Genomic DNA, 457742 nt, shown 5'->3' on the forward strand with positions numbered 1-457742 from the left:
CAACCCCCCCCCCCCAAACACCCCCCCCCCACCCCCCCCCCCCCCCCGGGCGGCGCCCCTCACCCCCGGGCCCCCCGCCACACTTCGTCCCAACCACGTGGAGCACCATGAACTCCGGCAACACCAACTCGCTGCAGCAGGGGCATCGTCGCACTGGCATCACGCTGGGGCTGCGGCAGAACCTGGCGCAGTTCATGCTCCTCGTCGCCGTCAACGCGCTCGTCGGCGGCACCCTGGGCCAGGAACGCACGGTCCTCCCGCTGCTCGCCGGTCAGGTCTTCCACCTCGACCTCTACACGTCCGCGCTGACCTACATCCTCGCCTTCGGCCTCGCCAAGGCCGCCACCAACTACTTCGCCGGCACCCTCTCAGACCGCTACGGCCGCAAACCGGTCCTGATCGTCGGCTGGGTCATCGCCCTGCCTGTCCCGCTGATGCTGATCTTCGGACCGAGCTGGGGCTGGATCGTAGCGGCCAACGTCATCCTGGGCATCAGCCAGGGCCTCACATGGTCCACCACCGTCATCATGAAAATGGACCTCGTCGGCCCGTCCAAACGGGGCCTCGCCATGGGCCTGAACGAAGCGGCCGGGTACCTCGGGGTCGCCGGCACCGCCCTGGCCACCGGCTACATCGCCGCCACCTACGGTCTGCGGCCCGGACCGTTCCTGCTGGGCGCCGCCTACATCGCACTCGGTCTCGGCCTCTCGGTCTTCGCCGTGAAGGAAACCCGGGGCCACGCGAAGCTTGAAGCAGCCAACCATACGTCGGCCCACGGCGCGGCCCACGGCGAACTGAGCAACCGGGAAATTTTTACCCTCACCAGCTTCCGGGACAAGTCACTGTCCTCGGTCAGCCAGGCCGGCATGGTCAACAACCTCAACGACGGCCTTGCCTGGGGACTCTTCCCCGTCCTGTTCGCTGCGGCCGGACTGACCATCGAAAAGATCGGCATCCTGGCCGCCGTCTATCCCGCCGTCTGGGGTGCCGCCCAACTCGTCACCGGCGCACTGTCGGACAAATACGGCCGGAAGTGGCTGATCGTGGGCGGTATGCTGCTCCAGGCCGCCGCCCTGGCAATGGTCGCCGTCGGCCAGGACTTCGGGATCTGGCTGGCCGCCGCCGTCCTCCTTGGTCTCGGCACGGCGATGGTCTACCCGACCCTGCTCGCCGCCATCGGCGACGTCGCGCACCCGGAGTGGCGGGCGCGCTCCGTCGGCATCTACCGGCTCTGGCGCGACGGCGGATTCGCTGTCGGCGCCCTGCTCTCCGGCCTCATCGCCGACGCGTACGGCATTCCGGCCGCCGTCGGCGTCGTAGCAGGACTCACGGCCCTGTCAGGTCTCCTGGTGGCCGTCCGCATGCGCGGCACCGACCACCACCCGGCCGCCGCCTGAGCTGGCGCGGCCCCCGGCGGTCCCGCGCCCAGCCATTGCAATCTGCGGCTGCAAGGTCCAATATCGAGTTCAGCCCTGCACCGTCCCGCTGAGGCAGGAGGTCATCGTGGCGGATTTTGCCAGGCAGCCCATACATGCTCACCCGGATGGGCGCCGCCGGCCTGAGTTGCCGATGCCGCCGCTGCGGCTGGACCCGGTTTTCGGCTGACGGCAGGCGTGGGGCGCTATGAGCGACATCAAGGACTCGGCCGGACTCGTTCCCGGCGTCGTTAACCTCGACGGTCTGACGGAGATCCGTGTGCACGGCGTGGGCGGCACACCGCCGGAGGATCTTCTGGGCGATCTGCGGCCGACGAGGGTCGCGGGGGATCGGATCGCCGGGTTCTACCGGACAAGCGATGCCCGCGGCCGTCACCGTGAGGCTTACTCGTGGGGTGGCCTGACCTCGCACTCGCCGCTGCGGGTGCTGTGGACACCGTTGCTGCCGTCGATGCTTGCCAACATGGCCGGGTGGATGGTCCGGCGCCGGGTGATGTCCGCCGATGAGGAGGCAACCGCAGAGCCGACGACGAAGACGTTCCGGTGGTTTGCGCGCCTCGCCGCCCTCGCGCTGACCCTGAGCACCGCGATTATGGTCACCATGCCGAGCCTCGATACCTTCGCCTACCAATGCCTGGGCCAGCAGCAGTGCCGCTCCCGGCTGTGGGGTGCCCTGTTCCTGGACTTCGTGGCGCCGTACGACCGCCCCGGCTTCCGGCTGGCGGCGGGCAACATCGCGCCGGTAACCGTCGCGGTGCTCTTCTACGCACTGGCTTCCCGTTCGCGCACCAGCTACGAAGGCGTTGAACCGCCCGCGCCGGGAACGGCCAGGCCGGTACCCTACGGCCGCTGTTCCGCGGCGCAGTCGGGCGGGTTGCGCAGCGCTGACTTCTGGTCGGGGCGCCGGTGGCACCAGCACCTCTCCGAACTGCACCTGGCGGCCGGCCTGGCGGTGGCGGCGGGGACGCTGGGCTGGTGTGTGTCAGAACTTGGCGGACGTGCGGACCTCACGGACACGGGCGCCTTCGTGGCTGCCCGGGCAGCCAGCGTGGCCTCCGCCGTCGTGATCGCTGCTGTCATGGTGATGCTCGTATCGGACGAGGCGCACGAGCAGCTCGCCCGGGGAACGCTCTATGCCGCAATCGGCGCCCTGCTGGCCTCGGTCGCCGGTGCCCTGACGCTGCCTCTGGAACTCAACGCGGCCGGCGGTGGGCCGGAGACCGTCACCCAACCGGCCGGCGTCCTGCCGGGCATCGGTTCGTCTGTCGCTGCTGGCTGGACGCTCACGCTCGTGCTGCTGGTCCCCTTGATGATTCAGCTGGTGGTGGCGTGGATCATCCGGTGGCGGAACGCCCTGACGGTCGAGGAGCGCGGGCCCGGGCGGATGGAGCGTTTGACGGCCATGGCGCGCGGCTCCGTCAGTGTGTTCCCGTGGGCGGCGCCCCTGGTCCTGAATGTCGTGGCACTCATAGTGGCCAACGCGGTCCTGTTGTCGTTGATGATGCTTATCGCCGCCGGGCTCGGGACGGTCGAATACGGGCTCGGGCCCAGCGGCGCGGGACCCGCTGCGGGCAATTACGCGGGCCCGGTGCTGTGGGTGCCGAAGGCGGTGGCGTCGATTGCTTCCCTTCTGGCCCTGGGCCTTATCGGCGTGCTGGCACTTTTCGCGGCGGCCGCCGGCGTGTGGCTGTCCGTCACATCACGGCAGCGGGCGGTGCGTCTCGTGGTCGAACTCCAGCGCGACTACGACGCAGCGGAGGCAGTGCAGGCCGGTCCGCCCCTGGAAGCTTCCGCACCGGCCGGCAGGACGTCCCGGAAACGCGGGGACGCCTGGACGGTGTCGGCCTTTGATCCGGCGCCGTTCAGCCGGGGCCGGTCCTCAACCCTACGGGCAGGTGACGGAACGAGCCCCAGCCCCTGGGTCCGCAAGGTGGCGAGGATGCGCCTGCTCGGCGAGTACGCCCCCACCCTGGCGGCATACCTGATGATTGCGGTCGCCGGCGCGGCTCTGTTGGGTGCGGCGCTCTTTGCCACCCAGGTTTTTGTACTTGATCAGGATCCACCCTTCCTGAACATCGGAGTGGCCACGTGGATCAGCGCCTCGCTGCCCATTGTGTACGGTGTGGTCCTCCGGCTCGCGTTCCGGCAGGAGAAATGGCGCAAGATCCTGCTGTCGCCGTTCGACGTCGGGACGTTTTTTCCGCGGTCCTTCCACCCGTTCGCCCCGCCTTCGTACACCGAGCGGGCGGTGCCCGAGCTGACACGCCGGATCTGGCGGTTGCATGACAACCAGGGACGGGTGGTGCTCACCGCGCATTCGCAGGGCAGCATGGTGGCTGCCGCCGCGCTGGCCCGCCAGTCCGCCCGCCACGAGGAGAGGACCGTCGGCCTGGTGACCCTCGGTTCCCCGCTGGCGAAGCTGTATCGCTGGGCGTTTCCCGCCCTGGTCAGCGACGGACTCCTGCAGAATTTCGCCCGGGGCCACGGCGGCATTGGTGCGGTCCGTTGGCGCAACGTCTACTACGAGACCGATTACATCGGCGGACCGGTCGCCACGGATGACTGGCCCGCGTCCAGCGCGACGGACGTCCGCCTGGTCGACCCGCCGACGGACAAATTCGTGTTCGCCCAGCCGCTGCCTCGGATCCTTAGCCATACTGGCTACTGGGTTGACGCCAGATTCTGGCAGGAGGTCGACAGCGTCTGCGACGCAATCGCAGCGGACACCGCGGCTTTCCCCGCACCGGGCAGCCCTGGCCCTGGCGGCACCGAACCGCCCCGCGAGCTTCCCCTGGAAAAGCCGGCGACCGAAGGGCCGGCACCCGACAGGGCCGCAGATGACGGCCGCACGGGTTTGGCGGACACCATCGCTCCCGACCCCGCGGCGCCGCTCCAGTACCGGTAGCTGTGCATTTGTCCGTGACGCCCGCGGCGGATCTGTCGATGCCACCCCGTGCCGTCAGGCCAGGGTGGACGCCCGGACCACCAGTTCGGGGGGGAAAGACGACCTGGCGTGGCACAAACCCGGACTCCGGGTTGGCCTCCCGGAGCAACAACTCCAGGGCGGTTGAACCTATCAGGGAGCTGGGCTGCCGGATGGACGACAGGGGGACCACGGCGGCCGCGGCGAACTCGATATCGGCAACACCTCCGCCAAGGGCACCGGAAAGGACCCTGTCACCGGCGAAGACGTGCAGCTCCTGTGGGTCAAGGGCTCCGGCGGTGACCTGGGTACGCTGGCCGAATCCGGGCTCGCGGTCCTGCGCCTGGACCGGCTGCAGGCCCTGAAAGACGTCTACCCCGGCGTCGAACGCGAAGACGAAATGGTGGCCGCGTTCGATTACTGCCTGCATGGCAAGGGCGGCGCTGCCCCCTCGATTGACACCGCCATGCACGGCCTGGTGGACGCAGCCCACGTGGACCACCTCCACCCGGACGCTGGAATCGCGATCGCCACGGCTGCCGACGGCGAGGCGCTGACCGCCCGGATCTTCGGCGACAAGATGGCCTGGGTGCCGTGGCGCCGTCCCGGTTTCCAACTCGGCCTGGACATCGCCGCGATCAAGGACGCCAACCCGCAGGCCGTCGGCACCATCCTGGGCGGACACGGCACCACCGCGTGGGGCGCCACCAGTGAGGAAGCCGAAACGAACTCACTGTGGATCATTGAACAGGCCGAGAAATACATCGCGGAACACAGCCGGCCCGAGCCCTTCGGACCGAAACTGCCGGGCTACGGCGCCCTGCCGGAGGCTGGGCGGCGTGCAAAGGCTGCAGCCCTGGCCCCGGTGATCCGCGGGCTGGCCTCCAGTGACAAGCCTGTGATCGGACACTACAGCGATGATGCCGCCGTCCTGGACTTCCTGGAAGGGACCGAACATCCGCGCCTCGGTGCGCTGGGCACCTCGTGTCCGGACCATTTCCTGCGCACCAAGGTCAAGCCGCTGGGAGGGTGAACACCGCCGGCGAGCTGGTCGCGCAGCCCTTCAGCTACCGGGATGGCCGGAGCCGCGGTGCCGTGGCGTCCGTCCATCAGAAACTGGACCCGGTGCGGCTCTACGCCACCACCGGCTTGCAGTTCCTGGAATTCAACACGCTCTACCGGCTCGCCAGCGAAGCTGACCTGGCCGGACTCCAGGCCCTGCTCATTCCGGACCTGATCGCGTTCCTCCTCACCGGCCAGCGCCGCACCGAGGCCACCAATGCCTCCACCACGGGACTTTTCGATGCCGTGGCGGGGGAGTGGGCCACGGAGTTCCTGACCGCACTGGAGCTGCCCCAGGACCTGTTCCCTCCGCTGGTCCAGCCCGGCGAAACAGTCGGCACCCTGTTGCCCGGCATCGCCGCCCGGACCGGACTGGACCCGGCCACGAAGGTAGTCGCCGTCGGCTCGCACGACACCGCCTCCGCCGTCGCCGCCGTCCCGGCCCGGGCCGGGAACTTCGCCTATATCTCCTCCGGGACCTGGTCACTGGTAGGGGTCGAGCTGAAGCGCCCCGTGCTCACCGAGGCCAGCCGGCAGGCGAACTTCACCAACGAACGCGGCGTGGACGGCACCATCAGGTACCTCCGCAACGTCGGCGGACTCTGGCTTCTCAGCGAATGCCAGCGCAGCTGGGCCGGCGGGGGCTACGCGCCGGAGTTGAGCCAGCTGCTGGCTGCCGCCGCCGCCCTGCCGCCAGGCGGGCCCCAAATCAACGCCAACGATCCGTGCTTCATCGCCCCGGACAATATGCCCGAAAGGATCCGGACCGCTTCACGCATCACCGGAGCCGTCCTCACCGACAACCCCGCTGCGATCACCCGTTGCATCCTGGACAGCCTCGCTGCAGGCTACGCCCGGACAGTCGCCAACGCCGAACGCCTCGCGGACGTGGCCGTGGAGGTGGTGCACATCGTGGGCGGTGGCTCGCAAAACAGGCTCCTGTGCCAGCTCACGGCCGATGCCACCGGCCGTCCCGTCATCGCGGGCCCGGTTGAAGCGACCGCCCTTGGCAATGTGCTGGTCCAGGCCCGTGCCGCGGGCGATCTCTCAGGAGGCCTCGCGGAACTGAGGAAGATTGTCGCCGGCGGCACTGCCCTGGAACGGTACGAACCGTCCGCACTCAGACACGGGCCGCTGCCGTCACCAAACCAGATCCGGCAGGGCTAATCCTCCAGGCGCACCGTGATGTCCAGGTGAATGCCGTTGGTGGCCAGGCGGTCCGCCAGGAATGTGGCGAGGCTCGCCTCGGTGGCGGTGTGTTCGTCTTTCGCGATGGCGCCCCGCAGGCACGCCATCGTCGACGTGGCCTTGACGGTGGACAGTGGTGCGTGGTGGTCGGATACCAGCCGCTCGATATCCGTTGGGAAGGCACGCTGGTGGCCTTCCCTGGCGGTGGCGAGCAGGGTGAAGGGCACAAAAGCAGTTGGCACGAAGAATCCTTTTCTGGCGGCGGCCCCATGGCCGTCCAATGGGAACAAGTCTTCGAAGGCTCCTGCTATTCCGCGGACGGGCGTAATGAGGCCGGGCTCACCCGGCGGGCCCTCCTGCCCGCCGGGGTGCCAGCGTGACGGAGGAGACGAGTTTCAGCCGGGGATGCAGCTGGTCACCGCCATCCACGACGCCGGTCTGCCACCATAGCTTCAGCCCCTCCGGTGCTGCTTCCAGGCAGGCCAGGTTGTTGTCGAACCAGGGGCCCTTGGTACCAGACCAGTGAAAGGGCGGGTCAGGGACCTTTGCCGAGCGCGCTACCAGGGCGCCTACCGGGGTGGCCAGACCGTAGGACATGACGGCCGCGAAGGACCTCATCAGCCGGGGCAGCGGGTTGCGGATGGGGGAGCAGACGGCCTGCACGATCCGGCTGCCGGAGGAGCGCTCCACCTCCGAAACGTAGGAGTAGTGGACGTCTCCGGAGAGGAACGCGATGGTTTCCGGTGCCGGGCCGCGTTTGCCGTCGGCGACCTCGGTCACCATGGCCGCCACTTCCCGGAAACTGTTCTGGAAAGCGCCCCAGTGTTCAAGGTCCACCGCCTGGCGCAGCTTTTCACCCACCCGGGCGGCAGGTTTCCCCCACGCACCTTGGGAAATTGCCTCATTCCAGGACTCGACGTAATGCAGCCCCATCGGCAGCAGGAAAGGCAGCGACGTCGCTACCAGCAGGTGGCGGAAACCGCCGCGCATCCGTCCGTCGAGCCAGGCCATTTCCGCCTTGTCCACCAGTGCGCGGTCATCCGGCGTCAGGTCCCGGGCCGCCCGGGAATCCACCACAATCAGCCGCGTGTCCCCGAAATCGCGGCAGTAGCTCCACCGGTAGGACCCCGGGTCCTTATCTGCCCGGTCCGCGAAACTGTCCAGCTCGGCGCTCACGTCGATCTCATCCTCGCCCGCGTGCCCGGCGATCAGCTGCCAAACGGCGTCCCCGGCCCGCTCCTGCGGCGACAGGTTCCCCAGATGCTGGTACACCCAGTAGGAGGCCAGCCCCGCGACGATCCGCCCATGCCACCATGACGTTGCCTCCATCTCCTTTTTCCAGCTCAGGGAGGTGTTCCAGTCGTCGCGGATGTCATGGTCGTCGAAAATCATGGCGCTGGGGAGGGTGGACAGCAGCCACCTGTTCGCGGGGTCAGACCAGGCCAGATTGTAGAGGTGGGCGTATTCCTCATAGTCCTTGAGCTCCTCGCCGGGCGGTTCATCGATGTCCCGGCGGGCGCGGATGAACTCCTGCATCTGATCGCTGGTCAGGTCGGCATAGACCTGGTCGCCGAGGAAAGCCACCAGATCCGGCCACGGCAGGTCACCGCCGGCGGCCATCGTCACTGCGTAGGCCCGCAGTGAGTCGACGCCGTGGGTCCGGTTGCCGGTCTTATCGTGCGGCACACTGGTCCGGCAGGAGCCGAAGGCCATCCGCAGCGGCTTGCCGGTCTGCAGCGTCGCAATCATGGACGGCGGGAACTCCGATGAGGGATCGGGCCAGACCTGGCTTCCGTTGATGTCGAGGGCATACGGTGTGACCGTTCCGGGCTCCAGCCCGTCCAGTTCAACCAGCGCGTAGTGGTGGCCATGAACCGCGAAGGTTCGGGCTGCCCACTCCCGTCCGCCCGCGCGGAGGGAGACCCGGGCAGCTGACCGGGTCTCCACCCAGACGCTCGCCGAGGTCTCATTCACGTACCGCATCATCGGGCCGAGCACCAGGGGTGAGGTAGTCATGACTCAGTTCTACCTGCTCGGCCCGGGGTGCGACCATGCTTTGGCGGCAAATGATCCAGCGGAGCGGCTGCTTTTCGTAATGTGCAGGGCTGGCCGCCCACCGTTATCCAGGGACCCGGAGGTCAACCCCGCGGGGCCATGGCGTAGGTGGCGGTGGCATAGGCCAGGGCCGCGGACATTTCCTTCAGCAAGTCCGCGTTGGTGTTGCTGATGGTGTCGCAGGCCTTGTGATAGCAGGAATCGAGGTTCTTGCCGGCCACACCGCCGTAGGCCTGCATCTGGGCTTTGGTCTTGGATTCCACGTCGCCGGTGAACAGCCCGCCGCCGGGAATACCTGCCCGCAGGAACGGTTCGTAATCGGACCCGCCGTCAAAGGGCGTGGTTTCCGCCGGCAGCGAATTGCCTTCGAAGAACCGGAACAAGACGTCCTCGATCTCCTGGGAGCCCTTCGGCCCGGCCTCCTCAAAATCCGACCCGTCACCGTCGTGAATGGACCTCACGCCGTTGGGTGAGGCTGCCATGTCCACATTCAGGTAGACCGCCGTCCGGCGGACCTCGGCCGCGCTCAGCTCGTCAACGTAATGCCGCGAACCATCGAGATCATCCTCTTCGGCGCCCCAGAACGCGAACCTGACCCGGTTCGCGGGCGAGATCCCGGTCTCCTTCATCCACCGGGCTGTTTCCAGCACTGCAGCGACGCCGCTGGCGTTGTCGTTGATACCCGGACCATTCTCCACGGAGTCCAAATGGGCGCCCACCACAATGATGTTCTCGGCACTTCCCTCCGTATCGGCGAGAATGTTGAAGGTCTTCACCCGCTCGCCATCGGGCCGGTGGGTAAACTCCTGCCGAACCGGGGTGTACCCGGCCGCGCGCAACTGCTCCTCCACGTACCGCGCCGAGTCCTCATATCCCGAGGTCCCCGAGGCGCGGTTGCCGTCATTCTCATCAGCGACACGCTGCAGCGCCTCCATGTGCTCCACCATGCCCCGGCCCTTGAAGGCCTCCAGCACCGTTCGTGCGTCGACCGCACTCGCGGGCCCCAACCGTGGAGCAGCAATGCCGGGGTCGGTGGATGTCGCGCCGCGGCCGGGGCTGCTGGTCACTTCTTCGGGCAGGAAGTTTGGCCGGGAGCCGGCCGCGGACTCGGAAGTACAGGCGGTCGCGGACAGGACCAACACGGCCAGGACTGAAGGAAGTACGTGCTTTCGCAGAGTCAACATGCTCGGAAACCCATCAGTAGTCGGTTTCAGCTCGGACAGCCAAGACGCCCGCCACTGACGTACGGCAAGCCGCGGCCACCATTGAATCCGCGAATACCGCTATCAGTTTCGACCATTCTTGTGGATCCGGCTGTATCTTCAATAGCGCGTGCCTGTGAAAATGCTGTGCGAATTGCGTGAAGGCGTTGCCCGTCAGGATGGCCGGAGGATGGTTCGCCTGCAGCTTATTGCTCCGCGGCGTCACGGCCAGGGCGGATAGACTGGTTCGCACTATGGATGACCCTCCCTCACATATGCCCTCGCCCCTCAACCTTCTGACCGGTATTCCGGCCACCGCGGGAGAGGGGCGCCCGAATGTATGAATGGATCATGATTGGCGTTGGACTCGTCCTGACGGTCGGCACGGGAATGTTCGTTGCCTCCGAATTCGCCCTCGTCAACCTGGACCGCAACGACCTTGAAGCCCGTCAGGCGCGCGGCGAGAAGCGGCTGACGCCCACTATCAAGGCCCTCAAGATCACGTCGACGCACCTCTCCGGAGCGCAACTGGGCATCACCTTGACGACACTGCTCACCGGGTACACCTTTGAGCCGGCCATCAGCAAACTGCTCAGCGGACCGTTGACCAGCGCCGGTCTCCCCGAAGCGGTTGTCCCCGGGGTGGGGGCCGTCGTGGGCATCTTCCTGGCCACGATTTTCTCCATGGTGATTGGCGAACTGGTGCCCAAGAACTTCGCCCTGGCGCTTCCGTTGGCCACGGCCAAAGTGGTGGTTCCCTTCCAGACGCTGTTCACCACGGTCTTCAAGCCCGTGATTCTCCTGTTCAACAACACGGCCAATTCGATCATCAGGTCATTCGGCATTGAACCCAAGGAAGAGCTGTCAGGCGCGCGCAGTGCCGAGGAATTGAGTTCCCTGGTCCGCCGCTCCGCGCTGGAAGGCGTCCTTGACCTGGACCACGCGGCCCTGTTGCACCGGACCCTGCGGTTCTCCGACCACAGTGCCGCCGACGTGATGACCCCGCGCGTGCGGATGGCGACGATCGGCGCCGGTGACACAGCCGAGCAGATCGTCAGCCTGGCAACAGCCACCGGATATTCGCGCTTCCCGGTGATCGGCCGGGACCGGGACGAGGTCCTCGGTGTGCTGCACGTCAAACAGGCCTTCGCGGTGGCCCTCGACAATCGATCGGGAGTGTCCGCGTCCGACCTTATGATCGAGCCGCTGCGGGTGCCTGAGTCGATGGGGGTCGACACCCTCCTGGCACTCCTGCGCCGGCAGGGCCTGCAGGTGGCGATCGTCTCGGACGAGCATGGCGGCACGGCCGGCATCGTCACCCTCGAGGACCTGGTGGAGGAGATTGTCGGGGAGCTGGAAGACGAACACGATCGTGCACGCACCGGCGTCGTGCGGACGGGCCGTTCGCTGACTTTCGATGCGTCCCTCCGGCCCGACGAACTCCTGGACCGGACCGGCATCACCGTCCCGGACGGCGAGGAGTACGACACGATGGCCGGCTTCGTCACGGACCGGCTGGACCGGATCCCTGAACTCGGCGACCAGGTGGCCATCGACGGCGGGACGCTCCGGGTGGAACGTGTGGTGGGTACCCACGTCGAGCGGCTCCGGTATACCCCGGATGAATCCGCGGAACCCCCGCAGAGCGCCCATGACCGGATCATCGACAATCTGACGCAGGAGCTGACCCATGAGTGAATATCTGCCAGGCATCATCTGGCTCGTCGTCCTGCTGGTCGTCAATGCCTTCTTCGTCGGCGCTGAATTCGCCGTTATTTCCGCCCGGCGTTCGCAGATCGAGCCGAAGGCCGAAGCCGGAAGCAAGGCCGCCAAGACCACCCTTTGGGCGATGGAGCATGCCACGCTGATGCTGGCGACCAGCCAGCTTGGCATCACGGTGTGTTCCCTGGTCATCCTGAACGTCTCGGAACCGGCGATCCACCACCTGCTGGAAATCCCGCTGGGCCTGACTTCCCTGTCGGCTGAGACCATCGGCATCGTCGCCTTCGTCGTCGCCCTGCTGCTGGTGACGTTCCTGCACGTGGTGTTTGGCGAAATGGTGCCGAAGAACATCTCCTTCTCCGTTCCGACCCGGGCTGCGTTGCTTCTGGCCCCGCCGCTGGTGCTGGTGGCCCGTGTCTTCAAGCCGGTCATCTGGACCTTGAACGGCATCGCCAATTCAATTCTGCGGCTCTTCAAAGTTGAACCCAAGGATGAAGCCACCAGCGCCTATACGCTGGACGAGGTGGCGAACATCGTGGAGCAGTCCACCCGGGACGGGATGCTGACGGACACCAGCGGGACCCTGACCGCGGCCTTCGAGTTCACGGCCAAGACCGTCGCCGACGTGGAAGTGCCGATCGAGTCGATGGTGCTGCTGCCGTCGTCCGCCACCCCGGCTGACATTCAGCGGGCCGTCGCGGCGCACGGCTACTCCCGCTACATCCTCACGGACGACGACGGCGCCCCCACCGGCTACCTGCACCTCAAGGACGTTATGGACCTCACGACGCCGGCCGCGTTCAGCGAAGCGGTCCCCGCCAAACGGATCCGGAAGCTGGCGTCGGCGTTCAGTGGCAGCGAACTCGAAGACGCCCTGGCCGTGATGCGCCGCACGGGAGCCCACGTTGCCCGGGTATTCGACGCCCACGGCACCACAACAGGCGTGCTGTTCCTCGAGGACATCATTGAGGAACTCGTCGGCGAGGTGCAGGATGCCACCAGCGCATAAATTCCTCAGACCATGTGATTTACCGTACCGAACCGGCCGCCGGGGCCGGATCCCTCACGGAAGTTGAGCGACATGACCGTTTCTCCCCTTATCTGGGCAATCACCATTGCCGTCATTCTGGCCTTGCTGGCTTTCGACTACTTCTTCCACATCCGCAAGGCCCATGTGCCCACGCTCAAGGAGGCGGCCGCGTGGTCGGCCCTCTATGTGGGACTGGCGGTCCTCTTTGGTGTCCTCGTGTGGATTTTCGGCGGCACCGACATGGGGTCGGAATACTTCGCCGGCTACATCACCGAGAAGGCCCTCTCCGTCGACAACCTGTTTGTCTTCCTGATCATCATCGCGAGTTTCCGGGTGCCCCGCGAAGACCAGCAGAAGGTGCTGCTTTTCGGCATCGTCTTCTCGCTGATCGCCCGCACCGGGTTCATCTTCCTCGGGGCCGCGCTGATCAATTCCTTCGCGTGGGTGTTCTACATCTTTGGCCTGATTTTGCTGATCACCGCGGGCAACCTGCTCCGGCCGGACGCCCACGGCGACGACCAGGCCGATAATTTCCTGATCCGTATTGCCAGGAAGCTGTTCCACACCACGGAGCACTACGACGGAGACAAGCTCTTTACCATTCACGATGGCAAGAGGGCGCTGACACCGATGCTGCTGGTGATGGTGGCAATCGGGGGAACCGACATTCTCTTTGCCCTGGACTCGATCCCGGCGATCTTCGGGCTGACCCAGAACGTGTTCATCGTCTTCACCGCCACCGCGTTTTCCCTGATGGGCCTGCGCCAGCTGTACTTCCTGATCGACGGCCTCCTGGACCGCCTCATCTACCTCGCCTACGGCCTGGCGGTGATTCTTGCCTTTATCGGCGTCAAACTGGTGCTCCACGCCCTGCATGAGAACAACCTGCCGTTCATCAACGACGGCCAGCCGGTGCCCGTGATCGAGATCAGCACTGGCCTGTCCCTGAGTGTCATCGTTGGGGTGCTCGTCCTGACCGTCGTCGCGTCGCTGCTGAGCAAGGCCGGCAAAGCCCAGACGTCCATCAACAACGCGCGCCGGCACGCCGTCAACTACCTTGACCTGGAATACACCGCTGACGCCTCCGAACGCGAGCGGATTTATCGGATGCTGACCGAGGAAGAGTCCCAGATTCTGGCCATGGATTTGAAGTACCGCAACAAGGCCAAGGACATCGACAAGATTCGGGCGCTGGTGGCGGAAGCGCACCGGCAGCACGAGGAATACCTCGCGCGGTAGGTGCCGGTCCGGCGGTCCCCAGCCCGTGCGAAGTCAGGCGGGGGCGGGGCAGGCGGGGAAGTGCTCCCCGGCCTGCCCTCCGCAGGCGTTGGTGATGGCGGCTTGCAGCCGGGCGAGCACTTCGGCCGGCTGTCCGTCGGCAGCGATGCTGGTAAACCCTGGGAATTCCGGGAGTGAGTGGTAGGCCTTGCGCAAGGACTCGAGGTCTTCGAGCCGCTCGGAGTCGGTGCCTCGCGCGAGGACCCGTGCGTGCGCCTCGCGGGGGTCAACGTCGAGGTAGATCAGGAGGTCGGGCTGGGGGAGCGCACGGATGAGGTAAGGAAGCACGTGACCCCGGGGAAGTCCGTGCATTTGGCGCAGCGCAAGCTGGCAATGCAGGTCCCGATCCATGACCACCAGGCCGGGAAATCGTTTGGCGCGGCGGTGTGAATTCAGGACATTGAAGGTCCGGACGGCCGTTTCCAGGAAGTCCGCCAGCCGCGACGGCAGGTGAACGCCGAGTCTGGCACTGAGGAGGGACATCTGCCGGCGGCCCGCATAATTTCCGAGAAACAGGGCGCCTTTCCCCGCGTTGCGGGCGGCACCAACAAGGGCGCGTGCCGCCGTCGTTTTTCCTGAACCGTCAATTCCGGTGAGCACGATCAACAAGCAGTCTCCTAGTGTGGGCGAGGGTGTTGGGCCGCTACCCACCCCAACGAATGGAAGCGCGGCTTGATCCCCAGGCTGCGGCGGCCCGCGGTGCCCCTGTCAGAGGTTGTGTGCCAGCAGTTCGAGGCCGATGACCACAAGGCTCAACACTACTTCGGCGAACACAATCACTACTTTGTGGCGGATCGGCAGCTCCAGTCGCCGGATCGCGAGGTAACCGACGATGAGGAGCGTTACCACCAGAACGATGACTGCCCATTGCAGCGCCACTGCGGTCGACCAGAGGCCGAGGCCGGCCGCCGTGAGGAGCAGGAGTGGAGTCACCAGGACGCTGAGCGCCTCGGTGCTGACGGCGATCGTATGGTGCAGTTCCTGACCGCTGGGGAGCCGGGCATGGACCGTCAGGTGGCTCAGCAGATCGGCGACGAAGATCCCGAGCAGGGAACCGACGACCACGATGCTGAGGGTGGCCGCCGCGGCAGCTGGCGTCGTCTCGTCTGCGTGGCTCCGAAGGGCCAGCACCACAGCCAGGCTGGTGAAGCTGATGTAGACGCGTTCTTTGAGGCTCGCCGCGCGATGGAGGGCAGACAGTTCACGCTGCCCGGCCGGTTCGATTGCATTCACCGAGGGAGTCCTCTCTGTGCGTGGGACGGGATCGTCAGGTGCCGGGAGCCCGGTACCCGACCTCCGCGGCCATCCGCAGGGCGTCCAGCGTTTCGTCGACGGTCAGCAGCACCGTCGTTTCCAGCGAACTCAGCGCACCGCCGCCGGTAATTGCCAGCGCCACCGCGGCCATGGACACGTTGTCGGGAGCCTCCCAGAGGTTGTAGCCGTCGTGGCTGCCGAATGCGTACCAGAAGCCGTGGAGCTTACCCCCGACCGATTCGATATAGGCCTGGGCTGCCTTACCGCGGTCTTCCGGGTTGCTGATCATCCTGGCCCAGGTCTCTGGGGTGTAGCTGAACTTCGACAGATAGAGCGGCATCGTCTTTGCCTTTCGCTTGCTTTCGGGAGTGCGGATTACCCAAGGATGGCAGTCCGCTGCCGGGCCAGCAATGGCAGGTGACAGTCCAAGGAGGTGCCGTGCGCCGCGCCCGTCAGGCGCCGCGGCCCTCCACCTGCTGGATCAGCGCCTCGAGGATCGGCAGTTGGCCGCTGACCAGCTTGGTGCGGGCTTCATGCAGTCCGGTCCACCGGGCGTCGTCGATCTCGGGGTAGCTGCGGACCGTGCCGGATCCCTTCGGCCATTCCAGGTCGAAGGTGTTGCTCACAATTTGTTCCGGAGCGAAGTCGGACTCGGCGGCGAAGACCGTGATGACCTTCCCCGAGGGTTGCCGGAAGTCACCGAGCGGGCAGTAGTCGGCGACTGGTGCAGGAGTTCCCATTTCCTCGGCGAACTCGCGCTGCGCCGCGGCGAGCGGGTCCTCGTCCGGAAGGTATTCACCCTTGGGAATCGACCAGGCGCGGGCATCCTTTCGCGCCCAGAACGGTCCGCCCATGTGGGCGATCCACACGTCCACTCCCGCTCCACCACCAAGGCGGTACAGCAGGATGCCTGCGCTCCGAACCGTCATTGTCCATCTCCTGTCCGGGGTGGCCCGGGGTCCTGGTCCCGTGGTCCTGCTCCGGCGTCGATGGCCGGGAGGAACTGTCGGTTCCTGATCCGTGATGCGCCGAATTCGATGGCCACCGGGGCAATGTCCCACGGCCCGCGGTCCCTTGACTTGGGGCGGCCGACGGCGACGTGCGGTGTCCAGCGGGGGTACCTGAAACCGAGGGCGCGGGAGCCGAGGATAAAGTCATCGACATTGTCCACCAGCAACTCGTCCAACAGTTCATGCAGCGCCTTCACGAGGGAGATCTGATAGTCCCGCACGTGCTGGGGCACCTCCACTTCCAGCCCGCTCACGCGCCCGCCGCCCAGCAGGACCAGCCGCTCGGACCTCGCGGAGAAGCCGCCGAGCACGGGCAGCCCCTCCAGCCACGAGACCGCCGTGCCGGCGGCTTCCTCGGCAGTCGTGATGCCCCTGGTCCAGTCCGCGATGTCCCGGGCGAAGTCCGCGAGGACGCCGATGTGCAGCAGGGTCAGGTGCAGCCCCCGTTGCCTGCGCAGCGCATCGACTTGGCTGCCCAGTACCTCATAGTCAGCGGGCCCGGAGCCAATGGTGAGTACCGGCACCTCAACCGTGATGCGTGGCGGGGTTTGCATTCGGATCCCCTCCCGTCCGCTCTGGCTGCTGGCTCTCGGTGCCATTATCCTCCCGGGCGGCGAGCGGGCAATGAGGGCAGCCGGGACCGTGGTGCACGTCCGGCAGGTCAAACCCGGCAGGCGACATGACACAATAGCCCCGTGAGCAGCCCGATCCAGCACCAGAGCGGACCCGATGGAGATGTTCCGGCGAAGATGGTTGCCTCCCCGGCGTATCCACAGTTGCGGCTCAATATCGATGCGCTCGAAAACAACATCCGGGTGATGGCCTCCTGGTGCGGGCAACGCGGCGTGGATCTGGCCCCCCATGTCAAGACAACGATGTCCGCACCGGTCATCGCCCGTCAGGTGGCAGCCGGGGCCGTCGGTGTCACGGTCGCCACCGTGGACCAGGTCGCATCGGCGCTGGGCTGGGGACACCGGCACGTGCTCCTGGCCAACGAGGTCGTTGATCAATACGGCCTGATGCGCCTCCGCTCCTGGCTGGAGGAAGATTCCGCGCGGGAAATCCGCTGCTTCGTGGATTCTGCTGCCGGTGTCGAGGCGGCGGCCCGGGTTTTCGCCGGGGCGGCCGTCAGCCTGGAGGTGCTGATCGACGTCGGGACAGCGGCCGGGCGCACGGGAACCCGGAGCCTCCACGATGCTCTTCACCTTGCCGAGCTGGTCCACGGTACGTCCGGCCTCCGGCTTGTCGGTGTTGCCGGCTACGAAGGCGTCGTGCCCAACAGCCGGGCGGAGTCCACGGTTGAAGCCGTCAACCGGCACTGCAAAATGGTGCGGGACGTGTATCTGGAGGCCGCACAGTACTTTGAGACCGCCGCGCCCATCTACTCCATGGGCGGGTCCGCGTTTCCGGACCGCGTCGTGGAGTATCTCCCGGACGTCGACCTGGTGCCCGGTACCAGAAGGATCCTCCGGTCCGGCTGCTACGTCACCCATGATCACGGCACCTACGCCGGCGTCAGTCCGGTACCGGGCCTCATCCCCGCGGTTTCGGTCCGGGCCGTCGTCGTGTCGACCCCGGAAACGGGAATCGCCGTCGTCGGTGCCGGCAAACGGGACCTTCCCTACGACGCCGGGCTGCCGGTCTTCCTCTCAGCGCAAACAGCGCACGGCGCCCCCAGGGACGGGGCAACCGCCGCAGTGCGGAATTTGTTCGACCACCACGCAGTCCTCACCGGGGTGAGCGGACTGGACGTTACCGATGTGGTCGACTTCGGAATATCCCACCCCTGCTCGGCCTTCGACCGCTGGCCCGAATTCGTTGTTACCGACGGCAACGGACAAGGGACCGGGGTGTGGCGCACGGACTTCCACCGGTCCTCGCTGGCAACAGCCGGGCTATCGTGAACTGCTGCCGGCAGGGCCCATTCCAGACAGCGATACCTGGAAGGCCGGAAAATCCTGCACATAGCGCCGGCCTGGATAAACCGTGTCTCCGGTGAGCAGGATGCCCGTGGCCTCGTCGTAGATGGCGACGGCGGACGGATGGTGCCCTGGCGTCGGGACCGCCTCAAGCACGCGTCCGCCGAGATCCACGCGGGCCCTGCCCTGGGGCCAGTTGGCGATCCCGAAGAACGAGGCAATTTCTTCGGCGGAATATCCCACGACCCGGGTACGGGGCCGGTCTCTGAATTGACCGTCCCCGGCGACGTGGTCGCCATGGGCGTGCGAGTGGGCCACAACGAGTTCGTAACCGTCCTTGGGATGCCCGCGCAGCCAGCCTTCAATGAGCGTGTAACGCATTCTGATCCAGGCCGACCGCCCGGTCCTCGCCGTCAAGGCCGACGGCGCAGGACGCCCCTTGTCCGTTTCGCAAATCCAAGGGGGCCGACGACGGCTGGGGGCGAGAACCCCGGTCTCAGAGGGCTCTCAAGCGCCGCCGGCCCCGTCCCACACCGGACCCCACGGTTCCGGCAAGCAACACGAGCCGCCAGTCGAGCACCCTGCAACGTTCGGCAGAGGTGCGGACCTACTCCTATTCAACACCTTGTATGCAGGAACGGGGAAAGATTTCTGAGGACCAATCAGAGGGTTGGGCCGGAGGGTTCCATCCTTTATTGCTGCCTCGGGACCGCGGTCCTCGGTGCCGCGGCAGTAGTGGTCGGTTCCCTGCAACAACGGGGGACGGAATGCTGTTGACCGTGGGACTGGTGGTGCTGATTCCGATTGTGCCACGCGCGGACTCCGGCTGGTGGCTTCTGTGGCCACTGATCATCGCGGGATGTGGTCTGGGCGGAGCCTGCAGCTACTGGCCAGCCTCGCCGGGGTGTTCACGTCCTTGCGCATGGTGGGACTTCCAGATCCCAAGCCCTCCGGTGCCGGGGAAAGCGCGATCCTGGGTTGAGTGCTGCAAAGCGGCTGTCCCCAGCAGGGAATTCACCCCCAGCGGATGAGGAATTTACCGGGGCTCCGGGCGGAAAATGTCTGTACCTGCCCGGGTTCCGACTGCCAGGCGATGGCCTAGACGGGCAGTTTGTTCCATTCCCACCCAAGGCTGCGTAAACGTGCAATGCCACATCAACTGAGAGTAGGGAAGCCAAATGAGTTTCTGGGAGAACTTTTGGGATATTTTCTGGTGGTTCATTTATGTGTACGCATTCTTTGCATTCCTGTTCGCGTTATTCGTGATCATTGGTGACGTATTTCGCGACCAAGAGCTGACTGGCTGGTGGAAAGCCGTTTGGATCGTTTTCCTGGCCTTTCTGCCCATTTTGAGCGTGCTGGTCTACCTGATTGCCCGCGGTAAGGGCATGGCCGAAAGGACCATGGAACGGTCCCGCCGGAATCAGGAGGAAGCCGATGCGTACATCCGTCAGGTGGCGGCAGCGAGCCCAACCGAGGAGCTATCCAAAGCCAAGGCTCTTCTGGACGCCGGAACCATCAGCCCTGACGAGTTCGAGAAAATCAAGAGCAGCATCCTGGTCTGACGGCAGGTGGTCAGGCGTCACAGCTCTGAACGGTACCTAAAAGTCCGTTCAGAGCTGGACGACGGAGTAGCCGACAATGAACACACCGATCGTCAGTGTTGCGATCGCCGCAATTTTCTGGCCGTTGAGCTGCATCCACGTGTAGATGGCGGTCAGCGGCACTTCGGCCCGCTGCGGGGAGTGCAACCACACGGAGATCGGCACGACGACTGCTGACTGGGTGACGGCGGCGTACGCGAAGACGAGCAGGGTCCCCTGAAGCAACGGCGGTTCCCGGACGCTGATGAGCGCCCCGGCAGTGACGGCGAGCAGGATTGCCTTGGGCCGCAAATTCAGGCCCAGGCCCAGGACCACGAATTCCCACGGGCGTGCGGATTGGAACCTCGCCTTCATTTTGCCCAGTACAGCGCTGTCACTCTGGCTTCTGTGCCCGAAAAGGTAAAGGGCGTAGGCAATCAGGAAGAAGCCGATCAACAGACCGAGCCATGCCAGGATCTCGTCCTGGTTCAGTGCCGGCCGGCCCGGCAGCAAATGCAACCCGACAGCCGAGAAGCCGACAACCACGATTGATCCGGCAACGCTGCCAATGAGGAAGGGCAGTGCGCGGCGGCGTGGCTCGGGGGCGAGCAGGATCATGATGGTGATGCTTACGGGCACGGTGCTGATCGCCCCTGCCAGGCCGAACAGCACCAGGCTGGGGATGACACTCAGCACCTAGTCACCCGGCCTGGGGAATTGACCGACGGCATCTCATGCCTTCGGTTTGCTGCCGGGGCCCGGGGTACCGGATCCCCGCCGTGCCCTGCGGGCGCGAATCGCATCGTCTTCTTGCTTGAGGATAACCTCAAGGTCCTTTTTGTCTCCCGTCAAGGGCCGCCACCACGCGATGGTCGGGTCGGAGTCGAGGAGGATGGTGCGGGCAAGGAGTGTCAGGGGCACTGCGAGGATGGCGCCGACAGGTCCCAGGATAACGGCCCAGAACAGCACGGACACGAACGTTATCGTCTCACTGAGGGCCACCGCGTTGCCCACGTACTTGGGCTGGATGATGGACTGGATGATGCTATTGATCCCGCCGTAGATAACGATGACAGCGAGGACAGTCGGCCATCCGCCGGTGAGGAATCCGAAGAACAACGGCGGAACGATCGCGATGAAGTAGCCGATGTTCGGAATAAAGCTGCAAATGAAGGAGAGCAACCCCCACAGCAGCGCACCCGGGACCTGCAGAATGACCAGGACGAGCCAGTTGAAGAGGCCTTGGGCTACGCCCAGGACGGTGGTGGCGATCATGTAGCGGCGGACGCCGCCGCCAAAGCCGTTGAAAGCGTCGACCAGGGCCGGCCGGTGGTAATTCAGATGGGTCAGCAAAGCCGGCACGCGCGAGCCATCCACGGCCATCAGGATCAACATCGTCAGAATGATCACGAGGCTGGCCACGATACTGGTGATGTTGCCCAGGACTCCGCCGAGGAATCCGATGATGCGCCCGGGAGTAAACCCCTGCAGGACTGCCTGCGTTTGCTCGGGGCCGAAGCCCACTGATTCCAGCAGCTGGGTGATGGAGGCGCCCAGCTGGGCAAGCTGGGGACCGTATTGCGGCAGCAGTGCGGAGAATTGGGCCAGCGAGGCAACCAGCACCGCAGCGAACCCGGCCAGCAGGGCGAAGACGGCCGCGATGGTAGAGCCCGTGGCGAGTCCCCGGGGCACTCCGTGCCCTTGCATCCAGCGCCGCAGGGGATGAACGCAGAGCGTCAGCACGAAGGCAAAGAACACGGGCGTGAAAATCCCTCGCAACGCGGCCAGGCCGAAAGCTACAACGGTCGCGCAGGCCAGGGCGAGCAGGATGATGGTGGATCGGGGGAGGACAGGGCGTGGATTTGGTTCCGCTGGTTCCGGCCCCATGGAGCCCTCCTTCGTTCGCCTCGGCAATAGTCTAAAGTCGCGGCGGCCTTTCGAGTAGGGACCGCGTGGCAACCCCAGAAATTTCGCAGGCTTCAACGTCGACTGGATGAGTCAGGTTGTGACCCTGGTCTTGATCCGTTCGAACTCGTCCGCGCTGATGGTTCCAGTGTCCAGCAGGGTCTTGGCTTTGGAGATTTCGTCGTTCGGACTAACTGTGGCGGCCCTGCGGATATATGAATCCGCGGCGTCCTGGTCCCGTCGGGCCCCTTCCACGGACCGCTCGGCCATGCCCTTTCCGCGGGCAACCATGTACACCAGCAGCGTCAAGAAGGGCAGGAACGCCAGGAAGACGATCCAGACGGCCTTCCACCAGCCGCTCAGCTGTTGGTCGCGGAAAAGGTCGGCAATAACCATGAACAATGCATACAGGAAGGCGAAGAACGCATAAATGAAGAAAAACCACCAAAAAATGTCCCAAAAGTTTTCCCAGAAACTCATTTTGAATTCCCCGCTTCCATTTGATGCGGCATCGTCCTTGAACGCAGCCTTGAACGGTAGGCAGTTGAATGGAGGGCCCGCTGGGTAGTCCGGGTCCTAGCACTTAACCTCAGCCGCCAGGTCGCTCAGTGCGGCCTGGACGTTCGCTGCTGCGTCTCGCAGGGAGTCGGCCGTCTCGGAAAGGGTGGCGTCGTCGGGAACGTCAGTGACGGCGGCGACGAGCTTCGCCTCCGCCGCGATCACTGCGTCCACGCGTTCTTTAGCCTCGCTCCCTGTCGCGTCGACCAGGTCGTCATAGGTCTTCGCAACCTGGTCCCGTGCCGCACGGACCTGCTCCAGGGTTGCCCCCGGGGTGAGGGTGTCCTTAAAAGCCGTCAGGGAGTCGGCATAGGCGTCGGCGGCAGCGCAAACCGGCGAAACGGTCGGCTGCGCGCTGGAGGAGCTCGCCTGCGGGGTGGCGGTGCTCGCCGGTGGACTGGCGGTGCTGCACCCGGCCAGAAGCGCGACCGCGGCACCAAATGCCAGCAATCGTGCGGGAACTGCTCGAGGTCTCGACATTGGACGCCCCTCTCGGGTGGGCATTCGGCTGGCAGCCCTATCACTGGCAGGTAGAACCATCGTTAGCCCCGAGCCCGGCGCATGGATCACCCGCCGGGGGTGATATCGGGGGCGCTGCAGCCACGTATCCGACCCGCGACGGGTGCCATCTGATCCGCACTGCCCGGTACACACTAAGGGGGGCAGGACCGAGGCCGGAGGACTGTTCCGGCAGGGGAAGGATTGTGGGATGATGCGGTCATGTGCGCCAAAGAACCGATGAAATCGCCGGCATTTTGGGAGCTTCGCTGGTATTTGCGTCCGCTCGCCAATGGCACGGGTCGGCCGTGAAAAGCGCACCGGGACCGGCGCACAAGGATTCAATCGCCCGTGCCCAGGCAGCCGGGCGGGAGGCGAGGGGTCCGCTACCCCGCCGCGATTTCGCAGCGCTTACGTTGCCTGAGCGGGACCCCGTCGGAATCCTGGAAGGCCAGCATGCCACCCGGCTGGCGGACCTCATCCCCGTGCGCGTGGGGCGGATGCTGGAAAGTCCGTTTTCCTTCTACCGCGGGGCCGCAGCCGTCATGGCGCATGATTTGGCCGATTCCCCGTTCACCGGGCACACCCTGATCGCGAGCGGCGACGCGCACCTTGCCAATTTCGGGCTCTTCGCAAGCCCAGAACGACGGCTGATCTTCGACCTCAACGACTTCGATGAAGCCTTCCCGGCACCGTGGGAGTGGGACATCAAACGCCTCGCCGCGAGCATCTGGTTGAACGGGCGCAACACTTCCCACACGGAGGAACAATGCAGGACGGCAGTGCGTGCGTGCATACGTAACTACCGGCAGTCACTCAAGGCTCTCTACAGCCATACGGCGACTGAACGCTACTACTTTCAAGTGGATGCGGAATTTCTCGCAGCCAGGCAGTCGGCCGCGCACAAACGCATCAAGACCGAAGAGAAAAAGGCCCGCCAGCGAACGTCTGAACAGGTACTCACCAAGCTGACGTCGACCACGGAGTCCGGTGAGCCCAGAATTGTCGACCAGCCGCCGCTGGTTCGTCACCCGGAGGTCCAGGATTCCGGGGCGATGGGAAACCTTATTGAGAAGTAACGGAGTACCCTGCGGCCGGATACCTCGCTGTTGCTAAGCCAGTACCGACTGGTGGACTTCGCGCGGCGGATCGTAGGGGTCGGCAGCGTGGGGACGCGCAGCTGGGTGCTTCTGTTTGAAGGTCCCGCCGGCGAGCCGCTGTTTCTGCAGGCCAAGGAGGCCGGAAAGTCGGTGCTCGAGACTCACGGAGGCGTGCTCAACGCACCGGAGCCGGTCGAGAAAGCCCTGATTACGCGGGGACAGGGGTACAGGGTGGTGGGCGCGCAGCGCATCCTGCAGGCGCAGTCCGATCCGTTCCTGGGCTGGATCAAGGACGTGACGGGGGACGATGGGCGGCACCGGGATTTCTATATTCGCCAGTTCCGCGACATGAAGGGTTCTTTTACCTTGGCGGAAATGAACGCCCAGGAGACCGCGGACTACGGCAGCCTGTGCGGAGGGCTGCTCGCGCGGGCCCATTCGCAAAGCACTGGCAGCGCCTTCATCCTCGGGTATTTGGGCGGAAGCGAGGTTTTTGACGATGCGCTGGCGGACTGGGCCAGGAGCTATGCCGACCAAACCGAAGCCGATCACGCGGCGCTGGAGCAAGCCGTCCAATCCGGGCGTCTGCCCGCTGAACGCGGCGTGTAATACCTGAAGGGAGTGGCAATGACTTTCTGGGACTACTTTTGGCTCATGATTTCGTTTGTTCTCTACGTTTCTTACCTGGTGGTTCTATTTCTGATTGTCAAGGACATTTTCGCTGATTCGACGCGCACCGGATGGAGCAAGGCTGTCTGGGTGCTTGTCCTGATTTTCCTGCCGGTCTTCGGCGGCCTGGCGTACCTGATTGCCTTCGGGCAGTCCATGTCCCTGCGGCAGGCGGCCCGGAATGATGTGGCCAGGGATGATTTCGACGATTATGTCCGCCGAACGGCGGGAACCAACCCCGCGGAACAAATTGCCCAGGCGAAGACCCTGATGGATGACGGCGCACTGACGGCCGACGAATTCGCCGCGCTCAAGCAGCGCGTGCTTCGCCTCTAGTCAGTCGCCAGAAGCCGGTATGCGGAGCAGGCCGGATTGGCGCGGTTGATTCACCCCCGGCAGATGATGCGCGGGCACCTTGCCGGTGCTGGAATCGTGAGGGAATTCCGGCCTGAGTAGAAGGAGAGTGACATGTGCCGCTGGCTTGCGTATTCCGGTTCGCCCGTTCGACTGGATGATCTACTTTACAAACCCGCCAACTCGCTCGTAATGCAGAGCAAACACGCACGCATGGGAGTGGAAACCACCAACGGGGACGGCTTCGGCGTCGGCTGGTACGGGACGGCGCCCTTGCCCGGCGTCTTCCACAGCACGGAGCCGGCCTGGCATGACCGCAACCTGCGCGAGCTCGCAGGCCAGGCCTCGGCCGGACGCGTCTTCGCGCACATCCGTGCCACCACCGGCACGGCGGTCCAACAGACGAATTGCCACCCGTTCCGCCACGGCCGGTGGTTGTGGATGCACAACGGCGTCCTCACCGATTTTCCAAAGGTGAAGCGTGACCTGGCCATGGCCGTCGATCCCGGCCTCTATCCCGAGATCGAGGGATCGACGGACTCGGAAATATTCTTCTTCCTCGCGCTCACTTTCGGCCTGGAACGGGACCCCCGCGCGGCCGTCGCTGCGGCGGTTGGATTCATCGAAGACGTCGGACGACGCCATGGCATCGAACACGCGATCCAGATGACGGTAGCAACTACCGACGGCGACACCACCTGGGCGTTCCGCTACTCCAGCGAGGGCAAGTCCCGGTCACTCTTTCACAGTACCGACATCGCAACCCTTCGCGCCCAGTACCCGGACAACCCCCTCCTCCACGGACTCTCTGACGACACCCGGTTGGTCGTATCCGAACCGCTGGGGGACCTTCGCGGAGCCTGGCAGGAAGTCCCCGAGTCCACATGCGTTGTCGTGCACGAGGCTGGGCAGGACTTGTTCGCGTTTTCGCCGTCAGTCTCCTAGGGCTGCGGCCCCGTCACCGCCCGGGCACGTGGGATTCACGGTAAACCCGAGCGCTTGCCGGTGCATCAGGGGAGGGGAGAAGTTGGATTCGAAACCTCCGGCGGCCCGCCCGTCACGGGTTCGCCGGCCTGCACTGCGCCACTTGCATGGCCGGCAACCACGGCTGGGCGGCACACGAGTTCGATCAGGAGGATCGCCAGCCCGGCCAGGACTGCCGTCCAGATGGCGACGGCCGCCGTCGGGTACTGCCAGAGGATGAGCACCAGCACGGCGACGCCGAGAATGACGGCTTCCAGGATTCGCCGGTAGCGGGCCACCCAGTGTTGCCAAGGTTTGGCCTGTCCGGCGCCGAGCTTCCCGGTCAGGTAGTCTCCGGCCCGTGCAACGCCTTGTCGGACAAACTCGGCCTGGCGCGAATGACCGCTCAGGAAAGCGGCCACAGCAATCAGCAAACCCACGACAAAGACAAACCGCACGCCGGTCCGGAGCGGCGTCAGGAGGGTATCCACGAGGCTTTGAGCCGCTGCGGGGGAGACCGTGGCCGAGGGGATCGTGCTGAGGAAGATGTCCAGCCCGATGATAAGTGCCAAGGCCAGCACTGCCATGGCCACTGCCAGCGCCAACCCGACGCGGCTCGTCGTACGCCGTCGCCAGCCGCGCGGCGACACCGCAATGGCCCCCATGGCACTCAGCACCGTCAGCCAGGCCAGTATCGGGGCTGTCCGGTCCAGCGTTCTGATGGCATCTGAGGCCCTGACCAGTTCCGGCGACTGCAGCAGGGCAATTTGCGCGTCAACTTCCGGAATTCGGGTGGCTATGTCCACCCCTTGCTCGACAAGAAGAGTCTTGACCCGGGCAATAATCTCTTTGGTGGAGATCGCTACGGTGCCGCTCCGGTCGATATCGACGGTGCCGCCGGTGTTTCCGGTCGCAAGGTTGACGAGTCCCTGGTGGGCGACCCGGTTGACCTGAATCCATAGATCCTGGAACTGCGGGCCGGCAACGAATCTGGCGACGGCGGAATGTATGAGGGTCTTGGTCTGCTCGGCAATTGCGGGCGCCAGCCCCGTGATCACTGCGGCGGCCCGGGGTGCGACGTTGCCGAGTTCCGTCATGGCCTCCCGGGTGATGCCTTCGACGTCCACTGCTTCAGTGATCTGGGTGGTCACCTTGTTGGAGATCTCCGCCTGGATGGCAGGGTCCGAGGCCAACGGTGCGACAGTGGCCACGTAGCGATCAGTATCGAGTACTTCACTGCGCAGATAAAGGGCTGGCACAGTGGCAATTGCCAACACCGCGGTCAGAACCACGAGGACGATGGCAACAATCCGTCGAGCCAAACCCGCTCCCGGTCCGGGACGTCCCGGACTTGTCGTCCTGGCATCGTCCCGTTCGAGCCGTAGCCGGGCAACTTCGGCGCGCAGGCGGAGTATTTCTTCCTGTTCCGGGCTGCCGGGGACCTTCGCATCATCATGGAGTGACATGCGCGCGCACCGCCTGGATAGCGTCGTCTCGTCTCACGGGCTCGACTTCCGAGCCCATGGAGACCGGACGGTTCGGCACCGCCTTGAGTGCAGTGACAAAGGCAGGACTACTGGATCGCGCCACGGGAACCACCTCCAACGTCTGGTGTTCGGTTAGGAATGCCCGGCTTCCCAGGCTGATTTCACATAAGGATTCGGGCCTTCGCTGCAGCGAATTCGTCATCAGGGAGGAGGCCCGAGCTGTGCAGATCGGCGAGTCGAGAGAGCTGGTTCGCGAGTTCTCCTCCGCCTGGCGGCCGGGGAGATGCTGGTGGCGTCGAAAGGGGCGGGGTACGCGCGGCCGGGACCGCGTCCGCGGCCGCTGCATCCTGGAGCGCGCTTTCCTGTTCCCGCCGCGTGGCGCGGCGGTTGGCTGCATTGGCTGACGCCTGTGGAGTACCCGGGATAGCTCTCGTTCGAGCAACCGTTCCGAGCAGCCCGGGGCGGCCGCTTCTGTCACATGGCATGCGAGCTTCCCTTTTGTCGGTATATCCCGTTCAGCTTGTGGTGACGCCATCGGCCGCCAGTTCCAGGTCAGCGTCGTTGAGAAGAGTCAGCGGTCGGGAATCACGGATCATGCCGGACCATGCCGCGGGCAGATCATCCTGCAAGTCACGGACGTGCACAACGCCCTGCACATCCCTGCTCACCAGGGCCAAATCCACCAGCGCCACCGCACCGGATTTGACCGTCTCGCTGAGTGCTCTGATGACGGTGGCGTCGACGGCCGGTTTCGGAAATGCACAGATAATTACTTCCAATGGACCGATCTTCATGTGAAGCTCCTGTTCCCTGGCGGGCAGCCGTGACAATTTTCATTGTCCACGTGGCGTGCTGGCCCGACCCCACCCACGCAGGGTGATCTGCCGTTTTCGCCGCCAGAACTCCGCTTGCGGCGGGAGTGGCCGCCGAGAACAGCCGGGGCAGCTGCCTCAACGCTACGGGACTGGGCTCATCCGTTCGGGGTGAGCACTGGCATTACCCGCGCAGACGCCGGCCCGCCGCAAAAAAGGCGACCTTTGCCACCAAGACAAGGGCGCCCAGGCCGGCGACCATCTGAACCGTCACAACAGCCCGCGCGAGTTGACTGACCGGAGTAATGTCGCCGAACCCCACCGTGGCGAACGTGACCGTGGTGAAGTAGAGGCCATCCACCCTGCTCAGCGGTTCGGTAAATGCCGAAGGGTCCGTGGCCGATAGAGATATGTACAGCAAAGCGAAGAGACACAGGAACATCAGGACGGTCTCAACGACTGCTTCGGCCGCGCGGATCTGGGGTACTTCGGCCGCGATGATCATTCGCAATTGCAGGCCCAAGGCGCTCAGAAAGATGAACAAGACACCCCCAAGCCGGATCCATGCCGCAGCCGGGTTGTCCTCATTGAAACCGCCGATGGGAATAGCGAAGTAAAAAATGAGGACTACCGCCAGGAAAGCCGCCATCCGCAGGAACGCGACGACAAGAACATGGCGTCTGGCGGCCTTATCGAGCTCACGGACAAAGACGGGAGCTTTCCGGCTCCCCTGCTTAGCGGCCATGACTGATGGTACTCCCGGGCAGGGAAACAGTTTCCGGGCTCCGCGGCGCTGCTGGCATACCCGGACATTTTGGCTCAGGACGCCCGGGCACAAGGACCTTATGCCCCTGTTGGACCCTCTTGCGCGCTTCTACGATGAAAGACGTGGGAGAGACGCGAGTGCCTGCAGCTGTGCCGGGTCCGCAGTCCAAGACCCGCCCACCACTGCGCGGTCTGGGAGCGTTGGAGCGCCCGCGGCTGGACAGCGCTTTGACCGCCGCCGCTGATGCCCATCGACTGACCGTGGTCGCGGCCCCGGCCGGCTACGGGAAGACCACTGTGTTGGGCGACTGGGCCCGCCACTGCGATCTGACCTGCGCCTGGTTCTCGCTCGACCGGTTCGATGCTCAACCAGCGCGGCTTTTCCAGGGGGTAGTGGCGGCTATCCAGGCCGCCGCCAGCCAGAGCCCTTTGCCCGGCAACAACGCGCTGCTGGCCCTGAATCAGAGCCTTGCCGACGACCGTGCTGCGTCCTATGACCTCCTGCTCGGCGCCCTTGAACAACTCACGGAGCCGATGGCGCTGATCATCGACGATATTCACCTGGCCGGGCCGGAACTATCCGGCGGGATAGTCGGGGTCCTCGCCGCCTCAGCCCCGCCAACCCTGCGGCTGGTCCTTTCCGGGCGGGGTCATCCTTCCATCCAGTTGGAACGGCACAGGTTTGGGGAAGGCCTCGGGCAGCTCGGCGCTGCTGAGCTCGCCTTAACGCAGGGTGAAGTCGCCCAGGTTGCCTCTTCGCTGGGACAGGACGAACCCTTTGATGCCGAACCCCTCTGGAGGTTGACTGCCGGATGGCCGGTCGCCGTCCACGCCAGCCTCACCGCACTGGCGCAGGGCCGTCACGTGCCGGGCCGGACCACCAACACTCCGCCCGAGAACCTGCCGCTTTCCGATTACATCGCTGAGGAAGTGCTGGACCAGCTGGACCGGCCACTGGCGGACTTTGTCCTGCGCGCCACAACATGCGAATGGCTGGGCCGCAGGCTCGCCGTCGAACTTCATGGCCAGCCCGACGGCGGCCTGCTACTTGAGTCCTGTCTCCGCAACGGCCTGTTCATCGAGGAGTACGAATACCGCGACGGTGAATCCATGTACCGGTGGCACTCGCTTTTCGCTGCACAATGCCGCCGAATACTGGAACGGAGGGACCCGCTTCTTGCCGAACGGCTTCACCGCATCGCGGCGCGGTACTACCAGGACACGGACGTTTCCGAGTGCGTGAACCAAGCACTGCAGGGGCAGGCGCCCCGCCAGGCTGTCATGTCAATCGGAGGGCATTGGCTGGAGTTCCTGCTGCGGAACGGCGCACCCGCCCTTGAGCAATTGTGTCTCAACCTCCCGGCGCCGTGGAACGCAGACGCCGAGATGCTGATGATCCGGTCCCTCTGCCGGGAGCTTGATGGCGACAGGGGCGGGGCCTCGGAACTCAGTCAGCGTGCTATGGCGCGTACCGCTGAACTGGATGCTGCCCGGCGGGGCACGCTCGACAGTTGCCGTGGCCTCTTCGAGCCGGTGCCGGCCCACGGCCTGCTGGACTTGCGCCTGCCGGCCGGCGACGGACGGGCGCTTCCCGAGTTCCAGGCCGAACGTCGGCTCGCGAGCTCTTCGACAGGCATGTTCCTGCTTGCCCAGGCCGAGTTCAGGCTGCACCGCGGCGGACATCAGGCAACCGTATTGCTCGAATCGGTCGTGGCCGACCGCCGCGACCAGCAACCGGAGCGGGCGGAAATATTCGCCGATGCGGAAAGGGCTTTGGCACACGCCGTCGCCGGCGATCTTGCGACGGCTGACGAACTAGCGACCCAAACGTTGGAGAGGGCGGATGCCCGGGGCTGGAGTTCGCAGGACCGGATGGCCGCCGCCTGGCTGGCACGCGGCATTGCGTACTACTGGAGGGACGAGCTGAAGGGGGCCCGGGCCCATCTCGTCAAGGCCCTGCGCCTCGGGAACAAGTTCTCCGCGCTCGGCGCGCTCGGCGTCGTCTACCAGGTTCTGGTTGACTGTGCCTCCGGCGACGAATCCCATCTTGCCGACTCCCGCGCTGCGCTGGAGTCCCTCCACGCCCGGGGGCTGTACGGAGTGTCGTGGAACGACTTTCACACCATTGCCTGGGCGAAGCTTGCTGAGGCCAGGGGTGACCTGGACAGCGCGTTGGCTGTCGTCGAGCCGATGGGTGCCGGCGGGCACGCGCCCCTGGTGGACACGCTGCTCGCAGAACTCCTGCGTCGCGGCGGCGAGATCAGCGCCGCCCAGCGCTGTGCCAGGGAACTGACGAGTGAGCACCGGAACGGCTACCTCGACACCAGCATGAGCCTGACCGAGGCGCTCCTGGCCCACGGAAACCGGGATGAAGCCAGGACTCACGAGCGGATAGAAAATGCGGTCCATCGCGCCGAACCCCAGTCCGTTCTGCGCCCATTCACCGAGCGGCGGGACGATATCGCAGAGCTGCTGATCCGGCACGCCGTATGGGGCACCACCCATGAGCCGTTCATCGCGGCCCGGATGGCACGCCACACGCAAGGTCACCCACCCCTCCGGACACGGTCGTACTGGACCCTCACGGACCGCGAACGCGAGGTCCTGGCCTATATGCGCTCAGTCATGACGGCGGCCGAGATTGCAGAGGCCCTTTTCATTTCCGTGAACACTGTCAAGACTCACGAACGGTCCATCTACCGCAAACTCGGTGCAACGGGGCGGCGCGATGCCCTGAAGACTGCAGCCGAACGCGGGATCGTCTAAGCCGTCAGGTCCGCGTGGCCGGTACGGAACGTCACCCGTCAGGGATGATGGCCCCTGCCGGCAAGGGGCCAACAATTGTTAAACCGGCCATTGGTCGGGCTGACCGGGGACAGCCCATCCGGGAAAGGAGCCTCCAATGTCACGACCCCGCCCGATCCTCGGAGGACTGATCGCACTCGGGGCAGCCACTGGACTGATGACCGGGTGCAGCACGGCTTCGAGTCCGCAGGAGAACGAGTCGAAAGTGTGCGCCGCGACCACGGCATATGCTTCGGCGCTGACGAGGGTCCTGGCCTGACGTTGTCTGCGATCCTCCCTATCCGACGGACAGTCGTCATTTCCCCGGCAGAAGGGCCGTAAGTCCCAGTGCGCGAATTTCTGAGGGACCCCGAAACCATCGCTTTGCTCGCCCTGGCGGCCCATATTTTCCTGGTGGCCGTGGCGGCAGTCCTTGTGACAATGAACCGTCCCCCATCATCGGCGATTGCCTGGGTTCTCGCCATTATTTTCATCCCGCTCCTCGGAGCAGTCGTTTTTCTCCTCGTTGGATACGCGAAACTGCCCAAGCCCCGCCGCGACAAACAACGGGAGGTAAATGATCTGGTCCTGGCCCGGACGGAGGGGAGTCCGCTGATCAGCAGTGGCGTTGACTGGCCCGAGTGGCTGCATTCGCTGGTGGCGTTGAACAGCAACCTGGGGGCGCTTCCTATGGTCAACGGCAACAGTGCCGAGCTCCTCCCTGACTACAACGGCACTTTCGATGCCATGATCGCGGAGATCGAGTCGGCGGCCAGCTACGTGCACGTGGAGTTTTACATCCTTGTCCTCGACTCGACCACGGAACCGTTCTTCCAGGCGCTGGCCCGGGCACGGGAGCGGGGCGTAGCGGTGAGAGTGCTCTCTGATGACCTGGCAGGCCTCATGTTCCCGGGCCGCAAGGAAACCATAAAGTACCTGCGGGACGCCGGGGCGGAATATCACCCCATGTTGCCGTTGCGGCCGTTCCATGGCCAGTGGCAGCGGCCGGACCTGCGCAATCACCGGAAGATCCTCGTCGTCGATGGTCGCGTCGGATTCACCGGATCGCAAAACGTCATTGACGCCAGTTACAACAAGAAAAGCAACCTCAAGCGCGGGCTTCGGTGGCACGAGCTGATGGTGCGGCTCGAAGGGCCCGTCGTCCGCGAGCTGGACGCGGTCTTCGCGACAGACTGGTACAGCGAAACGGATGTGCTGCTGCCGTTGGATTCGCGGACGCGAGTCCTCGACCCCGGGACCGCACTCATCGACGCACAAGTGTTGCCCAGCGGCCCCAGCTTCGACAATGACAACAATCTGAAGCTCTATGCCGCGCTCATCCATAAAGCGGAGCGCCGTGTCAGCATCACCAGTCCGTACTTTGTGCCGGATGAATCCATCCTGATGGCCATCGTCACGGCCGCCGCCCGGGGACTTGGTGTCGAGCTTTTCGCTTCCGAGGTCGGCGACCAGAGCATGGTCTACCACGCGCAGCGTTCGTACTACGAGGCGCTGCTCCGCGCCGGCGTCAGGATTTACCTCTACCGGGCACCCCAGGTGTTGCATTCGAAGCACTTCACCATCGACGAGGAGGTTGCGGTGATCGGGTCCAGCAACATGGATGTCCGCTCGTTCAGCCTCAACATGGAGGTGTCGGTGCTTGTCCATGGCCGCGGGATTGTGGACGCTATCCGCAGGATTGAGGACGGGTACCGGGAGAACAGCCTTGAACTCCAGCTCGAGGACTGGATCCGGCGGCCCGTCGCCCAGAGGGCGTTCGATAACCTGGCGCGCCTGACCGCATCCCTCCAATAACACCGTAGCGGGTCCTGCGGGGGCGTCCTGGCATGGCGCTTACTGGGCTGCGTCGGTGAGTAACTGCCGGAATTCCGCTTCCGTGTCCAGCACCAGTTTCTTGCCATTGAGGAAGAAGGTCGGTGTGCCGGTGACCCCCAGGGCCGTACCGTCCGCAGCATCCTTCCGGATCCGTTCCTTGGTACTCTCGTCCGCCACTGCGGCGTCGTACCTGGCCAGGTCGAGTCCGAGCTCCTGCGCATAGCCGCGGAACACGGTGGCCTGGGATTCCTGCTTTCCGCCCCACTCGGCCTGGGTTGCGAAAAGCTTCGCCGCCATCTGCTCGTATTTGCCTTGCTGTGCGGAGGCCTCGACCGCCAAGGCGGCCGTCCCGGAGTTGCGGTGTCCGGGTAGAGGGAAGTGGCGGTTCACAAACGTGATCCGGTCACCGTACTCCTTTTTGAGGTCCTCGACGAGCGGATGGGCGGCCCGGCAGGACTCGCATTCGAAATCCAGGAACTCGACCAATTGGGCCTTTTCGACAGCTGGGGAGCTGAGCCGGTGGCTGTCCTCGCGGACCAGTTGGGCCCTGGCCGCCGGCTGCTGGGATTCGGGTGCTGGCCTGTTCGTCGTCAGGACCGCGTACCAGACGAGGCCAGCTGCGACGACAGCACCGAGCAGAGTCCAGAGGACCAGGCGGATTGTCTTCGCGGGGTCACGCCGGGCCGTTGTTGGTTTGGTCGTCGCCGGTGTCATCACTATGGATAGCTTTCATTATCGCGCCGGGCGGCGGGTTGGATTGGACGGGCGGTGCGCAACGGGGTCCGCGCCTCCGGTCTAGCCGGCGCTTCGTGGCGCGAACATGATCACGGCCACGCCGAGCAGGCAGAGCACGGAGCCGATGATGTCCCATCGGTCGGGCCGGAACCCGTCAAACATCATTCCCCATGCGAGCGAGCCGGCGACAAAGACGCCTCCATAGGCTGCGAGGATGCGTCCGAAGTGCGCGTCGGGCTGGAGGGTCGCAACGAAGCCGTACGCGCCCAGTGCGAGGACGCCCAGCCCGGCCCACCACCAGTCCTTGCCCTCGCGGACCGACTGCCAGACCAGCCACGCGCCGCCGATTTCAGCCGCAGCAGCGAGCACGAACAGCACAACCGATTTAGCGATAGTCACTGATCCATCATTGCAGGGCGCTTGTGGGCCGGAAGCGCGTCACGGTTCCCGCCAGTTCCGGGTGTCGTTGAAGATGCAGCCCAGGCGGCTGCACTGCCGGGCACTCACCCGCCAGTCAGGCTGGCTGGAAGCCGCAGACCGCTCGTCTTTCCAGATCGGGATGACCCGCGAGCCACACTCCCGACAAGGAGTCTCCACGTGGGCGCGCCTTTGCGCTTTGTTCATCATTTCCCCCCAAAGAAACTCACCAGAATATAGCCGTAAATCGAACGAATGTACAAACTATGGACTGCTATGGGCTGCTGGGGGTTGCGGGAAAGCCGCTACCGGCGGGCCCGTATCCGGGTCATGGACCAAGGAACTTCTGGTGAGGGGGAATACTGGAGCAGGTCCATCTGTTGAACAGCTATCCGACCCGCAATCCGAAGAAGAGAGAATCACGTCAGTGGCAACCGATTACGATGAAGTACGTTCCGACGTCAAGGAATCGCAGGACAGGTCCCTGGAGGCGCTGCAGTCTGCGAATGCTCCGGACGCCCGAAGCGTGGTGCGCGAGCTGGATGAGGCGGATTCGCTGGACGACTCGATCGTCCCCGGCGGAGAATTCGTCGCCGAGGAACTCATCGTCCAGGTCATCCCCCAGGCGGAGGATGAATTCACCTGTTATTCCTGTTTCCTGGTCCGGCACCGGTCCCAGATCGCGCGTGAGAAGAACGGCCACGCATACTGCGTTGACTGCGAGGGTTAGGAGCGGGCCGGACTGACAAAACGTCGGCAGTGGCGATGGCACGGAAGGACTCGGACCACTACAATCGGCGCATGACCATTCTGGACTGGCTGCTGGATAGTGATCCATCCATCCGATGGCAGGCGCTGCGGGATCTTGCCGGCGCACCTTCCGACGTCTTGGCTGCCGAGCGCGCACGGGTGGCGACCGAGGGGTGGGGCGCCCGGTTGCTGGCTCTGCGCGGCGACGATGGCCAATGGGCCGGGGGAGCGTACTTCCCCGGGCAAGGCGGCGATTCCTGCGTCGGGCCTCCTGATGGAGCTGACACCCCAGAGAGCCAGGGTGACTCCACCGGGCATGAAGGGGCCGACGACGGGACCCAGCCCTGGACCGCCACCACCTACAGCCTCCTGCAGCTGCGAGACTTCGGCGTCGAGCCGGGCAGCGAGCAGATGCGCCGGACCGTGGCGCTGGTGCGGGACAACTGCCGCTGGGAGGAGGGCGGACAGCCCTATTTCACCGGCGAGGTCGAGCCGTGCATTAACGGCATGGCGGTTGGGCTCGGCGCCTACTTCGGGCAGGACGTCCACGGCGTGGTCGCCCGGCTGGTCAGTGAACAGCTCGACGACGGCGGGTGGAACTGCTGGGCAGAGTACGGCGCAGTCGTTTCCTCGGCCGCGACGACGATCAACGTCCTCGAGGGCCTCCTGGCGCATGAGCAGTCAACAGGCGGCTCCGCGGAATCCATCGAGGCGCGTCGCCGTGCCGAGGAGTACCTCCTTGAACGACGGCTGTTCCGCCGCAAAAGCACGGGCGAGGTCATCGACCCGGCCTGGCTGGAGTTCTCATTCCCGACCCGCTGGCACTACGACGTGCTCCGTGCCCTGGAGTATTTCCGCTCCGCCGGTGGTCCGCCCGACCCGCGCATGGCCGAGGCAGTCGAACTGCTCCGATCCAAACGGCAGCCCGACGGCACCTGGCTGCTCGAAAACACGCACCCCGGACAGGTCCACTTTGAGCTCGAGGGCGGAGACGGGCGGCCCAGCCGGTGGAACACCCTGCGCGCGCTGCGGGTCCTGCGCTGGTACGGGGACGGAGCGCACCCGTAGCCCCCACAGCGGGTTCGTAGCGCCCGTCATCCCGGATCTGCCTACGCTGCGCCGGTCCACCGGGGCACGGATGACGCCCGCCGGATGGTCTTGGCGCGGCTGTGGAAGCCGTCGGCCCTCCTGTGCCAGCCATGGCGGGCCAGCGGGGCGTCGCCGGAAGGCGCTGATTCCTGAACCCGGCCGGGCCCGCTGGCCCCGGAACACAGATCCGTGATCAGCCCCATCCCGGCGCACTCCCGCACGGCGGCGATGCCGGCGACGGCAGCGGACTTGTCCCGGAACGCAGCCGACACCGCCATCACGGTGCCGTCCGGTGCCCTGAGCCGGAATCGAAACCTCGACTCCGCGTCAACAAACAGTTCAAATTTGCCGGCCATTGCCATCCTCCCGGTCTGGGGAGCCCGTCCCTCGGCGTCACTACCGCGGATCAGGCCGGAACGCATCACTGCGTCCGTGTCCCGGTGCCCTCGTCGACCGATCACGAAAGATCAGTTCATCTCGTGATATCCAGTCTGTTGCAGGCCCCCCGGGACCCACAAGGAACGGCAGGTAAATCCTAAGTAAAAGCCGTGCAACAACGGGCTCACACGTACTTGGTGAACCAGGCCAGCGTGTCGTTCCAGGCGGCGGTGGCCTGCGCCTCAACATAACGCGGCCCGGTGTCATTGTGGAAAGCGTGGTCGACGCCGGGATAGACGGTGAGCTGGTGGCGGACGTCCGTGGCAGCGAGGGCATCCCGCAGCGCCGGCAGTGCGCCCGTGATCCGCTGATCCAGTTCAGCGTAGACGCCGAACACAGCCGGCTGAATCGTCGGGACTTTGTCCAATTCGGGGGAGGGCCCGTAAAAGGCTGCAGTCGCCTTCAGTCCGGGCAGTTCCGTCGCCGCCTGCCACGTGATGCCCCCGCCGAAGCAGTATCCGGTCATGGCGATGCGCCCCTCGTCGACGAAGTCCTTTGTCTGCAGGTAATCAAAAGCCGCCGCGAAATCGGAAACATGGCGCTGGACGCCGGCCGCCGTCAATGCGCCCGGGACGGCGTCGCGGTCCATGCCCGCGGTGCCACCTTCCCTGCTGAGCAGGTCCAGCGCCAGGGCAGCGTAGCCGGCCTTGGCGAAACGGCGAGCCACGTCCTCAATGTGCGCAGTCAGCCCGCGGTTCTCATGGCAGATCAATACGGCAGGTCCGGATGTACCCGCCTCCGGCCGGGCAAGGTAGGCGCTGATGTCTGTTCCCTCGGCAGGGAATCGCACCGTCTCTGTCAGCAGACCGGGCGCTCCCTCAGGAACGGAGAGCGGGCTCTTGGCTCCCGGCACCGGGCCAAGGGAGGCGGTGCCGGTTCCCGTGCCCGACGGGGAGGGGCTGGGGGTGGGGGTCGGCATGGGGTCGGTGCTGCGCGGTACTTCCTCCGGAGTGCAGCCCACCAGCAGCATCGCCGCCGAGGCCGCGGCCATGCTGCCCGTAATGAAAGCCACCCGGCGCGTGAACGTCCGCTGGCTCATGGCGCCGGCGCGGTAATCGTCGAAGAATTCCTCGATCAGGTACTTCTCAAACTTGCCAAGTTTGGTCATGACAGGCCTCCTGGAGTGTCCGCACATCCTCCTCCGAAGTCCCTAATGAGGCAAGGGCACGCCTTGTTGGTTCCCGGCCCGGGGACGGTTCAGCTTCGCCTGCCGCGATGACCAGCCCTGCTCGTGCAGCCGCTCAAAGCCGTCGAGGAGCAGGTCGAGGGCAAACTCGAATTCGAACTGGTCGTCACAGCCGTGCCCCACGACCGACCCTTCCTCGTGCGTCGCCGCGGTGGCGATCGCTACGATGTTCGGATACCGGGCCGCCATCTGCTCGACCATGGCGGCCTGGGCTTCCGGTGAAATCCCGGCAGGGGACTCCGCCGTCGGGACCGCCGGATCGTCGAACAGCTCCTGGGTGAACCCCCACATGCGGCCCCCGAGGGCATGCATCACGTGGTGCGTGAGGTCGGCAGAGAAGCCGCCGGCCAGGAACATTCCCGCGAACGAGTCCATGTAGTCAAGAACCGCGGGGGTCTTGTTGGTCCGCGATTCAATGGCCCGGCGTGCCCACGGGTGCCGCTGCAACGCCTGCCTCGCCGAAAGCACCCGCAAGCGGACGGCGCCTTTCCAGCCCAGCTCCGTCCCCGGGGGATCGATCTCGCCGATCAGGCTCGCGACCATCCCGTCGAGCAGCTCGTCCTTGTTGGAGACATGTTTGTAGATCGCCATTGGCACCACGCCGAGGTCTTCAGCGAGCCTGCGCATGCTGAGCGACTCCAGGCCGACGTCATCAGCGAGTGCGACGGCGCCCTGCAGCACCCGCTCCCGGTTCAAGGGCGTGCGGCGTGCGGCCTCCAGCTGCTGAGTCATCCGACAACCTTTCCCTAGCGGCATCCTCTTGACAAGTGTACTGCGTACACCTACGGTTGGGCCCTATTAGGTGTACGCCGTACACCACCTGCATTGAGGACCAGGCCATGACAACATCACCCAGCAGCGCCCTCCGGCCCGGCCGGCGCACGGCGCCCCAATGGCTCGTACCCGCCGGGCTGATCCTCCTGAGCCTCATCCCGGTGATCGCCGGGGCGTCGAGGATGACGGAACTGGCCGGCGGCGCCGCCATCACGCCCCAGAATGCGAGGTTCTTTGCCTCCCCGGTCCCCGTCGTGGTCCACATCGTCAGCGTCACGGTCTACAGCCTGCTTGGGGCATTCCAGTTCGTTCCCGCGCTGCGGGGCAGACGAGGCTGGCACCGCGTCGCCGGAGGCATCCTCATCCCGGCTGGCCTGCTCGCTGCCCTCTCCGGGCTGTGGATGTCGGCCTTCTACCCCCTCCCGGACGGCGACACGGACGTCCCGGTCCGGCTGCTCTTCGGCTCGGCCATGCTGGTCAGCATCATTCGTGGAGTGATAGCGATCAAGCGCCGGGATTTCGTTCGGCACGGTGCATGGATGACGCGCGGCTATTCGATCGGCGTCGCGGCGGGAACCCAGGCCGTGGTGATTCTGCCCTGGATGCTGCTCGTGGGAACCCCCGACGAACTGACCCGCGCACTGCTGATGACGGCGGCCTGGGTGATCAATCTGGCTGTGGCCGAGTATGTGATCCATCGTCGTGCCCGGCAGTCCGCCCTGCATGTTCCCCGTCCGGCCGTCCGGTCTCGCCCGACCACTGCGGGGGTGCCGTGATGAGGGTGGACAGCCGGCGCAGCTTCTCGAATGTCTCAATTCGACATGCTAATGTCCCAGTCCGCCCTTCAGTCCGTAACATTGAAGAAAGTACAGTCCCCAGCTTGCCAAGTTCATCGAAAAGGACTAACAAGGTGCCCCTCGAATCATTGCCCGTCCTGGACCTATCCCGATTGAGCGCGGGCCCGGAGGAGGCCTCGCGGTTTCGTGATGACCTGCGCAACGCCATGCATGAGGTCGGCTTCCTCTACCTGGCCGGACACGGGATCCCGCAGCAGCTGACGGATTCCATGCTCGACGTCTCCCGGCGCTTCTTCGAGCTGCCCGAGGAGCAGAAGCTCGCTGTCGAGAACGTCAATAGCCCGCAATTCCGTGGATACACCAGAGTCGGCGGCGAACTCACCGACGGTGCCGTCGACTGGCGCGAGCAGATTGATATCGGCGTTGAGCGTGCTGTGGTGGAGCCGGGGCCGGGCGTCGCCGACTACTGGCGTCTTGAGGGCCCCAACTTGTGGCCGGAGGCCCTCCCCGAAATGCGGGGCATTGTCCTGGAGTGGACCGAGCGGCTGAGTACCATCTCGCTGACCCTCCTGCGTGCCCTGGCGGTCTCCCTCGGTGCGCCCGAAGACACTTTCGACGAGGCTTTCGCCGCACGGGCATTTCCCCTGCTGAAAATTGTGCGGTACCCGGGAGAGTCCAACCCGGAGCCCAAGCAGGGCGTGGGCTCCCACCGCGACGGCGGCGTCCTGACGCTGCTGCTCGTGGAGCCAGGAAAGGGTGGGCTGCAGGTCGAGTACCAGGGGCAGTGGATCGACGCCCCCCAGGTGCCGGGAACGTTCGTCGTTAATATCGGCGAGATGCTCGAACTGGCTACCAACGGTTACCTCAAGGCGACCCTGCACCGGGTGATCTCGCCCCTGCGCGGCACTGACCGTATTTCGCTTCCGTTCTTCTTCAACCCGGCGCTGGACGCGACCATGCCGCAGCTCGCGGTGAGCCCGGAGTTCCAGGCCAGGGCCCGCGGCCTGTCCGTTGATCCAACGGACAGCCCCATTCTTGAAACCTACGGAGACAACGCACTCCGCTACCGGCTGCGGGCCCACCCGAACGTCGTCGCCGAGCACCACTTGGACCTGCAGAGCAGCTGAGCCGCACGGCCCGTTCCGCGGCGGAGTCCTGAGCGGCGCCGGCTACGCCGTCGTTCTCCACCTCAAACAGGGGCCGCTTCTGCCGACGCGGCCTGGTTCAGTCGTTGATTGCCTCGATGCCAAGCCTTTTGAGTTCTTCAAGGTGGTTCCGCATGTTCTGAAGGACCCCGGGGGAGTGCGGTTCCCAATCCACGATCTCGTCAACTACCCGCAGTGGCGCCCGGGTTCGGTAGGACCTCGTCGGGTTGCCCGGGAACTTTTTATCGGTCAGGTTGGGATCATCCGCAAAGGGGCCAGTGGGTTCCACACGGTAAATTCTGCCCGGCCCCTCGCCCACCCCGAGTTCGGCTCCCCAAGTTGCCGCATCAAGAGTTGCGGTCAAGTAGATGTAGTTGGCCTTCTTTCGCTCGCCGAAATTCGAGCTATAGCCGGGTTCCAGCACGTCCCCCGGCTTCAGGTCAGCCTTTGTGCCGTGGTAGAAAGGCCCGGGATCTCTGGCCTCGGACGGCCTCGGTAGATTCTCCATACGCACCCCATCGACGTTGGGCTCCCACTCTAGCTCGCCACTCCCAACCAACAGACGGCCCAAACACGGCTTGTTCCGGCTCCGTCGGGGGACGTCTGGATTCCGTGGGCAATGGAAGGGCAACGAGTCATTGGGGGACCCGTGTTGAGCCGCAGCCACATTACGTTCTTGCTGGGAATGGTGCTGGTGGACGGCGGGACGGACGGACGCCCACGCACAACGCCCGGCCGGGAAATCCCAGCCGAGCGTCGTGCGTGTCTTCTGCTGACCACTGAGCCAGCAGGTGAACTTAGCCCATGATGAGGTTCAGGATGAACAGCAGCGGGATAGATCCAGCCCAGACAGCGGTGGTGATGCCCGACCAGCCGCGAAGGGCTGCGGTGCCTTCAAGCCCGGCGAACCGGGTGACCACCCAGAAGTAGGAGTCATTGAAGTAGCTCAGGATCATGGATCCGGCGGTGCAGGCCATTGCGGCCACCAGCGGATCGATACCGAGTGTTCCCACCAGTGGGGCCGTGACGGAGGCCGCCGTGATCATCGCCACCGTACCTGAACCCTGGGCCAGCCGGACGAGGGTGGCTACCAGGAAGGGCACAAGGAAGGCCGGCAGTGCGGTGGCGGCAATGGCCTCCGCCAACGCGTCGCCCACACCGGAGCTGCGGAGCACCTGTCCCAGCGCGCCGCCGGCACCGGTGATCAGCAGGATGAGGCCAGCAGAGGCAGCTGCGTCAGCAAACCAGCCCTGGACCTTGGTGCGCGGAGTCCAGCGCGGCAGGAGCACGTAGACGGCCAGCAGTACGCCAATGATCAGTGCGATCACCGGGTTGCCGATGAAGGCGAACGGAACAACCCAATCGGACGGTTCGTATTTGGCGCCGACAACGCCCTGTGCGTTCTGGTCGATAGCACCCGTGACCGTGTTCAGGACGATCAGCAGCAGCGGGACCAGCAGAGGCAGGGAGGCGAGAAACGCGCCGACGCGGTGCGGTTTGGCGCCTGCGGGCGGAGTGCCGAGTTCCAGCTCAGGATCGTCCGGGAGCTCTGCCTGCGCAGGAGCGTCGGCATAATTTTCGGTGATCGTTCCCGTGGTGCCGTGATGCGATCCTTCGGTGGCGCCCACCAGCGCAGCCCGTCCGTAAACTGCCTCGCGGACCTCCTCGGTGACGGAACTTTCGAGCTTGGGTCCCATCCACTTCGCATACGCCACCACAACCGGCAGCAGGAGGACGGTGAAGGCCAGGCCCGTGATGATGATGGCACCCAGGTCCGCGCCCAGCAGGCCACTCACGGCCAGCGGGCCGGGCGTCGGCGGCACGAGGTGATGCGTCAGGGTCATGCCTGCGCCCAGCGCCAGGGCCAGCGTCACATAGCCGGCGCGCTTGACCCGTGCGATGGAGCGGGCCAGCGGGTTCATGATCACATAACCGGAATCGCAGAATACCGGGATGGACACCAGGGCGCCGACGGTGCCCAGCGCCCAGGGTTCCCGGCCCTTGCCGAAGAGCCGCAGGAAGGCCAGGGCAAGCGCGTTGGCAGCTCCCGAGACCTCCAGGATCTTGCCGATGGCCACACCCAGACCGATCACGATGCCAATCGAGGCGAGGGTGTTGCCGAAGCCGGTGGTGATTGCTTTGACGATGTCGAGGGGGGACTGACCGGCCACCAGGCCGGTCACGAGGGCGGCTATAAGCAACGCTACGAATGCGTCCAGCCGGGTGCGAAGCACGAGCACGACGATAGTCGCGATGCCCAGAACCAGCGCAAGTAGTAGTTGTAGATCCACGTTGATGTACTCCTTGGGGGACAAGAGCTCGGGCGCTGTGCCCGGCCACTCCTCGAAGGCGCCAGGTGCCGTGCGGAATTGACTCCATCGAGTGACGGGTGCCACACTATCCGGACGTAAGACATCTGACAAGCCGCAGGAAGGGAAGCCCGATGAGCCGCCGAACGCTCGCTGACTCAGTGTTTGCGGACATCCTGGAACGCATCCTCTCCGGGGACATCAAGCCGCACACGTCACTGCCGGCGGAGACGGAGATAGCCAAGGCCGCGGATGTCAGTCGACTGACCGTACGCGAGGCTCTGAAGACGCTTCAGGCCCAAAATATCGTGACAGTGCGGCGAGGTCTGGGTACTTTCGTGAATCCGGTGGACGAATGGACGGGGCTCGAGGCCATCCTCCGCGCCGCGGCGCGTGGTACCGGCATTGGAGAAGTGTCACTGAAGCTTCTCGAAGTACGGCGCATGGTGGAAACCGGGGCCGCCGAGCTGGCCGCCCGGCACGCCACGCCCGAGCATCTGGCTGCCATGGGAGCGTCGATCTCGGAACTGGAGAAGGCCCATGACGCCCTGGACCTGGATGCCGTGACCCTCGCAGACCTCGCCTTCCACAACACAGTTTTCCGGGCTTCAGCCAACCCGTTCCTCCCGGCGCTGCTTGGCCAGCTCGGCCAGCTGCTCTACACCACGCGCCGGGAAACCTCAGCGTTCCCCGAAGTCCAGCGCCATGCCCTCGAGCACCACCGGCTGGTCCTGGCGGCGATTGCCACGGGGGACCCGGAAAAGGCCCGCAAGGCCATGGAGGCGCACATCAACCAGACCTACGACGATTATGAACGCTTCATCAGCAACCAGGAATCCAACACAGGAGTTGAAACAGCATGACCGAAACCGCAATTTTCCCGGCCGAGCGCACCGCGGTCCTCACCGGGGCCGCCTCCGAGCGCGGGATTGGGCGCGCCACGGCCGACCGGTTGGCCCGTGACGGGTGGAACATTGCCATCCTGGACATCGACGGCGAAGCAGCCGCGCTGGCGGCCAAGGAGATTGAGGCGAAGCACGGGGTAAAGGCGCTGGGCCTGCAGACGGACGTTTCGGACGAGGCCTCCATTGATGCCGCCATCAGCCGCGTGGAGGCGGAGCTGCCTCCCGTTGTGGGCCTGGCGAACATTGCCGGCATCAGCTCGCCGCGCACCTTCATGGAAGAAACGAAGGAAGGGTGGGAACGCGTCTTCGCGATCAACATGACCGGGACCTTCCTGGTCACCCAGCGCGTCCTCGGTGGCATGATTGACCGGAAGATCGGCCGGGTGGTCAGCATTTCGTCCATTTCCGCCCAGCGCGGCGGTGGCACCTACTCCAAGGTCGCGTACAGCGCGGCCAAGGCCGGCATTATTGGCTTCACCCGCGCCCTGGCACGCGAGATGGGTGAGCATGGGATCACCATCAACTGCATCGCACCGGGGCCTGTGGACACGGACATCATGGGCGGCACCCTGACTGAGGAACGGAAGCGGGAAATGTCCAAGGACATCCTGGTGGGCCGCGTGGGCACAGTAAACGAGATGGCAGCTTTGATGACCTTTCTCATGGGGGAGGAGGCCGGCTTCATCACAGCGGCCACTTACGACATCAACGGCGGACTGCAGGTTTCCTAGGCAGGTTCCGCCCTCACCGTTCCTTCCGGCGGCTATCCTGACAGTTATGGATGTGCGGGAAGCACCCGGCGCTGGCCCCCTCTGATGGATTCCCCAAAGGATGTCCGGCCGCCTCCGGTGGTCACGGAACGGCCGTCCGGCCCGGTGGTGCTCGGGGTGGGTTGGGAACCTTCTGAATCCCTGATCCGGTCCGGCGCCAGCCTGGCTGCACAGCTGGACGCACACTTGATTTGCGCCTATGTGGATCCGGCCAGTTACCTCACGGAGTGGGAACCCGCAGCCTCACGGACAAGCGCATCGTTGGATCCGGCCGTCAACAGTGAGACGGACTTCCCCTCCAGCCACGTCCGGGGCGTCCTCCAAGACGTACTGGGCCCGCCGGGGGAGGAATGGTCATTCCGGGTGCTGAACGGCGCCGTTGCCCAGGCTCTTGGCCGGCTGGCGGCGAGCACGGACGCCTCGCTGCTGATCGTCGGGGGACAACGCCCCGGCGGGCTGGCAGCCGTTGAGCGGATGCTGGAGGGATCGGTTGGAGTGAACTTGGCCGGGCTGCAACGTAGACCCGTGCTGGTTATTCCCCCGCCGGGTCGCTGACGCCGGGAGACCAGAACCCCCTATTTCCAGCGGAGTGGCTCGGGCGGAGCCGACTTCCAGGTGCGGAAGAAGCGCTCGCGGGATTTTTCACCGGCCACTTGCTCCAGAGCATGCAGCCGCCCGTAGGTGAACGCACTTTTCCCGCGGTGGTTGGCGGCCAACTCGCGCAACAGCTCCCGGGTGACGACACTGTCATGGTGATCGCCCAGGCTCTCCTGAATCTCTTCGGCGGCCCGCGCAACGGTGGTGGCCCGTTTCCCGAGAATCGGGGCGGCCGCTTCTGCCGCATAGCGCAGTCGCTTGGCACTCTTCCGGACCTCATGGAGCGCGGCTTCCGTCGCGGGGCTGTCGGAATCGACGTCGAGGGCCAGGACCTTTTTTTTCAAGCGTTTGCGCTGCTTCGAGACGAGGCGGCCAACCGTCTGCATGGCTTCCTTCCCGGCCGTCTCAGTGAGCGGCGGTTCCGCCAGGAACGCATCCAGCGCATCGAGCAGGCGGAAGTAGCGGGCACTCTTCAACGCAGCCAGCCCCTTCGCGCGGGCGTCGTGGGCCACAGCGTCGAAATGCCCTTCGATCTGCCGCGCAACAGGAGCCAGCAGGAGGTCCGGCGGCTCGGTGCCGATCAAGTCCAGCAGCCGGGCCCGCATCACTTCGTTGTCCCGGGCCTCGCCCACGCAGCCGGCAAGCCACTGAAGCTCCGAGCGCAGCGCGCCGGTGACGCCGGGGTCGGCAAGTTTCCGGAAGGTTGCCAGCACGGACCGGATCCTGCGTGCGGCCACCCGGAGCTGATGCACGGAGTCCGGCGTGTTTTCCCGGACTCCGGGGTCATGTTTCTTGAGTGCCTCGACCTGCTGGCTCAGGTAGGACAGGAGGACTGCCGAAGCTGGTCCCTCAGGCTCCGCGGGTACAGGTTTGGCGGCCGCGGGATACTGTTCGCCCAATCCCCGGGCGAGTTTGGATGGCAGTGCCGACGGGCGGCGGCCGGTCTCAGCGAGCAGCGCGTCGGCGCCCTTGAGCAGCCTCTTGGGGCCGTCAATGAGTTCGAGTTCCCATTCCCGCCACACGGAGTGTGCCTGCGGCTCCAACAGGGTGTGGGAATCCACCCGGTCATCGCTGAAGTCGGCCAGAGCGGTTCCATCGGACGAAAAGAGGCGCTGCGTGGTGCGCCGGGTGGTCAGCCTTGCTATCGGAATCACGTCCTGGTCCCTCGTATGGACCTGGACGAGTCGTCGCAGCCGCCGCGGCACCGACTCGGGCTTCTTGCCGAACTGCGCCGTGAATTCCTGACGTTCCCCTACCGCCACGGGAAGTTTCAAGTGCCACCCGGCGTCATGTCCACCCGTCCGCCGGCGCAGGGTGATCCCGCGGGACGCCAGTACCAGGCCTGCGGTATCGAAGTAGACGGCGTCGAGGGACCCGTCCTCGGGCGGCCCCACCCGGTCCACCCCCGGCAACGACTCCAGGACCGGCAGTTCATCATCCTCGCCGACGTCGTATTTTCGCTCCACCTCGAGCATCTCGGAGTCGGTCATGTCCCAGCCTAGGCGCGCCGGAGATCGAACCGCATGAGTCGAAAGTCCCGCCGTCGACGCGACGCGGCGTTCTTCGCCGGAATGACCGGGCGCGCCGCACCGGATCCGGGCGGATCGAGGTGACCCGGCTTTGTAGGCACAATGGAGGTGTGACTACTCCGGCTGTTCCGCTGCCCCTTGCTCCCGCGCCGTTCAAGCTGGAGGTCATCGGATGCGGCCTGGCCTTCGGGCACTCGCTCGGCGATCTGGCCGACGCCTTGCGGGCCGGAAGCCCGGGCGCAACCGCCGTGGTGCAGGCGCCGCCGGGCACGGGCAAGACCACGCTGGTCCCGCCGCTGCTGGCCAACCTCGTCCTAAATGCCGCACGGCAGCAGGGACCCGGCTCCCACGCACGCATCATCGTGACCCAGCCGCGCCGGGTCGCCGCGCGCTCAGCGGCGCGGCGCCTCGCTGCGCTGGACGGCAGCCGGCTGGGGGACCGCATCGGGTACACGGTCCGCGGCGAACGCCAGACCGGCCCGGGCACCCTGATCGAATTTGTCACCCCGGGGATCCTGCTGAACCGCCTGCTCGCGGATCCGGGACTGGAAACCGCCGGTGCCGTCATCCTCGACGAAGTGCACGAACGCGGCCTCGAAACCGACCTGCTGCTGGGCATGCTCGCCGAGGTCCGCCAGCTGCGGGGCGACCTCGCACTCGTCGCCATGTCCGCCACCCTGGACGCGCCGCGGTACGCTGCACTCATCGGAGCCGGAGGCGACGCGGCGGATCACGACGGCGGCCGCCCGGCGCCCGTCGTCGACTGTCCGTCTGCGCTGTATCCGTTGGAGGTGGACTGGGTGCCGGCCGGGGTGCCCAGGCTCGATGAGCGCGGAGTGACCCGGGCCTTCCTGGACCATGTGGCAGACACAGCCGCCTCCTCGCATGCCGAAGCCCTCGCAGCCGGCCTGGACATTGATGCCCTGGTGTTCGTCCCGGGAGCGTGGGAGGTGTCCTACATCGCGGGACGGCTGCGCGGCCGCTCGCGCGCGGAGGTCCTGGAACTGCACGGGCAGATCGGCCCGGCAGAGCAGGACCGCGCCGTATCCGGACGGCTGCCCGGCGGCGGCCCGCGGATCATTGTCTCCACCTCTCTCGCCGAATCCTCCCTCACGGTCCCGGGAGTCCGGCTGGTCATCGACTCCGGACTGTCCCGGGAGCCGCGGCGGGACGCGGGCCGCGGCATGTCCGGGCTCGTGAACGTGTCCTGCTCCCGCGCCTCCGCCGAGCAGCGCGCCGGACGGGCAGCCCGCCAGGGACCGGGACGGGTGGTCCGCTGCTACGACCAAAAGACCTATGGCGCCGCGCCGGCCCACCCGACGCCGGAGATCGCCGTCGCTGACCTCACCGGGGCCGCCCTGGTTCTGGCGTGCTGGGGATCGCCCGGGGGCCGCGGGCTGTCACTGCCGGACGCCCCGCCGCAGTCCGCGATGGACGATGCCGTGGAGGTGCTGAGGGAACTCGGCGCGGTGGCACCGGACGGCCTGGCCACGGATCTCGGCAAGGCGCTGGCCAGGATTCCCGCAGATCCCCGGCTGGCCCGGGCCCTGCTGGACGGGTCGGGCGCCGTAGGGAACCGCGCCGCCGCGGAAGCCGTCGCGCTGGTCGCCGGGGACCAGCGCGCCCCCGGCGCCGATCTCCCGAGCCTCCTGGCCGGCCTGCGCTCAGGCAAGGATCCGGCGTCCCGGCTCTGGGCGGACGACGTCCGGCGGATGGAAACCATCGCACGGCTGGAGCGGTCCGGCGTCGCATCCCCGCCCCTGACGGCGGCGATCACCCCCCGGGAAGCCGTCGGGGTCGTTGTCGCCCTCGCTTTCCCGGACCGGGTGGCGCGCAGGGTCCCCGGAGCAGGACCGGAGCGCTACCTGCTCAGCTCCGGGACGCGGGCCGGACTTCCGGCCGGAAGCTCCCTGTCCGGGCACGAATGGCTCGCTGTCGCCGAGGTCTCCCGGGCCCAGGGCCGCGACGCGGCCGGCACCGGCGCCGTCATCCGTTCGGCCGCACCGCTGACGGCGGACACCGCCGAGGCTGCCGCCCGGCACCTGCTGAGCGAGACCGTGGTGGCCATGTTCAGCCAGGGCCGGGTCACGGCCCGGAAGGAGCGCCGGCTGGGCGCGATCGTCCTCTCCTCCACGCCGGTCCGCCCGTCCGCCGCTGCCGGCCGGGCGGCAGTAGCGCGGGCGCTGGAGAAAGAGGGTCTGGGAACGATTGGATGGTCGACGGCGGCGGACGCCCTGCGCCGCCGCCTTGCCCTGCTGCACCGGGAACTCGGGGACCCGTGGCCGGACGTGTCCGATCCGGCATTGCTCTCCCGCCTCGAAGAGTGGCTCGCACCGGAACTCGAGGCGCTGGCCGGCGGCGCTGCCACGAGCGGGATCGACCTGGCGGAGGCGCTGCGTCGACTGCTGCCCTGGCCCGAGGCCGCCCGGCTCGGGGAGCTGGTCCCGGAACGGCTGGAGGTGCCCAGCGGTTCCTGGGTCAAAATCGACTATCCCGCCGTCGGCGACGACGGCGCGCGACCGGTGGTCGCGGTCAAGCTCCAGGAGTGCTTCGGCTGGGACCAGACGCCGCGCCTCGTGGGCGGCGGGGTGCCGGTGCTGTTCCATCTGCTGTCGCCGGCCCGGCGGCCGCTGGCCGTGACGGACGACCTCGCCTCCTTCTGGTCCGGGCCCTACGCGCAGGTCCGTGCCGAGATGCGGGGCCGGTACCCCCGGCATCCCTGGCCGGAGGATCCGTGGACGGCGCCGGCGACCTCCCGAACCAAGAAACGGAGCTGAAGACCAGGCGGCTGTGACGTCATTGTGACGCGGCTCACGGCGGTCCGGGTATCCTAGACGTGGTCATGCAGTCGGCCTTACATGCTTCACAGGGGATCTTTTACTATGACCAGCAAACTCGACATCACCGTCGCTGTCGACCTCAGTTCGGAATCCGCACTCCTATCACCGGTGGGCCAACTCACCGTTCGAAACGTCTCAGGTCTTATCGCAGTTGCCCGCCGGGCAGGTTCATTTGGGTACGGCCTCGACACGGTCGTGGACCTGCGCAAGCTGACCGGCGCAGACCCTGAAGCCGTGGAGATGATCCGCGACTCGGGATGGCAGGGGCGCCGCCTACTCGGAGCAGGCCCCGCCGACCGGGGGCGCGCAGCATGAGGCCGGAACTGGCCGGCGGCTACGGTTCGCTCACCCACACCCACGGTGCGGAACTGATGTTCGATTCCTTCCGCCGCTGGCCCCTGGTGCCCTCCCGGCAGTTGGTGCGTCTCCGCTCGGCGCTGCTGCAATGCGTCGAGTTGGCCTCACCGGAGACCGGCAGGGACCTCTCGGAGTCCGCCGGAAAGCTGCTGCGGCTCGTCACCGATGAACTGGACCGCCGCAACGATCCCTCGGCCGGTCCCGTGGACCTGCCGGAAGGATTCCGGCGCGCACGGCGCCGCCCTCACGAATAGATGGTCGGAATGGCGGGTCCGCCACGCTGAAGCCGGTTCACGACGGCGGGAAGTTCGGCCATGGTCTCCGTGTGCCGGCGCCGGGCCCGCGCCACGGCCTCCGGCCCGGTCCAGCCCGGCAGGAGCTCTCCATCCCGCACGAACTGCTGCAGCAGTGGCCTGCCATGCGGTTCCTCCGCCGGAGGGCGGCCAACCCCGAGGACTTCGTGGGTGGCCGTGCCCGAGCCGTCGAGCCGGCGCACCGCGTGCTTCCGACCGCCGACGTTGATCTTGTTCTTCGAGCTCTTGGCCACCGCGATGAATTCCCCGGTGTCGTTGGTGCGGCTGACCAGCTTGTAGACCATGCCGGCGGTGGGGGCGCCGGAACCCGTGACCAGCGCCGTCCCGATGCCGTACGAGTCAGCGGGTGCGGCCTGGAGCGCCGCAACGGAATATTCGTCGAGATCGGACGTGACGACGATCTTCGTGTGCACGTTGCCCAGCCGGTCCAGCAGCTCACGGACCCACCGCGCCTGCGCCAGCAGGTCACCGGAATCAAGCCGCACCGCCCCCAGCTTGTCGCCGGCGAGTTCGACGGCGGTCCGGACCGCCGCCTCGACGTCGTAGGTGTCCACCAGCAGTGTGGTCCCGGGTCCGAGCGAGTCCAACTGCGCCCGGAACGCATCGCGTTCGGTGTCGTGCAGGAGGGTGAAGGAATGCGCCGCTGTGCCGACCGTCCGGAGGCCAAAGCGCCGGCCGGCTTCCAGGTTCGACGTGGCGGCGAAGCCCGCGATGACGGCGGCCCGGGCAGCCGCGGCGGCGGCTTCCTCCTGGGCCCGGCGCGAACCCATCTCGATGCAGGGCCGTCCGCCCGCAGCACTGACCATCCGGGAGGCCGCCGAGGCGATGGCACTGTCGTGGTTGAGCACAGAGAGCACGAACGTCTCCAGGATGCAGGCTTCGGCGAAAGTGGATTCCACGATCAGGACAGGGGAGTAGGGGAAGTAGGCCTCCCCCTCGGGGTAGCCCCAGATATCTCCGGAGAAGCGGAAGTCCGCGAGCCGGTCCAGGGTGCCGGTGTTGACGACGCCGGTCCGGTCCAGGAAGTCCAGCTCGGACGGGCCGAAGCGGAAGCCGGCAAGGCCCTCAAGCAGCCGCCCGGTTCCGGCCACGATCCCGTACCGGCGCCCCTCCGGCAGTCCGCGGGCGAACGCCTCGAACACGGTCTTTCGCTCCGCAGCGCCGGAATGGAGGGCCGCCTGCAGCATGGTCAGTTCGTAGTGGTCGGTATAGAGGGACGAAATGGGGCGGTCCCACGCCGGGGAGGTATCCATGATTCACCCTAGTCCTCCCCGGACGGAGGGTCAGGCTGGAGCGTCTGCCGACGGAACGCCGTGCCCCGGACCGAGTGCCGCATACAGCGCCTCGACCCGGCCGCGGATGTCGTCCCGGACCAGCCGCATCCGTTCCATGCCCTGGATGCCCCGCTGGGAGGGCTCATCGGTTTCCCACACCTCGAAGTGCTTTCCCGCCCGGGATTCGAGTTTCGCTTCGGTCCCGAGGATGACCACGACGTCGACGGCGTCGATCGCCGCATCAGTGACCGGTTTCGGGTGTTCGTGGCGGATGTCGATTCCGAGCTCGGCGAGGGATTCCACCGACTCGGCGTTCAGAGAGGTGCCCGGTGTGGTGCCGGCCGACAGCACGGTCACGGTATCGCCGGCGAGCTGTTTGAGGAGCGCGGCGGCGAGCTGGGACTTCCCGCCGTTCTTGCTGCAGACGAACAGGACGGCGTGCTTCTGACCGCTCTCAGGCATGGGTGGGTTCCTCGACGAGGGCGGTGGCGATGCTGTCGGCGTCGTCCAGTGCGGCGAGGTACCGTTCGGCGTCCAGGGCGGCGGCGCAGCCGGTGCCGGCGGCGGTGATGGCCTGCCGGTAGCGGTGGTCCACGGCGTCCCCGCACGCGAAGACACCGGAGAGGTTGGTGACGGTGGTGGGGGAGTCGACCTTGATGTAGCCCTCGGCGTCGAGCTCCACCTGGCCGGTGAGCAGCTCGGTGCGCGGGACATGCCCGATCGCGACGAAGATGCCGGTGGCGGCCTGTTCCCGGGTTTCGCCGGTGCGGGTGTCCGTCAGGGTGACACCGGTAACCTTGGCGTCGCCGTGGATGGCGGTGACGGCGGAGTTCCACGCGAAGCTGATCTTGGGGTTGTCCTTGGCGCGCTGCGCCATGATCCGGGAGGCGCGGAGCTCGCCTTTGCGGACCACGACCGTGACGGACTTCCCGAAGCGGGTCAGGAACGTGGCTTCCTCCATGGCCGAGTCTCCGCCGCCGACCACGATGATGTCCTGGTCGCGGAAGAAGAACCCGTCGCAGGTGGCGCACCAGGAGAGCCCGTGCCCGCTGAACTTCTTCTCCTCCGGCAGGCCGAGTTCCTTGTAGGCGGAGCCGGTGGCGAGGATGACGGCGGGCGCCTCGTGGGTCTCACCGGCTCCGGTGACCACACGCTTGAGGTGGCCGGTGAGCTGGACTTCGGTGACGTCGTCGAACACCACCTGCGCGCCGAATTTCTCGGCCTGCTGCTGGAGCCCGTCCATAAGCTCGGGGCCCTGGACGCCGCCGGGGAAGCCGGGGAAGTTTTCCACCTCGGTGGTGTTCATCAGGGCGCCTCCCGCGGTGACGGCCCCGGCGATGACGAGGGGCGACAGGCCTGCCCGGGCGGCGTAGATCGCCGCGGTGTAGCCGGCGGGGCCGGATCCGATGATGATCAGCTGTTCAGTGTTTCCGGTCTCAGTGTTTCCGGTGTCAGCGCTCACGGTCGTGCTCCTTGGTCTTGGTGCCGGTTACTTGGCGGCGGGGATGAGGGATGCGATGAGGTTCTTGATGCGGGCCTTGATGTCGTCGCGGATCGGGCGGACGGACTCGACGCCCTGGCCGGCCGGGTCCTCGAGTTCCCAGTCCTCGTAGCGCTTGCCGGGGAAGATCGGGCAGGTGTCGCCGCAGCCCATGGTGATGACGACGTCGGATTCCTTGACGGCCTCGGTGGTGAGGACCTTGGGGATCTCGGCCGACATGTCGATGCCGAGTTCGGCCATGGCCTCGACGGCGGCCGGGTTGACCTTGTCGGCGGGCTGGGAGCCGGCGGAGCGGACCTCGATGGCGCCCTTGGACAGGGTGGTGAGGAAGGCTGCGGCCATCTGGGAGCGGCCCGCATTGTGGACGCAGACGAACAGGACGGACGGCTTCTTGGCGGTTTCGGCGGTCATTCGGGTCTCCTGGGGTTTGACGGGGTGAAAATTCAGCGCACGACGGCGGCGGGTGTGAAGTAGCGTTTGCGGGCCCACAGGGCCACATAGACCAGTCCAACAAGAACCGGGACTTCGATCAAGGGGCCAACGACGCCGGCCAGCGCCTGGCCGGAGGTGACGCCGAAAGTTCCGATCGCCACGGCGATGGCGAGTTCAAAGTTGTTGCCCGCGGCGGTGAACGCCAGGGTGGTGGTCTTGGCGTAGCCGAGGTCCAGCCACTTTCCGATCACCATGCCGGCGCCGAAGACGACGAGGAAGTACACCAGCAGCGGCAGCGCGATCCGGACGACGTCGAGCGGACGGGAGGTGATGGTGCCGCCCTGCAGTGCGAAGAGCAGGGTGATCGTGAAAAGCAGGCCGTACAGCGCCCACGGGCCGAGCTTGGGCAGGAACGTTCCTTCGTACCAGTCGCGGCCCTTTGCCTTTTCGCCGATGGTGCGTGTGAGGAAGCCGGCCAGCAGCGGAATCCCCAGGAACACGAGCACCGAAGCGGTGATGGCCCAGAAGGAGAAGTCCGCGCTGGTGGTGGGCAGGCCCAGCCATTCCGGCAGCAGCTGCAGGTAGAACCAGCCGAGCGCGCCGAACGCGATGACCTGGAAGACGGAATTGATGGCCACGAGGACGGCGGCGGCTTCGCGGTCACCGCACGCGAGGTCATTCCAGATCATCACCATGGCAATGCAGCGGGCCAGCCCCACGATGATCAGGCCGGTCCGGTACTCGGGCAGGTCCGGGATGAAGATCCAGGCCAGGGCAAACATGAACGCCGGCGCCAGCACCCAGTTCAGCACCAGTGATGTGACCATCAGCTTGCGGTCGCCGATCACGCGGTGGGCCTGGTCGTAGCGGACCTTCGCGAGAACGGGATACATCATCACCAGCAGGCCGACCGCGATCGGCAGCGAAACCTGGCCGATCTTGACGGTCTCCAACGCGGTATTGAGCCCCGGGATGAAGCTGCCCAGGAGCAGGCCCAGCACCATGGCGGCAACGATCCACACCGGCAGGAAGCGGTCGAGCGTGGAGAGCTTGCCGACGACGGCAGCCTCGCCATCAAGGGTGGGCGACGGGTCGGTCTGGATGCTCACGGGGCTCCTGTGCTGCTCAACGGTACGCTAAATTGATGAATGTCGATATGAACTCTTCCAAATCACATCGATGAATGTCAATCTGTGCGCCGCCGGGGAAGATGAACGCTGGGGAAACACCTCCGGGACCTCAGACCGGCTGCGGTATGGCCGTCAGGGCCGTGAGCTTCTCTTCGCCGATCGGTTCCGTGGCCAGCAGGGGCACAAGGGCGATCCGGTCGGCCAGGGCGCGGACCCTGGTGATTTCCGGGATCTCGGCGGCGGCCCGGGCCTGCAGGAACGGGGTCTGTGGGCGGGCGGCGGCAATGGAGTTGTTGACCACCCAGGCCCACGGGTGGATACCTGCCCGTTCCAGGTCCTCCTGCAGCCCCTGGGCCTCCAGGACCGGAGTGGTTTCGGCGAGGGTGATGAGCAGGACCTTGGTCTGGGCCGGATCCTGAAGCCGCATCAGCGGGGTCACGAACCCCATGGTGCTGCCGACCTGCCGTGCGATCTCGCGGTGGTACGACCCGGTGGCGTCCAGAAGCAGGAGCGTGTGTCCGGTCGGCGCGGTGTCCATCACCACGAAATTGCGGCGGGATTCCTGGACCACCCGGGAAAATTGCCGGAAGACAGCCACCTCGTCGGTGCACGGGGACAGCAGGTCCTCGGCGAGGGCGGCACGCCCGTCGGCGTCGAGGCTGTGGCCCTTGGTGGTCATCACGTGGTCCCGGTACTCCTGGATCGCGGCGACCGGATCGATGCGTGAAACCTTCAGGCCCGGCACGGCACCATGCAGCGTTTCGGTGAGATGCGCCGCGGGATCGGTGGTGGTGAGGTGCACGGCGTGGCCACGGTTGGCCAGGGCAACCGCGAGCGCCGCAGCGACGGTGGTCTTGCCGACACCGCCCTTGCCCATGCACATCACGAGTCCGTGGCCATCGCGTTCCATTTCGGCGACAAGATCCGACAGGGCGGCGTCTTCAAGTTCCGCCGCGGGCGGCGCGGCCATGGGCGCAAAACTGCCCGGCACGAACAGGGTTTCCAGCGCCGGAATGCCGACCATGTTGCCGGCTTTCAGCTCCAGGACGTCGCGGGGGAGCGCGGCAATACTGCCTGACATCGCGGCGATGGCCGCGGTTTCGCGGCCCCGCACGGCCTGTGCCAGCGGTTCGTCCCCGACGCTGTGCGGCAGGACGCCGTTGATGACGACGAACCCGCCGGCGATACCGATCTGGTTGAGTTCCTGGAAGGTCCGCTCGATCTCCGTCAGCGAGGAGGTCTGCGCCCGTGCGACCAGCACGAGGCGCGTTCGGGCGGGGTCGGTGAGGGTCTGGACGGCTTTGGCGTAAACCTGCTTGTGTTTCTCCAGCCCGGACAGCGGGCCAAGGCAGGACGGATCGCCCCTGCCCGCGTCGAGGAAGTCAGTCCACGACCCGGGCAGCTGCAGCAGCCGGATGGTGTGGCCGGTGGGTGCGGTGTCAAAAACAATGTGGTCGTACGCCCCATAGGCCGCGTCGTCGGCGAGCAGGTTGGTGAACTCGTCGAACGAGGCAACTTCCGTCGTGCAGGAGCCTGAAAGCCCCTCGGCGATGCTCGCCAGTTCGCTCTCCGGCAGGAGTCCCCGGACGGGGGCGATGATCCGCTCCCGGTACGCGGCGGCGGCCTGTTCCGGATCAATCTCCAGCGCGGCCAGGCCGGGCGCCGCCGGAAGGGGCGTGATGGTGTTCCCGATGGTGACGCCGAAAACCTGCCCCACGTTGGACGCGGGGTCGGTGCTGACCAGGAGGACCTGCTTGCCGGCCCCGGCCAGGCTCAGGGCGGTGGCGCAGGCCACGGAGGTCTTGCCCACGCCGCCCTTGCCGGTGAAGAACAGGAAGCGGGGCGTGTTCTCGAGGAACTTCATGCCGGTCTAGCAGCAGCTCGTTGAGCCGCCGCAGCAGCCGCCGGATTTCTCGCTGAGGCCAAGCTCCGGGCGGGTTCGGTCCTCTGCCGGGGCCTCGTCGGCGAGGCCGGCGAAGCTGAGCAGCTGCTCGCGGTTCGGGTAGCTGCCGATCGTCACCGTGACGCCGTCGACCATGGTCAGGGGAAGCCCTTTGGAACCGACGGTGTGCAGGAAGCCGCGGACGGACTCGTCAGCGGCGAAGGCGGTGGGATCGCTCGCAAGGTTGTGGCGCGCGATGTCAGCCCCGAGGCTCTGGAGGTGCCGCACGTCGGCGGTGACCTTAAGGAGTGACTGGTCGACGTCGGGGCCACAGACGCCGGTGTCGCAGCACAGGGCGGATTCGTAGATGTGGATAGCAGGCATGTGGTTCTCCTTGGCCTAGGTGCAAGTGAATGCGTGACCAGTATATCGAACTTTGTCGATAGATTCGTTTCTGCGGCGGCCGGGCTATTCAGTTGTCCCTGGTCGGGGAGTACCTTGTCCCCATGGCCAAGGAAGAAGTGACCATCACGGTCGACAGCCCCACCGGAAAGCGGGACCTGCGGATTTCCAGCCCCAGCAGGGTCCTGTGGCCGCAGCTCGGGCTCACGAAGCTGGACCTCGCCCGGTACGTTGTCGACGTCGCGGACGCGTTTCTGGCGGCGAATGGCAGCCGTCCCGTAACGCTCCAGCGGTTCGGCGGCAACATCGACGGGGAACAGTTCTTCTCGAAGAATCCGCCGCGGGGCGCCCCTGACTTTGTGCGTTCAGTGACGGTGGTCTATCCCAGCGGACGCTCGCATCCGCAGCTCGTAATCGACGAGATTGCGGCCGCGGTCTGGGCCGTGCAGATGAACACGGTGGTGTTCCACCCCTGGGCCTCACGGGCCGGCAACCCGGACAACCCGGACCAGCTCCGGATCGACCTCGACCCGCAGCCGGGCACCGGATTCGAGGAGGCCGTGCCCGCCGCCCTGGAACTGCGCTCCGTCCTGTCCGAGGCCGGGCTGGAGTCCTTCATCAAGACCTCCGGCAGCCGGGGGCTGCATGTGTTCTCCCCGATCGAACCCAGCCGTGAGTTCCTTGAGGTCCGGCATGCCGTGATCGCCGCCGCCCGTGAACTTGAGCGGCGGATGCCGGACAAGGTCACTACTGCCTGGTGGAAAGAAGAACGCGGCGCGAGGATCTTCGTCGACTTCAACCAGGCGAACCGCGACCGCACGATGGCCGGGGCCTACAGTCCACGGGCCCTGCCCGGTGCCACGGTTTCCTGCCCGATCGGCTGGGAGGAGCTGGAGCACGTCACCACGAAGGACTTCACCATCATCACGGTGCCGCAGCGGCTCAAGGCCACCGGAGACCCGTGGGCGGAGATGCAGGCGAAGCCGGGCACCATCGACGTGCTGCTGCAGTGGTGGGAACGTGACCTCGAGGCCGGGCTCGGTGAGCTGCCGTTCCCGCCGGACTTCCCGAAAATGCCGGGGGAGCCGATGCGGGTGCAGCCCAGCCGGGCCAGGACCAAGGAGTAGGGCGGGGTCAGACGCCCAGCAGGCGCTGGCCGTTGTGCCAGCAGACCGCACGCAACCAGCCGTCGTCGAGCCGGGGTTCCTTGTCGCGGAGGCGTTCGAGGGCTTCCAGCTGATGGGCGTAGGCATACGGGATGTTCGGGAAGTCGCTGCCGAGCACAATCCGCTCCGGCATCGCGGCCAGCCGCGGCAGGAGCTCGTGCGGGAAGGGTGCGGCGGCCTCGAAAAAGTCCGTGAAAACCATGGTGGTGTCCAGGTGGACGCGGGGGTACCTCTCGGCCAGGTCCAGGAACTCGCCATACTCGGGGGCCCCCAGGTGGGCGACGACGGCGGTCAGCTGGGGATGGCGGCGCATAACGCCCTCAAGCTTGTCCGGGCCGGTGAATCCGGGCCGCGGAACCGGTCCACTGCCCACATGCACAACGACCGGAACGCCGGTCTCGGCGAGCAGGCCCCAGACCGGGTCGAGGACAGGCTCGCGCAGATCGAATCCGCCCACCTGCGCGTGGATCTTGAAGACCCTGGCGCCTCGTTTCAAGGCCGACCGCACCTGATCCAGGACACCGTCCTCGGGGAAGAACGTGGCGCTCGGGACACAGTCGGGCTCTGCTGCGGCCAACTCAAGGGCAAAGTCGGTGAGGTCCGCCGCCATGCCCGGGCGGTGCGCGTAGGTCAGCGCGGTGAAATGGCGCAGGCCCAGCTGGCGCAGCCGGGCCAGCCTGCTCGCCTCGTCCGTGCGGTAAGTGATGGGCCAGGGGCGGCCGATGAGGGGGCCGGCTTCATCGAAGTGTGCCCACACCCGACGCAGCATCCGTTGCGGAAGGAAATGCGTATGGATATCAATCAGGCCCGGGAGCCCGAGCCGCCTCCACCACTCCGGTACATCGGCATCCCGCAGCGTCTCCGCGGGCTCTTCCATTGCGTTGTTCACGCCCACAGTTTGTCACGCCGTGCCGTCCACCGTGCAGGCGCGCCCAAGGATAGGTGCCGTCCCGACTCCGCTCAGTTCAGGGCCGGATACGTCGCCAGGATGTAGTCGGTGGCCGCCGGTCCGGCCATGCGGAGCCGGCTGCGGCCGGGGTTGATGCGGTGCGCCTTCAAGGCGGCCCAAAAGCCGGACACCGGGTGCGGTGCGGTGTCGTGCAGCAGGCACCAGCTGATGTAAAGACCGTAGAGCTGGTCTTTCCTCAGCGAGTTGCCGTCGTCGGTTCCTTCGGTGGTTGCCTCGGCGAGGAAGCGGTCGATGTGGACAGGGGCAGTCAGTGAAGCGGCCATGGTCGGCTCTCTCCCGTACTGTGCAGTGAATGCTGCCGTGTGGCTACAGCAGCGTGTTCCTCGGCGCCGCGCACGAGGGCGCCGAAGCGGTTGGCCCGAAAGCCGAGCCGAGGGTGGCCCGCAGTGCCCGGGGGCAGTCAGCGGGCGATCCCGAAAGGCCGGGGACGGGCCGGTGGAACTCAATCCCGGAATATGCCATCCGGGAACGTCTACATTGTAGATATTAGGCGTAGACTACGGGTTAGGCAAGTGGTGCCGCGGTCGCGGCGCCTGGCCCACAGCTTGAGGAAGTGGCACCCACTATGACAACCCCGCAGCAACCAGCAGGCGATGACGCCGGCAGTGGCGCCCGGAAGAACCGGCTCAGCCGTGAGGTCGTTCTGGCCGCGGCCCTGAAGCTTGTGGACGACGAGGGGCTGGAGGCGTTGACCATGCGCCGGCTGGGGCAGGCCCTGCACCGCGATCCGATGGGGCTGTACCGTTACGCAGCCAACCGGGCGGCGCTCCTGGACGGCGTCACCGAGCTCGTGCTGGACGAGCTGGCCATTTTCGGGGACGACCCGGACTGGCAGGGACAGTTGCGGCGCATTGCCCACGACCTCCGGCTGCTCGCACTCCGCCATCCCAATGTGGTTCCGCTGCTGGTGACCCGTCCGCTCTCGACCCCGCTGGGTCTCCGTCCGCTGGGCACCCTCCGGCCGCTGGAGCAAATTCTGGGTCTGTTGATCGACGCCGGCTTCGCGGCTTCCGATGCCCTGCACGTCTACCGGGCCTACTACGGATTTCTCTACGGGCACATCCTCAACGAACTCCAGGAGTTCATCGTGGACCCCGACGAGAATGAGGCCTTGCTGCGGCTTGGCCTGCACCGCCTTCCGTCGAAGGAGTTCCCGCGGCTTCGTGCCCTGGCCCACCAGCTGGCCGATTATGACGGCGCCACGGAGCTGGATGAGGGCATAACCATCCTGCTGTCCGGGCTCTCCGCCCACCTTGCCGCGCCGCTGATCAAGTCAGGCTGAGGATACGACTCAATGGCACGGCAGCGTCACCGCGTCCCGGCGCCGCGGCGGCGACAGCGGTGGAGTCAGCGGCGGCGGAGGGTGCGGAGCACTCCGCGGACCGCGAATCCGACGGCACACACGAGGGGAACCAGCCCGGCAAGGACGGCAAGGCTGTTGGGCCGGAACGCCACCTGCCCGTCACTTCCCCGGCAGTACACGCCCAGCGGGAGCACAAAGCCGCCTCCGCCGCCTCCGGCGGCCGCGCCGTCGGCGTCCCCGCCGGCAGCTTCGCCGCCGGGAAGCGGGCCGGAGGTCCCACCGCCGCCGAAGCCGAAGGAGACCAGGGCCACCGGGATCAGTTCTTCGCCGTCCACTGTCACCGCCGGGCCATAGGCCCTGGACACACCGACGTTTTTGAAAGTCTCTGCGAGGGACGATAGAGCTTCAGTCATGCCTCGACCGTAGGCGCCCCGCGCGGGGGAGCGCCAGGGGCGTTGGCCCCTGAACCGCCACGCGGCAGGGCCATCCGGCCCCTGTTCGGCTGCGGACCGCCGAAATAGATTGGAAGCGGACCAACGCACCGGCAGAAAGGCCATGATCGTGACGAAAAAGACTGGGGTGGCACCACGGCTGGCGGAAGTGCTCTCCGTCGTCCTGGGCACGGCGGAAATCCCGCTGCGGCTGAAGGCCTGGGACGGTTCGGAGGCCGGCCCAGCCGGCGCGCCGGTCATCGAGTTCCGCTCCCGGCGGGCCCTGCGCCGGATGCTGTGGTCGCCCGGGCAGCTCGGCCTCAGCCGCGCCTACGTTGCCGGGGACATCGACGCCCCGGGGGACGTTTTTGCGAGCTTCGCGGCGCTGGGCTCCGCCGGCAAGTTCGCTGAGCCCGGGCCGTTCCGGTCTCCTACTGTCCGCGAACTGGCGACCATCCTCAAGAACGCCGCCCTGCTCGGCGCCCTGGGCGCCAACCCGGCGCCACCGCCGGAGGAAGCCAGGATCGTCCGAGCCGGCCGGCGGCACACACGGACGCGTGACGCAGCGGCCATCTCCCACCACTACGACGTCGGCAACGACTTTTACGCCCTTGTCCTCGGCCCGTCGATGGTCTATTCCTGCGCGGTCTGGCAGGACGAAGGCACCGGGCTGGAAGCCGCGCAGGACGCCAAACTCGACCTGGTCTGCCGGAAGCTGGGACTGCAACCCGGCATGAGGGTGCTGGATGTCGGCTGCGGCTGGGGGAGCTTCGCCCTGCACGCGGCGCAGAACTACGGAGTCGACGTCGTGGGCGTGACGCTGTCGGGTGAACAGGCGGCCAGGGCGGGCAAACGGGTGGCGGAGGCCGGCCTGACCGACCGGGTAGCCATCCGCGTCCAGGACTACCGCGATGTCGTCGACGGGCCGTTTGACGCGATCAGCTCCATCGGTATGTCCGAGCATGTGGGCCGCGAGCAGATGCCCGAGTACGTCGCCAGGCTGCACGGGCTGCTCCGGCCTGGCGGCCGGCTGCTCAACCACGCCATTTCCTGGAACGCGGGGCCCAGCGCCCCGGATCCGAACTCCTTCATCCCGCGCTACGTGTTCCCGGACGGCGAGATGCTGGCCCTGGCGGAGATGGTGGGCGCGCTGGAGGCCGGCGGACTGGAAATCCTCGACGTCGAGGCCCTGCGCCGGCACTACGCGCTGACGCTGCGGGCCTGGGTGCGGAACCTCGAGGAGCACTGGAGCGAGGCGGTGCAGCTCGGCGGGGAAGGGCGTGCCCGGGTGTGGCGGCTCTACATGGCTGCCAGTGCCCTGGGCTTCGAGTCCGGAATGACCGGCGTCAACCAGATTCTGGTGCAGCGCCCCGGCGGCGCCGAACCGTTGCTGCCCAGGACCGCCTGGATCTGACGTAAGCGGATGCGTCAGCCGGGGCTGTGCACGGCGATGAAGGCCGCAGCGGATCCCGCCAGTGAGGCCCCGACCTCCTCGGTGCTGCGCTTGGTCCCTTTGACATCGAAGGTGTGGTTGCCGCCGTCGCGCCACTCAAGGGCTGCTGACGGGCCGATCCGGGCCGCCACGGCCTCCAGCAGTTCAGGCGTGGCAAACGGGTCGCGCGTGCCCTGCAGGAAGAGGATCGGCACTGTCAGCCCGTAGAGGTGGTCGTCACGAAGCTTCTCCGGCCTGCCCGGGGGGTGGAGCGGGTAGCCAAGGAAGACGAGTCCGGCCGAGGGCATCCCCTCGGCCACCGCCATTGAGGCCATCCGCCCGCCGAAGGACTTGCCCCCGGCCCAGAGCGGCTCGCCTGCCGACCGGGCGGCGGCGTCAGCCATGGCCGCGCGCCAGGCCGCAATCGCTGCCGGCGGCCTGTCGGGGAACTTGCGTCCGGCCTCCCGGTAGGGGAAGTTGAAGCGGAGCGTGGCGATCCCCAGTTCGTTCAGGGCGCGGGTGAACCCGGCCAGGAACGGGTGCTCCATGCCGGCCCCCGCCCCGTGGGCGACGACCAGGGTGGCGGCTGGCGCCCGGGGGCGGGCGTAGACGCCTGAAACGGCGGATTCGCCCACGGTGATCGTGACGGGCAGCTCGGGGATGGTCATAACTCCATCATGAGGCCTTTGCAGGCTGCGGATACCGCCCTGCGATGGCTAGGCTGTTGCCATGAGCAACACCGAGGTGGCACCCCAGGAGATCCTCTGCGAAACGGACGACAGCTGCGTGGGGGTGGAAATTCTTGTGCCCCGGCAGGTCCCGCTGGGCGGGCCGCGGGCCATGGATGTCAGACGCACGCTGCCGCAGCGCCAGCGGAGCCTCATCGGCGCCTGGTGTTTCCTGGACCACTACGGCCCGGACAGGGTCGGGGAGTCCGGGGGCATGCACGTGCCGCGCCACCCGCACACGGGTCTGCAGACGGTCAGTTGGCTGTTTACCGGTGAGATTGAGCACCGCGACTCGGCCGGTTTCCACGCCGCGGTGCGGCCCGGCGAGGTCAACCTGATGACTGCCGGACGAGGCATCAGCCACTCGGAATTTTCCACCCCCGCTACCGACGTGCTGCACGGTGCGCAGCTGTGGGTGGCACTGCCGGACGGTGCCCGGCAGATGGAGCCCACCTTTGAGCACTACCGCCCGGATCCGCTCTCCGGGCCCGGCTGGATCATGCGGGTCTTCCTGGGATCCCTCGCCGGTGCCACCTCACCGGTCACCACCCACACACCGCTGCTCGGGGCTGAGATCCTGCTGGAGGCCGGTGCCACCCTGAGCCTGGACACCGACCCGGCCTTTGAATATGGCCTGCTGGTTGACACAGGGTCCCTCCTGGTCGATGGCCACCCGGTCGCCAAGGACCACCTCGCCTACCTGCCGGCGGGGCACCCCGCCCTGACCCTGGCGGCCGGCGCCGAACCGTTGCGCGTGCTGCTGATCGGAGGCGAACCCCTGGGCGAGAAGATCGTGATGTGGTGGAACTTCGTGGGACGCAGCCACGAAGAAATCGTCGCGTACCGGGAACAGTGGCAGGCGGAAATCGGCGCCGAGGACGCACCCGCTGCCGCCGGGACGGACACCGCGGCCCCGCGGTTCGGCACTTTTCCCGCGGGTGAACCCGCGCCGCTGCCGGCCCCTGCACTCCCGAACGCCCGGCTCCGCCCGCGTGACTGAGACTGTCCACTGGCCAGCCGGCTCAACCCGACCGCCAACCCCACTGTGAAACGAGACAGATGCTGACCGCTATCACCATCCGCAACAATCCGGACCGGCCGCGCTTCGAGGTGCTCGACGGCGACACGGTCATCGGCCAGGCGGCTTACGTCGACGACGGCGACGCCCGCCGGATTTTTTACCACACCGTCATCGACGAGGAGTACGGCGGTCAGGGGCTCGCCGGCCGGCTCGCGGCACAGGCACTGGACGAGACAGTCGCCGCCGGATTGAAGATTGTCCCGGTGTGCCCGTTCATCAAGAAGTACCTCGGAAAAAACACCCGGTACGCGGCGAGTGTTCAGCGTCCTACACCGGCGCTGCTCGCGGTTCTCGACGCCGCATTGGCGCAGCGCGCCCGGCGCTGAGTGGTGCCGGTCGTGGAACACCTGTGGGCTGCTCCTGCTCCAAGCCGGACGCCGGGCTGGCCTCAGGAGTCTGAAGCCGGCTCTCCGGACAACGGCTGGAGCCGGGCACCGGAGGCGAGAAGGGCCTCGATCGCCTGCGGGGGTCCGGGGCGGGACAGAAAATATCCCTGCCCCAGGCGGCAGCCCAGGCGACGGAGCAGGGCCAGTTGCCCGGCGTCCTGGATGCCTTCGGCGATAGCCTCCAAGTCGAGCTTGTGCGCCAGCCCCAGGATGCCTTCAAGCAGCGCGGCGGACGGCGCGTCGTCGTCATCCCCGGTGAGGAAGGAGCGGTCGATCTTGAGGACGTCCGCGGGCAGCTCGGCCAGCGTGCTCAGCGACGAGTAGCCGGTCCCGAAGTCGTCGATGGCAATGCGGACCCCGAGGCTCTTCAACCGGTTGAGCGCGGTGATGCCACCGTCCATGCTGCTTGCCAACGCCGTTTCGGTGACCTCCAGGACGACCTTGTCCGCCTGCGAGGCGGGATCCCGCAGGATGCCCTCGATCGCGGCCAGGTTCCGTGAGCTGGGCAACTGGAGCGTGGAGAGGTTGACGGAGACCCAAAGGTTTTCGCAGTGCGTCATCGCAGCCCGCCAGCTGGCGGCCTGCAGGCTCGCGGTGCCCAACACCCAGCGGCCGATCGCTTCGATGTCTCCGGTCTCCTCGGCCAGGGAGATGAACTCCGCGGGCTGCAGCAGCCCGAGCGTGGGATGGTCCCAGCGCACCAGCGCCTCCACGCCCAGGATTTCCCCGGTGCGCAGGTCGGCCACCGGCTGGTATTCGAGTCGAAGCTGCCGCCCGGTGACTGCGGTGGCGAGATCGGCGCGGAGGGCTGCCCGCTGCGTCATCCTGTCGTAGCCCTCGGCGTCGAAGCGTTGGTAGCGTCCCTTGCCGCCCTGCTTGGCCATGTACATGGCGAAGTCTGCCTGCCGCGAGAGCTCGGCAGGCTCTCCGGTCAGGGGCCCGCGAACGGCGGCGCCCATACTCACTGAAACCTTCAACCGGACTTCGCCGATGGAAAACGGTGGCCGCAGTACGTCATGAATCCGTTCCGCGATCGCGGCTGTGACGGATCCGTCGGCGTCGTCACCGACCACGATCGCAAACTCATCACCGCCGAGGCGGGCGGCCAGGTCGTGTGCCCGCACGCAACCCTGCAGTCGGCCGGCGAGCTGGATCAGCAGCGCATCACCGCCTTCATGGCCGAGTGAGTCGTTGACTTCCTTGAAGTCGTCGACGTCGATGATCAGCAGAGCCTCGTGCCGGGCCCTGCGTTCTGCGCCGGGCTTGAAGGAGGCCGCGAGACGCTCCGCCAACACCGCACGGTTGGCCAGCCCGGTCAGCGGATCATGAGTGGCGCGGTGGGTCAGCGCCTGGTGGCTGTCGTGGACCGCGGCGGCCATGGAATTGAACGCCTCGGCCAGTTCGCCGAGTTCGTCTCGCCGGACGACGTCGATGCGGTGGTTGTAGTCGCCGGTCTGCAGTTTGACAACGCCGCCGTGCAGGCCCTCAATGGGCCGGATCAGGAACCTGACCATTCTGCTGCGGAAGTAGACGACGCCGGCCGCCGCCAGCCCGAACAAGGCGCTGCGGGCTGCGATCACCATCTGCTGTAGTTCGGCACTGTAGGCCAGGCCGGAGTCCATCGCCTCCAGGGCTGACTGCTGGATCCCATCCAGCAGGGAACGGACGCCGGCGCCCGACGCCGCGAGAGCCGGGGACTCGGACACACGGTTTCCCGTGAGGGCCTGCACTTGGCTGTCCCACAGGCCGTGTTCCGCGAGGCCGTGCTGCCACTCCGCGCCGGCTTTGCTCGCGGCGGCGCTCATGTCCCTCTCGACGGGCAGGAACCGGATGGCGTCCTCGAAGCGGCGGGCAAGGTCCTGCTGCTGTTGGAGGAACGCCTGTCGGTCGACCGGGGCGCCGGACAGTAGCTGATGACCGATGAGTTCATGGGCATCGAGGGCGGAGCGCAACTCCGCGACGGTATCCGACTCGCCCTGGAGCCGGGCGGCCGTTACCTGGATCTGGTCCCCGACGCCCCTGACGCCGACGATCGTTGCCAGGGCGCCCACGAGCAGAGCCACCAGCATCAGGGCGAAGGCCCTGGACCATTCGGCCTTGAGACTCCAGCTGTGCGCGGGTCGGGGAGTTCCGGTGCCAACGGCAACAGCTCCGGAACCGGACGTGCCGGTGCCGAAGCTGTTGATAGTAATGTGCCCATCCGCAGCGGCGTCAGCCACGGTCGGTGGAGGGGCCTCCGGCCTCGTGGTCCAGTTCCGCATGTTTCCGCCTCCGGCTACGTGCCGGCACACGCCGCATCGTCAATGAGGAGCGTAGCGGAACGTGCCGTCCGGGGCGTGCCCGGCGGCGTTGTGGCGGAAATATGAAGCGGGCGCCGGTTAGCTCATGCAGTCAGCGCAGTACGCATGCCCTGCCTTCTCGCGGGCGAGTTGCGAGCGGTGCCGGACCAGGAAGCATGAGTAGCAGGTGAACTCGTCTTCCTTCTGCGGAATGACGGTGACCGTCAGTTCCTCGCCGGACAAGTCGGCGCCCGGCAATTCCACGCCTTCGGAGGTGTCAGCCTCGTCGAGTTCGCGGGTTACGCTGCGTGCGTCCGGAGCGTTCGCGGAGCGAAGGGCCTCCAGCGAGGCATTGCGTGATTCCGCAACGTCGGATCGGACTTCGTCATAGTCGGTTGCCACCTGGTTAATTCTCGATTCCGTTGTTCTGGGTTTCCCGGGATTGAACGGTACAGCATCCAGCCGTTAATTTGCTGGGTGTAGAGGGCCGGCGTGCAGTGACACTCGCAACACCGACGCGCACAATACGCACACCCACACAACGCCAACTAGCGGATTCCGCCCGGGCTTTGCAGGTGTTCGATGATCGTCGCCCGGATTTCACGTGGCGTTCATGCGGCGGTCCTAGGCTGATTCTTCAAGCACCGTCCGCCAGAAGGGATTCGTGATGGCCGATATCGCCGCAGTACTCGGAAGGCTCTCGCCCGAGGAATTTGACGGCCTCCGGGCCCTCGGACCGGCAGGTCACCTGCCCCGGCACCTCACCGATGCCCTTGACCGTGCGGCGGGCGGTCCGGGTGCGGGCCGGGGTTACTACGTTCCCACCGGCAGTGTCAGTGCCACGGGTGGACCGCATTTTGTGCTGCGCAGCGACGTCTCCGGCTGGCTTTTCGGTTCCGCTGCCCAGGTGCCCCAAGTTTAGGAGTCCGGCGGCCGCCACCGGGTCCGATGTCGGGCTTCAGCTCCCCTAGGTGCTTGTTCCGTGCGGGCTGCCGCGTTAAGTTGGCGCGGACGTCACGAACCTCAAGCCCGGCGACCGCGTCGTCATTCCGTTTAACATCTCCTGCGGGCACTGCTGGATGTGCAAGCGGGGGCTGCAGTCCCAGTGCGAGACCACGCAGGTACATTCCCACAACAGCGGCGCTAGCCTTTTCGGGTTCTCCGAACTCTACGGCTCGGTGCCCGGTGGCCAGGCTGAATTTCTGCGGGTTCCGCACGCCGACTACGGCCCGATCAAGGTGGGCCACGAACTGCCGGACGAGCGCTATCTCTATCTCTCGGACATCCTCCCCACCGCCTGGCAGGGCGTAAAGTACGCGGACGTCCCCACCGGGGGAACCCTGGCCGTCTTCGGTCTTGGCCCCGTGGGCCAGTTTGCGAGCCGGATCGGACGCCATCTGGGGCACCGGGTCATCGCCGTCGAACCGGTGCCCGAACGCCGCCAGATGGCCCAGCGCCACGGCATCGAGACCATTGACTTCACCAAGGACGTCGGGAACGAGCTCCGGGAGCTGACCGACGGCCGGGGTCCCGACGCCGTCGTCGACGCCGTGGGGATGGACGCGCACGGCTCCCCGGTGGGCGCATTCGCCCAGAACGCGGTCGGCCTGCTGCCGGACGTGCTGGCCAAAAAGGTGAGGGAGACGGCCGGTGTGGACCGCATGTCGGTCCTGTACGCGTCCATCGATGCGGTCCGCCGCGGTGGCACCGTATCGCTCAGCGGCGTCTACGGGGGCACAGCCAGCCCGATGCCGCTGCTCACCATGTTCGACAAGCAGCTGCAGTTCCGGATGGGCCAGTGCAACGTCCGCCGCTGGACGGACGAGTTGCTCCCGATCGTGGAAGACCCAAGCGACCCGCTCGGCGTCATGGACCTGAAGACGCACGAGGTCTCCCTCAACGGCGCTGCTGCCGCCTACGAAATGTTCCAGAAAAAGGAGGACGGCTGCATCAAGGTTGGTCTGAAGCCCTAGGATGCCGTCGTTGCCCTGAGCCGGACCTGCTGGCGGGGCAGGGGCGCAATCGCCGCGGTTTTCCTAGCTGGTAACCCGGATGACCAGCGGATCCATCGGCTGCCCGGCGGCGTACTGGCCGTCGAAGAGTTCGGACCCTTCCGGGGAAATGACGACGTCGACGTGTTCCCAGACAAGGAGACCGTCGGCGTCCCGGGGCTTCGACGGGCTGAGGAACCCGACGACGGTGCGGTCCTGGCCGCCGCCGTCGCCGGTGCTGATGGAGAGCACGCCGCTGCCGCTCGTGAAGCTAATCCACGGGTCCAGCAGCCGGACCAGCAGCATGCCGTGGTGGCCGCCGAGCCGGACGTCACCCCGGAAGCGCAGCACGCCGGTGCCGCGCGCGACGTCGTAGTCGGACGATTCGGGGCTGAAGCAGAACATGAACGATTCGGCCACGGTCGCCCCGGCGGTCGCCGAAACGGACCCGTCCGGCAGGCTGGTGATGTAGTCGATGAAGCTGCGCTTGATGCCCCAGCTCAGGCCCAGCGCAGGCAGAAGATCGGGTGAAGCGGACGCTGGGTTCACGTAGGTTCTCCTGTGGCTGAAAGGCTGATCTCTTCTGAGCCTAGCGGCGGATTGCCCGTCGGATGAACTGCCGCCCGGGTGGCAGTTCATCCGGCGCCATTCTCTGCGGGGCCGGGAGCGCCGGGCTCAGACGGCGAGGCCGGTGGTGACCGGGGCAGGAAGCAGTTCGGGGAACTGCCTCGCATTGGCCGAAAAATCAGTCTTCCATGCCACCGGCAGCAAATCCGCTGATTTCCTAGACAATTGGTGTGCCCCCGGCGCTGTTGGGTTAAGTGTCCCCTCGGAAGTAGCCGTTTTTACTGTTGGGCGGGCCGCGGGTGTTGGCATCGCGGGACCCCGGGGAATGCGGATGAGCGCGGAAATTTACATTCCAGCGTTAGGGCGGGAATGATGCGGCATTTCAGCTCTGCCGACAATCACCGGTACAAAAGGTAATCCGGGAATTTTCATTCACATCCTGTGAGGTGCGCCAGGGTGCCGATCCCGTTCCGTTCAACCCTCGAGGCCCCCCGGGAGGGTGCGGGCGACCCGGGGACGGGTGCATCTGAACTGCCGCACGCTGATCCTGGAGGGGCCCTCTGGCCTGCGACGACTCGACGTAACGGGGGGTTTCCCGTCCCGGCCAAGCCCACTGGGGCGCCTACTCGACGCCGTGCCGATGCCCGGGAGTGCGAATACCTGCCCCATGCACTAAGTACTCGCATTGTGTTCGTTGGATACTCGGTGGCGTTCTGCGGTGTACCCGACTTTCCGGGCGGCAAAGGATCGGGTAGCTACATTCCTTGTTGCGCCCCCTTTTGCGTGTCACGGTTTTCGTAGAAAGTCGAAGGAAGTGAGTCTCAGCACGTCGTTCCAATAATTCCTTCTGGCTCTCCGTAATACGAATATATGATGCCTGGGGAAAACGGAGATCATGGTGGACAAGTTGAGCGGCTCCTCGCCGGCAATTTCGGTTCGACTATTCGGAACATTCGAGGTCCGGCGAGATGGCGCGGTACTCAGAGCTGCGGACATGGGAGGCTGCAAGCCGCGACACATTCTGGAGATTCTTTTGCTGAATCTGGGGACACCGGTCTCCAAGGCGCGCCTCGTGGAGCTACTGTGGGGACCCCAGGCCAGCGACGGCGCGGTCGCCACCCTGGAGAGCTACGTCAGTGGCATTCGCCGGGCGATCCAGCCAGGCAACACCAAATCGGGTCCGCTTCGCACCGCGAACGGCGGCTACGTGCTTGACCCACAGCTGGTGGAACTCGACCTGTCTGCGTTTCACGAGCTTGTCCGCGCGGCCCGGCAGTCCCCGCCGGCTGAGGCGCATGTGCTCTCGATGCAGGCCCTGGAGTTGGCGGCAGAGCCGCTGCTGGGCTTTGAACTCGTGGCCGACTGGGCAGAGGAGGCGCGGACCCGCCACGCTGCCGAGAAAGTCGCCGCCCAGATTCTCGCGGCAGAGACCGCAGCGTTCCTCGACAAACCCGAGCTCGCCGTCTCGCTGGCACAGACTGCCATCCGGTGTGAGCCGCTTAATGAACGGGCCTGGACCATCCTTGTCGCGGGATACGAGCAGGCGGGACTGCCTGTGGAGGGGCTGAACGCCTATGAACGCTGCCGCCGGCTGTTCGACCGCGACCTGGGCTGCACGCCGGGACCGGCGCTGCGGGCTGCCCACCTGAGATTGTTGCGGCAGCGCGCCGAGGGAAACACCGAGCTCTCGGAAGTCCTGGCGGCCCTGCTCTATTTGGGTGAACGGCTTCACGGCCCTAAATGCACGCAGCCTGCCGCAGAGGAATCCCGGCGCATGCAGGAGAATGCCGGCCGGGTGCTCGACTCCTTCCTGCAACAGGCGCTGGCCGCCGCCGTCTGACGACACCCGGTGCCCTGCTGCACGCGGCCAACCCGGGCAGTCACCCCGCTTTGACGACCGGGAGTTCGGCCCAGTGGGTCGTGTACCGCGGGGACAACATGTCGCGTTTCATGCTCCAGTCCGGCCCGCCCCGGATTCCGGCTCGGCCCAGCCCGATGGAGCCGCGTCCGTACCGCCGGCTGACCTCCTCCAGCAGCGAGCCGATGCCGCGTTCCTCGTGCGGGTTCTCGAAGATCTCCAGCGGTGCCTGGTTGCCGGTGGGGCGCAGATCGGTGACCATGATCCCGGCGCGGACGTACCTGATGCCGTTCTCGATCCGGGGAAGCAGGGCATACGCCGCCCTCGCCAGGAGGACCGGGTCAGCGGTGGGCATGGGCAGAGAGACGCACACCGAGGGATGCGAACTGGGCTGCAGGCTGTAATAGGACGTGGCGGCGAAGGCCGTCAGCACCTTTGCCTGCAGCCCGTGCCTCGCCAGCCGGGCACTGGCCTGCTGGGCATACACGCCGAGGACCTGGCGAAGACCGGCGCTGGTGGTGATCGGGGTTGAGAAGGAACGGCTGAAGATCAGCTGGTCGCGGCCGATCCGCTCTTGCTCGAGGGGGATGCACGGAGTTCCCTGGAGTTCCAGCACGGTCCGCATCAGCACTACGGAGAAGCGGTCCCTGATCCTGACCGGGTCCGCCCGCGCGAGGTCCAGGATCGAATGGATGCCCAGGGCATTGAGCCGTTTGGTCAGCCGCGTCGCGACTCCCCAGAGTTCGACCACGGACAGGCCCGCCATGAGCTTCTCCCGATGGCCAGCGGGCACGGCATCCCAGTGGCAGACGCCGTCGAATGCCGGGTTGTGTTTGGCCCACTTGTTGGCCAGCTTCGCCAGCGTCTTGGTGCCGGCGATGCCCACGCAGACGGGAACACCGACGTTCCGGCGCACCGCCGTCTTCATGGTGTGCCCCAGCCGCTGAAGCTCCTCCGGGGTGCCGCTGACGCCCAGAAATGCCTCGTCGATGCTGTAGACCTCCAGCCAGGCCGAGTAGCGGCCGAGGAGTTCCATCACCCTGGCGCTGATGTCCCCGTAGAGCTCGTAGTTGCTGGATCGTGCCACGAGCCCCCATTCCTTGGCCCGCGGTGCGAGCTTGAACCAGGGCTCGCCCAGGGGGATCCCGAGTGCCTTGGCCTCGGGGGAGCGGGTGACGGCGCAGCCGTCGTTGTTGGAGAGGACCACCAGCGGACGGCCCTCCAGGGAGGGGTCGAAGGCGCGTTCGGCGCTGGCATAGAAGCTGTTCACGTCAACCAGGGCGATGCTGCCACGCCCGGGTACGGCCCTAGACATGGTGCAGGCAGCGGGTCGCGACACCCCAAATAACCAAGTCCGACAGGCCCGGGACTCTGATGTCCGGGTAGCGGGGGTTGTCTGCCTGAAGCACCACGCCCGAAGCCGTCAGGCGCAGCCGCTTGACCGTGAGTTCCCCATCGAGGACTGCGATGACGACGCAGCCGTCGCGCGGCTCGAGTGCCCGGTTGACGATCAGTTCGTCGCCGTCGCTGATCCCCGCGCCCTCCATGGAGTCGCCGGACACCCGGACGACGTACGTGCTGGTGATGTCTTTGATGAGATGTTCGTTGAGGTCGATGCGGCCGTCAAAGTAGTCCTGGGCCGGAGAGGGGTAGCCGGCGGCGACCTGCACCGGCGAGATCAGGACCGACAAAAGAGAAGTGCCCGCGTCTATCACGCGGGGCCCGATGATTACGCCCACAACACACCCTTATTCGAATATATGTTCGATCTATCCAGTGTAGCCCCGGGTGCTGACATTGAGCAGACTTCGCCCACTTGTATGTCATCGGTGCCTCCGGGGTCGCTCCATTTAGCCAGGCGCCTAGAGCACAGCGCCGTTTCCGTGGCGAAAGCCGACGCACCTCGGACGCGTCTTCAGGTCATGCCGAACGCACCCTCATATCCTCGACCGGCATGCGTCGTACTTCCTGGACCCCGGCCGCTGCTCGTGGGCGGCACGGGTGAAATACCTTGTACGGAAAACGACCGCCTACGAGAACCAACACTGCTGCAAGCCAGCAGGTAGTCACCGCTCGGGGCCGTCCTGGTGGGCCCCAGTCAAGTTCACACAACCATAGGGGTCACCTGCATCAGGTTTCATCCACGCCTGGCTAAAACTTAGGAGTCGGTGAGTCCGTCATATGTGGACCAAAAGTCGGCCATGGAGCGGGGCTGACCCAGGAGCAGCGCTTCAAGGTAAAGAAGGTGTGTGTGCCAACCAGGCAGGTAGTCGACAGCCTCGATTCCGAGCCCGTCGTGCTGCAACGCCAAGTGTGTCGACGCGCCGGCTGGAGTGAGCACAATCTTCACATGCGAGGGTGGTTCGTCTGGGAACGACCATGTCATGCTAAGAATCCGTTCCGGTTCACATTCCTGAATACGGCTGGTGCAGAAATAGCCCTCGGCATGTTGAATGGTTACGGAATTGCCGACAACGAATTTCCCAGAAGTCAGTTTCCCAAGCCAGCGCGGCAACGCCTCAGGGTCGGTGAGACCCCACCAGATCTGGTCCGCAGGCACGGCCATAGACCAGCTGTGAGACACCTGTCCGTTCGCAGTATGAAGCCAGCGATTTATGAGAGGCATAACCGGAGCCTAGTGCAGCGTTGCAGGAATTGGCTCCGCAGGGGTGACAGGACGCCGACGGCCTCCGCGCGATAATACGGAGTTGCCGCGTTGCCAGGCAGAGGGGGCGCACACGTGCCGCGCCCTGTCACGATTTGGGGCAGGAAGCGACGGATCACAACCACCCCTGGCGAAGGTATCAACGACAGTAAGGGCTGTTCCGTAAAGGGAAGGGACAGTCGACGAATCTCGCTTGCTAAGGTCAACCCTATTGTCCCGCCCGTGAGAATTCGCCTGAAGGGAAGAGCAGTGAAGGCCAACCACTACGACGATTTCGCCGAGAATTACTCGGCTGAGAACGAGTCCAGCCTCCTCAACGCCTACTACGAACGGCCGGCGATGATTGAACTTGCCGGCGACGTGACCGGTCACCGTGTCCTCGACGCTGGGTGCGGCTCCGGGCCGTTGTCCGCGGCACTGAGCGCGAAAGGCGCGATCATGACCGGCCTCGATTCCAGTCCTGCGATGCTCGAACTGGCAAGACAGCGATTGGGCGCTACCGCGGACCTGTACGTGGCCGACCTCAGCAAACCGCTCCCTTTCGCCGATGACTCTTTCGACGACGTTGTCTCGTCCTTGGTCCTGCACTATCTGGAGGACTGGTCAGCACCACTTGCCGAACTGCGGCGCGTGCTGACGCCGGGCGGTCGCCTGATCCTGTCGGTCAACCACCCCACGGTCAGCGTGATCAACCATCCAACCGAGGACTACTTCGCCATCCGGCAGTATTCGGAGGATTACGAGTTCGATGGGGAGCCTGCGGTCCTGACCTTCTGGCACCGACCACTTCACGCGATGATCAACGCCTTCACGTCGGCCGGATACCGCGTAGCCACCGTGAGTGAACCGGGGCCAGCTCCAGAGACACCGCACGAACTCCTTCCGCCGCGCATCCTCAACGGCGAAAGAACAGCGTTCCTGTCCTTCATCTTCTTCGTCCTCGAAGCCGGCTGAGGGTAGAGGGGCTACTCCGCGAGTTACCGATATTCTTTGGTCAATTGCGACTATCCCAAGCCGCGGGACCGGTACCTTCAGTACGTGGTCAGGCTGACGAAGTACTCCTGCTGGACCGGCCGCCGGCGCAGCTTCAGAGCCGTGCGCAACGAGGGCAGGTTTCCTGCGTGGATCTGGCCCCAGACTGTATCCGCCCCCGAGCGTTGACCGGCCAGGAACGAGGACTCTACCGCCGGAGCCAAGCCTTTGCCACGCCAACGTTCCGTTAGGAACATTTCCAGCATGCAGACCCCACGTCTGCCGAAGAGTGGCGAGATTGTGGCAGCCGCCAGTCCGGCAAAGCCGTGATCGTCCCGCAGGGCCATCAACAGGCCCTGGTCTGCGGCTTCCTGGAGCCCTTCCTGGTCGGACTCTGAAACAAAGGAGGCAAGCTCTGGGGCAACCGCACGCCACGCCTGATGTTCGGACTGGTAATCGGCCAACACGTCAGTTGCCGCTTCAGGCCAGGAGATCGTCAGAGCCCCGGTCAGGTCCCGCTCGTCAGCTCTGGCTGCCAGGCGAACTGACCCGGCCATGACTGTTGCCCAGTTTTCCGTAGAGGATTGATGGAGGCCTGGTTGCTCCCAGAACGTGAAGCCACGCACTCCAACGTCGCGGTAGGCGCCGGCTACCCGGGCGGCCAGTGAATCGACAGCCTCGGCGTCGTTCACCCGGGCAGTAGTTTTGACTGCCACGAAGGGGAAGGCCGGATCGAGGTTGAGGTATCTGAGGCCCGAAATGACGGTGCGCTCGGCGCTGGCTTCAAGCAGCCGCTCGGCCATGTCCCCGGCGCTGATGACGGGACCCAGCCGGGCGATTCTGGCCGCCACGACGTCCGGTGACGCAAGAGCGGCGAGGGACCCGACGTCGTCGATCTCGGCCTGCGCTGCGCTTTCGGCGTCGTACTCGGCAGGAAGATATTCCAGTACCGGGCCGGCGAAGGCTGCGAGCTGATGGTCCGACAGTCCAAAAGGGTTCATTGGTCCCTAGGCTACCGAGCGGGTCATTGGAGCTATTTGTTCAAAAGCTACTCCGCAAGTTACCGATAGACTTTGCCCCATTGCCTAGGATGCAGGACGCACCGCCTGAACGTTGTGCGGCCCTGCATTTCCAGGGGCTCGCGTTGATGATGGGTGAGAACGAACACGGGTGCGCGATAGGGCGGTTCCTCACGCCACCAACCCCCGTCATTGCGCACGGAATTTCCCACGGCAACCGCTGGTGCCGTTCCGTGCCGAGCCTCATTCCTGATGTTCGACGTCCTGGACGGATCGGGACAACAGACAGAACTCGTTGCCCTCGGGATCAGCCAGTACCACCCAACTGGCGTCCGGGCCCTGGCCCACGTCTTTGCGCTGCGCGCCGAGCGCGAGCAGGCGCTCGAGCTCCTCGGCAGTGGATACGCCGTCAGCCCGGAGGTCGAAATGCAGCCGGTTCTTGACGGCCTTGCCCTCGGGCACCGCGACCACGTCAATGGAAGGGCGGGCCTTATCCTGCGGCGCGATGCTGATGATGTCGCTATCCTCTTCGACAACATGCCGGCCGAGGACGGCGCACCAGAAGTCGGCCACCACCTGTGGCCGGATCGCGTCGATGGCAATTACAGCTAATTGGCTGGGCATGGCACCACGATAGCCCGCCGGTCCGAAGTACATCACCTACCGTTCCAGTGCCTCGACCGCCGTGCGACAGTTCGCGGGGTCCCTTCCCGGACGGACGCTTCCCGACGTCGCCAGGGCCTTCGTCCCCGATCCTGATAAGCAGCGCGATTTCGTACCCGGACGCGCCGCTAAGTTAGCTTCGTCACGTGCCGGGTTTTCGACGAAAATCCGGGCGCGGCGGGCCCCATACTTGGAATGACCCCGGCGGACTTTCCCCCACCGCCCGGTATGAGGAGGGTCCATGAAAACCTTGACAATTTTGCAGAGCACTGTGAAAAGCGCCGCCACGAACGAGTACTTTCCCTCGGCGGCGGTGCTGGCCGGAGTGGTCCTGTTTTGGGCCATAGGGCTCTTCGGCGGGCTGTCGCTGCTGAGCAACCACCAGACGCTGCTGACCACGCTCAGCTGGCTGCTGTTTGTCTACGCCGCAGCTGTGCTCACGCCGCTCGCGGGACTCATCGCGGTGGTGGACCTGTCGCGGCGCTGGCTGCGGAACCGGGCGTCCGGCGTCGCAACGTCAGCCGAGACCGCGTAGGGCCGGCAGGGCGCCTACTCGAAGCGGGACGGGTCGCCCATGCCGCGCCGGACGATTTCGGCCACGCCGCTGGAGTAGTCGATCACCGTCGTCGGCTCCGCGCCGCAGTCGCCGGAATCAATCACGGCGTCCACGACGTGTTCCAGCCGTTCCTTGATCTCCCAGCCCTGGGTCAGCGGCTCTTCCTCGTCCGGGAGCAACAGCGTGCTGGAGAGCAGCGGTTCGCCCAGTTCCGCCAGCAACGCCTGGACCACCGGGTTGTCCGGGATACGCACGCCGACCGTCTTCTTCTTCGGGTGCAGCAGCCGCTTGGGAACCTCTTTCGTGGCAGGCAGGATGAAGGTGTAGCTCCCGGGAGTGACGGCCTTGATGCTGCGGAACACATCGTTGTCGATCTGCACGAACTGGCCCAGCTGGGCAAAGTCCTTGCAGACCAGGGTGAAGTGGTGCTTGGCATCGAGGTGGCGGATGGTCCTGATCCGGTCCAGCGCCTCCTTGTTCCCCAGCTGCGCGCCGAGCGCGTAGCAGGAGTCGGTGGGATAGGCGATGAGCCCGCCCGAACGGACGATTTCCACGGCCTGGCTGATGGAGCGGGCCTGGGGGTTTTCGGGGTGAACATCGAAGTATCTCGCCATGGGATGAGCTTACGCCCGACGGCGGCCAGGTCGCCTCACGCCCGACACGTCCCGGAGCGTCACGTTCCGCGGTTTAAGTCCTCATCCGTCAGACCGCGAGCGCCGCGAACATGACGGCCATCGACGCCGCGCCCACGAGTTCCAGAAACGCGTCGCCGCTGCGGGGACGGCCGGGCCCGCGGAGCCGCCGGAACAGGAGCAGCCCCCACACGGCTGCGGCGAGCCCGAAGGCACGCGCCAGAACGAGGGCGGGCCGGCTGAGAGCAGCGCGCCGCGGCCGTGCCCCGGCCCGGCGGCGGGAACCTGCAGCCCGGCGACCTGCACCGGCCGGCGGGCGACGGCGCGGAGGATGAACCACCATGCGGCGAAGCCGAAGAACACGATCTGGGGGAGTGCGGGCCACCGGAGCCCGGGCACGAGCATCGGCATCATGGCGATCATCATCGCGGCATGGAGTCCATAGCCGGCCCGGGTGGCCGGCGGGGACTGCCGTCCTGCTCTGAACGCTGCGTACAGGGACGCTGCCAGCAGCAGTGCCATCAGCCCCCAGCGCAGGACATCGTTTTCGATCACGGTGACCGGTCAATGCGGGTCGTCGTGGTGGATCCGCTCGTCGAGTTGCCGGAGTGGCTCCCCGCTGCCGCTCCACTGCTTGGCAATGAACTCCGCGGCGATGGACACCGCGGTCTCCTCCGGGGTCCGGGCACCCAGGTCAAGGCCCACCGGGCTGTGCAGCCGCGCCAGCTCGTCCTCGCCCAGGCCCGCCTCCCGCAGCCTGGCGATCCGGTCCGCGTGGGTCCGGCGCGAACCCATGGCACCGATGAAGGCGATCGGCGGGCCGCGCAGGGCAACGTCCAGCAGCGGGATATCGAACTTGGGATCGTGCGTGAGGACGCAGAGTACGGTGCGTTCATCCACCAGGCCCTTTTCCAGCTGCTCGGCGAAGTAGCGGTGCGGCCAGGCGTTGACGACCTCCGCCGCGTCCGGGAAGCGCGCCGGGGTGGCGAAAACAGCCCGGGCATCACACACCGTGACGCGGTAGCCCAGGAAGGTGCCCAGCCGGGCCAGCGCCGAGGCGAAGTCGATGGCGCCGAAGACCAGCATCCGTGGCGGCGGGGCGTAGCTCGCGAAGAAGATCCGCATGCCGCTGTCCAGCCGCTCCCCGTCGGGGCCGTAGCTCAGGATGCCGGACCGGCCGGCGGCGAGTAAGCCCTGCGTGTCGTCGCCCACGGCATGGTTGGCGCGCACGGAACCGAGGTCACCGTCGAAGCCGTCCGGCCGCACAACCAGGTGCCGGCCCAGCCAGCCGCTGTCCGGGTGCTCGATCACCGTGGCGACCCCTACGCGCCGCTGCCCGGCGATGTCCTGCCGGACGGCGTCGAGTTCCGGGAAGCTGTGCCGGGATACCGGCTCGACGAAGATGTCGATGATTCCGCCGCAGGTCAGGCCGACGGCGAACGCGTCGTCGTCGCTGATCCCGTAGCGCACCAGTACGGGGGCGCCATCGTCCTTGACCTGCGTGGCCAGCTCGTACACGGCGCCCTCGACGCAGCCGCCGGATACCGAGCCGACCGCTTCGCCGCCGGCGGTGACGAGCATGGACGCGCCAGGGAGCCGCGGGGCTGATTTGAAGGTGCTGACCACGGTGGCCAGGCCGGCGGTGTCACCCTTCTGCCAGCCCGGCATCATGGCTGCCAGGACATCACGCACGATCGGTCTTCAGCCTTCCGATCGCCCGGATCAGCCGGAAGGCGGATCGCCGGCCCGCCCAGTAGGAGACGCACGCCACCACCACCACGAGTGCCAGGACCTTGCCGGGGTTGGACAGCTGCTCCGCCGCGATTCCCTTCGCGAGGCTGAGGGCGTCCAGGCTCCCGGCCGGGGCGGACACCGCGGCGGGGGCGGAAACCTTCGGGGCGGCCGCGGGAACAGCGCTCGCCGGGACGCCGGGGAGTTCCGGCGCCGGTGCCGGGGCGGTCGTTGCGGCGACCTTCGCTGCGGCAGCCTCCGTCGCTGGGACGGGGCCGGGAACTTCTTCCGCCGGCGCGGTTCCGGGCGCGCCGGGGGCGGTGATCATGGCCTGCAGGTTGCTGGCGAACAGGGCCATCATCTGTTCGGTGACACTGCCGATCACGCCCTTGCCCATCGCAGCGGCCTTGCCGGAAAGGGAGAGATCGGCGTTGACGGTGCCCCGCGTGGTGCCGCCGGCCTCCTCGGTCAAAAGCAGGGTCACGGTGGCCTCCGCGGTGCCCTGGCCGCGGGTTTCCTGGGCTTTGCCGCCGAGCACGGCGCGGTGTTCGTCGGTGTTGCGCTCGATGACGATGAGCAGACCTTTGTACTGCATGTTCACCGGGCCCAGCTTCACGGTCATGCCCACCTGGTAGGCATCGTCCGAAAGCTTGTTCAGGATCTTGGCGCCGGGAACGCAGCCGGCCACCCGTTCGAAGTCCATGATGGTGTCCCAGACGGTGTCGATCGGTGCGACGACCGAGAAAGTGCTGTTGATCTGCATTAGTTCCCTCTTCCCTTGAGTGATGACTGGCCGTCGCCGCGGATTGCGGCCGCCACCTCTGCCAACGCCGTGTAGCTGTGTCCGCTGACGAAGGCGTCGCAGTACGGCAGGGCCGCTGCCATGCCGCCCACCAGCGGCTGGTAGTGCGGGGCGGCCTTGCGCGGATTGACCCAGATGATCCGGTGCGCCAGGCGCCGCAGGCGCGCCATCTGGGCTGCCACCTGTGCGGGGTCCTCCTGCGCCCAGCCGTCTGAGAAGATCACCACCACCGCGCCACGGGCCAGGCCCCGGCGGCCGTGTTCGTCGACGAAGTGCCGGATGCTGTCGGCGATCCGGGTGCCGCCGGCCCAGTCCGGGGCGGCCTCGGCGGCACGGGCCAGGGCCGTGTCCGGATCGCGCAGCCCCAGTTGCCGGGTCAGGCGCGTCAGCCGGGTGGAAAACACGAAGGCCTCGGCGCCGGCCGTTGCCACGGCGCCCTGCAGGAGCGAGACGAAGATCCGCGCATAGGGTTCCATGGAGCCGGAGACGTCGCACAGCATCACCAGCTTGCGGCGCTGCTCCCGGCGCCGGGCATACAACAGCCGCGTGGTGCCGGTGCCCGAGCGACGGGCCGCGCGGACCGTCGCGCGGACGTCCAGCCGGGCGCTGCTGTGGCTGGACTTGCGGGTGCGCCGGCTCAGGCGCGTGGGGGTGGCGAGCAGCAGCCGGGACGCCAGCCGCCTAATTTCCAGGACTTCCGCCTCGGTGAGCTGCGCGAAGGACATCCCGTGCAGTCGTTCCTCGGTGGAGGCCATGGCCAGCACGGCTTCCCGTTCCGGGGCGTTCGGGTCACCGTTGGCGTCCGGACCCGCGCAGGCAACCGCCGGCGCCGTCTGCTGTGAAGCCGGCGCCTGTCCGGGGGTGCGGTCCCCGGCCGGGGAGGGCCGGGCGTGTGCCTGCTCGGGGCTGCCCGGCGGTGACGGGCGCGCGGCGCTGGTGCGGTGTGCGGACGGTACGAAGCCGCCGCGGAAGACCGCGGAGAAAACGGCGTCGAACACCGGCAGCTGTCCGTGGGCGGACACCAGCACCACCCTGGACGCCCAGTAGAGCCGCTCGACGTCGGTGGGCGGGATCAGGCGGAGCGCCTCGGCCAGCCGGACGGCCCGGTCGGGTGAGCATGAGAGCCCGGCCCGGCGCAGGGCGGTAACGAACGCTGCGGACAGGGTGGCGGCCTCCACCGTGGGGGGTGCGGCGGCCGTGTCCTGCCTGGTCCGGGCCATCACCGGGCTCACCCGCCCGTGCCGGCGACGAGCCAGTCGGCCCCGCGGGCTCCGACCAGCTCCAGGTCATCGCGGTTCTTGACGATCGCGCCGAGAGTCCGGTCCGCCGTCGTGGCGTCGATGTGCTCGATGCCCAGCACGGCCAGGGCGGACACCCAGTCGATGGCCTCGGAGATCCCCGGCGGTTTGGCGAGGTCCAGGGTGCGCAGCTTGGTGATCACCGCAGCCGCCTGAAGTGCCAGCGGGCCGCTGCTGGCGGGCACACGGCGGCGCACGATTTCCGCGATCCGCTCCGGCCCGGGGTAGTCGATCCAGTGGTAGAGGCAGCGCCGGGTCAGGGCGTCGTGCAGGTCCCGCGTCCGGTTGGACGTCAGGATCACGATCGGGGGGTGGGTGGCCCGGATGGTGCCAAGCTCCGGGATGGTGACCGCGGCTTCGGCGAGGAGTTCGAAGGTGAACGCCTCGAACTCGGCGTCGGCCCGGTCGATCTCATCCAGCAGGAGGACCGCGGGGCGCGGGCCGGGGTGTTCGATCGCCTGCAGCAGCGGCCGGCGCAGCAGGTACTCCGGGCCGAAGAGGTCCGTTTCGGTAACGGAGGCGTCCCGGACTTCCGCGAGCCGGATTCCGAGCAGCTGACGCTGGTGGTTCCACTCGTAGAGGGCCTCGCCGGCGTCGATTCCCTCGTAGCACTGCAGCCGGTACAGCGGTGTGTCCAGCAGTTCGGCCAGGGCCTTCGCCGCCTCGGTCTTGCCGACGCCCGCCTCGCCCTCCAGCAGGATGGGCTGCGGCAGCCGCACGGCCAGGAACAGCGCCGTGGCCAGCCCGACGTCGGCCAGGTAGTCGTTGCTGTCCAGCGCCGACATCAGGGATGCGACGTCGGGAACCCTGCGCTGGACATCCTCCTCCGCGCCGGTGCGCGCCGCGGTGTTCATAGTGCGCCTTCCAGACCGGCCAGGACCCGCCGGTAGTCCTCTTCCGTGTCAACGTCCAGCGGGATGGGTCCCGGAACGGGGAGTTCGACGACGTCGCCTGCCCGCTGCTCCAGCAGCTTCCAGACGGCCTTGTCGCCGTGCAGGGAGCCCAGTTCCGGGAGCATCCGCCGGGTGAACGCCAAGGGGTGGCCGACGCCGTCGTCGTAACGGCAGACGGCGATGCCGGGAGCGCCCCGGCCGGTGCGTTCCCCGCCGCTGAACAGGCGTTCCAGCAGTGCCCGTACGGTGACGGCCCGCACGCCCGGCTGGTCCCCGAGCAGGAGAACCGCGGCGACCGTGTCCGGGTGGAGCGCGGTAATGCCGGCGGCGATCGAGGAGGAACAGCCCTCGCCGAAGTCCGGGTTGAGAACGATCTCGCAGCCGGTGGTGTCCACCGCGCGCTGCACCTCCCCGGCTGCGCCGCCCAGGGCCAGCACGGTCTGGTCGAAGCCGCAGTCCCGGGCGGTGGCCAGCACGGCGTCGAGGAGGACGCCGTGGCCGTAGGGGAGCAGCTGCTTGGGCCGGCCAAGACGCCGCGACGCCCCGGCCGCCAGGATCACCCCCGCCGTCCGGTGCATGGTGGCTGGGCGTTCAGAGGGTGAGGGCATAGCGCTCCGGATCTTTGCGGAAGGCCGCACGGCAGCCGGGCGAGCAGAAGTACACGGTGACTCCGTTGTGCTCGAATTGCAGGGAGGAGTCCGCGGCGGCGACGGTCATGCCGCACACGGGGTCGATTGCCGTCGCCGGGGCATCCGCCGCCGCCTCCGCGGCCGTCACCGGGGTGGCGTGCCGGGATTTGGCCCGCTCCTGGATGAGCTGCGCCAGGATCGAGAGCGCGATCTCGCCGGGGGTGCGGGCGCCGAGCTGCAGCCCGGCGGGGGTAAAGACGCGTGTGCGCTGCGCCTGGTCGACGTCGAGGGATTCCAGTACCGCGGCGCCCCGCGTCCCGCTGGCCACGAGCGCAACATAGGGCACCCCGGCGCGCAGGGCGGCCTCGAGCGCGACTTCCTCCGCTTTGCCGTGCGAGGCCACAATCAGCGCCGCGTCGTCGGCCCGCGGAGCCGCGGATTCCCCGTCGGTGAGTTCCACGGCCAGTCCCACGCCGGCGCCGAGGGTCGCCAGGGCCTGGGCCACGGGCGTCGTGCCGATCACAACGACCCGGGGTGCGGGGATGCGCGGCTGGAGGAAGATCTCGATCGCCCCGCCGCTCAGGCACGGGTTGGAGACCTCAACCGCGCCCTCCCCGGCAGTGCGGGACGGTTCGCCGGGGACCACACGCAGCAGGAGGGGTTCCTGCGATGCCAGGACCTGCAGGCTGTACTCCCGCACCGAGGACTCGACGCAGTTTCCGCCAACGAAACCCTGGATCTCGCCGCTGGGCAGCACCAGCGCGGTGTCGCCGGCGTGGGCGCTGGTGGGATGCTGGGCGCGGACCACAGTGGCGTGCACGAACGGCTCACGGCGGGAGGCAAGGTCGTTCGCCCGGGCCGGGAGGGAATCTGCAGTCGGGCTCATCTTAGATCGGCGGCCTTGCCCGGCCCTGCATGGCGGCCCAGACCCGGGCCGGGGTGCACGGCATGTCCATGTGAACCACCCCGTAGGGCGCCAGCGCGTCAACGACGGCGTTTACGACCGCCGGGGGTGACCCGACCGTGGCGGACTCGCCGATGCCTTTCGCGCCGATGGGGTGGTGCGGGGATGGGGTGACGGTGAAGCCGGTCTCCCAGTCCGGCACTTCCATCGCGGTGGGGATCAGGTAGTCCATAAAGGACCCGCCCAGGCAGTTGCCGTCGGCGTCGAACTCGATGATCTCCATCAGGGCCATGCCGACGCCGTCGGTCAGTCCGCCGTGCACCTGGCCTTCAATGATCATCGGGTTGATCCGGGTGCCGCAGTCGTCCACCGCGATGAAGCGGCGCACCTTGACGTGCCCGGTGCCCGGATCGATGTCGACCACGCAGATGTAGGCACCGAAGGGGAAGGTCAGGTTCGGCGGATCATAGGTGACCTCGGCGTCGAGGTTGCCGTCGATCCCCTCGGGAAGGGTCATGGTGCCGTGGGCAGCCATGGCGATCTCGGAGATGGTCTTCCCGGCACCGGGGTCGCCCTTGACGAACCAGCGGCCCTTCTCCCACTCGAGGTCTTCCGGCCGGGTTTCCAGCATGGCCGCGGCGATCAGCTTCGCCTTCTCCCGCACCTTCCGGGCGACGAGTGCGACGGCGCCGCCGCTCACCGGCGTCGACCGGCTCCCGTAGGTGCCGAGGCCGAACGGTGTCTGGTCGGTGTCGCCATGGACGACGTCGATGTCCTCCGGCGGGATGCCGAGTTCCTCGGCGACGATCTGCGCGAAAGTGGTCTCGTGGCCCTGGCCCTGGCTTTGCACCGAGAGCCGGACGACGGCCTTGCCGGTGGGATGGACCCGCAGCTCCGCGCCGTCGGCCATGCCGAGGCCCACAATGTCGAAGTGTTTGCGCGGTCCGGCGCCCACCGTTTCGGTAAAAAAGGAGACGCCGATCCCCATCAATTCGCCGCGTTCCCGCTTCTCCCGCTGCTCGCGGCGGAGTTCGTCGTAGCCGGCCAGCTGCATGGACAGCCGCATGGCAGGTTCGTAGTTGCCGGAGTCGTAGACCCAGCCGGTTTTGTTCGTGTAGGGGAACTGTTCGGGTTTGATGAAGTTCTTCAGCCGCAGTTCCGCCGGGTCCATCTCCAGCTTGCGGGCCAGGATGTCCACCATCCGCTCGACGAGGTACACGGCCTCGGTGACCCGGAAGGAGCAGGCATAGGCGACGCCGCCCGGTGCCTTGTTCGTGTAGACGCCCGTGACACTGCAGTAGGCGGCCTTCAGGTCATAGCTGCCGGTGAAGATGGAGAAGAAGCCGGCGGGGAATTTGGTCGGCTGGGCGGTGGCGTTGAACGCGCCGTGGTCGGCCAGGACATTGGTGCGCAGCCCGAGGATCTTGCCGTCCTTGGTGGCCGCGATCTCGCCCTGCATGATGTAGTCGCGGGCGAAGGAGGTGGACATCAGGTTCTCCGAGCGGTCCTCCACCCACTTCACCGGCCGGCCGGTGACGATCGAGCCGACCACGGCGAGGATGTAGCCGGGGTAGATGCCGACCTTGTTGCCGAAGCCGCCGCCGATGTCCGGGGACACTACGCGGATCTTGTGCTCGGGGATCCCGGCGACGATCGCGAACAGGGTGCGGTGCGCGTGCGGCGCCTGGGTCGTTTCGTAGAGGGTCAGTTTGCCGTCGACGGCGTCGAAGTCGGCGATCGCGCCGCACGTCTCCATCGGGGCCGGGTGCACACGCGGGTAGACCATCTCCTGGGAGACGACGACGTCGGCGCTCGCGAAGACAGCCTCGGTTTCGGCCTTGTCACCCATCTCCCAGTCGAAGATGTGGTTGTCCGTCTTGCCCTCGATCTCGTCGCGGATTACAGGGGCATCGGCGTCGAGGGCCTTCCGGGCGTCGATGACCGGGGGCAGGACGTCGTATTCGACGTCGATCAGTTCCAGTGCGTCGCGGGCGGCGTAGCGGTCCTCGGCCACCACGAACGCGACCTCCTGGCCCTGGAAGCGGACCTTGTCCGTCACGAGGACCGCCTGGACATCCGCGGAGAGGGTGGGGGCCCAGGCGAGCTTGAGGCCGAGCAGGTCCTTTCCGGTGATGACGGCGAGGACCTTGGGGTGGGCGAGGGCGTTGGTGGTGTCGATGGAGACCAGCCGGGCGTGTGCCACCGGGGAGCGCAGGATGGCTCCGTGCAGCATGCCGGGCAGGACAATGTCGTCCAGGTAGTTGCCTTTGCCGCGGACAAAGCGCGGATCCTCCTTCCGCTGGATCCGGCCGTAGCCGATCGGGCGGTCCTCGTCGCCGGCCGCCGGGTTGGACGGCCGGTCATGGATGACGGTCATGCCTTCACCTCTGCCTCTTGTGTTTCCGCTGTTTCCGCCGGGATGTCCTCGATGACGGTGTCCGTGCCGTCGATGACCTCGTCCACGGTGGCGTCGGTGTCGCCGCCCGCCGGGTGGGCGGCGGCCCACTGCACGGACCGGACGATCGTGGCGTAGCCGGTGCACCGGCAGATCTGTCCGGAAATGGCCTGACGGATCTCGGTGGTGTCCGGGTGCGGGTTCTTGTCCAGCAGGGCACGGGCGGTCAGCATCATGCCCGGGGTGCAGAAGCCGCACTGCAGCCCGTGTTCCTCCATAAAGCCCTGCTGGACCGGGTCAAGGGTAGCCCCGGTGGCGAGGCCCTCGACCGTGCGGATGTCGTGTCCGGCGGCCATCGCCGCAAGGACGGTGCACGACTTCACCGGCTGGCCGTCCATCAGGACAACGCAGGTCCCGCAGTTGCTCGTGTCGCATCCCCAGTGGGTCCCGGTCAGGCCCAGGACTTCGCGGATGTAGTGGACCAGGAGCACGCGGGGCTCAATGTCGGACGTGACTTCGTTGCCGTTGACGGTCATGCTGATCTGCATCCGATTCAGCCTTCCTGTGTCTGGGCGGCGCGGGCACAGGCCTGCCGCAGTACCCGCCGGGTGAGTTCGTCGGCGAGATGCCGTTTGTAGTCAATCGGGCCGCGCTGGTCGGCCACGGGGTCGGAGGCCGCGGCGGCGAGCCGTCCGGCCTCCACGAACAGTTCTTCCCGGGGCTGCTGGCCGCGGAGCAGTTCGCCGATGCCGGCGACGGTGTGGTCGAGTCCGAGGGCTGTGAGTCCGACGGCGGCGTCGGCGATGGTGCCGTCGGCCGCAAGTGTGACGGACGCGCCGGCGGCGCCGACTGCCCAGTCGCCCACGCGGCGTTCAACCTTTTCGTAGGCGCTGCCCGAACGGGGCCGGATGGGGATGCGGACCTCGCACAGCAGCTCGTCCTGGCTGACCGCCGTCTCATAGGGTCCGCGGTGGAAGTCGGTCATGGCCAGGATGCGCTCGCCGGCCGGTCCCCGGATCACGGCTTCGGCACCCAGCACATCGCAGACCGTGGACAGGTCCTCGGCCGGGTCGGCCTGGCAGAGTGAGCCGCCGATGGTGCCCCGGTTCCGCACGATGGGATCGGCGATCACGGCTTCGGCGTCGCGGACGATGGGGAAGAGCGCCGCGATTTCGTCCGACTCCAGGAGCGTCGTGTGGCGCGTCAGGGCGCCGATGCGGAGTTTGCCGCCGTCGCGCAGGATGAAGTCGAGCTCGTAGAGGTCGTTGATGTCGATCAGCCACTCGGGCCGGGAGAGCCGGAGCTTCATCATCGGCAGGAGGCTGTGGCCCCCGGCGACGACCCGTGATTCCGCGCCGTGGCGGGCGAGGAGTTCCAGGGCGTTGGCCACGGAGGTGGCCCGCACGTAGTCGAAAGGAGCCGGAATCTGCATAGTCCCTACCTCACTCCAGGGCGCTGGCAACGTCGCGCAGCACCGGTTTGAGGCAAGTCTTGCCCCGCCTGATACGGAGTGTCAATATCGTCTTAAGCGAAAGGTTATGACGCCGTGGCCATGACACTAAGCCAGCTCCGCACGTTCGCCCTGGTTGCCCGTCTGGGATCGCTGCACGCTGCAGCGGAGAGCCTCGGCGTCAGCGAACCGGCGGTTTCCGCTGCCCTGGCGGCGCTCCGTCTGGACCTCGGCGACCCGCTCTTTGTCCGCGCCGGGGGCGGCATCGCGTTGACTCCGGGCGGCCGTGCGCTGGCCGATTATGCCCAGGACATCGTCGGGCTGGCGGACCAGGCCCGCTGGCAGGTCGCCAATGCCAAGAACGACGCCGGGCGGCTGAAGATCGCCTCGACCGCGCCTTTCGCCGAACACGCCGCCGGCCGGCTGCTGGACGTCTTCACCAAGCGTGTCCCGGGCGCTGCGGTGGACGTGGTCGTGGAGTCCGCTGCCGACCTCGCCTCGCTCCTGCAGGAACGCGCGTATGACATCGCCCTGGGTGCCCGGCCGACGGCTCCGGCGGGTAGCGCCGTCACCGAACTGGGATTGGAGTGCGTTCCGTTCCTGCGCTACCAGCGTGCCCTGGTTGCAGGGGCGGGGCATCCGCTGGCCCGGCTGCACGGGCCGATGGCCGTGGCCACGCTGCTGGACCGGCCGTGGTTTGCCGGACCGGTGGGGATCCAGACCGGTTCGGAAGAGGGCCGGTGGCTGGCGTCGATGGGGGTGGCGCCGGAGGTCATCCGGCTCAGCAGCGAGACGGAGGCCCTGGCGGCGGTCAGGGCGGGGGAGGGCATCATGCTGGCGCTCGGCCACATTGTCCGCACCGAGCTCCACAGCGGGGCACTCGTCCGCTTGCCCGTCGTCGGGACACCGGTCACCGGATTGTGGTGGGCGAGCACCCTGGACCACCGCCGGACCACGACCATGGCGCAGGCGCTGCAGCATTTCGCCGGCACCGCCGATGCGACCGCCGCCATGGTTGCCCCGGGCGGCTCGCGGGGACTCGAACGCCGGGGGTCGAAGTTCCACGTCGCCCTGTGGAGCTAAGGCGGCTCCGGATTCCCCGGCCGGGATTGCCTGTGTCGCGTTGCGAAACCCGGGTGTCGGTGCTACCCCTTGTGGGGGAAGACGAACGACAGATGCACCGCTACGAAGAGGAGAAACAATGACTTTGACCCGGGACGAAGACAGCTCGCTGCGGCACTGGAGCGCCCGCCTGATCCAGGCACTGCAGATCCTTGACCTGGAGGTGGACCACGAAAAGATCGTCCAGGTCGCGGACGAGTCGCTGAAAGCTGTCGGGCCGCATGCGGATGCCATTAGCGCGTTCATCGTGGGGTATGCCGCGGGAACCGCTTCCACGGACGGCCGGAAGAGCACGCACGAAGCCGTGGTAACCGCGTCCAACAAGGTACTCGAATTGTGCGAGCACGGCGAGTCCGGTGGCCCCGACGAAAAGGGCTGGGCCAAGCGCGCCCAGTAGCGGGCACCCCCGGGGGACATGCCCTCCCTTGGGACCCGCGGATGGACATGTTGGCATGATGTCCAGTGGCCGCGGCCGGGGTGGGGCATGTCCGTGGAGGGTTTGGCTGCCCCGGGGGACATGCCCTCCCTTGGGACCCGCGGATGGACATGGTGGCATGATGTCCAGTGGCCGCGGCCAGGGTGGGGCATGTCCCGCGGAGGTGTCCCGTGGAGTGCGCCCGCGGGGCGGGGCGCCCTACCGCGGCTGGGCCGCCGCGCCGGAAGCCACGGTGGTCGAGCCGTCCGGGGTCTGGTCCTCGCTGGGTTCGAGCCTGACGATCACGGCTTTGGATACCGGGGTGTTGCTGCCTTCGGCCGTGTGGTTCAGCGGCACCAGTACGTTGGCTTCCGGATAGTAGGCCGCCGCGCAGCCGCGGGCGGTCGGGTAGGAGACCACCCGGAACTTGCGGACCATGCGCTCCACGCCGTCCTGGTACTCGCCGCGGATATCCACGAACATGCCGTCTGCCAGGCCCAGTTCTTCGATGTCCTCCGGGTTCACGAACACCACATGGCGGCCCTTCTTGATGCCCCGGTAGCGGTCGTTGTGGCCGTAAATGGTGGTGTTGAACTGGTCGTGGGAGCGCATGCTCTGCAGGATCAGCGTGCCTTCCGGCTTCTCTACGTGCTCCAAGTCATTGACTGTCAGCACCGCCTTGCCGGTCGGGGTGGGGAAGGTGCGGGAATCCCGTGGCCCGTTCGCCAGGATGAAGCCGCCTTCCTGCCGGATCCGCTCGTTGTAGTTCTCACAGCCGCCGACCACCCGCGAGATGTGGTCCCGGATCAGGTCGTAGTTTGTCTCGAAACCGTCCCAGTCGGCTTTGACCCTGTCCCCGACCAGAGCTTTGCCGAGCCTGCTGACGATCGCCGGCTCGGAGAGCAGATGGTGCGAGACGGGTTCAACCTTGCCCCAGGAGGGGTGCACGGCGCAGACCGTGTCCTCTACCGAGACGAACTGCGGGCCGGACTCCTGGATATCGATCTCGCTCCGGCCCATCGTGGGCAGGATCAGGGCTTCCGCGCCGGTCACGGTGTGGGACCGGTTGAGTTTCGTGGAAATCTGGACGGAGAGTTCGGTGTTCTGCATGGCCGCTTCGGTGGCGTTGGTGTCCGAAATGGCGCCGACGAAGTTGCCGCCGAGCGCGATGAAGGCCTTGATGCCGCCGTCGCGCATCTTGTTGATGGTTTCCACGGCGTCCACGCCGTGTTCGCGGGGCGGCTCGAAGCCGAACTCGTCGCCGAGGGAGTCCATGAAGGACTGCGGCATCTGCTCCCAGATGCCCATGGTGCGGTCGCCCTGGACGTTGCTGTGGCCCCGGATAGGGGAGGCGCCGGCGCCGGGTTTGCCAATGTTGCCACGCAGCAGGAGCAGGTTGATGATCTCCTTGATCGTGGCCACGCCTTTCTTCTGCTGCGTGATGCCCATGGCCCAGGTGATGATGACTTTCTCGGCCTTCAGATAGCGGGCCGCGAGTTCATCGATTTCCTCGGTGCGCAGGCCTGTCGCGGTCAGGACCGCCTCTTCGTCCAGCAGGCTGAGGTGTTCCTTGAGTTCGTCCAGCCCCTCGCAGTGTTCGGCGAGGAACGCGTGGTCCAGGACGGTGCCCGGGTTGAGGGCCTCCGCGTCGAGGACACGTTTGGAGATGGCCTGCAGCAGCGCCATGTCGCCGCCGATGCGGATATGCAGGAACTGGTCCGCGATTTCCGTTCCGCGGCCGATGATGCCCTTGACCTTCTGGGGGTTCTTGTACCGGCGCAGGCCGGCCTCCGGCAGGGGATTGACGGCGACGATATGGCCGCCGTTTTCCTTGCACGCTTCCAGCTCGGTCAGCATGCGCGGGTGGTTGGTGCCAGGGTTCTGACCCATGACGATGATCAGGTCCGCCTTGGCAAAATCATCAAAGCTGACGGTGGCTTTGCCGATGCCGATGGTCTGGCCCATGGCCCAGCCCGAGGATTCGTGGCACATGTTGGAGCAGTCGGGCAGGTTGTTGGTGCCGTAGCCGCGGACCATCAGCTGGTAGAGGAAGGCGGCCTCGTTGGACGTGCGTCCGCTGGTGTAGAAGGCGGCTTCGTCCGGTGAGTCCAGGCCCTTGAGCTTGTCCGCGATGATTCGGATGGCCTCCGGCCAGCTCACCGGCTTGTAATGGTCCTCTCCGGCCGGCTTGTGGACCGGCTCGGTGAGCCGGCCCTGCATCCCCAGCCAGTACTCGGAATGCGTCCGCAGTTCACTGACGGAATGTTCCGCCCAGAACTCCCGGCCGATGACCACCGGCGTCGCCTCCCAGGTGACAGCCTTCGCGCCGTTCTCACAAAACTCAAAGGCCTTGCGGTGGTTCGGGTCCGGCCACGCGCAGCTGGGGCAGTCAAAACCGTCCTTCTGGTTCATCGCCAGCACAGTCTTGCGGGTGCGGTTCAGGCCCATGTGTTCGATCGCGGGCTTCATGGAGTGCAGCACCCCCGGGATGCCGGCGGCCCAGTCCTTTGGACCGTCGCCGACCACGAGGTCCTTTTCGTCGTTTTCCTCGACCTGGGGATTCTTGCGGGTCACGTGAACTTCCCTTCTGCAACCACAACCTGTTCAGGCCGTGGGTCTCTACTACCAAGCACCCTACCTTTTGGCCTGTTATAGGCCTATCAGCTGGTTCGGAGCGCCGCAAGGGATCTGCCGTCGACGTCGGCGCCGCAGTTCCGTAGCATATGCGGTACGCGGGGTGGATGTAGTGCTTCCAGCAGTGCCCGCCCGGAACCGAGGGGACCGTCCATGCCGAAGCAACGGGAAACGCCGGAGCATCGGGAAATGCTGGAGGGCTTCACCGAATCGGGCTTCAGCCACGGCGGTATCCACCATCAGGTCTTTCGGGCCGGCACGGGCCCGGCCGTGGTCCTGGTCCACGAGGTTCCCGGAATCCACCCGGGGGTGCTGGAGCTCGCGCGCCGCCTGATCGACCGGGGCTATACCGTCTACCTGCCGTCCATGTTCGGCCGGCCCGGCGGGAAAGCGGGCGAGGGAATCGTGAAGTCCATCGCGAAGGTGTGCATTTCCCGCGAATTCGCCGTCCTGGCGAACCGGAGCAGCCCGGCGGCGGGGTGGCTGCGCGCCCTCGCCGCCAAGGCCCACCGGGAGTGCGGCGGTCCCGGCGTCGGGGCGATCGGCATGTGCATGACGGGGAGCTTCGCCCTTGCGATGGCGCTGGAACCCGCAGTCCTGGCGCCGGTAATGAGCCAGCCCGCGCTGCCGGCGGGCCTGACCGCGCGGAGGCGTGCCGCCGTCGGGCTGGACGACGGCGACCTGGCGCAGGTGAGGGCCCGGACCAGCCAGGGCCTTCGGCTGCTTGGTTTGCGGTTCAGCAACGACCGGGCGTGTCCGGCGGAACGTTTCGCCACCCTGAGGCGGGAATTCGGTGAGGGCTTCGAAGGCATTGAGGTCGACTCGTCGCCGGGAAATCCGTTCGGCATCGCCCCGTCCGCGCATTGCGTCCTGACCGTCGACCTGGTGGACACCCCGGGGCACCCGACGAAGGCGGCACTGGAACGGACCATCGAGTTTATCGGCGAGCGCCTGCGACCGGACACAGCGGCGACGAAGGGACCAAAGGAGCAGTAATGAAACTGATGACAGTGGTGTGGACGGCGGCGGCGACCGCCGCAACGGCAGCGGCCGGTGGACTAGCAACGGATCCGGAGAGCCGCTGGTACCGGCGGCTGCGCAAACCGGACTGGCAGCCGCCCGCCATCGCCTTTCCGGTGGTGTGGACGGCGCTGTACGCGGACCTCGCCGTGAGTTCTGCCGTTGCTTTGGACAACGAGGCTGCCGGGGAAACCCCAGGCCGTAAGACCCGGGGGCAGGAGCTGGCCGCCTACCGGGGAGCCCTGGCCGTCAACCTTGTTCTCAACGCGACATGGAGTTGGCTTTTCTGGCGTGCCCGCCGGCCGTGGCTGGCCGCGGCGGAGTGCGCCGTGCTGACGGCGAGCAGCGTCGACCTGGTGCGGCGGACACACCGCTTGAACCGCAGCGCCGGTGTGTCCCTCGCCCCCTACGCCCTGTGGTGCGGTTTCGCCACCGTCTTGTCGACGGCAATCGCGCGGCTCAATCCCGGACCGGCAGGCAGGCACTAGCGCGGTCCCTCGGTTCAGTGCCCTGACACGAGGGTGTCGCGGATTTCACGGCGGAGGACCTTGCCGATGAGCGAGCGGGGCAGGGAATCGAGCACCACCACCCGGCGCGGCACCTTGTAGGCGGTCAGGTGCTCCCGGGCAAACGCCAGGAGCGCGTCAGGATCGATGGTGGTTCCGGGGACCGGCACCACGGTGGCGACCACGTCCTCGCCACCTCCGGGGCGTGGCAACCCGACCACGGAGACTTCGGAAACGCCGGGGAACGTGGCAATGACGTCCTCCACTTCACTGGGCGAGACGTTGAAGCCCCCCGTGATGATCAGCTCCTTGATCCGGTCCCGGATCGTCACGAAGTAGTCGTTGTCCACGGAGACGATGTCGCCGGTGCGGAACCAGCCGCCGTCGAGCAGTGCTTCCTCGGTCTCTTCCGGGCGGTTCCAGTAGCCGGAGAACACCTGGGGGCCGCGGATCAGGAGCTCCCCTTCCTCGCCCGGCGCGCGGTCCAGCGCGACGTTGCGGGGATCCACCACCCGGATGTCTGTCAGCGGAAACGGTACCCCGACGGTGCCCGGCTTGCGGCTGGGGCCGAAGGGGTTGCCGATCGCGATCGGGGACGTCTCGGTCAGTCCGTAGCCCTCGATCAGGTAGCCGCCGGTCGCTTTTTCCCAGGTCTCCACCGTCGCCGTCGGCAGGTTCATGGCCCCGGAGATGGAGAAGCGGATGCTTTCCAGCCCGATGCCGCGTTCCGCTGCTGCTGCGGCGATCCGGTCGTAGATCGGCGGCACGGCCGGCAGGAAGGTCGCCGGGGACTTCTTGAGCGCCTTCAGCACCAGGTCGACGTCGAACTTCGGGAACAGGACCAGCTTCGCGCCGATGCTCAGGGCGAAAGTCATGCAAAGCGTCAGTCCGTAGGCGTGGAACATCGGCAGCACCGCGTACACGGTCTCCCGGCCGTCTTTGAGGCCCGGCACCCAGGCCCGGCCCTGCGCGGCGTTGGCCTGCAGATTGGCATGGCTGAGCATGGCGGCTTTGGGCAGTCCCGTGGTGCCGGAGGTGTACTGGAGGACGGCGAGGTCCTGGGCCGCGGGGCGCGGATGTTTCCTTGTCAGTTCTCCTGCGTCGAGGAGCTTCCGCCACGGCAGCACGGGCCGCGGGGCGGGAGTCGTCCGGCTCCTCGGCTGGTCGGAGCCGGCGGAGAGCGCAGCGCGGGCCTTGCGGGCCGCGGGAACCGGCAGCCGCAGCGCCAGCCGCTGCAGCAGCGGCATCGCGGGGATCAGTTCCACCGAAACGATGTTGCGGAGACCGACGTCGGCCGGCAGCTGGCGGACCCGCTCCACCGCCTTATCCCAGACGATCGCGACGGTGGCCCCGTGGTCCTCGAACTGGTGGCGCAGTTCCCGGTCCGTGTAAAGGGGGTTGTGCTCGACGACGACGGCGCCGAGGCGCAGCACGGCATGGAAGGCAACGATGTGCTGGGGGCAGTTCGGCAGCACCAGGGCAACCCGGTCGCCGGCCTTGACACCGAGTTTCGCCAGCCCGGCGGCGGTCCGGCTGATCAGCGTGCCGAGCTCGCGGTAGCTGGTGCGGGCGCCGAAGAATTCCAGGGCGGTCTTCGACCCGTAGCGACGCACGGAAGCGTCCACGAGGTCAACGAGCGACCCCTCGGGGAGCACCAGGTCCGCCGGAACACCTGGCCCATAGGAACTGGTCCACGGACGGTCACTCCAGGGCTGCCCGGCAGTGCCGTGCGGAGCCTTGCCGTGGGCTGCCGTCCGCGTGGATTTTTTCTTCATCATCAGTCCTTGCCGCTGGAATCCGCCGGGTGTCCGCGAGCCAAAGGGCCCGCTGGAAAAGCCTACCGGTGCCCGGCCCGGTGCCGGTGCCGGGGCCGGGCGGGTGCAGCGCCTGGTGACTTTTGGCCCTAGGGTGGGGCCGTGCGCGGGCGGAAGCTGGGTACATCGCCTGCGCGGATCACCGTGCCGATTCGTGTCGAGCAGGTCAGTCCAGGCAGGACATGCGGGATCGGGAGCACCATGAAGCACCAGCAGCCCACCCTCCGTTTCCTCGGAGCCACCGACACTGTCACCGGGTCCCGGTACCTGCTCGAGGCCGGCGGGAAACGCGTGCTGGTGGACTGCGGGCTCTTTCAGGGCTACAAACGCAGCCGCGAACGGAACCGTATGCCGTTCCCGGTCCGGCCGGCCTCAATCGACGCCGTAGTCCTGACCCATGCGCATCTGGACCACACCGGCTACGTACCCGCGCTGGTGCGGGACGGGTTCACCGGGCCGGTCATCGCCACCGACGGCACAACGGACTTGTGCAAGCTGCTCCTCCCGGACAGCGGCTACCTGCAGGAGGAGGAAGCCCGGTACGCCACCCACCGCGGATCGTCCCGGCACAGTCCGGCCCTGCCGCTGTACACCGCTGCCGACGCGGTGAAGTCCCTCAACAGCTTCAAGATCCAGGATTTCGACGATCCGCTGGACCTTGGCGGGGGGATGGAACTGACGTTCCTGCCTGCCGGCCACATCCTTGGCGCGGCCCAGGTGCATGTCCGGATCGGCTCACGTTCGGTGCACTTCACCGGGGACCTGGGCCGGGCGGATGATCCGCTGATGTACCCGCCCCGGCCGCTCGTTGCGAGTGATGTGCTGGTCACGGAGTCCACCTACGGGAACCGGAAACACTCCACCGTGGATCCTGAAAAGCAACTCGGGGACATCATCAGCCGCGTCGCGAAGCGCGGCGGTGTCGTGCTGTTCGCCGCGTTCGCCGTCGGCCGGGCGGAAACCCTGATGCTGTACCTGTCCCGCCTCCGCAGCAAGCACCTGATCCCGGACATCCCGGTGTACCTCAACAGCCCGATGGCCATTGATGCGTCCGGGATGTACCAGCGGCACCCCGAGGAGCACCGGCTGAAGGAACAGGAATACCTGAACATGTACAAAGTCGCCAAGCTCACCCGCTCGGTCGACGAATCCAAGCTGCTGAATCTCCGCGGCGGCCCGATGATCATCATCTCCGCCAGTGGAATGCTCACCGGCGGAAGAATCCTGCACCATCTCTCCGCCTACGGGCCCGATCCGAAGAACGCGGTGATCCTCAGCGGCTACCAGGCCGGCGGCACGCGTGGCGCCGGCCTGGCAGCCGGCGAGCGCGAGCTTAGGATTTACGGTGAGGACGTCAAGGTCCGGGCTGAAGTGATCCAGATGGAGAGCTTGTCCGCGCATGCTGATGCGGACGGCGTCATTGCGTGGATGAAAGCCGCGGCACGGGAGCCCCGGATGACGTACATCACCCACGGTGAACCGGAGGCCTCGGATGCCCTGCGCATCAGGATCAAGCGTGAGCTCGGCTGGCGCGCGCGGGTCCCTGAACACCTTGAACAGATTTCTATCGAGGAGCCCCGATGACTTCCGGCGTCGCTAAATCTTCGGTTCTGGCCGAAATCCACTCCCTGGCCCGGCCGCTGAAGACCGACCGGGACCTCAACGGGCTGGTCCGTCGGGCGGCGGACTGCCGGTTCGTCGCGATCGGGGAAGCCACCCACGGCACCCACGAGTTCTACACCTGGCGTGACACCCTCAGTAGACGCCTCATTGAAGAAGAGGGCTACAACTGGATCGGGGTCGAGGGGGACTGGCCCGACTGCTGGCGGATCAACCGCTGGGTGCGGGGCGAGGCCGGACAGGCGCAGGGCGTTCATGCCCTGCTGGCCGGCTTTGAACGCTGGCCCACGTGGATGTGGGCCAACGAGGAAGTTGCCGCGTTCCTGGACTGGCTGCGCACGTGGAACCTCGGCCGTCCGATGAGCCGGCGCGTCGGCTTCTACGGACTCGATGTCTACTCGCTCTGGGATTCGCTCCGCGAGATCATCGGCTGGCTGGAGGACAACGTTCCCGACGCCGTCCCCGCCGCCATGCGCGCCTGGCAGTGTTTCCTGCCGCACCGCGAGGACCCGCACAAGTACGCGTGGAGCACGCGGCTGGTGCCAGAGTCCTGTGAGGCTGACGTCATCGCCCTGCTCACCGAGGTCAGGAGCCGGGTGGCCACCCCGGGCGGGCACGACGAGGACGCCTTCGGCGCGGTGCAGAATGCCGAAGTGGCAGCGAACGCCGAGCACTACTACCGGATCATGGTCCGGGGCGACCGCCAGTCCTGGAACGTCCGGGACCACCATATGGCCGACACCATCGACCGGCTCAGCAGGCACCTTGGCCCGGACTCGAAGGGCCTCATCTGGGAGCACAACACCCACGTGGGGGACGCCCGGGCCACCGACATGGCCCAGGACGGACTCGTGAACGTCGGTCAGCTGCTGCGGGAGCGGCACGCCGCGGAAGGCGTCATGCTGGTGGGCCTCGCCTCCCACCGCGGTGAGGTCATCGCCGCGGACGCCTGGGGCAGCCCGGAACGGATCCTGCCGGTTCCGCCGGCACGCCGGGGCAGCCACGAAGACTTCCTGCACGAGGCCCTCGGGGTGCCGTCGGTGCTGGAGTTCGGGGAGGACAGGTCCGGCCCGTGGCTCTCCACCTGGCTCGGCCACCGGGCCATCGGTGTGGTCTACCATCCCGAGCGGGAGCTCGGGAACTACGTTCCGACCCGGATCGGCGAGCGCTACGACGCGCTGATCTGGTTCGAGCACACCCACGCGCTGCGACCGGTGCACCATGAAGGACCGCCGCGGGAACCGGAGTTCGAGACGGAACCGACCGGCTTCTAACCCGCTGCCTGTCGTGCCATCACGAGGACGGGCACCAGGGCCGCGGCGGCGGCCATCAGGATCCAGGCGCCGATGCGAGAATCCGCATGGCACTGAGTGTCACGAATTCGTTGAGCCCCGTTCGGGTATCATCAGGCCCCCTCGACCGGCCACCGTCCGTCCGGGAGTCTCTTGCTCCGCAGCAAGTCGAGGGCCTCCAGAGCCCGGGGGTCTCCGGACCGTCCCAGCCGGCTGCAGACGTCCCTTCCTGCGATGCGCCGCGCGGCGGACGGCAGGTTCCTCGGAGGCCGCCAACCACTCAATGGCGGCCGGCAACGCGTCCTGCTGCATGGCTCGACGCTACGCAGCGGGGCAATGGCCAGTGAGGGGCTTAAGGCCCTAACCGGGGGTCAGGGCCCGGCGCACACTGAAGTGTCGGCGGACTCCTGGGCTGCCGCCCGGATCATGCCATGCAGAACAGGCCGCGCCACGGAAAAGAGCAGGATTCAGAATGAATAAACCAATCGTCGTCGGTTTCAACGGATCAGCCGGAAGCGAGGCAGCGTTGACGTGGGCCCTTCAACGGGCGGGCACCCACAAGCTTCCGGTCATCATCATTCACGCCGTGGATGACCGCTGGATGTCTCCGGATTTCCAGTACCACGAGCTCATCAGGCAATCGGGCATGGAAATGCTACAGAAGGCGCAAGCCAACGCAGCGGAGCAGGCGCCCGACGTGAAGGTGGACATCCAGCTGCGTCATGGCAGCGGCGGCTCGGTTCTGCGCGAGGTGTCGAAGGAAGCATCGATCGTGGTCGTCGGCGAGCACGACAGGCATTGGATGGACGGCGGTCCGCTGACTGACCGTGCCCTGCAGATCGTCTCCGCGTCGGAAATCCCGGCGGCTGTGATCCCGCTGAAGCGCGGCTCCGGTGACCGCGGCGTTGTGGTTGGTGTCGACGGTTCCGAAGAATCCCTGCAGGCAGTGGCCTTCGCCGCGGCGGAGGCTGACCGGGGCGGGGACGACTTAACCGTGCTCCTGGCCTTCCGCCGGCCGGCCCGGTGGATTGAATCCCAGTTGCCGAAAAGCGGGCTTGCCGAGACCATCCTCGAGGAGGACCGGATAGTCCTGGCCGAATCTGTGGCCGGGCTGGGCGATAAATATCCGGACCTCGTGGTCCACCAGAAGCTTGAGTCCGACACCGACCCCGCCAAGGCCCTGGTCGAAGCGGCCAAGGATGCCCGGCTCCTCGTGATCGGCAGCCGCGGCCGTGGTGGTTTCTCCCGGATGGTCCTCGGGTCCACGGCACACGCCGTCCTGCTCAATCTGCCGTGCCCGACCATCGTCACCCGGGTGCACAAGGTCAAGCACGAGGACTGAGCGGCAGAGCAGCCACTCCTCCGCAGGACAGCCCCCATGAGCAAGGAGGCTGTCCTGCGGCGCGGCCCTTGAGCCTGCCCGGGACGGGTGGGAGGATGATGCGGTGGAGCCAATCCTGGATTTTGTCGGCCACTTCTGGTGGCTGGTCTTCCCCTTGAGCGGACTGTTCGGCGGCTGGGCGCGCTCCTGGTCCAAAGCCAGCGAACGCCGGCACCGGCGCCGGGTGGAGCTCTATAAGCTCCGCAACCACGCCGTGGAGCTGGAGCAGGCCAGCCGGTCCCAGGTCCGGCAGCTCATGGACAGCCACGACGCCGTCAACCGGCGGTGGCTCGATTACGAGCTTGACGTGGGTAAACTCATCGACTTCCCGGTCATGACCGATGTGCGCGAACCGCTGACCGTGGCATTCCTGCGCGCCAAGCGGACGGCCGACAGCCTGCGGCCGGGAACCCCGGAGGACATCACAACGGGGGCGCAGTTGGGGGAGTACCGCGAGGCCGTGCACGGTTTCGAACTCGCCTTCGACGTCGCCGAGCGGGAAGCCCGGCGGATCAAGGACAGCAACTTCACCGGACCGGAGCGGGATCGCCTCGCAACTGCCCGGAAACTCCTGCGGATCGCATCGGATGCTGCCGCAACCCCGGCTGAGCGGCAAACCGCGTACAAGCGTGCGCGGCGCGAACTGGACGGACTCATTGTGCTCCCGGACGCGACGCTTGCCGCGCTTGAGGAGAAGATCGCCGGGATGATCGCCGCCGGCAGAAAACCCGACGTCCGCCAGGGCTGAGGAAACGACGCGGGAGCCCACACCTGCCGGGGCAGCGCGGATACCGGCGCTTGTTTTGCCCTGTTGCCTTTCCCCCGTACGATTTAAGCCGTCAAGCTACTTTGCTGAACGCCGCACTCCCTCCAGGTAAATCCCGGGTGAACACTGCGGCAACGGGGAATGAAACCGCTGACCGTCGACTCTGCAGATTGGGCAATAGGTGGAAATCACCATCATGGTGGCGCTGGTAATAACTCTGGCGCTTTTTTTTGACTTCACCAACGGATTTCATGACACGGCCAATGCGATGGCTACGCCCATCGCGACCGGTGCCATCAAACCCAAAACGGCAGTCGCCCTTGCGGCGGTGCTGAACCTGGTGGGGGCATTTCTGTCCACGGAAGTGGCGAAGACCGTTTCCGGAGGCATCATCAAGGAGGGCTCTGACGGGATCCAGATCACGCCGGAGATCATCTTTGCCGGCCTGATGGGCGCCATCCTGTGGAACATGATCACCTGGCTTAAAGGCCTCCCCTCAAGTTCCTCGCACGCGCTCTTCGGCGGCCTCATCGGTGCGGCCATCGCGGGCATCGGCATCCATTCGATCAACTTCGAGAGCCTCATGCAGAAGGTGATCCTCCCCGCGATCTTCGCGCCGATCATCGCCGGTGCAGTGGCCTACCTCTGCACCAAGCTGGCCTACGCGCTGACCTCCCGCCATGACCCGGAGACCGGCAGCAAGCTCACGCAGAAGCGCGGCGGCTTCCGCAACGGCCAGATCTTCACGTCCAGCCTCGTTGCCCTGGCGCACGGCACCAATGACGCGCAGAAGACCATGGGCATCATCACCCTGGTCCTGATCGCCGCCGGTACCCAGCAGCCGGGTTCCGGACCGCAGTTCTGGGTCATCGCCTCCTGCGCCTTCGCCATCGCGATCGGCACCTACTCCGGAGGCTGGCGGATCATCCGCACCATGGGTTCCGGACTCACCGACGTCAAGCCTGCCCAGGGCTTCGCCGCCGAAAGCAGCACGGCGTCCGCCATCCTGGCGTCCTCACACCTGGGGTTCGCGCTGTCCACCACCCAGGTGGCCTCGGGCTCCGTGATCGGTTCGGGCATGGGCCGCCGCGGCACCAGCGTCCGCTGGGGAACCGCCGGAAGGATTGCCCTCGGCTGGCTCTTCACCCTCCCGGCCGCCGGGATCGTCGGCGCCCTCACCGCCATGCTGGTGCAGACCGGCGTCCTCGGTGTTGTCATCGCTGCAACAGCCGGCACCGGTGCAGTGCTCTACATGTTCCTCCACTCCAAGAAGTCGCACGTCGGACACCACAACGCCGTCGAGGTCGAGGAAGCCGGCACGGCCGTTCGCTTCCGCAAGAAGAAGGCGCTTGCCGTCAGCCGCGCCAACAATAAGCCAAAGGACGAACTGTAATGAAGTGGCTGGAACTGGTTCAAGTGGCCGGCGCGACGCTCGTCTCCGCAGTCACCGTTGTGGTCCTGTACTCCCTGGGCGTCCGTCTCACGGCCATCGCCGGTGACGTCAGTGAAAGAAAACCGGCCTGGCTGCGGCCGCTCGCCTATGTATGTTTCGCCCTGTGCGGCCTCGCCGTGCTGTTCGGGCTCTACCTGATCATTCCCTACTTCAGCAAGTAGCCTCCGGCCTCCCGACTCCCGGGCTCCGCATTGCCCCGGCGCGGCGCCGGCCACCCCGCACCCCACGGAGGTTGGGCACTCCGGCCGGGAATGGCTAGGCTGGGGCCATGTCTGGATTCCAGTATTTTGTCGCGTCCTCGCTGGACGGATTTATCGCCACCGCCGATGACGAACTGGACTGGCTCCTCCAGTTCGACGGGTTCGCCGGCGGCAAGGAAAGCTACGACTCCTTCATGGCCGACGTCGGCTGCATCGTCATGGGCGGGGACACCTTCGCCTGGCTGAGGAAACACGAACCTGGCAACTGGCCGTATCCCGCCACTCCGTGCTGGGTGTTCACGCACCACGAGCTCTCCGCTCCCAAGGGCGCGGACGTGACCTTCGTCCGTGGCCCCGTGGCCGAATTCGTTGAGGACCTCAGGGCCGCCGCCGGAGGCCGGAACGTCTGGATCGTCGGGGGAGGGGTCCTCGCGGCCCAGTTCGCGGACGCCGGTGCGCTCGACGAGATCATCATCTCGATCATTCCCGTGGTTCTTGGCAGCGGCAAAGCTGTCCTTCCCCTGTCAGGCCCGACGGCGCCGCTGGAGTTGCTGTCCTCACACACCATGGGGCGGGGCATCGTGGAACTGCGGTACCGGTTCGGACGCGCCGCGGCGTAGCCTTTGCGCGGCGCCGGGAACGTCCGGTGCAGCTAAGCGGCGCAAGCCTATTCGGCGATGTCGCGGATCAGGTTGGTGATCCGCGCCGTGGACAGCCGCCGGCCCTGCTCGTCGGTCATGACGATCTCGTGCGTGGTGAGGGTGCGGCCAAGGTGGATTGCCGTGCACGTGCCGGTCACAGTGCCCGCGGTGATGGCCCGGTGATGCGTCGCGCTGACGTCTATGCCCAGTGCCTGCCGCTTCGGCCCGGCGTGCATTCCGGCGGCGAACGACCCCAGTGTCTCGGCCAGGACCACGTGGGCGCCGCCGTGCAGAATCCCGGCCACCTGGGTGTTGCCTTCCACCGGCATGGTGCCGACCGTGCGCTCCGGGCCCATCTCCAGGAAATGGATCCCCATCTTCACGACCAGGGCCCCCACGCCGTATTGTCCAAGCCAGTCGTGCAGTTCCTCGGGAATCCCGGCAGCCGCCAGTTCGGCCGCGTAGGGGACCGGCGTGAAATTGTCCTTCATGGGAACTAGGCTGGCACCTGTGAGCGAAACTACCAAACCGGCCCCTTCCCCCCTTTCAGCAGACACCGCAACGGGCACGGCCCCCGCCGCCGGCGCCGCGTCCGTACTCGTTGCTGAGCCTGCCAAGAAGACCCGCCGCACCGCCGCGGAGGTCTCCGCCACCGAGGCGCCGGTGGTGCCCATCACCGACCAGCCCCGCCTGCTGGTCCTTGACGGCCACTCCATGGCGTTCCGGGCGTTCTTCGCCCTGCCTGCAGACAAGTTCTCCACCGCCACGGGGCAGCACACCAATGCCATCCACGGGTTCACGTCCATGCTCATTAACTTGATCAAGGAGCAGAAGCCGACCCACGTCGCCGTAGCCTTTGACGTCTCGGACGACACCACCCACCGCAAGGCCGAGTACAGCGACTACAAGGGCGGCCGCAACGAGACCCCCCGGGAGATGAACGGCCAGATTGACCTCATCGACAAAGTCATGGGCGCGTGGGGCATCAAAACCATCAAGATGCCCGGCTACGAAGCTGATGACATCTTGGCCACCCTTGCCGCAATGGGTGAAAAGGCAGGCTTCGAGGTGCTGCTCGTATCGGGCGACCGGGACGCCTTCCAGCTGATTACGGACAACGTTTTTGTGCTGTACCCCAGAAAGGGCGTCAGCGACATTCCCAGGATGGATGCAACGGCCATCCAGGAAAAGTACTTTGTCAGCCCCGCCCAGTATTCGGACCTCGCCGCCCTGGTGGGGGAGTCCGCAGACAACCTCCCGGGCGTTCCCGGCGTCGGCCCCAAGACGGCGGCCAAATGGATCAACCAGTACGGCGGGCTGGAGGGGGTCCTGGGGAACCTCGACGCGATCGGCGGAAAGGTGGGGGACTCCCTCCGCGAAAACGTGGAGGAGGTCAAGCGCAACCGGCGGCTGAACAGGCTCCACACGGACCTTGACCTCCCGGTAACGCTGGACGAGCTCGCGGAACCGCGGCCGGACCAGGCCGCCCTCGAGGAGTTGTTCGACGCTCTCGAATTCAAGACCATCCGGACCAGGCTCTTTGCCCTCTATGGCAGTGAGGTTTCTGAAGCGGAGCGGGAAAGCCTCGAAACGCCGGACTACGTGATCCCCTCGGGCGCGGCCGAGCTGACCGCTTTCCTCGAGTCCGGGACAGGCAAGCGTTCAGCCGTCGCCGTCGACCTCGTGCCCGGCCGGATCGGTGAGGATGCCGCCGCTCTGGCCATCGTCCATGACAACGGGGCCGCCTACATCGACCTCACCAGCCAGGACGCCGCTGCGGAGAACGTCCTGGCCGCCTGGCTCCGGGACGCCAGCGCGGCCAAGGTCATGCATGGCTACAAGGCGGCCCTCAAAGCCCTTTCCAGTCGGGGCCTCGGCCTGGAAGGCGTGGTGGACGACACCTCAATATCCGGGTACCTCATCCAGCCGGACCGCCGCAGCTATGAACTTGCCGAACTGGCCCAGCACCACCTCAACATCAGTGTCTCGACCGAGGTGGCCAAAGCCGGCCAGCTGGAGCTGGCCTTCGACGGCGATGACGCCGCCGCTGCGGGCGAGCTGGTCCACGTGGCCGCCGTCGCCCAGGCGCTGAGCCGGTACTTCGAGACGGAACTGGCCGACCGGAAAGCCCAGGACCTGCTGACCACCCTTGAGCTGCCTGTCAGCCGCGTTCTCGCCGACATGGAGCTCGCGGGAATCGCCATTGATATGCCGCGCATGGACGAGCAACTGGCGGACCTCGCCAAGGTGATCAACCAGGCTCAGGAGCTCGCCTTCGCAACGATTGGCCACGAGGTGAACCTCGGGTCCCCCAAGCAGCTGCAGACCGTGCTGTTCGAGGAGCTGGGGCTGCCGAAGACCAAGAAGATCAAGTCCGGCTACACCACCGACGCCGCGTCCCTGAAAAACCTGCTGGAAAAGACCGGGCACGAATTCCTGGTCCAGCTGATGGCGCACCGCGAGTCCTCGAAGTTGCGCCAGATGCTCGAGTCCCTCAAGAAATCCGTCACCGACGACGGCCGGATCCACACCACATACGCGCAGAACGTCGCAGCCACGGGCCGAATCTCCTCCAATAACCCGAACCTGCAGAACATCCCCATCCGCAGCGAGGAAGGCCGGCGCGTCCGCGGCATCTTCGTGGTTAGCGAAGGCTATGAGTGCCTGCTGTCCGCGGACTACTCGCAGATCGAGATGCGCATCATGGCCCACCTCTCGGGGGACGCCGGCCTGATCCAGGCCTACAAGGACGGCGAGGACCTGCACCGGTTCGTGGGCTCCAACATCTTCCATGTGCCCACCGACCAGGTGACCAGTGCGATGCGTTCGAAAGTCAAGGCCATGTCCTATGGCCTTGCCTACGGTCTGACCTCGTTCGGCCTCTCCAAGCAGCTCGAAATTTCCGTCGACGAGGCGCGGACCCTGATGAAGGAGTACTTCGACCGTTTCGGCGCCGTCCGCGACTACCTCCGCGGCGTGGTGGACCAGGCCAGGATCGACGGTTACACCGCCACCATCGAGGGGCGCCGCCGCTACCTCCCGGACCTCACGAGCACTGACCGCCAGCTGCGCGAGAACGCGGAGCGCATTGCGCTGAACTCACCCATCCAGGGCTCAGCCGCGGACATTATCAAGCGGGCCATGCTCGGCGTCTCGGGCGCCCTGGCAGAACAGGGCCTGAAATCCCGGATGCTGCTGCAGGTCCACGATGAACTGGTCCTCGAAGTGGCCCACGGCGAGCGGGAAACCGTGGAGAAGCTCGTGACCGAGCAGATGGGCTCGGCCGCCAGGCTGACCGTTCCGCTCGACGTCCAGATCGGCGTCGGCTCCAGCTGGTACGAGGCCGGGCACTAGCGCGGACAATGGCCAGCTGTTCCTGTTCTTTGGGGAACGGCCCTGCATATGCGGGACCGCAGGTGCGATGGCGCGGGAGGTGGGACGGGAAACCGCCCCACCTCACGATTGTCCTGGCGTCCGGTGCTCGCTTTCAGGCGAACTTTAGGTCAGCCGTTTCTGGTTGCGCCGTGCCGCCGCTGCTTGAGGCGTTCGAGCAGATGGTGCTCAGCGTCTTCGCCAGGAGCAATTCCGGCCGGAATGCGGAAATAGAAGACCATCCCGAGCACCCACCAAAGCCCAAAGAGAATCCACGGCGGTGGGGTGAGGGCTGCCGGCATGCCGGGGAGGTAGAGGCTGAGCAGTCCCAGGCAAAGGACCACGGCGGCGACGCCAATAGCGATGCCGCCGTTGCCGTCGCCGCCGACGCGGAGCGGGCGGTCCATCTGGGGTTCGCGGCGACGCAGGATCACGAACACCACGGCAACAAGGATGTATGCGATGACGATGCTCGGTGCGCCGGAATCTACCAGCCAGCCAAGCATCGATACGCCGAAGAACGGTGCAACAAACGACAGCATACCGATGAACAGCAGCGCGTTGACGGGAGTGCGGTACTTCGGATGCAGCTTGGCGAACCATGCCGGCAACATTCCGGAGCGGGCCATGGAGTACATCAGTCGTGAAGCGCCCAGAAGCAGTGAGTTCCACGAGGTCAGGATCCCGGCGATCCCGCCGGCAATCAGGATCTTGGCCATGATGTCGTTACCGAACAGCGCACCCATGGCGTCGGCCGTGGCGATGTCCGCCTGGGCGATTTCTCCGGCAGGCATTGCGGAGGACGTGGTCAGTACGGTCATGACGTACCAAACCGTGGCGAGCATGACGGCAACGACGACGAGCTTACCCAGCTGCCGTGCCGGGATATTCACTTCTTCCGCAGACTGGGGAATGACGTCAAAGCCAACGAACAGAAACGGGACCACCACGAGGACCGCGAAGTAGCCATTGATGCCGCCCGCGAAGAAAGGCTCCATATTCGTAGCCGAGCCACCGACAAAGGAACCGAAGACAAGCATCAGGCCGATGACCAGAAGGAAAACCACCACAAAAGTCTGAGCGACTCCGGCCAGCTTGACTCCAAGGATGTTTATTCCCGTGATCACAACCGCGGCAACAGCCCCCACCAGCGCCCAGGTCAGGTGCACCTGGTATCCGGCGACTTCCCAGAGCGGGACCTGGCTGAGGTCGGGAAAGAGGTATTGCGCCGTTCGGGGCAGCGCCACAGCCTCGAAGGCAACGATCGTGATGTATCCGCCAGTGATGGCCCAGGACCCAATAAAAGACCACCGGGGACCCATGCCGCGGAGCAGGAAGTTGTGCTCGCCGCCCGCCTTGGGCATGGCCGCAGTCAATTCGGCGTAGGTCAACCCCACCACCATCATGATGGCGCCGCCGGTCAGCATGGCCAGGACCGCCCCCATGGTGCCGGCTGAAGCTATCCAGCCTCCGGTGAGGACCACCCAGCCGAAGCCGATCATTGCCCCGAATCCGAGTGCCAGGGCATCCCAGTTGCCCAGGACTTTGAGAAGGGAAGTGTCGGGCGTTTGTTCAGCCTGAGAAACGTTCATTTGTCCTCGCTAAGTTTGTCGGCTGTGGGCAGAAACGCAGATTTAGCGTCAATCGCCGGCCCCCACCTGTGACGTGCGCCGCGTCCGGCTCCAACCTGGAGCTATGTAGCTATTGGCACATTGTGCATCAGCCCGGAACGCGCTGGCTAGGTTTGAGCAGCACTATGTGTGGAGTTTTTGTGAGCGTGGGAGTCGGCCCCGCGGGCGGGGGACTGGTGGAGGCGGCAGACCTTGGCTAGGCTCGACAGCGTGGCTGATCTGAGTGGGAACTACGAGATACGGCGTTTCGCCGCGGTGTCCAAGGGCAATGACGGTTTCGCGGAAGCGGAATCCTGGGTCAAGGCGGTGGCCTTCGGTTTCCACGAGTCCACCAGGACGCCGGAACACGTGGCAACATCGCTGGCCACGTACGAGGCTGACCGGCGTGTCCTGACCGGCGCCTACCAGACCGGTGAGGTTGCCCCCGGGTCGCTCCCTGCGGATGTGCCGGTGGCCACCTTTGGAACGTTGCGGAAATCCCTCAACATCGGCTTCGGCCGCATGCTGGACACCCAGATGGTGACTGCCGTGACGGTCCGGACCTCCCACCGGCGCCGCGGCCTGCTTCGGCGCATGATGTCCGAGGACCTGCGGCTTGCCCGTGAGGACGGCCTGGCCGTTGCCGCGCTGACGGCTTCCGAGGGCACAATCTACGGTCGGTTCGGCTACGGCGTGGCCAGCTTTGAGCGGACTGTGCAAGTGGATACGACGACGCGGTTCAGCCTGGACCATCAGCCCGTCGGACGCGTGGAAATCGCCGATCCCAAGGTACTGCTGGAGGTGGCACCGACTGTCTTCGAACGGGTTCACCGCCTTACACCAGGGTCCCTTGGCCGTCAGGAGTGGTACCGGCAGATGGCCTCCGGTTCGCTCGGGCGGGACGGTAAGGAAGACCCGGCGGTTAAAGTGGCGCTGCACTATTCGCCGGACGGAGACGTGGATGGCTATGTCTCGTACAAATTCCTCGGCTGGGACACTAAGCCTTACACAGTCGAGGTGGTGGACTTCGTAGCGGCCGGGAACGCCGCCTACCTGGAGCTTTGGCAGTTCCTCGGCGCCATGGACCTGGTGGAACGTGTCACTTGGGAGGAAGCACCGGTGGATGACCCCCTCACCTGGGCTTTGGCCGACCCCCGCTGCATTGACTCCTCGGACGTCCGGGACATGCTGTGGCTCCGCATCCTGGACGTCCGCAAGGCCCTGGAAGCCCGGCACTATCAGGTGGACGGGAGACTCGTGCTCGAGGTGCTCGATCCGCTGGGCCTGACGGCTGGAACGTTCACCCTCGATGCGTCAGGCGGCGAGGGCGCCGTCGTCCCTTCCGCGGGAGCAGAACCGGCGGACCTCACCTTGGACGTGTCCGCCCTTTCTTCGATCTTCCTCGGTGCCGTCTCCCCGGTGACCCTCGTGGCGGCAGGCCGGATCCGGGAGAACCGTGCCGGCGCCGCCCTGACGGCGCGGCAATTGTTCGCCGTGGAGCGTGCCACCCACTGCCTGACGCACTTCTAGGGAAGCATTCCCGGGGACCAGCCGGCCTGTCACCGTCACTGCCGGCACGGGGGCCGGGGTGGGTGCCGCCCGCTTTGACCGGCGTTGGCTGCGCCGACTAGACTAAACGGGCGTGTACTACGTGCGCGCATCTACAATCCACAAATCAGGATGACCCGGTGATATGCCGTGTTCTGTGCCCGTGTCGCCGACGCGGTTGCAGCGGTTTGCCTGACCGACTAACTATCCACAACGGAGCCCCTACTACATGACCATCACCTCCACCGAGAAGCCCGGTACCCCCGTAGTCGCGATTAACGACATCGGTACCGCTGAGGACTTCCTCGCAGCAGTCGACGCCACCATCAAGTACTTCAACGACGGAGACCTTGTTGAAGGTACCGTCGTCAAGGTCGACCGCGACGAAGTTCTGCTCGACATCGGTTACAAGACCGAAGGTGTCATTCCCTCCCGCGAGCTGTCCATCAAGCACGATGTTGATCCCGGGGACGTTGTCTCCGTTGGCGATCTCGTCGAAGCCCTGGTGCTCACCAAGGAAGACAAAGAAGGCCGCCTGATCCTCTCCAAGAAGCGCGCTCAGTACGAGCGTGCCTGGGGCGACATCGAGAAGGTCAAGGAAGAAGACGGTGTCGTCACCGGTACCGTCATCGAGGTTGTCAAGGGTGGTCTTATCCTCGACATCGGTCTGCGCGGCTTCCTGCCCGCATCCCTCGTCGAGATGCGCCGTGTGCGCGACCTTGCTCCGTACATCGGTCAGAAGATCGAAGCCAAAATCATCGAGCTGGACAAGAACCGCAACAACGTTGTGCTGTCCCGCCGTGCCTGGCTCGAGCAGACCCAGTCCGAGGTTCGCTCCACGTTCCTCAACAAGCTGGAAAAGGGCCAGGTTCGTCCCGGCGTCGTTTCCTCCATCGTCAACTTCGGTGCCTTCGTGGACCTGGGCGGCGTAGACGGCCTGGTTCACGTTTCCGAGCTGTCCTGGAAGCACATCGACCACCCGTCCGAGGTTGTCGAAGTTGGCCAGGAAGTCACCGTCGAGGTTCTCGAGGTCGACCTGGACCGCGAGCGTGTTTCCCTGTCGCTCAAGGCTACGCAGGAAGATCCGTGGCAGACCTTCGCCCGCACCCACGCCCTCGGGCAGGTTGTTCCGGGTAAGGTCACCAAGCTGGTTCCGTTCGGCGCGTTCGTTCGCGTGGAAGACGGCATCGAAGGCCTGGTCCACATCTCCGAGCTCGCCGTGCGCCACGTTGAGCTGGCCGAGCAGGTTGTCTCCGTTGGTGACGAGCTGTTCGTCAAGGTCATCGACATCGACCTCGAACGCCGCCGCATCTCGCTGTCCCTCAAGCAGGCCAACGAGGGCGTCGACGCCGAGTCCACCGAATTCGATCCGGCTCTCTACGGCATGGCCGCTGAGTACGACGAAGAGGGCAACTACAAGTACCCGGAGGGCTTCGATCCGGAGTCCAACGAGTGGCTTGAAGGCTACGAGACGCAGCGCGCCGCCTGGGAGCAGCAGTACGCTGACGCCCAGACCCGCTGGGAAGCCCACAAGAAGCAGGTTGCCCAGCACGCTGCCGACGACGCTGCAGCTGCAACGTCCGGTGAGAGCGACTCCGGCACCACCAGCTACTCCTCCGAGCCGGCTGCAGCCGAGTCCAACACCGGTGGCGGCACGCTCGCTTCCGACGAGGCTCTTGCAGCACTGCGCGAGAAGCTGACCGGCAACTAATTGCCTCTGGCCCTCGGGGAGTCCGCTCCCGGAGGCTTGGCAGCTAGTAGCTTGAAGTAGTACTGAGAAGGTGGCCGTCCCTGCGGGGGCGGCCACCTTTTTCGTGTGGGACACGCCCCGCGCATGCTCTTCCCGGGGGACATGCCCAGTGATGCTCGATTCGCCGCGGGGATCTGCCCCGTGATGCTCGATTCGCCGCGGGGACATGCCCAGTCCTGGCCGCCGCCACTGGACATATGGGCACTATGTCCGGTCGTGGGCCCGTGCGCAGGGCATGCTCGGCGTCCGAGTCCGGGCCTCTAAGGAACATGCTCACTCTTCCCGCCGCAGCGTGGACAAAGTGCCAGTATGCCCAGCCCCTGGTCCGAAGGCGGGGCATGCCCCATGCTCCGGGAACTGGGTGGGACGGGCGTGTGATTGCAGGCTGCGTCGGGCAGGCTCCGGCAAGATGGCCTGATGGATCCAGTCAGTTCAGCCCGTGCCTATGTTTTGGAAAGACATCCGGATGCCGATGCGGCGATCCTCGGCGGCAGTGCGGCCCAGGCCCGCAGCACTCCCACCTCCGACCTGGACATCGTGGTCCTGTATCCGGAGGGCGCTGCGAACTATGCCGCAACCACGCGCCATGACGGATGGATTGTTGAAGAATTTATCCACACCCGGTCAAGCCTGGCGAGCTGGTACGCGCGCGAGCGTGCCGCCCGCTGCGCCGTCCTCGGGGATCGCTCGGGGAGTCCTCCTTTACGACCGCGGGCCGGGGGAAGCATGGCAACGGGAGGCGCAGTTCTACATGGAGCGCGGGCCCGAGCCGCTGACTGACCAGGACCGCGGCCTGCGCCGTTACGAGCTGAGCAGCTCCCTCGACGATCTGCGGGGATCGACAGTTGTGGCTGAATCCTACGCCATCGCCGCTGAGGTCTTTGGACAGTCGGTGGAGCTTCTGCTCCTGCAACAGGGAAAATGGTTGGGCAAAGGCAAATGGGCGATCCGCCGGCTGGACCAGCTCCCGGATGATGAGTGTGCAGTCGCGCTACGGGACTGGGCTGCTTCCCCGGAGCGCAGCCCGGAGCGGCTCATCCTGGTCGCGGCCAAGGTGCTTGAGGGGAGCGGCGGATACCTCATGGAAGGGTTCCTTCGCGGCTCCCGTCAGGGCCCCGGCACGCCATTGCCCGGCTCGACGCCTGACTGACAACGCCGCCGGCCGCGACTCCGGCGAGTGGGCACCGGAATTCTTGACGCCGCCGCGGCTTCGCGTTCGGACTGGGCGGGTTAAGTGCAGAAACTCAACTCGCGCGCCGCGGCGTCGAGCTCCTCAGCGGGCCGGTGCACCGGCCGTGGGGGATCCGAACGGCCAGTTTCCGCGACCCAGGCGGACCCATCCGGGAAATTGCAGCCTCGCCCGCGTTGCCACCGGGGGGACCTGTCCAGTCGGGTGCCGCGCGGATGGGCACAATGGGCATATGTCCAGGTAGTGACCGCGGCGGGGCATGCCCAGTGGGGGCTGCGTGGCCAGCGTGGGGCATGTCCCCTCGGGGGCTGGGCGGATGGGCACAATGGGATTATGTCCAGCGGATGCGGCCAGCGTGGGGCATGTCCAGTGGGGGCTGCGTGGCCAGCGTGGGGCATGTCCCCTCGGGGGCTGGGCGGATGGGCACAATGGGATTATGTCCAGCGGATGCGGCCAGCGTGGGGCATGTCCAGTGGGGGCTGCGTGGCCAGCGGTGGGGCATGTCCAGTGGGAGGGCAGCCGCGGGCCCGGGTAGCCCCTAGCGCAGTGGAATCCTGGCCTTGACCGGAACCGTGGCGTCAACGGAGGCTTCGCCCTGCTCGAACTCCGCCCCCGCTGAGCGCAGGAGGACCAAGGCAGCGGCATTCCCCGCTGTCGTGTCGGCCTCGAGCACTGCAGCGCCGGACGCGGCGGCCCGTTCAACTACGAGCCGAAGGGCCTCCCGCGCGATGCCGTGGCCGCGGAAGCTGCGGCCCAGCCAGATTCCCGTTTCCAGCGAGTCCGCTCCGGTCCGCTTGAGCCGGATGGATCCCGCCAGCTCCCCGTCGGAGCTGATCGCCCAGCTCTTCTGCTGCGCGGGCCCGTCGAGGCCTGCGGCAGCGTGGTGGTATTCGCGGAACCAGCTGATCCGCTCCGAGTTCCAGCCGGAGGCGCTGCCCAGGGGAGGGGTCACCTCGTTGGCGTCGGCGTCCTGGATCGCCACGGTCAGGAGCTGCTCCAGGACCGGCTCGGAGACGTCGACGAGCCGGACAGCGGCAGGGGACGGCTCAGCCGAGGGGGACATCGATCCACTCCGTTTCTCCAGGCAGCAATTTGGCGGTTCCAGCGGACAGGGCCGCGACACGTTCCCCCGCCCGCGCGAGGCCCGCCGGATCATCCGGCAGGGCAATCCTCAGGACAGTAGTCTGCGCGTCATAACTGGTTTCGGCCATCACATAGCCCGCGGCGCGCAGCTCATTCTCCAGCCGGCCGGCCGCCGTGTGCGGGACCGTCACCGCGCAGATCCGCAGCCGGCGGCGCCGGGCCAGCGGCGCCCGGTCCAGGGCAGCGGACACGGATTCGGAGTAGGCCCGGACCAGTCCGCCGGCGCCCAGCAGGATCCCGCCGAAATAGCGGACCACGACGGCGCTCACATCGCTGAGGTCCGTCACGCCCGGCGCAGTCTCGCGTTTCAGCAGCGCATCGAGCATCGGGATGCCCGCGGTGCCGGACGGTTCGCCGTCGTCGTTGGAGCGCTGCACAGCCCGGTCGGGACCGAGCACGAAAGCGGAGCAGTGGTGCCGTGCATCATGGAATTCCTTGCGCAGCCCGGCGACGACAGCGCGGGCGCCCTCCTCATCCCCGGTGCGGTGCAGCACGGTGATAAATCGGGAGCGTTTCACTTCGATCTCGTGGCGGAACTCCGGGCCGGCGGCCAGCGTGGTGTAGACGGTGGCCCTGCTCTCCGGGAAATCCGCATCTTCAGCCACCGGATCAGTTTAGTCTGGTGGGGTGTTGAAAATCGGGTTGACGGGCGGCATCGCCTCAGGGAAGTCAGTGGCCGCCTCACGCCTGCGCGAACTCGGGGCCGTGGTGATCGACGCCGATGCCCTGGCCCGGGAGGTCGTGGAACCCGGGACGCCGGGACTCGCCCGGGTCGTGGCGGCCTTCAGCAAGTCCATCCTGGCACCCGACGGCGGCCTGGACCGGCCCAAACTCGGCGCCCTCGTCTTCGGCAACCCGGAACGCCTCGCCGTGCTCAACGGCATCATCCATCCCCTCGTCCGGGAGCGCGCCGCCGCGCTGGCCGCCGCCGCTCCGAAGGGCGCCGTCGTGGTCCAGGACATACCGCTCCTCGTCGAGACAGGGCAGGGCGCCAACTTCCACCTGGTGGTGGTGGTGGACGCCCCGGACGACGTCCGGGTGCAGCGCATGGTCCAGCACCGGCACATGACCGCCGCGGACGCCCGGGCCCGGATGGCCGCCCAGGCTGCCAGGGCGGACCGGCTGGCGGCGGCCGACGCCGTCCTGGACAACTCCGGCGCCAAGGAGGAACTGCGGGACGCGGTGGACCGGCTCTGGAAGTTCCGGCTGGCACCGTTCGCGTTGAACCTGAGCAGGCACCGCCTCGCACCGCGGACCGGCGGACCCGTCCTGACACCTGCCGATCCGGAATGGCCCGCACAGGCAGCACGGCTCATCGCGCGCCTGCAGCTGGCCGCCGCCGGCGACGTCCTGACCCTGGACCACGTCGGATCCACGGCCGTCCCCGGCCTCCCCGCGAAGGACATCCTGGACCTGCAGCTCGGCGTCGAGGACATGGCCGCCGCGGAGCGGATCGCGCCGCTGCTCGCCGACGCCGGCTTCCCCGCCTGGCCCGGCATCGTCTCCGACAACCCCAAGCCCTCCCACCCGGACCCGTCGGACTGGCCCAAACGGCTGCACGGCAACGCGGACCCCGGCCGAGCGGTGAACCTGCACGTCCGCGCCGTGGGGTCCCCGGGCTGGCGGTTTGCGCTCTGCTTCCGCGACTGGCTGCGCGACGACGCGTCCGCCCGGGCCGACTACCTCGCCGAGAAGCGCAGGGTCGCCAAGCTGCATGGCGTGGACAAATCCACCGCGCGTTACGCGGCCGACAAGGAAGGCTGGTTCACCGGACACGCGGCCCCCCGGATGGAGGCGTGGGTGCAGCGCACCGGCTGGCAGCCGCCGTCGTCCCCGGCCCCCGAACCGGTGACCGGTCCGGAGCCGGACCGTACCGCCCAAAGCTGAATCAAAACATCCTGTCGGGGCCCGGCGGTAGATTAGATACATGAGTCTTGCCCAGCAGATCAACCGTGTCGTGGCGCCCTTTGAGGTCATCAGCGAATTCCAGCCGGCCGGTGACCAGCCGGCCGCGATCGCGGAACTGACCGAGCGCATCAAGAACGGCGAGAAGGACGTGGTGCTGCTCGGTGCCACCGGTACCGGTAAGAGCGCGACGACGGCGTGGCTGATCGAGCAGGTCCAGCGCCCCACGCTTGTGATGGTGCAGAACAAGACCCTCGCCGCGCAGCTCGTCAACGAATTCCGCGAACTGCTTCCCAATAACGCCGTCGAGTACTTCGTCTCCTACTACGACTACTACCAGCCCGAGGCGTACGTGGCGCAGACGGACACCTTCATCGAGAAGGACTCCTCGGTCAATGAGGAAGTCGAACGGCTCCGGCACTCCGCCACCAACGCGCTGCTGACCCGCCGCGATGTCATTGTGGTGGCCACGGTGTCCTGCATCTACGGCCTGGGCACGCCGGAGGAATACATCGCCGGCATGGTGACGCTCCGCAAGGGTGCGGAAATGAACCGGGACGACCTGCTCCGCAAGTTCGTCTCCATGCAATACGCCCGCAACGACATGGACTTCCACCGCGGCACCTTCCGGGTCCGCGGCGACACCGTGGAAATCATTCCGATGTACGAGGAGCTGGCGATCCGGGTCGAGTTCTTCGGCGACGAGATCGAGAACATCTACACGCTGCACCCGCTCACCGGGGAAATCATCCGGGATGAGACCGAGATGTACGTTTTCCCGGCCTCGCACTACGTGGCCGGTCCGGAACGCATGGGCCGCGCCATCAAGCGGATCGAAGACGAACTGGCCGAGCGGCTCCAGGTCCTGGAGGGTCAGAACAAACTCGTGGAAGCCCAGCGGCTCCGGATGCGCACCACCTATGACCTCGAAATGATGCAGCAAATGGGCTTCTGCAACGGCATCGAGAATTACTCCTCGCACATCGACGGCCGGGCCCGCGGGACCGCCCCGCACTGCCTCATCGACTACTTCCCGGACGACTTCCTGCTGGTGATCGACGAGTCCCATGTGACTGTTCCGCAGATCGGCGCCATGTACGAGGGCGACATGTCCCGCAAGCGGAACCTCGTGGACCATGGATTCCGGCTGCCCTCCGCGATGGACAACCGGCCGCTGAAGTGGGACGAGTTCCAGGACCGGGTGGGCCAGACGGTGTACCTGTCCGCGACGCCCGGCAAGTACGAGCTCGGCAAGGCTGACGGCTACGTGCAGCAGATCATCCGGCCCACCGGCCTGATTGATCCGGAGGTGATCGTGAAGCCCACGAAGGGCCAGATCGATGACCTGCTCGGTGAAATCAAGACCCGTACGGCGAAGAACGAGCGCGTCCTGGTCACCACCCTGACGAAGCGGATGGCCGAGGACCTCACCGACTACCTGCTGGGCCACGGCGTGAAGGTCGAATACCTGCACTCCGACGTGGACACGCTCCGCCGGGTGGAGCTGCTCCGGGAGCTCCGGATGGGCGTCTTCGATGTGCTGGTCGGCATCAACCTGCTCCGGGAGGGCCTGGACCTGCCCGAGGTATCGCTGGTCAGCATCCTCGATGCGGACAAGGAAGGCTTCCTGCGCTCGTCCACCTCGCTGATCCAGACCATTGGCCGTGCCGCCCGCAACGTCTCCGGCCAGGTGCACATGTACGCGGACCGGATCACCGATTCCATGGCCCACGCCATCGACGAGACGAACCGCCGCCGCGCGATCCAGGTCGCGTACAACACAGAAAAGGGCATCGACCCGCAGCCGCTGCGGAAGAAGATCGCCGACATCACGGACCAGATCGCCAAGGAGGACGCCGACACCCGCGAGCTCCTCGCCAACGCGGGCAAGGCCCGCGGCAAGGGCAAGGGCGCCTCGAAGATCCGCGCGGACGGCCTCGCGGCCGCACCGGCCGAGGACCTGGTGGGATTGATCGAGCAGCTCACCGAACAGATGCACTCCGCCGCCGGGGAACTCCAGTTCGAACTCGCCGCACGGCTCCGCGACGAGGTGGGGGAGCTGAAGAAGGAACTGCGCCAGATGCAGTCCGCGGGGCACGCCTAGGGTAACGTAGGGCGGACGTAGGGGAGTATCCCAAGCGCTACGATCGTCAACACGCACGGCACAGATGCCCTGCCGGGCGTAGCGGGCAGCCAAGCAGGACCGGATTCGTAGTTCCGGACACTCAGGCCAGTCGGAGAGACTTACACCGCACCGTCACACCCTGCGAAAGGTATCTTCGTGCCCGAACTTCCCGTCTGGTTTGAGATCGGCTCCTTTGTCGTTCTCGGCATCATCCTGGCCATCGACCTGCTGCTGGTCCTGAAACGTCCGCACGAGCCCTCCATGAAGGAAGCCGGCCTGTGGGTGTCCTTCTACATTGCCCTCGCCCTGCTCTTCGCCGGTGCCATGTTCGCCTTCACCGGCCCGGAATACGGCGGGCAGTTCCTCGCCGGCTGGGTGACGGAATACAGCCTCAGCATCGACAACCTCTTTGTCTTCATCATCATCATGGCGCGCTTCTCGGTACCCCGTAAGTACCAGCAGGAAGTCCTTATGGTCGGCATCATCATCGCGCTGATCCTCCGTGGCATCTTCATTCTGCTCGGCGCGATTGTGATCGAGCAGTTCAGCTGGGTCTTCTACATCTTCGGCGTCTTCCTGCTGTGGACCGCGTGGAAGCAGGCCCAGGACGACGGTGAGGACGAGGAGGACAAGGAAAACCCGTTCATCGCCCGGATCCGGAAGTTCCTGCCGATGTCGGAGAAGTTCGACGGCGGCAAGCTCCGCACGGTGGTGGACGGCAAGAAGGTCTTCACCCCCATGCTGATCGTCTTCGTCACCATCGGCCTGACCGACCTGCTCTTCGCGGTGGACTCCATCCCGGCCATCTTCGGCCTGACCCAGAGCGCGTTCATCGTCTTCACCGCCAACATCTTCGCCCTGATGGGCCTGCGGCAGCTGTACTTCCTGCTCGGCGGCCTGATGACCCGCCTGATCTACCTCAAGCACGCACTCTCAGTGATCCTCGCTTTCATCGGCGTGAAGCTGATCCTGCATGCCATGCACGTCAACGAACTGCCCTTCATCAACGGCGGCCAGCACATCGAATGGGCCCCCGAGATCCCGACCTTCGTCTCGCTCGGTGTGATCATCGGCACCATCATCGTCGCCGTGATCGCCAGCCTGATCAGCTCCAAGGCCACGCAGTCCAAGATCGACGCCCGGCTCGAAGAGGACTCCCGCAAGAGCCTGACCGACGCCGAGTAACCCTCACGGTTCGGCTAAGCTCGGACCGTGAAAATCTTCGACACTGCAGCAGCCAACGGTACGGCGCTGGACCCGCAACGGGTCCAGCGCCGTACTGTTTGGGTGCTGAGCACCGCGCAGCTCCTCAGCGGCGTGGGCAGCGGCGCCAGCCTGTCCGTCGGGTCCCTGCTGGCTGTCCAGCTCTCCGGCTCGAACGCCTGGGCCGGCTCGGTCACCACCACCATGACCCTCGGAGCCGCGGCGGCCGCCCTGCCTCTCGCCGGACTGGCCGGACGACGCGGCCGGCGGGCCTCCCTCGTCACAGGTCTGCTCGCCGCCATGGCCGGCGCCCTGCTGGTGATCGTGTCCACGGTGACCGGCAGCTTCCCGGTGCTGCTGCTGGCCGCGGCCCTGCTGGGGCTTGGAACGGCCGCCAACCTGCAGGCCCGCTTCGCCGCCGTCGACCTCGCCGCACCGGAACACCGCGGCCGCTCCCTGGCGATCGTGGTGTGGGCCGTGACCATCGGCGCCGTCGCCGGGCCCAACCTGATCCGTCCCGGCGCACTGGTGGGGGAGGCCCTCGGGCTGCCGGCGCTGGCCGGACCCTTTGTGTTCTCGACGGCGGGGCTGGCGCTGGCCGCGCTGTTGCTGGTCGCCGGCCTTCGGCCGGACCCGCTTCTGCTGGCGGCCCGGCTCCGTGCCGGCGGACAGCCGGCCGCCGCCAGCGGCACCGCGGGCACGGCCGGTACCGCCAGCAGCTCCGCGAGTGCCTCCAGCGGCACGGCCGGAGGCGCCGCCGATGCCCGGCGGCGGCACGGCCTCCGGCACGGCATGCGCGCCATCCGGGCCTCGCCGCGGGCCGGCCTGGCCCTCCTCGCGGTCATCGCTGCGCACGGCTGCATGGCTGCAGTGATGTCGATGACGCCCCTGCACCTGCAACTGCTGACCGAGGGCCCCCTCGCGGGCGTCCCGGCCGGCCACGCCCACGCCGCCAGCACCGACGTGCTGGTCCTGATCGGGTTCACCATCTCGCTGCACATTGCCGGAATGTACGCACTCTCGCCGGTGATGGGCTGGCTGACTGACAAGGCCGGCCGGCTTCCCGTCATTCTGCTGGGCCACGGCCTCATCCTGCTCTCCGTCCTCGTGGCAGGCTTCGGTCAGGCCGCCCCGGTCCTGGTGACGGTTGGCCTGGTGCTGCTCGGGCTGGGCTGGTCCGCGGCCACGATCGCCGGTTCCACCCTGCTCGCCGAGAGCGTCGGCGCCGACGACCGTGTCCTCGTCCAGGGCGTCTCGGACACCATGATGGGGGTTGCCGGCGCCGTCGGTGCAGGCTTCTCCGGGCTGGTGATGAGCGGCGTCGGCTACCAGGGCCTCAATATGGCGGCAGCCGCCGTCGCCGCGGTGGTGTTCGCCGTCGCCCTCCGCGCTGCCGGCCAGGACCGCAGCGTGCAATCGGCGGCGTAGGCACCGGAGGGACCGCCGGTTCAGTCCCGGGGTGAGTCCCGGACGGACCGGGTCAGGCCAAGGAGCCGGGCGAAGATGCCCTCGCCGTCGTCCGCGATGCCGTCATGGTGGAAGTCCGCCGATTCCCAGACCTGCAGGCCCCGGACGGCAGCGGCCGTCTCGAGCGACAGGCCGCGGTCGACGTAGATGTCCTCGGTGTAGACGGCGGCGGCCACCGGCACGGCGTTGAGCGCGAGCCGCTCCGGATCGTAGAGCGGCGGCCAGTCGTCCTTTTCGGCGAGGCGGCCGGCGACATACCGCAGCGGCCGGAGGGCGGGATCCTGCTCGAAGTACCAGGGGTAGACCATTTCCCCGGTGAGCAGCGGCTCAGGGGCTTCCGGGGAGAACTCCGGGAAATCCTGCAGCACCCGCCAGGCGGCCCAGTCCGTGGACTCGCCCTGGCCGTAGATGGATTCGTGCATCAGCGCATACAACGGGTTGGCGGAACGGGACACGATCCCGCGGACCTGGTCGAGGAACGCATCCGAGAGGCGCTCCCCGCCGGGTGTGCCGACGAAGGCGTCCTCCAGCAGGTGGTGCAGGGCATCCACCCGGGTGTTGCCGCCCAGGAAGGAACCCACCATCTGGAACCGTTCCACGGTGAGCCGTTCGCCGTCGGGCAGGAATTCCTCCGTCTCCCGAAGGTGCCCGGCTATCCGGGTGACCGCTGCGCGGTCCCCGGGGTACCGTGCGAAGTACTCGGCGTTGCGGGCCGCCACCCGCTGGAAGGTGGCCCGGTAGACCCGGTCCGCGGGCCCCGAGAGGGGTGCGAGCCCGCCGGTGATGAGGGCTTCCCGCAGGCCCTCCGGGGCGAAGGAGAGATAGCTGAGGGCACAGAAGCCGCCGTAGCTCTGCCCGTAGATCGTCCACGGCCCGGAGCCCAGCGCCAGCCGGATGGCCTCGGCGTCGGCGACGATCGAGTCCGCCCGGAAGTGCGCGAGGTAGTCCGCCTGGTCGGCGTCGTTCCCGCGCAGCGGCAGTGTGTTGCGGTCGACCGCGGAGGACAGGCCGGTGCCGCGCTGGTCCAGCATCAGGATCCGGAAGTCCTTGGCGGCGGCCTTGCTCCAGCCGCCGAGCGCCGGAAGACGGTTGCCGCGTCCGCCCGGGCCGCCCTGCAGGTACAGCAGCCACGGGAGCTGCGCGGCCTCGTCCTCGCTGTAGTCCGCGGAGACGTACTCGCGGGCAAAGACGGTGATGGTCTCACCGGCCGGTGCGCCACCGCTGAAGTGGTCCAGGGGTACTTCGAAGTAGTGCTCCGCCGTGCGCATCCCACGGTATTCGTACCGCGCCTTGATGGTGTGCGGGACGGTCTGCGGCGCAGCCTCCAGCAGCTCGGCGGCCCCCGTCCCGGTCAGGGGCAGGTCAGCCACGGGCCCGGGCTTCGCGCGAGGTGCCAAAGCCTTCCAGCGCCTCGCCGGTCAGCCGGAACGTGGACCATTCCTCCATCGGGTTGGCCCCAAGCCTTTTGTAGAAATTGATGGAGGGCTCGTTCCAGTCCAGGACACTCCACTCGACGCGGGCGTAGCCGCGGTCGACGGCGGTCGCGGCTAGATGCTGGAGGAGCGCCTTGCCATGGCCTTCACCGCGGGCCTCGGGGCGCACGTACAGGTCCTCGAGGTAAATGCCGTGGACGCCTTCCCACGTGGAGTAGTTCAGGAACCAGAGGGCGAAGCCCCGGATCTCGCCGGCCTCGTTCTCCGCCATGGCGGCGAACACCCGCGGGTGCTCGCCAAACAGGACGTCGGTCAGCATCTCCGGGGTGTTCCGGACGGCGTCCGGCTCCTTCTCGTAGATGGCGAGGTCGTGGATCATCTGCAGGATTTCGGGGACATCGTTCGCCGTCGCGGGCCGGATTACACTCATCACTCGAGTTTACTAGGGCCTGCCCGGCGTTGGATCCGGTTCGCGGACCGCTACAGCCGGTTCACGTCCGTTACACGCACGACGGCGGTTCCGGTTTCGTCCGATGCCGCGAGGTCCACCTCCGCGGAGATGCCCCAGTCGTGGTTGCCGGCCGGGTCCTCGAAGATCTGCCGGACCTTCCATTGGCCCGGCTCCTCCGTGATGATCAGCAGGCCCGGGCCGCGGGCGTCCGGGCCGGTGCCGATGTCGTCGTGTTCGTCGAAGTAGTCATCCAGCATGTCCTCCCACCGTTCGGCGTCCCAGCCGGAACCGGCATCGAGTTCGCCGAGGGCAGTGGCGTCCTCGTCCGCGAAGAGCTCCACCCGGCGGAACATCTCGTTGCGGACCATCACGCGGAAGGCGCGGACGTTGGAGGTCAGCGACGGCGGCGGGGGCGGGGGAGCGTCGTGTGGCGTCGGCGCCTTGCCGGAGGTCAGCTCCTCCCACTCGTCGAGCAGGCTGGAGTCGACCTGGCGGACCAGTTCGCCGAGCCACGCGATGAGGTCCTCAAGGTCTTCGCGGAGGGCGTCCTGCGGGACGGTCTGACGCAGCGCCTTGAACCCGTCGGCCAGGTAGCGCAGCACGATGCCCTCGGAGCGGGCCAGTCCGTAGAACTGGACGAACTCGCCGAAGTTCATCGCCCGTTCGTACATGTCCCGGACGATGGACTTGGGGGCCAGTTCGAAGTCACCGATCCACGGCGCGGCACGGCGGTAGACGTCGAACGCCTCGCCGAGGAGCTCCGCGAGCGGCTGCGGGTAGTTGACCTCGTCCAGCATGGCCATGCGCTGGTCGTAGTCGATGCCGTCGGCCTTCATTGCGGCGACCGCCTCCCCGCGCGCTTTCTTCAGCTGCGCGGACAGGATCTGCCGGGGCTTCTCGAGCGTGGACTCGATCACGGACACAACGTCGAGGGCGTACGACGGCGACTCCGGATCCAGCAGTTCCAGTGCCGCGAGGGCGAAGGGGGACAGCGGCTGGTTCAGGGCGAAGTTGGCCTGCAGATGGACCGTCAGGCGGACAGTGCGCCCGTCCGCGCCCTGCTCCTGAAGCGGGATCCGCTCCACCACACCGGCGGCAAGGAGCTCCCGGTAGATGCCCAGGGCCTTCTTCATGAGCTGCAGCTGCGAAGAACGCGGCTCATGGTTTTCGGTCAGCAGGCGGCGGGCCGCCTTGAACGGATCGCCCGGCCGTTCCATCAGGTTCATCAGCATCGCGTGGGTCACGCTGAAGCTGGATGTCAGCGGATCCGGGGCCGACTCGACGAGGCGCTTGTAAGTCGGTTCGCCCCAGGACACAAAGCCCTCCGGCGGCTTTTTCTTGACCACCTGGCGGAGCTTCTTCTGGTCGTCGCCGAACTTCGCCGTGGCCTTGGCCATCGCTTTGACGTTCTCCGTGACATGTTCCGGGGCCTGCACGACGACGGTACCGGCGGTGTCGTAGCCGGCGCGGCCGGCGCGGCCGGCGATCTGGTGGAACTCGCGGGAGTTCAGCAGCCGGGTGCGGACGCCGTCGTACTTGCTCAGCGCTGTGAGCAGCACGGTGCGGATGGGGACGTTGATGCCCACCCCGAGGGTGTCGGTGCCGCAGATGACTTTGAGCAGCCCGGCCTGGGCGAGCTGCTCCACGAGCCGGCGGTACTTGGGCAGCATGCCGGCGTGGTGGACGCCGATGCCGTGCCGGACCAGCCGGTTGAGTGTCTTGCCGAAACCGGCGGCGAAGCGGAAGCCGGCGATCAGCTCGGCGATTTTGTCCTTCTCCTCGCGGGTGCAGACGTTGATGCTCATCAGGTTCTGGGCGCGGTCGATCGCCTCCACCTGGCTGAAGTGCACCACGTACACGGGGACCTGCTTCGTGGCGAGGAGTTCCTCGAGCGTCTCGTGCACGGGCGTCTGCTCGTAGTAGTAGTGCAGCGGGATGGGCCGCTCCACGGAACTGACAGTCGTCGTCGGGCGGCCGGTCAGCTCGGTGATGCCGGCTTCGAAGCGGCTCACGTCGCCGAGGGTGGCGGACATCAGCAGGAACTGCGCCTGGGGGAGTTCCAGCAGCGGGACCTGCCAGGCCCAGCCGCGCTGCGGGTCGGAGTAGAAGTGGAATTCGTCCATGATGACGGCGCCGAGCTCGGCGGCGGCGCCCTCACGGAGGGCGATATTGGCCAGGATTTCCGCCGTGCAGCAAATGATCGGGGCGTCCTGGTTGACGCCGGAATCGCCCGTGATCATGCCCACGTTCTCGGCGCCGAAGATCTCGCACAGGGCGAAGAACTTCTCCGAGACGAGGGCCTTGATCGGTGCGGTATAGTAGCTGCGCTGCCCGCGGGCCATGGCCTGGAAGTGGACCGCGATCGCGACAAGGGACTTCCCGGATCCGGTGGGGGTTGCCAGGATGACATTGGCGCCGGCGGCAAGCTCCATGACGGCCTCGTCCTGGGCGGTGTACAGGGCCAGCCCGCGGGTTTCCGTCCACTCGACGAAGCGGGTGTAGAGCTCGTCCGGGTCCAGGCCGGCCCGGTCTGGGACTCGGGCGGCCGGGGCGGGGAGCTGATCAACAAGTTTCATTGCTCACCAGCTTAGTGGCCGGTGCGATAGGGTCGCGCGCCTCCTAGGCTGCCGTTCCGGCCGGGGTTAGGCTTCGGACGTTGCATTGTTCGCCGGTGACCGGAGGAAAGCAGTGAAATGGGATCCCGCCAAGTACGTGCAGTTCGTGGACTACCGGGACAGGCCGTACTTTGACCTGACGGCCCGGGTCCATGCTGACGCTCCCCGTCACGTCGTCGACCTCGGCTGCGGTCCCGGGAACCTGACGGCCACCCTCGCCGAGCGCTGGCCCCGGGCCAGGGTCACCGGCCTCGACTCCTCAGCGGAAATGCTGGCCCAGTCTGCCGGCTATGCGGAGCAGCTGCCCAACCTCTCCTTCGCCGAAGCGGATATCGCCGGCTGGATGCCCTCCGGTGACACCGACGTCGTCGTCACCAACGCAGCCCTGCAGTGGGTTCCGGGGCACCGGGACATGCTGGCGCGCTGGCTTGCAGCGCTCCGGCCCGGAGCCTGGTTCGCGCTGCAGGTCCCCGGTAACTTCGATTCGCCCTCCCACACGCTGATGCGGGGGCTGGCGGAGTCCGCGGCGTGGGCGGGACGGCTCGCCGGGGTACTCCGCCACGACGACGTGGTGGGCGGGCCGGACGACTACCTGGCCATCATGCTCGACGCCGGCTGCGATGCGGATGCGTGGGAGACCACGTACTTCCAGCTCCTCCCCGGTGCGAACCCCGTCCTGGAGTGGGTCCGCGGCACCGGCCTCCGGCCCGTGCTCGCGGCCCTGTCCGCCGCGGACGCCCGGGACTTCGAAACCGAATACTCGGCGTTGCTGGCAGGGGCCTACCCGGCCGGTCCGCACGGCACCGTGTTCCCGTTCCGTCGGATCTTCGCCGTGGCCCGCAAGCGGGACTGATCCGCAGCCGGGGATACCGGACCGGCGGACGGGCCGGACAGCGTATGACAACGGAGCACCGTGTGAGAGAGCTTACAATGTCGAGGCAGCGTGGGGGCGGCTGCCTTGGTCGATCCCTATCCGTGCCCTGGGCGATGGAGGTTCGGTGCTTATTGGTCTGATGGGCCGGCTTTTGGCCGCCCACAAAGGGACCGTGCTGGCCATCGTGGCCTTGCAGCTCGTGCAGACGACCGCGAACCTCCTCCTCCCCACCTTGAACGCGGCCATCATTGACGACGGAATCGTCGGCGGCAACGTCCCGGAGATCCTGAGCCTGGGTTCCTGGATGGCCGCGATCGCCGGCGTGCAGGTGGCGGCGGCCATCGCCGCCGGGTATCTGGGTGCCGTCGTGGCGATGGAGCTCGGCCGTAAACTGCGCGAAGAGCTGTTTGCCACGGTGCAGTCGATGTCCTCCCAGGAAGTAGGCGCGTTCGGCGCCGCCAGCCTGGTCACCAGGGCCACCAACGACGTCGCGCAGATCCAGAACCTTCTGGTCCTCGTGTTCACGATGTTGGTCGCAGCACCCGCTATCTTCATCGGCGGCATTGTGCTGGCCGTGCACCAGGACATCGCCTTGTCCGGCATCGTCGTCGCGGTCATTCCGGTGCTCGCGGTCATCATGGTCCTGATCGTGCGCCGCCTGGTCCCGCTCTACCGGCAGGGCCAGGAACTCATCGACCGGATCAGTCGGGTGCTGCGTGAGCAGATCATCGGCGCCAATGTCATCCGGGGCTTTGTCCGCCAGGGGCACGAGATGAGGCGCTTTGACGGGGCAAACAAAGACCTGACCCGGAACAACCTGCGGTCCGCGCTGCTGGTCGCGGGAATGATGCCGCTGATCATGTTCGTCGTCAATCTGTCCTCCGTCGGTGTGGTCTGGTTCGGCGGGCAAAGGATCCAGTCCGGCGACATGCGGCTGGGCGCGCTGACTGCGTTCATCGCCTACATCCTGCAGATCCTGATCGCGATCATGATGGCGATGTATGTCTTTATGACGGCACCCCGCGCGGCTGCGTGCGCGGAACGAATCCAGGCGGTCCTGGACACGGCGCCGGCGATTACGGACGGCCAGGGCGGACCGGCACCCAAGGGCAATGCCGTGGAGTTCCGCAACGTGTCCTTCGCCTACCCGGGCGCCGAGGCCCCGGTCCTCGACGGCGTCAGCTTCACGGCTGCTCCCGGCGCTGTCACAGCGGTCATCGGCGCCACCGGCACCGGAAAATCCACCCTGCTGAACCTGCTGCCCAGGTTCCTGGAGGCGACCGGGGGGGAGATCAGCATCGGCGGATGCGACGTGCGCAGGCTGCCCCTGGCGGCGCTGCGGAGCCTGATCGGCGTTGTGCCCCAGCATTCCTATCTGTTCTCCGGAACACTCGCCGGGAACCTGAGGATGGCGTCGCCGGCGGCGACGGATGCGGAGCTCTGGCAGGTCCTGGACGCCGCGCAGGCCGAGGATTTTGTCCGGAAGCTGCCGCAGGGCCTGGAATCGCCGGTGAGCCAGGGCGGCACGAATTTTTCCGGCGGTCAGCGGCAGCGCCTCTGCATCGCGCGCGCCTTGCTGCGCCGGGCTCCCGTGTACCTGTTCGACGACAGCTTCTCGGCGCTGGATTACGGAACCGACTACCGGCTCCGCGAGGCGATGGCCCCGCTGCTGCTCACGGCCACCGTCCTGATGGTCGCTGAACGGGTCGCCACGATCGTGGACGCCGGGCTGATCCTGGTCCTCGAGGACGGCCGGGTCGTGGCGCAGGGAACACATCACGAGCTGATGGAGTCCTCGCCGAGCTACCAGGAAATCGCGGCTTCCCAGCTGGTCCTGGAGGAAACCCTGTGATCCGCGAACCGGCGCTCGACGCCGGGACCGACGCCGGGACCACCCGTGACGCCCGGGACCAGTCTTTGGTGGACCTGCCCTCCGGTGGCCGCAACGAATCCCTCCCGGTGGTGTCGCCCGGGGACCCCGGGAAAGGCGGCCGGTTCCGCTGGCGCACGGCCGGACGGCTGATCGGGCTGCTCCGGCCGTCGAAGTGGCGGATGGTCGGCGTCATCGCCGCCACCTGCGCCTTTGTGGTGCTGAACGTGGCCGCGCCGAAAATCCTGGGGGACGCCACCGACGTCGTTGTTGCGGGCGTGGTCGGCGGATCCTTCGAGCAGGAAAAGCTGGGTGCCCTGCTGGCGGCGGTGTCCGTCATGTACCTGGGGGCATCCGTCTTCAGCTGGATCCAGGGTGCCCTGACGGCCGTGGCGGTGCAGCGCCTGGGCTACGGGCTGCGGGCCTCGGTGGAGGAAAAACTGCACGTCCTGCCGTCCAGCCATTTTGACGAGCAACACCGCGGGGACGTGCTGAGCCGAGCCACGAACGACGTCGACAACATCGCCCAGGCCCTCAACCAGCTGCTCAACCAGCTGATCCTGTCGCTGCTGATGCTCTCCGGGGCCCTGGCCATGATGCTGTGGCTCTCCCCGGTTCTGGCCGTGATCGCGCTGGTCTCCGTCCCGGTGTCCACCCTCATCACCGTCCTCGTGGCCCGGAAATCCCAGGCCCATTTCACCGAGCAGTGGGGGAGCACGGGCGAACTGCACGCGCAGCTCGAGGAGTTCTTCACCGGCCACGAGGTCATCAAGGCCTTCGGGCGGCAGGACGCGGCCGCGGCCCGTTTCAAGGACGGCAACGACAAGCTGTGCCGGGCCAGTGCCCGCGCCCAGTACATGTCCGGCGTTGTGCAGCCCCTCATGGTCCTGGTGTCGAATCTCAACTACATCGCGGTCGCCGTCGTCGGCGCGCTCCAGGTCCTGTCCGGCGCCCTGACCATCGGCGGCCTTCAGGCCTTCTTCCAGTTCAGCAGGCTCTTCAGCCAGCCGATGGGGCAGATCGGCGGCATGCTGACGCTCATGCAGTCCTGCCTCGTGTCGGCCGGGAGGGTCTTCGAGCTCCTCGACGCGCCGGAGATCCCGGCGGAAACAGTCCCGGCCCGGGCGGCGGGCACGGCGGCGGGTTCAGCGGCGGCCCCCACGGTGACATCCGCGGCCGGGCATGCCGGGACCGGAGTTCCAGCGTCCGACGCCGCCGGCCGGGTCACGTTTGAGCGGGTCACCTTCGGCTACCGCCCCGGATCGCCCGTGGTCCAGGACCTGTCCTTTGCCGTGGAGCCGGGGCAGACGGTGGCGATCGTGGGGCACACCGGCGCCGGCAAGACCACCGTCGTGAACCTCCTGATGCGCTTCTACGAGCTGGATTCCGGCCGGATCACGGTCGACGGTGCAGACATCGCAGCACTCTCGCGGGATGAGCTCCGGGCCAATTTCGGCACGGTGCTGCAGGATGCCTGGCTGTTCACCGGCAGCATCCGGGACAACATCGAGTACGGCCGCCCCGGCGCGGACGACGCCGCGATCGTGGCCGCTGCGCAGGCCAGCCACGTGGACCAGTTCGTCCGGGCACTGCCCTGCGGGTACGCGACGATGCTCGGCAACGACGGCGACTCGCTGAGCCGCGGGCAGCGCCAGCTCGTCTCGATCGCCCGGGCGCAACTGGCCGGGCGCAGCATCCTAGTCCTCGACGAGGCCACCAGCTCGGTGGACAGCCGCACCGAAGCGCAAATCCGGCAGGCCATGCGGCGGCTCCGGCAGGGACGCACCAGCTTCGTGATTGCCCACCGCTTGTCCACGGTGCGGGACGCTGATCTAATTCTGCTCATGGACCAAGGACGGATCGTTGAACAGGGCACCCACCGCCAACTCATGGCCAGGGGCGGGCTGTACCTGACCCTGTACGAGGCGCAGTTCGCCCGCCGCGAACATCGCAAGCCTGCCCAGGAGCCCGGACAGTGACCCCCACCGAAACATCAATCACGCCGTTCCCCGGGCCCTGGCGGCCCAACCCGGGCAGCTCCGTCCCGCTGTTCGAACAGCTCCGGCTCAACATTATTGAGCGGGCCGACAACGGCACCCTGGCGCCCGGGACCAGGCTTCCTGCCGTCCGGAACCTCGCCGGCGAACTGGGCGTCGCGCCGCACACCGTGGCCCGCGCCTACAAGGAACTGGAGGCTGCCGGCGTCGTGGTGACCCGGGGCCGGAACGGGACCGTGGTCTGCGCCCGGGACGAGGCCTGGAGCTCCCTCTCCGCTGCCGCCGCCGAGTTCGCCACCGCCGCAAAGGCCCAGGGCGCCAGCTTCGCCGAGGCCGTCCAGCTGCTCGCCGCCGCGTACGACCGCGAGTAGCCCACCATTAACACATCGGGCGGCGTTTCCCGGCTGGCGGCACGGCCCTGAATAGAAATTCGAAGAAGTTTTCGATTAGCATTGGTAGCGTGCCTAAAGCCGTAGCTGAAGATCCAGCCGTTGATTCCCCACCCTCCGCAGTTCAGGAGAACCCAGTTCCGATGGGCTCCGTTCCGATGAGTCCGGTGAAGCCGGGCCGCGCGGAGGAATCCCGCCCCCCGGTGAAACGCCCGGACATGTCCCGGCTCATCGTCAAGGGGGCGCGCGAACACAACCTGCGCAACGTGGACCTGGACCTGCCCCGCGACTCCATGATCGTCTTCACCGGGCTCTCCGGCTCGGGCAAGTCGTCCCTGGCCTTCGACACGATCTTCGCCGAGGGCCAGCGCCGGTACGTCGAGTCGCTCTCCGCCTACGCCCGGCAGTTCCTGGGCCAGGTGGACAAGCCCGACGTCGACTTCATCGAGGGCCTCTCGCCCGCGGTGTCCATCGACCAGAAGTCCACCAGCAAGAACCCCCGCTCCACCGTCGGCACCATCACCGAGATCTACGACTACATGCGTCTGCTGTGGGCCCGTGTCGGCCGTCCGCACTGCCCCGTCTGCGGGGAGCCTGTCGCGAAGCAGACCCCGCAGCAGATCGTCGACCAGCTGCTGGAACTGCCGGAGGGCACCCGCTTCCAGGTCCTGGCCCCGGTGGTCCGCGGGCGCAAGGGCGAATTCGTCGAACTGTTCAAGGAACTCACCGCCAAGGGCTACTCGCGGGCGCGGGTCGACGACAAGCTGATCCAGCTGAGCGATCCCCCCAAGCTGGGCAAGCAGTTCAAGCACACCATCGAAGTGGTCGTGGACCGCCTTGTGGTCAAGGAAGGCATCAGCCAGCGCCTCACCGACTCGGTGGAAACCTCCCTCGGCCTGGCCGAGGGGAGGATCCTCGCCGAATTCGTCGACCTCGAGGCTGAGGACCCGGACCGGATCAGGGCGTTCTCCGAGCACCTCGCCTGCCCCAACGAACACCCCCTCGCGATTGACGAGATCGAACCCCGTTCCTTCTCCTTCAACAACCCGTTCGGCGCGTGCTCGGCCTGCAGCGGCATCGGCACGAAGCTGGAAGTCGATGAGGAACTCATCATTCCGAACGGGGAGCTGTCCCTCTCCGAGGGGGCCATCGCGCCGTGGTCCCTGGGCACCGCAACGACCGAGTACTGGAACCGCCTGCTCGGCGGACTCGCCAAGGAACTCGGCTTCTCGATGACCACCCCGTGGGACAAGCTCTCCAAGGACAGCCGCCAGACCGTGTTGCACGGCAAGGACCACAAGGTCGTGGTGCAGTACCGCAACCGCTTCGGCCGGGAACGCAAATACAGCACCGGCTTCGAGGGCGTCATCCAGTACGTGCACCGCAAACACCTTGAAACGGACTCGGACTCGGCCCGGGACCGCTACGAGGAGTACATGCGGCAGATCCCGTGCCCGGCCTGCAACGGCGCACGCCTGAACCCGGCGTCGCTCTCGGTGCTGATCAACGGCAAGTCCATTGCCGAGGTCGCCGCCCTGCCGATGCGCGATTGCGCCGACTTCCTGGACAACCTCGTCCTCACCGGCCGCGAGGCCCAGATCGCCCACCAGGTCCTGAAGGAGATCCAGGCCCGCCTGACCTTCCTGCTCGACGTCGGCCTGGAGTACCTGAACCTGGAACGCCCCTCCGGCACACTGTCCGGCGGCGAGGCCCAGCGCATCCGGCTGGCCACCCAGATCGGCTCCGGCCTCGTGGGTGTGCTCTACGTCCTGGACGAGCCGTCCATCGGCCTGCACCAGCGGGACAACCGCCGCCTGATCGAGACCCTCACCCGGCTGCGGGACCTCGGAAACACGCTGATCGTGGTGGAGCACGACGAGGACACCATCCAGGAAGCCGACTGGGTGGTGGACATCGGACCGGGCGCCGGCGAGCACGGCGGCATGGTGGTGCACTCCGGTTCCTACAAGGAACTGCTCGAGAACACCGAATCGCTCACCGGCGACTACCTCTCCGGCCGGAAACAGATTGAGATCCCCAAGAAGCGCCGCAAGTACGACAAGAAGCGCGAACTCAAGGTCGTCGGCGCCAAGGAGAACAACCTCCTGAACGTCGATGCCACGTTCCCGCTGGGCCTGTTCACGGCGGTGACCGGCGTCAGCGGCTCCGGCAAGTCCACCCTGGTCAACGAGATCCTCTACAAGGTCCTGGCCAACAAGCTCAACGGCGCCAAGCAGGTGGCGGGGCGGCACAAGTCCATCCAGGGCCTCGAGCACCTCGACAAGGTGGTCCACGTCGACCAGAGCCCGATCGGCCGCACCCCGCGGTCCAACCCGGCGACCTACACGGGCGTCTTTGACAACATCCGCAAGCTTTTTGCTGACACCACGGAGGCCAAGGTCCGCGGCTACCTGCCGGGCCGGTTCTCCTTCAACGTCAAGGGCGGCCGCTGCGAGGCCTGCTCCGGCGACGGCACACTGAAGATCGAAATGAACTTCCTGCCGGACGTCTACGTGCCCTGCGAGGTGTGCCACGGCGCCCGGTACAACCGCGAAACCCTGGAGGTCCATTACAAGGGCAAAACGATCGCCGATGTGCTGAACATGCCGATCGAGGAAGGCGCCGAGTTCTTCGCTGCCTTCTCGCCGATCGCCCGGCACCTCAGGACGCTCGTTGACGTCGGACTCGGCTACGTCCGGCTGGGACAGCCCGCCACCACGCTCTCCGGCGGCGAGGCTCAGCGCGTCAAGCTCGCCGCGGAGCTGCAGAAGCGCTCCAACGGGCGCAGCATCTACGTACTTGACGAGCCCACCACGGGCCTGCACTTCGAGGACATCCGGAAGCTCCTCCTGGTCCTCCAGGGCCTCGTGGAAAAGGGCAACACGGTCATCACGATCGAGCACAATCTTAATGTCATCAAGAGCGCGGACTGGATCGTGGACCTGGGCCCGGACGGCGGCTCCGGCGGCGGCCGCATTGTCGCCTCCGGTACCCCGGAACAGGTGGCCAAGTCCACGGAAAGCCACACGGCGGCGTTCCTCGCCGACATCCTGGCCTGAGGCACGACGCCGGTACCTACGCGGGAGTTACCGCGGAGGTGCCGGCGCCGTCGGCACAGATACATTCCCGTCGGGGCATGCGAGTTTCGGGCATCCGTGCCTCTCGTGAGAAACTAGGCCGGTGACGCAAACAACAGTGCCCGTGATCTTCGACCTGGACGGCACTCTTGTCGATCCGGCCGGTGGGATATCGGACGGAATCGCAGCGGCCCTCACTCAGCTTGGGCTTGGCGTTCCCGACAAAGCCGTGCTGGATGCCATGATCGGCCCAAAGCTCAGCCATTCCCTCACGGACATTGCCGGTGTCCCCGCCGAACGGCTCGACGACGCCATCCGCATCTACCGCGCGCACTACCTCGCCACCGGCATCGGCCAAAGCGTGCTCTACCCGGGAATCCGGGCACTGCTGGAATCCTTCGCCGAGGCCGGCCGGCCCATCGCCGTCGCCACCCAGAAACCCGAAGGCATCGCCCGGATAGTCCTGGAGCACCACGGCATCGCCGCGCTGTTCCACACCATCCGCGGCTCGGCCGCCGACGAAGGGGCTGCCGCCGGTGTGCCGTCCGGGAAAGCCGCGATCGTGGCCGCGGCGCTGGCGGACCTCTCCGGACACTACGGCCTGGACACCCCGGACGCTGTGATGGTGGGGGACCGTGCGCAGGACGTCGCCGGTGCGGCTGCCAACGGAATCGACTGCATCGGCGTAGGCTGGGGCTTCGCTCCGGACGGTGAACTGGACGCGGCCGGCGCGGTGGAGATTGTGCACAGCAGCGCCGCCCTTCACGAGACCATTGCCCGGCGGGATCCGGGAGGGGCCAACGCCGAACACCCGAACCCAGCGACCCCTTTCCTGTTGACCGAAGCCGTAAACGAGGTGCCCACCGATGGCAATGTTTGATGCAATCCGCTGGACCACGCGGGGTCTGGTGACCTCGACGTGCCGGCCCACGGTCATCGGACTGGAAAACGTGCCCAAGGAGGGCCCGTTCATCGTGGCTCCCAACCACCTGTCCTTCCTGGACAGTGTGATCGTCCAGGCGCTGATGCCCCGCCCCGTGGCCTTTTTCGCCAAAGCGGAATATTTCACCACCGGCGGGGTCAAGGGCAAGGTGATGAAGTCCTTCTTCGAGGCTGTCGGGTCCATCCCGGTGGAACGCGGCGAACAGGCCGCCAGCGTCCAGGCGCTGAAAACCCTGCTGGAGATCCTTGACTCCGGCAAGGGCGTCGGCATCTACCCGGAGGGGACCCGCTCCCGGGACGGCATCCTCTACCGCGGCCGTACCGGCGTCGGCTGGCTTGCCCTGACGACGGGCGCCCCGGTGATCCCGGTCGGGCTGATCGGCACCGAGCACCTCCAGCCGGCGGACAGCAAATCGGTCAAGCCACAGCACTTCACCATGAAAGTCGGCCAACCGCTGTACTTCGACAAGACCGGGCCGGACCACTCCCTGCCCGCCCGCCGCCAGGCCACCGACCGTATTATGGACGCGATCGCGGAACTCAGCGGCCAGGAACGTTCCACGAGCTACAACCAGAGCAAATCCGTTGACTAGTGGTGATTAGTCCGGTCTGACCAGCGCGGCCTGAGGATAGGGACTGCTGCCGGGGCCAGACCGTCAAGGACACGGCCGCAGGCTCAGTAGACTTGGACTGTGGCAGATCCAGCGAGTTACCGACCCCAGACGGGTGAGATTCCGACCAATCCGGGCGTGTACCGCTTCCGCGACCCGCACGGCCGGGTCATCTATGTCGGCAAGGCCAAGAACCTCCGTTCGCGGCTGAACTCCTACTTCGCCAACCCGGCCGGGCTGCTCCCCAAAACTTATGCGATGGTCCATGCGGCCAGCAGCGTCGAATGGACCGTCGTCGGCAGCGAGCTCGAATCGCTGCAGCTCGAGTACACCTGGATCAAGGAGTTCAAACCCCGGTTCAACGTGATGTTCCGGGACGACAAAAGCTACCCGTACCTGGCCGTCTCGATGGGGGAGAAGTACCCCCGGGTCCAGGTCCTGCGCGGCGAACGGCGAAAGGGCACCCGTTACTTCGGCCCCTACACCGCCGGTGCCATCCGCGACACCATGGACACCCTGCTGCGCGTTTTCCCGGTCCGCAGCTGCAGCTCGGGAGTCCTGAAACGCGCCGAGGCCAGCGGCAGGCCCTGCCTGCTCGGCTACATCGACAAGTGCGCGGCACCCTGCGTCGGCCGTGTCTCCGCCGAGGAGCACCGCGCCCTGGCCGAGGACTTCTGCACCTTTATGGGCGGCGAGGCCAAGCCGTTCGTCACGCGGCTGGAAAAGGACATGGCCGCCGCCGTGGCGGAACTTGACTACGAGCGGGCGGCGCGGATCCGTGACGACATCGTCGCGCTCAAGAAGGTTTTCGAACGCAACGCCGTCGTCCTCGCCGAGGGCACGGACGCCGACGTCTTCGCCCTGCACGAGGACGAACTCGAAGCCGCCGTGCAGGTCTTCCATGTCCGCGGCGGCCGGATCCGCGGCCAGCGCGGCTGGGTCGTCGAAAAGGTCGAGGACTCCACCACCCCGGACCTCGTCGAGCATCTGCTCCAGCAGGTCTATGGCGAGGAAGCAGGCCTCCAGGGCAGGCTGCCCCGCGAGGTGCTCGTCCCGGCAGAGCCCAGCAACGCCGCGGAGCTGGCGCAGTGGCTCAGCGGGCTGCGCGGGGCGAGGGTCGATGTCCGCGTGCCGCAGCGCGGCGACAAGGCCGCCCTGCTGTCCACCGTCCGGGAAAACGCCGAGCACGCCCTGAAGCTCCACAAATCACGGCGCGCCGGGGACCTGACCCTGCGGTCCCAGGCGCTGCAGGAACTGCAGGAGGCCCTCGAGCTGCCGGCCGCGCTGATGCGGATCGAATGCTTCGATATCTCGCACGTCCAGGGCACCAACGTGGTCGGTTCCATGGTGGTGGTCGAGGACGGGCTGCCCAAGAAGTCCGAGTACCGGAAGTTCTCCGTCGCCGGCGCCGCCGCAGCGGACGACACCGCGGCCATGCATGACGTGCTGACCCGCCGGTTCCGGAACTATCTGCAGGAGAAGACGGCCCAGGCCGATGCCGCCCGGCAGCCGGGCCATCAGGCCATGCTCAACGCCGCGGCCGACGCCGCCGTCGCGGGGTCTTCCGCGGTCGCCGTAGCCGTCGCCGACACCACGACCCCCGCGCCGCGGACCAGGTTCGCCTACCCGCCCAACCTCGTGGTGGTCGATGGCGGCAAGCCGCAGGTCAACGCCGCCGCCCGCGCCCTGGCCGAACTGGGCATCGACGACGTCTACGTCGTCGGGCTCGCCAAACGGCTCGAGGAAGTCTGGCTGCCGGACAGCGACTTCCCGGTGATCCTGCCGCGGGCCTCGGCCGGGCTGTACCTGCTGCAACGCGTCCGCGACGAGGCCCACCGCTTCGCGATCTCCTTCCACCGGCAGAAGCGCGGCAAGGCGATGACCGTCTCCGCGCTCGACGGCGTGCCCGGCCTCGGCGAATCCAAACGCAAGGCCCTGCTCGCCCAGTTCGGCTCGGTCAAGAGCATCAGGACGGCCAGCGTCGAGGAACTGACCGGCGCCAAGGGGATCGGCCCGTCCCTGGCTGCGGCGATCGTCAGGCACTTCACCGACGACGACGGCGACTCCGCGACGGTCCCCGCCATCAACATGACCACCGGCGAAATCCTGGAGACTTAGCTAGCCCCGGCAAACTTAGCTAGGGTAAGGACGTGGGAACGGCGCGCGGCAATTCCAGCACATCATTGCACCGCGGGCCACACCCGTCACAGATCGAGAACAACAGCACAGCAGAACGGGGCTTCACTGATGGCAGAGTCGACGGCAGGACCCGGGACGGAGCCGGACGGCATGACGCCGGTCAAACCCGTCGAGGCCGAACTGCTCGTTGTGACGGGCATGTCGGGAGCCGGCCGGAGCACTGCATCGGACGCGCTGGAGGACCACGGCTGGTACGTCGTGGAAAACCTTCCCCCGCAGATGCTCGGCACCCTCGCGGAAATCGTGTCCCACGCGCCGGGTTCCATATCCAAGCTCGCGGTCGTGATGGACGTCCGCAGCAAGGAACTGTTCGCGGACATCCGGACCGCCCTGCGCAATCTGGAAGCCAGCGGCGTCGGCTTCCGGGTGCTGTTCCTCGACGCGAACGACGACGTCCTCGTCCGCCGCTTCGAGCAGGGCCGGCGCCCCCACCCGCTGCAGGGCGGCGGCAGAATCCTGGACGGCATCGCCGCCGAACGCGAACTGCTGCACGAACTGCGCACCTCCGCCGACATCGTGCTGGACACCTCCACCCTGAACGTCCACGGCCTCGCCACCGCGATCACCGAGCTGTTCAGCGAAACCGGTCCCGTCGCACTCCGGCTCAACGTGATGAGCTTCGGCTTCAAATACGGACTCCCGGTCGACGCCAACTTTGTCGCCGACGCCCGCTTCATCCCCAACCCGCACTGGGTGCCGGCGCTCCGCCCGCACACCGGGCTGGACCAGGACGTCAGCGACTACGTGCTCGCGGCGCAGGGCGTCAGCAACTTCGTGGAACGCTATGTGCTGGCCCTCGAACCGGTCCTCGACGGCTACCGTCGGGAGAACAAGCACTATGCCACCATCGCCGTCGGCTGCACCGGCGGCAAACACCGCTCCGTGGCCGTCGCCGTCGAACTGTCCCGCCGGCTCGCGCAGTACCCGCGCGTCACCGTGACCACCACCCACCGGGACCTGGGCCGCGAGTAATGGCGCTGCTCACCGGGCCTCTGCCGCTCGTCCCGCCGGCCAGCGCCGCCTTCGCCAGCCAGCAGGACAAAGGCCCTTCCGTGGTGGCGCTCGGCGGCGGCCACGGCCTCGCCGCCTCACTGTCCGCGCTGCGGCTGCTCACGTCCGAGCTGACCGCCGTCGTCACCGTCGCTGACGACGGCGGATCCTCGGGGCGGCTGCGCGAAGAATACGGCGTCCTGCCGCCGGGAGACCTCCGGATGGCGCTGTCCGCGCTCTGTGACGACACCGACTGGGGCCGCACCTGGCGGGATGTCATGCAGCACCGCTTCGCGCCCGGCAAGGGCCGCGGCGGTTCCCTCGACGAACACGCCATGGGCAACCTGCTGATCGTGACCCTCTGGGAGCTCCTGGGCGACACCGTGGCGGGCCTCAAATGGGCCGGTGCGCTGCTGGGCGCCCGCGGGGAGGTCCTGCCGATGTCCAGCGTCCCGCTCACCATCGAGGGCCAGGTCCGGGTCACCGCCCCGGACGGCAGCCAAGCGGTGCAGACCCTGACCGGACAGGCGAAGTGCGCCGTCGCGGGCTCGCTGGAACGCGTCCGGCTGCTGCCCGAGAATGCCCCCGCCTGCATCGAGGCGCTCACCGCGATCGAACTGGCCGACTGGGTCATCCTCGGCCCCGGTTCCTGGTACACCTCCGTGCTGCCGCACCTGCTGCTGCCGGAAATGCGCGAGGCGCTCTGCAATACGGCCGCCCGCCGCTGCCTCACCATGAATCTCGCCACGGACACCAGGGAAACCCTTGGCATGTCCGCGGCCGACCATTTGCGGGTGCTCCGGGAGTATGCCCCTGACTTCACGATCGACGTTGTCCTGGCCGATCCGGCCTCCGTGACGGACCGCGCCGACTTCGAACAGGCGGCCGGGATGCTCGGCGCCGAGGTGGTGTTGGGTAAAGTGGGTGCGTCGAGCCGCCGGCCGATCCACGACCCGCTGCGTCTGGCAACGGCGTACCACGACATTTTCGGGAACAGGTAGGAAAGGTGCCATGGCACTGACAGCATCAGTCAAGGAAGAACTTTCCCGGCTGGACATCAAGAAGTCCTCGGTCCGCAAGGCTGAAGTGTCCGCCATGCTTCGCTTCGCCGGCGGGCTCCACATCATCTCCGGCCGGATCGTGATCGAGGCCGAAGTCGACCTCGCCTCGACCGCGCGGCGGCTGCGCGCCGCCATCGCCGAGGTTTACGGGCACCAGAGCGAAATCATCGTCGTGTCCGGCGGCGGACTGCGCCGCGGCAGCCGCTATGTCGTCCGGGTGGTGCGCGACGGCGAGGCCCTCGCCCGCCAGACCGGTCTGCTGGACGCCCGCGGCCGCCCGGTCCGCGGCCTGCCCTCGGTGGTGGTGAACGGCTCCGCCGCCGACGCCGAGGCTGTCTGGCGCGGCGCGTTCCTGGCCCACGGTTCCCTCACCGAACCCGGCCGGTCTTCCGCCATGGAGGTCACCTGCCCCGGCCCCGAGTCGGCCCTGGCCCTCGTCGGCGCGGCGCGCCGGCTCGGCATCCAGGCCAAGGCCCGCGAGGTCAGGGGAGTGGACCGCGTGGTGATCCGCGACGGCGACACGATCGCCGCGTTGCTGACCCGGATGGGCGCCCACGATGCGCTGATGGTGTGGGAGGAACGGCGGATGCGCAAAGAGGTCCGGGCCACCGCCAACCGGCTCGCCAACTTCGACGACGCCAACCTGCGGCGTTCGGCGCAGGCCGCCGTCGCTGCCGGCGCCCGCGTGGACCGTGCCCTGGAGATCCTCGGCGACGACGTCCCGGACCACCTGAAGTACGCCGGTGAACTCCGTGTGGCCCACAAACAAGCGAGTCTTGACGAACTCGGCCGCCTCGCGGACCCTGTCATGACGAAGGACGCCATCGCCGGGCGGATCCGCCGGCTGCTGGCCATGGCGGACAAACGCGCCCAGGACCTCGGCATCCCCGGCACGGAAGCCAATGTGACACCGGAAATGCTGGACGAGTAGCCTCCTCGAAGAAACAACTGCAGAATCGGATCGGGCCGGCGGGAATACCTCAGGGGGACCGGAGGCTATGCCCACTGGATTCCGATCCAGAGACTTCCGGGTGCCACACCACCCGGATGCACAATCCGAGAGTTACCCAACGGACAACCAGTCCACGACATTGGAGGATTTTGTGACCGAGTACGTACTGCCCGAACTCAGCTACGATTACGCAGCGCTGGAGCCCCACATTTCCGCGCGGATCATGGAGCTGCACCACAGCAAGCACCACGCCGCGTACGTGGCCGGCGCCAACAACGCCCTCGCCCAGCTGGCCGAGGCACGCGACAAGGGCGACTTCGCCAACATCAACCGCCTCTCCAAGGACCTCGCGTTCCACACCGGCGGGCACATCAACCACTCGGTGTTCTGGAACAACCTCTCCCCGGACGGCGGCGACAAGCCCGAAGGTGAGCTGGCAGCGGCCATCGACGACGCGTTCGGCTCCTTCGACGCGTTCCGCGCCCAGTTCAGCGCTGCGGCGCTGGGACTGCAGGGATCCGGCTGGGGCTTCCTGGCCTACGAGCCCATCGGCGGCAACCTCGTCATCGAGCAGCTTTACGATCAGCAGGGCAACGTCGCGCTCGGCACCACCCCGCTGCTGATGCTGGACATGTGGGAGCACGCCTTCTACCTGGACTACGTCAACGTCAAGGCCGATTACGTCAAGGCGTTCTGGAACATCGTGAACTGGGCCGACGTCGCCAAGCGCTTCGACGCCGCCCGCAAGAACGCCACCGGCCTCATCACGCTCTAACACGGCCGTGGCCGTCGTTGCGTGATGTAAGTTCACGCGCCTGTAACAAAGTTCACAATTCGTGCCGTCCGGCTCAAATCGTGGACGGTCTGCCCCCGCACTTGCGGGGGCAGGCCAAGTTAAACGTAAGATAGGTCACGGAAGGCGGTTAGCCTTCAGCAATGTGGCTGGTCGCCCTCCGATCTGTTAATCATCTCTGCCCAATGGCGTGCGGGATCTGTTAGTTGGCTTGAGCGCCTTCTCAACTAGTCGTGCTCGCAGGAGCACCAAGGAGACTGAAAACGTGACCACCCGTATTGGTATTAACGGCTTCGGCCGTATTGGCCGCAACTACTTCCGCGCCGCACTTGCCCAGGGGGCAGACCTCGAGATCGTGGCAGTGAACGACCTCACCAGCCCGGAAGCACTGGCCCACCTCTTCAAGTACGACTCCGTGGGCGGGCGCCTGCAGGAGACGATCGAGGTCAAGGACGGCAACATCGTCGTCGACGGCAAGACCGTCAAGGTTCTCGCGGAACGCGATCCGGCCAAGCTGCCCTGGGGCGAGCTCGGCGTGGACATCGTGATCGAATCCACCGGTTTCTTCACCAAGGCCGCCGACGCGCAGAAGCACATCGATGCCGGCGCCAAGAAGGTGCTGATCTCCGCCCCCGCATCGGACGAGGACATCACGATCGTGATGGGCGTCAACGACGGGCTCTACGACCCCGCCGCGCACCACATCATCTCCAACGCCTCCTGCACCACCAACTGCCTCGGCCCGCTGGCCAAGGTCGTCAACGACGCCTTCGGCATCGAGCGCGGCCTGATGACCACCATCCATGCCTACACCGCCGACCAGAACCTGCAGGACGGCCCGCACAAGGACCTCCGCCGCGCCCGCGCCGCCGCCATCAACATGGTCCCCACCTCCACGGGTGCGGCCAAGGCAATCGGCCTGGTCCTGCCGGAACTCAAGGGCAAGCTTGACGGCTACGCCATCCGCGTTCCGGTTCCCACCGGCTCCGCCACAGACCTGACCGTCGTCGTCTCGCGCGAAACCACCGTCGAGGAAGTCAACGCGGCCCTGAAGGCCGCCTCCGAGACGCCCGAGCTCAAGGGCCTGCTGACCTACACCGACGAACCGATCGTCTCCTCGGACATCGTCGGCGACCCGGCGTCCTCCATCTTCGACTCCGGCCTCACCAAGGTGATCGGCAACCAGGTCAAGGTTGTTTCCTGGTATGACAACGAATGGGGCTACTCCAACCGCCTCGTGGACCTCACGGAGCTCGTCGCAGCCAAGCTGGGCTAGGGTAAGACTCATGACATTCCACACCCTCAACGAACTGATCGCTGATGGTGTCCGCGGGCGGTACGTTCTGGTCAGAAGTGACCTGAACGTGCCGCTCGACGGCTCTACAGTGACTGACGACGGCCGCATCAAGGCCTCCCTGCCAGTGCTGGCGAAGCTCACGGACGCCGGTGCCCGCGTGCTGGTCACAGCACACCTTGGCCGCCCCAAGGGCGCGCCCGAGGACAAGTACTCGCTCAAGCCCGCCGCGGCGCGGCTCGCCGAGCTTGCCACCTTCACCGTCTCCCTGGCGGACGACACCGTCGGGGACTCCGCCAAGGCGGCCGCCGCGGCGCTGCAGGACGGTGAAGCCCTCATCCTCGAGAATGTGCGCTTCGACGCCCGCGAGACGTCGAAGGACGACGCCGAGCGCGGCGCCTTCGCGGACGAGCTGGTGTCCCTCACCGGTTCCAACGGCGCGTTCGTGGACGATGCCTTTGGTGCCGTGCACCGCAAGCATGCCAGCGTGTACGACGTCGCCACCCGCCTGCCGTCCTACCAGGGCGACCTGGTCCGCACCGAGGTCGAGGTGCTGCGCAAGCTCACCACCGACACGCAGCGCCCCTACGTCGTTGTGCTGGGCGGTTCCAAGGTCTCGGACAAGCTCGCCGTGATCGAGAACCTCATCGGCAAGGCTGACACCATCATGGTCGGCGGCGGCATGCTGTTCACCTTCCTCGCGGCCGCGGGCCACAAGGTGGCCGGCAGCCTGCTGGAAGAGGACCAGATCCCCGTCGTTCAGGAATACCTCAAGCGCGCCGCGGACGCCGGCACCGAGTTCGTGGTTCCCACCGACGTCGTGGTGGCCAGCAAGTTCGCCGCCGACGCCGAGCACGAGACGGTGCGGGCCGAGGCGATTGAAGGCAGCAGCTTCGGCGCCCAGGGCATCGGCCTGGACATCGGACCGGAATCAGCGGCGGCCTTCGCCGAACGGATCAAGGGCGCCAGGACGGTGTTCTGGAACGGCCCCATGGGCGTGTTCGAGTTCGCGGCCTTCGCCGCGGGAACCCGGGCCATCGCCCAGGCGCTGACCGAGACCGAGGCATTCACCGTGGTCGGAGGCGGCGATTCCGCCGCCGCGGTCCGGACCCTCGGATTCGCGGATGACCAGTTCGGGCACATCTCCACCGGCGGCGGCGCCAGCCTCGAGTACCTTGAAGGCAAGGAACTCCCCGGCCTGAGCGTCCTGGACCGCTAGACCCTCCAGCCGGCAGGGCGCCCATCCCACGACGGGCGCCCTGCCGGCTGTTCCACTGCTACGAACTTTTGGGAGACCACGTGACTACTTCAACCAACGGCACCTTCGACCGCACACCCTTCATCGCGGGCAACTGGAAGATGAACATGGACCACGTCCAGGGCATCACCCTCCTGCAGAAGCTGGCGTGGACCCTGTCCGACGCCAAGCACGACTACAGCCGGGTGGAGGTCTCCGTCTTCCCGCCGTTCACCGATCTCCGCGGCGTCCAGACCCTGGTCCAGGGCGACGAGCTCAAGATCGTCTACGGCGGCCAGGATCTCTCCCCGTTCGACTCCGGCGCCTACACCGGCGACATCTCGGGGCAGTTCCTCGCCAAGCTCGGCTGCGGCTACGTCCTCGTCGGCCACAGCGAACGCCGGACCATCCACCACGAGTCCGACGAGGTGCTGAACGCCAAAACCAAGGCAGCCTTCCGGCACGGCATCACCCCGGTGCTCTGCGTCGGTGAAGGCCTGGAAATCCGGCAGGCGGGAACACACGTCGACCATACGCTCGCGCAGCTCCGCACCGGCGTCGAGGGCCTCACCCCCGAGCAGGCTGCCGAACTCGTCGTCGCCTACGAGCCGGTCTGGGCCATCGGCACCGGTGAAGTTGCCGGGCCGGAGGACGCACAGGAAATGTGCGCCGCCCTCCGCGCCGAGCTCGCCACCCTCTTCGGTGCAGACGTCGCCGCCAAGACCAGGCTCCTCTACGGCGGCTCGGTCAAGGCCAACAACGCCGCCTCGATCCTGAAGGAACGCGACGTGGACGGATTGCTGGTTGGTGGTGCCAGCCTGGACGCCGCCGAGTTTGCTAATATTGTCAGGTTCGAGAGTCACCTGCTGACGGATTAGTCCGGACACAGTCGTGGCCCCCGCAATCCAAATCTTCTGAAAGGCCGTCGTGGACGTTCTTCATGTCATTCTGCAGGTCCTCCTGGGTATCACCAGCCTCCTGCTGACCTTGCTCATCCTGCTCCACAAGGGTCGTGGTGGCGGTCTGTCCGACATGTTCGGCGGCGGCATGAGCTCCGGCCTCAGCTCCTCCGGAGTGGCAGAGCGGAACCTGAACCGCTTCACGGTCATCCTCGGAGTCACGTGGGGCCTCGTGATCATCGGCCTCGGCCTGATCATGCGGTTCAGCGGCGGCGACTCCTAAGTACTTTCCTAAAAACTTCATAAGGGGTCCTTGTGGCCCTCCCGGCATCGGGAACTCCGAACTACACTTTGGCTGACTGCACGCGCTTTCCGTCCCCAAGTAGCCAGGAGTTCCCGATGCTGCATTCCGCCTCCGGATTCCGGGGTATCCGCGTAGGAGCCACCGAAGGGGCCTCGCCCCGCCACGAACCGCTCGACGGCGCCGCCGCCCGGACACCCCGCATCCGCGTCACCTACCGGTGCGCCAAAGGGCACGAGAGTCCGCTGGTTTTCGCCCAGCTGCCCGAGGAGCAGATCCCCGGCGTCTGGGACTGCCGCCGCTGCGGCGGAACAGCCACCCGGGATGAGGCGCAGTTTGCGCTCGAGGAAGTTCCGGTGGAAGGCTTCAAGAGCCACCTGGAATACGTTAAAGAGCGGCGCTCCAGCCAGGACGCCGAGGACGTGCTGGCCGGAGCGCTTGAGAGACTGCGCGCCAGCCGGGCCCTCCCGGAGGGGTAGCGCAGCGGGATAGCGCCCCGGAGCAGCCCTGCCGGTCTAGCCCTTACGGACCAGTTGTTGCGGAACCCGGGCAGCCGCGTTTTCGTCGATGAGCCAGAGGGTCTCGCTCCGGCCGCGCGGGCCGGCCGCCGGCACCTGAACAGGGTTAGCGCCAGCCAGGGCCAGCCCCACGGCCCCGGCCTTGTCCTCGCCAGCGACGACCATCCAGATTTCCGATGCCGTGTTAACGGCGGGCAGCGTTAGGGAAACCCGCAGCGGCGGCGGCTTGGGGGAGTTGCGGACCCCCACTACGGTAAGTTCCTTCTCCCGGATGCCCGCCTGCTCCGGGAACAGCGACGCGACGTGCGCGTCCGGCCCCACCCCGAGGAGGACGATGTCGAACCGGGGGAGCGCTGACGGGTGCTCGGGCCGGTCATCGGACATGTCCGCGGCGTGTTCGGCCGCTGCCGCCTCGCTGAGCCGGCGGGCGTAGTCCGCGGCCGCCTCCTCGGGTGTGTCGAAGTCGCCGGTGGAGGCGGGCACGTGGATCCGCGCCGGATCCGCATCGATGCGTGAGAGCAGCGCTTCGTGGGCCTGCACGGCGTTCCGTTCGGGATCGTCGGCTGCTACGAAGCGCTCATCGCCCCACCAGAAATTGACCTTGGACCAGTCGACGGCGGGAGACGCCGGCGACTCGGCTACGGCCTTGAGCGAACCGATGCCCATCGACCCGCCGGTAAGTACCACCGTCGCCTCGCCGTGTTTGTCCTGGATGTCCACCAGCTTGGTGATCAGGCGGGCCGCGATGGCTGCCATCAGGACGGACGAGTCGGGATGGATGCTTACTCTGGGGTCAGCGCTCACTGGGACGGACACTCCTTAGATTGGTACGTGGCAGTCCAATAGTAATCACTTCGCCGAACACTTCGTCCGGATCGAGGCGGCGCAGTTCCTCGGCCAGGCAGTCCTTGAGGCTGCGGCGCGGCAGCGAGATGCGCTGCACCGGCTGCCCGGGCTGGCTCAGTTCCGCTACGGTGAGGCCCGGCCGGAACAGCTGCACGTCGCCTGCGGTACGGGTGAGCCGCACACGCCGGATCCCCGTCCCGGCGGGGTCCGCGACGATCGTGACCGGCGCGTCCAGGGCCAGCGTGAGCCAGGCAGCCAGCAGGATCGTGCTGGGGGAGTCGGAAGCGCCTTCGACGGCGACCGCCGTCACCGGGGAGCCGTCCACCTGGTCCAGGACCGCGGCGAGCTGGATCCGCCAGTTGGTCAGTCGCGTCCAGGCCAAATCCGTGTCGCCGGCCTTGTAGGTGCGGCGGATGTTCTCCAGGGCGCGCTGCGGATCGTTCTCGTTGGCCGAGTCCGTGATCCGGCGGTGCGCGATCCGGCCGATGGAAGTCTCGCAGGCGTTCTTCGGCGCGCCGTGCGGCCACCAGGCCACGATCGGCGCATCGGGCAGCAGCAGGGCCGCGACGAGGGATTCGCTTTCCTCCGCGAGCTCGCCGTAGCCGCGGAGCAGGATGACCTCGGAGGCTCCGGCGTCGCCGCCCACCCGGATCTGCGCATCAAGCCTGGTCGGGGCCTTGGCGCCGGCGTCGGCGAGGACGATGATCCGGCAGGGGTGTTCCCGGCTGGCGTCGTTGGCGGCCTCGATGGCCTCCTCTTCCAGCCCGGACTTGGTGACGATCACGAGGGTCAGCACCCGGCCCAGGGCGATCACGCCGCCCTGCTCGCGCAGCGCCATGATCTTCTTGGAAATCTTGGAGGTGGTGGTGTCGGGAAGATCTACGATCATGGCCTTCTCCAGGTTCGTCCGTCACGGGCAAGGAGCTCGTCGGCGGAGGGAGGTCCCCAGCTTCCGGGGGCGTAGGGCTCGGGCTGCTCGTCCAGGGACGCCCAGTAGTCCTCGAACGGGTCGAGGATCTTCCAGGACAGTTCGACTTCCGCGTGGCGCGGGAACAGCGGCGGCTCGCCGAGCAGCACATCGAGGATAAGACGTTCGTAGGCCTCCGGGCTGGACTCCGTGAAGGAGTGGCCGTAGCCGAAGTCCATGGTGACGTCACGGACTTCCATCTGCGTGCCCGGGACCTTGGACCCGAAGCGGATGGTGGCACCCTCGTCGGGCTGGACCCGGATCACCACGGCGTTCTGGCCGAAGTCATCCTCGCCGTGGTCGGTGAAGAGCAGGTTCGGGGCGCGCTTGAGCACCACGGCGATCTCGGTCACCCGGCGGCCCAGCCGCTTGCCGGCGCGCAGGTAGAACGGCACTCCGGACCAGCGGCGGGTGTTGATGTCGACCCGGATCGCGGCGAACGTCTCCGTAGTGGAGTCGGCGGGGATGCCGTCCTCCTCGAGGTAACCGACCACCTTTTCCCCGCCCTGCCAGCCGCCGGTGAACTGCCCGCGTGCCGAGTGGGTGGAGAGGTCCTCGGGGAGCCGCACGGCGGCGAGGACCTTTTCCTTCTCGGCGCGAAGGTCGTCGGCGTTGAAGGAAATCGGTTCTTCCATCGCGGTCAGCGCCAGAAGCTGGAGCAGGTGGTTCTGGATGACGTCGCGGGCCGCGCCGACGCCGTCGTAGTAGCCCGCCCGGCCACCGGTGCCGATGTCCTCGGCCATGGTGATCTGGACGTGGTCCACATAGTTCGCGTTCCACAGCGGCTCGAAAAGCTGGTTGGCGAAGCGCAGCGCCAGGATGTTCTGCACCGTCTCCTTGCCCAGGTAGTGGTCGATCCGGAAGACCGCATCCTGCGGGAACACGGACTCGACAATGTCGTTGAGCTGCCGGGCCGACTCCAGGTCGTGGCCGAACGGCTTCTCGATCACGACGCGCCGCCACTTGTCACCCTCAGCCTGGGCCAGGCCGTGCTTGGACAGCTGCCGGCAGACCAGCTCGAAGGCGTTCGGCGGGATGGAGAGGTAGAACGCGTGGTTGCCCCGCGTTCCCCGCTGCTCATCGAGTTCATCAATGGTTTCGCTGAGCCGCTTGAAGGCATCGTCGTCGTCGAACTCGCCCTGCACGAAGCGGATGCCCTCGGAGAGCTGCGTCCACACCGTTTCATCGAACGGGGTGCGGGCGTAGGCCTTTACGGCTTCCTTCACCTCGGCGGCGAAGTCCTCGTTTTCCCAGTTCCGCCGCGCGAAGCCCACCAGGGCGAAGCTCGGCGGAAGCAGTCCGCGGTTGGCCAGGTCGTAGACGGCCGGCATGAGTTTCTTGCGTGCGAGGTCCCCCGTGACCCCGAACAGGACCAGCGACGACGGTCCGGCAATACGGTTCAGGCGGCGGTCCCGCGGGTCCCGGAGCGGGTTGCGGACGGACCGCCCCGAACGCGTCGCGGAACTACGGCCGCCATTGTGTTTGTCTGGCATGGTTGCGTGGGTGCCTTAGCTTTCGGTGGAGGGGACTGCCCGGCCGGCCAGCGTGGAGACAATCTCCTGCAGCTGGCGGACGCCGGCGGCGCGGTCCGTGAGGTGCAGTCGGAGGACCGGGCGGCCGTGTTCGGACAGTACCTGCGCGTCGCCGGCGGCCTGCGCGGAGATCAGCTCGCCGAAGGTGAAGGGACGGTCCGGGATGGCCAGGTCGGTGGCGGAGGCGGCCGTCACCTGCAGGAAGACGCCGATCGCGGGTCCGCCCTTGTGGAACTGCCCGGTGGAGTGCAGGAACCGCGGACCCCAGCCGAAGGTTACGGGGCGGCCGCTGACGGATGCCAGCTGGTCCCGGACCCCCTCGAGGGGGGCGTAGGCGAGCCGGTCGAAGTAGGCCTGGACGCTCAGGTAGCTGTCCGGGCCGAGCTCGCCGAGCAGGGCACTGACGGCCTCTGCGGCCGTGCTTGCGGCGCCGAGCCAGTCCCCGCCGCGGACCTCGATGGCGCCGTCGGTGAAGGCAGCCGGCGCCGGTTCCGGCTGTGCGTCCAGCAGCCCGCGGGCAGCGACCTTGGCGGCCTCCACGTCCGGCTGGTCATAGGGGTTGATGCCGAGCAGCCGCCCGGCGACCGCGGTAGCGAACTCCCACGTCATCATCTGGGTGGGCAGGCCGCCGGCGATCGCGACCTCATTCCCGCCGAGTTCGACGTCGGCGTCCGCCGCGACGAGGCGGACCACCAGGACATCGGGGGCCCCGAGGGTGGCCTCCGGGGAGGACGGCCCGGCGACGACCGGCAGCACGCCGGTGCCGAGCTTGCCGGTGGATTCGGCGATGAGCTGTTCGGCCCAGTCCGCGAAGCCCTTGATCCCGGAGCCGTCCTCGGCGATGACGATTTTGTCGCGCAGCGGGTTGGTGCCGCCCAGCGCCGCACCGAGGGCGAGCCCGATGTTCTCCTCGCCGTCCTCGTTGAGGACCTCGGCGGCTTCCTCCGCCTCGTCCAGGAAGGCCTGGATGTCCACGCCCGCCAGCCCGCACGGCACCATCCCGAACGCGGTGAGCGCCGAGAAGCGGCCGCCGACGGTGGGGTCCGCGTTGAAGACGGCGCGGTAGCCGGCCTCGCGGGAAGCCTTGTCCAGCGGCGAGCCCGGATCGGTGACGATGATGATCCGGCTCTTCGCGTCGAGTCCGGCCTCGGTGAAGGCGTGCTCGAAGATCCGGCGCTGGGAATCCGTCTCCAGGGTGGAGCCGGACTTGGAGGACACCACAATCGCGGTTTCGGCCAGCCGGTCCGCAAGTGCGGCGGCGACCTGTTCCGGATCGGTGCTGTCCAGCACGGTCAGCTCGACGCCGGCGGTTCCGGCGATGACCTCGGGGGCCAGCGAGGAGCCGCCCATGCCGCAGAGGACAATCCGGCTGACACCCTCGGCACGCAGGGCGTCACGGAGGGCCAGGATGTCCGCCACCAGCGCCTGGGAGACGGTGGCCGCCTCCACCCAGCCGAGCCGGACGGACGCTTCGGCCTCGGCGTCGGGACCCCACAGGGTGGGGTCCTTGGCGAAGATCCGGGTGGCGACTTTGTCTTCCAGCAGGGCGGGCAGGTGCTGTTCGTGGGCCAGGCGGGCGGCGCCCGTGGCGTCGTAGCTGAGAGTGGTCATGGGACTACGCGTCCTTCCGTGCAGCGGCGAGGGCGCCCTCGACGTCGGCCAGCAGTTCCTTCCAGCTGGCCACGAACTTGTCGAGGCCTTCGGACTCGAGCACGGCGACGACCTCGTTGTAGGAGATCCCGAGGGCGTCGAGGGCGTTCAGGGTGGCGTTGGCGTCGTCGTAGCCGCGGCTGATCGTGTTGCCCGTGACCGTGCCGTGGTCGAATGTGGCGTCGAGGGTCTTTTCCGGCATGGTGTTCACGACGCCGGGTGCGACGAGTTCGGTGACGTAGAGGGTGTCCGGGTAGGCCGGGTCCTTGACGCCGGTGGAGGCCCACAGCGGGCGCTGCGGGCGGGCTCCGGCGTCGGCCAGGACGGCCCAGCGTTCGGTGGAGAAGAGCTCCTCATGGACCTGGTAGGCGAGGCGGGCGTTCGCCAGGCCGGCCTTGCCCTTGAGGGCGCGGGCCTCGTCGGTGCCGATCGCGTCGAGGCGCTTGTCGATTTCGGAGTCGACGCGGGAGACGAAGAAGGACGCCACGGAGTGGATCCTGGCGAGGTCGTGGCCGTTGTCCTTGGCCTGCTCCAGGCCGGACTGGAAGGCGTTGATGACGGCGCGGTAGCGTTCCAGCGAGAAGATCAGCGTGACGTTGACGCTGATGCCGGCGGCCAGGGTGGCGGTGATGGCTTCGAGGCCTTCGAGGGTCGCGGGGATCTTGATCAGGACGTTGTCCTTGTTGACCTGGGCTTGGAGTTCCTTGGCCTCGGTGATCGTGCCGGCGGTGTCCCAGGCCAGACGCGGGTCAACCTCGATCGAGACGCGGCCGTCGACGCCCTTGGTGGCCGCGGCCACCGGGGCGAAGAGGTCGCAGGCGTCGGCGACGTCGGACGTGGTGATCGCGAAGACGGTCTCCTCGACGCTGGCGCCGGAGGCGGCCTTGGCGGCGATGATGTCGTCGTAATCGTGGCCGGTGGTGATGGCCGCGTGGAAGATCGACGGGTTCGTGGTGACACCGACGACGTTCTTCTCTTCGATGAGCTTGCGCAGCGTGCCGGTGGCGAGGCGGCCGCGGGAGAGGTCATCGAGCCAGATGGAGACGCCGGCGTCGGAGAGCTGCTGGGTGGGGGTGGTGTTCATGTGTAACTCCTGAAGTCTGGGGCCGCCGCCGTCAGTGGGCGGCGGCCCGGAAAGCGTGAAGTTGTGGATCAGGCCGGAAGGCCCGCGAGGGATTCCTTGGCTGCGGCGGCAACGGCCTCCGCGGTGATGCCGAATTCCTGGAACAGGCGCTTGTAGTCCGCCGAGGCACCAAAGTGCTCGAGGCTGATGGAACGGCCGGCGTCGCCGACGAATTCCTTCCAGCCCAGGGCGAGCCCGGCTTCGACGGAGACCCGTGCCTTGACTGCAGCCGGGAGCACCGCTTCGCGGTAGGCGGCGTCCTGCTTGTTGAACCACTCCACGCACGGCATCGACACCACGCGGGTGGGGATGCCTTCGGCCTGGAGCGCTGCACGGGCGTCCACGGCCAGCTGGACCTCCGAGCCGGTGCCGATCAGGATGACCTGCGCCTCGGCGGTCCGGCCGTCGGCGGATGCTTCCGCGAGGACGTAGCCGCCCTTGGCGACGCCGGCGGTGGAACCGAAGGTGTCACCGTCGGCGTCGGACGTTCCGCGGGCGTAGGTGGGAATGTTCTGGCGGGTCAGCACGATGCCGGCCGGGTTCTCGTGGTTCTCGAGCATCACCTTCCAGGCGGCCGCGACCTCGTTCGCGTCGCCCGGGCGGACGACGTCCAGGCCCGGGATCGCCCGGAGCGAGGCGAGCTGCTCCACCGGCTGGTGAGTGGGGCCGTCCTCGCCCAGGCCGATCGAGTCGTGCGTCCAGACGTACAGCGACGGGACGCCCATGAGGGCACCGAGCCGGATCGCCGGGCGCTGGTAGTCGCTGAAGATCAGGAACGTGCCGGAGAACGCGCGGGTGCGGCCGTGCAGGGCGATGCCGTTCACGATCGACGCGGCGGCGTGCTCGCGGATGCCGAAGTGCAGCACCCGGCCGTACGGGTTGCCCTTCCAGGCCTCTGTGGAGCGTGAGACCGGGATGAACGACGGCGAACCCTCGATCGTGGTGTTGTTCGACTCGGCAAGGTCGGCGGAACCGCCCCACAGCTCCGGCATGACCGGGCCGACCGCGTTCAGGACCTTGCCGGACGCGGCGCGGGTCGAGACGTCCTTGCCGGCTTCGAAGACCGGGAGCGCGGAGTCGATCCCGGCCGGGAGCTTCCGGGCTTCGATACGTTCGAGCAGGGCCGCGCCCTCGGGGTTGGCGGACTGCCAGGCCTCGAAGGTGTCCTGCCATGCGCTGCGGGCCGCGGCGCCGCGGTCGACGACGGCGCGGGCGTGGGCCAGGACGTCGTCGTCGACCTGGAAGGTGCGCTCCGGGTCGAAGCCGAGGACGTTCTTCAGGGCGGCGACCTCCTCGGCGCCGAGGGCGGAGCCGTGGATCTTGCCGGTGTTCTGCTTCTTCGGGGCCGGGTAGCCGATGATGGTGCGCAGCGAGATGATGGACGGCTTGTCCGTCTCGGCCTTCGCGGCGAGGAGGGCGGCGTACAGTTCCTGCACGTCCTCCTTGTAGTCACCGGTCCGGGTCCAGTCCACGCGCTGGGTGTGCCAGCCGTAGGCTTCGTAGCGCTTCAGGACGTCCTCGGTGAACGCAACGTCGGTGTCGTCCTCGATCGAGATGTGGTTCTCGTCGTAGACCACCACGAGGTTGCCGAGCTCCTGGTGGCCGGCGAGCGAGGACGCCTCGGAGGTGACGCCTTCCTGCAGGTCGCCGTCGGAGGCGATGACCCAGATGGTGTGGTCGAACGGGCTGGTGCCCGGCGCGGCGTCGGCGTCGAACAGTCCGCGCATCCGGCGCTGGGAGTAAGCGAAGCCGACGGCGGAGGCGAGGCCCTGGCCCAGCGGGCCGGTGGTGATCTCCACGCCGGCGGTGTGCTTGTATTCCGGGTGTCCGGGGGTCAGCGAACCCCAGGTGCGCAGCGACTCAAGATCCTTCCGTTCCAGGCCGTAGCCGGAGAGGAACAGCTGGATGTACAGCGTCAGGGAGGTGTGGCCGGGGGAGAGGACAAAACGGTCGCGTCCCAGCCAGTCCGGGTTCTTCGGGTCGTGCCGCATCAGCTTCTGGAAGAGAAGATACGCGGCCGGAGCCAGGCTCATCGCGGTGCCCGGGTGGCCATTGCCGACCTTCTCCACCGCGTCGGCGGCGAGGACACGGATGGTGTCCACGGCGCGCTGGTCCAAGTCGGTCCATGACAGTTCTTGCTCTTCCAAATGTGGCACGAAAACCGGGCCCCTCTCTGTGCTGATGGCGGGTGGTATGGTCAGTCCCGTCCGGGGCACAGCTCGGTGCCCGCTGCGGTACGTACCAGCCGTTCACCATCGAAACGTTGATCTATCATTCAGCCGCAGAAGCCGGCAGCTGCCTGCAGAAACTGCAGGCAGACGCTTCCGGCAAGAGGACAGGCCTATTTGCCGTTCCTGTGCGCGCTGATCTGCAGACAGCTTAGCCCTAATCGACTTGGCGGGTGCGGTATATCTCACCAAATGGACCGGATTTGTCGCTTATATGAATCACCGGGGTCCGCGGCGGCTGTGAGCCCGCGTTAATCTGTTCGAAGCACGGAGTCTCCGCGGCAGCTTTCCGAAGGACCCGCCGCGCTGTGCCTGCACGGTATGATGGTTCGTGGCTACCAACGGGGGCGAGGACACGCCTGTGCGCTGCGCGTGGACCCCTTCGATATGCAACCCGCGTTGCGGAACCAGCCGGACTGAACAGCCAGACAGAACAGAGTGACTGCCACCGTGAGCACAACAGATACGCCACTGAACGCCTCTCCCATCCGTGGAAGAATCGGCTTCGCCCGCAAGGCCAAGGCCTACCTGGCGCTCACGAAACCCCGCGTCATCGAGCTCCTGCTGGTCAGCACCCTGCCCACCATGATCTATGCCGAGCGCGGCTTCCCGTCGATCGGCCTGATCGTGGCAACCCTGGTGGGCGGGGCCTTTGCCGCCGGCAGCGCCGGCGCCTTCAACTGCTACCTCGACCGCGACATCGACAAGCTGATGCACCGCACCGAGAACCGCCCGCTCGTCACGGGCGAGGTGACCCCGCGCGAGGCACTGGTCTTCTCCTGGCTCCTCGGCGCGGCCGCGATGGCGATCCTCTGGTTCGGCGCCAACCCGCTCGCCGCCTGGCTCGGACTGGGAGCAATCGTCTTCTACGTGGTCATCTACACGATGATCCTCAAGCGCCGCACGGCCCAGAACATCGTCTGGGGCGGGGCGGCCGGCTGCTTCCCGGTGCTCATTGCCTGGGCCGCCGTGACCAACACCGTCGAGTGGCCCGCCGTTGTGCTCTTTATGGTCATCTTCCTGTGGACCCCGCCGCACTACTGGCCGCTGTCCATGCGCTACGGCGAGGACTACCGCAATGCCAACGTGCCGATGCTCGGTGCGATCGCCGGGGCCAAGGTGGTCTCGGTCCAGGTGGTCCTGTACGCGTGGGCCATGGTGGCCTGCTCGCTGCTGCTGGTCCCGGTCGGCAACGCCGGCTGGGTCTACACCGTCACCGCGGTACTCGCCGGTGCCTGGTTCCTCTACGAATCGCACGCCTTGTACAACCGGGCGCAGGCCGGCGACGTCTCCAACAAGGGCGCCATGAAGGTCTTCCACGGCTCGATCAGCTACCTGACCCTGCTTTTCATCGCCCTCGCCGTGGACCCGTTCGTCGGCTCCCCGATTATGGGCGGCTAGCCGCTAACCCCCTGCGCAACAACAACGCGGGGTCACTTTCCGCCCACTCCGGGCGTCCGGATGGGCGGAAAGTGACCCCGCGTTGTTTTGTGTGTGCGGCTTACTTGACCGGGCTGCTGCCGGCCAGGTCGGCGGCGTTGGTGGCCGCGCTCATCAGCAGGGCGGCCCCGAGCATGTGCGCCGCGACCAGGAGCGCCGGGATGCCGTTGTAGTACTGCGTGAAGCCGATGACGGCCTGCAGCACGGTGACGCCCAGGAGCATCACGACGGCGGTGCGGAACGGGCCGGGGATCCGGTCCCGGATGACCAGGTAAAGCGCGACCAGCGCCCCGGCGGTCACCAGGTACGCGGGCACGGCGTGGATGTGCGAGAACAGGTCCCAGTCCAGGTTGTTGCGCGGCGCATCGGCATCGCCCGCGTGCGGGCCTGCGCCCGTGACCACAACGCCCAGGCAGACGGCAAGGGCGGAGAACAGCGCGACGGCGCCCATCAGCGGGCGCGCGACGCCCGGCAGGGCCGCCAGTTCAGCCACCCGGAAGCGCCCCGTCCGCCCGTAGGCACGGTTGACCAGCAGGGTGGCCACCACCACAAGCGCCATTGAGACCAGGAAGTGCAGGCCGACCACCCAGGGGTTCAGCTGGGTCAGCACGGTGATGCCGCCGATGACGGCCTGCGCCGGGATGCTGGCGAGCAGGCCGAGGGCCAGCCGGAACAGGTCGCGGCGTTCCTTGCGGAGATTCCACAGGTACACCAGCATGGCGACGGCGACGGCGGCCAGCGCGAACGTCAGGAGGCGGTTGCCGAACTCAATGATGCCGTGGATCCCCATTTCCGGGGTGTTCACGAGCGAGGAGTCCGTGCAGCGCGGCCAGGTAGGGCAGCCCAGGCCGGACGAGGTGAGGCGGACCGCGCCGCCGGTCACGATCAGGATTGTCTGGCCGATCAGGGAGAGCACCGCCAGCCGCTTCACCGTCTTGTTGACGGTGACGGGCAGCCAGGCGATGTTCCGGGAAACGGTCCGGGGAGGGCGGGAGGCCGTGCTCACAGTTTTCTCAATTCCATTTGAACCAACGGGTAGCTGCGCCGCCGGCGATTGCCGTCCAGAGCAGCAGGACAAGTACCGGGACAGGGCTGACATTGCCGGAGAGGAAAGCTTCCCGCATTCCCTGTCCCAGGGCACCGGACGGGAGGAACTGCACGATTGACTGCAGCAGGGCGGGCAGCCGTTCGGCCGGGATCACGATCCCGCCGAGGGCACCCAGCAGGATCCAGAGCAGGTTGGTGATCGCGAGCGTCGCCTCCGGCCGGACAGTCCCCGCGACCAGCAGGCCCAGCGCGGTAAAAGCCGCCGCGCCGAGCACCAGCAGGACCAGACCCGGGGCCCAGCCCAGCGGATCCGGCTGCCAGCCCAGCAATAGGGCTGCGGCCGTGACCACCAGCACCTGCAGTGCGAGGACCGCGAGGACCGCGAGGACCTTACCGGCGATCAGCCCGGTACGCCCCAGGGGAGTGGTGGACAGGAAACGCAGGACCCCATAGCGGCGGTCGAAACCGGTGGAGATGCCCTGGCCGGTGAATGCGGTGGACATGGCACACAGCGCCAGGATCCCGGGCACGGCAACGTTGATCCGGCTCGCACCGAACCCGTCCAGCAGGGGCGTGACGGTCAGGCCCACCATGGCCAGCAGCGGCAGTACGACCGCCAGGATCAGCTGCTCGCCGTTCCGGAGCATGGTGACCGTTTCGTACTTGCCCTGCAGCACGATCCGGCGCAGCAGCGGGGCCGGTGCGCTCCCGAGCGGGCGGGCCCGCGCGGCGCTGCCCGGCGGCGCGCTGCCCAGGGCGGCACTGTCGCGGATCATCGGATCTCCCTTCCGGAGATGTCAAGGAAGACGTCCTCAAGGCTGCGGGCTTCAAGGCTCAGCGAGCGGGGCATGATGCCCCGCGCGGCCCACCACGCGGTGATCGCGGCGAGGTCCGCAGCGGTCAGTGCGCCGGTGGCAGCGTAGCTGCCGGCCCGCGCTTCGGTGACGTTGACGCCGTCGGGCAGCACCCCGGTGAAATCCAGACCCGGGTCGGTCTCGAACAGCAGGGTGCGGATGTGCTGCTCCCCGGCCTCGGGCGGCAGGGGGTGCTGCAGGAGTTGCGCGACCGTCCCCTCGGCGACGTTGCGGCCGGCGTCAATGATGTAGACGTAATCGGCGAGCCGCTGGGCGTCGTCCATGAGGTGGGTGGTCAGGACGATTCCCATCCCGCGGTTCCGCAGTTCGGAGATGAGCTCGAAGACAAGCTGGCGCGACTGCGGGTCCAGGCCGGCGCTCGGCTCGTCCAGGAAAAGCACCTCGGGGTTGCCCACGAGCGCTGCCGCCAGCGCGAGCCGCTGCTTCTGCCCGCCGGACAGCCGCCGCACGGAGGTCCGGCTGAAGGAGTCGATGCCCAGGCGCTCGATGAGCTCCCCGACCGGCCACGGGTCCTGGTACATCCCGGCGATATGCCTGAGCAGGGGAACGGGGCGGGCCGACGGCGGCAGCCCGCCGTCCTGCAACATCACGCCGACGCGGGCACGCAGTCCAGCCCCGGCGGTGTCCGGATCCTCGCCCAGGAGGCTGATGCTGCCGTGGGTGCGTTTCTGCAGTCCCTGGGCGCATTCGATGGTGGTGGTTTTGCCCGCGCCGTTGGCTCCCAGCAGGGCCGTGACCTGTCCGCGTTCGGCGATGAGGGAAAGGCCGCTGACCACCCGCAGCATTTTGCCGTCGAGGGTGGGCAGTGGACCAACATCCTTGACTAGCCCGCTGATGGACAGGACGGGGGATTCGGGAGATCGCACCACAGCATTCTACGGGATGTAGTACGTCCGGTTCAGGCCGGCTGCCGGCCCCGGCCGGGGGACAGTGCGCGGCGGCCGCTCCCGCCGGTACCCGAGGGAAGCCATGCCTTACTGGCCGGGAGGAGTAAATTACGACATGATTGTGTTGTGTATTCCATGAGGTCCTCTACGTCTGTCGCGTCCGCCGGCCATACCCGCCCGCGTGCGGTGCCAGCCGCCGCGTCCGTGGCGGCGGGATCTGAGGCCGCGGGATCCCTGGCGGCCCAGCCTGCGGCCGCCTTCCCGGCTGCCGATGCCGAAGAACGCACCCGGGACCGCGTGCTGAACGCAGTGCTGGAACACGGTCCCATCAGCGCCGCTGAACTCGGCGAGCTGCTCGGCTTCACGCCTGCGGCTGTCCGGCGGCATCTGGACCACCTTTCACGCCACGGCGTGATTGAGGTCAAGCGGGCAACCCGCGCCGGCGCCGGGGCAGGACGCCCCGCCCGTCGTTATGTCCTCAGTTCCCAGGGCCAGTCCACGCTCGGCAACGACTACCTGGACATCGCCACCCTGGCCCTGCAGCGCCTCGGCGAGATGGCCGGACCCGACGCCGTGCGGCAGTTCGCCGTCGAACGCTTCGGCGAGATGGAACGCCGCTACGCGCCGGAAGTCGACGCCGCCGGCCCGGACATCACTGCCCGGGCCCAGGCACTGTCCGAGGCGCTGAGCCGCGACGGGTTCGTGGCCTCCACCACGTCGATCGAGGCCAAGGCACCCCTGCCGGCGGCGCTCTCCAGCGTCCAGCTCTGCCAGGGACACTGCCCGATCCAGCAGCTGGCCGCGCAGTTCCCGGTGTTCTGCGACGTGGAGACCGACGTGTTCTCCCGGCTGGTCGGCGTCGACGTCCGCCGGCTCTCCACGCTGGCGCGCGGCGGGCACGTCTGCACCACCCACATACCTACAGGCCGTCCGGCGGCCAGGGGGCTTCGCAGCCCCGCAACCACCCCGGGCAGCCTGGACGAAGTATCCAACCATCTGCAAGAAAGGCCGTGATGACGGACCAACTATCAGAGAAGAAGGTTGCTGAATCCACTGTGATTTCGGAGATTCTGGAAAAGAATCCCGAGCTCCACGGAATCGGAACCTATGAGTACGGCTGGTCCGACAAGAATGACGTCGGAGCCAACGCCCGCCGCGGCATCAACGAGGACGTCGTCCGCGACATTTCGGCCAAGAAGAGTGAGCCGAAGTGGATGCTGGACCTGCGCCTCAAGGGTCTGAAGTACTTCGACCGCAAGCCGATGCCGACCTGGGGCGCAGACCTCTCCGGCATCGACTTCGACAACATCAAGTACTTCGTGCGGTCCACGGAGAAGCAGGCCAACACCTGGGAAGACCTCCCCGAGGACATCCGGAACACCTACGAGAAGCTGGGCATCCCGGAAGCCGAGCGCAGCCGCCTCGTCTCCGGTGTCGCCGCCCAGTACGAGTCCGAGGTCGTCTACCACCAGATCCGCGAGGACCTGGAACAGCAGGGCGTCATCTTCCTGGACACGGACACCGCGCTGCGCGAGCACCCGGAAATCTTCCAGGAGTACTTCGGCACCATCATCCCGGTGGGCGACAACAAGTTCGCTTCGCTGAACACGGCTGTCTGGTCCGGCGGTTCCTTCGTGTACGTCCCCAAGGGCGTCCACGTGGACATCCCCCTGCAGGCCTACTTCCGCATCAACACGGAAAACATGGGCCAGTTCGAACGCACGCTGATCATCGCGGACGAGGACTCCTACGTCCACTACATCGAAGGCTGCACCGCACCGATCTACACTTCGGATTCGCTGCACTCCGCCGTGGTGGAAATCATCGTGAAGAAGGGCGCCCGCGTCCGTTACACGACCATCCAGAACTGGTCCACCAACGTGTACAACCTGGTCACCAAGCGCGCCATCTGCGAAGAGGGCGCCACGATGGAGTGGATCGATGGCAACATCGGCTCCAAGGTCACCATGAAGTACCCGGCCGTCTACCTCGTCGGCGAGGGCGCGAAGGGCGAGACCCTGTCCATCGCGTTCGCGGGCGAAGGCCAGCACCAGGACACCGGCTCCAAGATGGTGCACATCGCGCCGAACACCAAGAGCTCGATCGTCTCCAAGTCCGTGGCCCGCGGCGGCGGCCGCGCCGCCTACCGCGGCCTGGTCCAGGTCCGCGAAGGTGCCAAGCACTCGGCCAACACGGTCCGCTGCGATGCCCTCCTGGTGGATACCATCAGCCGTTCGGACACGTACCCGTACATCGACATCCGTGAGGATGACGTCACGATGGGGCACGAGGCCACGGTCTCGCGGGTCAGCGAGGAGCAGCTGTTCTACCTGATGTCCCGTGGCATGCGCGAGGACGAGGCCATGGCGATGATCGTCCGTGGCTTCATCGAGCCGATTGCCCGTGAGCTGCCGATGGAATACGCCCTCGAGCTGAACCGCCTGATTGAACTGCAGATGGAAGGATCGGTCGGTTAATGACTGACATCACTACTGAAAAGGCCCGCATCGGCGCGCCCTCAGCCCAGCCGTTCATCAACGGCTTCACCGAGGAAGGCGAAAGCCTTTCACCGGTGAACGCCGCGGAGTCCAAGTCCCCGCTCGCCGGCGAAGCCGTCAAGCGCCACTCGCACGGCGGCGGCGCCGGTGTTCCGGACAGCTCACGCGCCGGACGCCTGACCTCCTACAAGCTGGCGGACTTCAAACCGCTGACCGGCATGGAGGAGGACTGGCGCTTCACCCCGCTCAAGCGCCTCCGCGGACTGCACACCGAGGTCCTCAACGGGACCGCGCCGTCCGTGAGCGTCACCGCCCCGGACAGCGTCACTGTGGAGACTGTCGGCCGGAACGACCGCCGGATCGGCTCCGCAGCGATTCCCGAGGACCGCGTCTCCGCGAACGCCTGGGAGAACTTCACCGAAGCCACCGTCATCACGGTTCCGGCCGAGGTCCAGGTCGACGGCGAGGTCAGCGTCCTGCTGACCGGCCAGGGCACCGAGGCCTCCGCCCAGCACGTGGTGATCGTCGCGGAGAAGTTCTCCAAGTCGGTTGTGGTCCTGGACCACCAGGGCACCGCCGTCGTGGCGGAGAACGTCGAAATCCTCGTGGAGGACGGCGCGCAGCTCACCGTCATCTCGCTCCAGGAATGGAACGACGACGCCGTGCACGCCTCCTCCCAGCAGGTCAAGCTTGGCCGCGACGCCAAGTTCAAACACATCGTCGTCAGCCTCGGCGGCGACCTCGTGCGCGTCACCCCGTCGGCGCGCTTCACCGCCCCGGGCGCCGAGGTGGAACTGTTCGGCCTCTACTTCGCCGACGCCGGCCAGCACCTGGAGCAGCGCCTCTTCGTGGACCACGCCGTCGCGAACTGCAAGTCCAACGTCCTGTACAAGGGCGCCCTGCAGGGACGCAACGCGCACACCGTCTGGGTGGGTGACGTCCTGATCCGCAAGGAGGCAGAAGGCACCGACACCTACGAGGCCAACCGCAACCTGGTCCTCACCGACGGCGCCCGCGCCGACTCCGTGCCGAACCTGGAAATCGAGACCGGCCTGATCGCCGGCGCCGGCCACGCCAGCGCCACCGGACGGTTCGACGACCAGCACCTGTTCTACCTGATGGCCCGCGGCATTCCGGAAGAGGTGGCCCGCCGTCTGGTGGTCCGCGGCTTCCTGAACGAGATCATCCAGCAGATCAGAGTGCCCGCCATCGAGGAGCGCCTCACGGACGCCGTCGAGCGCGAACTCGCGGCAACGGACAACTAGTGCGCAGCACTAGGGAACACGGAAACCATCAATGACTGAACAGCCAAGAGGCGAGCTCGTCTGCAACGCCAGTGAGATCCAACTCAAGCAGGCGCTGCGGATCCTGGTCGACGACTACCCTGTCGCGATCGTGAAGGACTCGATGGGCGAGATCCACGCCATCGGTGACACCTGCTCGCACGCGGACATCTCCCTCTCCGAAGGTGAGGTGGAAGGCTGCAAGATCGAGTGCTGGGGCCACGGCTCCCAGTTCGATCTGCGCAGCGGCGAGCCGCTCCAGCTGCCGGCCTATGATCCCGTGCCTGTCTTTGCCGTGACCGTCCTGGATGACGAGGTCTATGTGGACTTCACCAATGTCCTGAACGGCGCCGAGGCCCCGAACTTCAGCTAGCTGCCCGCAGCCGGCAACCCGCATAACAGAACTTATCGACAAGAAACCGCACAGTGCCGGAGGGCACGGTGCAGAGGAGAACAAGACACATGTCTACTCTTGAGATCAAGGACCTGCACGTCAGCATTGACACCGAGCAGGGCACGAAGGAAATCCTGAAGGGCGTCAGCCTGACCATCCGGACCGGCGAAACCCACGCCATCATGGGCCCGAACGGTTCCGGCAAGTCCACGCTGGCGTCCACGATCGCCGGGCACCCGCGCTACAACGTCACCTCCGGCACCATCACGCTGGATGGCGAGGACGTCCTGGCGATGAGCGTGGACGAGCGCGCCCGCGCCGGCCTGTTCCTGGCCATGCAGTACCCCGTCGAGGTTCCCGGCGTCAGCATGACGAACTTCCTGCGGACCGCCAAGACGGCCATTGACGGCGAGGCGCCCAAGCTGCGGACCTGGACCAAGGACGTCAAGGCCGCCATGGCGCAGCTGCGCATCGACGCCGACTTCACCCAGCGCAACGTCAACGAGGGCTTCTCCGGCGGCGAGAAGAAGCGCGTCGAGATCCTGCAGCTGGAGCTGTTCAAGCCGAAGTTCGCCATCCTGGACGAGACCGACTCGGGCTTGGACGTCGATGCACTCAAGGTTGTCTCTGAGGGCGTCAACCGCGCCCACTCCGAGGGCAACATGGGCACCCTGCTCATCACGCACTACACCCGGATCCTGCGCTACATCAAGCCCGAGTTCGTTCACGTGTTCGTTGATGGCCAGGTTGTGGAAGAGGGCGGCCCGGAGCTGGCCGACCGCCTGGAAGAAGAAGGCTACGACCGCTACGCCACCGGCGCCGGGGCAGCCACCATTGCTGCCGCGTCCGCTGCAGCACAGGCCTAGTTAGGACTTGGCAATGACCGAACTCAATGTGGCCCGCACGGGCCTCGAGGATGTCGAAGAAGCACTCAAGGATGTGATCGACCCTGAACTGGGCGTAAACATCGTTGACCTGGGCCTGCTGTATGGCCTGAAGTACTCGGACGACGACGGCGCCCTGCTGATCGACATGACGCTCACCACGGCCGCCTGCCCGCTCACCGACGTGATCGAAGAGCAGGTCGGCAAGGCCCTGGACGGGGTCGTCGACGAATGGCGCCTCAACTGGGTATGGATGCCGCCGTGGGGTCCGGAACGGATCACCGAGGACGGCCGCGACCAGATGCGCGCCCTGGGCTTCAACATCTAGATCCCCACCGCCTCCCTGACGCAAAAACGACGGCGGGCCCACCTCTGGGAGGTGGGCCCGCCGTCGTCGTGCATCGAGTGCTCCGCAACCGCCCTAGAGGGACCTCATAGCGGCAGGTGCGGAGCAGCGGATGGGGTTACGGGGTGGCGACGCCGAAGGTGTCGCACTGGTTGATGTCGCCGGTCTTGTACCCCTGGTAGAACCATTTCTGGCGCTGCGCGCTGGAGCCGTGGGTCCAGGCCTCCGGTGACACCCGGCCGGTCGCGGCCTGCTGGATCCGGTCGTCGCCGACAGCCGAGGCGGCGGAGAGGGCATCCTGCAGGTCCCGTTCCGTCAGTGGTTCCAGGAACGGGACCCCGGTCTGGGGGTCCTCCTGGGTCGTGGCGTAGCGGACCCACAGGCCTGCGTAGCAGTCAGCCTGCAGCTCCACGCGGACGGCACCGGACTCCGGTCCCTGCGGGTCCTGCTGGGCCCGGTCCAGGTTCCCCAGCACGTTCTGGATGTGGTGGCCGAATTCGTGGGCCACCACATACTCCTGCGCCAGCGGCCCGCCGGATGAGCCGAAGCGGTCCACCAGGTCCTGGAAGAAGCCCGGGTCGAAGTACGCGGTCGAGTCGGCCGGGCAGTAGAACGGCCCCACCTCTGAGGTCGCCGCGCCGCAGCCGGTGTTGGTGGCCCCGTCGAAAATCACCGTGCCCGGCTGCGGGTACTGCCGGTCATACTGGGCCAGGTAGGCGGGCCAGAAAGCGTTCAGGCTGTTCACCGTGCCGGTGATGCGGCAGTCGAGCCGGGCGTCGGCGTCGGCGCCGGTTTCGCAAGCCGGGGCGGTGCTCTGGCTCTGCGATCCGGAATCCTGGGTGCTGCCGCCCAGGCCTTCCAGCAGGCTCGGATTGATGCCTAGCAGGGAGGCGATCAGCAGGATGATGCCGCCGCCGAGACCGATCCCGACTTTTCCGCCGCGGCCCATGCCGCGCCGGTCCTGGACCTGCGAGGGGTCCAGTTGGACGTTGTCATTGAAACTCATGCTGTCACAATATCGCGTACCTGCTTCCGGACGGCTCCCGGCCGGTAAAGTTGATCTGATGCCTTTCCTCGACAGACTCCAGCGCTGGGCCGGTGACCGCCCCGACGGGACCGCCGTCGTCGTCGCCGGCCAGCGCCTGAGCTGGGAAGAGCTGCGGGACACGGCCGCCGCCCTGGTGCCGGACACGCCGGCCGTGACGGTGCTGTCCGAAGAGAATTCGCTGCACTTCGCCGCAGCGTTTGCGGCCGCCGTCGCGGGGGAGCGGCAATGTGCCGTGCTGGACCCGACGTGGCCGCAGCAGCTGCAGGACAGTATCAGGGAGCGGATCCGCAAGACCGTCGTGACCGCGCCGGTTGCCGCGCCGGTGGCGGACCGCGCTGACGGGCCGGAACTCGTCGACGGGCGCCCGGACGCACCGTTCCTGATCGGCCTGACCTCCGGTACCACGTCTGTCCCCAAGGCCTTCAGCCGCTCGCGCCGGTCCTGGCAGCTGTCCTTCGACGCCTCGGTTGAATTCTTTGGCCTGCACGCGGACGACAAAACCCTGGCGCCCGGGCCCCTCGCGGCCAGCCTGAACCTCTATGCCCTGGCCGAATGCCTGTACGCCGGCTCGGAGTTCCACACCCTGGCCCGGTTCGATGTCGGCGACGTCCACGCCGCCGTCAGCCATGACGGAATCACCCGGCTGGTCCTCGTCCCCACAATGCTCCGGATCCTCAGCGAACGGGGACTGAGCGGCGGTGTTGACGCCTCAGGCATCCGAAGCATCATCTGCGCGGGCTCAAAACTGGACGCCCGGACCCTGGAAGCAGCCCGCCGCTGGGCACCCAACGCGACCATCTTCGAGTACTACGGCGCCTCTGAGCTCAGCTTCGTCTCCGGCGCAGGGCTCCCGCCCGGGCAGCAGCCCGACCAGCGCGGCACCGGGATCGGCACGCCGTTTCCCGGCGTCGAGATCCGCATCCTCGACGCCGGCGGAGTCCAGCTGCCGGACGGCACTGACGGCAACATCTGCGTGCGCAGCGGTATGGTCAGCGACGGCTACCTCTGGGGCGACGACGGCCAGGCCCTGCAGAGCTTCGACGGCTGGCACACGGTGGGGGACCAGGGCTACCTCGAGGGCGGGACCCTGCACATGCTGGGCCGCCGATCCGACATGATCATCACCGCCGGCACGAACGTCTACCCGCACGAGGTGGAGCTGGCGTTGGCCTCGGTTCCCGGGGTGGCCGCCGCCGTGGCCGCGGGCCTCGCGGACGAGCTCCGCGGGCAGAAAGTCGTCGCCGGCATTGTCCCCTCGCACGGCGGGGTGACCGCCACGCAGCTCAAGGCGGGAGTCGATGACGTGCTGTCCCGCAACAAGCGGCCGCTGGAATACTTCGCTCTGGCCGAACTTCCCCTGACGGACCGCGGGAAGCTCAGCCGGGAGCTGCTGCTCGACTGGATTGCCCGCAACGACCCCCGGATCCGGCGCCTTGGCTGAGCAACTTTCGCGGACTCTTCCCGACGACCGGCAGCCGGTCATCATCGCTGCCCGGCGCACCCCGATCTGCCGCGCCAACGGCGCCCTGAAGACCCTGCAGGCCCATGAACTGCTGGCCCCCGTCCTCCGCCGCCTGCTCACCGACACCGGCGTGGTCCCGGCGTCGGTGGCGGATGTGGTGATCGGCAACGCCGTGGGCGGCGGCGGTAACGTGGCCCGGCTCGCGGCCCTCGAGTCCGGCCTGCCAGTCAGCGTCCCCGGCCTCACGGTGGACCGGCAGTGCGGGTCAGGGCTCGACGCGGTTGCCCTGGCCTCCCGCCTCGTGGCCGCCGGCGGTGGCGGCGTGTACCTGGCCGGCGGGGTGGAGAGCATCAGCACGGCACCGCTCCGGGCCCGCCGCGACGCCGGCGGTGCCCCGGTGTTCTTCCCGCGGGCGCAGTTCGCGCCCCTGGGCCTTGGTGATCCGGACATGGGGGTGGCCGCCGAGAATGTGGCCGCCCGCTTCGGGGTCAGCCGGGAACGGCAGGACGCGGTGGCGCTGCGCAGCCACCAGCGCGCCCTGGCGTCCGCCGCGGCAGGATTCTTCGACGCTGAGATCGTCCCGCTGCCCGGTGTTTCCGGGCCGGACGGCGTGCACACGGTCCGTGCAGACGACGGGCCACGCCGCGGGCTGACCGCAGCCGTGCTGGCCCGGTTCCCGCCGGTGTTCGCCGCCGGCGGCACCGTCACCGCGGGGAATTCCTGCTTCGACGCGGACGGCGCCGCCGCCGTCGTTATCACCTCGGTGGAACGAGCCCGCGAGTTGGGAGCCAGGGACGGGCTCCTCGTGCGTGGAACGGACACGGCAGGTGTGGACCCGCAGCTGCTGGGCATCGGGGCGGCCCGGGCGGCCGGACGCCTGCTGGAACGCAGCGGCGTTACGGCCGCGGAGCTGGGGCTGGTGGAATTCAACGAGGCCTTCGCCTCCCAGACGATCGCGTGCCTGGACCAGCTCGGCTTCCCCCCGGAGCGCGCCAACGCCGACGGCGGTGCCCTGGCCCTGGGGCACGCCTACGGGGCGTCCGGCGCCGTGCTGGTCACACGGCTGCTGGCCCAGGCACGGCGCAGCCCGGCAGAGGGGCAACTGGCGCTGGCACTGATCAGCATCGCCGGAGGAATGGGCACCGCCGCGCTGCTGGAGTACCGCAGCTTCTCCTAGCGCGGCCTCCCTCGTGGCTCCGGGGGACATGCCCATTTTTCGGCCCGGTCAGTGGACATAGTGGGTTTATGTCCAGTGTCTGCGGTCAGGGGAGGGCATGTCCCGTGATCCCGCGGTTTCGGCTGGCAGATCCGCACCACGCCACCTAGGGGACATGCCCAGTCCTGGGTCCGGCCAGTGGACATAGTGGGTTTATGTCCAGTGTCCGCGGTCAGGGGAGGGCATGTCCCGTGATTCCCGGGTGTCAGGGGAGGGCATGTCCAGCGGCGGGGGTGGCAGGCGGGGCATGCTCCCCGGTCTCGGCCTCACCCAGGCCGCGGGCCGCGAGGGCGTCGCCGGTCTGCCGGGCGAACGCCACGGTGGTAATGAAGACCGGGAGGATCAGGGCCCGGGGGTTGCGCTCCAGCCCGCGCGCCCGGGCGGAATCACGGACGTCACTGTAGGCGCCCGCGATGAACGGGATGCTGCGCAGCATGATGGCGATGGTCAGCGCGAAACGCTCCGGATCCGCCCCAAAGCGCTGGAACGGCTGCGCCAGGGAGGCCACGCCATCCAGCAGCCGCTGCACCGGGGTGGTGGCCGTGAGGACGGACGCCGCCACAATACAGACCAGCACATTGAGCACAATCCGCGCCGCGGTCGGGCCACCGAGTTGCCACCACTGAAACAGCCCAATCGCCGCCAGAACGGGCAGCACGGGCCGGACCGCGCGGAACAGCCTTGACACACCCGCCCCGCTGAGCAGGAACAGGGTGCACATCACGGCCAGGGCGGCCGCCGCCACGGCCCAGTCGACAATCAGGAAGGACGCCATGCCGCAGCCGACGACCAGCAGGAACTTCAGCCACAGCGGCGCGCGGTGCAGCAGGGAATCGCCCGGCACATAGTTGGCCAGCAGGAACCCGTGGCCGCTCACAGCTGCCCCGGATGCCGCTGCGCCACGGACGGATCCCCACGGTGAAGACTCTCATGGTGCGGCTGCCCCAACAGTGCCGCATCCGCCGCACCGGAATCAGGGAGACCCGCCGCGCACAGCGCACGGTAATGTGCGACGGCGGCGGACGGCCCGCCGTCGAACACCACCGCGCCGGCGTCGACCACGAGGACCCGGTCGAGGTCCAGCGCGAGCTCAAGGTCGTGGGTGGAAAGGATGACCTGCTGGCTGAGTCCGGCCAGGGTCCGGCGCAGCAGTTCCCGGTTGCGCAGGTCCAGCAGGGTGGAAGGCTCGTCCAGGACCAGCACCTCCGGGTCCACGGCGAGGACCGCGGCGAGGGCCAGGAGCTGGCGCTCCCCGCCGGAGAGTTCATAGATGCTCTGGTCGGCCAGCGGCAGCAACCCGAAGCGGTCCAGTGTCGCCTCGGCCTGGCGGCTGCGTTCGCGGGAGTTCCGGACCGAGCGGCGGAGGGACAGTTCCACGTCCTCCCGCCCGGTGGGCATGACCAGCTGGGACAGCGGGTCGGTGAAGACAAAGCCGACGCGCCGTCGTACCTCCCGTACCGAGCGGACCGTGTCCCACTTGTCCACCGTGACGCTCCCGCTGCTCGGCACCACGAGCCCGTTGAGGAGCCGCAGCAGCGTGGACTTGCCGGAACCGTTGGCGCCGATGATGCCGATCCGCTGCTCGGTGAGCCGCAGGGTCAGCTCGGCCAGCAAGGTTTTCGGTGCGGGGCGGCCGTCAACCGCCACCCGCACCGCAACCCGGTCCAGCACAAAGGTGCTCACCTCCGTTGACCCACGGTGGTGTGGGAAGCGGGCGCGCCGCCCGGGGCAACGGTCCCGCTGCTCCGGATCCGGCGGATCAGCAGATCCGGAAACGCCTTGTGCAGCGCCAGGGCAATGGTCACGGCCAGGATGTTCTTGATCACATCTCCCGGATAGAAGACCAGGTCCGCGAGGAACGCCTTCGAGAAGTCCAGCTTCGCGTTGACCACCATACCGAGGATGCCGAGGCCGTGGACGAAGATGATGCTGCTCACCATCGCGGCAGCGAAAAGCAGGACCGCACGCAGCCTGCCGGGACGGCCCGCGGTGCGGCGCAGCACGACGACGGTCAGCCAGCCCACCGCCGTCGCGGCGAAGACAAAGCCGATGATGTAGCCCGCCGAGGGGCCGGCCAGGACCCCGAGACCGCTGCGTCCGCCGCTGAAGATCGGCAACCCGGCGAGACCGAGGAGGACGTAGAGCCCGACGGCGGCGAACGCCCTGCCGGGGCCCAGGGCCAGCCCGGTGAGCATCACGGCGAGCGTCTGCACCGTGATGGGGACACCCATCCCTGCCACCGGAATGGCGGCAATGAGGGCGGAGCCGGCCACGAGCGCGGCGAAAACCGCGATCAATCCCAGGTCGGTGGCGTTCCAGCGGTGCCGTTGCCGGGCGGGGGTGGCGGCTGCGCTGCCGTGGGTCTGCGTCATGGGGAGTTCCTATCGCGAGTGAATCGGTCCTGTTTCTGATTTTGACTTTACGAGCATGCCGGGCCGGGTTTTTTGTAGGTGCTCCACTAACCGGGGGCCCGGCAGCTGGAGGGCCGCACCAATGGCCCCCGGTGGTGCCCGGCAGCACACGGCAGGCACCGCCGTGGTCTTGGTTTCCGGCAGCCCGCGGGTCTCTTGTCAAGAGGCGCAGGCTGGGCCGGTAGACTGGGAGAGGCCGTTCTCTCGGCCACACTGCCCCGGCCCCCTCCAGATTCCACCGTTGTGCCGCGGCGTTCCCTGTTGTGAAAGGCCTTAGCTGCATTGATTACCGTCCAGGATCTCGAACTGCGCGCCGGCGCCCGCCTCCTTATGGACCAGGTGAGCTTCCGGATCGACAAGGGAGACAAGATCGGCCTTGTGGGCCGTAACGGTGCAGGCAAGACCACGCTGACCCGGGTGCTCGCCGGCGAAGGCCTGCCCGCCGGCGGCAAGGTCACCCGCAGCGGGGAGATCGGCTACCTGCCGCAGGATCCCCGGACCCCGGACATGGAGCAGTTGGCCCGCGACCGGATCCTGTCCGCCCGGGGCCTGGACATCGCGGTCGGCAAACTTCGCCAGACGCATGAGGACATGGCCAGCGACGACGCCGAGGTCCAGCGCAAGGCGATGAACCGTTACGACCGGCTCGAATCCGAATTCCTGGCTGCCGGCGGCTACGCTGCCGAGGCCGAGGCCGCAGCGATCTGCTCCAACCTGGCCCTGCCGGACCGTCTGCTGAACCAGCCGCTCAAGACACTCTCCGGCGGCCAGCGCCGCCGTGTGGAGCTAGCCCGCATCCTGTATTCGGACGCCGAAACGATGCTCCTGGATGAGCCCACAAACCACCTCGACGCCGACTCGATCACCTGGCTGCGCGAGTTCCTGAAGAACCACCAGGGCGGCCTGATCGTGATCAGCCACGACACGGAACTGCTCGAGGCCACCGTCAACAAGGTGTTCCTGCTGGATCCCAACCGTGCGCAGATCGATTTCTACAACATGGACTGGAAGCGCTATCTCCAGCAGCGCGAAACGGACGAACGTGCCCGCAAGCGGGAGCGCGCCAACGCCGAGAAGAAGGCCCAGGTCCTCTTCGACCAGGCCAACAAGATGCGCGCCAAGGCCACCAAGGCCGTCGCCGCGCAGAACATGGCCAAGCGCGCGGAGCGTCTGCTGGGCGGCCTTGAGGCCGTGCGCGCGACTGACCGTGTGGCAGCCCTGCGCTTCCCGGATCCCTCGCCCTGCGGCAAGACCCCGCTCACCGCGGACGGCCTCAGCAAGTCCTTTGGTTCGCTGGAGATCTTCACCGACGTGGACCTCGCCATTGACCGCGGCTCCAAGGTGGTCATCCTGGGCCTCAACGGCGCCGGCAAGACCACCCTCCTGCGTATGCTCGCCGGCGTCGACAAGCCGGACACCGGCGAAGTCGTTGCGGGCCACGGCCTGAAGGTGGGCTACTACGCCCAGGAACACGAGACACTCGACGTGGACCGCACCGTCCTGCAGAACATGCGCTCCTCAGCCCCGGACATGAACGACGCGGAAGTGCGCAACATCCTGGGCTCGTTCCTGTTCTCCGGCGACGACGTCGACAAGCCGGCCGGCGTGCTGTCCGGCGGCGAGAAGACCCGCCTGGCCCTGGCCACCATCGTTGCCTCCAGTGCGAACGTACTGCTCCTCGATGAGCCCACCAACAACCTCGACCCCGCCAGCCGCGCCGAAATCCTTGGCGCCCTGAGCAACTACACCGGCGCCGTCGTCCTGGTGAGCCACGATGAAGGTGCCGTTGAGGCGCTGAATCCCGAGCGCGTTGTGCTGCTGCCCGACGGCATCGAGGACCACTGGAACGAAGACTACCTGGACCTGATTACGCTCGCGTAGGCGGCTCCGGACTGGCTTGATCAGGGCGGCAAGCTTCGCGCCCCGCGCGCGCAATGTGCCGCGTGCCCGCCCGTACCTCGCTTAAACGCACGCTGCGCAAACCGCCCGCGTTTCGGCGCTGGAGCCAAGGTCATGCCAGCTAGCGGACCGGCATTTCCTCGGCACCGGTGATTCTGCGTAGCTCGTCGTAGCTGATCGAGAACATGGAGTGGTGGTCTCCTGCTCCGGCCCAGAGGACCTCGTGGATGCTCAGGGACTCGTCCAGCAGCGTCTTGATTTTCTCCGGATGCCCGACCGGGGCGACGCCGCCCACTTCCTGGCCGGTGTGTTCAAGGACGTACCCCGGGGAAGCGCGTCGGATTCTTCCGGTGCCCAGTTGCTCAGCGACTTTCCGGACATCGACCCTGGCGGCGCCGCTGGCAAGGATCAGCAGCGGGGTGCCCTCGATGTCGAACACGAGGCTGTTGGTGATGGCCGCGACGTCGCAGCCCAGCGCGGCGGCCGCGGCGGCCGCCGTCGGGACTGTGGAATCGAGCACCATGACGGTGTCCTTGGCGCCGAGCGCGTTCAGCGCGTGCTTGACCCGGTCCACGGGCTCCGGGAACAGGACAGCCACTGCTCAGAACCCCTGGGCATCCAGGATCGCGTCTTCCTCTTCCTCCGCGGTCGCGTTCTTCCGCTTGCGGGGGACGGGACGCCGGCGGGCAACCGGGCCGCTGGAGTGCATCAGGACGCCGTCCGTGTCCGCGGACTCGGCTTCGGCGTCCTCCGCATCGATGGCGGCGTTTCGAGCCTGCTGACGGGCCGCGTACCCGAAGCCGATGAACATCAGCACGCCGAACGCGAACCACTGCAGTGAGTAGGACAGGTGCGTGCCCTCTTCGGTGGACGGCTTGGGGAACGGGAAGGGCATGTCCGCCGCCGCCGGGCTCTCCGAGGCCAGCTGGCCGTAGGCGCCCGTCAGCAGGGGATAACCCAGTTCCGCGGAGTAGGCGGAGAGATCGATCGAGGCCAGCTGCCCGTCCGGGGCGCCGCGCTGGAGCTCGGGCTCGGCGGGTTTGAGCCGGGCGACGACGGTTACGGTGCCCTGCGGGGGTGCCGGAACCGCGTCGGGGCTGCCTGGGTTTTTGTTGCCGATCGGCAGCCAGCCGCGGTCAATCACGACGGTCTCGCCGGTTTCCACCTTGAAGGGGACAACGACTTCATAGCCGGGCTGGCCGTTGAGCGGGCGGTTGCGGACAATCCGCTGGCCGGCGACGTCGTAGCTGCCCTTCAGTTCCACCTGCGTCCACTCGCGGTCCGCGGCCAGCGAGCGGAACTGGTCCTTGATGTCAGCGAAGGGGACGGGCGCGGCGGAATAATTCGAGGTGACCCGGTTGATCTCGGCGAGTGTTTCGGCGCGGCGGTCCATCTGCCAGCGGCCCAGTCCAACGCACGCTGCGGCAAAAATCGCGGCCAGCAACAAATACCCCAGCCACTTGCTGGAGAAGAGAAAACGGTACATTCAGCTTGCCCTGCCTGCCGGGTTCAGTGCCACGGTTTCCTTCCAGAGCCCGCGGGTCTGCAGATAGTCCTCGAGCCAGGCCCGGTGTTCTCCGCAGGCCAGCCAGATCTTGCGCCGTTCGGGGGTATGGATCTTCGGGTTGTTCCAGAGCAGCTGCCATTCGGCGCCGCTCCTGCATGCTTTACGGGAGCAGACAGCTTCGGCTGGCCCGGCTGCTCCGCCGCCGGCGATGTCAAATAGGCTCATGACGCGGCCCGCCCGCGACCGCCGTCGTCGTCGCCGGGGATTCCGGGATCATTCTTGGGGGAGTCCTCATCATCGACGAGTTCGCCCTGCAGCAGCGTCATCGACGGGTCTTCCGGCGCAGCGTCAACCGGGGCGGTGGCAGGCCCATCGAGCTGGGCCAGCGGCGCGTAGTCCAGCAGCGAGTCGGAGTGCACTTCCGCCTGGTCGCTGCCGTTCGCGATGATGACGGCAAACCAGGGCAGGAACACGGCTCCGATGATCGGGAGGATCTTCAGCCAGCCGTCCACCACAAAGATCAGGATCAGGCACACCATGCGGATGCCCATCGCCACGGCGTACTTGATCATCCGCTGGCGCATCTCTTCCGAGTGCGCGGCGGCGGCGTCGGTGATGCTGTGGACCTCGGAATCACCGGACGGTACTTCCGGGTCCCCGGGCACAGGGACACCGGATCGGTTTTTGAGTGTCAAGGCTGTCAGATCACGCTCCCAAGGCTTACTACAATTCTCTCACCAACGGGGGAGCCGCCCAAACGCGGGCGATCCCGGGCGCTAAGATCGGAGGCAGGAAAATCCCGCCCCCAGCGCGGCACCGTCCCGCCGCAGAATTCCGGAGCCCCACCATGTCTGAAACAGCAACCACCGGCCGAAGTGTCCTGATCACCGGCGGAAACCGCGGAATCGGCCTCGCCATCGCCGAAGCCTTCCTCGCCAACGGGGACAAGGTGGCCGTCACGTACCGCAGCGAATCGGCGCTCCCCGCGGGCATCCTCGGCGTGAAGGCCGACGTCACGGACGAGTCCTCCGTGGACGCCGCGTTCACCGAAGTGGAAGCCGCCCACGGCCCCGTCGAGGTGCTGGTGGCCAACGCCGGCATCACCAAGGACACCCTCCTGATGCGCATGAGCGAGGACGACTTCACCTCGGTCATCGACACCAACCTCACCGGCGCCTTCCGCGTGATCAAGCGCGCCTCCAAGGGCATGATCCGGGCCCGCAGGGGCCGCGTGGTCCTCATCTCCTCCGTCTCGGGCCTTTACGGCGCGCCCGGCCAGATCAACTACTCGGCCTCCAAGGCCGGCCTCGTGGGTATCGCCCGCTCGCTGACCCGCGAGTTGGGTGCCCGCGGCATCACCGCGAACGTTGTGGCACCAGGCTTCATCAACACGGACATGACCGCGGAACTGGCCGAGGCGACCCAGAAGGACTACCTCTCCAAGGTTCCCGCCGGCCGCTTCGCCGAGGCCTCCGAGGTCGCCAACGTGGTCCGCTGGATCGCCAGCGACGAGGCTGCCTACATCTCCGGTGCCGTCATCCCGGTCGACGGCGGCCTCGGTATGGGCCACTAGGAGAGATTCCCCAAGCCCACGACGACGGCGGGAGCCCCCGGTACCGTCCACCCACCCGGCGGGGCGCGCCGGGACAGCCACGATAGGACTTTCAGCCCGTAGCGCCGGGCGCTGCCGGGGTGTGTAATGGGGCTACAGCCCCTGACCACACCACGGCAGGGGCATGGAATCAGGAGGACAATCGTGGCTGAACTGAACAAGTGGGTCCCGTCGGACGTGCTGGAGCCGATCAAACGTTTCCTCGACGGCGACATGACCATGACGCCGTCCATCAAGGTCGAACAGTTCGTGGACGGCACCACCCTGGTGGTGCGCGCCGAGGTTCCGGGAATCGATCCCGACAGGGACGTGGACGTCTCCGTGAGCGAAGGCATGCTGCACATCAGGGCGGAACGTGAGGAGAAAAGCGAGCACAAGAGCAAGGACGGCTACCGCTCCGAGTTCCGCTATGGCTCTTTCTCGCGCAGTGTTGCGCTGCCGCCGGGTGCCAGGGAAGAGGACATCACTGCCACCTACAAGGACGGCGTCCTTGAGGTGCGGGCTCCTGCCCCCGTGGCCACACGGGACGCCACGGCCAAGAAGATCAGGATCGACCACACATAGCAGGCGGCCCGGCCGGGCGGGTGGACAAGAATGTAGGTCCGCCCGTCCCGGCACAGGCTGTCCGGCGCCGGCCTCAGCCCGCTGCCGCCCGCGCCTCAAGCAGCCAGCCGGCTACCTCGGCGTCGAGCTCCTCCTCGTCGTGCAGCTCCAGGTGATGCATCCACACCCCGGGAGACGGGTTGACGATCTCCTTGAACCGGGCCGAACTGATCCGGCGCGGGAGCGCGATCGACAGCACGGCGGGCACCTCGGAAGCAACGTACCGCCCCGGCCACCAGAGGTACGCGAAACCCCGCTTCTCCCGGAAGGCCACCTGGCTTGTCGTGGCGCGGATCGCCGGCGGGGCGGGCGCGGCCAGCAGCTTCTCCACGGCGTGGAACAGGTCCAGGCCCCGGGGGGATCCGCTGAAGACCTGCTCCGGTGTGGAGTCCTCGCTCACGCCCCGCGGCACCAGATCCTCTGATCCCCAGCCGTGTGGCCAGCTGCGTGGCAGCCACCGCGCGGACGTTCCATGCCCGCGATCGTACGCCCGCGGGCATGGCCGGAACTAGCCTGCCACAGCTTCTTTGTGGAACCCGGACAACGGAAAACCCCTGCGCCGCTGGCATGATGGACTGCAGACCCACCGTTTTTGGACGTTTGGAACAAAGGAGCTCGTATGGGACTGCTGGACAACAAGACCGCAATCGTGACCGGTTCGTCGCGGGGCATCGGCGCTGAAGTCGCCAAGATCCTCGCCGCCGAGGGCGCCGCCGTCGTCGTGAACTACCGCCAAAAGGCGCCCCGGGCCAACAAGGTTGTGACCGGAATCGAGGCGGACGGCGGCCGCGCCGCTGCCGTCGGCGCCGACCTCACCACCCAGGAAGGCGTCCAGGCCCTCGCCAGCGCCGCGATGGAGAACTTCGGCTCGCTTGACGTCCTGGTCCTCAACGCTTCCGGCGGGATGGAATCCGGCATGGAGGAGGGCTACGCGCTCAAGCTCAACCGCGACGCGCAGGTGAACATGCTCAACGCTGCCGTGCCGCTGATGCCCGCGGGTTCCCGGGTGGTGTTCGTGACAAGCCACCAGGCCCACTTCATCAACACCGTGCCCACCATGCCGGACTACGAGCCCGTGGCACGCAGCAAGCGCGCCGGCGAGGACGCCCTCCGCGAACTCGTTCCGAACCTGGCCGAGAAGGGCATCTCCCTCGTCGTCGTCTCCGGCGACATGATCGAGGGCACCGTCACGGCCACCCTGCTGGACCGCTCCAACCCGGGCGCCATCGAGGCCCGCCGCGCCGAGGCCGGGAAGCTGTACTCGGTCACGGAGTTCGCCGCGGAGGTCGCCAAGATGGTCACCGCCGACGTCGAATCCGGCCACACCGAGTACGTCGGCGGATCCGACTACTTCGACAAGAGCAACAACTAAGGACCCCCGCCACCCGCGGAGCGCGGTCGCAGCGCAGTAAACAGTAGTAGCGCAGTAAACAGTAGTAGCGCAGTAAACACAGTGAAGGCCGGGGCAACCGCCCCGGCCTTCACTGCTGTTCCCGGTTCCCGGTCCGGCCTCAGACGCCGGCGATGTGCCGCACGGCGTCGAGATAGGGCATGTTCACGGCGGCATCCGCGACCGCACGGACGGCCGGTTTGGCGTTGAACGCGACGCCGATCCCCGCCGCGCCGAGCATGTCCAGGTCGTTGGCGCCGTCGCCCACAGCAATCGTGTGCTCCATCGGGATGCCTTCCCGCCCGGCCCATTCACGCAAATACTTTTCCTTCGCCGCCCGGTCAATCACCTCACCGATGACTTTCCCGGTCAGCGCGCCGTCGACGATTTCAAGTTCGTTGGCCACCCAGTAGTCCAGTCCAAGGCCCTCCGCGATCGGCTGCAGAATCTGGTTGAAGCCGCCGGACACCACCGCCACCACGTGGCCGGCGGCGTGGAAGGCGGCCACGAGCTCCGCCGCACCAAGGCTCAGTTTCACTTCGGCGCGGACGGCATCGACGACGTCGGCCCGCAGGCCGGCGAGCACCGCCACCCTCGCATGCAGGCTCTGCGCGAAGTCGAGTTCGCCGCGCATGGCGGCCTCGGTGACCGCCGTGACTTCCTCGCGTTTCCCCGCGTAGGCGGCGAGGAGTTCAATCACTTCCTGCTGGATCAGGGTGGAATCCACGTCCATGATGAGGAACTTCCGCTGCGCACCCCGGAGGGCGGCGGGGACGATCGCCGTGTCCACTCCGGCGGGGCCGTTATCTGCCGCTGCCCGGCGCAGTTCCGCCAAGGCGGTCACCCCGTGGTCCGGGCCGGAGGCAAGCTCAACGCTCCCGTCCGCGGCATAGACCTCAAAGCGGTCGTCTCCGGTCCGGGTTTCGGCGTCCAGCGTCACTCCGTTCGCTGCGAGCAGCGAGCGGAGCCGCTGCACCTCGGGAAGGGTCAGTTTCGGGGCATAGCTCACGGCGGTCACGAACAGGTTCATGCCTGCAATCCTAGCGATCGGGCAGATGCGGGCCCGAATTCGTTGCGCCCCGGTGACGCCGCGGCAGCCGGGCAGCAGGCCCCCGGCACGGGCCCGGCGCCGTCCCGGGGCACCGGTTATCAGTCGTCCGTTGTTTTGTCCTAGTGTCTACTCCTATGAGTGATGTTCTTGAAATGGCCGCCGTCAGCGTTGTACGTGGGGCAAAGACCCTGCTGGACAAGGTCGACTGGCAGGTCAAGGAAGGCGAGCGTTGGGTGATCCTGGGCCCCAACGGCGCCGGCAAAACCACTCTGCTGCAGCTCGCGGCCGCGCGGATCCACCCCACCAGCGGCATGGCCGGCATCCTGGAGGAGATCCTTGGCGCCGTCGACGTCTTCGAACTCCGCCCCCGGATCGGTCTGTCCTCGGCCGCGCTGGCCAACCAGATCCCGGAGCATGAGAAGGTCCTCAACGTCGTCGTGACGGCCGCCTACGGTGTCACCGGCCGGTGGCGCGAGGGATATGAGAAGGACGATGAACGCCGCGCCTTTGCCCTGCTCAACGAGTGGGGCATGGGACCACTGCTCAACCGGCCGTTCGCTTCGCTGTCCGAGGGGGAGCGCAAGCGCGTCCAGATCGCCCGGGCCCTGATGACGGATCCCGAGCTCCTGCTCCTTGACGAACCCGCTGCCGGACTCGACCTGGCCGGCCGCGAGGACCTCGTGTACCGGCTCAGCGAACTCGCCCGCGATGACGCCGCCCCGGCCATCGTCCTGGTCACGCACCACCTCGAAGAGGTCCCGCCGGGCTTCACCCACGCCATGCTGTTGCGCGACGGCGGTGTGGTGGCCCAGGGCCCGATCGAAGGAGTCCTCACGGCCGAGAACCTGAGCCGGACCTTCGGGTTGCCGCTGGACGTCAGCGTCACAGCCGGCCGGTACACGGCCACCGCGCACCGCTGAACAGGCCGCTGACCGCGCGTGGAGCTCCTCAATAGTGCCTTAATATTCTTCGCCGGGCTCTGGGCCGGCACCATCAACAGTGTGGTCGGTTCCGGTACCCTGGTGACCTTCCCGGTGCTGATCGCCCTCGGCTACGCGCCGGTCACGGCGTCCATCAGCAACGCGATGGGCCTCGTGGCCGGGAGCGCCGCCGGCGCCTGGGGCTACCGCAAGGAACTGACGGGACGCGGCAAGCAACTGCTCAAGCTGCTGCCTGCCTCAGTGCTGGGCGGCATCACCGGCGCCTACCTGCTGCTGCACCTGCCCGAGAAGGTCTTCCATTACGCAGCCCCCGCCCTGATTGTGCTCGCGCTGCTGATGGTGGCCTTCCAGCCCCGGCTGCAGCAGTGGGTCCGGAACCGCGAACAGAACCCCGAACACGCCATCCGGGACCGCCGCCACGGCGTCATCCTCGTGGTCCTCGTGTACCTTGCCGGGGTGTACGGCGGCTACTTCGTCGCGGCGCAGGGCATCCTGCTCGTCGGGATCCTCGGCATCTTCATGACCGGGACCATCCAGAACGCCAACGCCATGAAGAACTTCCTGGTCCTTGCCGTCAACCTCGTGGCGGCGGTCTCCTACCTGCTCTTCGCCTTCGGCCGGATCGACTGGGCCGTCGTCGGGTTGATTGCCGTGAGTTCGCTGATCGGCGGCGTAATCGGTTCCAAGGTCGGCCGCCGGCTGTCCCCGGTGGTGCTGCGCGGGGTCATCTTCGTCCTGGGCCTCGTCGCGCTGGGGTTCATGATCGCCAACCTGTTCAAGTGACCCGATCCGTGACCGCGCTATCGCCCGCTGAAATGACCCGCCAGTGACCTTCCACCGCCTTGAATCCGCCGATGACCCCCGGGTCTCCGACTACACGCAGCTGACCGATGTGCACCTGCGCAAGCTCCGGGAACCCGCCGAGGGCATGTACATCGCCGAGTCCTCCCGGGTGCTCCGGCGGGCCCTCGCGGCGGGGCACAGGCCACGTTCCTTCTTCCTCGCCGAAAAATGGCTCGAGGACCTCTCGGACATCTTCGCGCAGTACCCGGACGTCCCCGTATACATCGGTTCCGCCGCGCTCCTCGAGGAGATCACCGGCTTCCACCTGCACCGCGGCGCGATGGCGGCCATGCAGCGCCCGGAACCTGTGCCGCTGCCCGAGCTTCTCGCCGGGGCGCGGCGGGTCGCCGTGCTGGAGGATATCGTGGACCACACCAATGTCGGGGCGATTTTCCGCTCCGCCGCGGCCCTGGGCATTGACGCCGTCCTCGTCTCACCGCGCTGCGGGGACCCGTTGTATCGCCGCAGCGTCCGGGTCAGCATGGGGACTGTATTCCAGGTGCCCTGGGCCCGGCTGGAAGACTGGCCGGGGGACCTGCAGGTGCTCCGCGGCCAGGGTTTCACCGTGGCCGCCATGGAGCTTACGGACGACGCCGTGGACCTCGACGATCTGGCCGCCCGCCGTCCGGAGAAACTCGCCCTGGTGCTGGGCACCGAGGGTGCCGGGATGAGCCCGGAGACCCTCGCCGCCGTCGACCTCGCCGTCAAGATCCCCATGCGCGCGGGCGTCGACTCGCTCAATGTCGCGGCGGCGTCCGCCGTCGCCTTCTGGGAGCTCCGGCCCCGCGAGTGAACCGCACCGCCGGGCAGGCAGCAAGGGCGCTGACTTTCCGCTATAATTGACAGCTGGCCCTCCGGTGCATTCCGCTGGCCATCCCATTCATACCTGGCAGCTGGCAAAATCCAGTTGTGCGAACAAAGGTCCAATTATGAAGTCCAATACCCACCCGAAGTACGAAGCTGTTGTTTTCAACGACCTGGCTTCCGGCGTCAAGTTCCTGACCAAGTCCACCGTGTCTTCCAAGAAGACCATCGAGTGGGAAGACGGAAACACCTACCCGGTTATTGACGTCGAAATCTCCTCCGAGTCCCACCCGTTCTACACGGGCAAGCAGCGCATCATGGACTCTGCAGGCCGCGTCGAGCGCTTCAACGCTCGCTTCAAGGGCTTCGGCGGCAAGAAGTAACTTCTTCTCCCCAAGGTCTTTTGGAAAAGCCCGCACCGGTGACGGTGCGGGCTTTTTGCGTCCGTCACCGGTGCGCGTGGCAGGATTAACGCCATGACAACCCGACACCTGGTTCCCGGTTCCGCCAGCGCCGACGACGGCGGAGCCTGCCGCCACGGGGAATACAAGGTTCCCGGCGGCAAACTCGTGGTGGCCGATTTCGACGTCGTCGACGGTGTCCTCGCCAACGTCTCGCTCAGCGGGGACTTCTTCCTGGAGCCGGACGAGGCACTGCTGGAGATCAACCGGGCACTCACCGGCCTCCCGACGGATGCCGCTGCGGCGGACATCTCCGCGGCAGTGGCGGCGGCCCTGCCGGCGGACGCCGTGCTGTTCGGCTTTTCCGCCGACGCCGTGGCCGTCACCGTCCGCCGTGCCCTCGCGAAGGCCACCGGCTGGGCGGACCACTACTGGAACATCATCGCGCCGTCCGTGCTGCCCACCCACATCAACGTCGCGCTGGACGAGGTCCTGACCGAAGAGGTCGGCGCGGGGCGGCGCAACCCGACCCTGCGTTTCTGGGACTGGGAGGAACCGTCCGTGGTGATCGGCAGCTTCCAGTCCGTCCGCAACGAACTGGACCCCGCCGGCGTCGAACGCCACGGCATCAGCGTGGTCCGCCGGATCAGCGGCGGGGGAGCGATGTTCATGGAGGCCGGCAACTGCATCACCTACTCGCTTTACCTCCCGCAGACCCTGGTGGACGGTATCAGCTTCGCCGACTCCTACGGCTTCCTGGACGCCTGGGTGATGGCAGCGCTCGAGAAGATGGGGATCAGCGCCTTCTATGTGCCGCTCAATGACATCGCCACCGAGCACGGCAAAATTGGCGGCGCCGCGCAGAAGCGGCTCGCGAACGGCGGCATGCTGCACCACGTGACCATGAGCTACGACATCGACGCGGACAAAATGGTTGAGGTCCTGCGGATCGGCAAGGAAAAGCTCTCGGACAAGGGCACCCGAAGCGCCAGGAAGCGGGTGGACCCGCTCCGGCGCCAGACCGGCCTGGCCCGCGCCGAGATCGTCGCGGCCATGATGGAAGTCTTCGCCGAACGGTACGCCGCGACCCCGTCGGAGCTCACCGAGGCCGAGCTCGCCGCCGCGCACCACCGGGTCGATGCCAAGTTCGGCACTCCGGAGTGGCTGCACCGCGTGCCCTGAGGGACCCCACAATCCCGTCGAGTGCTCCGTAACTGCCGTTGAGAGCCGCTAAAAGGGCCGTTACGGAGCACTCTAAAAGGGGTTCGCGGGAAGGGTCTGTGCCGTGAGGGAACGGTGCAGGTGGCTGCGCTGTTCGATGATGATGCGGCGGAGCGCCCGCGGGGCGTCCGGGTGCCCGGCCAGCCAGTGGTCCGTCCGGACGATGACGGGGTGCGTGTCCGGAGCACCGCCGTCCAGGTCCTGCCCTGCCGGGTAGAGTCCGCGGACAATGCGGCTGGCGATTTCGATGCTGCGCCCCGCCCACACGTCTTCCAGGCACTCGAAATACCGGTCAATGAAGCCGCGCAGCAGCGGGGCCGGGCCGGTGTTGAAACCGGCGATGGTCGCGCTCAGCAGCTGGTTGGAGAGGGCGGTGCCGTGCACCGCCTCGGACCAGGCCGCCTCCTTGACAGCCGCCTCGGGGCGGGCCGCGAGGGCGGTGGCGTGTCCGGATTTACCGGCGGCGGTGTTGTCCCGGGCGAGCTCCCCGTCGAGCTGCGCAACTGTGGCCTCCCCGTGGGCGGCCAGGGCATGCCAGAGGTTCCAGCGGAGCTCCGCGTCCACGGCAAGGCCTTCAATGACCGTGCTGCCGGACAGGATGCCGCGGATCAGGTCCAGACGGCTGCCGTCGTAGCGGCTGGCCGCGGCGACCGTGCGCGCCCAGGCCAGCTGCTGGTCGGAGCCGGGCGCTGCCCGCTGGAACTCGTCCGCCGCGAGGGACAGGAAGCCGTAACGGACGGCGGCCCGCTCGGCCTGCGGGACGTAGCGTTCGATTGCCGTGGCCGCATTGCCCAGGACGTTGAGCAGCACGCCGATGCCGGTTTCCGCGGGCCCGAAGTGCTTGACGGCGTCCACGTAAAGGGCCGACGGCGTGACCGCGTCACGGGCCGAGTCCCAGAGCGCGGTCCAGCACAGGGCCCGGGCCATCGGATCACTGAGCGCGCTCAGGGAGGCCCGCGCGGTGGCTTCGGAGCGCGGGTCCAGCCGGACCTTGGCGTAAGTGAGGTCCTCGTCGTTGACCAGCAGCAGGGCCGGCCGCACCTTCCCGGAGAGGGCCGTCACCACGGTCCGGGCCCCGCCGACGTCGGTCTCGACGCTGTCGGTGCGGACCAGGGCGCCGGCGTCGTCCATCCCGTACAGGCCGATCCGCAGCCGGTGCGGCCGCGGCTCCTGCCGGCCCGTCGTCGGGTCCTCGGCGTCCTGGACGATGGTGACCGTGCCGAGGACGCCGTTGTGCTCCTCGATCTCGCTGGTGAGGGTGGAGATGCCGGAGGTCTGCAGCCACTGGCGGGCCCAGTCCGCGAGGTCCCGCCCGGAAGCGGCGCTGAGCGCCGCCAGCAGGTCCGCCAGGGTGGTGTTGCCGTAGGCGTGGTCCTTGAAGTACTGGCGCGAGCCGGCCACAAAGGCCTCGAAACCCACGTAGGCGACCAGTTGCTTGAGCACCGAGGCGCCCTTGGCGTAGGTGATGCCGTCGAAGTTCTGCTTGGCTGCCTCGAGGTCGGGGATGTCAGCGACGATCGGGTGTGTGGTTGGAAGCTGGTCCTGCACGTAAGCCCAGGCCTTGCGGTTGTTGGCGAAGTTCACCCAGGCCGTGGCCCAGTCCGTGGTGCGGTCCACGCCGAGGGTTCCCATGTAGTCCGCGAAGGATTCCTTGAGCCACAGATCGTCCCACCACTGCATCGTGACGAGGTCGCCAAACCACATGTGCGCCATCTCGTGCAGCAGCGTATTGGCGCGCGCCTGGTACTGCGAATCGGCGGCCCTTGAGGTGAAGACGTAGCTTTCCGTGAAGGTCACCAAGCCGGGGTTCTCCATCGCGCCGAGGTTGTATTCGGGCACGAAGGCCTGCTCGTACTTGCCCCACGGGTAAGGGAAGTCGAAGAGCCCGTTGAAGAAGTCCAGGCCGTTCCGGGTGAGGGAGAAGAGGGCTTCAGGGTCGAACGACGGCGCCATCGAGGCCCGGCAGTAGAGGGCGAGCGGCACCTCGAGGCGGGTGCCGTCCTCAAGCATTCCGCTCCAGGAGTCCTCGGCCTTGAAATACGGGCCTGCCAGCACCGTCGTGATGTACGTGGACATCGCCTTCGTGGGGGCGAAGTCCCAGCGGCTCGTGTCCGGGTCGCTGGTGAGGAGCGTCCGCTGGGCTTCGATGCCGTTCGAGGACACCTGCCAGGCCGAGGGCGCACTAACGTGGAAGGTGAATTCCGCCTTGAGGTCGGGCTGTTCGAAGTTGGCGAAGACCCTGCGGGCGTCGGCGGGCTCGTACTGCGTATAGAGGTAGCACTGGCCGTCGGCCGGGTCAAAGAAGCGGTGCATGCCTTCCCCGGACGTGCTGTAGAGCGCGGTGCCCGTCACGGTGACCTGGTTTTCCGCCTGGAGGTTGCCGAGCCGGATCCGTGCACCGTCCACGACGTCGGCGACGGCGAGCTCCTTGCCGTTGAGGAGGACACTGTGCACCTCGCTGCTGATGAAGTCCAGGAACGTCGAGGCCCCGGGTTCGCTCGCGGAGAACGTGATCACGCTGCGGCTCGTGTAGCCGGCGACGTCCGGATCCGCAGCCTGCCGGACGTCCAGGGAGACGTCGTAGCTGTGGGTGGTGATCAGGGCTGAGCGGGTTGCGGCTTCATCGCGGCGCAGGTTCTGGTTCGACACCCCGCTATCTAATCATGAGGAACGCGGCGCCCAGCCCCAGCCCGGCGATCAGGAGCCAGGACGCCAGCGCGGCCAACAGGGCCCGCGCCCCGGTGTGCAGCAGCTCGCCCACCCGCACCGCCGAGCCGAGGCCGAAGAGCGCCATCCCGAGCAGCACGTCCTGGAGCACCGCGGCGGCGTCGAGGATGCCGGGGGAGAGCCAGCCCGTGGTGCGCAGGGCGGCCAGGGCGACGAAGCCTAGCACGAACAGCGGGACGATGGGCGGCCGTTTCAGTCCGGCGCCGGCGTCGGCACTGCTGCGGTGATGCAGTCCGGCGGCGGCGACCATGGGCGCCAGCAGGATCACCCGGGTGAGTTTGACGACGACGGCGACGGCCAGCGCCGACGCCCCGGCGGTCTGTGCGGTGGCCACCACCTGGCCCACGTCGTGCACCGAGGCCCCCGCCCAGGCCCCGAAGACTTCCGGGCTGAGGCCCAGCGGCTGAGTGAGCAGCGGCAGGACACCGATGGCCAGGGTGCCGCACAGGGTCACGAGGGCCACCGGGAGCACGGTGTCCTGCTGCCGGATCCGGCGCACCGCGGCCATCGCCCCGATCGCGGAGGCCCCGCAGATGGAGAAGCCGGTGGCAATCAGCAGCGACACCGGCGGCGGCAGCCGGAAGAGCCGGCTGATGCCGTAGGTTCCGGCGAAGGCGGCCAGGACCACGCCCGTGATCAACAGCAGCGCGGCCCAGCCGAGGCCAAGCACATCGACGAGACTGACCTTCAGGCCCAGGACGACGATCCCCGCGCGCATCAGGTGCCTGCCGGCAAAATCCAGGCCCGGCCGGCCTGGGCCCGCGGTCCAGCCGGCCAGCCCCGGGACATTCGCGGCCAGGAGCCCGAACGCCACGGCCAGCGTCATGGCCGGGAGCGCCGGAACCAGGCTGTGGACGGCAAGGGCAAGCACGACGGCGGTTGCGGCGGACAGCAGGCCCGGCAGCAGGCCCGGCAACGGATCAGTCCTGAGCAGCGGTTTGAGAGTAAGCGGTGGCACGTGTCTACCTTGACGCAACCGCCGGGAAAAGCCGTTACCGCCACGGCGGCCGCCGCGTGGTGCTCACTGGATGCCGTGCCCCGGCGCCAGCTCCAGCGGGCGCCGAAATGATTTCGCAACAAAAAGGTGATTGTCTAGTGGCATGTCTGACCTATTCCAGGATTACTCAGTGGCCGCCGAACGTTCCGGCGCCTACGACGAGATGTTTACGCCCGGGCAAGAGCCCCGGAAGTCCTACGGGCAGGTTGCCGATGCCCTGCGTGAGCTCTCGCTGGCTGATGTCACCGCGCGCGCCGATTCCATGGCCCGGACCTTCCTGGACCGCGGTGTCACGTTCGACTTCGCGGGGGAGGAGCGGCCCTTCCCGCTCGACATCGTGCCCCGGGTCATCCCGGCCGACGAGTGGACCGTGCTGGAGAAGGGCGTGGCGCAGCGCGTGCGGGCCCTCGAGGCGTTCCTCAACGACGTCTACGACAAGATGACCGTGGTGGCCGACGGCGTCATCCCGCGCCAGCTCGTCACGACGAGCGCCCACTTCCACCGCCAGGTGCACGGCTTCGAGCCGGCCGGAGGCGTCCGCGTCCATATCTCCGGCATCGACGTCGTCCGCGACGCCGCCGGGACTTTCCGTGTCCTCGAGGACAACGTCCGCGTCCCCTCCGGTGTCAGCTACGTCCTCGAGAACCGCCGCGCGATGGCCAAGGGCCTGCCCGAGGCCTTCGGCCAGCAGCTCATCCGGCCGGTCGAAGAGTATCCCCGCCGGCTGCTGTCCGCCCTGCGCAAGACGGCACCGTCCGGCGTCGACGATCCCACCGTGGTGGTCCTGACCCCCGGCGTTTTCAACAGCGCCTACTTCGAGCACACCCTGCTCGCCGGCCTGATGGGCGTGGAACTCGTCGAAGGGCGCGACCTCATCTGCCGCGGCAACCGCGTCTACATGCGCACCACCGCCGGGGAACAGCGCGTGGACGTGATTTACAAGCGCATCGACGACGAGTTCCTGGATCCGTTGCAGTTCCGCGCCGACTCCATGCTCGGCTGCCCGGGCCTGGTCAACGCGGCCCGCGCCGGCGGCGTCACCATCGCGAACGCTGTGGGCAACGGCGTCGCCGACGACAAGCTGGTCTACAGCTACGTCCCGGACCTGATCCGCTACTACCTCAACGAAGAACCCGTGATCGCCAACGTCGACACCTTCCGGCTGGAGGAAAAAGAGGCCCGGGAAGAGGTCCTGGACCGCCTCGACGAACTGGTGGTCAAACCAGTGGATGGTTCCGGCGGCAAGGGCCTGGTGATCGGCCCGGATGCTTCCAGGGACGAGCTCGAGGCGCTGCGCAAGCGCGTCATCGCGGACCCCCGCGGCTGGATCGCGCAGCCGGTCCTGCAGCTGTCCACGGTGCCCACGCTCAGCGGCGACAAGTTCGGCCCGCGGCACGTGGACCTGCGCCCCTTCGCAGTCAACGACGGCGATGACGTCTGGGTCCTGCCCGGCGGCCTGACCCGGGTGGCGCTCAAGGAAGGCTCCCTGATCGTCAACTCCAGCCAGGGCGGCGGCTCGAAGGACACCTGGGTGCTCGCCGACTCCCCGGAGGTGCCGGTGGAGACCCTGCCGCGGGCGGCCATCACTGTCCGCGAACGGGTCTCGGTCTGGCCCGTCGAAAGCAACTGGCGCGACAGCCAGAAGGAGCAGCAGCAATGACCCGCGGCCCCGTGTCGATCATTCCGCCGACCTACTCTTTTCAGATTTCCGTTGCGCTGGAGGTAACCGCGAATGCTTAGCCGTATCGCCGAATCACTGTTTTGGATCGGCCGCTATGTGGAACGGGCTGACGGCACTGCCCGGATCCTCGACGTCCACCTTGAGCGGCTCAACCACCTGCCGATGGAGGAACAGCGCAGGGTGGCGCAGGAGCTCCACGCCGTCATGGGCGCGCGGGCGCAGAGCGAGGATTTCGGTCTTCCCGAGCTGCTGAATGCGCTGGCTTACGACAAGCAGAGTGCCACGTCCATCGCGGGTTCCCTTGGCGCGGCGCGGGAGAACGCCCGGCGCGCCCGGGAAACCGTGTCGTCCGGGCTCTGGGAGAGCCTGAACACCACGTACTACGGTCTCAACCAGCACCGCAAGGACGTCGTGGGCACCTACCGCTTCTGCAACTGGGTGCTGGAACGCACGGCCATGGTCAGCGGCCTCGCGGACACCACGGTGAGCCACGACGAGAGCTGGCAGTTCCTGGTCCTGGGCCGCTCGCTGGAACGCGCCGACATGACAGCCCGGATGCTCTCCACCCGGGACGTCCTCTCCGCGGGGATGTCGTGGGTTAACATGCTCCGCTGCGCCGGCGCCTACGAATCCTTCCTGCGGACCCGCCGCGCGGCCTTCGGCGACCAGCACGCCGCCGAGTTCCTGCTGCTTGACCGGCTGTTCCCGCGGTCCATCGTGTATGCGCTGCGCGACGCCGACGAGTGCCTCGCCATGCTGGACCCCTCGGCCCAGCGCGTTGGCTTCATCAACGACGCCCGCCGGATCGTGGGCCAGGCCCGCACCTTCCTCGAGTTCCACCGCACCGATGACCTCATGTCTGAACTGCCGGAGCATATGGAGCGCGTGCAGAAGGCCGTCTCGCAGGCCTCGGACGCCATTTCCCGTAAGTACTTCAATCAGGCAGACGAACTGGCCTGGGTGGGAGAAGTTTCATGACCCGGCTGAGCATCATCCACAAGACGGCGTACAAGTACAACAAGCGCGTCACGCTCTCCTACAACGAGGCCCGCATGACCCCGCTGACGGATCCCCAGCAGGTGGTGCTGGAGTCCTCCCTGAAGGTTTCGCCGTCACAGGCCGCCCTGAGCAGCTACCGCGACTACTGGGGCACACGCGTCACGGGCTTTGACATGCAGATGCCGCACGAGTACCTCGAGGTCCTGTCCACCACCACCGTCGAGGTGCACCGGTCGGAAAGGATCCCGGCGGAGGCGGACATCGTGGGCTGGGGCGACCTCGAGTTCCCGGAGACCCTGAACAAGTTCAGCGACTGGATTCCGCAGTCGCAGCTCACCGGTCCGGGCGCCGAAGTGCTCGGGATCATTCCCGGCGTCGTCGAAGGCCGCAATCCGCACGAGGCCGCCATGGCGGTCTTTGAATGGATGCGCGGGGAAATGACCTACATGAAGGGCTCCACCGGCGTCACCACGAGCGCCGAGGAGGCCTGGAACCAGCGCCAGGGCGTCTGCCAGGACCTGGCGCACCTGGCCATCGGCGCGCTGCGCAGCCGGGGCATCCCTGCCCGGTACGTGTCCGGCTACCTGCACCCGCGGTCGACGGCGGAACTCGGCGAGACGGTCGCCGGGCAGTCGCACGCCTGGCTGGAATGGTGGGACGGGCAATGGCGCAGCTGGGACCCCACCAACCACAAACCGGCCGGCGACTTCCACGTGACCGTGGCGAGGGGCCGCGACTACCGCGACGTGCCCCCGCTCAAAGGAATCCTGTCCGGCGGCGGCGGCTCCGCGCTCAGCGTGAGCGTGGAGATCACCCGCCTGGCCTGACCCCCCGATGCGCTATCACTTGCAGCGGTTCTGAGGCTTCAGAACAGCATTGTCCGACAGCGCATTGGGGTGCCGCCAGGCGTTATTCGAGTCCGGAACGGGTGGCGTCGTCCAGCGGCGTCCACCAGGTCAGCGGCGGGACCACCTTGAAGCGTCGGCCTGTCACGGTGTCCGGAGTGATCCTGACGAAGTGTTCCTTCTTGCCGGCCTGCCAGGGGAACAGCAACAGCCCCACGGTGTCCAGGACCTCCTGCTGGTTCTGCACCGGTGCGGCCTGTCCCTTGATCACCACACTCCAGGCGATGCCGCTGTCGGCGTCCACGCCGTCGGCCTCCACCGCCACCGGGGTGTCGGACGTAGCGGCCTGGAGCTTGGTGCCGTCCGCCGTGCGGAACACCAGGGTGCCGTGGTCCACCTTGTAATTGATCGGGAATATGTCGGGATGGTCGTCCACCCAGACCGCGAGCCTGCCCACGGTGACACCGCGTAACAGACGCCAACATTCGTGGTGGTCAAGGTTCTCAACTTCGTGTGCCTGCTGGTTTTTTCCCGGCTTCGGATCAGTACTCATGGCGGCGAGCCTACGCCAGGCAAGTGGCAAGGGGGTAGGGGAAAAGGTCACAATCCGAAGCAACATCGTCTTCCGTCTGGGGTCTTTGCGCACGCTTCGGGGTATTCTGGCTTCACTATCGTCAGCGCGGACGATTGTTGCGTTCGTTGTATCGAATTGGGGCCATGAGCATGCATTCAATGGGGGAACGACCGGATCAGACCGCCGCTGAGCCACAGCCCATGATCGACGGCGTCCTCAGGGGCTTCGTTTCCAGGGCCGAGGAATTGCTCCAATCCCAGGAACGGATGGCCGGGCTGCTGGAGGCCGTCGTCGCCGTTGCCGAGGACCTCAGCCTCGATGCCGTTCTGGAACGCGTGGTGCAGTCCGCCTGCCGCTTGCTTCATGCCCGCTATGGCGCCCTGGGCGTCATCGGCGACGACCGCGCGCTCAGTCACTTCATTACGGTCGGCATCGACCAGGAAATCGCCCACCGGATCGGGCCGCTGCCCACCGGCCACGGGGTCCTGGGCCTCCTGATTTCCGACCCCCGCCCGCTTCGGCTTCATGACCTGCATACACATCCGGAATCGTACGGCTTCCCGTCGGACCATCCCCCCATGAAGTCCTTCCTCGGTGTTCCGGTGCGGGTCCGGGACGTGGTGTTCGGGAATCTCTATCTGACGGAAAAGGAAGACGGCAGCGAATTCACGGCCGAGGACGAGGGCCTGGCCGTGGCCCTTGCGGCCGCTGCGGGTGTCGCCATTGAAAATGCGCGGCTCTACGACGACGCCCGGCGCCGGGCCCGCTGGCTGGAAGCCTGCATGGACGTTTCAGGGCTTATGCTCAGCAATGACCGAGACTACACCGCCGGCGGACTGGATCCCATCGCAAGCCGGGCTCTCCAGGAGTCGGGGTCGCAGTTGGCCCTGCTGGTGGCGCCCGCCACTGACGGCCGCGGCCATATCGTCGCCGGGGTCGCCGGAAAGCGCAGTCCACAGTTCTCCGGCCGTTCGCTCAAGCTCGATTCACCGCTGCTGGAAAGTGTCCTCGACGGCGGCGAACCCGTTGTGCTTGACAACGCCTCCGCCCTCTTCGGGGAGATCGACGGCGGGATCACCGGCCCGTTGCTGGCGGTGGCGCTGAGCACCCAGGGGGCGCACCACGGCCTCCTGCTGCTGATCCGGGACCCCGACGAATTACGCTACGCCCGCACGGACATCGAGATGGGTGCCGTCTTCGGCTCCCATGTCGCCCTCGCCCTCGAACTCGCCCGCGTTCACCGGCTGCGCGAGGAGCTGCTGGTCTTCACCGACCGGGACCGGATCGCCCGCGACCTGCACGACCTCGTGATCCAGCGGCTGTTCGCAGCCGGCCTCAGTGTCCAGAGCCTGGCCCGTTATACCAAGGATGAGCTCGCCACCGAACGGATCCGCAATATCACCGGCGAACTTGACGAGGCGATCAGGAGCCTGCGGGACACGATCTACTCGCTCAAGAGCAGCAGCGGCGAAACGGAACTGCTGAGCGGACGGATCCGGCGGGTGACCCGCAGCTCGGCGAAGTCCATGCCCTTCACACCCCGCCTGATTATCACGGGCCCGGTGGACGCCGTCACGCCGGACAAGGCGGACAATGTCGTGGCCGTAGTCTCGGAGGGGCTCAGCAACGCCATCAGGCATTCCGGCGCGGACACCATCTCCGTTTCGGTCGGTGTGGTCAAGGGCCGGGTGACGGTGGTCATCACGGACAATGGAGCCGGCTTCGCTGAACCCGGAAAACGCCGGGGACTCGCCAACCTGGAGGACCGTGCCCGGATGCTGGACGGCGAATGCACCATTACCAGCGCGCCGGACGCCGGCACGAGCCTTGAGTGGTCAGTGCCGCTCTAAGAGCAGACCGTGCCGTTCAGCAGACCGTGCCGATGGCGTGGCCGTGACGGACGTCAGCTAGCGGACACCGTGCGGGCGGCTGAGTTCTGCATGGCTTCCGGGCGGTACGGGTGAGGAGGGCCCGGCAATGAACACAGCGGCCTGGGTCCGGCGTTCGAAGCCCAGCTTGGCCAGCAGCGACGACACGTAGTTCTTGACAGTCTTCTCCGCCAGGAACATTTCCGCAGCAATCTGGCGGTTCGTGAGCCCGCCACCCACCAGCTCCAGCACCCGGCGCTCCTGCGGTGTGAGCGAGGACGTCCTGGGATCCACCTCTTCGGCCTCGACAAGGCTGTCAACGATGCCGGCGGCGACGCCCTCCGCGAAGAGCGACTCGCCGGTGGCTGCCCGGCGCAGTGCCCCGATCAGGTCGGTGCCCCCGATTTCCTTGAGCACATAGCCGCTCGCACCCGCCAGTACGGCGCCGCGCAGGGCCTGCTCGTCATCGAAACTGGTCAGGATGATGCAGTTCAGCGACGGGTCAACCGAGCGCACGTCGCGGCAGACCTCAATCCCGGTTCCGTCCGGAAGCCGGGCATCGAGGACACTGACGTCCGGATGGAGGGCTGGTATACGGCGGGTCGCCTCGACGGCGGAACCCGAACTCCCCACCACCTGGAAGCCCTCACCCTCGAGGAGCTCCTGAAGTCCGCGCCTGACGAGTTCGTGGTCATCCAGGATGAAAACCCGAATGACGGCCGGCGCCACGTCGGGTGCAGTGAGACCTGAGTCTGCCCAGGCAATCATGATTCTCCTGTCCGGCGGCTTGCGCTGCCATGAATGGTGCGGTGCTCCCCAGCCTGATTTTCGCAGATCACGCCTGCGGGTAGTGCCTTGTGATGCATTGTTGCGAACCAGGTGCCGTCGTCGCCGGCGCCGCCTGGTCCCCGTTGTTACATTGTCCACTCCGGGAGCCGTTTCCCGTCCCCGGCAACAGCAATTCTTCTCCGTGGTCCGTGCCCGGGCAAGGGTCCTTGGTCCCGCCGTGAGCGGGCCGGCGTGCCGTCCCCGATGACTTTCGGCCCTAGCTGCCGCCCCGCCCGGCCTGCACTATAGGCTGGACGCGACAACCGTATGACGAAGGGATCTGCCATGACCGAAGCCAGGGACATCCGGACCATTGTGGTGGGGGTTGATGGTTCCGACGCGTCGGTGGAGGCGCTGCTCCAGGCCCAGAGCCTTGCCGTGCCGCTCTCGGCGCGGCTGGTGGCGCTGGCCAGTTGGGATGTCCCTCCGGTGTACGACGGTTACGTCGCGATGGGAATCGACGACTTCGACGTCCGGGCCGGGGAAATCCTGCGGGAGACGGTGGAGAAGGCCTTCGGGGCCGACACCCCGGCCAACGTCGAGCCACGCCTCGTGCAGGGGCACCCCCGGCACACCCTGATTGAGGCCAGCCGGGACGCCGACCTGGTGGTGGTGGGGCGCCGCGGACACGGCGGCTTCGGCGGAATGCTGATCGGGTCCGTGAGCTCCGCCCTGGTGGCCCATGCCCACTGCCCCGTCCTCGTCGTCCATGCCCCGGACGTCAAGGCAGCCAAGTAGGCGTACCCGCTCCGGGCGATCCGCGCAGGGCGGGCCGGGGCTGACCGGGTCCTTCTGGTCGGGACCTGATCGGCCGGTGCCCTATTCGAAGGAGCTCCGGCGGGGGTCGGCGAGCCGCGTGCTCCACAGATCCGGCCTGTTGACCTTGAACCGGCGCCCGGTCAGGGCCTTCGGGGAGAGCCGCACGTAGTAGTCCTTATCTCCTGGCTGCCACGGCTCAAGCAACCGGGCGTCGACGGATTCCTTCTCCTGTTGGCTCTCAATCAGTTCAGCCTCACCGCGGGCAACCACGCTCCAGGCCTGCTGTTCATGGGAGTCGTAGCCATCGATTTCGAAGGCGATGGGCTTGGCCGTCATCGCTGCCCACAGTTTGGTGCCCCCGGCGGTGCGGAACACGATCGAGCGGCGCTCGAGCGCGAAGTTCACCGGAAAGATCTCCGGATGCCCGTCCACAATCAGGGCGATCCGTCCCACGACTTCGGTGTCCAACAGCACCCAGCACTGGTCCATGGACAATCCGAAATCGGGCGCAGGCGTCGTCTCTGTATTCATGTGGACCCACGTTACGTACTGTGCCGGGCCCCCATTAGGGCCATAAGGCCCGTAGCCCCCACGGTCCGGCCCTGATATTGACCGGGTGGTTACCAGGGGCTCGGCTTGTAGTCCTTCAGGAAGACGCCGAACTGGTCCTCGCCCGACTCGCCCATGACGATCGGGTCGTACACCCGGGCGGCTCCGTCGACGAGGTCCAGGGGAGCGTGGAAGCCCTCCTCCATCAGACGCACCTTGGTGTAGTGCGGGCGCTCATCGGTGATCCAGCCGGTGTCCACGGCGGTCATCAGAATGCCGTCCGCGTCCAGCATCTCCTGGGCGCTGGTGCGGGTCATCATGTTCAGCGCCGCTTTGGCCATATTGGTGTGCGGGTGGCCGGGGCCCTTGTAGGCGCGGGAGAACTGGCCTTCCATGGCACTGACGTTCACGACGTACTTACGCCGCGCAGTGGAACGCTTCATCGCCCCCCGGAGCCGGCTGACCAGCAGGAACGGCGCGGTGACGTTGCACAGCTGGACCTCGAGCATTTCCAGGGGATCCACCTCGTCCACCACCTGGGTCCAGCTGTTGATGCTGGCCAGGTCGGGAACCAGGCCGCCGGCGTCGATGGCGGTGCCGGAGGCGATGCGTTCCAGCGAGGCGGAACCGGTGGACAGGGCCAGCGAGGTGATCGCGTCCCCGGCCAGCACCGGGTGCTCCAGAACGGTGCTCGCCAGGGCCAGCGGGTGCTTGTCGTGGGCGTGGCCGAAGGTCACGAGTTCCGGGCCGCCGTTGGCCGCCTGGAGGGCCGCGGGGAGCGGTTCGTCCTCGGCGTCGACCAGCGGCTTGTAGGCGTTGCCGGTGCGGCGCACGGTCTGGGCCGCGTTGTTGATGATGATGTCGAGCGGTCCCGCGGCGTCCAGGGAGTCGGTCAGTGCCATCACCTGCGAGGGGTCGCGCAGGTCGATGCCAACGATCCGCAGCCGGTGCAGCCACTCGCCGCTGTCTTCCATGGCGGCGAAGCGCCGTGCGGCGTCCTTGGGGAAGCGGGTCGTGATGGTGGTGTGGGCGCCGTCGCGCAGCAGCCGCAGCGCGATGTACATGCCGATCTTGGCCCGGCCGCCGGTCAGGAGGGCGCGGCGGCCGCTCAGGTCCGTCCGGGCGTCGCGCTTGCTGTGGCTGAACGCGGCGCATTCCGGGCACAGCTGGTGGTAAAAGGCATCCACCTGAGTGAAGTGCTGCTTGCAGATGTAGCAGGGCCTGGACTTGATCAGGTGCCCGGCGATACTCCCCGTCGTGGAGGGGGCAAGTTTGTTGCCGCGGGTTTCGTCGTCGATCCGGTCCGGGGCCGCCGTCGCCGTCTGGGCGATCACGGCACGGTCTGCTTCGGCGATCAGATCCCGCTTGCTGACCCGGCGGTGGCGCTTGACGGCCTTGAACATCTTGCCGGTGGCACGGCGTACCGAGACGTAGTCCGGGTGCTCCTCGTCGTAGATGTGGATGCTGTTCAGGACCTTCAGGCAGGCCTGGATTTCCTCGGGGGTCAGGTCGGACGGCAGATCGGGAGAGCTCATTGCCCCAATTTTACAGCCTGCGGGAAGCCCGGCCCGACGCCGGGGCCGGACTCCCGCTGCTGATCAGCCTCAGGGGGCGTTGCCGGACCGCGGAGCAGAGACGCCGACGGCGGCCGCCTGGACTTCAGCGACCTTGTCCACGGATTCCCGCAGCGCGGGCCAGTTCTCCGTAGCGGCCTTGACCGCATCCGGCACCAGGATCAGGTTGGCGGCCGACAATGCGCGCTCCTGCTCGCCGGGCTCCGGGACGAGCTGACCCTTGGACAGGACAGTGATGCCGGAGTCGGTGACCTTGAAGCCGCGTGCCCGGTCCAGTTCGTGGTCGAGGCCGATCGCGGCGCCCGCCGGGACCTTGACGTTCTTATCGATGATGGCCCGCTTGACGACGGCGCCTTCACCGATGTTGACCTTGTCCATCAGGACGGAGTCGAGCACCCGGCTGGACGTGCCGACGTAGACATCGTTGGACAGCACGGAGCCTTCCACAATGCCGCCGGAGATCACGGTGCCGCTGGCAACGATCGAATCCAGGGCGGTGCCGACCGTGTTTTTCTGGCCGCGGACGAACTTGGCCGGCGGGGAGATGCTCTGCCGCGTGTAGATGGGCCATTCCGAGTTGTAGAGGTTGAACACCGGCACCGGGGAGATGAGGTCCATGTGCGCGTCGTAGAACGAGTCGATGGTGCCGACGTCGCGCCAGTAGGTGCGGTCGCGTTCGGTGGAGCCGGGGATCTCGTTGAGGGTGAAGTCGTAGACACCGGCTTCGCCCTTGTCGACGAAGTACGGAATGATATCCCCGCCCATGTCGTGCTTGGTGTCCAGGCGTTCGGCATCGACATGCAGGGCGTCGACGAGCGCGTCGGCGTCGAAGACGTAGTTGCCCATGGAGGCGAGGAACTGGGTGGGGTCGGCGGCCAGCCCCGGGGTGGAGGAGGGCTTCTCGACAAAGGCCGCGATCTTCTCCGGGTTGTTATGGTCCACTTCGATCACACCGAACTGGTCGGCCATGTGCAGCGGCTGGCGGACGGCCGCGACGGTGGCCTTGGCGCCGCTGGCGACGTGCTGGTCCACCATCTGGGCGAAATCCATCCGGTAGACGTGGTCCGCGCCCACGACGACGACGATGTCCGGGCTGGCGTCGTGGATGAGGTTCAGGGACTGGTAGATGGCGTTGGCGCTGCCGAGGAACCAGCTCTTGCCCACGCGCTGCTGCGCGGGGACCGAGGCGATGTAGTTGCCCAGTTGTGTGGACATCCGCCAGGTTTCGGAAATATGGCGGTCCAGGCTGTGCGATTTGTACTGCGTCAGGACGACGATCTGCAGATAGCGGGAATTGACCAGGTTCGATAATGCAAAGTCAATAAGCCGGTAACTTCCAGCGAACGGGACGCCGGGTTTAGCCCGGTCCGCCGTCAATGGCATGAGCCGGTTTCCCTCGCCACCTGCGAGGACAATGGCCAAAACTTTCTTATTCGGCATGGTGATCGCTCCTGAACGCCTTTGTACTTCCCCAAACAGTCCGGCACGCCCGAACGTCTTCACACTAGATCAGTTCCACCGTAACGACTACCTTGGGGTTTGTGCGTATAGACATTGTGACCAAAGAATTCCCGCCCGAAATTTATGGCGGCGCCGGGGTCCACGTGGCCGAACTCAGCAGGGTGCTTGCCCAGCACGTGGATCTGCAGGTGCGCGCCTTCGGCGCGCCCCGTGAACCCGGGTATCACGGCGCGACGGTCACGTCCTACGCCGTGCCCGAGGATCTCGGGGGGGCGAACGCCGCTCTGCAGACCCTGGGGGTGGACCTGCGGATCGTCCCGGACATCGCCGGCGCGGATGTGGTGCATTCGCACACCTGGTACGCCAACATGGCCGGGCACATCGCGTCGCTGCTGCACGGCATTCCGCATGTGCTCAGCGCCCACAGCCTGGAGCCGCTGCGCCCGTGGAAGGCCGAGCAGCTCGGCGGCGGCTACGCCCTGTCCTCCTGGGTGGAAAAAACCGCCTATGAGGCCGCGGCCGCCATCATCGCCGTGTCCGAGGGCATGCGCCAGGACATTCTCCGCAGCTACCCCGAGGTGGACCCGGCCAAGGTCAAGGTGGTGCACAACGGGATTGACGTGAGCCTCTGGAACCGGGACGAGGGCGAGGACGTCGTCCGGGCCCTCGGCATTGACCCGGCCCGGCCGAGCGTCGTCTTCGTGGGCCGCAACACGCGCCAGAAGGGGGTGCCGTACCTGCTGCGCGCCGCCGCGAAGCTGCCCGCCGACGTCCAGCTGGTGCTGTGCCTCGGCGCCGCCGACACCCCCGAACTGGCGGCCGAAACCGCCCGCCTGATCGAGCAGCTGCAGACCCAGCGCAGCGGCGTGATCCTGGTGGAGCGGATGCTGCCGCGCAACGAACTCATCCAGGTCCTCAGCCACGCCACGGCGTTCGCCTGCCCCTCGATCTACGAGCCGCTCGGCATCGTGAACCTTGAGGCCATGGCCTGCGGCGCTGCGGTCGTGGCCAGCGCAACCGGCGGGATCCCGGAAGTTGTCCAGCATGGCGAGACCGGACTGCTGGTGGACATCGAGCAGGTCACGGACGGGACCGGCACTCCGCTGGACCCGGAAAAGTTCGTCACCGAATTCGCCGCCGCCCTGACCGAGGTCGTGTCCGATCCCGCCCGGGCCCGGGCCATGGGCCAGGCCGGCCGGCGCCGGGCTGAGGAGCACTTCTCGTGGGAATCCATCACGGAAACCACGCTCGAGGTCTACCGCTCAGTGCTCCCCAAGGGTTCCTGACCCGGCACTCCTTAACAGACGACGACGGCGCCGCCCCGGTGAAGGGCGGCGCCGTCGTCGTCTGTTCCGTCGTCGAATGACAGCCGGGTCAGGCGCCGGAGGCCTTCCCGTGGCTCTTGCGGGCCAGCAGGATTTTCTCGTCCACCGGGGCGTCGCCGCTGGCGCGCTGCGTGCGGAAGTACTCGCGGGCCTCGTCCTGGCGGAGCTGCTCGGCGCCCGTGGCGATCTCGGCGCGGAGGTGTTCGGGCCCGAATCCGAAGGCGTCGACCAGGTCCAGGGCGTGCGGGCGGATCTTCACGAGCAGGCGGTTAATGTAGTCGCCCACGGTCCGGGCGCGCTGCATGGAGAGCCGGCCGTTCATCAGGTACCAGGACAGGTTTTCCTCGATCAGGGACAGCCCGAAGAGGTCGCGAAGCCAGGTCAGCACCTTCCTGGTGCCCGGGTCGGTGACCTTGCCCAGCGCTTCGGTGAAGGCTTCCCACTGCAGCAGCTCGGCGTGCGCCTGGGCAGCTTCGATGAGTTCGTTCTGGTGGCTGTTGAACAGTGCCGCCCCCTGCTGCTGCGGCAGCTTGTTGGCGCCCTTCAGCGCCGAGCCGACGTCGGCGACCATGGTCTGCACCCGGTCGGTCAGCAGCGCGCGCTGGCTGGCCTCGTCCTTGATCGCGATGGCGGCCTTCTGCACCGACCCGGTATCCGCCATGAACTGCGCGACGCCGCGCAGGCCGGTCCGGTGGATGGCGGCGCCGGTGGCCTGGCCGACCACGTAGCGGGCCAGCACGCCGAAGTTCACGGTGCGGAATTCCTTGGCGTAGTCGGCCAGCAGCCGCTTGGCGACCAGCTGCAGCAGGACCGTGTTGTCCCCTTCGAAGGTGGCGTACACATCAAGGTCGGCGCGCAGCGAGGCGAAGCGGTTCTCAATCAGGAAGCCGGCGCCGCCGCAGGCTTCGCGGCATTCCTGCAGGGTGTCGAGCGCGTGCCAGGTGCTGAGCGGCTTGAGCGCGGCCGCGAGGGTTTCCAGGTCCTGGCGGTCCTCGTCGGTGTCAGTCCGGCCGGAGAAAACGTCGTCGAACTTCTGCAGCAGCTGTTCGCTGGCGAAACCCGCGGCGTACGTTGTGGCCAGGCGGGTGAACAGCCGGCGCTGGTGCCGCTGGTAGTCCAGCAGCACTTCCTCGTCGGTCTGCGAGGACGCGTTGAACTGGCGGCGTTCCGTGGCGTACTGGATCGCCGTCTTCAGGGCGAGCTTCGACGCGGTGACGGCGGCGCCGTCGAGCGAGACGCGGCCCTGGACCAGGGTGCCGAGCATGGTGAAGAAGCGGCGGCCCGGGCTGGCGATGGGGGAGCTGTAGCTGCCGTCGGCGTCAACGTTGCCGTAGCGGTTCAGCAGGTTGGTGCGCGGGATCCGGACGTGCGTGAAGTGCAGCCGGCCGTTGTCGATGCCGTTCAGTCCGCCCTTGACGCCGTCGTCCTCGCCGCCGATGCCCGGCAGGAATTCCTTTGTCCCGGGGTCGCGGAGGTCCATATAGAAAGCGTGGACGCCGTGGTTCACGCCCTGCGTCACCAGCTGGGCGAAGACGACGGCGGCGAGGCCGTCCATGGCGGCGTTGCCGATGTAGTCTTTCCACGCGGCCCGGAACGGGGTGTGCACCACGAATTCCTCGGTGGCCGGGTCGTAGGTGGCGGTGGTGGCGATGCTGGCGACGTCCGAGCCGTGCCCGGTCTCCGTCATGGCAAAACAACCGGGAATGTCCAGGCTCATGATGCCGGGCAGCCACTGCTGGTGGTGCTGCTCGGTGCCGAGGTGGCTCACGGCGGAGCCGAACAGTCCCCACTGCACACCGGCCTTGATCTGCAGCGAGGGGTCGGCGATGACAAGCTCCTGGAATCCGGCCACGTTGCCGCCGTGTTCGTCGGCGCCGCCGACGGACGCGGGGAAGGCGCGGTGCACTGCGCCGTTGTCCACCAGGATCTTGAGCTGGCCGAAAGTCCGACGACGGTGCTCGGTATGGGTCAGCCCTTCCGTCTTGTGCAGTTCCGGCTGGCCTGCGAGTGCCCGTGAGGCGCGGCGGGTGTCGGCCCACTTTCCCAGGAGCAGCTCGCCCAGTGCGGCGACGTCGACAGTGGGAGCCACCGCTGCCGGCGCGCCGGGCGTGGCCGCCGGGCGTGTGGAGGCCGGCTTCGCGGCAGGGACGTTCGTCGGGGGGCCCGCGGGGCGGTCGGCTAGTTCGGTCATGTCGATTCCTTCGTTGGTTCTGACAAGGTCGGTGCTGAAGTTGGAAGTGAAGTCGGTGCTGAAGTGCGCAGTTCGGGGGCGATGCCGAGGCACAGCCAGTCGGTGATCTGGCGTGCCATGGCCGCCTGGTCTGGTTTGGTGGGGGACGCCGGACTGGCCAGCCATTGTTCGCCGGCGTTCCGGACGAGGCCGATCGCCGCGTTCGGCCAGTATCCGATCACGGCCTCGCGCCCGGCCGGGTCGCTGAGGTGGTTGCGCATGGGCCGGGCAATCATGTCGCTGATCGCCGCGAAAAAGTGACCCAGGGCTCCGGCGGTGGCGAGGGTGCCGCTCGTGGCATCCCCGGGGGTGTAGCGCGTGACGAAGGTGTAGACATTAGGGCTTGTTTCCGCCATCTGCAGGTACGCGGACACCATTGCCAGCAGCCCCTCGCGCGGTGTTTGGGCGCTCTGGGCCGCTTCCTGGATGCGGCGCTGCATCTGGCTCAGCACGACTTCGCCCACGGCCTGCTGGAGCCCGGCCTTATCACCGAAGTACCGGTAGAACACGGACTTGGAGGTACCCGCCGCGGCGGCGATGTCTTCCATGGACGCATCACTGCCCAGGCTGTGGACGGCCTTACGGGCTGACTTGATCAGCTCCCGGCGGCGCTCTTCACGGTGCGACTGCCAGCGCGAGGCGCGGCCGTCCACACCGCTGGCACCGGCAGTGGCGGAGCCTGGCGCGCTGCCGCCGGGAAGGTCGGTCTGGGGGATGTTCACGATACTCAGCGTATCAGGTACGCTGGGTATCGGTAACCGCTTTGATCAAAGGAGACAGCCCATGTCCGTCCACGGACAGTCCGCACCCGGACCAAAGGAATCAAACGCCCCGGCGACGTCCGAGGCCGTCGCGGCAGCAGCCTCCCCTTCCGCGGCAAGCGCCACAGCATCGACAGTGCCGCGGCTCCGCAAGGCGGTCATCGTTGGTGGCAACCGCATTCCCTTCGCCCGCACCGGGGGCGCCTACACCAAGTCCTCCAACCAGGACATGCTGACCGCCGCCCTGGACGGGCTCATCGCGCGGTTCGGCCTGCAGGACGAACGCATCGGTGAGGTTGCCGCCGGGGCGGTGCTCAAACACTCCCGCGACTTCAACCTGACGCGGGAAGCCGTGTTGGGCTCCGCACTGTCCGCAGAGACCCCTGCCTACGACCTGCAGCAGGCGTGTGCCACCGGGCTGGAAACGGTGCTCGGCCTCGCCAACAAAATCAAGCTCGGCCAGATCGATTCGGCGATCGCCGGCGGAGTCGACTCCGCCTCGGACGCACCCATCGCCGTGAGTGAGGGCCTGCGCGAGGTGCTCCTGGACCTGAACCGGGCCAAGACGCTGCCGCAGCGGCTGCAGGTCCTCGGCCGCCTCCGCCCCAAGGACCTCGCCCCGGACGCTCCCAACACGGGCGAACCGCGCACCGGCCTGTCCATGGGGGAACACCAGGCGCTCACCACAGCGCAGTGGAAGATCACCCGGGAGGCCCAGGATGAACTGGCCTTCAACAGCCACCGCAACCTCGCCGCGGCCTACGACGCCGGGTTCTTCGATGACCTGCTCACCCCGTACCGCGGCCTCACCCGGGACTCCAACCTGCGGGCCGACACCAGCCTCGAGAAACTGGCCACCCTCAAGCCCGTTTTCGGCAAGAACCTGGGCGCCGCGGCCACCATGACGGCGGGCAACTCGACCCCGCTCACCGATGGTGCCTCCACGGTGCTGCTCGCGGCCGAGGACTGGGCGGATGCCCATGATCTGCCCAAGCTGGCCACCGTTGTCGACGGCGAGGCGGCCGCGGTCGACTTCGTTCACGGCAAGGACGGTCTGCTGATGGCTCCGGCCTTCGCTGTGCCGAGGCTGCTGGCCCGCAACGGGCTCAGCCTCGACGACATCGACTTCTTCGAGATCCATGAGGCCTTCGCCGGTACAGTGCTGAGCACCCTGGCCGCGTGGGAGGACGAGGAATTCGGCCGCACGCGGCTGGGGCTGGACGGAGCCTTCGGCAGCATCGACCGGTCCAAGCTCAACATCAACGGGTCCTCCCTCGCGGCGGGCCACCCCTTCGCGGCCACCGGCGGAAGGATCGTCGCCTCGCTCGCGAAAATGCTCCACGCCAAGGGCCACGTTGACGGCCGCCCGGCCCGCGGGCTCATCTCCATCTGCGCCGCCGGCGGCCAGGGTGTCGTCGCTATTCTTGAAGCACACTAGGGGGATCCGATGACCGACAAATACACCCAATTCGTGAGCCAGGGCCCGGGCAGGGACATCGCCAGGAAACTCGGGCTGCCCCAGCCGGTAGTGCTGCGCCGCCACCAGCCGGGACAGCCGCTCGTCAGCGGCCCCGTCCTGGTCCAGGGTGGCGGCAGCGGCGCCGATGCGCTGGCCTCGACGCTCCTGTCCTGGAATCTCGATGTGCGCCGCCACGCGGTGCCAAAGGAGAAGCTCGGCGCCATCATCCTCGTCCTGGATGAACTGGGCCGTCCGGAGGACCTGGAAAAGCCGGTGCTCACCGCCGCCACGTCCCTCCGGGACCTGGCAGCCAACGCCCGCGTCATCACCATCTCCCGCGCGGCGGCGGACGCTGCAAATCCGGACAGTACGGACCCGGCCGCCGCGGCGGCCCGCCAGGGAGTGGACGGGCTCCTCCGCTCGCTGGCCAAGGAGCTCCGTGCCGGCGCCACCGCCAACGGCATCCTGCTCTCCGACGGCACCGGCACCACCAGCCCCAGCACCCTCGGAGCGCTCCGGTTCTTCCTCTCCGGCCGGTCCGCGTTCGTCGACGGGCAGTTCCTCACCGTCAGCTCCGCCGAAGGGCAGCTGCCGGCCGACGCCGACAAGCCGCTCGCGGGGAAAGTCGCCGTCGTGACCGGAGCCGCGCGGGGAATCGGCGCCGCGATTGCACGCACCCTCTACCGCGACGGCGCCACGCTCGTCGTCGTCGACATCCCGGCGGCCGGTGACCACCTCGCGGCCGTGGCCAACGAGGTGCACGGCACGGCTTTGCAGCTGGACATCTGCCGCGAGGACGCCGGGCAGCGGATCATCGACCACGCCGTGGAACGTCACGGGCGTCTGGACATCGTGATCCACAACGCCGGCATCACCCGGGACAAGCTGCTCGCCAACATGGACCAGGGCCGCTGGAACTCGGTGATCGCGGTCAACATCGCCGCGCAGCTGCGGATCAACGAGGCCCTGCTGGCCTCTGAGCATTTCCGGAGCTCCCCGCGGATCGTCTCCGTCGCCTCGACCAGCGGCATCGCCGGCAACCGCGGCCAGACCAACTATGCCGCCTCCAAGGGCGGCGTGATGGGCATGGTCCGGGCCACGGCTCCGCTGATCGCCGCGCACGGCGGCTCCATCAACGCCGTCGCCCCGGGCTTCATCGAGACCGAGATGACCGCGAAGATCCCCTTCGCCACCCGCGAGATCGCCCGGAGGCTGAACTCCCTGCAGCAGGGCGGCCGGCCGGGCGACGTCGCCGAGGCCATCGCGTTCCTGGCCAGCGACGCCGCCGGGGGCATCTCCGGTGAGGTACTGCGCGTCTGCGGGCAGAACCTGGTGGGAGCATGAGCCTATCGCAGCCGGTCATCCTGGGGGAGATGCCGTCGCTGTCCAAGCTTTACGTCAACGCGGCAGCCACCGCGGCCCGACGCCGGGTTCTCGGCACCCATGCGGGCGCCGGGCTCCCGGAGGCACGGCACGAGGTCCGCGGCGTCAAGGCGTCGGTGGAAAACCTCACGGCGTACCAGCATCTGATCGGCGAGACCGCGAGCGATGTCCTGCCGGCCGGTTTCATCCATGCGCTGGCGTTCCCGCTGGCGATGAGCGTGATGAACCGGGATGATTTCCCCCTGCCGCTGCTCGGCATGATCCATCTGGAAAACCATATCGTGCAGTCCTCTCCGCTCCGGTTCACCGAGGCCCTGGATATCCAGGCGTGGGCGGCGAACCTGCGCGGGCACCGGTCCGGCACCCAGCTGGACCTCGTCGCGGAGGTGCGCCGCACGGGGGAAGACGCCGTGAGCTGGCGGGGTGTCTCGAGTTACCTCGCGAAGGGCGTGTTCCTGCCCGGAATCGACAAGCCCACGGCCGCTGCGGCCGCGGCGGATTTCTCGGCGCCGGATCCGACCGCGCTGTGGCAGCTGGGCGTCGACACGGGGCGCGCCTACGCCGCCGTGTCCGGCGACTTCAACCCGATCCACCTGAGCGTCCTCTCGGCCAAGGCCCTGGGCCTGCGACGGTCGATTGCGCATGGCATGTATCTGGCGTCACGGGCCCTGGCGGATGTGGGTGCCGCCAGGGGCGATGCCTTCAGCTGGGATGTGGCCTTCGAGGCGCCGGTCTTCCTGCCGGCCAGCGTGGCGCTGGGCATCAGCACCAGCCAGGACGCTGACGGGGCGTGGCGACGCTCGGACTATGTCGCCTGGAATGCGCGGTCCGGACGCAAGCACTTCAGCGGATCGGTTGCCGCGCTTTAGTTCCACCCGGCCGAACCAGTCGACGGCGGTGTCCGCCCCGGAAAGGGGAGGGCACCGCCGTCGTTATCTGCGCTGTTGCCTGCCTGGTAGCTGCCGGGTACCCTTTGGCGAGCTACGTCCTGTCCGCGGCAGACTTCGCCACGCGCAGCACCCGGTGCAGGCTCAACAGGATCGATTCGACGGCGCTGGGAGCGTCGGTCGCCGCTTCCTCGGCGCCGACCCTTGCCGTCAGGGCCTTGACGCCGGCGTCGGCCGCTTCAATCTGCTCCGACTGCTGTTCCGGGCCCTCCTCCTCGACCGAGCGCAGGACGTCTCCCACGGCGGACATGGCGTCGGCAAGCGGAGCCGCGTATTCATCCGGCACCACAAAGGGAGTGTCCTTGGCCCAGATGACATCCGAGAGCACCTGCGTCACGTCCTGGACATGGAAGGTCACCCGTTCCAGGTCGCGTAAATTGCGGTAGTCCAGGTCGATGTCCCGAGGGTGGAGCCGGCGCCGTGGATTCGCCCGCCGGCTGGCGTCCGCCTTCTCCACGGCGAGGCGGACGGAGCGCGCAGACGCATCGAGCGCGCCGGACCGCTTCGACCAGTCTTCGTGTTCCGGCGGCCAGCTTTCCTTCAGCGCCTTGGCCATGTCCCAGAGCTGCTGGGCGAGCGCGAGGCGCAGTTCGGCGATGCTGAGCTCGGCGGCGCGGAAGTGCAGCGGCGGGAAGACCAGCAGGTTCACGAGGATGCCCACCGTGACCCCCACGCCCATCTGGAGGAGGTAGCCGAAGGAGAACTGGTCCGGATCGTGGCCGCCGACCAGCAGTACCAGGAGTGCCGCCGTCGGGATCCAGTCCCGGCCCGCGCCGATCTTCGGGAGTCCGGCCAGGATAACGCCGAAGGCCATCACCACGCCGACTGTCAGCGGCGACGGACTGCCGAGAATAAACAGTACAAAGGCCAGCCCCACGCCGATGGCGAGGCCAAAAAGCGTCTGCACACCCTGCTTCATGGAACCGGCGACGTTCTCGTACATGGCCACCAGGGCGCCCAGCGGAGCGTAGTAGGGGTAGTCGGCCGCGGAGCCGGGCATAAACGGGGCGATCGCGAAGGCAATACCCGCAGCCAGCCCAGCCTTCATGGCCAGCTGCAGCCGGGGCCACAGCAGCGCTGAGCGGACGTTGCCGGTCACGATCCGCCAGAGTCGCAGGGGCAGTGAGGGGCCACCGGTGTGCGTGGCCTCGTCTGTAGTAGTCACCCGGCTCACCCTAGGGTGGGGACGTTGCTGCGACAACTGGACAAACCCCCGGGCCCTGCGCCGTTCGGCTCAGCCGGCGCCGTGCCCCGGAGCGACTTCCTCCCCGGTCCGGACCGGTCCCGGCGGCGTTCCCTCGCCGAAGGGACGGCCGCCGAGGGCGTCGCGGCCGTGGGCGGTCAGCCAGTTGCCACGCTCCGGCCCCGCCGGAACGATCCCGGTGGGGTTAATGTCCTCGTGGACGATGTAATAGTGCTGCTTGATCTCCACGAAGTCGATGGTGTCGCCGAACCCGGGGGTTTGGAACAGGTCGCGGGAGTAGGCCCACAGTGCGGGCATCTCGCTGAGTTTCTGCCGGTTGCATTTGAAATGCCCGTGGTACACGGCGTCGAAGCGTGCCAGCGTGGTGAAGAGCCGGACGTCGGCCTCCGTGATCGTATCTCCGACAAGGTACCGCTGTCCGGTGAGGCGCTCCTCCAACCAGTCCAAGGCGGTCCAGAGCCGGTCGTAAGCGGCGTCATAGGCCTCCTGGGAGCCGGCGAAGCCGCAGCGGTACACGCCGTTGTTGACTTCGGTGAAGACCCTCCCGTTGACGGCGTCGATCTCCTCGCGCAGTGCCTCCGGGTAGAGGTCCGGGGCACCGGGGCGGTGGTACCCGGTCCACTCGGTCGCGAAGTCGAGGGTAATCTGCGGGAAGTTGTTGGTCACCACCTGTCCACTGGCGACGTCGACAATGGCGGGCACGGTGATGCCGCGGGGATAGTCCGGGAACCGGCGGAAGTAGGACTCCTGGATCCGTTCCACGCCGAGCACCGGATCCTTGCCGCCGGGGTCCAGGTCGAAGGTCCAGGAGCGTGCGTCATGGGTGGGGCCGGGCTGGCCGAGGGAAATGGCGTCCTCGAGGCCCAGCAGCCGCCGCACGATCACGGTCCGGTTGGCCCACGGGCAGGCGCGGGCCGCGATCAGCCGGTAGCGTCCCGGCTCCACCGGCCAGCCGGGCTCACCATTCCGGCCGGGTCCGCCGTCGCGGGTGATGCGGTCCTCGATGTAGTTGGTGTCCCGGGTGAACTCCGCGCCGCCGGTGACGTATGCGCCCTTGGTGCTGAATCCCGGGTCGTCCGCGTGTGTTGTGCTCATGGTCCCAGCCTATGCCTGGTGCCCGCCTTGTCCGGGCACTGCAGGCCATGGCAGTGTTGCGAACACCTGCGACATCGGCTGCCAGGCTACCCACCAGGCGGCACCGACGACGGCGGCGAACAGGACGATCCAGACGGCTGCGGGGACCCGGGTTGCGCGGGAGAGCAGGTACGCGTCCGACGTCGTGAGCCGGTCCCGCCGCTTCAGGTGGACGTTGGCCAGCTTGCCGAGGTCCCGGACGGCGGCGACGAGGAGCGCCAGGCCAAGGACGATCATCACATGGCCGTTGAATTCGGGCGGGACGAACAGTACGAGCAGGGCGGCGGCCAGCACCGCGGCGGCGGTGATCAGCAGCCCGATGCCGTTGCGGATGAACAGGAACGAGGCCAGCAGGATGAGGGTCCCGAGTGACATCGCCGCCGGACCCCAGCCGTTGAAGCCGCTCCAGACCATCGCGGCGCCGACGACGGCCGGCACCGGGTATCCCCAGAACGTGGACCAGACCGCGGCCAGGGGTTTCCGGCTGTAGGTGGTGGTGGTGCCCGAGTGGTCCAGGCTCAGGTGGATGCCGCCGAGGCGTTGCCCGGTCATCAGCGCGGCGAAGGCGTGGCCGAGTTCGTGCGTCACAGTGGCCAGCAGCCCGAAGTACCGCCAGGTCACACGCGGCAGGGAAAGGGCAACGGCCAGGAGGACGACCAGGGCCAGTTCAGTGCCGGTGACGTGCGGGACGGGGGACTGGGTGAATCCGGCGACAATCCGGTTCCACCAGGTTTCGGCAGCGTTGTTCATGATGAGGTCCGGTCCGTTGTTCCTGCGGCGCCCGCCGGGCCGGCGCTGTGCCGGATGCAGTACGGGGTCCAGGGCCGGGCCTCCAGCCGTCCCTCCGCGATGTGTTCCCCGCACACGGCACAGATACCGTAAGTGCCGGCGTCGATCCGTGCCAGGGCCGCCTCGATCTGCGCGAGGCCCCGACGGCTCTGTTCCAGCAGGGCGGAGGCCTGGGAGAGCTCAAAAGCGATCGTCGATCCCTCGGGATCGTGTTCGTCGTCGACATTTGAATCCTGCCGGGCGGCGTTCACCGAGGAGATGTCCCGGCGAAGCGCGGGGAGGAGTGCAAGTTTCCGGCTGCGCTCCTCCTGGAGGAGGATCCGGAACCGTTCAACGTCGACCATAACCTGCAAGGCTAGCGCGGAGGTTGCGGCCGCGTCTAAAGCCGGCGCCGGAATCCGCGGCGGGCCCGGCTTCATTCGGCTGGGCCGAAAGGCCCGGTGCGCGGGTGGGTCTCCGCCGTAGAGTGGGAAGAGAGCGCGCATGCCCCTATCCAGCAGCCCGGGAGACGTCATGGATCAGCCAGCGGCCAGCACCGTCAACAAGAACGCCGATGAGGACGCTGAGGCCCTGTCGGCGGTGGAGCAGCACCACGCGGGCATGCTCAAGCGCCTCAATGCCCTGACAGCGACACTGGTCCGCGCCGTCCGGGAGGGGGACACGGTGGCGGAGCACGACGCCCATGAGGTGCTGGTGGAGTGGTGCGGGACCGATCTCGTCCCGCATGCGCTCGCTGAGGAGGGTCCGCTGTACAGCGCGCCCCGGAACCTGCCGCAGGGAAGGCTGCTCGTGGAGGGGATGCTGGCCGAGCATCAGGTGATCGTCGGACTCGTCGAGGAACTGCGGGGATCCACCGGGGTGGACGCCGCCGTGGCCGCCGGTTCCATCCGGAACATCTTCGCCCTGCACCTGGAGAAGGAGAACCGGCTCCTGATGCCGTTCATCGTTGCCTCCCCGGAGCTGTCCCTGGCGCGCGCCGTCGAGGGCCTGCACGAACTGGTCGGCGAAACCCACGTCCATCGACACGGCACCGGGCACGGGGGCAGCGTCTAGAGTTGCCCCATGGCTGATGGCATGCACCACCACAACGGGTCCAGCGCACCCATACTGCTGCGGGAACTCGCCGCCGCCCACGGCGTGGGGACCTCCTACTGGGGCTGGGACGGCGTCGAGCGCTCCGTCGCGGACAGCACCCTGCGCAGCGTCCTGGCCGCGCTGGGCGTCCCGGCCGGGGCACCGGAGGAGATGGAACGGTCCCTGGCTGAGGCCCGCCGGGCACCGTGGCGGCGCCTGCTGCCACCGGTCGCCGTCGCCCGTGAAGGGCAGGAGTTCCACGTCAACGTCCACGTACCGCACGGAAGCGCCGTCAACGTCTGGATCATCGCAGAAGACGGCCGGCGGTATGAGGCGACGCAGCGCGAGAACTGGGACGCGCCGGTCGACGTCGACGGCGTCCGCACCGGCCGGGCCGTGTTCGCGGTCCCGGACCTAGTGCCCCTCGGCTGGCACACCCTGTGGGCGGACAACGAGGGCACAGTAGCCCAATGCCCGCTCATCGTCACACCGCGGAGGCTCCGCACGACCGAGGCGCTCGCCGGCCGGCGGAACTGGGGCCTGACCGCGCAACTCTATTCTGTGCGTTCCTCCCGCTCCTGGGGTATCGGCGATTTCTCCGACCTCGCCGATCTCGCCGCCATGACCGGGGAGGAGGGCGCCGGCTTCCTGCTGGTCAACCCGATGCACGCCGCCGAGCCCCGGCCCCCGGTCGAGGACTCGCCCTACCTGCCCACGACCCGGCGGTACGTCAACCCGCTCTACCTCCGGATAGAAGAGATCCCGGAATACGGCTACCTCGACCCGGCCGGCCGGGCCGAGGTGGAGCGGCTGGCCACTGCGCAGCACGCCGCGAACCATTCCACCGGGCTGCTGGACCGCAACGCCAGCTACGGGGCCAAACTGGCTGCCCTTGAGCTGCTGTTCGGCGTCCCGCGCGACCCCGCCCGTACCCTCGCGTTCGCTGACTTCTGCGACGGGGAGGGGAAAGGGCTTGACGACTTCGCCCTGTGGTGCGCACTGGCCGAGAAGCTGGCCCCCGGCGCCCCCCAGTGGGCGGCGGAAGCCTCCTCGCCCGGCACCGCCTACTGCAAGGAGCAGCGGGCCCTCCTGGCGGGCCGGATTGAATTCCACCGCTGGCTGCAGTGGCTCTGCGACCAGCAGCTCGAGGCCGCCCAGCGCTCGGCCCGGCTGTCGGGCATGGAAATCGGCGTCATCCACGATCTGGCGGTCGGAGTGAAACCCGGCGGGGCGGACGACTGGTCGCTTGCCGGGGTGCTGGCCCGGGACGTCACGGTCGGCGCCCCACCTGACATGTTCAACCAGCAGGGGCAAAACTGGACCCAGCCGCCCTGGCACCCCGGCCGGCTCGCCGAATCAGGCTACGCCGCCTACCGGGACATGCTCCGGACCGTGCTGCGCCATGCCGGCGGAATCCGGGTGGACCACATCCTGGGCCTGTTCCGGCTGTGGTGGATCCCGGCAGGGGCCGGGCCGGAGCAAGGCACTTACGTCTACTACGACCACGAGGCACTGATCGGCATCCTTGCCCTCGAGGCGCAGCGGGCCGGCGCGATCGTGATCGGCGAGGACCTGGGGGTGTTTGAGCCGTGGGTCCGGGACTATCTGGCCGAACGCGGGATCTTCGGCACGTCGATCCTCTGGTTCGAGCACGACGCCGACGGACCCATCCCGCCGGAACGGTACCGGCAGCAGTGCCTGACCAGCGTCAACACCCACGACCTTCCCCCGACCGCCGGCTACCTGGCCGGCGATCACGTCACCCTCCGCGAATCACTGGGCCTGCTGCAGCGTCCGGTGGACGAGGAACGCGCCGAGGCCGCCGCTGAGCAGCAGGCCGTACTCGGGCTCCTGCGGGAACGCGGTCTCCTGCCGGCGCCGGGGCACCAGGACGTGCAGGCCACCGTCGAGGCGCTCTACGCTTTCACCACCCTCACGCCCTCGTCCCTGCTGGGCGTCGCCCTTGTGGACGCGGTGGGGGAGACCCGGACGCAGAACCAGCCCGGGACCAGCACGCAGTACCCCAACTGGCGCATACCACTGGCCGGTCCGCGCGGACCCGTCCTGCTCGATGCGCTGCAGGCCGATCCCGGGTTCCGTTCGCTCGTCGGAACCATCCGGTCCGCGTTGCCTCCAGACGCCTAGCGGCGGGGGATCCAGTGAGGCGCGTTGGCAGTCCCTCCCTGGCCATTGTCCTTGCACTGGGCCTGCTTCTGGCCGGGTGCACTTTGTCGCCGCCCGGCCCCGCCCGAGCCGGGACGATCGATCATGTCGTCATCATCGTGATGGAGAACAAGTCCGCCAGCCGGATTCTGGGAGCCGATGATGCCCCGTACCTCAACTCTCTGGCAAAGGACCACGCCCTGGCAGCCAACTATCATGCGATAACCCGGCCCAGCCTGCCGAACTACATTGCCCTGACCAGCGGCTCCACCGCCGGCATCACCAGCAACTGCGACCCCAAGGCACTCAGCTGCCGGGCAGATGTACGCACCATTGCCGATGAAATCACCACGTCGGGGCGGAAATGGCGGATGTATGCCGAAGGAATGCCCGGGCCGTGCCAGGCCGGGGACTCCGGACGATACTCGGTGAAACACAACCCGTTTATGTACTACCCGTCCGTGACGGATGACAGGGCGTTGTGCGCCGAGCACGTGGTGCCCTTGAGCTGGCTGGACGAGGACCTGAAATCTGCCCGGAGCCTGCCGGACTTCGTCTTCATCACTCCTGACATGTGCAGCGGCACCCACGACTGCCCGGTCCGGACCGGCGACGACTGGCTGTCCCGGCAGATTCCCAAAATCCTCGCCTCACCGGCGTTCACCACAAAGAACTCCCTGCTGGCGGTCACGTTCGACGAGGGCAGCCGTGGCAGCAACCGGGTCGCCACGGTCTTCGCCGGACCGGCCGCGCGGAAAGGCTACATCTCGGACACCCGCTACACCCACTATTCCCTGCTCCGCACGATCGAAGACGCCTGGGGCCTGGACCCGCTGACGGACAACGACCGGAATGCCGCCAGCATGGCCGAACTGCTCAAATGAGGCACTGCTCCAGCTAGCGAACGCCGTGTTGCTTTCCGTCGGCCAGTTCCCTGACCCACTCCGGGGTGGACCGGCCGAGGCGCCGGTCGGTGACAAGGCGGAGCCTGGCCGCCGCGCTCTGCACGCCGGGGTCGCGGGAGGAGGCGCGGTGTCCGGAGACGGCAGCTTCCGACGGCGGGAGGGCGGTCGGCCGGGCCGGGGCGCTGTCCAGCGGGTCTTCCCAGGCCACCGTGATGATCTTGAGTTCCTCAGGGCTGGCCAGTCCGCTGTCGGCCAGGACCGCCAGGACACCCAGGCCCAGTTCGGTCCGGCGCGGGTCAGCGGCGAGGGAGCTGTCCAAGGCCCACTGGGCGCGGTTCCACCATTCGCTCCGGTTGTCCGCCTCCCGTTGCTGGGCCAGCGCGGCCGTGTCAGCGGCGGCGCGCTGCTGCAGGGTGCGCAGGCTGATAGCGGCACCGATGGCCGCCGCGAGCAGCACGGCCAGCGGACCCAGGGCGGCGAGGACCTGCCACCACTCGGCGGGGCCGGTCTGGACGAAGACGTCGACGGGAGCTGGGGAGGGTGTCACGGCACCAGCTTAGGCCCCGTGCTTCCCAACGATCACGAACCTGTCGTCCGGGCCCAGAACGCCCCGGAGCTACTTCCGGGAGAGGGCCGAACCTGAGATCATTCAAGCAGGGGAGGGACTGAAACAACCGGGCCGGCGGCGTGCCGTCCCACACCGAGTTATCCCGTGGAGGACTCACATGCATCCTCTGATCCTGATATGTATCGTCCTCACTGCGGCGGTTCTCTGGATGGCTTTTACCTGGGGCATGCTCGCCCATCTCGCTCGCTCTGAACGCCGGGCCGGGCTGAGAGCTCCACGCAAGAGTGCTGATGCTGTCGGGCGGAGGCATGGGGCCGGAACCCCGAGCAGACTCAAGGTGCGGCGCCGGGGGACGTCGCGGCGGGTCGCCATACACCGCCCCATTAGGTAGCCTCTCCGCGTGAACCGGACCCCGGCGTCCGCCCCAGTCGAGGTGTTCCTGTTCTTACTGGACCCTGCACAACCGACATTCCTGGCTGTCACCGGCGTGGAGATGAGCGTCCGCGGGTGGAACCGGAGCTCGCGTGGGCGAAGACAGAAAAAAACCCCCAGAATCCAAGGATTCTGGGGGTTTTCCCGTTGTGCGCGGAGGGGGACTTGAACCCCCACCCCCTTTCGAGGACTAGCACCTCAAGCTAGCGCGTCTGCCATTCCGCCACCCGCGCAGGTGGTATTCGGTGTACCTTTTCGCCTTTCAGCGTTTCGGTTTTCTCCGAAGCAGCGAGAAAGACTCTAGCATGAACTTTCCCGAAACAAATAATCGGGGCCTGAACGGGCATGTGGGTAGGCTGAAGCCAGCAAGAGAGCCGACGCCACGAGGAGTGAAACATGACTGATATCAGGCCCGAGGACGAAGTCGTCAGAATCTGCCAGGAACTGATCCGGATCGACACGTCCAACTACGGCGACGGGTCCGGCCCGGGGGAGCGGGCGGCCGCCGAATACACCGCGGGGCTGATGACCGAAGTGGGGCTGGACGCCGAAATCTTCGAGGCCGCCCCGGGCCGCGCCAGCGTGGTGACCAGGCTCGCCGGGGAGGACCCCTCCGCCAGCGCCCTCGTGGTCCACGGGCACCTGGACGTTGTCCCCGCACTCCGCGAGCAGTGGTCGGTGGATCCCTTCGGAGCGGAGCTCAAGGACGGCATGATCTGGGGCCGCGGCGCCGTGGACATGAAGGACATGGACGCCATGATCCTCTCCGTCCTGCGGAATTTCGCCCGCACCGGCCGCAAACCCAAGCGGGACCTGATCTTCGCGTTCTTCGCCGACGAGGAGGCCGGCGGCACCTACGGGGCCCGCTACGCGATCGAGAAACGGCCCGAACTCTTCGACGGCGCCACCGAGGCCATCTCCGAGGTGGGCGGCTTTTCCGCCACCATCGGCGGGCAGCGCACCTACCTGCTCCAGACCGCCGAAAAGGGCCTGTCCTGGCTGCGCCTCGTCGCGCACGGGCGCGCCGGCCACGGCTCCCAGATCAACACGGACAACGCCGTGACTCGGCTGGCCAGTGCGGTGTCCCGGATCGGTGAATACCGCTGGCCGGTGGAGCTGACGCCCACCACACGGCAGTTCCTTGACGGCGTGACGGAACTCACGGGCGTGGAGTTCGACCCCGACGACCCGGACAAGATCCTCAAGGAGCTCGGCACCGTGGCCCGCTTTGTCGGCGCCACCCTGCAGAACACCACCAATCCGACCCTGCTCAAGGGCGGCTACAAGCACAATGTGATCCCTGAGTCGGCGGAGGCCCTCATCGATTGCCGCACCCTGCCCGGCCAGGAGGAGCACGTCCTCGAGATCGTCCGCGAACTCGCCGGCAAGGGCGTGGATGTGAGTTACGTCCACAACGACGTCTCCCTTGAGGTTCCGTTCGCCGGTAACCTCGTGGACGCCATGATCGACGCGCTGCACGCCGAGGACCCGGGAGCCAAAGTCCTGCCCTACACACTCTCCGGAGGCACGGACAACAAGTCCCTGAGCCGCCTGGGCATCACCGGGTATGGCTTCGCCCCACTCCAGCTCCCCGACGAACTGGACTTCACCGGGATGTTCCACGGCGTGGATGAACGCGTCCCCACCGACTCCCTGAAGTTCGGCGCCCGGGTACTGGACACCCTGCTCACCCATTACTGAGGACTGAAGGACACCGCCCATGAGCCCTGAAGCTGCCCTGTCCGATGGCTTGCCCGATGCCCTGCTGGAACGGATCCGCGGCCGCGCAGCCGGCTACGACCTGGACAACGCCTTTTTCCACGAGGACCTCGCGGAGCTGGCGGAGGCCGGCTACCTGAAGATCTTCGTTCCGGCGTCCGACGGCGGCCTTGGACTCGGGCTCCAGGCGGCGGCGCAGCTGCAGCGGCGGCTGGCGACGGCGGCGCCGGCCACCGCGCTGGCGGTGAACATGCATCTTGTCTGGACCGGCGTCGCGCACGTCCTTGCCGCCCGGGGCGACGCGTCACTCGACTTTGTCCTCCGGGAGGCCGCGCAAGGTGAGATCTTCGCGTTCGGGAACTCGGAGGCAGGCAACGACTCGGTGCTCTTCGACTCCCGCACCACGGCTGTCCCGCAGGCCGGCGGCGGGTATGCCTTCACCGGCCGCAAGATCTTCACGAGCCTCTCGCCGGCGTGGACCCGGCTGGGGATCTTCGGGAAGGACGCCTCGGCCGCGGACGGCGCAGGGCAACTTGTCCACGGATTCCTCAGCAGGGACACGACCGGGTACGAGATCCTGGCCGACTGGGACACCCTGGGCATGCGGGCCAGCCAGTCGAACACGACCGTCCTGGACGGCGCGGTGGTGCCGGCGGAGCGGATCTTCCGGAAGCTGCCGGTCGGCCCGAACGCGGACCCGCTGATCTTCGCCATCTTCGCCTGCTTCGAGACGCTGCTGGCGGCGGTCTACACGGGCATTGGGGAACGGGCCCTCACCGTGGGTGTTGAGGCCGTGAAGGGGCGGACGTCCTTCAAGAACGGCGGGCGCAGTTATGCCCAGGATCCCGACATCCGCTGGAAAGTGGCAGACGCTGCGATGGCGATGGATGCGCTGTACCCCCAGCTCTCCAGCGTCGCCGCGGACGTCGACGCGCTGGCCGACCATGGCAGCCAGTGGTTCCCGAAGCTGGTCGGGCTCAAGGTCAGTGCGACGGAGACGGCCCGCACGGTCGTGGACCTGGCCATCAGGGTGTCCGGGGGATCGAGCTACTTCCGCGGTTCCGAACTGGAACGGCTGTACCGTGACGTGCTGGCGGGGATGTTCCAACCCTCGGACGACGAATCGGCGCACAACACGGTGGCCAACGCGTGGCTGGGACCGCTCGAGAAGCCCTAAACGGTCCGCTGGACTCCAGGGCCCTAAACGGTCCGCTGGACCTGGGTGACCCGGCGGCGGAGCCAGAACCTGCGGCCGCCGCCGAGATACAGCACGCTGCGCTCCAGTTCCCACTTGCCGTACTCGGAGTGTTCCACCAGTCGGCGGCGCGCTTCCGGCAGGGAATCTTCAGGACTTACCGTCAGTACGAGGTACTCGTACTGCCTCACATAGTCCCGTTCCCGCCGGACTGAACTGCTGAGAAAATGTTCCTTCATTGCTCTCCATTTTCTTCCTTTTCCGGCTAACGTGAAGTCATGAGCATCGATCCGCGTGTCGCGCTTGAAGCCTTCACGGCTGCCCTGGAAGAACACCTCGCCGCTGCGTCAGCACGCCGGGGGCCCGGGGACCCCGCGGTCGAGGCAGCGTTTTTTTCTGTTGCTGATGCCTTTGAAGTCTACGACGACTCTCTCTATGAAGCGTACGGCGAAGTGACCGGACTTGGGGTCCTTGATGAGGACAGCGATGACGACGAGGATGAAGACGTCGACGACGAGGAAGACCTCGAAATTCTCCAGTGACTGAGTCGGTCCGGGGACGCCGCTCAGGCGGGGCTGGACACATCCTCAAGGGCCTGGGCGATCTGCGGCGGAAGCGGTGCCAGCGTTGAATCCAGGATCTCCTTGAGCTGAACCGGGGTGCGGGGGCCGACGATCGCCGTCGCCACGCCGTGCTGGGACAGCAGCCAGCTCAGCGAAACGTCGAGGGCTGTCCGGCCCAACCCCTTCGCCGCCATCGCGACGGCCTCCACCACGCTGGACGAGGCCCCCTCCAGGTACGGCTCCACATAGCCGGCCAGCCGCGCATGGGCTGCCCGTGAGTCCGCTGGAATGTGCCCGCGGTACTTGCCGCTCAACACCCCGCGCCCCACCGGCCCCCACGCCATCAGACCCAGGCCGGCGTCCTCGATGGCAGGGATGAGTTCAGCTTCGGGGGAGCGGTGCAGCAGGGAGTATTCCGACTGGTTCGCGACCAGCGGGAAGCCCGCGACCGCTGCGGCTTTGGCGGTTTGCCAGCCGTTGAAGTTGGACACTCCCGCGTAGCGGGCCCGGCCCGATCGGACGGCGAATTCGAGCGCGGACAGGGTCTCCTCCAGCGGGACGTTGGGATCCCAGGCATGGGCGAACCAGAGGTCCACGTAGTCGGTTCCCAGCCGGGCGAGGCTCGCATCCAGGCCGGAGAGCATCCCGTTCCGGGAAGTGTCGACGCTGCGGCGGCCTTCCGACGTCGACAGCCCGGCTTTTGTGGAGATGACCACTTCGGAGCGGGCCACGACGTCGCCCAGCATTCCGCCCAGCATCGCCTCAGCCTGGCCCTCGCCGTAGGAGGCGGCCGTGTCGATCAGGGTTCCGCCGCCGTCCACGAAAGTCCGCAGAAGAGCCGAGGCATCCTGCTCATCGGTTTCCCGGGCCCAGGACATGGTGCCGAGGGAAAGGGAGGAGACGCGCAACCCACTGTTGCCGACATAACGCTGCTGCATGTCAGCAAGCTTACGGGGGTCCGGACACCTTCATGACGTAGGGTCTATCTACGTGAACTGGTTTGAAGCGGCCTTTTTGGGCCTTGTGCAGGGACTGACAGAATTCCTCCCGATTTCCTCAAGCGCCCATCTGCGGATCGTTGGCTCCTTCCTCCCCAACGCGGCCGATCCAGGTGCCGCCTTTACGGCAATCACCCAGCTGGGCACGGAAACCGCGGTTATCGTCTACTTCTGGCGCGACATTGTGCGGATCATCACGGCGTGGGCCGGCTCCCTGACCGGCAAAGTTTCGCGGCAGAACCCCGACGCCAGGATGGGCTGGCTGGTGATCCTGGGCAGCCTGCCGATCATCGTCCTCGGACTGCTGTTCCAGGACCAGATCGAGTCCGTGCTCCGCAGCCTCTGGGTGGTGGCCACGATGCTGATTGTCTTCGGCATGATCCTCGCCGTCGCCGACGCGATCGGACGCCAGGAACGCGAACTCACCCAGTTGACGTATAAACACGGCATCCTCTACGGCCTGGCCCAGGCCATGGCACTGATCCCCGGGGTCTCCCGCTCCGGCGGCACGATCACCGCCGGCCTGCTGATGGGCTACACCCGCGAAGCGGCGGCCCGCTATTCCTTCCTGCTGGCGATCCCGGCGGTGTTCGGCAGCGGTTTGTACCAGCTCTACAAAGTGGCTTCCAAAGACGGCATCACCGGCCCCTACAGCCTGCCGGAAACGGCGCTGGCCACGGCCGTCGCGTTTGTGGTGGGCTACATCATCATCGGCTGGTTCCTGAAGTACGTCTCGACCCACGGCTACCGGCTCTTCGTCTGGTACCGGATTCTGCTGGGCCTGGCCCTCTACCTGCTGCTCGGTTTCAACGTCATCAGCGCCTAGCACTAGGCTTGGGCTGTGAAGTCTTGGATCTCCCGCCCCGTTCCCCAGCTCCCGGGCAGCATGCCTGCCCTCCGCCTCTTCGACACCGCAAAGGGCAGCGTCGTCACCCTCGGGGCGGCAGGCGAACAGTCAATGTATGTCTGCGGAATCACGCCGTATGACGCCACGCACATGGGCCACGCCGCCAGCTACGTCGCGTTTGACCTGCTCAACCGCGCCTGGCGGGACGGCCGCCAGCAGGTGTCCTACGTCCAGAACGTCACCGACGTCGACGACCCCCTGCTGGAGCGCGCGGCGGCCACCGGAGTGGACTGGCGCGATCTCGCCGCCGGCCAGATCAAGCTCTTTCAAACAGACATGGAAGCCCTCAACGTGCTGGCCCCGGACCACTATGTGGGTGCGGTTGAAGCCATTCCCCTGATCGTGCCCGCCATTGAGCAGCTGGTCCAGCGGGGTTTGGCCTACCGTGTCGCCGGCAGCGCGGGCGAGCCCGACGGGGACGTCTACTACGACGTCGAAGCGGCCGGCAAGCACTCCGCCGAGGCCACGGACGCCTGGACCCTCGGCGCCGTCTCCGGACTGTCCGACGCCGAGATGCTCGGGCTTTTTGCCGAACGCGGCGGCGACCCCGGCCGGGCCGGGAAACGCCAGGCGCTGGACCCGCTGCTCTGGCGGGTTGCCCGCGAGGGCGAACCGAGCTGGCCCGGAGACGGTCTGGGGGAGGGCCGGCCGGGCTGGCACATCGAGTGCACCGTTATCGCCCAGAAGTACCTGCCCGCCCCGTTCACGGTGCAGGGCGGCGGCTCGGACCTGATCTTCCCGCACCACGAAATGGGTGCCGGGCACGCCTATTCCCTGTCCGGGGTGCCGCTGGCACAACACTTCGCACACGCCGGCATGGTGGGCCTCGACGGAGAAAAGATGAGCAAGTCCAAGGGAAACCTGGTCCTGGTCTCCAAACTCCGCGCCGCAGGCGAGGAGCCGGCCGCGATCCGGCTGGCCATTCTGGCCCACCACTACCGCAGCGACTGGTCCTGGACCGAGGCCGGGTTCGCCCAGGCCAAGGAACGGCTCCGCACCTGGCGGGCTGCCCTGGACGTCGCGCCCGAAGGCTCTGCTGACGGGCTGGTGTCCCGCCTGCGGGCCGAACTCTCGAACGATCTGAACGCCCCCGGGGCTGTCGCCGCCATGGATGACTGGGCCGCGGCCGCCCTTGGGGCCGCTCAGGCCGGATCCGCGTCCGACGCCGCGCTGGCGAGCGACGCCATTAACGCCCTGCTGGGCGTCGAACTCTAAGGCTTGTCCTTGCCGCGGCGCTTGAGGTAGCGCTCGAATTCACGGGCGATCGACTCGCCGCTGGCCTCCGGGAGGTCTGCGGTGTCTTTCGCTTCCTCCAGTTGGCGCACATACGCCGCGATCTCGGGGTCCTCGGTGGCCAGTTCGTCCACACCGCGTTCCCACGCGTCGGACTCCTCGACGAGCTCCTGGGTGTCGAGCGGAACCTGCAGGAGCTCCTCGATGCGGTGCAGCAGCGCCAGCTGTGCCTTGGGGGAAGGTGCCTGCGCCACATAATGCGGCACGGCGGCCCAGAGTGAAACCGTGGGCAGCCCGGCGAGCAGCGCAACTTCGGCGAGGACCCCCACGATCCCTACGGGCCCCTCGTACTGCGAGGCTTCGAGGTCCATCCGCTCACGCAGCGCAGGGTCATCCGTCGATGTGCTCACCGGGATCGGCCGGCTGTGCGGCACGTCGGCGAGGAGGGCGCCGACCAGGATGACGTAGTCCACGTGGAGTGCCTCGGCGTGGACCAGCAGTTCGGCGGTGTAGGCCCGCCACTTGTACGACGGCTCAGTGCCCTGGACGAAAATGACGTCCACCTTGGAGTCGGGAACGCTGGCTTTGAAAATACGGGTGGAGGGCCACTTGATCTTCCGCTCTCCGGACGCCGTGCGGCGGATTGTGGGCCGGGTGAACTGGAAGTCGTAGTACTCGTCAGCGTCGACCGAACCGACTTTCTTGCCGCCCCAGAGCTTGTTGAGGTAACGCAGGGCATCGCTTGCAGCTTCCCCGGCGTCGTTCCAGCCTTCGAAGGCGGCGAGCATCACCGTGATGCGCCGGCCCTCGGGGACCGGCTGCAGTAGCCGTTCCGGCTCGGGCACGTCGCCCGTTTCCGCGGGGTCTACCTCGAAGCTATTCATCCCTTCACCCTACGTCCAAGGACACGGCCCCCGCAGGGAATGAAGCGCCGGGAATCGGCGACCCGCGGGCGATATTCGCCGTAGGCGTAGTATCAGGCCCCTCACAGGGCCGCCCCGTAGACTGGAAGGCATGCAATCCTCAGCTCCCCAGCCCCTGCTCAAAGCCGCGCTCTGGGACATGGATGGCACCATCGTGGACACCGAGCCGTACTGGATCGAGGCCGAGCACGCCCTGGTTGCCGCGCACGGCGGGCAGTGGTCGCATGAGAAGGCCATGCAGCTGGTGGGCCAGTCCCTGGTCTTCTCCGCGGGTATCCTGCAGGACGCCGGGGTGGCGCTGGAGCGCCGGGAGATCATCGACATCCTGACCGCCCATGTCATCAGCCAGGTCCGTACCTCCGTGCCGTGGCGGCCCGGTGCCCGCGAACTGCTGGAGGAGCTCCACACCGCGGGGATCCGCTGTGCCCTCGTGACCATGTCCGAGGCCCCGCTGGCCCGGGAGATCGTGGCCAGCCTGCCCAAGCCCTACTTCGATTTCCTCGTCACCGGCGACACCGTCACGCAGGGCAAGCCGCACCCCGAGGCGTACCTCAAGGCTGTCGAGCTGCTGCAGGAACAGGACCCGGACCTCGGCCTGCAGCATTGCATCGCGCTGGAGGACTCCGGGCCGGGTGTGGCGGCCGCCGTCGCCTCCGGCGTGCTGACCGTCGCCATCCCCCATATCGTGCCGCTGCCGAAGGATCCGCGGCACGCCATGTGGGACACCCTCGCGGGGCGTACCGTTGGCGACCTCGAAGAGCTCGTCGCCCTGCGCCACGAGTTCCCGGACGCTACCTTCGGCTCGGGCAGCGGCGCCGGCACCGACGTCCGGCAGGTAGGCCGCGCAGCTAAGGTGCCGGTCCATGACTGACACCGACACCCGCGGCCGCAGCGGCCAGGATCCGCAGAAGCAGGGCCGCAAAGAGGGTATTTCGCTGGGGCGCATCGCCGGCATCCCGGTGATCCTCGCCTATTCGTGGTTCATCATTGCGGCGTTCACGGTGATCGTCTACGGCCCGGTGCTGCAGGCAAACAACCCGTACCTCGGCGTCGGCGCGTACTTCGTGGCGTTCGCCTACGCTGTCCTGCTGCTGATTTCCGTGCTGGTGCATGAGCTCGCGCACGCGTTGACCGCAAAGATCTACCGCTGGCCCAGCGAAAAGATCGTCCTCAACCTCTGGGGCGGCCACACCCAGTTCGAGAGCTTCACTGCCTCGCCCGGGCGTTCCGTCCTCGTCGCGATGGCGGGTCCGGCGGCGAACTTCGTCCTCGCCGCCGGCGGCTGGCTCCTGCTGACCGCAGCGGACCTCACCGGTGTCGCGGGGATCCTGACCAACATCTTTGTCTGGGCCAACCTGCTGATCGGTATCTTCAACGTCCTGCCCGGCCTGCCGCTGGACGGCGGCCGGCTCGTCGAATCCGCCGTCTGGAAGCTGACCGGCAGCCAGGAAAAGGGCACCGTGGCGGCCGGCTGGGGCGGGCGGATCATCGTGATCGCCCTCGTGGCCTGGTTCGTGGCACTGCCCCTGCTCAGCGGCGACCGCCCCGACATTTCCCTGATGCTCATTACGGTCCTCGTCGGCAGCTTCCTCTGGATGGGCGCCACCGCCTCCATTGAGCAGGCCCGGCTGCGGTCCCGCCTGCCGTCCGTGGAAGCCGGCGCGCTGTCCGAACCCGCGGTGGGCCTCCCGGAATGGGCCTCTGTGGCCGAAGTGCGGGCGCTGGCACCGGTTCCCGCCACGGGGGCGGCTCCCGCCGTCGTTTTGTACCGTGCGGACGGGCGTCCGGCTGCCGTGGTGGACGCCGGGGCCGTCGCCACGGTGTCCCCGGCGGCCGCCGCCACAACACCCCTCACGGCCGTGTCCTACGCCCTCGGCGCGGGTGCCTACGTGCCGGAGTGGTCCAAAGGCCAGGAACTGATCCAGTACCTGGCCCAGCTCGACGGCCTGGAGTACGCCGTCGTCGACCGCGACGGAACCGTCACCGGCCTGCTCCGGCAATCCGCCGTCCTGGCGGCGCTCACCGGTAAGGGTCCCGGGTCGGGCAAGCGGATGTTCGGCCAAAACCGGTAGAGTTACCTGCCGGTCGTGTATTTCCGGCCTGGGCGCACTGCCCTGGGCGCAAGCAGCCGTGCCGCCGGCACATTCCGCGGCCACACAGCTTTACAGGAGCGAGGAACATTTTCATGAGCAGCGACACCGCCGCCAGCACCAGCCCCGACGACGCCGTAACAGCCGGCGGCGCGGCCATCAGCCCGGCCCTCGGCACAGAGGCCCCGGCTGCCAGCCCGGCACGTGCCGGCGGCGCTCCCGTCGGAGCAGCCCGCCGCCGCGGACCGTTCCGGGAGGGCGAACGCGTGCAGCTCACCGACGAGCGCGGGCGCATGAACACGATCAGCCTCGAAGCCGGCGGAGCTTTCCACACGCACCGCGGCTTCCTGAACCACGACGAGATCATCGGCAGGCCGGACGGCTCCGTGGTGGTCAACAACGTCGGCCAGCAGTACCAGACGCTCCGCCCGCTGCTCTCGGACTTCGTCCTCTCGATGCCCCGCGGCGCGGCCGTCGTCTACCCCAAGGACGCCGGGCAGATCGTCACCATGGCGGACATCTTCCCCGGCGCGCGCGTCGTCGAAGCCGGCGTCGGCTCCGGCGCCCTGTCCATCTCGCTGCTCCGCGCGGTAGGCGACAACGGCTACCTGCACTCCTTCGAGCGGCGGGAAGAGTTCGCGGACATCGCCCGCGGCAACGTCGAGACGATCTTTGGCGGCCCGCATCCGGCCTGGCAGATCTCCCTTGGGGATTTCCAGGAGGAAGTCGTCCGCACTGAGGAGCCCGGGTCCGTGGACCGCGTGGTCCTTGACATGCTGGCCCCGTGGGAGTGCCTCGACGCGGTTGCCACCGTCCTGGCCCCCGGTGGTGTGTGGATCAACTATGTCGCCACCGTGACGCAACTGTCCCGGACCGCGGAGGCCATCCGAGCCGACGGCCGCTTCACCGAACCCGACGCCTGGGAATCCATGGTCCGCGGGTGGCACCTCGAGGGCCTGGCAGTCCGTCCGGACCACCGGATGGTCGCGCACACCGGCTTCCTGCTGGTCACCCGGCGGCTGGCTGACGGCGTCACGGGCATCTCCGTGAAACGGCGCCCGTCCAAGACCGACTTCAACGAAGAGGACGTCAACGCCTGGACGCCCGGTGCGGTGGGGGAGCGGGCCGTCTCGGACAAGAAACTGCGCCGGGCCGCCCGCGACGCCATTGCCGGGACCAACGTCAAGGACGATCCGGATATTACGAAGTAGTCCGTATTTCGGAAGTCTTCAGCGGGGTCCGGCTTCTTGGGGCTAATGTCTTAATAGAAGCGTAGGAAGGGGCTGATGCACGATGGAGACTCCGAACACCGATCCGGGCCAGACGCCGGCAGAGGATGTGACCGCATCCGCGGGGCAGGCGCACGCCGCCAGCGAACTGTCCGTGGCCGAGCGCCAGGTCAATATTCTCCGGGACAAACTCCGGCACATTGACCGCCAGCTCGCCGCCGCGACGCAGAACAACTCCAAGCTCGTGGGCATGCTGGAAACCGCGAAAGCGGAAATCCTCCGGCTAAAGAACGCCCTCGACCAGGAAGGTCAGCCGCCGTACAGCTTCGGTACCGTGCTTCAGCTGAACCCGAAACGCCACCCCTCCGCCGGCAACGGCGGGCAGGCCGCCACCGAGGAATCGGTCGACATCTTCAACGCCGGCCGCAAGATGCGTGTCGGGATCAGCCCGCTGGTCAACATGAACCAGCTGGCAGTCGGCCAGGAAGTTCTTCTCAACGAGGCGCTGATGGTGGTCGCAGGGCTGGGCTACGAACGGGCCGGGGACCTTGTCACGCTGAAGGAAATGCTGGGCGCGGACCGCGCCCTGGTGGTGGGCCGGGCGGATGAGGAACGTGTCATCCGGCTTTCCGGCGCCCTGCTGTCGCAGAAGCTCCGGGTCGGCGACGCCCTCTCCATCGATTCCCGCACCGGCTACGCCCTCGAAAAGATCCCGCGCTCCGAAGTGGAAAACCTCGTCCTCGAGGAAGTGCCGGACATCACCTACCAGGACATCGGCGGCCTCGGACCTCAGATCGAACAGATCCGCGACGCCGTGGAACTGCCGTTCCTGCATCCGGACCTGTACCGCGAACACGGGCTCAAGGCCCCGAAAGGCATCCTGCTCTACGGCCCGCCGGGCTGCGGCAAGACGCTCATCGCCAAGGCAGTCGCCAACTCCCTCGCCGCCCGGGCCGCAGAACGCACCGGCAAAACGGACATGAAGAGCTACTTCCTGAACATCAAGGGACCGGAGCTGCTGGACAAGTACGTCGGCGAGACCGAACGGCACATCCGGCTGATCTTCGCCCGCGCCCGGGAAAAGGCCTCCGAAGGCAGCCCGGTGGTGGTGTTCTTCGACGAAATGGACTCGCTGTTCCGCACCCGCGGCACCGGCATCTCCTCCGACGTCGAAACGACCATCGTCCCGCAGCTGCTCAGCGAGATCGACGGCGTGGAGCGGCTCGACAACGTGATCGTGATCGGCGCCTCCAACCGTGAGGACATGATCGACCCCGCGATCCTGCGGCCGGGCCGGCTTGACGTCAAGGTCAAAATCCACCGCCCCGATGCCGAGGCGGCGGCGGACATCTTCAACAAGTACATCACCGCCGACCTTCCCTTCCACGAGTCCGACCTCGCCGAGCACCACGGCGATGTGCAGGCCACCGTGGACGCGATGGTCCAGCGCACCGTCGAGGCCATGTATTCCACCGACAAGTCCAATGAATACCTCGAAGTCACCTACGCCAACGGCGACACCGAGATGCTCTATTTCAAGGACTTCAACTCCGGTGCCGTGGTGCAGAACGTCGTGGACCGGGCCAAGAAGTACGCCATCAAGGACCTGCTCACCGTGGGCCAGAAGGGCATCCGGATCGACCATCTGCTGCGCGCCGTGGTTGACGAATTCCGCGAGCACGAGGACATGCCCAACACCACCAACCCGGATGACTGGGCCCGGATCTCGGGCAAGAAGGGCGAACGCATCACGTACATCCGCACGATCGTCCAGGGCAAGGCGGGGCAGGAACCCGGCAAGTCCATCGAGACGATGCCGAGCACGGGCCAGTACCTGTGACGTCGGCGGTGCCCGGCAGACCGGCCGGCATATCGGGCGGGCTGCCGGCCGGCGGCGCCATGCGGGTGATGGGCTCCGAAACCGAATACGGCATTCATGCGCCCTCCGCACCGGGCGCCAACGCCACGATGATGTCAGCCCGGGTGATCCAGGCCTACGCCCAGATGACCCGGCAGCGCGCCGCCGGCGGGGCCGAGACCCGCTGGGACTACACCGACGAGGAACCGCTGCATGACGCCCGCGGCTGGACGCTGGAGCGCAGCCAGGCCGAACCGGAGCAGCTGACCGACCAGCCGCCCGTCCTCGACGCCGAGGCTGTCGCCCTGGCCTATGGCCGGCAGGAGCTGGAAGCCGACGGCGAGGACGAGTCCGGCACCCTGCTGATGAACATGGTGCTCGGTAACGGTGCCCGGCTTTATGTCGACCATGCCCACCCCGAGTACTCCAGCCCGGAAGTGACCAACCCGCGCGACGCCGTCGCCTGGGATGCTGCCGGAGACCTCGTGGCCCTCGCCGCGGTGCGGCGCCTGGCCTCGGATCCGGGGCTGCCGCCGGTCAACCTGTACAAGAACAATACGGACAACAAGTCGGTCTCCTACGGCTCCCACGAGAACTACCTCATGCCCCGCGCGGTGCCGTTTGGGGACATTGTCCGGGGCCTGACGCCGTTCTTCGTCACCCGCCAGGTCTTCTGCGGCGCCGGCCGGGTCGGCATGAAGCAGGACGGCTCCCGCCCCGGCTACCAGATCAGCCAGCGGGCGGACTTTTTCGAGACCGAAGTCGGCCTCGAAACCACGATCCGCCGGCCCATCATCAACACCCGCGACGAACCGCACGCGACCGCGGACAAGTATCGGCGGCTGCACGTCATCATCGGTGACGCCAACCTCAGCCAGACCGCCAATTACCTGAAGTTCGGCACCACAGCGCTGGTGCTGAGCCTGATAGAGGCCGGGCTGGCCCCGAAGCTGGAAGTCCATGAGCCGGTTGCCTCGCTGCAGGCCGTCAGCCACGACACCGCCCTGACGGCCACCCTGCGGCTGCTCGACGGACGCCGGATCACCGCCCTGGACCTGCAGTGGATCTACTTTGAAGCGGCCGCCAAGCACGCCCAGGACACCGGCGTCGCCGATGCCGTGGACGGCGACGGCCACACCCATGACGTGCTGGAACACTGGTCGGCGACGCTGACCGAACTGGGCAACGACCGTGCGGCGGCAGCGTCCTCCGTGGAATGGCTGGCAAAACTCTCCCTGCTGGAGGGCTACCGGGACCGCGACGGACTGGAGTGGGGCCACGCGCGGCTGGGCCTCGTGGACCTGCAGTGGGCGGACATCCGGCCGGAAAAGGGGCTCTACTACCGCCTGCTGGCACGGGACCGCATGCAGCGTATCGTCGACGACGGCGTGATCCAGCGGGCGGTCACAGAGCCGCCGTCGGACACGCGGGCCTACTTCCGGGGCCGCTGCGTCAGCCGCTTCGGGGCCGACGTTGTCGGCGCCAGCTGGGACTCCGTGATCTTCGATGTGCCCGGCCGCGGCAGGCTTCAGCGGGTCCCCACCCGGGAACCGCTGCGCGGAACCGAGGCCCTCACCGGCGGCCTCTTCGCCCGGCACCGGGAGGCCGGGCCCTTCCTGTCCGAGCTGCTGGGACTCCCTCCCGGTTCGTAGGCCCAAAGAGTCCCGCAGGGGCTCCGGGCGTGGCAATATGGCTTACAGGAAGTCCCTTGCGAAGAAGGGACGGACAGAAGGAGAGAACAATGGCAGGCCAGGAGCAACAGCAGCCGCAGTCGCGGGACACCGAGGTCGACGAAGACGTCCCCGCAGCCCCGCCGGCTCCCGCGGAGGGCCAGGCGTCAGCCGCCACCCAGGGCGTCGACGATCTGCTCGATGAGATCGACGGCGTGCTGGAATCCAACGCCGAGGAGTTCGTCCGCGCGTTTGTCCAAAAGGGCGGCCAGTAGCGCACCGCCCGGACCGCGGCGGCCCAGGGGTTGCGCCGGCACAGGGCTGAGGGCCGGATGTCGTTGATTCACTACGTTGAGGGAGTGCACCAGTGCAGGAAACCACCGCCAACCAGGTAGCAGCCAACGCCACGTCCTCCTTCACTGAACATCTGCAGCGCCAGCGCCCCGATCTACTGCCGTTCGGCCAGCTCCCGGCCGGCCAGCAGCTCCCGGGAGGGAACGCCGCCACAGCCCTGCAGGCGCCGCACGGGACCACCATCGTCGCGCTGACCTACGCCGGAGGGGTGCTGATGGCGGGCGACCGCCGTGCCACGATGGGCAACGTCATCGCCAGCCGGCACATCGAGAAAGTCTTTCCCGCGGACCAGTATTCCGTGCTCGGCATCGCCGGGACCGCGGGGATCGCGCTCGACATCACGCGGCTCTTCCAGGTTGAGCTCGAACACTACGAGAAGATCGAAGGAACACTCCTGAGCCTGGACGGCAAAGCCAACCGGCTCGGGGCGATGGTCCGCAGCAACCTGCCGATGGCGATGCAGGGCCTTGCCGTCGTACCGCTGTTCGCAGGCTTCGACCGACCCGCGGGCCTGGGCCGGCTGTTCTCCTACGACGTCACCGGCGGCCGTTACGAGGAGCAGGAACACCACACCGTCGGTTCCGGCTCGATGTTCGCGCGCGGCGCGCTGAAGAAACTCTGGCGGCCCAATCTCCCGGAGCGGGACGCCGTCTCCGTCGCCGTCGAGGCGCTCTACGACGCCGCCGACGACGACTCCGCCACGGGCGGCCCCGACCCCGTCCGGCAGCTCTGGCCGGTCGTTTACACCGTCAATCGAACAGGTGCCTTCCGGGTCCCGGAGCGCGAGCTCGCGGCAATGGCCGGCGCCATCATCGAGTCCAGGGCCGTTGCCCAGCGGGAGGCCTGAGATGACCCAGCAGTTCTACGTATCGCCCGAACAACTGATGAAGGACCGTGCGGACTTCGCGCGGAAGGGTATCGCCCGCGGGCGCTCAGTGGTGGTCATCAGCTGCAGCGACGGGATCGCCCTCGTGGCCGAGAACCCCTCGCCGTCGCTGCATAAGATCGGCGAAATCTACGACAAGATTGCGTTCGCAGCCGTAGGCAAATACAACGAGTTCGAAAGCCTCCGGCAGGCCGGGGTCCGCTACGCGGATGTGCGCGGCTACTCCTACGACCGCGAGGACGTCACGGCCAGGGGCCTCGCCAGCGTCTACGCGCAGAGCCTGGGTGCGGTGTTCACCGCGGAACAAAAACCCTTCGAAGTCGAACTGGCCGTGGCCGAGGTGGGGTCCTCCCCGGAGGAGGACCACCTCTACCGGCTTACATTCGACGGGTCGATCGCCGACGAGAACGGCTTCATCGTCATGGGCGGCCAGGCGGACAAGGTCTCCGAGGCCGTCGCGGCGGGCTGGCAGGGCGCCCTGGACTTCGCCGGTGCGATCAGGCTGGCCCTGGCCGGTCTGGTTCCGGACAAGGAAACCACCACGCTGCCGCCCTCGGCCGTGGAGGTGGCGGTGCTGGACCGCGGCTCGGAAAGCAGCCGCGGCACCCGCCGGGCGTTCCGCCGGCTTGAGGACGCAGATATCACGGCATTGCTGGCTGAGGAGAACTGAGATGGACAAGCGCATTTTCGGCATCGAGACCGAGTTCGGGATTTCCTATTCAAGCCCGGAGTCCCGTCCGCTGGCCCCCGAGGAGGTGGCCCGCTACCTGTTCCGCAAGGTGGTCAGCTGGGGGAGGTCCTCCAATGTGTTCCTGACCAACGGGTCCCGGCTCTACCTCGACGTCGGGTCCCACCCGGAGTACGCCACCGCGGAATGCGATGACCTGGCCCAGCTGATCGCGCACGACCGGGCCGGGGAACTCATCCTCGACGACCTCGTCGACGAGGCGCAGGAACGGCTCGCGGCGGAGGGCTTCAACGGCACCGTGTACCTGTTCAAGAACAACACCGACTCCGCCGGAAACTCCTACGGCAGCCACGAGAACTACCTCATCCCGCGGCGCGGCGAGTTCTCCCGGCTGGCCGAGATCCTGATTCCGTTCCTCGTGACACGGCAGCTGATCGCGGGCGCCGGGAAAATCCTCAAAACCCCGCACGGAGCCACGTTCGCGTTCTCCCAGCGGGCCGACCACATCTGGGAGGGCGTCTCCTCCGCCACCACGAGGTCCCGTCCGATCATCAACACCCGCGATGAGCCGCATGCGGACGCCGAGTTCTACCGCCGGCTGCACGTGATCGTGGGCGACTCCAACATGTCCGAGACCACGGCGCTGCTCAAGGTGGGGACCGTGGACCTGATCCTGCGGATGATCGAAGCCGGTGTCATCATGCGCGACATGCGGATGGAGAACCCCATCCGCAGCATCCGGGAAATCTCCCACGACCTCAGCGGCAAGGCCCTGGTCCGGCTCGCGAACGGCCGGCAGCTGACCGCGCTGGAAATCCAGCGTGAATACCTGGGCAAGGTCACGGCGTTCGTCGCGGAGCAGGGCGCCCATAACGCCCACGTCCCGCTGATCCTGGACCTCTGGGAACGCACCCTCGATGCGATTGAGAGCGGCGACACCAGCAAGATCGACACCGAAGTGGACTGGGCGATCAAGAAGAAGCTCATGGACAACTACCGCGAACGGCACAACCTGGGACTGGACGCGCCCCGGATCGCCCAGCTGGACCTGACCTACCACGACATCTCCCGCACCCGCGGGCTCTACTACCTGCTGCAGTCCCGCGGGGCTGTGCGCCGCGTGGTGGATGACACCGCAGTCAAGGACGCGGTGGATGCCCCGCCACAGACCACCCGCGCCAAGCTCCGCGGCGACTTCGTCCGGCGGGCGCAGGAACTGGGCCGCGACTACACCGTGGACTGGGTGCACCTGAAGCTCAACGACCGCGCACACCAGACCCTGCTGTGCAAGGACCCGTTCCGCAGTGTGGACGAGCGGGTGGATGCCCTGCTGAACTCTATGGGCTGATACCCAGCTTTCCACGTTATTCTTGAGGGGTGCCGTTCGCGGCCAACGCTTGCTTTGCCGCTGGCATTTGCCCGGCGACGCGTCCATCCTGCCCCGACGAAAGTTCTTAAGTGCGCCGACTACTAGCAATTCTTCTTCCCGGACTGCTGCTGCTGACCGCCTGCGGCGGCGGCGAACCAGCTGCCCCGGAACCCACCAGCCAGTCCGCTGGCGAGACCGCCAAGCTGGACTCCCTCAAGCTGACGGAGAACGGCGACAAGAAGGCACCCGGTGTTGAATTCGACAAGCCCCTTGAGGTTAAGGAACCCACCGTCAAGGTCATCACGGAAGGCGACGGCGACCGGGTCAAGGCCAACCAGATCGCCTCGATCTCCATCGTCGCCCTGAGCGGCAAGGACGGCTCCACGCTGGAGGACACCTTCCCGGGGGAACCGGAGGAGCTCGAACTGACCGACGATCTTAAGACCGAGAGCCCCGTCATCTACAACGCCTTCGTGGGCGCTAAGATCGGCACCCACCTGGCACTGGCCGTTCCCGGCGCGGCAGCCGCTGAAGGCGCCGAAGCGCAGCCCACCCAGGTCCTTGTCGTCAAGGTGCTGTCCGCAAAAGATGCGCCCAAGGTCCTGGACAAGCCCGAAGGGGAGGCGGTCACCCCGCCGGCCGGCCTGCCGACCGTCAAGGACAATGACAAGGGCATCCCGGAGATCTCCGTCGAGGGCGTCGCCGCCCCGACCGCCCTCGTGTCCCAGGACCTCATCAAGGGCACCGGCCCCGAGGTCAAGGAAACTGACACCCTCACCGTGAACTACGTCGGTGTGGCCCTTGAAGGCGGCAAAGTCTTCGACTCCAGCTTCGACCGCGGCGAGAAGGCCACCTTCCCGCTCACCGGCGTCATCAAGGGCTGGACGCAGGGCCTGACCGGCAAGACGGTCGGCTCCCGTGTCCTCCTGGTCATCCCCAAGGACCTCGCATACGGCGATGAAGGCCAGGGCGACGCGAAGGGCGACCTCGTCTTCGTCGTTGATATCCTCGGCACCAAGTAACCTCCACACCCGCACCACCCCCAAGCCACGCTAGAAGGAGCAACCATGTCATTTGGACAGCGCAACATTGACCGCCAGAAGCCGGAAATTGACTTCCCGGAGGGCGCAGTTCCCACCGAACTGGTCATCACCGACCTCATCGAGGGCGACGGCGCCGAGGCCAAGGCCGGCGACACCGTCTCCACACACTACGTCGGCGTGGCCTGGTCCACCGGCGAAGAGTTCGATGCTTCCTGGGGCCGCGGCGCACCGCTCGACTTCCGTGTCGGCGTCGGCCAGGTCATCCAGGGCTGGGACCAGGGCCTGCTGGGCATGAAGGTCGGCGGCCGCCGCCGGCTCGAAATCCCCTCCGAACTGGCCTACGGCCCGCGCGGCGCGGGCGGCGCGATCGGCCCCAACGAGGCCCTGATCTTCGTCGTCGACCTCGTCGCCGTCCGCTAGTCCCCACCGGCTCCCTGCCCTCGCAAGCTCGGGCCGGGGCCCTCGCCGGCGTGGGCCCACTCAGCGGAACCACTGGCGGCCGTCCTGACGGACACCGTCCTGCTTTCCAAAGCGCGGTAACAATCGGAAAAGTTCTTCCGGCTGTTGCCGCGCTTTTGTCAGTTTCGGGCAGGGACTTTAGTACCCTTGCGGGGTGTCAGCCTCCCGTACCGAACGCCTCCTGAACCTGCTCATCGCCCTGCTCAACACCACCTACGGCCTGCGCCGCAGTGAACTGCGCGAGAAGGTCTACCACGACACCACCAGCAACGACGTCGCCTTCGGACGGATGTTCGAACGCGACAAGGGCGAGCTGCGGCGGTTCGGCTTTGACGTCGAAACCGTCATGGACAAGGGCTGGGGTTCGGATGATCCGGCCACCACCCGCTACCGGATCGGTAAAGAGTCCAACCGGCTTCCGGACGTCAGCCTCACCCCGGCAGAGTGCACCGTGCTCATTCTCGCAGCCCAGCTCTGGGAGCACGCCGCCCTGGGCTCCGCAGCACTCAACGCGGTGCGCAAGCTGCAGGCCTCCGGCGGCCTGGTCGACGCCGAACTCCCCGCCGGGGTCCAGCCGCGGATCCGACCCGCCGGGCAGGCGTTCGAGGACCTCGTCGCGGCCATGCACGCCCAGCACCCCGTCAGCTTCCGCTACCTCGCCGGCAGCACCGGCAAGGAAGAGGAGCGGCTGGTGGAACCCTGGGGACTCGGCAGCCGCTTCGGCCAGTGGTACCTCGTGGCCCACGACAGGGCCCGCGGCGACAAACGCTTCTTCCGGCTCTCCCGCCTTACGTCCGCCGTGACCGTCCTGGACAAGGAAAGCTTCATCGCGCCCGCGGACTTCAATGTGCGCGCCGAACTGGCCGGCCTGGCTGAGTTGCCGGTCCGGACCGCCGCCGTCGATGTCCAGGCCGGCAGGCTGCGCGGACTCCGCAAACGCGCCCTCCCCGGCCCCGCTGCCGAAACCGGCGCCGGACTGCCCAGCACGGTCCGGGACCGCCTCAACGTGCCATTCCGGGATGTCGAGACGCTCGCCGAGGAGCTCGCCTCCTACGGGCCCCGGGCCGTCGCGGTGTCCCCGCCCGAGCTCGTCAGCTCTGTGCGGCGCCGCCTGTCAGCCGCGGCCGACTTCGCCGCGGCGCCCGTCCCGCCGGTCGCTTTCCCGGCCGGCTCTTCCCTTCCGGGGGGGAAGTCCCGGCACGGCCGCAAACGGACCTCTGAGGACCAACTGAGCCGGATGCTGCAGCTGGTGCCGTTCCTGGTGCACAACCAGGGCCTGCACATCAGCGAAGTGGCGGCGAAGTTCGGTATCACCCGCAAGGAACTCGAAGCGGACCTGCGGATCCTCATCTGCTCCGGCCTGCCCGAGGGCTACCCGGACGATCTGCTGGACATCCAGTGGGACGACGACCACGTCACCATCAGCCAGGACCTCGACCTGAACCGGCCCGTCCGCTTCACCGTGGAGGAAGCCTGCGCCCTGCTGACGGGGCTGGAGACGCTCAACGGCCTGCCCGAGCTGGCCGAAGGCGGTGCCCTGGAATCCGTCACCCTCAAGCTCATGGCGGCGGCGGGGGAGGAGGGCCTCAAAGCGGCCGCTCTGTCGGGCCCCGGGGTGGGCCCGGAGAACTCGGCAGCGCTGGAAACGGCCCGCGAAGCCATCCGGTCCGGCGCCCAGCTGCGGCTGCGCTACTTCTCCCCGCTGCGCGATGCTGTCTCCGAACGCAACATCGACCCGCTGCGGCTCTATTCACTGGACAACACCTGGTACCTCGAGGCCTACTGCCATTCGGTGCAGGGCCTGCGCAACTTCCGGCTGGACCGGATCGAGGCGCTGAAGACCACCGGGGTGCCCGTCTCGGCGACGGCGGCACCGGGGACGAGTTTCCCCGTCAAACTCTTCACCCCCAACGACGACGACACCGTGGTGGTGGTTGAACTGACACGCCGCGGCATCGGACTCGCCGATGAGTACTATGCGGAGCGGACGGCGGAATTGCCGGACGGCGGGCTGCTGGCCGAAATCCGCTTCGGCAGCACCGACTGGCTGCCGATGTTCGTGGCGCAACACGGCGGGACGGCACGGATCCTTCACCCGGATGAACTGGCGGACGCGTCCCGCGAGTGGCTCGCCGCTGCCCTGGCCCAATATGAAGACTAGCCAGTGCGGCGGCTAGACTACTCAGCATGCCTTGGTGGTCCTGGATCGTGATCTGGATAGCGCTCGTTGCGCTGTCCCTGTTGTTCTTCGTTGTGCTCGGCGTCCGCTTGTTCCGGAAGTTCATGGCCACGGTCAAGGAACTCGGGGAAGCGGGGGAACGGTTCTCCACGTTCCCGGCGGCCCCTTCCGTGGACACTGCCGGCGTGGACGGCCAGTCCGTGAACGGCGCAGCGGCCGGGGCGGGCACGGAACCGCAGCCCGAACCCGGGTCCGCCGTTTTTGCCTCCCCTATGCGGATGGGGCATGATTACCGCGCGTCCAAGTTCGCCCGCCAGGAAGCCCGCCGCCAGCGGCGTGTCCAGCGCAAGCTGGACCGCGGCCAGCCCCAGCGGCTGCACGACATCGAATTGAGTTAGACGTAGGATGTATTCAAACGAAAGGACCTCCTGTCATGAGGCTTGAAGGCTGGCATCTCATCATCATCATCGTTCTGGCACTGGTGCTTTTCGCTGCACCGAAGCTGCCCGGCATGGCCCGGAGCCTTGGCCAGTCGATGCGTATTTTCAAGTCGGAGGTCCGGGAAATGAAGAAGGACGGCACCACGGACGCCGCAGACGGCTCTGAGCCTGTCGAGGGCCGGGTCGTGAACCACCCGAAGTCCACCGGCCCGGAAACCCGCGCCGGAGACGGAACCGACGTTCCGCCGCCGAACCGCGCCTAACACCGCGTGGCAGTAACCATGGGCCGCCGGTCGAACCCCGAGGGGAGGATGGCGCTCCTCGATCACCTGAAGGAACTCCGGAACCGTCTCTTCAAGTCCGCGATCGCCGTCATCCTGGGGACCGTCGTCGGGTTCCTCGTCTACCAGCCCATGCTCGAGGCCCTGATCAAACCGATCGCTGACCTCAATGAGAATGAGGGCCGGCAGGCGACACTGAACTTTGACGGGGTGGCCAGCTCCTTTGACCTGATGATCCAGGTCTCCGTCTTCCTGGGCCTGATCGTCGCGAGCCCGGTCTGGCTGTACCAGCTGTGGGCGTTCATTGTCCCCGGCCTGCACAAAAAGGAACGCCGGCTGGCGCTGTCCTTCGTGGCGGCCGCCGTCCCGCTGTTTGTGGGCGGTGTCCTGCTGGCCTGGCTGGTGCTTCCGAACGCGGTCCGGGTGTTGACCGATTTCACCCCCTCCGGCGGCTCCAACTTCATCAGCGCCCAGGTGTACCTGTCCTTTGTGCTGCGGCTCCTGCTGGCCTTCGGCATCGCCTTCCTGCTGCCCGTGATCCTCGTCGGGCTGAACCTGGCGGGGATCATCAAGGGCAAGCAGCTCGTCAAGAGCTGGCGCATCACCGTGTTCCTGGTCTGCCTCTTCGCCGCCATGGCCGCCCCCGGAGCGGACGCGATGAGCATGTTCTACCTTGCCGGGCCGATGCTGCTCCTGTTCTTCGCCGCCATCGGACTGTGCCTGCTCAACGACCGCCGGCGTGAACGGCGCGCCGTCAAGCGCGCCGCGGAGACCGAAGCCACCGCGGACCAGGCGACTCCCAGCTCCGAGCTGGAGAATCTCTAGCCCTTGGCGCATTAGGCTGGAACCATGTCCTCACTACCCGGGCCGGAATCGCCGTCTGACCGCTACCGAGCCAGCGCCGAGCGGGCCGCAGAAGCCAAAACCTATCTGGGCGGCTTCCTCCGTTCGCTGGCCTTCGAACTCGACGACTTCCAGCGCGAAGCCTGCCTGTCCCTGCAGGCCGGCCGGGGCGTCCTGGTCGCCGCCCCCACCGGTGCCGGCAAGACCATTGTGGGGGAGTTCGCCATCTACCTGGCGCTCCAGCGCGGGCTCAAAGCCTTCTACACCACCCCGATCAAGGCCCTGTCCAACCAGAAGTACTCGGAGCTGGCGGACAAGTACGGTGCCGACCGGGTGGGGCTGCTGACCGGTGACACCAGCATCAACGGCGACGCCCCGGTGGTGGTGATGACCACCGAGGTGCTCCGCAACATGCTCTACGCCGACTCCAGCACGCTGGCTGACCTCGGCTATGTCGTGATGGATGAGGTCCACTACCTGGCCGACCGCTTCCGCGGCGCCGTCTGGGAAGAGGTCATCATCCACCTGCCCAGCGAAGTCCAGGTCGCCTCGCTGAGCGCCACGGTCTCCAACGCCGAGGAGTTCGGCGCCTGGCTGGACACGGTACGCGGCCAGACCGACGTCATTGTGTCCGAGCACCGGCCGGTGCCGCTGTGGCAGCACGTGATGGTGGGCCGGAAGATCGTGGACCTCTTCGCCGGTGACACCAGCTTCGATGAGATTGCCCCTGCCGGCGAAGCCGCCGTGTCCGCTGTGTCCGCCACCGCGGAAACCGCCGACCTCAGTGCCCGCCCCGGCTTCGAGGTCAACCCCGAACTGCTCTCCATGGCCCGCGCCGAGAGCCAGATGAACTTCCGCGGACGCTTCGGCCAGGGCGGCCGCAACGTCCGGCGCCAGCGGAACCAGCGCGACGACGCACCGCAGGGCGGACCGCGCAGCCCGGTCCGGAAGGCAAGCCGCCCCCAGGTCATTGCCAGCCTGGACCGGCAGGACCTGTTGCCTGCCATCACCTTCATCTTTTCCCGCGCCGGCTGCGACGCCGCCGTGGCACAGTGCGTCGCTGCCGGTCTGTGGCTGACCACCGAGCAGGAACAGCTCATCATCGCCCGGCGCGTCGACGAGGCAGCGCAGGACATCCCCTCCGACGACCTGGACGTGCTCGGATTCTGGAGCTGGCGCGACGGGCTGCTCCGCGGACTGGCGGCCCACCACGCCGGCATGCTGCCCACCTTCAAGGAAGTCGTCGAGAAGCTCTTCGTCGACGGGCTCGTCAAGGCCGTGTTCGCCACGGAAACCCTGGCGCTTGGCGTCAACATGCCGGCGCGCTCCGTCGTGCTGGAGAAGCTCGACAAGTTCAACGGCGAAGCGCACGTCAACATCACGGCGGGGGAGTACACCCAGCTGACCGGCCGCGCCGGCCGCCGCGGGATCGACGTCGAGGGCCATGCCGTCGTCCTCTGGCAGCCCGGCACGGATCCCGCATCCGTCGCCGGTCTCGCCTCGCGGCGCACCTACCCGCTGAACTCCAGCTTCCGGCCCACGTACAACATGTCCATCAATCTGCTCGCCCAGTTCGGCCGGCCCCGGGCCCGGGAGATCCTCGAGTCCTCTTTCGCCCAGTTCCAGGCCGACCGCTCTGTCGTCGGGCTGGCCAAACAGGTGCGCAGCCGGGAGGAATCCCTGGCCGGCTTCAGCAAGGCGATGAGCTGCCACCTGGGTGACTTCACCGACTACTCCCGGATCCGGCGGGCACTTTCCGACGCCGAAAAGAACGCCTCCCAGACCAGCTCCCGGGCCAGGAAATCCGTGACCGAGGACTCCCTGAGCCGGCTGCTCCCCGGGGACGTGGTGGATGTTCCCACCGGCCGGGCGCCCGGACTCGCCGTCGTCCTCAGCTCCGACCACCACTCCCGCGAACCGCGGCCCGCCGTCATGACCCTGGACAACCAGCTGCGGCGGATCGGCACCCAGGACGTGGAAGGGCCGCTGGCTCCCATCACCCGGGTGCGGATCCCGAAATCCTTCAACGCCAAGGTGCCCAAGTCACGGCGCGACCTGGCCTCCTCGGTCCGGAACGCCCTCCGGGAAAACCGGCCCCCCGCGCCGCCGAGCCGTAACGACGACTTTGGCCGCGCCGCCGCCCTGCCGGACCAGGAGAAGAAGATCACCGAGCTGCGCCGCGACCTCCGCGCGCACCCGTGCCATGGCTGCAGCGAACGCGAGGACCACGCCCGCTGGTCCGAGCGCTACTGGAAGCTCCGCCAGGAGACTGACGGGCTGGTGCGCCAGATCCAGGGCCGCACCAACACCATCGCCAAGACCTTCGACCGGGTCTGCGGTGTCCTGTCCAGCTACGGCTACCTGGAAACCTCCGACGCCGGGGTGCTCACCATCAGCCCCGACGGGCAGCGGCTGCGCCGGATCTACGGCGAAAAGGACCTGCTGATTTCGCAGGCCCTGCGCCTGGGCGCCTTCAGCGACCTGGACGCCGCTGAGGTCGCCGCCCTCGCCAGCGTCCTGGTCTACCAGGCCAAACGTGAGGACCGCGGGCTGCGGCCCAAGATGCCGAGCGTGTCATTGGAATCCGCCGTCGACATTGTGGTGCATGAATGGTCGGCCCTGGAGGACGTCGAGGAGTCCAACAAGCTCCCCCTGACCGGTGAACCCGAACTCGGCCTGGTCTGGCCGATTTTCAAGTGGGCCAAGGGCCGGCACCTGCAGGACGTGCTCAGCGGCACGGACCTGGCCGCGGGCGACTTCGTCCGCTGGGTCAAGCAGGTCATCGACCTGCTGGACCAGCTGGCAAAGATCCCGTCGCTGGACCCGAGGGTCGCGCGGCTGTGCGGGGACGCGATCAAACTCATCAAGCGCGGCGTCGTCGCATATTCCTCCGTGGCCTGACCGCCCCGGCCGGCCCTCCGGCCGGAACCTCCCGCCGTCGAAATCGTCCGGTCCGCGCCGGCCACCAGCAACAAGGAGTCCCCGTCCCATGACCGATTCACCGGCCACCCCCGCGCCGCACAAGGTAACGCTGTACCGGAACGGTTCCGTCTACACCGCCGCCGATCCCTTTGCGACGGCGATGCTGGTCGACGGCGACACCGTCGCCTGGGTCGGCTCCGAGCAGGCGGCCACCTCGATTGCCGACGCCTCGATGGAGGTCATTGACCTGCACGGCGCGCTTCTCGCCCCCGGTTTCGTCGATTCCCACGTCCATCTCACCGAAACAGGCATCGCCCTGGACTCGCTGCAGCTCGGCGGGGTCCGCTCTGCCCGGGAACTGCTCGACGCCGTGGCCAGCTTCTGCGTCTCCGCCTCCAGCGCGGGCGGCACCGTGCTGGGCCATGGCTGGGACGAGACCCAGTGGGTGGACTCCGCCCTGCCCACGCGGGACGAACTGGAGCGCGCCGCCGGCGGGCGGCACGTCTACCTCTCCCGCGTTGATGTGCACTCGGCGCTCGTGTCCTCCTCGCTGGCGGCGGCCGCCGGCCTCCCCGCCGCCGGCAGCAACGATACCGACGGCTCCGGTGCGGGCAGCCAGGTGAAACGGGCCGCGCACACGGCTGCCCGGCTGGCGGCGCGCCGGTTGCCCGCCGCGGCGCTCCGCGGCTACCAGCAGCGGACCCTCGCGGAGGCGGCAGCCAACGGCTACGTGGCGCTGGCGGAAATGGCGGCTCCGCACATCGGCAGCATCGAGGACCTTCAGCTCGCCGTTGCCTGGAACACCGGCCCGGACGCGGTTCCGGAGATCCTGCCGTACTGGGGCGAGCTGGCCGGCTCGGCGGAACATGCCCGGTCCATCCTGGACCGCCTGGGCGTGCCCGTGCTCGGGCTGGCGGGGGACCTGAACCTTGACGGCTCGATCGGTTCGCGGACCGCGGCCCTGCGGGAGGACTACAGCGACGCTGCGGGGGAGCGGGGCAGCCTGTACCTCTCGTCCGCGGAGGCGGCCGCCCACCTCGCGGCGTGTTCGCTGCTGGGGATCCAGGCAGGCTTCCACGTCATTGGTGACGCCGGCCTCGACGCCGCGCTGGACGCGCTGGATCAGGCGGCGGCCGACGTCGGGGAGCAGAAGGTCCGCGCCGCGGGCCACCGCCTGGAACATGTCGAGCTTGCGGATGCGGATGCCATCCGCAGGCTCGCCAACTACTCCGTGACGGTCAGCGCGCAACCGGGCTTCGATGCGGCCTGGGGCGCGGCGGACGGTCTTTACCAGCAGCGCCTGGGATCCCGGCGCGGCGGCATGAACCCCTTTGCCTCCTTTTACGCCGCCGGCGTCCCCATCTGCTTCGGCAGTGACAGCCCGGTCACGCCCCTGCGGCCCTGGTCCAGCGTCCGCGCCTGCCTGCAGCACAACAATCCGGCCGAACGGATCTCTGCCCGCGCCGCGTTCCTCGGGCACACCCGCGCCGGTTGGCGGGCCGCCCGGTACCGGAACCCGATGGCCGGGCAGCTGGTGCCGGGTGCCCCTGCCAGCTTCGCCGTGTGGGCAGTCGAGGAACTGATGGTCCAGGTGGCCGACGGCCGGGTCCAGTCCTGGAGCACGGACCCCCGGGCGAGGACGCCGCTGCTGCCGGCACTGGACACCGGTTCCGAGCCGGTGTGCCTCCAGACCGTCAGGGACGGCCGGGAACTGTTCGCCAGCGGCTCGCTCCGGGGCTGACGGCCGGGACGCTGAACCCCCGGTCCGGAGCGAAACTTCACCGCCCACAAGGCGGCTCTGACCTGCGATGATGAACGAAACGGCTGGTCACGGACCGGTTGACAGATCAGGGCCGCCCCGTAGCATTGAGGGTCAACGGAGGGTTGTGTAAGTCGCAGACTCCGGACGCCCCCCGGTCAGTTCCAGGTTGCCGCCACCACGGTAGCTTCCTCGGTCATGGCCACGGGTACTCCCAAGGGGCGGGTCCACTTCGCAGCAGAAAACGGTTCCGGCGGCGCTGTTCGCGCCCTGCCGCAACTGGCCCGAGGCGGGTGGGCCTGCCCGGGGACCGGCATCGGCCTCAGCGGGCCCGGCGACTCCCTATAATGGAGAGTTGCGCCTGGTGTCAGCTAAGCACTGACCGCCCGGCTCTCGACCGCTCCCTTCAAGGAAAGGCCTCGCTGTGCGTGTCCTCACGATCATCCCGACCTACAACGAGCTGGAATCGTTGCCCAAGACCCTCGGGCGGCTGCGCACGGCGGTGCCGGGCTCCGACGTCCTGGTTGTCGACGACAACAGCCCCGACGGTACCGGGCAGCTGGCGGACCGTTTCGCCGCTGAGGACAACCAGGTCCACGTCCTGCACCGCGCCGGGAAGGCCGGACTCGGAGCAGCCTACATCGCCGGTTTCAAGTGGGGCCTCGATGCAGGTTACGACGTCCTCGTTGAGATGGACGCTGACGGCTCGCACCAGCCGGAGCAGCTTCCGCAGTTGCTGGAGGCCGTGGAGCAGGGAGCCGACCTCGCGATGGGCTCCCGCTGGGTACCCGGCGGGAGCGTCGTCAACTGGCCGCTGTACCGGCAGGCTATCTCCCGCGTGGGCAGCACCTATGCCCGGATCATGCTGGGCGTGAAGATCAAGGACGTCACCGGCGGATTCCGTGCGTTCCGCCGGAGCACGCTGGAGAAACTGGACCTGAACACCGTCGACTCTGTCGGCTACGGCTTCCAGGTGGACCTGGCCTGGCGCGTCGCCAAGCTCGGCCTGACAATCGTCGAACGCCCCATCACGTTCGTCGAGCGTGAGCTGGGCGCCTCAAAGATGAGCGGCAACATCGTGGTCGAAGCCATGATCAACGTCACCAAGTGGGGCCTCACTGCCCGCTGGAACACGCTCACCGGCAAGCTCACCGGCAAAAGGGCCTAGACGCTGTCCGCATAGGTGAGCCGGCATAAGCAAAGGGCCGGATCCACCCCGTCTGTGCTGACGGTGTGGGTCCGGCCCTTTGAATAGCAACGCGGGGTCACCTACGGCCCATCCGATGCATCAGGATGGGCCGTAGGTGACCCCGCGTTGCTTGAAGTGGCGGGTGCGTAGGCTGTCTAGGCCGAGCGCCGTTCGCCGCGGCGTTCACGCAGGATCGTGAGACGGTCTTCGAGGATCTGCTCGAGTTCGGGCAGCGAACGACGTTCCAGGAGCATGTCCCAGTGCGTGCGGACTGCCTTTTCGTTGAGGTTCACAGGGCGTTCGCCGTCGACCAGCAAGGCTTCCTTGCCGGTCTTGGATACCCACACCGGGGGGATCTCCGCTTCGGAGGAGAAGGTCACGAATACCTGCTCGCCGTCCTCGCAGCGGTATTCGACCCGCTGGCGCGGAGCCGGTTCAACACCGGATTCAGTCTCCATGCTCTGTGCGCCAAGGCGCATACCCCGCAGGCTGCGATCGCTCATCTTTTCTCCCTCTATTCGGTTCGCAGGGTCATGCCCTGCGTTAGCCGGGGGCTGTGAGGCCGCGCCGGACTACTGTTTGCACCGCGCCGTCTCACTGGACCCAAACCGGATGAATCGTCACTGGATAAAACGCTTTGCGAAGCTTAATTGTTCCGCCGGACTGAACCAGCCGGACAAATATTCAAGTATACGGGAACAGGGCACTCCGGGTAAAGCCTGCGGGGGCGGGGCGCCGGTTTCGCGCACGGCAAAGGGGAGGCATCCGCGCGGCGGATGCCTCCCCTTCCGCTACAGCGCCTACGCCTCCGGGTGCCCCGGGAAACCAGCGCCGGACCCTGCAGCCGGACCGGCGGCGGGCGCAGCCGGGCGCGGAGCAGCCGGCTGCGCCGCGGCGTCGGAATCGGGGCCGAACAGTCCGTCATTGAACTGGCCGTCCCTGCTGCCGCCCAGCGCGTTGCCGATGCCCTTGAGGGCTTCGCCGACTTCGCTGGGAATGATCCACAGCTTGTTCGCGGAGCCTTCGGCGATCTTCGGGAGGGTCTGCAGGTACTGGTAAGCGAGGAGCTTCTGGTCCGGGTTGCCTTTATGGATCGCGTCGAAGACCTTCTGGATGGCCTGGGCCTCGCCATCGGCCCGGAGGATCGCCGCCTTCGCGTCACCTTCGGCCTTCAGGATCGAGGACTGCCGCTGGCCTTCGGCGGTAAGGATGGCGGACTGCTTGGTGCCTTCCGCGGTAAGGATGGCGGCGCGGCGGTCACGCTCGGCGCGCATCTGCTTCTCCATCGAATCCTGGATGGAGTGGGGCGGATCAATGGCCTTGAGCTCCACCCGGGAGACCCGGATGCCCCACCGTCCGGTCGCTTCGTCCAGGACGCCGCGGAGCTGGCCGTTGATCTGGTCACGCGAGGTCAGGGCCTCTTCGAGGTTCAGGCCGCCGACCACGTTGCGCAGCGTCGTGGTGGTGAGCTGTTCAACCGCCTGGATGTAGTTGGCGATCTCGTACGTGGCCGCCCGCGCATCGGTGACCTGGAAGTAGACTACCGTGTCGATCGAGACCACCAGGTTGTCTTCGGTGATCACCGGCTGCGGCGGGAAGGAGACCACCTGTTCACGCAGGTCAAGCAGCGGCAGCAGCCGGTCCACGAAGGGGATCAGGATCGTGAGGCCAGGGTTCAACGTGCGCTGGTACTTGCCCAGCCGTTCGACGACGCCGGCGCGGGCCTGCGGGACAATCCGCACCGCCCGGACGAGGACGATTATTACGAACGCAACGAGAACCAGCAGCACGATTGCGACTGCGATATCCATACATCACCTATTCCCCAGATTTGGTCTTGCTATGGTGTGCGGCGGTGTCCCGCCGCGTGCCCGGCGCCGGTGGCCGCCGCCGGAATTCTTGCGTAGCTATTGGATGGCGGTTTCCGGCTCGGGGGCGACAACGGCGGTCGCGCCGTCGATCGCGCTGACGATGGCGTGCTGCCCGGGTGCCAGGATTCCGGTTTCGGAGCGGGCGCTCCAAACATCGCCGCCAATTTTGACCAGACCTCCGGTTGCGGTCACCGGTTCCATGACCAGGGCGGATTCGCCAATCAGCCGTTCGACGTTGCTCCGGAGATCGGCCGGCCCTTTGCGCAGGTGCTTGAGCGCGACCGGCCGGACGAAGCCGATCATCAGGAGGGAAACTACGCAGAAGGCCACGATCTGCAGCCCAAGGTCGGCGCCTGACAGTGCCGCCGCCAGTCCGGCGAGGGCTCCGCCTCCGAGCATGATGAAGAACAGGTCGAGGGTGATCATCTCCACGACGGCGAATACCAGGAACACTGTGAGCCACAGCGCCCACCAGTTTTCGGGTAGCCATTCGAACATCTTCTCCCCCTTCGCCCCGGGGGCTGCAGGTGCAGACCCTCAGTCACTGTGCTTCCATCCTAAGCCGAACAGTAACGCCTGCGGAGGGCAGGGGAAGGCACTTCGCGAAAGTGGCCAAGTCGTTACCTCCCGGTACTCCTTTGGCACTGGCGGAGCCGCTAGCGGAGCGGTTCGAAAACACTGATCCGGAACCGGGCCGACACGGTGGTCAGCGGCGGAAGCCCCGCCTCGAGGGTGGCCAGCGCCCCGCGGTCCAGGTGGTGACCGGCGGGTCCCATGAGCGCCAGCCGGGTGACGTCCCCGGGGGACAACAGCAGCGGCACGTCCAGATTGTCGGTGGAGAGCGCCGAAAAGTGTCCCTCGAGCGAGGCCACGAGCCGCTCGTCCTTCGCCGGTTCGATCCCCAGCATGCCCGTCTGGCCTGCCACCTCCTCGAGGTGGCCCGGCCGGGGAGTGACGACCACCAGCCGGCCGCCCGGGCGGAGCACCCGGGCGAACTCTGCCGCATTGCGCGGCGCGAAGACCACTGTGACGGCGTCGACGGCGCCGTCGGCGACCGGCAGCGGCTGCCACACATCGCTGACGAGGTTAACGGCGTCCGGGTTGAGCCTTGCGGCCCTTCGGAGCGCGAACTTCGAGATGTCCAGGCCGATCGCCGCGGCGGGCGTCCGGTCCAGCGCCACCCTGTCCAGCAGGGCACGGAGGTAGTGGCCCGTCCCGGTGCCGGCGTCCAGCACCGTCCCCGGGGCCCCCGCCGTGCTGCCGGTGAGGGCCGGGATCGCCAGTTCCGCCACGGCGGAGGCGAGGGGTCGGTAGTGACCGGCGGAGAGGAAGTCGAAGCGTGCCGCCACCATCTCGGCCGTGTCCGCTTCGAACACGGTGCCTTTGCCGACGAGGAAGTTGAAGTACCCCTGTTTCGCCGCGTCGAAGCGGTGGCCGGACGGACACCCGAGGGTGCGGCCTTCGCCGTCGCTGAATCCGAGGTGGTTCCGGCAGACCGGGCACAGCAGGGAGGCAGCGGATACGGGGGGCATAGTGTCCATCCTAGATACCCCACGGCTCTAAGTTGTCAAGCGGCGTGTAGTTCAATGTTTTGGGTTGTGGTGTGCCAGGCGGTGTCCTCGTTGTAGGTGGTGTGGTGGCGGAGGCAGCCGTGGAGGATCCCGGCGTGCCCGGCCCGGGCCGGCAGGGCCGCACCGCCCGGGGCTGCGACCCGCCGAGGTGAGCTATTTCACTGCCGGGGAAACTGGGACTAGGCTCGCACACGTGAAATCAGAACATCTGCCGCTGCTGAATTCCGTCTCCGCCCCTGCCGTACACCCGGACGGCACGCGCGCCGTGGTGTCGGTGCTCCGGCCCGACTTCGACGCCGATGCGTACGTCGGCCAGCTGTGGACGGTGCCGCTGGACCCGGACCGGCCCCCGCGACGCCTGACCCGCGGATTCCGCGACACGGCGCCGGACTTCTCCCCGGACGGGGAGGTGCTGGCATTCCTGCGCGCCGCCGCCGGCGGCAAACCCCAGCTCCATATCGTGGAGGCCGCCGGCGGGGAGCCGCAGCCCGTCACCGACGCGCCGCTGGGAGTGTCGGCGTTCGCGTGGTCGCCCGATTCCCGGCACATTCTCTACGGCGCCCGGACTCCGGAAGACGGCCGCTATGGCAGCACCGAGGGGGTTTCCGCCGGCAGCGAGGACGCGCGGCTGATCACCGACTACCAGTACCGGATGAACGGCGTCGGGTACACCGCGGACAAGCCGGTCCAGCTCTTCCTCGTTGAGGTTCCGGATCCCGGCGCGGAACCCAGGGTGGCGCCCCACGGCAGGGCGCTGAAGGCCCGCACCGCGGCTGCCGCCGGTCAGTCCGCGCCGGAGGCCACCAGCGCCACACCGGCCGGGCTGCTGCCGGCGGCACGTCAGCTGACCACCGCCGCCACCGACCACACCGGCGCGAGCTTCAGCACCGACGGGCGCACCATTTACTTCACTGCCGCCCTGCATGAGGGCAGCGACAACGACCTCGCCAGCGGCATCTACCGCATCACGGTGGGCGAAGGCGCCGGGGGAGCGGAGCCGGAACCCGTCGCTTTCGGCAATACCGGCCGGCAGGGTGTCCACGCCGTCCGCGAGTCACGGGACGGGCGGTGGCTGTTCTTCCTGGCCCAGGATCTTGGCCCAACCGGCCAGGACTTCGTGGCACGCAACACCGCCCTCTACGTGGCGCCGGCGTCCGGCGGCGACGCCACGCGGCTGAGCGACGTCGAGACGATGGACCTCGCCTGCAACGGCAGGCTCGAACTGCGCGGTCCCGACTCGGTGCTGCCGCTGAACAACGCCCGGGGAACCGTCGAACTGCTCGAGTTCCAGGCCTCCGGCAGCCACCAGACACTGGTCCGCGGCGAGCGTGTGGTCACGGGTGCCGCCGCCCACGGAGAATCGCTGGTGCTCAGTTTCGCCGACGCTTCCACCGCTGGCGACGTCGCGGTGCTCGACGGCGGGCAGTTGCGTGTCCTGACCGATTTCTCCGCACCGCTGCGCTCCGGCGCCGAAATCATCGAGCCCCTCGAGCTCACGGTCCCCTCCGGCGACGGCTACCCCGTCCACGGCTGGCTCGTAAAACCGCAGGGCCAGGGTCCCCACCCGGTCCTGCTGAACATCCACGGCGGCCCGTTTGCCCAGTTCACCGGTGCCCTTTTTGATGAGGCCCAGGTGTACGCCGCGGCGGGGTACGCCGTCCTGATGTGCAACCCCCGCGGTTCCGCCGGCTACGGCCAGGAGCACGGGCGGGCCATCAAGGAGAAAATGGGCACCCTGGACATGCAGGACGTCCTGGCGTTCCTCGACGGCGCGCTCGGCAAGTTCGAGGAGCTCGACGCCGGGGCACTCGGCATCATGGGCGGATCCTACGGCGGCTACCTCACCGCCTGGACCATCAGCCACGACCACCGCTTCAAGGCCGCCATCGTGGAACGCGGTTTCCTCGATCCCGTGAGTTTCACCGGATCCTCGGACATCGGCTGGTTCTTCGGCGGGGAGTACACCGGCCGTTCGGCCGAGCAGATGGCGGCGCAAAGCCCGATGGCCCGGGTGGACCAGGTGCGCACACCGTCCCTGGTCATCCACAGCGAGGAGGACCTCCGCTGCCCGGTGGAGCAGGGCCAGCGGTATTTCACCGCGCTGAAACAGCTCGGCGTGGAGGCGGCGTTCCTGGTTTTCCCCGGGGAGAACCATGAACTCTCACGTGCCGGGACGCCACACCACCGCAAGCAACGCTTCGACCAGATCCTGCAGTGGTGGTCCCGCTACCTTCCAACGGCAGCAAGCCCCGCCCCTGCGGCCCGCCCCTGAGCGTAACGCGGCATCGGTTAGACGCCCGGCAGGAACCCGAGTTCCTTCCGGGCGAGGCTGATGTCGGGCTGCGCCCAGCGCGCGGAGTACTCGGCGTTGCTGCTGATGGAGCGCAGCTCGGCGCGGTCCAGGTAGAGGATGCCGTGCAGGTGGTCGGTTTCGTGCTGGACGATCCGGGCCTGCCAGCCCGTGAATTCGCGCTGTTGCCTGGTTCCGTCCGGGGCAGTGAATTCCAGCCGCACCGACTCGGGCCGGCTGACGGCGGCCTGGAGCCCGTTGACCGAGAGGCACCCTTCGTAGAACGCCACGGTGGAACCGTCCGTTGGCTGGTAGCTCGGGTTGAGCATGGCGAAGAACGGCAGCGGCTCCCGTCCGCGTGCGGCGGCGACCTCGGGATCGACGTCGAACTGGTCCTCCAGCACGGCGAGCTGCAGCGGTATACCGAGCTGGGGCGCCGCAAGGCCCACGCCGGGGGCCTTGTGCATCACACTGCGCATCAGGTCGATCAGCTGGCCAAGTTCGACGTCGCTCACCTGCCCGTCGAAGGGAGCGGCGAGCTGCCGGAGCACCGGATTTCCCGCCTGGACGATGGCGGGGAGCACACCCGCAGTGAGTACCTGGTGGACGGTTTCGTGGATGCGTGCGGCGCTGAAGTCAGTGGGCTTGGCGTCAGGAGACATGGCAACAGACTACTGGCGTCCGCACGCCGTTGTTATAAATCCGTAAATGCGTCCACGCAGCTGCGCTCCGGCGTCGATTTTCAGTACGCCGTCGCGGCCGCCCGCGGTCACCCTCAAGGGCAGCAGGGTGCCCAGTTTGTCGTCCGCGATGGCATGCGGATCGCAGCGTGCCGGCCGGATCCCCAGCCGGAAGCGCTGGCTGGCGCCCCCGGCCTGGACCGAGACGGAGCGCGGCCAGGGGGCGCCCGCATCCTCCTGGACCAAGGTGGTGCCGTCGATCCGGTTGATCGTCAGGGATCCCGTTGACCCGGGATTCGCGCCACCGGGCGCACTCCGCGGCGTGATGGCAAGTGTCAGCACGGCGCTCCGCGCGTCTGCGGACACCTCGAGGTCCGGTTCCAGCCGGATTCCGGCGACCGCGGCGGCCGACTGGACCAGGCACATTTCCGTGTTGTTCCGGTCCAGCACCCCGTACGGATCAGTGGCCGGCACCGTCGTCGCGGGCAATGTCGTGAGGGGCGCCGCGTCGCTGTCCCCGGCAAGGAGGAGTTCCACCGCCGCTCCCGCGTCCGGCGGCGCCGCCCGGACTCCGCATTCCGGAGCATGCAGCCGGGCCGGCAGGATCTTGGTCTGGCCCGGCGGCAGCTCTATCCCGCCGGGCGCCGGCTGCCACTCGATGGTGCCGGAAAAGAGCGGAGTGACCACGACTGCGCCGAGCACCGTCACCGGGCTGTCGGTGGTGTTCGTCAACTGCACGGCAATGATCTGTTGGCTGTAGTTGTCGCGCAGCTGGTTGATCACGGCGGTGACCGGAGCGGCCGGGGGCGCTGTTGAGGGCGTGGGCGCCGGCGTGCCGGGCGCCCACGCGCTGCAGGAGGCCGTGAGGGCGAGGGCAGCGACGGCGGCGGCCAGCCTGGCCGCCCGAACGTGACGGGACCCGCCGGCCGGGCGTCGCAGCAGCGGGGGAAAGCAGCCCATGGGGCCAGTGTATTCCCGGCGAAGGGCCCTGGGACCGGGGTCCGCCGGAGAGTTCAGCTAGTCTCGTTCCATGACTTCACGCACCCCCCTGGATTGCGTCCTCGCGCTGCTGCGCGCTATCGAAGGCGGCGGCGGGGCCGCGGAGATCGCTCCGTTCCTGGCCGAGGGCTACACCCTGAGCGAGGCGCCCCATCTGCTGGCTCCGGCCGGAGCAACCCGGAACCGCGACGAGGCCCTGGCCGGGGCGGAGGCAGCCCACGAAGTCGTCTCGGGGCAGCGCTTCGCGGTGCGGCGCACGACGTGTGAAGGCAACCGTGTGGTGGTGGAGGCCGAGTGGAGCGCCACACTGCTGATGGACCTGCCGCACTGGGACGCCGGCGAGCTCATCCGGGCCAGGGTTGCGTCCGTCTTCGAGGTCCGTGACGGCAGGGTCGTCAGCCAGGACAGCTACGACTGCTACGTCACGCCCCCGCCGGGCTGAGCCGGGCTGTCCGCCGCCCTGCGTCCCGGCGGCTACTGCATGGTGAACCGGCGGGCCACGAACGCGTGGAAAGCGGGTTCGGAGGCGGCCGCCGACACGGCGCGGTTCCGTACTTCACACGGTCCGGCCGGCAGGGGCCGGCCCAGTGCCATGTTGATTTCGGACTGGCGCGCCGCCCGGGCCGCCGCGGCCATGCGGCTGGTCTCGAAGTTCCGTAGCTTGGTTCCCACGTCCGCGCCGTGCAGCGATGCGCGAACCACCGGGGCCAGGGCGGCTGCGTCCAGCCAGCCCAGGTTCATACCCTGCCCGCCAATTGGGCTGATCTCGTGGGCGGCGTCGCCGATCAGCACTGTCCGGCCCGTCACCATCCGGCGTACCAGCCGGGTCCGGACGCCAAAATGGCTCAGCATGCTGTTGCTTGCGGGATCGACGTCGATTCCGGTGCGTTGTTTGATGGTGTGAGCGAGCCAATTGGCGTCCCCGGCGTTCCCGGGGTCCGCGAGGCGCACTACCCAGCGGCGCAACATCCCTGGCAGCGGGAAAGACTCCACTATTCCCGCGGATTCGAGGAACAGGGCCGCGTCCGGACCGAATCCCGTGCTGTCCGCGAAGTCGCCCATCAGGTAGCTGTCCCGGTAGTCCTTCGTCCGGACTGCCGTGCCGAGCTGAGGGCGAACCGTGGACTTGACGCCGTCGGCGGCAATGGCAATGGCCGCAGTGTACTGAACGGCCGAGCCCCCCGCGGTCGCTTCCGCGGTGACCTGGCGGCCGTCGTCGTGCAGCCTCTCAACCCGGACGCCGCGGTGCAGGGCGTCAGGGTCGAGCTGCCGGACGCGGAGCTCCAGTGCGGCTTCCGTGCGGGACTGCGGCAGGGCAAGGACGAACGGGTAGTTCTCTGAGACCTGCGCGAAGGACATCCGGGCGAGCGTCCGCCCGCCGCCGATGGCGATGCCGCGCCGGATCGGCACCCCTTCGGCCACCAGGGCCGGTGCCACGCCGATGCCCTGCAGCGCGTCCAGCGAGGGGGGATGGATGCCAATGGCCCGGGAGTGCGGTTCGGTGCCGGTCCGCTGCTCCAGGATCCGGACGCTGACGCCGTGCTGGAGGAGCACCGCGGCCATGAACAGTCCGACCGGTCCGCCGCCGATCACCAGGACGTCAACCATGGCCCCTGTCCCTGTCGAGGACCAGCAGGTTACGGAAGGGGGCGCGGCGGAGAACGGTCCAGCCCGGGGGAGCGGCGGTCTGGAGCTCGGCGGCGGTGTAGCTGCGGCGGATCGAGGTGAGGCCGTCCTGCCTGATGTAGGAGCCGGTGAAGGGCCAGGAACCGGCGAAGAAGAGGGCATAGGCGGCCGGGCTGCGCCGGAGGTCGTTGTGGATGACCTGGCCGTGGCAGAGCCCGGCGGATTCGGCCAGGAACGCCGGCAGCTCGTCCTCCGCCAGGTGGTGCAGTACGTGGTTGGACACCACCACGTCGAAACTGCATCCTTCGCTGGCGAGCTGGGCTGCCGTGGACTGTCGGAACGTCACGCCGGCGGCCGCGTGCCGTCCCGAGGCGAAGCGGCTGGCGCGCGGATCCGGATCGATGGCAGTGATCTCCAGCTGGAGTCCATCCCGGGCAGCCCAGCGGGAGAGCATCACCGGCACGTCGCCGCCGCCGCAGCCGATGTCCAGCAGGGTGGCCGCGACGCCCTTCCGGAGTCGTGGCCTGAGCTGGTTCAGGTAGATGCCGCGCCAGCCGGAGACCGCCCGGTTCACGATCGCAAATTGGGCGTAGGTGCGGTCCAGCCGGACGGGATCACAGCCGGGCAGGTCCATCTCCTCAATGGCGTGGGCCGCACGTTCCCGCAGCAGGTCCACCGGTTTCAGGCCAGGGCCGATTCCGGCTGGGCGGACTCGGTCTGCGCCGCCTCCCCGGCCAGCGTTGGCGGGTGTTCACGGCGCGGGTTGCTGAGCTTGGTGAACAGCGCAGTTTCGACCGTCAGCCCGGGACCAAACGCCATGGAGCAGATCCGTTCCGCGCCGTCGTCGGCGCTGTCCCGCTGCGGCAGGTCAAGGATGTGCCGGAGCACGAAGAGCACGGTGGCGCTGCTCATGTTTCCGTAGTTGCGCAGGGTCTCACGGGCGGGGACCAGTTGCTCGTCGCTCAACTCCAGCCGGGACTGGACCTTGTCCAGGATGCTGCGGCCGCCGGGGTGGATGGCCCAGTGCCGGATGTCGCGGTAGGGGAGTCCCCGCAGCGCACCGTCCCGGGAGAGGAGCGGCTCCAGGGCGCCGATGATGTGGTCGTCAATGATGTGCGGGACGTAATTGCCCAGGACCATCTCGAAGCCTTCATCGCCGATGTTCCACGCCATGGATTCCTCGCCGACCGGCGTGAGGACAGTCTCAAAGTGGTCCAGCTGCAGCAGTGCCGGATGGTCCTGGTCCTCCCGGGCGGTCACGATGGCCGCGGCCGCGCCGTCGGCAAACAAGGCCGATCCCATGATGGTGTCCGGGTCGTTCGAGGTCCGGACGTGCAGCGAGCAGAGCTCGGCGCAGACGACCAGGACGACGGCGTCGGGATCCGCTTCGCAGAAGGACTTGGCCGCCCGCAGCGCGGGAAACGCCGCGTAACAGCCCATGAATCCGAGGTGGTAGCGCTGCACGGCGGGATCCAGGCCGAGGGCACGGACGATTTTGTAGTCAGGCCCGGGGTTGAAGAACCCGGTGCAGGACACCGTGACGAGGTGCGTTATATCAAGGGTCGTGAGCCCGGGACACGCGTCCAGGGCCTTCTGTGCTGCCTCAATGAAGAGTTTGGTGGCTTCGGTGGCGAAAATGTCGTTGCGGACCTTGGTACTGGGGCTGAGCAGCAGTCCCGTGCCGGCGTCGAAAAACCGCGGGTTCTCGGCCTGCCGGTCCCTGGTCAGTTCGTCGACAGCCGTGTGGCGGGTGTCGATGGCGGCGGAATCAAAGCACGTGCTCACCAAACGGGTGCCCAGCCTGGTGAGCCCCGGCTGGGCCGCGAAGACGTCCCGGGCCTCCGTTTGGATCAGGACAGTTGGCGGGACAGCAGTTTCCAGGGACCTCAGGTAGACCGTCATGGTTCATTCTCAGCGAGGTCGGCGCAGAAGACAATGCATTCGCCCGCGGATGCGGGCTCGAAGCTGGTTAGATAGAGCCAGACGACGCCGGCGGAGACCGCGGAAGCGGCCCCGCCCCAGAGATGGAGACACGATGAGCATGCCCGCCGGGACCGAGGCGAAGTCGGACACGCAGTCGCTCGCATTGCATGTTGCTGACAGCCACGACCTGATCCGTGTGCAGGGCGCCCGCGAGAACAACCTCAAGGACATCAGCATTGAGATCCCGAAGCGCCGGCTGACAGTGTTCACAGGTGTCTCCGGGTCGGGCAAGAGCTCGCTCGTGTTTGCCACCATCGCCGCGGAGTCGCAGCGGATGATCAACGAGACCTACAGTGCCTTCGTACAGGGATTCATGCCCAGCCTGGCGCGGCCCGACGTCGACTTCCTGGAGGGGCTGACGACGGCGATCATCGTCGACCAGGAGAGGATGGGCGCGAACCCCCGCTCTACGGTTGGCACTGCGACCGATGCCAATGCCATGCTCCGGATCCTTTTCAGCCGGCTGGGATCGCCGCACGTGGGACCCCCCACGGCGTTCTCCTTCAACGTCCCGACGCGGAAGGCAAGCGGGGTGATGAGCACCGAGAAAGGCGGCAGGGTCGAGAAGAACGTGGTGCACGATGCGGTCTACCTGGGCGGGATGTGTCCGCGGTGCGAGGGTATGGGCTCGGTCTCCGACTTCGACCTCACTGCGCTCTACGACGACAGCAAGTCGCTCGCCGGGGGTGCGCTGACGATCCCCGGCTACAGCATGGACGGCTGGTACGGCCGCATCTTCAGCGGCGCCGGCTTCGACATGGACAAGCCGATCGCGAAATTCACCAAGAAGGAAATGCACGACCTCCTCTACAAGGAGCCGACCAAGATCAAGGTCGAGGGCATCAATCTCACGTACGAGGGCTTGATTCCGAAGATCCAGAAATCGATGCTCTCCAAGGACGTCGACGCGATGCAGCCTCACATCCGGGCCTTCGTGGAACGCGCCATCACGTTTCAGGCCTGCCCCGAGTGCGAGGGCACGCGGCTGAGCGCGGAGGCCAGGTCCTCGAAGATCCAGGGCAGGAACATCGCCGAGCTGTGCGAGATGCAGATCAGCGACCTGGCCAGGTGGGTCAGCGGGCTCAACGAGCCGTCGGTCGCGCCGCTCCTCAAAGGCCTGCAGCACCTGCTCGACTCGTTCGCCGAAATCGGGCTCGGTTATCTCTCGCTGGACCGGCCGGCGGGCACGCTGTCCGGGGGAGAGGCCCAGCGCACCAAGATGATCCGGCACCTCGGCTCATCGCTCACGGACGTCACGTACGTCTTCGACGAACCGACGATCGGCCTGCACCCGCATGACATCGAGCGGATGAACCAGCTGCTGCTGCAGCTCCGTGACAAGGGCAATACCGTGCTCGTCGTCGAGCACAAGCCGGAGACCATCGCCATCGCTGACCACGTCGTTGACCTGGGCCCCGGCGCGGGCACCGAGGGCGGCCGCGTCTGCCTTGAGGGAAGCGTGGAGGGCCTTCGGGGGAGTGACACCATCACCGGCCGCCACCTCGACGACCGGGCCAGGGTAAAGGAAGCGGTGCGCACGCGGTCCGGGATGCTCGACGTGCGCGGTGCCTCGACACACAACCTCCGAGACGTGGACGTCGATATCCCGCTCGGGATGCTGTGCGTGCTCACGGGCGTCGCCGGTTCCGGCAAAAGCTCACTGATCCAGGGATCGGTCGCCGGCCGGGACGGCGTGGTGGTGATCGACCAGGGCGCGATCAAGGGGTCCCGGCGCAGCAACCCTGCGACGTACACGGGCCTTCTCGAGCCGATCCGCAAGGCGTTCGCCAAGGCCAACGGCGTGAAGCCGGCGCTGTTCAGCTCCAACTCGGAAGGAGCCTGCCCCACCTGCAACGGCGCGGGCGTTATCTTTACCGACCTGGGCGTTATGGCCACCGTCGAGTCCACCTGCGAGGACTGCGAGGGCCGGAGGTTCCAGGCCTCAGTCCTGGAATACAACCTGGGCGGACGCAACATCGCCGAAGTGCTGGCAATGTCGATGACCGAGGCGGAGGCGTTCTTTGGTGCCGGCGAGGCGAAGACGCCGGCGGCGCACAAGATCCTCGACCGGCTCGTGGACGTCGGACTTGGCTACCTGACACTCGGACAGCCGCTCACCACACTGTCCGGCGGCGAGCGGCAGCGCGTCAAGCTGGCCACCCAGATGGCCGAGAAGGGTGACGTTTACGTCCTCGACGAGCCCACCACCGGCCTGCACCTCGCCGATGTCCAGAACCTGCTGGGCCTCCTCGACCGCCTGGTGGACTCCGGCAAGTCGGTCATCGTCATCGAGCACCACCAGGCCGTCATGGCGCACGCCGACTGGATCATCGACCTCGGCCCGGGAGCCGGCCACGACGGCGGCCGGATCGTCTTCGAGGGGACACCGGCCGAGCTGATCGCCGGGCGCAGCACCCTCACCGGCGAGCACCTGGCGGCCTACGTCGCCCGGTGACCGGCCGCTGTGAGCCCAGCCTCGCCGCGGCGTCGTCCGCCATCGCCTCGACGGTCTGGCGCCCAGGTGCGGCTGCCTGGTCGTCTGTTGTCCGGCGCCGCAGGCGAATCTATACTGTGGACACCGCGAACTGTTCCAGTACCTTGGCGGCTGGAAGTATCGCCCTGCAGCGCCGACCCCGGCGAGATCAATTCCATTATTGGACCTGGGGTACCAATCCCTATGGCACGGAGGCAGCAGACCGATGAGCACAATGCATCAGGGGGAGCAGGCCGGCGAAATGGACCGCGCTCTGCAGGAGTTGCGCGGGCACCTGGCGGGGTCTGTGATCGAACCGCAGGATCCGTTGTACGACGAGGCGCGGGCGGTATGGAACGGCATGATCGACGTGCACCCCCGGGCGGTCATCCGGGCGGGAGCGGTCGGAGACATTGATCCCGTCCTTCACACGGCCCGGCGCACCGGCCTGCCGCTCGCCGTTCGCGGCGGCGGGCACAACATCGCCGGCCACGGCACTGTCGAGGGCGGGCTCGTCCTGGATCTAGGCCAGTTGCGCGGTGTGGAGGTCGATGTGAAAAACCGGCTCGTGACCGTGGAACCCGGGGTGACCTTGGCAGACGTGGACCGGGCCACCACCACGCACGGACTGGCTGTGCCGCTTGGCGTGATCAGCGCCACAGGGGTCGCCGGGCTGACCCTCGGCGGAGGGGTGGGCTGGCTGACCCGCTCCAACGGTCTGAGCCTGGACAACCTGGCCTCCGCCGATGTCATCACGGCCACCGGAGAGCACCTGCACGCCAGCGAAACGGAAAACCCCGAGCTGTTCTGGGGGTTGCGCGGCGGGGGCGGAAACTTCGGGGTGGTCTCGTCCTTCACCTTCCGCGCCCGGCCACTGCCGGCTGCCGTACTGGGCGGAAACTTCTTCTACCGCCCGACCCGCTGGAAGAGCGCGCTGGGCGCGTTCGCCCGGTGGACGCAGGACCTACCCGAGGAAATGAACCCTATCGTCTCCTTCCTGGTGCTTCCGCCAGACTTCGAGATGGGGGAGGAGCCATGGATGATCATCGGCTTTGTCTGGGCTTCGGAGAACCACCAGCCTGGGCTCAAGCTGATCGAGCAGCTGCGCGACGCCGCGCCCCCGGACGAGGAGGAAGTCGCGCCGACCGCCTGGCCGGAGTGGCAGTCCGCCATGGACGGCCTCTTTCCCAAGGGCTCCCGGGGGTACTGGAAAAACTTGTCGTTCTCCCGAATGGACGATGACGCCGTCGGTGTTCTGGCCGGTTTCGCCTCTGAAGTGACCTGGTTCGGGACCGGGATCGATATCCACCACATGGAAGGGGCCTTCGGGCGAGTGCCGGAGGAGGCCACGGCGTTTCCCAACCGCTCGGCGAAGTACTGGCTGAACATCTACGGCTTCTGGAACGACCCGGCGGAGGACGAGCGGCTGAGCGCATTCGCCCGGAAGGCCTACACGCTTATGCAGCCGTTCGGCGAGTACGGCCAGTACGTCAACTTCCTCGGTGCAGAAACCGGACAAGACATCACCGAGGCCGCACGTGAGGCCTACGGGGCGGAGACATATGACCGACTGGTGGCCCTGAAGAACCGTTTCGACCCGCACAACCTTTTCCGCCTCAACCACAACATCGTGCCGACCTCCGCCTGAGACCGCAAAGGCGCGAGCATAACGGGACAGCTAAACCCTGCGCTGCGTGCCGCTCCGGAGGCGAGCAGGAAGAGCATCGCCATAATCGAGTTCGGGCCAGAACGGAGGGCGCATCTCCCGCCGGTGTTTCCCGGAACTCTAAACGCCGATAATCAACATTATGTAAAGTAAACCCAACAAGAGTGGCAAGTATGGGGCGGATGACAACTGTCCCCCGTTGCCACCAACCACGCTTTACCGTTGTTTTATTGGACGTAGCCAAAATCGCGGCGCGTCATAAGCTCACTATTAAGCAGGACGCGGGCGTAGTCAGGGTCGAGTTCGAAACCGTTGTAGTCCATCCCGAAAATCAACACAGCCTCCGCGGCGATCCGGCGCCAAAGGCGCGCTTCGACGTCATCGCTGAACTCATAGTTCGGGACGTCCCTGTCGCCCTTGAGGTAGACACTCGTGCCGAAGGAGACAATCTCGGATGTAAAAAATGGCCTTTCGGTCAAATGGTCAACGAGGCCCGTTCGTTCTTCCGTGTGAAACGGGATGCGCATGTCCCCATGGCTCAACACAAAAGCCTTTCCCGAATCGCGTCCTGTGAGGGCACCCAGCTGCACTGAAATATCACGGTCAACATCCAGCACCCGCCGCCGGCTCGAGAACCACGGCTCACCCGCAGGTAAATAGATTGAAAACAAGAGACTCCCCCAACTCGCTCACCAGATATCTCGCGCGAATTAACAACTGCGACCATGCGGCTTAACCATAGCGACGCTGCTCCCTCAAACATTCGCCCCTTGAAAACAACGGATCACCAACAGCGCCACTCCCTCAGTCTCAATCGCCGGACGCCAAAGATGCCTGGCCGATGGGCCAGCGCAGGTCTGTCCGTTGGGTGTTGACGATCCCCCTGCGCGGCTGCTGACAATTGCCGACTGTGCGGGGCTATTCGGCAGACGGCCGCTGTCGCTGCCGTTTCGTCGCCGACCGCTGTACCTTTGCGGCGAGGCGACGACGGTTTGAGCCCCGGGTGGGTTTGGTTGCACGGCGTCCGGCGGCTTCAGGAGCGAGTCCCTCTGCCACGAGGTCTGCGAGCTTAGCCAGGGCGATCTCGCGATTGCGCAGCTGGGAGCGCCGCTCGGAGGCGCTCACGGTAATCACTCCGGCGCTCAGACGACGGCCGAGACGCGTAACGAGCAGCAGCCGCTGGTCATCCGAAAGCGCCACGGAGTCGACGACGTTCCACGAGAGCTCGGCGCGGCTGTCCGAGGTGTTGACGTGTTGACCGCCCGGCCCGGACGATCGCGAGAACCGCCAGCGCAGTTCCGACGACGGAATCGTGAGCGCGGGAAACACCTCCAGATCCATGCCACCAGCGTTGCACAACATGGGCCCGATCGAAGACCATGACCCCAACGCAAAGTCCGGGTGACCTTTCCGCGGAACGATTCGCGGTCCTTGCCGACTCCCCCACCCTCCGATCGATAAGTCTCGTTCGGCCTCTGGCCTCACCTCACCCCAGCAGATATACTAAGCCTACTGATGATTAGTTGACTCTCGTCAGTTTCCGAATTAAGTCAAAGGAGACATCGTGAGCACCAGGGTTGAAAAGCGGATTCTCGTCAACGTTCCTGTGAGCGTTGCCTATAACCAGTGGACACAGTTCGAGGAATTTCCCCACTTCATGGGCGGGGTAAAGAGCGTCAAACAGCTCAGCGACGACCGGCTTGAGTGGATTGCAGAGATCGCCGGGGTGCGCCGGCAATGGCAGGCCCGAATCCTGGAGCAGATACCGGACCGGAGAATTGCATGGGCCGCGACCGAGGGTGCCACCAACGCAGGCGCGGTGTCGTTCGAAGATCTCGGCGGCGGGCAGACATCCGTGCAGCTGGCACTTGATTATGAACCCGAAGGCATCGTGGAAAAGGTTGGCGACAAGCTCAATATTGTGGACAAGCAGGCCGAGAACGACCTCAACCGCTTCAAGGCCTTCGTCGAAGATGAGGGCTATGCAACTGGTGCTTGGCGGGGAACCGTCAGCGAGGGCGCCTCCGAGGTCACGCCAGGAATTGACGCGGCAGCCGCATCGCAGGGAGACAGCGGCAAAGCCGGCGTTTCAGGCAAAGTCATTGCCGGCGTGGGACTCGTTGCCGCGGCCGCGGCAGGCGTAGCGGCGGCAGGCCACAAAGACACTGCCGCCGACGCGGCGTCACCCGGCACTGCGAAAGCCGTACCGCCAGCAACGACGCCGCCTTTAGCCGAGCCACCCACCGGCACCGCGGGCAGCGTCTTCCCTGGAGAGGGGATCACCCAGGACACGACCCGTTCCGCGAACGACCCAGTTGGCCGGTCGGACGCGAAGCCGTTCGACCAGACCAATGGCCTCGTGGATACCGACGGCGAATCCGACGGGACAGCGTTGAGCGACACCACCAGCGCGGGCGAGCGCGAGCGGGGCCTGGGAGATCGACCAGGCCCCGTCCCACCGCTCGGCCGCGGCTTGGGACAGCACTAAACTTGGCCTGAATGTCCGGTCCGGCCGCTTAACGGTCGGGCCGGGCTCTTGGCCACAACCCGGCTGACGACCGGCACGTCGCCGTCCGACCCCTTCCCCCGGATGCTTGACAGTCGCGGCACGGTGTCCACATACTCCCAAGACGTCAACGTTTGGCCAGGAACAACAGGGACCAGGGAGCGAGCAATGGCCGGCCACGCCCGAACTGCAGCCATGTTGCCCGCGCTGGTTGCGCTGTGCACTTCGGCCCTGATCGGTTGCGGACCCGGCCAGGCCCCGCCGGCGTCCCAGTCAGCGACCAGTCCCGCGCCAACTCCCGCTCCCAGGGGCTCACCCACTTCCGGACTGGCGGATCCGAGTGCGTTGCCGGCACTCGAGACCGAGGAATTTTCGGGTTCGGGAGACATTTCGGATGACTCCGCGATTTGGGCCGATCCTGCCGACCCCGCCAACAGCGTGGTGATAGCTGACAACAAGTCGCAGTCCGGCGGGGGTATCGGGGTCTTCGATATGAGCGGCAAGTTGCTCCACTTCCGCCCGGACGGAATGATCGGCAATGTCGACCTGCGGACCGGGTTCCCGTCGTCGGGGTCGTCGATGGTCCTGGTCGGCGGCAACAACCGGTCGGACAACACGCTCGCATTATGGTCCCTCGACACCGCAGCCAGGACCCTGTCACCGGTCGCAGCCCGAATCATCGAGACTGAGGCACCCAACTACGGTTTCTGCATGTACCGCAGCCAGGCCAGCGGAAAGTTCTACGCCTTTGTGACACCCAACGGGCCAGGGTCGGTCCAGCAATTCGAGCTGGTCGATGACGGCGCAGGTATGGTTGACGCCACCCTCGTCAGGACACTGCCGGTCAGCAGCATCACCGAGAGCTGCGTCGCTGATGATGAGCTCGGCCACCTGTACGTCGGGCAGGAGGACAGTGGCATCTGGAAGTACGGCGCGGAACCGGACGCTGGTACCGGTCGAAGTTCCGTGGACGAAGTGGGGGCGGGCCGGCTCGAGGCGGACATCGAGGGGATGGGCATCGCCTCTGGCGCGGACGGCACGGGCTACCTCTTCGTATCCAGCCAGGGCAACTCCACCATCGCCATCTACGACAGGGCTGGAGACAACACGTTCCTCAAGACTTTCGAGGTCGCCGGCAATGGGTCAGTGGACGCGGTGACTGGCACCGACGGCCTGGCCGTGACCGCTGAAAACGTCGGACCAAGGTTCGAGCAGGGGCTGCTGGTGGTGCACGACGAATCCAACCAGGGCGGCACGACGTCGAATCTGAAGTACGTCCCGCTCAGCGAGGTACTCAAATGACGCCGCTTTCTACGGCCGTGCCGCGCGATGTTCACGGTCAGTCACGCTTCTCTCCGCGAAGGCTTGACACCGGCCCCTAATGCTCAGCAGACTTCCCACTACAGCCGACTCTCCGTGAGGGCTCCGAGTTCCTTCCCGACGCATACTGGCGTCAAAAGCTTCTCCATCGCCGCCAACGGGACTATCGATGCCGTGACGGGCACGGACGGGTTGGACGTCACAAGCCTGAATGCCGGACCGCAGTTAGAGGACGGACTGCTGGTGGTCCACGATGCCACCAACACCGGCGACTCCACGTCAAACCTGAAGTACGTCCCGCTCTGCGAGGTGCTCAAATAGGCCACACGGCGGAGCCGCCGTCGCGTCCCGTCCGCAGGCCCTCAGTCCTTCGTGGCGGCGCGGGCGGCGGCGACGGGCACCGGTTCGTGGCGCAGGTAGCTCCGGCTGAAACGGCCGCTCCCCGACGTCAGGGCACGCAGCTCGATCGTGTACCGCAACAACTCCTGGTCCGGCACTTCGGCGGTGATTTCAGTCAGGCCTCCCCCGCTCGACGTCGTTCCGGTCAAACGGGCACGGCGCGATGACAGGTCACTCATCACCGCGCCCACATGCTCATCCGAGACGCTGATGATGACGGCCGAGACGGGTTCCAGGAGCTGGATGCGTCCTGCGGCCGCGGCCTCCCGCAAGGCCAATGCCCCCGCGGCCTGGAAGGCGGCGTCCGACGAATCCACACTGTGGGCCTTGCCGCCGAGCAGCGTCACCCGGATATCAACCACCGGAAAGCCGGCCGAAACGCCCTTCTGCATCTGCGCCCGCACGCCCTTCTCCACCGAGGCGATGAAGGGTCCCGGGATCACCCCGCCCACGGTGTTGTCGACGAATTCGAAGCCGGCTCCGCGGTCCAATGGCTCCACCTCGATGTCGCAAACGGCGTACTGGCCGTGGCCGCCCGACTGCTTGACGTGCCGGCCGTGGCCCGCCGAGGGGCCGGCAAACGTCTCCCGCAGCGGAGTGACCACATCGACCGTGTGCAGGTTGACGCCCTGCTCGCGCAGCCGGCCCAGGACGACATCCGCGTGCGCCTCGCCCATGCACCAGAGGATCAGCTGGTGCGTCTCTGCGTTCCGTTCCACCCGGAGCGCCGGGTCCCCGGCCGCGACCTTTCCCAGGCTCCGGGCCAGGGCATCCTCATCGCCATGGGAGGCCGCCTCAACGGCAACCGGCAGCAGGGCGTCCGGCATCTCCCACGGCTCGATCAGCAAAGGCAGTTCCTTGGCCGATACCGTGTCACCGGTCTCAGCCGGCCCCAGTTTCGTGAGCGCGCAAATGTCTCCCGCCACGCTGAACGGCACCGGCCGCAGGCTGGATCCCAGCGGGGAATACACGTGGGAGACACGCTCGTCACTGTCGTGGTCGGCGTGGCCCCGTTCCGCCAGGCCGTGCCCGGCCACATGGACGGCCGTGTCCTCGCGCAGTGTGCCGGAAAAGAGGCGGACCAGGCAGACGCGGCCCAGGAACGGGTCGATCATGGTGCGCACGACTTCGCCAAGCAGCGGCCCCGCAGGGTTGCAGTCCAGCGGCACGGCCGGGGTGCCTTCAAGGTGGGACACCGCAGGACGTTCACGTTCGGTCGGCGACGGGAAGGCCCGTGCCACGAATTCCAGCAGTTCCGCCAGGCCGACGCCGGTCTCCGCGGACGTTGCGATCACCGGGTGGAAGGAACCCCTCGTGACTGCCGTCTCCAGGTCGCTGATGAGGATGTCAGGCGGGATCTCCTCGCCGCCGAGGTACCGGTCCATCAACGACTCATCCTCGCTTTCGGCGATGATCCCTTCGATGAGCGCGCCCCGTGCCGCCGCAGAGGCGGCGCGTTCGACGTCGTCGGCCGTCCGGGACACGGGCAGCGCATCATCCGCCGACTGTCCCGACACAGTGTCCGTGAGCAGTCCCAGCAACGCGGTGACTTCCGCCCCGGTACGGACCGGCAGGTAGAGCGGCAGCACCGTGTCACCAAAAGCATGCCGGCATCTCTCGAGCGCCGCGTCGAAGTCCGCCCTGGGATGGTCCAGCCGGCTGATCACCACCGCCCGCGGTACCCCAACGCGCTGGCATTCTCCCCACAGCGCTGTAGTGGCAACATCAATGTCGTCAACAGCCGAGACGACGAAAAGCGCTGAGTCCGCCGCACGCAGCCCTGCGCGCAGTTCGCCGACGAAGTCCGGGTAGCCCGGCGTATCGAGGAGGTTTACCTTGATGTTGCCGACCATCACGGGCACCACGGAGAGGGCGACGGATCGTTGCTGGTGGACCGCGGCAGGCTCCGAGTCACTTACGGTGGTGCCTTCGGTGATGGATCCCTTCCGCGATATCACACCCGTCGCGGCCAGCAGCGCCTCGGCCAGCATCGTCTTCCCGGCGCCCGAATGGCCAACCAGCGCCACATTCCGGATCAACTCCGGCTGGTCGGGCGGCCGGATATCAGAGGCGTCGGCCCGCCGGAGTTCGGACGTGCCCCGGCTGGCGGCCTTCGCCGGAACCTTGGCGTCTTTCGCGGCCATGGGGACCTCCTGGCTTGCATCCGTCGGGCGGCCGAAGCGCCGGCCTCCGTGCAGCCTGCGGCTGCCTATATGGATTGGACACCCTGGGAGGAACCGACGGCAAGATGCAATGGCCACCGCCGCCGCAGCGCCGCGGAAGTCCGGCTCGGCGCTTCCTGCCTAGCTGCCGCCGTAGGCCCTCTGCAGCGCCACGTCATCAAGCTTGTGCGTACCAAAGGATGGCCTGCATGGCGCGTTGGGACCCCTCCGGGTCCGGGCCCCCAATCAGCTCGCCCAGCACGGAGGGGACCACCTGCCACGAGACCCCGTACCGGTCCTTGAGCCAGCCGCACTGGCTTTCGATCCAGCCTGCACGGCTACGCTTGGAGCATGCCTTCCGCAACGCCTCCGCTCCCCCGCCCTACCGCCACCGACTCCGCGTCAGGAACAACGGCACGGCGGACGGCAGTGCTGGCCGCCTGCGCCGATGCCGCATTGATTCTCGTCTTCGCAGCCATCGGCCGGGACGCACATCAGCGCGGGGACATCGTGATCGGCGTATTTTCCACGGCCTGGCCCTTCCTCGTCGGTGCGGCGCTCTCCTGGCTGGCACTGCGCATTTGGCGCTCGCCCCTCGCCCTCTGGCCGGCCGGAGTCGGCGTCTGGCTCGGCACGGTCACTATTGGCATGCTCCTGCGCGCCGTCACCGGGCAGACAGTAGTCCTGCCGTTCGTTATCGTGGCGCTGCTCAGCCTGGGCCTTCTGCTGCTCGGATACCGGCTGCTGGCCGCTGGGGTCCGGCGGCTCAACACACGGCGCCGCGGGGCGTGATGGACTAGGCTTGCAAGGACATGGCCGAGGCCCGGAGGAGTACCGTCCGGGCGCCAATACCCGGCCGGCAACGACGCAACAGATCCGGAAAGGCTCACACGTGGTCACTGCTTTCGTCCTGATTAAGACAGACGCTTCCCGCATCCCGGAGACCGCGGAAGAAATCTCCGCCATCCAGGGCATCAGCGAGGTCTACTCCGTGACCGGCGAGTGGGACCTCATCGCGATCGCCCGGGTTCCGAAGCATGACGATCTGGCGGATGTCATCGCGGACAAGCTTTCCAAGGTGGCCGGCGTGGTCCACACCACCACCCAGATCGCGTTCCGGGCCTATTCCCAGCACGACCTCGACGCGGCCTTCGCGCTCGGCTTCGAACAGTAAGCTTCCGCGGGACCCGGTCCCGGCAGCTGAGTTGGCCCGGCGGCCGGCGTACCCGGGACCGTTCAGCTGCGCGAGAGCGCGACCCACCGGTCCAGCACCGCTGCCGCCGCACCCGACTCGATGGACTCTTCTGCGCGCTTCAACGCGGCGGCCATCCGCTCACTGAACGGTCCGGCAGCATCCAGATCAAAAGCCACGAGTCCGGCAGCAGCGTTCAGCAGGGCTGCATCGCGCGCCGAACCGGGGCCGCCGGCAAGCACGGACCGCACGACGGCGGCATTGGCCGCAGCGTCCCCGCCGCGCAGTTCCTCAAGGGTTGCCTGGCGGACGCCCAGATCCCGCGGATCGAACATTTCCTCACTTACGGCCCCGCTCCGGATTTCCCACACCCGGGACGGCCCGGTGGTGGTGAGCTCGTCGAGGCCGTCACTCCCCCGGAACACCAGTCCGCGGCTGCCACGCTTGGCAAGTACCCCGGCCACCAGCGGAGCCATGCGCTCATTGGCCACCCCGACCGCCGAGGCCTGCACGTGGGCCGGGTTGATCATGGGGCCCAGGAAGTTAAAGGCCGTCGGTACGCCGAGTTCCCGGCGGGCGACGGCGGCATGGCGCATCGAAGGGTGGAATACCTGGGCGAAGCAGAACGTGATGCCCGCCTCTTCCGCGTTGAGGGCAACCCGCGGGATCGGCAGGTCCAGCCGGACCCCCAGGGCTTCGAGGACGTCCGCGGACCCGGAGGTCGAGGACGCTGCACGGTTGCCATGCTTGACCACCTTGGCCCCGGCGCCGGCCGCTATCAGCGCTGCCATCGTGGAAATATTCACCGTGTTCTGCTGGTCTCCACCGGTTCCGACGATGTCCAGCTTCTGCCCTGCTATCTCAATGGGGCTTGCGTTAGCAATCATCGCCTCGACCAGGCCGACCAGTTCGTCCACGGTCTCGCCCTTGGACCGGAGTGCCACGAGGAAGCCGGCAACCTGGGCCGGCGTGGCCTCCCCCGACATGATCGAGTTCATCGCCCACTCCGTGTTGCCGGTGGTGAGATCCGTCCCGCCAATGAGTGCGTTAATGAGCCGCGGCCACGTGTTGACTGCCGCCTGTGCAGATCCCTGAGAAGTCACGTTCTGATGCTATCGAGGTGCACACTGCAAAGACCAATGTGAACCGGCCCGGGAACTTTTCCGCGCGAATTCGCGTCTTTGTAGAAAAAGTCCCCCCAAAACGCGGTTTGCGTTGGGCAGGAGGGAGTTTTATAGACATAATGTCTATGTGACATCTGCGACCCATGCCCCCAGTACCCCGGCGCACCCGACGCTGAATCGCCCGAACATGGTTTCTGTTGGAACCGTAGTCTGGCTGTCCAGTGAGTTGATGTTCTTCGCCGGTCTCTTCGCCATGTACTTCACACTCCGTTCGACTTCCGGACAGATGTGGGCCGACGAGACAGCCAAGCTCAACTTCCCCTTTGCGCTCATCAACACGATCGTCCTTGTGGCAAGTTCCTTTACTTGCCAGATGGGCGTCTTCGCCGCTGAGCGGCTTCAGCCGCGTCGAAGCGGCGGTCCCCTCAGCTTTACCCGCTGGGGAATGAACGAATGGTTCACCGTGACGTTCGTCATGGGTGCCGTCTTCGTGGCCGGCCAGGCGACTGAGTACGCCATGCTCGTTTCCGAGCATGTCTCACTCTCCTCCAACGCCTACGGATCGGCGTTCTACATCACCACGGGCTTCCACGGCCTGCACGTTATCGGCGGCCTGGTTGCCTTCCTCCTCATCATGGGCCGCTCCTTCGCAGCGAAGAAGTTCGGCCACTTTGAAGCAACCTCCGCGATTGTCACCTCGTACTACTGGCACTTCGTCGACGTCGTCTGGATCGGCCTCTTCCTGGTCATCTACGTGCTCAAGTAGAAAAAAACCTGACTCTTGTTCTACAAGAGGTAGAATCTCAAGAAGTGGCTCCCGGAGCCAACGCAGGATCGAAAAAAGGAACCACCACGTGAAGGCACTCTCGCAGAAGCGACGTCACCCACTCGCAGCAATTGCACTGCTGCTGATGGGCCTCCTGGTCACTGGTGGGCTGTACGCCGTAGCCACCACCGTCAACCAGGCCAAAGCCACTACCAGCTTCAGCGCAAATGACGCAGAGGAAGGCGGCAAGCTCTTTGCCGCCAACTGCGCCACCTGCCATGGCATGGGCGCCAGCGGGTCCCAAGCCGGCCCCTCCCTGGTTGGTGTCGGCGCTGCCGCCGTTGACTTCCAGGTTGGCACCGGCCGTATGCCCATGCAGATGAACGGCCCGCAGGCCTACAAGAAGCCCGCCCAGTTCAACGAGGAGCAGACGCACCAGCTGTCCGCTTACGTTGCTTCGCTCGGCCCCGGCCCGTCCATCCCGGAGGCAAGTGTCCTCGATGGCCAGGGCGACGCCGCCAAGGGCGGGGAACTGTTCCGCGTGAACTGTGCCATGTGCCACAACGCTGCGGCTGCCGGCGGCGCCCTGACCCGGGGCAAGTTCGCTCCGGCCCTGAGCGGTGTCTCCGAAAAGCACATCTACGAAGCGATGGTCACCGGCCCGCAGAACATGCCGGTCTTCAGCGACGCCAACGTCAGCCCGGAGGGCAAGCGCGACATCATCACGTTCCTGAAGCAGATCGAAGCCAACGGCTCTCCCGGCGGCGCGGATCTGGGTGCTTTGGGTCCGGTGTCTGAAGGCCTGTTCGTCTGGATCGCCGGTCTGGGTGTCATCATCGCGTTCACCATCTGGCTTACGTCCCGGACGTCCTAAGCCCACCTGCTGCACCTGTAAGAGTTTTCTGCTGACCCGTCAGCAGTTTGAATTGAAAGCTAACTCGGCATTCGCCGAGACGAGAGAGGGATGAGGCGAATTATGGGCAACCATAGTGACGGCAGTCCGAACCACTCGGGCACCGTAGCTACGGCTGGTCAGAATGAGGTGGAGAAGTTCCAGGATCCTGGACTTCCTCCGCATCGTTTGCGCCTGGCCGACACGGACCCGAAGGCCGCCAAACGAGCAGAACGGCAGGTAGCCCTTCTGTTCGGGACCTCGGTCGTTGGCACCCTGATATTCCTGGTGGCGTACTTTGCCATCGATCTGGGGGACGGTACCGGGATCGCGACGGTCCGGCTGCAGAACATGCTGCTGGGCCTCGGCACCGCCTTTGCCATGCTTGGCATCGGCACCGGCATCGTGCACTGGGCCAAAGCCCTCATGCCGGACCATGAAGTCTCGGAAGAGCGCCATGCCATCCGCACCGAGGAAGACCGCCAGGCCGCTGTCCGGATCGTCGACGACATCGCCGAGGAAACCGGCATCAAGCGCCGTCCGCTGATCCGCAACACCCTCTTGGGCGCCGTGGCGCTGGCTCCCCTGCCGGCCCTTGCCATCTTCGGTGATCTGGGTCCGCGTCCTGACGACGCCCTGAAGCACACGATGTGGGCACCCCAGGAGGGCAAGCTCAAGCGGCTTGCCCGCGATCCTGACGGCACCCCCATCAGGGCAGCCGATGTGACCATCGGTTCAGCTTTCCATGTCATTCCGGAAGGCTTGAACGAACTGCACGAACACAAGCTGGAAGAAAAGGCCAAGGCCGTTGTTCTGCTGATGCGCCTTAACCCGGAATCGCTCAATCCTTCCCCGGGACGCGAGGACTGGGCCTATAACGGGATAGTCGCCTACTCCAAGATCTGCACCCACGTGGGTTGCCCTGTTGCCCTGTACGAGCAGCAGACCCACCACCTGCTCTGCCCGTGCCACCAGTCAACCTTCGACCTGACCCAGGAATGCAAGGTTATCTTTGGCCCGGCCAGCCGGCCCCTCCCCCAACTGCCAATCGCGGTTGATTCCGAGGGCTACCTGGTCGCTACCAGCGACTTCAAAGAACCTGTAGGACCTAGCTATTGGGAGCGTGATGAGCATGAGCGCAGTATCAACGCCTAATGCCCCCGCCTTCGTCGCCAAGACCAAGGGCGGCCGCATTACCAACTTCGTTGACGAGCGCGTCGGCGGATCAGGGATGCTCCGCGAGTTCGGCCGCAAGGTCTTCCCGGACCACTGGTCCTTCATGTTCGGCGAGGTGGCGCTGTACTCCTTCGTCATTCTGCTGCTCTCGGGCACCTTCCTGACGTTTTTCTTCGATCCCTCGATGGCGGAGACGCGTTACCAGGGCTCCTACATGCCGCTGAAGAACGTGGAAATGTCGGTGGCCTACAGCTCCTCACTGGATATCTCCTTCGATGTCCGCGGCGGTCTGTTCATGCGCCAGGTCCACCACTGGTCCGCGCTGCTGTTTGTCGCCTCGGTCTCCGTGCACATGCTCCGCGTCTTCTTCACCGGCGCGTTCCGCAAGCCCCGTGAAATGAACTGGGTGGTGGGCAGCGTGCTGCTCATCCTCTCGATGGCTGCCGGCTTCACCGGCTACTCCCTCCCCGATGATCTGCTCTCCGGCAACGGCCTGCGCATCATCGACGGAGTGATCAAGTCCATTCCGGTGATCGGGACGTACATCTCGTTCTTCCTCTTCGGCGGGGAATTCCCCGGCACGATGGTTATCGGCCGCCTGTACATGCTTCACATCCTGCTGGTACCCGCGCTCATCCTCCTGATGATCGTTATGCACCTCTTTATGGTGGTCGTGCACAAGCACACCCAGTACCCCGGCCCGGGACGCAACGACGGCAATGTCGTCGGCTACCCGCTCGGCCCGGTGTACGCGGCGAAGGCTGGCGGCTTCTTCTTCATTGTCTTCGGTGTCGTCGCCCTCATGGCAGGGTTCTTCACCATCAACCCGATCTGGAACTACGGCCCCTACGACCCGTCCCCCGTCTCGGCCGGAACCCAGCCGGACTGGTATATCGGGTTCGTTGACGGTGCACTCCGCCTCATGCCGGGCACCATCGGTAACTGGAGCGTCGAACAGGTCTGGTTCGGCCAGGTCTTCAGCTTCAACGTACTGCTCCCGGCCCTGGTGCCGGCCGGAATTCTCTTCACCGTGATGTTCATGTACCCGTGGATCGAACGGTGGATCACCAAGGACGACCGCGAGCACCACGTTCTGGACCGTCCGCGCAACGCCCCGACCCGCACTGCCATCGGCATGGCCGGCTTCGTCTGGTACTGCGTCATGTGGGCAGCGGCAGGCTCAGACCTCATCGCCACGCACTTCCACGTGTCGCTGAACGATGTGACCTACTGGCTGCGGGCACTGTTCTTCATCGGCCCGGTCATCGCCTTCATTGTCACGAAGCGCATTGCCCTGGCCCTGCAGCGCAAGGACCGGGAGATTGCCCTTCACGGCCGCGAAACCGGCCGCATCGTGCGCCTGCCGCACGGCGAATTCATCGAGGTCCACGCCCCGCTGGACGAATACAAGCGCTACAAGCTCGTCGGCTTCGAGTCGCCGTCTCCGCTTCCCGCGGAGCCGAACGCCAACGGCGTCGTCGACAAGAAAGAGAAGCGCCGCGCGAAGCTGTCGCAGTGGTTCTTCGAGGACCGGGTTGCCCCAGCCACGCCCGCTGAGCTTGAGGCGGCCCATGGCCACCACGGTAGCCACGAGGCAATCGAAGCAACCGACACCCAGAAGACGCTCAGCCGCTAGCCAGCTGCAGTGAACACCAGAAAGGCCCGGTCCACCAGGACCGGGCCTTTCTGCGTTTTCCGCATCTTCAGTAAAACTGCAGGCGTTGCTTTTAGGGGCGGTACCCCGAGGCGTAGTTCCGGGTCGGGCGGACGCCGGGGCGCTGCAGCGGCACCCACAGCTTGTAGCGGTCGGCCCGGTAATAGGACACCGAGTAGTCCACCATCGCCCGGGCCACGAAGGCATGGCGCTGGATCTTCAGCAGGGGCGAACCGACCTCGACGTTGAGCAGGCGGGCCGTGGACGGCGAAGCGGCCGTGGCCTCGATCATGTCCTCGCCCCACTCCATCACCAGCCCGTAACGTTCGCTCAAGACGTTGTAGAGGGATGTAGGCGGTTCGCCGTCGAGCAGCCCGGGCACCCGGTGGGCCGGGATGAAGTTCTCGTCCACACTCATAGGCTCGTTGTCCGCCAGCAGCAGACGGCGGAACCGCACCAGGGGCGTCCCCTCCTCCAGTTGCAGTTCCCGGGCCAGGAAGGCGCTGGCGCCGATCTGCTCGAAGCTGAGGACCTTGGCCGCCGGAACCATGCCGCGACGCTGCATCTCTTCGCTGTAGGAGGTCAGCTTGACCTGCAGGTCCAGCTTGGGTTTGCGGACAAAAGTCCCCAGGCCCACCACCCGCTCGATGACCTCCTCGCCGACGAGGGCATCGATGGCCTGGCGCACGGTCATCCGGGCCAGCCCGAAACGCTCGGCGAGGTCGCGTTCCGAGGGCAAAGCCGACCCCGGCGGGCAGGCACTGACTATATGGGCCCTGAGGATCTCCCTCAGCTGGATGTAGATGGGCGTACCGTTGTTCCGGTCGATCTCGCCGACCATGCGTGCAGCGTCAGAGGGCGCCACTGCGCTGCCTTCCGGAATGAGTCATACCTCAAGGTTAAGCCACGCCCGGCGCAGGTCTAGACCACCGGCTTGTCTTGGTTCGCCCGGGAAGCCGGCCGCGGCTAGGCTTGAATGCGCCGGTCTCCCGCCGGCACCACCGCCCCGATTTTAGACAAGGGAGTCCCGTTGCCAGTTCGGAACGCTGTCGTCCAGGCCACCGTCGGACTCCATGCGCGGCCCGCCGCGCTTTTTGTCCGCGCGGTGCATGACACCGGGTTGCCCGTAACCATCAGCAAACACGGCAGGCCCGGCGTGGACGCCCGCTCGCTGCTGGAGGTCATGACTGAGGACTTCCAGTACGGCTGCGAGGTGCAACTGGCCGTGGCCCCCGACGCAATCCCGGCCCGCTACAGCCCTGACGACGTCGAGGCCGCCCTGGACGGCCTCCGCGCACTGTTGGAGTCCGCCCGCTCCCGCTAAGCGGCACAGGCGCCCTTCACGGGCTCCCCTGCACCAACAACGACGGCGGGCCCCACCAAAAGGTGGGGCCCGCCGTCGTTATTGATCAGTATGTGTCCTGGTGGACGTTAGTGCGCGTGGTCTCCGCGGCTGTATTCGTAGACCCAACCAACCAGGCCAACGACTGCAAGACCGGCCGCGATGTAGACGATCCAGAATCCCACGGCCAGGCCGAGGAATCCTGCGGCCGAGGCGAGGCCGAGGACCAGCGGCCACCAGCTCCAGGGGCTGAAGTGACCCTGCTCACCGGCGCCCTCATGGATCTCCGCATCGCTGCGGTCCTCGGGACGCATCCCGACGCGCTTGGCGGTGAAGGCCAAGTAGGCGCCAATCATGCCGGCCAGGCCAGCTACCAGCAGGAGCGCGAGGTAGCCCACCGGCTCATTCCACTCGGTCAGGAGACCATAGACGATAGCGACCGGGACGAAGAAGAATACTCCGTATCCGAAAATCCTCGACTCGATTTTCACTGGGCTTGATCCTTCTGGTCGGCGTTACCGAGCGTTGCTGCTGCCGGGGCAGGAGACTCGATGGTGTATGACTGCGAGAGTTCGGGGTGGTGAAGGTCCAGGGCGGGACGCTCCGACCGGATCCGCGGCAGCGAGGTGAAGTTGTGTCGCGGCGGCGGGCAGGACGTCGCCCATTCCAGCGACGCGCCGAAGCCCCACGGGTCATCCACTTCGACGCGCTCGTTGCTGCGCCAAGTGATGTAGACGTTCCAGAAGAACGGGATCAGCGAGGCGCCCAGCAGGAAGGAGGCGTAGGTGGAGAACTGGTTCATCCAGGTGAAGTTGTCCTGCGGCATGTAGTCCGCGTAGCGGCGGGGCATGCCCTCGACGCCCAGCCAGTGCTGGATGAGGAAGGTGCCGTGGAAACCGAGGAACAGCATCCAGAAGTGGATCTTGCCAAGGCGCTCGTTGAGCATCTTGCCGGTCCATTTCGGCCACCAGAAGTAGAAGCCGGCGAACATTGCGAACACCACGGTGCCGAAGACGACGTAGTGGAAGTGCGCCACCACGAAGTAGGAGTCTGAGACGTGGAAGTCCAGCGGCGGGGACGCGAGGATGATGCCGGTCAATCCGCCGAAGAGGAAGGTCGCCAGGAAGCCGATGCTCCACAGCATGGGGGTTTCGAAGGTGATGGAACCCCGCCACATGGTGCCGATCCAGTTGAAGAACTTCACACCGGTTGGAACGGCGATCAGCATCGTCATGAAGGAGAAGAACGGCAGCAGGACCGAGCCGGTGACGTACATGTGGTGCGCCCACACGGTCACGGACAGTGCGGCGATGGAGATCGTGGCGTAGACCAGGCCCTTGTAACCGAAGATCGGCTTGCGGCTGAAGACCGGGAAGATCTCCGAGACGATGCCGAAGAACGGCAGTGCGATGATGTAGACCTCGGGGTGGCCGAAGAACCAGAACAGGTGCTGCCAGAGGACGGCGCCGCCGTTCTCCGGGTCGAAGATGTGGGCGCCGAAGCGGCGGTCCGCGCCAAGGGCGAAGAGAGCTGCGGCCAGCGGCGGGAAGGCCATCAGGACCAGGATCGACGTGACGAGGATGTTCCAGGTGAAGATCGGCATCCGCCACATGGTCATGCCCGGGGCCCGCATGCAGATAATCGTGGTGATGAAGTTGACCGCGCCGAGGATGGTACCGAAGCCGGTGAGCGCCAGGCCGAAGACCCAGAGGTCACCGCCCACGCCCGGGCTGAACGTCGTGTTGGACAGCGGCGCATAGGCGAACCAGCCAAACGATGCCGCACCCTGCGGGGTGATGAAGCCGGACACGGCGATGGTGGAACCGAAGAGGAAGAACCAGAAGGCCAGGGCATTCAGCCGCGGGAAGGCGACGTCGGGGGCGCCGATCTGCAGCGGCATCATAACGTTGGCGAAGCCGGCGAACAACGGCGTCGCGAACATCAGCAGCATCACGGTGCCGTGCATGGTGAACAGCTGGTTGTACTGCTCTTTGGTCTGCAGGATCTGCATGCCGGGCTCGAACAGCTCGGCGCGGATCAGCAGCGCCATGACTCCGCCGAAGCAGAAGAACACAAAGGACGCGATCAGGTACATGTACCCGATGGTCTTGTGGTCGGTGGTCGTGATCCAGTTGACGACGATGCGTCCCTTGGACTTCGGTACTACGGGAGCCTCAAGGATCCCGGTGGGCTGTGAATAGGTAGTTGCCACGTCGCTCCCCTTACTTGGTTTCGGTCGGGGCCGGGTTGCGGTCGTACTCTTCGCCGAGCAGGCCCGTGTTGCCGTCCTGGCGCAGCTTCTCCAGGTGCGCCTGGAATTCGGCGTCGGAGACGACCTTCACGCGGAACAGCATTTCGGAGTGGTATTCGCCACAGAGTTCGGCACACTTGCCGTCGTAGGTTCCCTCCTTGGTGGGGGTGAACCTCATGTAGTTGGTCTTTCCGGGGATCATGTCGCGCTTCTGCAGGAAGGCGGGAACCCAGAAGGAGTGGATGACGTCGCGGGCGTTCAGCTCCACGTCAACCGACTTGTTGACCGGCAGGTACAGGGTGGGCAGCTTTTCCTTGTCCACTTCCTCGCCGGTGAGGTGCGCCTGGACGCCGGCTTCGTGGACATCCTCCTGGATGACCTCGCCCTTTTTGTAGTTGAAGTCCCACGCCCACTGCTTGCCGCGGACGTCAACGACGACGTCGGCCGGCTCGGCGCGGTTGTCGATCGCCTGCTGGTCGCGGTCGGTGAAGTAGAAGAACACCAGGACCATGAACAGCGGGATCGTCAGGTAGAAGACCTCAAGGGGCAGGTTGAAGCTGTTCTGCCGCGGGAACCCGACGGTGCCTTTGCGGCGCCGGTAGGCCACGATGCACCAGATCATCAGGCCCCAGGTAATGACGCCCACGACCAGGGCGGCAATCCATGAGTTGACCCAGAGGTCCATGATGCGGTCAGTGTGGTTGGTGGTGCCACGCTCAGTGGGCAGCCACCCTTTCTGTACCTCTGGTGAACATCCAGTCAAAGCCAACGCGCCGGCGAGTGCCAAGCCAGTGATCGTAGTGATCTGTTTGCGTCGGCTGCCGGTTCGGTTCTGCGAACTCACAGACGGCCCTTCCTACTTGTTGCTGTCGCCCGGGCCGCAAAATGGCGGTCAGGGCACACTAAAAGTTTTACTACTCGGTGTAGAGCTTACCGCTCCCCGCGAGTTTTCGCCCACATGTCCGCGCCGTGCGTCGGGACCTTTTTGACGGGCCCGCTCGTTATGAATCCTGCGGCACTAAGGCCGGGCGGATTGCCCGGCCTTAGTGGAAGGAATCACCGCAGGCGCAGGAGCCGCCGGCGTTGGGGTTGTCGATGGTAAAGCCCTGCTTGGAGATGGTGTCCTCGAAGTCGATGCTGGCGCCGCTGAGGTACGGGACGCTCATCTTGTCGACCACAACTTCAACGCCGTCATAGTCGCGGACAGCGTCTCCGTCGAGGAGTCTTTCGTCGAAATAGAGCTGGTAGATCAGGCCAGAGCAACCGCCCGGCTGCACGGCCACCCGGAGGCGCAGATCGGTGCGGCCTTCCTGCTCGAGCAGGCTGCGAACCTTGCCGGCCGCGATGTCGGTCAGCTTGACCTCGTGCGTGGCCAGTTCTTCGCCCGCCGTGGCGGTGGTGTCGGCGCTGTTTTCATTGGTTGTAGTGCTCATGGCCTACCTTCTAACGACGGTGGTGGCGGCGCCGCTCCCGCGGCACCCGCCCCTACTTGAACGGTACGGGCTATAGCTACATGCTACGTCGATCAGCCCTGTAGCTCTAACTCCTGCCGTAACCGACCCAGCCGGCTGGATGTTCCCTGGGGAACACTCCCGGCCGGTCCGCTCAGGCCAGTCCTTCCTCATTCAAGCGGGCCAGCATCAGCGCTTCGGCCACGATGGCGTTCCGGAAGTCCGCGAGGTGGAGGGATTCGTTCGCGCTGTGCGCCCGGGAATCGGGATCCTCGACGCCGGTGACCAGGATCTGCACGTCCGGGTACAGCTCGGTCAGGTCGGCAATGAACGGAATCGAGCCACCGATGCCGGTCTCCACCGCCGGCACGCCCCATGCCTCGCCGAGGGCCCACATCGCGACGCTGGCAGCCTTGGAGGAAGTGTCCGTGAGGAAGGCGTTGCCGCTCTCCCCCGGGGTGAAGACCACGTGGGCGCCGAACGGCGCGTTGGCTTCCACGTGCCGGCGGACGGCGTCCATCGCCTCGGCCGGATCCTGTCCGGGCGCGAGCCGGAGGCTGAACTTGGCGCGTGCCCGCGGCAGGAGGGTGTTGGAGGCGACGTCCACGGCGGGGGCATCGAAGCCGATGATCGACAGTGCCGGTTTGGTCCACATCCGCGAGGCGATTGTGCCGGTGCCGGCCAGCCGGACGCCGTCGAGGACCGAGGCGTCGGCCCGGTACTGCTCTTCGGAGAGGTCAACGGTGACGTCGTCCCGGCTGGCCAGGCCGGCAATCGCCACGTTGCCCTCCTCGTCGTGCAGGGTGGCGATCAGCCGGGAGAGCAGGGTCGGCGCGTCCAGCACGGGGCCGCCAAACATGCCGGAGTGGACAGCGTGGTCCAGGACCTTAACCTCGATGGTGCCGTCGACCAGGCCGCGGAGGCTGGTGGTGAGCGCGGGGATGCCGACCTTCCAGTTGCTGGAGTCAGCCACGACGATCACATCGGCGCGCAGCAGCTCCCGGTGGGTTTCCAGGAAGGTGCGGAAGGTCGGCGAGCCGGCTTCCTCCTCCCCCTCGAAGAAGAAGGTCACGCCGAGGCCAAGGTCGTCGCCCAGCACGCGGCTCACGGCCGAGTAGGCGGCGATGTGCGCGAGGATCCCGGCCTTGTCGTCCGCCGCACCGCGCCCGTACAGCCGCCCGTCGCGCTCGACGGCGGTGAACGGCTCCGTTTCCCACAGGGCCAGGTCTCCGGTGGGCTGCACGTCGTGATGCGCGTACAGCAGGATTGTCGGCTTGCCCTCGGCGGCGGGACGGCGGGCGACGACGGCCGGGCCGCCGGGGGTCCCGTCTTCCTTGTTGCACCGCAGGATCTGGACCTCGTCGAAGCCGCTGGCACGGACGAGTTCGGCGACGGCGTCGGCGCTGGCGTTCAGCGGGGCGGGGTCGAAGCTGGGCCAGGCGATGCCCGGGATGGCAACGAGCTCCGTCAACTGGGCGATCGTGGTGTCGAACGATTCGGTGACCGCCTGGCGGAGGGCCTCGGTGTCGACGTTTCCGACCAGGGCGGCAGTGGTTTGCGGGTTCCCCGCGGGTGATGAAGTCATGGCCAGAACACTACCGGTGCCGCAGATCACTCGAAACCTTGAACACTGACACAGCGGGTCATACGCTGTGTGGGCTGGGTCTCGCGCGTGCCGCCCCGGGGTATTCTGTAGGGGTGTTTGGACGTAAAAAAGAAGCGCCATCGGCGCAGGACATAGTTGACCAGCAGGCGGCCGGGGCAGAAGCCCGGGACACCGCCCTCGGCAAGGGCGCGCCCACGCCCAAGCGCAGCGCGCAGGTGGCGGCCCGCAAACGGCCGCTCGTGCCGGAGGACCGCAAGGCCTCCAAGGCCGCAGAGCGTGCAGCGGTCCAGGAGCAGCGGCTCAAGATGCGCCGTGCCATGGACACCGGCGATGAGAGGTTCCTGCCGCTGCGGGACAAGGGTCCGCAGAAGCGGTTCGCCCGCGACTATGTTGATGCCCGCTTCAGCCTTGGCGAGTACCTGATGTTCGGCGCGCTCATCTTCGTGATCGTCTCACTCCTCGTCCCGGCCTCCAGCGAACAGATGATCTACGTCCTGGGCGGGTTCTGGGTGATGTTCCTGGCGGTCTTCGTCGACGTCTTTATCCTGTCCCGGAAGCTCAAGAAGCGCCTGGCCGAGAAATTCGGCGACGTGGAGCGCGGCACCGTCTGGTACGGCTCCATGCGTTCGCTGCAGTTCCGCCGCCTGCGCCTTCCCAAGCCGCTCGTCAAGCGCGGCGAATACCCCGCCTGACCCCATTCAACACCAAGCCCCCGGCAGTCTGGCTGCCGGGGGCTTTGTCGTCTCCCGGGTTTCGGGGGGACGGCCCGTGCGGGGCCGCGCGGCCTAGCGCCGGGACGGGTGTTTCGCGAGCAGCCGGTTGATACGGGCGGCCCAGAACGGACCCTCATAGAGGAACGCCGTGTATCCCTGCACGAGGGTGGCGCCGGCGTCGAGCCGTTGCTGGACGTCCTGCGCGGTTTCGACGCCGCCCACCGAGACCAGGGTCAGTTTGCCTCCGGTCGCCGCCTTCAGCCGGGCCAGTACCTCCAGCGAGCGTTGCTTCAGCGGGGCTCCCGAAAGCCCGCCGGCGCCGCATGCCGCCACCTTGTCCGGGCTGGAGGCGAGTCCGGTGCGGGCGATGGTGGTGTTGGTGGCGATGATTCCGTCCAGGTTCAGGTCCAGCGCCAGCCGCGCGACGTCGTCGATGTCGTCATCGCTGAGGTCCGGGGCGATCTTGACCAGCAGCGGAACGTGGCGTCCGGCAGCCTCGTCCGAGGCCTCCCCTACGGCCGTCAGCAGCGGGCGCAGTGTTTGGACATCCTGCAGCAGCCGCAGGCCCGGGGTGTTCGGGGAGCTGACGTTGACCACGAGGTAGTCGGCGGCGGGCGCCAGGCTGCGGGCGCTGCTGAGGTAGTCAGCCACAGCGTCCTCGAGTTCCACGACCTTGCTTTTGCCGATGTTGACGCCGATCACCGGTCGGACACCGGGGTGTCGGCGCTGCAGGGCGGCGCGGGCGGACTTCAGCCGGGGCGCCACTGCGGCGGCCCCATCATTGTTGAAACCCATCCGGTTGATGACGGCCCGGTCCTCGAGCAGGCGGAAAAGCCGCGGCGCGGGGTTCCCGGGCTGGGCCTGGCCGGTAATGGTGCCGACCTCCACGTGCCCGAAACCCAGCTCGGTGAGGGCCTCAATGCCGTGGCCCTCCTTGTCGAATCCGGCCGCCAGGCCGAACGGGGAGGGGAACGTCAGGCCGAACGCCTGGGTCTGGAGTGATGCCGCCGGGGAGGTGAACTTCTGCAGCACCCGTCCGGCGCCGCAGGAGTGGACGAGCCGGATGGCCTTGAAGCCGATCTTGTGGGCGCGTTCGGCGTCCATCCATGAGAAGGCCAGCCGGAAGAAAGTCGGATATACGCGCATGGCTCTAGTTTTCCGGTTCCGGCGGCCCAGACCAAACCCGCGGGCCACCGGGCGTTAGCATGAAGCCATGGAATGGGTACCCGATATCCTCGGCGACGACTTCGAAGCCTGCACCTTCCCGGCCGCCGGCCCCGACGGCGTCGAGCGGACTGCCACGCTGGTCCGGCACGTCCCCGGTGCAGGGAGTGCCGCCGGCGGGGGTGCAGCCGGCGGGCCCCGGCCCCGCGCCGTGCTGTTCCTGCACGGCTGGAGTGACTATTTCTTCAACGAGGAACTCGCCGAATTCTGGACCGGCCAGGGCTTCGCGTTCTTCGCCCTCGACATGCACAACCATGGGCGCAGCCTCCACGCCGGCACCCACGGCGGCTATGTGGCCGACCTGGACGACTACGACGCCGAGATCACCGCGGCGATTGACATCATCGCCTCCGGGCAGGCCGGGGCCGAATCCCGGCCGACCGTGGCGCTGATGGGGCATTCCACCGGCGGGCTGATTGCCGCCCTGTGGGCCAGCCGGCATCCGGGGATGGTCTCGCAGCTCATCCTCGACAGCCCGTGGCTGGAAATGCACGGCAGTCCGGCCGTGCGCCGCGCAGCACGGACCATGGTGGAACCGCTCGCGCGGTTCCGGCCCGAAGCCGTCATCCGGCTCCCCGAACGAGGCTTTTACTGGCGCAGCGTCAGCAGCGCCGCAGAGGGCGAATGGACCCTGGATGACAACTACCGCCCGCGCCGGGCGTTCCCCGTCCGGGCCGGCTGGCTGAGCGCAGTCCTCACCGGGCAGTCGCGGGTGGCGCGGGGATTGAACATCGACATCCCGATCCTGGTCCTGATCTCCGGGGCCAGCGCCAACGGGATGTTCTGGAAGGAATCCATGCGGCGCACCGACGCGGTTCTGGATGTCAACACCATTGCCCTGCGTGCCCTCAGCCTCGGCCGGACCATCACGCTGGAACGGATCGACGGCGCCCTGCATGATGTGTTCCTGTCCGCCCCGCGCGTCCGCGCCGACGCCTACGCCCGGCTTGCCCGCTGGCTCCGCGCCTACGTGCTGGACGACGGCGGCTCCGGATGACCGTTCCCGCGGTGCGGCCGCTGTGGCGGGACGACGTGCTGGGCAGCCGCTTCGCGAGCCTGGAACTGCCCCTGGCTGCGGACGACGAAGGGCCTGTTGTCGCGACCCTGGTGCGGCATACCGGCCCGGGTGGCGTTGCCGCCGGGCTGACCGAAGCGGCTCTGGCGCGCCGGCGTCCCGCCCTCCACGGGACGCAGGCGCCGGCGAAGGTGGTCCTCTACCTGCACGGCTGGGCGGACTATTTCCTGCAGGCCGAACTCGCCGATCACCTCGTTGCCAGCGGCTTCCACTTCTACGCCTTGGACCTGCGGAAGTTCGGGCGCAGTCTCCGCGACTGGCAGACCCCCGGTTACACGACCGATCTGGCCGTTTATGACGAGGACATCGCAGCGGCGCTGGCAGCGATCGGTGGTGACATCGCCGGCCGAACCGGCAGCTCCGTCGCCCCGACGGTGCACCTGCTCGCGCATTCCCTCGGTGGCCTCGTGGCGGCACTGTGGGCGGACCGGAATCCGGGGAAGCTGGGCACCCTGGTCCTCAATGCGCCCTGGCTGGAACTGCAGGGCAGCAGCCTGATCCGGAACATCGCGGTGCATTTGGTGGAGCCCCTGGCGCGCACGGACCCGCGCCGGGCGCTCCTGCTGCCCAGCATGCCCGGCTACTGGGACAGCGTGAGCGGCACCGCGCACGGCGAATGGGTGCTGGATCCCGCGTGGCGTCCGAAGGAATCCTTCCCCGTCCGGCCGGGCTGGATGAAGGCAGTCCTGGCCGGCCACGCTGCCGTGGCCCGGCGGCTGGACATCAGCTCGCCGGTGCTCGTGATGCTCTCCGGACGCACCCGGATCCAGGCCGAATGGTCCCAGGAACTCATGGATCTCGACGCCGTGATCGATGTCGAGGAAACAGCGCGCAGTGCGCTCCGGCTGGGCCGCCGGGCGGCCGTCTTCCGGTACCCGGGGGCGATCCACGACCTCTTCCTGTCCCGCCGCGCAGTGCGGCAGGAAGCCTACGACGACCTGGTCCTCTGGCTCAGCCTGTACCCGGGCTGACCCGGCCTGCGCGGGGCCTGCCCCCGGGCGGGTGGGGCAGGCGGTCCAGGGGTCAGGCCGGGCCGGCAGGGGCCGCGTCCACCGCACCGCCGTAACGGCGGTCCCGCTGGGCGTAAATCTCGACGGCGTCCCACAAAGTACGCCGGTCAACATCGGGCCACAGCGTGTCCATAAAGACGAACTCCGCATACGCCGACTGCCACAGCATGAAGTTGGAGAGCCGCTGCTCGCCGGAGCTGCGCAGGAACAGGTCAACGTCCGGCAGGTCTGGTTCGTCCAGGTATTTCTGGATCGTTTTCTCGGTGATGGCGCCCGGCTTGAGCCGCCCGGCGGCCACTTCCTCCGCGATCGCGGACACCGCATCCGCGATTTCGGCGCGCCCGCCGTAATTAACACACATGTTCAAAGTGCAGGTGCTGTTGCCGCGGGTGAAGTCCTCGGCCTCCTCGAGTTCGCGGATGACCGAACCCCACAGCCGGGGACGCCGGCCGGACCAGCGGATCCGGACGCCCCACTCATCGAGCTGGTTGCGCTGGCGACGTAGCACATCCTTGTTAAATCCCATCAGGAAGCGCACCTCCTCGGGCGAGCGGCGCCAGTTTTCCGTGGAGAAGGCATAGACGCTCACATACTCGATGCCGAGCTCGATCGCCCCGGCCACCACGTCCAGCAGGGCCGGCTCCCCCGCCTTGTGGCCCTCGATCCGGGGCAGTCCGCGCTGGTTGGCCCAGCGCCCGTTGCCGTCCATCACGATCGCGACGTGCCGCGGAATGAACTCGGCCGGGATCGCCGGGGGCACGGCGCCGGAGGGGTGCGGGTACGGGCCCACCACGGGGGTGCTGCGCTGCCGGACCGGATTCTTCGTTTTACCCAACGCCACAGTTACGTTCGCTCCACATGTTTGAGGGATTTAAGGACACGTTCCAGATGCCACTGCAGGTAGCTGGCCACGAGGCCCGCGGCCTCGCGGCGGTGCACGGGGACGGACGCGTCCGCCGTCGTCCAGTCCCCGGTGAGCAGCGCGCCGAGCAGCAGAACAGTTTCCGCGGCCGGCGCAGGGGACCCCGGCGGCCGGCAGTCGGCGCACACCATGCCGCCGAGCGGAGCCGAAAACGCAGTGTGCGGCCCGCGTGCCCCGCAGCGGGCACAGTCGGTGAAACTTGGAGCCCACCCGCCGGTGGCGAGGGCGCGCAGCAGGTACGAATCGAGAATGAGTTCCGGGCTGTGGTCGCCCCGGCTCAGCGAGGCCAGGGCGCCGACGAGGAGGTTGTACTGGGCTGTGCCCGCTTCGCCGTCGACGTCGGTGAGTTTCTCCGCCGTCTCCGTCATGGCCGCAGCCACGGTGTAGCGGCCGTAATCCGCGGCGATGTTGCCGCCGTAGGCACCTTTGGCGACGGCCTGCGTGACAATGTCCAGGGTGCGGCCGGAAATCAGTTGGAGGTCCGCGACCATAAAGGGTTCCAGCCGGGCGCCGAAGCGGCTGCTTGTGCGCCGGACGCCCTTGGCCACCGCGCGGACCTGGCCGTGGTGCTTGGTGAGGATGGTGATGATGCGGTCCGCCTCGCCCAGCTTGTGGGTGCGCAGAATGACGCCGTCATCACGGTAAGCGCGGGAGGCAAAGGAGGAGGGTTGGGCCACGGTTAATCTTCGCACTGTCTGTGAACTAAACGCTGCCGATCGGACAATCAGCACTGCGCCGCCGGAAAGCCCGGCGGCGCAGTGGCGGCCGGCTTAGGCGCGGACGTCCCGGATGGCCCGGTTCACGGCCGAGATGACGGCCTTGAGCGAGGACGTGGAGGTGTTGGCGTCGATCCCGACGCCCCACAGCACGCGCTCCCCCACGGCGCATTCGACGTACGCCGCGGCGAGGGCACTGCCGCCTTCGGACAGGGCATGTTCGCTGTAGTCCAGCACCCGGACGTCGACGCCGTCTTCGCGCAGGATGCTCAGCAGCGCAGCGATCGGACCGTTGCCGGTGCCGGTGCGCTGGACCGGGGTGCCGTCGATTTTGAGCGCGGCATGCAGTGTCATTGAACCGTCCTCGTCCGTCTCCGTGCTGAACGGGCCGAGGGCGTAGCGTCCCCACTGCGCGTCAGCCGAGCCGGAGGGCAGGTATTCATCCTGGAAGACCTGCCAGAGCTGGGCGCCGCTGACTTCGCCGCCCACGGTGTCGGTCTGCTTCTGGATGACACCGGAGAACTCGATCTGGGCGCGCCGGGGCAGGTCCAGGTTGTGCTCGTTCTTCAGCAGGTAGGCGACGCCGCCCTTGCCCGACTGGGAATTGACCCGGATGACGGCCTCGTAGCTGCGTCCGAGGTCCTTCGGGTCGACCGGCAGGTACGGGACCTGCCAGGGGTAGTCGGCAACGTCCTTGCCGGCGGCGGCTGCGTCCTTCTCGAGCGCCTCCAGGCCCTTCTTGATGGCGTCCTGGTGCGAGCCGGAAAATGCGGTGAAGACGAGGTCCCCGCCGTACGGTGCACGCTCGGCCACGGGCAGCTGGTTGCAGTACTCAACGGTGCGGCGGACGTCGTCGATGTCGGAGAAATCGATCATCGGGTCGATGCCCTGGACGAACATGTTCAGGCCCAGGGTCACCAGGTCCACGTTGCCGGTCCGCTCGCCGTTGCCGAACAGGCACCCTTCGATCCGGTCCGCGCCGGCCAGGTAGCCCAGCTCCGCGGCCGCGACACCGGTGCCGCGGTCATTGTGCGGGTGCAGGGACAGGATGATGCCCTCCCGCGGGTGCAGGTTGCGGCTCATCCACTCGATGGAGTCGGCGTAGACGTTGGGGGTGGCCATTTCCACCGTCGCCGGCAGGTTGATGATGACCTGGCTGTCGGCGGAGGCCTCAAACACGTCGGCGATGGCGTTGCAGACCCGCACGGCGTACTCCAGCTCGGTCCCGGTGAAGGATTCCGGCGAGTACTCGTAGGTGATGTGGGTGTCCTGCAGGGTCTCTTCGTATTTCTTGCACAGCCGTGCGCCCTGCAGGGCGATGTCCAGGATGCCGTCCTCGTCCTGGTTGAAGACAACCCGGCGCTGCAGGACCGACGTCGAGTTGTACAGGTGCACAATGGCCTGCTTGGCGCCGACCAGCGACTCGTAGGTCCGCTCGATCAGGTGCTCGCGGGCCTGGGTCAGGACCTGGATGGTGACGTCGTCGGGAATGTGGTTGCCCTCGATCAGCTGGCGGACGAAGTCGAAGTCCGTCTGCGAGGCGGAGGGGAATCCGACCTCAATTTCCTTGTAGCCCATCCTGACCAGCAGCTGGAACATCTTCAGCTTGCGGGCGGGGCTCATCGGGTCGATCAGGGCCTGGTTGCCGTCGCGGAGGTCCACGGCGCACCAGCGCGGGGCTTTGGTGATGACCTTGTCCGGCCAGGTGCGGTCCGGCAGTTCGACCGTAATCAGGTCCTGGAACGGGACGTAGCGGTGGACGGGCATTCCTGAGGTCTTCTGTGCGTTTCGCATTACAATCGGGGCCTTTTCTGTGATTCCTGATGAAAGGGTGGCCGGGCAACACAAACTCCGCAGCGAGGGTGGGCCTTGCGCTAGATCGCGTCTGAGGCCTCGCCGCGGCAGCTAAGAAGAAGCAGTTCTGCGCGCACCTTTTCACAGTAACACGGGTGCGTAAGATGAAGGAGCCACACCTCCGTAACGTCCACCATGCAGACCGGCGACCGTAACAAGGCGGTGCCGGGTTGCCTCTCAAAGGAGCATCCGTGCCACTTTCGGGAATCGCCCTGTCCAATATCGACTCCAGTGTCCGGCCCCAGGATGACCTGTACGAGCATGTCAACGGCACCTGGCTCAAGAGCACCGAGATCCCTGACGACCGGCCCCTGGAGGGGACGTTCACGGCGCTGCGGGACGGCTCGGAGCTTGCGGTGAAGGAGATCATCGAGGACGCGGCGGCCCGCGGCGCGGAGTCCACCGGCATTGAGCAGAAAATCGGGGACCTGTACAACAGCTTCATGGACGAGGCCGCGGTGGAGGCCAAGGGGCTGGACCCGATCCGGCAGCGGCTCGCCGAGGTGTTCGCCGCGCAGACCACCGCCGAACTCGTGGCTCTCTCCGGGCGGCTGTTCCGCGCCGACGTCGGCGGCCTCTTTTATATCTATCCCGCCCCCGACGCCGGCAACCCGGACCGGATCCTGCTGTACACCGGCCAGGGCGGACTGGGCCTGCCGGATGAGTCCTACTACCGCGAGGAGAAGTTCGCCGCGGTGGTCCAGGCCTACCAGGACCATGTGGCGACCGTTTTCACCCTGGCCGGCGTTGCCGACCCGGCGGCAGCGGCCGGCCGGGTGGTGGCGCTGGAGACGGCGCTGGCCTCGCACCACTGGGACAAAGTCACCCTGCGGGATCCGCAGAAGACGTACAACCTGAAATCCGCCGATGAGGCCACGCAGCTCTTCCCGCTGCTTCCGGCCTGGTTCGACGCCGCCGCCATCACGCCGGAAAAGCGCGCCGAGCTGGTCGTGAGCACCCCGGATTTCTTCTCCGGGGCGGCCTCCCTGCTCGACTCCGAGCCGCTGTCCGTCTGGCAGGAATGGCTTGCCCTGCGCGTGGTCAGCGCGGCAGCACCGTACCTCTCCTCCGCGTTGGTGAACGCCAACTTCGCCTTCTACGGCACCACGCTCAGCGGCACGCCGCGCAACAAGGACCGGTGGAAGCGCGGGGTCGCCGTCGTCGAGGCTGCCCTCGGCGAGGCCGTGGGACAGATCTACGTGGCCCGGCATTTCCCGGAGACGCACAAGGCCAGGATGGAGTCGCTGGTCGCACACCTGATCGAGGCGTACCGCGAATCCATCACCGGCCTGGCCTGGATGGGCGAGGACACGAAACATGAGGCGCTGAAGAAGCTCGATTCCTTCCGGGCCAAGATCGGCTACCCGGACAAATGGATCGACTACTCCGCGGTGGACATCGACCCGTCGGACCTGCTCGGCAACGTGGAGCGCGCGCACAATGCCGACGTCGACCGGCACCTTGATGAGGTGGGCAAGCCCGTGGACCGGGAGAAGTGGCTGATGACGCCGCAGACGGTGAATGCGTACTACCACCCGCTGCTCAACGAGATCGTTTTCCCCGCGGCGATCCTGCAGCCGCCGTTCTTCACCGCCGACGCCGACGATGCCGTCAACTATGGCGGCATCGGCGCCGTCATCGGGCACGAAATCGGGCACGGCTTCGACGACCAGGGCTCCCAGTACGATGGCAGCGGACTGCTCCGCAACTGGTGGACGGAGGACGACCGCAGCGCCTTCGAATCGCTGGCCGCCAAACTGGTGGCCCAGTTCGATGCGCTCTCCCCCGCCGCGGCGCCCGGGCACCCCGTCAACGGCAAACTGACCCTGGGCGAGAACATCGGCGACCTCGGCGGCCTGACGATTGCTTACAAGGCCTACCTGATCAGCCTCGACGGCCAGGAGCCGCCGGTGCTGGACGGCCTGACCGGAGTGCAACGCTTCTTTGCGTCCTGGGCTGCCAGCTGGCGGCAGGTCATCCGGACCGAGGAAGCGATCCGCAGGATCGCCACGGATCCGCACTCCCCCAACGAGTTCCGCACCAACCAGATCGCCAAAAACCTCGACGCCTTCCACGAGGCATTCGGCACGGCGGAGCAGGACGGCATGTGGATGCCCGCGGACGAGCGCGTCAGCATCTGGTAGGCGGCCCTCCCCGGCAGCACCGAGGGCATGCCCACAACAGAGGGCCGGCCCCGGGAACAGTTCAGTTCCCGGGGCCGGCCCTCGTGGGGTTAACGCACGCCGCTACCGGGTGATCAGCGCCGGATTGGCCTGCTGGCAGACGACGTCCCCGGCGGTCTGGTTGACGATGTCCGAGGGCAGCTGCACCGCGGCGTCCCCGCCCGGGGTGCCGCCCACCAGGTCGCTGCCCAGGTAGACCTGGACGCCCACGACACCGGCGGCGGGCAGCACCTGGGTCGCCGGAACGCCGAGCAGGGCGGCAACATCAGCGGCCACAGCCTCGTAGCCCGCACCGTAGTACACGGCGGTCGCTGCGACCGGCTGGGCGGCCAGCTGGCCAAGTTGGGTGAAACCGCCGGCGGTGAGGGCCTGGATAATCTCCTGGGCCCGCGCCGGAACCCCGGAGCCGTTCGCCACGGTCACGGGCTGCAGCGCCTTGTCGTAGGCGGGGGCCGTCTCGCTGGGTGTCGGCTCGGGGCTGGGACTGGCGCTGGGGTCCGGGGACGCGGACGGGCTCGGCGGCGCCGTCGGGTCCGTGAGGTCAATATCCTTGCGCATCGCGGCGAAGAGCTGGGAAGCAGCGGGCTCCGCGACCTGCAGTCGGTTCGGGTCGCTCACCGCGGGGACCGTCGGGACCGCCACGAAGGCGACCTTTCCGACGTCGATGTTCTTCAACCGGTTTCCCACCGTCAGCAGCGTCGGGATGGAGGCGAGCCCCTCGTCGATGGTCAGGTTCCTGGTGACGACGTCGGCGATTTCCAGCATCTTGCCGGGGTTGGACATCGTGCCGTCGTCCTTCATCTTCCGCGTGAGGGATGACAGGAAGCCCTGCTGTGCCTTGATCCGGCCGAGGTCGCCGCCATCGGCGAACGCGTGCCGGGTGCGCAGGAACGCCAGTGCCTGCTCGCCCTGGACGGTGGAGGTCCCCTGGGGGAGCCGCAGCTTCGAATCCGGGTCATACACGGCGTCGCTGATGCAGACCTCCACACCGCCCACGGTGTTCGAGAGCTCCTTGACGGCGTTGAAATCGGCCATCATAAAGTGGTCGACCTCCAGGCCCGTCAGTTTGTTGACTGTGTCCACGGCGCAGCCAATGCCGGCCTCCGACATGGCCTCGTTGATCATCACGTTTTCCTGCGCCGGGAATTCCTTCTTGGATTCCTGTTCGGTGCATTCGGGGGTGTCCACCAGCAGGTCGCGGGGGAAACTGACCACACTGACCCGCTTGTTGTCCGCGGAGATGTCCATCAGCATCATGACGTCGGAGTGCCCGTAGCCCGTGGCGTCGTCGGACGTGCCGTACTTCGCGTTCTTGCCGTCACGGGTGTCCGAGCCCAGAATCAGGATCTGCATCCTGTCCCGCGAGTCGTCCAGTGCACCCTCGGTCTTGTCGCTGCCGGCTCCGAGTGATGCCTTGCTGATATTGCCCTGCAACCGGATGACCCAGTAGGCGCCGAACGCGAGGACACCAACCAGCAGGATGGACACAGCGGCTGTGCCAATCTTCAGCCAGCCGGGCATGCGGCGGAGGGGTCCCAGATGCCGTGCCGGTCCCGCGGCGGGATCATCCGTGTGCCGGGCAGCAGAACCTGACCGAACCGGGGATCCGGTTCCGTCAGCACGGTCTTCACTGGGTCGAGACACAGGTGAGCCTTCTTTCACGACAGGGGTCAGGCCATTTTAGAGTCCGAATCTGGGAATTCCCCGATGGCGGGCTCCATGGGAGCGGCGCGGGCCTCGCCGGCGCCGGGTTGTGCCTAGAAGCCGAGCTTGACCAGCTGCTTCGGGTCGCGCTGCCAGTCCTTGGCGACTTTCACGTGCAGGTCAAGGTAGATGCGCGCGCCGAGCAGCGCCTCGATCGACTTGCGGGCGTTGGTGCCGACCTCGCGGAGGCGGGCACCGCCCTTACCGATGATGATGGCCTTCTGGGAAGGACGCTCCACGTAGAGATTGACCCGGACGTCGAGGAAAGGCTTGTCTTCGGGCCGGCCCTCCCGTGGAACGATCTCGTCCACGACGACGGCAAGGGAGTGCGGCAGTTCGTCGCGGACGCCCTCGAGGGCGGCTTCCCGGATGAGTTCGGCGATCATCACGGCTTCCGGTTCGTCCGTCAGGTGGCCGTCCGGGTAGAGAGGCGGCGACGGCGGCATGTGGGTGATCAGCACGTCGGCGAGGGTGCCGACCTGGAAGCCGTCGGTGGCGGAGACCGGGACGATGTCCTTCCAGCCGTCCTCGCCGAGGACCTCGCGGCCCAGGGCGGCCACGGCGAGCAGCTGCTCGGTGAGCCCCTGGCGGTCCACCGTATCGGACTTCGTCACGATGGCAATGACCGGTTTGTTGCCGATGGCAGCGAGCTGGGCGGCGATGAACTTGTCGCCCGGGCCGATCTTCTCATTGGCCGGCAGGCAGAAGCCGATCGCGTCGACCTCGGCGAGGGTGTCGGCGACGAGCTCGTTGAGCCGCTTCCCCAGCAGGGTGCGGGGGCGGTGCAGGCCCGGGGTGTCCACCAGGATCAGCTGCGCGTCGTCGCGGTGCACGATGCCACGGATGGTGTGCCGGGTGGTCTGCGGCTTGGCCGAGGTAATCGCCACCTTCTGGCCGACCAAAGCGTTGGTGAGGGTTGACTTGCCCGCATTGGGGCGTCCAACCAGCACCGCGAAACCGGCCCGGTAGCCGCCGTGGGCTGCTTCGCCGTCGGACTTATTCTGCTTGCTCACGTGAGACTCCCTGTTGGATTGGTGTGGCCTCGTCGAGAAGGTCTTCAAGGTCAGTTTCTACTCTTGGTGCGGCGGCCGCAATGATGTGGCTGACGCGGTTCCGCCGGCCCTCGAGCCGGTCGGCACGCAGGGACAGCCCGTGGACCTCGACGGTGCTGCCGACTATCGGCACCCGCCCGAGGGCCTTGGCGAGCAGGCCGCCCACGGTGTCCACTTCGTCGTCGTCGAGCTCGAGGTCGAAAAGCTCGCCGAGGTCCTCGATGCTCATCCGGGCGCTGACCCGGTAGCTTCCGTCGCCGAGTTCCACCGCCTCCGCGCTCTCGGTGTCGTACTCGTCGACGATCTCACCGACGATTTCCTCGATGAGGTCCTCGAGGGTGACGAGCCCGGCGGTGCCGCCGTATTCGTCGATGACGATCGCGACGTGCGTCGATTCCTTCTGCAGTTCGCGCAGCAGTTCACTGACCGGCTTGGAGTCAGGGACGTAGCGCACCTCGCGGGCGAGCTCGTCGACAACCGGCGGCTCCTGAGCGGGGCCGAGGTTATGGATGACTGCCGCCACATCCTTGAGGTACACGATGCCCAGGACCTGGTCCGTGTTCTCGCCGATGACGGGGATCCGGGAATAGCCCGAGCGCAGGAACAGCGACATGGCCCGGTGCAGGCTGGAACCGGAGTCGATGCTGAGGATGTCGGTCCGGGGCACCATGACGGAGCGGACCAGGGTGTCGCCGAAATCGAACACCGACTGGATCAGCTCGGCCTCGTTGTCCTCGATCACGTCTGACTCCGTGGCGCGGTCCACGAGTTCCCGGAATTCCTCTTCGCTGAAGAAGGCCTCGTTGTCCGCGGGCGCGCCGGGGGCCACGGCACTGCCCAGGGTGACGAGCCAGCCGGGAATCGGGCCCAGCACCCAGCAGAGCCAGCGGATCACCGGGGCGCTGAAGCGGACCAGGCCGGCCGAGTGCACCCGGCCGAGTTGCCGGGGGGACACTCCGACAATCACGAAGCCCAGCAGGGCCATTACGCCGGTGGCGATGAGTCCGGAGAGCCAGACGTTGTCGAGCAGGCTGTTCAGCAGCACCGTCACGGCGACGGCGGAGGCCATGTCGAACCAGATGCGCCAGAACCGCAGGGCCCGCATGTGCGCCACGGGCTGGGCCATGATGCGCTTGAGCGCGGTTCCGCGGCTGTGCAGGATCGCGGCCCCGGCATCATGCCGGGAGAGGTAGTTGAAAGCAGACTCAGCTGCGGTCAGGAACGCGGCAAAACTGAGGAACACCAGCGCCATGCCGGCAACGATCAGTGGGGTCACTGAATCGTCTCGGAGGGGGCGTCTTTACCGGTGAAGGCGGCGAGCAGTTCGCGCTGGAGGCCGAACATCTCCTCCTTCTCCTCAGGCTCCGCATGATCGAAACCGAGCAGGTGCAGGATGCCGTGGGTGGTGAGCAGCAGCATTTCGTCCTGGGTGGAGTGGCCGGCGTTCATCGCCTGGACCTCCGCGACCTGCGGGCAGATGGCGATGTCACCCAGCATGCCCTGCGGCGTGGGCTTGTCCGGGGTACCCGGCGTCAGCTCGTCCATAGGCACCGAGAGCACGTCGGTGGAGCCCGGCTCGTCCATGAGTTCTATGTGCAGCTTCTCCATGGCCGGCTCGTCCACGAGCAGGATCGACAGCTCGGCCTGCGGGTGGATAAAGAGGCGTTCGAAAATGAACCGGGACAGCCGGACCAGCCCGGCCTCATCGACGGTGACACCGGATTCGTTGTTGACCTCGATGCTCACGCGTGTTCCCCCCGCTTGTCCCGGGCCACGGAGTGCTTGACCCGGTTCCGCTGGATCTCGTCCCAAACGCTGTAAGCATTGACGATGTCCCCCACCAGGCGGTGCCGGACGACGTCGGAGGCGTCCAGGACGGTGAAATTGACGTCGTCGATGCCCATCAGGATGTCCTCCACGATCCGGAGGCCGGAGCGGGTCCCGAACGGCAGATCCACCTGCGTGACGTCGCCGGTGACCACCATCTTGGAGCCGAAGCCCAGCCGGGTGAGGAACATCTTCATCTGCTCCGGGGTGGTGTTCTGTGCCTCGTCCAGAATGATGAAGGCGTCATTGAGCGTGCGTCCGCGCATGTAGGCCAGCGGGGCGACCTCGATGGTGCCGGCCGCTATCAGCCGCGGGATGGATTCCGGGTCCATCATTTCGTGCAGGGCGTCATAGAGCGGCCGCAGGTAGGGGTCGATCTTGTCGCTGAGCGTGCCGGGAAGGAATCCCAGCCGCTCCCCCGCCTCGACGGCGGGACGGGTCAGGATGATCCGGGTGACTTCCTTTTGCTGCAGGGCCTGCACGGCCTTGGCCATCGCCAGGTACGTTTTGCCGGTACCGGCCGGGCCGATCCCGAAGATCACCGTGTTGGCGTCAATCGCGTCCACGTAGTTCTTCTGGTTCAGCGTCTTCGGCCGGATCGTCTTGCCGCGGCTGGAGAGGATGTTGTGGGTGAGAACGTCCACCGGGTTCTGCAGCGACTGGCTCCGGAGCATCGACACAAGCTGCTGCAGGACAGCGGGAGTGATCACCGTGCCCCGGGCGACGAGTCCCCGGACTTCGTTGAGCAGGCGCATGATCCTGGGCACGTCGGCGGCCGGCCCGCTGATGGCGAGCTCGTTGCCGCGGGCGTGGAAGTCGACAGCCGGGAACTGGGCCTCAATGAAGCGGAGGGCTTCGTCATGACTGCCGAGGGACTGGACCATCTGATCGGAGTTGTCGAACAGGACTACCTCCGTCCGCAGCCCTGGTAGGGAGTGGGGGAATTCACCTGCGGCGCGCTCTCCGGCGCTGATCCGGGCCTTGCCGTTCGCTGCTTCAGTCATGGTGTTGGCCCGCGGGCCTCTGGTCCCCTCCAGCTCGGAAATGGTCTGTCCGCTGATCCGGACCGACGGCGCTTGATGTGAGGGCGGTGCTCGCCTTCTGCTTCCGGGTGTCAGCGGGTCCTTTTATCTTACGCCAGTGAGGGGCTGCGCACTTCGCCGGGCGGGACGGCCTGGCGCGCCGCCACCTGGCGTCATCCGGAGCCGTCCCCGGTTTTTGGTATCAACTTCGTATCAGCCTCATATCGTTCCCGTTGCAGTTCCCGCCCGCCGGCCGAATCCACGCTTACGCGCCGGACCCGTATGCCATGCTGGAAACCGGCCTCCGCCACGGCTTTTAAGCCGGGCTGGCGGGCCGGTACGAACGATAAAACCGAGCAGCGAAGGGCAACGGCCATCGGGGAACGCGGGACTGGAGACACAGCGGCAGGCAGGCGGATACGTCCGGGCCTGCCGCTCCTGGCGCTGCCCGCGGCGCTGGCCCTGGCCCTTACCGGCTGTGTGGCCACCCCCCAGTCCGGCATCACGGATTCCAGTGCCCCCTCGCAGGTCCTGTCCGCCCAGGCGACTGCCCCGACCACGAGCGCGCCGCTGGAAACCACGCAGGCGTCCAACAAGGCGCCGGTGTACTGGATCGGCCGGAGCAACGACAGTATGTTCCTCTACCGGGAGTTCCGTGACGTTCCGGAGCAGGACAATCCGGTCACGCGGGCGCTCCGGGTCATGATGTCCGAGAAGCCGCTCGATCCGGACTTCTTCACTCCGTGGCAGAACCCGAAGAAACTGGCCAGCTCCATCTCAGGCAAGAACGTCATCACGGTGGACATGTCCGCGGATGCCTTCAACAGCAACGTGGATCCCGTCATGGCCGAGCGTGCGGTCCAGCAGCTTGTCTACACCGCGACGGCGGCCGCGGCCAGCGCGGGGCTGATCGATGCCGGCCAGCAGATCCAGGTGGTGGTCCTCGTGGACGGGCATACCGACTACGTCGCCTTCAACCACGTCCGCCTCGGCGCCCCGACCGCCCGCAGCGTCGGGATGGTCGCCCCGGTGTGGATCATTGATCCCCAGGAGGGGACGTCCGTGGACGACGGCGCCGTCAAGATCTCCGGCCGCGGTACCGTTCCGGGAGGGAAACTCCGGTGGGAGATTCTGCGCATCGACGGCAGCGTTGAGACGAGGTACCTGGACGGGACGGTCACGGCCTCGGCTGAGGCCGGGCAATCGGGAGCGTTCAGCCTGTCGGTCAACCTTGGGCCCGGCAACTATGAGGTCCGGGTCTCGCAGATCGAGGACGGCAACCCGGCCGAGGACCTAAACGTCGACACCCGCGGGTTCACGGTCAAGTAGCGGACCCCAACCGGATTTCAGCATCGGCTGCTCCGTAACGGCCCTTTTGAACCCTCAGAACGGCGGTCTGGGCCCACGCCGGCAGGGTTCCCTGGCCGAGCTTGCGAGGCGAGGGGGCCGGTGGGGAGCAGTCGACCGCTCTTTATCCGCGGACGGACCGGCGGACGCTACCAGCGGCCCAGGATGTCGCTGGCGAGGACCGTGGCGGCGGGACCGGCCGTGGAGGAACGCAGCACATGGTGTCCCAGCAGGGCTGTCACCGCGCCGGCATCGCAGAGCCTGGTCACTTCCCGCGGGCTGATTCCGCCCTCGGGTCCAACGATCAGCAGCACCTCGCGGCCCCCGTTTGACCCGTCGCCGGCGAAGCCCGCGTCCTGCCAGGCCTCCAGCACCCGACGCAGCGGCCGGACGGCGTCCTCGTGCAGGATGATGGCGAGGTCGGCCGCCGCCACTGCCGCCTGCAGCCCGGCGCCGTCGACGGCGGGGCGGACCTCCGGGATCCAGGCACGGCGGGCCTGCTTGGCCGCCGCCGTGACGACGGACTGCCACTTGGCGTGCGCCTTGGCGGCACGTTCGGCCTTCCAGCGGACAATCGAACGTTCCGCCTGCCAGGGGACGACGGCGTCGATCCCCAATTCGGTGGCGGTTTCGGCGGCGAGTTCGTCCCGGTCGCCCTTCGCGAGGGCCTGGACCAGGACGAGCCGGATCCCGGGCCGGGGTTCGTCGGAGAGCCCGGAGCACTCCACCGTCAGTTCGTTGGGCGCGGCGGCGGCCACGGTGCCGGTAAGGCGCTTGCCGGCGCCGTCGGCGATGTCCACGGTCTCCCCCGCGGCCAGGCGCTTCACCGTGACTGCATGGCGGGCCTCGGGTCCGTCAAGGACGAAGACGGAACCAGGGGCCAGCCCGTCCAGGGTGCCGGGGGCAGTGAAGAAGACGGGGTTGCTCACCGCTACAGGTTACCGAGCCGGTCCCGGAGCTTCGCGAAGACCCCGCCGCTCGCTGCAAGCTTTCCTTCGGTGAACTGTTCCCCGCGCAGCTTCGCGAGCTGGCGGAGCAGGTCCTCCTGGGCGGGGTCGAGCTTGGCGGGGGTGTCCACCTGGAGGTGGACCTTGAGGTCGCCGCGGCCGTAGCCGCGCAGGTGGGTGACGCCGAGCCCGCGGAGCGTAATGATTTCCCCGGACTGGGTGCCGGCTTTGACGTCGATCTCCTGCTGGCCGTCGAAGGTCTCGAGGGTCAGCTCGGTGCCCAGCGCGGCGGCCGTCATCGGGATGTTGAGGCTGGCGTGCAGGTCGTCGCCGTCGCGCACGTACGTGGCGTCGTTGGCGACCCGGATCTCGACGTAGAGATCGCCCGCGGGACCGCCGGCGGGACCGGCTTCGCCCTGCCCGGAGAGCTGGATGCGGGTCCCGGTGGCGACGCCGGCGGGAACCTTGACGGTCAGGGAGCGCCGGCTGCGGATCCGGCCCTGGCCGGCGCATTCGTTGCAGGGGTCCTTGATGACGGTGCCGAAGCCCTCGCAGGACCCGCAGGGGGCCGTGGTCATGACCTGGCCGAGGATGGAACGCACGGCGCGCTGGACCAGGCCGCTGCCGCCGCAGATGTCGCAGCGTTCCGGGTGGCTGCCGTCCCGGCAGCATGAGCCCTCGCAGGTGGGGCAGGTGACGGCCGTGTCCACTTCGAGTTTCTTGTTGACGCCGAACACTGCGTCGCGCAGCTCGATCCGGACGCTGATCAGGGCGTCCTGGCCGCGGCGGACCCGGGAGGCCGGTCCAGCCTGGCCGCCGGCGCCGAAGAATGTTTCGAAAATGTCCTGGAACGCGAAGCCCTGGCCGGCGTAGCTGCCGCCGCCGAAGCCGTTGTCGGTGCCGTTCTCGTTGCCGGTGGTGTCGTAGATCCGGCGTTTCTGCGGATCGGAAAGCACCTCGTAGGCGTGGGTGACGGCCTTGAACCGGTCCGAGGCGTCATCCCCGGGGTTCACGTCCGGGTGGAGGGTCCGCGCCAGCTTGCGGTAGGCCTTCTTGATCTCTTCTCCGGTAGCTTCGCGGGAGACTCCCAGAACGTCGTAATGGCTGCTCAAAGTTTGTATCTCTTCCTTTTTGTACTGCCGGTGGGGCACTGCCTGTTAGGGGCAAGAAGTCTGGTGCCGGCCCGTCGGGCCGGTCGGGTGGACGCGGTTCGTCAGGGGCCGAGGATCCGCGAAAGGTAGCGGGCCACGGCCCGGACGGCGGCCATGGTGGTCGGATAGTCCATCCGGGTGGGGCCCAGCACTCCGACTTTCGCCGTGGCGTCCGGGCCGTAGCCCGTCGCCACTACTGAGGCCTCCGCGAGGCCGTCGTACGGGTTTTCCCGGCCGATGCTGACCGTCACGCCCCGCGGGTCCTCGGCCATGTCGCTCAGCAGGCGGAGCATGACCACCTGCTCCTCGAGGGCCTCCAGCACCGGGCCGATGCTGAGCGGGAAGTCGACGTTGGAGCGGGCCAGGTTGGCGGTCCCGGCCATGACCATACGCTCCTCGCGGCTGCTGGCGGCCAGCGCCTCAAGGCCGCGGGCCAGCGACTGGGCGGCGCTGCGCCGTGCGGGCGGGCAGCTGGCAATCACCGACTGCAGCGTCTGCGGCAGCAGGTTCAGCGGAGTGCCCGAGAGGCTGCCGAGGAACCGTGTGCGCAGTTCGGACAGGGCATCGTCGGAAAGATCCTGCCCCGCGTCAATGACCCGCTGTTCGACCTTGCCGGTGTCCGCGATCAGCACAGCGAGCACCTTGCGGGGAGCCAGCAGGACGAATTCGATATGCCGCACCTTGGCGCGGCTGAGGTGGGGGTACTGCACAACGGCAACCTGGTTGGTCAGCTGCGAGAGCAGCCGGACGGTCCGGTCCAGAACGTCGTCGAGGTCCTCGGAGCCCTCCAGCAGCGCCTGGATGGCGCGCCGTTCCGCCGGTGAGAGCGGCTTGACCGCCGAAATCTGGTCCACGAAGAGCCGGTAGCCCTTGTCCGTGGGGATGCGCCCGGCGCTGGTGTGGGGTGCCGTGATGAGGCCCTCGTCTTCCAGAGCCGCCATGTCATTGCGGATCGTGGCGCTGGACACTCCGAGGTGGTGCCGCTCTACGAGGGCTTTGGAGCCGACGGGTTCCCGTGAGTGGACGTAGTCCTCCACGATGGCGCGCAGCACTTCGAGCTTGCGTGGCTCGCTCACCCTCCACCTCCAATCGACTGTCCCGCATCCGGTGCCGCCGTTCGACGGCCGCGCCTGACGCTGTCCTGGCACCAAGACGTGTTGATTAGCACTCGACATGCCTAAGTGCTAACCAGTCTAATATGAGTCGCCGCATTGTTAGCATTGGATTCGCTCCGGGCGTTCCTCCTGGGGTGGGTGTTTTCGGGCACAGCCCGCCGCAGCAAACCGAGCGCAAAGCAGTGTGTAGCCAATGTCGTACCAGAACTGGGGCCCCCAGGACCTGTCCGCCCCCGCCAAAACCCAACTGCCGGAAGTGCAGGTGGAGCGCGGAATGGTGCTCGAAGATGTGCAGTCCGGCTGGGTGGGCGCCGTGACCCGGGTGGAGAAGTCAGGCGGCATGCACGTCGTGGCCCTTGAAGACCGCCGCGGCAAATCCCGGTCCTTCCGCCTCGGCTTCGGTTTCCTGCTGGAGGGCCAGCCGATCCGGCTGATGCCGCCGGCGCCCCGGGCCGCCGCCGCAGGCACCGCAGGCACCAGAACCGCTTCCGGCTCCGTCCGGGTGGCCGGCCAGCGCGCCCAGGTGGCCAAAGCGAGCCGGATCTGGGTGGAGGGCAAGCACGACGCCGAACTCGTAGAAAAGGTCTGGGGTGACGATCTCCGGGCGGAGGGCATCGTCGTCGAGCCGCTGCACGGCATCGACGACCTTGCCGGTGCCGTGGCGGCGTTCGGGCCCGGGCCAGGGCGCCGGCTTGGGGTGCTGGTGGACCACCTGGTTCCCGATTCCAAGGAATCCCGGATCGCCGAGGCTGTGATGGCGTCCCCCGGCGCGGCCGGTAACGTCCTGATCGTGGGCCACCCCTACGTCGACGTCTGGCAGGCAATCCGGCCTGCCGTACTCGGAATCGAGCAGTGGCCGGTGATCCCCCGCGGCGTGGATTGGAAGACGGGCATCCTGATGGCCTTCGGCTGGCCGCACAGCACCAAGGAGGACGTCGGCCTGGGCTGGCAGAAGCTCCTGGGCGCGGTCCGGAGCTACGCCGATCTGGAGCCCTCCCTACTGGGCCGGGTGGAGGAGGTCATTGACTTCCTCACTGTTCCCTGAGGAGCCCTGCAGCGCTCCCCTGCCAGCGGGCCGATCCGTGAATTGGCGCCCGAGCAAGTATTCTTGGTACAGCGGCTACGCTCCCGGCGCAGCCTTGGCACCTCCAGGCACCAACGCACCACCGCAATCCGAAGGACGACACCGTGGCAGATAACGCACGCGAACACACTGGCAACCAGGCCGGCCATGGCCAGCCCCCGTACCACGGCGTTCCCGCGAATGCGCTGCCGCTCACGGCCAACGAGGACCGGCAGTGGGCCACACTGGCCCACTTTGGCGGCATCCTGGGCTGCGTTCCCGCGCTGCTGATCTACCTGATCTTCAAGGACCGCGGCCCGTTCACGGCCCAGGAGTCCAAGGAAGCCCTCAACTTCACGCTGCCCCCCACGATTGCTGCCGTACTGTGCAACCTGCTGGTTTTCGTCCCGGTGGTGGGCAACATCTTCGCGGTCCTGGCCACGGTCATCTGGATTGCCGTGACGTGCTTCTCGGTCGCGGCCGGCATCCACGTCAACCGCGGCCAGCCGCACCGCTACGAATACAACCTGCGCTGGATCAAATAGGCCTGTAGCCGCAACGGCCGTGGGCAGCGGCCGGAATGCTCACTACCTGACATCGGTCACCCAAGCCTGGCCTGTACGTCCAAGGTCGCCCGCCCCGCCTGCAGCCTCGCTTTGGTCCCGCCCTTCCGGGCATGGGAGACGTATAAGGACCCGGACACCCGCCTTTTGGAACCCTGTCCCCTCGCCGGTTGTCGGTCAGTTCCGGTGTCGGGCTGCAACGCAGGCGGCCTTCTAATATTGTCGGTGGCTCCTGAGATCCTGAAAGTGTGGATAGCAGGACAGCATGGAGTCCGGAGGGCAGGCAGGCCTGGGAGGCCGTCGCCGCGTCCGTTGCTGCGCTTGATGCCTTCACCTCGGGCGCCGGTGGGGACCGTCCTGATGACCCCGGCAGCGAAGGGCTGCAGGACGCTCATCCTTCGCAAGACTCTTTTCCGTTGCGGGACGCTGATCCTTCGCAAGACTCCTATCCGTTGCGGGGCACTGATCCGTTGCGGGATCTGGCGGATGCGTGCCTGGGCGGGCTCGGGGAGTTGGCCCGGAGGGACGCCCGGAGCGCGGCGTTGAAGGTCAGGTTCACCGCGGATTACGCGGAGGCGACCCGGGCGCTGGCGTCCCCGGGAGCGTCCCCGCACGACCGCGCCGTCCAGGAAATGGCTTTGGTGGCCGAGGTCGCGTGCGCTCTGACCGTCAGCGAAAACGCCGCCGGCGCCCTGCTGGGTGAGAGCCAGGCCCTGACGACTGTGCTGCCGCTGACCCTGGCGGCTTTGCAGACCGGGACGATCTCCTGGGCCCACGCCCGGATCATGGTGGAGGAAACCAGCAACCTTGACCCGGCCGGCGCGGCCGCATTGGAGGCGCACTTCCTGGACCCGGACGCACCCAACCCGGCAAGGGGGTGCCCGGCCGGGGACCTCGTCCCGGGACGGTTCCGCGCCAAGGCCCGTGCGTGGCGGGAACGCCACCACCCGGTCAGCATCGAAGAACGCCACACCAGGTGCGCTGCGGACCGGCGGGTCGAGTACTGCCCGGACCGGGACGGGATGGCCTGGCTCTCCGCCTACCTCCCGGCCGACACCGCCGCGGGGATCTGGGAACGGACCACCGCCGCCGCCCGCGCGCTGCAGGGCCCGGACGAGACCCGGACCCTCACCCAGCTCCGCGCCGACGTCGCCGCCACCTTGCTCCTCGGCACCGACGGGACCGCCGGCGGTACCGATGCCGATGCCGATGCCGATGACAACGGCGGGTGCGGGGGTGTGCCGGTCCCGCGGGCGCAGGTCCTGGTCACCGTCCCGGTCCTGTCCCTCATCGGCGCCGGGGAGGAACCGGCGACCCTCGACGGGTACGGGCCGATCCCGCCGTCGATGGCCCGCCGTCTGGTCGCCGACGGTGCGGGTTCCTTCTACCGGGTCCTGACGGATCCGGGACGGGGCCCCGCTGGAAATCGGGAGGACCAGCTACCGGCTCACGAAGGCTATGCGCCACTGGCTCCGGCTCCGCGACGGCCGGTGCCCCTTCCCCGGCTGCAACAACCACTCGTTGGACAACGAGGCCGACCACCTGCTGGCCTGGGCCGACGGCGGCACCACCGGGATCTCCAACCTCGGACAGCCGTGCCGCAAGCACCACCGCCTCAAACACGGCTCCGGCTGGACACCATCCGGGGCCAGCAAACACAAACCGCCGGGCTGGACCTCACCCTCAGGACGGCACTATCCCAGCGAACAGCAGGACTGGGAACCACCACAATGGCCACACGACAGTCCGGAATCGGATACGGACTTGGGCCAAGGCGTGCCCGTGGATCCCGGCCCGGACCCGCTTTGGACCTGCCCGTGGATCCCGGCCCGGACCCCGGTTTGGACCTGCCCGTGGATCCCGGCCCGGACCCCGGTTTGGACCTGCCCGTGGATGCCTTCCCGGACTGGTATCTATTCCCGGCCGGGCACCAAATCCCCGCCGCAGAAACGGACTGGCGAGAGCCTGACGAGGGCTCCTGCCTGGAAACCTTCCTGATCCACTCCGCCTGAACGACTCGTTGCACGCCGTTTCAGCGCGGCTCGACCAGCAGAGAGCGGTTCCCTAGTCCGGCAGGATCCTGCGGACCACGGCGTCGGCGAGCAGCCGGCCCTTGAGCGTCAGGACGAGGCTGCCATGGAAGGCCGCCACGGGATCCACGAGTCCGTCGGCAATGAGTCCGGCGACGGCGTGCCGCCCGGTGTCGCCCAGTCCGCCCAGGCTGGCGATCTCCAGTCCCGAGTTCAGCCGCGCTTCCAGCATGACGCGCTCCACGTTGCGGGTCTCCGAATCGAGGGTTTCCCGGCCGGCGGCCGGCGAGAGACCGGACCCCAGACGGTTTGCATAGGCGGTGGGGTGCTTGACGTTCCACCAGCGCACGCCGCCGACGTGTGAGTGCGCGCCCGGGCCGATTCCCCACCAGTCGTCCCCCCGCCAGTAGGCGAGGTTGTGGCGGCAGGCCTGCTCCGGGGTGCGGGACCAGTTGCTGACCTCGTACCAGGACAGCCCGGCGGCCGAGATCAGTTCGTCGGCGAGTTCGTATTTGGCCGCATGGTCGTCGTCGTCGATTCCCGGCACTTCGCCGCGGCGGATCTGCGCGGCGAGTTTGGTGCCCTCCTCGACGATCAGCGCGTAGGCACTGATGTGGTCCGGACCGTAGGACAGCGCGGTCTCCAGCGAGTAGCGCCAGTCGGCCAGCGACTCCCCCGGCGTTCCGTAGATCAGGTCGAGGCTGACGGCGAGGCCGGCCTCCCTGGCCCACTGGACAGCCTGGGGCACCCGGCTGGGGGTATGGGTGCGGTCCAGCACCTTCAGAACGTGCGGCACCGCCGACTGCATGCCAAAGGACACCCGGGTGAAGCCGGCGTCGGCCAGCAGTTGCAGGGAAGCGGGGGTGACGGAGTCCGGGTTAGCTTCGGTGGTGACCTCGGCGCCAGGCTCCAGGCCCCAGGCCCCGATGGCGGCGGTGAGGATGCTGGCCAGGTCCGCGGCGGGCAGCAGCGTGGGTGTTCCGCCGCCGAAAAAGACCGTGCCGAGCGGGCGTGCCGGCAGGCCGCTGCTCTGCAGGGCGGCTGCTGCGAACTCGACTTCCGCGATGGCGGTGCCGGCGTAAGCGTCCTGGGAGGCCCCGCCGCCGAGTTCCGTGGCGGTGTAGGTGTTGAAGTCGCAGTACCCGCAGCGCACGGCACAGAACGGGATGTGCACGTAGAGGCCGAAGGCCCGGTCCGAGGCGCCGTCCAGCGCCTGGGCGGGCAGCAGCCCGTCGGCTGGCGCCGGGTCGCCCAGCGGCAGGGCGCTAGGCACGGTCCGGGCCCGCCTGCGTGGGGTCAGTCATTACTGGCACTGCTACTTCTTGGCCTTGTCCTTGGACTCGTCCGTGGTGAGGGCGGCGATGAAGGCTTCCTGCGGGACTTCGACGCGGCCCACCATCTTCATGCGCTTCTTGCCTTCCTTCTGCTTTTCCAGCAGTTTGCGCTTTCGGGTGATGTCACCGCCGTAGCACTTGGCGAGCACGTCCTTGCGGATGGCCCGGATGCTTTCCCGGGCGATAATCCTGGAACCGATGGCGGCCTGGATGGGCACCTCGAACTGCTGCCGCGGAATGAGTTCGCGCAGCTTGCCGGTCATCATCACACCGTAGGCATAGGCCTTGTCCCGGTGGGTGATGGCGGAGAAGGCATCCACTTGTTCGCCCTGGAGCATGATGTCGACCTTGACCAGGTCGGCCACCTGCTCGCCGTCGGCCTTCCAGTCCAGCGAGCCGTAGCCGCGGGTCTTGGACTTGAGGATGTCGAAGAAGTCGAAGACAATTTCGGCCAGCGGCAGGCGGTAGCGGATTTCGACCCGGTCCTCGGAAAGGTAGTCCATTCCGCCCATGACGCCGCGGCGGCTCTGGCATAGCTCCATGATGGCGCCGACAAACTCGTTGGGCGCCAGGATGGTGGCGGCGACCATCGGTTCGCGGACTTCCGCAATCTTGCCGGTGGGGTATTCGCTGGGGTTCGTCACGTGGACGACCTTCTTGTCCTCCAGCGTGACCTCGTACTCCACGTTGGGGGCGGTGGAGATCAGGTCCAGGTTGTATTCGCGTTCGAGCCGCTCACGGGTGATTTCCAGGTGCAACAGGCCGAGGAATCCCACGCGGAAGCCGAAGCCCAGCGCAGCAGACGTCTCCGGTTCGTAAACCAGGGCGGCGTCGTTGAGCATCAGCTTCTCCAGCGCATCGCGGAGCACCGGGTAGTCCGTGCCGTCCAGCGGATACAGGCCGGAGAAAACCATCGGCTTGGCATCCGCGTAGCCGGGGAGGGATTCGGTGGCCGGTTTGGCAAGGTTGGTGACGGTGTCGCCCACCTTGGAGAGGCGGACGTCCTTTACACCGGTGATCAGGTAGCCCACCTCGCCAACGCCGAGGCCCTTGGAAGGGGTGGGCTCCGGGGAGCTCACGCCGATCTCGAGGAGTTCGTGGGTGGCGCGGGTGGACATCATCTGGATGCGTTCGCGGGGGTGCAGCATGCCGTCAACGACACGCACATACGTGACAACACCGCGGTAGGTGTCGTAGACCGAGTCGAAGATCATGGCGCGGGCCGGAGCGTTCGGGTCACCCTTGGGGGCGGGAAGATCGCGGACGATCTTGTCGAGCAGGACCTCGACGCCCATGCCGGTCTTGCCGGAAACCCGGAGCACGTCGTCGGGGTCGCCGCCGATCAGGTTGGCGAGTTCCGCGGCGTACTTCTCGGGCTGCGCTGCCGGGAGGTCGATCTTGTTCAGGACCGGGATGATGGTGAGGTTGTTTTCCATCGCCAGGTAGAGGTTCGCGAGGGTCTGGGCCTCGATGCCCTGGGCCGCGTCCACCAGCAGCACGGCGCCTTCGCAGGCCGCGAGCGAGCGGGAGACCTCGTAGGTGAAGTCAACGTGTCCGGGAGTGTCGATCATGTTCAGCGCGTAGCTGACGCCGTCGAGCTCCCAGGGCATACGGACTGCCTGGGACTTGATGGTGATGCCGCGTTCGCGCTCAATGTCCATGCGGTCCAGGTACTGGGCCTTCATGTCACGGGACTGGACAACGCCGGTGTACTGAAGCATCCGGTCGGCCAGGGTGGATTTGCCGTGGTCAATGTGCGCAATGATGCAGAAGTTCCGGATGATGTCCGGATCTGTTGCCGCGGGCACCGGGGCGGTGCGGGCCATGGGAGACACGCAGGGTCCTTACTGTTGGCAATACTGTTGGCTTTTCCACAGATCGGCGCGGGGCTGGTGTCCCAGCCCGCGAGGTGCCGCATCTCTGAACCTATAGTCTCCCACGTCCCGGCCCGACGGAGTGCATCCCCGCCTTCCGTTGCGGACCATGGTTTCCCGCACTGGTTTCGCGCGGTGGTTGCCCCAGGGTCCTCCCCCGCGCTTCGCCCCACTAGCCTCCGCGCGAAGCCCGGCCTCCCTTGCCACCGCCCTCCGCTGTCCTGCCGCCTGCCCTGTCGCCTCCCGCCCCGCCGCCTGCCGCCCCGCCCCGCCGCCTGCCCGGGCGGCCGGTATGGTTTTCCCATGGCCTGGAACTTACGCTCGATCGGCAACGCAATCCGCAGTACCCTGCGCTTCCTGGAGGGGCGCCCGGGCTCCGCGCCCGGCAGCTCCGGCACAGCCCGGCCGGCCGGCACCAAGGCCAAGCCCGGAACGAGGGCAAAATCCGGAACGAAGGCCCAGCCGGGCCGGCCGGGCACGAAGACCGGCGGACGCCCGGGCACCGGGCGTAGCGCCGCCGTCGGCCTGACCGGAGTGTATCCCGGCGATTTCCGCGGAACGGCAAAGGTCAATTACGCGCCCTCCCCCAACGGTCGTCCCGAGCCGGGCGAAGTCGTCTGGACGTGGGTGCCGTATGAAGAGGACCACTTGAGGGGCAAGGACCGCCCGGTGCTGCTGGTGGGCACCAGCGGCCGCTATCTGCTCGGCCTGATGCTGACCAGTAAGGACCACGACGGCGACGCGCGCCGGGCGGACGACTACGTTGACATCGGCACCGGTCCCTGGGACCGGCAGTGGCGTCCGAGCGAAGCGAAACTGGACCGTATCCTGCAGATCAACCCGCAGGATGTCCGGCGCGAGGGCGCCATCCTCGATGCCGGAAGCTTCAGCGTCATCGCCGCCGCCCTGCAGAGCCGCCACGGCTGGCGCTGAGCGCCGCTAAATCGCCACTCCGCCGGCCACTCTGCTACTATTGACAGCTGTGTGTCCGTGCAGGTCGACGGCCACAGATGGTTGGTCGCCATAGGTATCCCCACGCCGCTCAGTCAATGGCCAATCTGAAAGCCCTCTAGACCATTTTCCGCATTGAAAAAGAGAGTTCACACGTGGCTAATATCAAGTCCCAGAAGAAGCGCATCCTCACCAACGAGAAGGCTCGCCTGCGTAACAACGCAGTCAAGTCCGAGCTGAAGACGGCCATCCGCGCCGTCAACACCGCCGTTGAGTCCACCGACAAGGATGCTGCGGCTGCCGCACTGCTTTCCGCCAGCCGCAAGCTGGACAAGGCTGTCAGCAAGGGCGTTCTCCACAAGAACAACGCTGCAAACCGCAAGTCGGCCATCTCCAAGAAGGTCAACGCGCTCTAAAGGTTTCCAGTTCACTTGAACTGATGATTGTGGCCGGCACCCTCGGGTGCCGGCCACTTCCAGTTAAGCCGCCGGTCATGGCCCGGGCGGCACCCGCCAGGCAGGCGTGCGCCAGGCAGGAGCGCGCGACCGACGCCCGCCGTCAGCGCCGCACCCAACGCCCGCCGTCAGCGGCGCACGGACGTCGCAATCACCGTCACGGCGTGTTCGACGGCGTAGACCGGGTCCCGGGACAGGCCCTTGACCTGGGCATCAGCCTCGGCGGTCACCTGGATGGAGCGGACGAGCCCCTCCGGAGTCCAGCGCCGCACCTCACGCTGCGCCTGCTCGACCAGCCAGGGCTGCATGCCCAGTTGCTTGGCAATCTGCGACGAGGAGCCTTGGGCACCGGCGACCTTGGCGAGGGTGCGCAACTTCGAGGCCAGCGCGGCCACCAGCGGCACCGGGTCCGCGCCCGTGTCGAGGGCGTGGCGCAGCGTGGAGAGGGCCAGCGGGGCGTTGCCGGCCATCGCGGCGTCGGCGACCTTGAAAGCGGTGGCTTCCACCCGGCCCCCGTAGTACCGGTCCACCATGGCGGAGTCCACCCCGGTGGCGGCATCGGCGATCAATTGGCTGCAGGCAGCGGCCAGCTCAGCAAGATGCGCGCCGACGGCGTTGACCAGGGCATGCACGGCGTCGGGATCGATGCGCCGCGACGCCGCCTTGAACTCGGACGTCACGAAGGCGATCTTGTCGGCGTCCTTCTTCAGGGGCTGGCAGTCCACCACCGGCCACCCGCCGGCCTTGACGGCGTCCAGGAGCTTCTTGCCGCGCACCCCGCCGCTGTGACGGAGAACCAGCACGGCGTCGGGTTCGGGCCGGGCGAGGTACTTCAGCCCGTCGGCCAGGAAGGCATCGTTCATGCCCTCCAGGCCTTCCACCTCGATCAGCTTCTGCTCGCCGAAGAGGGACGGGCTGACTTTCATGGCGAGGGAACCGGGCTCGTAGTTGCCGGCATTGAGCCGGGTGACTTCGACGTCGGGGGCTGCGGCGCGCACCTGCGCCCGGATGCGGTCCATGGCACGGGACCCCAGATAGTCTTCCGGTCCGCCGACCAGAACGACGGCGGCCGGGGTCACGTCGCGCCAGGTGGCAGTGTTCGACGCGGCGGACCGGGCGCGTGGGGTCTGGGCAGCAGCCACTGAGGTTTCCTCCCGGAAGATTGTTTGCAGACTCTAAGCCTGCCACGGCCCGGGCGGTGCACCAAGCCGGGTCTGGCCCCTCCCGCCGGCGCACCCAGGCCGTCGCCGCGGCGCGGGATCCGGCGGAGCAGCGAGACTGTCCGGGCATGCGCTGCCCGGGTCAGCGCGACGGTGCGGGCGGGGTGGAAGGCCAGCCACCAGGCGGCGAGGGCGCAGGTGGAGAAGAGCGTCATCGTGGCGGCTCCGAAGGCCCCTTCCGGCCACGGGAGGACGGCGCCGGGCAGTCCGGCGAAGAAGCGGGCGATTGCTGCCACCCCGGCGGCGAAGGCCGCTGCGATGCCCAGCGGAGCGGCGGCGAGGGCCGGGGCCAGCGGCACCAGCGGCACGGCCGCGGTCCCCAGCAGCGTGACCGGGGCGACGAGGACGGCGGCGGCCATGTTGGCGGCCAGGGCGTAGGTGGAGAACTGCGGCTGCAGGAGGACGATCGCCGGTCCGCAGAACGCTTGCGCGGACAGCGGAACAGCCACTCCCGCGGCGAGCCAGCGCGGCACCGCCGGCGGGAACCAGGCCATGATCGGCCGGCCCGCCACCACGATGCCGAGGGTCGCAAGCACGGACAGCAGGAATCCGAAGCTGGTGGACAGCCCCGGCTCTGCCAGCACCAGGGCGATCACAGCGAGGCACAGGAAGCTCAAGCCCCGCCCGGGCCGGCCGCCGGCCAGTGCGAGGAGCCCGATCGCACCCATCACGGCGGCCCGCAGGACACTGGAATCCGGGCCGACCATCAGCACAAACAGGCCCAGCCCCGCCAGGCAGAGGACCGCCGCGAACGCCCGGTTGAACCGCAGGGTGCGCGCGGCCAGCAGGAGGGCTCCCAGAATGAGGCTGCAGTTGGCGCCGCTGACGGCGGTCAGGTGGGTCATTCCGACGGACTTCATCGCAGCGTCCAGCTCCGCGTCCAGGGAGCTGGTGTCTCCGGTAACCATGCCCGGCAGGAGGCCCCGGGCGTCACCGTCGAAGTGCCCGGCGGCAGCGGTGAAACGGTCGCGGAGCTCGCCCGGACCCCGCTGCCAGGTCCCGGCTGCCGCCAGTGTGAGCGGCGCGGAGCTGGCCGAGAGGACAGCCGCTTCCCGCTGGCCGGGCCCGGCCCGCTGGAGTTTGCCGGTCGTACGGATCCGCTGACCCGGGGCTGCATGTTCCCAACCGGCGCCACCCAGGACCAGCAGCTTGGCGTGCGCGTGCACCCGGTGCGAATCGTAGGTCATGCCGATCAGGGTGACCGGGACCGCCCACCGGTCCGCAAGTCCGGAACGCCCCGGCGCCCTGAGCTGCCGGGGCGCACCCGCTATCTCCACTTCCACGGCGACGGCCGCGTTCGCAGCCGCGGCGGCGGCCACGGCACCTTCGTGCCGCCGGGAGGAGTCGGCTGCGCCGTGCCCGCCCGCCGCAGCGGCGAGCAGCAGGGCCGCGGCCATCGTCGCATGGAAACTTCGCCGCGCCGGCGCGCCGGGCCACCGTGCCCCGGCGGTGGATGACGCCCTGAGCAGCAGCACGCCCGAGCCCACCACGAAGGCCAGGCAGAGGGCGGCCAGCGCCGGGGGTTGCAACTGGTGTCCCGCAGCGGCCGTTGCCCACACCAGCACCGCCGCGGGGACCAGGCGCACGTCGGTCCGGCGGAGGGTGTCCTCCCGGGCCGGGACGTCGTGCCCGGGGACTGCGAACGACGGAAGCCGGCCACGGAGCCCCGGGCCGCGGCGCCGTTGCCGCCCCGCTGGCGCGCGTCCCGCCGGGGACCGCCCTGGCGTTTGGGGGTTACCGGGCGTTTGATTGTTCCCTGCAGTCCTGCGGAGCGCGGCATCAACGTACCGTTGCCAGCGACTCGTCCGTCCCATGTCCGCCCCGCCCTTACACCCGCACCAGGGGCAGCAGGCCCTCGAGCAGCTTGGGCCCAAACCCGTCCACGGCATCCAGCTCCTCAACCCGCTGGAAGTCGCCGTGTTGCTGGCGCCAGTCCACAATCCGCTGGGCCAGCACCGGGCCGACCCTTGGCAGCGTGGCCAGTTCCCCGGCTCCGGCCGTGTTCAAGTTGATCTTTCCTCCTGAGGGAGCGGTGCCGTTGCCCGGGCTTCCGCGGGCGCCCACGTCACCCGTCGGGGCGGCCGCGGCAGGGATGGTTTCACCCTCGCTCGGCACCAGGACCTTCTGCCCGTCCTCGAGGACCGCCGCGAGATTGAGCTGGTCCGGGTCCGCGCCCGGGGCGCCGCCGCCGGCCGCGGCGATGGCCTCGTGCAGGCGGCTGCCCCGTGGCAACTCCACAATGCCGGCACGGACCACCGCGCCGGCAACGTGGACAATGATGCTTTCGCGGGTGTTGGCTTCGCCTTCGCCGGGGGCATTGTCCGGGGCGGTTGACGCTCCGGTGGAGTGTCCTGCTTCCGGTTCCGGGTCCTGCAGCCGGCTGGTTTCCGTTGGGTGGATGGAACTGAGCGGACTGACCTCCGCTGTGGCGTTCGCCGCCTGCCACCAGAACCAGCCAAGGAATCCCGTGGCCAGCAGGCACAGCAACGCGGCGGCACGGCGCCCGGTGCGCCACCTGATGCGGGCGCTGCGGACCGGCGACTCGTCCGGGCCGGGGTCGCGCTGTCCCGGGGACGGGCAAACGAAGGGCGGCCCGTCGAGCAGGCCCGTCCCGGGGCCCGGCCGAACGGCGGCCGCCAGCCTGCGGTCGGCGCGGCCCGGTTCGGTGCCGGGCGGGTCTCCCGGATTGTGGCGCGGCATGCGCCCATCGTACGAAGCCCTGGCCGCTCGGCTCAGGGCAAGCGCGTCTTATGTGGATACCGGGCAACCGCCGCGCACGCAGCCCAGGGACAGCCGGTCTGATGTCGACACCGGTACCGCGTCGGACTACGGCGCGGCGGACGTCTCCGGGCCTGCGGGGGTGCTGCTCTCCCCCACGATCACGGCCAGCACACCGAGTCCGGCGTGGGCAGCCAGCACGGCCGGGAGGGCGCTGATCTGGACGGGAGCGCAGCCGGGAACGGCTTCGGCCAGCTGCGACGCGAGCTGTTCCGCCTCCGCCGGGTTGCCGAAGTGGTGGACGGCAAGCCGGGCCTGCCCCGCGGGCCGGCCGGCGGCGTCGGCCACGACGATTTCCTGGAGCCGCGCGATGGCTTTCGCTGCCGACCGCACTTTCTCCAGCGGAACTACTTTGCCGTCCTCCACCGCGAGGATGGGCTTGATCGAGAACATGGTCCCCCAGAGCGACGCCGCGGCGCCGATCCGTCCGCCGCGTCGCAGCTGTTCCAGGCTCGGCACGTAGAAGTACACCTTGGTGCGGGCCAGTTCGTGCTCAGCAACCCCTCGCACGTCCGCCGCGGCCGCGCCCTCCGCCGCCGCGGCAACGGCGCTCTGGACCGCCATCCCCTGCGCCATCCCGACGGTGCGCGAGTCCAGGACCTCCACCGGGATATCAACACGGGCGGCGGCGAGCCTGGCGGAGTCCACCGTCCCGGAGAGCTCACCGGAAATGTGGAGCGACACGACGGATTCAAAGCCGCCGTGCTGGGCCGCCAGGTACGCGTGCTCGAACTGCCCGGGGGACGGTCGCGAGGTCTTGACGGGCCTGCCGCTGGCCAGGGCCAGGGCGATCGTCTCGGCGATGTCGTCCTCGCCCTCGCCATAGATTTCCGCACCCACCATCACCGGCATCGGGACAACCGTCAGCCGCCCGTCGGCGGAGACGGCACGGACCCAGTCAGCCGGCAGAGCCGCGGCGGAGTCCGTGACCACGGCTGTCCGCACGACGGCGGCTGGGCCGGTTGGCAGGCCGTCTGCGGACTGTTTGGCCTGCCGGAGCCCGCTGAGGCGCTCCTTCAGCCACCCTGCGGGGTCGCGGTGGGGCACGAAGTACCTCCTGCTGTCTGCGCTTGCTGACGGACTTGCGGTATCGGTTGGCCGCCGGTGGAAACCGGCGGCCAACTACGGGTCAGGCCGGGACGATGTTGACCAGTTTAGGCGCCCGGACGATCACCGTGCGGATCCCGCGGCCGTCGAGGGCTCGCTGGACGTTGTCCGAGGCCAGGGCCAGTTCCCGCAATTCGTCCTCGCTGATCTCCGGCGAGACGTCCAGGCGGTCCCGGACCTTGCCCTGGACCTGGACGACGGCGGTCACCGTGTCCTGCACGAGGAGGGCCGCGTCGTGCGTCGGCCAGCCGGCGTTCGCCACCGAGGCGGGATGTCCCAGCACGTTCCAGAGGTCCTCGGCCGTGTACGGCGCGAAGAGGCTCAGGATGACCGCAACGGCCTCGACGGCTTCACGGACCGCCGGATCGGCGCCGCCCGCTCCGCTGGCTGCGTCAATAGTTTTACGCGTCGCGTTGACCAGTTCCATGAGCTTGGCCACGACCACGTTGAACTTGTTGTTGTCCAGCAGGGCTTCCGCGTCGGCGATCGTGCGGTGCGTGACGGCGCGCAGGGCCCGGTCGCCGGTGGCGTAGTCGACCCCGGGCGCGCTTGTGACGTCCTGTCCCAGCCGCCAGGCGCGGGCCAGGAACTTCGCGGAGCCCGACGGCGAAACGTCGGCCCAGTCGACGTCGTCCTCCGGCGGGGAGGCGAAGATCATGGTGAGCCGGACCGCGTCGACACCGTACTTGTCCAGCTGCTCACTCAGGTCAACGCCGTTGCCCAGGGACTTGCTCATGGCCTTGCCGCCGTTGAGCACCTGGCCCTGGTTCAGCAGCGCGCTGAACGGCTCGTCGGCGTCGATCATGCCCAGGTCGTGGATGACCTTGGTGAAGAACCGCGCGTAGAGCAGGTGCAGGATGGCGTGCTCCACGCCGCCCACGTACTGGCCGACCGGCATCCAGTCGTTGATCTTCTCCGGATCGAACGGGCCGTCGGTGTACTGCGGCGAGACGAAGCGCAGGAAGTACCAGGAGGAATCCACGAACGTGTCCATGGTGTCCGTGTCCCGCTTGGCCGGGCCGTGGCAGCTGGGGCACTCGACGTTGACCCAGCTTTCGACGGCGGCCAGCGGCGACGTGCCCTTCGGGGACAGGTCCTCGCCGCGCAGGTCCGCCGGCAGGGTGACGGGCAGCTGGTCGTCCGGGACCGGGACTTCGCCGCAGGCGGGGCAGTGGATGATCGGGATCGGCGTACCCCAGAAGCGCTGCCGGCTGAGCAGCCAATCGCGCAGGCGGAAGTTCACGAATTTCTCGCCCGTGCCCTGGTGCTCCAGGATCCCGATGGCGGCCGGGATGGCCTCTGTCTTCGGCAGGCCGTCCAGGGCGCCGGAGTTGATCAGGGTGCCCTCGCCGGAGGTCGCGGTGCCGCTGACCGCGGGATCCTCCTCGCCGGTGTCCAGCACTGCCCGCACGGGCAGGTCAAAGGTCCGGGCGAAGTCGAGGTCGCGCTGGTCGTGGGCCGGGACGGCCATGATGGCGCCGGTGCCGTAGTCCGCCAGCACGTAATCGGCCGCCCAGACGGGCAGCTTCTCGCCGTTGAGCGGGTTGACGGCGTAACGGCCGGTGAAGACACCGGTCTTTTCCCGCTCGGTGGACTGGCGTTCGATTTCGGAGAGCGCCTTCACCTGTTCGCGGTACGCGTCCAGGGCCGCGGCGTGTTCTTCGGTGACCAGTTCGACGGCGATCGGCGCGTCCGCGGCGACGACGAAGAAGGTCGCGCCGTACAGGGTGTCCGGGCGGGTGGTGAATACCGTGACGTCCTTGGCGGGCTTGGCGCCGTCGGCTTCGATCACGAAGGTCACGTGCGCGCCCTCGGAGCGTCCGATCCAGTTCTTCTGCATAGCCAGGACGCGTTCGGGCCAGTGCCCGCGCAGTTCGTCCATGTCATCGAGCAGCCGGTCGGCGTAGTCGGTGATCTTGAAGTACCACTGGTTCAGTGACTTCTTGGTGACCGGGGTGCCGCAGCGCTCACAGGCACCGTTGACCACCTGTTCGTTGGCCAGCACGGTCTGGTCCTTGGGGCACCAGTTGACCGGGGAATTCTTGCGGTAGGCCAGTCCGCGCTCGTGGAAGCGTTTGAAGAGCCACTGTGTCCAGCGGTAATACTCCGGGTCGGAGGTGTGGATCCGGCGGGACCAGTCGGCGGAAATGGCGTAGCGCTTGAACGACGCCGCCTGGGTGTCGATGTTGGCGTAGGTCCACTCGCTGGGGTGGGCATTGCGCTTGATGGCCGCGTTCTCGGCGGGCAGCCCGAAGGAATCCCAGCCGATCGGGTGCAGCACGTCGTAGCCCTGCTGGCGCAGGTACCGGGCGACGACGTCGCCCATGGCGAACGCCTCGGCGTGGCCCATGTGGAGATCTCCGGAGGGGTACGGGAACATGTCCAGCACGTACCGCCGCTCCTTCGAACCGTCGTCGACGGGCGTGAAGACCTTGAGGTCTTCCCAGACCTGCGGCCACTTGGCTTCCATGGCCGCGAAGCTGTAGGCACCCTCTTCGGGGGTCTCCGCTGCGACTGCTGGTGTTCCGGTCTCTGTCTCCGGCTGAACGCTCACTGCTGGCCTCTTCTGTTCTTCAAGCCTGTTTACCGTCAAGTCTGTACTACCGGGGCCCGTCGCACTCGACCCCTGCCCGCTGCCCCTTGCCGCCAGCCCCGAAAGGGCCCCAGACGCACAAAAGCCCCTCGACACGGAGGGGCGGCCGCTCGACAGTCCGAATTTTCCTCGGAATATCGGGCGGCTAGCCAAGCAGAAGGATCGCACGCATAGTACTACTTTAGCGCCTTCGGCCGCCCTGCGGGTGGAGCCGGGCCCGCCCCCCGATTGTCGGCACGACGGTCGGCTGAATGCAGCTGCCGAAGGCCACCCGGGGCCAGCGGCCAGGCGCGAAGCTATCCGGGGCGAAGGCGGAGAATTCCGGGGCCCCGGCGTGCGCTCAAATTGTTATAAACTGGACACTGGGAATAGGTGGTACTTACTTCTAACATCACTTCCGCGACGGTGAGTATTAAAATTGGCCGGGCGAGTAGTTGACACAAATCAGCGGGTAGCATTTGCAGCCATTCGGGGGGTCCCAGCCGATACTCCACGTAATCCCTCGACACTCGTCGAATGCGCAGCACAATGTCATTCTGATGACCCTAAAAGCCCGTGGTTACAGGTCTTTCGGAGGCCTTGCCAAAGGCGCCGAATAGGCACACTATTCTCCCAGAGATCCTTGGATGATTCGCTAAATTTCTCGCGTTGAGGAGCCTGCCATGTATCCCTTTGGTATTTCAGTTCTGCACAAATTGTTTCTCCCGGCGGAGCGCATCGGCTCTTCAGACAGCCACCGGAAAACGGCATAGCCATGTTTGGCTGGATAACCCGCTTCAGTTTGCACTTTCGCATTCTTGTTCTCGCCCTCGCCGCCGGACTCATTGCCTTCGGCGTCGTGAACGTTCCCCGCATCGCTGTGGATACCCTGCCCGAGTTCGGACCGGCGCATGTTGAGATCCAGACCGAGGCCCTGGGCCTGTCCGCTGTTGAGGTGGAACAGCTCATTACCTCCCCAATGGAGGCCGATCTCCTCAATGGAGTGGCCTGGCTGGATGAGATCCGCTCCAAATCCGTACCGGGGCTCTCCTCGATTGAACTCGTCTTCGAGCCCGGCACGGACCTGCTTCGCGCCCGGCAGTTGGTGGCGGAACGGATGACGCAGGCGCACGCCCTGCCGAACGTCTCGTCCCCGCCGCTCATCATGCAGCCGATGTCCTCCACCAGCCGTGTGCTGATGGTCCGATTGAACTCCCGGCAGCTCTCCGGCATCGAGATGTCCGTCCTGGCCAGATGGAAGATCAAACCGCGCCTGGTCGGCATTCCGGGGGTAGCGAATGTGTCCATCTGGGGCCAGCGTGAACAGCAGCTGCAGGTGGAGGTCACTCCCACCCAGCTGCGCGACCGGGGCATCACCCTGGAACAGATCATCAAGACCGCCGGCAACGCTGTCTGGGTCTCACCGTTGAGCTTCCTTGAGGCGTCCACCCCGGGCACCGGCGGTTTCGTGGAGTCTCCCAGCCAACGTTTGGGAATCCAGCACGTTCTTCCGATCCGCACCCCGGCGGATTTGGCCAGGGTCAGCGTGGAGGACGCTCCCCAGCCGATGCTGCTGGGCGAGATAGCAAACGTCAAGGAGGGCCATCAGCCGCTGATCGGCGACGCCGTCGTCGGTCAGGATGCAGGCCTCATGCTGGTCGTCGAAAAGTTCCCTGGAACCAGCACGGTCGATGTGACCCGCGATGTGGAGGAAGCCCTGAAGGACATGGGTCCGGGGCTCACCGACGTCACGATCGACACCAGCGTGTTCCGCCCCGCCACTGCCGTTCAGGACACCGTGGACGGTCTCGGTGTCGCGCTGCTGATCAGCCTGCTGATCGCGGTGGCGCTCTTCTGGCTGCTTTTCCGTTCCTGGCGGGTCGCTGTGATCGCACTAGTCTCCATCACGGCCACGGTCATGACGGCGGCCGTGGTGCTCTACGCGCAAAACGCCACGCTGAACATCACCGTTTTGCTCGGTATCGTACTCGGCATTGCCGTGATCGTCGGTGACGTTGTGGAGGACGTCCAGGCGCAGCGCCGCCGGCCCCTGACCACCGTGGCAACCGAAACTGAAGCCACGCTGCGGTCCCGCATCACGGACGCGGCACGTGGTGTCCGCACCCCGCTCTTCCACGCCTCACTCATCATGGTTGTCGCCCTCATCCCGACACTGTTTGTATCGGGTGTCGGCGGCGCCTTCTTCCAGCCCCTGTACTGGTCGTTGGCGCTGGCCCTCGCAGCCGGGCTCCTAGTCGGCCTCTCCGTGACGCCTCTACTGGCACAGATGCTGCTGCCCCGCGAAACAGCAAGCCGGCCCGAGTCTCCGGCCGCCGGTCGTGCCCGTGCCCGCTACAACCGGGTCCTGGATGGCGCCCGCTCCCGCCGCACCCTTAGCCTGGTCGCCGTTGCCGTCATCGGGGCCCTGGGCCTCGCCGCCGGATCCCAACTCGTTGCCAACCGGCCCGTCGTCCCGACGCTTCCGGACAGGACCCTGCTGGTGCAGTGGGACACCATGGCCGGTACGTCGACTGACGAAGTCCGCCGGGTCGCCTCGAAGGCCTCGGATGAGCTGCGGGCCCTGCCGGGCGTGAGCGGGGTGGGCGGCCACATTGGCCGTGCCATCACCTCGGACCAGGTTGTCGGAAACAATTCAGCCGAACTTTGGGTGTCCCTGGCTGCAGATGCCGACTTCAACGAAACTGAACAGGCAGTACGGGATGTCGTCCAGGGCTACCCCGGTATCTCCGATAACGTGACGAACTATTCCCAGCAGAAAGTCGGCGACATGCGCGGCAGCATGGAGCCGCCCTTCGCGGTGCGGGTCTATGGCACGGAGATGCCGATCCTGCGTGAAAAGGCCGAGGACGTCCGGAAGGCCCTGCAAAAGATCAACGGCGTGCAAAACCCGACGATCAACGTCGCGGCGATGAATCCGATCGTGGAAGTCGAGGTCGATCTTGAGGCCGCCCAGCGGGTCGGCATCAAGCCCGGCGACGCCCGGCGCGCCGCCGCGACACTGATGCAGGGCGTTATCGTCGGCAACCTGTTCGAACAACAAAAGGTGTTCGAAGTCGTGGTCCGCGGTGCAGCCAATGTCAGGGATGATCTCACCAGCATCCGCGAACTGCTCCTCGACACCCCCGACGGCGGACACGTCCAGCTGGGCGAGATCGCCGCGGTCCGGGTGGTTCCCAACGAAGTAGTCATCCAGCACGACTCCACCTCGCGGCGGATCGACGTCGTCGCCGACGTCAGCGGACGGCCCTTGGCCGACGTCCAGCGCGATATTGAAGCTGCAATAAAGCAGGTTCAGTTCCCGCTTGAATACCATGCTGAAATCCCCGCCAAGTACAGCGAACTGCGTGCAGCTGACACTCTTGCGCTTTGGCTTGGAGCAGCAGCCCTGGTCGGCATACTGCTATTGCTCCAGACTGCAGTCCGGAGCTGGAAGCTCGCGCTCGCCGTCTTCCTTGCCCTGCCGGCGGCGCTGGCCGGTTCGTTCGTGGCCGCGTGGATCGGTGCGGCGTCGCTCTCCTGGCTTTCATTCACCGCCGTTGCTGCGGTGTTGGCCATCACAGCCCGCAACGCGGCGCTGCTATCAGCCCGGGCAGACGCACTTTGGCGCTCAGCTCCGCAATCGTCCAGCACGGACGTGGTTCTGACGGCGGCCCGGGAGCGGGTATCGCCAATCCTCAAGGCGGCCCTCATCACCGTCGCGATCCTGATACCGCCGGCTCTGCTTGGCGGCAGCGTCGGCCAGGCCTTGATCGTCCCCATGCTGCTGATCATTCTCGGCGGCCTCACCACCGCGACGCTTGTGGCGCTGCTGGTGTTCCCCCTCTTGACCCTCTGGTTCGGTCCCCGCACCGCACCCGAAGAGTGGTCGGAGGTCTACGAAGCGGAAGTCCCCGTTCAGCCCGACATGCAGGAAAAGGTGGAAGCAAAATGACCAGCCGAAAACCGCAACGGCGCCTGCCTTTGGCGGCCGCTGTCTGTGCAGCCCTCGTGTTTTCCCTCCCGGCCTGCGCGGCGCCCGCCGCCGCCCGGCCCGCCGTCAGTGAAGCCCCGGCCAAGGTGGAAAAGAACGCGGCCACCGGCATCGCCAAGCTGACCCTGACCCAGCGGGGCGTGGATCGGCTGGAACTGAAAACCGAGCCGGTTACGGCGGGGGCGGGAGCCGAGATCCGGCTGCCCTACGGGGCCCTGATCTACGACGCCAACGGCAAGACCTGGGTTTACACCAGCCCGGCACCAAGGGTCTTCGAGCGTCAGGAACTCGCCGTCAGCAGGGTGGAAGCCGGCGTGGTCACGGCCGCCGCAGGACCTCCGGTAGGAACACAGGTGGTCACGGTAGGCGCGGCTGAACTGTTCGGCGCCGAATTTAACACCGGCAAATGATATGCGCCGGATAGTCGCAGCCAGCCTGAGGTTCAGATCAATCATTATTGCTCTCGCCGCGGCGTTGATGGTTGTCGGCGGCGGGCAACTCAGCAGTGCCTCGGTGGACGTGTTCCCCGAGTTCGCGCCGCCCAAAGTCGAGGTCCAGACCGCCTGCCTGGGACTCACCGCTGCCGAGGTCGAGGAACTGGTCTCCGTTCCCTTGGAGGAGGCCTTCAACGGCATCGACGGCCTCGACCATATGAGGTCAAAGTCGGTCCCGCAGCTCTCCTCGATCGTGATGGAATTCAAAAACGGCACAGATCTGCTGACCGCCAGGCAGCTGGTGTCAGAGCGGATGGCAACCGTTATACCGACCCTGCCCACCTGGGCCGCACCGCCGCTGATGCTGCAGCCGTTGTCCTCCACCAGCCGGGTCATGAAGATCGGGATGTCCTCGGACACGCGGTCCCTGATCGAAATGTCCATGATCTCGTACTGGAACGTCAGGGCCCATTTGCTCCGGGTTCCCGGAGTGGCCAACGTGGCGATCTGGGGCGAACGCCTCCAGATGCTTCAGGTGCAGGTTGATCCTAACAAGCTGGCGGCCCACAATGTTTCGCTGGAAACAGTGATGACCTCCACCGGTGACGCCCTCGACGCGGGGCTGCTGCAGTATTCCCCCGGTGCCCTTATCGGCACCGGGGGAGCTCTCGATACACCCAGCCAAACCATGGGCATCCGGCACGTCCAGCCCATCACGTCGCCTGAAGAACTGGCGAAGGTCGCGTTGGAAGATCGTGAGGGCCAGGCCCCGCTCCGGCTCTCCGACGTTGCCAATGTCGTGGAAGACCACCAGCAACTGATCGGTGACGCGGTCATCAACGGTGGTCCAGGGCTCATGCTGATCGTCGAGAAGCTCCCGTGGGGCAACACACTGGAAGTCACGCGTGGGGTCGAGGAGGCGATGAAGCAACTCGAACCCGGCCTTACCGGCATCACCGTGGACACGGCTATCTTCCGGCCTGCGACCTTCATTGAGGAATCCCTGGGCAACCTCGGCGTGGCACTATTGTTAGGATGCCTTCTGGTTATCCTGGTCCTGAGCGTGTTCCTCTTCCAGTGGCGGACTGCACTGGTCAGCGTGACGGCGATCCCGCTGTCCCTGATGGCAGCGGCCCTGGTGTTGTATTGGACCGGGGGCACGATAAATACGATGGTGCTGGCGGGGTTGGTGATTGCCGTCGGGGTGGTGGTGGACGATGCCATAATCGACGTCGAAAACATCGTGCGCCGGCTCCGCCAACACCGGGCCAGGGGCGGCACCGACAGCACGGCCAGGGTGGTGGTCAACGCCTCGCTCGAGGTCCGCGGACCTATCGTGTACGCCACCTTGATTATCGTCGCCGCCACGGTGCCGATCTTCTTCCTGGACGGGCTGACGGGAGCGTTCTTCCGGCCGCTCGCCACCTCCTACACCCTTGCGGTCATGGCGTCCATGCTCGTGGCGCTGACAGTGACACCGGCGATGGCCTACATCTTCCTGCGCAACGCCAAGCTGGAGGATCGCGACCCGCCCGTTGTCAGGGTGCTCAAGCGCTGGTACGCCAACGCGCTTCGACCCATCGTCCTCCGGCCTGTTCCGGGATACCTCGCCCTGGGCGCGTTGGGTGTCGTCGGCGTTGTGGCGGCCCCACTGTTGGGCCAGTCGCTGCTGCCGTCCTTCAAGGAACGGGATTTTCTGATGCACTGGCTCACGCAGCCCGGCACCTCCAACTCGGAGGAAGTCCGTGTCAGCGAGCTGGCCTGCAAGGAACTTATGACCATCCCGGGCGTGAACAATTGCGGGGCGCACACCGGACAAGCATTCAACGCCGACGAGGTAGTGGGCGTTTACTTCGGTGAGAACTGGATCAGCGTCGACCCCGCCGTCCCCTACGACGAAACCCTCGCGGCAGTCCAGGAAGTGGTTGACGGCTACCCCGGCATTGTCCGGGACGTCCAGACCTACCTCAAGGAGCGCATCCGCGAGGTCCTGACCGGCACCGGTTACGCCGTCGTCATCCGCGTGTACGGTGACGATCTCGATACGCTGCGCGAGGAGGCTGACAAACTCAAGACCATCCTGGCCGGCATCGAGGGAGCAGTGGGTGCGAAGGTCGCTCTTCAGGCCAACGTTCCGCAGATCAACGTGGAAGTGGACCTGGAGGCCGCGAACCGCTTCGGGCTGAAGCCCGGAGACGTACGCCGCGCGGCAGCCACCCTGGTGGCTGGCGAAGAAGTAGGCGACATCTACCGGGACGGCAAGGCCTACGACGTCCAGGTGTGGAGTCCGCCGGAGACCCGGACAAGCGTCACGAGCATCGAGAACCTTCCGCTCGATACGCCGGGCGGGCAGAAGATCCGGCTGGCCGACGTCGCCACGATCTCGGTCAAGCCCACCCCGAACGTTATCGAGCGTTCGGAGGGATCCCGGCGTATCGATGTCAGCGCCAACGTCAAGGAGGGCGACCTGGCGAGGGTTGTCGAGAAGCTCGAGTCCGAGATGAAGTCGACTGAGTTCCCGGTCGGCTACGAAGCTGTTGTCCTCGGCGAATACGCAGAACGCCAGGCCGCCTCACAGCGTCTGCTGCTCTACGCGATCGGCGCGGTCATCGTGGTGTTCCTGCTGCTCCAGGCCGCGTTCCGCAGCTGGCGGCTGGCGATTCTTACGATCCTGACGCTGCCGGTCGCCCTCGTGGGCGGCATCATCGCCGCGCATTTGAGCGGCGGAATCCTCTCCCTCGGGTCGCTGGTCGGCTTCCTGACCCTGATGGGGATCGCAGCCCGCAACGGAATCCTGCTCATCAACCACTGCCAGCACCTGGAAAAGTTCGAGGGGATGCCTTTCGGCCGGGTCCTGGTGCTGCGCGGAGCTGCTGAGCGGTTGTCCCCGATCCTGATGACAACCCTTGCCACCGCCCTGGCCCTCGTGCCGCTGGTGGTCATGGGCAACATTCCGGGTCACGAGATTGAACACCCGATGGCGGTGGTGATTCTGGGCGGGCTCGTCACCTCGACGCTGGTCAATCTGTTCATTGTCCCCTCGCTGTACCTGCGCTTTGCCAAGAAGGATGCGGCCCGCCATCACGGGCCACGACAGCCCGAACCGGCCGCGGCAGTCTAGCCGCCAAAGGGTAGGGGACGGAACGCCAGCGGCAGCCAACTGCCGGTCTCCAAACAAGCGTTCAGCAAAGAAAAAGGAGAGCTCCGGTCGGGAAATACCCGGCCGAAGCTCTCCTTGTGCCCCAAAAGGCCCTACTTCACGTCGTCGTCGACCCAGTCCATGGACTTGGTGACGGCCTTCTTCCAAAGACGCATCTGCCTCTCGCGCTCGGACTGTTCCATCTTCGGCTCCCAGCGCTTGTCCTCGGACCAGTTGGCCGAACACTCACCGAGGTCCTTCCAGAAGCCGACGGCCAGACCGGCGGCGTAGGCGGCGCCCAGCGAGGTGGTTTCCACAACCTTGGGCCGGATCACCGGAACGCCCAGGATGTCCGCCTGGAACTGCATCAGCGCATCGTTGGCGACCATGCCGCCGTCGACCTTCAGTTCCGTCAGCGGCACACCCGAGTCCGCGTTGACGGCGTCCAGCACCTCGCGGGTCTGGAAGGCCGTGGCCTCCAGCGCCGCCCGGGCGATGTGGTTCTTGTTCACGAAGCGGGTCAGCCCGACGATCGCGCCGCGGGCGTCGGAACGCCAGTACGGGGCGAACAGTCCGGAGAACGCGGGAACGATGTACACGCCGCCGTTGTCCTCCACCGAGGCCGCCAGTGTCTCGACTTCCGGGGCGCTGCTGATCATGCCCAGGTTGTCACGCAGCCACTGCACCAGCGAGCCGGTGACGGCGATGGAGCCTTCCAGCGCGTAGTGCGGGGCGGCGTCGCCGAGCTTGTAGCCGACCGTCGTGAGCAGCCCGTTCTTGGAGTGGACGATTTCCTCACCGGTGTTGAAGATGAGGAAGCAGCCGGTGCCGTAGGTGTTCTTGGCTTCGCCGGCGTCGAAGGCGGCCTGGCCGAACGTCGCGGCCTGCTGGTCACCCAGGATGCCGGCGACCGGAACCTCGCGCAGCAGCTGGGAGGTGTGCACCGTGCCGTAGACCTCGGAGGAGGACTTGATGGTCGGCATCATGGAGGCCGGAACGCCGAAGGCGTCCAGGATCTCCTGGTCCCAGGAGAGCGTCTCGAGGTCCATGAACATGGTCCTCGAGGCGTTGGTGACATCCGTGACGTGGACGCCGCCGTCGGTTCCGCCGGTGAGGTTCCAGAGCACCCAGCAGTCGGTGTTGCCGAAGACCAGGTCCCCGGCCTCAGCCTTGGCGCGGGCACCCTCGACGTTGTCCAGGATCCACTTGATCTTGGTGCCGGAGAAGTAGGTGGCCAGCGGCAGGCCGACCTTCTGCTTGAACCGCTCCGGTCCCCCGTCCTTGGCCAGCTCGTCCACGATCGACTGGGTCCGGGTGTCCTGCCAGACGATCGCGTTGTAGATGGCCTTGCCGGTGGTCTTGTCCCAGACGACCGCGGTTTCACGCTGGTTGGTGATGCCGACGGCGGCGATGTCGTGCCGGGTCAGGTTCGCCTTGGACAACGCGGAGGCGATGACCTCGCGGGTGTTGTTCCAGATCTCGGCGGGATCGTGCTCCACCCAGCCTGCCTGCGGGAAGATCTGTTCGTGCTCCATCTGCCCCGAGGAGACGATGTTGCCGCTGTGATCGAACACGATGGCGCGGGTGCTGGTGGTGCCCTGGTCGATGGCGATTACGTACTGGTTCATGTTGACGTCCTTGTCTTGGGCTGGCAGTTGAATGAGTGCGTGGTGGGTGGGTTAGGCGGCTGCGGTGGCGATGATCGGCACGACTGCTGCGACGAGACCGGCGAGGCCTCCGCCGACCAACGGCCCGACGATCGGAATCCAGGAGTAGCTCCAGTCGGAGGAACCCTTGCCCTTCATGGGCAGCAGGGCATGGGCGATGCGGGGGCCAAGGTCACGGGCCGGGTTGATCGCGTAGCCGGTGGGGCCGCCGAGGGAGACGCCGATACCGACAACGAGCAGCGCCACCGCGAGCGGGCCGAGACCCGAAGGTGTCCCGCCGAAAGTAAGGATGACGAAGACGAGGACAAAGGTGCCGATGATCTCCGTGATCAGGTTCCACGGGACGGAGCGGATGGCCGGACCGGTGGAGAACACTGCCAGCTGGCTGGCGGGCTCCGGCTCGGCGTCGAAGTGCTGCTTGTAGGCCAGCCACATCACCACGGCACCGAGGAAGGCGCCGAGCAGTTCCCCGCCGAAGTAGGTGAGGGTGGAGGCGAAGTCGACCGGGACACCCGGTGCATACTCCGTCTTGCCGTTGAGCAGCAGGCCGAAGGTCACGGCGGGGTTCAGGTGGGCCCCGGACTGGGCTGCGACGAATACGCCGGAGAAGACGGCGATGCCCCATCCCCAGGTGACCATCAGGAACCCGCCGTTGTTGCCCTTGGTGCCTTTGAGTGCAACGTTTGCCACAACGCCGCAACCCAGCAGGGTCAGCATTGCGGTACCGAATACTTCGGACAGGAAAACTATTCCAAGAGACATCTTTGACTCCTCTATTTTCTGTTGTCAGCCCCTCGCGAGTTTGAAGGGCTGTTGGGCCGGCAACGCGTTGACGCCGCCGGCCGGCCACTGCGCCGGTCCCCGAGGGAACCACGCAGTCCTTGCGCCCGAACGTCCCCCGCCCGGGCGCCGAGGTCTATCAGGAGACCAGGCTGTGGACCTGGACGCCGTGGAACCGCTTGAGCACCTCCTGAGCGTGGGTGATCTCGGACGACCGCGTCGCCGCGTCCCAGCCCAGCGGGCCGGAGAGGATGTCGGCAACCTCGATCAGCAGCTCGCCGGTCACCAGCCCGCGGAAGGCGAGGGAGGTGCGCCGGATCAGTACGTCGACCAGGTGCCCGACCTGTTCGTTGCGGGCCATGAACTCCAGTTCACGGACGCTCAGTTCCCGGGTCGAGTGCAGGAGCCGGTCCGGGGTGGATCCCGGGGCGCCGTCGAGGAAACCGATGACTTCCCCGGCGCGGGTGCCGTAGCGGGTCAGCAGTCCGGCGGTGCGGTCCGCGTCGCGTCCGGCGCCCATGTGCGCCTTGATCCAGCGCTGCACGCCGTCCTCGCTGTCCGGGAAGCCGGCGCCGCCGCCGATGGCGAGTTTCGCCGTCGAGACCTTCCGGTCCATCCCGAGCTCGGCGAGGACGTCGTTGCTCAGGTGTTCGGCGAGGGCCCGGAAGGTGGTCCACTTTCCGCCGACGAGGCTGAGCACGACGGCGCCGCCGGCCTGCCCCGCTCCAGCGCCTGGAGTGGCGCCGGCGCGGCGTTCGATCCGGTAGTCGCGGCTGACGAAGCCGGGCTGGGTGGCGTCGTGCCGGGGCAGCGGGCGGACGCCGGAGAAGGTGTAGACGATCTGTTCCCGGTCCACGGTGATGTCCGGGAAGACGTGGCCGATCAGGTCGAAGAAGTAGTCGATCTCCGCTTCGGTGCACACGGCGTCCTCAGCCATGTCGGCGTCGACGTCGGTGGTGCCCACCAGGACCCGGTCCCCCATCGGGTAGATCAGCACGATCCGGCCGTCGGTGTGTTCGAAGAAGATCTCGCGGCCGTTGCAGGCCGCCAGCAGTTCCGGGTGGTCCAGCACGATGTGCGAGCCCTTGGTGCCGCCCATGAAGGCCGAAGCCGCGCCCATCGCCTGGTTGGTCTGGTCGACCCAGGCGCCGGTGGTGTTGACGATGACGTCCGCGGTGAAGTCGAACAGCTCGCCGGTGAGCTCGTCGCGGAGCTCCACGGTGCTTCCGGTACGACCGGCGCCTGCACTGTCCCGGACGGAGACGAGTGAGAGGTAGTTGCTGGCGCGGGCGTCACTGGCCCCCGCAGCGCCGGCCTTCTCGCCGTCCTGCAGCACGTCCAGGGTCAGGCGCTCCGGGTTGTGGACGGAGGCGTCAAAATACGTGGCGGCGTACTTGATGCCCGGGTGCAGGCGGGGCAGTTCCGCCAGGGCCCGCTTGCGGCCGCGGAACTGGTGGCGGGGGACGGTGCCGCCGTCACGGGAGAAGAAGTCGTACATGCTCAGTCCGAGCTTGATCAGGAAGGCCCCGCGTTCCTTGGGTGCGCCCTGCTGCTTGTGGGTCAGGAAGCGCAGCGGAGCGGAGAGGATGCCGGAGAATGTGCTGAAGATGGGGATGGTGGTCTGCAGCGGCTTCACGTAGTGAGGGGCGATGCGCAACAGCCGGTTCCGCTCCACCACCGATTCCTGGACCAGGCGGAACTCGCCGTTCTCGAGGTAGCGGATGCCGCCGTGGATCATGTGCGAGGACGCTCCGCTGGCCCCCTGGCAGTAGTCACCGCGCTCCACGAGGGCGACGTCCACACCCTGCAGGGCCAGGTCCCGGAACGTGCCCACCCCGTTGATGCCACCGCCGATGATCAGCACCTGCGCGTGGGGCCGCGTCCGCAGCTTGTGCACCGATGCTCGCTCGCCGGCCGATGCCTGGTTGCGGGCTGAATCCTTCTGTCCCAAGAACTGCTCCTTTGGGTTTGGTCCTGTGCGGCGCGCCACGTGGCGCGCCGCCGTTCAACACTATTCTTTGGAGTAATGGAAAATGGAGTCAAGCACTATGCACAAACGTGCAGAACGGAAATGGGATGACACCCTCACGCAGCTCTGATGCCCTCCGCGCGGCCCAGTTGTATTACCTGCAGGACCTGACCATGGACGCGATTGCCCGGGAGCTCCGCACGTCGCGGTCCACCGTGTCCCGCCTGCTCTCCTCGGCCCGGGAATCGGGGCTGGTGCAGATCCAGATCCGCAGTCCGCTGGACACGGGCCCCGAACTGGCCAGCATGATCCGCGCCGAATACAAGGTCGATGTGCACGTCGTCCCGGTGGTCGACACCCTCAATGAGGCGGAAACACTGGACCGTGTGGCCATGCAGGCTGCGCGCACCATCGGCCCGCTGGTCGATTCCAATGCCATCATCGGCGTCGCGTGGGGGTCCACCCTGAGCGCCGTCAGCCGGCACCTGACCCGGAAGATCACCCACGACAGCGTGATCGTCCAGCTCAACGGGGCCGGCAACATGCAAACCACGGGCATCACCTATGCCTCCGACATCATGCGGCGCTTTGGCAGCGCCTACGGGGCGCGGGTGGAACAGTTCCCGGTGCCGGCGTTCTTCGACCACGCCGCAACGAAAAGGGCCATGTGGAATGAGCGCAGTGTGCAACGGATCCTTGAACTGCAGGCCCGCATGAGCATCGCCATTTTCGGCGTCGGATCGGTCGACGCCGATTACCCCAGCCACGTCTACGCGGGCGGATACCTCGATGAAGACGACCTGACGGTCCTGGCCTCCTCCGACGTCGTAGGCGATGTGGCCACGGTGTTCTTCCGCGCCGATGGCTCCTCGGACGGCATCACCCTCAACGAACGCTCCACCGGCCCGGACCTCGCGCAGCTGCGCCAGGTGCGCCGGAGGATCTGTGTGGTGTCGGGCGCCTCCAAGATCAACGGCCTGCGCGGCGCCCTCGCCGCCGGGCTGGCCACCGACCTGATCCTCGACGAGGCCAGCGCCCGGCGGCTGGTCAGCTTTGACGGCTTGTCCTGAACCGGCCCGCCGTGAGGGGTACCGGCGGCGGAGTCGGTAAAGTCGATGCTATGAAACCCTCGCCCCGGCTCAGCCTTAACAACGGTGTCCTGATCGACCAGTTGGGGTTCGGACTCTACAAAGTGCCCCCCGCCGATGCCGCCGGACTCGTGACCATGGCGCTGGAGGCCGGGTACCGGCACTTCGACACCGCCGCCATGTACGGCAATGAGACAGGCGTCGGCCGGGGCATCGGCTCGCTGTCGAGTTTCATGAGCCCCGACGACGCCCGCGGCGGTTCCGGCGAATCCTCCCCCTCGCTCTCGCGCGAGGATCTGTTCGTCACCACCAAGCTCTGGAACGATGACCAGGGCTACGACGCCACGCTGCGCGCCTTCGACACGTCCATGTCGAACCTCGGACTGGAATACGTGGATCTGTACCTGATCCACTGGCCCTGTCCGCAGCGCGGGCTGTATCCCGACAGCTACCGCGCCATGGAGACGCTGTACCGCGAAGGCAGGGCGCGGGCCATCGGGGTCTCGAATTTCCAGCCGGCCCATCTGGACCGCCTGCTGCAGACCGCGGAAGTCGTCCCGGCCGTCAACCAGATCGAGCTGCACCCCTGGCTTCAGCAGGAGGAGCTGCGCACCCTGCACCGCGAGCTCGGAATCACCACTGAGGCGTGGAGCCCGCTGGGCCGCGGCCAGGTCCTGCAGGATCCGGTGGTGCTGGACCTCGCCGCCGCGCACAGCAGGTCCCCCGCGCAAATCATCCTCCGCTGGCATGTCCAGCTCGGCAATGTCACCATCCCCAAGGCAAGCTCCTTCGCCCGGATCAAAGAAAATTTGAACGTCTTCGGCTTCAGCCTCGACGACGGCGCCATGGACGCCCTGGCCGGTCTGGAACGTGGCTTCCGTACCGGCTCCAACCCGGACTCAGTCAATTAGGACTCATCGAATGGACCACGTGGCCACCGAACCTTCCCCCACCACCCCCCTGTTCAGCGCCGGACTCGAGGCCCGCACACACGCCTCCGAAGTGATCCTCAACGGCACCAAGGCCGCGTACTGGACCTACGAGCCGGTCGGGGTGACGCCGGAGACCCGGACCATCCTGGTCATCCACGGCTTCCGCGGCGACCACCACGGCCTGCTCCGGGTAGCCGACCAGCTCCCCGAGATGCGGCTGATCATGCCCGACCTGCCCGGCTTCGGCAGCTCCGCGGCTTTCGTCGGTGCCGAACACAGCGTTGAGCGCTACGGCCGGTTCATCTCCGACCTGATGGAGGCGCTGGGGCTGGGACCCGACACGGTCCTGCTGGGCCACTCCTTTGGCTCCATCGTCGCGAGCCACTTCGTGGCGGCCCACCCCGGTGCGGTCTCGGAGCTGATCCTGGTCAACCCCATCGCCGCTCCCGCCCTGGAGGGGTCCAAGGGGCTCATGACCAAACTCGCGATCCTGTACTACGAAGCTGCCGCGCGCCTTCCCCGCCGGCTGGGACAGGGCCTGCTGCGCAGCCAGCTGATCGTCAGGGCCATGAGCGAGACGATGGCGAAGACCCGCGACAAACAGCTCCGTCGATTTGTGCATGCCCAGCACAGCGCCTATTTCTCCGCCTTCGCCGACCGCGAGAGCCTGCTGGAGGCGTTCAAGGCCTCGGTCGGAAGCAACGTGGCGGAAGTCGCCCGCAGCCTCACCCTTCCTGTGCTGCTGATCGCCGGGGAAAAGGACGAGATCGCCGCCCTGCCGGACCAGCACAAGCTGCTGGCCGTGCTGCCGGACGCGTACCTTGACGTCATCCCGGATGTCGGCCACCTGATCCACTACGAAACCCCGGAACCCGCCGCCGACTTTATCCGCTGCTTCCTGAAGGACCATTCCGCGTGAAAATCCTCATCGATGCCCGCTTCACCCGGCTGGACCACCATGACGGGATCAGCCGCTACGGCTCCAGCCTGATCGAGGCGACGGCCAAAATCGCTGATGTCTCCATGCTGATCAGCGACGTCCGCCAGCTGGCCCTGCTCCCGGATGTGCCGTACACCCTGATCAACAGTCCGCTGTCCCCCGCCGAGCTGTTCGTCGCGGGCAAGGTCAACAAGCTCGGCGCCGACGTGGTGGTGTGTCCGATGCAGACCATGGGCAGCTGGGGCCGGAAGTACGCCCTGGTGCTGACCCTGCATGACCTGATCTACTACGAACACCCGGCTCCTCCCGGGTTCCTGCCCGCCCCGGTCCGGGTCCTCTGGCGGCTGTACCACAAGGCGTTCTGGCCGCAGCGGCTGCTGCTGAACCGGGCCGACGCAGTCGCCACCATCAGTTCCACGACCGCGGCGCTGATCTCGAAATACCGGCTCACCCGGCGTCCCGTCCGGATCGTCGGCAACGCCCCACAGCTCGGGCACACGCCGCGGGACTCCGGGGCGGGAGCGGACAAGACGCTGCTGTACATGGGTTCCTTCATGCCGTACAAGAACGTGGAAACCATGATCCGGGGCATGGCCGAACTCCCGGACATGACCCTGCACCTGCTCAGCCGGATCACCCCGGAACGGCGGGCCGAACTCGAGGCGCTGGCACCGGCGGGCGCCGGTATTGTCTTTCACAATGGCGTGACCGACGCCGGGTATGAGGCCATGCTGGGACGCGCCACGGCCCTGATCAGCCTGTCCAGGGCGGAGGGTTACGGCCTGCCCCTCGTTGAAGCCATGTCGCACGGCACGCCCGTGATCGCCAGCGACATCCCGATCTTCCGCGAGGTCGGCGGCGACGCCGTCAGCTACGTCCATCCGGATTCCCCGGCGGAGTTCGCCGCTGCGGTCCGGGCCCTTGAGGAACCTGACCTGTGGAAGGCCCGTTCCCGCCGCTCAGTGGAACGCGCCGCGGACTTCAGTTGGGACGAGTCCGCCCGCAGGTTGCTGGAGGTCGCCGAAGAGGCCGTAGCGCTGCGCGCACGCCGCTCGGGGCACCCGAAAGGACCGTCCCGGAAGTAGCCTGCGCCAAGAATGACTCCGCGCCGAACTCGCCGATATGCTGTGGGGTCGCCGGTTGGCAGCGGCGAACCGGCAGTGTACCGGCGACCTCGGGAGTATCCTGCGCGCCCGCCTTGGCCCGGAAAAGCCTTAGAGCACGTCCACGCCGTCGAGCCGCAGCTGGACCGGGTCGTCGGTGCGTTTGGCGGCGGCCGCCACCTTGACCGCCCGCAGCGCCCGGGTGACCTGCGCGGCCTGGCCGTAAGGGATGAACAGCAGCGTCCGGACGTCCTCCTCGGCGGCACCGTCGGCTTGGCCCCGGGTTCCTGCCTGGCCGGGGCCGCCGGCCATCACTAGGGGGGCCGGGCCGGCGGTCCGCAGCACGATCCCCTGCGGGCCCAGCTGCTGCTCGACGGCCTGGCTGAAGTGCCCGACGGCGGTACGGCCGCCGGTGATGGAAGCGACCCGGACGGCCGGCGGCAGCTGCAGTTCCTGGCGCAGGGACAGTTCCCGCTGGGCGTAGCCGGCGGGGTCCCAGCGCAGCAAGGCCCCGACGCCGGCTGCGTCGTCGGCGGTGATGACCACAAGACCGCCCTCGGCCGCGGGCCGGACCAGGGCTGCGGCGTTGAACCAGCGCCGGACGGCGTCCTCCCCCGCCCTCAGGTTTTCGCGCCGCAGCAGCGAGTCACCGTCAAGCAAGAGTGCCGCCGCGTAACCGCCGGCCGCGACGGGTTCCGCGCCGACCGTGGCCACGACCAGGGCTGTCGAATCCGGAACCGTGGCCAGCACCCGGTCCCCGGAGGAGGTGATGACCGGCTTGCCCGGGAAGGCACGGCCCAGCTCTTCGGCCGTGCGGAGGGCCCCGGTGGCGCCCCGCCGGAGCCGGGTCCCGTTGCACGTGCCGCAGCGCCAGGCCGCCGCCGGCGTCGAACACCAGCGGCACTGCGGCACGGCGGAGCTCCCGCTCGCCCCGGCAATGGCCAGCGGCCCACTGCAGGCGGTGCAGCGCGCCGGTTCGCGGCAGTTGTCGCAGGCGAGCGACGGCGCGTAGCCGGCCCGCGCCACCTGGACCAGGACGGGGCCACGTTCGAGCCCGTCCTTGGCGGCGCGCCAGGCGGCGCCCGGCAACCGCGCGATCCTGGCCAGCGGATCATGTTCTTGTTCGTAGCTGTCCGCGGTGTTCAGCACCCGCGGAACGGTGCGGCGGATGACGGCGCGCTCTGCCTCCACCGGCCACGCCCACCCCGCCTCGACGAGGCGCTGCGTCTCGGTGCTCCGGGTGTGCCCGGCGAGCAGGCACGCGGCGCCCTCCTGCCCGGCGCGCAGCAGCAGGACTTCGCGGGAGTGCGCGTAGGGTGAGCGCTGCTCAATGTGCAGGTCGTCGCCGTCGTCCCAGCAGACCACCAGGCCCAGATTGTGGACGGGAGCGTAGGCGGCGGAACGGGTGCCGACGGCAACCCCGGCAGCGCCGCTGAGGATGCGCAGGAAACTGCGGTACCGCGGGGTCTGGCCGTCTTCCGCGGTGAGCCGAGCGACGTCCCCGGCGGGCAGGAGCTGCAGGAGGGCGGCCTCCACCCGGTCCAGGTCCCGGTAGTCGGGCACCACGACGACGGCGCCGCGGCCGGACAGGCGTACGGCCGCCACGGCCTCGGCAATCAGGCGGGGCCAGCCTCCGGGCCCGAAGCCCTGGAGCGCGTTGAGCACGGCCCGCGGCGACTCCCCTGCATTGAGGTGCTGCAGGAAGGCTGGGCCGTTGCGGTAGGAGGACCAGCTGGATGCTTCCAGACCGGCAGGTACTGCCGGTCCCGCCCCGTCGTCGGCCCCGTCAGCGAAGAGCGACGGATCCAGGATTCCATCGGGAGCGAGGTCCTTCTCCAGTTTCGCCATCCGCGGCGGCACGGCGACACGGAGTACGTCGCTGACGTTGCCGGCGTAACGTGCCGCGACCCGGTAGGCAAGGTCCGCGACGGAGGCCGTCAGCACCGGGACGGACGAGACCACTTTGAACAGCGGGACGAGGGGGTGGCCGGCGTCGGAATCCGCCACCCGTTCGATCAGGTACCCGGCGAGTTCCTGGCCGTTGAACTTCACCTTCACCCGGACGCCGGGCTGCGCCGCTGCGTCGAGTGCGGCGGGCACGCTGTAGTCGAAGGGCCGGTCAAGGTGCGGCAGGGACGACTCGAGCCGCACCCGGGCTACCGGAAGCCGGGCGGCGAGGGGCGGGCCGGCGGAGGCTGCTGCGGAGCCCGGAAAGCCCTGGAGCAGCGACAGCTGGAGGGGCTCGTCCGGCGCTGCGGCGCCGTGGATCGGGCTCATCGCGAGGGTCCTCCCTTCAGTAACGGGTCAGTGCCGGCCCAGTTCAGCGCCGGCCCAGGTCAGCGCCGGTCCGGGAAGCGCCGGTCCAACAAAGAATAGCCAGGCCGCCGGGATCGGCGGCCTGGCTACAGCACATCACAGGGCAGTGACATTATTTCAAGACAGCATTTCAAGACTGCATGTCACGACAGGGTCTAAACGTCTCAGGCGTTGAAGAAAGCCTTCAGCGCGTCCACCCGGTCCAGCCGCTCCCAGGTGAAGTCGGGATCCTCGCGGCCGAAGTGGCCGTGCGCCGCGGTCTTGGCGTAGATGGGTCGCTTGAGGTCGAGCGCATCAATGATAGCCCGGGGGCGCAGGTCGAAGATCTCGGCGATCGCGGCACTGATGCGGGCGGGATCCACCGTCTCCGTGCCGAAGGTTTCGACGTAGGTTCCCACCGGGCGGGCCTGGCCGATCGCGTAGGCGATCTGGATTTCAGCGCGCTTCGCGAGACCGGCGGCCACCACGTTCTTGGCTACCCAGCGCATCGCGTAGGCCGCCGAGCGGTCCACTTTGGACGGGTCCTTGCCGGAGAAGGCACCGCCGCCGTGGCGGGCCATGCCGCCGTAGGTGTCAACGATGATCTTGCGGCCGGTGAGGCCGGCGTCGCCGACCGGGCCGCCGATGACGAAGGCACCGGCCGGGTTCAGGATGTTCTTGGCCCGGGAGATGTCCAGGTTGGACAACGCCATGACCGGGTCCACAACGTGGGCGGCCAGGTCAGCGCGGAGCTGGTCCAGGCTGGCGCCTTCGGCGTGCTGGCTGGAAATCACTACGGTCTCGACCGAGACGGGCCTGTCGCCGTCGTAGCCGACGGTGACCTGGGTCTTGCCGTCGGGGCGCAGGTAGGCGAGTTCACCGTTCTTGCGGACCTCGGTGAGCCGTTCTGAAAGGCGGTGCGCGAGCCAGATCGGAACCGGCATGTAGGAGGGGGTCTCGTCGCTGGCGTAGCCGAACATCAGGCCCTGATCACCCGCGCCCTGGAGGTCGTAGTCGTCCTCCTGGCGGCCCTCGCGGGCCTCGAGCGAATTGAAGACGCCGCCGGCGATGTCATTGGACTGCTGGCCGATCGAGACGGACACACCGCAGCGGGCGCCGTCGAAACCGTTGGCCGAGGAGTCGTAGCCGATGCCCAGGATGGTTTCCCGGACAATCTGCGGGATTTCGACGTAGGCGTCGGTCGTGACCTCGCCGGCGACGTGGACCAGCCCGGTGGTGGCCAGCGTCTCCACGGCAACCCGGGACTCGGGGTCCTTGGCCAGCAGGGCATCGAGGATCGCATCGCTGATCTGGTCGCAGATCTTATCGGGATGTCCTTCGGTCACCGACTCGGACGTGAAGAGCCGGAGCGAGGGGGGCGTGGACCCGTGGAAATCAGGGATGTGCAGCGGTAAAGTCACTCAACTACCTTACTGGTTGGAAAACGGACGTCCGGCGGCGGGTGTCCCCGTGCTAAGGAGACCTTGCTTACGCCGGATCAGGCGGGCGGGACAACCCGGCTCAGCTCGGCGCTGATGCGGTCAATCACGGCAGCCGCAACGTCGGATTTGGAACCCGACGCCTCTTGGGGTTCGGAGCCGGAACGGGAAAGGATGACTACGGAGTTGGTGTCCTCACCGAAAACCTTGTCCTGGCCCACGTGGTTGACCACCAGCAGGTCGCAGGCCTTGCGGCGCAGTTTGGCCGCGGCGTAATCAAGGACGTCCCCGTCCGCATCCCCGGTCTCGGCGGCGAAGCCGACGATCAGCTGGTCGCGGGAGGCCGCATCCCGGACCTCGACGAGTTCGCGCAGGATGTCCGGGTTCCGGACCAGCGAGATGACAGGATCGGCGACGTCGTCGCGCTTCTTGATTTTCGTCCCGGAGACGTCCGCCGGTCGGAAGTCCGCGACGGCGGCGGCCATGATGATGACGTCGGAGTCAGCGGCGGCGTGCAGGGCGGCCTTGCGGAGCTCCAGGGCGGTCTCGACCTTGACCACGCTCACACCGGCCGGCGGCGGGACGTCCATGTGGGCGGCCAGCAGCCGGACCTTGGCGCCGGCGTCGCGGGCCGCGGCGGCCAGCGCCACCCCCTGCTTGCCGGAGGACCGGTTCCCCAGGAACCGCACGGGGTCCAGCGGCTCGCGGGTGCCGCCGGCGCTGATGGTGACGGTAAGCCCGGCCAGCGGCAAAGACGGCACGGCCTCCGACGCCGGCAGCGGCGCGGTTGCGGGCGCCGCCGGCGCACCGGCGAGGGCCAGTGCCGCTTCGAAGATGGCCTCGGGTTCCGGCAGCCGGCCCGGTCCGGAGTCTGAGCCGGTCAGCCTGCCGGAGGCGGGCTCCAGCACGGTGACTCCCCGGCTGCGGAGCGTCTCAACGTTGGCCTGGGTCGCGGGATGCTGCCACATCTCGGTGTGCATGGCGGGGGCCATCAGCACCGGGCAGCCGCCGGCCATCAGCAGGGTGTTGCTCAGGAGGTCGTTGGCCTGGCCGGTGGCCGCGCGTGCCAGCAGGTCGGCGGTGGCGGGGGCCACGACGATCAGCTCGGCTTCGTGGCCAAGGCGGACATGGTTGACCGTGTGCACCTCGTCGAAGACGCTGTTACTGACCGGATGCCCGGACAGCGCTTCCCACGTGGCGACGCCGACGAAGCGGGTCGCGGCCTCCGTGGGGATGACGGTGACGTCATGGCCGGCTTCAGTAAAAAGCCGGAGGAGCGACGCCACCTTGTAGGCAGCTATCCCTCCCCCGACTCCGAGGACTATACGCACGTGAGACTCCGCCTGCGGCTGCGTGATTACTCTGCAGGTTCGATCGGCGTGGAAACGAGCTTGCCCTCGTTGATCTCGCGCAGCGCGATGGAGAGCGACTTCTCGTTCAGCTTGGTGTCGACCAGCGGGCCGACGTACTCGAACAGGCCCTCGTGCAGCTGGGCGTAGTAGGCGTTGATCTGGCGTGCGCGCTTGGCGCCGAAAATCACCAGTCCGTACTTCGAATCGGCGGCCTTCAGCAGCTCGTCGATCGGCGGGTTGATGATGCCTTCAAGGTTCGTGGACACGAATTCTCCAAATTCTAACGGGCCGATACGTCCCGGCGCCTAGCGTGGGTTCGGGGTCAGCCCCATGAGTGAAACAAGCTCGTCCGCTGCCCGTCGAACGTCATCATTGATGACGCTGTGGTCAAACTCCGGTTCAGCGGCAAGTTCTAGTTTAGCGGTTTCCAGCCTCTGCTGCTGTTCTTCCGCTGTTTCCGTGCCGCGGCCCACCAGGCGGCGGACCATTTCGTCCCAGCTCGGCGGCGCCAGGAAGACGAACTGGGCCTCGGGCACGGCCTCCTTGACCTGCCGCGCGCCCTGCAGGTCGATCTCCAGGAGGACCGAACGGCCGTCGGCAATCGCGGCGTCCACCGTGCTGCGCAGGGTGCCGTAGCGGTTGCGCCCATGGACCACGGCCCACTCCAGGAGTTCGCCGTTCTCGACCAGGGCATCGAATTCCTCGGCGGACTTGAAGAAGTAATGCACGCCGTCGACTTCGCCGGGCCGTGGGGGCCGGGTGGTCGCCGAGACGGAAAGCCAGACGCCGGGATAGTTGTCCCGGATGTAGGTGGACACGGTGCCTTTGCCAACAGCCGTCGGGCCGGCGAGGACTGTCAGTCCCGGTTTGTTGCTCACATATTCCTTCGTGCGGGGTTGAGTCAGCGCGGCGGACCAGGCTGTTTGTCGTCTATAAAATCTACCAGCGCCCGGCGCTGGTGGATTCCCAGGCCGCGGACCCGGCGCGACGCCGCGATGCCGAGCTGTTCCATGATGGCCGCGGCACGCACCCGCCCGATGCCGGGAAGCGCCTCCAGCAGTTCCACGATCCGCATCCGGGCGATCGCGTCGTCAGTTTCTCCGGCGCTGAGCAGTTCCGCGATGCTCAGCTCCCCGGTCTTGAGCTTGTCCTTGGCGGTGGCCCGGGTGGTCCTTGCGGCGGCGGCCTTGCCCAGGGCATCGGCGCGCTCCTGCGGAGTGAGGGGTCGCAAACTCACTGAATGCCTCCCTGCATTGTCGGACGGACCGCGCAAACGGCCCGGCCGGACGGGCCGAACTGCACCCCGGCCGGTACCGCGGACTTGTCCTGAACCTACCGTCTTGGCCAGGCAGAAATCAATGGACAAGTTCGGCGTCGCGGCCCCCAGCGTCCGCCGGGGCCTGTTCGCAACGTCCGGGAGCACCTACGCCGCGCGCAGCTCCTCGAGGGTCCGCTGGGCGGCCTTCCGCAGGTCCTGGATCCGCGGACCGGCGCCGAGGATGTCGCGGCTGGACGTTCCCAGCACCTGGCCATAGGCGCTGCCGAAGGTGCGCCGCAAGTCCGCGGCCGTGGCGCCCTGCGCGCCGAGGCCCGGGGCCAGGATCGGGCCCCGCACCGCGGCGAGGTCCAGGTCCAGGTCCGTCAGCGCGGAGCCGACAGTGGCGCCGACGACGAGTCCGGTGGAACCCAGCTCCCCCGCGTACCGCCGGTTCTCCTCGGCTGCGGCCCGGACGATCCGGCGGGCCACCGAGTCCGCGCCGCCGACATGCTGGACGGACGCACCCTCCGGGTTGGACGTCAGGGCCAGGACGAAGACGCCCCGGCCGGTCTGCGCCGCGAGGTCCAGGGCCGGCCGGAGCGATTCGAAGCCCAGGTACGGGCTCAGCGTGACCGAGTCGGCGGCCAGGGCGGATCCGTCCCGCAGCCAGGCGTCGGCGTAGGCAGCCATCGTGGAGCCGATGTCGCCGCGCTTGGCGTCGGCGATGGACAGCACCGAGGCCTCCGCCGCCGCGGCGAGGATACGCTCCAGCACGGCCATGCCCGCGGAGCCGTGCCGCTCATACAGCGCCACCTGCGGCTTGACCGCGGCAGCGAGCGAGGCCACCGCGTCCAGGACGGTGAGCGAGAAGCGCTCCAGCCCGGCGACGTCGTCGTTCAGTCCCCAGCTTTGGAGCAGCGACGGGTGCGGATCGATCCCGACGCACAACGGACCGCGGTCCGCCATGGCCCGGCCCAGCCGGGAGCCGAAGGACTCCCGGCCGGCCGGATCAGCGGTGGCCTCAGGCATGCCGTCAGCCGGCATTCTGCGCGACCCGTTCCTGCGCGACCCGTTCGTGCGAGGCGAACAGCGCGGCGGCGTGCTCCTGCAGGCTCGTAACCGACCATTCGTAGGTGCGCAGCGCCTCGATGGCCTGGACGGCGGCGTTGAACTCTGCCACCGTCGTAATGCACGGGATGCCGATCGACGTCGCTGCGGCGCGCAGTTCGTAACCGTCGCTGCGCGCTTCGCCGCCCGAGGGGGTGTTGAAGACCATGTCGATCTCACCGGCGATGATGAGGTCGGCGATGGTGCCCTCGCCTTCGGCGCTGGAGCCCTCGGCGACCTTCCGGACCGGGGTGGCCTGGATGCCGTTGCGGCGCAGCACATCGGCGGTGCCGCCGGTGGAGACGATCTCGAAGCCGAGATCGGAGAGCCGCTTCACACCCATGATGACCGAGCGCTTGTCCCGGTTGGCCACGGAAACGAAGATCTTGCCTTCGGTGGGCAGCGCGTTGTTGGCGGCGGCCTGGCTCTTGGCGAAGGCGGTGTCGAAGTGCTTGTCGATGCCCATAACCTCGCCGGTGGAGCGCATTTCCGGCCCGAGCAGCGAATCCACGACCTTGCCTTCCGGGGTGCGGAAGCGGCTGAACGGCAGCACGGCCTCCTTGACCGAAACCGGGGCGTCCAGCGGCAGCGTGGAGCCGTCGCCGGTTTCCGGCAGCATCTTGTACGCCGTGCGGAGCTGGTTGATGGTGACGCCGGTGCCGATCAGGGCAGCCGCCTTCGCCATCTGCACGCCGGTCGCCTTGGAGACGAACGGCACGGTGCGGGAGGCCCGCGGGTTGGCTTCCAGGACGTAGAGCACATCGGAGGCCAGGGCGAACTGGATGTTGATCAGGCCGCGGACTCCCACGCCTTCGGCGATTGCCAGCGTCGCGGCGCGGACCCGCTCCAGGACGTTGTTGCCCAGGGTGATCGGCGGCAGCACGCACGCCGAGTCGCCGGAGTGGATGCCGGCCTCCTCGATGTGCTCCATGATGCCGCCGAGGTACATCTCGGTGCCGTCGTAGAGGGCGTCGACGTCGATTTCGACGGCGTCCTCGAGGAACCGGTCGATCAGCACCGGGTGCTCGGTGGTGATCTCGGTGGCGTTGGCGATGTAGCGCGAGAGGTTGGGCTCGTCGTAGACGATCTCCATGCCGCGGCCGCCGAGGACGTAGGACGGCCGGACCAGGACCGGGTAGCCGATCTCATCGGCGATCTTCTTGGCGTCCTCGAACGACACGGCGGTGCCGTTCTTCGGCGAGATGAGCCCGGCCGTGTCGAGCACCCGGGAGAAGGCGCCGCGGTGCTCCGCGAGGTCGATGGCCTCCGGGGAGGTGCCGAGTATCGGCACGCCGGCGTCGGCGAGCTGCTGGGCGAGCTTGAGCGGAGTCTGGCCGCCGAGCTGGACGAACACGCCCATCACGCCGCCGGTGCGTTCCTCGGCCGCGATGACCTCCAGCACGTCTTCCAGGGTGAGCGGTTCGAAGTACAGCCGGGTGGAGACGTCGTAGTCGGTGGAGACGGTCTCCGGGTTGCAGTTGACCATTACGGTCTCGTAGCCGGCCTTGCGCAGCGCCATCGAGGCGTGCACGCAGGAGTAGTCGAACTCGATGCCCTGGCCGATCCGGTTCGGGCCGGACCCGAGGATGATGATGGACGGCTTGGAGTGCAGCGCCACCTCGTCCTCCTCGTCGTAGGAGGAGTAGTGGTACGGCGTGTATGCGGCGAACTCGGCGGCGCAGGTGTCCACGGTCTTGTAGACCGGGCGGATGCCGAGGGCCTGCCGGACGCCGCGGACGACGTCCTCGGAGTTGTGCGTCAGGGCGCCGATCTGCTCGTCGGAGAAACCGTGGCGCTTGGCGCGGGTCAGCATCTCCGGGGTCAGGGCGGCGGCCTTGCGGATCTCGACGGAGATCTCGTTCAGCAGCTGGAGCTGGTCCAGGTACCAGGGATCGATCTTCGTGGCTTCGAAGAGCTGCTCCACCGTGGCGCCGCCGAGCAGGGCGCGCTGGACCTGGTGCAGGCGGTCCGTCGTGGGCCGTTTGGACTTCGCGATCAGCTCGGCGACTTCCCATTCCGGGACGTGGCTGAAGTCCAGCTGGGAGCCCTTCTGTTCGAGGGAGCGCAGCGCCTTCTGCAGCGCCTCGGTGAAGTTCCGGCCCATGGCCATGGCCTCGCCCACCGACTTCATGGTGGTGGTCAGGGTGGGGTCCGCCGCCGGGAACTTCTCGAAGGCGAAGCGCGGGACCTTCACGACGACGTAGTCCAGGGTCGGCTCGAAGGACGCCGGGGTCTTCTGGGTGATGTCGTTAGGGATTTCGTCGAGGGTGTAGCCGAGGGAGAGCTTGGTGGCGATCTTGGCGATCGCGAAGCCGGTGGCCTTGGAGGCCAGCGCGGAGGAACGGGAGACGCGCGGGTTCATCTCGATCACGACGACGCGGCCGGTGTCGGGCTCGACGGCGAACTGGATGTTGCAGCCGCCGGTGTCGACGCCGACTTCGCGGATGACGGCAATGGAAATGTCGCGCAGGCGCTGGTACTCGCGGTCCGTCAGGGTCAGGGCCGGGGCAACGGTGATCGAGTCGCCGGTGTGCACGCCAACCGGGTCGAAGTTCTCGATGGAGCAGACGACCACGACGTTGTCGTTCTTGTCGCGCATCATCTCGAGCTCGTATTCCTTCCAGCCCAGGATGCTCTCTTCGAGCAGCACCTCGGACGTGGGGCTGTACTGCAGCCCCTGGCCGACGATCCGGCGGAGGTCGTTCTCGTCGTAGGCGAGGCCCGAGCCCAGGCCGCCCATGGTGAAGGAGGGCCGGACCACCATCGGGTAGCCGAGGTCCTCGGCGGCGGCGAGGGCCTCGCCGATGGTGTGGATGATGTGGCTGCGGGCGGATTCCGCACCGCAGCGTTCCACGACGCCCTTGAACTTTTCGCGGTCCTCGCCGAGCTCGATCGCGGCGATGTTGGCGCCGATCAGCTCGACGTTGTACTTCTCCAGCACACCGTTCTTGTCCAGCGCGATGGCCGTGTTGAGCGCGGTCTGGCCGCCCAGGGTGGGCAGGAGCGCGTCCGGGCGTTCCTTGGCGATGATCTTTTCGACCACCTCGGGGGTGATTGGCTCGATGTAGGTGGCGTCGGCGAACTCCGGGTCGGTCATGATGGTGGCCGGGTTGGAGTTGACGAGGATGACGCGGAGGCCTTCCTCCTTGAGGACGCGCAGTGCCTGGGTGCCGGAGTAGTCGAATTCGGCGGCCTGGCCGATCACGATCGGACCGGAACCGATGACCAGGACGCTCTTAAGGTCAGTTCTCTTGGGCATTACTTCTTGTCCTCAGTCTTGGAATCGGTGGAAGTTTTGGTGTCCGCCATCAGGTCAATGAAGCGGTCGAAGAGGTACGCGGCGTCGTGCGGCCCGGAGGCGGCCTCTGGGTGGTACTGGACCGAGAAGGCCGGGATGTCCAGGCAAGACAGGCCCTCGACGACGTCGTCGTTGAGGCTCACGTGGCTGACCTCGACGCGGCCGAAGCGTTCCTCGGGGGCCCGCGTGGCGCCGTCCAGCGGGGCGTCGACGGCGAAGCCGTGGTTCTGCGAGGTGATCTCGACCTTGCCGGTGCGGCGGTCCATGACGGGCTGGTTGATGCCGCGGTGGCCGTAGCGCAGTTTGTAGGTGCCGAAGCCCAGGGCGCGGCCCAGGATCTGGTTGCCGAAGCAGATGCCGAAGTACGGGATCTTTTCGTCCAGGACCGAGCGGAGCAGCTTGACCTGGTTATCGGCGGTGGCGGGATCGCCCGGGCCGTTGGACATAAAGAAGCCGTCGGGGTTGACCGCCTGGACATCGGCCAGGGTGGCGGTGGCCGGCAGCACGTGCACCCGGACGCCGCGCTCGGCGAACCGGATCGGGGTCATCCGCTTGATGCCGAGGTCGATCGCGGCAATGCTGAAGCGCGGCTCGCCGTCCCAGCCCCAGTCCTTGGGCTCCACGGTGTAGGCCTCGTCCACGCTGACTTCCTCGGCCAGGCGTGCGCCTTCCATCGGGGCGCTCGCCAGGACGGCGTCGAGAAGTTCCTTGTCCGAGGCGCGGACGGCGTCGCCGGAGAAGATCCCGGCGCGCATGGTCTTGTGTTCGCGCAAATGGCGGGTGATGGCGCGGGTGTCCACGCCCTGGATCCCGACGATCCCCTGTTCGACCAGCTCATCGTCCAGCGAGCGTTCGGAGCGCCAGTTGGAGGGCCGGCGGGCGGCGTCGCGGACAATGTAGCCGGCCACCCAGATCCGCCGGGACTCGGCGTCGTCCTTGTTCACACCGGTGTTGCCGATATGCGGGGCGGTCTGGACCACCAGCTGGCGGGCGTAGGAGGGGTCCGTGATGGTCTCCTGGTAGCCGGTCATGCCGGTCGCGAACACGGCCTCGCCGAGGGCTGTTCCGGTGGCGCCGTAGCTGGTCCCGCGGAAGATCCGGCCGTCCTCGAGCACGAGGGCTGCCGGGGTGGCTGCTGACGCGTTCGATGTCACTGGTTTTTCTGGCACTGCTGCTTCTGACACTGCTGTTGCTGACACTTCGTTGGAGTCCGTCACGTCGTTACTTTCCACTATCGGCATTGGCCTGAGGGGCCGCGGGGATCAAATCTTGCAGGGCTTTGAGGAGGGTGGTTTTGTCGTCGGCGTGCCGGGTGCGGAAACCGGAATCCAGTTCCTGGCTGCCGAGCATCCAGCTGATCACCAGCAGTCCGTCCTTTTCGACGAACTTTCCGGCCATGCCGCTTTCCTGCCGCACCCCGGTGAGGCTCGGGGCGGGGATGAAGACGGGGCCGGCGCCGGAGCGGTCGAACAGCACTCCCTCCGGGTGGACGCTGAGTTCTGCGTTGGTGCGGATACCCAGGTTGTGCACGGCGATGCGGTCCAGCCAGTCGCCGGCGGTGGTGGAGGCCACGTACTGGCCGTCGGCGACGGCCAGCGCCGCGCCCAGGTGAGCCGGGATCTCCGGCAGCGGGTCGACGTCGGCCTGGCGGCGCAGCCGGTTCCGCCAGCCGAGCCAGATCAGCGCCAGCGCGACGGCGATCAGGACCAGCGTGAGGAGCAGTGAGAGTTCCTTGACCATCAGTTGCTGCCTGCCGCTGCGGTGCCGGGCAACTCTTCCGGGTAGCGGTACGGGGTGTTGAGTTTGCCGTCGAGGACGGTGGGGTGGCCCTTGAAGAACGTCGCCACCACCTTGCCGGGCAGTTCGCGGCCGGCAAACGGAGAGTTACGGCCCATGGTTGCCATCTTAGAAGGGTCCACGGTCCAGCGTGCAGCCGGGTCCACGAGTGTGACGTTGGCGGGTTCGCCGGCGTCGAGCGGGCGGCCCTGGTCCTCCAGCCGGCCGATCGCGGCGGGCGCGGTGGACGTGACCCGGGCGAAGTCCGCCCAGCCCATCAGCCCGGTTTCGATCATGGTGTGCTGCACCACGGACAGGGCGGTCTCCAGCCCGGTCATGCCCATGGCGGCCTGCGCCCACTCGCATTCCTTGTGCTCGCTCGGGTGCGGGGCGTGGTCGGTGCCCACGACGTCGATCGTGCCGTCGGCCAGTGCGGCGCGCAGGGCCTGGACATCGGCGTCGGTGCGCAGCGGCGGGTTGACCTTGTAGACCGGGTCGTAGCTGCGGGCGAGCTCGTCCGTGAGCCAGAGGTGGTGCGGGGTGACCTCGGCCGTGACGTTGACGCCGCGGGACTTGGCCCAGCGGATGATCTCCACGGATCCGGCCGTGGAGACATGGCAGACGTGCAGCCGGGAGCCGACGTGCTGGGCGAGCAGCACGTCGCGGGCGATGATGCTTTCCTCGGCGACGGCGGGCCAGCCGGTGAGGCCCAGGACGGCGGAGACCTCGCCCTCGTTCATCTGCGCGCCGGCGGTCAGCCGGGGTTCCTGCGCGTGCTGGGCGACGACGCCGTCGAACGCCTTGACGTATTCCAGCGCGCGGCGCATCAGCACGGGGTCGTGGACGCAGATCCCGTCGTCGGAGAAGACCCGGACGCGGGCGCGGGAATCGGCCATCGCGCCGAGTTCGGCAAGTTGCTCCCCCGCGAGGCCGACGGTAACTGCCCCGACCGGGCGGACGTCCACCCAGCCGGCGGTGCGGCCCAAAGTGAGGACCTGCTCGACGACGCCGGCGGTGTCGGCCACCGGGGTGCTGTTCGCCATCGCGTGCACGGCCGTGTAGCCGCCCAGGGCCGCGGCGCGGGTGCCGGTCTCGACCGTTTCGGCGTCTTCGCGGCCGGGTTCGCGCAGGTGGGTGTGGATGTCCACCATGCCGGGCAGGGCCACCAGCCCGGCGGCCTCGATGACGCGCGCACCGTCGGCCGGCAGGTTCCGGCCGCGTTCGGCGATGATCCCGTCGCGGATCAGGAGGTCTTCAGGGGCTCCGCCGAGGATGGCGGCGCCGCGGATCAGGTAGGCGCCGGTGCCTGCATCCTGTTGCTGTGATGCCATTAGTGGCTCTCCTTGGTGACGTGGGCGGAGGTGTTCTCTGCGGGGGTGGAAAGGGTGGAGTGCGCCGGTTCGCGGCTGTCCCCGGAGAGCAGCAGGTAAAGGGCTGCCATGCGGATGGACACACCGTTGCGGACCTGGGCCAGCACTGTGGAACGGGGCGAGTCGGCGGCGGCGGAGGAGATTTCCAGGCCGCGGTTCATTGGCCCGGGATGCATGATGATGGTGTCCTTGAGGCCCAGCCGGTCCAGGGCGCGGAGCCGGTTGTCGTCGAAGCCCCAGCGGCGCGAGTATTCGCGGGTGGTCGGGAAGAACGAGGCGTTCATCCGTTCGCCCTGCACGCGCAGCATCATCATCGCGTCGATGCCCCGGGCGAGGGTCTCGTCGAGGTCGTAGCTGACGCTGCACGGCCACTTTTCGACGCCGATCGGCAGCAGCGTCGGCGGGGCAACCAGGGTGACCTCGGCGCCGAGGGTGCGCAGCAGCCAGACGTTGGAGCGGGCCACCCGGGAGTGGAGCACGTCCCCGGCGATCGCGACCCGCATGCCCGTGAGGTCCGCACCTGCGGACGGGGCACCGGCCAGCTTGGACCAGTGCCGGCGCATCGTGAAGGCGTCCAGCAGGGCCTGGGTGGGATGTTCGTGGGTGCCGTCCCCGGCGTTGATGACGGCGGCGTCGATCCAGTCCGTGGCGGCCAGCCGGTGCGGGGCTCCGGAGGCCCAGTGCCGGATGACGACGGCGTCGGCCCCCATCGCCGAGAGCGTCTGGGCCGTGTCCTTGAGGGATTCGCCCTTGGAGACGGAGGAGCCCTTCGCGGCGAAGTTGATGACGTCGGCGGAGAGCCGTTTGGCGGCGGCCTCGAAGGAGATCCGGGTGCGGGTGGAGTCCTCAAAGAACAGGTTGACGACGGTGCGGCCGCGCAGGGTGGGAAGCTTCTTGACCTCGCGCTCCCCCACGGCCGCCATCTCCTCGGCGGTGTCGAGGATGCGGATGGCGTTGGCCCGGCTCAGGTCTTCGGTGGAGAGCAGGTGCTTCACGCGGTGGCCTCGATGACCACTTCGTTGACGGGAGTCCCGTCGACCGTGTCCGTTTCGGCGAGCCGGACCCGGACTTTCTCGGAGGAGGACGTGGGGAGGTTCTTGCCGACGTGATCCGCGCGGATGGGCAGTTCGCGGTGGCCGCGGTCAATCAGCACGGCGAGGCGGACGATGCGCGGGCGGCCGAGGTCGATGATCGCGTCGAGCGCGGCCCGGATGGTCCGGCCGGAATACAGGACGTCGTCAATGAGCACCACAACCTTGTTGTCGATGCCGGTGCGGGGAAGCTGGGTGGGATACGGCGGGCGCATGCCCTGGTGCGAGAGATCGTCGCGGAACATGGTCACATCCAGCTGGCCAACGATCGCGGCGGGGTCCACGGTGGGATCGGCGGCGGCAATTTTGGCGGCAAGCCGGACGGCGAGGGGGTAGCCCCTGCGCGGGATGCCGAGCAGGACCAGGTCCTGGGAGCCCTTGTTGGACTCAAGGATCTCATGGGCGATACGAGTGAGTGCACGGTCGATGTCCGCCTGGTTGAGTACCACTCGGGTGAGTACAACCTTGGCCGGAACCGGTGCTTCTGGAACAGAAGTCAACGCTCGTCTCCCCTTTCCCCGCCTCACGGGACGGAATTAAAAAAGGATTGTTTGCGTTCCCAAATTACCACAGCGGGGTTGGCGCCCGGCGCCGCCGGCATGCGTTTAAGCTCACACGGACATAGGCTCAAGTCCATGACGACGAACGAGCCGCGGCCGGGTCCGGACCGCCCCGGCTACTCCTCCGGCGGCCAGCGGCCGCTTCCCCAGCAGGCCAATCCGACGTGGCTGGGGCATGTCCAGCCGGAGTACTACCGGCAGGCACCGGCCAACAACCGCGGCCGGGTCCAGCCGGTCCTCCCGCCCGCCCTGCCGCCGGTCCGGGGCGGCCGCCGCTCCCCCGGCGTGGTGGGGCTCGTGGTGGCCGGCGGGTTCCTGGCGTTCATCAGCCTGTTCCTGGTCCTGCCGTTCCTGCTGGGCAGCACCGGGATTTCCGGATTTGTCATCGGCTTTATCGCCTCGCTGATTCCGCTGGGGACCGTGCTGCTGACGGTGCGTTTCATCGACCGCTGGGAACCGGAACCCAGGCCGCTGCTGCTGTTCGCCTTTGTCTGGGGGGCCGTGGTCTCGATTGCGGTGACAATGCTGATCCAGCCCTATTTCTCGCTCGTCGCGGGGCCGGCCTCGGGCTTGGACTACACAACGTTCGCGGTGACGGTCCAGGCGCCCGTGGTGGAGGAATTCGCCAAGTCCCTGGGGCTGCTGTTGCTGCTGCTCTTCGCCCGGAAACACTTCGACGGCCCGGTGGACGGGGTGGTGTTCGCGTTCACGATCGCGGCCGGCTTCGCGTTCACCGAGAACATCCTCTACTTCGGCCGCGCGATCGCCGAATCCAGCGACCCCGGCACGGACCTCGCGGTGGTGTTCTTCCTCCGCGGGGTCATGTCACCGTTCGCCCACGCCATTTTCACCGGTACCACCGGCCTCATCATGGGCTTCGCCGCGCGCCGCTGGCACAACGGGCTCTCCGTGCTCGCGTTCGCCGTCGGCCTCATTCCCGCGATGCTGCTGCACAGCGGCTGGAACAGCATGGGACAGAACTTCCTCGCCCAGTACCTGCTGGTGCAGGTGCCGATTTTCCTGCTGGCAGTCCTGGTGATTGTGCTGCTTCAGGTCGCGGAGCGCCGGCTCACCCGCCAGCGGCTCAAGGAGTACGCGGCGGCGGGCTGGTTCACCGGGGCCGAGGTGGACATGCTGGCCACGCCAGGCGGGCGGCGTTCCGCCCTGCGCTGGGCCAAGTCCATCGGCCGGGGTCCGCAGATGAAGGCGCTGCTGCATGCCGCCACCCAACTCGCCTTCACCCGGCAGCGCATCCTCAGCGGCCGGGACGTGCCGGCGCACCAACTCGATGAGCGGCAGCAGCTCGCCGAAGTCACCGCCCTCCGGGCCGCCGTCATTCACTAGGAGCGTTCCAGGATGCAGCCAGTTCCCGCAGCAAAGAACCCCGCCCGGGTGTCCCGGGCGGGGTTCTTTGTGCAGCGTGGGCTGGTCAGGCGAGCAGCGAGGGCTTCAGCTGCTGCAGCCGGCCCAGCAGGCCGTTGATGAACGACGGCGACTCATCCGTGGAGAGGGTCTTGGCCAATGCCACGGCCTCGCTGACGGCAACGCCGTCGGGAACGTCGTCGTTGTAGAGCAGCTCCCAGGTACCGATCCGCAGGATGATGCGGTCCACCGACGGCATCCGCTCCAGGGTCCAGCCCTGCGAATAGGTCTCCAGGAATTCGTCGATCGCGCTCTGGTGGGAGACGACGCCCTCGACGATTTCGAGGGTGTACGGGTTGACGATCTGGTCCGTCTGTTCCCGGCGGGATTTCAGTACATCGAACGCCGAGACGGAACGCTGTTCCGCCTCGAAGAGAACATCCAGGGCCCGGTTACGGGCCTTACCGCGTGCACTCACTAGTCGTTGACCCGGCCGAGGTAGCTGCCGTCGCGGGTGTCGACCTTGACCTTGGTGTTGTTCTCGACGAACAGCGGCACCTGGATCTCGTAGCCGGTTTCGAGGGTGGCGGGCTTGGTGCCGGCCGAGGAGCGGTCGCCCTGCAGGCCCGGCTCCGTGTAGGTGATCTCGAGCACGACGCTCGGGGGCAGCTCGATGTAGAGCGGGTTGCCCTCGTGGATGGCGATGTTCACCATCTGGTTCTCCAGCATGAAGTTGGTGGCCTCACCGACCGTGGCGCCGGGAACCGTGAGCTGGTCGAAGTCGGACGTGTCCATGAACACGAAGTCGGCACCGTCCTGGTACAGGTACTGGTAGTCGCGGCGGTCAACCGTGGCGGTCTCGATCTTGAGTCCGGCGTTGAAGGTCTTGTCGACGACCTTGCCGGACATCACGTTACGCATCTTGGTGCGGACGAACGCACCACCCTTGCCGGGCTTGACGTGCTGGAACTCGATGATGTTCCAGAGCTGGCCCTCAAGCTTCAGGACGGTTCCGTTCTTGATGTCGTTAGTGGTTGCCACTGTATCCTCTGGTTTCGTTTCTAGCTGCTTCTAGCTGCGAGCCGGTTATGCCAGGCAAGCATGCCGAATGGCCCGCCAGCGCGTATTTATCAAAAATCCAAGATCCATTCTACCGGTTTTATGGGCCCGCTGCCGGACGCGCGCCTGCGGGAGCTCCGAGGAGGTCCCGGTGGCCGTCCTTCAGGAACTGTGTTCCAGCACGTCCCGGGCACGCCGGACCGCCACGGTGGACGCGTAGATCAGGGCCGCGTCGGCTGACCCTGCAACGCGCAGGTCCAGCGCCTTGGTGAAGGATTCGACGGCGGCGGCAATGTTGCCGCTGGCAAAGTAGGACCGTCCGAGGTGCTGGCGGATGACCGCCTCGTCCGGCGTGCCATGGGTCTCCGCCAGGAGCTGGCGGAACAGTTCCACGGCCCGGTCCAGCCGGTTGGAGACCCGCAGGACGTCCGCTTCGAAGATGCGCAGGCGAAGCGAAGAGGGGTCGCTGTACCTGGCCTCGGCGAGCAGTTCGGCGGCATCCGCGGGATGCCCCTCGACGAGGAGCACGAAGATCCGGTCACCGGGGTCGGTCGAGGCCGCCAGAGCTTCGGCGACCGCGTCCTCGTTGACGATCTGCGGGACCAGGGTGTCCGGATTGATCTTGATCCCGGGAAACCCTGCATCCGGCCAATCACTGGTGCCGCCGGGGAGGAACGCCATCAGGAGGCGATCTCCTGGTACGCGGCGAACAGCAGGGAGGTGTCCGGGACGTCAAGGATGCCGGGACGGGCAACGCCGTCGAGCACCACGAAGCGCAACAGGTCGCCGCGGGACTTTTTGTCCCGCCGCATGCCGTCCAGCAGGGCCTGCCAGCGGTCACGCCGGTAAGTGATGGGCAGCCCCAGGCTTTCCAGGATGCTGCGGTGCCGGTCGGCGTCGGCGTCACTGAGGCGGCCCACGCTGCGGGCCAGCTCAGCGGCGAACATCATCCCGACGGAGACGGCCGCGCCGTGGCGCCAGGAGTAGCGCTCGGCCAGTTCGATTGCGTGGCCCAGGGTATGGCCATAGTTGAGGATTTCGCGCTGGCCGGTCTCCTTGAGGTCTTCGGAAACCACCCTGGCCTTCACCGTGATGGCGCGTTCGATGAGTTCGCGGACAGCGTCGGAGCGGGGGTCGGAGACGGCGGTCGGATCCTTTTCGATCAGATCGAGGATGGCCGGGTCGGCAATGAAGCCGCATTTGATGACCTCGGCCATGCCGGAGATCATCTCGTTCTTGGGCAGGGTGTCCAGGGTGTCGAGGTCCGCGAGGACACCGGCGGGCGGGTGGAATGCCCCCACGAGGTTCTTGCCTTCGGCGGTGTTAATGCCGGTTTTGCCGCCCACGGAGGCGTCCACCATGCCGAGCAGGCTGGTGGGCATGTGGATGACCTTGACGCCGCGCAGCCAGGTGGCGGCCACGAATCCGGCCAGGTCGGTCACGGCTCCGCCGCCGACGGCGACGACGGCGTCGGAACGGGTGAAGTCGTTCTGGCCCAGCACCTGCCAGCAGAACGAGGCGACCTCGATGTGCTTGCCTTCTTCCGCGTCGGGGATCTCGGCGGTCAGCGCCGTGAATCCTGCCGAGGCGAGTTCTTCCCTGACGGTGTCGCCGGTGAGGCGCAGCGCCCGCGGGTGGATGACCAGGACACGTTTGACCCGCTCCCCCAGCAGACCGGGGAGGCTGGCCAGCAGGCCGCGGCCCACAACGACGTCGTAGTTCTCTCCGGGCGTCTGCCCGGTGACCTTGATGACGGTTGATTCGGTGATCACTTTTCAACTTCCTTTGTCGCCGCTGGCGTGGGTACGGCCGCGGTTCCCGCGGCCGCGTACCCGCGCAGCGCATCTTCAAGCCGGCGCGCGAGGTCCGGAACGGATCCGTTCCGCACATCGATGACCAGGTCGGCCAGCCGCTCGTAGACCGGCCGCCGGGTGGCGAACAGCGTCTTCCATCGTTCCATGGCGTCTCCGGCCAGCAGCGGCCGGCCGGAATTCCTGCTGATGCGTTCCGCCACTGTGTCTGCATCGCACTCGAGGTAGACCACGGTGCAGCGCTCCAGCAGTTGCTGTGTGCCGGAGTCCAGGACGGCGCCGCCGCCCAGAGAGAGTACCGTACTGGTGCCCCGCGCGTCCTCGATCGCCCGGGCCACGGCCCTGGCTTCAAGCTCACGGAAGGCGTGCTCACCGCGGCTGGCGAAGATTTCCGCGATGGATCCATGATTGGCCACAACCACGACGTCGGTGTCCACGAACGGGGTTCCCAGCTGCTGGGCGAGCTGGTGGCCGATGGCCGATTTTCCGACCGCCATGGGTCCAATCAACGCGATGGGCCGGGGAGCAGTCCGGGCCGGCATTGCCGGTGTTTCGGCCGGCACTAGTGGCCGATCGAGTCCAGGGACGCCGGAATATTGTCCAGGTAACCCTTGATGTTGCGGGCGGTTTCCTGCACGGAATCGCCGCCGAACTTCTCCGTGACCGCCTCGGCGAGGACGAGCGCCACCATGGCTTCGGCGACGACACCGGCCGCGGGGACCGCACAGACGTCGGAACGCTGGTGGTGGGCTTTGGCGGCCTCTCCGGTGCTGACGTCGACGGTTTTGAGGGCGCGCGGGACGGTGGCAATGGGCTTCATGGCGGCGCGGACGCGGAGCACGTCGCCGATGCTCATGCCGCCTTCGATGCCGCCGGCACGGTTGGAGGTGCGGATGATCCGGCCGTCGGCGTCCTTGACGATCTCGTCGTGGGCGGCCGAGCCGCGCCGCGATGCGGTGAGGAAGCCATCGCCCACCTCGACGCCCTTGATGGCCTGAATGCCCATCAGGGCAGCCGCCAGCCGCGAATCGAGGCGGCGGTCCCAGTGGACGTAGCTGCCCAGTCCCGGCGGGAGTCCGTAGGCGAGGACCTCGACGACGCCGCCGAGGGTTTCGCCTTCCTTGTGCGCGATGTCGACCTCGGCGACCATGGCGTCGGAGGTTTCGCGGTCAAAGCAGCGCAGCGGGTCGGCGTCAAGGGCAAGGACGTTGTCCGGGACCGGCAGCGGCCGGCCTTCCGGGACCGCGGTGCTGGCGATCGACACCGTGTGGGAAACCAGCTCGATGCCGAGCTGCTTGAGGAACGCGGAGGCAACGGTGCCGAGGGCCACGCGGGTGGCCGTTTCGCGGGCGCTGGCGCGCTCCAGCACGGGACGCGCCTCGTCGAAGCCGTATTTCTGCATGCCGGTGAAGTCGGCGTGGCCGGGCCGGGGGCGGGTCAGCGGGGCGTTGCGGGCCTGGTCGGCGAGGATCTCGGGGGCCACGGGGTCGGCAGACATGATCTGCTCCCACTTGGGCCATTCGGTGTTGCCGACCTGGATGGCGACGGGGCCGCCCTGGGTGATGCCGTGGCGGACGCCGCCAAGGATCGTAACCACATCCTGCTCGAACTTCATCCGCGCGCCGCGGCCGTAGCCGAGCCGGCGGCGGGCCAGCGAATCGGCGATCTGGGCGCTGGTGAGTTCCACACCGGCGGGCACGCCTTCGATAATTCCGACCAGTGCCGGGCCATGGGATTCACCGGCAGTCAACCAACGCAACATAAAATCCATCCTGCCATGTAAGGCGGTTAGAACACCCGTCGGGGCGCCCCGACTGCGTCACACATCACATCTATGACTTCAGCCGGCACGGCCTCACCGAGGCCGGTGAAGTGTCGGACCTGCTCCACGGCCTGGTAGATGAGCATCTCGAGTCCGGGGATCACGGTTCCGCCGGCCTCCTGCCAGGCGGCGGCGATCCGGCTGGGCCAGGGATCGTAGGCGACGTCCAGCAGCACGCCGGGCCGGTGAGCAAACTTTTCCCGGGACGGGGCTTCCCGGGACGGGGCTTCCCGGGACGGGGCTTCCGCGCGCTGCGCGAACAGCGTCGCGAGTTCCCCGGCGAGCGGGTCCGCGGCACGGGGCGGCAGCGTGGAGATGACGACGTCGGCCGCGGCGACGGCGGCAGCCGCTCCGGCCAGCGGCAGGACCTGGAGCGGAAGGCCAACGGCGGCGGCGGCGGCGCGTGCCCCGGCGGCGCGGGTGACATCGCGGACAAAGATCCTGGCATCCGGCGCGCCCAGTTCCTTCAGCGCCGCGATCGCAGCGGCCGAGGTGCCGCCACCGCCCAGCACGGCGGCGGTGGGCGCGGACGCGGCCCCTGCGTGGCGGAGGGCATTGACGATTCCGGCGACGTCGGTGTTGTAGCCGACCAGCCGGGTGGCGCCGGCGGAGTCTCCCGGAGCCGGGCGCTCGAAGGCGACCGTGTTGATGACTCCGAGGTCGCGGGCAACACCGCGCACCTCATCCACTTCGCGGACCATGCCGGACTTCAGCGGCATGGTGACCGAGAGCCCGCGCCAGCCCTCCCCCTGCCGCAGGTCCTCCCGGACACCCGCCATAAAGGCCGGGAGCGCGTCCTCGGTCACATCAATGGCCGAGTAGTCGAGCTCAACGCCAAGGTGGGCGTAGGCCGCGCGGTGCAGCGCCGGTGACTTCGAGTGGCTGATCGGGTGCCCGAGCACGGCGGCCCGGAGCGTCATACGCAGCGTCCGGGGTTGTCCTCACACCAGGCGTTGTACTTGGCCACGTAGACGTTGTGCTCCGCCAGCGTCTTGGAAAACAGGGTTTCCTTGGTGTCCAGGTTGATCGTCACCCAGTAGAGGAATTCGTTCGTCTTGGGCTTGGCCGCCGCGTCAATCGCCGTCTTGCCCGGTGAGCCAATCGGCCCGACCGGCAGGCCCTGGTTGGCGTAGGTGTTGTACGGGTTGGACTTGTCGGCCTTCTGCTCCTCGTCGATGTGGAAGCTCTTGATGCCGAGCCCGTAGGTCACCGTGGCATCGGACTGGATCAGCCCGTTCGTCTCGATGTTGTCCGGCTTGAGGCGGTTGTAGATCGCGCCCGCCACGTCGCCATACTCCGCCTGGCCGCCCTCGGCCTGCACAATGCTGGCAACTGTGACGACGTCGTACTGCCTCGCGGGATCCGCGACGCCCTGGGAGGTGAGCTCGTCCAGGGTGGTGGTCACCAGCTTTTGCAGCACGTCCTTGGCCGGGGTGCCGAGCGGGAAACGGTATTCGCCCGGCGCGAGGAAGCCCTCGAGGTTCCTGGCCTTGGCAGGCACACCGAACTGGGCGGGCGAGTCGCTGAGCTCCTTGAGTTGGGCGACCGGCACACCGGTGCCCTCGGAGATGGCCCCGAGCGATTCGCCGATCCTGAGTCCGGCGCTCAGCGCGAAGTACATGACCTTGTCCTGGTCCTTGTTCAGCAGCACGGCCACGGCGTCCGAGTTCTTCATTTCGTTGCGCATGGTGAAGTCCCCGGGAACCAACGCCCCACCGGAGGCCAGGAAATCCCGCAGGAACGTGTCGGCGTTCGCCACCACGTTCTTGTCCTGGAGTTCGGTCGCCACAGACCTCGGCCCGGCGCCCGGCGGCACGGTGACGAGCACCTCGCCGGTTCCGGGACCCGGGTAGTCGGCCGCCGTGTCCCCTCCGAGCAGCGGCTTCAGGAACTGCGCGCCGACGGCGACGGCGAGGACGAAGACCGACAGGGTCAGCAACAGCGCAAGGAAGCGCCGCCGGCGGCGGACCTTCTTGGACGGGCCCTTGGACGTACGGATGGCGGCACCTCCGGCCAATACAACCCGGCCGTCTTCCTCATGGTAATCGGCCGGGCGTCCGTCCGCGTCGTCGTAAACATAGCGGGCGTCGCCGTCGGGATGGACGGAGTGGCCGTCGTGAACGTCAGTGTCATACCGCGCATCGTGGCCCGGGTGAAGGTCGGCGTGGAAGTGCTCGGAGTCCTCACGGGCAACACCGCCTGCGTACTGGTGAACGGCCTCGTCGTGCACGGGCTCGTAGTGCGCTGGCTCGTAGTGCGCTGGCTCTTCGTGCACGCCCTCATGGTGCACGGGCTCGTCGTGCACGGGCTCAGGGTGCACGGGCTCGTCGTGCACGGGCTCAGGGTGCACGGGCTCGTCGTGCACGGGCTCGTGGTGCACGGTGGGGGCTGTGGCGGGCCGGTCCGGCGCGCCCGCAGCCTGAATCGGCGTCGGCAGGACAGCAGCATCAGCGTCAGGGACGGAACCGTGCCCGGCGCCGGGCGCGTCAGGCGGGACGTCCTCACCGGTCTCGAAGGCCTGCGGCGGGATATCGTCGTGACCCTCGGTCCCCTGGACCTTCTGTTGGGCCCTGATCTCCTTACGGGTCAGCGGTCGGCCGGCGCCGCCGAAAACATCACCGGAGGAGTCGTCACTGTTGACCGGGCTCACTGTAGCCTTCCATTTCGGGCAGAATGCGTTGCGCAGAATGCCTGTCTAGTGCCGGACCGGCCTGAGCGCCATCCCCGGTTGGCCCCGGCCCGGACTCCGCGTATACGCGGCTTCCGATTTCCGTCCCCCTGGCCTTTTGCATATCAAGTGCATGTTGCAGGATACCTGCCGCTGCAACCTGATCAACTACCTTACGGTGATTTCGGCTGCTCATGCCAGCTTCATGCAGGTTCCGGTGGGCCGACACTGTGCTCAGGCGCTCGTCCACCAGCCGGACCGGAACATCGGAACCGCACTCCCCCAGTTTACCCGCCAGTAGCATTGCGTAGTCTGTCGCCATCCGGGCCGAGGCATGTTCCTCGCCCTTCATGGTCCGCGGCAGACCAACAAATATCTCCACGGCCCCGAGTTCCACGGCCAGAGCCGCAAGGATCCGCACGTCGGTGTTTTTCTTCGCATTCCGTTCCAGGGTGCGCAAGGGTGTGGCCAGGATGCCATCACGGTCGCAGACCGCCACGCCGACCCTGACGGTGCCGACGTCCACCCCAAGCTTCACGCCACGGGGATAGTCGCCGGCCACAGCAGCTTCGTTCACGGGTCGTCCGTTATCGCCGGGTAATGGCGTCCACGACGGCCGCGAGGGCGGCGCCGACCTTGGTGGCGTCCGTGCCGCCGCCCTGGGCGACGTCGTCCTTGCCGCCGCCGCCGCCGCCGAGGATTCCGGCGGCGAGGCGCACCAGGGCACCTGCCTTGACGCCGGCCGCCCGGGCAGCGTCGTTGGTGGCGATCAGGATAACGGGGCGGTCATTGCTGACACCGGCGACGGCGACGGCGGCCGGCTCGGAACCGAGACGGGTGCGCAGGTCCAGTGCCAGGCCGCGGAGGTCGTCCGCGCCGCTGACCTGGCCGGCGTCGTGCGCGATGACCTTGACGCCCGCGGCATCCCTGGCGGTGCCTACGAGCTGGGCTGCTGCTGCCGTGAGCTGCGCCTTGCGCAGTCGCTCGAGTTCCTTCTCGGCAGTCTTGAGCTTGGTCAGCGTGGTGGCAATCCGGTCCGCGAGCAAACCGGACGGAACCTTGAGCATTTCGGTAAGTTCGGTGACAAGGGCGCGTTCGGCGGCGAGGTGCCGGAAAGCGTCCATGCCGACGAAGGCCTCGACGCGGCGGTTTCCCGATCCGACGGACTGTTCCCCGAGCAGGGAGAGGCTGCCGATCAGCGAGGTGTTCTCGACGTGGGTGCCGCCGCAGAGCTCACGGGACCAGGCGCCGTCGATCTCCACGACGCGGACTTCGTTGCCGTAATTCTCGCCGAAGAGCGCCATGGCGCCGAGGGCTTTGGCCTCGGCGAGGCCCATGACCTTGGTCTCCACCCGGTAGTTGTTGCGGATGGCGATGTTGGAGACTTCCTCGATTTCCGAGCGCGTGGCCGGGCTCAGGCCTTCACCCCAGGCGAAGTCGAAGCGCAAATAGCCGGCCTTGTTGAAGGAGCCGCGCTGCAGCGCCTCCGGGCCGAGGATCTGGTGCAGGGCGGCGTGCACGATGTGCGTGCCGGTGTGGGCCTGCTCGGCGGCGTGCCGGCGTTCCCGGTCAACGGCTGCCTGGACGAGGGAGTCGGCGCCGATTTCGCCTTCGCGGACGATTGCCTTGTGCACGCTCAGGCCCTTGATGGGGCGCTGGACGTCCAGGACCTCGACGACGAACCCGTCACCGGTGATCAGCCCGGTGTCGGCGGCCTGGCCGCCGGCCTCTGCGTAGAACGGGGTCTCGGCCAGGACGAGCTCGATTTCCTCGCCCGTGGAGGCCTGGGAGACCTTGCGCCCGCCGGTGAGGATGCCGCGGACCTTGGATTCGCCGGTGAGCTCCGTGTAGCCGGTAAAGACGGTCTCGCCGGCGGACAGCAGCTCCTGGAAGGCGCTGAGATCCGCGTGCGAGCCCTTTTTGCCCTTGGCGTCGGCCTGGGCGCGCTGGCGCTGTTCGAGCATGAGCTTGCGGAACTCGGGCTCGTCGACCTTCAGTCCGGCCTCTTCGGCCATTTCGAGGGTGAGGTCGATCGGGAAGCCATAGGTGTCATGCAGGGCGAAGGCGTCGGAGCCGGAGAGCGGCCGGCCGGCGGCCTGGGACTCCTTGACGGCGTCCTCGAGGCGGGCGGTGCCGGAGGCGATGGTGCGCAGGAACGCCTTCTCCTCGGCGTAGGCGATCCGGCTGATCCGGTCGAAGTCCGTCTCAACGATCGGGTAGACGCCCTTCATGGCGTCGCGGGAGGCGGGCAGCAGTTCCGGCAGGCAGGCCTTCTCGACGCCGAGCAGGCGCATGGAGCGCACGGCGCGGCGGATCAGGCGGCGCAGCACGTAGCCGCGGCCTTCGTTGGAGGGGGTGACGCCGTCGGCGATCAGCATGAGCGAGGAGCGGATGTGGTCGGCGACGACGCGCATCCGGACGTCGTCGGTGTGGTGCGGGTCCTCGGCGGACTCGGCCGAGGTGTATTCCCGGCCGGACAGGGCCGCGGCCCGGTCGATGACGGGGCGGACCTGGTCGGTCTCGTACATGTTCTCGACGTCCTGGAGGATCATCGCGAGACGTTCCATGCCGAGGCCGGTGTCGATGTTCTTCTTCGGCAGTTCACCCGTGATGTCGAAGTCCACCTTGGAGCGCACGTTGTCGATCTGGTACTGCATAAACACGAGGTTCCAGATTTCCACGTAACGGTTCTCGTCCGCGATCGGGCCGCCCTCGACGCCGTAGGCGGGGCCGCGGTCGTAGTAGATCTCGGAGCAGGGCCCGGCCGGGCCGGGCTGTCCGGTGGACCAGTAGTTATCGGCCTTGCCCATCCGCTGGATCCGCTCGGCGGGCATCCCGGTGTTCCTGAGCCAGAGCTGCTCGGCCTCGTCGTCCTCTTCGTAAACGGTGACCCAGAGACGCTCGGGCGGCAGTCCGTAGCCGCCGTCGTCAACGCTCGTGGTGAGCAGTTCCCAGGCGAACTTGATGGCGTCTTCCTTGAAGTAATCGCCGAAGGAGAAGTTGCCGCACATCTGGAAGAAGGTGCCGTGGCGTGCCGTCTTGCCGACTTCCTCGATATCGCCGGTACGGATGCACTTCTGCACGCTGGTGGCGCGCTTGTAGGGGGCTTCCTCCCGGGCGGTCAGGTAAGGAATGAACGGGACCATGCCGGCCACTGTGAACAGCAGGGAAGGGTCGCTGGAGACCAGGGACGCGGAGGGCACCGCCGTGTGGCCCTTGCTGACGAAAAAGTCGATCCAGCGCTTAGTGATCTCCTGCGACTTCATGAGCTGATTACATACCCTTCAATATTCACTGCGTTCGTGGTTCGCGCGTGTGGTCCGCGGGAACGGTGTGGTCCCGGCCTAGGGCCGTGCCGGCGGCCCTGATCCAGGTGCCGCCCGCTATCAATTCTCTCCCGGCTAGCGCCGGACTGCATCCCGGCCGGCAGAGCCGTGGACAATCGCCTTCTCGAGGCCGGCGTCGATACCAAGGGCGCTGCGAAGCTCAGTCTCGCGCTCGGTCATGCCTTCGCGGACGGCGTCGGCGAAGTCGTACAGGCTGTCGGCGAGCCGGCCCGCTGCCCGGTTGAGGCCCTCGGGGCCCAGGTTGGACTGTGCCTCGGTGATCTTGCGGAAGGCGATGACGCCAATGGCGACGCCAATTCCCATCCAGATGATTCTGTTCATGTCAGGTTCTCCAGCTGGGATTAGCGGCTGCGGCGGCCGGTGGCGGGCTTTTTACGGGCGGTGAAGGCCGAACGAACGCCGTAGCTGAAGGAGGCGACCTTAATCAGGGGCGAACCCACGGTGGCAGCCACCAGCGAGGACAACGCCGAGATGTTGGCCGACGCGTCCGAGACGTTGTTCGCGATCCCGTCAACCTTCTTCAACTGCTCGTTGGTAGTGGAGACGGTCGCCGTGACTTCATCCATGAGCGGGGTCGCGCCGTCGCTGATGGAACGGATCGAGGTCCGTACTTCGTCGAACACTCCCCCGAGCTTCAGAATCGGCACGGCGAGCAGCAGGACCAGCAGTGCAAACACCCCGGCCGCGATCAGGCCGGCAATATCGCCACCAGTCATAGTCGTTCATCTCCTTGTTGCGTCGTGTCCCTGCGGGCACCTCCGGCTGACACAGCCGGCAACCGCAGAACTCCCCCAAGTACCTTACATACAAAGAAGCCCGCGGCGCTTGCCACGGGCTTCTTTGTAAGGTGTCGCGTTGGATCTAGCGTGCGTAGAATTCCACGACGAGCTGCTCTTCGCAGGTCACGGGGACCTCGGAGCGCTTGGGGCGACGGACCAGGCGTGCCTGCAGGGCGTCAAGCTTGACGTCCAGGTAGGCCGGAACCATCGGCAGGACGTCGCGGTGGGCGCCGGCTGCTGCGACCTGGAACGGAGGCATGGACTCGCTGCGGCTGTGTACGTGGACCAGCTGGCCCTCGGAGACGCGGAAAGACGGGCGGTCAACGCGGATGCCGTCGACCAGGATGTGGCGGTGGACAACCAGCTGGCGGGCCTGGGCAATGGTGCGGGCGAAGCCGGCACGCAGCACGAGGGCGTCGAGACGCATTTCGAGCAGTTCGATCAGGTTTTCACCGGTCAGGCCCTTGGTGCGGCGTGCTTCTTCGAAGGCACGGGTCATCTGGGCTTCGCGGATGCCGTACTGGGCGCGCAGACGCTGCTTTTCGCGCAGCCGTACGGCGTAGTCGGAGTCCTGCTTCTTGCGGGCACGGCCATGCTCACCGGGGCCGTACGGACGGCGCTCCATGTACTTGGCGGCCTTGGGGGTCAGAGCAATGCCGAGTGCACGCGAAAGGCGTGCGGTACGGCGAGCACGAGTGTTGTTAGCCACTTGTGTCCTTCCAATATCTGCGGTGTGTCAGTGTTACTGGCCTCCACGATGGAGAGCATCGGCCAACCGCTGCCTTTTGCTACTGGGCACAGCGCAAACCCATCAGAATTCAACGCAACAGCGTGAAATGCCGAAATCAGGTGGATTGTGCGTCCGTGCCTTGCCAGACAACGAATAACCTTACCATGTCGGGGGCGGCGGACCGTCAGGTCCGGGCATGCACACCCCGGCCGCTGCGCCGCCCGAAGGACGCCGCGCCCAGGAATTCAACCGCCACGAACGGGTCGGGCCCCGCCACCCATTCGTCGTGGCCGGGCGGAATCGCGTAGGTATCGTTGGCGCGGATGGTGGAGCGCAGTCCATCGGCGGATTCCACTTCCATCACCCCGGAGATGCAAAAGCCGAGATGGTGGTGCTCGCAGAGTTCCGTCTCCTCGAAGGCTCTGATGGACTCGGACCACCGCCAGCCCGGGCCGAGGATCAGCCGCGCCACCGAGTAGTCGTTCACGGTGACAAGATCGAATTCGGCGTTGTCCGGGCAACGTTTCTTGTCCGGGAGATCAAAGGACTTAACGGCCAGGGCTGTGACGAAATTGACGGGCATGGGAGGCACGACCTTGCAATGTGGGCGACGAAGCCTTGCACGAAGACAGGCTATTGATGTGCCGGCCGACATCCTGGGACCCGGGAAGCGAAGAGCCGGCAATATGTGCTGCTGTCCCCGACCAGGCACGCACGTTCAGCTGCTCCTTGCTGACTTAAGTCCACGTTAGACCTCGCGGACCGGAAGTCAACGGGCAGTTTGCGGGTCCGCGGTCACTTGCCGCGGATGATCCTGCGCAGCCGCTCCAGCCGGGTGGAGATGTCCCGTTCGGCGCCGTTGGCGGTCGGCTCGTAGTAGTTGCGCCCCACGAGGTCGTCCGGCGGGTACTGCTGGGTGGCCACCGAGTGGGGCGCGTCATGGGCGTATTTGTAGCCCTGCCCGTGGCCCAGTTGTTTGGACCCCGGGTAATGGGCATCGCGCAGATGGGCGGGGATGCCGTTGCCAAGGCCGGCGCGGACGTCGGCGATCGCCTGGTTGATGCCCATGTACGCGGCGTTCGATTTGGGTGCCGTGGCCAGGTGGACGACGGCCTCCGCCAGGATGATGCGGCCCTCGGGCATACCGATCAGCTGGACGGCCTGTGCGGCTGCGACGGCGGTCTGCAGCGCCGTGGGGTCTGCCATTCCGACGTCCTCGGCTGCCGAGATGACGATGCGGCGGGCCACGAACTTCGGGTCCTCCCCCGCCTCGAGCATCCGGGCCAGATAGTGCAGGGCGGCGTCGACGTCGGAACCCCGGATGGATTTGATGAAAGCGCTGGCGACGTCGTAGTGCTGGTCGCCAGCGCGGTCATAGCGCACGGACGCGACGTCGAGGGCACGCTCCGTGTGCTTGAGTCCGATCTTCACCGGGGCTTCCCCGTCCGCCCCGGTGGCTGCACCGGCGACGACTGTGCCTGCTCCGGCTGTGCCTGCTCCGGCTGTGCCTGCTCCGACTGTGTCGGGGTTGTCCGCGTCCCCGAAAGCGACGCCGGCCGCCGCCTCGAGCGCCGTCAGCGCCCGGCGGGCGTCCCCGCCGGAGAGCCGGACCAGGTGCGCCAGGGCCTCGTCGCTGAGTTCCACTTTGCCGCCCAGCCCGCGGGGGTCAGCGGCGGACCGCAGCAGCAGGGCCTCGACGTCGGCGTCGGTGAGCGGTTTGAGCGTCAGCAGCAGGGACCGGGAGAGCAGCGGGGAGACGACGGAGAAGGAGGGGTTTTCGGTGGTCGCGGCGACCAGTACCACCCAGCGGTTCTCGACGCCGGGCAGCAGCGCGTCCTGCTGAGCCTTGTTGAAGCGGTGGATCTCGTCCAGGAACAGCACGGTGGTGGTCTTGAAGAGGTCGCGGGCGGTGAGGGCTTCATCCATGACGCGGCGGACGTCCTTGACGCCGGCGGTGATGGCGGAGAGCTCGACGAATTTCCGGCCGGGGCCCTTGGCGATGACGTGGGCGAGCGTGGTTTTGCCGGTGCCGGGAGGCCCCCAAAGAATCAGCGAACTGGGACCCGCGGGGCCGGTGGCGTCGGAGCCGGCGGCGAGCTGGCGCAGCGGCGAGCCCTGCCCGAGGAGATGCTGCTGGCCCACCACGTCGTCGAGAGTCCGCGGCCGCATCCGGACGGCGAGCGGGCTGCGCGGCGAGGGAGCGCGGCCCTCCCCCGATTCCGCGGCGTCGCCGTCATCCTCGATAGCGCCGCCGCTGTCCCGTCCTGCGCCAAAGAGATCATCCACATAGATAGGCTACTTCTAGTTCCCGCCCGCCCCGACACCTCACAACGGAGACCCGCGCCATGACAACCACCGAGACCCGTGTGGCGTTCGTCTCCGGCGCCCGGCTGCCGGGCTGGGTGGAGCGCTTCGCCGCAAGCCACGGCCCCCTCCGCGAGGAGGAGCTCGACGGTGGGCTGCAGCTGACTGCCGAGGACGGGGCCGCGGCCCTGCTGCAGGCACCGTGGCCGGTGGACGGCCGTCCGGGGCGCGGCGGCGACGCCGTCGCCCGCCTCGCCTCCCTGGCGTCCCAGCCGCGGAGCGTCGGAGCCGTGCTGGTCCGCCGCGGCGGCTACTCCGTGGCGGTGGTGAGCGGCGGGGCGGTGCTCGCCGCAAAAACCGGCACGCGGCACGTCCAGTCGCGGACAGCTGCCGGAGGCTGGTCCCAGCAGCGCTTTGCCCGGCGGCGGGCGAACCAGGCCGATGCCCTGGTGGAGGCCGTGGCGGAGCATGCCGCCCGGATCTTCGCGGACCACCGGATCGAGTACCTGGCACCCGGCGGAGACCGGACCCTTGCCGAACAGGTCCTCGCCGAACCGGTGCTGAAACGGTTCGCCGCACGGCCGAGGCTGGCGTTCCTGGACGTCCCGGACCCGCGCGCCGCGGTCCTGAAAAAGGCCGCGGCGGACTTGTGCGCCGTGCGTATCCTGGTGACGGATCCGCCCGCGTAGGAACGGCTACGGCCTGGCGAGTGTTGCGGCGACCGGCCCAGTGAGCGGGGCTGCGCAGCGGAATCCGATGTGGCTCATCCCGGTGTCGATCATCTGCGGGCGGCGGGCGGCGGGCCGGTAGCGCAGGCAGTAGCTGTCGGCACAGAGGAACGAGCCGCCCTTGACGACCTTGCGGGGCACCGGGGCCTGCCGTGGGTCCAGGCTTGCGTCCCGGTCACCGCCCCGGGGATCTATCGGGGCGCAGCATCCGTCGCCGGCGTTGTGCTGCCGATACCAGTCACTGGTCCACTCCCACACGTTGCCGGCCATGTCGTAGAGCCCGTATCCGTTCGGCGGGAAGGAACCCACCGGTGCCGTCGAGCCGTAGCCGCGGCGGGCCCGCCACGGGAAGTCGCCGTGCCAGTAGTTCGCGCGGGGAATGCCGGGGGTCTCGGGGTCGTCTCCCCAGGTGAACCGTGCACGGTCGAGGCCGCCCCGCGCGGCGAACTCCCATTCCGCCTCCGTCGGCAGCCGGTATCCGGCCCACCCGGCGTAGGCTTCCGCATCCTCGTACGCTACGTGGACCACCGGATGGTCTGCGCGCTCGGCGATGGAGGTGCCTGGTCCGAAGGGCCGTCTCCAGTTCGCCCCGGGTGTCCACGCCCACCACTGGCTGAGGTGCTTCAGGTCGACGGGCCCGGATGTTCCCGAGAAGACCATCGAGCCCGGGACAAGGTTCTCCGGCGGCGCACCGGGGAACATGGACGGGTCCAGCGGCCGCTCCGCAACCGTCCGGTATCCGGTCTCCCGGACGAAGCGCAGATACTCGCGGTTGGTGACCGCCGTCGGACTGATCCAGAAACCGGCGACCCGCACCTCGTGCGCCGGCGCCTCCTCCGGGTAGTGCCCATCCGAGCCCATGGTGAACACGCCGCCGTCGATCCGGACGAAGCCCTCGGGAACGACGGACGGCGTGTCGGGATTCCGGTTCAATCGCCGCCCGCCAGGAACGCCTGCAGTCTCTCCACGGCCTGGTCGATGCTGAAGCTCGCGGCTCTCTGCCGCGGCGGGAACTCCTCGAACGTGGCCAGGAACTGCGACATCAGCGCCTGGGCGGCGAAGACGAGGTAGGCGTTTTCGAACACCCAGTCGTAGTACGTGTTCGAGGTGATGTCGGCCCGTTCAAAGGGGTCGGTGCGAAGGTTGAACACCTTCGGGACCCGCAGCTGCACAAAGGGTTCGAACCACACCTGGAGCGTGCCTTGCACCCGCTGCTCCATAAAGACGACCTTCCAGTTGTCGTAGCGCATAGCCAGCACGTCGCCGTCGTCGGAAAAGTACACGAGTCCTTTGCGGGGGCTCTCGGTGGCCTCGCCCGTGAGGTAGGGCAGCAGGTCGTAGCCGTCGATGTGCACTTTGTAGGTGCGGCCGCCGATGGACTTGCCCTGCTTGAGCTCGTCGACCGTGCTCGTGTCCCCCGCGGCGGCGAGGAACGTCGGCAGCCAGTCATGGTGCTGGACGATCTCGTTCGAGACCACGCCCGCCGGAATGTGGCCCGGCCAGCGGATCAGCTCGGGGACACGGAACGCACCCTCCCAGTTGGTGTTCTTCTCACTGCGGAACGGGGTCATGCCGCCGTCGGGCCAGGTGTTCATGTGCGGGCCGTTGTCCGTGGAGTACATCACGATCGTGTCCTCACCGATGCCCAGCTCGTCGAGGTGGTCCAGGAGGCTGCCGACGAGCTTGTCGTGGTCGATCATGGTGTCGTGGTACTCCGACTGCCAGCGGCCGGCCTGCCCGATGCTCTCGGGCTTTGGGTGCGTGCGGAAGTGCATGTGCGTGGTGTTCATCCACACGAAGAACGGGTCACCTGCCGCAGTGGCGCGACCGATGAAGTCCTTCGCGGCAGCCCCGAACTCCTCGTCGATCGTCTCCATACGCTTTTTCGTGAGCGGGCCGGTGTCCTCGATGCGCTGCCGGCCGCGGCGGCCGAACCGCCCGTCGACGGTGTCATCGTCGTCCCCGGTCGCCCAGGAGCGGATGACCCCGCGGGGCCGGGCCCTCTCGTTGAATCCGGGGAATTCCTCGACACTGGGCCAGTTGGGTGACTCCGGTTCCTCCTCGGCGTTCAGGTGGTACAGGTTGCCGTAGAACTCGTCGAAGCCGTGTGCAGTGGGCAGGAATTCGTTTTTGTCGCCCAGATGGTTTTTGCCGAACTGGCCGGTCACATAGCCGTGGGGCTTGAGGACCTCGGCGATGGTGGGGTCCTCGGCGCGCAACCCGAGGTCGGCCCCGGGCATGCCGACCTTACTGAGTCCGGTGCGGAACACACTTTGCCCGGTGATGAATGACGCCCGTCCGGCGGTGCAGCTTTGTTCGCCGTAGGAGTCCGTGAACCGCATGCCTTCCGCGGCGATGCGGTCAATGTTCGGTGTGCGGTATCCCATTAACCCGTCGCTGTAGCAGCTCAGGTTGGTGATACCAATGTCATCCCCCCAAATGACCAGAATGTTCGGCTTTCCGTTCGGCATGACATTCCTCCCCGGGCCGGCTACCTTGCCCGGATGGCACCCACTGAAAGCCCTGCCCTGTGTGCCCGACATCCTAGTGACGCCGGTGTCGGGTGAACAGGGGGGCGCGTTGACTCGTGATTTTCCCTATCATTCAAATTACGACGCCGACCGTCGCCGCCCAGGCTTCCACCGGCAGGTCACTCCAGGTGGCTGCAGGCAACTCCGCGGTGCAGGGCCGCCTCCACCGGCGTGGCCGTCGCGCTGAAACGGCGTGCAACGAGTCGTTCAGGCGGAGTGGATCAGGAAGGTTTCCAGGCAGGAGCCCTCGTCAGGCTCTCGCCAGTCCGTTTCTGCGGCGGGGATTTGGTGCCCGGCCGGGAATAGATACCAGTCCGGGAAGGGATCCGCGGGCAGGTCCAAAGCGGGGTCCGGGCCGGGATCCGGGGGTGGGTCCAGGTCCAAGTCTTTGTCCGTGCGCAGGAGGTGGTCCGGGCAGTCGGGTGGTTCCCAGTCCTGCTGTTCGCTGGGATAGTGCCGTCCTGAGGGTGAGGTCCAGCCCGGCGGTTTGTCTTTACTGGCCCCGGACGGTGTCCAGCCGGAGCCGTGCTTGAGGCGGTGGTGCTTGCGGCAGGGCTGGCCCAGGTTGGAGATCCCGGTGGTGCCGCCGTCGGCCCAGGCCAGGACATGGTCGGCCTCGTTGTCCAGAGACGGGTTGTTGCAGCCGGGGAACGGGCATCTGCCGTCGCGGAGCCGCAGCCAGTGGCGCATAGCCTTCGTGAGCCGGTAGCTGGTCCGGCCGATTTCCAGCGGCGCCCCGTCCCGCGGATCCGTCAGAACCCGGTAGAAGGAACCCGCGCCGTCGGCGACCAGACGGCGGGCCATCGACGGCGGGATCGGCCCGTACCCGCCCAGGACAGCCGGTTCGTCGGTGGCGCCGAGCAGCGACAGGACCGGGACGGTGACCAGGACCTGGGCCCGAGGGACCGGCACACCCCCGCACCCGCCGTTGTCATCGGCATCGGCATCGGCATCGGCATCGGTACCGGCGCCGGTGCCGGTGCCGGTGGTGAGGAGCAAGGTGGCGGCGACGTCGGCGCGGAGCTGGGTGAGGGTCCGGGGCTCGTCCGGGCCCTGCAGCGCGCGGGCGGCGGCGGTGGTCCGTTCCCAGATCCCCGCGGCGGTGTCGGCCGGGAGGTAGGCGGAGAGCCAGGCCATCCCGTCCCGGTCCGGGACGTACTCGACCCGCCGGTCCGCAGCGCACCTGGTGTGGCGTTTTTCGATGCTGACCGGGTGGTGGCGTTCCCGCCAGGCACGTGCCTTGGCGCGGAACCGTCCCGGAACGAGCTCCCCGGCCGGGCAGCCCCGGGCCGGGTTGGGTGCGTCCGGGTCCAGGAAGTGCGCCTCCAATGCGGCCGCCCCGGCCGGATCCAGGTTGCTGGTTTCCTCCACCATGATCCGGGCGTGGGCCCAGGAGATCGTCCCGGCCTGCAAAGCTCCCAGGGTCAGCGGCAGCACAGTCGTCAGGGCCTGGCTCTCGCCCAGCAGGGCACCGGCGGCGTGTTCACTGACCGTCAGGACACCCGCGACCTCCGCGACCAAGGCCATCTCGTGGACGGCGCGGTCATGCGGGGACGCTCCCGGGGACGCCAGCGCCCGGGCCGCCTCCGCGTAATCCGCGGTGAACCTGACCTTCAACGCCGCGCTCCGGGCGTCCCTCCGGGCCAACTCCGCGAGCCCGCCCAGGCACGCATCCGCCAGCTCCCGCAACGGATCAGCGTCCCGCAACGTATCAGATTCGGCATCCCCGATTGAACTACTGCCGGAGGGATCAGCGTTCTCCGCCCCGGAACCGGTGAAGACAGCCAGCGCAGCAACGGACGCCGCGACGGCCGCCATGGCCTCCCTGCTCTCCAGACTCCACGCTGTGCTGCTTTCCATGCCTCAATCTCATCACGAGGCCGTGACAATTAAGAGATGTGGACCACATAGCGGCGTGAGACTGAACTGCCGTTCGGTGCGGCAATCCGGCGCCTGCCCCGCACCTCAGCACTCACGACCTAATGGGTTCCATCAGCTCCCCCACCAGCTTGATCGTCAGTCGGCCATTGCGAGACGTCAAGAGTCGGAACCTGCCGGGAGTTCCGTCCAGGTCCGCATCGGCGAAAGCACGATTGGGATGGCGGAGGCGCCGGCGAGCAGTGCCCAGATCCAGAGCACCGGTTGGACACCTACCCATTCGGCCAGGGCGCCCCCGGCGAGGCTGGCGGCCGGCATGACTCCGAGAACAAAAAGTCTGTTGCTGGCCATGACTGTCCCGAGCCTGCGGAAGTGTGAGATGCGCGGGATGATACCTGCGCCCGATGCCGAGATGACCACCACAAGGAACGCCCAACCGAACGCGGAAACGCCGAGCCAGAGTGCGGGGAACCCTGGCAGGACCTGGGCGAGGGGCGTCAGCGCGACAGCCGGGACGCAGGCGATGCTGGCGAGAATCCTGGTCCTTCCGATGCCGAAGTGCGTCAGAAGGGCTGGCGCAGAGACGGAGGCAACAAGGCCGCCCATGGCGGCGAAAGTGCTCAGCAGCGCGAAAACAGCGGGGCTAAGTCCCAGGACGTTGAGGGCATAAACCGCCGTGGCGGCGCTGCCGAACATGGTGGCAGCGTTAAGAATCATTCCTTCGTCCCCGATGCCCTCTAACGCACTGGCAATCCACAACTTCCGGAACGGCACTAGCCGCCGGAGCGGCGTCCTGCTGGGTGCCCGGGCTCCGTCGGCAGCAACTCGTTGTAAGGTCACGCCTGACAAGCTGTCAGGATTTCCCTGACAAGTCAACTATGCTGGACTCGTGGCCAATCACTCGCAGGGAGAACGCCGTGCAACATGAACTGCCTTTGGCTGGTCCAATCATGTGCAGCTTCTGCGCGAATTCGTCCAGCACTTCACGTCGACTGGTGGCGGGTCCCGGCGTCGCAATCTGCCAGGACTGTGCCACGGCGGCCATGGAACTGTTCAGCAGCACGAAAGAACCCGGGACCGTGTCTCCCTGGGCGAAAATGAGTGATGACGAACTGCTGGCGCACCTGCCGGAAGTCGCTGCCGTCGCCTCCCAGGTCGAAGAGCGACTGAGCGCCTGGGTAGAGACCGCGCGTGAACGAAAAATCAGCTGGGCGCGCATTGGCGGGGCGCTGGGAATGACCCGGCAATCAGCGTGGGAACGCTTCCGGCCCCCGCATTGACAGCCGCGCGCTCCGCCCTGCGTACGACACGGTGGCGGAAAGCTACGCGAGCTTGCTGCCCGACGCCAGCTTCGAAGCACCGACGGACCGCGGCATGATCGAAGCGTTCGTCCAACATGTGTTCGAGGGGACTGCCCGTCCGGTGGTCGACGCCGGCTGCGGAACCGGCCGCATGACCCGGTTGCTGGCGTCTCTGGGGGTGGCCGTTTCCGGGATTGATTTGTCCGCCGGAATGATTGCCGTGGCGCGGGGAACCTCTCCGGAGCTCTCTTTTGAGGTCGCCGATCTGTCGGAACTTCCGTACGCGGACATGCAGCTCGGCGGAGTCTTTGCCTGGTATTCGATGATCCATTCGCTGCCCGGGGATCTTCCCCGGATTTTCTCTGAATTCTTCCGCGTTCTGGCGCCCGGGGGCCATGCACTGCTCAGCTTCCAGGTCGGAGAGGGCCATCGGCATCTCTCACGCGCCTACGGGCACGACGTGTCGATGGAGTCCCATCTGTTCACACCGGAGGTCATCGCCGGACTCCTGGCCGGCGCCGGCTTCATCGTGATCGCCCAGCTGACGCGCCAGGCACGTCCGCACGAAACGACGCCGCAGGCAGTCCTTCTCGCTCACCGGCCGGCCAACGAGGACTAGTCCCGGCGGGATGTCCGGTCGTCGGTGCGAAACTGCCGTGGCCGGCTCGGTGTCGGCCCTGGCGTTCGGTGCCGCCCGTTTCAGCAGCCGGTCAGGTGCCGCTTCGGCCGTTCCTGCCGGTAAAGGTACCGGCCGGCTGCCTGGAAACCGGCGCGGGCGTAGAGTTCCCGGGCTCCGGCATTGGAAGCCATCACGAGCAGCCAGTAGCTGCTCAGGCCCCGGGCGTGCCCTTCGCGCAGCAGGGCCTGCAGGATCCGGCCGGCATAACCGCGCCGCCTCGCGTCCGGGCGGGTCGCCATGCAGTACATCCCGCCCGTCCCGCCCGGCGGAAGAGCAAGGCGCCCGACGGCGGCGGGCCGGCCGTCGTCGTCCCGCACGAGGGCGTACAGCGAGGGGCAGCGTTCGAGGATCCCGCGGGCGACGGCGAGGGCAGTCCCGTCACCGCGGCCGTCCACGCTCCACCACAGCCGCAGCCACTCCGGGGAGGGCTCGACGGAGATTTCCACTCCGCTGTCACGAGCCGGCGAGTCCGTCCCACCGTCCCGGACCAGCACGAGAGTCTCGGACTGGCGGGTGAACCCTTCCTGGTCCAGTACGGCGTTGAGCGGCGCGTAGCGCGGGTCCTCGAAGACCTGGAAGATCAGCGGCAGCCTGCGGTTCCGGTACCAGAGGCGTGCCTCCCGGAGCGCGGCGAGCAGCCCATGGGCGTCGACCCCGGGGTCGCCGGGCCAGACGGAGTTTGCGCGCTGCGTCACGCCGGAGGCAGCGCGGAGCACCCAGCCGCCGGATTGCTCCCGCTCGGCGGCTGGCCACGCTGCATCCATCAGCTCCTCAAGCCCGGTCATCGGCTTTGTTTCCATGGGGCCCTTTCCGTCCGGCACAACGTCCAGCCTTCCCGCGGGGATTCCAGTACAGCAGATGCGACAGCAAAGGCTCCCCGGTTTCCCGGAGAGCCTTTGCCGCTGATCAGGTCAGCCTACTTGGTGCCGTCCGCCTTCTTGGCTTCCGGTTTGAAGTCCACGCCGGCCTCCTTGCGCTGCTGCGCCGTGATCGGGGCCGGAGCCTGGGTCAGCGGGTCGAAGCCGCCGCCGGACTTCGGGAAGGCGATGACGTCGCGGATGGACTCCACTCCGGCCAGCAGCGCGACCACACGGTCCCAGCCGAACGCGATGCCGCCGTGGGGAGGCGCGCCGAACTTGAAACCCTCGAGCAGGAAGCCGAACTTGGTCTGCGCATCCGCCTTGTCCAGGCCCATCAGCTCGAAGACCCGTTCCTGCACCTCGCTCTGGTGGATACGGATGGAGCCGCCGCCGATTTCGTTGCCGTTGCAGACGATGTCGTAGGCGTAGGACAGCGCGGATTCGGGATCCTTGTCGAAGCTGTCCATGAACTCGGGCTTGGGCGAGGTGAACGCGTGGTGCACGGCGGTCCACTGCCCGGCGCCGACGGCGACGTCACCGGACGCGACGGCCGCTGCGGCCGGTTCGAACATCGGGGCGTCGACGACCCAGCAGAAGGCCCAGTCGCTCGGGTTGATGAGCCCGGTGCGGTGGCCGATCTCCACGCGGGCGGCGCCCAGCAGGGCGCGGGACGGTGACTTGTCCCCGGCGGCGAAGAAGATGCAGTCGCCCGGCTTGGCGCCAACGGCCTCGGCCAGTCCGGCGCGCTCGGTGTCGGTCAGGTTCTTGGCCACGGGACCGGCGAGCTCGCCGTCTTCCTTGTACAGGACATAGGCCAGGCCCTTCGCGCCGCGCTGCTTGGCCCATTCCTGCCAGGCATCGAGCGCACGGCGGGCCTGGGAGGCCCCGCCCGGCATCACGACGGCACCGACGTAGGGTGCCTTGAAGACCCCGAAGTTGGTGTCCTTGAAGAACTCGGTCAGCTCGGTGAGTTCCAGTCCGAAGCGCAGGTCCGGCTTGTCCGAACCGTAGCGCGCCATCGCATCGTGGTAGGTGATGCGCTGGATCGGCGTCGGGATCTCTACGTCGATCAGCTTCCACAGTGCCTTGACGATGCTTTCGCCGAGCCGGATGATGTCGTCCTGCTCGACGAAGCTGGCTTCGATGTCGAGCTGGGTGAACTCCGGCTGGCGGTCCGCGCGGAAGTCCTCATCGCGGTAGCAACGGGCGATCTGGTAGTACTTTTCGAAGCCGCCGACCTGCAGGAGCTGCTTGAACAGCTGCGGGGACTGCGGCAGCGCGTACCAGGAACCCGGTGCCAGGCGCGCGGGGACCACGAAGTCGCGGGCACCTTCCGGCGTCGAACGCGTCAGCGTCGGGGTTTCGATCTCGACGTAGCCGTCCTGGTGGAGCAGTTCGCGGGCCACGCGGTTGGCTTCGGAGCGCAGGCGCATGTTGCGGGCGGGGCCGGGGCGGCGCAGGTCCAGGTAGCGGTGCTTGAGGCGGGCTTCCTCGCCGACTTCGACGTGCTCGTCGATCTGGAACGGCAACGGCTCGGAGGTGTTGAGGATGGTGACCTTCTCGGCCATGACCTCGATCTCGCCGGTTGCCAGCGCCGGGTTCTCGTTGCCCTCGGGGCGCCGGGAGACGGTGCCGGTGACCTGCAGCACGTACTCGTTGCGCAGCCCGTGGAAGACTTCCTCTTCACGGACGACCACCTGGGACACCCCCGAAGCGTCGCGCAGGTCCACGAAGGCGACACCACCGTGATCACGACGCCGGCCGACCCAGCCGGCGAGGGTTACGGTTTGTCCAATGTGCTCGGAGCGAAGGGATCCGAGGTCATGTGTGCGCAGCACAGCACGCCTTTCTGAAGAAGACAGAGGGAAATCAGAACTCATGTTCAATAGGATCGCTACTGGAACGATCCCGTTCGAGTTTACCCGCTGGAAAGGCCCCTCCCGCCATGGCAAGCCGCCATCAGAACACGCCCTCCCCTGACCCGCACACACCCGGGCAGCTGCAGCGCCGCCTCGGTGTTCTGGATTCGACCGCGATCGGGCTCGGCTCCATGCTGGGCGCCGGCGTGTTTGTGGTCTTCGCGCCCGCCGCAGCCCTGGCCGGTCCCCTGCTGGCCGTCGCGGTGGCCCTGGCCGGTCTGATCGCGTACTGCAACGCGGTGGCCTCGGCCCAGCTGGCCGCCCAGTACCCCTCCAGCGGCGGCACCTATGTTTACGGACGGAACCGGCTGGGCGAATGGCCGGGCTTCATCGCCGGCTGGGGCTTCGTGACCGGAAAAACCGCCTCCTGCGCGGCGATGGCCCTCACGTTCGGCCACTATGTGGCGCCGGAATACGCGACGCCGCTGGCGGTGGCCGCCGTCGTGGTGCTGACCGGCGTGAACCTGCTCGGGATCACCCGGACCGCGCTGCTGACCCGGATCCTGTTGGGCGTGGTCCTCGCCACCCTGGCGTTCGTGGCGGCCGCCGCGATTCTGGGGCCGCATCCTGCATCCGACGGCGACGGCAGTGTTGCCGGTGTCGCCGGTGCCGCGGCGGGCGGCTGGGGTGTGCTGCCCGCGGCCGGGCTGATGTTCTTTGCCTTCGCGGGTTACGCGCGGATCGCGACGCTGGGCGAAGAGGTCAAGGACCCCACCCGCACCATTCCGCGGGCCATTCTCGCGGCGCTGGCCGCGGCCTTCGTCATCTATCTCGGGCTGGCGTTGCTGCTGCAGTGGCATCTGCCGGCGGAGCAGCTGGCCGGGTCGACGGCGCCGCTGCTCGACGCCGTCACCAGCTCGCAGCTCAGCGCGGGGGCCCCGTTCGTGCAGGCGGGCGCGGCGGCCGCGTGCCTCGGCGCGCTGCTGGCACTGATCACGGGAGTGGGCCGGACCGCGATGGCAATGGCGCGCGAACGTGACCTGCCGTCCCCGCTGGCCCGGGTGGCCGGCGCGCACACGGTGCCGTTCCTCGCCGAACTGACCGTCGCGGCCGCCGTCGTCGTGCTGCTTCTGAGCACCAACGTGCTGACCGTTGTGGGCTTCTCCAGCTTCGGCGTGCTGGTCTACTACTCGGTGACGAATGCCGCCGCCTTCACCTTGGCCGCGCGTCCCTGGCATGCCCCGCGCTGGCTCAACGCGCTGGGCTTCCTCGGCTGCCTGCTGCTGGCCGTCACCCTGCCGCCCGCCTCGGTGCTGGGCATGGCGGCGGTGCTGGCCGTCGGCGCGGCCGGGCGCTTCCTGGTGCTGCGGCGCCGGCTGCGGCGCCGCAGAGCCGCCGCCTAGGCTTTCAGGACCCGGACGTGCAGGTCCTCCGCGGCCGGAGCCCAGGTGGCCGGATCGGCGTCGACCTGCTCGCCGGAGCGGATGTCCTTGATCTGGTGCTTGCCGTCGTCGTCGGTGAACCAGACGAAGGGGATGCCGCGGCGGTCCGCGAATTTGATCTGCTTGCCGAACTTCTCGGCCTTGGCCGCCACCTCGGTGGCGATCCCGCGGCTGCGCAGCTCCGCGGCGACGTCCTGCGCGGCGCCCCAGCTGTCATCGCTGTTGAGCGCCACCAGCACGGCGGTCGGCACGGACCGGGTTGCCTTGGCGAGTTCCTGGCTGAGGATCCGGGAGACCAGCCGGGTCACGCCGATGGAAAGGCCGACGCCGGGGAACTTGCGGTTCCCCTTGCTGGCGAGGGCGTCGTAGCGTCCGCCGGAGCAGATCGATCCGAGCTGTTCGTGGCCGACCAGGACGGTTTCCACGACGGTGCCGGTGTAGTAGTCCAGGCCGCGGGCGATGCTGAGGTCGGCGACGACCTTGCCGGGCGCGCGCTGGACGGCAGCGGCGATGACCTGCTCCAGTTCGGTCAGGCCCTCCTCGAGCAGTTCGTTGCTGACGCCGAGGGCGCGGACCTGCTCGACGAAGGAGGTGTCCCCGGTGCGGATCGAGGCCAGTTTGAGGGCGGACTGGGCCTGCTCGTCGGTGGCTCCGAGCTCGGACTTCAGCAGGTCGGCCACCTTGGCCGGGCCGATCTTCTCGAGCTTGTCGATGCTGCGCAGCACGCCGGCGGTGTCGGTGAGTCCAATGCCGTTGTAGAACCCCTCGGCCAGCTTCCGGTTGTTGATCCGGAGCAGGAAAGCCGGGATCGGCAGGGCACTCAGGGCCTCGGCGATGACCAGTGCAATCTCGACGTCGTAGCGGAACGGCAGTTCGCCGTCGCCCACAATGTCGATGTCGGCCTGGGTGAACTCGCGGGCACGGCCTTCCTGTGGACGCTCCCCGCGCCAGACTTTCTGGATCTGGTAGCGGCGGAACGGGAAGGCGAGGTATCCGGCGTTCTCGACGACGTACCGGGCGAACGGCACGGTGAGGTCGAAGTGCAGGGCCAGGGCGTGCGGATCGCCCTTGGGTGACTTGGCGGCGCCTGTGGCGCTGTCGTCGTCGTCGTCCTGGAGCCGGCTCAGTCCGTAGACCTCTTTGTCGATCTCGCCCTTGCGCAGGAGCTGCCCGACCGTTTCCACCGCGCGGGTTTCAATGGAGGAAAAACCGTGGAGTTCGAAGACCCTGCGCAGCGTGTCCAGCACATGCAGCTCCACCAGCCGCTCTTCGGGAAGCCACTCGGGGAATCCGGACAGGGAGGCGGTGCGTGCCATGGTGGATTTTCTCCTCAGGTAAAACCGGCCGGAGTCTCCTGCGCCGCGTTGCGGCCTCAACGGGCCGTCCGAAACGGGGATCAGATGGGCGGCAGACAGGCCGGTCATGCATAAACTGTGTGCGGCAGTCAGTTTATGCGTTCCGCGCCCGCAACTTCTAATGCGGCCGGATCCGCCCCCGGCTGCCGGCAGCTTTACCGCTGAACACGCGACGGCGCCCACGCGCTGCCCGGTTTCGGCCCGACACCCAGGAGGACTTTTGGCGGCCAGTTCACGGAGCGCCCGCGATGCCAAGCGGCGCGTCCAGCAAATGGAGGCGAAGCGCGAGCTGCGCAAGGAGCAGGACAAACGCCGCAAGCGCGACAATGTCCTGGCCGTTGGCGCAGGCACAGCCGCGGTCGTCGTTGCTCTGGTGCTGCAGCTGACCGTTTTCTCCTCCAATCCCACCGAGGACGAATACGCCGCAGCCCAGGCCGGGCTGACCACTCCCTCGGCCGCACCGTCGGCCTCCCCCAGCAACGCCGACAACATCCCGAAGCCTGAAACGGCCGCCGGCCAGACCTTCACCGGGGAACTCAAGCTCAACAGCGGCTCGCTCGGCGTGGAAGTGGACGGCACCAACGCGCCCCAGGCAGCCGCCGTCTTCAAGTCCCTCGCGGACCAGAACTTCTACGCCGGGCTCAACTGCCACCGGCTGACCACGGCCGAGACGTTCGGCGTGCTGCAGTGCGGTTCCAAGGCCGGCGACGGCAGCAGCGATCCGAGTTTTGCCTGGGGCCCGCTGGAGAACACCCCGCAGGACAACAGCTACCCGGCCGGAACCATCGCCGTCGCCAGGAGCGGCGGGAACGCCTACGGGAACGGCACGCAGTTCTTCATCGTGTACAAGGACACCGTCATCCCGGCCGACGCCGCGGGTGGCTACACCGTGCTGGGGAAGGTGACCTCGGGACTGGAGGTGGTGGCCAATATTGCGGCCGCCGGACTAAAACCGGGTGATAACGCCTCAGACGGCGCCCCTGCGGAACCAGTCACGATAGACTCGTTCTCTCTGAAGTAACCAGCCGTTGCCCTTGCGGCCCCGGCCCCGGTATTTCCCTCCAAGCGAAAGACTTCTAGCGGTGACAGACAGTCAGAAATCCGACGAAACAGTGTCAGCAGCAGCTGCCAACGAGACCGAAGCTGAGGCCGGGTTCGTAGAACACGGCACAGAGCACAGCACAGCACAAGCGACAGACGCTCCCAACAGCACGGAGCCGGAGACGGCCCCCGGGCCCGAGGTTGAAGCCCCTGCGGCCGAGGACGCACCTGTGGCTGCTGAGGCGCCCGCCGCGGAAGCTGCCGAAACTCCTGAAGCTCCTGCCGCCGAAGAAGCTCCTGCCGCCGAAGAAGCTCCTGCCGCCGAAGCTGCGCCGGAGGCCCCGGAGGCCCCGGCCGCCGCTGAGGCCGCCGGCACTCCTGAGGCTCCCGCCGCGCCGCGTCCCGCGCCGTCACCGGCAGCGTTCGCCGCCCGGCCAAAGGCGAAGCCCTCCCCGGCGGCTCCGGCAGCCGCCCCGGCCACCGTGTCCTCTGCCGCTTCGCTCGCCGAAGCCGCACGCTGGGGCCGTGTCGAGGGCGACGGCCACGTGTTCCTGACTGTCGACGGCGAGGAACATCCCGTTGGCCAGTACCCCGGCGTCAGCGATGACGAGGCCCTGGGCTACTTCGCCCGGAAGTATGACGACGTCGTGGCGCAGATTGTCCTGCTGGAACAGCGCGTGAGCTCCAAGGCACCCGCCACGGACATGCAGAAAACCGTCACCCACCTGCGCGAGCAGCTGGCCGAACGCAACATGGTGGGCGACCTTCGCTCCGCCGAGGCCCGCCTGGACACTCTTGCCACGCAGATCTCCGAGCTTGAAAAGGCCGAAAAGGCCGAACACGACGCCGTCCGTGCCGCCGAGCTCGCCGCCCGCGAGGCGATTGTGGCCGAGGCTGAAGAGATCGCGGGCCACGATCCGGCCCAGATCCAGTGGAAGACCTCCAGCGCCCGGATGAACGAACTGTTCGAGAGCTGGAAGACTGCGCAGAAGAGCGGTGTGCGGCTCGGACGCAGCAACGAGGATGCCCTCTGGAAGCGCTTCCGTGCCGCACGTACCGTCTTTGACCGGCACCGCCGCGCGTACTTCTCCCAGCTGGACAGCACCAACTCGGCAGCCAAGGCCGCCAAGGAGAAGCTGATCACCGAGGCAGAGGCCCTGTCGACCTCGACCGACTGGGGCTTTGCCGCCGGTGAATACCGCCGGCTGATGGACCAGTGGAAGGCATCGCCGCGCGCCAGCCGCAAGGACGACGACGCGCTCTGGGCCCGGTTCCGTGCCGCCCAGGATGTCTTCTTCACCCACCGCCAGGCAGCCAACGACGAGATCGACCAGGAATACGGCGCCAACCTGGTGGTCAAGGAGGCCCTGCTCGTCGAAGCCAATGAGCTGCTTCCGATCAAGGACCTCGCCGCCACCAAGAAGGCGCTCCAGTCCATCCGTGACCGCTGGGAAGAAGCCGGCAAGGTTCCCCGCGCCGACATGGGGCGCGTCGAAGCCGGACTGCGAAAGGTCGAAGACGCCGTCCGCCATGCCGAGGATGAGAACTGGAAGCGCTCCAACCCGGAGACGAAGGCTCGCACCAACAGCGCGCTCACGCAGCTGGAGTCGGCCATCGCCGGGCTCAGGGATGACCTGGCCAAGGCCGAGAAGGCCGGCGACGATCGTAAGATCAAGGCCGCCAAGGAAGCCCTCGAGGCCCGTGAGGCCTGGCTGGAGCAGCTAGAGAAGTCAGCGAGCGAGCTCTCCTAGCAGCAAGCAGCCCGGCACCCGGCTTTGAGCAGGTTGCAGCAGGCCCCGCACCGGTTATCCACATGACCGGGTCGGGGCCTGTTTGCTGGGCCGGGGAGCCGACAGGATGGCTGAATGGTCATTCTTCACGGCCCTCCATCGCCTGACCCACCGCCATCCGAGCTGTACTCTCCGGGGGCATTGTTCTCCTGGCCCGAGCTTCAGGCGATGGCGTCCGACGGCGTGCTGACGCAGCTTTACCAGCGCGGCTATCTGCCGCCGGGCACACGGCCCACTCCGCAGCTCCGGGCCCGCGCGGCGTCCGTCCTCATTAGTCCTGGCATACGCCAGCGGGTCGTCGCGGGCAGGATGACGGCGGCCTGGATCTACGGCTGCTCCCCTGAACCGGACCGGCTCGCCTTGCTGGTGGATGCCAACCGACGGATTTCCAGTCTGCGGTCCACCCGGGGCTGCACTTTCCATGAGGTGCGCCTGGGCCCGTTCGACGTCGTGAGCCTGGGCGGACTGATGGTCTCCAGCCCGCTGCGGACCTCGGTGGACATCGCCTTGCATGTCGAACCCGGGCGCGCCGTGCCGGCCCTGCAGGCGCTCCTGGCCACGCCCGAGCTGGGGTTACGGCTGCGGCTGCTTGTACACGCCATTGAAGCCACCCCCAGGATGCCGTACAGGAAGGCAGCCCTGTCAAAGCTCGAAGCGTTGCAGGCCGGCCCGGCGCCCTAGCGTCAGACCAGAGGCAGTTCGACCAGCCTCAGCTACGCCGCCGGTTGCCGGTGGTGCGGTAGACGTCGAAGACGCCGTCGATGCGGCGGACGGCGCTCAGGACGTGGCTCAGGTACTTGGGGTCGCCCATCTCGAAGGCGAACTTGGAGATGGCCACCCGGTCAGTGGACGTATGCACGCTGGCCGCCAGGATGTTGACGTGGTTCTCTGACAGGATTCTGGTCACATCCGAGAGCAGCGACTTGCGGTCGAGGGCTTCGACCTGGATTTCGACCAGGAAGACGCTTGACTGCGTGGGAGCCCACTCGACCTCGACGATCCGGTCGGGTTGCTCCAGGAGGCCGCTGACGTTGGTGCAGTCCGTCCGGTGCACGGAGACGCCGGAGCCGCGGGTGACGAAGCCCAGGATCGGGTCCGGCGGTACCGGCGTGCAGCAGCGGGCGAGTTTGACCCAGATGTCGTCCACCCCGCGTACCACGACGCCCGAATCGGAGTACCGGGTCTTGCTGACCTGGGTGGGAATGGAAATCTCGGTGAGGTCGTCCTCGGGCGAGTCATTGCCGCCGAGGCTCTCCACCAGCCGTTCCATGACGGACTGGGCGGAGGTGTGCCCGTCACCCACGCCTGCGTAGAGCCCGGAAATGTCGACGTATTTGAAGTCCTCGGCGATCGCGGCGAGGGCGTCGTGCGTCATCAGGCGCTGCAGCGGGAGGTTCTGCTTGCGCATGGCCTTGGTCAGCAGTTCCTTGCCACGGTCGATCGACTCTTCCCGGCGTTCCTTGCTGAACCACTGCCTGATCTTGTTGCGGGCCCGGGCGCTCTTGACGAAGTGCTGCCAGTCCTGGCTGGGCCCGGCACCTTCGGCCTTGGAGGTGAAGATTTCCACCCAGTCGCCGTGGTTCAGTTCACTGTTGAGCGGGACCAGTTTGCCGTTGACGCGGGCGCCGATGGTCCGGTGTCCCACCTCGGTGTGGACGGCGTAGGCGAAGTCCACGGGCGTGGAGCCGGCGGGCAGCGCCATGACCTCGCCCTTGGGGGTGAAGACGAAGACTTCGCGGGCGTTGATTTCAAAACGCAGCGAGTCCAGGAACTCACCGGGGTCGGAGGTTTCCTGCTGCCAGTCCACGAGCGACCGGAGCCAGCCCATGTCGCCGTCGCGCGGGCTTCCGGGCCCTTCGGCCGCCCGGTTCGGCTGGTCCTTGTACTTCCAGTGCGCGGCGACACCGTATTCGGCGCGGCGGTGCATCTCGTGGGTGCGGATCTGGATCTCCACGGGTTTGCCGCCCGGGCCGATCACCGTGGTGTGCAGCGACTGGTACATGTTGAACTTGGGCATCGCGATGTAGTCCTTGAACCGCCCGGGCAGGGGGTTCCAGCGCGAATGCATGGCACCGAGGGCCGCGTAACAGTCCCGGACGGAGTCGACCAGGACGCGGACGCCCATCAGGTCGTTGATGTCGTCGAAGTCCTTGTCCCGGACGATCATCTTCTGGTAGATCGAGTAGTAGTGCTTCGGCCGGCCCGTGATGGTGGCCTTGATCTTGGCCTCGCGCAGGTCCTCGGTGATCTGGTTCCGGATGACGGAGAGGTTCTTCTCCCGCTCGGGGGTCCGGTCCCCCACCATGCGCACGATCTCCTCGTAGACCTTGGGGTAGAGGGCCGCAAAGGAAAGGTCTTCCAGTTCCCACTTGATCGTGTTCATGCCGAGCCGGTGCGCCAGCGGGGCGAAGATTTCCAGCGTTTCCCGGGCCTTGCGGGCCGAGGACTCGGCCGAGACGAAACGCCAGGTCCTGGCGTTGTGCAGCCGGTCCGCCAGCTTGATCATCAGGACGCGGATGTCCTTGGCCATGGCCACGACCATCTTGCGCACGGTCTCGGACTGCGCTGCCTCGCCAAAGCTGACCTTGTCCAGCTTGGTGACACCGTCGACCAGCATGGCTACTTCCGGCCCGAACTCGGCCTTCAGGTCCTCCAGCGTGTACGAGGTGTCCTCGACGGTGTCGTGCAGGAGCGCCGCCGCCAGCGTGGTCCCGCTGAGGCCCAGCTCCGCCAGGATGGTCGCCACTGCCACGGGGTGGGTGATGTAGGGATCGCCGCTCTTGCGCTTCTGTCCACGGTGGCAGCGCTCCGCCACGACGAAGGCGCGCTGGATGAGGTCGAAGTCCTCTTTGGGATTGTTGGCGCGCACGGTGCGCAGCAGCGGCTCGAGAATGGGGGAATAGGAAGGGGCGCCGCGCCCGGTCAGGCGGGCAAGCCGGGAACGGGTGCGTTCACGCCGTCCGGGGAACGTGGGGCGTGCACCCGAGCTGTCCACGGGGACCAGCGGATCGGCGCGTCCGGCAGCCACCACACCAGTCTGAGAACCCTGGCCTGGAGCCTTATCCGCCGGCGCTGATGGCACCGACGTCGCACGTTCTTCCAATGGAGCACCTCTCCGAACCCGTTAATTCTTCCAGTCTATTCCCGCAGCAGGATACTTCGATAACCGGCGGCGAAACGGCGACGGGCCGGAGAGCGTCACGAATGACGTTCTCCGGCCCGTCGGGGCCCTCCGGAAGACCCCGGTGGTGACCGGTCCGGCAGGACCGTGCCCGCTACGCGGTGGCCGGCTCCGCCGGGGAGTCGGTCTTGGCGGCGGCGTGGGCGCGGCGATGGTGGACGCGCTCGGCCTGCTTGACCAGTTCCGGTTCGCCCTGGCGCAGCCAGGCGTAGAGCGGCGCGGCGATGAAAATCGTGGCCGCCGTGCCGATCAGGATCCCGACAAACAGTGCCAGCGAGAGGTCCCGCAGCGTTCCGGCGCCAAGTAGTCCGGCGCCGATGAAGAGGATGGCGCCGACCGGCAGGATTGCCACCATCATGGTGTTGATGGAGCGGACCAGGGTCTGGTTGACGGCCAGGTTGACTTCCTCGCCGAAGGTCCGGCGGGTGGAGGCCTGCAGGTCCGCGGTATTCTCACGGATCTTGTCGAAGACCACCACCGTGTCGTACAGCGAGTAGCTCAGCACGGTCAGGAAGCCGATGATGGCCGACGGCGTGACTTCGAAATCGCTCAGTGCGTAGACGCCGGCGGTGATGAACATCGTCACGAGCATGCCCGCGATGGCCGAAAGAGACATCTTCCAGGTCCGGAAGTACAGCGCCATCAGCACGGCGGCGAGTCCGACGAAGATCGCCAGGCCCAGCAGGGCCTGCTTGGTGACGTCAGCACCCCACGTGGGGCCGATGAAAGTGGATGTCACCTCGTTGTCGGTTACGCCGTAGACCTCGGTGAGGCCCGCCTTGATCTGGAGCGTCTCATCTTCCGTGAGTTTGTCCGTCTGGATCCGCATCGTGTTGCCGGCGACGTTCGCCACCCGGGGGACGCTGCCCGGGACAACGTCCTCCACAGCCTTCTCGCCGATGGCTGCATCGGTGGTTTTTACGTTGGAGACGGTGAATTCCGACCCGCCGCGGAATTCGATGCCGAGGTTGAAGCCACCCTTGACGACCGGCAGGAGGATCGACAGCGCCACGAGGACGCCCGCGATCAGGAACCAGATCTTCTTGGATCCCACGAAGTCGTAGGAACGTTTGCCCGTGTAGAGCTCATTGCCGAAATTGGCGAAACTGGTGGCCATTTAGTTGCCCTCCTTGGACGTGCTCTTGGAGGAGCCAGCAAGCTGTTCCTGTCGTTCCGCGAGGCGTCGTTCTGCAATGGTCATCCGGCGTTCGGCCTCAGCCGTGGCGCCGGTGTTCTTGGCACGGACCGCGGCAACTGCGGCCGGCTTGTCCGCGGGGGTGCGGAACCGGCCCGCGCCACGGTACAAGGGAACGGCGCCGAGGCTCTTCGGGTCCAGCCCGGAGAGCGGATGGCCTTCACCGAAGAACTTGGTGCGGGCCAGCAGCTGCAGGGTCGGGTGGGTGAACATGAAGACCACGATGAGGTCGGCGATGGCCGTCAGGCCGAGCGTGAACGCGAAGCCGCGGACGTTGCCCACTGCCACGAAGTACAGCACGAGGGCGGCCAGCAGGTTGACGGCCTTCGATGCCAGGACGGTGCGCTTGGCGCGCTTCCAGCCGTTCTCGACGGCCGAGACGAGGCCGCGGCCCTCACGGAGCTCATCGCGGATACGTTCAAAGTAGACGATAAACGAGTCCGCGGTCTGGCCGATGGCCACGATGATGCCCGCGACGCCGGCCAGGGACAACCGGTAGTTCTCGGTCCAGCCGAGGATCGCGATGGCCAGGTACGTCAGCGCGCCGGCCACCACGAGGGAGGCGACGGTGACCAGGCCCAGTGCCCGGTACTGGATCAGCGAGTAAACCACCACCAGCAGCAGGCCGATCAGGCCGGCGAGCATACCCATCCGGAGCTGCTCACCACCAAGGGTGGCCGAAATCTGCTGTTCGCTCTGGATCTCGAAGCTGATCGGCAGGGCACCGAAGCGGAGCTGGTCGGAGAGGGCCTTCGCGGACTCCTCGGTGAAGCCGCCGGTGATCTGCGGACGGCCATCGGTGATGACGGCGAGGGACCGCGGAGCGGAAATGACCTGGTCGTCAAGGACGATCGCGAACTGGGACTTCGGATCCGAGCCGCTCTGGCCGCCGCCGGCGATGTAGAACTGGTACAGCCGCTCGGTGACTTCCTTGAACTTGGCGGTGCCCTCGTCGTTGAACTGGATGTTGACAGCCCACTCGTTGGTCACGGCGCCCTGGGCACCGCGCTGCAACTGGAAGGAGGAACCCGCAATGTCTGCGCCCTTGACCTCAACCGGGCCAAGGATGTACTTGATCGCCGGCGAGTTGGCGGAGGCCGGTTCGCAGGTGACCAGCGGCTGGGTCGGGTCGGAGCGTTCCTGCTTGTCCTGCGAGGGGTTGTCACAGTCGAGCGTCTCGAACTTCTTGTAAATTTCGGGAGTGACCCAGTTCACGTCGCTGCCGTTGGTGGGCTCAGCGGTGGGCTGGGGCAGCTGCTCGTCCGGGGTCAGTGACTCCGCGGGGACGGCTGCGCCCGGTCCGGCCTGGAGGACGGGCCGGAAGTTCATGTCGGCGGATGCCTGGATCAGGGCCCGGGTTTCCTTGGACGGTGTGCCCGGCAGGCTGACAACGACGTTGCGTCCGGACTGCGTGCTGATTTCAGCTTCCGCGACACCCGAGCCGTCCACGCGCTGACGGATGATCGCCACGGCCTGGTTGAGCTGTTCTTCGTTGATGTCCGAACCGCCCTCAACCTTGGGCGCCAGGATCATCTGGGTGCCGCCTTCAAGGTCCAGGGCGAGCTTGGGAGCCCAGCTCGCCTGGCCGGCCATGGTGCCGCCTGCCAGGACGGCGGTCAGGACGGCGAGGATAACCCCGAGCCAGACCAGCACCCTGAGGGCTGAGTTATTGGGGCCAGTTCGTGCCATTGTCGATCTTTCTATTATTTACGGAGGAAACCGCCGGGCGGCCCGGTCGGGCCGCTCCGGCGGTGGCCCGCAGCCGTTACTTCGCGGGATAGCTCAAACAGGCAGACTAGCTGTCTTTCTTACCTTCGTCGTTGAGGCGGCGCAGGGTTTCTTCCGGCGTCTCCTCGCGCGGAGCGTCGTTGACGGGGGCGTGGCTGTCGGCCTGGTCGATGGTCAGCGAGGAGGCATCGTTGGGAACGACCGCGGGCTCCTCTGCGGCGACAACCGGTTCGACGATCTTGGTGACGGCCTGGCGGTGAACGGTGGCGGTGTTACCCGGGGAGAGTTCCAGCAGGACCTTGTTCTCTTCGTCGTCGATCTCGACGATCCGGCCGTACAGGCCGAAGCTCGTCATGACCTCGACACCCGGGGCGAACTTCGACTGGAGCTGCGCCTGCTGCTGCTGGGTCTTCTTGTTGCGGCGGAACATCATAAAGACGAAGACGCCGAGCATGGCGAACAACAGGATGGTCATGATGTCGATGCCGCCGCCGGCCTGCGGCTGGGTCTGGGCAGAAATAAGTCCGAACACAGGAATAGTTCCGTTCTGTACTTGCGTAGCTGGTTTTACAGCAACGTCCGCTTCGCTCCGGGCCGGCCGCGAATCATGCCCAGCCGACGGCGGCCAGGTGCTGGCCGCGCACAGAAACAAAGACCCGAACGTGCCGAGCGTCATTCCAGTCTAAAGGGAAAAGGCCACAGAGCGGTGCTATTGACTATTACGGATCCATTCCGGATCAGCGTCCTGGCCGAGCCCGTCCGGCAGGTCCGGGCTGTCGTCCTCTGCACGGAAGAGCTCGAGCGGGTCCTGCGCGAAGATTCCGGGCGGCACCGCGAACCCGAGGTGTGTCCAGGCCGGGGCGAGCGCGATGCGCCCCCGCGGGGTTCGTCCCAGCAGTCCCTCGCGGACGAGATACGGCTCGGCGACGGTTTCCACCGTTTCGGTCTCTTCGCCGACGGCGATGGCCAGGGTGGACAGTCCCACGGGCCCTCCGCCGAATTTGGTGATGAGAGCCTCCAGGACGGCACGGTCGAGACGGTCCAGGCCCCGCTTATCGACCTCGTACATGTCCAGCGCCGCGGAGGCGGCGCGTGCGTCGATCTGCTCAACGCCGTGCACCAGCGCCCAGTCGCGGACCCGGCGCAGGAGCCGGTTGGCGATGCGGGGCGTGCCGCGCGAACGGCCCGCGATTTCGCTGAAGCCGGCGGAGTTGACCTTGAGGTCCAGGAGGCCGGCGGAGCGCCGCAGGACGAGCTCCAGTTCGGCCACGGAGTAGAACTCGAGGTGGCCGGTGAAGCCGAAGCGGTCCCGGAGCGGCCCGGGCAGCAGGCCGGCGCGGGTGGTGGCCCCCACCAGGGTGAAGGGCGGGAGTTCCAGCGGGATGGCGGTGGCGCCGGCACCTTTGCCAACGACGATGTCGACCCGGAAGTCTTCCATCGCCATGTAGAGCATTTCCTCGGCCGGCCGGGACATCCGGTGGATCTCGTCGAGGAAGAGCACTTCACCTTCGGAGAGCGAGGACAGGATGGCTGCCAGGTCCCCGGCATGCTGGATGGCGGGACCGCTGCTGATCCGCAGCGGGGCGTTCATTTCGGCCGCGATGATCATGGACAGCGTGGTTTTGCCCAGCCCGGGAGGGCCGGAGAGCAGGACGTGGTCGGCGCTGCGGCCGCGCATGCGCGAGGCTTCCAGGACGAGGGAGAGCTGCTTGCGGACCCGGTGCTGGCCGACGAAGTCGTGCAGGTTCTTGGGCCTGAGGGCGGCTTCGATGACACGCTCCTCCGGCTCCTCTCCCCCGGCGACAATCGACGGCTCAGCCACGGGCGCCTACCCTGTTTCCGGCGCGGGCGCCGTCCTGGCCCAGCCAGCGGAGGGTGGCGCGCAGGATCTCGGCAACGTTGCCCTTCTCGGCCAGTTCGGGGGAATCAGCCAGGGATTTGTCGATGCTGGCGGTGGCGTCCTTCTCGGACCAGCCAAGACTCGTCATGGCTGCGACGACCTGAGGCTTCCAGACCGTTTCGGAGGACGCCGCCGGGGCCGTGGCGCCGGTGGCGGTGCCGTGCGGCACGAGCTTTCCGGCGAGTTCCAATACGATCCGGCCGGCGACCTTGGGGCCGATGCCGGGCACTTTCGTGAATGCCTTGCCGTCGCCGGAGTGAGCGGCGACGCGGATGGCTTCGGGCTCGTGCACGGCCAGGACGGCCAGCGCCAGCCGGGGGCCGACGCCGCTGACGCTGAGCAGGACATCGAAGACTTCGCGTTCGTCGTCGCTGCCGAATCCGAACAGGGTGAGGGAATCCTCGCGGACGATCAGGGAGGTGAAGAGTTTCCCCTCCTCGCCGGTGCGGAGCCTGCTGAGGGTCTGCGGCGTGGCGTTCACGCTCATGCCGGCGCCGTTGAGGTCGATCACGGCGGAGGACAGGCCGACGTGCGCTACGGTTCCGCGGAGAAAACTGATCAAAGCCGGGCTCCTGAAAATTCAGCTGAAAGATAGAACCGGGAAGACCCGGCTATCCGAACATATCTACGAATACCCTATCAAGTGCTGCCACCGGACAGCCGGACATTCAGCGTGAACGGCGCGCTTTGGCCTCCGCGTCCGCCCAGGCCCGCTGGGCCGGGGTCAGGGAGAGGCTGCCCGGTCCCGTGGTGGCGACCGCGGCGCCGCTGCCGGCCCGCCAGGCGTGGGTGATGGCCAGCGCGAGGGCGTCGGCGGCGTCCGCCGGGCGGGGCGGGGCGTCGAGCCGGAGGATTTTGGTGACCAGTTTAGTGACCGCGTCCTTGTTGGAGGTTCCGCTGCCGGTGACGGCGGCTTTCACTTCTGACGGGGTGTGCAGGGCCACCGGAATGCCGCGGCGTGCGGCGGCGGCGATCACGACGCCGGAGGCCTGTGCAACCCCCATCACGGTGCTGACATTGAGCTGCGAGAAAACGCGTTCGACGGCGAGGACGTGCGGTTCGTACAGGTCGAGCCACTCGTCGATGGAGGTGGCGATGACCAGCAGGCGCTGGTCCAGGCTCTCCGCCGGGGAGGTTCCGACGACGCCGAACGCCACCATGGTGGCGCGGCGGTTCTTTTCGACGTCCACGACGCCGATCCCGCAGCGGGTGAGGCCCGGATCGACGCCGAGGACGCGGAGGGTCACTCGGATTCCAGTGCGGCCTGCACTTCGTCGCTGAGGTCAGCGTTGCTGTAAACGTTCTGGACGTCGTCGAGTTCCTCGAGGGCGTCGACAAGCTTCATGAACTTCTTGGCGGCGTCGAGATCCAGCGGGACCTGCATGGACGGGACGAACTCGGCCTCGTCGGTGTCGTATTCCATCCCGGCTTCCTTGAGCGCATCGCGGATGGCCTGCAGGTCGGTCGGCTCGGAGTGGATCTCGAAGCTGTCGCCGTTGTCCTTGACTTCCTCGGCGCCGGCGTCGAGGACGGCCATCAGGACGTCGTCCTCGGTCAGGCCGTTCTTGGGCAGCGAGACGACGCCTTTGCGGGAGAAGAGGTAGCTGACCGAGCCGGGGTCGGCGATGGTGCCGCCGTTGCGGGAGATGGCGAGCCGGACCTCGGACGCTGCACGGTTCTTGTTGTCCGTCAGGCATTCGATCAGCAGCGCGGAGCCCTGCGGTCCGCGGCATTCGTACATGATCTCGGTGTAGTCCACAACTTCGCCGGTGAGTCCGGCGCCGCGCTTGATGGCGCGGTCGATGTTGTCAGCGGGTACCGAGGTCTTCTTGGCCTTGGTGACGGCGAGTTCCAGGCTCGGGTTGCCGGCGAGGTCCGGGCCGCCCATACGTGCGGCAACTTCGATGTTCTTGATCAGCTTGGCGAACGACTTGGCCCGGCGGCTGTCGAGGATGGCCTTCTTGTGCTTGGTCGTCGCCCATTTGGAGTGGCCTGACATGCTTTACGCTTCTCCTCTGATCATTCGAATAAACAATTCATGCACGCGCTTCTCCCCCGTCACTTCCGGGTGGAAGGAGGTGGCCAGCAGCTTGCCGGAACGCACAGCAACAATTCTAGCCGCCCCGGCCAGCGCCTCGGGGTGGGAGGCCTTGGAAGGTTCCACGGTGGCGAGGACCTCCACGCCGGCGCCGACGCGCTCCACCCAGGGTCCGCGGATGAAGACCGCATGGACAGGGGCGACTCCGCCGGCGGTGGCGCTGAAGTCGAGGCCCTTGAAATCGAGGTCCGTCTCGAAGGACTCGCGCTGCCGGCCGAAGGCGTTCCGGCGCACCGTGATGTCCAGTCCGCCGAAGGTCTGCTGCGGATTGCCGCCGAGGTCCTTTGCAGGGTCAGCGATCTCGTCCGCGAGGAGGATCATCCCGGCGCAGGAGCCGTAGACAGGCAGCCCGTCGTCGATGCGTTGGCGCAGCGGGTCGCGGAGCCCGAAGGCGCGGGACAGTTTGTCGATGGTGGTCGATTCGCCGCCGGGAATAATGAGGCCGTCGAGGCCGTCGAGCTCGGACGGCCGGCGCACGCCGGTGCCCATGGCGCCGGCCGCTTCCACGGCGTGCAGGTGTTCGCGGAAGTCGCCCTGAAGTGCGAGGACGCCGATCCGCAGCCCTGTTCCCACGCGGGAAGAGGGCGCAGAAGTGGGGTTGGTCATCGGACCAGCATAGTGGCCCGGACACGTTCCCTGCCGCCTCCCGGCGGGTTTCCATGCCGCCGCTGGGATATATTACAGAGCATGTTTTACTTCAGCGTTCCGCTCGGCAAGCTCGTCCGCCGGGTCTCCCGGCTTAGGGGCGGAGGCTCCGCCCTTCCCGGGCTCGTGGTTGAAAAGATAGACCCCGGTTTCATGCGCAGGACCCTGTCCACACTGCCGCACGGCGTCGCCGTCGTCAGCGGCACGAACGGCAAAACGACCACCACGAAGATGGTGGTGGAACTGCTGGAAAGCCAGGGCCTGAAGGTTTTCACCAACCGCACCGGCAGCAACTTCACCCGCGGTGTGGCCGCGGCGCTGCTGGGCGAAGTGGACTGGCGCGGACGGCTGCACGCCGACGTCGCCGTGCTGGAACTGGACGAGGCCCACGCGGTGCACTTCGTCAACCAGGTCCCGCCGCGCTACTGCCTCCTGCTGAACGTCCTGCGGGACCAACTGGACCGCTTCGGTGAGATCGACAAGACCGCGCAGCTGCTGCAGCACATCGCCTCCAAGACCACCGGTACGGTCGTGCTGAACCGCGAGGACCCGCGCGTCGCGCGCATCGCGGAAGCGCTCACAACAGACACCGCCACCGGTCCCGACGTCCTCTATTTCGGCCTCGACGATTCCCTGCTGAGCACGTTCCCGAATGACGACGAGATGCGGGCTGCCCCCGGGAGTCCGGTGCCGCCGGCTCCTGCGAAGCCGCACGCCGACGTCGTGCTGCGCCGGGTGGGTGCGGCGGACGCGGATTTCGAGTACGACGGCGTCACGGCCAGCACCTCCATGAAGCTCCGCGGCGTCTATAACATCTTCAACGCCGCGGCCGCGCTGACCCTGGCCAGGGCCATTGCGGTGGGGGACCCGGTCCCTGGAAAAACGGCTGTTGCCGACAACGAGGGCCTGCTGAAGGCGCTGTCCCGGGTGGCGCCGGCGTTCGGGCGCGGTGAGAGCCTCGTCGTCGACGGCCTGCCGCTGGAACTGGTGCTGGTGAAGAACCCCAGCGGCTTCCGCCTCGGTCTGAAGTCCTTCCCGGCCGCGGGTTACGCCACGATGATCGCGATCAACGACAACTATGCCGACGGCCGGGACATGTCGTGGCTGTGGGACGTCGAGTTCGACACCCTGCGGGAGGCCGGCGTGGACCAGTTGAGCGGCTCCCGCGCCTACGACATGGCGCTTCGCCTGCAGTACGACGACGTCGCGATCGGCGCGGTGAATACCGAGATTGCGCCGGCATTGGCGGCTTTCATCAGCGGCGCCAGGGACAAGCCAAAGCGGGTCTTCTGCACCTACACAGCAATGCTCGCGATTCGCCGCGAGCTGTCCAAAATCACCACAGTGGAGGTGGTCTCATGACCCCCCAGTCCCCCGCCGGCGAATCCGGCCCGTCCAGCGAGTCCACGTTCTCCTTCGGGCACGAGCTGCCGCCCGAGGAATCCCCGGCGCCCGGCAAGGGCATCATCCGGGTCCTGCAGCTGTACCCGCGGGACATGAACATCTACGGCGACTGGGGCAACGCCCTGGTGCTGGCCCAGCGGCTGCGCTGGCACGGGTACACCCCGGAGCTGCTCGAGTACAACGTCGGCGACACTTTCCCGTCGGACATCGACCTGATCGTTGGCGGCGGCGGGCAGGACAGCGGCCAGCTCGTCATCCAGGATGACCTGCTGTCGCGCGAGACCGTCCTGAAGGAGCTGGCCGAGAACGGCACCCCGATGCTGGTGATCTGCGGGCTCTACCAGCTGTTCGGGAAGTTCTTCAAGACCCGGACTGGCTCTGTGATCCCGGGAATCGGCATCCTGGACGTGGAGACCCACGGCACCGACGAGCGGCTGATCGGCAACGTGTCGGTGTCCTCCCCCGAGTTCGGCACTGTCCTGGGGTACGAGAACCACAGCGGCCAGACCACCCTCGGTCCGGGCGTCTTACCCCTGGGCACCACAGCCAAGGGCACCGGGAACAACAGCAGCGACGGCCAGGAAGGCGCACGCTACCGGAACATCGTGGCGAGCTACCTGCACGGCTCCCTGCTGCCCAAGAACCCGGCGCTGGCGGACTTCCTCATCCGCACTGCCGCCGAACGAAAATACGGCAGCTTCTCCCCCGGCGCTCCGGACGACTCCTACGCCCTCCTCGCCCGCGAACACGCGGCCCGCCGCCCGCGCTGACGGCCAAGGCGCGGTGCGAGGTATCCGGGTAGCATGGGTTTCGCGCGCCGCGCCCCGCGGTCTGTCGCATAACCGTCGCTCGAAATGGAGTCCGCCATGGTTGCCGATCCGGATCCCGAACTGGTTTTCGCCATCCCGGGCGACCTCTCAGCGCCCACCGGCGGCTACGCCTATGATCGCAGCCTCCTGGCGCACCTGCCTGGCTCCGGCATCCGGGTGCAGCACCTTCAGCTCCCGGGCTCGTGGCCGACTCCCACCGCAGCTGACGTTGAACACACCAGGGGCCTCCTCGGGTCGCTTCACGACCGGGCCACCGTCCTGGTGGACGGACTCGCGTTCGGCGCGTTCCCGGACACGCTGCTCGAGAGGTTGCGACAGGGGACCGGCCATCGGATCGTGGCCCTCGTCCACCACCCACTGGCACTGGAATCCGGGCTCCAGGAAGACGAACGCCGGTTGCTTGAGACAACCGAGCGCCACGCCCTGGCACGTGCAGCGCACGTGATTGCCACCAGCGCGATGACAGCCCGGACGCTGACCCGCGACTACGGCGTCCCGGCCGGAAAGATCACGGTCGCCCGTCCTGGGACACTCCCAGCGCGCCGCGCGGAAGGTTCCGGCCGCACGCGCGGGGCGGAACTGTTCTGCGTCGGATCAGTCTCCCCGCGCAAGGCCTATGGCGTCCTTGCCTCGGCACTTTCCCAGCTGACTGATCTGGACTGGCACCTCACCATCGCCGGTGAGACGCACCGGAACCCGGTCGAGCACACCCGCGTGGCAGCCCTCGTCGAGACCCACGGCCTTGCCGAGCGGGTCACATTTGCCGGTGTCCTGACGGCAGATGAGCTCGACGCCGCCTACCATTCCAGCGACCTCTTCGTCATGCCCTCCCTCTATGAGGGCTACGGCATGGCATTGGCCGAGGCCATGTCCCACGGCCTGCCGATTATCTGCACCACCGGCGGGGCGGCCGCCGAGACGGTGCCGGACGAAGCGGCCGTCAAGGTCCCGCCCGGGGACCCGCTCGCCCTCGGCACCGCGCTCCGTCTGCTATTGACCGGTCCGCAGCAACTCGCCATCCTCGGGGAGCGCTCCTGGGCGGCCGGGCAGACTCTTCCGCTCTGGTCCGACACGGCCAGCCGGGTCGCTGGCGCCGTGCGCGCCGTTGCCCGGTTGCTCCCGGAGCACGCGGCATGAGCGCTTTCAGCCCGGAGTGGCTGGCACTGCGCGAACCGGCCGACCACCGGGCCCGGGATGCGGATCTGGAACAGCAGATGGCTGCCCACTTCGCGGCACGCAGTCACGTCAGCGTGGTGGATCTGGGCTGCGGTTCCGGGTCCAATCTGCGGGGCACCGCGCAGTTCCTGCCGGACCACCAGTCCTGGCGGCTGGTGGACTACGACGCGCAGCTGCTGACTTTGGCCCGGCACCGCCTGGTCGAGTGGGCTGACGACAGCCGGACCGAGGGCGCCCTCCTCCGGCTGCGCAAGGACCACAAGCACGTCAACGTCAGCTTCGTCGAGGCTGACCTCACCCGTGAGTTGGCGCAAGTGCTGACGCCGGCGCCTGATCTTGTCACGGCCGCCGCACTGTTCGACCTGGTCTCGGAGCCGTGGCTGGAGCTGTTCACGGCCGCCCTCGGCGCGGCCGGGCTGCCGCTCTACACCGTCCTGAGCTACGACGGCCGGCAGGAATGGCAGCCACCCCACCCGCAGGACGGGCGTGTGCTTCGCGCGTTCAACAGCCACCAGCAGTGGGACAAAGGCTTCGGTCCGGCTACCGGCCCGCGCGCCGCGACTGTGCTGTCCGGGCTGCTCGAGGCGCGCGGTTACGCCGTGCACACCGCCGGCTCGCCCTGGCTGCTCGGACCGGATGATCTGGATCTCCGGCACGAACTCGCCACCGGCATCGCCGCAGCCGCTTTGGAGACACAGGAGCTGACAACGGAAGAAATCGACGGCTGGCTGGCCGCCCGCCGGGAGCCGGGCCAGGCCACAATCGGCCACACCGACATTTTCGCCACGCCCTAGCCACGGCGCCGTTCAGCCCGGACCTATGAACGCGAGGACGTCCCGGGCTATGCGGCTGCTTGAGGCTGCCCGGACATGGCCCTTCCCCTCGTACCAGATGAGGGTGCAGTCCGGGATGAGCCCGGCGGTCTCACGTGCAACGTCCTGCGGAAAGAACTGATCCGACCCCCCGCACAGCAGCAGCACAGGCCGCCGGATGTGCGGGAGCACCGTCCGGGAATTAAATCCCACCTCTGCCTCGACTTCGGTCAAAACGTCCTCCAGCGGATAGCCGGCCCCGGTCAGCAGCAGGCGGCTGATCACCGGTCCGAGCAGCCCCCGGAGCCAGCGCAGCCGCTCATTCGGGATCAGATACTCCGCGAAGACCGTTCCCGCGCCGTCCGTGTCACCGTCCGCGATGGCCTGCGCCATCCGGGAGTCGACATCCTTGCCCCAGTCACTCAGCTCCGTAGCGGTGACCACCATGGCCATGTGGCCAAAAGTCTCGGGATGCCGCGCCGCCAGATACTGGGCGATCATTCCGCCGAATGACTCCGCCACGACGATGTCCACGCGCCCGCCGAACTCCTCGGCTATCAACTGCGCATAGTCATCAGCCATGTCCTTGGCCCTATGATCCGGCGGCATCCCCCGGCGCCGGGTGACAATCCACACGGAGTAGCCGGCCCGGAACAGGGGGGCGAACTGCCACCGCAGCATCCGGCGGAGCATCCCCTGGGGAACCGTGCTCCCGGGGCCGCCCTGGATGAAGAGGAGCGTTTTCGTGCCGTTGCCCAGGCTCAGGTAGTCCATGCCGTTAGGAAACGCCCCGCTCCGGGTTCCCCGGTCCGCCGTCGATCCTCTGCCCACGAAAGCCTCCTGTCCGGTGGTGACAGGAGCTGCCCCCAAGCGGTCGCGTCATCACCAACGTATGCGCCGGCCGGGACCAGGACAAGACCTGCCGCCCCTCGGACGCTTCCGGTTCCCCAAAAATGCCGGCGAGATGCCACACAGCAGGTGGACGGTCGTTAATCCAGGCGCCTTCCGGTCTCGTTCCGGCAAGCCCTACGGCTCCCTGGTGATGAGGAGTTCGTGGGCGCCGGCGGCCGCGGCCCCCATGGACTCGACCGCGGTCTGGGTGCGCTGGCGGGTGGCCGCGTCCGCCGCGGCACCCGCGCATGAACCCTGCGGCGCGTCGGAGGCGACCGAGCACCAGCGGTAGGGGCCGCGGACAATCACCGACGGCGCCCAGGCCAGGTCGGAGGCGGTCCAGGTGCCGGCGGTGTCCTGGCTGAACTGGACCCGGACCAGCAGACCCTCGTTGTTCACCACATAGTTCGGCGAGAGTTCGGTGATCCCGTTGCCCAGGCCGTAGGCAATCCAGGTGCCCTTGTACTGCTCGATCGGCAGGACCGAGTGCGAGTGGTGGCCGTAGATCATGGTGAACTGGCCGCTGTCCGCGAGGGCATGGGCGACGCTCTTCTGCTCGGCGTTGGGCACGCTCGAATATTCGTCGCCGGCGTGCATGGCGCCCAGCACGATATCCGCACCGAGGTCCCGGGCCTTCTTCGCCTTGGCGATCATGACCTCGGGGTCGAGCATGTCCACCTGCCAGGCCGCTTCCGGGAGCTGTCCGTTGAGCCCGTACGTCGCACTGATCACGGCGATCTTCGCCGCGGCGGTCGGCAGGATTAGGACGCCCTCGGCGTCGGCTTCGCTCCGGTAGGCGCCCGTGTGCTGCAGCCCGGCAGCGTCCAGGGCATCCAGGGTGCGGACCAGCCCGGCGGTGCCGCGGTCAATGGTGTGGTTACTCGCGGTGGTGCAGGCCTGGTAGCCCACCTGCTGGGCCGCTGTGAGGATCTGCGGCGGAACGTTGAAGGAGGGGTACGCGGAAAAGGGCCCGGCCGGGCCGGCCACTGGCGTCTCCTGGTGGCAGATCGCGAGGTCACTCTTCTCGATGTACTTGCGCTGGCCCTCAAGCAGCGGCCCGAAGTCCAGGCCTTTGGCGCCGGTGGCCAGGGCGTCCGCGCGGGCCTGCTCCCAGAGCTGGGCGTGGACCAGCATGTCCCCGGTGACCACAACCGAGGTGCAGCGGACGGCCGCGCAGTCCGGCCCCTTCCCCGGCGTCGGCGTCGCCGAAGGGCTGGGAGTGCCCGACGGCGACGCCGCCTGGGTCGCTGCCGGCGTCGCTGTCGGGCTCTGGGCCGCCGCCGGGCCGGAGGTGCTCCCGGCCGCCGGCGGGGAGCCTGGGGCGGTGCTTTCGGATTGGGCACCGATGCCGCAGGACGTCACGGAGGCCACAAGGGAGAACGCAGCGGCGGCGGCGAGCAAACGGCCGCGCAGCTGGGGGGTGATGGTACGCATGGCGCCCATCCTACGGCGGCACCGGACCCAACACGCGTAGCAGACCGTTGAGACTCGCCCCATTACATGAAAGAGTTATTTCATGACCAATCCCCTGTTGAGCCCCAGCCCCCTGCCGTTCGGTCTGCCCCCGTTCGCGGACATCACCGACAAGCACTACGCCGAAGCCGTGGAAGCCGGCCTCGCCGGGCACCTCGCTGAAATCCAGGCCATCGCGGACACCCCGGAGCCAGCCACATTTGAAAACACCGCACTGGCAATGGAGCGGTCCGGACAGCTCCTGCAGCGTGCGGCGGCGTCGTTTTTCACCCTCGTCTCGGCCGACGCCTCGGACCCCATCCGCGACCTCGAGACCATCCTGTCCCCGCGGTTCTCGGCCCACCAGGACGCCGTCTACCTCAACCGGGGACTGTTCGAACGGTTCTCCGCGGTCAACACGGACCAGCTCGACGCCGAGTCCGCCCGGCTCGTGGACGAATACCTCAAGGAATTCCGCCAGTCCGGCATCCAGCTCGACGACGCCGGCCAGGAACGGCTCAAGGCTGTCAATGCCGAGCTCTCCCGGCTCGGAACCGAGTTCGGCCAGCGGGTGAAGGAAGCGATGAAGTCCGCTTCGCTGCTGCTCGACGACGCCGCCGAGCTCGCCGGGCTGCCTGCTGATGATGTTGCCAGCGCCGCGGAAGCCGCCCGCACCGCCGGTCACGAGGGCAAGTTCCTGCTGACCCTCATCCAGCCCAGCAACCAGCCCGCCCTTGCTGCCCTCGAAAGCCGGGACGTCCGCCGCCGCCTGTACGAGGCCTCCATCGGCCGCGGGAGCGACGGCAGCACCCTCGACGTCCTGGACCTGGTGAAGGACCTGGTGAGGCTCCGCGCGGAGAAGGCGGCGCTGCTGGGCTTCGCCAACTACGCCGAACTCGTCGTGGACCAGCAGACCGCCCCGGACTTCGCCGCCGTGCAGACGATGATGAACCGGCTCGCACCGGCCGCAGTCCGGAATGCCGACGCCGAGGCCGAAGCGCTGGCCGAGGTCGCCGGCCACCCCCTCGAAGCCTGGGACTGGGCCTACTACTCCGCCAAGGTCAAACGCGAGCGGTACGCCGTGGACGAGCAGGCCCTGCGCCCGTACTTCGAGCTGGACCGCGTCCTCAACGACGGTGTGTTCTTCGCCGCCAACGCGCTCTACGGCATCACCTTCCACGAACGCGCCGACCTCGCCGGCTACCACCCGGACGTGCGCGTCTGGGAAGTCCGCAACGCGGACGGCACCGAACTGGGGCTGTTCCTGGGCGACTACTACACGCGCGAGTCCAAACGCGGCGGCGCCTGGATGAACTCCCTCGTGGAACAGTCCGGCCTGCTCAACACCCGGCCCGTGGTGATCAACAACCTCAACATTTCCAAGCCGCCGGCCGGGGAACCCACGCTGCTGACCCTGGACGAACTACGCACCACGTTCCACGAGTTCGGCCATGCCCTGCACGGTCTGTTCTCCTCGGTCACCTACCCGCGTTTCTCCGGCACCTCCGTGCCGCGGGACTTCGTGGAGTACCCCTCGCAGGTGAACGAAATGTGGATCATGTGGCCGGAGGTCCTCGCCAACTACGCCCGCCACTATGCCACCGGAGCGGCACTGCCGCAGGAGGTCGTGGACAAGCTCGACGCTGCGCAGCTCTGGGGCGAGGGATTCGGCACCACCGAATACCTGGGCGCGGCCCTGCTGGACCTCGCCTGGCATGTGCTGGATGGCTCCGAGGTGCCCGAGGATGTCCTGGAATTCGAGGCCAAGGCGCTGGCCGCGGCCGGCGTCGCCCATCAACTGATCCCGCCGCGCTACCGCACCGGCTACTTCCAGCACATATTTGCCGGCGCCGGCTATGCCGCAGGCTACTACTCCTACATCTGGAGCGAGGTGCTGGACGCCGAGACGGTCGAATGGTTCAAGGACAACGGCGGCCTCACCCGGGCCAACGGGGACTTCTTCCGCGCCGAACTGCTCGCCCGGGGCAACAGCCGCGACCCGCTGGACTCCTTCCGCGCCTTCCGCGGCCGCGACGCCGAGCTCGAACCCCTCCTCAAGCGCCGCGGCCTCGACTAAACCCCATAAAAAAGCGAGTCCGGCCGGCCACCTGGGATAGGTGACCGGCCGGACTCATTCAATCAGGAGCGCCAGGCGAAGGGCGGTGTGATCCGGCCCCGTGCGTAAAAGGGGCCCCGCGCGCCGAGCAGCCGCTCAGCTGCCAACAAGGGGCGGGGAATAGCACGCAGAGGATCAGCGCCGTCCGGCGCCCCCAAGGCGCGAATTACCAGCCGCGCTCGGCGAGGCGGTGCGGCTGCGGGATCTCGTCCACGTTGATGCCGACCATGGCCTCGCCCAGGCCGCGGGAGGCCTTGGCGATCTCTTCCGGGTCGTCGAAGAAGGTGGTGGCCTTCACGACGGCGGCGGCACGCTGGGCCGGGTTGCCGGACTTGAAGATGCCGGAGCCGACGAACACACCGTCGGCGCCGAGCTGCATCATCATCGCGGCGTCGGCCGGGGTGGCGATGCCGCCGGCGGTGAACAGGACGACGGGGAGCTTGCCGGTGGTGGCAACTTCCTTGACCAGTTCGTACGGGGCCTGCAGTTCCTTGGCGGCGACGTAGAGCTCGTCCTCGGCCATGCCGGCGAGCTTCTTGATCTCGGAGCGGATCTGGCGCATGTGCGTGGTGGCGTTGGAGACGTCGCCGGTGCCGGCTTCACCCTTGGAGCGGATCATCGCCGCGCCCTCGTTGATGCGGCGCAGGGCCTCACCGAGGTTCGTAGCGCCGCAGACGAAGGGAATCGTGAAGTTCCACTTGTCGATGTGGTTGGCGTAGTCGGCCGGGGTCAGGACCTCGGACTCGTCGATGTAATCCACACCGAGGGTCTGAATGACCTGGGCCTCGACGAAGTGGCCGATCCGGACCTTGGCCATGACCGGGATGGACACGGCGGCGATGATCGCCTCGATCATGTCCGGATCGGACATGCGGGACACGCCGCCCTGGGCGCGGATGTCGGCGGGAACGCGTTCCAGCGCCATGACAGCCACGGCCCCGGCATCCTCAGCGATGCGGGCCTGCTCGACGTTGACGACGTCCATGATGACGCCGCCCTTGAGCATCTCCGCCATGCCGCGCTTGACGCGGTTGCTGCCCGTAACGCTCTTCGCGGACGCGCCGGCTTCGCTGCTTACATCAGGTGTAGACACAAAAACCCCTATGGGTAGATAGATGACCTCGCCGGAGCGCGGACGGCACGCAAGTGCCGCTTCGCACACACCGGATTACCGGATCCATTGGCCGGTAGTGCTAATACTAGTCCCCCCGCCGCGCCCGGTTGAATTCCGGTTACACCCACGGACCCGCCACAGCTGCGCGCTCAGGCGGCCTGTCCGGTCGCGGTGCCTTCAGTCTCTTCAAGCGACTGGCGGCGCACCGTGATGATCCGCTGAATGACTGTTACGAGGCTCGCGGCGGCGAGGAGGCACAACGTTCCGAAAAGAACCACGGTGGGCAGGCCCAGACCCGTGAAACCGGTGACCACCAGGACGGACACCAGCCGCTCGGCCCGCTCGGCAATGCCCACATTGGCCTGGAAGCCCAGCGCCTCGGCCTTGGCGCGGGCGTAGGAGACCACCATGCCCAGGACCAGGCACACGACGGCGGCGATCGCGATGGGGGTATTTTCCCCGCCGGTGAAGAACCAGACTGCGACGCCGGCGAACAGCGCGCCGTCTGCTATGCGGTCCAGGGTGGAATCCAGGAAGTTTCCCCAGCGTCCGCCGCCCTTTTGCATCCGTGCCATGATGCCGTCGATGACGTCGGAGAAGATGAACGCGGTGATGAAGAGTGTGCCCCACCAGAGCTGGCCCAGCGGGTAGAACACCAGGGCGCCGACCACAACGCCGAGCGTTCCGACGATGGTCACGGCGTCCGGGGAGACACCGATCCGCAGCAGCCAGCGGGCAAGCGGGGAGAACAGCGCGGTGAAGAAACCGCGCGCGTGCCTATTCAGCATCCGTCGCCCCGGCAGCCGCCGGCCCCGCGTCGCTGGCCTGGGGCCAGGCTTCCGCCACCTGCTGGCGGACCTCGCCCAGGGTCTGGGTGATGGCCTTGGTCTGGGCGATGATCGGGAAGAAGTTCCCGTCCCCGCCCCACCGCGGCACCACGTGCTGGTGCAGGTGCCCGGCGATCCCGGCGCCGCCGGTCACGCCCTGGTTCATCCCGAGGTTGAAGCCGGTGGGGTTGGCGACCTTGCGCAGCACGCGCATGGCCGTCTGCGTCAGCTCGGCGAATTCGGCGGTTTCCTCCACGGTCAGGTCGGTGTAATCAGGAATGTGCCGGTAGGGGCAGACCAGCAGGTGGCCCGGGTTGTACGGGAAGAGGTTCAGCACGACGTAGCTGGTCCGCCCCCGGTAGACGATCAGGGAATCGTCGTCCTCGCGTTCCGGCGCCACACAGAACGGGCAGTCGTCCACGTTCTTGAACTGGTGCTGCCCGCCCTTGATGTACGCCATCCGGTGCGGCGTCCACAGGCGCTGGAACGCGTCCGGCACCCCGGCCAGGCCAAAGTCGTCGGTCACGCCGTCGTCCCCCGGATACTCCGGAGCGGCCCCTGTGGTTTCCTGCATGCCTGGTTCTTACCTGTCCGCTAGCTGGTCCGGTTGTGGACGGCGTCGACGATCCGCTGCACGGCGTCGGCCACCGGCACACCGTTGTCCTGGCTTCCGTCACGGAAGCGGAAGGACACGGCGCCGGCTTCGGCGTCGTCTCCGCCGGCGATCAGCACGAAGGGGATCTTGTCCTTGCTGGCGGTGCGGATCTTCTTCGGGAAACGGTCCGAGGACATGTCCACCTCGGCGCGGATGCCGGCGGCCTTGAGCTGGTCCACGACGTCGAACATGTAATCGTTGAAGGCCTCGGCGACCGGGATGCCGACCACCTGGACGGGAGCCAGCCAGGCCGGGAAGGCACCGGCGTAGTGCTCGGTGAGGACGCCCATGAAGCGTTCGATGGATCCGAAGAGGGCGCGGTGGATCATGACCGGGCGCTGGCGGGTGCCGTCGGCGGCCTGGAACTCGAGTTCGAAGCGCTCGGGCAGGTTGAAGTCCAGCTGGATGGTGGACATCTGCCAGGTCCGGCCGATCGCGTCGCGGGCCTGCACGGAGATCTTGGGTCCGTAGAACGCGGCTCCGCCCGGATCCGGAACCAGGTCGAGGCCGGACTCCTCGGCGACCTCGGCGAGGGTCTGGGTGGCTTCCTCCCAGAGCTCGTCCGAGCCCACGGACTTTTCCGGGTCCTTCGTGGAGAGCTCCAGGTAGAAGTCATCCAGGCCGTAGTCCTTGAGCAGCGCGAGCACGAAGTTGAGCGTCTTGGTGAGCTCGTCCTTCATCTGCTCTCGGGTGCAGTAGATGTGGGCATCGTCCTGGGTCATGCCTCGCACCCGGGTGAGGCCATGCACCACGCCGGACTTCTCATAGCGGTAGACGGAGCCGAATTCGAAGAGCCGCAGCGGCAGTTCGCGGTAGGACCGGCCGCGGGAGCGGAAGATCAGGTTGTGCATCGGGCAGTTCATCGGCTTCAGGTAGTAGTCCTGGCCGGGTTTGCGGACGGTGCCGTCCTCGTTGAGTTCCGCGTCGATGTGCATCGGGGGGAACATGCCGTCCCGGTACCAGTCCAGGTGGCCGGAGACCTCATAAAGGTGGCCCTTGGTGATGTGCGGGGTGTAGACGAACTCGTAGCCGGCGTCGACGTGGCGCTGGCGGGAGTAGTCCTCCATGGCCTTGCGGATGATGCCGCCCTTGGGGTGGAACACCGGCAGGCCGGAACCCAGCTCGTCCGGGAAGGAGAACAGGTCCAGCTCCGCGCCGAGCTTGCGGTGGTCGCGGCGCTCGGCCTCGGCGACCCGTTCCTGGTAGGCCTTGAGGGCTTCCTTGGTGGGCCAGGCGGTGCCGTAGATGCGCTGCAGCTGCTTGTTCTTTTCGCTGCCGCGCCAGTAGGCGGCCGAGGAGCGGGTGAGCGCGAAGGCGTTGGAGATCAGCTTGGTGTTGGGCAGGTGCGGGCCGCGGCACAGGTCGCACCAGACGGCCGTGCCTTCCTTGCGCTCCACGTTGTCGTAGATGCTCAGCTCGCCGCCGCCCACCTCAACGCTGGAGCCGTCGGCGTCGGAGCCGGCGCCCTTGAGGCCGATCAGTTCGAGCTTGTACGGCTCGTCCTTCATCGCCTCGCGGGCCTGATCCTCGGTGACCACACGGCGGACGAACTTCTGGTTCTGGTTGATGATTTTCTGCATCATCTTTTCCAGGGTCTTCAGGTCTTCCGGCGTAAACGGCTCCTCGACGTCGAAGTCGAAGTAGAAGCCGTCGGTGATGTACGGGCCAATGCCCAGTTTGGCGTCGGGACGCAGCTGCTGCACGGCCTGGGCCATAACGTGGGCGGCGGAGTGGCGCAGGACGTTGAGGCCGTCCGGGGAATCAATGGTGACACCCTCGATCGTGGCATCCTCAGGCAGCGGCTGGTCCAGGTCCAACAGGGCGCCATTGACGCGGGCCACAACGACGTCGCGGCGCTCAAAAAAGAGTTCCGCGCCGGTGGTCCCGGTAGTCACCTTGGTCTCTTCGCCATCGACGAGAAGGGTGATCTGCTGGGCATCTGACACGGGTGTCTCCTATTCAAAGTTAAGGCTTCGTAGCTTGTGGCGTACGGGGACCACAGCCAGCCTCGTCCATGCTATCGGTTTCTGAAGAGGCCAACCAACGCGCCACTCAGCCTCCCATCCCGGTAATGGCGAGGTTTCGGCTGATCCCCTCCAGCGCGCCGGGAGGCTCCGGTTCCCGGCGCTCCGGGATCCCGGAAGCCGGCACCGGGAAGGGCAGGGTCTCGGTGCGGCTCAGGTCCCAGGCCATGCTGGCGCTGATGCTGATCCCCCGCGGTCCGGTCCGCCGGGTGGTTCCCCGGATCAGCAGCAGCCGGGTGCCGAACAGCAGCTGCCCGGCCAGCTCCTGGGCCTCATGGAAGAAGACCGAGTCCACGCAGCCCGTGCCGTCGTCGATGCTGATGAATACCACGCGGCGCCCTCCGCGCATCGGAGGGGTCTGGGTGGCAACGCGGACCCCGGCGACCAGCACCTCGGTGCCATTGCGCAGTCCCAGCAGCCGGTCCGCGGTGGTGACACCCAGCCGGTCCAGCAGCGGCCGGTGGCTGGCCATCAGGTGGTCGCTGACGTCAACCGCCAACAGGTCCAGCTCGGCCCGGACGGTATCGACCAGGGTGGGCGCGGGCAGGGCCGCCTTAAGGTTTTTCAGCTCGACGTCACCCAGCGGCAGCGACAGCTGCCCCTCGATCACGTCGATGCCTTTCCGTTGTGGCCTGCTTTGCAGGGTCTGCAGATGCTGCACCAGGTCCGCGCGGTTGGCTTTCCCGCCGGAAGCCCGGTGCAGGGAATCGAAGGCCCCCAGCTGGGCCAGCCGCTGGATGCTGGGTTTGCTCAGCCGTGACCTGGCCCGCAGGTCCGCGAGCGAGTCATAAGGCTGTCCGGCCACGATCCGTTTCAGCTCTGTTCCGGAGAGGCCGTAGATGCCGTTCAGGCTCAGCCGGATGCCCAGCTTGCCGCGGTCCGGTCCGGTGGCCACGCGTTCCACCCGGTACTCGGCCCGGCTGCGGTTGATATCCAGGGGCAGGATGGGGATCCCCAGCCGCCGGGCTTCAGCCACCAGGAGCCGCTTGGGATACATCCCGGGATCGTGTTCCCACAGCCCGGCAAGGAAGGCCTCCGGGTGGTGGGTCTTGAGCCAGGCCGACTGGTAGGTGGGCACGGCAAAAGCGGCACCGTGGGCTTTGCAGAACCCGAAGCTGCCGAAGGCCTTGAGCGTGCCCCACACCTTGTCCACCACGGAGGGGCTGTACCCCCGCGACCGGGCCTCCTTTCGGAAGAACTCTTCCACCCGGCCCTCCAGGACCTCGTTGCCGAGGGCGCGGCGGAATTCGTCGGCCCGCGCCAGCCCGCATCCGGTCATAACGTCAAAGGTCTTCAGGATCTGCTCATGGAATACCGTGACGCCGTGCGTCTCCTTAAGGACGGGCTTGAGGTCCGGGTGCGGATAAATCTCGGGTGCGAAGCCGTGCCGGTGCTCCAGGAAGGGCCGGACCATGTCCGATTTCATCGGGCCCGGCCGGAACAGGGAGATGTCGATGATGAGGTCATTGAACTCCCTGGGTGCGAGTTTGCCGATGAGCTCCCGCTGCCCGGGCGATTCGATCTGGAAGCAGCCCAGGGTGTGGGTGCTGCGGATCAGCTCATACGTGGGTTCGTCGTCGAGCGGCACGGCGTTGAGGTCGATGCTGCCGTCGTCTGCGATGTAGTCAGGGCCCGTCCCGTCCGGACCCGCGGGGTGGGCTCCTGCTGCTACCACCTCGGCTTTGGAGGGATGCAGGCGGATCACTTCGCGGACAGCGAAGGCCATGGCACTTTGCATCCGGACGCCGAGCACGTCGAGTTTGAGCATGCCCATCGGGTCCATGTCGTGCTTGTCGAACTGGCTCATCGGCAGGCCCAGTCCGCTGGGCTGCACGGGCGTCCGGTCGAGAAGGGTGGCGTCCCCCAGGATCACCCCGCACGGGTGCATGGAGATGTGGCGGGGCAGCCGGTCCAGCCGTTCGGTGAGGTCCACCAGCAGGTCCAGCTGCTGGTTCTCACTGAAATCACGCTGCCCCACCCGGCCCGCGAATTCCTTCAGCTCGGGCTTTTCCACGAGGGCTTCGCGGAAGTTTCGGGCGGAGAACCGCCACAGCTGCTTGGCGATGTCCCCGATCTCGCCCTCCTCCATGCCCAGGGCCAGGCCGGCGTCGCGCACGGCACCGCGAGCGCGGTAGCCGTTTTGCATGCTCATCAGCGTGACGCGCTCGGAGCCGAAGCGCTCAAAGATCTTCCGGTACACGTTGTGCCGTTCGGCGCTTTCGACGTCGATGTCGATGTCCGGCAGGGTGGCGCGGTCACGGGAGAGGAAGCGTTCGAAGATGAGGTCGTGCTGCAGCGGGTTCACCTGGCTGACGTCGATCAGGTAGTTGACCAGGCTGGATGCCCCCGAGCCGCGGGCCGCCGCCCGGACTCCCATGTCCAGGATCATCCGGGACACCTCGGCCACGGTCAGGAAGTAGGCCGCGAAGCCCAGGCTGTCGATGATCCGCAGCTCGTGCTCCAGCCGGGAGCGCAGTTCCTCGGCGGGTTTGCCGGCGATCCCCGGGAACCGCCTGCTGATGCCTGCCTCGCAGCGCAGGGTGAGCTCCACCAGGGCGTCCCCGCCGATTCCGATGACCGAGGCTTCCGGCACCACGGGCTGTTTCCATCCCATGTCCGTCACCGGGTCGATCCGGCAACGGTCCGCGAGCGCCTCGGTCTGGGCCATCAGGTTCTTGAGGTCTGCGGCGCCGTACCCGGCGGCGTGCATGATCTCCTTGCCCAGCTGGAGCATCTGCGCCGCGGATTTGAGCCAGGCCTGCCCGTTGGGCTGGAGCAGCGGGGCGGCGGAGAGTTCGGGCAGCGACTTCAGGGTGCGGGCGGAATCCAGCACGTCCGCGGTGGCCGCTCCGTCCTCGGCGACATACCGCACGGCGTTGCTCAGCACCGCCGGAACCCCGTGTTCGGCGGCGAGCTTGAGCATCCGCACCGCGTGGGCGGTGCTGAGCGGTTCCCCGGGCGGGCTGAGCTGGCTGACCACCTCGGCCGCGATCGTTCCGGGCGGCATGGCATCGAGCCAGCGTTTGAACAGCGTGCGGGGGCGCAGGTAGCGCCGGCCGCCCATGGCACGTCCGACGTCGGAGTCCGGGCCGATCAGGACGGTGAGCACCGGCTGGAGGGTTTCCGGGTGCAGGGTGCGCGAGGCCAGCTCGGCCCGGGTCACCGCGACGGGCACCGCTCCCCCGGCCTTGCCCGTGGTACGGGCATGCGCATCGGAGATCAGCCGGCACAGCGCACGGTAGCCGGCGCCGTTGTTGTGCCCGTGGGCCAGCACGACGACGCGTCCCCCCACCTGGGTGCGGAGGTCGCCGTCGTCGTCAAAGACCGCAAGGTCCACGCCGACGACCGGGTCCAGTCCCGCGGCCATGCAGGCCAACAGGTGCTTGACCGTCCCGTAGAGACCGTCGCGGTCCGTACAGGCGAGCGCCGTCGCCCCGTCCGAGGCTGCGGCGGCGGCCAGCTCCTCCGGCCAGGAGACCCCGTAGTGGGCACTGAAGGCGGTGGAGACATGGAGATGGGTGAAGCTCATGCTGATTCGGGCTTCCGGATTGGACGCAGGGCGTCATGGATCCGCAGCAGCCGCCAGCGCCCGCTGCCCACATGCCGGGTCAGGTCAAGGGTGAGGCTATCCGTGTCAGGGGATTCCGCCCGGCGCACCTGGACGCGCCAGATCTCATGGTCCACCAGGCCAGGGCCGCTGCCCAGGGGGGCCCGCTGTTCTTCGGCCCACCATTGGCGCCGCTCGTACCAGCGGACCGGTTCAGCGCAGACGGTGTAGCGGCCGCCGGCCCAGTCGAGTTTCAGGGGCTGGCCGGAGGGTGTGCAGACGACGTCCACTGACTCGCTGAACATGCCCATCGCGCCTCCCGGAACACACCATCTGTAAAAACCGTCTGTACCCAAACAGTCGGCAGCTATTCGAACATATCTTCGAACAACTCCAGTCTACGACGGTGCCGGGGCAAAACCTAGATCAGGGGTGGACGCACGCAGGCACAGGTAGCAGGATTGAGCCATGAGCTCCCATAACGCACTTCTGAAGCACGTAAGCATCGCCGCCGAGGACACGTCCCTGGTGGCGAAGTTCGATATAGACGGAAATATCCCCGGTCAGGGCGCCTACGTGGTGGGGCTTGTGGCAGCAACCCCGGATCACTCCCACCAGCGACGAATGGGGATCGAGTTCATGAACGGGGAGGCTGTGTCCTTCTACTGCTTCAGCCACGACGGCACGGAAGAGAACTTTGACCTCAAGGGTGTGGAGCACTCCGGCAACACCATTACCGGGTACTTCCCGCTCAGCACGATCATGGGACTGTCCAAGGGACACCTTATGACGGCTTTCAGCGATTGTGACGGCCGCGAATACCAGGCGAACGTCCAGGTGGAGGAATCCCTCTAGGCTCCCGCGCTAGGAGCTGGCTTTGTAGACTCCCAGTTCCAGCGTGATGAAGGCGTCGATCATGGCCCGGTAGGTCTTCTCGACAAGTTCGACGTCGATGTCCTTCTGTTCCGCCGTGGCACGGACGTGTTCGATAACCCGTTCCACGCGCCCGGGGGCACGTACCTCGGCGCTGTCGGCCTTGAGGGTTCCGGCGATCCGGATCAGGCGCTCGCGGCGTCCGATCAGCGCAACGATCTGCTCGTCCACCTCGTCAACAGCCACACGCACGGCGGCGAGCTGTTCCCGGTCGGCCTTGGCAGCTTTATCGTCTTGGTGATTTGTGGACATGTCCATGACAGTATCGAAAGATGCAGCCACGAGTCGATTTAATTTCCCTGGGTGTCCGCAGTGTTGACGCCTCCCGCAGTTTCTATGTAGATGGCCTGGGCTGGCCTGTGCACCGGGAAGTCCGTGGCGAGGTCCTCTTCATCCAGGCCAACCACGGCCTCATCCTCTCGCTTTGGGACGCCGGGCAGATGCAGGCCGAAGCCGCCACCGATCCCCCTACCCGCCGTCCCTGCATCACCCTGAGCCACAACCTGGCCAGCACGGCGGAAGTCGACTGGGTGATGACGGAGGCGGAGTCGGCCGGGGCGGAAATTATCGCTGAGCCAAAGACCCAGCCCTGGGGCGGGTACACCGGGTACTTCGCCGACCCCGACGGCTACCGCTGGGAAGTCGCGTTCAATCCCAGCTGGGCGGTCGACGGCGGCGGGAAAGTAACGCTCTGAACGATGAAGCCAGCTCCGGATGACTCCTCATCACGGGGCCAAGGGCACTAAGACCCTATTGAGCTGTTCACACGCGCCGCTAACGTGACTTGGAGCACACGGCGGCACGCTATTCGAGCCGGTGTGCGGTGAGCTATGAAACATCGGTGGTGCCGCGTCTGCTGGCGGCACCACTCAGGCATCCGGAAACCACGGAGGGAATTTTCCTGGCGGTATTGGAACTGCTGTGCCGTCACGGGTTCAGGTGCCGGTCTTCCAGCCGGTAGTCGAGGAAGTGACCGAAGAACGGATCGTGGCCCACCGGGTCCGCACCGGATGCTGCAGTGTTCAGCAATGCCGGCCGAGGACGCCAGTGCCACCAAGGTTTACCGCCCGTTTACTCCAACGCGCTGCGCTGAAGCCTCCCTAGAACAGGCTCCCCACCGGATGGATAAGTTCCGCGGAGTCGTTCTTCACGTTCCCGACGGCGGTGCCGACGGCGTCGATCGTCCAGCCTTCAGCGACGTCGTGCGCCCCGGCCCGGACCAGGTCCACCAGCCCGGCGGCGTCGTCGGCCTGGGGGTCAAGCCACGCCTGCATCGTCGCCCGGTCCATCGGGAGCGGCACCCGGTCGTGCAGGGCCGTGAGTTCGGCCAGCATTCCGCCGGCATAGCCCTCCGGCGGTGAGTCGGTGGTCATGATCGACGTCGACAGCAGCCACCGCTCCGGGTCATCCTCGGCTTTGGAGTGGTCCCTCCACCATTCGTAGAGTCCGGCGAAGACCATCGGGCGGCCGTCCCTCGGGTGCACGTAATAGGGCTGTTTGCCACGGCCCTCGCCCTTCCATTCGTAGTAGCCGTCCGCCGGGACCGCGCAGCGCCGGGCCCGGGTGGCCTTCCGGAACGCCGGCTTCTCGAGCACACTCTCGCTGCGCGCGTTGATCATCTTCGAGCCGATCCCCGGGTCCTTGGCCCAGGACGGCACCAGCCCCCAGCGCGCGATATGCAACTGCCGGACCGGTTCCCCGTCCACCAGCCGTTCGAGCAGGATCGGAACATCCGCCGTCGGGGCCACATTCCACGACGGCGGAATCGCGATCTCGTCCTCGAGCCCGGCGTCGAACTCGGCCAGCAGGTCCCCGACGGCCCGGGCCATCACGTAGCGTCCACACATGGCACCAGCATGCCACCGCGCCCAATCCCTGTCATCCAGCGAGGGAATCCCGGTTGAGCCCGCCGAGATCGCCGGAAACGTGCGAAGTCGCCGGAACTTTCCAGCGACTTCGCAGCTCTCCCGCGAATTCGCGTCCGACGGAGTAGCGGGCAGCTCCCGGCCCTGCGGGAATACCGGTCCCCGGGTTACGGTTATTGGGAGTGACGTACGACTTTTGTCGGCAACCGGCGCTGCCACTGCGCGCCATCAACCAGCTTGAAGGAGAACTTCGTGGACTTCACCCCCGAATCCGGCACCATCACCATGTTTTCGACCACCTGGTGCGGCTACTGCAACCGCCTGAAGAAGCAGTTGGACGCCCAGGGCATCGGGTACACCGAGATCAACATCGAAGAAGTGGATGGCACCGCAGATCTCGTGGAGAAGCTCAACGGAGGCAACCGCACCGTCCCGACCGTGCTGTTCCCGGATGGCACCGCGGCCACCAACCCCTCCGCGGCTGAGGTCAAGAGCCGCCTCGCGGCCTAGGGCCACCCCTGAACCAATAACGACGACGGCGCGGCCACCCCGGGGGGCCGCGCCGCACCGCGTTGTACGACAGAATTTTGCATGACGGACGTCCCGAGTGACGGAAGTGTTGCGACAAAGAATTTTGCGGCGAGAACCGCGACCAGAGCAGAGGAGCTATTTCCATGGTCCATAAAGTCACAGGCGCAGTAGTCCGCTCCAAGGGAGCTCCCGTCACTCTGGAGACCGTCCTGGTCCCGGATCCCGGACCCGGCGAGGCCCTCGTGGACATCCTCACCTGCGGCGTCTGCCACACCGACCTGCACTACAAGCAGGGCGCCATCAACGACGACTTCCCGTTCCTGCTCGGCCACGAGGCCACCGGCGTCGTCAGCGCCGTGGGTCCGGACGTCACCGAGGTGGCCCCCGGCGACCGCGTGGTGCTGAACTGGCGCGCCGTCTGCGGCGAATGCCGGGCCTGCGCCAAGGGCCAGCCGCAGTACTGCTTCAACACCCACAACGCCACCCAGAAGATGACGCTCGAGGACGGCACCGAACTCACCGCCGCGCTGGGCATCGGCGCCTTCGCCGAGAAGACCCTTGTTGCCGCCGGCCAGTGCACCAAGGTTGACCCCGAGGCTGACCCGGCCGCCGTCGGCCTGCTCGGCTGCGGCGTGATGGCGGGCATCGGCGCGGCCATCAACACCGGAAACGTCAAGCGCGGCGATTCCGTCGCCGTCATCGGCTGCGGCGGTGTGGGGGTGGCTGCCGTTGCCGGCGCCGCGCTCGCCGGCGCCACCACGGTGATCGCCGTCGACATCGACCCGAAGAAGCTCGACCGCGCCAAGGACCTCGGCGCCACGCACACCGTGGACTCCTCCGCCGTGGACCCGGTGGAGGCGATCCGCGAACTGACCGGCGGCTTCGGCGCCGACGTCGTGATCGACGCCGTCGGCCGTCCCGAGACGTACAAGCAGGCGTTCTACGCCCGCGACCTCGCCGGGACCGTGGTGCTGGTGGGTGTCCCGAGCCCCGAAATGACCCTGGAACTGCCGCTGCTGGACGTGTTTGGCCGCGGCGGCTCGCTCAAGTCCTCCTGGTACGGCGACTGCCTCCCCTCGCGCGACTTCCCCATGCTGATCGACCTTTACCGGCAGGGCAAGCTGGACTTGGACGCCTTCGTGACGGAGCGGATCACGATCGACCAGATCGAGGAAGCCTTCGACAAGATGCACTCCGGCTCGGTGCTGCGCTCGGTCGTGGAGCTGTGAGCGGCGGCCCCGTGGACGGGCTCCGGATCGACAGGCTGGTCACCTCGGGCACCTTCTCGCTCGACGGCGGCACCTGGGACGTCGACAACAACGTCTGGGTTGTGGGCAACGACGCGGAATGCATCGTGATCGACCCGGCGCACGACCCCGACGCCGTCGAAGCGGCCGTCGCCGGCCGCAAAGTCACCGCGATCCTGCTCACGCACGGCCACGATGACCACATCGCCGCCGTCGGCGAGGTCCGCGGGCGCGTCAAAGCCCCGGTGTACCTCAACCGCGAGGACTGGATGCTCTGGGAGCGCGTATTCCCGGGAACCGAACCGGACCATGCGATCGAGGACGGGGACACCTTCGACGTCGCCGGCGCCCGGCTCGTGGCGCTGCACACGCCGGGACATTCCCCCGGCTCCATGTGCTTCACCCTGGAGAGCGAGGGCACCGTCTTCAGCGGCGACACCCTGTTCCAGGGTGGTCCGGGCGCCACCGGCCGGTCCTACAGTGACTTCACCACCATCATCGGGTCCATCAGGGCCCGGCTGCTGACGCTCCCGGCGGACACCGTGGTGCGGACCGGCCACGGGGATCCGACGACGGTCGGCGCCGAGGCGCCGCAGCTCGAGGAATGGATCGCCCGGGGCCACTAGGCAGCGGCCGTTCCGCTGAGCCATGAGGAAGGCCGGGCACCGCTGGTGCCCGGCCTTCTCCGTGTCCTGCGCGGTCTCAGCCGACCAGGCTGCCGAATTCGCCGTAGTCCAGGGTGGCGTAGCGGGAGTAGGTGTCAATCACGGCCGCCTCGATGGCGTCCACGTCCAGGTGCGGGACGAGGTCGTTGACGGCGCCTGCCGTGGCCGGGTCCCAGTCCAGGCCCAGGGCGGCATAGCTGGCCTCCAGCACCGCGCGGATCGGGGCCGAGTTCTCCACCACGATGACGGAGCTGAAGAGCCAGCCGCCGGCCACCACCCGCTGTGCCGTGCCGATCAGCTTGAGCTGGTGCTGCGGAAACTCCGGGTCCTGGCCGTGGACGCTGAATTCCCCGGGACAGTACTCGCCGGGGATCTCCCCCACCGCGGCGTCGACGCCGGCGCTCCGCAGGGCGCTGGCCAGCAGCTCGCCGAAGAAGGAGAAACGCCGTTTGGCCCCCGCGATCGCGTCCGTGTCCGGTTCCAGGTGATCGATCACGAGGGTCCTCTCGTGGTACGCGGCGGCGCGTCCGCCCGCCTTGCGGACCAGCGGTTCGAAGCCCAGTCCGCGGCAGGCCTGCGCGGCAGCATCAAAACCCGGCAGGTGGGTGTCCCGCTGCCCGAAGGCCACGGTGGGCGCCGGCCGGTAGAGCCGGATCATGGGGCCCACCTCCCCGGTTTTGACCTTCCGCAGCAGCTCCAGGGCGAGGTCCAGGTCCGCGGCCGCGCCCAGGGATTCCTCCTGCCGGAATATCGTCAGCGTCCGTGGTGCGCCTGCGGCCTCCGGCATCTTGTTATGCTCCCTTATGCTCATCTTGCAGTTCCTCGTCGTGGCCGCCGCGTTCGCCGTTATTGATTCCGTTTGGCTCAAGTCGATGAGCAAGTTCTACCGCAGCCATCTGGGCCACCTCATGGCGGACAAGCCCCATCTAGGCTACGCCGTCGTCTTCTACGTCCTGTACATCGCGGGGATCGTTTTCTTCGCCCTCCAACCGGCGCTCGACGGTGGCAGCTGGCTCACGGCGCTCGGCTACGGCGCCGCGCTGGGCACCTTCGCCTACGCCACCTATGACCTCACCAACGCCGCCACCCTGAAGAACTGGCCGCTGATCATCGTGGTGGCGGACATCGCCTGGGGCGCCGTGCTGACGGGCCTGGCCACCGTGGTCGGCTGGCTGGTCTTCCACTAGGCGGCCGCCGGCCCGCACCACTAAAGCCGGCGGGACCGGCTGGGCCCTAGGACTTCCGGAGCGTCAGGATCTGCTCGGCGCGGCCGAACGGGCCGTTGAGGTCGTGCAGCACGGTCGAGGTCAGGCCGATCCCGTCCGTGCCGAACGAGACCTCATTGTCCAGCCCCAGCCATTCGCCGTCGGGGCGCCGGTACATGTGGATCTGGAGGTCCAGGTTGGGGAAGGCGTAGCTGCCCTTGCCCGGGGGAACGCGGGCGGCGATCCCGTTGGCGGTGTCCACCAGGCCGACCAGCCGGGCGAGGTCGCTGCTGTCCTTCCGGTCCGTCAGCGGATGTTCGGTGTGCAGCCAGACCGTTCCGGACCCGGCGCGGTGCCCGTCGGCGATCCGCATTTCCAGCGACGCGATATAACCGCCGGGCCAGATGCTGGCGGCGTCGTAGGGTTTGCAGTCCTCCGGCGCGGGAATCTGCGGATCTTCAAAGGCCGCGATGGCGCTGGTGTCGGAGGTGACCATCCGCCAGGCCGTCGCGCGGATCGCGGTGCGGCCGCCGGCGGTCAGCTCGGCCTGCACCAGTTCGATCGTCCGGCCGGGGCGGAGGGTGGTGGTGACGACCTCGAACTCACCGCCGGGAATCAGGCCAAGAATCTCGTAGCTCAGCCGCGCCATCCGCATGTCATCGCGCGGCTCGTGCCGGTCCAGGCAGTCGGCCATGATGCCGGAGGCCGGGGCCATGTGCTGCTCGTGTTCGTTCCAGGCGCCCTGGGCGTGGATGGTGGAGCGGAAACGCCCGCCGCCCAATACCTCGTAATAGAAATCGCCCTCGGCAAGCTCCGGTAGTTCAGCAGTCATCAGTGTCTGCCCTTTCGCGTGGCTGGTAATCCCAGAACACACTATCGCTTCCGCACCATCGGCAGCGCCAGCGAGCGCAGCACCACTGATTCCGGAGTACCCATGACGCCCCTACTTCCTATCGCCGCCGACCTGGCCGCCATCACCGTCCTGGCCTTCGCCCTCTACCGGCGCCGGCACCGGCGCAGCAGCAGGGCTCCTCGACCGCCGGGGAGAACGCGGCAGCGCGGGGCCGGCGGCCGCTAAGCACACCCGTCCAGGGGGCGGCCAGCTGCGCGGCCCCCTGGGAGAACTCGGGTTGCGCCCGACGTCGCCTGGCGTGTGGGGCCTCGACGCGGGCGCCCCGCCTGAAGGCCCAGCGGTCCTTGATGTGCCCGGCATCGGACGCGGCGCGGCGCTGGAAGAACTGCAGCGGGACCTGGCCAGACCGGGACAGAAGACGAGGAGCACCGAACGGCAGGGGTACGGTACTAGGGTCCTGTTCAGGGCATCTTCCGGGGGCTAGCGTGACGTGGGGGCACGGCGGTACGGTATTCGAGGCGGTGTCCCATCAGATCAAGACCACGGGAGCGCCATGTCCGGAGATTCAGAGCGTACTTTTGTTCCCGGCGACGGGGGACGTAAACCGGTAACGGAAACGTCGGACCCGGTTTTCCGCTTCTGGGACCGGCCCGCGCCGTCGCTGACGCCGGGGGGAAGCTTTTTAGGATACCGCCGTGAGGATTGGCCTCCGCTCTAGACACATAAGGTGGGCGACGGCGGCACACCCTCCCGGGCGTCTGCCCGCTCCGGACCTGATGCTGGTTGCCCTTCCTCCCCATCTCAGGAACGGCATCTGCCAGGAACCCAGGCAGGTTGTCACTGCCATGACGAAGCGTTGTGGCACTTCTCCCCCGGAGCGGGTCCGGCGAGAGCCGGCCGGAGCGGGGACAATTCTGGTGCAGGGTGATTCATGGGACAGCCGGGGCGTGTTGTCTAGAAGGGCGGGGAAGTCAGGGTTGTCTTTCAGGCATCGAACCGGGTGCCGGGCGGGACGTTGCCGGAGAGCCCGAGCAGCAGTTCTTCGGCCACGAGATGGAGTTTTTGGTTTCGGCTGTTTGAGGCCCGGGTCAGGATGGCGAAGGCCGCTTCCTGGCTGCAGCGGTTTTGGGCCATGATGGCTCCGCAGGCGAGGTCAATCGTTGACCGGCTTGTCATGGCGGCTTTCAGGTCTTCGGTCAGGAGCTGTTCGGTTCCTATCCGGACGGCCAAGCGCAACGCGTTACCGGCGATCTTGGCGAAGTCTTCGGCGACGGCGACGGCCGCCGGGGTAAAGGCCCCCGCAGCCGGAGCGAACAGGTCAAGTGCAGCCCAGGAATCCTTCCCGAGCTCGAGCGGGATTCCGAGGACAGCGTGGTAGCCACGGGCTGTGAGTTCTCGTTGAAAGTCCGGCCAGCGCGGGTCGCGGTTGACGTCGTTGAGCAGGACCGTGGTGTTGGTTTCCAGTGCCATCATGCAGGGGCCGCTGCCGAGGGCCTGCTCGATCTGGTCCAAGGTGCGCGCTTCCTCGCTGCTTCCGGCGATCGTGATGGTGCGCCGGCGCCGCCGCAACGCCACGGCGCATGCGACCGGATGGCCGATGGCCGGGCTGATGCTCCGGGCCGCGAAGAGCGCCAGTTCGTTCAGGAACTCCCCGACGGTGCCTGATTCCGTGATGAGGTCCTGGAGTTCTGAGACGGCGGATTCATCGGAAGGACTTGCCATGAACTCAGAATACGACCAAGGGGCCCCGTGTGTGCCGTTTTCATTTCCGGGTGCCCTGCCTGACGTTGTTCTTGCATCGACTGGCTTCAGATGCGGATGATCTGGCAGGCTTCCTGACGGCAGCTGGACGGGCAGCGAGGTCACATGGCGGCGTCCGCCGCTTTCGGTGGAATCTATCTCTTGGTACCGAGCGGCCCCTACCGGCCGCCAGACGGAGGCCAGTCAACGGCTATTCAGGTGCATGGAAGGGGCGGAAATTCGAGCCGCGAATGGCGTGTCCGGCACGATTCAGATGCTGCGGCGCAGGTCCTTTGCGGGGCTGCTCCTGCCTCAGTTCGTGATCGATCAACTCCAGCATCTGATGGCGCGTGAAGTTGTCGCACTCGCCAAGAATCCTGACCATGTTGTGCAGGATTCTGCCCACGCCCTGAGCCGAGAGTCCGTGGAGGGACTGCTGCGCCTGATGGAGGACTGTCGGCCCCACCTTCGTGCGCAGGCGCGGGAAGTCTACAGAGAACCGCGATTCTGCAGCGGGCAAAGACGGGGCAGGATCGCCGAATGAGGGATGCCGGCCGGACCGGTAAGCAGAGTCGATGATCGGTTCGAGTTCGTCGAGTACAGTCCGGTTCCCGGGGAGAACCACATGGGCCAGGAATTCCGATTCAAGGGTGGCAGTGCCTGCCGTCGCCGCGCCGAGCTTGGCATCTATTGCCAGAGCCAGAGCGTGCCAAAACCTGCGGATGGCGCGTTCGAGGATTTTTGCCTTCGCTTCGCGGAGAGGGCCCTCCGCGGTGTCCCAACGGACTGATGGTGTTCCGGCTGCTCGCGGCAAGGAGACGACGAGACGGAATTGTCTCCCGTCACCCCTGAACGCGATAGCGCTCCGGTCTCCAAGTTGACTGAAAAGAACGTCCGTCGCCCCATAGTCCACGAGCGCTCGTTCGATATGGTCCCGCGAAGCCCCGCTGCTGACGGAGCCGCCCCGGTCGTAAGAACTTGTCATCCCCCACTATGCGCCTTTCCACCGCTCCTTCATATGCTTCAACAACGCTGCGCCTCCTCTGATGCCCGACGAAGGCCCGGTGTAGGTTCCGCAGCTTGAAGTCCTCGCACAACGGCGACACTGCGGTACCCGGCGGTTGCAGGAAAGCCTCTCTCCGCGCAGGCACCGGAAGTCGGGACGCTTCCACTGGACCTCCTGATAGTCCGACACCCCGGACAACCTCCCCGCCATCGCCGCCCGTACTGCAATTTCGGCCGGACATGGCGTGTCGCTGGACAGGCTGCCAAGCAACTATTAAGGTTTTTTAACACCGAAACCGGCATAGGCGCACACAGCGTCTGGGGAGGAGGAGTACATCACCGCAGACCAATACCAGTCACAACTGTCCCATCCGTTGAAGGCCCCTTCCGAGGGGCTTTCCCTTGTTAAAAGGAACCCGGAGCCGGGTCCCGCATAGGGCAATCGCTGCCAGCACCCTGAACGTTGAATTCCGGCACGTCTCTGCCGAGCCCGGCATGAACGGGAACCCGGCGGAGACGTCGACAGTTCCCGGCGTCCCTGCACGTCGACGCCGCTTACGCTGCAGGCCTCGACGCGGACCCTGACCCCGCACTCGGGGCCGCAGTTCGGCGAGCACGGCGATCGAGGCATTACCCACCGGTCCAAGGGGTTGGCATACTCGTCCAGCAACTGTCCCCCCGCGCCTGTGGCAGCTCGGCAGGGTGTACTTAAATAGGAACTCCCCACCGGCGGGCCAGCTGGGAATCGGACCCGGAGTGGTCCGGGTGCATGTGCGTGAGCACTACACGCCGTCGGCCACGTGCAGGGGTTTAGGCACCTTCGTCGTCATCCCTGGTTCCGTTCCCTCCTCATTGATCCTCCGCTCCGGAGGCCACTGGTGCGGGGCGGCGCAGCATCAGCACCGCCGCGAGCACCAACCAGACGGCAGGGGGTAGGTTGGCTACGATCACCGGACCCCAGCCAGCGGCGTTGTAGAACCCGGCCGGGTCCAGGGGGCCGCCGTACATTGACGGCACCGCCGCCGCGCACAACAGGACGCCGAGATAGGCAATCCACCGGGTCCAGCGTGGGAGGACACCGGTGGCGGCGGCCGACCAGCCGGCGGCACCGAGGAAGAGTCCGGTTACGGCGAAGGCGATGGAGCTGTTATAGATCAGGATGTAGCCCATGGTCAGAGCTCGGTTCACTGACGGGTCGGGGTCCGGAGCCATGGCGTCCAAGGCCAGGCCCCCCTCTAATCCGTTGGCCACCAGGGTCACGCCCACCCACACGGCCATGGAAGCGACCACAAGCGACCCCGCCCACCGGTAGCCGGTGTCAGCCCTGCGGATGAGGTCGCCGAGCCCGGCAGCGAAGACCATCGCCGTCACGTACAGGCCCAGGTCGAGGAGGATCCGGGTGAAGATGATGTTGCGGATCCGCCATGCCTCCGCCGCGCCGGCGGCGCCGTCGTAAATTTCCACCGATGGGTCCTGCACCAGGTACAGCGGAAACTGGGCCGCCCAGAAGACCAGCATCCCAACGGCGGCCCAGCCGGTGAGCCGCTGCAGCGCTCTATCGTCCACGGCTGAGATCCTTCCCGGGAGCTTGGGGCGACGGCTGCAGCATGTCCTGCCAGAGTGTGGTTGCCTCTCACGTACCAGCGTGGCCACTGAGGAGAAAGCCATCACAGGGCCGAAGGTCCCCCACGCCGAACAGCATTTCTCCGTGGGCAGCGTCAGTTACCTGGCAATCACACCCCGGTCCCCGCGGTGACACCACGCTGAGGAGGTTGTCCGGGCCATGCCCCGCCAGGCACATTCACCCCGCGGAAAATCCTCCAGGGATGGGCGGTGGGGCAAGACCCGAAACTGGGCCGTGGACATCGGGCAGTCCCGTTGGTCCCTGCGTCTCAGATCCGGTCCTGGTTCGAGGCCGTGTTGCCGCTCTCCGCGATGACCGCGCCGTTCCGCGTTGCCTTTGCCCTGGACTGGGTAGACTCGGAAGCAGACTTTCCGCCACTATCCACCGAAGAGGTGCTCCCCTGATTCGAGTCATCAGCTACAACCTGCGAAAGCACCATGCCAGCGGTGAGCTGGTTGATCTGGCCCGGAATTTTGAGATTGATGCCTTGTGTCTCCAGGAGTGCGACACCAACGACCTCCCGGACACCATTGGTGACCTGCACCTTGCCGACGCCACCAAAGGCAACCGGCTGGGCCTGGCGATCTACTACCGCATGGACCGGTTCACGGCGTACGAGACGAAGACCTTCGCCCTGAAGAAATCGCTGCACGACCGCGTCCTGTCCCCCGCGCACGAGCGGCTCATCGGCACCCGGGTGATCGACAATGAGACGGACCACGACCTCGTCATCGCGTCGTTCCACGCGGCCCCCCTGACGGCGTCGAATTCACTGCGGCGGAACCAGATCCACGCCGCGCACGCGGAACTGCTCAGCATGGGCGGCGGCCTGATGTCCCTGATGGTGGGCGACTTCAACTACCCCTTCTTCACCAAGAACCTCACGGCCCAGATGAAGGATGCCGGCTACGACCTGACCCTGAGTGACCGGCGGACGTACACGCGGTACAAGGTCTTCAAGGGCCACTTCGACTTCGCAACCTCCCAGGGGCTCAACATCGAGAGTGTCGAAACCCTGCCGCGGGGGGCGTCGGACCACCTCCCCATCCTCATTTCGGCGGAGTACGGCCAGGACGCACCGGCGGCCGGCGACTCCGCGTCCCCCGCCGCGTAGCCAGGGTCCACCGTGCGCGGCGCCAGGGCACCGAAACTCCCGCCCGGCCTGAGAATGATGCGGGCCTATGAACGGCCCTGGCTGAAATCCGATCTGGCCGCCGGCGCCGCCCTCAGCGCGTTCCTCATTCCGGCGGGCATGGCCTATGCGGAGGCCGCCGGGCTGCCGGCCGTCACGGGTCTCTACGCCTCGATCATCCCCCTGCTCGCCTATGCCGTCTTCGGGCCCTCCCGGGTCCTGATCATCGGCCCGGATTCCAGCCTGGCACCGATGATCGCCGCCGCCGTCCTGCCGCTTGCCGGCACGGATCCGGACCACGCGGTGGCCCTCGCCGGCGTTCTGGCGCTGCTGATCGGAGGCCTGCTGCTGGCCGGCAGGGTCTTCAAATTGGGGTTTGTCACCGGGCTGCTGTCCAAACCCATCCGCGTTGGCTACCTCAACGGAATCGCCATTGTCATCATGTTGAGCCAACTGCCCAAGCTGCTCGGCATTTCCGGCGCCGGCGGCTCGCTGGTGAACACTGCCACCGGGACGGCGCAGGCCGTGGCCCAGGGCGCCATCAATCCTGTCGCGTTTCTGTTCGGCGCCGGCACCATCGCCGTCATCCTGGGGTGCCGCTCCCTGCCCTGGAAGATCCCCGGCGTGCTGATCGCCGTCGCGGCAGCGACAGCGCTGACCTCCGTCCTGGACCTGACGGCGGCACTGCCCACCGTAGGTGCCCTGCCCCAAGGCCTGCCGGCGCCCGCCCTCGACGGAATCAGCCTGGAAGACGTCATCGCTCTGCTCGGGCCGGCGGCGGGCATCGCCCTGATTGCCTTTGCCGACACCTCGGTCCTCTCCAAGAGCTTCGCCGCCCGGAGCGGCGTCCAAGTCGACGGCAACCAGGAAATGGGTGCCCTCGGCGTGGCGAACGTGGCCAGCGGCCTCTTCGGCGGGTTTCCGATCTCCGGCAGCACCTCGCGCACACCGATCGCCGTCGAGGCCGGCGCCAAGAGCCCTCTGACCGGCGCCGTTGCCGCCGCCCTTGTGGTGCTGTTTATGATCCTGGCGCCCGGGCTGACGACCTTCCTGCCCTCCAGCGTGCTGGCCGGGGTCGTGATGGTTGCCGCGGCGTCGATCCTCGACCTGAAGACGCTCCTCCGGCTGCTCAGGATGAGCCGGACCGAGGCCGCCCTGCTGGTTGCGACCTTCCTGGGCGTCGCTTTTGTGGGTGTGCTGGAAGGCATTGTGGTCGCGATCGGACTGTCCCTGATCGCTTTTGTGCTGCGGGCCCTGGACCCGTACCGCACCGAGCTGGGGATTGTGGGGGACGTGCCCGGATATCACGACCTGAGCCGGCACCCCGAGGGCCAGCGCGTCCCCGGCCTCGTGATCGCACGCTTCGACGCCCCGCTGTTCTTCGCCAACGGCGCCGTCTTCACCGAACACATCCGGACGCTCGTGGCCAACGCCCCGGACCCGGTACGGTGGGTCATCGTGGCGTCGGAGGCCATCACCGGTCTGGACACCACCGCACTGGATGACCTCGTGGCGCTCGACGACGAGCTTGCGAAGCGGGGCATCAGCCTGGTCTTCGCCGAAATGAAGGGGCCCATCAAGGACCGCCTGATCCGCTTCGGGGTGAGCAGCCGGTTCGGCCCCGACCACTTCTTCCCCACCGTCAACAACGCGGTGCGGAGCTACAAGAGGACGTCGGAGCTGGAATAGGGCCAGGCGCCGGCACCTCAGCCCAGCAGTGGAATCACTTCGATCCTGCCCTCAGGACTGACCGTGACGAGCACCTGCTTTCCGGTCACACCCTCGAGTTCCCCGGCCAGCCGGCCGGCCAGCTCGCCGACGTCGGCAGCGGCAGCAGCCCCGACGTCGGCCCGTCTCCAAACGGTCACTCCGGCCCCGGTGACGTCCTCGATGGCCCGGTTCAGCAGTGCCGGCTCGGTCCCTGTCACCAGGACGACGTGTCCGATGGTCCGCTTCCGGACGGGCGCCGCCGCCGCGAGGACGGCACGTTCATGGCGCCACGCCGCGAAGTGGTAGCCGGCCACGAGGCCGGTGGCCACCAGCAAACCGAGCGGGGCCCGGATCCTGTCCACCACGCTGCCGCCCGAGATGTCGCCCAGGAAGTACTCGAACATCCGGTAGCCGATGACCAGCAGGGTGACGACGGCAACAACGGCGCTGAGGCCGAACACCACAATCAGGTAGATTCGACGGGCATTTTGCCAGTTCCCGGAATCACCGGCAGGCCTTGGCGTCGCCGCGGAGGTCCGTTCCAGGGGCTTCCACGTGAACCACCAGACCAGGCCGCCGACCAGGAGCGAACTGATGCCGCCAAGCAGGAGGGTACGTGCCCCGGAGCCAGCCAGCGGCGTCGCCGCCATGGCGAGGGCAGCGTTCACGATCACGCCGATCCCGGAGGCAGCGGCCACCAGGGCGACCCCGGACGTCACCAGCCGGCTCCCCTGCCGGATGGCTTCGGAACGTCCGCGGGCCAGCCCGCGGTGGTACACCCAGACCAGTGACCCGACCGCCGCGGCGGCGATCGCTGGTGCCAGCGGCTCAAGCAGCTGGTCCATCGGATCGGTGCGGTCGAAGGCGAGCCGCAGCAGGGCGAACAACGTAACCCCCGCACCGCCGAGCGTCAGCACGCCGGCGCCGAGGATCCCGACGGCGATGAGGCCGACGCTGGCGAGATCGCCGCGCAGCCGCCGGACGCCGTCGTGCGTCCAGTGCCACCACCACACCAGCCCGCCGCCCACAGCCCAGACGAGGGACTGCAGCGCGGACACCCACCAGGGCTTGCCCACCATCCCGGCGGCCAGCGCCCCCCGGAGGGCGGCGTCGAGCAGTATCGACAGGGCGGAGACGGCGCCGCTGACCCCAATCACCAGCCCGATATAGCTGCTGAGAACGGTGGGGGCGTCAGCCACGTCCGCGGGCCGCTTGCGGGGATGCCGCCACATCCACCGGTGCCAGACCCAGACGGCCGCCCACACCAGGCCGGTGGCCAGGGAAGGGCGCCACTGCAGCGACTGGCCGCCGATCAGCGTGGTCACTGTGCTCAGCAGGTTGCTCGTCGCCAGCACCAGGGAGACCACGTAGATACCTGTCACGTACAGGCCCCAGCCGACGGACGCCCGTTCCGTCTCGTCGCCCAGACGCCGCCAGACTACCCACCACAGGAGCGCGGCGAGCGGTCCGCCGATCAGGGCGAAGGCCAGCGAACGCGCCAGCCCCGCCACATCCCCGGTGGCCAGCACAGTGTCCGCCACAAGGAGCCGCTCCAGCAGGCCGCTGAGCCCGACGGCGGCGACCACCACGAGGGCGAAGAGCAGCAGGTAGGTGATGAGGCGGCGGACGGTCCGCTGCGCCGCGCCCACGGCGGAGTCAGCGGTCATTTCTTCACCGCGTCGTTCTGGCACACTGTGAGTTGCCAGGGAGCTCTGTCGATCAGCCACTTGTCTCCTGCCTTGGCCAGGTCAAAGTCGTCCTCGATCTGGTATTCGTTACTTCCGAACGGCCCGCCGTCCTGGGAGACCGTGATCAGCACCCTGACGTCCGCCGAGGCCGGCCGCTCGGTGGTCGAGACGAGGGTGACGCGGAGGTTGTCCCCCGACATCCGCTCCATGTCGGTGCTGCAACGGTTCTTGGCGGCGTCTGTCAGGTAGGCGGCCGCAGCAGTCTCGTCCCCGGCGATCACGGCGGCGGAATACCGCTGCACCACCCCGGCAGGGGTGGCCTCGTCCACCGGCGCCGGCTCACCACGGGTGAACACGACAATCAGTGCGACAACCACGATCACGGCGATCGCAGCCAGAATGGCAAGCAGGGTGCGGTCCGGCCGTCGCGGTTCCGCTGCGGGTTCCGCTGCCGGTTCCGCTGCCGGCGGTGTTGCCCGTTCGGGCACCGTCGGCCCGGGCGCGTTCGGGTCGGGTTCTGTCTCCTCTGGACTCATGCCGTCAGTATGTAGCACCCGGGGTGTGCCGTCACGGTGTCTTTCGGCCCATTCCGCTCTGACCTGCTGTTTCGCCGGGGCGGACGCCTCTGGCGACGATCCGGTGCTGAGCCATCGAAAGGCAGGTCCCCGGCGTGCGGGTGCGTCGACGCCGCCCCCGGCAGGTACTACGCTCGGGAAATGGGAATCGTACGGAAAGTCCTGGGCCTCCTCGCTCTGGTGATGATCGGGCTGGTGGGGTCCGGACCGGCGGCGCATGCCCTCACGCCGGTGGACATTGTCGTGGAGGACCGGGCGGGGGTGCTGGACCGGAACACACTCCTGCCGGCGGTGCAGGCGATCGAGTTCTACGAGCCCACGAAGGTGGCCGTCTACACCTACAACGGCTCGGCGTCGGACAACCTCAATGAGGAGGTCCTGCGTTTTGCCCGGGCAGAGCATCCGGAATGGATCAGCGGGGACGGGCAGAAGTGGGCGGACGGGCTCTTTATCTTCGCCGTGGACCCGGTGGGCCGGCAGGTGGGGACATACATGGGCGAGGACCGGAAGGTCTCGCTCGAACAGCGTGAGGACATCCAGGACGCCTCCAAGGAACTTCTTCGCGACGCCCAGTGGACGGAAGGCACCATCGCCGGGATCCAGCGCGGTGCGGAACTGATCAACCAGCCGTGGTACCGGTCCACCGCCTTCCTCGTCGTTGCGTGGACCAGCGTTGCGGCGGCCGTCGCGGGCGCGGGGACCTGGCTGATCGTGCGCTGGCGGACCCGGGTCGGCAGCCGCCAGGAACTGGCCCGCGGTGACGTCAGCTACGCCAATGTCAGCATGGATCTCCAGGTCACTGAGCTGAACGCCGGCACCATCCCGGAAGCCTCCCGCTATGGCAGCACCGTGCTGGAGAAGCACCGGACCTTCATGGCCAAGTACAATACGGCCACCGGCCTCTCCAACCAGGTCCATGCGCTGTCGCCCAGGGACCTCAGCAGGCGGCCGAACCTGAAGCTGGCCCGCAGCTTCGCCGACGCCGCCGCCGAACTTGACGCCCTCGACGACGTGATTGCAGATACCAACGCACTGCTGAACCGGGGCTCCGCCTGGGCTCCCGCCTGGGACCGGCAACTGGCGCCCTTCCGCGCCGACCTGGCTGCGATCGAACAGATGCTCAGCAAGCGCAACGCCGCGGGCGATTCCGCGACGGCCGCGGCCCTGCGTTCCTTCCGCGATGAAAGCCACCGGGAGATCGAACGCTGGACCTCGGAACTCTCGGACGGAACCATCACGCCCGAGACGGCCCTTGACCGGCTGCGGGACGCACGCACCCACCTCTCCGAACTGCTCAAGAACCACGCCGATACCGTGATTGCCGGCTACACCAAGGACGAGAAGGAAGCCAGGCTCATGCGCAAGGAGATGGAGAGCGCACAGGCCGGAAGCAAGGCCAAGTACGGGCGCACCTACGAACCCAGCATCCTGGGCACCGTGTACCCCGCGTATTACTTCTTCTCCGTGCCGACTTTCAACTCCGGCTTCACCAGCGGAGTCAGCAGTGTCAGCAGCGCCCGCGGCGGTGGCGGAAGCACCACCGGCTACGGCAGCAGCGGCGGCAGCTTCTCCGGCTCCGGCAGTTCATCGAGCTTCTAGCGGGCTCAAGCGTCCTTGCTGCGTTCGACGACGAAATCGCCGCCGGGGAACAGGATGGTCTCGTGGCCATCGTCAAACCTGACGTGATACGGCGGTGCTCCGTCTGCCCCCTTGACCTCCAGGATTTCCCCGTGCCGGTCCGCTGACTCGACCGTGGTGCCACGGATGATGATGCGGTCTCCCTGGGCTGCTTTCATGTCGTTCACCTCCTTTTCCAGCCTGCGGTTGTGCTTCTTACCGGGGAACGGCCACCCTCGTCAAAAGAGTCCGGCGGCGACTGTGCTGGTGAGTTCGTGGAAGACGCGGGCACGGGCGGCCTCCGCGTCCCGGCCCAGCGTGTAGACGACGAATGCGTAGGCCCGGTCCCCCTGCACCAGGATGCTCGCGTCGTGCAGGTTGCCGTTAAGCAGTCCGTACTTGTGGAAGACGCTGACATCCGCGGGTGCGGCGGCCGGGATCAGTGTTTCGTAGTTTGTCTGCTGCATGTAGGAGAGCAACTGCGCGGTGTTGGCGGCGTTGAGCAGCCGCCCGCTGTACAGCTCGGAGAGAGTTCTTGCCATCTCCGCCGGCGTGAGGGTGTTCACGGTCCGGTCATAGGGAATGCCGAGCGAGGCGGCATAGTTGGTCAGCCCCTTATGGCCCACGGCGGCGAGGATCAACGCCCACGAGTCGTTGTTGCTTTGCTGGACCATTTGCCGGATCTGCTGGCCGGCGGTGGACGCCCCCATCGGGGTCCCCAGCGAGGCCTTCCCGGTCTCCACCAGATGGTAGTAGGCGGCAGCAGCAAGAATCTTACCGGTGCTCGCGGCCACAAACTTGGTTTTCACCCCGTATTCATGCACCGCCCCGTCAGCCACATCGATCAGGGCCACGCCCACCTGGTAGCCGCTGTTGGCCTGAATCACGGCATTGATTTCCGCGTCCAGCGCAGGTCCGATAGCGGGCTCGGGCGGCGCGACGGCGGCGGGTGTCGGGCTCGGCGGTGCTGCCGTTGGCGTTCCGCCGCTGCCGCTCGAGCCGGCGGCGGACAACGGGTCGGCTGCTCCGGCGGAACCTGCTGGGGCTGACACGGACGCAGCCGGCGCGGCCCCGGCGTCGGCCGGGCCCCGGGCCTGGATGGTGCCGTAAACGGCCCCGGCCGTGATCAGGCCAAGAACGGTAACCAGCGCGATCAGGAACTGCGGGCGGATCCCGCCTATGCGGCTCAGCAGGCGCGGCCCGGCTCCCTGCGCTGCCTCATGTGTGTGCCGGCCGCTGCTGTAGTGCCGGCCGGGGCCCCAGGATTCCACTTGGCTTCAGCCCCGGGACATCATCGGGGGCGTGACGTCGGCTGACGCCACAGGCAGGCTCTTGGGCATGCGTTTCCTCCGAAAGTAAAGAACCGCGGCGCGGCTTCAAATTTCCTGCATTCTTCTACCGGCGGGGCCTGAGCGCAAGGGGCCACGCCCGCGGGACCCTGAATCAGCCGGCCAGCTCCCGCCGCCGGAAACGGAGTTCCCGCTGTGCCCCGTGCAGCGGAGAGCCCGTAAATGGCAGGTCCTCGAGCCGGATCGAGGCTGCCGCGGCAACCGCGGTCCGGTTCGCTGCGGCGGCGGCCCGCTCCGGCAGTCCCAGCGACCCGGCCAGCTCGGCCCAATGCCGGGCCTTGAGGTGACGCGTCTTGCCGCACACCGGCAGCGCGAGGGTCTCGTCCCCGTAGAGCAGGGTGCACGGGACATCGAAGACCGGGGCCATGACGTATCCGCGCGGGCTGCCCAGGACCGCCAGATTCTTGGCGTGCAGGTCCCCGTTTCCGGTCAGCCAGGCGAAGACGAACTGCAGATACAGATTGCGGCTCGCGAGCAGCGGAGCGGTACACGCGCCGGCGAGCGCCGTTGCCACCTCCTCGGAGCTGACGCCGTACTTGGACGCCGGGGGCAGGCCCAGCACCTGGGTCCCGTCTTCGAGCGGCAGCCGGACCCATGTTCCGGCCGGGCCCTTAACCCGGTCGAACCGTTCCACCAGCAGTCCCCGCAGACCGTTCCGGTCGGCGATGACCGAGCATTTGGCCACCGGGATCTTCAGCGCCCTGGCGCCCTGCAGGTGCGCCGCCTCGTTCTCCACGAGGTGGGGGTGTTCCGGCGGGTCCAGTTTGAGCAGGTAGCGGTGGCCCCTGACCGCCAAAGGCGTGGTCAGCATTGAGGCGCTGGTCTTGCGCTGGACTCCCGGCAGCCCGTGGAGATCCACGGCGTCGACCAGGAGGGAGAAGTCGAGCGCCTCCGGCCTGGAGGTATCGGCAAAGGCGGGCGGATCGACCGGGAGCTCGCCGGCCGGGACCACCTGGACGTCGCCGGGGACATCGGCCCCCACAGCCAGCAGCAGGGTCAACTCGTCGTCAAAGCTGGTCTTGGTCGCGTTCTTCAGGACGGTGAGCCGGTGACCCTCCGGCAGGAGTCCGGCGAAGAACGCCGGCAGCGCACCCCCGGGGGTTTCCACCGCGTCCCCGGTCAGGGACAGGGAGACTGCCACGGCCGGACCGTTGCCCGCAAGGTACTCCGGGGCATAACTGAACCGGACCCCGCCGAACCCGGTCCTGCTGAGGTGGCCGGCGAGGATCCCGCCTTTGTAGACATCCGCATCCCGGACGAACTTCAGGTCCTGCAGTCCGGCCGCCATCAGCGCACCGTCAGCTGCAGGCCCAGGACACCGCTCACGGCCACCACGGCCTGCAGCGAGGGGTTGCCCGTCCCGGTCTCGATGGCCCGCACGGTGCGCACCGAGGTCCCGGCCAGGTGGGCAAGGTCCTCCTGCGTGATCCCGGCATCCTTGCGGGCGCTCCGGATGCTGGCTCCAATCGACAGCACATCACCCATGGGGCTACTCCATTCGGCAGGATAGTGCCGGTTGTGGCCATCCAGTCGCTCTATCGTGGCGGACGCCGCCACATTCGGCAAGATGCTGCCGGTCAGGATTATTCTGACGGGTTCGCAGGCGGGGCGCCCTCCGGAACGGCAAGAAGCTGCCGCCCGGCGTCGGGCCCTGCCGCAGCTGCGGGGTGCGGCGTACGCTGGAAACCCCGGCCGTCAGTTTGGTGAAGGAGCCCGTGATGCGCAAGGTCATCCTGATGATGCAGGTGTCCCTGGACGGATTCATCGAGGGTCCGGAGCGGGACCTGAGCTGGCACCGGGTCGATGATGAGCTGCACCGCCACTTCAACGATGAGCTCCGGACCATGGGCGCTTTCCTGGACGGCCGTGTCACCTACGAGCTGATGGCCGACTACTGGCCGACGGCTGACCAGGACCCCTCAAGCACTCCCACAGAGGCCGACTTCGCGGGCATCTGGCGGGACATGCCGAAGATCGTCCACTCCAGGACCCTGGCGTCGGCCGGGTGGAATACCGAGGTGGTCCGCGAGGTCGCCGCCGAGGATGTTGCGAGGCTTAAGGAAGGGCCCGGCGGTGATCTGGCGCTGGGCGGCGCCAATCTGTCCGCGTCTTTCAGGCGGCTCGGGCTGATCGACGAGTATCGGGTGTATGTGCACCCGGTCCTGATCGGACGGGGCACGCCCCTCTTCCAGGAGACGGACGTTGTGACGCCGCTGCGGCTGCTGGAGAGCCGTGCGTTCGGCAACGGTGTGGTGTTGCTGAGGTATGCACCGGAGCCGGACGCCGGGCACGCTGAAGGCCGGTGATCAACTGCCCCCAAGGCAACCGATCGACCGGCCTTCGACGTGCTGTGTGCGGTGCTGCTAGCCGGCGCGGACGAACGTCACGGGACCGGTGGCGGTCAGCCAGGACAGCGGGTGCGTCATGGTGGCGTTGACGCCGTTCATGCCGCCGCTGATGGCCTGGCCGTTGCCGGCGTAGATGGCGACGTGGCCGGACTGGACGATGATGTCGCCGGGCTGGGGATCAGCGACGACCTTGCCGTACTTCATGAACGCCGTCGGGCCGATGTCACCGACCGCGATGCCGGCAGCGTTCAGGGCCTTCTCCACCACGGCGGTGCAGTCCTGCGTGATGCCGATCTGGCCGTACGCGACGGCCAGCAGGGTGGCGTTGACTCCGCCGGCTGCCGGGGCAGCGGCGGGGGCGGGTGCTGCCTGGACCTTGACCGTCGCCTTGGCGGCGGCAGCGGGGGCCGGAGCGGGTGCTGCCGGAGCCGCAGCAGCCGGGGCAGCAGCTGCCGGGGCCTTCGGAGCGGCTACGGGCTTGGGTGCCTCGACCACAGGAGCCGGGGCAGTCTCAACGGCCGGGCGCTCGAACGTGATCTGGACGGCGGAGTCCGCCATGACCGGCGCGGAGACCAGGCCCTGGACGTCAACGGACGACGCCGGCGCGGAGTCTCGCTCGGTCGGTGCATCGGCTGCATTCGCGGCCATGGCGCCGCTGAGCACCATTCCGGAAGCGGCCACGAGAACTGCGGCCTGGCGGCCGATGGTAGCGGCGGCGCGGCTTTTGCTGCGAAGATCGGCGCGTTTGGGCGCACGGGTATTGCTAAAAGTCATTAAAGGAGCCTCTCCCAATGCCTGCGAGGTGAGCTGTCGGATTCGGATGGGAGGCACCCGGCCGCACGCTGGCCCGATCATGCCGGGCCGTGCGGCTTCACCCCAAGACCCCTGGAGAACAGCGGGTCAAAATTGGTTTCCCCGTCTCTGCCGGACGTTGCTGCGAGTTATCCCCAGGCCGCGGCAGAGTTAGGCAATCGGCTGGGGAGAGCCCGTCTCGGAAACAACAGGCACCTAACAACGGTAACGGAATGATTACGGAGTGTCACATCGGCATCGTGGCGGGCTGCGGCGACCGGTGTGCGGCCCGCCCCGCCGGACCCCGGCCGCAGGCATAGGATGATGCCATCACCGTTCCCCCGAAGCGGAGGCCCAAAAATGGACAGTCCCGACCTCATCAGGCACTGTGTCGCCATCTGCCAGCTGAGCAGTCAGCCGCCGGAGGACTTCACTGTCAACACCGAACTGCTGGTGCTGGACAACGGGGAGGTCCACGTGTCCACCTGGGACGCTGAGCCCCGTGACGGCGGCTTCGACGTGCACGTCCTGAACGACCGCGTGGACGCCCTGGGCTTTATGGTGATCACGGATTGGGAATTCTTCGACGAAAAGGCCTTTGCCGTGGTGGAGCGCCGGCCGGGACGCTAGGCCCGATCCGTCTCACTGGCGGGGACCCGGGACACGCCACGGACCCGCTCCAGCAGCCTCGGCGACGGCCGTAATCCCAGCTCGGTCCACAGCAACGAACTGTATTGCCGAAGGTACTCGTGGGCGGCAGCGACATTGCCCTCATCGAGGCAGATGTCGATAAGGACGGCGTGCACGGATTCACGGAGCGGCTCGATGGCCTTGGCCCGCAGCGCCGCATCGATCCCTTCCGGATAGCGGCCCAGGGTTCGCAGCCGGACCGCCAGCGCCTCCAGTGCGTGCAACTGCACCTGGCGAAGGCGTTCCCGCTCTATCAGAAGCCAGTCTTCATCCCACTCCGGCAACAGGTCCCCGGTGAGCGGCGAACTGTTGGTGTCTTCGACCAACAACTCCCCGCCGGGTGCCAGCAGCCTGGCGGCCTGCGCCCGGCACAACTGGAGATCCGTCACCACGCCGTCGCCGAGCGCCAGTTCGCTTCGACCCGCCGAAATGAGGGACCCGTGCACCGAACGGATTCTCCACAGCGCAGTGCGGAGGCTTCCGTGGCCATGATCCGCGCTGGAATCCGCCCACAATTTAGCTATAACCGCCTGCCGGGAGCATTTCACACCGTCCTGGCGGGCAATTGCGAGAAAAGCCAGGACGCGCTGGGCATGAATGGGCAGCTGAAGCTCTTTATGCGCGAGGAATAGGGAAAAACCGTTCAAGAGGAGCAGGCCCGGTTGACCCTCCGATTCCGAATCTGCGACGGAACTTTGACTTACTGCAGACGTCATTTTATTACCCCACGGAGATATGACGCGGAAAGATTCAGGAAACGGCCACGGCATACGCGGCGATCGGCAACATTGCTACGCAGCGTTGACGTCTAGGAAGGAACTTGGGCGGATCATTTCCGCCATGAGAGCCGATTGTTCCGTGATATTACTGCGCCTCTGGCGGAACCCACAAGGGGTGTTTATTCGGGTACGCACCGCAAACGGCAGCCGGCGGGAATGGGTGGTTTCCGGGACTGTCGAACTCGTTATGTTGCTCGAAGCACTTATTACCGAGCTTGAAGATGAGCCCGTAACGGGAATGGAGACAGAAGATTGACGGTGGAAAACACAGAAGTCCCCGAAGCTGAAAACAATATCCCGTAAGGAGGGTGTCATGGACGCACAGTCCGGCTTCACCGGCGAGACTCTGTTCTCTGGCCTGTCATTGGCCGAGCCTCCCGCGACCCCAGCTTTTGCCCAGGCCGCCGCCCCGGAGGCGGTCTTGAACACGCCCTTCCCGGCCAGGTTCATGACGGAGGCCTTTGCCCCGGAGGTCGAAGAGGCCGCGGCGTTCTATACGGAACTCGAAGACGAAGATTTTGTGGATGCCCTGGACCAGCTCATCAACGACGCTGCGGCCCGCCAGTTGGCGGATCAGCGGAACTGGTCCTCGCTTCCGGCCGAAGCGGATACCCGCGCCTCGCTGGAGGACTGGGTGGAGCCGATCGCTTCGGAGACCGAACGCGCCATGGACGGTTTCGCTGAACGTCTCGTGGCGGCCGATGTCTACGGGCTGCCGGCCCAGGAGTTTGAACAGCTCCTGGAGGCCGCCAGCAACGAGTCCCAGTACGGGCTATCCGGCTATGAGGGATTCATCGGCGGCATTATCCGGGCCGGGAAGAAGCTGGCGCGCGGCGCCGTCGGGCTGGTCAAGAAGGGTATCGCGGCAGTCGGCAAGGTTCTTCCCATTGGTCTTCTGCTGAACAAGCTCAAAGGCCTGGTCAGGCCCCTGCTCAGGCGTGTCATCAGTTCCGCCATGAACCGGCTGCCGGCCAGTGTCAGGCCCTTCGCCCGCAAATTGGCCGCCAAACTGGGAGTCGCCGAGGCCGAAGCCGAGGATCACGCCTCCGCTGAAGGGCTCGCGGAGGTTTTTGAACTCGAAGTCGCGTCTCTGCTGTACGCTCCCGAAGCCGAGGAGGAACTCGGCGAGAGTTTCTTCGAGCCGCGCGAATATGAGTCCGCGGATGCTGTCGCCGCCCTGGACGCGGCCCGCGCCAGGTTCGCCGAGCGGCTCGCGGAACTGCCCGACGGCAGCAGCCCGGAAGCTGAAATCGAACAGTTCCTGCCCGCTGTTATGGCCGTGCAGCCCCTGATCAAGCTGGGTATATCGATCATCGGCCGGCAGCGGGTGGTCAAGTTCGTGGCGGGCATTATTGCGGGCCTCACCAAGGGGCTGATCGGTGCCGGCCCCGCCAAGCTGATTGCGACGCCGGTCGCCGACCTTGGCCTGAGGGTTTTCGGCTTCGAGACCGAGGCTGAGTCGGAGCGTCTGCTGTCCGGTGAGGCGGTGGCGTCCACGGTGGAGGGCACCATCCTGAGGCTGATGGAACTGCCCGAGGAGGTCTTCGAGGACCAGTTGCAGCTCGCGGCCGCTATCCAGGAGGCCTTCGTGGAATCGGCTGCCGCCTACCTGCCGGACAAGATCCTGCACCACGACCTCCCGGAGCGGGAAACCGCCGGCGAAGGCGGGGTCTGGCTGCTGATGCCCCGGTCGGCACGGCCCCGGTACCGTTACCGCAAATACACCCGGGTGCTCCCAGTACGGATCAGCCGCCAGGCCGCCAGGGCCATCACCTGGTCCGACGGCGGCACCCTCGAAGGCCATCTCCTCGACCGGGGTGTCCGCCGCTGGCCGCTGGAAGCGGAGGTGGACCTCTTTGAGGCCATCCCGGGTACCCAGTTCGGCCACCTGACCCAGGATGAAGCCCCGGACGAGGCCGAAACGGCGGACGCCGCGGAGTTCCAGCTGCTCACCCCGGAGGTCGCGGGACTGCTCCTTGGCGAGCCGGCCCTCGGCCGGCGGTCCGGGCCGGCTCCGGCCATCGGCAGGCAGCGGCCCAGGATTGGCCGGCGCTACTTCCGGATCCGGTCGGCCGCCCTGGCCCGTGGCAGGGCCAAGCAGCGGCTGGCCCGGCGGCTCCTGGTGCTCCTGGAGCCCTCCCGACGGCGGCTGCGGGTCCAGCTGAGGCTTTCGGAACGGCAGGCCCAGCAGATGCTGGCCATGCTCCAGCCGTCGTCACCGGCCGCCCGGCGGGACCTGCCGTCCGTGCTCAGCGCCCTGCACCGGGTCTATGCAACGAAGCTGCCCGCGGTCCTGACGGCGCGGATGGTGCGGCACGGGCTGGTCAAGGACGTTGCCGAGGCAGCAGCTCCGGTGGATCGCCTGATGAAGGCGGTGGCGTCGTCGTTGTCCAAGTTTCTTACCCAGCGCGCCGCGCAGCTCGCGGCGGCGGTGGCCGAGCCGCCGGGCGGGGTGACCATCTCGATCACGTTTTCCGAGCTCACCAAGGAAAAACTGGGCGGCGAAGTCCAGCTGCCCGAGGTCAGCGTGCATTCGGGGTGGAAGTACAGTGGCCAATGATTTCGCGGCAGAGAAGACGGCGCTCGGCACAGAAGTCCGCCACTGGCGCCGGGCCAGCATCGCCCTGACAGACCTGGAGGTGCTGGCCGCACCCGCGGCCTGGCTGTCGCTGGAAAGCTATCTGGGACTCAGCGTCCGTTCAAGCCTTCGGTCCGTTTCCACCTCGGTGGTGGCGGAGGCTGACCACCTGAGCGCGGCCCTGGCTGCCGCCCGCACGGCCGGCGAGCTCAGCGCGGTCCGCACCGGACTGCTGAAACTGCGCCGGCGCTACGAACAGGTGGAAACGGTGCTGGACTTCTACGGAGACGCGGTCAATACCCGCACCAATGACCGGATCGGAGCCGTGCTGCGGGGCCTCGACGCGATCGCAGTGGACAGCATGGACCGGGTCCTGCGTCCTCTGGGGATCCCCACTCCCCCGGTCCTCACCTACTTGGACAAAGGCATCGGCGCCTCCATCCTGCGCTCCGGCGCCCGGCTCTGGGATTCCTCGCTGTCCCCCGTGGCCGCGATCAAGATCACCCGGCACAACCTGTGGCGGCCCACCTCGCTGGTCCACGAAACGGGACACCAGGTGGCCCACTTGACCGGCTGGACCGAGGAATTGGGATCTGTGCTCTACCGCCGCCTCGCGCCGGTATCCGTCATCGCAGCCGAGAGCTGGCGGAGCTGGGCCAGCGAGGTGGCCGCCGACGTCTACGCGTTCGTCCTGCTCGGCTACGCACCGCTGCCGGCACTGGCCACAGTGGTGGACGGCACCACCCGGAAGGTGTACCGGATGCCGTTTGGCGACCCCCATCCCTTTGGCTGGGTCCGGGTGCTCTTCAACGCGGGCCTCTGCCGGTCCTGGTTCGGCCCCGGCCCCTGGGACGAACTGGCCCGGACCTGGATCAACCGCCATCCGCTGGAATTTGCCACCCGCGAGGTACAGGAAATCGGCCGGGCGAGCCTGGCCCAGCTGCCTGCCCTGGCCGATGCCTGCACCCGCACGCCGATGCGGGCCTTCGGCGGTGTGCCGATCACGGCGTTCGCCGATCCCCTGAGCGTGGCCCCGGCAGAACTGGCCCGGCTGGCCGAGCGGGCCGGAGCCTCCCTCTACACCTCCAGCTACCTCGCCCGGCTGGAGGCCATGCGCGTCCTTGCCTTGTCGGTGCTGAACGGCAACGCCAAGCGAACCGACGACGACGTCGTCGAACTTTGGCTCCGACGCATGGGCGGCACGGCCGCCGTCGCCGCCTGAGACCCCTGAGTGCAACACCGGAAGGAAAGTGACATCGAAATGGACCAGAAAGACACCGGTGCGGCGGGTTCACCGGAGCAGGCAAAACCGGCAGAGGCCAAAGTCACGGCCAGGGGCCCCGCAAAAGCCTCCGCCCGGAACGCACCGGGCCAGGAGGCCACAGCCCAGGCGATCCGGGAGGCCGCCCGCGACTTCAGTATGGAAATGGCGGGATCGATCAGGCAGGTCCTCAACGAGCAAAATGCGCTGCTGGCCCAGCAGCTGCGGCTGAAGGAGACGGACATAGCCCTGGTGCAGGAGTTGCTCGCCGAGCGAAGCTCGCGGCAGGCCTCCGACGAGGCGCTGCGCCAGGAAATCGAACGGAAGGCCGAGCCGAGGAAACGGGACCGCCGCGGACCCCGTGTGATCGATGCAGATCCAGAGCAGTTGCTGCTGGCGTTGCAGTTCAATGCCCTCTCCAGCGTCCTGGGCAGCCGGAAAAGAATCGGCTCGCAGCGTGAAAACACCCTTATCCCGTCGCCTGAGATCCTCGGCGCCGGGGAGTCCAAGTCCGCGTCGCCGTACCTGCTTAAGTTCGTGGCGCCGTTGCCTGAAGGTACCGAAACCGTGGTGGTCAAGTTCCTCGAAGGCCCCAGGGACCAGGTGCCCGCTGACGATGTCAGCAATGGCTATCTCGGCCTCGATTCCGACCAGGTGCAGTACGTCGAGCTACTCGACGGCCAAGCAACTCCTATTGCGCTGGGCATTCCATTTCGGCGCTGAATACCAGAAAACTTTGGAGGCCCCACAATGTTCCGCACGCTCGCCCGACTGGTCGTTGACCCCACGCTGACAACCGCCGCCACTCCCAGTCCGGAAGTGGTGTTTGCCCACAATCCCATCCAGCTGAGCCGGTGGCTTGAAGAAGCCTTCGCCGTCAACGGTCTGGTCAGGTATCTTCCCGCTCCACCCACGCTCCCAAGCACCATCGTCGGAAACCAGGCTGTGGTGGATGGCCTGAAGATGCCACCCGGGCTGCTGACCTCGCTGCCCGCCGGCATCAGCACCGGAACCGTCATCCCGCCGGCCTACCTAGGGCCCAATCCGCTGGGCACCACAACACCGCTGCCGTGGGACCACCTCATCTACGCCTTCCTGCTGGAAAACACCGGCATCGTCGAGATTCTCGGCGAGGTAGTGCGCCGCTACAAGGTTGGGGAAACGCTGGCTCCTCCCACCGTTCCCACGCTGCTCTGGGCGAGGCACACCGAGGAACTCTTCTTCCGGGATCCACCGGCCTTCCACATCCTTGGAGTCTCCAGCCAGCTTCGGCCGGACGCCCGGGTCAACCGGCGCAACGCGTACTGGCGCATGTTTGGGCGGGACTTGTCCCATCCGCCGCTGGGCGCCCCGCTGGAGGGCCAGCCGTGGAAACGCGACGTCGGCGCCGGCTCGAACACCCGCTTCTTCGACCTTTTTGAAGAGCTGCTCCGCCAGGTCTGGCAGGGCATCCTGAATGACCGGAACCAGGGCGGGCCGAACGCGACGGATCGGAGCTACATCGCCTATCTCTGCCAGTCGATCGCGGAAATGCTTACGATGCGGCGCCGCGGCGGCATGCTGGCCCAGGAGGAGTACGCCTACGTCACGATGCTCAGCTGGTTCCATCTCACGGTGGAATACGACACCAGCGTGGTCATGGACCTTAAGGCTGAGGCCGGGGCCAGCGGCAATGCCGCGGACCGCCTGGCCGCGATCGGGGCCCGCGTGGGGATCACCCCGCCGCGGGAGTCCCGGGAACTGTTTGAACTCGCCGGGCTGTTGTCCCCGCTCATGTGGTTCATCGAAAACGGGGCGTTCAGTTCGGAAACGGCTGCGGAAATGCTCTATCACTCCAATCTGGTCCCGAACCCCGTCGTTGCGGACGCCATGATCCGGGTTATCGACCTGTGGCAGTCGGCCACCGGCACCCGGATCAAGGATCCAACGGTGGTCTCGGTCAGCCCTGACTCCAAGCGGCCCACCCAGCCGCTTCGCCTCCCGGAACCGACTCCGACGGCGGCCGCACCGGTCTTCTCGGCGCCCTCGCCCAACGGCAAATCGACCCGGGTCTAACACGGTAAGGAAGATGTCATGGAGGACTACACGGCTACCCAGGTCTTCTCGCTGAACGGTGACGGGGAGACCGAACGTGAACAGCCCAACTGGCCGGTGAAGGAGGATGTCTTCTCCTTCACCGACGGTCCGGCACCCGCTGAGGCAATGGACGAGGCCCTGGCCGGCGGACCGGCGCAACGCGACGCCGGGCAGGCGGACCACGTGGCGGAGGACGCCTACAGCGCCCTGACATGGAACGAGTCGGAGGAGGAACAGGAAAACCTGACGTGGCAGGTGCAGGCAGACCTGGCTCAGCTTGAATCGCCTGCCGCCGAAGAGGCCGTCGCCGGCGAGCGCGAGAGCCGCGAGGAGGCCGCGGGCGGGGACATCGGGGCGGGCCGGCTCGTGGTGGACCGGCTGCCCCTGCTGCGCCCCCACCGGGGAACTGCCCCGGATCTGGTGCTGAAGTGGAACAGCATGCCACGCACCGGGACGGTGGACATTGTGGTCCACTTCCACGGCTATTCCGGCCGCCGGGACAGGATGAGCCTCCTCCGGGACAAGGAGCCTGCCAGCGGACTGGATTTCGCCGATCCCGGCAATCCCTCGACGCCCGGCAGCATCCGCCCCACGCTGGCCGTGCTGCCGCGCGGCCACTACTTCGGCGGGAACAGCGGAGCGGGCTACTCCTTTCCGGAGCTGGTCAAGCCGAACGGCCTCAAGAAGCTGATAGCGTCCGCGCTGGAGGCCTTCAACGCCCGCACCGGCGCCAGCATCAGCCAGGGCAAACTGATCCTCACGGCCCACTCCGGCGGCGGCGCGGCGCTCATGGCAGTTCTGAAACACACTGACCCGGATGAGGTCTTCACCTTCGACGCGCTCTACTCGGATCCGTCCGCCCTGATCCAGTGGGCCAGACGGCGCCACCAGGCGGGCTCGGGAGCGCTGCGGGTCATCTACCGCAGCGGTGAACCGACAGCCCGGAACAGCCAGCGCGTGGCCACCGCCCTGAAAGGCCTGGGGTCATCGCCGGCCTTCCGGGTGGAAGCCACCCGGACAGCCCACAACGACATCCCCCGCCGCTTCGGCTGGCGTCTGCTGGCAGACCCGGCGGCAGATCTGGCCAACGCCACGGCGCGGGAAGCTGACGTACCGGAAGGAATGTCTGCCGAAGGCTTGGCCGGCGTCGACCAGTTGGACGAGGCCGACGCCGGACAGCTCTACTTCGGAGAGAGCGGGTTCCGCTTCGAGGGGCCTTCCGCATTCTCCGAAGCGGACATCGCCGAATCCGAACGGGCCGAATCCGAAGACACCGGGGCGGCCGGGGTCTACGAGGCCGCGGCTCTCGAGGGCTTCGAGGACTACGCGGGCTCCGCCGGGGAGGCAGAGTCCGAGCCCGGGGAAGGCTTTGCCGGAGAGGCGGAGGCTGAGGCCGGCGAATGGGAGCTGGCGGCAGCGGAAGCCGAGGCTGAGGACATCGGCGAGCATGAGGCGTTCCCGTCCGGACAGGCGCTGAGCCCGACCTCGGGGAAGACCGGCAAGGGCGAGGAACACTGGGATCCCAACAACACCGGCTTGCCGCTCTACGAGACCGGAACCGGTGTGCGGGCACTCAAGCTCTCCCCCAACTTCACCGTGGGTGAGCTGGTCTTCAGCGGCAACCAGTACGCTGACAAGGCGCGGATCTCCCCGCTCCTGGTCGCCGCCCTGCAGAAGCTCCGGGACCGGGTCGGCAGGCCGGTACGCATCACCTCCGGCTACCGGTCCTGGGACCGCAACGTCGCCGTCTACCGGCGCAGCAGCCCGCCGAAGACGCCGACACTCAGCCGGCACTGCAGCGGGCAGGCCGCGGACATCACGGTGGCGGGAATGACGGGCATGGCGATCGCCAAGGCCGCCGTCGACGCCCTGGGGGACGGCATTGGAGTGGGCATCGGGGCCAGCTTCGCCCATATTGACGTGCGGGGAACCTGGACGTCCTGGACCTACCTCCCGGGGGCTGCGGGCAAGGCCGCGGTCGCTGAGATCAACGAGTACCGGAGGAACCGCAGTAAGGTTCCGGCAGCTGCGCCGACGCCGCTGAAATCCGACCGGGCCGCCGGCCGCGTGGTGCGCGGCAGTTTCACCAAATGCTCCACCGGCGAGCAGCCCGGGGCCCGGGCGATGGCGGACCAGTGGCGCCGGCTCACCGGACGCCACGCTGGCACCTTCAACTGCCGGAAAACGGAGGCAGGCACACCGTCGCTGCACGGCGAGGGCCGGTCAGTGGACCTGCACGCGATGGTGAACGGCCCGATCGAAAGGGCCCAGGCGGACGCCTATGTCGCCTGGCTGCAGAGCAACGCCGTCGAACTCCAAGTGGCCTACCTGATCTGGAACCACAACCAGTGGAGCTGGGCACGGCGCACCGAAGGCTGGCGGCCCTACCCCGGGGCCAACAAACACATCGACCACATCCACGTTGACCTCAGCTGGGAAGGTGCCCGCAACCCCAGTCCCCTGTTCTCCGGCACCGTCCCAGGGATCAGCGGATTAGATGCACCACCGCAGCCCAAGCCGCCGCCGAGCCCCCCGAGCCCGCCGGGGAAGGCTTCGGCGGTGCCCGCCCACGTGGCCGACTTCGTTCGACGCTACGCCCCGCACGCCCAGCGCTCGCAGGCCAACAACGGCGTCCCCTGGCTCGTGACCCTCGGGCAGGCTGCTCTGGAGTCGGGCTGGGGCAGGAAGGCACCGCGGTTCAACTTCTTCGGCATCAAGGCCAAGACCTCGGTCCCGGAGTCGCAGCGGCAGCTCCTGCAGACGCGCGAAGTCCTCAGCCACCCCAACGGGACGTTTCCCAGGGTCATCTCGGTGACGCCGTCGAACGGCCGGTTCGTTTATCTCGTCATGGACTGGTTCCGGGCGTACGGCTCGGCTGAGGAATCCTTTGCCGATCACGGCGCCTTCCTGCGCCGGAACGCCCGCTACCGCAAAGCCTTCGACCACACCGAAGCCCCCTACGCGTTCGCCAACGCGGTGGCTGTTGCCGGGTACGCCACCGATCCCAGCTATGCCGCCACGCTCACGAGCGTTATGCGGCTGATCGAACGGGCAAACGCCGCACAGTAGTAGCCCCATGAACACAGCATGGCGGCGGTGACAGGGTATCGGCGCCGCCGCCAATGTGCCGCCGAGCAGTAGCGGGCGGAGCAGTACCGGACGCCCGGCAGGATTCGCCGGTCAGAATTCCAGCTCCGGGCGGTGCCTGGCCGTCTCGGCGAGCACGAGGGAGACCGCCCCGGCGGCGACCCCGTCGTCGTCGTCGACGTCAGCGCGCTGGGGCGGGGACTCCAGCACCAGACGGGCATGGCGCACGAACCGCGACCAGTCCCCCGCACCGGCACGGAACGCGCGGAGCGGGGACAGCAGGGCGGCCCGGCGCAGCCAGCCGTCGGGATCCCGCACCCACCGGTCCAGGACACTGTCCGCGCGCACCCTGCCGACCACATCGAGCCCCGCGATCAGTGGCCCAACGACGTCGACGGCGAGTGGATCGACGAGCGCACCCAGCCGCGCGCTCCGCACGAAGCCCTCGATCCGGGTCAGGTCCGTGTTGGTCAGCAGCCGGACGCTGGATTGGAGGAGCACGACGCCGGCGAGGCGGCGTTCGAAGACGGGCGCCTCCCATAACTCGGAGCTAAGGGCGGTGATGTCATCGTGCGTCAGTCCCGGGTGGCGCCGGAGGGCATCGCGGACCGTTGCGCGCACGGCTCCGACCGACGCGCCGTAGTAGCGCTGACCGCTGCCGTAGCGCCCCTCGGACTCCTCCGCGCGGCTCCACGACGACTCACGCTGCAGCGCAAGATCTATGAAATCGCCGGCATCGCTCATGAGACCATTCTCCCGCATGCCGCGGGACCCGTAATTGTCCGCAGCGTGAACGAACCGGCGAAGGCAACGCAGCTCAGCGGCCCGTCAGCGCCTGGATGATCGTGCCCAGCGGTCCTCCGGTCACCAGCATCACGAACCCGGCGGCGGGAACGCCCAGCACCCAGGCCGCCCGCCGTCGTCGGGCCTGATCGACCAGCGACCGCAGGCCAGCGAAGTTACGCTGGATTATGACCGCGTCCCCGGGTACGGCAGGATTCCGGTGCCATGTCCCCCGGCACAACGGCCGCGGCCGCTCCGTCAGTACTTTCACCTGTTCCGGGGCCGCCTTGATAGTCAGCGTCTTGGGCGCCACGATCACTACGACGGCGGTGACGTCGACGGCGTCGCCCGCCGCCGCGCTGAGGAGCTTGGACGCGCGCGCCGCTTCCTAGGCGCGGCAGTCCGTGCGTCACGCCGCAGGGCGCCCTCTTGCCGGAGAGCTTGCGGAATGCTTACCTAAACATGGCCCGGGCCCGGAAGCTTTTGGCCGGGCCCGGGGTCCTACTGCCCGGGTGCCCGGTAGCTCGGTGTTTTCCTTGCCGCGTCGTCAATATCCTCCGGCGTCATGAGGGGTTTCAGCCGCACGTTCACGGTTCCTGTGGCATTGATCATGAGCGACAGCGCGGCCGCGTCGGAGGGCTCCGGCACCTCGAAGACCCCCAGCACGTCGGTCTCCCCGAAGGCGTAGTAAAAACATTCGAGCGAGCCGCCGACGGATTTGAGGGCGTCGACGAGCGCATCACGGCGCTTCGTGCCCCCTTCGCGCATGAGGCCTTTGATGCCCTCGCCCACGTAATTCGCTTCAAACAGATATTTGGCCATGATCTATCCTGTCCCGAGATGTCCGGACTCGGGCATCCGAAAATGTGTCCAGAACTCTTTGAGGGCGGGTCCCGGAGTTGGTCCCCGCAGCGGGGCTGTGGCCACATCGTAGGCCCTCCCCCGCGCACTGACAACGGGTTGCGGGAGGGTCCCTGGATTCAAGCAAAAAGGGTTGTGCCGGCGCCCCGTACTTCAGGAAGACTTCGAGCGGACGACCAGGACCGAACACGGTGCATGAGTGATGATCTGGGTGGCCGCCGAACCCAGGTGCAGGCCGGTAAATCCGCCATGCCCGCGGGCGCCCACCACGACGAGATCCGCGTCCTTGGCGGCATCGATAATTGCCGACGCCGCCGAATCATTGTGAACGACCTGCCCGGTGGCGGCCACGCCCTCGCTTTCTGCGGTTTTCAGGGCATCAGCCTGGACCGTCTCTGCGATTTGTTGCGGGGAATCCTCCGCCACGATTTCGCCGGCGGCCGTTTCCAGTACTGCCGGAAACCAGGACAGCGGCGGTTTGCTCCAGGCCGTGACCAGGCGGAGCTGGCCGTTGCGCTGCTGGGCCTCGTCCATGGCCCACCTCAACGCAGTTTGCGAATTCCTGGAACCGTCAAAACCAACCACAATCACGAACGAGCCTGTACTGGTCATTGTCTTTCCATCCCTAGCCTCGGTGCGCAGCCTGGATCTTTCAGTCTCGATGACCGCGAAAGTCAGTGTCAAGGTCCGCGCAAACACTGTGGACGCCCCGGGGGTTCCTGGCGCAGGCGAACGCCGGACCCTATGACAACGCGCCCGGAGCCTCTAGTCTCTTGCCATGAGAGTTGGGGGCGGATGTCGGCGGCGGAATTCCGGCCGCCCTGGGCGGGATTGCCAGGGTGGCGCGGCCCCGCAGTGTGCGAGTGGCCCATGAAGGCCAACCCACCCCCGAACCAGGACAATTACGAGGCATTTCTGACGAGGCTGGATGCCGCCACTACCAGCCTGAGCACACGGGCAGCGTCGCTGGACAAGGCCCTGGCGGCCGTCTCGTTGCTCCTGGCACCCTACGAGTCCGCCGTGCGGAAATGGGCACGACGGCGTCTCCACGTCAGCGGGCAGCTCGCCCGCCACTCCGGTTCGCCGCAGTCCTATACCGCGCTGGGTGAACTCCACGACGTCGCGGTAACCATGGAATCGATATTCCGCGACCGTGAACAGCGCCTCAGGGACACGATATCGGTGATGCAGGGGCGCCGCGGGGCTATCGACAAGTCACTGATGGAGCTTGAGCTGAGCAGGGTCAAACTGACTTCGTCCCGGCTGCTGTCACAGGACCGCGAAAAATTGAGTGCCGTCTTTTCGGCCCTCGCCGGTTCAACCGTGGCCACCTCAGCCCTCCCAGACCGGGGTCTGCTGAGCGATCTCAAGGACGCACGCCAGGCAGTCGCCCTGGCTGAAGCGCTTATGGAAGTGAAGGGGTACTAGTCATGGACAATTCACCGCACGATCAGTCCCGTCAGAGCACTGTCGCTCTTGTCCGTTGGTCAAAGAAACCCGGCGAAAACCCCGTGGTCCGGTTCGTTACGTCCTGTGCCTTTGCTTTGTTCCTGTGCCTCATCCTGATGATGTTCATTCATGGACTCAGGAGTTTCGGTGCCGTTGTCCTGTTCACGGTGGTCGTCGCGGCGCTCCTGACGGGTCCCTCGGTCTCGAGCCAGAGACGATTCATGACGGGGTTGACCAAGAGGGTAAACGACACGATCGCCGAGGTGACGGGCACCTCTGATGACCTGCTGTCGGTCAAGGATTTCCGTCGCATGATCCGGAGCGGCGAACCGCTGCCGCTCCTCGTTAGCGGGGTGCCCGGGCTGAACCTGCACGTCGAACGGCTTGCAGCGGTGGGGCCAAATGCGCCGGAGAAATGGTTCGCAGTGTTCACCGTGGTCCCCCCGGAGAACGGGACCGCCAGTTTTGATCGCCTGGTTGCCGCTGCAAGGGACGGGCAGGGCGGCACCTCGGGCACCGACCATTCCTAGTCTGCGCGTTTCCTGGACTGCTGGCCTCCTAGACTGCAGACGCGGGGTTCAACCCCCTGGCATACGCTGCCTGCCCCACGTGCTGGAGGCAATCGGCGATCGTGCTGACCAGCCGCACCCCGAGCGTGACGGGCGGATCCCAACGGGTGTCGACGACGCGGTCGAGGTCCGCATCGCCAAGGCCCGTCACGAACATCACGGTCTGCCGGTGAACGGCGTCGTAGTAGTCGAACAGGAGCTCGGGCGGGGCCTTCACAGCGTCGACCTGGCTGCTGGTATGGCCGTACCCGGTGTCGCGTCCGGAAAGCGGCAAGTTGAATCGGCCGGCAAACCCCTGCGCGGTCCAGACCTGTTCGAGGCCGGCGGCCGAGGCCAGCTGGGCATCCTCGACCCGGCTGAGGTGCCAGATCAGCCACGCCATCGAGTTACCGTTCCCTGCGGGCCGGCGGACAAGCGCCTCGTTGTCGACCCCTTCGAGAGTTGCGGCCACGGTCTCGCGGATCCGGGCGAAGGCGTCGAGCAGCAATTCGTTGGATTTCATCGAGTCCACTTCCTGCGCATTTTCGGTGAGCCCCCATGCTTGCATGGATGCAGCACCACGAGATAGGGCTCTCCCCCGGCCTTTGTGGATCCGGCACTTGACCCTTCCCGCCCCGTGTCACGGCTTCGGCGACGGTGTGAGTACCATCGCGGATCCGCCACCGCGCCTGACGGGCTCGGCCGCTGCGACCATGCGCCCGTCGGGCAGGAACTCAATGGCGGTCGCGGCCCCTATTTCTGCTGCCGAGGTAAACGCGTCACCCGAGGGCGTGAAGTTGTGGCCGTACGGCGTGAGCTCCTCGCCGTGCATCGCGATAAACTCCGGCTCGGCCGTGACCTTGGCCGTGTTCCTTTGCGAGGCACGGGGTGCCGCGATGGCCTCAGAGATGCTCATGCCCAGATCCACCCGGTTCAGGATCGTCTGCAGGACGGTCGTGATGATGGTCGAACCACCGGGCGAGCCGAGTGCGAGGAACGGCTTTTCATCCTTGAGGACGATGGTGGGCGCCATGGAAGAGCGGGGGCGCTTCCCCGGCTCGATACGGTTCGGGTCGGCCTGATCGTACACGGTCGAAAAATCGGTCAGCTCGTTGTTGAGCAAAAAACCGCGTCCGGGGACCACGATGCCGGACCCGCCGGTCTGCTCGATCGTGAGCGTGTACTCGACCACGTTGCCCCACTTGTCCGCGACTGTCAGGTTCGTCGTCGAGATGTTTTCGGTGTCCTTTTCGTCCACGGGCGCCGCGGCGGCAGCGGGGCACACGCCGTCGTACGAGGAGACGTCCCCCGGCAGCACGGGCTTCACAGCGGCGGCCAGCGGGTCGATCTGGCAGGCGCGCTCCTTGCCGAACAGCGGGTCGGTGAGCGCGGCTGTGGGGACGCCGCCAAATGCCGGGTCTCCTACGTAGTTCCCCCGGTCAGCGAAGGCAAGAGCGCTCGCTTCCAGGTAGTGATGCAGTGCGCCTGCGGTGGACATCCCGGACAGGTTGAACGTGTCCAGGATGTTCAGCGCCTCACCGGTCGTGGTGCCGCCGCTGCTGGAAGGCGCCATGCCGTAGACGTCCAGGCCGCGGTACTCCACTTTCGTGGGCTCCTGATCCAGGGCACGGTATGCGGCGAGATCCGCCGTCGTCAGGTGGCCGGCCGGGACGGGCAGCATGGTGTCGGCAGTCTTGGGCGGAGCCTGGACGGTCGCCGCAATGTCCGCCGCAAGCGGGCCGCTGTAGAAACCGCGCGTGCCCTCCTTTGCGAGGAGCCGGTAGGTCGCGGCGAGGTCATGGTTCTGGAAGATACTTCCGACGGCGGGGGCGTCCCCGCCCGAGAGGAAGAGGCTGCTGGTCGAGGTGAACGCCTCGAAGCGGACCTTGTTGTCGAGGGTCTGCTGGCGGAACGTCTCGTCGACCACAAAGCCTCGGGTCGCCACCTTGATGGCGGGTTTGAGGGCCTCACCGAGGCTCACAGAGCCCCAGCGGTCGAGGGCTCGCTCCCAAGTGGCCGGCGTGCCGGGAACGCCGACGGCGACGCCACTCGTGACGAGCTCGGGAGTGAAGGGGTAGGGCTTTCCGGTCGTTTTGTCGATGAACGCGTCTCGCGGAATCCGGGCCGGTGCGGTCTCGCGGCCGTCGATCGTGCCGACCTCGCCGGTCTCCGCGTCGTAGAACAGGAAGTAGCCTCCGCCGCCAATCCCGGCGCTGTAGGGCTCGGTCACCCCGAGCGTCGCGGCTGCGGCGACGGCGGCGTCGGCCGCGTTGCCGCCCTTGCGGAGGACCTCGAGGGCAGCGGCGGACGCCTGCGGGTCCACGGTGCTCACGGCGCCGCCGTACCCGGTGGCGGTCGGGGTCTTGACTGTCTCCCTCGGATCAGCGAAGGCGGGGCTGGCGACAGTGCCGGCCGTTACGCTCAAGGCCAACGCCGCCGTGACGGCAACCAGTCGACGTGTCACAGTAGCCATAATCTCTCCCGAGTGCTTGTGATGCGTATTGACACTTCCTGTCACGGTACTACGCGCTGGCGGGGCGTTCAACACATTCCTGCATGGGGCCAATACCTGGACGGCGGGACCATCCTTTTCGGATGACGTGCCGGCCGGAGGGAAGCCACTAGGTTCAGGGCATGGCTCGACCCGGATCGCGACTGGCCAAGGCCCTCCGAGGCGTGCTCGGATACTTCACCGTGAGCGTGATCTGCGGTGTTCTGGTCGCCAGCTTCGTGGTCCCCGGGGTCGCCGGAGCCAGTGTTGCCCTGAAAGGATCGGTCGGGTTCTTCAACGGCCTCCCCGCGGAACTGACGGTCGATCCGCCGTCGGAATCCACCAGGGTCCTGACCGCCGACGGGAAGACGATCGCCACCTTCTTCGCGGAGAACCGGGTGAAAGTCAGTCTGGACCAGATGTCCCCGCACATCAGGGACGCGATTGTCGCCATCGAGGACCGCCGCTTCTACGAGCATGCGGGTATCGACCCGCAGGGAATTCTTCGGGCTCTGGCATCCAACCTGACCAGCGGCGGCAGGCAGGGCGCCTCCACCCTGACCCAGCAGTATGTCACCAACATTCTCAACGAGTCCCTGGTGTCGGCTGACAAGGGCGACCGGATTGTCCTCAACGGGCAAAAGAGCGTCGGCGACAAGGTGCGGGAAATGCGGCTCGCACTCGAACTGGAGAAGAAGTACACCAAGGACCAGATCCTTGAGGGCTACCTCAACATCGTGTTCTTCAGCCGGGACGCCTACGGCATTGAAGCCGCGTCGCGCCACTTCTTCAGCACCACAGCCAAGGACCTGACCCTGCCGCAGGCTGCCCTGCTCGCCGGCCTCGTGAAAAGCCCCAGTTTCTACAATCCCGCCATCTACCCCGACAACGCCATCCAGCGACGCAACCACGTGCTCGACGCAATGCTCGACCTCGGCAGGATCTCCCAGGCGGAGCACGACGCCGCCGCCGCCACGGGGGTGGAGCTCGCCCTCAACCCGGGGAAACAAGGGTGTGCCGGCGCGGAAATGGCACCGTACTTCTGCGACTACGTTTCGCACCTCATCCTCAACAACCCGGCTTACGGCGTCGACCTTGCTTCCCGGGTAAGAAAGCTGTTCCGCGGGGGGCTGACCATCACCACTACCCTGGACAGCCGGCTGCAGCAGTCCGCGCAGGCACAGGTCGATGCCACGGCCGGGGCCAACCCCGACAAGTGGGGCGCGTCGCTCGTTTCCATCGGGCCGGGGACGGGGAAAGTCCTGGCGATGGCCCAAAACACCGTATTCCTTCCCGAGGACGGAAAATTCGACACCCAACTGAACTTCAACGTCGATTCCAAGGACGCCAAGGGCAACGACCTGAACGGCGCCGGCGGGTTCGAGCCCGGGTCCACCATGAAGCCGTTCACCCTCGCGGAATGGCTGCAGGAGGGCAAGTCCCTGGCCGCCACCGTGGATGCCTCCCGGCGGACCTATCCCCTTGATTTCAAGTGGAAATCCAGTTGCGGCAAGGTGCTCGGCGCCTACAACACAAAGGAGAAGAACCGCGGGGCGGCGGAGGACCTGCAGAACAACGACGCCGGCTACTACCGCAAAATGCGCGTCGACTACGGCCTGTATAACTCCATCAACACCGCCACCTTCGCGGAGGCCGCCCAGCTGGATTTCTGCGGTATCCAGAAGATGGTGGATGCCGCAGGAATCCACAGCGGCCTGGATAACGCCCCGGTCAACATGCACCAGCTCGGCAACCTGCTGGGGGCGATCGGGGTGGCGCCGCTGGTGCTGGCCAATGCCTTTGCCACGTTCGCCAATGACGGGAAGTACTGCGAGCCGGTCGCCATTGTGGAAGTGACCGACGCGGCGGGACAGCAGCTCCCGGCGCAGACCAAGTCCTGCCGTGACGCCATCAAGCCCAGCGTTGCCCGCGGCGTGAACTCCGTGCTGCAGGACGTGCTGAAAAAGGGTTCCGGCGTCTACATCAAACCCAAGGTCCACAGCCGCTTCCCGGTCGCCGCCAAGACCGGCACGTCCAACACCAACGGCGCCACCTGGGTGGTCGGCTACACCAGCGGCCTGGCCACCGCGTCCTTCTTCGGCGACGCGCTGGAAGGACAAAAACGGCCCGGCCAGAACATCACCGTCAACGGCAAGTTCTTCAAGAGCATCGACGGCTACATGCTCGCCGGCCCGCAGTGGGCGAATTACATGCTCGAGGTCGCGGGGCTCTATCCCGCCGAGGCCTTTCCGCCGCCGCCCGAGTCGATGACGAAGAAGCCCGATGAAAAGGATAATGGTCGAAAGGATGCTGGCCGACGGGATTCGGATCGACGGGATTCTGATCGGGATTCGGATCGACGGGATTCTGATCGGGATTCGGATCGACGGGATTCTGATCGGGACTGAGCGGCAGGTGCCCCGGCGGATCTTCGGACCCATGCCGGGACATGCTGCGGCGCCCCCTCTGTTACAAGGAATGTGACGCCGCACAGGCGGGGGCCAGTACTCTGAAAGAGGTCAGTCAGCGGCCGTATCTGATTCGTAGAGAGATAGTGTCTATGACAAGCAAACTGGATGGCAACCTTGCCGTGAACACGGATTCCGGCACCGTCGTCGTCACCTCTTTCGTGGAACCCACCCTCGCTCATATCCACGCACGTGCCCCCGTGCCCCGCCAAACCGCTCCTCCGCGGGAGTTGGCGGCTTGACGATCTACCGCCAGGTTCCTCAAGGCGTCCCGTCCGCGCAGATCTTCGGCACGTTCCGGCGCTGGCCGCTATTGCCCTCCGCCGAGCTTCTTCGGCTCCAGGCAACACTCAAGCAGTGTTTCGAGCTCGACAGGTCCGAGGCTGCCCAGGACCTGCTGAGGCTCGTCACGCAGGAACTCCAGCTGCGGAGCGTGGAGGAGCCTGCGGATGCCCGCAGGCTGTCCGGACCCCCGGGGCCGCCCTCGGACCGCCCGGTCACCCGTGGGAAGAGTGGGCGCAACGGTCGGTCCCGGTACGACCAGTCAGGCCCGGCAAACGGACAGGCCGGACCGTTCCGGGCACCGCGGGCATAGCGCTCTCCGTCATTGTTGTGTTGCGGCTATGTACCCCTTTGAGCCACCGCGCACAGATTCGCGCGGCCGCACAAGTGCCAGGTAAGCCGTCACAACACCGGCTGCAGCGGTGGTAGCTCCGGCTGCGAAACGCCCAATGCGGTGCTCGGAGTGTCATCGTGTCTCCCCCTCAGGGCTCAGGTGCTGCCCAAAAAATGCGAGGATGCGCCGGCGTGCGTCCCGGGCTGAGGGCTCGTGGTAGCCGGCCGCCACCAGTTTCGCGAGCAGGGTGTCCCCGAAGGTCAGATCCGAAGGGCCGTGCTGGTTGAGGAAGCCGTGGCCTGCGCCGGGGTAGACCTTGATGTCATGGTCCACCCCGGCGGCGGCGAGCAGCGGCTCCAGCCGGGCAGGCACCTTGCGTACCCCCGGCCAGCGGTCCTTGGCGCCGTAGCTGCCAACGATCGGGCAGGCGCGGGGCATCGTCCGCGCCGTTGCGCCGTCCAGTCCCCCGTAGTTCACGCTGGCCGCAGCGAAGTCATGATCGGGGGCCAGCATGAGGGCGAAGCCTCCGCCCATGCAGAACCCGATGACCCCGATCCTGCCTGTGCAGTCATCGCGTGCGGCCAGCCATGCGCGGGCGCGGTCCAGGTCACCGAGCGGACGCCAGCCGCGGATCAGGGACCAGAGGCACCCCGCCCTGCTGCTCCAGTAGAACAGGTCCGGTGCCACCGCGAGGTAGCCCTCGCCGGCCAGCCAGTCCGCCTGTCCGCGGGTATCACGGCTCAGGCCGAGTGCGTCATGGATAACAACGACGCCGGGCCACGGACCTTCGCCAGCCGGTACCGAAATGTAGGCAGGCATCTCTCCGCGTTCAGTGCCAATGGTCGCCTCTGCCATGAGGGCCTCCCAGGCCGCCCGAAGGAATTCCAAAGAGATGTCCGGTCTATCAGCACGGGACTGGAGGCGGGAAGAGTCCTTGGCCCCAACAACGTCCCGGACCGGATCCGGGCTGCTTCTGCCAGCGACACAGCCCTGGCCGTTTGAGTACCTCCGGCACTGGCCCTTCGGCGGGGTCCCGGCGTACTCTGAGCACAGATTTTGAGCGCGACAGCTGGACAGAAAATGGCGCCGAAGAAACGAATTGGATCTCGTCTGGCCGCGGCCCTTTGGAGGGTCCTCGGATTCTTAACACTGAGTGCGATCTGCGGTGTTCTGGTCGCCAGTCTGGCGATCCCCGGCGTCGCTGCTGCCGGCGTTGCCGTCAGCAGGTCAATCACCTTCTTCAATAACCTCCCCGCTGAGCTGGCGGTTGAACCGCCGGCGCAGTCCACCAAAGTGCTGAGCGCGGACGGGAAGCCGGTAGCCACCTTCTTCGCGGAGAACCGCGTGAAGGTCAGGCTGGACCAGATGTCCCCCTACATCAGGGACGCGATTGTCGCCATCGAGGACAGCCGCTTCTACGAGCACGCCGGCGTCGACCCGCAGGGGATCCTCCGGGCGCTCACCTCCAACCTGACCAGTGGCAGCAGGCAGGGCGCATCCACGCTGACCCAGCAGTACGTAACGAACGTGATCAATGAGTCCCTGTTGTCGGCGGACAGGAGCGATCAGGTCATCCTCAGCGGGCAGAAGAGCATCGGCGACAAGGTGCGGGAGATGAAGCTGGCCCTCGAGCTGGAAAAGAAATTCACGAAGGACCAGATCCTTGAGGGCTATCTCAATATTGTGTTCTTCAACCGGGACGCGTACGGCATTGAAGCTGCAGCCCGGCATTTCTTCAGCACCACAGCCGGGGACCTGACCCTGCCGCAGGCCGCCCTGCTCGCCGGCCTGGTCAACAGCCCCAGCTTCTACGATCCTGCCGCCCAGCCGGAAAACTCCATCAAGCGGCGCAACCAGGTCCTGGACAAAATGCTCAGCGATGGGAAAATCCTCCAAGCTGATCATGACGCCGCCGTCGCCAGCGGTGTCGAGCTGAAGATCACGCCTGCAAAGCAGGGGTGCTCGGCGGCTGACATGGCGCCGTACTTCTGCGACTACGTCTCCCACCTGATCCTCAACAACCCGGCGTACGGGGTCGACGCCACGGCTCGCGAGAAGAAGCTGTACCGCGGCGGCCTGACCATCACCACTACGCTGGACAGCAGGCTGCAGGCGGCCGCGCAGGCTCAGGTAGACGCCACGGCCGGGGCCAACCCGGACAAGTGGGGTGCGTCGCTGGTCTCGATCGGACCAGGCACCGGCAAGATCCTCGCGATGGCGCAAAACACCGTGTTTCTTCCCGCCGCCGGGAAATTCGATACCCAGCTGAACTTCAACGTGGATTCCAAGGACGCCAGTGGTAATGACCTGAACGGCGCCGGCGGGTTCCAGCCCGGGTCCACGATGAAACCGTTCACCTTCGCGGAATGGCTCAATGAAGGCAAGTCCATGGTCGCCGAGGTGGACGCCGCCCGGCGGACTTATCCGTTGGACTTCCCGTGGAAGTCCAGCTGTGGAAAGGTCCTCGGGGCCTACAATTCGGCTGAAAAGGCCCTCGGCGCCGCGGACGACCTGCAGAACAACGACGAGGGCTACTACCGCAAAATGCCCGTCAATTACGGCCTGTATAACTCCATCAACACCGCCACCTTCGCTGAGGCCGCCGAGCTGGACTTCTGCGGCATCCAGAGAATGGTGGATACCGTGGGACTTCACAGTGGCGTGGACAACGCCCCGGTGAACATGCACCAGCTGGGCAACCTGCTGGGCGCCATTGGTGTGGCGCCGCTGGTGCTGGCCAACGCGTTTGCCACGTTCGCCGCCGACGGCAAGTATTGCGCCCCGATCGCCATCACGGACGTGACCGATGCGGCGGGACGGGAGCTGCCGGCCCAGTTCAGCGACTGTCGCAGCGCGGTTAAGCCCGAGGTAGCCCGCGGCGTGAACTCCGTGCTCCAGGACGTGATGAAACTGGGGTCCGGAATCTACATCGAACCCAAGGTCCACACCCGCTTCCCGGTCGCCGCCAAGACCGGCACGTCCAACAATAACGGCGCCACCTGGGTGGTCGGCTACACCAGCGCTCTGGCGACCGCGTCCTTCTTCGGCGACGCGCTGGAAGGACAAAAACGGCCCGGCCAGAACGTCACTATCAACGGCAAGTTCTACAAGAACATTGACGGCTACATGCTCGCCGGCCCGCAGTGGGCGAATTACATGCTCGAGGTCGCGGGGCTCTATTCCGCCGAGGCTTTTCCGCCGCCGCCGGAGTCCATGACCAAGCCGCCTGAACCGCCAGGTCCGTGAAGTGGGGCGCAGCAGGCAGGCGCCCTGATGTTGCTGGCCTGGACAGCGCCGATGCACGACGGCGGGTCTTCCCGCCGTCGTCCATCGGCGTTTTTCTCACTGCCCGTCCATTTGCCTGCTAGATGCGCTCTCGGCTGCCAGGTCGCTTTCCAAGTCACCGGTAGGGCTGATACTGGAATCAGGCGCCGGAAACCTCGGTTGCTTTCGATCGGATGAACTCATGGTCCTCCTGGGATAGGACCGTCTCGCCGTGCTGCCCGCTGGCAAGATCTTCCCCTGTTTCTTTCGACACAACCGTGGTGAGGGTCCTCGGAAGGATCTGGCAGCCGGGGTTCTCAATGAGCCACTTTTGCGTTGCAGGGTCCAAGCGGTCCCAATGGTCCTTTATTTGCATCTGACGATGCCGCCTTCCTTCTCGATATGCGGGTTCAGGGTGCACCATGGTGTTCTGCGAGGGGATATCAGGCACGCACCAGCCCACAAAGTAACGCCTTACCGATGAGGAAGGCAAGGGTCCAAATTCCTGAAAACCATGGGTGCCGGGCAGCCGCACCGGACTGCGTCCATCCAAATGAGAACTCCTTCTTGAAATACTGGCCATAAGCATGCTTAGTATGGTGGTGTGGCCGGATCGATCGGCTGCCCACCAGAGGAGGAACCATCATGGGAATAGGCGACAAGATTCAGAACGCTGCCGAGAAGGCTGGCGGTAAGGGCAAAGAAGCTGCGGGGAACGCCACGGGCGATGACAGCCTCAAGGCTGAAGGCCAAGCAGACCAGAGCAAAGCTGATTTGAAGCAGGCCGGCGAGAAGGTCAAGGACGCCTTCAAAAAGGACTGATCCAAACGCAGGCGAAGGGCGCATCGCAATGGTGCGCCCTTCGTTATGCCCGGACGAAGCCGGCGTATCCCCGATAGCCCGCCACACCTCAGCCGCGCGGTCGCATGAGCGGTGGGTTCAGCACCGCCCTGGTTGGCTGGCCAGCGGCCGGACGGGCGGTGCCGGCCAGCCGGAATAGCGCTGCCGGGCGGCCGGTCTCCCCCGTCGTCATCCGCCCTGTGTCTTCCAGGAATCCAGGCGTGCCCGTGGCCTTGCGGTGGAAATTCCGTGCATCCAGGCGCGTGCCCCACACGGCCTCATACACGGCCCGAAGCTGGGCGACAGTGAACTCCTCGCCACAAAAGGCCGCCCCCAGCGGCGAGTACTCAAGCTTTGACCTTGCCCGTTCCAAGGCGTCAGCGAGGATCTGCCCATGGTCAAAGGCCAGCTGCAATTCCCCCTCCAGAACCTGGCCAACTGGATACCAGGCGGCGTGCTCGGCGTCGCTCCCGGCGGACAGGACAGGAAAGTTGGGTGCGAGCAGCAGGTGGGCCACAGTGAGTACATCCCCGCGCGGGTCCCGCCCCCCCGGGCCGTAGCTCCCCAACTGTTCCAGGTGGCCGGGGACCTGCTCGACGCCGGCTTCCTCCGCCAGTTCGCGGCTCGCCGCAGTCACCAGGTCCTCGCCGGTCAGCACGAAACCGCCGGGCAGCGCGAGCCTGCCGCGGAACGGCTCGATGAGGCGGGTGACAAGCAGGACATTCAGGTTCTCGTCCAACACGGTGAGGGCGACGACGTCGACCGTCACCGGGAAGCACGCAGGCGACGGATGGGATTCAGGCATGAACCCATCGTAGATATTTATCGTCACATTGACAATAACTCGCGGCGTCTCCTATGGTTTAGTTATCGTCAGCTTGACGAGAACAATGAACCTTTGAGGAGAACCCCATGGCCAGCATCAAGCGCTACCCCTGGATCAGCCACTTCCTGGGCAGTCCCACCGGCCACGTCGTCCATCTGCAGAAGGGGCAGGTCCGGCACCAGGGTGTGGGCCAAGCCTTCTGGTTCCGGCCGGCGAACTCCGTGCTGAGCGAGGTTCCCGTGGATGACCAGGAACTGCCGACTCTGTTCCACGCCATCACCCGAGACCACCAGGACGTGAGCGTCCAGGCCAATGTCACCTACCGCTTCATCGACCCGGTCTCCGTTTCCACCCGGCTCGACTTTGGTCTCCAGCCGGCCGGCTCGGCCCAGGCGACCGGGAAGGAGCAGGTGGCCACCATCATCGGCCAGCTGTGCCAGAGCCACGCCATCGACCAGATCGCCACCACCACACTCGCCGAGGCCCTGGAGCGCGGAGTGAGCCAGCTCCGCAGCGTCCTCACCGAAGCCCTCCGTGCGGACACCCGGCTTCAGTCCACGGGCATCGAGATCCTTGCGGTGCAGGTTCTGGCAGTCCGGCCGGAGTCCGACGTCGAAAGGGCACTGCAGACGCCGGTCAGGGAACAGCTCCAGGCCGAAGCGGACCGAGCCGTGTACGAGCGCCGGGCTGTCGCCGTCGAGCGCGAACGGACCATCTCCGAGAACGAAATGGCGAGCCAGATCGAACTGGCCACCCGTCGCGAACACCTGGTCACCCAGGAAGGTGCCAACGCACGGCGCCAGGCCGAGGAAAAAGCCGCCGCAGGGCTCATCGAGGCGCAGGCTTCAGCCGAACGCCAGGGCATCAACGCCTCCGCCGAAGCGAACCAGATCCGACTGGTCGGCGAGGCGGCCGCGGCACGCGAGGCCGCGACCATGGAGGTTTACCGGGACATGGAACAAGCAACCCTGCTGGCACTGGCACTGCGCGATGCAGCCGCATCACTGCCCAACATCGGGAGCCTCACCATCACCCCGGACCTGCTCAGCGGAGCTCTCGCCGGGCTGTTCAGGGAACCTGCGGGCAGCGCGGTTCCGGCTGCTGCGGCCGGCGTCGTGGCGGGCACCGGCGGCCGGGTCGGGAAGTAGGATCCGGTCATGGCAAACCCCCGTCTCGTTATCGTCCACCGGCGGACCGAGCTCCAGGAACTCCTTGACCGGCACGCCACCCGTGGCCAGGCCGAATTCTTCCTCCGGACCCGCGGCCGCACGCTCCAGGATGTGCAGGAGCGCCATGACGGGCTCACCGCAGCGCTGGCGACCGTCCGCGCCGCGGTTCCGGCCGAGTGGCGCCACGCCGAAGTGGAGCGCGCCGACCTGAGCCGCTTCCTGCTCACCCCGGAGGACATCATTGCTGTTGTTGGTCAGGACGGGCTCGTGGCCAACGCGGCGAAGTATCTCAACGGCCAGCCCGTCATCGGGATAGATCCGGAACCGGGAACGAATCCAGGTGTCCTGGTCCGGCACACGCCCGATGCGACGGCAAAGCTGCTGAGGGAGGCCGGCCTTTCCGGCCCGGTGAAACGACTGCGCTGCCAGGAACTCGCCACAGTGACAGCCCGGCTCGACGACGGGCAGGAACTCTCGGGGCTCAACGAGGTGTTCATCGGGCACGCCTCGCACCAGTCGGCCCGATACCAGCTCACAACCCCGGGCGGGCTGGCCGAGCGCCATTCTTCTTCTGGCCTGATCGTTTCCACTGGCACGGGTGCCACCGGCTGGTGCGCCTCCATCGCTCTGGAACGCGGAGGGCGTGCCTTGCCGGCACCAACGGATCCCCGGCTCGCGTGGTTCGTCCGCGAGGCGTGGCCCTCCCCCATCACCGGGACCTCCCTGACCGAGGGCGTGCTGGCGGCGGGCGAAACACTCCGCGTCACCGTCGCCTCCGACCAGCTCGTGGTGTTCGGCGACGGCATGGAGGACGACCGGCTCACCGCATCCTGGGGCCAGGAAATTATGGTGCAGTTGGGCGAACGGCCGCTGCGGCTGGTGGATCCATAACCTGGCTCCCACCGCCCGCAGCGTTGCCGTCGTCGTACTTTCCAGTGAAGCGTCCCCGGGGTTCGGCGGAGCAAGAATTGTCATAGCCATCTTCTAGTCTGGGCGTATGGAAAGCACGGTGTGGAGTGCGGAGGCCAGGGAGGCCCTGGCGGCTGTCGCGGCGTCCGTTGCTGCGCTGGCTGTTTTCGCTTCGGGCGGGGACGGCGCTGATCGGTCCGGCGCAGATCCGCTTCGGGGTGCCGAGTCTGATCCGTTGAGGGCTGATCCGTTGTGGGAGCTGGCGGATGGCTGCCTGGACGGTATGACCGGCGTGGCGCGGGTGGAGGCCGGGATGGCCGCGCTGAAGGTTTGGCTGACCGCGGACTACGCGGACGCGGCCCGGGCGCTGGCGTCCCCGGCAGCGTCCCTGCGGGACCACACGGTCCAGGAGATGGCTTTGGTCGCGGAGGTCGCGGGTGTCCTGACGGTCAGTGAACACGCCGCCGGTGCCCTGCTGGGTGAGAGCCAGGCCCTGACGACGTCGCTCCCGCTGACCCTGGGAGCTTTGCAGGCCGGGACGATCTCCTGGGCCCACGCCCGGATCATGGTGGACGAAACCGGCAACCTGGATCCGGCCGGGGCGGCCGCGCTGGAGGCGCACTTCCTGGACCCGGACGCCCCGGACCCGGCCCGGGGCTGCCCGGCCGGTGAGCTCGTGCCGGGACGGTTCCGCGCCAAGGCCCGCACGTGGCGGGAACGCCACCACCCGGTCAGCATCGAAAAACGCCACACCAGGTGTGCCGCGGACCGGCGGGTCGAGTACGTCCCGGACCGGGACGGGATGGCCTGGCTCTCCGCGTACCTCCCGGCCGATACAGCGGCGGGGATCTGGGAGCGGACCACCGCCGCGGCCCGGGCCCTGCAGGGCCCGGACGAGCCCCGGACCCTCACCCAGCTCCGCGCCGACGTCGCCGCGACCTTGCTCCTCGGCAACAACACCACGGGCAGCGGCAGCGGCGCCGATGCCGGTACCAATGCCCTGGCCGATGGCAACGGCGGGTGCGGGGGTGTGCCGGTCCCGCGGGCGCAGGTCCTGGTCACCGTCCCGGTCCTGTCCCTCCTCGGCGCCGGGGAGGAACCCGCGACCCTCGACGGGTTTGGGCCGATCCCGCCGTCGATGGCCCGGGCCCTGGTCGCCGACGGTGCGGTTTCCTTCTACCGGGTCCTGACGGACCCGCGTGACGGGGCGCCGCTGGAAATCGGCCGGACCAGCTACCGGCTCACGAAGGCTATGCGCCACTGGCTCCGGCTCCGCGACGGCCGATGCCCCTTCCCCGGCTGCAACAACCACTCGCTGGACAACGACGCCGACCACCTTCTGGCCTCGGCCGACGGCGGCACCACCGGAATCACCAACCTGGGCCAGCCCTGCCGCAAGCACCACCGGCTGAAACACGGCTCCGGCTGGACACCGGCCGGGGCCAGCAAACACAAACCGCCGGGCTGGACCTCACCGACAGGACGGCACTACCCCAGCGAACAGCAGGACTGGGAACCACCCGACTGGCCGCCCCACCTCCCGGCCACCGACACACTCCCGGACCCAGGACTGGACGAAAGTCTGCCCGCGGATCCGGGCCGGGATCCCGATCTGGACCTGCCCGCGGAGCCGGGTTGGAATCCCGATCTGGAACTGCCCGCGGAGCCGGGTTGGGATCCCGATCTGGAACTGCCGCCGGACCCCTTCACGGAGTGGCGCCTAAGCACCAGAGGCTACGAATTTCCCGTAACGGACACGGAGGTTCCGCTCTGGCCAACGCCCCTCGACGACAGAATTGGAGCCGTATCAGTGGCGGAAGCACTAGTGGCCGGGTTTTTGGCGGCTCATGATGATGCCCGGTCGTGAGCCTGAACCTTCCTACCTGTCGGGCTGTCGACGCACCATCTCGGTGATCCAAGCAGGCGCGAACGGAGACGTGCAGCCCGGGGACGTCGGGTAGTCCTTGAGTACCTCCAGACGCTCACCGATGTCGATTGCACGCGTGCGGTGCTCGGCGTGCTCGATCCCGATCTGAGCCAGGCAGTGGTTCATTGCCCACTGCAGGCGATCCGGGGAGCCCTTCATCTCCGCCTCGATGACGTTGAGCAGTCCGGCGAGGTCGAGACCCTCGGGTTTCTTCGTCACGCGTTCGGAGGTCAGCGCCCAGGCGGCACTCGCGACAAGTGGATCCGCATCGGCGGACCAGGCCAGGCGCAGTTCTTCGGAGTGAGGGTTCTTCTTCACCACGTAGTTCACTAGCCAGTCGTGCACCTTGGGTACTCGCGACTCGCGCAACATGCGGTCCAACTCGTCAGGCTCGAACGCCTTCGGACGGCAGATCAGGATCGCCAGCAGTCTCGCCGGGGTGTCATTTGTCTCCCATAGCCGGTGCGCGAGTTCCTGTTGTGTTTTCAGCCTCTTAGCCAGAGCACGCAATTTGCTCAGATTCACACCGTGATCGTCACCGTGTTTCTCGTTCACCTCACGTGCCCTCGGGTCTTCAAGCTGCGCCAGTTCGGCCATCACCTCGGCCACCGTCGTCTCAACCACCTCGGCCATCTCGGCCCCCTGTCTGTAGTATCGAAATCCCTATCGCACCATGCGGGCGTCGATAATCTCTGGAGCACCAGGGTCGGGTCTGGTCCGCACCATCGAACTCGAACCCGTTGCGAAGATGGAACGCCACCGCCCGAGGATTATCCCTCGCGCCCCACAACATGGAACGCAAAGCCGATGAGCTGCCCTCTGCTCTCCGCGATTCGGGGAGCACAGGCTCGCGCAGCGTGAACGGCATCACCACATCCTGCCAGAACGCTCGCCCCGGGGTGTGACGCTCCACTCAGAACTCGGGGCTCGACGCGTTCCGCGAGGCCGCAGTCCGCGGTGTTGCGGCCTAGGAACAATTCGAGTTCGGAAGGTGGCAACACTTCTTCTGGGTCGTTTCGGGAGGTCCGCAGCCTCAAGTTGCTCCCGGACAACGAACTGCTCTCGTACATGAACTGCTCCCCGAAAGTCAGAGCTGAATTCTCAGTCAGACTTCCGGGGAGCAGTTCACGGCAGGGTCGGGGCTCTTCGGATGCATGTTTGGCGGCAGCGTTACTTCCTGGCGATCGAGTAGGCGTTGAACGGATCCGATTCGATGTCCTTGGACTCCACGTTCGCGAAACCGGCGTCGGCGAGCATCGACAGCGCGAGCTGTTCGCCCCAGACGGTGCCCAGCCCGTCGCCGTCGAGACCGAGCGAAACGCTCATGCAGTGGAAGGTTGAAATCGCGTACAGGTAGCTGCCCCAGGGGAGCCCAATGTTCTCCTCCACCTTGCTGGATGCCTTGATGTCCACCATCAGGAAGATCCCGTCCGGCCGCAGCGCCCGGTGGATGTTGCGCAGCACCGCCGCCGGATGCGCCTGGTCATGGATGGCGTCGAAAGCCGTCACCGCGTCGAAGCGGGCCTCGACGTCCAGGCCGGCCACATCAACCACCTCGAAGCCGGCGTTCGCCAATCCCAACCGTTCCGCCTCGCCGCGGGCGGCACGGATGGCTCCCTCGGAGAAGTCGTAGCCGGTGAACCTGCTGGCGGGGAAAGCCTGGGCCATAAGGTTGATCGCGTGGCCGCTGCCGCAGCCGACGTCGGCGACATCGATCCCGGCCCTCAGACGTTCCGGCAGACCGGCAACCAACGGCAGGATCACGTCCAGCAGTGCTGCGTCGTGCACCGCCGCGCTGGTCTGGGCCATGTTCCGATGGAAGTGGGGGTAGTCCTCGTAGGACAGCCCGCTGCCGTGCCGGAAACGCTCGATGATCTTCTGTTCAACTTCGCCCATCATGGAAATGTGCTGCATCAAAACAGCCATGTTGTCCGGGCCCGCCGCGCTGGTCAGGACGGCAGCATGCTCGCGGGGCAGCCAGTACGTCCCGGCCGCCGGGTCGTAGCGGACCACCTGCGCCGCGGTCATTCCGCCCAGCCACTCGCGCACATAGCGCTCGTTTAGGTCGCTGGCGTCGGCTACCTGTTCGCTGGTGGCGCCAGGCAGGCCGGCCAGCGTCTCGAACAGACCGGTCTGGTGCCCAACGCTGGTCAGCAGGGCGACCGCGGCATCATTCAGGATCCCCACGAAGCGTCCGGCGAAAGCCTTGGAGGCCTCGGCGTCGAACTCCGCCAGTGATGTTTCTAGCTCGATGGTCATTGTCGTTCCTTCCTTTGCTACAGGCGTCTGTGCCTGATTGATTCCAGCGTAGGAATTTCCAGGTACCGCCGGCATCGGGCAAACGATGCGTTCTGTTTGGAGCCCATGGGGCGAATCATGCAGACGCCGGTCCGGCAGGTGCTGCCCGGCGATGGCCGGAAGGCAGCGGTAATTAGCGGCGCGGCTGCAGGCCGTGTTCGTGAGCCCAGGCTGCGGCGGCCGTGCGCGAGGAAACGCCGATCTTGGCATAGATGTTCGCCAGGTGCCTGCCGACCGTCTTCTGGCTGATGAACAATGCCTCGGCGGTTTGCTTGTTGCTGGCACCCGCAGCGGTGAACGCCAGCACGTCCGCCTCGCGCTCGGTCAGCCCGCCGGGAAGCCGGCCGCCGTCGAGCCGGCGGACATCCGGCAGGGCACCGAGTTCGCGATAGACCGCCAGCGCGGTCGCGGAATCCGCGGCGGCGACGCTGGACTGTCCCAGCCCGCGGTGCGCCTGGGCGAGCAGTTCGTAGGCTCTGGCTGTGTCGTATCGGGCGTGCTGGCCCCGGTATTCGTGGACGACGGCCTGCAGCAAGGGCAACGCCTCGGCGTGCTGAGACTGTGCGATCAGTAAGGCGGCCCGGGCCTGCCCGGCCCAGGCGCGGAAGCCGGCGGTGGCGAACACGGCTGCGGTTTCCTCCAGCCGGGCGCAGAGCCGCTCGGCCTCATCAAAGTGCCCGAGAGCGAGGGCGATTTCGACGCCGGACACCAGCAGCCGTGCACATGCCAGCCGGTCCCGCCCGGCCAAGGCGGCGCACAGTCCCGCCCACGCCGCCTCGTTCTTCCCGGCGGCATGCTGGAGCAGCGACTCGCCCGGCTGCGGTTCGGTCCCCAACTCCGATGCCCGGGCGTAGGCTTTCTCAGCGCCGCTGCTGTCCCCGCGAAGCCGGCGGATTTCGCCCAGCTGGTAGTAGGCCTCGCCCGCCACCAAGTTGTTCCGGCCCACGAGCCCCGCCCCGCTCTGTTCGATCGCATGCTCCGCCGCTTCCCAGCCGCCTTCGATGCTCAGCAGCTGAAGCCGGTGGACGCGGCAGATGCCGGCATACACCACGTCTCCTACGAACTGCTCGCCCCACTGCTCGGTGGCGTCAGTCCAGGCACGCATCCGGTGCAAGTCGGCCAGCTCGTGGCACGCGTGGATGACCGTGCAGTAGATTTCCCCTGCCCATTCCGGCGGCAGCCGGCCGGCGAGTACCGGAAGCATTGCCTCGTCCAGCTGGGCAAGGCCGGATGCGGTGCTGCCGCTGCGCAGGTCTGCCAGGCCGCCGATCACCAAACCGAGGGATGTGAGTGCGGGGACGCGCAGGCTCCGGCCCAAATCCTGCAACTTGGCCGCGGTCTCCCGCGCCGGGCCCAGGTCCGCAGGATCAAGCGCGAGGCTGGCCTCCAGGTAGAGCAGATAGCCGTGCTCCGGCCCTTCGGGAAGACCCTGCAGTAGTCCCCGGGCACGGCTCACCCAACCGGAAGCGATGACGACATCTCCACGGATGAACCACAGCAGCCCCAGGTGCAGGGCCTTCATGGCCGCATCTGATGCATCGCCGTCGTCCTGGAATCGGTGGTAGACGTCTTCGGAAACCTCGAAAGATTCCTTGACCTGACCTAGCCACCACGCGGCTCTGCCCAGGAGACTCAAGTCCCCCGTCTCCAGTTCCGACGATGCTCGGGCTTGGCTGAGCTGCCCGTAAGCGGCATGCCAGTCGCCGCGGGCGTACG

The 457742-nt window shown here is 67.2% G+C and carries 409 protein-coding genes, 1 tRNA gene, 7 pseudogenes and 1 riboswitch (1 of these 418 running past the window's edge); of the genes and pseudogenes, 195 read left to right on the plus strand and 222 right to left on the minus strand.

Annotation, left to right across the window (positions count from 1 at the left end; genetic code table 11):
* Positions 1 to 107 precede the first annotated feature (107 nt).
* The 4 genes and pseudogenes from ABIB29_RS04035 to ABIB29_RS04050 all read left to right on the plus strand — a co-directional run.
* Complete coding sequence (locus tag ABIB29_RS04035; RefSeq protein ID WP_502915544.1) at positions 108 to 1397, plus strand: MFS transporter; 1290 nt, start codon at positions 108 to 110, stop codon at positions 1395 to 1397.
* Between the two features lie 226 nt (positions 1398 to 1623).
* Positions 1624 to 4341 carry a hypothetical protein gene (locus tag ABIB29_RS04040; RefSeq protein WP_354170320.1) on the plus strand — a complete coding sequence of 906 codons (2718 nt, stop codon included), beginning with the start codon at positions 1624 to 1626 and terminating at the stop codon, positions 4339 to 4341.
* A 235-nt stretch (positions 4342 to 4576) separates the two neighbouring features.
* Positions 4577 to 5383: pseudogene (locus ABIB29_RS04045) on the plus strand (class II aldolase/adducin family protein); the annotation flags it as partial.
* Positions 5383 to 6588, plus strand: a pseudogene (locus ABIB29_RS04050) (rhamnulokinase); the annotation flags it as partial. The pseudogenes ABIB29_RS04045 and ABIB29_RS04050, both read left to right, overlap by 1 nt.
* Here the strand turns inward: ABIB29_RS04050 and ABIB29_RS04055 are convergent.
* The 3 genes from ABIB29_RS04055 to ABIB29_RS04065 form a co-directional block, all read right to left on the minus strand.
* Positions 6585 to 6851 carry a hypothetical protein gene (locus ABIB29_RS04055; protein ID WP_354170321.1) on the minus strand — a complete coding sequence of 89 codons (267 nt, stop codon included), beginning with the start codon at positions 6849 to 6851 and terminating at the stop codon, positions 6585 to 6587. The pseudogene ABIB29_RS04050 and the gene ABIB29_RS04055 overlap by 4 nt on opposite strands.
* A 97-nt stretch (positions 6852 to 6948) precedes the next feature.
* Positions 6949 to 8625, minus strand: a complete 1677-nt coding sequence (locus tag ABIB29_RS04060; RefSeq protein WP_354170323.1) for an alkaline phosphatase D family protein — start codon at positions 8623 to 8625, stop codon at positions 6949 to 6951.
* A 122-nt stretch (positions 8626 to 8747) separates the two neighbouring features.
* Complete coding sequence (locus ABIB29_RS04065) at positions 8748 to 9848, minus strand: M20/M25/M40 family metallo-hydrolase (RefSeq protein ID WP_354170325.1); 1101 nt, start codon at positions 9846 to 9848, stop codon at positions 8748 to 8750.
* Between the two features lie 354 nt (positions 9849 to 10202).
* On the opposite strand from ABIB29_RS04065, the gene ABIB29_RS04070 reads away from it, so the two are divergent.
* The 3 genes from ABIB29_RS04070 to ABIB29_RS04080 all read left to right on the plus strand — a co-directional run bounded on the left by ABIB29_RS04070 (position 10203) and on the right by ABIB29_RS04080 (position 13857).
* The gene (locus ABIB29_RS04070) at positions 10203 to 11564 is read left to right on the plus strand and encodes a hemolysin family protein (protein WP_354170327.1); all 1362 of its coding nucleotides are present in this window, start codon (positions 10203 to 10205) and stop codon (positions 11562 to 11564) included.
* A complete protein-coding gene (locus ABIB29_RS04075; RefSeq protein ID WP_354170329.1) occupies positions 11557 to 12597 on the plus strand; it encodes a hemolysin family protein in 1041 nt (346 codons plus the stop codon). Before ABIB29_RS04070 ends, ABIB29_RS04075 begins: the two co-directional genes overlap by 8 nt.
* Positions 12598 to 12669: 72 nt before the next feature.
* Complete coding sequence (locus tag ABIB29_RS04080) at positions 12670 to 13857, plus strand: TerC family protein (protein WP_354170331.1); 1188 nt, start codon at positions 12670 to 12672, stop codon at positions 13855 to 13857.
* A gap of 33 nt (positions 13858 to 13890) precedes the next feature.
* Here ABIB29_RS04080 and ABIB29_RS04085 read toward each other — a convergent pair whose 3' ends face one another.
* From ABIB29_RS04085 to ABIB29_RS04105, 5 genes are all read right to left on the minus strand, one after another.
* Complete coding sequence (locus ABIB29_RS04085; RefSeq protein ID WP_354170333.1) at positions 13891 to 14505, minus strand: AAA family ATPase; 615 nt, start codon at positions 14503 to 14505, stop codon at positions 13891 to 13893.
* A 99-nt stretch (positions 14506 to 14604) separates the two neighbouring features.
* Positions 14605 to 15129 carry a hypothetical protein gene (locus tag ABIB29_RS04090; RefSeq protein ID WP_354170334.1) on the minus strand — a complete coding sequence of 175 codons (525 nt, stop codon included), beginning with the start codon at positions 15127 to 15129 and terminating at the stop codon, positions 14605 to 14607.
* Between the two features lie 34 nt (positions 15130 to 15163).
* The gene (locus tag ABIB29_RS04095; protein WP_354170336.1) at positions 15164 to 15490 is read right to left on the minus strand and encodes a GYD domain-containing protein; all 327 of its coding nucleotides are present in this window, start codon (positions 15488 to 15490) and stop codon (positions 15164 to 15166) included.
* 112 nt (positions 15491 to 15602) lie between these two features.
* Positions 15603 to 16079 carry an NUDIX hydrolase gene (locus ABIB29_RS04100; RefSeq protein WP_354170338.1) on the minus strand — a complete coding sequence of 159 codons (477 nt, stop codon included), beginning with the start codon at positions 16077 to 16079 and terminating at the stop codon, positions 15603 to 15605.
* On the minus strand, positions 16076 to 16714 hold the full coding sequence (locus ABIB29_RS04105; protein WP_354170340.1) for a hypothetical protein: 639 nt from the start codon (positions 16712 to 16714) through the stop codon (positions 16076 to 16078). The genes ABIB29_RS04100 and ABIB29_RS04105 overlap by 4 nt, the downstream gene beginning before the upstream one ends.
* Before the next feature lie 141 nt (positions 16715 to 16855).
* Between ABIB29_RS04105 and ABIB29_RS04110 the strand changes: the two genes are divergently transcribed.
* Complete coding sequence (locus ABIB29_RS04110) at positions 16856 to 18064, plus strand: alanine racemase (protein ID WP_354170342.1); 1209 nt, start codon at positions 16856 to 16858, stop codon at positions 18062 to 18064.
* Here ABIB29_RS04110 and ABIB29_RS04115 read toward each other — a convergent pair.
* Entirely contained in the window at positions 18056 to 18460 is a 405-nt protein-coding gene (locus ABIB29_RS04115) for an MBL fold metallo-hydrolase (protein ID WP_354170344.1), read from the minus strand. The genes ABIB29_RS04110 and ABIB29_RS04115 overlap by 9 nt on opposite strands.
* 797 nt (positions 18461 to 19257) lie before the next feature.
* Between ABIB29_RS04115 and ABIB29_RS04120 the strand changes: the two genes are divergently transcribed.
* Positions 19258 to 19644, plus strand: coding sequence for an SHOCT domain-containing protein (locus ABIB29_RS04120; protein WP_354170346.1), 387 nt, complete (start codon positions 19258 to 19260; stop codon positions 19642 to 19644).
* Positions 19645 to 19692: 48 nt separating this feature from the next.
* On the opposite strand, the gene ABIB29_RS04125 is transcribed toward ABIB29_RS04120, so the two are convergent.
* The 4 genes from ABIB29_RS04125 to ABIB29_RS04140 form a co-directional block, all read right to left on the minus strand.
* Positions 19693 to 20358, minus strand: coding sequence for a GAP family protein (locus tag ABIB29_RS04125; RefSeq protein WP_354170348.1), 666 nt, complete (start codon positions 20356 to 20358; stop codon positions 19693 to 19695).
* A gap of 36 nt (positions 20359 to 20394) precedes the next feature.
* A complete protein-coding gene (locus tag ABIB29_RS04130; protein WP_354170350.1) occupies positions 20395 to 21549 on the minus strand; it encodes an AI-2E family transporter in 1155 nt (384 codons plus the stop codon).
* Between the two features lie 111 nt (positions 21550 to 21660).
* Positions 21661 to 22047: a hypothetical protein gene (locus ABIB29_RS04135; RefSeq protein WP_354170352.1), complete on the minus strand. Its 387-nt coding sequence runs from the start codon at positions 22045 to 22047 to the stop codon at positions 21661 to 21663.
* A gap of 96 nt (positions 22048 to 22143) precedes the next feature.
* On the minus strand, positions 22144 to 22605 hold the full coding sequence (locus ABIB29_RS04140; RefSeq protein WP_354170354.1) for a hypothetical protein: 462 nt from the start codon (positions 22603 to 22605) through the stop codon (positions 22144 to 22146).
* A 326-nt stretch (positions 22606 to 22931) separates the two neighbouring features.
* Here ABIB29_RS04140 and ABIB29_RS04145 point away from each other — a divergent pair.
* From ABIB29_RS04145 to ABIB29_RS04155, 3 genes and pseudogenes are all read left to right on the plus strand, one after another.
* Positions 22932 to 24332 (plus strand): annotated as a pseudogene (locus ABIB29_RS04145) (DUF2252 domain-containing protein).
* 45 nt (positions 24333 to 24377) lie between these two features.
* The gene (locus ABIB29_RS04150; protein ID WP_354170356.1) at positions 24378 to 24728 is read left to right on the plus strand and encodes a PLDc N-terminal domain-containing protein; all 351 of its coding nucleotides are present in this window, start codon (positions 24378 to 24380) and stop codon (positions 24726 to 24728) included.
* Between the two features lie 132 nt (positions 24729 to 24860).
* Positions 24861 to 25691: a class II glutamine amidotransferase gene (locus tag ABIB29_RS04155; protein ID WP_354170358.1), complete on the plus strand. Its 831-nt coding sequence runs from the start codon at positions 24861 to 24863 to the stop codon at positions 25689 to 25691.
* Between the two features lie 65 nt (positions 25692 to 25756).
* Here ABIB29_RS04155 and ABIB29_RS04160 read toward each other — a convergent pair whose 3' ends face one another.
* From ABIB29_RS04160 to ABIB29_RS04170, 3 genes are all read right to left on the minus strand, one after another.
* Complete coding sequence (locus ABIB29_RS04160; protein WP_354170360.1) at positions 25757 to 27175, minus strand: hypothetical protein; 1419 nt, start codon at positions 27173 to 27175, stop codon at positions 25757 to 25759.
* A 536-nt stretch (positions 27176 to 27711) separates the two neighbouring features.
* Complete coding sequence (locus ABIB29_RS04165; RefSeq protein ID WP_354170362.1) at positions 27712 to 27990, minus strand: hypothetical protein; 279 nt, start codon at positions 27988 to 27990, stop codon at positions 27712 to 27714.
* Positions 27991 to 28192: 202 nt separating this feature from the next.
* A complete protein-coding gene (locus ABIB29_RS04170; protein WP_354170364.1) occupies positions 28193 to 28753 on the minus strand; it encodes a potassium channel family protein in 561 nt (186 codons plus the stop codon).
* 143 nt (positions 28754 to 28896) lie between these two features.
* On the opposite strand from ABIB29_RS04170, the gene ABIB29_RS04175 reads away from it, so the two are divergent.
* Positions 28897 to 31539, plus strand: a complete 2643-nt coding sequence (locus tag ABIB29_RS04175) for a LuxR C-terminal-related transcriptional regulator (protein ID WP_354170365.1) — start codon at positions 28897 to 28899, stop codon at positions 31537 to 31539.
* Positions 31540 to 31905: 366 nt separating this feature from the next.
* Positions 31906 to 33372: a cardiolipin synthase gene (gene cls / locus ABIB29_RS04180; RefSeq protein WP_354170367.1), complete on the plus strand. Its 1467-nt coding sequence runs from the start codon at positions 31906 to 31908 to the stop codon at positions 33370 to 33372.
* A 39-nt stretch (positions 33373 to 33411) separates the two neighbouring features.
* Here cls and ABIB29_RS04185 read toward each other — a convergent pair whose 3' ends face one another.
* Positions 33412 to 34107: a DsbA family protein gene (locus tag ABIB29_RS04185; RefSeq protein WP_354170369.1), complete on the minus strand. Its 696-nt coding sequence runs from the start codon at positions 34105 to 34107 to the stop codon at positions 33412 to 33414.
* An 81-nt stretch (positions 34108 to 34188) separates the two neighbouring features.
* On the minus strand, positions 34189 to 34527 hold the full coding sequence (locus ABIB29_RS04190; protein WP_354170371.1) for a YnfA family protein: 339 nt from the start codon (positions 34525 to 34527) through the stop codon (positions 34189 to 34191).
* Positions 34528 to 34972: 445 nt separating this feature from the next.
* Between ABIB29_RS04190 and ABIB29_RS04195 the strand changes: the two genes are divergently transcribed.
* Together ABIB29_RS04195 and ABIB29_RS04200 are read left to right on the plus strand one after the other, a co-directional pair.
* Positions 34973 to 35275: a DUF4193 domain-containing protein gene (locus ABIB29_RS04195; protein ID WP_354170373.1), complete on the plus strand. Its 303-nt coding sequence runs from the start codon at positions 34973 to 34975 to the stop codon at positions 35273 to 35275.
* Positions 35276 to 35346: 71 nt separating this feature from the next.
* Entirely contained in the window at positions 35347 to 36363 is a 1017-nt protein-coding gene (locus tag ABIB29_RS04200) for a prenyltransferase/squalene oxidase repeat-containing protein (protein ID WP_354170375.1), read from the plus strand.
* A 41-nt stretch (positions 36364 to 36404) separates the two neighbouring features.
* Here ABIB29_RS04200 and ABIB29_RS04205 read toward each other — a convergent pair whose 3' ends face one another.
* The 3 genes from ABIB29_RS04205 to ABIB29_RS04215 form a co-directional block, all read right to left on the minus strand.
* On the minus strand, positions 36405 to 36740 hold the full coding sequence (locus ABIB29_RS04205) for a YegP family protein (RefSeq protein ID WP_354170377.1): 336 nt from the start codon (positions 36738 to 36740) through the stop codon (positions 36405 to 36407).
* Between the two features lie 206 nt (positions 36741 to 36946).
* A complete protein-coding gene (locus tag ABIB29_RS04210) occupies positions 36947 to 37930 on the minus strand; it encodes a dienelactone hydrolase family protein (protein ID WP_354170379.1) in 984 nt (327 codons plus the stop codon).
* A gap of 42 nt (positions 37931 to 37972) precedes the next feature.
* Positions 37973 to 38740: a TetR/AcrR family transcriptional regulator gene (locus ABIB29_RS04215; protein ID WP_354170380.1), complete on the minus strand. Its 768-nt coding sequence runs from the start codon at positions 38738 to 38740 to the stop codon at positions 37973 to 37975.
* 107 nt (positions 38741 to 38847) lie between these two features.
* On the opposite strand from ABIB29_RS04215, the gene ABIB29_RS04220 reads away from it, so the two are divergent.
* Positions 38848 to 39558 carry a DUF2306 domain-containing protein gene (locus ABIB29_RS04220; protein ID WP_354170382.1) on the plus strand — a complete coding sequence of 237 codons (711 nt, stop codon included), beginning with the start codon at positions 38848 to 38850 and terminating at the stop codon, positions 39556 to 39558.
* 134 nt (positions 39559 to 39692) lie between these two features.
* Positions 39693 to 40706, plus strand: a complete 1014-nt coding sequence (locus ABIB29_RS04225; RefSeq protein ID WP_354170384.1) for an isopenicillin N synthase family dioxygenase — start codon at positions 39693 to 39695, stop codon at positions 40704 to 40706.
* 97 nt (positions 40707 to 40803) lie between these two features.
* On the opposite strand, the gene arr is transcribed toward ABIB29_RS04225, so the two are convergent.
* Complete coding sequence (gene arr, locus ABIB29_RS04230) at positions 40804 to 41232, minus strand: NAD(+)--rifampin ADP-ribosyltransferase (RefSeq protein ID WP_354170386.1); 429 nt, start codon at positions 41230 to 41232, stop codon at positions 40804 to 40806.
* 289 nt (positions 41233 to 41521) lie between these two features.
* Entirely contained in the window at positions 41522 to 43015 is a 1494-nt protein-coding gene (locus ABIB29_RS04235; RefSeq protein WP_354170387.1) for a GntP family permease, read from the minus strand.
* Between the two features lie 152 nt (positions 43016 to 43167).
* On the opposite strand from ABIB29_RS04235, the gene ABIB29_RS04240 reads away from it, so the two are divergent.
* From ABIB29_RS04240 to ABIB29_RS04250, 3 genes are all read left to right on the plus strand, one after another.
* The gene (locus ABIB29_RS04240; protein ID WP_354170389.1) at positions 43168 to 43896 is read left to right on the plus strand and encodes a FadR/GntR family transcriptional regulator; all 729 of its coding nucleotides are present in this window, start codon (positions 43168 to 43170) and stop codon (positions 43894 to 43896) included.
* Entirely contained in the window at positions 43893 to 44669 is a 777-nt protein-coding gene (locus ABIB29_RS04245; protein WP_354170391.1) for an SDR family NAD(P)-dependent oxidoreductase, read from the plus strand. The genes ABIB29_RS04240 and ABIB29_RS04245 overlap by 4 nt, the downstream gene beginning before the upstream one ends.
* Before the next feature lie 84 nt (positions 44670 to 44753).
* A complete protein-coding gene (locus tag ABIB29_RS04250; protein ID WP_354170393.1) occupies positions 44754 to 45263 on the plus strand; it encodes a universal stress protein in 510 nt (169 codons plus the stop codon).
* Positions 45264 to 45283: 20 nt separating this feature from the next.
* Here the strand turns inward: ABIB29_RS04250 and ABIB29_RS04255 are convergent, their stop codons facing one another.
* On the minus strand, positions 45284 to 46795 hold the full coding sequence (locus ABIB29_RS04255) for a CYTH and CHAD domain-containing protein (RefSeq protein WP_354170395.1): 1512 nt from the start codon (positions 46793 to 46795) through the stop codon (positions 45284 to 45286).
* A gap of 149 nt (positions 46796 to 46944) precedes the next feature.
* On the opposite strand from ABIB29_RS04255, the gene hrpB reads away from it, so the two are divergent.
* The 3 genes from hrpB (at position 46945) to ABIB29_RS04270 (ending at position 50285) form a co-directional block, all read left to right on the plus strand.
* Positions 46945 to 49611, plus strand: coding sequence for an ATP-dependent helicase HrpB (hrpB, locus tag ABIB29_RS04260; RefSeq protein WP_354170397.1), 2667 nt, complete (start codon positions 46945 to 46947; stop codon positions 49609 to 49611).
* A 105-nt stretch (positions 49612 to 49716) separates the two neighbouring features.
* Positions 49717 to 49989: a hypothetical protein gene (locus tag ABIB29_RS04265; protein ID WP_354170398.1), complete on the plus strand. Its 273-nt coding sequence runs from the start codon at positions 49717 to 49719 to the stop codon at positions 49987 to 49989.
* Positions 49986 to 50285, plus strand: a complete 300-nt coding sequence (locus ABIB29_RS04270) for a hypothetical protein (protein ID WP_354170400.1) — start codon at positions 49986 to 49988, stop codon at positions 50283 to 50285. Before ABIB29_RS04265 ends, ABIB29_RS04270 begins: the two co-directional genes overlap by 4 nt.
* On the opposite strand, the gene ABIB29_RS04275 is transcribed toward ABIB29_RS04270, so the two are convergent.
* From ABIB29_RS04275 to arsD, 7 genes are all read right to left on the minus strand, one after another.
* On the minus strand, positions 50276 to 51598 hold the full coding sequence (locus tag ABIB29_RS04275; RefSeq protein WP_354170402.1) for a nicotinate phosphoribosyltransferase: 1323 nt from the start codon (positions 51596 to 51598) through the stop codon (positions 50276 to 50278). The genes ABIB29_RS04270 and ABIB29_RS04275 overlap by 10 nt on opposite strands.
* A gap of 30 nt (positions 51599 to 51628) precedes the next feature.
* Positions 51629 to 52081, minus strand: a complete 453-nt coding sequence (locus ABIB29_RS04280) for an arsenate-mycothiol transferase ArsC (RefSeq protein WP_354170404.1) — start codon at positions 52079 to 52081, stop codon at positions 51629 to 51631.
* Positions 52074 to 53081 carry a thioredoxin-disulfide reductase gene (gene trxB, locus ABIB29_RS04285; RefSeq protein ID WP_354170406.1) on the minus strand — a complete coding sequence of 336 codons (1008 nt, stop codon included), beginning with the start codon at positions 53079 to 53081 and terminating at the stop codon, positions 52074 to 52076. Before trxB ends, ABIB29_RS04280 begins: the two co-directional genes overlap by 8 nt.
* Positions 53082 to 53108: 27 nt before the next feature.
* Positions 53109 to 53531: an arsenate reductase ArsC gene (locus tag ABIB29_RS04290; protein ID WP_354170407.1), complete on the minus strand. Its 423-nt coding sequence runs from the start codon at positions 53529 to 53531 to the stop codon at positions 53109 to 53111.
* Positions 53532 to 53563: 32 nt separating this feature from the next.
* On the minus strand, positions 53564 to 54655 hold the full coding sequence (arsB, locus tag ABIB29_RS04295; RefSeq protein WP_502915559.1) for an ACR3 family arsenite efflux transporter: 1092 nt from the start codon (positions 54653 to 54655) through the stop codon (positions 53564 to 53566).
* 136 nt (positions 54656 to 54791) lie between these two features.
* Positions 54792 to 56546, minus strand: coding sequence for an arsenical pump-driving ATPase (gene arsA, locus ABIB29_RS04300; RefSeq protein ID WP_354170411.1), 1755 nt, complete (start codon positions 56544 to 56546; stop codon positions 54792 to 54794).
* Positions 56547 to 56552: 6 nt separating this feature from the next.
* Positions 56553 to 56948 (minus strand): arsenite efflux transporter metallochaperone ArsD, encoded by a 396-nt coding sequence (gene arsD / locus ABIB29_RS04305; protein WP_354170413.1) that lies wholly within the window; start codon positions 56946 to 56948, stop codon positions 56553 to 56555.
* A gap of 122 nt (positions 56949 to 57070) precedes the next feature.
* Between arsD and ligD the strand changes: the two genes are divergently transcribed.
* On the plus strand, positions 57071 to 58093 hold the full coding sequence (ligD, locus tag ABIB29_RS04310; RefSeq protein ID WP_354170415.1) for a non-homologous end-joining DNA ligase: 1023 nt from the start codon (positions 57071 to 57073) through the stop codon (positions 58091 to 58093).
* A 7-nt stretch (positions 58094 to 58100) separates the two neighbouring features.
* On the opposite strand, the gene ABIB29_RS04315 is transcribed toward ligD, so the two are convergent.
* Positions 58101 to 59021, minus strand: coding sequence for an amidohydrolase family protein (locus tag ABIB29_RS04315; RefSeq protein ID WP_354170417.1), 921 nt, complete (start codon positions 59019 to 59021; stop codon positions 58101 to 58103).
* 71 nt (positions 59022 to 59092) lie between these two features.
* A complete protein-coding gene (locus tag ABIB29_RS04320) occupies positions 59093 to 59365 on the minus strand; it encodes a hypothetical protein (RefSeq protein WP_354170419.1) in 273 nt (90 codons plus the stop codon).
* Positions 59366 to 59667: 302 nt separating this feature from the next.
* Between ABIB29_RS04320 and ABIB29_RS04325 the strand changes: the two genes are divergently transcribed.
* Positions 59668 to 60384, plus strand: coding sequence for a TetR/AcrR family transcriptional regulator C-terminal domain-containing protein (locus ABIB29_RS04325; RefSeq protein WP_354170420.1), 717 nt, complete (start codon positions 59668 to 59670; stop codon positions 60382 to 60384).
* A gap of 65 nt (positions 60385 to 60449) precedes the next feature.
* Here ABIB29_RS04325 and ABIB29_RS04330 read toward each other — a convergent pair whose 3' ends face one another.
* On the minus strand, positions 60450 to 60818 hold the full coding sequence (locus tag ABIB29_RS04330) for a hypothetical protein (protein WP_354170422.1): 369 nt from the start codon (positions 60816 to 60818) through the stop codon (positions 60450 to 60452).
* Between the two features lie 142 nt (positions 60819 to 60960).
* Here ABIB29_RS04330 and ABIB29_RS04335 point away from each other — a divergent pair, with 142 nt between their 5' ends.
* Positions 60961 to 62250: a class I SAM-dependent methyltransferase gene (locus ABIB29_RS04335; RefSeq protein ID WP_354170424.1), complete on the plus strand. Its 1290-nt coding sequence runs from the start codon at positions 60961 to 60963 to the stop codon at positions 62248 to 62250.
* A gap of 14 nt (positions 62251 to 62264) precedes the next feature.
* Here the strand turns inward: ABIB29_RS04335 and ABIB29_RS04340 are convergent, their stop codons facing one another.
* Entirely contained in the window at positions 62265 to 62936 is a 672-nt protein-coding gene (locus ABIB29_RS04340) for an alpha/beta hydrolase family protein (RefSeq protein WP_354170426.1), read from the minus strand.
* Positions 62937 to 62997: 61 nt separating this feature from the next.
* Here ABIB29_RS04340 and ABIB29_RS04345 point away from each other — a divergent pair, with 61 nt between their 5' ends.
* Together ABIB29_RS04345 and ABIB29_RS04350 are read left to right on the plus strand one after the other, a co-directional pair.
* Complete coding sequence (locus ABIB29_RS04345; RefSeq protein WP_354170428.1) at positions 62998 to 63996, plus strand: pirin family protein; 999 nt, start codon at positions 62998 to 63000, stop codon at positions 63994 to 63996.
* A gap of 62 nt (positions 63997 to 64058) precedes the next feature.
* A complete protein-coding gene (locus ABIB29_RS04350; RefSeq protein WP_354171060.1) occupies positions 64059 to 64403 on the plus strand; it encodes a GNAT family N-acetyltransferase in 345 nt (114 codons plus the stop codon).
* A gap of 62 nt (positions 64404 to 64465) precedes the next feature.
* On the opposite strand, the gene ABIB29_RS04355 is transcribed toward ABIB29_RS04350, so the two are convergent.
* A complete protein-coding gene (locus tag ABIB29_RS04355) occupies positions 64466 to 66682 on the minus strand; it encodes a putative bifunctional diguanylate cyclase/phosphodiesterase (protein ID WP_354170429.1) in 2217 nt (738 codons plus the stop codon).
* Positions 66683 to 66841: 159 nt separating this feature from the next.
* On the minus strand, positions 66842 to 67144 hold the full coding sequence (locus ABIB29_RS04360; protein ID WP_346926970.1) for a DUF4193 domain-containing protein: 303 nt from the start codon (positions 67142 to 67144) through the stop codon (positions 66842 to 66844).
* Between the two features lie 265 nt (positions 67145 to 67409).
* Here ABIB29_RS04360 and ABIB29_RS04365 point away from each other — a divergent pair, with 265 nt between their 5' ends.
* A complete protein-coding gene (locus ABIB29_RS04365; protein ID WP_354170432.1) occupies positions 67410 to 67664 on the plus strand; it encodes a hypothetical protein in 255 nt (84 codons plus the stop codon).
* A gap of 79 nt (positions 67665 to 67743) precedes the next feature.
* A pseudogene (locus tag ABIB29_RS04370) lies at positions 67744 to 68715 on the plus strand (zinc-binding dehydrogenase); the annotation flags it as partial.
* Positions 68716 to 68778: 63 nt separating this feature from the next.
* Here ABIB29_RS04370 and ABIB29_RS04375 read toward each other — a convergent pair.
* Positions 68779 to 69282 carry an HtaA domain-containing protein gene (locus ABIB29_RS04375; protein ID WP_354170433.1) on the minus strand — a complete coding sequence of 168 codons (504 nt, stop codon included), beginning with the start codon at positions 69280 to 69282 and terminating at the stop codon, positions 68779 to 68781.
* 1012 nt (positions 69283 to 70294) lie between these two features.
* Here ABIB29_RS04375 and ABIB29_RS04380 point away from each other — a divergent pair.
* Positions 70295 to 71140 (plus strand): AfsR/SARP family transcriptional regulator, encoded by an 846-nt coding sequence (locus ABIB29_RS04380; RefSeq protein WP_354170435.1) that lies wholly within the window; start codon positions 70295 to 70297, stop codon positions 71138 to 71140.
* Positions 71141 to 71180: 40 nt separating this feature from the next.
* Here the strand turns inward: ABIB29_RS04380 and ABIB29_RS04385 are convergent, their stop codons facing one another.
* The 3 genes from ABIB29_RS04385 to ABIB29_RS04395 form a co-directional block, all read right to left on the minus strand.
* A complete protein-coding gene (locus ABIB29_RS04385) occupies positions 71181 to 72473 on the minus strand; it encodes a Y-family DNA polymerase (RefSeq protein ID WP_354170436.1) in 1293 nt (430 codons plus the stop codon).
* Positions 72466 to 72897, minus strand: a complete 432-nt coding sequence (locus ABIB29_RS04390) for a LexA family protein (RefSeq protein ID WP_354170438.1) — start codon at positions 72895 to 72897, stop codon at positions 72466 to 72468. Before ABIB29_RS04390 ends, ABIB29_RS04385 begins: the two co-directional genes overlap by 8 nt.
* A 419-nt stretch (positions 72898 to 73316) precedes the next feature.
* A complete protein-coding gene (locus tag ABIB29_RS04395; protein WP_354170440.1) occupies positions 73317 to 73718 on the minus strand; it encodes an SRPBCC domain-containing protein in 402 nt (133 codons plus the stop codon).
* Between the two features lie 354 nt (positions 73719 to 74072).
* On the opposite strand from ABIB29_RS04395, the gene ABIB29_RS04400 reads away from it, so the two are divergent.
* Positions 74073 to 74777 (plus strand): class I SAM-dependent methyltransferase, encoded by a 705-nt coding sequence (locus ABIB29_RS04400; RefSeq protein ID WP_354171061.1) that lies wholly within the window; start codon positions 74073 to 74075, stop codon positions 74775 to 74777.
* A gap of 77 nt (positions 74778 to 74854) precedes the next feature.
* Here ABIB29_RS04400 and ABIB29_RS04405 read toward each other — a convergent pair whose 3' ends face one another.
* The 3 genes and pseudogenes from ABIB29_RS04405 to ABIB29_RS04415 all read right to left on the minus strand — a co-directional run bounded on the left by ABIB29_RS04405 (position 74855) and on the right by ABIB29_RS04415 (position 76471).
* Positions 74855 to 75796 (minus strand): hypothetical protein, encoded by a 942-nt coding sequence (locus tag ABIB29_RS04405; RefSeq protein ID WP_354170442.1) that lies wholly within the window; start codon positions 75794 to 75796, stop codon positions 74855 to 74857.
* A 107-nt stretch (positions 75797 to 75903) separates the two neighbouring features.
* Positions 75904 to 75999 (minus strand): annotated as a pseudogene (locus ABIB29_RS04410) (dihydrofolate reductase family protein); the annotation flags it as partial.
* Between the two features lie 58 nt (positions 76000 to 76057).
* Positions 76058 to 76471, minus strand: a complete 414-nt coding sequence (locus tag ABIB29_RS04415) for a VOC family protein (protein ID WP_354171063.1) — start codon at positions 76469 to 76471, stop codon at positions 76058 to 76060.
* Positions 76472 to 76718: 247 nt separating this feature from the next.
* On the opposite strand from ABIB29_RS04415, the gene ABIB29_RS04420 reads away from it, so the two are divergent.
* Complete coding sequence (locus ABIB29_RS04420) at positions 76719 to 77012, plus strand: hypothetical protein (RefSeq protein WP_354170444.1); 294 nt, start codon at positions 76719 to 76721, stop codon at positions 77010 to 77012.
* Between the two features lie 14 nt (positions 77013 to 77026).
* Here the strand turns inward: ABIB29_RS04420 and ABIB29_RS04425 are convergent, their stop codons facing one another.
* From ABIB29_RS04425 to ABIB29_RS04475, 11 genes are all read right to left on the minus strand, one after another.
* On the minus strand, positions 77027 to 77647 hold the full coding sequence (locus ABIB29_RS04425; RefSeq protein ID WP_354170446.1) for an L-threonylcarbamoyladenylate synthase: 621 nt from the start codon (positions 77645 to 77647) through the stop codon (positions 77027 to 77029).
* 81 nt (positions 77648 to 77728) lie between these two features.
* Positions 77729 to 78220, minus strand: coding sequence for a hypothetical protein (locus ABIB29_RS04430; protein WP_354170448.1), 492 nt, complete (start codon positions 78218 to 78220; stop codon positions 77729 to 77731).
* A 9-nt stretch (positions 78221 to 78229) separates the two neighbouring features.
* The gene (locus tag ABIB29_RS04435) at positions 78230 to 79357 is read right to left on the minus strand and encodes an XdhC family protein (protein WP_354170450.1); all 1128 of its coding nucleotides are present in this window, start codon (positions 79355 to 79357) and stop codon (positions 78230 to 78232) included.
* Positions 79350 to 80159, minus strand: a complete 810-nt coding sequence (locus ABIB29_RS04440; protein WP_354170452.1) for an SRPBCC family protein — start codon at positions 80157 to 80159, stop codon at positions 79350 to 79352. The genes ABIB29_RS04435 and ABIB29_RS04440 overlap by 8 nt, the downstream gene beginning before the upstream one ends.
* The gene (locus tag ABIB29_RS04445) at positions 80159 to 81418 is read right to left on the minus strand and encodes a vWA domain-containing protein (protein WP_354170454.1); all 1260 of its coding nucleotides are present in this window, start codon (positions 81416 to 81418) and stop codon (positions 80159 to 80161) included. The genes ABIB29_RS04440 and ABIB29_RS04445 overlap by 1 nt, the downstream gene beginning before the upstream one ends.
* An 8-nt stretch (positions 81419 to 81426) precedes the next feature.
* Positions 81427 to 82350 carry an AAA family ATPase gene (locus ABIB29_RS04450; protein ID WP_354170456.1) on the minus strand — a complete coding sequence of 308 codons (924 nt, stop codon included), beginning with the start codon at positions 82348 to 82350 and terminating at the stop codon, positions 81427 to 81429.
* Positions 82347 to 82997, minus strand: a complete 651-nt coding sequence (locus ABIB29_RS04455) for a nucleotidyltransferase family protein (RefSeq protein ID WP_354170457.1) — start codon at positions 82995 to 82997, stop codon at positions 82347 to 82349. Before ABIB29_RS04455 ends, ABIB29_RS04450 begins: the two co-directional genes overlap by 4 nt.
* Entirely contained in the window at positions 82981 to 83904 is a 924-nt protein-coding gene (locus ABIB29_RS04460; protein WP_354170459.1) for an XdhC family protein, read from the minus strand. The genes ABIB29_RS04455 and ABIB29_RS04460 overlap by 17 nt, the downstream gene beginning before the upstream one ends.
* A 1-nt stretch (position 83905) precedes the next feature.
* Positions 83906 to 86299 carry an aerobic carbon-monoxide dehydrogenase large subunit gene (locus ABIB29_RS04465; protein ID WP_354170461.1) on the minus strand — a complete coding sequence of 798 codons (2394 nt, stop codon included), beginning with the start codon at positions 86297 to 86299 and terminating at the stop codon, positions 83906 to 83908.
* Positions 86296 to 86865: a (2Fe-2S)-binding protein gene (locus ABIB29_RS04470; RefSeq protein ID WP_354170464.1), complete on the minus strand. Its 570-nt coding sequence runs from the start codon at positions 86863 to 86865 to the stop codon at positions 86296 to 86298. The genes ABIB29_RS04465 and ABIB29_RS04470 overlap by 4 nt, the downstream gene beginning before the upstream one ends.
* A 5-nt stretch (positions 86866 to 86870) precedes the next feature.
* Positions 86871 to 87749 (minus strand): FAD binding domain-containing protein, encoded by an 879-nt coding sequence (locus ABIB29_RS04475; protein ID WP_354170466.1) that lies wholly within the window; start codon positions 87747 to 87749, stop codon positions 86871 to 86873.
* Positions 87750 to 87869: 120 nt separating this feature from the next.
* Here ABIB29_RS04475 and ABIB29_RS04480 point away from each other — a divergent pair, with 120 nt between their 5' ends.
* The gene (locus tag ABIB29_RS04480) at positions 87870 to 88850 is read left to right on the plus strand and encodes a LysR family transcriptional regulator (protein WP_354171065.1); all 981 of its coding nucleotides are present in this window, start codon (positions 87870 to 87872) and stop codon (positions 88848 to 88850) included.
* Between the two features lie 118 nt (positions 88851 to 88968).
* Positions 88969 to 89286 carry a DUF6457 domain-containing protein gene (locus ABIB29_RS04485; RefSeq protein ID WP_354170467.1) on the plus strand — a complete coding sequence of 106 codons (318 nt, stop codon included), beginning with the start codon at positions 88969 to 88971 and terminating at the stop codon, positions 89284 to 89286.
* A 237-nt stretch (positions 89287 to 89523) separates the two neighbouring features.
* Here ABIB29_RS04485 and ABIB29_RS04490 read toward each other — a convergent pair whose 3' ends face one another.
* Positions 89524 to 91878, minus strand: a complete 2355-nt coding sequence (locus ABIB29_RS04490; RefSeq protein ID WP_354170469.1) for an FdhF/YdeP family oxidoreductase — start codon at positions 91876 to 91878, stop codon at positions 89524 to 89526.
* Between the two features lie 213 nt (positions 91879 to 92091).
* Between ABIB29_RS04490 and ABIB29_RS04495 the strand changes: the two genes are divergently transcribed.
* A complete protein-coding gene (locus tag ABIB29_RS04495) occupies positions 92092 to 92934 on the plus strand; it encodes a dienelactone hydrolase family protein (protein WP_354170471.1) in 843 nt (280 codons plus the stop codon).
* On the plus strand, positions 92934 to 93446 hold the full coding sequence (locus ABIB29_RS04500) for a TspO/MBR family protein (protein WP_354170473.1): 513 nt from the start codon (positions 92934 to 92936) through the stop codon (positions 93444 to 93446). The genes ABIB29_RS04495 and ABIB29_RS04500 overlap by 1 nt, the downstream gene beginning before the upstream one ends.
* A gap of 14 nt (positions 93447 to 93460) precedes the next feature.
* On the opposite strand, the gene ABIB29_RS04505 is transcribed toward ABIB29_RS04500, so the two are convergent.
* Positions 93461 to 95242 carry a long-chain-fatty-acid--CoA ligase gene (locus ABIB29_RS04505; RefSeq protein ID WP_354170474.1) on the minus strand — a complete coding sequence of 594 codons (1782 nt, stop codon included), beginning with the start codon at positions 95240 to 95242 and terminating at the stop codon, positions 93461 to 93463.
* A 237-nt stretch (positions 95243 to 95479) separates the two neighbouring features.
* On the opposite strand from ABIB29_RS04505, the gene ABIB29_RS04510 reads away from it, so the two are divergent.
* From ABIB29_RS04510 to ABIB29_RS04540, 7 genes are all read left to right on the plus strand, one after another.
* Positions 95480 to 96862, plus strand: a complete 1383-nt coding sequence (locus tag ABIB29_RS04510) for an MBL fold metallo-hydrolase RNA specificity domain-containing protein (RefSeq protein ID WP_354170476.1) — start codon at positions 95480 to 95482, stop codon at positions 96860 to 96862.
* On the plus strand, positions 96859 to 98172 hold the full coding sequence (locus tag ABIB29_RS04515) for an erythromycin esterase family protein (RefSeq protein WP_354170478.1): 1314 nt from the start codon (positions 96859 to 96861) through the stop codon (positions 98170 to 98172). The genes ABIB29_RS04510 and ABIB29_RS04515 overlap by 4 nt, the downstream gene beginning before the upstream one ends.
* A 490-nt stretch (positions 98173 to 98662) precedes the next feature.
* Positions 98663 to 99532 carry a universal stress protein gene (locus ABIB29_RS04520; RefSeq protein WP_354170480.1) on the plus strand — a complete coding sequence of 290 codons (870 nt, stop codon included), beginning with the start codon at positions 98663 to 98665 and terminating at the stop codon, positions 99530 to 99532.
* A 103-nt stretch (positions 99533 to 99635) separates the two neighbouring features.
* On the plus strand, positions 99636 to 100319 hold the full coding sequence (locus ABIB29_RS04525; RefSeq protein WP_354170481.1) for a hypothetical protein: 684 nt from the start codon (positions 99636 to 99638) through the stop codon (positions 100317 to 100319).
* A 199-nt stretch (positions 100320 to 100518) separates the two neighbouring features.
* Entirely contained in the window at positions 100519 to 101730 is a 1212-nt protein-coding gene (locus ABIB29_RS04530) for an inorganic phosphate transporter (RefSeq protein ID WP_354170482.1), read from the plus strand.
* The gene (locus tag ABIB29_RS04535; protein WP_307464053.1) at positions 101730 to 101951 is read left to right on the plus strand and encodes a hypothetical protein; all 222 of its coding nucleotides are present in this window, start codon (positions 101730 to 101732) and stop codon (positions 101949 to 101951) included. The genes ABIB29_RS04530 and ABIB29_RS04535 overlap by 1 nt, the downstream gene beginning before the upstream one ends.
* Positions 101952 to 102058: 107 nt before the next feature.
* A complete protein-coding gene (locus tag ABIB29_RS04540) occupies positions 102059 to 102610 on the plus strand; it encodes a dihydrofolate reductase family protein (protein WP_354170484.1) in 552 nt (183 codons plus the stop codon).
* Positions 102611 to 102657: 47 nt separating this feature from the next.
* On the opposite strand, the gene ABIB29_RS04545 is transcribed toward ABIB29_RS04540, so the two are convergent.
* On the minus strand, positions 102658 to 103122 hold the full coding sequence (locus tag ABIB29_RS04545) for a hotdog fold thioesterase (protein ID WP_354170486.1): 465 nt from the start codon (positions 103120 to 103122) through the stop codon (positions 102658 to 102660).
* A gap of 223 nt (positions 103123 to 103345) precedes the next feature.
* Here ABIB29_RS04545 and polA point away from each other — a divergent pair, with 223 nt between their 5' ends.
* Positions 103346 to 105985, plus strand: a complete 2640-nt coding sequence (gene polA / locus ABIB29_RS04550) for a DNA polymerase I (RefSeq protein ID WP_502915560.1) — start codon at positions 103346 to 103348, stop codon at positions 105983 to 105985.
* A 149-nt stretch (positions 105986 to 106134) separates the two neighbouring features.
* On the opposite strand, the gene ABIB29_RS04555 is transcribed toward polA, so the two are convergent.
* Positions 106135 to 107595 (minus strand): APC family permease, encoded by a 1461-nt coding sequence (locus ABIB29_RS04555; protein ID WP_354170490.1) that lies wholly within the window; start codon positions 107593 to 107595, stop codon positions 106135 to 106137.
* A 258-nt stretch (positions 107596 to 107853) separates the two neighbouring features.
* Between ABIB29_RS04555 and ABIB29_RS04560 the strand changes: the two genes are divergently transcribed.
* The 4 genes and pseudogenes from ABIB29_RS04560 (at position 107854) to ABIB29_RS04575 (ending at position 112061) form a co-directional block, all read left to right on the plus strand.
* A complete protein-coding gene (locus ABIB29_RS04560; protein WP_502915561.1) occupies positions 107854 to 109143 on the plus strand; it encodes a GNAT family N-acetyltransferase in 1290 nt (429 codons plus the stop codon).
* Between the two features lie 247 nt (positions 109144 to 109390).
* The gene (gene rpsA, locus ABIB29_RS04565) at positions 109391 to 110872 is read left to right on the plus strand and encodes a 30S ribosomal protein S1 (protein ID WP_024367487.1); all 1482 of its coding nucleotides are present in this window, start codon (positions 109391 to 109393) and stop codon (positions 110870 to 110872) included.
* Between the two features lie 456 nt (positions 110873 to 111328).
* A pseudogene (locus ABIB29_RS04570) lies at positions 111329 to 111463 on the plus strand (nucleotidyltransferase domain-containing protein); the annotation flags it as partial.
* A gap of 103 nt (positions 111464 to 111566) precedes the next feature.
* Positions 111567 to 112061: a hypothetical protein gene (locus tag ABIB29_RS04575; protein WP_354171116.1), complete on the plus strand. Its 495-nt coding sequence runs from the start codon at positions 111567 to 111569 to the stop codon at positions 112059 to 112061.
* A gap of 577 nt (positions 112062 to 112638) precedes the next feature.
* Here the strand turns inward: ABIB29_RS04575 and ABIB29_RS04580 are convergent.
* Positions 112639 to 113163, minus strand: coding sequence for a GNAT family N-acetyltransferase (locus ABIB29_RS04580; protein ID WP_354170494.1), 525 nt, complete (start codon positions 113161 to 113163; stop codon positions 112639 to 112641).
* Positions 113147 to 113848: an IMPACT family protein gene (locus ABIB29_RS04585; RefSeq protein WP_354170496.1), complete on the minus strand. Its 702-nt coding sequence runs from the start codon at positions 113846 to 113848 to the stop codon at positions 113147 to 113149. The genes ABIB29_RS04580 and ABIB29_RS04585 overlap by 17 nt, the downstream gene beginning before the upstream one ends.
* A gap of 22 nt (positions 113849 to 113870) precedes the next feature.
* On the opposite strand from ABIB29_RS04585, the gene coaE reads away from it, so the two are divergent.
* The 4 genes from coaE to ABIB29_RS04605 all read left to right on the plus strand — a co-directional run bounded on the left by coaE (position 113871) and on the right by ABIB29_RS04605 (position 119904).
* Complete coding sequence (gene coaE / locus ABIB29_RS04590) at positions 113871 to 115130, plus strand: dephospho-CoA kinase (RefSeq protein WP_354170498.1); 1260 nt, start codon at positions 113871 to 113873, stop codon at positions 115128 to 115130.
* 40 nt (positions 115131 to 115170) lie between these two features.
* On the plus strand, positions 115171 to 117252 hold the full coding sequence (gene uvrB / locus ABIB29_RS04595) for an excinuclease ABC subunit UvrB (RefSeq protein ID WP_354170500.1): 2082 nt from the start codon (positions 115171 to 115173) through the stop codon (positions 117250 to 117252).
* Positions 117253 to 117429: 177 nt separating this feature from the next.
* Positions 117430 to 118458 carry a TerC family protein gene (locus ABIB29_RS04600; protein WP_354170502.1) on the plus strand — a complete coding sequence of 343 codons (1029 nt, stop codon included), beginning with the start codon at positions 117430 to 117432 and terminating at the stop codon, positions 118456 to 118458.
* 27 nt (positions 118459 to 118485) lie between these two features.
* Positions 118486 to 119904, plus strand: a complete 1419-nt coding sequence (locus tag ABIB29_RS04605) for an MFS transporter (RefSeq protein WP_354170503.1) — start codon at positions 118486 to 118488, stop codon at positions 119902 to 119904.
* A gap of 20 nt (positions 119905 to 119924) precedes the next feature.
* Here ABIB29_RS04605 and ABIB29_RS04610 read toward each other — a convergent pair whose 3' ends face one another.
* From ABIB29_RS04610 to ABIB29_RS04620, 3 genes are all read right to left on the minus strand, one after another.
* Complete coding sequence (locus tag ABIB29_RS04610; RefSeq protein WP_354171067.1) at positions 119925 to 121211, minus strand: alpha/beta fold hydrolase; 1287 nt, start codon at positions 121209 to 121211, stop codon at positions 119925 to 119927.
* 94 nt (positions 121212 to 121305) lie between these two features.
* Positions 121306 to 121806 carry a GNAT family N-acetyltransferase gene (locus ABIB29_RS04615; protein ID WP_354170505.1) on the minus strand — a complete coding sequence of 167 codons (501 nt, stop codon included), beginning with the start codon at positions 121804 to 121806 and terminating at the stop codon, positions 121306 to 121308.
* A gap of 50 nt (positions 121807 to 121856) precedes the next feature.
* A complete protein-coding gene (locus ABIB29_RS04620) occupies positions 121857 to 124403 on the minus strand; it encodes a DEAD/DEAH box helicase (RefSeq protein ID WP_354170507.1) in 2547 nt (848 codons plus the stop codon).
* Between the two features lie 112 nt (positions 124404 to 124515).
* On the opposite strand from ABIB29_RS04620, the gene ABIB29_RS04625 reads away from it, so the two are divergent.
* The 17 genes from ABIB29_RS04625 to ABIB29_RS04705 all read left to right on the plus strand — a co-directional run bounded on the left by ABIB29_RS04625 (position 124516) and on the right by ABIB29_RS04705 (position 144407).
* A complete protein-coding gene (locus ABIB29_RS04625; protein ID WP_354170509.1) occupies positions 124516 to 125295 on the plus strand; it encodes a trans-aconitate 2-methyltransferase in 780 nt (259 codons plus the stop codon).
* A 160-nt stretch (positions 125296 to 125455) separates the two neighbouring features.
* Entirely contained in the window at positions 125456 to 127168 is a 1713-nt protein-coding gene (locus ABIB29_RS04630; RefSeq protein ID WP_354171069.1) for an ABC transporter ATP-binding protein, read from the plus strand.
* Positions 127169 to 127368: 200 nt separating this feature from the next.
* The gene (locus ABIB29_RS04635; RefSeq protein WP_354171071.1) at positions 127369 to 129165 is read left to right on the plus strand and encodes an ABC transporter ATP-binding protein; all 1797 of its coding nucleotides are present in this window, start codon (positions 127369 to 127371) and stop codon (positions 129163 to 129165) included.
* A 17-nt stretch (positions 129166 to 129182) separates the two neighbouring features.
* On the plus strand, positions 129183 to 129554 hold the full coding sequence (locus ABIB29_RS04640; RefSeq protein WP_354171073.1) for a GntR family transcriptional regulator: 372 nt from the start codon (positions 129183 to 129185) through the stop codon (positions 129552 to 129554).
* Between the two features lie 89 nt (positions 129555 to 129643).
* On the plus strand, positions 129644 to 132631 hold the full coding sequence (uvrA, locus tag ABIB29_RS04645) for an excinuclease ABC subunit UvrA (protein WP_502915549.1): 2988 nt from the start codon (positions 129644 to 129646) through the stop codon (positions 132629 to 132631).
* Between the two features lie 121 nt (positions 132632 to 132752).
* A complete protein-coding gene (locus ABIB29_RS04650; RefSeq protein WP_354170511.1) occupies positions 132753 to 133529 on the plus strand; it encodes an HAD hydrolase-like protein in 777 nt (258 codons plus the stop codon).
* The gene (locus tag ABIB29_RS04655) at positions 133516 to 134184 is read left to right on the plus strand and encodes a lysophospholipid acyltransferase family protein (RefSeq protein ID WP_354170512.1); all 669 of its coding nucleotides are present in this window, start codon (positions 133516 to 133518) and stop codon (positions 134182 to 134184) included. The genes ABIB29_RS04650 and ABIB29_RS04655 overlap by 14 nt, the downstream gene beginning before the upstream one ends.
* 99 nt (positions 134185 to 134283) lie before the next feature.
* Entirely contained in the window at positions 134284 to 136320 is a 2037-nt protein-coding gene (gene uvrC / locus ABIB29_RS04660; RefSeq protein ID WP_354170514.1) for an excinuclease ABC subunit UvrC, read from the plus strand.
* A gap of 129 nt (positions 136321 to 136449) precedes the next feature.
* Complete coding sequence (rapZ, locus tag ABIB29_RS04665; RefSeq protein WP_354170516.1) at positions 136450 to 137373, plus strand: RNase adapter RapZ; 924 nt, start codon at positions 136450 to 136452, stop codon at positions 137371 to 137373.
* Entirely contained in the window at positions 137373 to 138392 is a 1020-nt protein-coding gene (locus ABIB29_RS04670) for a gluconeogenesis factor YvcK family protein (RefSeq protein ID WP_354170517.1), read from the plus strand. The genes rapZ and ABIB29_RS04670 overlap by 1 nt, the downstream gene beginning before the upstream one ends.
* A 10-nt stretch (positions 138393 to 138402) precedes the next feature.
* Entirely contained in the window at positions 138403 to 139383 is a 981-nt protein-coding gene (whiA, locus tag ABIB29_RS04675) for a DNA-binding protein WhiA (protein WP_066438143.1), read from the plus strand.
* A gap of 172 nt (positions 139384 to 139555) precedes the next feature.
* Entirely contained in the window at positions 139556 to 140179 is a 624-nt protein-coding gene (locus ABIB29_RS04680; protein ID WP_282379198.1) for a superoxide dismutase, read from the plus strand.
* A 283-nt stretch (positions 140180 to 140462) separates the two neighbouring features.
* Positions 140463 to 141473, plus strand: coding sequence for a type I glyceraldehyde-3-phosphate dehydrogenase (gene gap, locus ABIB29_RS04685; RefSeq protein ID WP_354170520.1), 1011 nt, complete (start codon positions 140463 to 140465; stop codon positions 141471 to 141473).
* 10 nt (positions 141474 to 141483) lie between these two features.
* The gene (locus ABIB29_RS04690; protein WP_354170522.1) at positions 141484 to 142710 is read left to right on the plus strand and encodes a phosphoglycerate kinase; all 1227 of its coding nucleotides are present in this window, start codon (positions 141484 to 141486) and stop codon (positions 142708 to 142710) included.
* An 80-nt stretch (positions 142711 to 142790) separates the two neighbouring features.
* Positions 142791 to 143606, plus strand: coding sequence for a triose-phosphate isomerase (gene tpiA / locus ABIB29_RS04695; protein WP_354170524.1), 816 nt, complete (start codon positions 142791 to 142793; stop codon positions 143604 to 143606).
* A gap of 49 nt (positions 143607 to 143655) precedes the next feature.
* A complete protein-coding gene (gene secG, locus ABIB29_RS04700; protein WP_354170526.1) occupies positions 143656 to 143910 on the plus strand; it encodes a preprotein translocase subunit SecG in 255 nt (84 codons plus the stop codon).
* 116 nt (positions 143911 to 144026) lie between these two features.
* On the plus strand, positions 144027 to 144407 hold the full coding sequence (locus ABIB29_RS04705; RefSeq protein WP_354170528.1) for an RNA polymerase-binding protein RbpA: 381 nt from the start codon (positions 144027 to 144029) through the stop codon (positions 144405 to 144407).
* 36 nt (positions 144408 to 144443) lie between these two features.
* Here the strand turns inward: ABIB29_RS04705 and pgl are convergent, their stop codons facing one another.
* From pgl to tkt, 6 genes are all read right to left on the minus strand, one after another.
* On the minus strand, positions 144444 to 145250 hold the full coding sequence (gene pgl, locus ABIB29_RS04710) for a 6-phosphogluconolactonase (RefSeq protein ID WP_354170530.1): 807 nt from the start codon (positions 145248 to 145250) through the stop codon (positions 144444 to 144446).
* Positions 145240 to 146181, minus strand: coding sequence for a glucose-6-phosphate dehydrogenase assembly protein OpcA (locus ABIB29_RS04715; RefSeq protein ID WP_354170532.1), 942 nt, complete (start codon positions 146179 to 146181; stop codon positions 145240 to 145242). Before ABIB29_RS04715 ends, pgl begins: the two co-directional genes overlap by 11 nt.
* A complete protein-coding gene (gene zwf / locus ABIB29_RS04720; RefSeq protein WP_354170534.1) occupies positions 146178 to 147752 on the minus strand; it encodes a glucose-6-phosphate dehydrogenase in 1575 nt (524 codons plus the stop codon). Before zwf ends, ABIB29_RS04715 begins: the two co-directional genes overlap by 4 nt.
* 15 nt (positions 147753 to 147767) lie before the next feature.
* On the minus strand, positions 147768 to 149402 hold the full coding sequence (locus ABIB29_RS04725) for a glucose-6-phosphate isomerase (RefSeq protein WP_354170536.1): 1635 nt from the start codon (positions 149400 to 149402) through the stop codon (positions 147768 to 147770).
* A 4-nt stretch (positions 149403 to 149406) separates the two neighbouring features.
* On the minus strand, positions 149407 to 150525 hold the full coding sequence (gene tal / locus ABIB29_RS04730) for a transaldolase (RefSeq protein ID WP_354170538.1): 1119 nt from the start codon (positions 150523 to 150525) through the stop codon (positions 149407 to 149409).
* A gap of 68 nt (positions 150526 to 150593) precedes the next feature.
* Entirely contained in the window at positions 150594 to 152711 is a 2118-nt protein-coding gene (gene tkt / locus ABIB29_RS04735) for a transketolase (RefSeq protein WP_354171077.1), read from the minus strand.
* A 519-nt stretch (positions 152712 to 153230) separates the two neighbouring features.
* On the opposite strand from tkt, the gene ABIB29_RS04740 reads away from it, so the two are divergent.
* Positions 153231 to 154193 carry a heme o synthase gene (locus tag ABIB29_RS04740; protein WP_354170540.1) on the plus strand — a complete coding sequence of 321 codons (963 nt, stop codon included), beginning with the start codon at positions 153231 to 153233 and terminating at the stop codon, positions 154191 to 154193.
* Positions 154194 to 154293: 100 nt separating this feature from the next.
* Here the strand turns inward: ABIB29_RS04740 and ABIB29_RS04745 are convergent, their stop codons facing one another.
* From ABIB29_RS04745 to ABIB29_RS04755, 3 genes are read right to left on the minus strand one after another with little or no spacing between them, the layout of a single operon-like run.
* Complete coding sequence (locus ABIB29_RS04745; protein WP_354170541.1) at positions 154294 to 155238, minus strand: COX15/CtaA family protein; 945 nt, start codon at positions 155236 to 155238, stop codon at positions 154294 to 154296.
* A 7-nt stretch (positions 155239 to 155245) separates the two neighbouring features.
* On the minus strand, positions 155246 to 156055 hold the full coding sequence (locus ABIB29_RS04750; protein ID WP_354170543.1) for an ABC transporter permease: 810 nt from the start codon (positions 156053 to 156055) through the stop codon (positions 155246 to 155248).
* Positions 156052 to 157020 (minus strand): ABC transporter ATP-binding protein, encoded by a 969-nt coding sequence (locus tag ABIB29_RS04755; RefSeq protein WP_354170545.1) that lies wholly within the window; start codon positions 157018 to 157020, stop codon positions 156052 to 156054. The genes ABIB29_RS04750 and ABIB29_RS04755 overlap by 4 nt, the downstream gene beginning before the upstream one ends.
* 147 nt (positions 157021 to 157167) lie before the next feature.
* Here ABIB29_RS04755 and ABIB29_RS04760 point away from each other — a divergent pair, with 147 nt between their 5' ends.
* The 6 genes from ABIB29_RS04760 to ABIB29_RS04785 all read left to right on the plus strand — a co-directional run bounded on the left by ABIB29_RS04760 (position 157168) and on the right by ABIB29_RS04785 (position 162428).
* A complete protein-coding gene (locus ABIB29_RS04760; RefSeq protein ID WP_502915551.1) occupies positions 157168 to 158055 on the plus strand; it encodes a helix-turn-helix transcriptional regulator in 888 nt (295 codons plus the stop codon).
* On the plus strand, positions 158055 to 159518 hold the full coding sequence (sufB, locus tag ABIB29_RS04765) for a Fe-S cluster assembly protein SufB (protein ID WP_282379218.1): 1464 nt from the start codon (positions 158055 to 158057) through the stop codon (positions 159516 to 159518). Before ABIB29_RS04760 ends, sufB begins: the two co-directional genes overlap by 1 nt.
* Positions 159518 to 160804: a Fe-S cluster assembly protein SufD gene (gene sufD, locus ABIB29_RS04770; RefSeq protein ID WP_354170549.1), complete on the plus strand. Its 1287-nt coding sequence runs from the start codon at positions 159518 to 159520 to the stop codon at positions 160802 to 160804. The genes sufB and sufD overlap by 1 nt, the downstream gene beginning before the upstream one ends.
* A gap of 31 nt (positions 160805 to 160835) precedes the next feature.
* Positions 160836 to 161195 (plus strand): non-heme iron oxygenase ferredoxin subunit, encoded by a 360-nt coding sequence (locus tag ABIB29_RS04775; RefSeq protein ID WP_024365476.1) that lies wholly within the window; start codon positions 160836 to 160838, stop codon positions 161193 to 161195.
* A gap of 89 nt (positions 161196 to 161284) precedes the next feature.
* Positions 161285 to 162082: a Fe-S cluster assembly ATPase SufC gene (gene sufC, locus ABIB29_RS04780; RefSeq protein WP_354170551.1), complete on the plus strand. Its 798-nt coding sequence runs from the start codon at positions 161285 to 161287 to the stop codon at positions 162080 to 162082.
* A gap of 13 nt (positions 162083 to 162095) precedes the next feature.
* Positions 162096 to 162428 carry a metal-sulfur cluster assembly factor gene (locus ABIB29_RS04785; RefSeq protein ID WP_056434018.1) on the plus strand — a complete coding sequence of 111 codons (333 nt, stop codon included), beginning with the start codon at positions 162096 to 162098 and terminating at the stop codon, positions 162426 to 162428.
* Between the two features lie 136 nt (positions 162429 to 162564).
* Here the strand turns inward: ABIB29_RS04785 and ypfJ are convergent, their stop codons facing one another.
* Complete coding sequence (gene ypfJ / locus ABIB29_RS04790; protein WP_354170553.1) at positions 162565 to 163452, minus strand: KPN_02809 family neutral zinc metallopeptidase; 888 nt, start codon at positions 163450 to 163452, stop codon at positions 162565 to 162567.
* A 58-nt stretch (positions 163453 to 163510) separates the two neighbouring features.
* On the opposite strand from ypfJ, the gene ABIB29_RS04795 reads away from it, so the two are divergent.
* Together ABIB29_RS04795 and ABIB29_RS04800 are read left to right on the plus strand one after the other, a co-directional pair.
* Positions 163511 to 164935, plus strand: coding sequence for an AMP-binding protein (locus tag ABIB29_RS04795; RefSeq protein WP_354170555.1), 1425 nt, complete (start codon positions 163511 to 163513; stop codon positions 164933 to 164935).
* A complete protein-coding gene (locus ABIB29_RS04800) occupies positions 164928 to 166133 on the plus strand; it encodes a thiolase family protein (protein ID WP_354170557.1) in 1206 nt (401 codons plus the stop codon). Before ABIB29_RS04795 ends, ABIB29_RS04800 begins: the two co-directional genes overlap by 8 nt.
* A 244-nt stretch (positions 166134 to 166377) precedes the next feature.
* Here ABIB29_RS04800 and ABIB29_RS04805 read toward each other — a convergent pair whose 3' ends face one another.
* From ABIB29_RS04805 to ABIB29_RS04815, 3 genes are read right to left on the minus strand one after another with little or no spacing between them, the layout of a single operon-like run.
* Positions 166378 to 167049 (minus strand): energy-coupling factor transporter transmembrane component T family protein, encoded by a 672-nt coding sequence (locus ABIB29_RS04805; RefSeq protein WP_354170558.1) that lies wholly within the window; start codon positions 167047 to 167049, stop codon positions 166378 to 166380.
* Positions 167046 to 167855 (minus strand): energy-coupling factor ABC transporter ATP-binding protein, encoded by an 810-nt coding sequence (locus ABIB29_RS04810; RefSeq protein WP_354170560.1) that lies wholly within the window; start codon positions 167853 to 167855, stop codon positions 167046 to 167048. The genes ABIB29_RS04805 and ABIB29_RS04810 overlap by 4 nt, the downstream gene beginning before the upstream one ends.
* Positions 167852 to 168544 carry a biotin transporter BioY gene (locus tag ABIB29_RS04815; RefSeq protein WP_354170562.1) on the minus strand — a complete coding sequence of 231 codons (693 nt, stop codon included), beginning with the start codon at positions 168542 to 168544 and terminating at the stop codon, positions 167852 to 167854. The genes ABIB29_RS04810 and ABIB29_RS04815 overlap by 4 nt, the downstream gene beginning before the upstream one ends.
* Positions 168545 to 168865: 321 nt before the next feature.
* Here ABIB29_RS04815 and ABIB29_RS04820 point away from each other — a divergent pair, with 321 nt between their 5' ends.
* Positions 168866 to 170464, plus strand: a complete 1599-nt coding sequence (locus tag ABIB29_RS04820) for an ABC-F family ATP-binding cassette domain-containing protein (protein ID WP_310049265.1) — start codon at positions 168866 to 168868, stop codon at positions 170462 to 170464.
* A gap of 139 nt (positions 170465 to 170603) precedes the next feature.
* On the opposite strand, the gene ABIB29_RS04825 is transcribed toward ABIB29_RS04820, so the two are convergent.
* The 4 genes from ABIB29_RS04825 to ABIB29_RS04840 all read right to left on the minus strand — a co-directional run bounded on the left by ABIB29_RS04825 (position 170604) and on the right by ABIB29_RS04840 (position 172684).
* Positions 170604 to 171005, minus strand: coding sequence for a YbaK/EbsC family protein (locus ABIB29_RS04825; protein WP_354171079.1), 402 nt, complete (start codon positions 171003 to 171005; stop codon positions 170604 to 170606).
* 78 nt (positions 171006 to 171083) lie between these two features.
* A complete protein-coding gene (locus tag ABIB29_RS04830) occupies positions 171084 to 171968 on the minus strand; it encodes an SURF1 family cytochrome oxidase biogenesis protein (protein ID WP_354170564.1) in 885 nt (294 codons plus the stop codon).
* Positions 171969 to 172214, minus strand: coding sequence for a hypothetical protein (locus ABIB29_RS04835; RefSeq protein WP_354170566.1), 246 nt, complete (start codon positions 172212 to 172214; stop codon positions 171969 to 171971).
* Entirely contained in the window at positions 172211 to 172684 is a 474-nt protein-coding gene (locus tag ABIB29_RS04840) for a DUF3099 domain-containing protein (RefSeq protein ID WP_354170568.1), read from the minus strand. The genes ABIB29_RS04835 and ABIB29_RS04840 overlap by 4 nt, the downstream gene beginning before the upstream one ends.
* A 152-nt stretch (positions 172685 to 172836) precedes the next feature.
* On the opposite strand from ABIB29_RS04840, the gene fabG reads away from it, so the two are divergent.
* Positions 172837 to 173562 (plus strand): 3-oxoacyl-ACP reductase FabG, encoded by a 726-nt coding sequence (fabG, locus tag ABIB29_RS04845; RefSeq protein WP_354170569.1) that lies wholly within the window; start codon positions 172837 to 172839, stop codon positions 173560 to 173562.
* A 183-nt stretch (positions 173563 to 173745) separates the two neighbouring features.
* Positions 173746 to 174165, plus strand: coding sequence for an Hsp20/alpha crystallin family protein (locus ABIB29_RS04850; protein WP_354170571.1), 420 nt, complete (start codon positions 173746 to 173748; stop codon positions 174163 to 174165).
* 73 nt (positions 174166 to 174238) lie between these two features.
* Here the strand turns inward: ABIB29_RS04850 and ABIB29_RS04855 are convergent, their stop codons facing one another.
* The gene (locus ABIB29_RS04855; RefSeq protein ID WP_354170573.1) at positions 174239 to 174604 is read right to left on the minus strand and encodes a DUF5655 domain-containing protein; all 366 of its coding nucleotides are present in this window, start codon (positions 174602 to 174604) and stop codon (positions 174239 to 174241) included.
* Positions 174605 to 174823: 219 nt separating this feature from the next.
* Here ABIB29_RS04855 and ABIB29_RS04860 point away from each other — a divergent pair, with 219 nt between their 5' ends.
* Positions 174824 to 175576 carry an SDR family oxidoreductase gene (locus ABIB29_RS04860; protein ID WP_354170575.1) on the plus strand — a complete coding sequence of 251 codons (753 nt, stop codon included), beginning with the start codon at positions 174824 to 174826 and terminating at the stop codon, positions 175574 to 175576.
* A 139-nt stretch (positions 175577 to 175715) separates the two neighbouring features.
* Here ABIB29_RS04860 and serB read toward each other — a convergent pair whose 3' ends face one another.
* Positions 175716 to 176624 (minus strand): phosphoserine phosphatase SerB, encoded by a 909-nt coding sequence (serB, locus tag ABIB29_RS04865; RefSeq protein ID WP_354170576.1) that lies wholly within the window; start codon positions 176622 to 176624, stop codon positions 175716 to 175718.
* A 155-nt stretch (positions 176625 to 176779) separates the two neighbouring features.
* Here serB and ABIB29_RS04870 point away from each other — a divergent pair, with 155 nt between their 5' ends.
* The 5 genes from ABIB29_RS04870 to lplAB all read left to right on the plus strand — a co-directional run bounded on the left by ABIB29_RS04870 (position 176780) and on the right by lplAB (position 180816).
* A complete protein-coding gene (locus ABIB29_RS04870; protein WP_354170577.1) occupies positions 176780 to 177565 on the plus strand; it encodes an ABC transporter ATP-binding protein in 786 nt (261 codons plus the stop codon).
* An 18-nt stretch (positions 177566 to 177583) separates the two neighbouring features.
* The gene (locus ABIB29_RS04875; protein WP_354170579.1) at positions 177584 to 178369 is read left to right on the plus strand and encodes a sulfite exporter TauE/SafE family protein; all 786 of its coding nucleotides are present in this window, start codon (positions 177584 to 177586) and stop codon (positions 178367 to 178369) included.
* 43 nt (positions 178370 to 178412) lie between these two features.
* Complete coding sequence (locus ABIB29_RS04880; protein ID WP_354170581.1) at positions 178413 to 179222, plus strand: TrmH family RNA methyltransferase; 810 nt, start codon at positions 178413 to 178415, stop codon at positions 179220 to 179222.
* A gap of 136 nt (positions 179223 to 179358) precedes the next feature.
* On the plus strand, positions 179359 to 179616 hold the full coding sequence (locus tag ABIB29_RS04885) for a type B 50S ribosomal protein L31 (protein WP_011691973.1): 258 nt from the start codon (positions 179359 to 179361) through the stop codon (positions 179614 to 179616).
* A 93-nt stretch (positions 179617 to 179709) separates the two neighbouring features.
* On the plus strand, positions 179710 to 180816 hold the full coding sequence (gene lplAB / locus ABIB29_RS04890) for a lipoate-protein ligase LplAB (RefSeq protein ID WP_354170583.1): 1107 nt from the start codon (positions 179710 to 179712) through the stop codon (positions 180814 to 180816).
* 72 nt (positions 180817 to 180888) lie between these two features.
* Here the strand turns inward: lplAB and pepN are convergent, their stop codons facing one another.
* Together pepN and ABIB29_RS04900 are read right to left on the minus strand one after the other, a co-directional pair.
* The gene (gene pepN / locus ABIB29_RS04895; RefSeq protein WP_354170585.1) at positions 180889 to 183504 is read right to left on the minus strand and encodes an aminopeptidase N; all 2616 of its coding nucleotides are present in this window, start codon (positions 183502 to 183504) and stop codon (positions 180889 to 180891) included.
* Positions 183505 to 183508: 4 nt separating this feature from the next.
* The gene (locus tag ABIB29_RS04900) at positions 183509 to 184516 is read right to left on the minus strand and encodes a YeiH family protein (protein ID WP_502915562.1); all 1008 of its coding nucleotides are present in this window, start codon (positions 184514 to 184516) and stop codon (positions 183509 to 183511) included.
* Positions 184517 to 184682: 166 nt separating this feature from the next.
* Here ABIB29_RS04900 and ABIB29_RS04905 point away from each other — a divergent pair, with 166 nt between their 5' ends.
* From ABIB29_RS04905 to ABIB29_RS04915, 3 genes are all read left to right on the plus strand, one after another.
* Entirely contained in the window at positions 184683 to 186239 is a 1557-nt protein-coding gene (locus ABIB29_RS04905) for a circularly permuted type 2 ATP-grasp protein (RefSeq protein WP_354170588.1), read from the plus strand.
* A gap of 72 nt (positions 186240 to 186311) precedes the next feature.
* Positions 186312 to 187238: an alpha-E domain-containing protein gene (locus ABIB29_RS04910; protein WP_354170590.1), complete on the plus strand. Its 927-nt coding sequence runs from the start codon at positions 186312 to 186314 to the stop codon at positions 187236 to 187238.
* Complete coding sequence (locus ABIB29_RS04915; protein WP_354170592.1) at positions 187235 to 188086, plus strand: transglutaminase family protein; 852 nt, start codon at positions 187235 to 187237, stop codon at positions 188084 to 188086. The genes ABIB29_RS04910 and ABIB29_RS04915 overlap by 4 nt, the downstream gene beginning before the upstream one ends.
* A gap of 82 nt (positions 188087 to 188168) precedes the next feature.
* Here the strand turns inward: ABIB29_RS04915 and ABIB29_RS04920 are convergent, their stop codons facing one another.
* Positions 188169 to 188657 (minus strand): pyridoxamine 5'-phosphate oxidase family protein, encoded by a 489-nt coding sequence (locus tag ABIB29_RS04920; protein ID WP_354170594.1) that lies wholly within the window; start codon positions 188655 to 188657, stop codon positions 188169 to 188171.
* 179 nt (positions 188658 to 188836) lie between these two features.
* Between ABIB29_RS04920 and ABIB29_RS04925 the strand changes: the two genes are divergently transcribed.
* Positions 188837 to 190528 carry a GAF domain-containing sensor histidine kinase gene (locus ABIB29_RS04925; RefSeq protein ID WP_502915563.1) on the plus strand — a complete coding sequence of 564 codons (1692 nt, stop codon included), beginning with the start codon at positions 188837 to 188839 and terminating at the stop codon, positions 190526 to 190528.
* Positions 190529 to 190585: 57 nt separating this feature from the next.
* Here ABIB29_RS04925 and ABIB29_RS04930 read toward each other — a convergent pair whose 3' ends face one another.
* Positions 190586 to 191314 (minus strand): response regulator, encoded by a 729-nt coding sequence (locus ABIB29_RS04930; protein ID WP_354170595.1) that lies wholly within the window; start codon positions 191312 to 191314, stop codon positions 190586 to 190588.
* A 345-nt stretch (positions 191315 to 191659) separates the two neighbouring features.
* Here ABIB29_RS04930 and ABIB29_RS04935 point away from each other — a divergent pair, with 345 nt between their 5' ends.
* On the plus strand, positions 191660 to 192112 hold the full coding sequence (locus ABIB29_RS04935; protein WP_354170597.1) for a universal stress protein: 453 nt from the start codon (positions 191660 to 191662) through the stop codon (positions 192110 to 192112).
* A gap of 81 nt (positions 192113 to 192193) precedes the next feature.
* On the opposite strand, the gene ABIB29_RS04940 is transcribed toward ABIB29_RS04935, so the two are convergent.
* The 3 genes from ABIB29_RS04940 to glgC all read right to left on the minus strand — a co-directional run bounded on the left by ABIB29_RS04940 (position 192194) and on the right by glgC (position 195702).
* Complete coding sequence (locus ABIB29_RS04940; RefSeq protein WP_354170599.1) at positions 192194 to 192664, minus strand: pyridoxamine 5'-phosphate oxidase family protein; 471 nt, start codon at positions 192662 to 192664, stop codon at positions 192194 to 192196.
* A gap of 89 nt (positions 192665 to 192753) precedes the next feature.
* Complete coding sequence (locus ABIB29_RS04945; RefSeq protein WP_354170601.1) at positions 192754 to 194217, minus strand: SDR family NAD(P)-dependent oxidoreductase; 1464 nt, start codon at positions 194215 to 194217, stop codon at positions 192754 to 192756.
* Positions 194218 to 194286: 69 nt separating this feature from the next.
* On the minus strand, positions 194287 to 195702 hold the full coding sequence (gene glgC, locus ABIB29_RS04950) for a glucose-1-phosphate adenylyltransferase (protein WP_354171083.1): 1416 nt from the start codon (positions 195700 to 195702) through the stop codon (positions 194287 to 194289).
* Between the two features lie 95 nt (positions 195703 to 195797).
* Between glgC and glgA the strand changes: the two genes are divergently transcribed.
* Positions 195798 to 197003 (plus strand): glycogen synthase, encoded by a 1206-nt coding sequence (gene glgA / locus ABIB29_RS04955; protein ID WP_354170602.1) that lies wholly within the window; start codon positions 195798 to 195800, stop codon positions 197001 to 197003.
* Between the two features lie 88 nt (positions 197004 to 197091).
* Here glgA and ABIB29_RS04960 read toward each other — a convergent pair whose 3' ends face one another.
* Together ABIB29_RS04960 and ABIB29_RS04965 are read right to left on the minus strand one after the other, a co-directional pair.
* Entirely contained in the window at positions 197092 to 199233 is a 2142-nt protein-coding gene (locus ABIB29_RS04960; protein ID WP_354170604.1) for an acyl-CoA dehydrogenase family protein, read from the minus strand.
* Positions 199230 to 199988 carry a TetR/AcrR family transcriptional regulator gene (locus ABIB29_RS04965; protein ID WP_502915564.1) on the minus strand — a complete coding sequence of 253 codons (759 nt, stop codon included), beginning with the start codon at positions 199986 to 199988 and terminating at the stop codon, positions 199230 to 199232. The genes ABIB29_RS04960 and ABIB29_RS04965 overlap by 4 nt, the downstream gene beginning before the upstream one ends.
* 67 nt (positions 199989 to 200055) lie before the next feature.
* On the opposite strand from ABIB29_RS04965, the gene ABIB29_RS04970 reads away from it, so the two are divergent.
* Genes ABIB29_RS04970 through ABIB29_RS04980 form a run of 3 tightly spaced genes read left to right on the plus strand, consistent with a single transcriptional unit; the run spans position 200056 to position 203744 of the window.
* On the plus strand, positions 200056 to 201471 hold the full coding sequence (locus ABIB29_RS04970) for an acetyl-CoA C-acetyltransferase (protein ID WP_354170606.1): 1416 nt from the start codon (positions 200056 to 200058) through the stop codon (positions 201469 to 201471).
* 9 nt (positions 201472 to 201480) lie between these two features.
* Positions 201481 to 202836 carry a 3-oxoacyl-ACP reductase gene (locus ABIB29_RS04975; RefSeq protein WP_354170608.1) on the plus strand — a complete coding sequence of 452 codons (1356 nt, stop codon included), beginning with the start codon at positions 201481 to 201483 and terminating at the stop codon, positions 202834 to 202836.
* Positions 202833 to 203744, plus strand: coding sequence for a MaoC family dehydratase (locus ABIB29_RS04980; RefSeq protein WP_354170609.1), 912 nt, complete (start codon positions 202833 to 202835; stop codon positions 203742 to 203744). Before ABIB29_RS04975 ends, ABIB29_RS04980 begins: the two co-directional genes overlap by 4 nt.
* 112 nt (positions 203745 to 203856) lie before the next feature.
* Here ABIB29_RS04980 and ABIB29_RS04985 read toward each other — a convergent pair whose 3' ends face one another.
* From ABIB29_RS04985 to ABIB29_RS05000, 4 genes are all read right to left on the minus strand, one after another.
* On the minus strand, positions 203857 to 204870 hold the full coding sequence (locus ABIB29_RS04985) for an FUSC family protein (RefSeq protein WP_354171087.1): 1014 nt from the start codon (positions 204868 to 204870) through the stop codon (positions 203857 to 203859).
* A gap of 186 nt (positions 204871 to 205056) precedes the next feature.
* Positions 205057 to 206121, minus strand: a complete 1065-nt coding sequence (locus ABIB29_RS04990) for a glutathione S-transferase family protein (protein ID WP_354170610.1) — start codon at positions 206119 to 206121, stop codon at positions 205057 to 205059.
* A gap of 9 nt (positions 206122 to 206130) precedes the next feature.
* Positions 206131 to 206910 carry a M50 family metallopeptidase gene (locus ABIB29_RS04995; protein ID WP_354170611.1) on the minus strand — a complete coding sequence of 260 codons (780 nt, stop codon included), beginning with the start codon at positions 206908 to 206910 and terminating at the stop codon, positions 206131 to 206133.
* Complete coding sequence (locus ABIB29_RS05000; protein ID WP_354170613.1) at positions 206907 to 207293, minus strand: TraR/DksA family transcriptional regulator; 387 nt, start codon at positions 207291 to 207293, stop codon at positions 206907 to 206909. The genes ABIB29_RS04995 and ABIB29_RS05000 overlap by 4 nt, the downstream gene beginning before the upstream one ends.
* 169 nt (positions 207294 to 207462) lie before the next feature.
* Here ABIB29_RS05000 and ABIB29_RS05005 point away from each other — a divergent pair, with 169 nt between their 5' ends.
* Genes ABIB29_RS05005 through ABIB29_RS05015 form a run of 3 tightly spaced genes read left to right on the plus strand, consistent with a single transcriptional unit; the run spans position 207463 to position 211070 of the window.
* Positions 207463 to 208002, plus strand: coding sequence for a hemerythrin domain-containing protein (locus ABIB29_RS05005; RefSeq protein ID WP_354170615.1), 540 nt, complete (start codon positions 207463 to 207465; stop codon positions 208000 to 208002).
* A 9-nt stretch (positions 208003 to 208011) separates the two neighbouring features.
* Entirely contained in the window at positions 208012 to 210168 is a 2157-nt protein-coding gene (malQ, locus tag ABIB29_RS05010) for a 4-alpha-glucanotransferase (RefSeq protein WP_354170617.1), read from the plus strand.
* Positions 210169 to 210182: 14 nt separating this feature from the next.
* Positions 210183 to 211070, plus strand: a complete 888-nt coding sequence (locus tag ABIB29_RS05015; RefSeq protein ID WP_354170619.1) for an alkaline phosphatase family protein — start codon at positions 210183 to 210185, stop codon at positions 211068 to 211070.
* A 13-nt stretch (positions 211071 to 211083) separates the two neighbouring features.
* Here the strand turns inward: ABIB29_RS05015 and ABIB29_RS05020 are convergent, their stop codons facing one another.
* The gene (locus ABIB29_RS05020) at positions 211084 to 211638 is read right to left on the minus strand and encodes a hypothetical protein (protein WP_354170621.1); all 555 of its coding nucleotides are present in this window, start codon (positions 211636 to 211638) and stop codon (positions 211084 to 211086) included.
* Positions 211639 to 212241: 603 nt separating this feature from the next.
* Positions 212242 to 212324 (minus strand) — tRNA-Leu (locus tag ABIB29_RS05025).
* Positions 212325 to 212487: 163 nt separating this feature from the next.
* On the opposite strand from ABIB29_RS05025, the gene ABIB29_RS05030 reads away from it, so the two are divergent.
* Both ABIB29_RS05030 and ABIB29_RS05035 read left to right on the plus strand, forming a co-directional pair.
* Positions 212488 to 213792 carry a M20/M25/M40 family metallo-hydrolase gene (locus tag ABIB29_RS05030; protein WP_354170622.1) on the plus strand — a complete coding sequence of 435 codons (1305 nt, stop codon included), beginning with the start codon at positions 212488 to 212490 and terminating at the stop codon, positions 213790 to 213792.
* Positions 213793 to 213811: 19 nt separating this feature from the next.
* Entirely contained in the window at positions 213812 to 214987 is a 1176-nt protein-coding gene (locus tag ABIB29_RS05035; RefSeq protein WP_354170624.1) for an acyl-CoA dehydrogenase family protein, read from the plus strand.
* Positions 214988 to 215010: 23 nt separating this feature from the next.
* Here ABIB29_RS05035 and ABIB29_RS05040 read toward each other — a convergent pair whose 3' ends face one another.
* Positions 215011 to 215244: a DUF5703 family protein gene (locus ABIB29_RS05040; protein WP_024366712.1), complete on the minus strand. Its 234-nt coding sequence runs from the start codon at positions 215242 to 215244 to the stop codon at positions 215011 to 215013.
* A gap of 39 nt (positions 215245 to 215283) precedes the next feature.
* Between ABIB29_RS05040 and ABIB29_RS05045 the strand changes: the two genes are divergently transcribed.
* Positions 215284 to 215547: a hypothetical protein gene (locus ABIB29_RS05045; protein ID WP_354170626.1), complete on the plus strand. Its 264-nt coding sequence runs from the start codon at positions 215284 to 215286 to the stop codon at positions 215545 to 215547.
* A 23-nt stretch (positions 215548 to 215570) separates the two neighbouring features.
* On the opposite strand, the gene ABIB29_RS05050 is transcribed toward ABIB29_RS05045, so the two are convergent.
* Positions 215571 to 216506 carry an aldo/keto reductase gene (locus ABIB29_RS05050; RefSeq protein WP_354170628.1) on the minus strand — a complete coding sequence of 312 codons (936 nt, stop codon included), beginning with the start codon at positions 216504 to 216506 and terminating at the stop codon, positions 215571 to 215573.
* A 52-nt stretch (positions 216507 to 216558) separates the two neighbouring features.
* Here ABIB29_RS05050 and ABIB29_RS05055 point away from each other — a divergent pair, with 52 nt between their 5' ends.
* Together ABIB29_RS05055 and mshC are read left to right on the plus strand one after the other, a co-directional pair.
* On the plus strand, positions 216559 to 217392 hold the full coding sequence (locus ABIB29_RS05055; RefSeq protein WP_354170629.1) for an undecaprenyl-diphosphate phosphatase: 834 nt from the start codon (positions 216559 to 216561) through the stop codon (positions 217390 to 217392).
* 15 nt (positions 217393 to 217407) lie between these two features.
* A complete protein-coding gene (gene mshC / locus ABIB29_RS05060) occupies positions 217408 to 218688 on the plus strand; it encodes a cysteine--1-D-myo-inosityl 2-amino-2-deoxy-alpha-D-glucopyranoside ligase (protein WP_354170631.1) in 1281 nt (426 codons plus the stop codon).
* On the opposite strand, the gene ABIB29_RS05065 is transcribed toward mshC, so the two are convergent.
* The gene (locus ABIB29_RS05065; RefSeq protein ID WP_354170633.1) at positions 218685 to 219590 is read right to left on the minus strand and encodes a PAC2 family protein; all 906 of its coding nucleotides are present in this window, start codon (positions 219588 to 219590) and stop codon (positions 218685 to 218687) included. The genes mshC and ABIB29_RS05065 overlap by 4 nt on opposite strands.
* A gap of 130 nt (positions 219591 to 219720) precedes the next feature.
* Between ABIB29_RS05065 and ABIB29_RS05070 the strand changes: the two genes are divergently transcribed.
* The 18 genes from ABIB29_RS05070 (at position 219721) to ABIB29_RS05155 (ending at position 240867) form a co-directional block, all read left to right on the plus strand.
* Complete coding sequence (locus ABIB29_RS05070) at positions 219721 to 220500, plus strand: HAD family hydrolase (protein WP_354170635.1); 780 nt, start codon at positions 219721 to 219723, stop codon at positions 220498 to 220500.
* Entirely contained in the window at positions 220493 to 221701 is a 1209-nt protein-coding gene (locus ABIB29_RS05075; RefSeq protein ID WP_354170637.1) for a site-2 protease family protein, read from the plus strand. Before ABIB29_RS05070 ends, ABIB29_RS05075 begins: the two co-directional genes overlap by 8 nt.
* 113 nt (positions 221702 to 221814) lie before the next feature.
* The gene (locus ABIB29_RS05080) at positions 221815 to 222930 is read left to right on the plus strand and encodes a tRNA (adenine-N1)-methyltransferase (protein ID WP_354170639.1); all 1116 of its coding nucleotides are present in this window, start codon (positions 221815 to 221817) and stop codon (positions 222928 to 222930) included.
* A gap of 82 nt (positions 222931 to 223012) precedes the next feature.
* Positions 223013 to 224788 (plus strand): proteasome ATPase, encoded by a 1776-nt coding sequence (gene arc / locus ABIB29_RS05085; RefSeq protein ID WP_354170641.1) that lies wholly within the window; start codon positions 223013 to 223015, stop codon positions 224786 to 224788.
* 59 nt (positions 224789 to 224847) lie between these two features.
* Positions 224848 to 226458 (plus strand): depupylase/deamidase Dop, encoded by a 1611-nt coding sequence (gene dop / locus ABIB29_RS05090; protein ID WP_354171089.1) that lies wholly within the window; start codon positions 224848 to 224850, stop codon positions 226456 to 226458.
* Positions 226459 to 226547: 89 nt separating this feature from the next.
* The gene (locus ABIB29_RS05095) at positions 226548 to 226751 is read left to right on the plus strand and encodes a ubiquitin-like protein Pup (RefSeq protein ID WP_024365265.1); all 204 of its coding nucleotides are present in this window, start codon (positions 226548 to 226550) and stop codon (positions 226749 to 226751) included.
* A gap of 92 nt (positions 226752 to 226843) precedes the next feature.
* Positions 226844 to 227677: a proteasome subunit beta gene (gene prcB, locus ABIB29_RS05100; protein WP_354170643.1), complete on the plus strand. Its 834-nt coding sequence runs from the start codon at positions 226844 to 226846 to the stop codon at positions 227675 to 227677.
* A gap of 1 nt (position 227678) precedes the next feature.
* Entirely contained in the window at positions 227679 to 228386 is a 708-nt protein-coding gene (prcA, locus tag ABIB29_RS05105) for a proteasome subunit alpha (RefSeq protein WP_354170645.1), read from the plus strand.
* 1 nt (position 228387) lies between these two features.
* Positions 228388 to 229752, plus strand: a complete 1365-nt coding sequence (gene pafA, locus ABIB29_RS05110; protein ID WP_354170646.1) for a Pup--protein ligase — start codon at positions 228388 to 228390, stop codon at positions 229750 to 229752.
* A gap of 110 nt (positions 229753 to 229862) precedes the next feature.
* Complete coding sequence (locus ABIB29_RS05115) at positions 229863 to 230795, plus strand: FKBP-type peptidyl-prolyl cis-trans isomerase (protein WP_354170648.1); 933 nt, start codon at positions 229863 to 229865, stop codon at positions 230793 to 230795.
* A 45-nt stretch (positions 230796 to 230840) separates the two neighbouring features.
* Positions 230841 to 231236, plus strand: coding sequence for an FKBP-type peptidyl-prolyl cis-trans isomerase (locus ABIB29_RS05120; protein WP_354170650.1), 396 nt, complete (start codon positions 230841 to 230843; stop codon positions 231234 to 231236).
* 193 nt (positions 231237 to 231429) lie between these two features.
* Positions 231430 to 233436, plus strand: coding sequence for a helix-turn-helix transcriptional regulator (locus ABIB29_RS05125; RefSeq protein ID WP_354170652.1), 2007 nt, complete (start codon positions 231430 to 231432; stop codon positions 233434 to 233436).
* Between the two features lie 26 nt (positions 233437 to 233462).
* A complete protein-coding gene (locus ABIB29_RS05130) occupies positions 233463 to 233852 on the plus strand; it encodes a hypothetical protein (protein WP_354170654.1) in 390 nt (129 codons plus the stop codon).
* A gap of 35 nt (positions 233853 to 233887) precedes the next feature.
* A complete protein-coding gene (tatA, locus tag ABIB29_RS05135; protein ID WP_354170655.1) occupies positions 233888 to 234157 on the plus strand; it encodes a Sec-independent protein translocase subunit TatA in 270 nt (89 codons plus the stop codon).
* Between the two features lie 48 nt (positions 234158 to 234205).
* Positions 234206 to 235000 carry a twin-arginine translocase subunit TatC gene (gene tatC / locus ABIB29_RS05140; protein ID WP_354170657.1) on the plus strand — a complete coding sequence of 265 codons (795 nt, stop codon included), beginning with the start codon at positions 234206 to 234208 and terminating at the stop codon, positions 234998 to 235000.
* 24 nt (positions 235001 to 235024) lie between these two features.
* Entirely contained in the window at positions 235025 to 237919 is a 2895-nt protein-coding gene (locus ABIB29_RS05145; protein ID WP_354170659.1) for a DEAD/DEAH box helicase, read from the plus strand.
* 88 nt (positions 237920 to 238007) lie between these two features.
* Positions 238008 to 239681 (plus strand): amidohydrolase, encoded by a 1674-nt coding sequence (locus ABIB29_RS05150; protein ID WP_354170661.1) that lies wholly within the window; start codon positions 238008 to 238010, stop codon positions 239679 to 239681.
* A gap of 442 nt (positions 239682 to 240123) precedes the next feature.
* A complete protein-coding gene (locus tag ABIB29_RS05155) occupies positions 240124 to 240867 on the plus strand; it encodes a polyprenol monophosphomannose synthase (protein WP_354170663.1) in 744 nt (247 codons plus the stop codon).
* A gap of 176 nt (positions 240868 to 241043) precedes the next feature.
* Here the strand turns inward: ABIB29_RS05155 and ABIB29_RS05160 are convergent, their stop codons facing one another.
* From ABIB29_RS05160 to ABIB29_RS05175, 4 genes are all read right to left on the minus strand, one after another.
* On the minus strand, positions 241044 to 241391 hold the full coding sequence (locus ABIB29_RS05160; protein ID WP_056429445.1) for an RNA polymerase-binding protein RbpA: 348 nt from the start codon (positions 241389 to 241391) through the stop codon (positions 241044 to 241046).
* Positions 241392 to 241688: 297 nt separating this feature from the next.
* Entirely contained in the window at positions 241689 to 242699 is a 1011-nt protein-coding gene (locus tag ABIB29_RS05165) for an SPFH domain-containing protein (RefSeq protein ID WP_354170665.1), read from the minus strand.
* A 96-nt stretch (positions 242700 to 242795) separates the two neighbouring features.
* On the minus strand, positions 242796 to 243257 hold the full coding sequence (locus ABIB29_RS05170; RefSeq protein ID WP_354170667.1) for an NfeD family protein: 462 nt from the start codon (positions 243255 to 243257) through the stop codon (positions 242796 to 242798).
* 158 nt (positions 243258 to 243415) lie between these two features.
* Positions 243416 to 244291: a methyltransferase domain-containing protein gene (locus tag ABIB29_RS05175; protein ID WP_354170669.1), complete on the minus strand. Its 876-nt coding sequence runs from the start codon at positions 244289 to 244291 to the stop codon at positions 243416 to 243418.
* Between the two features lie 232 nt (positions 244292 to 244523).
* Between ABIB29_RS05175 and ABIB29_RS05180 the strand changes: the two genes are divergently transcribed.
* Positions 244524 to 246602 (plus strand): S9 family peptidase, encoded by a 2079-nt coding sequence (locus ABIB29_RS05180; RefSeq protein WP_354170670.1) that lies wholly within the window; start codon positions 244524 to 244526, stop codon positions 246600 to 246602.
* Positions 246603 to 246619: 17 nt separating this feature from the next.
* Here the strand turns inward: ABIB29_RS05180 and ABIB29_RS05185 are convergent, their stop codons facing one another.
* A complete protein-coding gene (locus tag ABIB29_RS05185; protein WP_354170672.1) occupies positions 246620 to 247282 on the minus strand; it encodes a peptide deformylase in 663 nt (220 codons plus the stop codon).
* Positions 247283 to 247291: 9 nt separating this feature from the next.
* Entirely contained in the window at positions 247292 to 248260 is a 969-nt protein-coding gene (locus tag ABIB29_RS05190; RefSeq protein ID WP_354170674.1) for a hypothetical protein, read from the minus strand.
* A 70-nt stretch (positions 248261 to 248330) separates the two neighbouring features.
* Here ABIB29_RS05190 and ABIB29_RS05195 point away from each other — a divergent pair, with 70 nt between their 5' ends.
* A complete protein-coding gene (locus ABIB29_RS05195) occupies positions 248331 to 248741 on the plus strand; it encodes a nuclear transport factor 2 family protein (RefSeq protein ID WP_354170676.1) in 411 nt (136 codons plus the stop codon).
* A 32-nt stretch (positions 248742 to 248773) separates the two neighbouring features.
* Here ABIB29_RS05195 and ABIB29_RS05200 read toward each other — a convergent pair whose 3' ends face one another.
* Genes ABIB29_RS05200 through ABIB29_RS05210 form a run of 3 tightly spaced genes read right to left on the minus strand, consistent with a single transcriptional unit; the run spans position 248774 to position 251827 of the window.
* Positions 248774 to 249907: an FAD-dependent oxidoreductase gene (locus ABIB29_RS05200; RefSeq protein WP_354170677.1), complete on the minus strand. Its 1134-nt coding sequence runs from the start codon at positions 249905 to 249907 to the stop codon at positions 248774 to 248776.
* Complete coding sequence (locus ABIB29_RS05205) at positions 249900 to 250601, minus strand: class I SAM-dependent methyltransferase (RefSeq protein WP_354170679.1); 702 nt, start codon at positions 250599 to 250601, stop codon at positions 249900 to 249902. The genes ABIB29_RS05200 and ABIB29_RS05205 overlap by 8 nt, the downstream gene beginning before the upstream one ends.
* 5 nt (positions 250602 to 250606) lie before the next feature.
* The gene (locus ABIB29_RS05210) at positions 250607 to 251827 is read right to left on the minus strand and encodes a type III polyketide synthase (RefSeq protein WP_354170681.1); all 1221 of its coding nucleotides are present in this window, start codon (positions 251825 to 251827) and stop codon (positions 250607 to 250609) included.
* Positions 251828 to 251960: 133 nt separating this feature from the next.
* Here ABIB29_RS05210 and ABIB29_RS05215 point away from each other — a divergent pair, with 133 nt between their 5' ends.
* Both ABIB29_RS05215 and ABIB29_RS05220 read left to right on the plus strand, forming a co-directional pair.
* Positions 251961 to 254363: an ATP-binding cassette domain-containing protein gene (locus ABIB29_RS05215; protein WP_354170683.1), complete on the plus strand. Its 2403-nt coding sequence runs from the start codon at positions 251961 to 251963 to the stop codon at positions 254361 to 254363.
* 244 nt (positions 254364 to 254607) lie between these two features.
* Positions 254608 to 256029: an FAD-binding oxidoreductase gene (locus tag ABIB29_RS05220; protein WP_354170685.1), complete on the plus strand. Its 1422-nt coding sequence runs from the start codon at positions 254608 to 254610 to the stop codon at positions 256027 to 256029.
* A gap of 245 nt (positions 256030 to 256274) precedes the next feature.
* Here ABIB29_RS05220 and ABIB29_RS05225 read toward each other — a convergent pair whose 3' ends face one another.
* The gene (locus ABIB29_RS05225) at positions 256275 to 256574 is read right to left on the minus strand and encodes a hypothetical protein (RefSeq protein ID WP_354170687.1); all 300 of its coding nucleotides are present in this window, start codon (positions 256572 to 256574) and stop codon (positions 256275 to 256277) included.
* A gap of 391 nt (positions 256575 to 256965) precedes the next feature.
* The gene (gene arfB, locus ABIB29_RS05230; RefSeq protein WP_354170689.1) at positions 256966 to 257388 is read right to left on the minus strand and encodes an alternative ribosome rescue aminoacyl-tRNA hydrolase ArfB; all 423 of its coding nucleotides are present in this window, start codon (positions 257386 to 257388) and stop codon (positions 256966 to 256968) included.
* Between the two features lie 223 nt (positions 257389 to 257611).
* On the opposite strand from arfB, the gene ABIB29_RS05235 reads away from it, so the two are divergent.
* The 3 genes from ABIB29_RS05235 to ABIB29_RS05245 all read left to right on the plus strand — a co-directional run bounded on the left by ABIB29_RS05235 (position 257612) and on the right by ABIB29_RS05245 (position 260194).
* Positions 257612 to 258535, plus strand: coding sequence for an SRPBCC family protein (locus ABIB29_RS05235; protein WP_354170691.1), 924 nt, complete (start codon positions 257612 to 257614; stop codon positions 258533 to 258535).
* A 213-nt stretch (positions 258536 to 258748) separates the two neighbouring features.
* Positions 258749 to 259855, plus strand: coding sequence for a phytase (locus tag ABIB29_RS05240; protein WP_354171091.1), 1107 nt, complete (start codon positions 258749 to 258751; stop codon positions 259853 to 259855).
* 114 nt (positions 259856 to 259969) lie between these two features.
* Entirely contained in the window at positions 259970 to 260194 is a 225-nt protein-coding gene (locus tag ABIB29_RS05245; protein WP_354170692.1) for a phytase, read from the plus strand.
* Positions 260195 to 260235: 41 nt separating this feature from the next.
* On the opposite strand, the gene ABIB29_RS05250 is transcribed toward ABIB29_RS05245, so the two are convergent.
* Together ABIB29_RS05250 and ABIB29_RS05255 are read right to left on the minus strand one after the other, a co-directional pair.
* Positions 260236 to 262416 (minus strand): elongation factor G-like protein EF-G2, encoded by a 2181-nt coding sequence (locus ABIB29_RS05250; RefSeq protein WP_354170693.1) that lies wholly within the window; start codon positions 262414 to 262416, stop codon positions 260236 to 260238.
* Positions 262417 to 262612: 196 nt separating this feature from the next.
* Positions 262613 to 262798, minus strand: coding sequence for a VOC family protein (locus ABIB29_RS05255; RefSeq protein WP_354170695.1), 186 nt, complete (start codon positions 262796 to 262798; stop codon positions 262613 to 262615).
* On the opposite strand from ABIB29_RS05255, the gene ABIB29_RS05260 reads away from it, so the two are divergent.
* The gene (locus tag ABIB29_RS05260) at positions 262786 to 263226 is read left to right on the plus strand and encodes a DUF3054 domain-containing protein (RefSeq protein ID WP_354170697.1); all 441 of its coding nucleotides are present in this window, start codon (positions 262786 to 262788) and stop codon (positions 263224 to 263226) included. The genes ABIB29_RS05255 and ABIB29_RS05260 overlap by 13 nt on opposite strands.
* Before the next feature lie 100 nt (positions 263227 to 263326).
* Positions 263327 to 263608 carry an Lrp/AsnC family transcriptional regulator gene (locus tag ABIB29_RS05265; RefSeq protein ID WP_282379365.1) on the plus strand — a complete coding sequence of 94 codons (282 nt, stop codon included), beginning with the start codon at positions 263327 to 263329 and terminating at the stop codon, positions 263606 to 263608.
* Between the two features lie 62 nt (positions 263609 to 263670).
* Here the strand turns inward: ABIB29_RS05265 and trpD are convergent, their stop codons facing one another.
* Complete coding sequence (trpD, locus tag ABIB29_RS05270) at positions 263671 to 264729, minus strand: anthranilate phosphoribosyltransferase (RefSeq protein WP_354170699.1); 1059 nt, start codon at positions 264727 to 264729, stop codon at positions 263671 to 263673.
* Positions 264730 to 264841: 112 nt separating this feature from the next.
* Between trpD and ctaE the strand changes: the two genes are divergently transcribed.
* The 4 genes from ctaE to qcrB all read left to right on the plus strand — a co-directional run bounded on the left by ctaE (position 264842) and on the right by qcrB (position 269220).
* Entirely contained in the window at positions 264842 to 265516 is a 675-nt protein-coding gene (gene ctaE, locus ABIB29_RS05275) for an aa3-type cytochrome oxidase subunit III (RefSeq protein WP_502915552.1), read from the plus strand.
* Positions 265517 to 265604: 88 nt separating this feature from the next.
* Complete coding sequence (qcrC, locus tag ABIB29_RS05280) at positions 265605 to 266390, plus strand: cytochrome bc1 complex diheme cytochrome c subunit (RefSeq protein ID WP_354170703.1); 786 nt, start codon at positions 265605 to 265607, stop codon at positions 266388 to 266390.
* Between the two features lie 102 nt (positions 266391 to 266492).
* Positions 266493 to 267563 carry a cytochrome bc1 complex Rieske iron-sulfur subunit gene (gene qcrA / locus ABIB29_RS05285; RefSeq protein ID WP_354170705.1) on the plus strand — a complete coding sequence of 357 codons (1071 nt, stop codon included), beginning with the start codon at positions 266493 to 266495 and terminating at the stop codon, positions 267561 to 267563.
* Entirely contained in the window at positions 267541 to 269220 is a 1680-nt protein-coding gene (gene qcrB, locus ABIB29_RS05290; protein ID WP_354170707.1) for a cytochrome bc1 complex cytochrome b subunit, read from the plus strand. Before qcrA ends, qcrB begins: the two co-directional genes overlap by 23 nt.
* A 91-nt stretch (positions 269221 to 269311) precedes the next feature.
* Here qcrB and ABIB29_RS05295 read toward each other — a convergent pair whose 3' ends face one another.
* A complete protein-coding gene (locus ABIB29_RS05295; protein ID WP_354171093.1) occupies positions 269312 to 270079 on the minus strand; it encodes a GntR family transcriptional regulator in 768 nt (255 codons plus the stop codon).
* 189 nt (positions 270080 to 270268) lie between these two features.
* On the opposite strand from ABIB29_RS05295, the gene ABIB29_RS05300 reads away from it, so the two are divergent.
* Complete coding sequence (locus ABIB29_RS05300) at positions 270269 to 270562, plus strand: HPr family phosphocarrier protein (RefSeq protein WP_354170709.1); 294 nt, start codon at positions 270269 to 270271, stop codon at positions 270560 to 270562.
* 107 nt (positions 270563 to 270669) lie between these two features.
* Here ABIB29_RS05300 and ABIB29_RS05305 read toward each other — a convergent pair whose 3' ends face one another.
* From ABIB29_RS05305 to ABIB29_RS05325, 5 genes are all read right to left on the minus strand, one after another.
* Positions 270670 to 271071 carry a cytochrome c oxidase subunit 4 gene (locus ABIB29_RS05305; RefSeq protein WP_354170711.1) on the minus strand — a complete coding sequence of 134 codons (402 nt, stop codon included), beginning with the start codon at positions 271069 to 271071 and terminating at the stop codon, positions 270670 to 270672.
* Entirely contained in the window at positions 271068 to 272792 is a 1725-nt protein-coding gene (gene ctaD / locus ABIB29_RS05310) for an aa3-type cytochrome oxidase subunit I (RefSeq protein WP_354170713.1), read from the minus strand. Before ctaD ends, ABIB29_RS05305 begins: the two co-directional genes overlap by 4 nt.
* A gap of 10 nt (positions 272793 to 272802) precedes the next feature.
* Positions 272803 to 273675, minus strand: a complete 873-nt coding sequence (gene ctaC, locus ABIB29_RS05315) for an aa3-type cytochrome oxidase subunit II (RefSeq protein ID WP_354170715.1) — start codon at positions 273673 to 273675, stop codon at positions 272803 to 272805.
* A 199-nt stretch (positions 273676 to 273874) separates the two neighbouring features.
* Positions 273875 to 274264 carry a HesB/IscA family protein gene (locus ABIB29_RS05320; protein WP_354170717.1) on the minus strand — a complete coding sequence of 130 codons (390 nt, stop codon included), beginning with the start codon at positions 274262 to 274264 and terminating at the stop codon, positions 273875 to 273877.
* Positions 274265 to 274436: 172 nt separating this feature from the next.
* Positions 274437 to 275867 (minus strand): dipeptidase, encoded by a 1431-nt coding sequence (locus ABIB29_RS05325; protein WP_354170719.1) that lies wholly within the window; start codon positions 275865 to 275867, stop codon positions 274437 to 274439.
* 113 nt (positions 275868 to 275980) lie between these two features.
* Here ABIB29_RS05325 and ABIB29_RS05330 point away from each other — a divergent pair, with 113 nt between their 5' ends.
* Positions 275981 to 276580 carry a DUF3043 domain-containing protein gene (locus tag ABIB29_RS05330; RefSeq protein ID WP_354170721.1) on the plus strand — a complete coding sequence of 200 codons (600 nt, stop codon included), beginning with the start codon at positions 275981 to 275983 and terminating at the stop codon, positions 276578 to 276580.
* A gap of 93 nt (positions 276581 to 276673) precedes the next feature.
* On the opposite strand, the gene ABIB29_RS05335 is transcribed toward ABIB29_RS05330, so the two are convergent.
* Entirely contained in the window at positions 276674 to 277747 is a 1074-nt protein-coding gene (locus tag ABIB29_RS05335) for a quinone-dependent dihydroorotate dehydrogenase (protein ID WP_354170723.1), read from the minus strand.
* Positions 277748 to 277814: 67 nt separating this feature from the next.
* On the opposite strand from ABIB29_RS05335, the gene ABIB29_RS05340 reads away from it, so the two are divergent.
* The gene (locus tag ABIB29_RS05340; RefSeq protein ID WP_354170725.1) at positions 277815 to 278822 is read left to right on the plus strand and encodes an alpha/beta hydrolase; all 1008 of its coding nucleotides are present in this window, start codon (positions 277815 to 277817) and stop codon (positions 278820 to 278822) included.
* A complete protein-coding gene (locus ABIB29_RS05345; protein WP_354170727.1) occupies positions 278819 to 279871 on the plus strand; it encodes an alpha/beta hydrolase in 1053 nt (350 codons plus the stop codon). The genes ABIB29_RS05340 and ABIB29_RS05345 overlap by 4 nt, the downstream gene beginning before the upstream one ends.
* Before the next feature lie 52 nt (positions 279872 to 279923).
* Here the strand turns inward: ABIB29_RS05345 and ABIB29_RS05350 are convergent, their stop codons facing one another.
* The 3 genes from ABIB29_RS05350 to leuA form a co-directional block, all read right to left on the minus strand.
* Entirely contained in the window at positions 279924 to 280751 is an 828-nt protein-coding gene (locus ABIB29_RS05350; RefSeq protein WP_354170729.1) for an isoprenyl transferase, read from the minus strand.
* 2 nt (positions 280752 to 280753) lie between these two features.
* A complete protein-coding gene (recO, locus tag ABIB29_RS05355) occupies positions 280754 to 281509 on the minus strand; it encodes a DNA repair protein RecO (protein ID WP_354170731.1) in 756 nt (251 codons plus the stop codon).
* Between the two features lie 93 nt (positions 281510 to 281602).
* Positions 281603 to 283342: a 2-isopropylmalate synthase gene (gene leuA, locus ABIB29_RS05360; RefSeq protein WP_354170733.1), complete on the minus strand. Its 1740-nt coding sequence runs from the start codon at positions 283340 to 283342 to the stop codon at positions 281603 to 281605.
* 251 nt (positions 283343 to 283593) lie between these two features.
* Between leuA and ABIB29_RS05365 the strand changes: the two genes are divergently transcribed.
* Positions 283594 to 285546 carry a M13 family metallopeptidase gene (locus ABIB29_RS05365; protein WP_354170734.1) on the plus strand — a complete coding sequence of 651 codons (1953 nt, stop codon included), beginning with the start codon at positions 283594 to 283596 and terminating at the stop codon, positions 285544 to 285546.
* Positions 285547 to 285648: 102 nt separating this feature from the next.
* Here the strand turns inward: ABIB29_RS05365 and ABIB29_RS05370 are convergent, their stop codons facing one another.
* The 5 genes from ABIB29_RS05370 to ABIB29_RS05390 form a co-directional block, all read right to left on the minus strand.
* Positions 285649 to 287106 (minus strand): LCP family protein, encoded by a 1458-nt coding sequence (locus ABIB29_RS05370; protein ID WP_354170736.1) that lies wholly within the window; start codon positions 287104 to 287106, stop codon positions 285649 to 285651.
* 236 nt (positions 287107 to 287342) lie between these two features.
* Complete coding sequence (gene era, locus ABIB29_RS05375; RefSeq protein WP_354170737.1) at positions 287343 to 288302, minus strand: GTPase Era; 960 nt, start codon at positions 288300 to 288302, stop codon at positions 287343 to 287345.
* Positions 288286 to 289617 carry a hemolysin family protein gene (locus tag ABIB29_RS05380; RefSeq protein ID WP_354170739.1) on the minus strand — a complete coding sequence of 444 codons (1332 nt, stop codon included), beginning with the start codon at positions 289615 to 289617 and terminating at the stop codon, positions 288286 to 288288. The genes era and ABIB29_RS05380 overlap by 17 nt, the downstream gene beginning before the upstream one ends.
* On the minus strand, positions 289614 to 290087 hold the full coding sequence (gene ybeY / locus ABIB29_RS05385) for an rRNA maturation RNase YbeY (protein ID WP_354170741.1): 474 nt from the start codon (positions 290085 to 290087) through the stop codon (positions 289614 to 289616). Before ybeY ends, ABIB29_RS05380 begins: the two co-directional genes overlap by 4 nt.
* Positions 290084 to 291172 carry a PhoH family protein gene (locus ABIB29_RS05390; RefSeq protein ID WP_354170743.1) on the minus strand — a complete coding sequence of 363 codons (1089 nt, stop codon included), beginning with the start codon at positions 291170 to 291172 and terminating at the stop codon, positions 290084 to 290086. The genes ybeY and ABIB29_RS05390 overlap by 4 nt, the downstream gene beginning before the upstream one ends.
* 498 nt (positions 291173 to 291670) lie before the next feature.
* On the opposite strand from ABIB29_RS05390, the gene ABIB29_RS05395 reads away from it, so the two are divergent.
* A complete protein-coding gene (locus ABIB29_RS05395; protein ID WP_354170745.1) occupies positions 291671 to 292519 on the plus strand; it encodes a GerMN domain-containing protein in 849 nt (282 codons plus the stop codon).
* A gap of 167 nt (positions 292520 to 292686) precedes the next feature.
* On the opposite strand, the gene ABIB29_RS05400 is transcribed toward ABIB29_RS05395, so the two are convergent.
* The 3 genes from ABIB29_RS05400 to hrcA form a co-directional block, all read right to left on the minus strand.
* A complete protein-coding gene (locus tag ABIB29_RS05400; protein ID WP_354170747.1) occupies positions 292687 to 293466 on the minus strand; it encodes a 16S rRNA (uracil(1498)-N(3))-methyltransferase in 780 nt (259 codons plus the stop codon).
* Positions 293467 to 293468: 2 nt separating this feature from the next.
* Complete coding sequence (dnaJ, locus tag ABIB29_RS05405) at positions 293469 to 294596, minus strand: molecular chaperone DnaJ (protein WP_354170749.1); 1128 nt, start codon at positions 294594 to 294596, stop codon at positions 293469 to 293471.
* Positions 294597 to 294697: 101 nt separating this feature from the next.
* Positions 294698 to 295711, minus strand: a complete 1014-nt coding sequence (gene hrcA, locus ABIB29_RS05410; RefSeq protein WP_354170751.1) for a heat-inducible transcriptional repressor HrcA — start codon at positions 295709 to 295711, stop codon at positions 294698 to 294700.
* Between the two features lie 232 nt (positions 295712 to 295943).
* On the opposite strand from hrcA, the gene ABIB29_RS05415 reads away from it, so the two are divergent.
* The 3 genes and pseudogenes from ABIB29_RS05415 to ABIB29_RS05425 all read left to right on the plus strand — a co-directional run bounded on the left by ABIB29_RS05415 (position 295944) and on the right by ABIB29_RS05425 (position 299388).
* Positions 295944 to 296795: a DUF3097 family protein gene (locus ABIB29_RS05415; RefSeq protein WP_354170753.1), complete on the plus strand. Its 852-nt coding sequence runs from the start codon at positions 295944 to 295946 to the stop codon at positions 296793 to 296795.
* 143 nt (positions 296796 to 296938) lie between these two features.
* On the plus strand, positions 296939 to 297358 hold the full coding sequence (locus ABIB29_RS05420) for a DUF4870 domain-containing protein (protein WP_354170754.1): 420 nt from the start codon (positions 296939 to 296941) through the stop codon (positions 297356 to 297358).
* A gap of 434 nt (positions 297359 to 297792) precedes the next feature.
* Positions 297793 to 299388 (plus strand): annotated as a pseudogene (locus tag ABIB29_RS05425) (HNH endonuclease signature motif containing protein).
* 52 nt (positions 299389 to 299440) lie between these two features.
* Here the strand turns inward: ABIB29_RS05425 and hemW are convergent.
* Complete coding sequence (gene hemW / locus ABIB29_RS05430) at positions 299441 to 300679, minus strand: radical SAM family heme chaperone HemW (RefSeq protein ID WP_354170756.1); 1239 nt, start codon at positions 300677 to 300679, stop codon at positions 299441 to 299443.
* Positions 300680 to 300721: 42 nt separating this feature from the next.
* Complete coding sequence (gene lepA / locus ABIB29_RS05435) at positions 300722 to 302575, minus strand: translation elongation factor 4 (RefSeq protein ID WP_354170758.1); 1854 nt, start codon at positions 302573 to 302575, stop codon at positions 300722 to 300724.
* Positions 302576 to 302917: 342 nt separating this feature from the next.
* Here lepA and ABIB29_RS05440 point away from each other — a divergent pair, with 342 nt between their 5' ends.
* Complete coding sequence (locus ABIB29_RS05440; RefSeq protein ID WP_354170760.1) at positions 302918 to 303547, plus strand: type II toxin-antitoxin system PemK/MazF family toxin; 630 nt, start codon at positions 302918 to 302920, stop codon at positions 303545 to 303547.
* 173 nt (positions 303548 to 303720) lie between these two features.
* Positions 303721 to 303981 (plus strand): 30S ribosomal protein S20, encoded by a 261-nt coding sequence (gene rpsT, locus ABIB29_RS05445; RefSeq protein WP_024365662.1) that lies wholly within the window; start codon positions 303721 to 303723, stop codon positions 303979 to 303981.
* 167 nt (positions 303982 to 304148) lie between these two features.
* Here rpsT and holA read toward each other — a convergent pair whose 3' ends face one another.
* From holA to leuS, 5 genes are all read right to left on the minus strand, one after another.
* On the minus strand, positions 304149 to 305162 hold the full coding sequence (gene holA / locus ABIB29_RS05450) for a DNA polymerase III subunit delta (protein WP_354170763.1): 1014 nt from the start codon (positions 305160 to 305162) through the stop codon (positions 304149 to 304151).
* The gene (locus tag ABIB29_RS05455) at positions 305096 to 306826 is read right to left on the minus strand and encodes a ComEC/Rec2 family competence protein (RefSeq protein WP_354170765.1); all 1731 of its coding nucleotides are present in this window, start codon (positions 306824 to 306826) and stop codon (positions 305096 to 305098) included. The genes holA and ABIB29_RS05455 overlap by 67 nt, the downstream gene beginning before the upstream one ends.
* A gap of 241 nt (positions 306827 to 307067) precedes the next feature.
* Positions 307068 to 307940, minus strand: coding sequence for a ComEA family DNA-binding protein (locus tag ABIB29_RS05460; protein ID WP_354170767.1), 873 nt, complete (start codon positions 307938 to 307940; stop codon positions 307068 to 307070).
* A 126-nt stretch (positions 307941 to 308066) separates the two neighbouring features.
* Complete coding sequence (locus ABIB29_RS05465; protein WP_354170769.1) at positions 308067 to 309065, minus strand: DegV family protein; 999 nt, start codon at positions 309063 to 309065, stop codon at positions 308067 to 308069.
* A gap of 82 nt (positions 309066 to 309147) precedes the next feature.
* Positions 309148 to 311679 carry a leucine--tRNA ligase gene (gene leuS / locus ABIB29_RS05470; RefSeq protein WP_354170771.1) on the minus strand — a complete coding sequence of 844 codons (2532 nt, stop codon included), beginning with the start codon at positions 311677 to 311679 and terminating at the stop codon, positions 309148 to 309150.
* A gap of 820 nt (positions 311680 to 312499) precedes the next feature.
* Here leuS and ABIB29_RS05475 point away from each other — a divergent pair.
* The 3 genes from ABIB29_RS05475 to ABIB29_RS05485 are packed head-to-tail and all read left to right on the plus strand — an operon-like array spanning position 312500 to position 319243.
* Complete coding sequence (locus tag ABIB29_RS05475) at positions 312500 to 315649, plus strand: efflux RND transporter permease subunit (protein WP_354170773.1); 3150 nt, start codon at positions 312500 to 312502, stop codon at positions 315647 to 315649.
* The gene (locus tag ABIB29_RS05480; protein WP_354170775.1) at positions 315646 to 316098 is read left to right on the plus strand and encodes a hypothetical protein; all 453 of its coding nucleotides are present in this window, start codon (positions 315646 to 315648) and stop codon (positions 316096 to 316098) included. The genes ABIB29_RS05475 and ABIB29_RS05480 overlap by 4 nt, the downstream gene beginning before the upstream one ends.
* A 1-nt stretch (position 316099) precedes the next feature.
* Positions 316100 to 319243 carry an efflux RND transporter permease subunit gene (locus ABIB29_RS05485; RefSeq protein ID WP_354170776.1) on the plus strand — a complete coding sequence of 1048 codons (3144 nt, stop codon included), beginning with the start codon at positions 316100 to 316102 and terminating at the stop codon, positions 319241 to 319243.
* Positions 319244 to 319374: 131 nt separating this feature from the next.
* Here ABIB29_RS05485 and glpK read toward each other — a convergent pair whose 3' ends face one another.
* The 3 genes from glpK to ABIB29_RS05500 all read right to left on the minus strand — a co-directional run bounded on the left by glpK (position 319375) and on the right by ABIB29_RS05500 (position 323659).
* Positions 319375 to 320889: a glycerol kinase GlpK gene (glpK, locus tag ABIB29_RS05490; RefSeq protein WP_354170778.1), complete on the minus strand. Its 1515-nt coding sequence runs from the start codon at positions 320887 to 320889 to the stop codon at positions 319375 to 319377.
* 51 nt (positions 320890 to 320940) lie between these two features.
* The gene (locus ABIB29_RS05495; protein ID WP_354170780.1) at positions 320941 to 321690 is read right to left on the minus strand and encodes an MIP/aquaporin family protein; all 750 of its coding nucleotides are present in this window, start codon (positions 321688 to 321690) and stop codon (positions 320941 to 320943) included.
* Positions 321691 to 321847: 157 nt separating this feature from the next.
* The gene (locus tag ABIB29_RS05500) at positions 321848 to 323659 is read right to left on the minus strand and encodes a glycerol-3-phosphate dehydrogenase/oxidase (RefSeq protein ID WP_354170781.1); all 1812 of its coding nucleotides are present in this window, start codon (positions 323657 to 323659) and stop codon (positions 321848 to 321850) included.
* Positions 323660 to 323784: 125 nt separating this feature from the next.
* Between ABIB29_RS05500 and ABIB29_RS05505 the strand changes: the two genes are divergently transcribed.
* Genes ABIB29_RS05505 through ABIB29_RS05520 form a run of 4 tightly spaced genes read left to right on the plus strand, consistent with a single transcriptional unit; the run spans position 323785 to position 327722 of the window.
* A complete protein-coding gene (locus ABIB29_RS05505) occupies positions 323785 to 324747 on the plus strand; it encodes a sugar-binding transcriptional regulator (protein ID WP_354170783.1) in 963 nt (320 codons plus the stop codon).
* Between the two features lie 50 nt (positions 324748 to 324797).
* Complete coding sequence (locus tag ABIB29_RS05510) at positions 324798 to 325676, plus strand: aldo/keto reductase (RefSeq protein ID WP_354170785.1); 879 nt, start codon at positions 324798 to 324800, stop codon at positions 325674 to 325676.
* 10 nt (positions 325677 to 325686) lie between these two features.
* Positions 325687 to 326616 carry an alpha/beta fold hydrolase gene (locus tag ABIB29_RS05515; RefSeq protein WP_354170786.1) on the plus strand — a complete coding sequence of 310 codons (930 nt, stop codon included), beginning with the start codon at positions 325687 to 325689 and terminating at the stop codon, positions 326614 to 326616.
* On the plus strand, positions 326613 to 327722 hold the full coding sequence (locus ABIB29_RS05520) for a glycosyltransferase family 4 protein (RefSeq protein WP_354170788.1): 1110 nt from the start codon (positions 326613 to 326615) through the stop codon (positions 327720 to 327722). Before ABIB29_RS05515 ends, ABIB29_RS05520 begins: the two co-directional genes overlap by 4 nt.
* A 129-nt stretch (positions 327723 to 327851) precedes the next feature.
* Here ABIB29_RS05520 and ABIB29_RS05525 read toward each other — a convergent pair whose 3' ends face one another.
* The 13 genes from ABIB29_RS05525 to pyrR all read right to left on the minus strand — a co-directional run bounded on the left by ABIB29_RS05525 (position 327852) and on the right by pyrR (position 343226).
* A complete protein-coding gene (locus tag ABIB29_RS05525) occupies positions 327852 to 330017 on the minus strand; it encodes a primosomal protein N' (protein ID WP_354170790.1) in 2166 nt (721 codons plus the stop codon).
* 203 nt (positions 330018 to 330220) lie between these two features.
* Entirely contained in the window at positions 330221 to 331456 is a 1236-nt protein-coding gene (gene metK, locus ABIB29_RS05530; RefSeq protein WP_354170792.1) for a methionine adenosyltransferase, read from the minus strand.
* A gap of 77 nt (positions 331457 to 331533) precedes the next feature.
* The gene (coaBC, locus tag ABIB29_RS05535; RefSeq protein ID WP_502915565.1) at positions 331534 to 332832 is read right to left on the minus strand and encodes a bifunctional phosphopantothenoylcysteine decarboxylase/phosphopantothenate--cysteine ligase CoaBC; all 1299 of its coding nucleotides are present in this window, start codon (positions 332830 to 332832) and stop codon (positions 331534 to 331536) included.
* Positions 332832 to 333092, minus strand: a complete 261-nt coding sequence (gene rpoZ, locus ABIB29_RS05540; RefSeq protein ID WP_011692102.1) for a DNA-directed RNA polymerase subunit omega — start codon at positions 333090 to 333092, stop codon at positions 332832 to 332834. Before rpoZ ends, coaBC begins: the two co-directional genes overlap by 1 nt.
* A gap of 39 nt (positions 333093 to 333131) precedes the next feature.
* Positions 333132 to 333704 (minus strand): guanylate kinase, encoded by a 573-nt coding sequence (gene gmk / locus ABIB29_RS05545; RefSeq protein WP_354170795.1) that lies wholly within the window; start codon positions 333702 to 333704, stop codon positions 333132 to 333134.
* 23 nt (positions 333705 to 333727) lie between these two features.
* Positions 333728 to 334063, minus strand: a complete 336-nt coding sequence (gene mihF / locus ABIB29_RS05550) for an integration host factor, actinobacterial type (protein WP_354170797.1) — start codon at positions 334061 to 334063, stop codon at positions 333728 to 333730.
* 186 nt (positions 334064 to 334249) lie between these two features.
* Positions 334250 to 335113 (minus strand): orotidine-5'-phosphate decarboxylase, encoded by an 864-nt coding sequence (gene pyrF / locus ABIB29_RS05555; RefSeq protein WP_354170799.1) that lies wholly within the window; start codon positions 335111 to 335113, stop codon positions 334250 to 334252.
* Positions 335114 to 335117: 4 nt separating this feature from the next.
* Positions 335118 to 338450 carry a carbamoyl-phosphate synthase large subunit gene (gene carB, locus ABIB29_RS05560; RefSeq protein ID WP_354170800.1) on the minus strand — a complete coding sequence of 1111 codons (3333 nt, stop codon included), beginning with the start codon at positions 338448 to 338450 and terminating at the stop codon, positions 335118 to 335120.
* Complete coding sequence (gene carA / locus ABIB29_RS05565) at positions 338450 to 339730, minus strand: glutamine-hydrolyzing carbamoyl-phosphate synthase small subunit (protein WP_354170802.1); 1281 nt, start codon at positions 339728 to 339730, stop codon at positions 338450 to 338452. The genes carB and carA overlap by 1 nt, the downstream gene beginning before the upstream one ends.
* Positions 339711 to 340229, minus strand: coding sequence for a PH-like domain-containing protein (locus ABIB29_RS05570; RefSeq protein WP_354170804.1), 519 nt, complete (start codon positions 340227 to 340229; stop codon positions 339711 to 339713). The genes carA and ABIB29_RS05570 overlap by 20 nt, the downstream gene beginning before the upstream one ends.
* The gene (locus tag ABIB29_RS05575; RefSeq protein ID WP_354170806.1) at positions 340229 to 341596 is read right to left on the minus strand and encodes a dihydroorotase; all 1368 of its coding nucleotides are present in this window, start codon (positions 341594 to 341596) and stop codon (positions 340229 to 340231) included. The genes ABIB29_RS05570 and ABIB29_RS05575 overlap by 1 nt, the downstream gene beginning before the upstream one ends.
* Positions 341596 to 342630 (minus strand): aspartate carbamoyltransferase catalytic subunit, encoded by a 1035-nt coding sequence (locus ABIB29_RS05580; protein ID WP_354170807.1) that lies wholly within the window; start codon positions 342628 to 342630, stop codon positions 341596 to 341598. The genes ABIB29_RS05575 and ABIB29_RS05580 overlap by 1 nt, the downstream gene beginning before the upstream one ends.
* On the minus strand, positions 342627 to 343226 hold the full coding sequence (pyrR, locus tag ABIB29_RS05585; protein ID WP_354170809.1) for a bifunctional pyr operon transcriptional regulator/uracil phosphoribosyltransferase PyrR: 600 nt from the start codon (positions 343224 to 343226) through the stop codon (positions 342627 to 342629). The genes ABIB29_RS05580 and pyrR overlap by 4 nt, the downstream gene beginning before the upstream one ends.
* Positions 343227 to 343361: 135 nt before the next feature.
* Between pyrR and ABIB29_RS05590 the strand changes: the two genes are divergently transcribed.
* On the plus strand, positions 343362 to 344630 hold the full coding sequence (locus ABIB29_RS05590) for a PrsW family intramembrane metalloprotease (protein WP_354170811.1): 1269 nt from the start codon (positions 343362 to 343364) through the stop codon (positions 344628 to 344630).
* An 85-nt stretch (positions 344631 to 344715) separates the two neighbouring features.
* Here ABIB29_RS05590 and nusB read toward each other — a convergent pair whose 3' ends face one another.
* From nusB to ABIB29_RS05665, 15 genes are all read right to left on the minus strand, one after another.
* On the minus strand, positions 344716 to 345126 hold the full coding sequence (nusB, locus tag ABIB29_RS05595; protein ID WP_069951903.1) for a transcription antitermination factor NusB: 411 nt from the start codon (positions 345124 to 345126) through the stop codon (positions 344716 to 344718).
* On the minus strand, positions 345126 to 345689 hold the full coding sequence (gene efp, locus ABIB29_RS05600; RefSeq protein WP_354170813.1) for an elongation factor P: 564 nt from the start codon (positions 345687 to 345689) through the stop codon (positions 345126 to 345128). The genes nusB and efp overlap by 1 nt, the downstream gene beginning before the upstream one ends.
* Before the next feature lie 180 nt (positions 345690 to 345869).
* Positions 345870 to 346388 carry a tetratricopeptide repeat protein gene (locus ABIB29_RS05605; RefSeq protein ID WP_354170815.1) on the minus strand — a complete coding sequence of 173 codons (519 nt, stop codon included), beginning with the start codon at positions 346386 to 346388 and terminating at the stop codon, positions 345870 to 345872.
* Entirely contained in the window at positions 346388 to 347479 is a 1092-nt protein-coding gene (gene aroB, locus ABIB29_RS05610; protein ID WP_354170817.1) for a 3-dehydroquinate synthase, read from the minus strand. The genes ABIB29_RS05605 and aroB overlap by 1 nt, the downstream gene beginning before the upstream one ends.
* Positions 347476 to 348060, minus strand: coding sequence for a shikimate kinase (locus tag ABIB29_RS05615; RefSeq protein WP_354170818.1), 585 nt, complete (start codon positions 348058 to 348060; stop codon positions 347476 to 347478). Before ABIB29_RS05615 ends, aroB begins: the two co-directional genes overlap by 4 nt.
* A gap of 20 nt (positions 348061 to 348080) precedes the next feature.
* The gene (gene aroC / locus ABIB29_RS05620) at positions 348081 to 349280 is read right to left on the minus strand and encodes a chorismate synthase (RefSeq protein WP_354170821.1); all 1200 of its coding nucleotides are present in this window, start codon (positions 349278 to 349280) and stop codon (positions 348081 to 348083) included.
* Positions 349281 to 349306: 26 nt separating this feature from the next.
* The gene (locus ABIB29_RS05625) at positions 349307 to 350260 is read right to left on the minus strand and encodes a shikimate dehydrogenase (RefSeq protein ID WP_354170823.1); all 954 of its coding nucleotides are present in this window, start codon (positions 350258 to 350260) and stop codon (positions 349307 to 349309) included.
* On the minus strand, positions 350257 to 351990 hold the full coding sequence (locus ABIB29_RS05630) for an endolytic transglycosylase MltG (protein ID WP_354170825.1): 1734 nt from the start codon (positions 351988 to 351990) through the stop codon (positions 350257 to 350259). The genes ABIB29_RS05625 and ABIB29_RS05630 overlap by 4 nt, the downstream gene beginning before the upstream one ends.
* The gene (gene ruvX, locus ABIB29_RS05635; RefSeq protein ID WP_354170827.1) at positions 351971 to 352585 is read right to left on the minus strand and encodes a Holliday junction resolvase RuvX; all 615 of its coding nucleotides are present in this window, start codon (positions 352583 to 352585) and stop codon (positions 351971 to 351973) included. The genes ABIB29_RS05630 and ruvX overlap by 20 nt, the downstream gene beginning before the upstream one ends.
* 10 nt (positions 352586 to 352595) lie before the next feature.
* Complete coding sequence (gene alaS / locus ABIB29_RS05640) at positions 352596 to 355274, minus strand: alanine--tRNA ligase (RefSeq protein WP_354170829.1); 2679 nt, start codon at positions 355272 to 355274, stop codon at positions 352596 to 352598.
* A 135-nt stretch (positions 355275 to 355409) separates the two neighbouring features.
* The gene (locus tag ABIB29_RS05645; protein ID WP_502915553.1) at positions 355410 to 355676 is read right to left on the minus strand and encodes a DUF6167 family protein; all 267 of its coding nucleotides are present in this window, start codon (positions 355674 to 355676) and stop codon (positions 355410 to 355412) included.
* Positions 355677 to 355696: 20 nt separating this feature from the next.
* Positions 355697 to 356071 (minus strand): DUF948 domain-containing protein, encoded by a 375-nt coding sequence (locus ABIB29_RS05650; protein WP_024364980.1) that lies wholly within the window; start codon positions 356069 to 356071, stop codon positions 355697 to 355699.
* A gap of 145 nt (positions 356072 to 356216) precedes the next feature.
* Complete coding sequence (gene rpsD, locus ABIB29_RS05655; RefSeq protein ID WP_024364981.1) at positions 356217 to 356843, minus strand: 30S ribosomal protein S4; 627 nt, start codon at positions 356841 to 356843, stop codon at positions 356217 to 356219.
* 205 nt (positions 356844 to 357048) lie between these two features.
* On the minus strand, positions 357049 to 357447 hold the full coding sequence (locus ABIB29_RS05660) for a cupin domain-containing protein (RefSeq protein ID WP_354170832.1): 399 nt from the start codon (positions 357445 to 357447) through the stop codon (positions 357049 to 357051).
* Between the two features lie 212 nt (positions 357448 to 357659).
* Positions 357660 to 359150: a replication-associated recombination protein A gene (locus tag ABIB29_RS05665; protein ID WP_354170834.1), complete on the minus strand. Its 1491-nt coding sequence runs from the start codon at positions 359148 to 359150 to the stop codon at positions 357660 to 357662.
* Positions 359151 to 359209: 59 nt separating this feature from the next.
* On the opposite strand from ABIB29_RS05665, the gene ABIB29_RS05670 reads away from it, so the two are divergent.
* Positions 359210 to 359857 carry an acVLRF1 family peptidyl-tRNA hydrolase gene (locus tag ABIB29_RS05670; RefSeq protein ID WP_354170836.1) on the plus strand — a complete coding sequence of 216 codons (648 nt, stop codon included), beginning with the start codon at positions 359210 to 359212 and terminating at the stop codon, positions 359855 to 359857.
* A gap of 6 nt (positions 359858 to 359863) precedes the next feature.
* Here the strand turns inward: ABIB29_RS05670 and ABIB29_RS05675 are convergent, their stop codons facing one another.
* The 4 genes from ABIB29_RS05675 to ABIB29_RS05690 form a co-directional block, all read right to left on the minus strand.
* Positions 359864 to 360829 (minus strand): formylglycine-generating enzyme family protein, encoded by a 966-nt coding sequence (locus ABIB29_RS05675; RefSeq protein ID WP_354170838.1) that lies wholly within the window; start codon positions 360827 to 360829, stop codon positions 359864 to 359866.
* Positions 360826 to 362367: an arylsulfatase gene (locus ABIB29_RS05680; RefSeq protein WP_354170840.1), complete on the minus strand. Its 1542-nt coding sequence runs from the start codon at positions 362365 to 362367 to the stop codon at positions 360826 to 360828. Before ABIB29_RS05680 ends, ABIB29_RS05675 begins: the two co-directional genes overlap by 4 nt.
* Before the next feature lie 267 nt (positions 362368 to 362634).
* On the minus strand, positions 362635 to 364287 hold the full coding sequence (locus tag ABIB29_RS05685; RefSeq protein ID WP_354170842.1) for an HNH endonuclease signature motif containing protein: 1653 nt from the start codon (positions 364285 to 364287) through the stop codon (positions 362635 to 362637).
* A 177-nt stretch (positions 364288 to 364464) separates the two neighbouring features.
* Positions 364465 to 365022 carry an MFS transporter gene (locus tag ABIB29_RS05690; RefSeq protein WP_354170844.1) on the minus strand — a complete coding sequence of 186 codons (558 nt, stop codon included), beginning with the start codon at positions 365020 to 365022 and terminating at the stop codon, positions 364465 to 364467.
* Between the two features lie 233 nt (positions 365023 to 365255).
* Between ABIB29_RS05690 and ABIB29_RS19965 the strand changes: the two genes are divergently transcribed.
* Together ABIB29_RS19965 and ABIB29_RS05705 are read left to right on the plus strand one after the other, a co-directional pair.
* Entirely contained in the window at positions 365256 to 365585 is a 330-nt protein-coding gene (locus ABIB29_RS19965; RefSeq protein WP_502915566.1) for a ClpX C4-type zinc finger protein, read from the plus strand.
* 52 nt (positions 365586 to 365637) lie between these two features.
* Positions 365638 to 366225, plus strand: a complete 588-nt coding sequence (locus ABIB29_RS05705) for a class I SAM-dependent DNA methyltransferase (protein ID WP_354170845.1) — start codon at positions 365638 to 365640, stop codon at positions 366223 to 366225.
* An 80-nt stretch (positions 366226 to 366305) separates the two neighbouring features.
* Here the strand turns inward: ABIB29_RS05705 and ABIB29_RS05710 are convergent, their stop codons facing one another.
* Positions 366306 to 367085 (minus strand): GNAT family N-acetyltransferase, encoded by a 780-nt coding sequence (locus ABIB29_RS05710; protein ID WP_354170847.1) that lies wholly within the window; start codon positions 367083 to 367085, stop codon positions 366306 to 366308.
* Positions 367086 to 367201: 116 nt separating this feature from the next.
* Positions 367202 to 368983 carry an aspartate--tRNA ligase gene (aspS, locus tag ABIB29_RS05715; protein WP_354170849.1) on the minus strand — a complete coding sequence of 594 codons (1782 nt, stop codon included), beginning with the start codon at positions 368981 to 368983 and terminating at the stop codon, positions 367202 to 367204.
* 107 nt (positions 368984 to 369090) lie between these two features.
* Here aspS and ABIB29_RS05720 point away from each other — a divergent pair, with 107 nt between their 5' ends.
* Positions 369091 to 370407 carry an APC family permease gene (locus ABIB29_RS05720; RefSeq protein WP_354170850.1) on the plus strand — a complete coding sequence of 439 codons (1317 nt, stop codon included), beginning with the start codon at positions 369091 to 369093 and terminating at the stop codon, positions 370405 to 370407.
* Here the strand turns inward: ABIB29_RS05720 and hisS are convergent.
* The gene (hisS, locus tag ABIB29_RS05725) at positions 370404 to 371762 is read right to left on the minus strand and encodes a histidine--tRNA ligase (protein WP_354170852.1); all 1359 of its coding nucleotides are present in this window, start codon (positions 371760 to 371762) and stop codon (positions 370404 to 370406) included. The two genes, ABIB29_RS05720 and hisS, sit on opposite strands and share 4 nt — an antisense overlap.
* 259 nt (positions 371763 to 372021) lie before the next feature.
* Between hisS and ABIB29_RS05730 the strand changes: the two genes are divergently transcribed.
* The 3 genes from ABIB29_RS05730 (at position 372022) to ABIB29_RS05740 (ending at position 375313) form a co-directional block, all read left to right on the plus strand.
* Positions 372022 to 372822: a peptidylprolyl isomerase gene (locus ABIB29_RS05730; protein ID WP_354170854.1), complete on the plus strand. Its 801-nt coding sequence runs from the start codon at positions 372022 to 372024 to the stop codon at positions 372820 to 372822.
* A gap of 61 nt (positions 372823 to 372883) precedes the next feature.
* Positions 372884 to 374593, plus strand: coding sequence for a DUF349 domain-containing protein (locus ABIB29_RS05735; RefSeq protein WP_354170856.1), 1710 nt, complete (start codon positions 372884 to 372886; stop codon positions 374591 to 374593).
* Between the two features lie 180 nt (positions 374594 to 374773).
* Positions 374774 to 375313 (plus strand): hypothetical protein, encoded by a 540-nt coding sequence (locus ABIB29_RS05740; RefSeq protein ID WP_354170858.1) that lies wholly within the window; start codon positions 374774 to 374776, stop codon positions 375311 to 375313.
* 28 nt (positions 375314 to 375341) lie between these two features.
* Here ABIB29_RS05740 and ABIB29_RS05745 read toward each other — a convergent pair whose 3' ends face one another.
* The 9 genes from ABIB29_RS05745 to pdxT all read right to left on the minus strand — a co-directional run bounded on the left by ABIB29_RS05745 (position 375342) and on the right by pdxT (position 385340).
* Positions 375342 to 377735 carry a RelA/SpoT family protein gene (locus ABIB29_RS05745; RefSeq protein WP_502915554.1) on the minus strand — a complete coding sequence of 798 codons (2394 nt, stop codon included), beginning with the start codon at positions 377733 to 377735 and terminating at the stop codon, positions 375342 to 375344.
* A 172-nt stretch (positions 377736 to 377907) separates the two neighbouring features.
* Complete coding sequence (gene secF / locus ABIB29_RS05750) at positions 377908 to 378930, minus strand: protein translocase subunit SecF (protein WP_354170862.1); 1023 nt, start codon at positions 378928 to 378930, stop codon at positions 377908 to 377910.
* The gene (gene secD, locus ABIB29_RS05755; protein ID WP_354170864.1) at positions 378931 to 380697 is read right to left on the minus strand and encodes a protein translocase subunit SecD; all 1767 of its coding nucleotides are present in this window, start codon (positions 380695 to 380697) and stop codon (positions 378931 to 378933) included. It abuts the gene before it with no gap.
* A 106-nt stretch (positions 380698 to 380803) separates the two neighbouring features.
* Positions 380804 to 381211 carry a preprotein translocase subunit YajC gene (gene yajC, locus ABIB29_RS05760; RefSeq protein WP_354171097.1) on the minus strand — a complete coding sequence of 136 codons (408 nt, stop codon included), beginning with the start codon at positions 381209 to 381211 and terminating at the stop codon, positions 380804 to 380806.
* 234 nt (positions 381212 to 381445) lie between these two features.
* Positions 381446 to 382558, minus strand: coding sequence for a Holliday junction branch migration DNA helicase RuvB (gene ruvB / locus ABIB29_RS05765; RefSeq protein ID WP_354170866.1), 1113 nt, complete (start codon positions 382556 to 382558; stop codon positions 381446 to 381448).
* Positions 382551 to 383198 (minus strand): Holliday junction branch migration protein RuvA, encoded by a 648-nt coding sequence (gene ruvA, locus ABIB29_RS05770; RefSeq protein ID WP_354170868.1) that lies wholly within the window; start codon positions 383196 to 383198, stop codon positions 382551 to 382553. Before ruvA ends, ruvB begins: the two co-directional genes overlap by 8 nt.
* Positions 383199 to 383304: 106 nt before the next feature.
* Complete coding sequence (gene ruvC, locus ABIB29_RS05775; RefSeq protein WP_354170870.1) at positions 383305 to 383883, minus strand: crossover junction endodeoxyribonuclease RuvC; 579 nt, start codon at positions 383881 to 383883, stop codon at positions 383305 to 383307.
* Positions 383880 to 384635 carry a YebC/PmpR family DNA-binding transcriptional regulator gene (locus ABIB29_RS05780; RefSeq protein ID WP_354170872.1) on the minus strand — a complete coding sequence of 252 codons (756 nt, stop codon included), beginning with the start codon at positions 384633 to 384635 and terminating at the stop codon, positions 383880 to 383882. Before ABIB29_RS05780 ends, ruvC begins: the two co-directional genes overlap by 4 nt.
* A 3-nt stretch (positions 384636 to 384638) precedes the next feature.
* Positions 384639 to 385340 carry a pyridoxal 5'-phosphate synthase glutaminase subunit PdxT gene (gene pdxT / locus ABIB29_RS05785; RefSeq protein ID WP_354170874.1) on the minus strand — a complete coding sequence of 234 codons (702 nt, stop codon included), beginning with the start codon at positions 385338 to 385340 and terminating at the stop codon, positions 384639 to 384641.
* 81 nt (positions 385341 to 385421) lie between these two features.
* Between pdxT and ABIB29_RS05790 the strand changes: the two genes are divergently transcribed.
* From ABIB29_RS05790 to ABIB29_RS05805, 4 genes are all read left to right on the plus strand, one after another.
* Positions 385422 to 386741 (plus strand): Mur ligase family protein, encoded by a 1320-nt coding sequence (locus ABIB29_RS05790; RefSeq protein WP_354170876.1) that lies wholly within the window; start codon positions 385422 to 385424, stop codon positions 386739 to 386741.
* A complete protein-coding gene (locus tag ABIB29_RS05795) occupies positions 386738 to 387553 on the plus strand; it encodes a type 1 glutamine amidotransferase (RefSeq protein ID WP_354170878.1) in 816 nt (271 codons plus the stop codon). Before ABIB29_RS05790 ends, ABIB29_RS05795 begins: the two co-directional genes overlap by 4 nt.
* Positions 387554 to 387649: 96 nt before the next feature.
* Positions 387650 to 388750 carry a glycosyltransferase family 4 protein gene (locus tag ABIB29_RS05800; RefSeq protein ID WP_354170879.1) on the plus strand — a complete coding sequence of 367 codons (1101 nt, stop codon included), beginning with the start codon at positions 387650 to 387652 and terminating at the stop codon, positions 388748 to 388750.
* Complete coding sequence (locus tag ABIB29_RS05805; protein WP_354170881.1) at positions 388747 to 389583, plus strand: class I SAM-dependent methyltransferase; 837 nt, start codon at positions 388747 to 388749, stop codon at positions 389581 to 389583. The genes ABIB29_RS05800 and ABIB29_RS05805 overlap by 4 nt, the downstream gene beginning before the upstream one ends.
* A 12-nt stretch (positions 389584 to 389595) precedes the next feature.
* Here ABIB29_RS05805 and ABIB29_RS05810 read toward each other — a convergent pair whose 3' ends face one another.
* Both ABIB29_RS05810 and ABIB29_RS05815 read right to left on the minus strand, forming a co-directional pair.
* The gene (locus ABIB29_RS05810) at positions 389596 to 390375 is read right to left on the minus strand and encodes an alpha/beta fold hydrolase (protein WP_354170883.1); all 780 of its coding nucleotides are present in this window, start codon (positions 390373 to 390375) and stop codon (positions 389596 to 389598) included.
* A gap of 252 nt (positions 390376 to 390627) precedes the next feature.
* Positions 390628 to 391926, minus strand: coding sequence for a CapA family protein (locus tag ABIB29_RS05815; RefSeq protein ID WP_354170885.1), 1299 nt, complete (start codon positions 391924 to 391926; stop codon positions 390628 to 390630).
* Between the two features lie 82 nt (positions 391927 to 392008).
* On the opposite strand from ABIB29_RS05815, the gene ABIB29_RS05820 reads away from it, so the two are divergent.
* On the plus strand, positions 392009 to 394021 hold the full coding sequence (locus ABIB29_RS05820) for a M3 family metallopeptidase (RefSeq protein WP_354170886.1): 2013 nt from the start codon (positions 392009 to 392011) through the stop codon (positions 394019 to 394021).
* 205 nt (positions 394022 to 394226) lie between these two features.
* Here the strand turns inward: ABIB29_RS05820 and pdxS are convergent, their stop codons facing one another.
* From pdxS to ABIB29_RS05850, 6 genes are all read right to left on the minus strand, one after another.
* Positions 394227 to 395153, minus strand: a complete 927-nt coding sequence (pdxS, locus tag ABIB29_RS05825; protein WP_354170888.1) for a pyridoxal 5'-phosphate synthase lyase subunit PdxS — start codon at positions 395151 to 395153, stop codon at positions 394227 to 394229.
* A 170-nt stretch (positions 395154 to 395323) separates the two neighbouring features.
* The gene (gene pgsA / locus ABIB29_RS05830; RefSeq protein ID WP_354170890.1) at positions 395324 to 395962 is read right to left on the minus strand and encodes a phosphatidylinositol phosphate synthase; all 639 of its coding nucleotides are present in this window, start codon (positions 395960 to 395962) and stop codon (positions 395324 to 395326) included.
* Complete coding sequence (locus ABIB29_RS05835; RefSeq protein ID WP_354170892.1) at positions 395952 to 396575, minus strand: HIT family protein; 624 nt, start codon at positions 396573 to 396575, stop codon at positions 395952 to 395954. Before ABIB29_RS05835 ends, pgsA begins: the two co-directional genes overlap by 11 nt.
* A 20-nt stretch (positions 396576 to 396595) precedes the next feature.
* Entirely contained in the window at positions 396596 to 398602 is a 2007-nt protein-coding gene (thrS, locus tag ABIB29_RS05840; protein WP_354170894.1) for a threonine--tRNA ligase, read from the minus strand.
* Between the two features lie 106 nt (positions 398603 to 398708).
* Positions 398709 to 402209 carry a DNA polymerase III subunit alpha gene (locus tag ABIB29_RS05845; RefSeq protein ID WP_354170895.1) on the minus strand — a complete coding sequence of 1167 codons (3501 nt, stop codon included), beginning with the start codon at positions 402207 to 402209 and terminating at the stop codon, positions 398709 to 398711.
* Entirely contained in the window at positions 402206 to 402538 is a 333-nt protein-coding gene (locus ABIB29_RS05850; protein ID WP_354170897.1) for a DUF6504 family protein, read from the minus strand. Before ABIB29_RS05850 ends, ABIB29_RS05845 begins: the two co-directional genes overlap by 4 nt.
* A 157-nt stretch (positions 402539 to 402695) precedes the next feature.
* On the opposite strand from ABIB29_RS05850, the gene ABIB29_RS05855 reads away from it, so the two are divergent.
* Complete coding sequence (locus ABIB29_RS05855) at positions 402696 to 403082, plus strand: hypothetical protein (protein ID WP_354170899.1); 387 nt, start codon at positions 402696 to 402698, stop codon at positions 403080 to 403082.
* A 9-nt stretch (positions 403083 to 403091) separates the two neighbouring features.
* On the opposite strand, the gene ABIB29_RS05860 is transcribed toward ABIB29_RS05855, so the two are convergent.
* The gene (locus tag ABIB29_RS05860) at positions 403092 to 403418 is read right to left on the minus strand and encodes a chorismate mutase (RefSeq protein ID WP_354171099.1); all 327 of its coding nucleotides are present in this window, start codon (positions 403416 to 403418) and stop codon (positions 403092 to 403094) included.
* 14 nt (positions 403419 to 403432) lie between these two features.
* On the opposite strand from ABIB29_RS05860, the gene ABIB29_RS05865 reads away from it, so the two are divergent.
* Positions 403433 to 403855 (plus strand): VOC family protein, encoded by a 423-nt coding sequence (locus ABIB29_RS05865; protein WP_354170901.1) that lies wholly within the window; start codon positions 403433 to 403435, stop codon positions 403853 to 403855.
* 405 nt (positions 403856 to 404260) lie between these two features.
* On the opposite strand, the gene ABIB29_RS05870 is transcribed toward ABIB29_RS05865, so the two are convergent.
* Entirely contained in the window at positions 404261 to 405007 is a 747-nt protein-coding gene (locus ABIB29_RS05870; protein ID WP_354170903.1) for an SOS response-associated peptidase, read from the minus strand.
* A gap of 270 nt (positions 405008 to 405277) precedes the next feature.
* Here ABIB29_RS05870 and ABIB29_RS05875 point away from each other — a divergent pair, with 270 nt between their 5' ends.
* From ABIB29_RS05875 to ABIB29_RS05885, 3 genes are all read left to right on the plus strand, one after another.
* Positions 405278 to 405535: a mycoredoxin gene (locus tag ABIB29_RS05875; RefSeq protein ID WP_056429693.1), complete on the plus strand. Its 258-nt coding sequence runs from the start codon at positions 405278 to 405280 to the stop codon at positions 405533 to 405535.
* A 164-nt stretch (positions 405536 to 405699) separates the two neighbouring features.
* Positions 405700 to 406785 carry an S-(hydroxymethyl)mycothiol dehydrogenase gene (locus ABIB29_RS05880; RefSeq protein ID WP_354170905.1) on the plus strand — a complete coding sequence of 362 codons (1086 nt, stop codon included), beginning with the start codon at positions 405700 to 405702 and terminating at the stop codon, positions 406783 to 406785.
* On the plus strand, positions 406782 to 407429 hold the full coding sequence (locus ABIB29_RS05885; RefSeq protein ID WP_354170907.1) for an MBL fold metallo-hydrolase: 648 nt from the start codon (positions 406782 to 406784) through the stop codon (positions 407427 to 407429). Before ABIB29_RS05880 ends, ABIB29_RS05885 begins: the two co-directional genes overlap by 4 nt.
* A gap of 76 nt (positions 407430 to 407505) precedes the next feature.
* On the opposite strand, the gene ABIB29_RS05890 is transcribed toward ABIB29_RS05885, so the two are convergent.
* Positions 407506 to 408279, minus strand: coding sequence for a lipoate--protein ligase family protein (locus tag ABIB29_RS05890; RefSeq protein ID WP_502915555.1), 774 nt, complete (start codon positions 408277 to 408279; stop codon positions 407506 to 407508).
* On the opposite strand from ABIB29_RS05890, the gene ABIB29_RS05895 reads away from it, so the two are divergent.
* Positions 408272 to 408655, plus strand: coding sequence for a DUF2177 family protein (locus ABIB29_RS05895; RefSeq protein WP_354170909.1), 384 nt, complete (start codon positions 408272 to 408274; stop codon positions 408653 to 408655). The genes ABIB29_RS05890 and ABIB29_RS05895 overlap by 8 nt on opposite strands.
* A gap of 46 nt (positions 408656 to 408701) precedes the next feature.
* On the opposite strand, the gene ABIB29_RS05900 is transcribed toward ABIB29_RS05895, so the two are convergent.
* The gene (locus ABIB29_RS05900) at positions 408702 to 409505 is read right to left on the minus strand and encodes a thioesterase family protein (protein ID WP_354170911.1); all 804 of its coding nucleotides are present in this window, start codon (positions 409503 to 409505) and stop codon (positions 408702 to 408704) included.
* A 102-nt stretch (positions 409506 to 409607) separates the two neighbouring features.
* On the opposite strand from ABIB29_RS05900, the gene ABIB29_RS05905 reads away from it, so the two are divergent.
* Positions 409608 to 409751, plus strand: coding sequence for a hypothetical protein (locus ABIB29_RS05905; RefSeq protein WP_354170913.1), 144 nt, complete (start codon positions 409608 to 409610; stop codon positions 409749 to 409751).
* Between the two features lie 759 nt (positions 409752 to 410510).
* Here ABIB29_RS05905 and ABIB29_RS05910 read toward each other — a convergent pair.
* The 4 genes from ABIB29_RS05910 to ABIB29_RS05925 form a co-directional block, all read right to left on the minus strand.
* Positions 410511 to 411248, minus strand: a complete 738-nt coding sequence (locus tag ABIB29_RS05910; protein WP_354170915.1) for a GAF and ANTAR domain-containing protein — start codon at positions 411246 to 411248, stop codon at positions 410511 to 410513.
* A gap of 229 nt (positions 411249 to 411477) precedes the next feature.
* A complete protein-coding gene (locus tag ABIB29_RS05915; protein WP_354170917.1) occupies positions 411478 to 412251 on the minus strand; it encodes a hypothetical protein in 774 nt (257 codons plus the stop codon).
* 728 nt (positions 412252 to 412979) lie between these two features.
* Positions 412980 to 413054: a hypothetical protein gene (locus ABIB29_RS05920; RefSeq protein ID WP_354171103.1), complete on the minus strand. Its 75-nt coding sequence runs from the start codon at positions 413052 to 413054 to the stop codon at positions 412980 to 412982.
* Between the two features lie 66 nt (positions 413055 to 413120).
* Positions 413121 to 413837, minus strand: a complete 717-nt coding sequence (locus ABIB29_RS05925) for a hypothetical protein (RefSeq protein ID WP_354170918.1) — start codon at positions 413835 to 413837, stop codon at positions 413121 to 413123.
* Between the two features lie 461 nt (positions 413838 to 414298).
* Here ABIB29_RS05925 and ABIB29_RS05930 point away from each other — a divergent pair, with 461 nt between their 5' ends.
* Positions 414299 to 415009: an endonuclease/exonuclease/phosphatase family protein gene (locus ABIB29_RS05930; RefSeq protein ID WP_354171104.1), complete on the plus strand. Its 711-nt coding sequence runs from the start codon at positions 414299 to 414301 to the stop codon at positions 415007 to 415009.
* A 12-nt stretch (positions 415010 to 415021) separates the two neighbouring features.
* Positions 415022 to 416716 carry a SulP family inorganic anion transporter gene (locus ABIB29_RS05935; RefSeq protein WP_354170920.1) on the plus strand — a complete coding sequence of 565 codons (1695 nt, stop codon included), beginning with the start codon at positions 415022 to 415024 and terminating at the stop codon, positions 416714 to 416716.
* 17 nt (positions 416717 to 416733) lie between these two features.
* Here ABIB29_RS05935 and ABIB29_RS05940 read toward each other — a convergent pair whose 3' ends face one another.
* A complete protein-coding gene (locus tag ABIB29_RS05940; RefSeq protein ID WP_354170922.1) occupies positions 416734 to 418404 on the minus strand; it encodes a DUF5671 domain-containing protein in 1671 nt (556 codons plus the stop codon).
* Positions 418401 to 418961, minus strand: a complete 561-nt coding sequence (locus tag ABIB29_RS05945; protein WP_354170924.1) for an LpqB family beta-propeller domain-containing protein — start codon at positions 418959 to 418961, stop codon at positions 418401 to 418403. Before ABIB29_RS05945 ends, ABIB29_RS05940 begins: the two co-directional genes overlap by 4 nt.
* A 180-nt stretch (positions 418962 to 419141) precedes the next feature.
* Here ABIB29_RS05945 and ABIB29_RS05950 point away from each other — a divergent pair, with 180 nt between their 5' ends.
* A complete protein-coding gene (locus tag ABIB29_RS05950; protein ID WP_354170926.1) occupies positions 419142 to 420599 on the plus strand; it encodes a DUF5129 domain-containing protein in 1458 nt (485 codons plus the stop codon).
* Between the two features lie 5 nt (positions 420600 to 420604).
* Here the strand turns inward: ABIB29_RS05950 and ABIB29_RS05955 are convergent, their stop codons facing one another.
* The 4 genes from ABIB29_RS05955 to ABIB29_RS05970 form a co-directional block, all read right to left on the minus strand.
* Positions 420605 to 420796 (minus strand): DUF1918 domain-containing protein, encoded by a 192-nt coding sequence (locus ABIB29_RS05955; protein ID WP_354170928.1) that lies wholly within the window; start codon positions 420794 to 420796, stop codon positions 420605 to 420607.
* A 60-nt stretch (positions 420797 to 420856) separates the two neighbouring features.
* The gene (locus tag ABIB29_RS05960) at positions 420857 to 421888 is read right to left on the minus strand and encodes a serine hydrolase (RefSeq protein ID WP_354170929.1); all 1032 of its coding nucleotides are present in this window, start codon (positions 421886 to 421888) and stop codon (positions 420857 to 420859) included.
* A gap of 172 nt (positions 421889 to 422060) precedes the next feature.
* Positions 422061 to 423254 (minus strand): type II toxin-antitoxin system HipA family toxin, encoded by a 1194-nt coding sequence (locus ABIB29_RS05965; protein ID WP_354170930.1) that lies wholly within the window; start codon positions 423252 to 423254, stop codon positions 422061 to 422063.
* On the minus strand, positions 423254 to 423451 hold the full coding sequence (locus ABIB29_RS05970) for a helix-turn-helix transcriptional regulator (protein WP_354170932.1): 198 nt from the start codon (positions 423449 to 423451) through the stop codon (positions 423254 to 423256). Before ABIB29_RS05970 ends, ABIB29_RS05965 begins: the two co-directional genes overlap by 1 nt.
* A 233-nt stretch (positions 423452 to 423684) precedes the next feature.
* Between ABIB29_RS05970 and ABIB29_RS05975 the strand changes: the two genes are divergently transcribed.
* On the plus strand, positions 423685 to 424272 hold the full coding sequence (locus tag ABIB29_RS05975) for a dihydrofolate reductase family protein (protein ID WP_354170934.1): 588 nt from the start codon (positions 423685 to 423687) through the stop codon (positions 424270 to 424272).
* A gap of 57 nt (positions 424273 to 424329) precedes the next feature.
* Here ABIB29_RS05975 and ABIB29_RS05980 read toward each other — a convergent pair whose 3' ends face one another.
* Positions 424330 to 425088 carry an NlpC/P60 family protein gene (locus tag ABIB29_RS05980; RefSeq protein WP_354170935.1) on the minus strand — a complete coding sequence of 253 codons (759 nt, stop codon included), beginning with the start codon at positions 425086 to 425088 and terminating at the stop codon, positions 424330 to 424332.
* 4 nt (positions 425089 to 425092) lie between these two features.
* Positions 425093 to 425263: riboswitch (cyclic di-AMP (ydaO/yuaA leader) on the minus strand.
* Positions 425264 to 425466: 203 nt separating this feature from the next.
* On the opposite strand from ABIB29_RS05980, the gene ABIB29_RS05985 reads away from it, so the two are divergent.
* Complete coding sequence (locus tag ABIB29_RS05985; protein WP_354170937.1) at positions 425467 to 425736, plus strand: hypothetical protein; 270 nt, start codon at positions 425467 to 425469, stop codon at positions 425734 to 425736.
* Here ABIB29_RS05985 and ABIB29_RS05990 read toward each other — a convergent pair.
* Positions 425733 to 426242: an AfsR/SARP family transcriptional regulator gene (locus ABIB29_RS05990; RefSeq protein WP_354170938.1), complete on the minus strand. Its 510-nt coding sequence runs from the start codon at positions 426240 to 426242 to the stop codon at positions 425733 to 425735. The genes ABIB29_RS05985 and ABIB29_RS05990 overlap by 4 nt on opposite strands.
* 36 nt (positions 426243 to 426278) lie before the next feature.
* On the opposite strand from ABIB29_RS05990, the gene ABIB29_RS05995 reads away from it, so the two are divergent.
* From ABIB29_RS05995 to ABIB29_RS06020, 6 genes are all read left to right on the plus strand, one after another.
* A complete protein-coding gene (locus ABIB29_RS05995; protein ID WP_354170940.1) occupies positions 426279 to 426428 on the plus strand; it encodes a hypothetical protein in 150 nt (49 codons plus the stop codon).
* A gap of 460 nt (positions 426429 to 426888) precedes the next feature.
* Positions 426889 to 429135, plus strand: coding sequence for a hypothetical protein (locus ABIB29_RS06000; protein WP_354170941.1), 2247 nt, complete (start codon positions 426889 to 426891; stop codon positions 429133 to 429135).
* Complete coding sequence (locus tag ABIB29_RS06005) at positions 429125 to 430375, plus strand: hypothetical protein (RefSeq protein ID WP_354170943.1); 1251 nt, start codon at positions 429125 to 429127, stop codon at positions 430373 to 430375. The genes ABIB29_RS06000 and ABIB29_RS06005 overlap by 11 nt, the downstream gene beginning before the upstream one ends.
* A 39-nt stretch (positions 430376 to 430414) precedes the next feature.
* Positions 430415 to 431137 carry a hypothetical protein gene (locus tag ABIB29_RS06010; RefSeq protein WP_354170945.1) on the plus strand — a complete coding sequence of 241 codons (723 nt, stop codon included), beginning with the start codon at positions 430415 to 430417 and terminating at the stop codon, positions 431135 to 431137.
* 27 nt (positions 431138 to 431164) lie between these two features.
* Positions 431165 to 432469, plus strand: coding sequence for a hypothetical protein (locus ABIB29_RS06015; RefSeq protein ID WP_354170947.1), 1305 nt, complete (start codon positions 431165 to 431167; stop codon positions 432467 to 432469).
* Between the two features lie 18 nt (positions 432470 to 432487).
* Positions 432488 to 435559 carry a glucosaminidase domain-containing protein gene (locus ABIB29_RS06020; RefSeq protein ID WP_354170949.1) on the plus strand — a complete coding sequence of 1024 codons (3072 nt, stop codon included), beginning with the start codon at positions 432488 to 432490 and terminating at the stop codon, positions 435557 to 435559.
* 111 nt (positions 435560 to 435670) lie between these two features.
* On the opposite strand, the gene ABIB29_RS06025 is transcribed toward ABIB29_RS06020, so the two are convergent.
* The 4 genes from ABIB29_RS06025 to ABIB29_RS06040 all read right to left on the minus strand — a co-directional run bounded on the left by ABIB29_RS06025 (position 435671) and on the right by ABIB29_RS06040 (position 437755).
* The gene (locus ABIB29_RS06025) at positions 435671 to 436321 is read right to left on the minus strand and encodes a DNA alkylation repair protein (protein WP_354170950.1); all 651 of its coding nucleotides are present in this window, start codon (positions 436319 to 436321) and stop codon (positions 435671 to 435673) included.
* A 73-nt stretch (positions 436322 to 436394) separates the two neighbouring features.
* Positions 436395 to 436631 carry a hypothetical protein gene (locus ABIB29_RS06030; protein ID WP_354170952.1) on the minus strand — a complete coding sequence of 79 codons (237 nt, stop codon included), beginning with the start codon at positions 436629 to 436631 and terminating at the stop codon, positions 436395 to 436397.
* Positions 436632 to 436861: 230 nt separating this feature from the next.
* Positions 436862 to 437182, minus strand: a complete 321-nt coding sequence (locus ABIB29_RS06035) for a GYD domain-containing protein (protein WP_354170954.1) — start codon at positions 437180 to 437182, stop codon at positions 436862 to 436864.
* Positions 437183 to 437374: 192 nt separating this feature from the next.
* A complete protein-coding gene (locus ABIB29_RS06040; protein WP_502915556.1) occupies positions 437375 to 437755 on the minus strand; it encodes a universal stress protein in 381 nt (126 codons plus the stop codon).
* Positions 437756 to 438091: 336 nt separating this feature from the next.
* Here ABIB29_RS06040 and ABIB29_RS06045 point away from each other — a divergent pair, with 336 nt between their 5' ends.
* Positions 438092 to 438649 (plus strand): hypothetical protein, encoded by a 558-nt coding sequence (locus ABIB29_RS06045; protein WP_354170958.1) that lies wholly within the window; start codon positions 438092 to 438094, stop codon positions 438647 to 438649.
* A 2-nt stretch (positions 438650 to 438651) separates the two neighbouring features.
* Positions 438652 to 439200, plus strand: a complete 549-nt coding sequence (locus ABIB29_RS06050; RefSeq protein ID WP_354170960.1) for a hypothetical protein — start codon at positions 438652 to 438654, stop codon at positions 439198 to 439200.
* 28 nt (positions 439201 to 439228) lie between these two features.
* On the opposite strand, the gene ABIB29_RS06055 is transcribed toward ABIB29_RS06050, so the two are convergent.
* Both ABIB29_RS06055 and ggt read right to left on the minus strand, forming a co-directional pair.
* Positions 439229 to 439741: a mycothiol transferase gene (locus tag ABIB29_RS06055; RefSeq protein ID WP_354171105.1), complete on the minus strand. Its 513-nt coding sequence runs from the start codon at positions 439739 to 439741 to the stop codon at positions 439229 to 439231.
* A gap of 117 nt (positions 439742 to 439858) precedes the next feature.
* Positions 439859 to 441691, minus strand: coding sequence for a gamma-glutamyltransferase (gene ggt / locus ABIB29_RS06060; RefSeq protein WP_354170962.1), 1833 nt, complete (start codon positions 441689 to 441691; stop codon positions 439859 to 439861).
* A 161-nt stretch (positions 441692 to 441852) separates the two neighbouring features.
* On the opposite strand from ggt, the gene ABIB29_RS06065 reads away from it, so the two are divergent.
* On the plus strand, positions 441853 to 444117 hold the full coding sequence (locus ABIB29_RS06065) for a transglycosylase domain-containing protein (RefSeq protein WP_354170964.1): 2265 nt from the start codon (positions 441853 to 441855) through the stop codon (positions 444115 to 444117).
* A 298-nt stretch (positions 444118 to 444415) separates the two neighbouring features.
* Entirely contained in the window at positions 444416 to 444772 is a 357-nt protein-coding gene (locus ABIB29_RS06070; protein WP_354170965.1) for a hypothetical protein, read from the plus strand.
* A 153-nt stretch (positions 444773 to 444925) separates the two neighbouring features.
* On the opposite strand, the gene ABIB29_RS06075 is transcribed toward ABIB29_RS06070, so the two are convergent.
* Complete coding sequence (locus ABIB29_RS06075; RefSeq protein ID WP_354170967.1) at positions 444926 to 445648, minus strand: dienelactone hydrolase family protein; 723 nt, start codon at positions 445646 to 445648, stop codon at positions 444926 to 444928.
* Positions 445649 to 445873: 225 nt separating this feature from the next.
* On the opposite strand from ABIB29_RS06075, the gene ABIB29_RS06080 reads away from it, so the two are divergent.
* Together ABIB29_RS06080 and ABIB29_RS06085 are read left to right on the plus strand one after the other, a co-directional pair.
* Positions 445874 to 448039 carry a transglycosylase domain-containing protein gene (locus tag ABIB29_RS06080; RefSeq protein ID WP_354170969.1) on the plus strand — a complete coding sequence of 722 codons (2166 nt, stop codon included), beginning with the start codon at positions 445874 to 445876 and terminating at the stop codon, positions 448037 to 448039.
* Positions 448040 to 448702: 663 nt separating this feature from the next.
* Entirely contained in the window at positions 448703 to 448879 is a 177-nt protein-coding gene (locus ABIB29_RS06085) for a CsbD family protein (RefSeq protein ID WP_354170971.1), read from the plus strand.
* A gap of 88 nt (positions 448880 to 448967) precedes the next feature.
* On the opposite strand, the gene ABIB29_RS06090 is transcribed toward ABIB29_RS06085, so the two are convergent.
* Entirely contained in the window at positions 448968 to 449702 is a 735-nt protein-coding gene (locus ABIB29_RS06090) for an NUDIX hydrolase (RefSeq protein WP_354170972.1), read from the minus strand.
* A gap of 107 nt (positions 449703 to 449809) precedes the next feature.
* Between ABIB29_RS06090 and ABIB29_RS06095 the strand changes: the two genes are divergently transcribed.
* The 3 genes from ABIB29_RS06095 to ABIB29_RS06105 all read left to right on the plus strand — a co-directional run bounded on the left by ABIB29_RS06095 (position 449810) and on the right by ABIB29_RS06105 (position 453668).
* On the plus strand, positions 449810 to 450871 hold the full coding sequence (locus ABIB29_RS06095) for an SPFH domain-containing protein (RefSeq protein ID WP_354170974.1): 1062 nt from the start codon (positions 449810 to 449812) through the stop codon (positions 450869 to 450871).
* Between the two features lie 9 nt (positions 450872 to 450880).
* Positions 450881 to 451783, plus strand: coding sequence for a diacylglycerol kinase catalytic domain-containing protein (locus ABIB29_RS06100; protein ID WP_354170976.1), 903 nt, complete (start codon positions 450881 to 450883; stop codon positions 451781 to 451783).
* A gap of 106 nt (positions 451784 to 451889) precedes the next feature.
* Positions 451890 to 453668 carry an HNH endonuclease signature motif containing protein gene (locus tag ABIB29_RS06105; RefSeq protein ID WP_354170977.1) on the plus strand — a complete coding sequence of 593 codons (1779 nt, stop codon included), beginning with the start codon at positions 451890 to 451892 and terminating at the stop codon, positions 453666 to 453668.
* Positions 453669 to 453680: 12 nt separating this feature from the next.
* Here the strand turns inward: ABIB29_RS06105 and ABIB29_RS06110 are convergent, their stop codons facing one another.
* The 3 genes from ABIB29_RS06110 to ABIB29_RS06120 all read right to left on the minus strand — a co-directional run.
* A complete protein-coding gene (locus tag ABIB29_RS06110; protein ID WP_354170979.1) occupies positions 453681 to 454361 on the minus strand; it encodes a DNA alkylation repair protein in 681 nt (226 codons plus the stop codon).
* A 537-nt stretch (positions 454362 to 454898) separates the two neighbouring features.
* Complete coding sequence (locus tag ABIB29_RS06115; protein ID WP_354170981.1) at positions 454899 to 455987, minus strand: class I SAM-dependent methyltransferase; 1089 nt, start codon at positions 455985 to 455987, stop codon at positions 454899 to 454901.
* A gap of 172 nt (positions 455988 to 456159) precedes the next feature.
* Positions 456160 to 457742, minus strand: the 3' portion of a protein-coding gene (locus ABIB29_RS06120) for a LuxR C-terminal-related transcriptional regulator (protein WP_354170983.1). Its footprint extends 40 nt past the window's final position; 1583 of the gene's 1623 nt are visible here — the last part of the coding sequence; its start codon lies off the right edge, out of view — the gene reads right to left on this strand; it ends in the stop codon at positions 456160 to 456162.

The organism is Arthrobacter sp. UYEF36, from assembly GCF_040547025.1.
GTDB lineage: Bacteria > Actinomycetota > Actinomycetes > Actinomycetales > Micrococcaceae > Arthrobacter.

Bases quoted from the DNA above. Each gene is read 5' to 3' on its own strand.
- ABIB29_RS04070 (WP_354170327.1), top strand. From the start codon at position 10,203: ATGTATGAATGGATCATGATTGGCGTTGGACTCGTCCTGACGGTCGGC.
- ABIB29_RS04060 (WP_354170323.1), bottom strand. From the start codon at position 8,625: ATGACTACCTCACCCCTGGTGCTCGGCCCGATGATGCGGTACGTGAAT.
- ABIB29_RS04240 (WP_354170389.1), top strand. From the start codon at position 43,168: ATGAGCCGCCGAACGCTCGCTGACTCAGTGTTTGCGGACATCCTGGAA.
- ABIB29_RS05340 (WP_354170725.1), top strand. From the start codon at position 277,815: ATGGAATGGGTACCCGATATCCTCGGCGACGACTTCGAAGCCTGCACC.
- ABIB29_RS05865 (WP_354170901.1), top strand. From the start codon at position 403,433: ATGCAGCCACGAGTCGATTTAATTTCCCTGGGTGTCCGCAGTGTTGAC.
- ABIB29_RS05945 (WP_354170924.1), bottom strand. From the start codon at position 418,961: ATGAGTCCAGAGGAGACAGAACCCGACCCGAACGCGCCCGGGCCGACG.
- arsD (WP_354170413.1), bottom strand. From the start codon at position 56,948: ATGCCTGCTATCCACATCTACGAATCCGCCCTGTGCTGCGACACCGGC.
- tatC (WP_354170657.1), top strand. From the start codon at position 234,206: ATGGCGCTCCTCGATCACCTGAAGGAACTCCGGAACCGTCTCTTCAAG.
- ABIB29_RS04990 (WP_354170610.1), bottom strand. From the start codon at position 206,121: ATGAGCACAACACACGCGGACGACCCGGGATTCAGCACCAAGGGCGCA.
- ABIB29_RS04860 (WP_354170575.1), top strand. From the start codon at position 174,824: ATGGGACTGCTGGACAACAAGACCGCAATCGTGACCGGTTCGTCGCGG.
- ABIB29_RS05075 (WP_354170637.1), top strand. From the start codon at position 220,493: ATGACTGACACCGACACCCGCGGCCGCAGCGGCCAGGATCCGCAGAAG.
- ABIB29_RS05370 (WP_354170736.1), bottom strand. From the start codon at position 287,106: ATGCCCGGCTGGCTGAAGATTGGCACAGCCGCTGTGTCCATCCTGCTG.
- hisS (WP_354170852.1), bottom strand. From the start codon at position 371,762: ATGGCACGCACCGCCTCCCTGTCCGGATTCCCCGAGTGGCTTCCCGAA.
- ABIB29_RS04460 (WP_354170459.1), bottom strand. From the start codon at position 83,904: ATGAGCCCGACTGCAGATTCCCTCCCGGCCCGGGCGAACGACCTTGCC.
- ABIB29_RS05030 (WP_354170622.1), top strand. From the start codon at position 212,488: ATGACTGATATCAGGCCCGAGGACGAAGTCGTCAGAATCTGCCAGGAA.
- ABIB29_RS05250 (WP_354170693.1), bottom strand. From the start codon at position 262,416: ATGGCCGCGAAAGACGCCAAGGTTCCGGCGAAGGCCGCCAGCCGGGGC.
- ABIB29_RS04330 (WP_354170422.1), bottom strand. From the start codon at position 60,818: ATGACTGAAGCTCTATCGTCCCTCGCAGAGACTTTCAAAAACGTCGGT.
- zwf (WP_354170534.1), bottom strand. From the start codon at position 147,752: ATGCCAGACAAACACAATGGCGGCCGTAGTTCCGCGACGCGTTCGGGG.
- ABIB29_RS04500 (WP_354170473.1), top strand. From the start codon at position 92,934: ATGAAACTGATGACAGTGGTGTGGACGGCGGCGGCGACCGCCGCAACG.
- ABIB29_RS04690 (WP_354170522.1), top strand. From the start codon at position 141,484: ATGACATTCCACACCCTCAACGAACTGATCGCTGATGGTGTCCGCGGG.
- rapZ (WP_354170516.1), top strand. From the start codon at position 136,450: ATGGCAGAGTCGACGGCAGGACCCGGGACGGAGCCGGACGGCATGACG.
- ABIB29_RS05460 (WP_354170767.1), bottom strand. From the start codon at position 307,940: ATGCCGCGCCACAATCCGGGAGACCCGCCCGGCACCGAACCGGGCCGC.
- ABIB29_RS05860 (WP_354171099.1), bottom strand. From the start codon at position 403,418: ATGGACATGTCCACAAATCACCAAGACGATAAAGCTGCCAAGGCCGAC.
- sufD (WP_354170549.1), top strand. From the start codon at position 159,518: ATGACTGACATCACTACTGAAAAGGCCCGCATCGGCGCGCCCTCAGCC.
- ABIB29_RS04905 (WP_354170588.1), top strand. From the start codon at position 184,683: ATGTCTGACCTATTCCAGGATTACTCAGTGGCCGCCGAACGTTCCGGC.
- ABIB29_RS04445 (WP_354170454.1), bottom strand. From the start codon at position 81,418: ATGGCCCGGACCAGGCAGGACACGGCCGCCGCACCCCCCACGGTGGAG.
- leuA (WP_354170733.1), bottom strand. From the start codon at position 283,342: ATGCGAAACGCACAGAAGACCTCAGGAATGCCCGTCCACCGCTACGTC.
- ABIB29_RS04150 (WP_354170356.1), top strand. From the start codon at position 24,378: ATGATTTCGTTTGTTCTCTACGTTTCTTACCTGGTGGTTCTATTTCTG.
- ABIB29_RS05975 (WP_354170934.1), top strand. From the start codon at position 423,685: ATGCGCAAGGTCATCCTGATGATGCAGGTGTCCCTGGACGGATTCATC.
- ypfJ (WP_354170553.1), bottom strand. From the start codon at position 163,452: ATGAGTTTCAATGACAACGTCCAACTGGACCCCTCGCAGGTCCAGGAC.
- ABIB29_RS04420 (WP_354170444.1), top strand. From the start codon at position 76,719: ATGAAAACCTTGACAATTTTGCAGAGCACTGTGAAAAGCGCCGCCACG.
- ABIB29_RS05150 (WP_354170661.1), top strand. From the start codon at position 238,008: ATGACCGATTCACCGGCCACCCCCGCGCCGCACAAGGTAACGCTGTAC.
- ABIB29_RS05040 (WP_024366712.1), bottom strand. From the start codon at position 215,244: ATGAAGGAACATTTTCTCAGCAGTTCAGTCCGGCGGGAACGGGACTAT.
- ABIB29_RS04775 (WP_024365476.1), top strand. From the start codon at position 160,836: ATGACTGAACAGCCAAGAGGCGAGCTCGTCTGCAACGCCAGTGAGATC.
- ABIB29_RS05145 (WP_354170659.1), top strand. From the start codon at position 235,025: ATGTCCTCACTACCCGGGCCGGAATCGCCGTCTGACCGCTACCGAGCC.
- ABIB29_RS04725 (WP_354170536.1), bottom strand. From the start codon at position 149,402: ATGACCACTCTCAGCTACGACGCCACGGGCGCCGCCCGCCTGGCCCAC.
- ABIB29_RS04140 (WP_354170354.1), bottom strand. From the start codon at position 22,605: ATGTCGAGACCTCGAGCAGTTCCCGCACGATTGCTGGCATTTGGTGCC.
- ABIB29_RS05095 (WP_024365265.1), top strand. From the start codon at position 226,548: ATGGCAGGCCAGGAGCAACAGCAGCCGCAGTCGCGGGACACCGAGGTC.
- ABIB29_RS04155 (WP_354170358.1), top strand. From the start codon at position 24,861: ATGTGCCGCTGGCTTGCGTATTCCGGTTCGCCCGTTCGACTGGATGAT.
- yajC (WP_354171097.1), bottom strand. From the start codon at position 381,211: ATGACCATCCTGTTGTTCGCCATGCTCGGCGTCTTCGTCTTTATGATG.
- ABIB29_RS05080 (WP_354170639.1), top strand. From the start codon at position 221,815: ATGAGCAGCGACACCGCCGCCAGCACCAGCCCCGACGACGCCGTAACA.
- ABIB29_RS04250 (WP_354170393.1), top strand. From the start codon at position 44,754: ATGGATTCCCCAAAGGATGTCCGGCCGCCTCCGGTGGTCACGGAACGG.
- prcA (WP_354170645.1), top strand. From the start codon at position 227,679: ATGACCCAGCAGTTCTACGTATCGCCCGAACAACTGATGAAGGACCGT.
- ABIB29_RS05165 (WP_354170665.1), bottom strand. From the start codon at position 242,699: ATGGATATCGCAGTCGCAATCGTGCTGCTGGTTCTCGTTGCGTTCGTA.
- ABIB29_RS05485 (WP_354170776.1), top strand. From the start codon at position 316,100: ATGCGCCGGATAGTCGCAGCCAGCCTGAGGTTCAGATCAATCATTATT.
- ABIB29_RS04220 (WP_354170382.1), top strand. From the start codon at position 38,848: ATGACAACATCACCCAGCAGCGCCCTCCGGCCCGGCCGGCGCACGGCG.
- ABIB29_RS04095 (WP_354170336.1), bottom strand. From the start codon at position 15,490: ATGCCGCTCTATCTGTCGAAGTTCAGCTACACCCCAGAGACCTGGGCC.
- ABIB29_RS05295 (WP_354171093.1), bottom strand. From the start codon at position 270,079: ATGGTCGGCGAGATCGACCGGAACAACGGTACGCCCATCTACATCCAG.
- ABIB29_RS04940 (WP_354170599.1), bottom strand. From the start codon at position 192,664: ATGAATACAGAGACGACGCCTGCGCCCGATTTCGGATTGTCCATGGAC.
- ABIB29_RS04210 (WP_354170379.1), bottom strand. From the start codon at position 37,930: ATGACCAAACTTGGCAAGTTTGAGAAGTACCTGATCGAGGAATTCTTC.
- ABIB29_RS04450 (WP_354170456.1), bottom strand. From the start codon at position 82,350: ATGAACACCGCGGCGCGCACCGGCGCGGAGGAGGATGTCCAGCGCAGG.
- ABIB29_RS05780 (WP_354170872.1), bottom strand. From the start codon at position 384,635: ATGTCAGGCCACTCCAAATGGGCGACGACCAAGCACAAGAAGGCCATC.
- ABIB29_RS05000 (WP_354170613.1), bottom strand. From the start codon at position 207,293: ATGGTCGACGTTGAACGGTTCCGGATCCTCCTCCAGGAGGAGCGCAGC.
- serB (WP_354170576.1), bottom strand. From the start codon at position 176,624: ATGAACCTGTTCGTGACCGCCGTGAGCTATGCCCCGAAACTGACCCTT.
- ABIB29_RS05065 (WP_354170633.1), bottom strand. From the start codon at position 219,590: ATGAATAGCTTCGAGGTAGACCCCGCGGAAACGGGCGACGTGCCCGAG.
- ABIB29_RS05660 (WP_354170832.1), bottom strand. From the start codon at position 357,447: ATGCCCGTCAATTTCGTCACAGCCCTGGCCGTTAAGTCCTTTGATCTC.
- ABIB29_RS05720 (WP_354170850.1), top strand. From the start codon at position 369,091: ATGGCAAGCCGCCATCAGAACACGCCCTCCCCTGACCCGCACACACCC.
- ABIB29_RS04485 (WP_354170467.1), top strand. From the start codon at position 88,969: ATGACTTTGACCCGGGACGAAGACAGCTCGCTGCGGCACTGGAGCGCC.
- ABIB29_RS04555 (WP_354170490.1), bottom strand. From the start codon at position 107,595: ATGAACGTTTCTCAGGCTGAACAAACGCCCGACACTTCCCTTCTCAAA.
- fabG (WP_354170569.1), top strand. From the start codon at position 172,837: ATGTCTGAAACAGCAACCACCGGCCGAAGTGTCCTGATCACCGGCGGA.
- ABIB29_RS04040 (WP_354170320.1), top strand. From the start codon at position 1,624: ATGAGCGACATCAAGGACTCGGCCGGACTCGTTCCCGGCGTCGTTAAC.
- ABIB29_RS06085 (WP_354170971.1), top strand. From the start codon at position 448,703: ATGGGAATAGGCGACAAGATTCAGAACGCTGCCGAGAAGGCTGGCGGT.
- ABIB29_RS19965 (WP_502915566.1), top strand. From the start codon at position 365,256: ATGTGCAGCTTCTGCGCGAATTCGTCCAGCACTTCACGTCGACTGGTG.
- ABIB29_RS04715 (WP_354170532.1), bottom strand. From the start codon at position 146,181: ATGATCGTAGATCTTCCCGACACCACCACCTCCAAGATTTCCAAGAAG.
- malQ (WP_354170617.1), top strand. From the start codon at position 208,012: ATGGCTGATGGCATGCACCACCACAACGGGTCCAGCGCACCCATACTG.
- glpK (WP_354170778.1), bottom strand. From the start codon at position 320,889: ATGAACCAGTACGTAATCGCCATCGACCAGGGCACCACCAGCACCCGC.
- ABIB29_RS04580 (WP_354170494.1), bottom strand. From the start codon at position 113,163: ATGTCCCCCTCGGCTGAGCCGTCCCCTGCCGCTGTCCGGCTCGTCGAC.
- ABIB29_RS05325 (WP_354170719.1), bottom strand. From the start codon at position 275,867: ATGACTTCATCACCCGCGGGGAACCCGCAAACCACTGCCGCCCTGGTC.
- arr (WP_354170386.1), bottom strand. From the start codon at position 41,232: ATGGAGAATCTACCGAGGCCGTCCGAGGCCAGAGATCCCGGGCCTTTC.
- ABIB29_RS04635 (WP_354171071.1), top strand. From the start codon at position 127,369: ATGGTCGGCGTCATCGCCGCCACCTGCGCCTTTGTGGTGCTGAACGTG.
- ABIB29_RS04505 (WP_354170474.1), bottom strand. From the start codon at position 95,242: ATGATGAAGAAAAAATCCACGCGGACGGCAGCCCACGGCAAGGCTCCG.
- ABIB29_RS04185 (WP_354170369.1), bottom strand. From the start codon at position 34,107: ATGACACCGGCGACGACCAAACCAACAACGGCCCGGCGTGACCCCGCG.
- uvrB (WP_354170500.1), top strand. From the start codon at position 115,171: ATGAGTCTTGCCCAGCAGATCAACCGTGTCGTGGCGCCCTTTGAGGTC.
- ABIB29_RS05900 (WP_354170911.1), bottom strand. From the start codon at position 409,505: ATGACTGCTGAACTACCGGAGCTTGCCGAGGGCGATTTCTATTACGAG.
- qcrA (WP_354170705.1), top strand. From the start codon at position 266,493: ATGGGCAACCATAGTGACGGCAGTCCGAACCACTCGGGCACCGTAGCT.
- ABIB29_RS04655 (WP_354170512.1), top strand. From the start codon at position 133,516: ATGGCAATGTTTGATGCAATCCGCTGGACCACGCGGGGTCTGGTGACC.
- ABIB29_RS05650 (WP_024364980.1), bottom strand. From the start codon at position 356,071: ATGACTGGTGGCGATATTGCCGGCCTGATCGCGGCCGGGGTGTTTGCA.
- ABIB29_RS05685 (WP_354170842.1), bottom strand. From the start codon at position 364,287: ATGGAAAGCAGCACAGCGTGGAGTCTGGAGAGCAGGGAGGCCATGGCG.
- ABIB29_RS05805 (WP_354170881.1), top strand. From the start codon at position 388,747: ATGAGCGCTTTCAGCCCGGAGTGGCTGGCACTGCGCGAACCGGCCGAC.
- ABIB29_RS06040 (WP_502915556.1), bottom strand. From the start codon at position 437,755: ATGGACGAGGCCCAGCAGCGCAACGGCCAGCTCCGCCTGGTCACGGCC.
- ABIB29_RS04135 (WP_354170352.1), bottom strand. From the start codon at position 22,047: ATGAGTTTCTGGGAAAACTTTTGGGACATTTTTTGGTGGTTTTTCTTC.
- ABIB29_RS04620 (WP_354170507.1), bottom strand. From the start codon at position 124,403: ATGAAACTTGTTGATCAGCTCCCCGCCCCGGCCGCCCGAGTCCCAGAC.
- ABIB29_RS06025 (WP_354170950.1), bottom strand. From the start codon at position 436,321: ATGAGCGATGCCGGCGATTTCATAGATCTTGCGCTGCAGCGTGAGTCG.
- tatA (WP_354170655.1), top strand. From the start codon at position 233,888: ATGAGGCTTGAAGGCTGGCATCTCATCATCATCATCGTTCTGGCACTG.
- ABIB29_RS04255 (WP_354170395.1), bottom strand. From the start codon at position 46,795: ATGACCGACTCCGAGATGCTCGAGGTGGAGCGAAAATACGACGTCGGC.
- ABIB29_RS04470 (WP_354170464.1), bottom strand. From the start codon at position 86,865: ATGCAGATCAGCATGACCGTCAACGGCAACGAAGTCACGTCCGACATT.
- ABIB29_RS05050 (WP_354170628.1), bottom strand. From the start codon at position 216,506: ATGCAGCAGCGTTATGTCGGCAACAGTGGGTTGCGCGTCTCCTCCCTT.
- ABIB29_RS05190 (WP_354170674.1), bottom strand. From the start codon at position 248,260: ATGGGCTGCTTTCCCCCGCTGCTGCGACGCCCGGCCGGCGGGTCCCGT.
- ABIB29_RS05160 (WP_056429445.1), bottom strand. From the start codon at position 241,391: ATGAGCGATCGCAGCCTGCGGGGTATGCGCCTTGGCGCACAGAGCATG.
- ABIB29_RS04340 (WP_354170426.1), bottom strand. From the start codon at position 62,936: ATGACCATCCCCGAGCTGCCCGTCACGATCACCGTGGGCGAATCCGCC.
- ABIB29_RS04170 (WP_354170364.1), bottom strand. From the start codon at position 28,753: ATGGCCGCTAAGCAGGGGAGCCGGAAAGCTCCCGTCTTTGTCCGTGAG.
- ABIB29_RS04980 (WP_354170609.1), top strand. From the start codon at position 202,833: ATGAGCCTATCGCAGCCGGTCATCCTGGGGGAGATGCCGTCGCTGTCC.
- ABIB29_RS04615 (WP_354170505.1), bottom strand. From the start codon at position 121,806: ATGAGTGTAATCCGGCCCGCGACGGCGAACGATGTCCCCGAAATCCTG.
- ABIB29_RS05810 (WP_354170883.1), bottom strand. From the start codon at position 390,375: ATGGACTACCTGAGCCTGGGCAACGGCACGAAAACGCTCCTCTTCATC.
- ABIB29_RS04915 (WP_354170592.1), top strand. From the start codon at position 187,235: ATGACCCGGCTGAGCATCATCCACAAGACGGCGTACAAGTACAACAAG.
- pgsA (WP_354170890.1), bottom strand. From the start codon at position 395,962: ATGCTGAATAGGCACGCGCGCGGTTTCTTCACCGCGCTGTTCTCCCCG.
- pafA (WP_354170646.1), top strand. From the start codon at position 228,388: ATGGACAAGCGCATTTTCGGCATCGAGACCGAGTTCGGGATTTCCTAT.
- arsA (WP_354170411.1), bottom strand. From the start codon at position 56,546: ATGAAGTTCCTCGAGAACACGCCCCGCTTCCTGTTCTTCACCGGCAAG.
- ABIB29_RS04440 (WP_354170452.1), bottom strand. From the start codon at position 80,159: ATGCAGATCAACAGCACTTTCTCGGTCGTCGCACCGATCGACACCGTC.
- ABIB29_RS06045 (WP_354170958.1), top strand. From the start codon at position 438,092: ATGAAGGCCAACCCACCCCCGAACCAGGACAATTACGAGGCATTTCTG.
- ABIB29_RS04335 (WP_354170424.1), top strand. From the start codon at position 60,961: ATGATCGTGACGAAAAAGACTGGGGTGGCACCACGGCTGGCGGAAGTG.
- ABIB29_RS05185 (WP_354170672.1), bottom strand. From the start codon at position 247,282: ATGTCTCCTGACGCCAAGCCCACTGACTTCAGCGCCGCACGCATCCAC.
- ABIB29_RS05890 (WP_502915555.1), bottom strand. From the start codon at position 408,279: ATGAGCATAAGGGAGCATAACAAGATGCCGGAGGCCGCAGGCGCACCA.
- ABIB29_RS05505 (WP_354170783.1), top strand. From the start codon at position 323,785: ATGACACCCTCACGCAGCTCTGATGCCCTCCGCGCGGCCCAGTTGTAT.
- ABIB29_RS04265 (WP_354170398.1), top strand. From the start codon at position 49,717: ATGACCAGCAAACTCGACATCACCGTCGCTGTCGACCTCAGTTCGGAA.
- ABIB29_RS05845 (WP_354170895.1), bottom strand. From the start codon at position 402,209: ATGAGCTTCACCCATCTCCATGTCTCCACCGCCTTCAGTGCCCACTAC.
- ABIB29_RS05940 (WP_354170922.1), bottom strand. From the start codon at position 418,404: ATGACCGCTGACTCCGCCGTGGGCGCGGCGCAGCGGACCGTCCGCCGC.
- ABIB29_RS04630 (WP_354171069.1), top strand. From the start codon at position 125,456: ATGGGCCGGCTTTTGGCCGCCCACAAAGGGACCGTGCTGGCCATCGTG.
- ABIB29_RS05335 (WP_354170723.1), bottom strand. From the start codon at position 277,747: ATGCGCGTATATCCGACTTTCTTCCGGCTGGCCTTCTCATGGATGGAC.
- ABIB29_RS05005 (WP_354170615.1), top strand. From the start codon at position 207,463: ATGGATCAGCCAGCGGCCAGCACCGTCAACAAGAACGCCGATGAGGAC.
- ABIB29_RS05690 (WP_354170844.1), bottom strand. From the start codon at position 365,022: ATGATTCTTAACGCTGCCACCATGTTCGGCAGCGCCGCCACGGCGGTT.
- ABIB29_RS04455 (WP_354170457.1), bottom strand. From the start codon at position 82,997: ATGCCCTCACCCTCTGAACGCCCAGCCACCATGCACCGGACGGCGGGG.
- carA (WP_354170802.1), bottom strand. From the start codon at position 339,730: ATGCCGATAGTGGAAAGTAACGACGTGACGGACTCCAACGAAGTGTCA.
- ABIB29_RS06105 (WP_354170977.1), top strand. From the start codon at position 451,890: ATGGAAAGCACGGTGTGGAGTGCGGAGGCCAGGGAGGCCCTGGCGGCT.
- ABIB29_RS05045 (WP_354170626.1), top strand. From the start codon at position 215,284: ATGAGCATCGATCCGCGTGTCGCGCTTGAAGCCTTCACGGCTGCCCTG.
- ABIB29_RS04200 (WP_354170375.1), top strand. From the start codon at position 35,347: ATGACCATTCTGGACTGGCTGCTGGATAGTGATCCATCCATCCGATGG.
- ABIB29_RS05790 (WP_354170876.1), top strand. From the start codon at position 385,422: ATGTTTTACTTCAGCGTTCCGCTCGGCAAGCTCGTCCGCCGGGTCTCC.
- ABIB29_RS04995 (WP_354170611.1), bottom strand. From the start codon at position 206,910: ATGAACAACGCTGCCGAAACCTGGTGGAACCGGATTGTCGCCGGATTC.
- ABIB29_RS05855 (WP_354170899.1), top strand. From the start codon at position 402,696: ATGAGCTCCCATAACGCACTTCTGAAGCACGTAAGCATCGCCGCCGAG.
- sufC (WP_354170551.1), top strand. From the start codon at position 161,285: ATGTCTACTCTTGAGATCAAGGACCTGCACGTCAGCATTGACACCGAG.
- ABIB29_RS05220 (WP_354170685.1), top strand. From the start codon at position 254,608: ATGAGCACAATGCATCAGGGGGAGCAGGCCGGCGAAATGGACCGCGCT.
- ABIB29_RS06110 (WP_354170979.1), bottom strand. From the start codon at position 454,361: ATGGCCGAGGTGGTTGAGACGACGGTGGCCGAGGTGATGGCCGAACTG.
- ABIB29_RS05130 (WP_354170654.1), top strand. From the start codon at position 233,463: ATGCCTTGGTGGTCCTGGATCGTGATCTGGATAGCGCTCGTTGCGCTG.
- ABIB29_RS04750 (WP_354170543.1), bottom strand. From the start codon at position 156,055: ATGATCCGCGACAGTGCCGCCCTGGGCAGCGCGCCGCCGGGCAGCGCC.
- ABIB29_RS04910 (WP_354170590.1), top strand. From the start codon at position 186,312: ATGCTTAGCCGTATCGCCGAATCACTGTTTTGGATCGGCCGCTATGTG.
- ABIB29_RS04945 (WP_354170601.1), bottom strand. From the start codon at position 194,217: ATGAGCTCTCCCGATCTGCCGTCCGACCTGACCCCCGAGGAAATCCAG.
- ABIB29_RS05910 (WP_354170915.1), bottom strand. From the start codon at position 411,248: ATGGCAAGTCCTTCCGATGAATCCGCCGTCTCAGAACTCCAGGACCTC.
- ABIB29_RS05510 (WP_354170785.1), top strand. From the start codon at position 324,798: ATGAAACCCTCGCCCCGGCTCAGCCTTAACAACGGTGTCCTGATCGAC.
- ABIB29_RS05120 (WP_354170650.1), top strand. From the start codon at position 230,841: ATGTCATTTGGACAGCGCAACATTGACCGCCAGAAGCCGGAAATTGAC.
- ABIB29_RS06075 (WP_354170967.1), bottom strand. From the start codon at position 445,648: ATGGCAGAGGCGACCATTGGCACTGAACGCGGAGAGATGCCTGCCTAC.
- ABIB29_RS05815 (WP_354170885.1), bottom strand. From the start codon at position 391,926: ATGCGTACCATCACCCCCCAGCTGCGCGGCCGTTTGCTCGCCGCCGCC.
- ABIB29_RS05260 (WP_354170697.1), top strand. From the start codon at position 262,786: ATGCCTTCCGCAACGCCTCCGCTCCCCCGCCCTACCGCCACCGACTCC.
- ABIB29_RS06015 (WP_354170947.1), top strand. From the start codon at position 431,165: ATGTTCCGCACGCTCGCCCGACTGGTCGTTGACCCCACGCTGACAACC.
- ABIB29_RS06000 (WP_354170941.1), top strand. From the start codon at position 426,889: ATGGACGCACAGTCCGGCTTCACCGGCGAGACTCTGTTCTCTGGCCTG.
- ABIB29_RS04405 (WP_354170442.1), bottom strand. From the start codon at position 75,796: ATGAACCCTTTTGGACTGTCGGACCATCAGCTCGCAGCCTTCGCCGGC.
- ABIB29_RS04935 (WP_354170597.1), top strand. From the start codon at position 191,660: ATGACCGAAGCCAGGGACATCCGGACCATTGTGGTGGGGGTTGATGGT.
- ABIB29_RS04985 (WP_354171087.1), bottom strand. From the start codon at position 204,870: ATGAAGGCTGGGCTGGCTGCGGGTATTGCCTTCGCGATCGCCCCGTTT.
- ABIB29_RS05170 (WP_354170667.1), bottom strand. From the start codon at position 243,257: ATGTTCGAATGGCTACCCGAAAACTGGTGGGCGCTGTGGCTCACAGTG.
- ABIB29_RS06090 (WP_354170972.1), bottom strand. From the start codon at position 449,702: ATGCCTGAATCCCATCCGTCGCCTGCGTGCTTCCCGGTGACGGTCGAC.
- ABIB29_RS05495 (WP_354170780.1), bottom strand. From the start codon at position 321,690: ATGTCTCTTGGAATAGTTTTCCTGTCCGAAGTATTCGGTACCGCAATG.
- ABIB29_RS06115 (WP_354170981.1), bottom strand. From the start codon at position 455,987: ATGACCATCGAGCTAGAAACATCACTGGCGGAGTTCGACGCCGAGGCC.
- ABIB29_RS04380 (WP_354170435.1), top strand. From the start codon at position 70,295: ATGGGAGGCTGCAAGCCGCGACACATTCTGGAGATTCTTTTGCTGAAT.
- ABIB29_RS04160 (WP_354170360.1), bottom strand. From the start codon at position 27,175: ATGTCACTCCATGATGATGCGAAGGTCCCCGGCAGCCCGGAACAGGAA.
- ABIB29_RS05680 (WP_354170840.1), bottom strand. From the start codon at position 362,367: ATGCCGAACGGAAAGCCGAACATTCTGGTCATTTGGGGGGATGACATT.
- ABIB29_RS04245 (WP_354170391.1), top strand. From the start codon at position 43,893: ATGACCGAAACCGCAATTTTCCCGGCCGAGCGCACCGCGGTCCTCACC.
- ABIB29_RS05525 (WP_354170790.1), bottom strand. From the start codon at position 330,017: ATGAGCCCGATCCACGGCGCCGCAGCGCCGGACGAGCCCCTCCAGCTG.
- pdxT (WP_354170874.1), bottom strand. From the start codon at position 385,340: ATGACCAACCCCACTTCTGCGCCCTCTTCCCGCGTGGGAACAGGGCTG.
- ABIB29_RS05915 (WP_354170917.1), bottom strand. From the start codon at position 412,251: ATGACAAGTTCTTACGACCGGGGCGGCTCCGTCAGCAGCGGGGCTTCG.
- ABIB29_RS05480 (WP_354170775.1), top strand. From the start codon at position 315,646: ATGACCAGCCGAAAACCGCAACGGCGCCTGCCTTTGGCGGCCGCTGTC.
- ABIB29_RS04100 (WP_354170338.1), bottom strand. From the start codon at position 16,079: ATGACGGTTCGGAGCGCAGGCATCCTGCTGTACCGCCTTGGTGGTGGA.
- ABIB29_RS04035 (WP_502915544.1), top strand. From the start codon at position 108: ATGAACTCCGGCAACACCAACTCGCTGCAGCAGGGGCATCGTCGCACT.
- ABIB29_RS04345 (WP_354170428.1), top strand. From the start codon at position 62,998: ATGAGCAACACCGAGGTGGCACCCCAGGAGATCCTCTGCGAAACGGAC.
- ABIB29_RS04510 (WP_354170476.1), top strand. From the start codon at position 95,480: ATGAAGCACCAGCAGCCCACCCTCCGTTTCCTCGGAGCCACCGACACT.
- ABIB29_RS04120 (WP_354170346.1), top strand. From the start codon at position 19,258: ATGAGTTTCTGGGAGAACTTTTGGGATATTTTCTGGTGGTTCATTTAT.
- ABIB29_RS04105 (WP_354170340.1), bottom strand. From the start codon at position 16,714: ATGCAAACCCCGCCACGCATCACGGTTGAGGTGCCGGTACTCACCATT.
- ABIB29_RS04925 (WP_502915563.1), top strand. From the start codon at position 188,837: ATGGGGGAACGACCGGATCAGACCGCCGCTGAGCCACAGCCCATGATC.
- ABIB29_RS05710 (WP_354170847.1), bottom strand. From the start codon at position 367,085: ATGGAAACAAAGCCGATGACCGGGCTTGAGGAGCTGATGGATGCAGCG.
- pyrF (WP_354170799.1), bottom strand. From the start codon at position 335,113: ATGCCTGAGGCCACCGCTGATCCGGCCGGCCGGGAGTCCTTCGGCTCC.
- ABIB29_RS04115 (WP_354170344.1), bottom strand. From the start codon at position 18,460: ATGCGTTACACGCTCATTGAAGGCTGGCTGCGCGGGCATCCCAAGGAC.
- arfB (WP_354170689.1), bottom strand. From the start codon at position 257,388: ATGGATCTGGAGGTGTTTCCCGCGCTCACGATTCCGTCGTCGGAACTG.
- ABIB29_RS04165 (WP_354170362.1), bottom strand. From the start codon at position 27,990: ATGAAGATCGGTCCATTGGAAGTAATTATCTGTGCATTTCCGAAACCG.
- ABIB29_RS04465 (WP_354170461.1), bottom strand. From the start codon at position 86,299: ATGACCGTCATCCATGACCGGCCGTCCAACCCGGCGGCCGGCGACGAG.
- ABIB29_RS05215 (WP_354170683.1), top strand. From the start codon at position 251,961: ATGAGCATGCCCGCCGGGACCGAGGCGAAGTCGGACACGCAGTCGCTC.
- ABIB29_RS05950 (WP_354170926.1), top strand. From the start codon at position 419,142: ATGGGAATCGTACGGAAAGTCCTGGGCCTCCTCGCTCTGGTGATGATC.
- ABIB29_RS04495 (WP_354170471.1), top strand. From the start codon at position 92,092: ATGCCGAAGCAACGGGAAACGCCGGAGCATCGGGAAATGCTGGAGGGC.
- ABIB29_RS06035 (WP_354170954.1), bottom strand. From the start codon at position 437,182: ATGGCCAAATATCTGTTTGAAGCGAATTACGTGGGCGAGGGCATCAAA.
- ABIB29_RS04205 (WP_354170377.1), bottom strand. From the start codon at position 36,740: ATGGCCGGCAAATTTGAACTGTTTGTTGACGCGGAGTCGAGGTTTCGA.
- ABIB29_RS04385 (WP_354170436.1), bottom strand. From the start codon at position 72,473: ATGTCTAGGGCCGTACCCGGGCGTGGCAGCATCGCCCTGGTTGACGTG.
- ABIB29_RS05970 (WP_354170932.1), bottom strand. From the start codon at position 423,451: ATGGGTGATGTGCTGTCGATTGGAGCCAGCATCCGGAGCGCCCGCAAG.
- ABIB29_RS04705 (WP_354170528.1), top strand. From the start codon at position 144,027: ATGCTGCATTCCGCCTCCGGATTCCGGGGTATCCGCGTAGGAGCCACC.
- ABIB29_RS04795 (WP_354170555.1), top strand. From the start codon at position 163,511: ATGCCTTTCCTCGACAGACTCCAGCGCTGGGCCGGTGACCGCCCCGAC.
- ABIB29_RS05320 (WP_354170717.1), bottom strand. From the start codon at position 274,264: ATGAGCACTACAACCAATGAAAACAGCGCCGACACCACCGCCACGGCG.
- ABIB29_RS04885 (WP_011691973.1), top strand. From the start codon at position 179,359: ATGAAGTCCAATACCCACCCGAAGTACGAAGCTGTTGTTTTCAACGAC.
- ABIB29_RS05515 (WP_354170786.1), top strand. From the start codon at position 325,687: ATGGACCACGTGGCCACCGAACCTTCCCCCACCACCCCCCTGTTCAGC.
- tal (WP_354170538.1), bottom strand. From the start codon at position 150,525: ATGAACACCACCCCCACCCAGCAGCTCTCCGACGCCGGCGTCTCCATC.
- carB (WP_354170800.1), bottom strand. From the start codon at position 338,450: ATGCCCAAGAGAACTGACCTTAAGAGCGTCCTGGTCATCGGTTCCGGT.
- sufB (WP_282379218.1), top strand. From the start codon at position 158,055: ATGACGGACCAACTATCAGAGAAGAAGGTTGCTGAATCCACTGTGATT.
- ABIB29_RS04475 (WP_354170466.1), bottom strand. From the start codon at position 87,749: ATGCAGATTCCGGCTCCTTTCGACTACGTGCGGGCCACCTCCGTGGCC.
- ABIB29_RS05415 (WP_354170753.1), top strand. From the start codon at position 295,944: ATGTCGTACCAGAACTGGGGCCCCCAGGACCTGTCCGCCCCCGCCAAA.
- ABIB29_RS05200 (WP_354170677.1), bottom strand. From the start codon at position 249,907: ATGGTTGACGTCCTGGTGATCGGCGGCGGACCGGTCGGACTGTTCATG.
- ABIB29_RS04975 (WP_354170608.1), top strand. From the start codon at position 201,481: ATGACCGACAAATACACCCAATTCGTGAGCCAGGGCCCGGGCAGGGAC.
- ABIB29_RS05670 (WP_354170836.1), top strand. From the start codon at position 359,210: ATGACAACCACCGAGACCCGTGTGGCGTTCGTCTCCGGCGCCCGGCTG.
- ABIB29_RS04065 (WP_354170325.1), bottom strand. From the start codon at position 9,848: ATGTTGACTCTGCGAAAGCACGTACTTCCTTCAGTCCTGGCCGTGTTG.
- ABIB29_RS04520 (WP_354170480.1), top strand. From the start codon at position 98,663: ATGAATAAACCAATCGTCGTCGGTTTCAACGGATCAGCCGGAAGCGAG.
- ABIB29_RS04365 (WP_354170432.1), top strand. From the start codon at position 67,410: ATGGCCGATATCGCCGCAGTACTCGGAAGGCTCTCGCCCGAGGAATTT.
- ABIB29_RS04930 (WP_354170595.1), bottom strand. From the start codon at position 191,314: ATGATTGCCTGGGCAGACTCAGGTCTCACTGCACCCGACGTGGCGCCG.
- qcrB (WP_354170707.1), top strand. From the start codon at position 267,541: ATGAGCGCAGTATCAACGCCTAATGCCCCCGCCTTCGTCGCCAAGACC.
- ABIB29_RS04320 (WP_354170419.1), bottom strand. From the start codon at position 59,365: ATGGCCGCTTCACTGACTGCCCCTGTCCACATCGACCGCTTCCTCGCC.
- dop (WP_354171089.1), top strand. From the start codon at position 224,848: ATGCGGGTGATGGGCTCCGAAACCGAATACGGCATTCATGCGCCCTCC.
- ABIB29_RS05645 (WP_502915553.1), bottom strand. From the start codon at position 355,676: ATGAACAGAATCATCTGGATGGGAATTGGCGTCGCCATTGGCGTCATC.
- ABIB29_RS06065 (WP_354170964.1), top strand. From the start codon at position 441,853: ATGGCTCGACCCGGATCGCGACTGGCCAAGGCCCTCCGAGGCGTGCTC.
- ABIB29_RS05345 (WP_354170727.1), top strand. From the start codon at position 278,819: ATGACCGTTCCCGCGGTGCGGCCGCTGTGGCGGGACGACGTGCTGGGC.
- ABIB29_RS05905 (WP_354170913.1), top strand. From the start codon at position 409,608: ATGACGCCCCTACTTCCTATCGCCGCCGACCTGGCCGCCATCACCGTC.
- ligD (WP_354170415.1), top strand. From the start codon at position 57,071: ATGGCCAAGGAAGAAGTGACCATCACGGTCGACAGCCCCACCGGAAAG.
- ABIB29_RS05870 (WP_354170903.1), bottom strand. From the start codon at position 405,007: ATGTGTGGACGCTACGTGATGGCCCGGGCCGTCGGGGACCTGCTGGCC.
- ABIB29_RS05965 (WP_354170930.1), bottom strand. From the start codon at position 423,254: ATGGCGGCCGGACTGCAGGACCTGAAGTTCGTCCGGGATGCGGATGTC.
- aroC (WP_354170821.1), bottom strand. From the start codon at position 349,280: ATGTTGCGTTGGTTGACTGCCGGTGAATCCCATGGCCCGGCACTGGTC.
- ABIB29_RS06100 (WP_354170976.1), top strand. From the start codon at position 450,881: ATGGCAAACCCCCGTCTCGTTATCGTCCACCGGCGGACCGAGCTCCAG.
- ABIB29_RS05795 (WP_354170878.1), top strand. From the start codon at position 386,738: ATGACCCCCCAGTCCCCCGCCGGCGAATCCGGCCCGTCCAGCGAGTCC.
- ABIB29_RS04130 (WP_354170350.1), bottom strand. From the start codon at position 21,549: ATGGGGCCGGAACCAGCGGAACCAAATCCACGCCCTGTCCTCCCCCGA.
- ABIB29_RS06050 (WP_354170960.1), top strand. From the start codon at position 438,652: ATGGACAATTCACCGCACGATCAGTCCCGTCAGAGCACTGTCGCTCTT.
- secD (WP_354170864.1), bottom strand. From the start codon at position 380,697: ATGGCACGAACTGGCCCCAATAACTCAGCCCTCAGGGTGCTGGTCTGG.
- ABIB29_RS04970 (WP_354170606.1), top strand. From the start codon at position 200,056: ATGTCCGTCCACGGACAGTCCGCACCCGGACCAAAGGAATCAAACGCC.
- ABIB29_RS05955 (WP_354170928.1), bottom strand. From the start codon at position 420,796: ATGAAAGCAGCCCAGGGAGACCGCATCATCATCCGTGGCACCACGGTC.
- ABIB29_RS05390 (WP_354170743.1), bottom strand. From the start codon at position 291,172: ATGACTGAAGCAGCGAACGGCAAGGCCCGGATCAGCGCCGGAGAGCGC.
- ABIB29_RS06055 (WP_354171105.1), bottom strand. From the start codon at position 439,741: ATGAAATCCAACGAATTGCTGCTCGACGCCTTCGCCCGGATCCGCGAG.
- ABIB29_RS05625 (WP_354170823.1), bottom strand. From the start codon at position 350,260: ATGACGCTCCGGGCCGCCGTGCTCGGGCACCCGATCAGCCACTCGAAG.
- ABIB29_RS05850 (WP_354170897.1), bottom strand. From the start codon at position 402,538: ATGGGCATGTTCAGCGAGTCAGTGGACGTCGTCTGCACACCCTCCGGC.
- secF (WP_354170862.1), bottom strand. From the start codon at position 378,930: ATGGCCACCAGTTTCGCCAATTTCGGCAATGAGCTCTACACGGGCAAA.
- ABIB29_RS04270 (WP_354170400.1), top strand. From the start codon at position 49,986: ATGAGGCCGGAACTGGCCGGCGGCTACGGTTCGCTCACCCACACCCAC.
- ABIB29_RS04535 (WP_307464053.1), top strand. From the start codon at position 101,730: ATGAAGTGGCTGGAACTGGTTCAAGTGGCCGGCGCGACGCTCGTCTCC.
- ABIB29_RS05210 (WP_354170681.1), bottom strand. From the start codon at position 251,827: ATGACGGTCTACCTGAGGTCCCTGGAAACTGCTGTCCCGCCAACTGTC.
- ABIB29_RS04670 (WP_354170517.1), top strand. From the start codon at position 137,373: ATGGCGCTGCTCACCGGGCCTCTGCCGCTCGTCCCGCCGGCCAGCGCC.
- ABIB29_RS04215 (WP_354170380.1), bottom strand. From the start codon at position 38,740: ATGACTCAGCAGCTGGAGGCCGCACGCCGCACGCCCTTGAACCGGGAG.
- ABIB29_RS06020 (WP_354170949.1), top strand. From the start codon at position 432,488: ATGGAGGACTACACGGCTACCCAGGTCTTCTCGCTGAACGGTGACGGG.
- polA (WP_502915560.1), top strand. From the start codon at position 103,346: ATGGCGTTCCGGGCGTTCTTCGCCCTGCCTGCAGACAAGTTCTCCACC.
- ABIB29_RS05980 (WP_354170935.1), bottom strand. From the start codon at position 425,088: ATGACTTTTAGCAATACCCGTGCGCCCAAACGCGCCGATCTTCGCAGC.
- ABIB29_RS04325 (WP_354170420.1), top strand. From the start codon at position 59,668: ATGACAACCCCGCAGCAACCAGCAGGCGATGACGCCGGCAGTGGCGCC.
- ABIB29_RS04610 (WP_354171067.1), bottom strand. From the start codon at position 121,211: ATGCGCACGGCGGAGCACTACTTCGAAGTACCCCTGGACCACTTCAGC.
- ABIB29_RS04480 (WP_354171065.1), top strand. From the start codon at position 87,870: ATGACACTAAGCCAGCTCCGCACGTTCGCCCTGGTTGCCCGTCTGGGA.
- ABIB29_RS05070 (WP_354170635.1), top strand. From the start codon at position 219,721: ATGCAATCCTCAGCTCCCCAGCCCCTGCTCAAAGCCGCGCTCTGGGAC.
- ABIB29_RS04425 (WP_354170446.1), bottom strand. From the start codon at position 77,647: ATGGCGAGATACTTCGATGTTCACCCCGAAAACCCCCAGGCCCGCTCC.
- ABIB29_RS04815 (WP_354170562.1), bottom strand. From the start codon at position 168,544: ATGACGCAGACCCACGGCAGCGCAGCCGCCACCCCCGCCCGGCAACGG.
- arc (WP_354170641.1), top strand. From the start codon at position 223,013: ATGGAGACTCCGAACACCGATCCGGGCCAGACGCCGGCAGAGGATGTG.
- ABIB29_RS04515 (WP_354170478.1), top strand. From the start codon at position 96,859: ATGACTTCCGGCGTCGCTAAATCTTCGGTTCTGGCCGAAATCCACTCC.
- ABIB29_RS05440 (WP_354170760.1), top strand. From the start codon at position 302,918: ATGGCCTGGAACTTACGCTCGATCGGCAACGCAATCCGCAGTACCCTG.
- ABIB29_RS04545 (WP_354170486.1), bottom strand. From the start codon at position 103,122: ATGAAGGACAATTTCACGCCGGTCCCCTACGCGGCCGAACTGGCGGCT.
- ABIB29_RS04825 (WP_354171079.1), bottom strand. From the start codon at position 171,005: ATGGTGCTCGATTCCACAGTCCCGACGGCGGCCGCCGCGGCCGCCGCG.
- ABIB29_RS05240 (WP_354171091.1), top strand. From the start codon at position 258,749: ATGTTGCCCGCGCTGGTTGCGCTGTGCACTTCGGCCCTGATCGGTTGC.
- ABIB29_RS04290 (WP_354170407.1), bottom strand. From the start codon at position 53,531: ATGACCGCCGAAACCGCCAAGAAGCCGTCCGTCCTGTTCGTCTGCGTC.
- ABIB29_RS04075 (WP_354170329.1), top strand. From the start codon at position 11,557: ATGAGTGAATATCTGCCAGGCATCATCTGGCTCGTCGTCCTGCTGGTC.
- ABIB29_RS05590 (WP_354170811.1), top strand. From the start codon at position 343,362: ATGACGACGAACGAGCCGCGGCCGGGTCCGGACCGCCCCGGCTACTCC.
- ABIB29_RS04835 (WP_354170566.1), bottom strand. From the start codon at position 172,214: ATGAGCCTATTTGACATCGCCGGCGGCGGAGCAGCCGGGCCAGCCGAA.
- ABIB29_RS06080 (WP_354170969.1), top strand. From the start codon at position 445,874: ATGGCGCCGAAGAAACGAATTGGATCTCGTCTGGCCGCGGCCCTTTGG.
- ABIB29_RS06095 (WP_354170974.1), top strand. From the start codon at position 449,810: ATGGCCAGCATCAAGCGCTACCCCTGGATCAGCCACTTCCTGGGCAGT.
- ABIB29_RS05615 (WP_354170818.1), bottom strand. From the start codon at position 348,060: ATGCCGGCCCGGACTGCTCCCCGGCCCATCGCGTTGATTGGACCCATG.
- ABIB29_RS04415 (WP_354171063.1), bottom strand. From the start codon at position 76,471: ATGTACTTCGGACCGGCGGGCTATCGTGGTGCCATGCCCAGCCAATTA.
- rpsA (WP_024367487.1), top strand. From the start codon at position 109,391: ATGACCATCACCTCCACCGAGAAGCCCGGTACCCCCGTAGTCGCGATT.
- ABIB29_RS05835 (WP_354170892.1), bottom strand. From the start codon at position 396,575: ATGCAGGAAACCACAGGGGCCGCTCCGGAGTATCCGGGGGACGACGGC.
- ABIB29_RS05195 (WP_354170676.1), top strand. From the start codon at position 248,331: ATGACTTCACGCACCCCCCTGGATTGCGTCCTCGCGCTGCTGCGCGCT.
- ABIB29_RS05820 (WP_354170886.1), top strand. From the start codon at position 392,009: ATGACCAATCCCCTGTTGAGCCCCAGCCCCCTGCCGTTCGGTCTGCCC.
- whiA (WP_066438143.1), top strand. From the start codon at position 138,403: ATGGCACTGACAGCATCAGTCAAGGAAGAACTTTCCCGGCTGGACATC.
- ABIB29_RS05880 (WP_354170905.1), top strand. From the start codon at position 405,700: ATGGTCCATAAAGTCACAGGCGCAGTAGTCCGCTCCAAGGGAGCTCCC.
- ggt (WP_354170962.1), bottom strand. From the start codon at position 441,691: ATGGCTACTGTGACACGTCGACTGGTTGCCGTCACGGCGGCGTTGGCC.
- ABIB29_RS04275 (WP_354170402.1), bottom strand. From the start codon at position 51,598: ATGGATACCTCCCCGGCGTGGGACCGCCCCATTTCGTCCCTCTATACC.
- ABIB29_RS05175 (WP_354170669.1), bottom strand. From the start codon at position 244,291: ATGCCCCCCGTATCCGCTGCCTCCCTGCTGTGCCCGGTCTGCCGGAAC.
- ABIB29_RS05605 (WP_354170815.1), bottom strand. From the start codon at position 346,388: ATGGCGTTCCTCCCCGGCGGCACCAGTGATTGGCCGGATGCAGGGTTT.
- lplAB (WP_354170583.1), top strand. From the start codon at position 179,710: ATGACAACCCGACACCTGGTTCCCGGTTCCGCCAGCGCCGACGACGGC.
- ABIB29_RS04280 (WP_354170404.1), bottom strand. From the start codon at position 52,081: ATGCCTGAGAGCGGTCAGAAGCACGCCGTCCTGTTCGTCTGCAGCAAG.
- ABIB29_RS04540 (WP_354170484.1), top strand. From the start codon at position 102,059: ATGTCTGGATTCCAGTATTTTGTCGCGTCCTCGCTGGACGGATTTATC.
- ABIB29_RS05895 (WP_354170909.1), top strand. From the start codon at position 408,272: ATGCTCATCTTGCAGTTCCTCGTCGTGGCCGCCGCGTTCGCCGTTATT.
- ABIB29_RS05035 (WP_354170624.1), top strand. From the start codon at position 213,812: ATGAGCCCTGAAGCTGCCCTGTCCGATGGCTTGCCCGATGCCCTGCTG.
- ABIB29_RS04830 (WP_354170564.1), bottom strand. From the start codon at position 171,968: ATGTACCGTTTTCTCTTCTCCAGCAAGTGGCTGGGGTATTTGTTGCTG.
- ABIB29_RS05800 (WP_354170879.1), top strand. From the start codon at position 387,650: ATGGTTGCCGATCCGGATCCCGAACTGGTTTTCGCCATCCCGGGCGAC.
- ABIB29_RS04785 (WP_056434018.1), top strand. From the start codon at position 162,096: ATGACCGAACTCAATGTGGCCCGCACGGGCCTCGAGGATGTCGAAGAA.
- ABIB29_RS04870 (WP_354170577.1), top strand. From the start codon at position 176,780: ATGAGTGATGTTCTTGAAATGGCCGCCGTCAGCGTTGTACGTGGGGCA.
- alaS (WP_354170829.1), bottom strand. From the start codon at position 355,274: ATGAAGTCGCAGGAGATCACTAAGCGCTGGATCGACTTTTTCGTCAGC.
- ABIB29_RS04920 (WP_354170594.1), bottom strand. From the start codon at position 188,657: ATGAGTACTGATCCGAAGCCGGGAAAAAACCAGCAGGCACACGAAGTT.
- ABIB29_RS06010 (WP_354170945.1), top strand. From the start codon at position 430,415: ATGGACCAGAAAGACACCGGTGCGGCGGGTTCACCGGAGCAGGCAAAA.
- ABIB29_RS04080 (WP_354170331.1), top strand. From the start codon at position 12,670: ATGACCGTTTCTCCCCTTATCTGGGCAATCACCATTGCCGTCATTCTG.
- ABIB29_RS05985 (WP_354170937.1), top strand. From the start codon at position 425,467: ATGGACAGTCCCGACCTCATCAGGCACTGTGTCGCCATCTGCCAGCTG.
- ABIB29_RS05570 (WP_354170804.1), bottom strand. From the start codon at position 340,229: ATGGTCAAGGAACTCTCACTGCTCCTCACGCTGGTCCTGATCGCCGTC.
- ABIB29_RS05575 (WP_354170806.1), bottom strand. From the start codon at position 341,596: ATGGCATCACAGCAACAGGATGCAGGCACCGGCGCCTACCTGATCCGC.
- ABIB29_RS04960 (WP_354170604.1), bottom strand. From the start codon at position 199,233: ATGACCGAACTAGCCGACCGCCCCGCGGGCCCCCCGACGAACGTCCCT.
- ABIB29_RS05225 (WP_354170687.1), bottom strand. From the start codon at position 256,574: ATGCGCATCCCGTTTCACACGGAAGAACGAACGGGCCTCGTTGACCAT.